Raw genomic sequence first — 452,231 nt, 5'->3', positions numbered from 1 at the left:
CGAGCGTGGTCGCACCGATGGTCTGCAGCTCACCACGGGCGAGCATCGGCTTGAGGATGCTCGCGGCGTCGATCGCGCCCTCGGCGGCACCCGCACCGACGAGCGTGTGCAGCTCGTCGATGAACAGGATGATGTCGCCACGGGTCTTGATCTCCTTGAGGACCTTCTTCAGCCGCTCCTCGAAGTCACCGCGGTAGCGGGAACCGGCGACCAGCGCGCCGAGGTCGAGGCTGTAGATCTGCTTGTCCTTCAGCGTCTCGGGGACGTCGCCGCGGACGATCGCCTGCGCGAGCCCCTCGACGCAGGCGGTCTTGCCGACGCCGGGCTCCCCGATCAGCACCGGGTTGTTCTTGGTGCGGCGGGACAGCACCTGCATGACCCGCTCGATCTCCTTCTCGCGCCCGATGACCGGGTCGAGCTTCGCCTCGCGGGCCGCCTGGGTGTAGTTGCGGCCGAACTGGTCGAGCACCAGCGAGCTCGAGGGCGTGCCCTCGGGCGCGGTGCCGGCGCTGGCCGTCTCCTTGCCCTGGAACCCGGACAGCAGCTGGATGACCTGCTGACGGACGCGGTTGAGGTCCGCGCCCAGCTTCACGAGGACCTGGGCGGCGACGCCCTCGCCCTCGCGGATCAGCCCGAGCAGGATGTGCTCGGTGCCGATGTAGTTGTGACCGAGCTGCAGCGCCTCACGCAGCGACAGCTCGAGGACCTTCTTGGCACGCGGCGTGAACGGGATGTGCCCCGACGGGGCCTGCTGCCCCTGGCCGATAATCTCCTCGACCTGGGCACGCACCGCCTCCAGGGAGATCCCGAGGCTCTCGAGCGCCTTCGCAGCCACTCCCTCGCCCTCGTGGATCAGGCCCAGCAGGATGTGCTCGGTGCCGATGTAGTTGTGGCTGAGCATGCGCGCTTCTTCCTGCGCCAGCACCACCACACGACGGGCTCGATCAGTGAACCGCTCGAACATGTCTTCGCTCTCCTCAGCCCTTCGGACTCCCCGCGCGGCCTGCACGGAGGACGTCGTCCTCAGACTCTAGTCCGCGGTACCTACCCCGCGAGCCCGGTTCCACCCTGGGCCCGGGACGACAAGGAGTACAACGGGGCGCTCCGAGCGGGTGTTCCCCCTGCCGGTTCGCTGCGAGCGAACACCGGCGCCACCGTCGTACGGCGGTGCGGGGCTGCGCCTCAGTGTGCGGCGTCGTACGCCTCACGCACCTCGGCGGAGACCCGGCCGCGGTCGGGGACCTCCCAGCCGTTCTCGCGGGCCCAGGCGCGGATGTCCGCGGCCGACGCGCCGGTCTTCGAAGCGGCGGAGGACGCGGAGCCGTTGGACCGGCTGCCGCCACCGCTGCGCCGCCGACCGCCCGAGCGCCGGGCGTGACCGACGTAGGGGGCGAGGACGTCGCGGAACTTGTCGGCGTTCTCGGCCGAGAGGTCGATCTCGTACTGCACCCCGTCGAGGCCGAAGGTGACCGTCTCGGCGGCCTCGCTCCCGTCGATGTCGTCGACGAGAACCACATTCACGCGCTGCGCCATTGAAGAATGCTCCGTAATAAGGGTCGCGGATTCCATCTGGGCCCCCGGAATCAAATCGAGAATAACCCCTGACCGTGACCATTCGCCAACCGGGACGCCTTCTCGCGGGCAAAGCTTTGTTTCGCCTTCACGCATTCCCACTATTGACCGGCACTGGCCATAATGGGTCCCGACGGGGGCCGTGTTTGGAGTAGATCCAGAATGGAGATCATCCGACCATGACTTCCTACGCCATTCCCGGACTGTCCGAGAAGGACTGCCAGACCCTCGCGTCGCTGCTCCAGGAGCGGCTCAGCGCCTACAACGACCTCCACCTCACGCTGAAGCACGTGCACTGGAACGTCGTGGGCCCCAACTTCATCGGCGTCCACGAGATGATCGACCCGCAGGTCGAGGTCGTGCGCGGCTATGCCGACGACGTCGCGGAGCGCATCGCCGCCCTCGGCGCCTCCCCCAAGGGCACACCGGGCGCGATCGTCGCCGACCGCACCTGGGACGACTACTCGCTCGGCCGCGACACCGTCCCGGCGCACCTCGCGGCGCTCGACCAGGTCTACAACGGTGTCATCGAGGACCTGCGCAAGGCGATCGAGCGCGCCGGCGAGATCGACCCGGTCACCGAGGACCTCTTGATCAGCCAGGCCGGAGAGCTCGAGAAGTTCCAGTGGTTCGTGCGCGCGCACCTCGAGAACTCGGGCGGCGAGCTGGCCAGCGCCGGTGCCACCAACGAGAAGGAGGCCGCGGACTCCGCCCGCGACCTCTGACCCCTCCCCCGCCTTGTCTTCGCCTCTACACCCCGCAACCCCGCCGAGTCGTCGCATCTTCACCGTGAAGATGCGACGACTCGGCGTTTCCCGCCCGGCAGAGGGGGCCGAGCCGGCGCGATCCGCTGCGGTACGACGCCGAGCCGGCGCGAACGTCCTCAGCGCCTCTCGAGCGCGGACTCCTTGTGGGCCGCCGTCTCCCCGCTCTTGTCGGACTTCACCAGGTAGTAGGGCTCGTCCTTCGAGGCGTTGAACTTCTGCCCCTTGAACTGGAACTCCGAGGTCTTCTTCTCCTCGACCAGGCCGTGGGTGGAACCCTGCGAGGTGTTCCAGCTGACCTTGTCACCCTTGCTGAACGTCATGGCGCCACCGTTCCCCGGGAACGACCCCTTACGCGCGGCAGGAAACGCCGGCTCGGCGCCGATCCCGCGTGAAGATGCGACGGCTCGGCGTCGATTTCGCGTGAAGTTGCGACGGCTCGGCGCGAATTCGGGGTGAAGACGCGACGGGTCGGCTACTCGGGGCGCAGGAGGGGGAACAGGATCGTCTCGCGGATCCCGGCGCCGGTCAGCAGCATCACCAGCCGGTCGACGCCGAGCCCCATCCCGCCGGCGGGCGGCATGCCGTGCTCCATCGCCCGCAGGAACGCCTCGTCGAGCTCCATCGCCTCGGGGTCGCCCTTGGCGGCGAGCAGCGACTGTTCGACGAGCCGGTCGCGCTGGATGACGGGGTCGTTGAGCTCGGTGTACGCCGGGGCGAGCTCGACGCCGTTGATGATCAGGTCGAACGCCTCGACGAGCCCCGCCTTCGAGCGGTGCGGCTTGGCCAGCGGCCGGACGGCCTCGGGGTAGTCCTCGACGAAGGTCGGCTGGACCAGGGTGTCCTCGACCAGCTGCTCGTAGAGCTCGAGCAGCACCTCGCCGGCGTTCCACTGCGGCTGGAGCTCGACCTCCCGCGCGTCGGCGAGCTTCACCAGCTCGTCGAGGGGGGTCTCCATCGACACCGGGGTGCCGACCGCCTCGGAGACCAGGTCGAGGAGGCTCGCGGAGCGCCACGGCTGCTCGAGGTCGATCTCCTCGCCGTTGCGGCCGGTGACCACGGTCCGCCCGACGGCGCGAGCGGCGTCGACGACGAGCGCGCGGACCAGCTCCTTCATCGTCTCGAGGTCGCCGAACGCCTCGTAGGCCTCCAGCATCGAGAACTCCGCGGCGTGGGTGGAGTCGAGCCCCTCGTTGCGGAAGGTGCGGCCGATCTCGTAGACCTTGTCGACCCCGCCGATCATCGCCTTCTTCAGGTCGAGCTCGAGGGCGATGCGCAGCAGCATCGGCTGGTCGAAGGCGTTGAGGTGGGTGCGGAACGGCCGCGCGGCGGCACCGCCGTTGGTGAGCTGGAGGATCGGCGTCTCCACCTCGACGTACCCGCGTTCGTCGAGGGTGCGGCGCAGCGACTTGAGCACCGCCGCCTTGGTGCGCACCATCCGGCGCGACTCGGGGTTGACGATCATGTCGAGGTACCGCTGGCGGACCCGGGCCTCCGGCGACAGCGGCTTGTGCTCGGTCGGCAGCGGGCGCAGCGCCTTCGCGGCCATCTCCCATGCGGTCGCCTGGACCGACAGCTCGCCGCGGCGGCTGGTGATCACCTCGCCGGTGACGCTGATGTAGTCACCGATGTCGACGAGGTGCTTGTACTCGTCGAGCGCCTCCTCACCGAGGTCGGCCAGCGACAGCATCGCCTGCAGCTCGGTGCCGTCGCCCTCGCGGAGCCGGACGAAGCAGAGCTTGCCGGTGTTGCGGGTGTGGATCACACGGCCGACGACGGAGACGACGTCGCCGGTGCGGGTGTCGGGCTCGAGCCCTTGCGGGTCGTACGTCGCCCGGACCTCGGCCAGCGTGTGGGTGCGCGGCACCGCGGCGGGGTACGCCGCCCGACCGGAACCGAGGAGCCGCTCCCGCTTCTCCCGGCGGACCCTCATCTGCTCCGGGAGGTCGTCCTCCGGGGCGGGGGTGGTGCGGGGTCCGTGCGGGTCGGTCATGGGCCCCAGCCTAGGTGCGGCCGGGGCGGCTCAGCCCAGCGGGACCGACCAGTCGACGACGGTGCCAGTGGGCAGGTTGTCGCGCCAGGTGAAGGTGCCGCCGAACCGCTCGGCGCGGCGGCGCATGTTGGCCAGCCCGCTGCTCCGGCTGCTCCCCTGCATGCCGCGGCCGTCGTCGGCGACCCGCAGCAGGACCTGCCCGTCGCTGACGGCGAGGGTGACCTGCACCGAGCTCGCCTGGGCGTGCTTGGCCACGTTGCTCAGCGACTCGTTGAGCACCGCGAGCAGCTCCTCGACCACCTCCGGCGGGGTGTCGTCGAGCGACCCGGTGGAGATGTAGCTCGGCTGGAAGCCGAGGATCCGCGCGGCGTTGACGAGGATCCGGTCGATCCGCTCCGGCGCGTGGCCCGGGTAGGTGAGCTCGCGCAGGCTGTGGATCGACCGGCGCAGCTCGCGGATCGCCTCGTCGACCCCTTCGGCCGCGGTCATCACCCGGCTCCACGCCTCCTCGGAGCCCGGCCCCTGGCGCCCCGCCGCGGCGAGGTCGAGCCCGGCCGCGAAGAGCCGCTGGATGACGAGGTCGTGGAGGTCGGCGGCGATCCGCTGCCGCTCCTCGAGCAGCGCGAGCTGGCGCACGCTGTCCTGCAGCGCCTGCTCGGTGCGCACCCGGTCGGTGATGTCGCTGGAGAGCACGAAGAACCCGGCCGGCAGCCCGTCGACGGTGTTCGGCACGTAGGAGGACTGCACGTAGCGCTCCTCGCCCGTGCTGTCGGTCATCCGCCGCTCGAAGGTCTGCGGCTCACCGGCGAGCGCGGCCTCGATGTAGCCGTGGTTGCGTGCGTAGAGCTCCGGTCCCAGCACCTCCGAGACGTGGCGGCCGACCAGCGTCTCCGCCTCCAGCCCGAAGAACCGCAGGAACGCCGCGTTGGCGTAGCGGTTGCGCGCCTCGTGGTCCCAGAAGGTCACCAGCCCCGGCAGGTTGTCGAGGATCTGCACCAGGTCGGAGAGCCCCGGAGGGAGCTCGTCCGCGGCGAACCGCCCCGCGTGGCTCCTCACCGGCTTCTCCTCCAGCTGCCCCATCTCGGTCCGTCCTTCCCCCGCACGCCGTGCACCCTGCGGCGCACCAGCGCTCCCGTGGCGCCGTCGGAGCGCCGGGGGACATCGTGACCCATGAAGCGGCGTCCCGTCGCCTTTCTTCCGTACGACGGGGGCAACCACGGGCAAGAACGTCCTGTTCCTCCCCAAATGCCCCTCAGGTGTTCCGGGCGAACACGATCTCGAGCCCGCGCAGCGTTAGCCACGGCTGGTGGTCGGTGACCGTCCGACACTCCTGGACGACGACCGGGGCGAGCCCGCCGGTGGCGATCACGTTGACCTCGCCGGGCCGGAGCCCGAGCGCCTCGGTCATCCGGGCGACCATCCCGTCGACCTGGCTGGCGCACCCGTGGAGGACCCCGCTCTGCACCGCCTCGACGGTGTTCTTGGCGATCACCGACCGCGGCCGCACGAGCTCGACCTTGCGGAGCTGGGCCCCGCGCCGCCCGAGCGCCTCGAGGGAGATCTCCACGCCGGGTGCGATCGCCCCGCCGACGTACTCCCCGCGGGGCGAGACCACGTCGAAGGTGGTGGCGGTCCCGAAGTCGACGACGATCGACGGCCCCTCGTAGAGCTGCGCCGCCGCCAGTGCGTTGACGATCCGGTCGGAGCCGACCTCGCGCGGGTTGTCCATCAGCACCGGGACTCCGGTGCGGACCCCGGGCTCGACGACGACGTGCGGCACGTCGGGGTGGTAGTCGGCCATCATCTGGCGCCACTCGTGGAGCACCGCCGGGACCGTGCTGCAGACCGCGACGCCGCGCGGGGCGCCCTCGAAGGACGACGAGGCGAGCAGCGCCCGCAGCAGCACCCCCCACTCGTCGGCGGTCCGGCGCTCGTCGGTGGCGACCCGCCAGTGGTGGTCGACCTCGCCGTGGTCCACCAGCCCGATCGTCGTGTGGCTGTTGCCGATGTCGGCGGCGAGCAGCGGTGCCGCCGCCCCGGTCCGCGCGGCCACGTCAGCCGCCCCGCAGGTCCATCGCCACGTCGAGCACCGGCGCGGAGTGGGTGAGCGCCCCGACGGCGAGGTAGTCGACGCCGGTCTCCGCCACCTCCCGCGCCCGCTCGACGGTGAGCCCGCCGGAGGCCTCGAGCCGGGCCCGACCGGCCGCCACCGAGACCGCCTCGGCCATCTGCTCGGTGGTCATGTTGTCCAGCAGGATCTCGTCGCAGCCGGCGTCGAGCAGCTCGCGCAGCTGGTCGAGCGTGGTCACCTCCACCTGGACGGGGAGGCCGGGGTAGGCCGCCCGCACCGCCTGGTACGCCGGCACGACCCCGCCCGCCGCGAGCACGTGGTTGTCCTTGACCAGGGCCTGGTCGGAGAGCGAGGTGCGGTGGTTGGTCCCGCCGCCGCACCTGACGGCGTACTTCGCGAGCAGCCGGTAGCCGGGAACCGTCTTGCGCGTGTCGCGGAGCCGGGCGCCGGTGCCCTCGACGGCGGCCACCCAGCGCGCCGTGGTGGTGGCGATCCCGGACAGGTGGCAGAGGTAGTTCAGCGCGGTCCGCTCGGCGGTCAGCAGCAGCCGGGTCGGCCCCTCGACGGTCAGCAGCACGTCGCCGCGGCGGACCCGGTCGCCGTCGGTCGCCTTGCGGTCGACCCGCACCGACCGCCCGACGACGTAGCGGAGCACCAGCTCGGCGACCGCGATCCCGGCGACGACCCCGTTGGCGCGGGCGGTGAGGTCGCCGGTCGCGGTCGCGTCCGCGGGAACCGTCGCCGCGCTCGTGACGTCCTCGCCGGGCACGTCCTCGGCGAGCGCGCGCACGACGTGGTCGTAGAGGTCGTGCGGGTCGAGGCCGCACCCCTCCAGCTCGGTGACGAGGCTGCCGGGCAGCTCGTCGTACGCCGTCCGCGCGATGCTCACGGTGCTGGTCAGGGGGCTGGTCAGGGGGCTGGTCAGGGGGCTGGTCAGGGGGCTGGTCACGGGGCCTCCTCGGTCGGGGTGGTCGGTGGGTAGGCGGGCCCGGAGGGGTGGAACTCGACCACCAGCCCGTCCTCCAGCCGTACGTCGACGTGGCCGGCCCACCGGGCGTCGTCGGTGTCCGGGTGGTCCTCGCGCCAGTGTGACCCGCGGGTCTCGGTCCTCAGCCGCGCCGCCTCGACGAGCGCCGAGCCCAGCGTGAGGAGGTTGGTGGCCTGCCACGCCTCGGTGCCCGGGTGGGGGCCGGGCTTGTCGAGCAGCGCCGCGAGCTGGTCGCCGGCGACGGCGAGCCCGGAGTCGGACCGGAGCACACCGGCGTTCTCGGTCATCGTCGCCTGCAGGTGCTGGAACACCCCCGGGTCGGCGAGCCCCTGCGGGCGCGTGTCCGGTGCGGGCTCCTGCTGCGGGGGCAACCCCTCGGACTCCAGGAACGACGCGATGCGGCGGGAGAAGACCAGCCCCTCGAGGAGCGAGTTGGAGGCGAGCCGGTTGGCACCGTGCACCCCCGAGCAGGCGACCTCGCCGGTGGCGAAGAGCCCGGGGACCGACGAGCGGCCGTGCAGGTCGACGGCGACGCCACCGGACGCGTAGTGGCAGGCCGGCGCCACCGGGACCAGGTCGGTGACCGGGTCGATGCCGTTCGCGCGGCAGCTGGCCAGCACCGTGGGGAACCGGCGGGCCCACTTCTCCTCGCCGAAGCCGCGGGCGTCGAGCCAGACGTGCGGGGCGCCGGTCGCGCGCATCCGTCGCATCGTCGCCTTCGCCACCACGTCGCGCGGGGCGAGGTCGGCCAGCGGGTGCACCTCGGTCATGAACCGCTCGCCGTGCTCGTCGACGAGGAAGGCCCCCTCCCCGCGGACCGCCTCGGAGATCAGCGGCTGCTGCCCCCGCGACTCCGGCCCGAGCCACATCACGGTCGGGTGGAACTGCACGAACTCGAGGTCGCGGAGGACCGCACCCGCGCGCAGCGCCAGCGCCATCCCGTCGCCGGTGGCGACCGCGGGGTTGGTGGTGGAGGAGAACAGCTGGCCGAGCCCGCCGCTGGCGAGCACCACCGCCCGGCAGAGCACCGCGCCGACGCCGTCGTGCTGCCCCTCGCCCATGACGTGCAGGGTCACGCCGGCGACCCCGCCGTCGACGCCGGGCACGAGGTCGACGGCGACCGCGTGCGGGACGACCTCGATCGCCGGTGCGGCCGCGACGGCGGCGACCAGCGCGCGCTGGATCTCCGCACCGGTCGCGTCGCCGCCGGCGTGCGCGATGCGGTCGCGGAGGTGGCCGCCCTCCCTGGTGAGCTGGAGCTCGCCCGCGGCGGTCTGGTCGAACTGGGTGCCGAGCGAGATCAGCTCGTGCACCGCGGCCGGCCCCTCGGTGACCAGGACCCGCACCGCCTCGGGGTCGCAGACGCCGGCCCCGGCCACGAGGGTGTCGTGGAGGTGCTGCTCGGGGGTGTCCCCCGGACCGAGGGCGGCGGCGATCCCGCCCTGCGCCCACTGGGTCGAGCCGGCCGAGAGGTGGTCCTTGGTGACGACCATGACGGTGCCCAGCCCGGCGGCGTGGATCCGCAGGGCGGCGGTGAGCCCGGCGATCCCGGAGCCCACGACCACCACGTCGGCGTACGCCGTCCAGCCGGGGGCCGGAGCGGCGAGCCGGGCGGGGATCGGGGTCACGCGCGGAGGCTATCGGGCTGCGAGGTCGCCGCGGGACAGCGAGGCGGCGTCCGGGACCTCGGCCGGGACTTCCGCCGGGTCGGCCCCGGTCGCGACGACCCGGTTGTCGGCGTCGACGAAGACGACGTGCGGCCGGTGCGCGATGGCCTCGTCGGTGGTCATCTGCGCGTAGCCGATGAGGATGACGAGGTCGCCCGGGTGCACCAGGTGCGCGGCGGCACCGTTGATGCCGATGACGCCCGAGCCCCGCGGGCCGGCGATGGTGTAGGTCTCGAGCCGAGCACCGTTGGTGACGTCGACGATGTGCACCAGCTCGCCGGGGAGCAGGTCGGCGGCCTCCAGGAGCTCCTCGTCGACGGTGACCGAGCCGACGTAGTGCAGGTCGGCCTGCGTGACGGTGGCGCGGTGGATCTTGCTCTTCATCATCGTGCGGAGCATCAGCTCTCCCCGGTTGCTGCGGCCGCCCCGAGCTCGACGGCCACGTTGTCGAGCAGCCTGGTCGAGCCCACCCGGGCGGCGACGAGCAGCCGTGCCTCGCCCTCCGCCGGGGGTGGGCCGAGGTCGGGGTCGGTGAGCACGAGGTAGTCGAGCTCGACCCCGGACGCCGCGTCGATGACCGCCCGCGCGGCCCTCAGGACCTCGTCGGCGCCGGAGGGTGCCGTAGCGGCCCCGGTCCGGAGCGCAGCCGAGAGCGCGAGCGCGTCCCGGCGTTCCTCGGCGGTGAGGTACCGGTTGCGGCTCGACAGCGCGAGCCCGTCCTGCTCGCGGACGGTCTGGCCGCCCACGACCTCGACGCCCATGCAGAGGTCGGCCACCATGCGGCGGACCAGCACGAGCTGCTGGTAGTCCTTCTGCCCGAGCACCGTCACGTCGGGGCGCACCAGCCCGAGCAGCTTCGCCACCACGGTGAGCACGCCGCGGAAGTGGGTGGGCCGCGCGGCTCCCTCGAGCACGGTGCCGAGCTCGCCCGGCTCGACGGTGACCTGCGGGTCCCCGCCGGGGTAGACCTCGTCGACCGACGGCGCGAACACCACGTCGACCCCTTCGGCGGCGCACACCTCCAGGTCCGCCTCCAGCGTCCGCGGGTAGCGGTCGAGGTCCTCGCCCGCACCGAACTGCAACGGGTTGACGAAGATCGACGCGACCACGGCGTCGCCCGTCCCGCTGCTGCGCCGGGCCTCGGCGAGCAGCGACGCGTGTCCGTCGTGGAGGGCACCCATCGTCGGGACGAGCGTGACCCGTCCCCCGCCGGTCCGGACCCCGGCCAGGGCCTCCTCCAGCTCGGAACGGGTGCGTGCGACGACCGGGCTCATCGCCGGCGCGGCCCGCTCACGCGGCGACCCGCTCCAGGGCGTCGTTCAGGATCCCGACGAGCTTGGCGGCGCGGATCGGCAGCAGCCGGCCGTCGAGGACGGCGGTGTTCGCGGTGGCCCGGGCGAGCGCGACGTACGACGGGAGGGTGTCCGGACGGGTCTGGAGGATCCCCTCGAGGTGCGCCCGTACCGTCTCGACGTCGCCGCGGACGATCGGCCCGGTGAGCGCGGCGTCGCCCATGGTGAGCGCGTTGTCGAGGGCCGCGGTGAGCAGCGGCCGGAGGGTTGCGGCGGGGTCGCTCGCGCCGGACTCGCGGACCAGCTCCATCGCCTGGCTGACCAGCGTGACCAGGTGGTTCGCGCCGTGGGCGAGCCCGGCGTGGTAGACGGTCCGCTTGTCCTCGGGGACCCACACGAGCCGGCCGCGGAGGTCGGCGACCAGGCGCTCGACGGTGGCCACGCTGACCGGGGACTCGGCGGTCACGCCGAACGCGCACCCCGCGAGCCGGGGCAGGTCGAGCGCCGTGCCGGTGAAGGTCATCGCCGGGTGCAGCGCCATCACGTGGGCGCCGCGGGCGGCCGCGGGAGCGAGGACCGCGAGGCCGTGCCGCCCGGAGGTGTGTGCGACGAGCTGGCCGGGGCGGATCGCGCCGGCCGCGGCGAGCTGGGTCACCACGTTGCTCAGCATGTCGTCGGGCACCGTGAGCAGCAGCAGCTCCGCGCGGCGGCTGACCGCCGTCGGCTTGAGCAGCGGCACGCCTGGGAGGAGCGTCGCGGCGCGGGTGCGGGAGGCGTCGGACTCACCGGCTGCGGCGACCACCTCGTGGCCTGCCGCGCGGAGCCCTGCCGAGAGGACGGCACCGACCCGGCCGGCGCCGACAACCCCGATGCGGGTCATGGCGATCTGCCTTTCGTTCCAGTCCCGCGAGCGGGTACCGGACGGTTGACTGACCTCTCCAGAGTAGGTCGGTGCCGGGAGCCACGTCAGCGGGATGTGCAGGTGGGCTCCGTCACAGGCCGTGGGGGTGTCGACCGCCGTACGGTGGGCCGGTGGCCTCCCCTCTCGGCATGCCAGCCGTGCCGCCCCGCACACCGGACCCGCCGTGGCGGACGGCGTGGGACTCGGCGCTCTACGGACCGGACGGCTTCTACCGCCACCACGCCCCGGCCGACCACTTCCGCACTTCCGTTCACGGCTCCGACCTGCTGGCCGAGGCGCTGCTCGGGCTCGCCCGGCACCACGGGCTGACCCGCGTCGTCGACGTGGGCGCGGGACGGGGCGAGCTCCTCCTCGGGCTGCACCGGCTCGACCCGACGCTCGACCTCCTGGCCGTCGAGGTCGCGCCCCTCCCGCCCGGGCTGCCGGACGCCGTCGGATGGTCCGCCGCCCTGCCCGAGCGGATCGACGGGCTGGTGGTCGCCCACGAGTGGCTCGACAACATCCCCTGCCACGTGGTCGAGGTCGACGGTGCCGGGCGGCCGCGGATGGTGCACGTCGACCCTGCGACCGGCCGGGAGTCCCTCGGGCTGGCCGTGGACGATCCCGGCGTCCCGGCCTCCGTCGGCGGCTGGCTGGACCGGTGGTGGTCGCTGGCCGGGCGTGAACCTGGCGCGCGTGCCGAGGTGGGGAGCAGCCGCGACCAGGGGTGGGCCGGGGTCGTCGCCAGGCTCGGCCGCGGGGTGGCGGTCGCGGTCGACTACGGCCACACCCGTGAGCAGCGGCCGCCGTACGGCGCGCTGCGCGGCTACGCCGACGGCCGCGAGGTCGACCCGGTGCCGGACGGCTCCCGCGACGTGACCGCGGCCGTGGCGGTGGACAGCGTCGCCGCGGCCGTCGGCGGCCGGGTGCTGCGCCAGCGTGAGGCCCTGGCTGCGCTGGGGCTCTCGGCCGAGCGGCCGCCGCTCTCCCTCGCCACCACCGACCCCGGGGAGTACGCCGCACGGCTGGCCCGGGCTTCCCGGGTGGCCGACCTCACCGCGGCCGGGGGGCTCGGCACCTTCTACTGGGTGGTCTCCGGGGTCGGCGGCGTCGACCCCTGGCCCGCCGGCTGACCGAGCGCGTCGGCCCCGGCGCGCCGTGCGACCCGACCGGCCACCAGCAGCGCCTCGGTGAACGCCCGCGCGTCGACGGGGTCGACGTGCCGCGCCCGCACGTGCACCGGCCCGGGCGGACTGTCGACGTGGACGTCGGCGAGGCGGAGCCACCGCTGCAGCGGTCCCTGTGTCACGCGCACCGACTGCACCCGGGCGTGGGGGACGACGTCGACCCGGCGCACCCAGAACCCGCGGCGGCTGACGACCAGCTGCTCGTCGGTGCCCGCCGCGAGCGTCCAGGCCGTGAACGGCGCGAGCCACCGGGCCCGTGCGGGCGGCGGCGCGAGCCTCACATGGCGGGCGTCGCGGCCCCGCAGCACGTGGGCGGCGAGCGCGAGCACCTCGTCCTTCGGTGCGACCGGCATCAAGGTCGACGACGCCTGCGCGGAGTCCCCCTCGCCGGTGCGGTAGCCGGCGACCGAGACGTCGAGCCGAGCCCAGCCGAACGGCCGCCACAGCACGGGCTCGAGCACCGCGACCCCCTGGACGCGGGCCGGCGCGATCGTCTGGCTGGACAGCGCGGTCAGGCCGCGGCGGACGTGGAGCCCCTCCACCGACTCCGAGAGCCGGAAGCCGTAGTAGCCGGTGAACTTGCGGCCCAGCGCGACCGCGAGCGCCAGCAGGGCCGGCACGATGCCGCCGACCGCGGCGAACGAGCCGAGGGCGACGAACGAGACCGCGAGCCCGATCGCTGCGCCGGCCACCCAGAGCATCTCGCTGGAGAGCGCCAGGCTGGCGACCAGCAGCCCGGGGTCGAGCCTGCCCAGCGGCCGCTCCCCGTGAGCCCGGTCGGCCCGGCCGGAGAGGGGCGGCGCGTCGGCCCGGGGCCAGGTCACGGACTGGGGTGCCGGGGCTCCCTTGAGCTCGTCACGCCGCTCGAGGAGCAGGGCCCGCAGCTCCAGCGCCTCACGGTGCGGCAGGAACGCCAGCGACCCTTCGCGGTCGCCGCCGGCCACGTCGAGCTTCAGCTCCGCGAGCCCGAAGAAGCGGGCCACCAGCGGCTGCACGATGTCGATGCCCTGAAGCCGGTCGATCCGGATCCGGCGGGACTGGCGCGAGACCACGCCGGTGTCGATGCGGAGCTCGTCGTCGCGGATCCAGTACTTGGTGCGCAGCCAGGAGGCGACCCCGTAGACCGCACCCGCGGCCAGCAGCCCCAGCAGCGCGAGCGCGACGAAGCCGAGCCGTCCCTCGGTGAGTATCTGCTGCCAGGAGCCACCGAGCACGGCGAGGAGGACGATCGGGGCCCGGACGACCGGGGTGAGCGGCGAGAGCCGGCGGTACTCAGGCGCCTCCGGACCGGGAGGAGCGCCGTGAGCCGTGCCCGGACCCGGGTCCTCGACAGGAGCGGGGTGCTGCTCCGGGAACGGGTCGGTCACAGCCCCGCCGCTTGCGACTCGCCGAGGGCGGTCAGCCGGTCGCGCAGCCGGGCCGCCTCGTCCGCCGGGAGGCCGGGGATGACCGCGGTCGTGCCGGGGCTCGCGGTGTGCAGGTGCACCTTCGCGATCCCCACGAGCTGGTCGAGCGGCCCGGCCGCCACGTCGACGTACTGCATGCGCCCGTAGGGCACCACGACCAGCCGGCGGAAGACCGCACCCCGCACGATGAGGAGCTCCTCGTGCTCCTCGGCGTAGCCCCACCGCGCGACGTTGCGCCCGATCCCCCACCACGCGGACGCGGTGGCGGCGGCCACCAGCAGCAACGCGAGCACGAGGACCCAGGCCGGCGGGAGGAGGCCGGCGACCGCCAGGACCACGACCGCGGCCACCACGGCGACCGCGACCCAGCCGAGCAGGAGCCAGCGGCGGAGGGCCGCGAGGCGGGGCGAGACGCGGTGCCACGCACCGGTCGGGGAGCGGAAGAGGTCGTCCATCACCGTCGAGCCTAGGAGGCCGTACCGACGACGCGCCCCCGGCACCAGCGGGGCTGTGGGGGATGATCGGCAGGTGACCCCGAGCACCCGCGCGCTGACCGTCGCCGTGGGCCCCGCGGCGGCGGCCCCGTCCGGCGAGGGTGCGCCCGACCTCGTCCTCGACCTCGGCCCGTCCCACCCCTCCACCCACGGCGGGCTGCGGCTCCGGCTCGCGCTCGACGGCGACCGGATCACCGCGTGCGAACCCGAGGTCGGGTTCCTGCACCGGGGTGCGGAGAAGCTGTTCGAGGCCCGCGACTACCGCCAGGTGGTCATGCTCGTGAACCGCCACGACTGGCTCAGCGCCTTCGCCAACGAGCTCGGGGTGGTGCTCGCCGTCGAGCGGATGCTGGGCATCGAGGTCCCGCCGCGGGCGGTGTGGCTGCGCACGGTCCTCGCCGAGCTCAACCGGGTCCTCCACCACCTGCTGTTCCTCGGCACCTACCCGCCGGAGATCGGCGAGGCGCCGCGGTGGGTGCTCCCCGAGCGCGAGGCGCTGCTCGGGCTCATGGAGGAGCTGACCGGGGGCCGGATGCACTTCATGTTCAACCGGGTCGGCGGGGTGAAGGAGGAGCTGCCGGCCGGGTGGCTCCACGGGGTCGGCACCGCGGTCGCCGGGCTCCGTGCGGCCCTCCCCCGGCTCCGGGAGCCGCTCGCCGAGCCGCTGTTCGAGCAGCGGACGAGGGGCGTCGGTGTCCTCACCCGCGAGGCCGCCCTCGACCACGGGGTCAGCGGCCCGGTCGCCCGCGCCTCGGGGCTCGACCTCGACCTGCGCCGCGACGAGCCCTACCTCGGCTACGCCGAGCTCGACGTCGCGGTGCCGATCCGCACCGGCGGCGACGCCTGGTCCCGCTTCGCGGTGCTCGTCGAGGAGGTCGCCGTCTCCCTCGACCTCGTCGAGCAGGGCGTCGACCGGCTCCGCTCGCTGCCCCCCGGCCCGCTCGGCGTCCGGCTGCCGAAGATCGTCAAGGCGCCGGAGGGGGCGACGTACGCCTGGACCGAGAGCCCCGGCGGGCTCAACGGCTACTACCTGGTCTCCCACGGCGAGAAGACGCCGTGGCGGCTCAAGCTCCGCTCCCCCGGGTTCAACAACGCCTCGGCACTCCCGGCGCTGCTCCGCGGCGCGACCGTCGCCGACCTCGTCCCGGTGCTCGGCTCGCTGTTCTTCGTCGTCGGCGACATCGACAAGTAGCGGCACGGAGCCGCCGCCAGGCCGGCAGCGTGGCGGCTTCGCCGACACGCTCGACCCGATGTGGCCCGGCCGGCAGCGTGGCGGCTTCGCCGACACGCTCGACCCGATGTGGCCCGGCCGGCAGCGTGGCGGCTTCGCCGACACGCTCGGCCCGATGTGCCTGTGCGACACTGCGCCGCATGTCCGGAGCACGTAGGAACGTCGCCGTCCTCCTCGCCGGCGGCGTGGGGACCCGAGTCGGGCTGGACCTCCCGAAGCAGCTGGTGAAGATCGCCGGCCGACCGATCATGGAGCACACGCTCGCGACGTTCGACGCGCACCCGGCGATCGACGACGTCGTGGTGCTGATGGCGCCGGGCCACCTCGACGCGGTGCGCGCGATGGTCCGCGACGGCGGCTACGCCAAGGTCCGCCAGGTCCTCGAGGGCGCGGCGACCCGCAGCGAGACCACGATGCGGGCGCTGGACGCGATGGACGCGCTCGGCGAGGGCGACCACAAGGTGCTCCTCCACGACGCGGTGCGGCCGCTGGTGTCCCCGCGGATCATCGACGACTGCGTCGCCGCGCTCGACCGGTACGACGCGGTCGACGTGGCGATCCCGTCCCCGGACACGATCATCGAGGTCACCGAGGAGGACACCATCGCCGCGGTCCCGCGGCGGGCGTCGCTGCGCCGCGGCCAGACGCCGCAGGCGTTCCGCCTCTCCACCATCCGGGAGGCGTACGCGCGGGCGCGGCAGGACCCTGCGTTCGAGGCCACCGACGACTGCACCGTCGTCCTCCGCTACCTCCCCGACGTGCCGATCACGGTGGTGCGCGGCGAGGAGCAGAACATGAAGGTCACCGAGCCGATCGACCTCTACCTCGCCGACAAGCTGTTCCAGCTCACCAGCCGGATCTCCCCCGAGGAGCACGACGAGGAGGGGTACCGCGAGGCGCTGGCCGGCAAGACTCTCGTCGTCTTCGGCGGCAGCTACGGCATCGGCGCCGACATCGCCTCGCTGGCGGCCCGGTTCGGCGCCAACGTCTGCGCGTTCAGCCGCTCGACCACCCGCACCCACGTCGAGCGGCGCGAGGACGTGCGCGCGGCCGCCGAGGCGGTGGTCGCCGAGCACGGCCGCATCGACTACGTCGTCAACACCGCCGGCACCCTGCCGCGGGGGTCGCTGGTCGACGCCTCCGAGGAGACGATCTTCCACGCCACCGAGGTCAATTACGTGGCTCCGGTGCTGATCGCCCAGGAGTTCTTCCCGCACCTCCGCGAGACCCGCGGCAGCCTGCTGCTGTTCACCTCGTCGTCCTACACGCGGGGGCGCAGCGGCTACAGCCTCTACTCCTCGGCGAAGGCCGCGGTGGTGAACCTGACCCAGGCGCTCGCCGACGAGTGGGCCGGCGACGGGGTGCGGGTCAACTGCATCAACCCCGAGCGCACCGGCACCCCGATGCGCACCCGGGCGTTCGGCGAGGAGCCGGCCGGGTCCCTGCTGGAGTCGACGGCGGTGGCCGAGGCGGCGCTGGACACGCTGCTGTCCCCCGGGACCGGCTACGTGGTCGACGTGCGCAAGGTGGACCCGCTGACCGTCGGCAGGGTCGCGCACGCAGCCGCGCCGGAGACCGTCGAGAGCTGGTAGCCGTCCGGCGAGGGCCGGCTCAGGCCTGCTTGCGCTGCTCGGGCACCCAGCGCCGGTTGCCTTGGTCCTCCCAGGCCAGCAGGTCCACGACGGTGTCGACCTGCGCCTGGTCGACCGCCTCGAGCTCGCCGCGGCGGAGCCGCTGCTCGGCGTGCACGGCACGCCGCTCGACGAGCCGGACCACGGCCTCGAGCTCGCGGACCTCGCGCTCGCGGCCGGCGAGGCGCCGCGCGAGCGCGGCCTGCTCGGCGCCGCGCGCCTCCAGCAGCGAGGTGTACGCACGGGCCTGGCGGGCGCGGTCGCGGGCGTGCTCCTGACGGGTGGTCACCAGCTCGGTGTGGATGATCCGGGCGGCGGCCCACACGAGCAGCAGCCCGACCACGACGGCGATCCGCAACGGCCCCGGCTCGGGGAGCGGGAGGGTGGCGACCAGCCCGCCGCTGGCCAGCACGAGCAGCGTGGCGGCCACGGTGACCCGGGCCGAGCGCTGACGGCGGCGAGCGGGGGTGCGCATGGGTTCGAGGCTAGTGGGCCTCGTCGTCGTCCCGGACCCGACACGCGCGCTCCAGCAGCAGCGCACCCACGGCGACGAGCGCGGCGCCGAGGGCGGCGACCAGGCTGAGCACGACGCGCTCCCGGGCGAGCTCGGCGCCCGCGCCGACCCACCCGAGGGCGTAGCCGACGTAGCCGCCCGCGACCGCGGCCCCGGTCAGCGCGCACGACTTGGCCAGCACCAGCCGGTTCACCGCCTGGTGCGGGAGGAGCCGCTCGCGCCGCTGGTGCACCGCGACGTGGGTGGCCCGGGCGACGGCGAAGAGGATGGTCGCGGCGAGGTAGAGCACCGCCCCCTGGACCCAGGTGACCCGCGGGGCGGTCAGCTCCCAGGTGGCCGCGAGCGGCCGCACGAGCCGGCCCACGACCACGCCGGCCAGGAAGAGCCCGACCAGCAGCCCGGGCCGGGTCGTGCGGAGCCGACCCTCGGGGCGCTGCGGTGCCTCGTCCTCCTCCGGAGGGCCGGGCAGCGGGGGGACCACGTCGGGGCGGGTGCCGTCAGGGCTGCTCGAAGACCAGGTCGTCGCGCCGCTCGATGCCGTCGCGGCCGACCTGCTCCAGCAGCTCCGCCACGGGTCCCACGCCGGGGATCTCCGCCTCCGGGTCGAGGTCGTGCCAGGGCGCCAGGACGAAGGCCCGCTCGTGGGCCCGCGGGTGCGGGAGCGTGAGGCTCTCGTCGTCGGCCCGGCGGTCGCCGACGACGATGAGGTCGACGTCGAGGGTGCGCGGGGCGTTGGGGACGGTGCCGCGCTGCCGGCCGAAGGCCGACTCGATCGCGAGGGCGCGCTCGAGCAGGACGTGCGCCGAGAGCGTCGTGTCGAGCAGCACCACGCAGTTGAGGAACGGCTCGGAGCCCTCGGGGGCGTCGACCGGCTCGGTCTCGTAGACGGGCGACACCTCGGTCACCCAGACGTCCGGGGTGTCCTTGAGGGAGCTGACCGCTCCCTGCAGCTTCGCCATCCGGTCGCCCTTGTTGGAGCCGAGGGACACCACACAGCGGCGGATCGGGCGCATTTCACCGGTCAGGGTGTCCGCATCGACCAGGTGGGGGTTGGGCGTCTCGGTCATTGGGGCTCCCCTCGTCGGTGTGGGCGGCAGGTCGGGCGGCGCGGGTGCGCGCCGCTCACCCGCGGCTCCGGTGGATCGTGAGCGCCACGTCGGTGAACGTCGCGTCGATCGGCGCCTGCGGCTTGTGCAGGGTCACCTCGGCCCAGCCGACCCGGTCGTCGGCGAGGCAGACGTCCGCGACCCGCTGGGCGACCGTCTCGACGAGGTCGACCGGGTCGCCCTCCACGGCCTCCTTGACGCGCGTGGTGAGCGCGCCGTAGTCGACGGTGTCCTCGAGGTCGTCGCTGGCGGCAGCCGCTCGCGTGTCGACCCCGAGCACGAGGTCGACGACGAACGGCTGGCCGTCACGGCGCTCGAAGTCGAACACACCGTGGTGGCCGAACGCCTCGATGCCGGTGATGCTCAGCCGGTCGAGCAGGCGCTGCGCCCCCACGGGCGTCGCCGCCGCGGTCGGGTCGGGCGTCGTCTCGGTCATATGGGTTCTGACCCTACCGGCGTGGACTGGTGCAACCACAACCGCCAACCCCCACTCGTACGCCGCAAGGCGGTGAGAGCCTGGCCACGTCCGCCCTGGAACGCCGTGCTCGCGCCGCCCTCACCGGTGAGGACGTTCTCCGTGCACGTGACGACGGCCACGTCGTCAGCCACGGTCACCTCGACGTCGGTGAGGAAGAACTGGACGTACTCCCGCGTCGCCATGACCACCGCCCAGCTGCGCAGGACCGCCGCGGTGCCGTGGATCGGCCGCGCCCCCGGGTGCACGCACACCGAGTCCGGCTCCTCGGTCCACAGCTCCTCGAGCCGGTCGAGGTCGCCGGCCTCCACGGCCGCGTAGAAGGCCTCGTGGGTCGCCAGCACCGCGGCCCGCTCGTCGGGCGTCCCCCGGTCAGCCATCCGCGTTCCCCGGGCGCCACCGGGCGGCGACCCGGACGGCGTCGGCGGAGCTGCGGACGTCGTGCACCCGGACGCACCAGGCCCCGGCGGCAGCCGCGAGCGCGCTGGTCGCCGACGTCGCCGCGTCGCGCTCCTTCGGCGCCCGCAACGTGCCGTCCTCGTCGGCGAGGAGGTGACCGAGGAACCGCTTGCGGCTCGTCGCGACCAGCACCGGCCGCCCCAGGGCGTGGAGCCGGTCGAGCCGCGCGAGGACCTCCCAGTTCTGGTCGGCGGTCTTCGAGAAGCCGATCCCAGGGTCGATCGCGATCCGCTCTGACGCGACGCCGGCGGCGACCGCGGCGTCGAGCTGGCGGGAGAGCTCGTCGGCGACGTCCTCGACGACGTCGTCGTAGTCGGTGTGCTGCTGCATGGTCACCGAGTGGGCCCGCCAGTGCATCAGCACGTAGGCCACGTCGAGCTCGGCGACGGTCGCCAGCATCGCCGGGTCGGCGAGCCCGCCGGAGACGTCGTTGACGATCCGGGCCCCTGCCTCGACGGCCGCACGGGCCACCGAGGCGCGCATGGTGTCGACGGAGACGACCAGCCCCTCCTCCACGAGGGCGGCGACGACCGGGAGCACCCGCCGGAGCTCTTCGACCTCCGACGGCCGCTCGGCGCCGGGGCGGGTCGACTCCCCGCCCACGTCGACGAGGTCGGCGCCGTGGCCGCGCAGCGCCAGCCCGTGGTGGACGGCGGCGTCGCGGTCGAGGTAGTCGCCGCCGTCGGAGAAGGAGTCGGGGGTGACGTTGAGGACCCCCATGACCAGGCAGCGGCCAGGACGGGGCAGCCCCTCGACGTACCGCTCCGGCTGTCCGTGCACGGGGCGACCCTAGTCGTCCGGAGAGTGGCGGCTCACCTGGTGCCGTGCATGATGAGGCTCATCGCCTCGCTGCGCGTCGCCGCGTTGTGCATGATGCCGCGGATCGCGGAGGTGATCGTCTTCGCGCCCATCTTCCGCACGCCGCGCATCGTCATGCAGAGGTGCTCGGCCTCGACCACCACGATGCAGCCGCGCGGGTCGAGGATCTCCATCAGCGAGTCGGCGATCTGGGTGGTCAGCCGCTCCTGCACCTGCGGCCGCCGGGCGTAGACGTCGACGAGCCGGGCGAGCTTGGAGAGCCCGGTGATCCGGCCGCTCTCGGCAGGGATGTAGCCGACGTGCGCCACCCCGGTGAACGGCACCAGGTGGTGCTCGCAGAGCGACCACAGCTCGATGTCGCGGACCAGCACCATCTCGTCGTGGCCGAGCTCGAAGGTGGTGGCCAGCACGTCTTCGGGACGCTGCCGGATCCCGGCGACCAGCTCCTCGAACGAGCGCGCGACCCGGGCCGGGGTGTCGAGCAGCCCGTCGCGGTCTGGGTCCTCCCCCATCGCGATGAGCAGCTCGCGCACGGCCGCCTGGGCACGGGCGTGGTCGAACTCCGGCACGTCGTCGTAGGACGGGACCGTCACCTTGTCGATCGTCATCAGGCCGTCGTCAGCCCCTCAGGCGGCCGGGCCGGCCGGGGGCGGGGTGCCGTGGATGTCCCCGCCGGACGACGGCGGGGTGATGATCGTGGTCCCCGTCGGCTCCTCGGCGCGGGTGCCGTTGGAGGCGGCCCGCGGTGGCACGTCGACCGGCGGGATCGGCGACGGCTCACGGGTGGGCGACCCGGTCCACGCCGGGCGCACCGGACGGCGGCGCAGCGGCGCGAAGACCGCGGCCACCTGCTCCTTGTCGAGGGTCTCCTTCTCCAGCAGCGCGAGCACGAGCGCGTCGAGCACGTCGCGGTTCTCCTGGAGGATGTCGAAGGCCTCCTGGTGGGCGTTGGCGAGGAGCTTCTTGGTCTCCTCGTCGACGATCGCGGCGACGTCCTCGGAGTAGTTGCGGGTGTGGCCGAGGTCGCGACCCAGGAACGGCTCGCCGTTGGAGTCGCCGAGCCGGATCGCGCCGAGCCGCTCGGTCATGCCGTACTGCGTGACCATCGCCCGGGCGAGCGACGTCGCCTTCTCGATGTCGTTGCCGGCGCCGGTGGTCGGGTCGTGGAAGACCATCTCCTCCGCAGCGCGCCCGCCGAGCATGTAGGCGAGCTTGTCGAGCATCTCCGAGCGGGTCTGGGAGTACTTGTCCTCGTCGGGCAGCACCATCGTGTAGCCCAACGCCCGGCCGCGCGGCAGGATCGTCACCTTGTGCACCGGGTCGGTGCCGGGGAGCGCCGCGGCGACGAGGGCGTGGCCGCCCTCGTGGTAGGCGGTGATGAGCTTCTCCTTCTCGCTCATCAGCCGGGTGCGCCGCTGCGGGCCGGCGATCACGCGGTCGATCGCCTCGTCGAGCGCGGCCGCGTCGATCATCTTCTGGCCGGCGCGGGCGGTGAGCAGCGCGGCCTCGTTGAGGACGTTCGCCAGGTCGGCACCGGTGAAGCCGGGGGTGCGGCGGGCCACCGACATCAGGTCGATGCCGGGCTCCATCGGCTTGCCCCGGGCGTGCACCTGGAGGATCTTGTGGCGCCCCTCGAGGTCGGGGGCGTCGACCTGGATCTGCCGGTCGAAGCGGCCCGGGCGGAGCAGCGCCGGGTCGAGGATGTCGGGGCGGTTGGTCGCCGCGATGAGGATGACGCCGCCGCGGACGTCGAAGCCGTCCATCTCGACGAGCAGCTGGTTCAGCGTCTGCTCGCGCTCGTCGTGGCCGCCGCCCATGCCGGCGCCGCGGTGACGGCCGACGGCGTCGATCTCGTCGATGAAGACGATCGCGGGGGCGTTCTCCTTCGCCTGCTCGAAGAGGTCGCGGACGCGCGAGGCGCCGACACCGACGAACATCTCGACGAAGTCCGAGCCGGAGATCGAGTAGAACGGCACGCCGGCCTCACCGGCGACCGCGCGGGCGAGGAGCGTCTTGCCCGTGCCGGGCGGGCCGTAGAGGAGCACGCCCTTGGGGATCTTGGCGCCGACGGCCTGGAACTTGGCCGGCTCCTGGAGGAACTCCTTGATCTCGCCGAGCTCCTCGATCGCCTCCTGGGCGCCGGCGACGTCGGCGAACGTCGTCTTCGGCATGTCCTTGCTGATCAGCTTCGCCTTCGACTTGGCGAACTGCATGACCCGGCCACCGCCGCCCTGCACCTGGTTCATCAGGAAGAGGAACAGGAGGATGATGATGACGAAGGGGATGATGCTCACCAGCAGCTGGCCGAGCAGGCTCGGCTGCGGGTTCTCGGAGTCGACGTGCTCGATGTTGCCGGCCTCGAACTGCTCCTGGGCGAGGGCGACGATCGGCTCCTGCTGGCCGGCGACCCACTGCGAGGTGACCTTGCGCTCGTCGTCGCCGTTCAGCGTCGCGCGGATCTCCTGGTCACCGTCGACGAAGGTGATCTCCTTGACGTCGCCGTCCTTGATGAACTTCGTGATCTCGGCGGTGTCGACCTCGTCGTAGCCACCGTTGGGGGCGAGGAATTGCAGCGCCACCAGCACGCCGACCACCGCGACGACGATCCAGAACCAGGGACCGCGGATGATGCGCTTCACGTCCATGTACCGGGGCCCGTGCCCCGCCCTCCTGCCAGATGAACCTCGATGGGTAACGACGTTACACGGGAGCGGCAACGGACACGCAGCGGATCCCGCCGCTTCGCGCGCACCTGACCGCGGCCGTTGTCAGGAGTAGACCGAGGGGGCCAGGGTGCCGATCGAACGGAGGTTGCGGTAGTTCTCGGCGTAGTCGAGGCCGTAGCCCACGACGAAGGCGTTGGGGATGTCGTAGCCGACGTACTTCACGTCGACCGTCATCTGGAGCGCGTCAGGCTTGCGCAGCAGGGTGCAGATCTCGACCGACGCGGGGCCGCGCGAGCGGAGGTTCGAGACCAGCCACGACAGCGTCAGCCCGGTGTCGATGATGTCCTCGACGATCAGCACGTGGCGGCCGTTGATGTCGGTGTCGAGGTCCTTGAGGATCCGCACGACGCCGGAGGACTTCGTCCCCGAGCCGTACGACGAGACCGCCATCCAGTCCATCTCGACGTGGCGTCCGAGCGCCCGGGCGAGGTCGGCCATCACCATCACCGCGCCCTTGAGGACCCCCACCAGGAGGACGTCCTGGCCGGCGTAGTCACGCTCGATCTCGGCGGCCAGTTCCGCCAGCCGTCGCTGGATGTCCTCCTCGGTGTAGAGGATGTCGACCAGCTCGCCCGGCACGTGCTCAGCGTCCACGGCGGTCAGCCTGCCACACCGTCCCCGGCGCCCGGACGGGTGCTCCGGAACCGGAGGGTGCCGTCGCCGTCGACGGCGGCCGACACGTGGCCGGGGAGCTGCACCTCGCGGCCCCTCCCCCGGGGCACCAGGGAGGCGAGCGCCTCGACGTGCACCCGGAACAGCTCGGACGACGGGCAGCCGGCCCCGACCGCGGCGGCGCGGAGCACCCGGGTGCGCAGCGCGACGGGCGCGGCGGCGAGGGAGGCCACGTCGAGGCCGCCGTCGGCCGTCCGGGCCGCGCGGTGGAGCTCGTCGGCGAGCTCGTCGAGGGCGGCGACGTCCTGCTGCAGCAGGTCCGCGGTCCTGGCCAGCGCGGCGGAGACACCGGGGCCGAGCTCCTCCTCGAGCACCGGCAGCACGCGGTGGCGCAGCCGGGAGCGGGTGAACCGCGGGTCGTGGTTGTGCGGGTCCTGCCAGGGCTCGATCCCCTCGGCCCGGCACGCCTGCTCGGTCTGCGCGCGGGTGACGTCGAGCAGCGGGCGGACGAACGCCACGCCACCCTCGACGTACCGGCGGCGCATCCCGGCGATCGACCGGCCCCCGGAGCCGCGGGTCAGCCCGAGCAGCACCGTCTCGGCCTGGTCGTCGGCGGTGTGGCCGAGCAGCACCAGCGGCGCCCCGAGGTGTGCGGCGGCCTGCCCGAGCGCGGCGTACCTCGCCTGGCGCGCGGCGGCCTCGGGGCCGATGCCCGGGGCGTCCACGCGCACCCGGGCCGTCATCGTCTCGTCGACGCCGAGCCGCGCCATCAGGCCGGCGACCGCGGTCGCATGCTCGGCCGAGCCCTCCTGCAGCCCGTGGTCGACGGTCACCCCGACGACACGGCGGCCGGTGCGACGGGTCTCGAAGACCGTGGCGGCGAGCAGAGCGAGGGAGTCCGCGCCGCCCGAGCACGCCACCAGAACGTCGCCCTCGTGCCCCTCCAGCTCCCGGCGTACGGCGAGGCGGACCGCGGCGACCGCAGGATCCGGTCCCACGCCGTCAGCCGTGGACCCGTCGGACCCAGGCGAGCGGCTCGGCGATCTCCTCCTTGCTGGGGAGGTGGTCCGGCTCGACCCACACCTTGTTGAACCCGTCCATGCCGACGTCGCGGACGACGGTGCGGACGAAGTGCGCGCCGTCGCGGTACTGCGCCATCTTGGCGTCCAGCCCGAGCAGCCGCCGCAGCAGCCGGTCGAGGGAGCCGGCGCCCTTGCGCCTGCGGTTGAACTTGGCCCGGATCTCCTTGACCGACGGGATGACGGTCGGGCCCACGCCGTCCATCACGACGTCGGCGTGGCCCTCGAGCAGCGACATCACGCCGGTGACCCGGTCGATGACCTCGCGCTGCGCGGGGGTCGCGAACAGGTCGATCAGGCTGGCCTCGCCGCGCCCCGTCACCAGGTCACCGGCGCGCTTCACCGCGTCGCCGAGCATCGCGGCCAGCTTCCCGGGGTCGACCTCGACGCCGTCGACGAGCAGGTCGATCTGGGACTGGAGGTGGTCGCGCATCCACGGCACGGCGGTGAACTGGACCCGGTGGGTCTCCTCGTGGAGGCAGACCCAGAGCCGGAAGTCGGTGGGGTCGGCGCCGATCTCGCGCTCGGCCTGGACGATGTTGGGGGCGACCAGCAGCAGCCTGCCGATGTCGGAGGAGCCGTCGCCGGGAGTGTGGAAGGGGTCGAACTGGCCGAGCACCTTGCCGGCCAGGAACCCGAGGAGCGCCCCGGCCTCGAGCCCGGTCACGCGTGAGCCGACCAGCTCGGTGAGCCCGCTCGGGGCGCCCTTGCGCTGCTGGAGCTTCTCGACGACCGGCCCCATGACCTGCGAGAACGCGTCGGCGTTCGCCTGGATCCACCCGCCACGGTCGACCACCAGCACGGGCGCGGTGCCCGCCTCGGCGGTGAGGCCGGTGTACTCCCGCACCAGCGGGGTCGAGCGGGCCGCGCCCTCACGCAGCTCGGCGACCACCTCGTCGGCCTCGGCGCGCGAGACGTCCGGCCCCTGGCCGGCCATCCGGGTGGCGGTGGCCACGGCCAGGTTCCAGTCGACCATCTGCCCGCTGCTGCTCATGGGGCGAGCGTACGCACGACCCCGTCAGCCGGCGGCGTGGCAGGCGCAGCCCGCGAGGGCCGCGGCCACCCGGTCGAGCTGGTCGCGGGCGAAGAGCGTCTGCGGCGGGCGGACGCGGTCCGCGACGGCCACCAGCAACATCACCGACCCGTCCCGGCCGACCACCACGCCGGCGTACCCGTGGACGCCGGTCAGCGTGCCGGTCTTGAGGCGGGCGCGGCCCAGGCCGGGCTCCGCCCGTCCGTCGAGGGTGGAGAAGCGGTAGGACAGCGAGCCGGTGAAGCCCGCGACGGGGAACCCTTCGACGACCCCGCCGAGGAGGGGGTGCTCGCGGTCGGCGGCGGTGGCGAGGGCCTCGACGAGGGTCTGCACCGGCACCCGGTTGTGCCGCGACAGGCCGCTGCCGTCGTGGATCCGCATGCCGCGGGTGTCGATCCCCAGCTCGTCGAGGACCGCGGTGACCTCGCGCGCGCCGTCGACGAAGCTGCCCGGGCTGCCCCGCCCGATCGCGACGTGGCGGGCGAGCACCTCGGTCACGTTGTTGTCGCTGGTCTCCAGCAGGTGCTGGACGACCTCGACGAGCTCGGCACTCTCCACCGTCGCGAGCTGCTCGCCGCCGGCCGGCGCGGCGCCCGGCCGCGGCCGCCCGCGGACCGTGATCCCCTGGGCGCGGAGCTCGGCGACGAAGGCGCGCGCGGCGTCCACCGCCGGGTCGCCGGCCCGGTCCTCGCCCGGCGCCGGCTCGCCCTCGTCGGCCCAGAGCGCGACGACCGGGCTGACCTCGCTCGGCACGTAGCCCGGCTCCCAGCGCGGGTTCACCGACGGCCCGCTGAACAGCGAGGTGTCGTAGCTGAGCCGCACCCGCGAGCGCCCCTCGGCGCGCAGCGCCGCCGCGGTCCGACGGGCGAGCGTGGCGAGGTCGGCCTCGGCGGGGTACTCGTCCGGGTCGGCCCGGCGCGCCAGCAGCGGGTCTCCGCCGCCGACGAGCGTGAGCCGGTCGCCGGAGAGCGTGGTCGACGTGGTGAACCGGTGCTCCGGCCCGAGCACCTCGACGGCGGCGACGGAGGTGAGGATCTTCAGCGTCGAGGCGGGGATGACCACGTCGGGCCCGAGGTCGACGACGGGGCGGCCGGTCCCGTCCGCGACCACGACGGCGAAGCGCCGCCCCATGCGGCGGTCCTTCGGCAGCCGGCCGAGGGCGTCGCGGACCGCGCGGGCGTCGACCGCCGAGCTCGGCAGCTGCTGGGCGACCGGCGCGGCCGGCTCGGGCTCCGGCAGCTCCAGCCCCGGGGGCGGCGGCACCGCGGCCGGGTCGCCCACCGGGTCGGGGCTGATCCCCCAGCGGGCGCCGAGGTCGAGCCAGTACGCCGCTCCGGCGGCCACCAGGACCAGGACCACGAGCACCGTGCCGGCGACCCGGAGGTTCGGGCGGAGGACCCGGCGCCACCCCTTCCGGGAGTGGGGTCGGTCACCTTCGGGCATGCCCGGTCCCCTTCCGGTTAGGAGGTGCGCGGATTCTGCGGGAGACTAGCCGACGCGGCCGGGGGCACCCTTGCGTGCGTACGGCGCCTGCGACACGACCTGCGCCGAGAACGGCCGACCCCGACCTGCTGGAGGATGACTGTGGAGTTCGACGTCCTGGTGGAGATCCCGAAGGGGCAGCGCAACAAGTACGAGGTCGACCACGAGACCGGGCGCATCCGCCTCGACCGGACGCTGTTCACCTCGACGCAGTACCCCGCCGACTACGGCTACATCGAGAACACCCTCGGTCTCGACAGCGACCCTCTCGACGCGATGGTGATCCTCCAGGAGCCGACCTTCCCCGGCTGCCTCATCAAGTGCCGCGCGATCGGCATGTTCCGGATGACCGACGAGGCCGGCGGCGACGACAAGGTGCTGTGCGTGCCGGCCACCGACCCGCGGCTGGAGCACCTCCGCGACATCGACCACGTGTCGAAGTTCGACCGGCTCGAGATCCAGCACTTCTTCGAGGTCTACAAGGACCTCGAGCCCGGCAAGTCGGTCGAGGGCGCGGAGTGGGTCGGCCGCACCGAGGCCGAGGCCGAGGTCCGCGCCTCCTTCGAGCGGTTCAAGGAGGAGGAGGCGAACAAGGGTCAGTCGGGCCACGCCCACTGACCCCCGTCCCTCCTATCGCGCGCGTCAGGGAGTGTTGAGCCGCCCCTCGTGGCGCGCCGATGCGGTCAGAACAGGTCCGTGCGGAGCATCTCGCGCGGCACCCCGAACGCGTCGACCAGGTCGACCGCGTGCGGCCGGAGCTTGCGGCACAGCTCGTTGACCATCGAGGTGATCGCCTTCGACCGCTGGGTCGAGAGCCGGCCGTGCTCGAGGAACCAGGCCCGGTCCTGCTCGATCGCGGACAGGGCGAACAGGTCGCAGACCATGTTGAGCACCTGGCGGTTCGTGCCGTCCGGCATGTTGTCGAGCTTGGTCAGGAACGCCTCGAGCACCAGCCGCTCGGCGTGCGCCCACGCCGACGCGATCACGTGGTCCTGCGCGCGGCTGAAGACCTCGACGGCGTCGCCGCCGCGGGTGACGCCGTTCTGGATCCGGCGCGCGACCGACTGGGTCATGTGGTCCTCGCGCCACCGGAACATCGACAGCTGCCACGCCGGGTCGAGCAGCCCGGCGTCCGGGTCGCCCTCGGCACGGTTGGGGACGGCGTCCCGCAGCCGCTCGAGCAGCTGGCGCATCGCGGTGCGCTCGACGACGGTCTCCAGGGCGATCCCGGCCACGTAGCGCGCGGTGCCGAGCTGGTCGAGCGCCCCGAAGTCGTCGCGGAGGTCGGTGAGCCGCCCCTTCGCGACGAGCTGGAGCAGGATCGTGTTGTCGCCCTCGAAGGTCGTGAAGACGTCGGTGTCGGCGCGCAGCGCGTCGAACCGGTTGATCGACAGGTAACCGGCGCCACCGCAGGCCTCGCGGCACTCCTGGATGGTCCGGCTGGCGTGCCAGGTCGCGAGCGCCTTGGTGGCCGCGGCGCGCGACTCGAGCGCCCTCCGGCGCCGCTCGGAGGAGTTCTCCGGGTCGGAGAAGACGCGGTGCAGGTCGGCGGCGACGCGCTCTTGCGCGAAGTGCAGGGCGTACGTGCGGGCCAGCGCGGGCAGGAGCCTCCGCTGGTGCTGGCCGTAGTCGAGGAGGAGCTCCTCCTGGTCCGTCCCCGGCGAGCCGAACTGACGGCGCCGGACGGCGTGGTGCACGGCGATGACCTGCGCGACCTTCGCGGCGTTGACGGCGGCGCCGCCGACGCAGACCCGCCCCTGCACCAGCGTGCCGAGCATCGTGAAGAACCGCCGGTCTGGGTTCTCGATCTCGGAGAAGTAGACGCCGTCCTCGGAGACCGTGGCGTAGTTGTCCAGCAGCGCCTCGCGCGGCACCCGGACCTGGTCGAACCAGATCCGGCCGTTGTCGACGCCGTTGAGCCCGATCTTGCGGCCGCAGTCCTCGATACGGATCCCCGGCCGGACGGTGCCGTCGTCGTCCCGCAGCCGGACGACGAGCGCGTGCACGCCGCGCCGCTCGCCGCCCACCACGAGCTGGGCGAAGACAGCCGCGTAGTGCGCGTGCATGCCTGCGTTGCCGATGTAGTCCTTGCGACAAGAATCGTCGGGTGTGTGGATCACGAACTCCTGCGTGGCAGGGTCGTAGGTCGCGGTCGTCCCGATCGCCTGGACGTTGGAGCCGTGGCCGGTCTCGGTCATGGCGAAGCAGCCCATGACCTCACCGGTGATGGTGCGCTCGAGCAGCTCGTCGTGGTGCCGCTTGGTGCCGAGCTGGAGGATCGCGCCGCCGAACAGCCCGAACTGGACCCCGAGCTTCACGACGACCGACAGGTCCCCGAAGGCCGAGGTCTCGAACGCCGCCACGGAGGCGCCGATATCGCCACCGCCGCCGTACTCCTTCGGGAAGCCGTAGCCGGTCTGGCCGGTCGCGGCGAGCTCGACCACCTGGTCCTTGACCAGCTCGCGGTACTCCTCGGTGCTCAGCGTCTCGGCGAGCCGGAGCACGTGGCTGCGCTCGGCGAGGTTCTTGCGGACGGACTCCCGGACGCCCCGGTAGCGGCCGTCGAGGAGCGAGGTCAGCGCGGCGACGTCGACCCGGACGTCCGCGGCCACATCGGTGTCAGCTGCCATGCCGACATGTTGTCGTCTTGGTCGCTCGTCCAAACCATCCGGCAGGTGGCTGGTCAGACACGTCCGAAGAAGTTCGGCGGCACCCAGTAGTACATCGAGTCGATGGACACCGGCCGCCCGGTCCGCGGCGCATGGATGATCATCCCGTCGCCGAGGTAGAGCGCCACGTGGTGGATCGACCCCGGGTCGCTGCTCGACCCCCAGAAGACGAGGTCGCCGGGGCGGAGGTCGGACGACGAGATCGGCGTGGTGGCGTCGTACTGCGCGACCGAGTAGTGCGGGAGCGAGACCCCGGCCTGCTGCCACGCCCGCATGGTGAGGCCGGAGCAGTCCCACGACGTCGGGCCGGCCGCACCCCAGACGTAGGGCTCGCCCAGCTGGGCGCGCGCGAAGGCGAGCACCTTCGATGCGCCCCCGGCGGGAGGCGGGGCGGACGGCGGCTCGGGCGCCGGGTCCGGCGCAGGGTCAGGTTCAGGTTCAGGGTCCGGCGCGGGGTCGGAGCCCTGCCGCTCGTCCTGCGCGGGGGCGGTCGGCTGCTCAGAACCGGCTTCGCGGCGGGCCTCACGCCGGGCCTGCCGGCGGGCCTCCTTCTCGGCCTCGAGCGCGGCGGCCTCGCGGGCCTGCTCCTCGAGCGCCTGCTGCCGCTTCCGCGCGAGCTTCACCGAGATGCCCTCGAGCTCGGCCAGCCGGGCGACGAGCCGGTCCTTCTCCGCTGCGACCGCGGTGGCGGTGGCCTGCGCGTCCGCCGCGGCCGCCTCTGCCGCCCGGCGCGACTCCTCGGCGGCCTCGGTCGCCGCGCGCTGCCGTTCGAGCGCCTCCCCGGCCCCGGCGCGGAAGGCGTCGGCGAGGGCGGAGACGGCGGTGAACCGCTGGTACTGCGCGTCGAGCGACGACGACGCGCCCTCGTGGCTGAGCAGCCTGCTCATCAGCCCCTCGGGCCCCTCGGAGCCGAGGACGGCGTCGACGGTGGTCAGCCCGCCGCCCCCTTCGTACGTCGAGGCCACGAGCACGGCGAGCCGCTGCCGCTGGCCGGCGACCCTGCGGTCGGCGGTCCGGGCCTCCTGGCGGGCCTGCCGGAGCGCCTTCTCCGCCTGCCCGAGCTCCCAGCGGGCGCCGTTGTAGGCCTCGTAGGCCTGGGCGGCCCGGATCGAGGCGGCCTCGAGCTCGGCGTCGGCGCGGGCCAGCAGCGCCTGGACGGAGGCGACGTCGGAGGCAGCCTCCGACGCCCGCTCCCGGGCCCGCTCGACGTCGCGGCGGGTCGGGACCGAGCTGTCCGAGCCGCCCGCGCCGTCGTCCGACCCGTCACCGGGGGCGGCGAGCGCGGTCGGGGTCACGAGGAGGGCGAGCGCGGTGGCCAGGCCGGTGGCCAGCCCGGTGAGCGTGGCCAGGGCCCGGCGCCAACCTCGAGGGGCGACCGCGGAACCGGCCGGGACCGGGCGGCGGACAGCTCGCCCGGCACGGGGCTCCGTGGATCGCATGACTCCCTCTCGGCGTGGTACCAGCCGCTTCCCCGGCGGCTGGTCGACGTCACGTTAGTGCTCAGGAGTCACAGACGGAACAACTTTCTCAAGATTTTCTCGAATCCACGGCGTGTCGGGTTGACGAACTACACCAGTGTAACTTCGGCGCGCGGACGTAGCGGTGGACGCGCCGGGCAGGCGCGCCGCGAGGCCGGCGGAGTGGTCACGCCAGAAAAATGGATGAGGTCCCGCCCGATTGGGAGGCTCGGACGGGACCTCTGGGTTCTGTCCCATTGGGAGGCTAGGACAGCACCCTGAGCAGTGCGTGGGACTGAACGACGAGGGGTGGGATACGGACCCCCGACTCACTTCCTCTCGAACCAGCTGCTCGAGCTGGTCCCGCTCTGCTCGGTGGAGACCCCCCCGGATCTCCGGATAGTCGGAGCATACCCCAATCGGCCCGTATGGAAAGGGAGCCGAGAGCGGATTCGAAGGGGAAAATGCCGGGTCCACCGGGCGCTCCCCGACGGTCAGTCAGCCCTCGGTCTCCTCGAGAGGTACGGCGGAGGAGCTGGTGGTCGGGTGTGATCGGAGCCCCCACCGCTCGAACCGTTGACCGGTGGCGATGCCGCCGAGCCACACCGAGAGCACCGCGATGACGATCCCGCCGAAGACGTCGGCGACGTAGTGCCAGCCGAAGTAGAGCGTCGAGATCATGGTCAGCACGCAGAAGGTCCAGGCCGACCAGCGGATGAGCGCGTTGCGGACGGTGTAGTGCGCGCAGAGGGCGATCGCCAGCGTGAGCGCGGTGTGCAGCGAGGCGAAGCCGGCGACGCTCTGGATCGAGTCGCTGAAGGGGTTCAGCGGGAACCGGACGTCCTGGCGCCCGTTCCACAGGGAGTTCTGGAGGTCGGTGACACCGGTCTCCTCGAGGTCCCGGTAGAGCCACGGGTACCAGAAGATCGGCCCCATCGTCGGGATCATGTAGTAGCTGATCGTCCCGAGCGCCCACGTGAGGCAGTTGGTGGTGGCGTACCAGTAGCCGTAGGTGATGTTCCGCGACCACACCAGCCAGGTGACGACCGTGAGCGGGGCCAGCGGCAGGTAGAGCAGGTAGATGAAGGCGAAGAAGTGCGCCGCCCAGGTCTGGCCCAGGATGTTGTGGAGCACCGTCGCCGGCTCGTTGCCGAAGAAGAGCCAGAGGTCGAGCTTGTGCAGGAGCGGGTCCTGCATCGAGTCGTAGAACCGCGGCAGGTAGTTCTTGAGGTTCCGGTAGCCGACGTAGGTGACGTAGAAGCTGGTCAGCCCGATCGCGACGCAGGCGATGCGCTCCTTGGTCCAGTGCTCACGGACCAGCGTGCGGGCCTCGTCGAGCACCGAGCGCATCCGGTGCCGCGCGCGCCACAGGGAGCGCGGGACGACGTCGATCAGGAAGGCGCCGAGGACCATCGCGGGCAGCCGGAACCAGGCAGGGCCCAGGAACCCCTCGGGGTCGCGGAGCCGCTCGTCGAGCGCCTGGGAGACCACGACGGCGACCAGGCCGGTGACCACGGCGACCCCGACGAGCATCCCGTAGGCGGGCCGCGGCTTGACGGCGGGCGGCGCCTCGGGGGCCACGCTCGACGTCGACCGGCTCATGACGGGACAGTCTAGGGAACCCGGACGCCGTCCCGGCGGGGCGCGGCCGCCCGCTCGCCGTACGGCCCTATGGCGGTGGTCACAGCGGAGCCCCGGATCGGTCGGCAGGAGGATCCGACGGACGGCCGACGGGTGCCGTCCGCGTCGGGTCCACCCGGAGCCGCACCCGCTGCCCCGCCCGTACGGCGACGTCGAGCCCGGCCACCGCGTCGAGCTCGTCGACGCTGGGCACGCCGTCGACCGCGACGACGAGCCGGGTGAGCTCGGCGGTGACCCGGGCGGAGGTCACCTGCCCGTGGACCGCACCCTCCGGGTCGAGCCGGAGGGCGGAGCGACGGAGGGCGAGCCGGCCGTCGCCGTCCGCTGCCCCCGCGAGGAGCACCTCCGCCGCGGACCGGTCGACGACCGCGGCGTAGCCGAGGAACCTCGCGGTGTCCGCGTCGGCCGGGTGGCGCCAGACCTCCTCCAGCGTGCCCTGCTGGACGAGCCGGCCGGCCCGCATCACGGCGAGCCGGTCCGCGACCGCGAAGGCCTCGTCGTGGTCGTGGGTCACCAGCACCGCGGTGGTCCGCTCGGCGCGCAGGATGTCGTGGAGGTCGGCCGCGAGCCGCTCGCGGAGCCCCCGGTCCAGAGCGGAGAGCGGCTCGTCGAGGAGGAGCAGCCGTGGGTGCACGGCGAGCGCACGGGCCAGCGCGACCCGCTGACGCTCTCCGCCCGACAGGGTGGTCGGCCGCCGCTCGCCCTGTCCGGCGAGGCCGACCAGCTCGAGCAGCTCGGCCACCCGCCGCCGGCGCTCGCCGCGCGGCACCCGGCGGAGCCGGAGCGGGTAGGCGACGTTGCCGGCGACGTCGAGGTTCGGGAACAGCTGGCCGTCCTGGAACATCAGCGCGAACCCGCGGCGGTGGGTCGGCACCCCGGTCACGTCCTCCCCGCCGAACCGGACGCGTCCCGCAGAGGGGCGCTCGAGCCCGGCGACCGCCCGGAGCAGCGTCGACTTCCCGCAGCCGGAGGGGCCGAGCACCGCGAGCACCTCGCCTTCCGGGAGCGCGAGGGTCACGTCGTCGACCGCCTTCGTGCGCTCGAAGGTGACGGTGAGGTCGGTGACCTCGAGGCCGGCGTCGGGCATCTCAGAACGCTCCCACACCGGGCACGCGGAGCCGTTCGACGGCGGCGGTGACCGCGACGGTGACCGCACCGAGCAGGACCGAGGCAGCCAGGGCGGCCCCGAACGCGTCGCCGCCCGGCCGCCCGATCAGGTCGTAGATCAGCACCGGGAGCGTCGGGGTCGTGGGGCGTGCGAGGAAGCTCGTTGCGCCGAACTCCCCCAACGAGACCGCGAAGGCGAACCCGGCTGCGGCGAGCACCGGCCGCCAGGCGACCGGGAGGTCGATGGTGGCCAGCACCCGGAACGGGCCCGCCCCCAGCGAGGCCGCCGCCTGCCGCTGCCGGTCGTCGACGCTCCGCAGCACCGGCACCAGCGCCCGCACCACCAGCGGCAGGGCGACCATCGCCTGCGCGACCGGAACCAGCCAGGGGCTCCCCCGAAGGTCGAGGGGCGGCTCGTCGAGGGCGACGAGGAACCCGAAGCCGATGGTCACCGCCGAGACGCCGAGCGGGAGCATGAACGCCGCGTCGAAGAGCGCGAGGGCCCGCCGTGCGGACGGCCGGGTGGCCCGCCGCGTGACCAGCACCGCGACGACCACCCCGAGCGCGAGCGCCAGCACCGTGGCGTCGACCGCGACCCGCAGCGAGTTGGCGAGCGCGGTCGTCACCGGGACGGCCGCGCCGGAGCCCGCGTCGGCGTCGCCGAGCGCGCGGTAGTGGGCGGTCGACCACTCGCCGTCGGCCTGGAACGACCGCGCCACGAGAGCTGCCACCGGCGCGAGCACCAGCAGGACGGTCAGGGTGGTCACCCCGAGGACGAGGAGGTCGGACCTGGTCGCCCGCCGGGCGCGCGTCGTGCGCAGGCGGTCGAGGGGCTGCTCGCGGTGGCGGCGCGCGCGGCCCGACACCGTCAGCAGCCCGACCACCACGACCAGCTGGAGCACCGACAGGGCGGCTGCGGCCGGCAGGTCGAGGAACTGGGTGGTGAGCAGGTAGATCTCGGTCTCGACGGTGGAGTACCGCACCCCGCCCAACGTCAGCACGACACCGAAGGCAGTGGCGCAGAAGAGGAACACCACGCTGGCCGCCGACAGCACCGGCGGCAGCATCGCCGGCAGCGTGACGGTCCGGAGCACCTGCAGCGGCGAGGCGCCGAGGGCGGCCGCAGCCTGCGCCCGGCGCGGGTCCAGGGAGTCCCACCACGGGCCGAGGGTGCGGACCACGATCGAGACGTTGAAGAAGACCAGCGCGGCGACGATGGCGGTGGGGGTGCCGTCCAGGCCGAGGAAGCCGAGGGGCCCCGACGGCGCGAGCAGCGTGCGGAAGGCGACACCGACCACCACCGTGGGCAGCACGAACGGCACGGTGACCACCGCGCGCAGGACCCGTCGACCCGGGACCGCCAGCCGGTGCAGGGCATAGGCGGTCGGTACGCCGAGCAGCAGCGTCAGCGCCGTCGCGACCGTCGCGGACCAGAGCGTGAACCACAGCGCACCGAGGACCCGGCTCCGGCCGAGCGTGGAGAGGGCCGGACCGAGGTCGAGCCGGCCGTCGACGACGAAGCCCCGCTCGAGCATGCCGGCGAGCGGGACGACGAAGAAGACGAGGAGGACGGCGAGCGGCACGGCGCCCGCGGCCACCCCGGCCGCGACGTACCGCTTCCCGCTCACCGTCGTCCCCGTGTCAGCTCGTGACGTCGCTCCACTCGCGGAGCCACTCCTCGCGGTGCTCGGAGATCGCCTCCGGGTCGACCTCGACCGGCGCCGGCGCCGGCTCGGCCCACTTCGCCCAGAGCGGCGGCAGCTCGACGGAGTCGTCGACCGGGAAGACGTACATCGAGTCCGGCAGGGCCGCCTGGACCTCCGGCGAGACGAGGAAGTCCACGACCTCCTGGGCCCCCTCGGGGTTGTCGGCACCCTCGAGCACCCCGGCGTACTCCACCTGGCGGAAGCAGGTGTCGAGCAGCGCGCTCGTCGTGGGCCGCTTGCCCCCCTCGGGGATCGTGAACGGCGGCGAGGAGTTGTACGAAAGCACGATCGGGCGGTCGCCCCCGCCACCACCGGCGGTGAAGTCGACCTCGTAGGCGTCGGTCCAGCCGGCCACGACACGGACGCCGTTGTCGACGAGCCGCTGCCAGTACTCCTGCCAGCCGTCCTCGCCGTACTCCCCGATGGTGGCGAGCAGGAAGGCGAACCCGGGCGACGAGCTGTTCGGCGCCGGGGTGACGAAGAGGTCGCGGTACGCCGGCTCCGTGAGGTCGTCGAGGGTCTTCGGCGCCGGCACGTCGTTCTCGCGGAACCAGGTGTCGTCGACGTTCACGCAGACGTCGCCCCAGTCGACCGGCGTCAACCGGTCGGCGCCGTCGCCGTCGAGGGCGTGGTCGGCGGCCGAGCCCGGCAGCTCGTCCGGGACGTGCTCCGCCAGCACACCGGCGTCGACCGCCCGGCTGGCGAAGGTGTTGTCGATGCCGAACACCGCGTCGCCGACCGGCTCGTCCTTGCTCAGCACGAGCTGGTTGGTGAGCGAGCCGGCGTCCCCGCTGCGCACCACCTCGAGCGTCAGGCCGCTGTGCTCCTCGAACTCCGCGAGCAGCTCGTCGGGGAGCGCGAAGGAGTCGTGGGTCAGCAGGGTGACGGTGGTGTCGTCGGTGGCGCTGTCGTCCTCGGACCCGCCGGTCACCGAGCACCCGGCGACCGCCAGCAGTGCCGTGGTGCCGAGCAGGGCCGTCGTCCTCAGCTTCATGGTTCGTCTCCCGGTTCCTCTGGGAGGGTCCCGCGCGTGCGCGGGAAGAGCTCGACTTCCTTCGCCGGTGCTAGCCGGAGCAGGTTCGAGGGTCTGCGGCCGTTCCCGCACTCTCAGCGCCCGGTGGCGCTCCCCTGTCGTTCGGAGCCGAACCTACACCGCGGGCCTTCTGGGTGCGCGGGGTGTCTCACCGGCGGCTGAGGTGGTGCTCCTCCTCGAGCCGCCGCAGCTTGTCGGGGTTGCGGACGACGAGCAGCTCGGCGATCCGCCCGTCGGCCATCACCCCGGTCGCCACCGTGTCGATGCGGCCGTCGATGCGGACGACCAGCGCCGGCGCCCCGTTGACCGCGAGGACGTCGACCTCGGCCTGCGCGCCCGTGGGCGTGACGGCCAGGAGGAACCGGGCGACCTTCTCCGCGCCGCGGATCGGGTTCAGCGCCGCCTTCACCTTGCCGCCGCCGTCGGAGAGCAGCACGACGTCAGGAGCGAGGAGGTCCATCAGCTGCTGGAGGTCGCCCGTCGCGGCCGCGGCGAAGAACGACGTGGTCACCTTCTCGAGCTCACCGGCCGGGATCGTGCCGGGACGGCGGGCCTGCACGTGCTCGCGGGCCCGGTGCGCCAGCTGGCGGACCGCCGCCGTGCTCCGGCCGGTCGCCTCCGCCACCTCGTCGTACCCGAAGCCGAAGACCTCGCGGAGCAGGAAGACCGCGCGCTCGAGCGGGCTCAACGTGTCGAGCACGACGAGCATCGCCAGCGACACCGAGTCGGCGAGCTCGACGTCGTCGGCCACGTCGGGCGCGGTGAGCAGCGGCTCGGGCAGCCAGGGGCCGACGTACCGCTCCCGCCGTCGCTCCAGCGTGCGCAGGTGGTTGAGCGCCTGCCGGGTGACGATGCGGACGAGGTACGCGCGGGGGTCGCGCACCCGGGCCTTGTCGACCTCCGACCACCGCACCCACGACTCCTGGACGACGTCCTCGGCGTCGGCGGCGCTGCCGAGCATCTCGTAGGCGACCGTGAACAGCAGCGAGCGGTGCTCGGCGAAGGCGTCGGTCCCCTGCTCCACGTGGTCCCCCGTCACCGACGCAGCTCGCAGCGGTCCTTGAACCCCTGGCTGGTGAGGCCGAGGGCGCTGTTGAACCGCGAGCGCTCGTTCTCCACGGCCACCATCATGGTCAGCTCCACGAACGCCTCGTCACCGAGGGCGTCGCGCAGCCGGCCGGCCAGCTCGTCGGTGACCTCGGGCGGGGTGGCGGTCATCGCCTCGGCGTACTCCATGACGTCGCGCTCGAGCGGCGTGAACACGTCGGACTCGCGCCACCGCGGAACCTCCTCGAGGCGGCTGACGTCGAGCCCCTCGCTGTGCGCGGCGTACCAGCCGAAGTCGACGCACCAGCTGCAGCCGATCGCCGCGGCCGACGCCATCTGGGCCAGGGTCTTCAGGTCGGCGTCGAGGGCCTTCCAGCCGGCGACCCGGCGCTCGAACCCCATCACCGCCTTGAGGACCTTGCGGTTGTGGAGCAGGGCGAGCCCGGTGTCGAGCACGTCGCCGTACGCGCGGCGGGAGTACCACGCCATCGCCCGGCCGAACAGCGTCGGCGGGACCTCGAGCGGGACCCGGGCGGCCTCGCGACGGGCGGCGTCGACGTCGGTGGGGTGCTGGGTGGTGGTCATGGTGTCCTCCTGTGGGTCGGTTCGCCATGGAGACACCGGCCGTCCCGGATCTGTGACATCAGCGGGCCCGGATGGTCGAGGCCGCCGCTGGATCAGTTCCGGACGCACCTCCACGCGCCCAACCCGGTGCCGTTCGACCTGGTCCAGCACCGGAACTTTGCGGTCCGGATGCTCAGGGCAGCGGGCGGTAGACCCGGGCCCCGTCGACCTCGTCCACGCTCAGCCGGCCCCGGCGGACCAGCAGGTCGAGGTGGACCAGCGTCTCCATCGTGGCCATCGCGCCGTTGAAGACGTCGAGCTCGTCGAAGTGCCGCTCGTGGCGGGTCCAGGTGAGCCGCTGGGCCACGTCGTACGCCGAGGAGCCGGCCGGGTCGACGGCGGCGATGCAGAGGTCCAGCCGGTGGTCGTGGTGCGCCAACAGCTCGTCCACGCGCTGGTGCGAGCTCTCGGCCACCGCGCCGTGGGCGGGCAGCAGCCGCAGGTCCGGCAGCTCGCGGACCCGGTGCAGCGAGCCGAGGAAGTCGCCGAGCGGGTCGTCGGCGAAGACCAGCTCGAAGCCGACCGAGGGGGTGATCGTGGGCAGGACGTGGTCGCCGGCGAACAGGACCCCCTCGGCCTCGTCGGCGAAGACGAAGTGGCCGGCGGTGTGGCCGGGGGTGGGCACGGCGCGGAGCACGCGGTCGCCGACCTCGATGTCGTGCTCGCCGTCGAGCCAGCGGTCCGGGGCGGCCCACTGCGCCAGCTCGAGGTCACGCCCCGCGAACATCGCGTGCCACCGGTCGGCGACGTCGTGGGCGCCGGCGACCCGGAGCCGGTCGACGGTCGGGTCGCTGTCGAGCTCGGGGCTGTGGAACATGTCGATGCTCGGCTTCTCCCCGATGCCGAGCTCCACCGTCGCCCGCCCGAACTCGGCGCGGACGGCCACCGCCTGCGTGTAGTGGTCGCGGTGGACGTGGGTGACCAGGAAGCGGGTGATGTCCTCGAGCCGGTGGCCGATCGCGTTGAGCGACGTCTCGAGCTGCGTGCGGGACTCCGCGACCGCCCAGCCGCCGTCGATGCAGGTCAACCCGGAGTCGGTCTCGATCACGTAGACGTTGACCGCGCGCAGCCCGTCCATCGGCAGCGGGAGCGGCACCCGGTGCACCCCCGGGACCACCTCCTCGGGCGTCGGGTCGGTCCAGTGCGGGTCGGACCCGAAGTTCGGGAGGTCGGTGCGGCTCACGTCCGCCATCCTGCCTGGCGCGGTGTCGTGGCGTGGGAAGGTGACGCCATGACGGACGTCACGACGCCGCTGCCGGTCGACGCCACCACCCGGATCCGGCGCGAGTCCGAGCGCCAGGTGACGGAGCGCGCTGCCCTGCACGCGGTGCTGGACGAGGCGCTCGTCGCCCACGTCGGCGTCGTTCGTGACGGCCTGCCGCTGGTGCTCCCGTTCGCCTGCGCGCGGGACGGCGACACCCTGCTGCTGCACGGCTCGACGGGGTCGGGGCTGATGCGGCTGGCGGCCGGGGAGCCGGTGTGCGTGACGGTGACCCACCTCGACGGGCTGGTGTACGCGCGGACGACGTTCGACTCCTCGATGCGGTACCGCTCCGCGGTGGTGCACGGGACCGCGGAGGTCGTGCCCCCGGAGGAGAAGGAGCGGGCGCTGACGGTCCTGTCGGACCACCTCTTCTGCGACCGTACGGCGGAGGTGCGGGCCAGCACCGTCAAGGAGCTCGCGGCGACGATGGTGCTGCGGGTGTCGCTGGAGCGGGCGAGCGTCAAGGTCGCCGCGGGGCCGCCCGAGGTGGATCCCGACGACGTCGAGCCCCGGTCGGTGTGGGCCGGGATCCTGCCGCTGTCGACCGTCGCCGGCGAGCCGCAGCCCTCTCCCGACGTGCGGGACGGTGTCGACGTGCCCCCGTCGGTGCGCCGGGCGGCCGACCGGCTCAACGCGGGCGGGGCACCAGCCCCCGCCCGGTGACGAGCGGCAGCTCCCGCGCGGTCACCAGCCCCGCTCGGCGTCGACGACGGCCTCGACGGCGTTCACCAGCCGCACGGCGGTGCCGATCATCCCGGACACGTTGTGGTCGCCGTGCTCGCCGTGGTGCGCGAGGTCGAGGGTCATCGACGGCTCGCCCTTCACCTCGACCCGGTAGCAACCGGCGCCGCCGGCGGGCTGCGGCCAGTCCGGGCGCTGGGAGGGGTGGGTACGGGTGACGTGCTCGAGCACCACCCGCGGCACGCCGTCGACGCAGCCGACCACCTCGAACCGCACGCCGCAGCGGGAGCCCTTCGGCAGCACGCCGTCGACGGTCTCCACGTCCGCCTCGGCGACGGCGAGCTCGACGGTCTCCCCCAGCGGCTCGTCGAGGGTCAGCTCCAGCCCGACCGCGATGACCCGGACCACCGACCCCCACGCCATCGTCAGGATCCCGCCGGCGAACAGCGGCGGCACCTCCTCCACCGGCTTGCCGAACCCGAACAGCTCCGCGTTGACGAACGGCTGGTGGTAGGTCGAGTAGTCGGCGATCTCGGAGCAGCGCACCTCGTCGATCCGCTGCGACAGCGAGGTGAGGGCCAGCGGCAGGACGTCGTTGGCGAAGCCGGGGTCGGTGCCGTTGCCGAACAACGACGCTCCTCCGCGGCGCCCGGCGTCGACGAGCCGGTCGACCAGCTCGTCGGGATGACACCGTCGGCGCGATCGCCTGGACGCCGTTGGAGCGGCCGTTGGCGACGGGGCCGGCGTGGCCGATCTGCGCGGCCACCGCGGCTCCCTCGGCTTCACGGCGTCGGTCAGCCGGCGCAGCCCCGGGAGCGCGGCCTCGCGGAGGTAGACCTGGTCGCGGTGGGTGCGCCCCTCGGGGGAGACCGCGACGTACGCCAACGTCGTCATCCCGACGCCGCCGCGGGCGAGCGCGACGTGGAAGTCGACGAGGTGCTGCGAGACGACGGCGCCCGGTGTGAGCCCCTCGGAACCTGCCCGGAGACGACGGACGCCCCACGAGCAACCGCTCGTGGGGCGTCCCGGGGACAGGGCCTGCCCGTCAGTGGCCGGCCATCAGGCTCGGGTCCACCGGCTTGTCGGTCTTGTGGCGCGGCAGGAGGAACGCCGGCACCAGCACGATCGCCACCAGGACCGTCGCGACCACGAAGACCGAGGCGAAGGAGTCGGCCAGCTGGGCCGGGACCTTCTCGGCGAGCACCGCGAGCTGCTGCTGGGCCTTCTCCAGCTGGCCGCCCGACAGGGTCTCGAGCTGCGACCGCAGCCCGACGAACGTGCCGAAGTCGGTGTCCTTGACGTTGTTGGTCAGCAGCACCGAGAACAGCGCGGTCCCGATCGACGCGGCGACCTGCTGGGTGATGTTCAGCAGCGTCGACCCACGGGCGGTGTTGTGGGCGGTCAGGGTCGCCAGCGCGGCGGCCATGATCGGCATCATCGTGGCGCCCATGCCGAGCCCCATGACGAACAGCGCCCCGAGCAGGTACGGGTACGACGTGGTGTCGCTGATCTGCGTGAACGCCGCCATCCCGACGGTGATCGTGGCGATGCCGGTCATCACGATCTTGCCGGGGCCGATCCGGTCGGCCAGCGCACCGGCGATCGGCATCGTCACCATCGCACCGACACCCTGGGGGGCGAGCAGGACGCCGGCACCGAGGGCGTCCTCGCCGCGGACCTGCTGGAAGTACAGCGGGAACAGCAGGCTGGCCCCGAAGAACGCGATCGCGAACAGCATCATCGAGATCACGGCCACGGTCATGTCGCGGTTCTTGAACAGCCGCAGCTCGACCAGCGGGTGCACGTTGCCGGCCCGCAGCGCCCAGGGCACGAACGAGACGATCAGCACCATTCCGAGGAGCATCGGCACGATCACCTCGGCGTCCCAGAGGGTGCCGGTCTCAGGGATCGTCGAGACGCCGTACAGGAAGGCGGCGAGCCCCGGCGACAGCAGCAGCATCCCGACGAAGTCGAAGGTCTCCGACGGCTCGACGTGGTCCTTCGGGAGCACGATCGCGGCGTAGACGAGCGCGGCGATACCGATCGGCAGGTTGATCAGGAAGATCCAGTGCCACGAGGCGACGTCGATCAGCCAGCCGCCGAGGATGGGGCCGAAGATCGGGCCGAGCAGCATCGGGATGCCGAGGACCGCCATCACGCGCCCGACCCGGTCCGGGCCTGCGGCGCGGGTAAGGATCGTCATGCCGAGCGGCATCAGCATGCCGCCGCCCAACCCCTGGATGACGCGGAAGGCGACCAGCATGCTCAACGTGTCGGCGACCGCACACAGCACCGAGCCGGCGGTGAACAACAGCACCGCGAGCAGGTAGAGCCGCTTGGTGCCGAACCGGTCGGCCGCCCAGCCGGTCAGCGGGATGACGCTGGCCAGCGCGAGGGTGTAGCCGGTCATGGTCCACGCGACCTGCGCCGAGGTCGCGTCGAACTCGCGCTGGAAGGTCTCCAGCGCGACGGAGACGACGGTGATGTCGAGGATCGACATGATCGCGCCGAGGACGACGACGCCCGCGATGACGAGCACTCCCCGGTCGAGCTTGTCGGAAGCCTCTTGCGCTTCTGGTTCAACGGTTGTAGACACCACCGAAGAGTAGGCGAGGGCACGCCGCTCCGGCGACGGATTTTTCGGGCACGGGGCCGTGGGCTGCATCACCGTGCCCGGCCCCGGGTTGCCGGGCGCGAGGGTTCCCGCCGCTGCGCCGGGGGTAGGAAGCGCCCGGGTGTCCGTCCGGGACCCCGGACAGGAGGCGCGGGGTGACCGTCGAGGACGTCAGGGTGCTGCACAGCAGGAGTGCGATGCGCCCGGCCGCACACCGTACGACGGGGATCGTCGCACCGGTCACGGAGATCACCGACTTCGGCGGGCTGGCGGTCGCCTTCGACGAGCGCGTGCTCCGCCCCCGGCCGTGGACCGTGCTCCAGTCGGACTGGGCGCGCGAGCTGCTCCCCTCCCTCCCCGCCGGCGACGTGCTCGAGCTGTGTGCCGGGGTCGGCCACATCGGGCTCCGGGCGGTCCTCGGCAGCGACCGGCGGCTGCTGATGGTCGACCGCAACGAGGTGGCCTGCCGCTACGCCGGGCTCAACGCCCAGCACGCCCAGCTCTCGCAGCAGGTCGACATCCGTTGCGCCCCGATGGAGCGGTGCCTCGACCCGCGGGAGCGTTTCGCCCTCGTGATCGCCGACCCGCCGTGGGTTCCCAGCGACGACTGCGGCAACCACCCCGACGACCCGCTGCACGCGATCGACGGCGGCACCGACGGGCTCGACCTGGTCCGCACGGCGCTCCGGGTCACCGGGGAGCACCTCCTCCCCTGGGGCGCCGCCCTGCTCCAGGTGGCCGGGGTCGACCAGGTGCGCGCGGTCGAGCGCGAGGTGGAGGACCCCGCGCTCGAGCTCGAGGTGCTCGGCCACCGCGTCGGCGAGTCCGGCGCCGTCGTGCACCTGCGCCGCCGCAGCCTCTGACCCGTCGCCGCGCCCGCCCGCGGCCGCTCGTCGACCCTGTCCGGGGAGCCGCTTGGCTGCCAGACTCCTGGGTAAGTCCCCCGTACGTCGGCGCACCCCGCGCCGCCCATCCCAGAGAGGAGCGTCATGACCACCACTCCCAACGAGCCGGTCAGCGACGAGGACATCGAGACCACGGGCGGCCCCGACGGGCCCTCGCAGATGGGGCTCGGCGACTCCGACGGCACCGACAGCGGCGACGCCGACGGCACGGACGGCGGCGACGCGGACGGCACCGACGGCGGCTCGGGCGACGGCGACTCCACCGACACGACCGACGGCGACTCCTCGGACGGCGGGGACGCCGACGGCACCGACGCCTGACGGGCCACCGCGTGGCCCTCGACCTGCTCAGCGGTGACGCCCAGACCTTCGCGCAGAAGGTCTGGGCGTCCCACGTCCACCTGCACCACACCGACCCCGAGCGGCTGGTCGGTCTGCTCTCCCTCGACGACGTCGACCGGCTGCTGACCTCGTCGGCGCTGCGCACCCCGGCGCTCCGGGTCGTCCAGGACGGCACGGTCCTGCCGTCGTCGCAGTTCACCCGGTCGGCCACGCTCGCCGGCGCCCCGCTCACCGGGCTCGTCGACGGCCGCAAGGTGCTCGCGCTGTTCGACGGCGGCGCCACCGTGGTCCTCCAGGGGCTGCACCGCTACTGGCCCCCGCTGACCGAGCTCGTCCGCGCCCTGGAGCTCGAGCTCGGCCACCCGTGCCAGGCCAACGCGTACCTCACCCCGCCGGGGTCGCAGGGGTTCGCCCGGCACAGCGACACCCACGACGTCTTCGTCTTCCAGACCCACGGGCACAAGCTGTGGGAGATCGTCGAGGGCGACCAGGAGCGCGAGGTGCTCCTCGAGCCGGGGCTGTCGATGTACCTCCCGACCGGCACCCCGCACTCCGCCCGCAGCCAGGAGGTCACCTCCCTCCACGTGACCCTCGGCATCAACCAGGTCACCTGGCGCCAGGCGCTCCGGTCGGTCATCGACGGGCTGCTCGCCGAGGAGGAGTACGACGCCCCGCTGCCGGCCGGCTTCCTCGACGACCCGGCGACGCTCTCCGCGGCCCTCGGCACCCGGCTCGACGGGCTGGCCCGGCAGCTGGCCGACGCCGACCCCGACCTGTTCGCGACCGCGCACGCGACCCGGTTCCTCACCGACCGGACCCCTGTCCTGGCCGGCGGGCTCGTCGACCTCGTCGGCCTCGCGGACCTCGACGACGCCACGCGCGTCGAGCGCCGGCCGACGTCGGCGTGCGTGCTCCGCGAGGAGGCGGAGCGGCTCGTCGTGCTCCTCGGCGACCGGCAGCTCCGGATGCCGGCCCGGCTCCGCGCGCCGCTGGAGTTCGTGCGCGACCACCCCTCGTTCACCGTCGGCGAGCTGGCGCCGTGGCTCGACGAGGGAAGCCGGCTCGTCGTGGTCCGCCGCCTCGTGCGCGAGGGGCTGCTCCGGATCGCCCGTGACCGCTGACCCCGCTCCGGCGTACCGGTGCTCGGGGGCGAGCCGGGCGCTCGGCGAGCCGCTGGAGGGCACCGCCTCGACCGTGCGCGCCTTCCTGCTGGTCGAGGCGCCGGGCCCCTGGGGGGTCGACGCCGTGCCGGACAGCCGGCTCCCGGACGAGGTGAAGGAGCGGCTGCTGTCGCTGGAACGACACAACCGGGTCCGGCCCCTGCTGGTCCGCCGGCCCGGCCGGTCCGCAGCAGGGCCGGTGCGGGTCTTCGCGGCGTACGTCCACACCGACCGGCCCTGGACGCAGAGCGCCCTGCTCGACGACGTCACCGGGGTGCTCGACCTCGAGCTCGAGGGGCTCGGCGACGGCCGCTCCCCCGGGCTGCCCGCGTGGGACCAGCCGCTCTTCGCGGTCTGCACGCACGGCCGTCACGACGCCTGCTGCGCCGAGCGCGGCCGGCCGCTGTGCGCGGCGCTGGCCGAGGCGGCGCCCGAGCACACCTGGGAGGTCTCGCACATGGGCGGGGACCGGTTCGCCGGCAACGTGCTGGTGCTCCCGGACGGGCTCTACTACGGGCGCCTCGAGCCGGAGGACGCCGCCGGGTTCGCCGCCCGGCACCTGTCGGGGCGGCTCGACCTCGACCACCTGCGGGGCCGGTGCGCCTACCCGTTCTTCGCCCAGGCCGCCGAGGTGTACCTCCGCCGCCACCTCGACATCGACACCACCGCCCCGTTCGCGCTCGTCGGACTGCACCGGCACGCGACCCGGTCCGACGCGGTCTTCGAGGTCGACGGTGAACGGTGGCGGGTGCGGGTGCACACCGACCTCGGGGAGCGGCGGCAGCTCACCTGCCGCGCGGCCGCCGGCTCCGTGGGCCAGTCCCACCGGCTGGTCGCGATCACCCGCGCCTGACCGGGCTCACCGGGGTCCGCCGACCCGGTCGAGGAACTCCAGCACGCGCTCGAGGAGGAGCCGGGCCGCCTCGTCGTCGTACTCACCGGAGCCCGGGTCGGCGAAGAGGTGCGCCGACCCGGGGTAGAGCCACAGCTCGGCGCCGCGCTCGGCGGCCAGCTCCTGGCAGACCGGGACGTCCTCGTCGCCCTCGCTGATGTGCATCTGCAGCGGGAGCCCGCCCGGCCACGTGCCCCCGAGCGCGGCGGGCGGGACGGCGGAGTGCACGAAGACCGCCCCGAGGATCCCGCGGCGGGTCTGGGCGACCTTCTGCGCCGGCATGACCCCGAGCGAGAAGCCGATCGGGACGAAGGCGTCCGACAGCGGCTCGGCCGCCGCCTCGCCGCGCCGCACGACCTCCTCGAACCCCAGCACCTCGGCGTGCGCGACGCCGGAGGCCAGGTCGGCGAAGGTCAGCCCGTCGTAGAGGTCGGGGACCCGCGCCGTGTGGCCCGCATCCTCGAGCGCCGCCGCGAAGGACCGCACGCCCTCGGTCAGCCCTAGCGCGTGGTGCAGGACGAGGAGCTCCGTCACCGGGTCAGTCTGGAACGCGTCCTGCACCCGTGCCAAGCACCTGTCGCAGCGCATCCGCCACCTGGTGCGGGTCCTGGAGCTGGAGGCCGTGGCCGACCCCTCTCAACCGGAGGACACGGGCCTGCGGGATGTTCCGGAGCAGGTACGCCTCGTCGTCGTCCTGCACCAGGCCGCCCGCCGCCGGGTCACCCCTGAGCAGGGCCACCTCGCACCGGACCCTCCGCAGCAGGGCCTCGTCGAGGCACCGGTAGGTGTCGTCGAACCGCTCGAGCACTGCGTCGAGGAAGTCTCCGTCGTGGCGCTCGAGGCAGGCGACCATCTCGTGCACGTACGGGTGGTCGGCACCGAAGAACCGATCCACCGACACGCTCCCGTCCGCCGTCTCCACCTCGAGAGCGAGGAACCCCCTCAGCACGTCCTCATGGCTGAGCTCCGGGTCGGTGAGCCGACGCCAGCCACGGTTCATCCGCGCGGTGGAGCTCTGGTGCTGACGCATCCGTGCTTTGCCCAGCGGGGCGTCGCCGATCACCAGACCCCTGACGATCTCCGGGTACAGGGCGGCGAGGACCAGCCCCACGTGGGCGCCGTGCGAGTGGCCGACGACCCACCACGGTCCGTCCCCGGCCACCTCGAGCACGCCGAGCAGCGCGTCCACCGAGTCGTCCAGCCGGTAGTGCCCCGGGGTGTGGTCGGACTCCCCATGGCCCGGCAGGTCCACACGGAGCATCCGGAACTCCTCGGCGAGCAGCTCGCTCAGGGCGTCGAACCACTGCCGTCTGCCCGACCCGCCGTGCAGGAGCAGGACAGGTTCGCCTCGTCCCACGACGTCGTAGGCGACCCCGCCCACCCGTGCCACCATCTCTCTCATCCCTCCACGGGAGTCACCAGCGACCCGGACGCCAGGAACGCCTCGACGTTGTCGAGCACGAGTCCGGCCATCGCCTCCCGGGCTTCACGGGTGGCGCTTCCGACGTGGGGCAGGAGCACCACGTCATCACGCTCCCACAGCTCCGACGGCACGCGGGGCTCGTCGGCGTAGACGTCCAGCCCGGCGCCGGCGATGGTCCCGGCCCGGAGCGCCTCCAGCAGCGCGCACTCGTCGACCAGCGAGCCCCGCGCGACGTTGACCAGCACCCCGTCGGGACCCAGCGCGGAGAGCACGTCGGCGTCGACGAGGTGGCGGGTCTCGGGGGTCGCGGGGGCGAGCACGACCAGCGCGTCCGAGGTCTCGGCGAGGGCGAGCGCGGAGTCGAAGAAGCGGTACGGGGACGCGTCGACCTCGCGCCGGTTGTGGTAGCCGATCTCGCAGCCGAACGGCTCCAGCCGGCGTGCGACCGCGGCCCCGATCCGACCCATCCCGACGATGCCGACACGTCGGCCGGCGAGCTGGCGGGCGAGCGGGAACGCGACACCGCTCTCCCAGCGGCCGGCACGCACGTAGCGGTCGCCCGCCGACATCCGACGCAGCACGTCGAGGAGAAGTCCGACGGTCAGCTCGGCGACGCTGTCGTTCAGCACGTCCGGCGTGTTGCCGACGACGATCCCTCGTTCGTGTGCGGCGGCCACGTCGATGTTGTCGTAGCCGACTCCGAAGTTGACGACGGCCTCGAGGTCGGGCAACGCCTCGAGGAAGGGCCGCCCGACGGGGTGGCCGTAGGACACGACGAGCACCCGGGCACCCGGCCCGTGAGTCGCCAGGGCCTCGCTCACGTCGTCGTCGGTCGGCAGCTCCACCGCGCCGTACGTCGTGTCGAGCCGCTCGGCCAGGGAGGACAGCATGCCGCCGATCCTCAGCACGCCGGCGTCGCGTCGCGTCCCACTGTTCATCGCGCTGTCACCCTCTCGTCGGTGGCGGGACCGGCCCAGGTGGGCAGCGCTCCCTTGGATCGTCGCCATGCGAACCGCACGAACACCCCTCATCCTCTCCGCGGCGGTCGCCGCGGCCCTGCTCGCCCCCACCTGGTCTCCCTCCGGACTGCCCTCCGCGTCGGCGGCGCCCGGTGGGCCGGGAGGCCACGGCGACCCTCCGACCCGACCCACCCTGGTCGCCCGCGCCACCCTGTCGGCCGACCACCTGGAGGAGGGTCCGCCCTCCGGGAGCCAGGCGACGCCGGCGAACGGGCGCAACGGCCCGTTCCCCGGCCAGGTCGTCCCCGGCTTCTCCGGCATGGTCGACAACGGCGACGGCACCTACTGGGCGATGCCCGACAACGGCTTCGGCGCCAAGGGCAACTCCGCCGACTTCCTGCTCCGGGTCTACCTGGTGGAGCCGCGGTGGGAGACGCGCACGGGGGGCAGGGGCGAGATCGAGGTGCTGCGCCACCTGTCGCTGCGCGACCCAGACCGCCGCATCGACTTCCCCATCGTCAACGGAGACAGCAAGCAAAGGCTCCTCACGGGTGGCGACTTCGACATCGAGTCGATCGTCCGCGCCGAGGACGGCAGCTTCTGGATCGGTGAGGAGTTCGGGCCCTTCCTGCTGCACGTGGACCGCACCGGCAAGCTGCTCCAGGCGCCGGTCCCCTTCCCGGTCGGCAAGTCCCCCGCCAATCCCTACCTGAAGCCCGGCGAGGAGCCACGCGTCGGCTCGAGCCGCGGGTTCGAGGCGATGGCAGCGAGCAAGAGCGGCCGCTACCTCTACCCGGTCGTCGAGGGCGCGCTCGCCGACGACCCGCAGAAGCGGCGCCGTTGGATCCACGAGTTCGACACCCGCCGAGGGAAGTACACCGCCAAGCGTTGGGCCTACGAGACAGACCAGGAGGCGAACGTCATCGGTGACGCGTTCATGACGGGCAACCGCCGCATGCTGCTCATCGAGCGCGACGACTTCGAGGGCCCGGCGTCGGTCACCAAGCGCGTCTACGAAGTGGACCTGGCGCGACGTGACCGCGAGGGCTACGTCGAGAAGGAACTCGTGCTCGACGCCCTCGGCATCGCGAACCCCTACGGCATCGGCGAGGGGACCGGCTACGGCACCGGGGCGTCGTGGTCGCTCCCGGTGCAGTCCTTCGAGACCGTCCTGCTGCTGGAGGGCGGCCGGCTGCTCATCGGCAACGACAACAACTACCCCGGCAACAGCGCACGCATCCCGGGCACGCCCGACGACACCGAGATGGCCGTCGTCGAGCTGCGGAAGCTCCGCCCGGCCAGTGCGGGCCCGACTGTCGTCGCCCACCGCGGCGCGAGCGGCCACCGGCCCGAACACACCCTGGCGGCCTACGAGCAGGCCATCCTGCAGTGCGCCGACTACATCGAGCCGGACCTGGTCTCGACCAAGGACGGCGTGCTGGTGGCGCGCCACGAGAACGAGATCGGCGGCACGACGGACGTCGCCGACCATCCCGAGTTCGCCGACCGCCGTACGACCAAGACCATCGACGGGGTGCAGGTGACGGGGTGGTTCACCGAGGACTTCACGCTCGCGGAGCTCCGCACGCTCCGTGCGAAGGAGCGCATCCCCGCTGTCCGTCCGGGCAACACCGCCTTCGACGGCCGCTACCAGGTGCCGACCTTCGACGAGGTGCTCGACCTGGCCCGGCACTCACGCACCTGCGACGGCAAGGAGGTCGGTGTCTACCCGGAGACGAAGCACCCGACCTACTTCGACGATGCCGGGCTGTCCTTGGAGGAGCCGTTGCTCGCGGAGCTGCGCCGCAACGGGATGGCAGGGAAGCGCGCTCCGGTGATCATCCAGAGCTTCGAGACGAGCAACCTGCGCGAGCTCGCGCGCAGGACCCCTATCACCATCGCGCAGCTCGTCAACTGCTCCGGCGCGCCATACGACCTGGTCGCCGCCGGCGACCCGCGCCGCTACGAGGACCTCGTGACGCGGGCAGGACTGAGGGGGATCGCCAGGTACGCCGACGCGCTGGGGGCCTGCAAGGACGTGATGATCCCCCGCGACCCGGACGGCACCCTGGGTGAGCCGACATCGGTCATCGCCGACGCGCACCGGGCCGGCTTGACGGTGCACGGGTGGACCTTCCGCGCCGAGAACCAGTTCCTCCCGGTCGACTTCCGCAGCGCCGGAGGGCCGGCGGAGCAGGGCGACCTGGCCGGCGAGATCCGGGTCTTCCTCGACGCCGGGATGGACGGGTTCTTCAGCGACCACCCCGGCTTGGGGGTTGCCGCCTCCGGCTGACCGTCAACGACCTCTCATCACCGGCACGGCGTCGGTCCCCCGCTGCTCCACGATCCGCGGGGACCGGCGCCGGCGCCGCTTCTCGCCGTACATCTCGCGGTCGGCGCGGTCGAGCAGCTCGGTGGGCGCCTCGCCGTCGCGCGCCTGCACCCAGCCGCACGACGCCCGGACGGCGAGCGGCCCGACGCGCGTCGTGATCGGGGTGGTGAACGCCTCCCGGACCCGCCGGCACACCGCCGCGCCACCCTCCTCGGCGGGGTCGTCGAGCAGGACCACGAACTCGTCGCCGCCCCACCGGGCCACCAGGTCCTCCGGCCGGACCGTCGAGCCGAGCCGGTCCGCCACCGCCATCAGCACCTCGTCGCCGACGACGTGGCCGTGCCGGTCGTTGATCTTCTTGAAGCCGTCGAGGTCGACCATCACCAGCTGGACGTCCCGCCGCGCGCGCCGCCCGAGCAGCCGGAGCAGCTCGGCGAGCAGCCGGTCGCGGCCGGCGAGCCCGGTGAGGTGGTCGTTGCCGGCGGGCGGGGCGACGTAGAGCAGGAAGTAGCAGGCACCGTCGGCGTGCTCGACCCGCTCGACCTTCGCGGCGATCCGCTCGTCGAGCGGCACGGTCACCGGCGCGTCCCCGCTCTCCGGCAGCCGCTCCTTGACCGCGCGGCAGATCAGCCCGGTGCCGCCGGGCCCCAGCAGGGCGTCGAGGTGGGGGTTGGTGGCCACCGGTTCACCCGCAGGGTCGAGCAGCGCGAGCCCCACGCTCGCCTGACGGAACGCCTCACGCCACACCGCCTCCGGAAAGGCGTCGGACCACCCCTGACCAACGGTGCACCTATTCCCATCCGGACGCACTTGACGCCCTCGGGCCCCCTCGGGATAGTGAGCGACGGCTGACGGACCGAATTGGACGGAGCAGCGCATGCTGGTGCAGGGGCGCGACGTCACGCCGCCGGTGGAGGTCCGCGACGCGGCGGCCGCCACGGTCATCTGGGAGGTCGACGCAGCCGCGCTGCAGGCGCTCCTCCCCACCGACACCGTCGAGGTGGTCCAGAGCACCTCCGGCCGCGCCCAGTTCGCGGTCGCGGCGGTGGACTACCGCGACAACGACCTCGGGGGCTACCTCGGGTCGGGCTCATCGCGTTCGTGCGACCGCGTGCGGGCGGCGAGGACGGCACCTTCATCCTGCGGCTACCGGTCGACGGCGAGTTCACCTGCGCCGCCGGGCGGGAGGTGTGGGGGTTCCCGAAGAGCGTCGAGGAGCTCTCCTTCGACTACACCGACACCAGCCTCACCGTTGCCCTGCACGTCGGGGGCGAGCTGGTCCTGCGGCTCCGGGTCCCCCGCCACGGCGTGGACCACATGGCGCCGCTGACCAACGCGTCGTACACGCTGAAGGACGGGCGGCTGCACTGCACCCGCTTCACCCAGGGCGGCAGCGGCGCCGGGCTGGCGCTCGGACCCGAAGGGGTCGAGCTCGAGCTCGGCGAGCACCCGTGGGCCAAGGAGCTGCGCGGCCTCGGGCTGCCGGCCCCGGCCGTGCTCTCGACGTGGAACGAGCACATGGTCGCCACCTTCGAGGAGGCGCTCCCCGTCTGAGGGCTAGGACCCGGAGGGCTCGGTGTGCTCGGTGGGCCGCCGCGCCCGCTCCCCGTACGCCGCGCGCGCAGCCGGGTCCGCCGAGGCGAGGATCGTGTCGGCGGCCGTCAGCTTCGCCATCCCCTGCTGCACGACCCGGGGAAGCACCTGCGTCACCTTGGTGAGCCCCTGCGTCCAGCGGGGCACCCAGAGCTCGGGGCGCGGCTTGCGGACCGCCTCCTCGATGACCTCGGCGACGTCCTCGGCCGTGACCGGCTTGACGCCACGGGCCGCCGGGACGCCGGCCGCGAGCTCGGTCTGCACGACGGTCGGGAGCACGACGGTGACGTCGACTCCGTGCGGGGCGAGCTCGGCTCGCGTCGCCTCGCTGAACCCGACGACGGCGAACTTCGAGGCGGAGTACGTCGCTCCGTCGGCGACTGCGACCCGGCCGACCGCCGAGGCCACGTTGACGACGTGGCCGCTGCCCCGCTCCACCATCCCGGGCGCCACCGCCTTCGTGCCGTTGATGACGCCGTGCACGTTGACGTCGATGATCGCCCGGGTGACGCCGTCGGGCTCCTTGAGCACCGACCCGAGCGGCATGATCCCGGCGTTGTTGACCAGCACGTCGAACGGCCCGAGCGCGGAGACCTCCTCGAGGAAGTCGCGCCACGACTGCGGGTCGGTGACGTCGAGGCGGGCGGCGGCAGCGCGGCCGCCGAACGGGGCGACGACCTCGCGGGCGAGCTCGACGTCGCGGTCGCCGACCGCGACCCGAGCGCCGAGGCGGGCGAACCTCTCGACGGTGGCCCGGCCGATCCCCCGGGCGCCTCCCGTCACGATCAGGGACAGGCCGGCGACGTCACGGGACATGGGGCTTCCTCCCACCTTCTGACAGGGCGTCCTGTCACTCTTGCGGCGGCGGTCGCGGCTGTCAAGGGTCAGGCGGGCGGGCGCCTCCACCGGCCGGACCCGCATCCTCGTCGTCAGGGGCGGCCACGCGGCGCTCGACAGGGCCCCGGTCAACGACCTGGCGCGCGGCGCCACCTGTGCCACGATGACGCGGTGGCGGGGCAGACGGGGACGGGGCAGGCCGGCCGGTCGGGCCGGTCGGGGCCGTCCGGCACCTACCGGGGGATGACCGCTGCCGAGCGCACCGCCGAGCGGCGGGCCCGGCTGCTCGAGGCCACTATTGACGTCTGGGCCGACCCGGCCACCCCGGTGACGATGACCCGGGTCTGCCAGCGGGCCGGGCTGACCGAGCGCTACTTCTACGAGAGCTTCCGCTCGCTCGACGAGGCGCTGGTCGCGGTGGTGGACGCCGTCGCCACCGAGGTCGAGCAGCGCACTACCGCGGCGGCCGACGCGGCAGGCGACGACCCGGCCGCCCGGGTGCGCGCGTCGGTCGAGGCCTTCGTCGGCCTCGTGGTCGAGGACCCGCGCAAGGGGCGGGTGGCGATCGTCGAGGCCGCGGCCGACCCGGCGCTGCGGCCCCGGCGCGCCGCGCTGCTCCGCCACTTCGCGCACCTGGCGGCCGAGGAGGCGCGCGAGCTGTACGGGCGGGACCGGGCCGTCGCCGACGGCGAGCTGGCGGGGCTGCTCTTCGTCGGGGGGATGGCCGAGCTCGTGACCGCCTGGCTCGACGGGGGGTTGGAGGCCACGCCCGCCCAGCTGGTCACGGCCGCCACCTCGGCGTACATCGCGATGCACCGCTGAGGGGGCTCAGACCCCTTCGCGCTCGTGGAACCCCGGGTGCACGAAGGGCTCGCCGCGCTTCAGCGTCTCCACCGCGCCCGGGTGCACCCGGCGCAGGTGCGCGATCGCCTTGCGGCGGAACCGGACGATCTGGACAGCGCCGAGGAGCCAGACGAAGTACTGCACCGCCATCGCCCACCGGAAGTCGCCGAGGTCGTGCGCGCCGTCCGGCGACTGCAGGTCCAGCACGACGCCGATCAGCAGCAGCGTGACGAGCGAGGCCGCGAAGCCGCCGACGTTGACGATGCCGTTGGCTCGCCCGGTCGCCTCCGTGGGGTGGAAGCTGCGGGTGAGGTCGAACCCGACCATCGACGCGGGGCCGCCTGCGCCCATCACACAGACCAGCAGGACGAGCATCCACAACGGCGCCTGCCCCGGCCACAGCAGCACGACGGTCCAGGTCACCACGATCGCGGCGACCACGCCGAGCACCGTCGTCGACCGCTGGAAGGGGTGGCGGGCGACGAACGACCCGAGCGCCACCCCGCTGACCAGCCCGGAGAGGACCATCACCACCAGGAGGTTCGACGCCGCGTCGGTGCTCAGCCCCTCGCCCTCGACGAGGAACGGGACGCCCCAGAGGAGCCCGAACACCGTCATCGAGAACTGACCGGTGAAGTGCGACCACATCCCGAGCCGGGTGCCCGGGTTGCCCCAGACCCAGCGCACCGAGCGGGCGAGGGCGGCCAGCCTGATCTCGGCCACCCCGTCGTCGGCGTACGGCGAGGAGCGGACCGTCAGGGCGGTGACCACCATCAGCACGACCCCGATCGAGGAGGTGACGGCGAAGGTCGTCGTCCACCCGAGCTCGCGCAGCGCGATGGCGAGCGGGGTGGCCGCGGCGACCGCGCCGAGCTGGCCCACGGGGCCGGTGACCTGGGTGACCACCGAGGCCTGGCGGGTGTGGAACCACAGCCCGATCAGCCGGACGACGCTGATGAAGACCATCGCGTCGCCGGCACCGACGACGGCCCGGGCCCCGACAGCGGCCGGGAACGAGGTGGTGAAGGCGAAGAGCAGCTGCCCGGCGCTCATCATCGCGAGGCCGCCGAGCAGCATCACCCGCGCGCCGAACCGGTCGAGCAGCACGCCGACCGGGATCTGCATGCCGGCGTAGAGGAAGAGCTGGAGCACCGAGAAGAGCGACAGCTGCGTGGCGGAGATGTCGAACCGCTCGGACGCGAGCAGCCCGGCGACGCCGAGCGAGCTGCGGTGGAACACCGCGAGCAGGTACACCGCCAGCGCGACGCCCCAGATCAGCCAGGCGCGCCGCGAACCGACCGCCACCTCCGGACGCGGCACGTGCTCTCCTCCCGCCCGCCGCACCGGGCGGGCCGGCTCCACGGTAGTCCGCTGGTCCACGGCGGGGGGCGGCCGTCCGGGTCCCGGTCGGCTCCCTTGACGTCAAACCTCTAGTCGCAGAGCATTCAGGGGCCGTCGCACCGCAGGAGGCCCCGCTCATGACCCTCGAGCAGGCGCGTCCCTCCGCCGCGGTCACGGTCCGCGAGACCTGGGGCGGCAGCGAGCTCGACCTGGGGCCGCGGTCCGTCAGCCCGCAGGAGGCGGAGCTGGTGAAGCTCGTCGGCCGGCGGCTCGGCGAGCAGGTCCCGGCGATGACCGAGGACGTCGTCAACGGGATCGTCGAGCTCTTCCCGCGCGTCGGACCGCCCACCGGTGACGTGGCCGCGCTCAGGAGCTCGGTCCACGACAACATGGTGACGATGTGGTCGATGGTCGCCCACGGCCTCGAGCCCTCCGACGTCAATCCGCCGCCCAACGCGTTGCTGTGGCCCCGGAAGCTGATCCGCGCCCGGGTGCCGCTCGGCACCCTGATGCGGGTCTACTACGTCGGCCACGCGAACATCTGGCACCGGTGGGTGCACCCCCGGCTGGTGGAGCTCGCCGCCGAGGGCTTCGACACGACCGTCGTCTCGGCGCGCCTCCACAGCCTCGCCTTCACCTACCTGGACCAGGCCGCGCTCCGCGTCGCGGAGCAGTACCACGCCGAGCGGATGGAGCTCTCCGGCTCCGAGGACCGCGCGCTGCAGGCGGCCGTCCGCGACCTGCTGGCCGGCGCCCGGCTGACGCCGGCGATCGAGCGGACGGTCCGGTTCCCCGTCGGGGAGCGGCACCGGGCGTGGGTCCTCTGGCTGCCGCCCACGGCCGCCGACCTCGGACCGGTGCTTCCCTCGCTCGCGGAGGGGGTGCACGCACTGCTCGGCGGCCGGTCGGCGCCCCGGCTGACCACCCGCCACGGCCCGACCGAGGTGTGGGGCTGGACCGGCGCCCCCGCCACCGGCCCGCTCGCGACGGACAAGCTCGCCCGGCTGCTGGGGCTGCCCGCGGACGCCGACCGCGCCGCCACGGTGACCAGGCGGCTCCCCCGGCTCGCGGTCGCCACCCCCGACACCGGCGTCGACGGGTTCCGCGACGGCCACGACGAGGCCCGCGCCCTGCGCGCCGCCATGGACCGCGCGGAGGGGCTGACCACCAACGTGATGACCAGCGAGGAGGCCGGCCTGGCGGCCCTGCTGGTGGCCGACCCGCCGAACGCGCGCCGCTTCGCCCGGCGCCACCTCGGGTCGCTCGCCGCGTCGGGCGAGCGCGACGCGACGCTGCTGACCACGCTGCGCACCTTCCTGGCCCACGCCGGCAGCTTCCAGCGCACCTCCGCCGCGCTCGGAGTGCACCGCAACACCGTGCTCCAACGGATCCGCCGCTGCGAGGCCGAGCTCGGCCGGCCGGTGACCTCGAGCGAGCCGGAGCTGGCGGCCGCGCTGCTGATCCTCGACTGGCTGCCGTCGGCGACCTCGCGCGGCTGAGCGCCACTGCCGGCCGAGGCCCCGCCCACGAGGAGCGGGACCCCGGCCGGTCAGTGCTGTCGGACCACCGTCAGATCTCCGGCAGCTCCCCGTCCTGCGCGAAGTACCGCAGCACGTTCGCGGTCATCCGCGAGACGTTGTTGTCGCAGCCTTCGTACTGCAGGCTGCCGCACCACGCCATCGAGGAGGCGCTCCACATCGCGCCGCCGTTGGAGGTGGAGAAGTAGACGATGTCCCCCTTCACCATCGGGTGCTCCGGCGCGAACATCCCGGGGAACGCGAAGTAGTTCTCCTCGGGCACCAGCACCCAGTTGTTGCTCTCGCTGTAGGAGCTGGCGACGAGGTAGGCGTTCGGCGGGGTGCCGGCGGACTGGTCGTAGCGGTCCACCTCGATACCGGCGGCACCCTGGTTGACCAGCCCGAAGTCACCGATCTCCTCGCCCGGCTCGATGCCCTCGAACATCCAGGCCAGCTTGGGGTCCTGGGCGTCCGGCATCGGCACGTAGCCGAAGCCGACGTCGAGGCAGTGCGAGGTGTAGACGACGCCCCACGTCTTGGCCGAGGCACGACCGCGCATCCGCCACAGCCCGCCCCGCTCGCCCGACGTCCCGTGGTAGTACTCCCCCGGACGGGCGCGCCACGCCTGGTCACCCTGCTCGCCCTTGCGGATCTCGACGAGCCACGGCTTCTGCGGGTGCGGCGAGGCGATCCAGTACATCCCGTTGCCGGCCAGGTACATCCCGCGGCCGCCGTCGGCGAGGTAGCTCTCCCAGGCATCGATCATCTGGCGCGAGTAGTACTCGGGGTGCGACCCGGTGAGCACCACGTTGTAGCGCTTGAACAGGTCGACCCCCTGCTCCTGAAGGTCGTGGTCGGTGGCGACGTCGAACTCGAAGCCCATGGTCGTCAGCCAGTCGACCAGCTGGAGGTCGGCGGGGTACTGCCACACCGTCCCGAACTCGTGGGTGTAGCGCGGACGCATGTTGAGGATCGGCCGCTTCCAGCTGGAGTACTGACACCCCCGGCCGTCGACGTGGTAGTCGTACGTCGAGAGCCCGTAGCCGCTGTTCTCGTTGAGCTCGAGGTCGATCTCCTCCAGCGTCGTGAAGTGGCCCATGATCGCCTGCGCGGTGGGCGCGTTCTGCATGACCTGGCTGTTGGCGTACGCCAGGTAGCTGTACGTCGGAGCCAGCAGCAGGATCTTCGCGGTGGCCGTCCCCGCCTTCGGCCGCACGAAGAACGGCACCCAGTCGACGGCCTCGCCCTGGGTCAGCCGCACGGCGTAGCAACCGCTGGGGAGGTCGTCGGGGAGCGGGACCTCGAAGTCGGGCTCCCACCGGCAGTCGTCGAGGGAATCCTCGTGGAACCAGATCGCACCGTACTCCTCGGGGCAGTACTTGAAGACCTCCTCGATGCCCTGCCAGTTCCAGCCGGTCATCGCCCGGTCGGGCTGGTTCACCGTGAAGCCGTCGAGCCCGGCGCCACCCACCTCGTGGATGACGTCGTCCTCCAGCCCCTGCTTGGTGAACCCTTCGGCGAAGTCCCAGCGGGCGATGACGTCCCGCCCCTCGGGCAGTGCCCCGGTGTCGAGGACCGCGGCGTCGTCGGAGGTGACCGCGCCGGCGAGGAGGGTCGGCGCCTCGATCTTCCCGTTGAAGCAGGCGACCACCCAGGTGCGGCCGTCCTCGCCGGGGGCGGACTCCGCCACACCGGCCACCAGGAACGGGACGGCGGCAGCCGCGGGTCGGACGGTGGCCGGCGCCGTGACGGCCGTGTCGGAGTCGATCGGGAACACCTTGCCGAAGCGCCCGTTGGTGCTGCCGACGACCGACTTCTGGACGAGCACGAGGGTCCCCGCGTCGGCGTCGTACGTGGCGGTGACGGAGTAGAACGTGTCCGCGAACAGCCGCCGCTCGCTGGTGACCGAGGCCGTCCCGCCCGAGCCGTCACCGACCACGAACCGGAGCGCCCCCTCCTCGCCGACCTCGAGGCTCCATCCGGTGGACGTCGCGTCGTCCCACCGGGACACCACCGCCTGGCGTCCGCGGGTCGGGACCATCGAGCTGAGGAAGACGTGCACCGAGAAGCTGCCCGACGGCGCCAGCACGCCGTCCGGGTCCGGCACCTCGACGTACCCGCCGGACTGGGTGCGCTGCCAGCGCGCGGGATAGCTGCCGTTGGCCGCGGTCTCGACGACCTCCTCCCGCGGCCCGGGGCCGTCGGGGTGCTGGTCGCCGTTGAGGAGCCGCACGACCTCGGCGGTGTAGCTGCCCGGGTCGTCGGCGGAGACGTGGACCTTGACCCGCTGGCCGGGCTCGTAGCTCGGGACGTCGGTGTAGCCACGCAGGCGCAGGCGGGACATCAGCGGGTCGCTCCTTCGGTGGTGTCCGCGCCGACCTTCCGGCGCAGCTCGTCGAGTCGGTACAGGAAGATGGCGTGCACGGCGGACTTCTCGTCCGGGTAGGTCTCGTCGCTGACCCAGTCGCACTCGGTGCCGCGGGCGGTGACGATCCCGAGCCGGTACTTGCGGTACGGCTCGACGGCGTACGCGAACGTCTTGCCGATCACCGGCAGCGCGCGGAGGTGGTTGAGCACCTCCTGGAGCCGCTTGCTGTGCATCCCCTCGAACTGCTCGGGGTTGCGCTCGTGCTCGGCGATCAGCTCGTCGTCGACGAGGGCGAGGATGTCCCTCCCGCGCCGCCGGTAGTAGTAGTCGAGCCAGTCCTCGTTGTGGTCCCTCAGCTGGGACGGGTCGGTGTAGGGCATGGTCCCTCCCCTCGGTCGGTGGGGCTGCGAGGCTGGCAGCGGCAGCCCCACCGGCGGTAGGGCGGCGGGGCGCGGCCGCCGCACTTTCCCGGCCGCACGGTGCGCGCCGCCCAGCCTCCGCCGCCGGGGGCGTGCGGCTCGCACACTTTCGTTGTCGACCCCCGGAGGCGCCGGTAGTTTCTGGCCTCCGTCGACGGGGAGCTTCCGGAAGGAGCGCCAGTGCACGTCCTCGAGCCGAGCCCCGCGCCGATGGCAGGTCACCTCGTCCAGGCCGAGCTCGTCCCCGAGCTGGTCGACCCGGCGGAGAAGGCGCTGTGCGGGGAGATCGCCGGCGTCCTCACGATCCGCAACGGCGACATCACCGACAGCCTGCTCGACTGGCTGCTGCAGGTCTTCCCGGAGCTGCCGGACGACCAGACCGAGCACACCGCGCTGCGGGCGTCGATCACCGACAACCTGCGCACGATGTGGCAGATGGTCGCCGGCGGGCTCGTGCCCAGCGTGGTCGAGCCCCCGCCGAGCGCCCTGGTGTGGCCGCGCAAGATGGTGCACCAGCGCGTGCCGGTCAGCGTGCTGACCCGGATCTACTACGTCGGCCACGCGATGATCTGGCACCGGTGGGTGCAGCCCGCCGTCGCCCTGCACGCCGGCGAGGGTGTCGACGTCGCGAAGGTGGGCGCCTGGCTGCACGCGGCGACGTTCAATTACCTCGACCGGGCCGCCCAGCGGGTCGCCGAGCACTACGAGGCCGAGGCGGCTGAGCTCTTCGGCTCGCGGGTCAGGTCCCGCACCGCCGCGGCCCTCGAGGTCGTGCACGGCAAGCCGGTCACCGCCGCCACCCGGCGAGCCCTCGACTTCGCCCTCCACGACCCGCACCGGGCCTGGGTGCTGTGGGCACCGGAGTCACCGCTCGACCTGCGGACCGAGCTCCTGCGGACCGCCGAGGACGTGCACGCGGTGCTCGGCCACGGCGACCGGCTGGCGCTGTCCCACGGCCCCAGCGAGGTGTGGGGTTGGACGTCCCGTCCGGTCGAGCTCTCCCCGGAGCTCCGCGGCCGGCTCCTGCGGGTGCTGCGCCAGCCGGCGCTCCCGCGGCTGCACCTCGCGGTGTCCGCGCCGGCGGTCCACGAGACCGGGTTCCGCGACGGGATCCTCGACGCCCGGCGCCTCCAGTCGGCCGTCGTCTCGGCCGGGCTCCCCGCCCCCACGGTGCACACCCAGGAGGAAGCCGGGCTCGCGGCGCTGCTGCTCGCCGATCCTGCAGGCGCCCGGCGGTTCATCGCCACCCGACTGCGCGGGTTGGCGGCCGACACCTCGGCGGCCCGCACCCTCCGCGAGACGCTCCGTGTCTTCCTCGCCGAGAGCGGCAGCCACAGCCGCGCGGCAGCGGCCCTGCGGGTGCACCGCAACACCGTCGCCTACCGGCTCCGCCGGGTCGAGGCGGAGCTGGGCCGCCCCCTGCAGCTCCCCGAGCACGAGCTCTCCTCGGCGCTGCTCATCGACGCCTGGCTCTGACGCACCTTTGTGCACGCGGCACAAGGAGCGCCGCGGTTCTGGTCACCGAGCACGGTGACGCGCCCTGCGGGGCCTTCCATCGTTGCCGCTACCTCATCCCCGAGCAGAGGAGCAGCCCTTGCCGTTGACCGACCCCACGACCTACCGCGACAAGTCGGAGGACTGGATGCAGGAGTTCCGCCGCCGGCGCGTGGAGGCCCTGCGTCCGCTCGTCACCTCCGAACTCGTCGCCGCCCACCGCGAGAACCCGCGCGGTCCGCACAGCCACGAGCTGAACCTCGTCCTCAACTTCGTCCGCGGGCCCGCGGCCCCGATGGAGCGCAAGCCCTTCGTCCACCTGCGCCAGCCGTACGACGAGTACGGCCTCGCGCTGATGACCCCGCGCGGCGAGGCTCCGGTCTTCCTCGAGGAGACGACCTACCCGACCGAGCGAGCGGCGATCCACGCCGCGTTCCTGCAGCGGCTCGCCGTCCACGGGCTCGACACCCACCTGACCGAGGAGGACAAGAATGTCTAGGGTCTACGTCCGCGGCTACTGCGACCAGCCCAACGTCCGCCCCGGCGAGTCGCTGAGCTTCTACCTCAGCACGGACGAGCCGGTCACCTGCACCACGCAGCTCGTCCGGCTCAGCCACGGCAACGACAACGCCGCGACCGAGGGCGGGCGGCCGCGCTTCACCGACGCCTACCACCAGGACTACCTGCTGATGGAGCCGGTCGAGGCGAACGTCAACGGCACCCACGAGTCGTTCCCCCAGCGCACCCAGGTCGGCGCCTTCGTCGAGGTGCCCGACGACCAGGGTGCGCTCGCCGGCACCGACGGTCTGACCGTCCAGGCGTTCGTGCTCGCCACCACGCCGATGAAGAGCCAGGCGGTGCTGAGCCGCTGGAACGAGGCCGAGGGCGCCGGCTGGGCGCTCACCATCGAGGACGGCTACCCGACCTTCGTCGTCGCCGATGGCAAGGGGGCCCGCGCCGAGGTCCGCAGCGACCGCCGTCTCTTCGCGTCGGTGTTCTACTCGGTCGTCGCCGGGTTCGACCCGGCCGCCGGCACGCTCTTCGTCGAGCAGCGGCTCCGCGTGAACCGGTACAACAGCCGGCTCGGCCTGGTCGCCCCGCTCGACTCGGACTCGTCGGCCTCGTCCCAGGCCCAGGCGTCCGTGGCCGTAGCGACGGCGCCGGTGGTGATCGCCGGGCTCACCGAGGAGGTCGCCGACGGCCGTGCATGGGTCACGCGCACCTTCAACGGCAAGATCGACTCCCCCAAGGTGCTGGCGGGCGCGGTCTCCGGGGGCGCCCGCGCGGCGCTCCACGACGGCGGCACGCCGTCGGGTGCGGCCCTGCTGGCGCACTGGGACTTCAGCGCCCAGATCACCAAGCGCGGCGTGGCCACCGACGTGGTCACCGACGCTGCCGGCAACGGGCTCGACGGACGCTGCGTCAACCAGCCCGACCGGGCGATGACCGGGTGGAACTGGGAGGGCCAGGAGGAGAACTACCTCCACTGCCCCGAGCAGTACGGCGCGATCTGGTTCCACGACGACTCGCTCGACGACTGCCGCTGGACGAACCCGCTGGTGCTGCAGGTTCCCGAGGGGCTGCGCAGCGGCGCTTACGCGCTGGTCGTGAAGGCCGGGGAGCACGAGGACCAGATCCCGTTCTTCGTGGTCCCGCCGCGGGGCACCGCCACCGCGAAGATCGCGATGCTGGCGCCCACGCTCAGCTACCTGGCCTATGCCAACAGCCAGGACATGCAGAGCGCGGCGACGGCGCAGGCCGTCATGGGCGTCTTCACCAGCATCGACGACAGCGACATCGAGCTCAACGAGAGCTCGGGGCCCTACGGGCTCTCGACGTACGACTACCACGTCGACGGCCGCGGCGTGCAGTACAGCTCGTGGCGCCGTCCGATCCTCAGCATGCGTCCCGGCTACCGCCACGAGTTCGGCTCCGCGTGGCAGTTCCCCGCCGACCTCCAGCTCCTCGGGTGGATGGACAACCTGGGGTTCGAGTACGACGTGATCACCGACCACGACCTCGACGCCGAGGGTGCCGAGCTGCTGGGCAGGTACAACGTCGTGGTCACCGGCACGCACCCGGAGTACTACAGCGCGAAGATGATGGACGCCTGGGAGGACTACCTCGCCGACGGCGGTCGCGGGATGTACCTCGCCGGCAACGGGTTCATCTGGGTCACCACCGTGCACCCGGACAAGCCGTGGATGATCGAGGTCCGCAAGGGCGAGCTCGGCACCCAGGCGTGGCGGGCGAACCCGGGCGAGTACTACCACGAGTTCTCCCCCGAGCGTGGTGGCATCTGGCGGCAGCGGGGCCGGGCCCCGCAGAAGCAGTGGGGCGTCGGGATGAGCTCGCACGGGCTCGACGTCTCCACCGGCTACGTCCAGCTCCCCGACGCGCGCGACGAGCGGCTGGCGTGGATCTTCGACGGCATCGGGGCCGACGAGATGATCGGCGACTTCGGGCTGGTCAACGGCGGGGCGGCCGGGTTGGAGATGGACATCTACGACCTCGCCCTCGGCACGCCGCCCCACGCGATGCTGCTGGCCAGCTCCCACGGCCACAGCGTGAACGCCGTCCTGGTGCCGGAGGAGCAGTACTTCCCGCACGCCGGGATGAACGGCATCGAGCACCCCAAGGTCCGCGCGGACCTGGTGTACTTCACCACCCCGAACGGCGGGGCGGTGTTCAGCGCCGGCTCGATGACCTGGTGCGGCAGCCTGCCCTACAACGACGGCGACAACAACGTCTCGAAGATGACGGCGAACCTGCTCCGCCGCTTCGCGGGGGACGGGCCGGTCGAGGAGCTGGTCTCCTGACCGGCTGACGGGCCGGGACGCACCAGGGCCCGGGACACCTGCGGGTGTCCCGGGCCCTCGGGCGTTCGGTGGCAGGTGCAGGATTCGAACCTGCGTAGCTTTCGCGACGGATTTACAGTCCGCTTCCATTGGCCGCTCGGACAACCTGCCGTCGTCGCCCCCGGACCCGCTGTTGAGCCCCGGGCAACGAGACGAAAGGATAGCGCAGCAGCCTCGCACGACCGAATCCCGGGAGGACCTCGCCGCCATGGCCGACTCGTCGTTCGACATCGTCAGCAAGATCGACCGCCAGGAGGTCGACAACGCCCTGAGCCAGGCGGCCCGGGAGGTCGCCCAGCGCTACGACTTCAAGGGCACCGGCGCGGAGATCAGGTGGTCCGGGGAGAAGGCGATCGAGATCTCCGCCAACGCCGAGGAGCGCGCCAAGGCGGTGCTCGACGTGTTCAAGGAGAAGCTGGTCAAGCGCGACCAGAGCCTGAAGATCCTCGACGCCGGGGAGCCGCGGCAGTCCGGCAAGGAGACGAAGATCAGCGTCGCGCTCAAGGAGGGGATCACCTCCGAGGACGCCAAGAAGGTCGGCAAGCTGATCCGCGACGAGGGGCCGAAGGGCGTCAAGGTCCAGGTCCAGGGCGACGAGCTCCGGGTCTCCTCGAAGAAGCGCGATGACCTTCAGGCGGTCATCGCGTTGGTCAAGGCGCAGGACTACGACTTCGCGGTGCAGTTCACCAACTACCGCTGACCGCCTCTCCCCTAGGAGCCCCATGGCACTGCCCGGCCTCAACGCGCTGACCGAGCTGCTGACCGAGACCAACCGGCTGCTCGCGGAGGTGCTGGCCGAGCTGCAGAAGACCAACAACGGCCGGCTCGACGTGATGGCCGCCCAGCTGAAGGACCTCAACCAGCGGCTGGGCGGCGACCCCGACCTCCGCTGACCGCTCGCGGGTGAGGGGCTGCCCCGTACTCTCGACGGGGTGACGGTGCAGGACGGTACGGCGGTCGGCTCGGTGGTCGGCCCGGCGGTCGGCCCGGTGGTCGACACGGCCGTGGAGGCGGCGGTCACGCTCCTCCGGGGCACGACCTTCGTGGCACTCACCGGGGCCGGGATGAGCACCGACTCCGGCATCCCCGACTACCGCGGCCCGGGGTCGGTCGACCGCACCCCGATGACCTACCAGGAGCTCGTCTCGGGCCCCGAGGCGCAGCAGCGGTACTGGGCCCGCGCCCACCTCGGCTGGGGGCGGATGCACCGCGCCGTGCCCAACGACGGCCACCGCGGGCTCGCCAGCCTCGAGGCCGCCGGGCTCTGCTCCGGGGTGATCACCCAGAACGTCGACGGGCTCCACGAGGAGGCCGGCTCCCGCAACCTCGTCGCGCTCCACGGCCGGATCGCCGAGGTGGTCTGCCTCGGCTGCCGTGAGGTCAGCTCGCGGGCGCGCGTGCAGGCCGAGATGGAGCGGCTCAACCCCGGGTGGCGCGAGCGGCACGCCGACGCCCCGGTGCGCCCCGACGGTGACGTCGAGGTGGACGAGACCTCCGGGTTCGTCGTACCCCGCTGTCCGTGCGGCGGGGTGCTCAAGCCCGACGTGGTCTTCTTCGGCGAGAACGTCCCGAAGCCGCGGGTGCAGCGGTGCTACGACATGGTCGACGCCGCCCCGGCACTGCTGGTCCTCGGCTCGTCGCTCACCGTGATGTCCGGGCTGCGGTTCGTCCGCCACGCGGCCAAGCAGGGCAAGCCGGTGGTGGTGGTGAACCGCGGCGCCACCCGCGGCGACCCCCTGGCGACGGTCAAGCTCCACCACGGCACCAGCGAGTTCGTGACCCACCCCGGCTGGACCCTGGTATGACGGGGGCGTGAGCCGCACCGTCCTCGTCCTCAACGGCCCGAACCTGAACCTCCTCGGCCGCCGCGACCCCGCCGTCTACGGCACCGCGACGCTGGCCGACGTGGAGCGGATGTGCCGGGAGGAGGGTGAGCGTCTCGACCTGACCGTCGACTGCCGGCAGTCGAACCACGAGGGCCAGCTCATCGACTGGGTCCACGAGGCGTTCGAGACCGGGGCGGCGGTGGTCGGGAACTTCGGCGGCTACACCCACACCTCGATCGCGATCATGGACGCGCTCGCGGTGGTGGAGGCCCCGGTCGTCGAGGTGCACATCTCCGACATCCACGCCCGCGAGGAGTTCCGGCACCGCTCGTACGTCTCGCTGGTCGCCGACGCCGCGGTGATCGGGAAGGGCGTCGCCGGCTACCCGGAGGCGCTGCGCAAGGTCGCCGAGCTCTGGGCACCCTGAACAGTCGGTCCCAGCCGCTAGCGTCCGCGGCATGCACTCGTTCGAGGGTCGGCTCCACGCGTGGCGCGAGGAGCAGCCGGACTCCTGGGTCTTCGTGACCCTCCCGCCGGAGGTGAGCGACGCGATCGACGAGGAGCTCTCGAGCCCGCCGCGCGCCTTCGGGTCGGTCCGGGTCTCGGTGCGCTGCGGCTCCTCGGAGTGGTCGACCAGCCTGTTCCCCTCCAAGGAGGCCGGGAGCTACGTGCTGCCGGTCAAGAAGGCGGTGCGCCGCAAGGAGGACGTCGAGCCGGGCGACACCGCCACCTTCACGCTGACGGTGCTCGACTGAGCGCCGGCTCGAAGGCCGCGGCGGTCGCGGCCGCGAAGGTGCGACGGGCAGACGCCGCGGCGACGCCGAACGGCACGACGAGCAACGCCACCACGAATGCCCATGTCGACGCCGTGGCCGGCGCGTAGAGCGCGGTCATCAGCAACCCCTCGGCGACCACGACCCCCGCGACGGCGGCCCCGAGGATCCCGACCCGGCGGGCGAGCCGGTGCCGGTCGCGCACCCAGCGGCTCCCGACCCCGGTGGCCATCAGGGTCAGCAACGTGCCGAGCACGGCGACCCCTCCGCCGGCCTCGACCCCGACGTCCAGCGCCCGGTAGAGCCACCCCTCCGGGGCAGGGCCGCCGGCGGCGAGGTCCAGCCCTCCGTCCCAGGCCAACGGCTGGATGAGGACGGCGAGCACCAGCCACACCGCCGTACGGCGGGAGGCGGCGACCGCGAGCGTCTCCTGGAAGCCGGGCGCGACCTCCTCGACGGTCCCGAAGTCCCGGACCGCCAGCGCCGCGGCCTCGTCCGGCGCGTAGCCGGCCTCGACGTAGGCGTCCGTGGCGTCCTCGAGGTGGTCGCCCGCCTCGCGGACCAGCTCGCGGCGCACCCGTCTCGGCCCGACGAGCGTCGCGTCGAGCCGGCGGAGGTACTCCTCGGTCACGGGCACCACGGTGCCCCACGGCACCGCCCTTGCACCATCGGGGATCACCCTGGTCTCAGCCTGGCCGCAGGACACCGTCGACCACCGTCGAGAACGCCTTCCACTCCTGCCGCTTCTCGGCGAGGACCTTCCGTCCCGCCCGCGACAGCCGGTACGTGCGGCGCTTCCGCCCGGCCGCCTCGGACCACGAGCTGTCGAGGTATCCGGCGGCCTCGAGCCGGCGGAGCGCCGGGTAGACCGTGCCGGTCGGGAGGTCGAGCTCGCCGCCGCTGCGCAGGGCGAGCGCCTCGATGATCGCGTAGCCGTGCAACGGCTCGCCCTCCAGCACCGCCAGGAGCATCGCGTCGAGGTGACCGCGCAGGGCATCGGCTTTCATGTAGACAGCCTACACGTAGGCACGTTACGTTGTGTCGCTATACGTAGCCTCTCTACTTGTGGAGCCGAGATGCACACCCTCACGTCGGAGCGACCCGACACCGCCATGACCCGGCTGGCCGCCTGGTCCCAGCGCCACCACTGGGTGGCGCTCACCCTGTGGCTGGTCACCCTGGCCGGCACCACCGCGGTCTCGACCGCGGTAGGCAGCGACTACCGCAACGACTTCGCACTCCCGGGCACCGAGACGCAGCAGGTCCTGGACTCCTTCGCCGAGCACGCCCCCGAGCAGCGCGGCGACACGGTGACCGTGGTGGTGCAGGCCGAGGGAGGCGTCGCCCAGGCGGGGCTCCGGCCGCTCGTCGACGACCTCGCCGCCCTCGACCACGTCGAGGCGGTGCAACCGCCTGCCGCGGACGCCGGCACGGTCTCCCCCGACGGCACCGTCGGGCTGGTCACGGTGGTGCTCGACGACCAGGCCGGGTTCGTCCCCACCGACGACAAGCGGGCCATCGTCGACACGGCGCTCGAGCACGACGGCGACGGCATGCGCGTCGAGCTCACCGGCGACGCCGTGCGGGAGGTGCAGGAGAGCGAGGCCGGCGGCGGCGCCGAAGGGGCCGGGATGCTGGCGGCGCTGGTCATCCTGATGTTCCTGTTCGGCTCGCTGCTCGCGGCCTCGCTCCCGCTCGTCACCGCCCTCTTCGCCGTCGGGACGACGATCGCGGTGGTCGGGCTCGCCTCCCACCTCACGACGATCCCGGACTACACCGCGCCGATGCTGGTGCTCGTCGGGCTCGGCGTGGGGATCGACTACGCCCTGCTGGTGTTCGCGAGGTACCGCTCCGAGCTGCTCGACGGCGCCGACCGGGACCGCGCCACCCGCACCGCCCTGGACACCGCCGGCCGGTCGGTGCTCTTCGCCGGGGCCACGGTCGTGATCGCACTGCTCGGCCTGTACACGTTGGGGATCAGCGCCCTCGAGGGCGTCGCGTTCGCCGTCACGCTCACCGTGCTGATGACGATGCTGGCGTCGCTGACGCTGCTCCCCTCGCTGCTGACGGTGCTCGGCCCCCGGCTCGAGCGCAGCATCCGGAAGCACGCAGCGAAGCGGCGTCGTCCCAGCGGCCACGCCTGGCGGCGCTGGGCCGGCGTCGTCCACCGCCGACCCTGGGCCGTGCTGCTGTCCGGCGGCGTCGCCGTGGTGGCGCTCTGCCTGCCCGCGCTCGGGCTCCAGCTCGGCTTCGCCGACGCCGGCAACGACCACCCGAGCACCACCACGCGCCAGGGGTACGACCTGATCAGCGACGCGTTCGGCCCCGGCGCCAACGGTCCGCTGGTGGTCGTGACCCGGGGCGAGGCCGCCGAGGCACGGGCGGCCTTCGACCAGCTCGGCGAGACCGAGGGGGTGGCCACGGCCACGCCGCCGCAGCCGTCCGGCGACGGCGCCCTCCACACCAGCCTCGCGTTCCCGACGACCTCGCCGCAGGACGAGGCGACCGCCGACCTCGTCGAGCGGCTGCGTGACGAGCTGCCGGAGGGCACGCTGGTCGGTGGTTCCACCGCCGCGACGATCGACTTCTCCGACGAGGTGGCCGAGCGGTTCCCGCTGTTCGTCGCGGTCGTCGTGGGGCTCTCGGCGCTGCTGCTGCTCCTCGTCCTCCGCTCCGTGGCGATCGCCGTCAAGGCAGCGGTCCTCAACCTGCTGTCGATCGGCGCCGCGCTCGGAGTGATGGTGCTGGTCTTCCAGGACGGCCGGTTCGGGGCGCAGCCCGGGCCGATCGAGGCCTACGTGCCGGTGATGATGTTCGCGGTCGTCTTCGGGCTGTCGATGGACTACGAGGTGTTCCTGGTCTCGCGCATGCACGAGGAGTGGCAGCGCTCCCGCGACGCCGTGGCCGCGGTCCGCGAGGGGCTGGCGACGACCGGCAGCGTGATCACGGCCGCCGCCGCGATCATGGTCGTGGTGTTCGGCGCCTTCGTGCTCGCCCCCGACCGGATGCTGCAGCAGTTCGGCCTCGGGCTGGCGGCGGCGGTGCTCCTGGACGCGGTGGTGATCCGCTGCCTCGTCGTACCCTCCGTGCTGCGGCTCCTCGGCGAGCGGGCCTGGTGGGCGCCGCGCTGGCTGCAGCGGACGCCGGCGATCCGGACCGAGTAGGGCTCAGCGCAGCGCGTGGCGGACGTCCTCGACGAGCCGCCACGCGCCGAGCCCGACGAACAGCGCCCCGGACACCGTCTCGATCCGCGCCTTCCACCGCTCGAGGAACGCACTGGCCCGCGGCGTCGACAGCCCGACCGCCACGGTGCAGAACCACAGGACCGCGACCGTGGTGATCGTCGCGAGGAGCACGAGGAAGAGCCCAGGACTCGGGTGGCGCGGGGCGATGGAGGTCAGCATCGAGGCGTAGAACACCGCGGCCTTCGGGTTGGCCAGGCAGGTGACGAGGCCGGTCCGGAACGACGCGCGCGTGCCGCGGGTGACCACCGTGGTGCCGAGCGGGTCCCGCGCGGCGCGGATCATCTGCACGCCGAGGTAGACCACGTACGCCGCGCCCGCGACCTTGAACACCAGGTACCACGTCGGGAACAGCTCGAAGACCGCCGTGGCGCCGAGCAGCGCGACGGTCGCCCAGACGACGTTCCCGGCCACGACCCCGAGGGCCGCCTGCACCCCGGACTGCCGCCCACCGGTGATCGTCCGGTTGGTCACCACCAGCACGTCGGGGCCGGGGACCATCATCGCCACCAGGCAGACGGCCGCGACCGTCGCGGCGGCATGCACCATCTCCACGTGCGGAGGGTACCTCCGGGACCAGGCCCACGACGTGGCAGATGCGCCCCGCGCAGGCCGGCCGGGCTCCCTCCGATCGTGGCTAAGGTCGAGCCATGCTGCTCGCAGAGGACCTGCTGCTCCTGCTGACCGACGACGACAGCGGCCGGCTCGCCGTCTCCGGCACGGAGATCGAGCCTGTCCTGGCCGGCGCGATGCTCATCGACCTGACCCTCCGGGGACGGATCGACGTCGCCGGCCCCGGCGCCGACGTGAAGGAGGGGCGGCTCGTCGTCACGGACGCCACCCCGACCGGGGATCCGCTGCTCGACGAGGCGCTGGAGAAGGTAGCCCGGCTCGGCGGCAAGAAGCCGGGCGCCGCGCTCGGCAAGCTGGGCGGGAAGCTCCGCGCCAGCCTCCTGAGGGAGCTCGTCGACAAGGGGATCCTCCGTGAGGAGAGGGGCAAGTTCCTGGGGTTGTTCCCCCACTCCCGCTGGCCAGCGGAGGACGCCGAGCACGAGCGTGAGACACGGTCGCGCATCGAGTCCGCGCTCCGCTCCGGGCTGGCCGGTGACGAGCGCACAGGTGCCCTCGTCGCACTCCTCCATGCCGTGCGAGCAGTGCCGAAGACCTTCTCGCCGGAGGCGGTCGGGCTGTCGAAGAAGGAGATGACCGCCAACGCGAAGCGGATCTCCGAGGGCGACTGGGCGTCGGCCGCGGTCCGCTCCGCGGTGGACTCGATGAACGCCGCGGTCATGGTGGCGATCACCGCGGCGACCACCACGGCCGCGACCTCCGGCAGCTGAGGGGAAGACGTCGCCGTCCTACCGCGTTGACACCGGCGTGACCGACACCCGCCGCGCCCGTGTCCGCGCCCCCGAGCTCCGTGGACGTGGCTGGCTGAACACCGACGGCCGCTCCTTCGAGGTCGGCGACTTCCGCGGACGGTACCTCCTGCTCGACTTCTGGACCTTCTGCTGCGTCAACTGCCTCCACGTGCTCGACGAGCTGCGCCCGCTCGAGGAGAAGTACGACGGCGAGCTGGTCGTCGTCGGCGTCCACTCCCCCAAGTTCGTCCACGAGGCCGACCCGGACGCACTCGCCGCGGCCGTCGAGCGTTACGAGGTGGCCCACCCGGTGCTCGACGACCCGGAGCTCGTCACGTGGCAGGCCTACACCGCCCGCGCCTGGCCGACGCTCGTGCTGGTCGACCCGGAGGGCTACGTCCTCGCGCAGTACGCCGGCGAGGGGCACGTGCACGCCATCGACGCGCTGGTCGCCGGGACACGGAAGAGGTACCGCGAGCGGGGCGTCCTGCAGCCCGGCACCTCGCCGTACGTCCCACCGCCGGTCGAGGCCGGCGACCTCCGGTTCCCGGCCAAGGCCGTGCGGCTGCCCGACGGAGGCTTCCTGGTCGCGGACTCCGGCCACCACTCGCTGGTCGAGCTCGCCGACGACGCGGAGACACTGGTCCGCCGGATCGGCTCGGGCGAGCGCGGGCTCGTCGACGGCGACGCGGGCACGGCCCGGTTCAGCGAACCCAACGGGCTCTGCCTGCTCCCGCCCGACCTCGCGGCCACGGTCGGCTACGACGTCGTCGTCGCGGACACCGTCAACCACGCGCTGCGGGGCGTCCGGCTGGACGACGGCCACGTGCGCACCCTCGCCGGCGACGGCCGCCAGCTCTTCCCCGGCCCGCAGCCCTCCGACTCGCTGTCGAGCCCCTGGGACGTCGCCTGGTGGAAGGAGCGGGTCTGGGTCGCGATGGCGGGGCTCCACCAGCTCTGGACGTTCGACCCGCTCTCGGGTTCGGTCGGCGTCGCCGCCGGCACCACCAACGAGGGGCTGCTCGACGGACCGCTCGCCGGGGCGTGGTTCGCGCAGACCTCAGGGCTGGCGGCCGACGGCGACCGGCTCTGGCTCGCCGACAGCGAGACCTCGAGCCTGCGGCGCGTCGAGGACGGGCAGGTGCTCACGACGGTCGGCACGGGGCTCTTCGACTTCGGGTTCCGCGACGGGCCGGCGGCCGACGCGCTGCTCCAGCACCCGCTCGGCGTCACCGTGCTCCCCGACGGCTCGGTCGCGGTCTGCGACACCTACAACGGCGCCGTACGACGCGTGGCCGGCGACGAGGTGACCACCCTGGCCACCGGGCTGGCCGAACCGAGCGGTGCGGTCGTGGACGGTGACACCCTCGTGGTCGTCGAGTCCGCGGCCCACCGGCTCACCCGGGTGCCGCTGGCCGGCGTCGCCACCGCCGACGGCTTCGAGCACCGCACCCACCGGCCGGTGACCGACGTCGCAGCCGAGGTGGAGCTCGTCGTGGAGTTCCAGCCGCCACCGGGCCAGAAGGTCGACGACCGGTTCGGCCCGCCGTCCCAGCTCGTGGTCAGCGCGACCCCGCCGGCGCTGCTCCGGGAGGGCGAGGGACGCACGACCGAGCTGCGCCGCCGGCTCGTGCTCGACCCGTCGGTGGGCGACGGGGTCCTGCACGTCGCGGCCCGCGCGGCCTCCTGCGACGAGGGTGGCGGCGAGGGTGCGGCGTGCCACCTGCACCAGCAGGACTGGGGCGTGCCGGTCCGGGTTACTCGTTCCGGCGAAGCGGTGCTCGCGCTCCCGCTCTCCGGCCGCTCGGACTAGCCTCGCGGCGTCCCGTCCAGTCCGAACGGCACCTCCGCCGGCCACGTCGGGTGCCGTTCGAACTGAGCGAGCACTGCGGGCACGGAATGTCCGGCCTCAGCCGCCGGTCACGAACGGGATCCGCACCGTGGTGAACTCACCGCGCCGGATCGGGGCCACACCGACCAGGCATACCAGCCGCCCCTCGGCCAGCTCCTCGGGCGAAGTGGTCGTCTCGTCGCACCGGACGAAGAACGCCTCCTCCTGCTTGGCCCCTGGGAAGGCCCCCTCGTGCCAGAGCCGGTGCAGGAACGCCTGGACGTCGGAGCAGACACGCGTCCGCAGCTCCTCGTCGTTGGGCTCGAAGACCGCCCACTGCAAACCTTGCTGCAGCGACTCCTCGAGGAAGAGGATCAGCCGCCGGACGCTGACGTACTTCCACTCCGGGTCCGACGCCGCGGTCCGTGCACCCCACACCACCGTCGAGCCGTCCGGCATCGGCCGCAACGCGTTGACCTGCCGGGCACCCAGCGCGACCATCTGCCGCTCCGTCAGCTGCTGCGCCACGCGGACCCCGCCGAGCAGCTGCGCGGTGGTCCCGGCCGGCCCCTTCCAGACGCCCCGGCTGGCATCGGTCCGCGCGTACACCCCGGCCACCGAGGGTGCCGCCGGGCGCTCCAGCCCGTCCTGACCGACGAGCCGGGGGTGGTAGACCGCGGCGTTCGCGCCGAGCCCGGGCGGCAGGACGCCACCCGGCAGCGCGTCGGCCACCAGGAACGCCCGGCGTCGCTCGCACAGGGTGTGCGCGTCGGCGTACCTGCCCTCCAGCACGGCCGGGTCGACCACCAGCAGCTGGAACGACGGCCCCTCCTCCAGGGCCGCCAGCGCCGCGGCGCCGTCCTCGGCCCGCACCGCCAGCACCACCTGGCCGCCGTTGAGCAGGAAGTCACCGACCGAGCGCCCCAGCGGCGACTCCTCGACCGCGCCGAACGCGTCGACGAGGTCGGCCAGCGAGTGCACGCGCACGGGCTGGTGCTCCGGCCCCGACGGCGCCGGCGCCACGACGGCGGCCACCGACGTGTCGGCCCAGAAGATCGGCTGCCGGGCAGCCTCGTCGATCGACACCTTCGCCCCCACGTTCCTCCCCACCCACGGCAGTCTGCTCCTGCCGGGTGGCTCGGGGCATGCCTAGATTGGGCGGCATGCCGAGGCCCGACGTACCCGACGACCTGGGACGAAAGGTTCCCGTCCCGCACGAGGCGGCGAAGGTCCTCTCGCTCGTCCCGTCGCTCACCGAGGCGCTCGCCGCCACCCGGCCGGAAGCCCTGGTCGGCGCCACCGACTGGTGCACCCACCCCGCCGACCTCGACGTGACCCGGGTCCGCGGCACGAAGAACCCCGACGTGCGCCGGATCGTCGACCTCGCGCCCGACCTCGTCGTCGCCAACCAGGAGGAGAACCGCGAGCTCGACGTCCGCCGGCTGACCGATGCGGGCGTCGCGGTCTGGGTCACCCGGATCGAGACGGTGCCCGAGGCGCTGACGTCGATGAGCCGGCTCTTCGAGGTGGCGCTCGGCTGGGGGGTGCCGCCCTGGCTCGCCGAGGCCCGCGCCGCCTGGGACCGGCCGGTGCCGCCGGTCCGCGCCCGCGTCGCGGTGCCGGTCTGGCGCGACCCCTGGATGGTGGTCGGGCGGTCCACCTTCACCGGTGACCTGTTGCGGCGGCTCGGCTACGACAACGTCTTCGGGGCGCACGAGGAGCGTTACCCCAAGGTGGCGCTCGAGGAGGTCGACCGCGACGACGTGGACCTGGTGCTCCTCCCCGACGAGCCCTACGTCTTCACCGAGGACGACGGCCCCGAGGCGTTCACCCGCCCCACACGGCTGGTCAGCGGCCGGCTGCTCACCTGGTACGGCCCCTCCCTGCTCGAGGCCGCGTCGTTCGACGCCGGCTGACAAGAGGTCCGGGTCCGAGCCCTCGCGAAGTTCGTGTGAACCGATCGGGGCCTTCCGTGCGACAGAGGGGGTGACAGTCCCTCCCACCCAGGAGCCCTCGTGCGTCGTACCGCCCTCCTCCGGCACCTCCCGCTCGTCGCGGGGGTGGCCGCCGTGGCGATGTTCGTCGCGTCCCCGGCGATCGCCGGCTCGGACCACGTCCGCAGCGCGGGGCCGCTGGTGCGCTGGTCCGAGGTCGTGCCGGCCCAGGCCGAGGCGGTCGTCACCGCGGAGTACGACGCCACCGGCCGCACCACCGTCGTGCTGCGCGTCGAGGGGCTCCGCCCCGGCACGGTGTACGGCGCGCACGTGCACGAGGGCTCCTGCGGGTCGTCCCCGGAGGACGCCGGACCGACGTACCAGAACGTGGTGCCGCCGGACCCCGACCTCGTCTCCACCCCGCGCTACGCCAACCGGCACAACGAGGTGTGGCTCGACGTCGAGACCGACGCGTCCGGCGCGGGGAGCTCGACGGCCCGGGTGACCTGGCAGTTCCCGCCCCACCGCCGCCCCGGGTCCGTCGTCCTCCACGAGGACTTCACCTCGACCGGGCTCCAGCCGGGGCCGCGCGCCGGTGTCGCGGGGGACGCGCTCGCCTGCCTGGACGTGGAGTTCTGACGTGCGCGACGGCACAGACGGCAGAGTGACCCCCGTGCAGAGCCAGCAGCCGGGCCAGCAGCCGGGCCAGCAGCCGGGCCAGCAGCCGGGCCAGCAGCCGGGCCAGCAGCCGGGCCAGGAGCCGGACGACCGCGAGCTGGTCGCGCGCGTCGCCGACGGCAGCACGGAGGCGCTGGAGACCCTCTACCGCCGCCATGCCGCGTGGCTGAGCGCCCGGCTCGCCCGCCGCTGCGCGGACCCGGGGGTCGTCGACGAGGTCCTCCAGGACACCTTCGTCGCGGTCTGGCGCAGCGCCGGGAAGTACGGCGGCAGCGGCGATCCGGCCGCCTGGCTCTGGGGGATCGCGGTCCGACGCCTCGTCGACGCCCTGCGCCGCCGCCCGCCGCTGGCCTACCGCATCGAGGAGCCCGACCTCGGCCCCGTCGAGTCCGCGGAGGAGCGCGTGCTGCTCGGCGTCGAGCACGGCGACCTCGCGGGCGCCCTCGCCCGCCTCTCGCCCGAGCTCCGCGCGGTCGTGCAGGCGACCGTGCTGGACGGGCTCACCACCCGGGAGGCCGCGCAGCTGCTCGGGCTGCGCCCCGGCACCGTCAAGACCCGCATGATGCGGGCGCGACAGGCTCTCCGGAAGGAGCTGGCATGAGCGCACCGACAGATTCATGGCACCTCGACGACGAGCTCGCCGGCCGTTACGAGCGGGGCGAGGTCGCGGGGGTGCTCGCCGCCTCGGTGGAGCAGCACCTCGTCGGCTGCCCGTCCTGCCGGGCCCTCCTCCACGCCGACCCGACGCGGCTGGACGCGGTCTGGGCACGGATCGTCGAGCAGGTGCAGGCGCCCCGCACGGGGCTGCTCGAGCGGGTGCTGCGCGCCCTCGGCACCAGCGGCCCGACGGCCCGGCTGGTGGCTGCGACTCCGACCCTGCGCGGCGCCTGGCTGCTCTCGGTGCTGGTCGTGCTCCTCCTCGCGCTGCTCGCCGGCCACGCCTCACCCCGCGGCGTCGTGGTCTTCGTGGCGCTCGCGCCGGTGCTCCCGCTGGCCGGGGTCGCCCTCGCGTTCGGCCAGCGGTTCGACCCGGCCCTCGAGATCGCGGCGGCGTCGCCGTACTCCCTGGTGCGGCTGCTCGCCGCCCGCACGGCGTTCGTGCTGGCGACCACGCTGCTGCCGGCCGCGGCCGTCGCGCCGCTCCTCCCCGGCGACGCCAGCACCAGCCTCGGCTGGCTGCTCCCCGGCCTCGCGATGAGCGCCGGGGTGCTCGCCGCCGCCCGCCGCTTCCCGCCGCTGACCACCGCGACCGTGCTCGCCGCCGCGTGGACGGCGCTCGTCGGGTGGCGCGCGGCGGCCGACCGGCCGCTGCTCCTCGAGCACGGCACCCTCGTCCAGCTCGTCAGCCTCGCGGCGCTCGCGGTCGCCGCGACGGTCCTCGTCCGTCACCGCCACGACCTCACGTTGAACCCCAGGAGAACGGCATGAACCCGACCATCGAGGCGTCCGGCCTCGTCCGCAGCTACGGCAGGCTCCGCGCCCTCGACGGGCTCGACCTGACCGTGCACCCCGGCGTCACCGGGCTGCTGGGCCCCAACGGGGCGGGCAAGACCACGCTGCTCCGGGTGCTCGCCACCACGACGCCGTACGACGCCGGCGAGCTGCGCGTGCTCGGCGAGGACCTCCGCCGGCCGGAGGGGCGGCTCCGGGTCCGCCGGTCGCTGGGGTACCTCCCGCAGGACGCCGGGTTCCACGGCGGGTTCACCGCCTTCGAGGCCGTCGACTACGTCGCGGTCCTCAAGGAGCACGTCGACGCCCGCCGCCGCCACGACGAGGTGCGCCGCGTCCTGGACCTCGTGGGGCTCGGCGACGTCGCCACCCGCAAGGTGCGCACCCTCTCGGGCGGCATGCGCCGCCGGCTCGGGCTCGCCCAGGCGCTGCTGGGCACCCCGGAGCTGCTGGTGCTCGACGAGCCGACCGTCGGGCTCGACCCCGAGCAGCGGATCCGCTTCCGCGACCTGGTCTCCGAGGCCGGTCACGGCCGGACGGTGGTGCTCTCGACCCACCAGACCGAGGACGTCGAGGCGGTCTGCTCGCACGTGGTCGTGGTCAACCGCGGACGCTCGCTCTTCGCCGGCACCGTCGAGGAGCTCACCGCGCTCGCCGACGGACGGGTCTGGCACGCCACCACCCGCGACCCGCGCGCCCGGGCGGTCTGGCGGCTCTCCGGGGGCACGTACCACCACGTCGGCGACCCGCCGCCCGGCGCCGCGCTCGTCGCGCCCCGCATCGAGGACGCCTACCTGCTCCTGCTCGGCCCCGACGCGCTCGGGGAGGCGGCATGACCGCGGTCGCGCTGTCCCCGGCCGTGCCGCGGCGGGGGGTCGTGCCGCAGCTCGCCCTCGGCGAGGCGCGACGGCTCGTCCTCCACCCGGTGATGCTGCTCGCCACCGCGTTCTTCGTCGCCGGCTCCACGTCGTCGTTCTTCCAGGGCATCACGGTCGTGCAGGCCTACGAGATGGTGACGGCGAGCATCAGCTTCTTCCCGGGGATCCCGGCGGTGCTGGCCGCGCACATGGTCGTCACCCGCGACCGGCGGGCCGGCAGCCTCGACCTGCTGTCGGCGGTCCCGGCCCGCCGGGAGGAGCAGGTGTGGGCGCTCGCGCTCGCGGCGCTCGTCCCCGCGGCTCTCTGCCTCGTGCTCAACACGGCGCTCTTCACGGTGCTTCTTGCGGGCGACTACTTCGCCGAGGTGCCGACGGTCTGGCACGTGGTGCAGGGGCCCCTGACGGTGCTCGGCGCCTGCCTGCTCGGCACCATGGTCGGGGTCTGGGCCCCTACGCTGCTCGCGCCGGTGGTCACGATGGTGGCCCTGGTCGTCGTGCACATGGCGATCGCCGAGCAGGGGGCGGCCGCGCTGTTCGGCACCGCGATGTTCTGGGTCGACTGGGGCCCCTTCGACGGCTCGGTCTGGGTGGGGCTGCACCCGGGGTCGGCCGCGTGGCACCAGCTCTACCTCGTCGGGCTCTGCGGCATGGCGCTCGCGGCCGCGGTGGTCCGGGTCGCGGAGCGGAAGGGCACCGCGGTCGCGCTCGGCCTGGTGTCCGTCGGGGTCGCGCTCGTCGGCGGGTTGGCCCAGCTGCCGTGAGCCCGCTGCTCGCCGCGTCGTGGCTGGCGGTCCGCCGCCCACCCGTCCTCGCCCCCCTCGGCGTCGCGCTGCTCCTCGTCGCCGCCACCGTGCCGTGGCAGGACACCCACGGAGCCCAGGTGGTGCACGGCGTCGCGGTCCTCGCCGCCTGCGCGCTGGCCGGCGCCACCGATGACCCGGGCGCCGAGGTGGCGGCCGCGTCGCCCTACCCGCGCTCCCTCCGTACGGCGGCCCGGCTCGGCGTGGCTGCCGCGCTCACCGTCCCCGTCGTGCTCGCCGCGGTGCTCGTGGCCGACCACCGGAACCCGTGGCTCCCGCTGTCCCTGCTGGGCGTCGAGCTCCTCGGGTTCACGCTGCTGGGCGCCACGCTCGGGGCGGTGCTCCGGGCACGCGGGCTCGCCATGCCGGCGTACCCCGCGGTGATCGGGGTGGTCGTCCTCGCCGTGCTCGTCCGCCAGGTGCCGCACGGGTGGGTGCTCGTCGACGCCCAGCCGTGGGGCCCGCCGTGGGAGGCCACGATGCTGCGCTGGGTCGCGGTGCTGGTGCTCGCCGCGGCCGTGCTCGCCCTGGCCCTGCGCGACCCGTGGGACGCGGTCAGAGTCCCAGGTCGCGACCGATGAGCTCCTTCATGATCTCGTTGGACCCGGCCCAGATCTTCGTGACGCGGGCGTCGCGCCAGGCGCGGGTGACGCGGTACTCGTTCATGTAGCCGTAGCCGCCGTGCAGCTGCACGCAGTGGTCGAGCACCTCGTTCTGCACCTGGGCGGAGATCCACTTGACCTTCGCCGCGTCGATCGGCGTCAGCTTCCCCTCGGTGTGCTGCATGACCGCGGCGTCGACGTACGACTGCACCATCTCCACCTTGGTGACCAGCTCGGCGGCGAGGAACTTGTTGTGCTGGAAGGAGCCGACCGGCTGTCCGAACGCCTTGCGCTCCTTGATGTAGGCGATCGTCTCGTCGAGGATCTGCGCCGCGTGGCTGATGTTGGTGATCGCCGACCCGAGCCGCTCCTGCGGCAGCCAGGTCATCATGTGGATGAACCCCTGGTCGAGCTCGCCGATGAGGTTGGCCGCCGGGACCCGGACGTTCTCGAAGAACAGCTCGGCGGTGTCGGACTCGTCCTGGCCGGCCTTGTCGAGCTTGCGGCCGCGGGAGAACCCCTCCATGGTCGCCTCGACGCCGAAGAGCGAGATGCCGCGCGCCTTCTTCTCCGGGGAGGTACGCGCGGCCACGACCACGAGGTCGGCGGAGTAGCCGTTGGTGATGAACGTCTTCGACCCGTTGAGGACGTAGTCGCCCCCATCTTGCGTCGCGGTCGTCTTCAGCGCCGCGAGGTCGGAGCCGCCGGAGGGCTCGGTCATCCCGATCGCGGTCAGCAGCTCGCCGGAGCAGAAGCCGGGGAGCCACCGCTCGCGCTGCTCCTCGGTGGTGAGGTGCACGAGGTAGGGCGCCACGATGTCGGAGTGGATCCCTACGCACGACGGGAGCGCCATGTTGACCTTCGCGAGCTCCTCGGTGAGGACCGCGTTGAACCGGTAGTCACCGGCCTCGGAGCCGCCGTACTGCTCGGGGATCTCGAGCCCGAGGAACCCCTGCTTGCCGGCCTCGATCCAGAACTCCCGCGGGATCTGCTTCTCCCGCTGGTGCTCCTCGAGGTGCGGGGTGACCTGGCGCTCCAGGAACTCGCGAACCGAGCTCCGGAAGGCCTCGTGGTCCTCGTCGTAGATCGAACGCCGCATGGGGACACCTCGCTGGTTACCGGTCGGTAAGAACGCGACCCAGTATCACCCTCACCGGCCTGCTGGAGAACCGGTTCCGGCGGTGACGCGAGCCACTCCCCACAGGAACCTGGTGCTTCCCATCGACTGCGACCTGTGGGGAGCACCGGTTTCCCAGGGCACCATGGGGTTTTGCGGCCCCAGCCTCAGCCCCGGCGCTTCTCCGCGATCGCGTAGAGCGCGATCCCGGCCGCGACTCCGGCGTTCAGCGACTCGAGGTCGTCGACCATCGGGATCGAGACCAGCTGGTCGCAGGTCTCGGCGACGAGCCGGGAGAGCCCGTCGCCCTCGGAGCCGACGACGAGGACGAGCGGGCCGTCGGCGAGGTCGAGGTCGGGCAGCGAGACGTCGCCGTCGGCGGCCAGTCCGACCACCATGCAGCCGGCGTCCTGGTAGGCCTTCAGCTGCCGGGTGAGGTTCACCGCCTGCGCGACCGGCACGCGCGCCGCGGCCCCGGCCGAGGTCTTCCACGCCGAGGCGGTCATCCCGGCGGCGCGCCGCTCGGGGATGAGCACGCCGTGCGCTCCGAAGCCGGAGGCGCTGCGGACCACCGCACCGAGGTTGCGCGGGTCGGTGACCGAGTCGAGCGCGACGATCAGCGGCGGGTCGCCGGCCGCGGACGCCTGCTCAAGGAGGTCGTCGGGGTGGGCGTACTCGTACGGCGGCACCTTGGCCGCGAGCCCCTGGTGCACCGCCCCCTGGGTCAGCCGGTCGAGCTCGGGGCGGGCGACCTCGAGCAGCGCGATGCCCCGGTCGGCGGCGACCCGGAAGACCTCGCGGAGCCGGCCGTCGCGCTCGGCGCCCTCGGCGACGTAGACCGCGGAGACCGGCATCCCCGCCCGCAGCGCCTCGACGACCGAGTTGCGGCCGGCCACCCACTCGACCTCGGAGCTCTTGCTCCGCCGAGGCTTGGGCGCGGCCTTCTCCGCACGCTTCTTCGCCTTGTAGGCCTTGTGCCCCTCGCGCTCCGCGGCCTTCGGCGTCGGCCCCTTGCCCTCGAGCCCGCGGCGGACCCGGCCGCCCGAGCCCGCGGTGGGGTTGCCCTTGGAGGTCTTGCGGATCGCGCCGCGCCTCGACGAGTTGCCCGCCATCAGCGCAGGCTCCAGACCGGACCGGACGGGGTGTCCTCGACCTCGATGCCGGCCGCCTTGATGCGGTCGCGGATCGCGTCGGCGGCGGCGAAGTCCTTGGACTTGCGGGCCTCCTGCCGCTGCTCGAGCAGCCCTGCGACCAGCGCGTCCACGGCGTCGTGGAGCCGCTGCTCGTCGGACGAGCCGCTGCCCGCGGACCAGTGCTCGTCGAGCGGGTCGACCCCGAGCACGCCGAGCATCGCGCGCACCTGGCCGGCGAGATCGCGCAGCTCGTCGGTGGGGGCACCGCCGAGCAGCTTGTTGCACTCGCGGACCGTCGAGTGGAGCACCGCGACCGCCGCCGGTGCGCCGAGGTCGTCGTCCATCGCCTCGGCGAACGCAGGAGGCACCTCGCCGGGCTCGACGGTGCCGAGCAACGCCACCGCCCGCTCGAGGAAGTGCTCGATGCGCTGGAACCCGGCCGCAGCCTCGTCGAGCGCCTCGAAGGAGAACTCCACCGTCGAGCGGTAGTGCGCCGAGACCATGTAGAACCGCAGGTCGATCGCCCGGTTGCGCTCGAGCACCGACGGGATCGTCAGGCTGTTGCCCAGCGACTTGCTCATCTTCTCGCCGGCGGTCGTGATCCAGGCGTTGTGCATCCAGGTCGAGGCGAAGTCGTAGCCGGCCGCGCGCGACTGCGCCATCTCGTTCTCGTGGTGCGGGAACCGCAGGTCGACGCCGCCACCGTGGACGTCGAACGCACCGCCTAGGTACTTCAGCGCCATCGCCGAGCACTCGATGTGCCACCCCGGCCGACCGGGGCCCCACGGCGAGGGCCACGAGGCCGACTCCGGCTCGCTCGCCTTGCGCCCCTTCCAGAGCGCGAAGTCGCGGGGGTCCCGCTTGCCGCGCGGGTCGGCGTCCTCCGCCGGGCTCATCTCGTCGATCTTCTGCCCGCTCAGCTCGCCGTACGCCGGCCACGACCGGACGTCGAAGTAGACGTCGCCCGACCCGTCGGCGGCCGCATAGGCGTGGCCCCGCTCGACCAGCGCCTCGATCAGCGCGATCATCTCCGGCACGTGGCCGGTGGCCAGCGGCTCGTAGGTGGGCGGCAGCACGTTGAGCGCCTCGTAGGCCCGGGTCAGCTCGCGCGCCATGTCGTAGGCGAGGTTGTACCAGGGCCGCCCCTGCTCGGCCGACTTCACCAGGATCTTGTCGTCGATGTCGGTGACGTTGCGGATCAGCGTCACCTCGAGCCCGCGGTGGGTGAGCCAGCGGCGCAGCAGGTCGAAGTTGACCGCCGACCGGACGTGGCCGACGTGCGGCTCGGACTGCACGGTCAGCCCGCACAGGTAGATGCCCACCTTCCCCTCGACCAACGGGGTCAGGGGTCGCACCTCCCGGGACACGGTGTCGTACAGCCGGATCGTCACGGGGTCGATCCTACGGGCGGCAGGACGCGCCGCTGACCGCCGTACCCGAGGGTCAAGGGTCGGTAACGGATGTGACGAAAGTGAACACAAGAGGCGGAACGGCACCTACCGTCGGACGGGTGCGCACCACACGACTGATGACCAGGACCCTGACCGCGCTCGTCGCCGCGGCCCTGCCGGCCGCGCTGCTGCCGCTCACCGCCGGCGCCTCGGAGGCCGCCTCCACCGCGCAGGCGGAGCCGCGCCGCGTCGACTACCGCGAGTTCACCACCGGCGCCCAGATGAAGGCCGGCACGCTGCGCGGCCTCTCGGCCCGCAAGGGGACGCTGCGGATCACCAAGCCGGTCGGGACCACCGGCGGCTACGAGTACGGTCAGTGGGTCTCGCCCTGGGTGAAGCAGGGGTTCTCGCTCACCGAGCTCGTCCCGTCGTGGACGGCGACCACGCCGGGCGACACCTACGTCCGCGTCGAGGTCCGCGGCAAGGGGCCCAAGCGGTCGACCTGGGACGCGATCACCAACTGGGCGCTCGACGACCGCACCGTGAAGCGCCGCTCGTACTCCGGCCAGAGCGACGACCTCGGCCGGGTCGCCTGGGACACCTGGGTCACCTCGGGGGTCAGCTCCTGGCAGCTCCGGGTCACGCTGATGCGCCGGGCCGGCACCGCCGCCACCCCCAAGGTCAAGGCGGTCGGCGCGATGGTCTCCCGCGTCCCGTCCTCGACCGGGGTCACCACCTCGAAGCCCGGCGTCGCCAGCCGGCGCGGGACCGTGCTTCCCGTCCCGTCGTACAGCCAGATGGCGCACCGCGGCTACTACCAGCAGTACGACGGGGGCGGCGCGGCCTGGTGCTCGCCGACCTCCACGACGATGGTCCTCGGCTACTACGGGGCCCTCCCGCCGGCGTCGCAGTACCGCTGGGTCCGCAAGGACTACCCCGACCGGGTCGTCGCGCACCTCGCGCGGAGCACCTACGACAACGGCTTCGGCGGCACCGGCAACTGGCCCTTCAACACCGCGTACGCCGCGAGCCGCACCGGGCACGCCTTCGTGACCCGGCTCCGCAGCCTGCGCGAGGCGGAGAAGTTCGTCGCCGCCGGCATCCCGGTGGTCACCTCCGTCGCGTTCTCCTCCGGCCAGCTCACCGGCGCCCCGATCAGCTCCACGAACGGCCACCTGATGGTGGTCGTCGGGTTCAAGGGCAACGGCGACGTGGTCGTCAACGACCCGGCGGCGCCGACCCGGAGCGGGGTCCGGCGGACGTACGACCGCGGGCAGTTCGAGGACGCCTGGCTCAAGCGCGGCAGCGCCGGCGGCTCGGGCGGCATCGCCTACATCGTCCACGACAAGGCGCACCCGCTCCCCGCACCGGGGGCCAAGGGCGCCTGGTGACGGGCGGGTCACCGGACGGGCTCACTCCGCGGTGAACTCGATGGTGTGCCAGCCGGTCGCCCCGTCCGGGACGACGTCGCGCTGCACGCCGGTCTGGGTGTAGCCGGAGCGGTCGGTGGCCCGCACCGCCAGGGTGTGCACCCCGGGCTCCACCTCGATGGTCCCGGACCACTGCACCCAGGTGTCCACCGACGGGACCCGGCCGAGCTCCACCGGGGTCCACGCCCCGCCGTCGAGCCGGACCTCGACCGCCTCGACACCGGTGTGCTGCGCCCACGCCACCCCGGCGACGACCACCGGCCCGGAGGTCACGCGGTGGTTCGCCACCGGTACGTCGATCCGCGACTGGGTCTTCACCGGCCCCTGCGGCGACCACCCGCGCTCGGTCCAGAACGCCTCGAAGTCGTCGAACCGGGTGACCTCGAGGTCGACCAGCCACTTGGTCGCCGAGACGTAGCCGTAGAGCCCCGGCACCACCATCCGCACGGGGAACCCGTGCTCGAGCGGGAGCGGCTCGCCGTTCATCGCCACCGCGAGCAGCGCGTTGCGGTCGTCGGTGAGCGCCTCGAGCGGGGTCCCGCAGGTCCAGCCGTCCTCGGAGGTCTGCAGGACCGCGTCCGCGCCGGGCAGCGGCCCGGCCTCGGCGAGCACGTCGGCGACCCGGACACCGCTCCACCAGGCGTTGCCGATCAGGTCCTGGCCGACCGGGTTGGAGACACAGGTGAGGGTCAGCCAGGCCTCGGTGAGCCGGCGGTCGAGCAGGTCGTCGAAGGTCAGGGTGAGCTCGCGCTCGACCATCCCGTGGACCCGCAGCCGCCACGTGTCGACCTCGACGGCCGGGACCACCAGCGCGGTGTCGATCCGGTAGAAGTCCTCGTTGGCCACCCGCCACGGCACCAGCCCGGCGACCTCGAGGTCGGCGCCCTCCGGGACCACCCCGTCGGTCACCGGCAGCTCCAGGTCCGCGCGGGCCTCCTCCACCACGCGGCGGCGGCGACCGAGGAACCGGCTCCCGATCCCGACGACGGCCGCGCCCGCGGCGACCACGCCGGCCTGGACGAGGAACCGGCGCCGCCCCTCGGCGTCGGACGATCGCAGCGGGAGGATGAGGAGCGGCAGCACCGCGAGCCAGGTGAGCGTGCCGAGGACGACCGGCAGCAGCGCCGCCGTGCCGGTGTTCGGCCGGGTGGCCACGGCGACGCCGGCGACCAGCCCCATCCCGACGAACACCGCGAACCCCTGCCACCGTCCCCGGGCGGTCAGCACGCCGCCGAGGGCCGACAGCGCCAGCAGACCGACGACGACGCCGGCGATCAGCAGCGGCTTGTCGTTGTCGCCGACGAGGTCGATCAAAGCCTTGGCGGCCCGTCCCGGGGTCACGTCGACGACCGCCTCGGCCACCGCGGTCGGCGGGTCGAGCCGCTCGTGCAGGGCCGCCGCGGTGGCGAGGCTCACCGCGAGCCCCGCGACGCCGGTCAGCACGCCGGCGGCCGCGAGCAGGAGCCGCGGACGGTCGGTGGTCACGGCCCTATCGTGCCTGGTCCGTGCCGTGCGCGATGATGCGGACCATGACCGCCACTCCGCGGGTCGGTGTCGGCACCGACGTCCACGCCTTCGCCGACGGCGCCCCGATGTGGCTGGCCGGGCTCCACTTCCCCGACGAGCCGCGCGGTCTGGCCGGCCACTCCGACGCCGACGTGGCGGCCCACGCGGCCTGCGACGCGCTCTTCTCCGCGGCCGGGATCGGCGACCTGGGCTCGCACTTCGGCACCGCCGAGCCGGGGTGGGCGGGCGCCGCCGGGGTGACGCTGCTCGCGGAAGCGGCCCGTCGGGTGCGCGAGGCGGGGTTCGAGATCGGCAACGTCGCCGTGCAGGTGGTCGGCAACCGGCCGAAGATCGGTCCCCGTCGCGCGGAGGCCCAGACCGCGCTCTCCGAGGCGGTCGGCGCCCCGGTGTCGGTGTCGGCCACGACCTCCGACGGGCTCGGGCTCACCGGCCGGGGCGAGGGGGTCGCGGCGATCGCGACGGCACTGGTGGTCCCGACCGGCTGATGGTCCCAACCGGCTGAACTCTCATGCCGTGCAGATGGGCTCCGATCCGGCCGTGGGAGGACCCGGCTGCACCGGATGAGGGAGGGCGACCGCTCAGTCCGTGCTGCCCAGCCGGGCGATCTCCTCGCCGAGCGCCTCGTCGATGGCCGCGTTGAGCTCCCGCCGGAACACCGAGACCACGGCCTGGCCCGCCGTCGGCAGCAGCGACTCGATCAGCCGCAGCATCTCCGGCCACTGCTCCTCGGGGAACCCGGCCTCGGTGAACGGCTGCCACACCTGGGCGCGCACCTCGTCGACGAACTTCTTGGCCACCTCGGCCATCCGGGTGGCGATGAACGGCAGCAGCCCGAGCACCGACTCCCGGCTCAGCCCGAGGGCCACCGCCTGCGCACCGGCCCGGACGATCGCCGGCTCGAGGAGCAGCAGCTCGCCGTCGTCGGCCACCTCGACCAGCCCGAGCTCGGCGAGCCGGTCGACGAAGTCGCTGTCCTGCTCCACCGCCGCCAGCCGGGCGAGCTCGGCGCGGGTCATCCGCTCCGGCTGCTGCGGCGACCGCGGGTCGTTGAGCACCTGGAGCAGGTCGAGGGCGTGGGACGGGCTGACGCCGGCGTTGCGCTGGAGGGCGTCCTCGATGGCGCCCAGCGTGTAGCCGCGCTCCTGCAGGTCGCGGATGAGCAGCAGCCGGTCGACGTGCTCCTGCGAGTAGTAGCCGGTGCGCCCGACCAGCCTCGGCGGAGGCAGGAGCCCGCGTCCGGCGTACGCCCGGACGTTGCGGACCGTCATGTTCGCGGCCGCCGCGAGCCGGTCGATGGTCAGCTCCTCCACACCGCCGAGTGTCCCAGCCGACACCAGCGCCTCCTCCCTTGACATGCGCCACCAGCCATGTGCCATTCTCGATGTTACATCGTTGATGTCACATCCTCCCGTCGCACCCGTCAGGAGCACCCGATGCCCCGCACCCTCCTCGCCACCGCCGCGACCACGCCGTCCGCCGGCGGAGCGCCGACCGACCAGCTGCTGGTGGTCTGCGGCTTCACCGGGCTCGCCTACCTGGTGCTGGCCTGGGTGATCCTCCACGAGCGCCGCGGGCGCGCCACGCTCGTCGGCCGGGCCGCCGACCTCGTGGCATCGGTCGAGGGCGGGCCGCGCTGGTTCGCGCTGCCGACGGTGATCTGCCTGCTCGGCGCCGTGTCCGGTGCGGTCGGGGTCTACTGGGACGTCAGCTACCACATCACCGAGGGGCGCGACGAGGGGCCGCTGGCGAACCCGTCGCACTACCTGATCTTCCTCGGGCTGCTCGCGATCTTCTTCGGCGGCGCCCTCGGGATGGCGCTGGCGAACGACGGCCTCCCCCGCCGCACGCTCCGGGTGACCCGCACCTGGCGGACGCCGCTGGGCCCCGCGGTGGTCACGGGGGTCTCGCTCTGCGCGCTCGCCGGTTTCCCGCTCGACGACGTGTGGCACCGGCTCTTCGGCCAGGACGTCACCGAGTGGGGGCCGACCCACGTGCTGATGATCGGCGGCACCGTGATGCTCCCCTACGGCCTGCTCCTCGCCGCGGCCGAGGCCCGTCAGGTCGGCCGCACCCTCGCCGCGCCGCTGGTCACCTTCGTCTCGCTGGCCTACCTGCTCATCGGGCCGGTCGCCTTCCTGCTCGAGTTCGCCTTCGGCGTCCCGCAGTTCCCGCTCGTCATGGACGCGGTCGTGCTCACCGTCGGCACCACCGCCGCCTTCGTGATGGCCGCCCACCGCGGCGCCCTGATGGTCGGCGCGGTGTGGCTGTTCTACGTGGGGTTCCAGACCGTGCTGCTCGTCGTCAACGAGCAGGTGTGGAACGCACTCTCGCCGCGCTTCCCGCTCGCCGCCGGCGGGCTGCTCGTCGGGCTGCTGCTCGCCCGCTCCGCCCGCCCCACCACGGCGTACGGCGTGGTGGCCGGCGCCCTCGTCGGCGGCGCCACGGTCGGCCTGGAGCCGTTGTGGACCAACGGGTTCCGTCCGGTCGAGTGGCCGGCGGAGCTGCTCCCGTGGGCGATCGCCCTCGGCGTGGTGGTCGGCGCCGGCACCGGCGTGGTGGCGACCTGGCTGCACGGGAAGCTGCTCGGAGTCGAGGCCGGGGTCGAGGGCGGGACCGTGCCCGCCCCGCGGCGAGCCGGGTCCCGTCCCACGAGCCGGCCGGTTCCCGGCGTCGTGGCGCTCGCCGGGCTGCTGGCGGTCGTCGCGGTGTTCGCCTGGAACGTCCCGCCGCGCGACGACGTCGAGGCGGAGGTGGACGTCACGGTCGGTCCGGTGGAAGGCGGCCGCGCGGTGCTCGACGTACGCGTGGACGAGGCGGTGGTCGAGGACGCCACCTGGTTCCAGGTCCTGTCCTGGCAGGGCGGCGGCACCGCCGACGGGATGGTCCGCAACGAGCTCGAACGCGTCGCTGCCGGGCACTACCGCACGGACGGTCCCGTGCCGGTGGACGGCTCGTGGAAGTCGCTGGTGCGGCTGCACACCGGGCTGCACACGATGGTCGCCGCGCCGGTGTACCTGCCCGAGGACCCGGCCATTCCCGCCCCGGCGTACGAACCCCGTAACGGACCCCGCGCCTTCGTCGCCGAGCACGAGATCCTGCAGCGCGAGCGCGTCGGCGACGTCCCCGCATGGCTCTGGGGTGCCGGCTACCTGAGCGTCGGCCTGGTCTTCGCCGCGCTCCTCGCCGTCGTGGCCGCCGGCTACACCGTCGCCGGCCGCCGCACCGCGACCGCTCCGGTGGAGGCGCGCGAGCGCGGGCTGGAGGAGGTCCGCTGATGCGCACCCACGACGGGCTCGAGCTGCACGTGCGCGTGGAAGGCCCGGACGACGCGCCGCTCACCGTGGTGCTCTCCCACTGCTGGACCGCCGACCACGACGCCTGGCGCTACCAGGTGCGCGACCTCCGGGCCGCCTTCGGCCACACGATCCGGATCGTCACCTACGACCACCGCGGCCACGGCTCCTCGGAGCGGACCTCGCGCGAGACGGCGACGATCGAGAACCTCAGCCGTGACCTCTCCGACCTGATCGACCGCCACGCGCCGCGCGGCGACCTCGTCCTCGCCGGCCACAGCATCGGCGGGATGACGCTGATGGAGCTCGCCGCGCGCCGCCCGGAGCTCTTCGCGGAGCGGGTCCGCGGTGTCTGCCTGGTGGCCACCTCCGGCGGCGACCTGCGCACCGTCACGCTCGGGCTCCCGGACCTCGGGGACCGGGGCAAGGACCTGATCCCCTACCTGCTGGCGTTCCGGGCCAAGCGGCTCAGCAGGCGCCGCCGACTGAAGGCGCCGGTGACCGAGTCGGTGGTGGTGCGCCGGTTCCTCTTCGGCGACGAGATGCGGCTGCGCGACCACATGCTCGCGGTCGAGGCGCTGGTGAACACGCCGGCGGAGTCGATGACCGGCTTCTTCGAGGACCTGATGCGCCACGACCGCCTCGAGCCGCTCGGCCCAGCGCTCACCGGGATCCCGACGATCGTCCTCGCCGGCGACCGGGACGCGCTGACGCCGCTGTCCCACGCGCGCCGGCTCGCCGCGGCGATCCCGGGCGCCCGGTTGCTGATCTCTCCCGGAGCAGGGCACATGCTGCCGCTCGAGCGCGACCGGCACGTCTCCGCGGCGCTCGAGCAGCTGGTCGCGGACGCACTCGCCGCCCAGGTACCCGCGTCGCCCGCTGAGCTCACAGCCTCGACGACGCACCCCTGACACGGCAGAAGCCCCCTCGACCGGGTGGTCGAGGGGGCTTCTGCTCCGTTCAGCGACGAGCGCTCAGGAGGCGAGCACCTCGTCGAGCAGCGTCTCCGCCTTGTCCTCGTTGGTGCGCTCGGCGAGCGCCAGCTCCGAGACGAGGATCTGGCGGGCCTTCGCCAGCATCCGCTTCTCGCCGGCCGACAGCCCGCGGTCACGCTCGCGGCGCCAGAGGTCGCGGACGACCTCAGCCACCTTCATGACGTCGCCCGAGTGCAGCTTCTCGAGGTTCGCCTTGTAACGACGCGACCAGTTGGTGGGCTCCTCGGTGTGCGGCGCGCGCAGCACGTCGAAGACGCGGTCGAGCCCCTCCTTGTCGACGACGTCGCGGACGCCGACGAGGTCGAGGTTGCAGGCCGGGACGCGGACGACCAGGTCCTGCTGGGCGACGATGCGGAGGACCAGGTAGAGCTTGTCCTCGCCCTTGATGGTGCGGGTCTCGATGTTCTCGATCACGGCAGCGCCGTGGTTCGGGTAGACAACCGTTTCGCCGACGGTGAAAGTCATATGTGAAGTACCCCTTCCTAGGTGACTAGTCTAACACGTCCCGAACCGGCCGGATCGGTCGTTTGCCCAGGTCAGAGGCCACATGGGGACTTGACAGCAGACGCTGCTGTGTGCAGTCGGCACCCTGGGAACCGCCCCTGAGGTCCGCCTGCTGACAGCTCCCGTGGCCGATACTGCACGGATGCAGCTGAGGAGGAACCCCGGCACCGCGGTCGCCCTGGTGCTCGCCGCGCACCCCGCGCTGACGCTGGCGATCGCGATCGGGGTGGCCGCCGCCGCGGCGCTCTCCGGCCGCAGCTCGCGCGAGGTGTTGCTGGTCCTCGTGACCGTCGTCGTCGGCCGCGCCACCGCCGGCTGGCTCAACGACGTGGCCGACCGCGAACGGGACATCGCCGTCGAGCGGCTCGACAAACCCCTCGTCCGCGACTGGCTCCACCCCGGCACGGTCACCTTCACCGTCGCCTGCGCCACCTGCCTCCTCGTCCCGCTCTCGATCTCCAACGGCACCGTCGCCGGCGTCGCCCACCTGCTGTCCGTCGGGGCGGCCTGGGTCTACAACACCCGGATCAAGACCACCCCGCTGTCGTGGCTGCCCTGGGCGGTCAGCTTCGGGCTCTACCCGACGTTCCTGTCGTACGGCGGCTGGGGCGGCGGCGTCCACGGCGGGCCGGCCGAGCCGCTGATGACCGCGCTGGCCGCGCTGCTCGGGATCGGCGTCCACTTCCTGGTCTCGCTCCCGGACCTCGTCGGCGACAACCGCAACAAGGTGCGCAGCCTCCCGCTCGTGGTCGCCCTCAGGACGGGGGCGCCGCGGCTGCTGCTGCTCACCTCGCTCTACCTCGCCGCGGTCACCGTCGGGCTCGTCGTCGCGGCGCTCACCGTCGGGCTGGAGCGGTAGCCGCACGCCCCTCGTGGCCCCCGTCGTCCCGACCTGCCCGTCCCCTAGACTCGGGCGCGTGAACGCCACCCGAACCCGGCGCCGGACCGTCGCGGCCGCCGTTGCCGCGCTCCTGGCCGTCCCCGCCCTGTCCGCCTGCGGCGTCAGCTTCGGCGCCGCGACCGACCAGCCCTACCAGCCGGGCGACGGTGTCATCGACCGCAGCGGTGCGATCGACGTCCTCAACGCGCTGGTGGTGAGCGCCACGCCGGGCAGCGGGCGGCTGGTCGTCGGGCTCGTGAACAACACCGACGAGGACGACGAGCTCACCGGTGTGGTCGCCGCTGGTGACGGCAGTCCGGTCACCTTCGAGCTGGGCGACGGCGAGACCACCATCCCGGCCGGCGAGCTGCTGAACCTCGCCGGCGACGACGCCGCGGTGGTCTCCGTGACCGGCGACGAGGAGTCGGTCCTCCCCGGCAAGTTCCTGCGGCTGACCCTCCAGTTCCAGACCGCCGACGACGTCACCGTCAACGTTCCTGTCCTCGCGCAGAACGAGGACTACGAGGACGTCGAGATCCCGGACGCCGAGGCCACCGCCTCCGCGACGGACACGCCCACCGAGTCGTCCACCGAGTCGCCCGAGGAGTGAGCCGCCCCATGGCTGCTGCGGCTGCGCCGTACACCCTGGTCCTGCTCCGCCACGGCGAGAGCGACTGGAACGCGAAGAACCTCTTCACCGGCTGGGTCGACGTGCCCCTGACCGACAAGGGGCGCACCGAGGCCGCGCGCGGCGGGACGCTGATGGCCGAGGCCGGCTACCTCCCCGACGTGCTGCACACGAGCCTCCTGCGGCGCGCCATCGTCACCGCCCAGCTCGCGCTCGACGCCGCCGACCGGCTGTGGATTCCCGTGAAACGTTCGTGGCGGCTCAACGAGCGCCACTACGGAGCCCTGCAGGGCAAGGACAAGAAGCAGACCAAGGAGCAGTACGGCGAGGAGCAGTTCATGCTCTGGCGCCGCTCGTACGACACCCCGCCGCCGCCGATCGAGGACGGCGACGAGTACTCCCAGGTGGGCGACGCGAAGTACGCCGACCTGCCGCCCGAGGTCATGCCCCGCACCGAGTGCCTCAAGGACGTCGTCGCGCGGATGCTCCCCTACTGGTACGACGCGATCGTCCCCGACCTCCGTCGCGGCCAGACCGTCTGCGTGGCCGCCCACGGCAACAGCCTCCGGGCGCTGGTGAAGCACCTCGACGACATGAGCGAGGACGCCGTCGTGGGACTGAACATCCCGACCGGGATCCCGCTCGTCTACCGGCTCGACGAGGAGCTGCGCCCGGTGCAGCGCGGCGGGGAGTACCTCGACCCCGAGGCTGCCGCCGAGGCCATCCAGGCCGTCGCCAACCAGGGCCGCTGATGGACTTGTCGCTGGTCAACGGCGACGCCGCCGGGCCGTTCGTGCGCCACATCGGGCTGGAGTTCACCGAGGTCTCCGGCGCGAAGGTCGTCGCCCGGTGGACCGCCGGCGAGCGGCACCACCAGCCCTACGGGATCGTGCACGGCGGGGTGCACGCCAGCGTCGTCGAGACCCTCGGCAGCATGGGCTCCGCCGCCTGGCTGGGCGACAAGGGGAAGTGCGTCGGTGTCAGCAACAGCACCGACTTCTATCGTGCGGTCAGCGAGGGCGAGCTGGTGTCGACCGGCACGCCGATCCACCAGGGCCGCTCGCAGCAGGTGTGGGTCGTCGAGACCCGCGACACCGAGGGCCGGCTCGTCTCTCGCGGCCAGCTGAGGGTCCAGAACCTCGCCTGACCCGCACGCTGCCGAGCCGTCGCATCTTCACCGCTGAAGGGGCGCGAGCCGTCGCATCTTCACGGCTGGACAGTGCCGAGCCGTCGCATCTTCACGCCGGACAGTGCCGAGCCGTCGCATCTTCGCGCCGTACGACGGTCGAGCCGGCGCATCCTTCCGCCGTATCCCGGCAGGACGCGCCGACTCGGCGGTCGATCAGAGGCAGGACGCGCCGGGTCGGCACTCATCTCGCGTGAAGATGCGCCGGGTCGGCACTCATCTCGCGTGAAGATGCGACGACTCGGCACTCATCTCGCGTGAAGATGCGACGACTCGGCACCTGGACCGCGTGAAGATGCGACGGCTCGCGGGACCGTGGAGCAGAGAAGGTCAGGCGGCGCTGGTGGCGGGAGTCTCCGCCGCGCTCCCCCGACGGTCGCGGCGGACCAGACCGATCACCGGGGCCACGTTCTTCTTCATGAAGTCGTTGGGGAGCGAGAGCCGGATGATCTTCCCCCAGGCCGAGGCGACCTGCACCGGGAGCGGGCCGGTCGTGTACTTCAGCCCGTAGCGGTCGAAGATCTCCTTCACCTTCGGGGCGATCTCCTGGTAGCGGTTCGACGGCAGGTCCGGGAACAGGTGGTGCTCGATCTGGTACGAGAGGTTCCCGGTCATGATGTGCATCGCCTTGCTGCCGGAGATGTTGGCCGAGCCGAGCATCTGGCGCAGGTACCACTCACCGCGGGTCTCCCCGACGATCGAGCGGCGCTCGAAGGTCTCCACCCCGCTGGGGAAGTGGCCGCACATGATCACCGAGTGGGTCCACAGGTTGCGGACCAGGTTCGCGGTGAAGGTCGCGGCGAGGGTGTGCAGCGCCGACGGTCCGGAGAGCAGCGGGTGCACGACGTAGTCCTTCGCGATCTGTCGACGGATCTTCACCCCGACCTGCTTGGCGCGCCGCTTGAACTCCGGGTTCTTCCAGCGCCCCTTCTTGAGGTTCTTGCCGAGCTCGAGGTCGTAGGCCGCGATGCCGTACTCGAAGAAGCAGGCGTTGACGAAGTTCCACAGCGGCTGCGCGAGGTAGAACGGCACCCAGCGCTGGTCCTCGTCGACGCGCATGATGCCGTAGCCGAGGTCGTTGTCCTTGCCGACGACGTTCGTGTACGTGTGGTGGAGCTCGTTGTGCGAGTGCTTCCACTGCTCCGACGGCGAGACGTTGTCCCACTCCCACGCGGTCGAGTGGATCTTCGGGTCACGCATCCAGTCCCACTGGCCGTGCATGACGTTGTGGCCGATCTCCATGTTCTCGAGGATCTTCGCCACGCTGAGCCCGATCGTCCCGGCGATCCAGGCCGGCGGGAACATCGAGACCAGCAGCACCGCACGGCTGCCGAGCTCGAGCTTGCGCTGCACGTCGATCACCTTGCGGATGTACGCCGCGTCGCGCTCGCCGCGCTCGCGCAGGACCTCGTCACGGATCGCGTCGAGCTCCTTGCCGATCGTCTCGATGTCCTCGTCGGTGAGGTGGGCGATCGGGCTGACGGGCTTCTTCTGCAGGACGGTCATCGTGCTCCTTCGGTGTTGCGGTTCGCTCGGCAAGGCCGGCGGGTCAGGGTCAGAGTTCGATGCGGCAGGGGCCTGCCGCCGCGTTGATGCAGGTCTGGATCTGGACGTTGTCGCCCTCGACGGCGGTGGTCAGCGCGCCGTCGCGGAGGTCGCGGACAGCCCCCTCCGTCAGCGGTACGACGCAGCCGAAGCAGACGCCCATCCGGCATCCGGAGGGCATCAGCACGCCGGCGTTCTCGCCGGCGTCGAGCAGCGGCGTGGAGCCGTCGGCGTCGACGGTGGTGCCGGCCTTCTCGAAGGTGACCTTGCCGCCCTCGCCGGCGACGATCGTGGTCACCCGGAACTGCTCGACCTGCAGCGGCAGCCCGCGGGCGGTGTGGTGGGCCTCGATCGCCTCGAGCAGCCCGGCGGGGCCGCAAGCGAAGGTGACCCGCTCGTCGAGGTCGGGGACGAGGTCGCCCAGCGAGGCGACGTCGAGCACGCCGTGCTCGTCGTCGTAGCGGGCGACCAGGTTGATCAGCCCGGCCCGGTCGAGCTCGCGGAGGTTGTCGAGGAAGATCGACTGCGGCTCGCTGGGCGCGACGTGCACGACGGTGATGTCGTAGCCGGCGCTGCGGGGCAGGTGCACCGCCCCGGAGTCGGTGACCGGGAACAGGTTGCGCAGCATCCCGATCACGGGGGTGATCCCCGAGCCGGCGGTGACGAAGAGGAACTTGCCGCCGCCCGTGGGGAGCACGAACTCGCCGGCGGCCTGCTCGAGATGGACCAGCGTGCCGGCCTTGGCGCGGTGGACGAGGTGGTTGCTCACCTTGCCGTCCGGGACCGCCTTGACGGTGACCGAGATCCGGCCGTCGGCGCGCGGGCCGTGGGTGAGCGAGTAGGCCCGCCACAGTCGGACGCCGTCGACGTCGATGCCGATCCGGACGAACTGGCCCGGCACGTGGCCGGCCCAGTCGGCGCCGGGGCGGATGACGATCGTCGCGGCGTCGGCGGTCTCGGGGTGGATCTCCTCGATCCTGCCGCGGAGCTCGGCGCCCGGGCGCAGCGGGTCGAAGAGGTCGAGGTAGTCGGCGGGGACCAGCGGGGTGGTCGCGAACTCGGCCACCCGCCAGGCCCAGGTGCGCAGCGACGTCGGGCGACGGCGCTGGCGGGGGGAGGTGGTGGCGCTCATGGACCCAATCTCCCCGCTTTCGCGGGTAATCACATGACGGCCTCACGTGAAAATCGGTGGCACTATTGTTCCCCGCGAACAAAGGAGCCGTCGTTGAGCAACCGCAGACGGTGGCGTCCGGACGAGCCTGCCGCCTCGTTGGACCTCCCTCCGGACGCCGTCGACGCGATGCGCGCCGAGCTGCCGACCGTCGCGGTCCAGGTAGTCGACGCGATCCGGGCCGAGGTGCCCAGCTACGCCGACCCGTTCAAGGGCGAGATGGGGCGCAACATCGAGAACGCAGTCCGGCTCGCGCTGGGTGGCTTCCTGGCGATCGCGTCCGGGGCCGCGGAGGGGGCGGGAGCGTCCTACGAGCAGGTCTACGACGCGGCGTACGGGCTGGGCCGGGGTGAGGCGCGCAGCGGCCGCTCGATGGATGCCCTGCTCAGCGCCTACCGGGTGGGCGCGCGGGTCGCCTGGCGCGACATGAGCGGCGCCGGGGTGCGCGCGGGGCTGCCGTCGCCGACCGTCGCGGAGTTCGCCGAGCTGGTCTTCGACTACATCGACGAGCTCTCCGCCGCGAGCGCCGCCGGCCACGCCGACGAGCTGGCCACCACGGGGAGGGTCCGCCAGCGGTACCTCGAGCGGCTCACCCAGAACCTCCTCCGCGGCTCCTCCCCCGACGCCCTCGAGGCCGCGGCGGAGCGGGCCGAGTGGACGCCGCCGCGGCTGCTGACCGCGGTCATCCTCCCCGAGTCACGCTCTCGCGGGGTGCTGCAGCAGGTCGACGCCCAGACCCTCCAGCCCACCGAGCAGGTGCCCGGCCTGGAGGACCGGCCCGACCTCACCGTGCTGCTGGTGCCGAGCTCGACCAACCGGTCGCGGGCCACGCTGATGCGCCGGCTCGTGGGTCGCGAGGCGGTCGTCGGGCCGGCGCGGCCGTGGCTCCAGGCGGCGTCGTCGTTCGACCGGGCGGCCCGGGTGGTGCGGCTCGGGCTGGAGCGGCAGGCGCCCGAGGCCGTCGACACCGAGCAGCACCTGCCGGAGCTGATCCTCGGCGCGGACCCGCACGCGATCGAGGACCTGCGGCTCCAGGTGCTGGCGCCGCTCGACGCCCTCCGGCCCGCGGTGGCCGAGAAGCTCAAGGACACGCTGCGCAGCTGGCTGCTCCACCAGGGGCGACGCGAGGAGGTCGCGGCGGAGCTGTTCGTGCACCCGCAGACGGTGCGCTACCGGATGCAGCAGCTGCGGGAGCTGTACGGCGACCGGCTGGAGGACCCGGCGTGGGTGCTCCGGCTGACGCTCGCGCTGGCCTGAGCCCCCGAGGTCACTTCTTGGCGAGCACCAGCTGGAGCCCGTTCGGCACCGGCCGCTGGGCCCCGTCGGACGGCGAGTTCATCACGCCGCGCCGGCCGTTCGGGCGCCGCGCGACGATCGTCGAGGAGCCGCCGCCGTCGAGGTTGATCGCGTCCTCGGCTCCGAGCGACAGCAACAGCTCCGCGAGCTCGCGCAGGGTCAACCCGACGCTGGTGCGCTGCCGGCCGTCGGCGACGACGAGCAGCAGCCGGCCGGTGTCCCGGTCGACGCCGACCGCAGTCCGCGGGTGCTTCACCGCGTCATCGAGGACCGTCACCCTGCCGTCCTGGAGCAGCAGCGTGCTGCCGCCGATGGCGATCCTCGGGTCACCGACCGCCCGGACCCGGAGCCGGACCCGGGTGCCGACGGGAAGCCCGTCCTGGAGCTGCCGCGCGCCACGTCCGACGCCGACCAGCAGCCGCCCCTCGATCCGATGCCCCTTCGCCGGCCGGGCGTTGGACACCACTCGCCCGCGTCGTACGACGACCTCGCGGACGCGCCGCTGCCCGGTCTCGTCGGTGACAGCCCGGCCGGGGGACGGCCCCCACGCCGGGGTGTAGACGCCGATCCCGTCCGGCGGCAGCACGGGCGAGTTGACGTTGGTGACGACCAGGTCGGGCCGGCCGACGACGCGCGCGACGAGCGGGGTCTCGCCGACGTGCACCCGGTTGCGGCCGACGACGGTGAGGGTGACGTTGCGGCCGCTGCGGGGCCCCTGGCGCACCGCCCCCTGGTCGACACCCACGCCGCGAGGCGCCCCGGTGTCGCCGATGTCGAAGAAGTCGCCGTTGACCGCGCCGACCGCGCGCGGCAGGAGGAACGAGGTCAGCGGGGCGCGGTCGGCGACCCGGGTGGTGCTGGCGTACCTCAGCCGCAGCCGGGGCGCCGCGAGCCGGGCGTCGAGGAGGTGGACCCGGACCGTGCGACCGCGGGCGTCGGGCTGGTCCCACCGCCGGAACCAGAGCCCCGGGGCGACCTTGCGGGTGCCCGTCGCCTTCGTGGTGACGCGCAGCCGGCCGTCCCGGGTGCGTGGGCCGGCGAGCGCCCCGGACGCCCCGTCGCTGCTGTGCAGCCACCGGTCGCGGTCACGGTCCGCCCCCGGGGGCGCCCCCGTCGCCGTGGGGACCACCGGCGCCACCAGCGCCACGGCGAGCACGCCGGCGGCGACCACCCCACGACCCGTCCTCACCCGTCCTCGCTGTCCTTCCGGTGCCGTCCGCTGCGCTTTCCCTGCTTGCCGTCGTTCGTGTCGTCCCGCTGCCGCGGCCGCTTGAGGGTCCACGTGTCCAGCCGCGAGTAGCCTCGCACGCTCGTGGTCCGGCTCCGCTTCACCCGCACCTCGTCGGCGTGGGGCCCGAGCCGCTCGTGCATCTCGCGGTCGACGAGGATCCGTCCGGGCCTGGCCAGGGAGGTCAGCCGGGAGGCGATGTTGACCACCGGGCCGAAGACGTCGCCGAGCCGGCTCACCACCTCGCCGTACGCCAGGCCGACACGGACCTCGGGAAAGGCGACCTCGTCGGCGGAGGCCTCGACCAGCGCCAGCGCGATGCGGGCGGCGTCGAGCACGTCGTCGGCGACGAACAGCACCTCGTCGCCGATGGTCTTGATCGTCCGGCCCCGGTGCTCGGTGACCACGCGGGCGGCGGTGGCCTCGAAGACCTCGATCAGCTCGCTGAGCTGGGAGTGGCTCATCCCGCGGCTGCGCCGGGTGAACCCGACGATGTCGGCGAACCCGACGGCCATCCGGGTGCCGCCCTCCGACCCGGGGTGCAGGAGGATCCGGCCGGCGGCGCTGGCGACGTGGCGGCGCCAGACGTAGTTCTGCACGTCCTCGACGACGGGGAGCAGCCGCGAGAGCATCTCCTCGAGCCGGCCGCTGTCGGTGAGCATCGAGCGGGACATCGCCGCGGACGCCAGCTCGGTGACCTCCCACTCCGCGAGCCGGGCGAAGCTGCGCCCCAGGCTCCGGGTCAAGGTGAGCTCGAACTCGCGCTCGAGGAACCCCGACTCCACCAACCAGGTCACCAGCCGCAATGCCTCGACGTCGCGCTCCACGAACAGCACCTCGTCGTCGCTGCTGGTGCCCGGGAAGCCGAGGGCACGCCAGAGCTCCACCGCCCGCTCGAGCGGGACGTCGGCCGCCTCGGCGACCTCCACCCGGTTGAGCCTCCGTGCGCTGCCGAGCACCGCACGCTCGATCTCCTCGTAGAGCGCCTCGGGGTCGAACCCCGGCCGCTCCTCGGAGGGCTCCTGCTCCGGGCTCACGCCGCCACGTCCCGAGCCGTGGGCGCCGGCTAGGACGGCTCCCGCATCGACCTCTCGGCCGCGGCGACCTCGAGGGCCTTGCGGAACTCGGGGATCTCGTCCGCGAGCTGCTCGACCTTCTCGCGGGTGAAGTGCAGGCACTCCAGCCGGCTCAGCGACACGACCGTCGCGGTGCGCAGCCGGTGGCCGACGATCCCCATCTCGCCGAAGACGTCACCGGGGCCGAGCCGGGCGATCTCCTTGCCGTGCTGGCGGACGGAGACCTCGCCGCTGATCAGCAGGTAGGCCTTGTCCGCGGAGGTCCCCTCCCCCATCAGCGCCCAGTCGGCCGGGACGGTGACGTAGGTGCCGACCCGGGCGATCTTCGCGACCTCGTCGTCACTGAGGTTCGAGAACCGGTCGATGTGGTCCAGGCTCACGGACTCGGGCACGGGGGTGCTCCTCTCCTGTGGTCACGCCGGGCACACGGCGCCGTCCGGACGATCCTTCCGGTCGCACTGTGCCCTGTCCAGGCAACGCCACACCGGCCCTCGGCGTTACGCGAAGCGCGCGTCACACCGCTCCGACGAGCAGCCCGTCAGGTCACCAGCGGCACCAGCACCGGGACCAGGAGCGGCACCCAGATCGACGTGGCGAGCGCCGTGAGCCCCATCGACAACCCGGCGAAGGCACCCGCCGTGCGGCTCTCGTGGAGCATCTGGGCGGTGCCGATCCCGTGCGAGGCCAGCCCTACCGCGAGCCCCCTCACCCGTGCGTCCTCGACCCGCAGCCGGCTCAGGAACCACGGCCCGGTGACCGCCCCGAGGATGCCCGCGACGATCGTGAGCACCGCCGAGAGCGCCGGCAGCCCGCCGTTGTCCTCCGCGAGGGCGATCGACACCGGCGTGGTCGCGGACTTCGGCGCCATGGTCAGCGCGAGCAGCTCACCGCCGCCGAGGAGCCCGGTCACCACGACGGCGCTCGCGACAGCGATCCCCGAGCCGACGACGACGGCGCCGAGGACGGGGACGGCGGCCCGGCGTACGAGCGGCAGCTCCTGGTGCAAGGGCCAGGCCAGCGCGACCGTGGCCGGCCCGAGGAGGAGGGCGACCAGCCGGCCGCCCTCGAGGTACTCCGCGTAGTCGACCCGCGTCGCCCACAGCACCACGCCGACGAGGAGCACCGCGACCAGCACCGGGTTCACCAACGGGTGCCGGCCGGTGCGGTGCCACGCGGTGCGGCCGGCCTGGTAGGCCGCCAGCGTGAGCAGGACGCCGAAGACCGGCGAACCGGTGGCGGCGTCCCAGGCAGCGCCGGGGTCGAGGGTCACGCGCCCTCCTTCGCCGGACGCCAACGCAGCAGCAGGAGCGCCACTCCGGCGGCGGTGAGCAGTGCGGCGCCCCATGAGAGGACGAGCCCCGCGACCAGAGGTACGGCGGACGCGCCGATGAGCGTGAGCGAGGAGAAGACCCCTGCACCCGCAGGGACGAAGAGCAGCTGCAGGTGGCGCAGGAGCCCCTCGGAGACGCGGACCACGCCTGAGGCAGGACCGGGACGTCGCCACGTCAGCAGCCCGAGCAGCAGCACCATCCCGAGCACCGGCCCGGGGACGTGGAGCCCGAGCAGGGCCGCCAGGAGCTCACCGACGAGCTGGCAGCCGAGCAGCACGAGCAGCCCGCGGATCACCGGCCCAGGATAGGACCGAGCCCCGGCCGAGCCGCGCGGATGGTCAGCGAAACTAGAACACGTTATATTCCGCGGCATGAGAGCTGCGGACTACGTCGTCGTCGGAGCGGGCAGCGCAGGGTGCGCGGTCGCCCGTCGGCTGGCCGAGAGCGGTGCGAGCGTGATCCTGCTCGAGGCCGGCGGGACGGACCGCAAGGGGCTGGCGAAGCTGCTCTTCGAGATCCCCGGCGCGGTGGCGATCATGCACTCGACGCCGCAGCTGAAGCCGTTGTTCGACTGGGGGTTCAGGACCGTCCCGCAGGAGAAGGCGTGGAACCGGGTCGTCCCCCAGACCCGCGGCAAGGTGCTCGGCGGGTCGAGCTCGGTCAACGGGATGCTGTTCGTCCGCGGCAACCGGAAGAACTTCGACGACTGGGCCGCCGAGGGTGCAAGGGGTGGGCGTTCGAGGACGTGCTCCCGGCGTTCCGGAAGCTCGAGGACTGGGAGGACGGCGCGAGCGAGCTCCGGGGGTCGAACGGGCCGCTGAACGTGACACGCCAGCGCAACCTCACCGAGGCGGCGCGCTCGTTCATGCAGGCCACGTCGGAGAAGCTCGGCGCGCCGGTCAACGACGACTACAACGGCGCGAGCCAGGAAGGCGTCTCGATCGTCCAGCAGACCGTCGGCCGGGGCACCCGTTACTCCACGTCGAAGGGGTACCTCCACGACGGCGGGCTCCCCCAACCTCACGGTCGTCACCCACGCGCTGGTCAGCCGCGTCGTCACCGAGGGCTCGCGGGCGACGGGCGTCGCGCTGCTCGGCGAGGACGGGCCCGAGCTCTTGCGCGCCGACCGCGAGGTGATCGTCTGCGGCGGCGTCTACGGCTCGCCGCAGCTGCTGATGCTCTCCGGCATCGGCCCGGCCGAGCACCTCCGCGAGATCGGAGTCGACGTCGTCGCGGACCTTCCGGTCGGCGACAACCTTCACGACCACCTGTTCGTGCCGGTCTCGTTCCGGATGGCCTCGGCGGTGCGCCGCCCCACGCCGTCCTACTTCCTCAGCAACCTCGCGCGCGAGCGCGCGCCGGGGCTCGACCTGGGCGGCGGGGTCGTCGTTCGAGTCGGTGGCGTTCGTGCGCACGTCGTACGCCGGGGAGATCCCGGACCTGCAGCTGCACCAGCTCTACTGGGTCTACCCGGTGCCCAACCAGGACGACACCACGAAGCGGGTGGACCCGCCGACCAAGGCCCCGGGGTGCAGCGTCTTCCCGACGCTGATCCATCCCGAGTCCCGCGGGACGGTCCGGAGATCGGGCCGGGCCGAGGTACTTCAGCGACGCGGCGATGCGGCGCGAGCTGCCGAACTACGTGCACTCGGTCTACCACCCCGTCGGCACCTGCCGGTTGGGGGTCGACGAGCGCGCGGTGGTCGATCCCGAGCTGAAGGTGCGGGGCGTCGACGGGCTCCGGGTCGCCGACGCCTCGATCATGCCGTCGGTGACCGGCGGCAACACCAACGCGCCGGCGATCATGATCGGCGAGCGGTGCGCGGAGCTGGTGCTCGAGGGGTCGGGCTCAGCCGGCCTTCGGCCGCACCTGGCTCACCAGCAGCTCGGCAGCGAGGTCGACGACCTGCCGGGCCTCCTCCTCGTCTCCCTTCGCCAGCCAGTTGAGCGCCAGCCCGTCCATGAGCGAGAACATCAGCCGGGTGAGCACCGAGGTCGGCACGGCGTACTCGACGTCGAAGAGCTCGGCAGCGGCGACCAGCAGCTTCTCGTTCTCCGTGAGGTAGTACTCGTACTGCCGCCGCGCGGCGTCCTGCAGCTCCGGGTCGCGCAGCGCCGACACCGACAGCTCGTAGGTGACCAGGTGCTCGTCGGGGTGCGCGACGACGTGGTCGAAGTAGGCGACCAAGCCCGCGAGGGCGATCGCGACCCACTCCTCGCCGGGCTCGCTGGAGAGCACCGCCTCGTCGATGTCCGCCTTCGACCGGCGAGAAATTGTCTGGGTGACCATTGCCATCAGCTCGGCCTTGTCGTGGAAGGCGTAGTGGAAGACGCCCAGCGGCATCTCCGCCTCGGCCGTGATCGCACGCGTGGTCGCGCGGGCGACGCCGTCGCGGGTCATCACACGGATGGCCGCGTCGACGAGCCTCGCCCGGCGCTCCTCCGACGACATCCTCGTCACGTCACGCCCCTTCCCGCCCCGAGCTGCTCAGAGGAACGTCCGACCCTCACCACGATAGGTCGGAACCGACCCGACGAGCTCCCCGCCGGAGACCAGGTGCACCGTCTCGAGGTGCTCGGCGAGCTCACCGGACTTCGCGTGCCGGAAGAGCACCCGGTCCCCGATCGCGAGCCGCCTGGCGCCCGGGCCGGTCAGCGGGGTCTGCACCTCGCCCGCGCCCTCGGCGGCGACCATCCTCAGCCTCTCCGGCCACCACGGGCTCGGGAGCCGGTCGCGCCCGGGCGGTCCGGAGGCGACCCAGCCGCCGCCGAGCACGGTGGCGTGGTCGGGCCCGGGCCGGCGCACCACGCTGAGCGCGAAGAACGCCGCCGGCTCGGCACGGAACGACGAGTAGTGGTCGAAGAGCGTGGGGCACAGCAGCCCCGAGCCGGCGGCGACGTCGGTGATCTCGGCCCCCTGGGCGGTGCTCTCCACGCTGCCGGTGCCCCCACCGTTGACGAACTCCAGGTCGGCCACCTCGCGCACCCGGCGGATCGCCTCCGCACGCCGCTCGCGGAGCTCCTCGGCCGAGCGCCGCTGCACCAGCCGCACCGCCGTACGACGGGGCAGCGAGCCCGCCTCGTCGGGGATCCCGGCGATCTGCCCCTCGTAGCACATGACCCCGACCAGCGCGAAGCGCGAGCGCGCCGCGACCGCCTCGGCCAGCGCCCGGAGCTCGTCGGGGGCGTGCAGCGGGGAGCGCCGCGGCCCCAGGTGGACCGTGCCGCGGAGCAGCCTCAGCGAGGCGTCGAGGTCGAGGCAGGCCCGGATCGGCGGGCCGTCCGTGCCGACCACGCCCTGGACGAAGTCGAGGTGCTCGACGGAGTCGACCATGATCGCGACCCGCTCGCGGGCCCGGTCGTCGGCGGCCAGCGCCCGCAGCGCACCGCGGTCCGCGGTCGGGTAGCCGACGCAGATGCCGTCGTGCTGCTCCGACAGCCACAGCGCCTCGGGCAGCGTGAACGCGAGCGCGCCGCAGAACCCCGGGCGGGCCAGCGCCCGGTCGACCAGGTCGCGGACCCGCAACGACTTGGTGGCCACCCGGAGCGGGGTGCCGCCCGCCCGTTGCTCGAGGGACCGGGCGTTGCGCTCGAACGCGTCGAGGTCGACCACACCGAACGGCGGATCGAGGTGTCGCGTCGCCTCGAGGAGCGGCTCGGCCCGGTGCATGACTTCACAATGCGGGACAGATCGGACTCGGTCAAGTGACCAACTCGGGCCATGTGCGAGGTGCCGCCCGGGTGCTAGACCGCTCAGCAGGCCGCCAGCAGACCGCTTGGCAGACCGCTCAGCAGACCTGGGCGATCTGCCGCTTGATGTACCGCGTGAGCCGGGTGTCGTTCTTCTCGACCTTCGTCAGCTCCTCACGCAGCCCCTGGCAGTCCGCCTGCTCGGCGAGCTGGTCCAGCCGGGTGCGGAGCTGGTCGCCGTACCTGCTCCAGTCGACCTTCGGCAGCTCGGCGTCCTCGAGCTGGCGACCGACCTCCTCGGACGCCTGGCCGGCGAGCTCCGAGGCCCGGTCGGCGGCGTCGTCCACCGCGCGGTCCGCCGCGTCCTCCGAGCAGCCGCCGAGCACCACCCCGAGGAGCAGCGCCGCCGAGGCCCCGGCTGCGCGCACCCGTCCCCTCCCTGCCACGGCTGCCCCTAGGCCTGCGGACCGTCGGGGCCGAGGCTGATGCCGCCCTCGCTGTCGTCGTCCTCGTCGGGCGGCTGCGCGAGCGGGTTGTCGTCGGTCGGCTGGAGGTCCTCGGGGAGCTGCTCGTCGGAGATCCCGACCCCGCCGTCCTCGAGGTGGCCGGTCGCCCCGCCGTCGGCGGTGCCGCTCGACGAGGAGCCGTCGGTGGGGGCGACTTCCGTGGGGGCGGTGTCGCCCTCCGCCGCGGGCGCGGAGCCCTGGCCGGCCGGGCTCGGGTTGTCCCGCTGCGGCTCGTCGTTCTGGGTCTGCTGGTCGGGCGTCGACTGGCTCATGGCTCGGTTGTACCCCCCGCCGTGCCGGCACGAACCAGCGTCCCGGCATGAGGCGGGCGGTCGACGGGAACCGGTCCCGTGGGGCGAGAGAGGTGGTCGGGGTGAGCAGCGACGCGCTGGGCGGCACGGCAGGCGGGACGACGGGCTCGGAGCAGGAGACGCCCAAGGAGCGCACCACCCGCAAGTGGAACGAGATGCTGCAGGAGCTGCGGGTCGCCCAGACCGGCATCCAGATCATCACCGGGTTCCTGCTGACGATCCCGTTCTCGGACGGGTTCGAGGAGCTCACGACGGCCGACGAGGTCGCCTACCTGGTGACGGTGTGCTCGTCGATCCTGTCGGCCGGGCTGATCATCGCGCCGGTCGCCTTCCACCGGGTGCTGTTCGGCAAGAGCGAGAAGGAGTGGCTGATCCACGCCGCCGACGCGACGGCTCGCGCCGGGCTCGCTCTCATGGCGGTGACGATGACCGGCGCGGTGTTCCTGGTCTTCGGCCGCGTGGTCGGCCACGTCGCGGCCACCATCGCCGCGGCCGTCGCCGCCGTCGTCCTCGTCACGCTCTGGCTGGTGGTCCCGCTGTTCGGCGGGGAACGGGAGGAGGACGAGGACGACGGCGGCGGCGACGATCTTCAGCGGCGGGCCTCGTAGACGAGGTTGTAGTCGGTCGCGACGGCCACCCGTGCGGAGTCGAACCCGGCGGCGGTGAGCACCTCCAGCGTGCGAGCCGGGCCGGCCTGGGCGCCGAGCGCGGCCTGACCGTGCTGCGCGAGGCTCCCGGGCACGCACGCGACGGCGCTGGCGGTGAACCACGCGAGCCCGCGGGCGTGCAGGTTGTCGTCGAGCGCGTCCTCGGCGTGCGGCTCGACCACCATCAGGAGTCCGCCGTCGACGAGCCGGGACCGCGCCGCCCGCAGGGCCCCGACCGGGTCGCCGAGGTCGTGGAGGACGTCGAAGAAGCAGACCACGTCGAACCGCTCGTCGGCCCCGTCCGCCGCGTCGCCGATCCGGAACGAGACCCGGTCGGCGACACCGGCCTCGGCGGCCGCCTCGCGTGCCCGGCGTACGGACGGCTCGTGGCTGTCGACCCCGACGAACCGTGAGGCGGGGAACGCCGCGGCGAGCATCCGCGTGGCCGTCCCGAGCCCGCAGCCGACGTCGAGCACCGCCGCGCCGGCCTCGAGCCGCTCCTGCAGCCCGTCGACCGCCGGCACCCAGACCGGGAGCAGCGCGCCCCGGTAGAGCGGCCGGAAGAACCGCTCGACGGACGTCGCGAGCCGGTCGTCCTGCTCGCCCCAGGCGATCCCCTCGCCGGTGGTGAAGGCGTCGGCGAGCCGGTCCACGCCGCTCCACGCGGCCGCGGTGAACTCCAGCCCGCCGGCCGACGCCGCGGGGCTGTCGTCGTCGGCGAGCACCAGCGCGTGCTCGAAGGGCAGCCGGAACCTGCCGCCGTCGTGCAGGAGGTAGCCGGCGGCGGCCTGGGCCGCGAGCCACTCGCGGAGGTACCGCTCCGCGAGCCCGGTCCGGGCGGCGAGCTCCGTGCTCGTCACCGGCTCCCCGGACGCGAGGGCGCGCCAGAGGCCGAGCCGGTCGCCGAGGTAGGTCAGCACGCTGTTGACCGCGACCGCGGTGTCGGCGTGGACCTTGTCGGCGAACTCCTTGACCCGGGCGAGGTCCGGCGCGGCGTCTTGCTGGTCGACGACCTGCTGGTCGACGTCCTGCTGGTCGACGTCCTGCTGGTCGGTGGAGGGCTGGTGGGCGGGGTGCTGGTCGGTGAGGGTCATCGGGCCTCCGTCGTCGAGCCCCCGATCGGGGCTGGGGGTGACGACGGTGGACGACCGGCCTTCCCGCGGGCTTCCCCGACGCTGCCCGGCCGCTGACCGGCTAGCGCCCCTTCCAGACCGGCGCGCGCTTCTCGGCGAAGGCGGCGACTCCCTCGGCGGCGTCCTCGGAGAGCACGGCCACCGCGGCCAGGTCGCTCTGCCGTGCGAACGCCTGGTCGACCGGCCAGTCCGGCGACTCCTCGACGATCCGCTTGCTCACCTCGACGGAGAGCGGCGCGTTGGCGGTGATCTCCTCGGCGAGCGCCAGTGCGGCGTCGAGCACCGCGCCCGGCTCGGCGAGCCGGTTGACCAGCCCGAGCTCGGCCATCCGGGTCGCCGGCATCGGGTTGCCGGTGAGCGCCAGCTCCATGGCGACGTTGCGCGGCAGCCGCTGGGAGCTCCGGAGCACCCCGCCGGCAGCGGCGACCAGGCCGCGCTTCGGCTCGGGCAGCCCGAACTGCGAGTCGGTGCTGGCGACGACGAGGTCCGCGACGAGGGCGAGCTCGAACCCGCCGGCCAGCGCGTGCCCCTCGACGGCGGCGATCAGCGGCTTCCGCATCGGCCGGGCGGTGATGCCGAGCGGCCCACCACGCTCCGTCATGGCGAACTGGCCCGCCGCGGCCGCCTTGAGGTCCATGCCGGCGCAGAACGAGCCGCCCGCGCCGGTGATCACCGCGACCCGCACGGACGGGTCGGCCTCGACGTGGTCGACGACCTGCTCGAGCAGCTCGGCGGTCCTCACGTCGACCGCGTTGCGTCGCTCCGGCCGATTTATCGTCACTACGGCAACTGCACCGCGCTTCTCCAGCAGGACCGGCATCGGCGGCGGGGGCGACAGCGTCTGGCGGTCCCGACCGGCGAAGGTCAGGTCGCCGCCGGCCACCTCGACCGGCCAGCCGAGCGGGTCCTCGTCGAGCGCCGCGGCCACGACCTCCGGCCGCCGGCTGCGCACCAGCACCCGGCCGCCCTCCGGCGTGAGGGCCGTGACGATCACCGCGGAGGGGGACCCGTCGCGCTCGTGCTGCACGGTGAACGTCTCGAGGACCGCGGGGCCGGTGTACGAGGTGACCACCGGGCGGCTGGGCACCGGCTCGAGCGCCGGGTGGAGCGAGCGGTACGCCCTCTCCGGGGGCTCGGCGGAGTAGATCCCGATGGCGTGCTTGGTGGCGTACCACCCCAGCGACGTCGCCAGCCCGTAGCTCGTCGGCTCCTCACGCAGCCGCTGGACCAGCGTGGCCACCGCGTGCGTGCCGTAGTTGTTGCCGGGCCCGCCGGCGAACGTGAGCCCGCCGGTCACCGTCAGCGGCCGCTTCGGGTCGTCGACCGGCAACCCGAGCTCGTGGGCCGCGATCTGCACGGCCGCGGGGAAGCAGGAGTACAGGTCGACGTGGGCGATCCTGTCGACGGTGAGCCCGGCGTGGTCGAGGGCGGCGGCCCCGATGGTGCGGATCGCCGGGGACGACGCCAGGTCGCCGCGCTCGGAGACGAACCACTCGTCGTACGCCGCGGCGCCGGCGTGCAGGAACACCCACCGGTCCTGCGGGACACCGGCCTCCTCGGCGGCGGCGACGCTGGTGACGATGACCGCGGCGGCCAGGTCGACCTGGAGGTTCGCGCAGAGCAGCTTCGTGTACGGCGTGGTGACCATCCGGTTGTCCGCGTCGGCCCGGGCCAGCCGCTCGGCGGACTGCGCCTCCGGCATCCACGCGTGCTCGTTCTCCGCGGCCACCTCGGAGAACCGCGACCACAGCTCGGTGATGGTCCGCAGGTGCTCCTCCTGGGTCTTCCCTGTGCGGTGCCGGAGCGCAGCCTCCATCAGCGCGTAGCTGTAGACCGGGACGCTCAGCCCGGCCCCGGTCTCCGCGGCGTTGTTCGGCTCCCGCTCGCTCCCGACCACCTCGTCGGGCCGGACGTCGGCGGGCTGCTCCGGCCAGCCGAGGTCGCGGCCGGCCTTCTGCGCGGCGGCCAGCGTGCTCCCCGCCTCCGCGCCGCAGACCAGCACCACGGAGGCCCGGCCGTCGGCGACCGCCTGGCCGGCCGCGTTGACGAGGAGCTGGCCGGCGTCACCGCCGTACCTCGCGGACATGACCGTGCGCGACGGCTCCGCACCGAGCTGCTCGGCGACCGCCCGTCCGAGGTCGCGGTAGGACCAGGACGCGCTGGCCACCGCGTGCACCTCGTCGAGCCGCGCGAGGAGCGCCGCCCCGCTGTCCGCCTCCGCGACGCGCGCGGCCTCGGCGGCGAGCGTCGCCGGGTCGGCAGGCTGGTCGAGGTCCGGGGTGCGGCGGACCACCTGGCCGACGCCGACGAGCACCGGCGTCCGGGGATCGAGGAGCTTGCCGGTCCGCTCGTGGCGGACGGGTGCGGCGGCGGCCTGCTCCTCGCGGCCCTCGCCCAGCACCCTCGCCAGCCGCTGCAGCGACTCCTGGAGCGCCTCCTCGAGGCTCTTCATCACGGTGGCGCCCATCGGTCCGACGACCGGGTCGCCGCCGACACCGGCGTCGATCCGCACGAGCGTCCCGCCACCGTCCTCCGACGTGGTGAACCACAGCCCGAGCGTGAGCTGCATCGGCCCGGTGCCGCTCAGCCCGACCCGGTGCTCGGACACCTCGACGACCTCCCAGGCGATGTCGGCCGGGATCCCCATCAGCGTGACCTGCTCGCCGAACTCGACGCCCACCGCGGCACCCGCCGGTGGCGTGCCCCGCCACCGGGCGTGCAGCGCGAGCCAGTCGGGGATCCGGGACAGGTCTCCGAGGACCCGCCGTGCGGTGGCGGCGGCGACCGGCACCGGGAGCTCGGCGGTGACCGCCCGCTCGTACGCCGTCAGCTGCGCGGGGGGCTGGAGGTCGGTCATCGGGCTCCTGACGTCGGCCGCGTGTTGAGCCGCCCTTCGTGGCGCGCCACGAAGGGCGGCTCGACACACCAGAAGGGGCGGTTCGACGAAAAACAGTACGGGCGTACTGTATCTGGTGTGGAGACGGCACGAGCCCTTCGGCTGACCCAGGAGGAGCGGCGCTCGCGGATGCGCCGCCGGCTGCTCGAGGCGGCCGTCGCGTGTCTGCAGGAGAAGGGGTACGCCGCGACGACGGTGACCGAGGTGCAGGAGCGGGCCGGCGTGGCCCGAGGCACGCTGCTCCACCACTTCCCCGCGAAGGCCGAGCTGATGGTGGCCGCGACCGAGCACCTCGCGCTGGAGCGGATCGAGCGGTTCCGCACCGAGGCGGCCGACATACCGGCCGGGGCGGACCGGCTGGCGGCGGTCGTCGACCTGGCGTGGGCTGACCTCGCCGGGCCCTCGTTCTTCACCGCGCTCGAGCTGTGGGTGGCGGCGCGGACCGACGCCGAGCTACGGGCGACGCTACTGCCGGTGCAGGAGCGGCTGTTCCGGGCGCTCCACGACGGGCTGTTCGAGGTGCTCGGCAGCGCCGGTGACGACCCCCGCGCCCACACCCTCGTCGAGCTGACGATCGACGCGCTCACCGGAATCGCGATGAGCACGATGCTCACCGACCGCGGCGGTCAGGTCGAGCTGCTCCTCTCCCGGTGGCGGCGGGCGCTCGAGGTCCTGCTCGGCACCCGGCCCTCGGACGGCTGGCTCTGACCGGGGAGCCCGTGACGCACCCGGTGCACCACGGACTCCCCGATCAGCCAGATCAGGAGGTGTACGGCGCCAGCAGCTCCGGCCTCGCCGCGACCTCGTCGGGCGTGGTCCGTGCGACCACCCGTCCGGCGTCGAGCACGACGAGCTCGTCGCTCACCGAGGTCAGCAGCTCGAGGTGGTGGTCGACGAGCAGCACCGACGTGCGGCCGGCGATCCGGCGCAGCAGCGTGCCGAACCTCGTGGCCTCCTCGACCGACAGCCCGGTGGTCGGCTCGTCGAGCACCAGGAGGCTGGGAAGGCCGACAAGGGCGCGGGCCAGCGCCACTCGGGCGCGCACGGCGTGCGGGAGGGAGGGCGGGAGCGCCTCGGCGTGCTCGGTGATCCGCAGGTCGCTCAGCACGGCGTCCACGCGGGCGGTGACCTCACGGTCGACCGTGGTCACCCGGGAGAGCAGCCCTCGCCCCTCGCGGGCGTGCCGGGACGCCCCGAGCTCGACGTTGGTGCGGACCGTGACGTCCTCGAGCAGCCCGAGCCCCTGGAGCGTCCGCCCGACCCCGAGCCGGTGCCGCTCGCGGGGGCCGAGCCCGGTGACGTCCCGCCCCTGCCAGCAGACCTCACCGGCGGCGGGGCGGACGTAGCCGCTGACCACGTCGCAGAGCGTGGACTTGCCGGCGCCGTTGGTGCCGACGACGCCCACGACCTGCCGGGGACCGACCTCGAGGTCGACGCCGTCGAGGGCCGCGAACCCGCCGTACCGCACCTCGACGCCGGTCAGCCGCAGCAGCTCCACCGGGACCTCCTCCCCAGAAGGCCCCGCGGAGCGCCCGCGTCAGGGCTCGACGGTGACCTTGATGGCCTCTCCCTTGGCCACGATGTCAAACGCCTCCATCGCGCGCTCCAGCGGCAGGTGCACGGTGATGAGGTCCTTGACCGGGACCTGGCCGGTGGAGATGTACTCCAGCGCCCGCTTGTTGTGCTCGGGCGCCGAGCCGTTCGCGCCGTGGATGTGCAGCTGGCGGTAGTGGACGACGTTGGAGTCGCAGGTGATCGTCGGATTGTTCTTCGGCAGCCCACCGAAGAACGAGATGCGGCCGTTGCGGGCGGCCATCGCGATCGCCTGCTCCTGCGTGACGTTCGCCGCGGTCGCGGTGATCACCACGTCCGCGCCGCGCCCGCCGGTGAGCTCGCGGACCCGCTCGACGACGTCGACGTGCGAGGCGTCGATCGTCTCGTCGGGCTGCACCGCGTCGGCCGACATCTTCAGCCGCTCGGCGTTGACGTCGACGAGGTAGACGGGTCCGGCCTTCCAGACGCCGCGGGCGACCCGGATGTGCATGCAGCCGATGGGGCCGGCCCCGAAGACGACGACGGTGTCGCCCTCCTCGATCCCGAGCAGCTCCTGGGCGTTGATCGCGCAGGCCAGCGGCTCGGCGGCGGAGGCCTCGTCGAACCCGACGTTCTCCGGGATCCGGTTGAGCCCGTCGACCTCGAGCACCTGGCGGGGCACCACCATGTACTCCGCGAACCCGCCGTCGTACTGGTAGCCCATGCTGGTCTGGTTCTCGCAGACCGCCATCCACCCCTTGCGGCACTCGTAGCACTCGCCGCAGGGGACCGCCGCGATCACCTGCGCGCGGTCGCCGACCGACCACCCGGGGACGTTCGCGCCGACCTCGACCACCTCGCCGGCGATCTCGTGGCCGATCACCCGCGGCGGGCTGAGGTTCTGGTGGCCGTTGTGCAGGATCTTGACGTCGGTGCCGCAGGTGGAGCAGTTGCGCACCCGCAGCTTCACCTCGTCGGGGCCGCACTCGGGCTCCGGCGCGTCCTCGATCCGCACGTCCTCGGGCGCGTAGAAGCGCACCACCTTCATCAGTCGTCGTCCTCCTCGTCGGTCGGGGCGAGGAGCTCGAGCACCTCGTCCACGCTGGTGGTCTCCCGCAGCCGGCGGGCGCTCTCCTTGTCGCTGAGCACCATCGCCAGCGACTGCAGGATCCCGATGTGCTCGTCGCTCCGCGACGCGATCGCGATGCAGACGTGGGCGGTCTTGCCGTTCCAGTCGACCCCGTCGGGGAACTGGAGGAACGCCAGCGCCCCCCGCTTGATGTGGTCGCGGCTCTCGTCGGTGCCGTGCGGGATGGCGACGCCCTCCCCCATGTAGGTCGACACCGACCTCTCGCGCTCGAGGATCGCCTCGGCGTACGCCGGGTCGGCCGCGCCGATCTCGACGAGCACCGCGCCGCACTGGCGGAGGGCGTCCTCCTTGTCGCGGGCGGTCAGCCCCAGCCGCACCGCGTCGGCGGACAGGATCTCGGTCGCCACCTCGGGGGCCTCAGGACTCAAGGGTCCCACCGTCCTTGATCGCCGACTCGACCTTCGCGAAGGCCGGGTCGCCCATGAACACCTGGAAGGGGACGATCACGGCCTCCGGGGCGATCCCCTTGGCGCGCTCGGCCAGGCCGGCGTGGCAGAGCACCACCTGGGTGTCGGGCGGGATGTTGTTCACCGGCGTGTGCTCGACGGTGACGTCGTACTTCTTCAGCTTCTTCTTCATGGTGCTCGCGACCATGACGCTGCTGCCCATCCCGGCGTCGCAGGCGATGACGACCTTCTTGACGTCGGATCCGTTCACTGTGGGCATCGGGCCCTCCTCGTGGGTTGGTTCTGGAGCGGTTGGTGTCGGTCAGTCGCCGACGACGACCTCGTCCTCGGGGCGGTGCAGCTCCTCTTCCTTGGTGCCGCGGCCGAACCCCATGAGGAGCGATGCGACGACGAACGACACCGCTGCAGCCACCACGATGGCCGCGAGCACGGGGAAGTAGCCACCCTTCGGGGTGACGGCGAGGTAGGCGAAGATGCTGCCGGGCGAGGCCGGCGAGACCAGACCGGCGTCGAGGATCGTGCCGGTCAGCAGCCCGGCGGCACCCCCGGCGACGGCGGCCAGGATGAGGACCGGCTTCATCAGGATGTACGGGAAGTAGATCTCGTGGATCCCGCCGAGGAAGTGGATGATGATCGCGCCCGGCGCGGTGGGGCGCATCGCCCGCGGCCCGAAGAACAGGAACGCCAGCAGGATGCCGAGTCCCGGGCCGGGGTTCGACTCGACCATGAAGAGGATCGACTTGCCGGCCTCCTCGGCCTCGACGGCGCCGAGCGGCGACAGCACGCCGTGGTTGATCGCGTTGTTGAGGAAGAGCACCTTCGCGGGCTCGACGAGGATCGACGCGAGCGGGAGCAGGTTGTTGTCGACCAGCGTCTCGACGCCGTCACCGAGCCAGTTCACGAGCCGCTCGACGACCGGCCCGACGGCGTACACACCGCCGATGGCGCCCAGGCCGCCGACGATGCCGGCGGAGAAGTTGTCGATCAACATCTCGAAGCCGGACGGCACCTTGTCCTCGATCGACCTGTCGACGAGCTTGATGACGTACGCCGCGAGCGGCCCCATGATCATCGCGCCGAGGAACATCGGGACGTCGGTGCCGACGATGACGCCCATCGTGGCGACCGCGCCGACGACCGCGCCGCGCTGCCCGTGGACCATCCGGCCGCCGGTGTAGCCGATCAGCAGCGGCAGCAGGAAGGTGATCGTCGGGCCGACGAGCGCGGCGAGCTTCTCGTTCGGCAGCCAGCCGTCCGGGATGAAGAGCGCCGTGAGCAGCCCCCAGGCGATGAACGCGGCGATGTTCGGCATGATCATGCCGGCGAGGTAGCCGCCGAACTTCTGCACCCGGGCCCGGGCCCCGGTGCCCTCGAGATTCTTGTTGACCGTCGCGTCTGGCATGACCATCGCGCACCCTCTCCTTCTCCCCGCACGGCGGGGCCGGCCGGTCGTTGTGACCGGTGTCACGCAACCTGTGATCTCGTTTGTATGCCCTGCGTTTATGTTGTGTCAAGGGTCACCGCCTGCCGAAAACCACGGATACGGGCTCCACGGATCGGGGATCCGGGCAGAACCGGGCATGATCGGGCGTCCCTCCCAGGCCGGCGGGGGTGGCTGGCTAGGTTCTGCGCATGACGACGCCCTCCTTCGAGCTCGGCCCCGACCACCTCGAGCTCCAGCAGTGGGTGCGCACCTTCGCCCGCGACGTGCTCCGCCCCGCCGCCCCCGAGTGGGACGAGCGCGAGGAGTTCCCGTGGCCGGTGCTGGAGGAGGCGGCGCGGATCGGGCTCTACTCGCTGGACTTCTTCGCCACCCAGAGCTTCGACCAGACCGGGCTCGGCATCCCGGTGACGATGGAGGAGCTGTTCTGGGGAGACGCAGGGCTCGGGCTCTCGATCGTCGGCACCACGCTCGCGGCCGCCAGCGTGCGGGCGAACGGCACCGACGAGCAGGTCGGTGAGTGGGTGCCGCAGATGTTCGGCACCCCCGGCGACCTCAGGCTCGCCGCGTTCTGCTCCTCGGAGCCCGACGCCGGCTCGGACGTGGGCGCGATGCGCACCCGGGCGGTGTACGACGAGGCCAACGACGAGTGGGTCCTGGACGGGACGAAGACGTGGGCCACCAACGGCGGGATCGCCGACGTGCACGTCGTCACGGCCGTCGTCGACCCCGAGCTGCGGGCGCGGGGACAGGCGAGCTTCGTCGTACCTCCGGGGACGAAGGGGCTCTCGCAGGGCCAGAAGTTCGGCAAGCACGGCATCCGCGCCTCGCACACCGCGGAGGTGGTCCTCGACGGCTGCCGCGTGCCGGGGCGCTGCCTTTTGGGGGGCAAGGAGAAGCTCGACGCGCGGCTGGCCAAGGCGCGCGCCCTTCGAGACGGCTCCTCCGCCGCCTCCTCAGGAACCGCGCAGGGGACGCGCAGCCAGCCCTCGATGGCGACCTTCGAGCGGACCCGCCCGGCCGTCGGCGCACAGGCGGTCGGGATCGCACGGGCGGCGTACGAGCACGCTCTCGACTACGCCAAGGAGCGCGTGCAGTTCGGCCGCCCGATCATCGAGAACCAGGCGATCGCGTTCACCCTCGCCGACATGCGGACCTCGATCGACGCCGCGCGGCTGCTGGTCTGGCGGGCGGCCTGGATGGCGAGCAACGGCAAGCGGTTCGACGCCGCCGAGGGGTCGATGTCGAAGCTCTACGCCGGCGAGACCGCGGTGAAGGTTACCGGCCAGGCGATGCAGATCCTCGGCGGCAACGGCTTCACGCGGGAGTACCCGGTCGAGCGGATGGCCCGCGACGCCCGGATCTACACGATCTTCGAGGGCACCTCCGAGATCCAGCGGCTGGTGATCGCGCGCACCATCTCCGGGATGCCCCTGCGATGACCTCCCGCTGACCTCCCGATGACCTCGCGTCCTGGCATGTGTCGACCCGCCCCTCGTGGCGTGTTGAACCGCCCCTTATGGTCTCTGCGGAGCCGTTGAACCGCCCCTCCTGGCGTGTCGGAACGTGAGCTTTCACGCGTTTCGCCCGGGGTACTGGGGTGGATGATCGTCCGGAAACGCTGACCGGCTCCCTGATCGCACCCGAGGAGGAGGCGTCCCCGCACGCCGTTGGAACCTGTGGCTGACTTGATGCGCGAACCCACGACACGGACCCCAGAGCCGGAGGAGCTCCACCCGGCGCTGGACCAGACCTTCGAACCGGTGGCACTCAGGGGCGAGGGGCGGCTCGACAAGGTCGTCTTCGGCGTCGCCGCGGCCGTGGCGCTCGCCTTCGTCGCCTGGGGCGTGATCAGCACCGACAGCCTGAGCACCGCCTCGACCGAGGCGCTCGGCTGGACCGTGCACAACACCGGGTGGCTCTTCGTCCTCGTGGCCTCGGCGTTCGTGGTGTTCGTGATCTGGCTGGCCGTCGGGAAGTACGGCCGCATCCCGCTCGGCCGCGACGACGAGGAGCCGGAGTTCCGCACCTCGTCGTGGATCGCGATGATGTTCAGCGCCGGCATGGGGATCGGGCTGGTCTTCTGGGGGGTCGCGGAGCCGCTGGCGCACCTCGTCACCCCGCCACCCGGCACCGGCGAGCCCGGCAACGACGCCGCCGTCCAGACCGCGATGGCGACGACGCTCTTCCACTGGACGCTCCACCCGTGGGCGATCTACGCGGTCGTCGGCCTGGCCGTCGCGTACGGCGTCTACCGCCGCGGCCGCTCGCAGCTGATCAGCTCGGCGTTCGCCCCCCTCATCGGCGAACGCCGCGCGAACGGCGGCGCTGGGCAGGTCATCGACGTGCTCGCGATCTTCGCCACCCTCTTCGGCTCCGCAGCCTCGCTCGGCCTCGGCGCCCTGCAGATCGCCAGCGGGCTGGAGATCGTCTCCGGCATCGGCGAGGTCGGCAACGGCCTGCTGGTCGGGATCATCGCGCTGCTCACCGTCGGGTTCGTGGTCTCCGCGGTCTCCGGCGTCGCGCGCGGCATCCAGTGGCTCTCGAACATCAACATGGTCCTCGCGGTCGCGCTCGCGCTGTTCGTCTTCGTGGCCGGCCCGACGGTCTTCGTGCTCGACCTCGTCCCGACCGCGATCGGCAGCTACTTCCAGGACCTCGCGATGATGTCGGCCCGCACCGAGGCCGCCGGCGGCGAGGGGATGGCCGCGTGGCTCTCCGGCTGGACGGTCTTCTACTGGGCCTGGTGGCTGTCGTGGACACCGTTCGTCGGCGTCTTCATCGCGCGGATCTCGCGCGGCCGCACGATCCGCCAGTTCGTCACCGGCGTGCTGCTCGTGCCGAGCCTGGTCAGCCTCGTGTGGTTCGCGATCTTCGGCGGCTCCGCGATCAGGATGCAGCAGGACGGCCGCGACATGGGCGACCCCGCCGCTCCCGAGAGCCAGCTGTTCGCGATGCTCGAGCACCTGCCGTGGACGGGCATCACCAGCGTCGTGGTCATGGTGCTGGTGGCGATCTTCTTCGTCTCCGGTGCGGACGCCGCCTCGGTCGTCATGGGCTCGCTCTCGCAGCGCGGCAACCTGCACCCCGGGCGTGGACCGGTGATCTTCTGGGGTGTCGCGACCGGTGCGGCGAGCGCCGTGATGCTGCTCGTCGGTGGCGACGACGCGCTGACGGGGTTGCAGAACATCACGATCGTGGCGGCCCTGCCCTTCGCCCTGGTGATGGTCGGCATCGCCTGGGGGCTCGTCCGCGACCTCCAGTCCGACCCGATCGTCGTGCGCCGGAAGTACGCCGTGCAGGCGGTCGAGAACGCCGTGGTGGCGGGTGTCACCCAGCACGGGGACGACTTCTCGCTCACCGTCGAGCCGACCGAGCCCGGCCAGGGAGTGGGGCCCGTCGACAGCAGCTCCGACTCGTCGGCGACGTCCACGGGGGCGGAGACGGACGGGACGAGCCCCGACGGCAGGAGCTCCGAGCGGGCCGTATCGGACCAGGCCTAGCCCTAGCGCCGCGGCTCACAGGAACGGGCCGAGCACCACGCTCAGCCCGCTGCCCGCGAACGGCAGCACGAGGACGACCGTGCCGGCGATCGCCAGCCCCTGCGCGAGCGAGGGGCGGCGACGCCGGAGCAGCCAGCCGGCCAGCGTGAGGGAGCCGCCCAGCAGCGCGATGCCGCCTGCCGCGAAGGCGAACAACATCGACAGCCCGATCAGTGGGTCGTCGCCGGTGTAGGCGTGGTAGCCGTGCACGGCGATCCCGGCGAGCACGACCAGGACGACGAAACCGAGGGCGCTGAGCCCGGCGAGCGCGTTCATGCCTCGGGCGGGTTCGGTGTCGGTCGCCATGGCCCGACCCTGGTCGGCGAAGGCGGGGCGCCACATGCGTCGATGTACTCAGTCGGGCGCCGTGGCCTACTCATCCGGGCCGCGGCCCCGGATCAGCGCAAGGTGTCGGCGAGCGCCTCGCGCGCGGTCCAGAGCGGCTTCCAACCGAGCTCCTCGCGGGCTCGTGAGGTGTCCATGATCGCGGGGTGGCTGACCGCCTCGACCCACTGCGCCACCGACGGCAGCAGCGGCACCTGCGCGATGAGCCGGGCGACCTCCCGGACGGGACGCTCGGGCAGCGGGATCGTGGAGACGCCGAGCTCCTCCACCACGTCGGCGAACGTGATGACGTCGTCGGCCGCGATGTTGTACGCCCCCGGCGGGCCCGCGCCGAGCACGCACAGGTGCAGCGCCTCGCCGACGTCGTCCTGGTGGACCAGCTGGAGCGTCACGGCGGGGACCGGCACGGGCAGCGGCAGCATCCCGATGCCGGAGCGGAGCGCCCGGAGCAGCGGCGCGAGGTGGCCGGGGAGCTCGACCTTGCCGCCCACGGCGTCGGGGCCGGCGACGATCGGCGGACGGAGGAGGTACAGCTCGAGCTGCGGGTGGTGCGTCGCCTCTTGCCGGAGCAGCTCCTCGAGCTCGGCCTTCTCCTGGGCGTAGAAGAGCCGGTCCGCGGGGCGCGTCTCCCACTCCTCGGTCATGCCGACCGGGTTGTCGCGGTGGAAGCCGTACGCCGCGACGGAGCTCGCGTAGACGAACCGGCGGGCCCCGGCCTCCGCCGCGGCCCGGAACGCGTTGAGCGTCCCCTCTATGTTGATCGCGCGGGTCGTCTCCTTGTTGCCGCCGACGATCAGGAACGCCAGGTGCACCACGACGTCGGCCGCCGCGAACGCCTGCCGCAACGCGTCGGGGTCGCGGACGTCGCCGCGGCGGTACTCCAGCTTGCTCCACCCGTGCTCGACCGGGTCGAACGGGCGCCGGGCGATCCCGACGACCTCCTTCACCCGGTCGTCCCGCTCGAGCAGCGGGATCAGCCCGAAGCCGAAGGTGCCGGTGGGGCCGGTGACGGCCACGGTCAGGTCGCGCTCGGGGGTCGCCTCGGTCATGCCGGCACTCCTACCCAGGAGCGCCGTCCGGACGCCTGGTCCGCGGTCGTGGGCTGCGCCACCGAGGTTCCTGCGGTCGGCCCGCCGCCGTGCCCTGGCCATCACCTCCCGCCCGGTGGATCGTTGGGGTCTGCAACCCGTCGTGCCCCGGGAGGGACCCGCCATGCTCCGTCGTACCGCCCTGTCGGCCTGCTCCGCGCTGCTCGCCGCCGTCCTCGTGCCCGCACTGCCGTCGCAGGCGGCCCCCCGCGACACCTCCACCGGCACCGTGGCTGCCACTGCCGGCTCGAAGGCTGCCGGGTCGGAGGCTGCCGGGTCGAAGGCTGCCGGGTCGAAGGCTGTCGGGCCGCTGCGTTACGTCGCGCTCGGTGACTCCTACAGCGCTGCCTCCGGAGTGCTGCCGCCCGACCCGACCGCGCCGCTGCAGTGCCTCCGGTCGACCCGCAACTATCCGCACGTGATCGCGGCGCGCACCGGCGCGAGGCTCACCGACGTGACCTGCGGAGCCGCGGAGACCGGCGACTTCTTCAGCGAGCAGTACCCGGGCGTCGCGCCCCAGCTCGACGCCCTCCGCAAGCGCACAAAGCTGGTCACGATGACTATTGGTGGCAATGACAACAACACCTTCATCGGCGCGATCCTGTCGTGCGGTGTGGCCGGGTTGTCGACGCTCGGGAAGGGCAGCCCGTGCAAGGACCAGTACGGCCAGTCCTTCGAGCGGGCGGTCCGGCAGGTCACCTACCCGGCACTGGTGAAGACGCTGCGCGCGGTCCACCGGCGGGCACCGCGGGCGACCGTCGCGATCCTCGGCTACCCGTGGATCCTGCCGCCGAAGGGCGGCTGCTTCGGCAAGATGCCAGTGGCCCGCGGCGACGTGCCGTACCTCCGCTCGCTCCAGGCGACGCTCAACAACGCCGTCCGTCGCGCCGCGAAGGCGACCAGGAGCATCTACGTGAACCTCAACCGGGTTTCCGAGGGGCACGACGCCTGCCAGCCCGTCGGGGTGCGCTGGGTCGAGCCGGTGCTGGGGACGACCAACCCGGTCGTGGTGCACCCCAACGCGCTCGGCGAGCGGAAGATGGCAGCGCGCACGATCAAGGTGCTCGACCTGGGGTGACCGTGGGCCCCCGGTGCTCGCCCCGTTGCTCAGAGCCCGGGGAGCGCGTGGACCAGCCGCTGGACCACGTCGTACGTCTCCCGGTCCGCGGCGGCGACCAACCCCAGCGGGGGCTCCTGCTGCGGGCGGTACGGCGCTCCGCCGAAGGTGCCGACGTAGCCGCCGGCCTCCTCGAGCAGCAGCGACCCCGGAGCGTGGTCCCAAGGCTTGCCGCGCCGGTAGAGCGCGTAGTCCGCGGCCCCCTCGACCAGCTTCGGGTAGTCCACCCCGCAGCAGACCCAGGTCAGGTCGAGGGCCCGTAGCGTCCCGATCGCGCGGCCAATCCACCCCCGCTTGGCGGTCACGCCGCGCAGCTCGTCACCGAGCGGGGGCCGCACGAGCCGTTCGCCGTTGCACCACGCACCGGCGCCGCGCTCGGCGACGTACGCCTTCTCGTGCTGCGGCTGCCAGATCCAGCACCTCACGACCGCCCCGCCGCGCAGCTCGGCGACCATGACCGCGTGGTCGCGTGAGCCCTTGACGAAGTTCTTGGTCCCGTCGACCGGGTCGACCGTGAACGCGTGCTCGACCTCCTGGAACCGGTCCAGCAACGACGCGTCGGCCGCCGTCGCCTCCTCGCCGAGCACGAGGGCGTCCGGGTACGCCGCCGTCAGCACCTCGGTGAGCCGCACCTCGGCCTCGCGGTCCGCCACCGTGACCAGGTCGCCCGGGTTCTTCTCGTGGATCTGCTCGGCGGCGAGCGTCCGGAACCGGGGATTGATGACCTCCTCGGCGACGTCCTTGAGAACGGCTAGCAGCTCGTCGGTCTCCACGCCCTGCAACGTACCGACCACCGGGGCACCCACGACCGCCGGGCGCGCTCCTCCCCGGCTCCTATAGGCGCCTGACGAGCCGGATCGTCCTCGTGCCGGCCTTCTCGAGGTCGTAGCGGCCGGAGTGCACCCGGGTGTGGTGCCGCGGGCAGAGCAGTCGACCGTTCGCCAGGTCGGTGGCGCCGCCCTGCGACCAGGGGACGTCGTGGTGGGCGTGGCACCAGGCGGCCGGGACCGTGCAGCCGTGCACGGTGCAGCCACGGTCACGGACGGCGAGGGCGAGCGACTGGGTGGAGCTGAAGTACCGCCTGCGTCCCAGGTCGAGGAGCTGGCCGTCGCCACCGAGCACAGCGGGGACGACGCCGGCCTGGCAGGCCAGCAGCCGCGCCTGGGACGCGGAGAGCTCCTGCCCGGTCGACAGCACGGCCGGTCGCAGCCCGCCGAGCAGCGTGTCGAGCTCCATGGTGACCACGACGGTCGCGTTCATCCGCCCGGCCTTCGGAAGCCGCTTGGTCGGGAACCGGCTCAGCAGCTGGCAGAACGCCTCCCCCATCACCTCGGGGGTGCCACGCTGCTCGACCACGACCTCCTCGCCGCCCTCGCCGCCCTCGCCGGCCGGCGCCTCGCGGCGGATCGGATCCGGACGCTTCGGGGAGGCGAGCGCCTGCAGGGCCGAGACCAGCATCGCGCCGTACACGGTGGGGATGCGGAACTGGCCGTGGCAGCTCCCCTGCCCGTCGTCACCGATCCGCAGCACCGTCCTGCGTGCCGCCTCTGCCTCCTCGCGCTCGAGCTCTCGGGCGAGCTCTTCGTCGGCGCCGTCGGGGTCGACGACCTGGTGGAGGTGCCTGCCGAGGAGCTTCAGCTCCTTGGCGTGGTGGTGCGCGGCGAGGGCGAGGAGGTGGCGCTCCGCCCTGGCCCGGTCGTTGGCGCCGACCCCCGCGGGCAGCCCGACGACGGCGTCCACGACCACCTGCGCCTGGGCCAGGTCGACCCGACCGGCGAGCGTCGCCGAGGCCGTGGTGTCGAAGGCGGCCGTGTCGAGCCGCCGCGCGAGCCGGACCAGCCGCTTGGCCTCGCCCAGGGAGAGCCGGCTCGTCTGCGCGAGCCAGGCGTGGGTGCTGGTCGCACCGGTCAGCTCGGCGACGTCGATCCGGTCCGCGTGCGCCAGCACCTGGAGCGCGAGGGCCTTGACCCGCTCTGCGGCGCCCAGCAGGTCTTCGACGGTCTCCGCGGACGCTTCCTGGCTCATCGTCGCCACCGCCACCCCACCGGCGGTCAGGTCGTCGAGGACCTCGTGCAGGCGACCCACGAACCAGTGCACCCGGTCTGCTCGCGCGGCCACCGGCGTGCGCCCCGACGGGTCGTCGGGCTCACCCACAGGTGACGGGTCGACCTCTGCTGCCATGGGACGACGCTAGGGACCGGCACCGACGGTTCGAACGGGTGTTCTAGACCTGGGGACAGCCGTGACGGGAGCCCGCTGACACCTCCTGGGCTAGCCTCGCAGGCAAACCGCAGGAAGGACGCCCGTGCACCACGACCACGTCTCCGAGGTCGACCTCACCACCCTCACCCGGCCGTACGACGCCGAGCTGATCGACGTGCGCGAGGCGGACGAGTACGCCGCCGGGCACGTGCCCGGCGCCCGGCTGGTGCCGATGAGCGAGATCACCCAACGGCTCGACGAGCTCCCCCGGGACCGTCCGCTGTACGTGATCTGCGCGGTCGGCCAGCGCAGCCTCGCGGTCGCCGACTTCCTGGTGCGCGCCGGGTTCGAGGCCCACTCCGTCGCGGGTGGGACCTACGGCTGGATGCAGGCGGGGCACCCGGTCGAGACCGGGCCGTGAGCGACGAACCCGTCGAGCTCGTCCGGCGCTGGGAGCGCTCGGGCGGCCACTGGCGGGTGCTCTCGGACGACGGCGCGCGGCTGACGCTCTCGCTGGTCACCTGCGACGGCGGCGAGGAGATGTCCCGGGTCACCTCCGATGACGAAGAGCTGCGCTCCTACGTCGGGGGGCGCTCCGCCTCCGACGACTGACCGTCGCCCGGAGCCAGCAGCCGCCGGTAGTGGTCGCCGAGCGCCGGGTAGTAGCCGTCCCAGTCGACCGCCGCGACGTCGTCCCCGCCGGCCGCCGCGACGAGCCGGTCGAGGTAGTAGTCCCACCCGGGCCCCACCGAGGCAGCGAGCTCGGGGTCGGCGAGCTGCTGGGAGAGGTCGAGCCTCGTGACGCCCGCCGCCTCGCTGAGCTCGAGCCGCAGGGTCCACCCCTGCTCCCCGAGCGTGACCTGCAGCAGGGTCGGTGGGTCACACGCGTCGATGCGGCAGGGTTCCGGCGCCGCCGCGTCGCCCTCGGCCGTCATGGTGAACGACACCTCCCCGCTGGCCGGGTCGCCCTCCCACGTGCCGATCCAGCGGCTGAGCGCCTCCGGCTCGGTGACCGCGGCCCACACCTCCACGACGGGGCTCCGGAACGTGCGCGTGAAGACTACCCGCGACGGGTCGTGCCGGTCCCTGCGGCCCGTGGCGACAGGCTTCATGCGGTCTCTCCTTCGCTGGTGGAACCGGAGGTACGGCGGCGCCCGCTCCGCCTCAGCTCGAGCTCGAGCGCGTCGAGCTGGTGCTCGGCGACCGGAGGCGTGAGTGTGGCTGCAGCGGCATCCAGGGCGGCGAGGTAGGCCCGCAACGGCTCCAGCCCCTCGCGCGCCAGCGCGTGGGGCCGTTCGCGACCCGATGCCGTGGCCGCGACGAGCCCCGCCTCCCGGAGCACGCGCAGGTGCCTGCTCACTGCCGGCCGGCTGATCGGGTGCTCCGACGCGAGGTCGGCGACGCGGGCCGGGCCCTCTCCGAGCCGGAGCAGGAGCTCCCTGCGGACCGGGTCGGCCAGCGCTTCGAAGACGTCCACGCGAAAAGGTAACCGTATGGTTACGCATTGCGTCAAGGGGTCCGGCGATGAGTGCGGCCCCCTCCGGTCGTCATCACTGCGTGGACCACACGCCCTCGCCGCCGCCGGTCGAGGTACTCGCGATGGCGGCGGACCTCGCGCGCGCCGCGGCCCGGGCCCGCGCGCTCCTCGAGGCGGGCACGCCGGTGACCTTCGTGGTCGGCTGCCGGCGGTGCGGGATGCGGGCGGTCGAGACGCTCGCCGGGCTCCGGCTGGCAGCCCGGCGGCTCGACGTCACGTTCGAGGTGCGCGTCGAGGACGAGGGGTTCCGGGCGCTGCTCGAGCTCGCCGGGCTGACCGACCTGCTCGACGACTGACGACCCGTCAGGACAGCCGTCAGGACAGCCGCCAGGACTGCCGTCAGGGCAGGCGCAGCGGCAGTCCGAGGTGCTCGAAGCTGCGACCGCCGAACTCCTGCAGGAAGTGGTGGACCTCGGCGATGCGCCCGTCGACGACCTCGAGCACCTGCACCGACCACGCCGTGTGGCCACCCTCGAGGTCGGCGCGGTACTGCGCGAACCCGGGCGAGCCGTTGACCTGGAGCGGCACCAGCCGGGAGCCTCGGCACCCCGCGCCGTGGCCGAGGTACCACCCCTTCATGTCCTCGTGGCCGCGCAACCACAGGGCCAGCGGCGGCATCGACATGACGGCGTCGTCGCGCATCAGCCGGACGAGCGCCTCGACGTCGTACGCCTCGAAGGCCTGCACGTAGCGCCCGAGCAGCTCACGCTCCTCCTCACCGAGCTGGTGGCCCTGCGGCCGCTCCGGGTCGAGCGTGGCCATGGTGGCCCGGGCGCGCTGGAGCGCGCTGTTGACCGAGGCGACGGTGGTGTCGAGCAGCTCGGCGACGTCGGCGGCCGACCAGCGCAGCACCTCACGCAGCAGCAGCACGGCCCGCTGGCGCGCCGGCAGGTGCTGCAGCGCGGCGACGAACGCGAGCCGGATGCTGTCGCGGAGCACCGCCTCCTCGGCCGGGTCGGCGGTGGGGGCGCCGAGCCCGACGCGCTCGTCGGTGATCGGGCCGACCCACGTCGTCTCCGGCAGCGGCGCACCGGGCTGCGTCTGCGCCGGCACCGGCGAGGACAGGTCCATCGGCATCGCGCGGCGGTTGCGGGCACGCAGCGCGTCGAGGCAGACGTTGGTGGCGATGCGGTAGAGCCACGAGCGGACCGACGAACGGCCCTCGAAGGAGTCCCACGCCTGCCACGCGCGGACCATCGTCTCCTGCACCGCGTCCTCGGCGTCCTGCGCCGACCCGAGCATCCGGTAGCAGTGACCGGTCAGCTCGGGGCGGTACTGCGTGAGTCCGGCCAGGTCGCGTTCGTCGAGCTGTGCGGTCACACCCGCTCCCTTCGATCCTTCGCCGCCACTGTAGGTCGCCCGCGCCGCGCTGGCGACAGGGAACCACAGGGAAGGACAGCCCTCGTCGACGTCACGGGGTGGAGACGTCCCGCCAGGAGAAGACTCATCGGTCGTCCGGCGATGAGTTCCACGACCGGCGTACGTCGGAAGGAGCGAGGCGGCCGCAGACCGGCCGCGGAGAGGAGCACCGATGTCGTCCCAACAGCTCCCGGTCACGTTCCGGGCGACCCTCGAGAAGAGCCCGAGCAAGGGCGGGTGGACCTTCGTGCGCTGGTCGGAGTCGGTCGACTTCTTCGGTACGCACGGCCGCGTGAAGGTGCGCGGGGAGGTGGACGGGGTGCCGTTCGCGACCTCGTTCATGGCGCTCGGCGACGGCACCCACATGCTCCCGGTCGCCGCCGCGGTGCGCGCGCGGATCGGCAAGGCGGCCGGTGAGGAGGTCGAGGTGCTCCTCACCGAGCGCACCGATCGGTCCGCATCGGCAGCGGCCGCCGGGACCGCACGGTGACCGGCGACGGGCGTCCCGACCTGGGCGGAGCCACCGAGGCCGTCGCCGCCCTGGTCCGCTGCACCAGCGACGACGACCTCGGCCGCCCCACGCCGTGCCCCGGCACCGACGTCGCCGGGCTCCTCGACCACCTCGGTGGGCTGGCACTGGCGTTCACGACGGCCGCGCGCCACGAGCCCGGTCCTGACGGCCCGCCCGTCGTCGACGGCTCACGGCTCGACCCGGAGTTCCGCGACACCGTCCCGGCCGCGCTGGCGGAGCTCGCCGTGGCCTGGCGCGACCCGCAGGCGTGGACGGGCATGAGCGAGGCCGGTGGCGTCGAGATGCCGGGCGAGGTGGCCGGGCTGGTGGCGCTCGACGAGGTGGTCGTCCACGGGTGGGACCTGGCGGTGGCAACCGGTCAGCCGTACGACCCGCCGGTCGATGCCGTGGAGGCCGCGATGGGGTTCGTGGCACCCACCGCTGCGGAGCGTCCGGAGGGCACGCCCGGCCTGTTCGGGCCGGTGGTCGCCGTACCGGAGGACGCGCCGGCGCTCGACCGGCTGCTCGGGCTGACCGGCCGCGACCCCGCTTGGCGGCCCCCGGCCTGAGCGGCGGTCAGCTCCGCTCGGGGCTCCAGTCGGGCGAGGCGACGACCTCGTCCGCGATGGTGCGCAGCTTGACGTTGCGGTCCTGCGACAGCCGGGTCAGCAGCGAGAACGCCCGCTGGTCGTTGAGCGCGTAGCGCTCCATGAGGATGCCGACCGCCTGCCCGATCGTGCCGCGGGTCTGGATCGCCTCCTTGAGCTGGGTGATCTCGTGGGCGTAGGAGATCGCGGTGGCGGCCTGGTGGGCGAAGAGCCGGCTCACGGTGGAGAAGTCCTCGAAGGCCCCCGCCTGCGTCGAGTACAGGTTCAGCGCACCCTGTGACCGAGGTGCGTCGAAGAGCCGCACGCCTACCTGGGAACGGATCCCGTGCTCGAGCGCGACGCGGGCGTAGCGGGGGAACCTGGCGTCGTCGGCGAGGTCCGGGGCGACCACGTGGCCGCTCTCGGCGGCCGCCTCGTAGCAGGGCCCTTCCTGGAGGCGGTACTGCGCGGCGTCGACGTCGAGCAGCAGCCCGTCGGTCGGTGCCACCGTCTCCAGCCGTCCCTCGGCGTGCTTGACCGAGATGCTGGCGTAGTCCACCTGGGGCAGCAGCTCGACGGCCGCGGCGGTGACCCGTTCCAGCGTCGCGTCGAGGTCTCCCGGGGTCAGCCGGCTCGACAGCCGCTCGAGCGCCTCCAGGATCCCGTGGTCGTCCATCGCGCCACCCTAACCCCGCCCCACCCTCAGCCTCCGTGCACGAGGACGCCGTCCACGAAGGTGTGCCGCACCTCCGTCGCGTGGAGCTCCGCGGGCGGGGCCGCGAGCACGTCCTGGTCGACCGCCACCAGGTCCGCGGCCATCCCCACCTCGAGGGCGCCGGTCGAGCCCTCGAGCCCGTTCACGTAGGCGCTGCCCTGCGTGTAGGCGCGCAGCGCCTCCACCACGGTGAGCCGCTCGTGCTCGAGCAGCGGTTCGGCTCCGTCCGCCCCGGGCTCGCGGCGGTTCACCGCGACGTGCATGCAGTCGAACGGGTCGGGGGTCGAGACCGGCCAGTCGCTGCCGAACGCGAGCCGCGCACCCGCCGAGAGCAGCGAGCGGAAGACGTACTGCTGCTGGCGCGCCGTCTCGCCGAGGAAGGGCAGCGTCAGCTCGACCATCTCGTCGTCGCGGCAGGCCCACAGCGGCTGGACGTTGGCCACCACGTCGAGCTCCGCGAAACGCGGCACGTCGTCGGGGTGGACGATCTGCAGGTGGGCCAGGTGGTGCCGGTTGCCGCGGCGGCCGTTCACCCCGACCGCGTGCTCGACCGCGTCGAGCGCCTCGCGCACCGCCCGGTCGCCGAGCGCGTGCACGTGCACCTGGAAGTCGAGGGCGTCGAGCCGGGCGACGTGCTCGCACAGCGCCTCGGGCTCGATGAACGACAGGCCGTGCCGGTGGGTGGGACGGCCGGCCCCGTCGAGGTACGGCTCGAGGACCGCCGCGGTCAGCGTCTCGCAGACCCCGTCCTGCATGATCTTGACGGTCGTCGCCCGGAACCCCGCCTCACGCGCCAGGCCGCGGCGCTCCACGAGCCCGTCGACCTGGTCCGCGCCGCGGTCGCGGTCCCACCACAGCGCGCCCACCACCTTCGCGGTGAGCAGCCCCTCGCGCACCGCCCGGAGGTACGCCGGGAGGGAGTCGCGCATCCCGAGCCCCTGGCCCACGAGCGCGTCCTGCCACCCGACGATCCCCAACGAGTGCAGGTGCGCCTGCGCGGTGAGGAGCCCGCGGAGCAGGTCGTCCTCGTCGGGAACCGGCAGGAGCGCGGCGACCAGCCCCATCGCGCCCTCGTGCAGCGCACCGACAGGCGCCCCGTCCGCGTCCCGCTCGATGCGCCCGTCGGCAGGGTCCGGGGTGGCCGACGTGATGCCGGCGAGCTCCATCGCCCGGGTGTTGACCCAGGCGGAGTGGTGGTCGCGGTTGGGCAGGTAGACGGGCCGGTCGGGACAGACCTCGTCGAGCAGCCGGGCCGACGGGACGCCCCGCGGGAACGACCCCATCGACCAGCCGCCGCCGGTGATCCACGGCCGCTCGGGGTGGCGCTCCGCGTGCTCGACGACGCGGGCGAGGTACCCCTCCACGGTCGACTCGCCGGTCAGGTCGCACTGCTCCATCTCCAGCCCCGCGGAGACCGGGTGGGCGTGCGCGTCGTGGAACGCCGGCAGCACCCACGTGCCGCTGAGGTCGACCTCGCGGGTGGCCGGCCCGACCAGGTGCGCGACGTCGTCGTGGGTGCCGCGGGCAGCGATGCGGCCGTCCCGGACGAGCAGGCAGTCGCCCGCCCACCGGCCGGTGTCGTAGACGGGCGCTCCGCGCAGGAGCAGGTCGTCACGGTCGTCGTTCAGCACGACGTGGTTCTACCGCAGGTCGCCCCCGGCGGGCGCGCACCCTCCCGGAATTGTCGGAGCCGTCCGCCACGCTCGCGGGCATGACGACGACGCTGCAGGTGACGCGACCCCGGACCACGATCGGCGCCACCGGGCGGTGGCGGGTCAGCACCGCCACGTCGACCTACGTGGTCGACCTCGACGCGGGCACCGCCACCCGCACCCCCAGGACGGTCCGGGTCCCGGCGATCCGCGGCGACCGGGAGCCGGTGCGGCTCCGGTCCGTGGCGCTCGCGGCGCTCGGGCAGCCGCTGGTGCTGGTGCTCGAACGCTCCTCCGGCTCGCTCACGCTGCGGCGCAGCACCCCGGTCCGCGAGATCGTCCGGATCGACGGTCCGGTCGCGGCGCCGGGGCGCTGAGCCGCTCGACCCCGTCCGGGTCAGGCCGAGGCGACCTCGTGGACGACCCGTCCGGCGTACCAGGTCTTCAGCGCCCGGGTGCGGTAGATCTCCTCGACGTCGACCTGGAAGAGGTCGCGGTCGAGCTTCACGAGGTCGGCGGAGCAGCCGACGGCGATGCGGCCGGCCGTGTCGCCGAGGCCGGCGGCCTGGGCCGGGTTGGTGGTGAACGCGGAGACCGCCTCCTCCACGGTGAGCGCCTGGCCCGGGTTGAGCGCGCCCGGGTAGCTGCCGTCGGGGCTGCGCCGGGTCACCAGGGTCTGCAGCCCGGTCCACGGGTCGGGCGACGGCGCCGCGCAGGGCCAGTCGGAGCCGGCCGCGACGAGCGCGCCGGCGTCGACGAGGTCGCGGACCGGCCAGCTGCGCTCCACCAGCTCGGCGGGGACCTGCGCCGCGATCGACTCCTGGATGACGCTGGGGTACCAGATGTACGGCGACAAGTCGGCGACCACGCCGAGGGTGGCGAACCGGGGGACGTCGTCGGGGTGGACGTACTCGGTGTGTGCGATCTGGAACCTCGCCGCGTCGCCGTGCCGCTCCCGGATCACCTCGACGGCGTCGAGCACCCGGCGCACGGAGGCGTCGCCGGTGGCGTGCAGCTTGGCGTGCAGCCCGCGGCGGACGCAGTCGTCGAGCTCGGCGACGAGGTCGTCGAGCTTCCAGTAGACCTCGCCGACCTCGTGCTCCTGGCCGGCGTGGTGGCAGATGTAGGGCTCGAGCAGCGCCGTGGTCCGGGTCATCGGCACGCCGTCGAGGACCACCTTGACGAAGTCCGGGCGCACGTCGTCGCGGCGCAGCGGCGCCACGATCTCCGCGAGCTCGGTCCCGACCGTGCCCTCCTCGATGAACGGACGGACCGGCGTCGACACGACGACGCGCGCGGTCAGCTCGCCGGCGTCGGAGAGGGAGGCGAGCGCCTCGGCGGCCGGGGCCATCGTGGCGGCGTCCTGCACCGAGGTGATGCCGTAGCCGTTCATGATCCGCAGCGCCTTGGCGACCGACGCGCGCACCCGCGCCGCCGGGTCGGTGACCGACCGCTGGAAGGCGCCCTCGGCCACGGCGGAGGCCAGCTCCTGCAGCACCCCGGTCAGCCGTCCGTCGGCGTCGCGCCCGTAGTGGCCGCCCTCCGGGTGCGGCGTGCCCTCCTCGACGCCCATCAGCTCCAGCGCCCGCGAGCTGACCCAACGGTTGTGCATCGAGTCGTCGCGGAGCAGGACCGCGCGGCCGCCGGCGGCCTCGTCGAGCCGGGCGATCGGTCCGGCGTCGAGGATCGTGTCCATCACGGTGCTGCCGACGATGCCGCCCACGACCCACTCGTCGGGGCCGAGCCGGTCGGCCCACTCACGGACCTTGGCGAGGATCTCGTCGATCCCGTCGGTCGGCAGCAGCGGGAGCTCGAACTTCGCCTGCGCGCCGGCGAGGTTGAGGTGCACGTGGCCGTCGACGAGCCCGGGCATGACGAACGCGCCGTCGAGCTCCTCGACGGTCGTCGCGTCACCGATCAGTGGGGCGACGTCGTCGGCGCTGCCCACGGCCACGATCCGGCCGTCGGCGACCGCGACGGCCTCCGCCCAGGGCTGGTCGTGGTCCTGGGTCCAGATCCGTCCGTGGGTGAGGACGAGGTCGGCGGGGCCGCGGCTCGCGGCATCGGAGGCGGACGTGGTCACGGTAGCTCCTCGAGGTCGGACGGCGGGGTGCGGCGGTGGCGGCTGGGCCCCCACAGCAGTGGGGGCCCAGTGCAGCAGAACGGGAACGCGGCGGCATCCGTAGAAGTACGGACCCGTTGTCTCCGTGCCACGACGGCGTTACCGTTCGGGCACGAACGGTCACCCCCGGCGGCGGCCGTGCAAGCTCCGAGGAGACGCGCATGGTCCAGGCGTCCGTCATGGGGTCCGACCTCGCCGCGAGCGTCGCCGCGGCCACGGAGCTCGGGCTGCTCGCCACAGCCCAGCCCGAGCCGGGCGAGCACGACGCCGCGCTCGAGCTGCTCGACCGGGTCGTGCGCAGCGACGCCTCGACGTTGCACACCGTGGTCGACGGCGACCTCGCCTGCACCGAGGTGGGGGTGCGCCACTACCCCGAGCCGGCGCGTCGGGCGCTGGCCGGACCGTTCCTGCGCGGCCCGCACATGGAGCAGGTCATCGGCGCACCGCTGCCGCCCTCGATCTCGACCGAGCCGGGGCAGCGGTTCCGCACGGGCGAGCTGTTCACCACCCAGCTCGCGCCGCACGGGTTCCGTGACGGCATGTCCGCCGAGCTCCGCCACCGTCGACGGCGCGTCGGCTTCGTGCACCTCAGCGCGACCGACGAGTGCTTCGACCGCACCGCGCAGCAGCTCCTCGCCTCCGTCCTGCCGGCGCTGGCCCGGTTGCTGGACCCGCAGGCGCGGCTCGCGGTGGAGCCGCGGCTCCCCGAAGGCTCGGCTGCGGCGGTGCTCACCGGCGACGCAGCCGTCGAGGTCGACGGCCACCCGTTGCCGGAGCTGCTGGGCGAGGAGGAGTTCCGCGACGTCGTCCGCGCGCTGCACCACGGCGGGGCCCGCCGCGACCGGGGACACGACCCGCACGACCGCCGGCTCGCCGGGCTCTGGCCGACCCGGGACGGCTGGTGCTCGTTCGTGGTGCAGCCGGTCGGGCCGCGCCACGAGGGCCGGGTGCTGCTGCACACCCTCGAGGTCGAGCCGCCGCACCACCTGACCGCCCGCGAGCTCGAGGTGCTGACCTGCGTCGCCGTGGGGCTCACCAACGCCCAGGTCGCGGGCACGCTCGGCATCTCGGCACGCACGGTGCACACCCACGTGGACAGCGTGCTCCGCAAGACAGGGTGCGCCAACCGGGCCGCGGCGGCGGCGCTCGCCCGCCGGGACGGGCTGGTGCGGCCGCTGCGCCAGCTGGACGGCTACGGCGTGGTGCAGCTCGCGGTCAGCGGCTGAGCCCCGACGGGTCAGCCCGACCGGTCAGCCCGACCGGGTCAGGATGCCGCCAGCGGGTCGAGGACCTCGTGGTCCGCGACCGTGCCCGCCAGCGCGGCCAGGTGGTGCTGGCCGTCGCCGAGGAGCTGCTCCAGGACGTGCAGGTGGGCGGTGTAGCTGCCGACGGAGTACTCCGCGGTCATCGCGATGCCGCCGTGCAGCTGGATCGCCTCCTGGCCGATGTGCCGGCCGGCGCGGCTCACCTGAAGCCCCGCCCGGGCCGCCGCGTCCGCCGACCGGTCACCGTCGCCGGTGGCCAGCACCATCGTCGCCCAGTGCACGACGCTCTGGGCGAGCTCGAGCGAGACGTACATGTCGGCCGCCCGGAAGTTCAGCGCCTGGAAGGTGTTCAGCGGGACCCCGAACTGCTTGCGGTTCTTGAGGTACTCCGTCGTCGTGGCGAGCGCGACCTCCATCGCCCCGAGCGCCTCGTGGCCCGCCACGACCCGCGCCGTGTCGAGCACCGCGGCGATGCTGTCGGTGACGTCGGCACCGGGCTCGCCCAGCGGCGTCGCCGGCGTACCGGAGAGGGAGAGGCGGGCCGCGCGGCCCCCGTCGTAGGTCGGGTACCCCTCGCGGGTCACTCCGTCGGCGTCCGGGGCGACGACGAACGCACCGGTGCCCCCGTCCGGCAGCGCGGCGGTCACCACCAGCACGTCAGCGCGGGCACCGTGCGCCACCGGCTCCTTGACGCCGGTCAGGGTCCAGGAGCCGCCCTCCTCGCGGGCGGTCACCGCCGAGGCGGCCGGAGCCCAGCGGCTGCCCGGCTCCTGGTGGGCGAGCGCGAGCAGCACCTCCCCCGCCGAGAGCGCGCCGAGGAGCTCGGCCCGCTGCTCCGGGGTGCCGGTCGCGGCGACGAGACCGCCGGCGAGGACCACCGAGGCGAGGTACGGCTCGGGGGCGAGCACCCGGCCGAGCTCGTGGGCCACGATCCCGACCTCGACCGGTCCGGCGCCGACGCCACCGTCATCCTCGGAGAACGGCAGCCCGAGCAGCCCCATCTCGGCGAGCTGCGCCCAGAGCTTCTCGCTGAACCCGGGGTCCTCCCGGGTCGTGCGCCGGCGCTCCTCGAAGTCGCCGTACGCCTTCCGCACCAGGCCGCGCACCGCGTCGCGGAGGGCGACCTGCTCGTCGTCGTAGGTGAAGTCCATCGGTGTCCCCTCAGAGTCCCAGGATCGTGCGGGCGATGATCTGGCGCTGGATCTCGTTGGAGCCGCCGTAGATCGAGGCCTTGCGCAAGTTCAGGTACGTCGGCGCGGAGCGGCGCGCCCACTCGGGCAGGTCGGAGCCGGTGGCGTCGGCGGCGCCGAGCGCGCGCGGGCCTGCGAGGTCGAGGACCAGCTCGCTCACCGCCTGCTGGAGCTCGGTGCCCTTGAGCTTCAGCACCGAGCTCGCGGGGTGCGGCGCCCCCTCGCTGGAGTGGGCGGCCACCCGGAGCGCGGTGAGCTCGAGGGCGAGCAGCTCGTTCTCGAGCCCGGCGACGCGCGCCCGGGTGAGCGGGTCGTCGAGCAGCGGCCCGGCGAGCTCCTTCGCGCGGCCGAGGGCCCGCTTGATCGCGCCCACCGGCGCGACGCCGACGCGCTCGTTGCCGAGGAGGAACTTGGCGATCGTCCAGCCACCGTTGAGCTCCCCGACCAACAGGTCGGCCGGCACGCGCACGTCCTCGAACCACACCTCGTTGACCTCGTGGCTGCCGTCGATCAGCTCGATCGGGCGGACCTCGAGCCCCGGCGAGGTCATGTCGATGAGCAGCATCGAGATGCCGGCCTGCTTCTTCACGTCGGGGTCGGTGCGGACCAGCGTGAAGATCCAGTCACCGTGCTGACCGAGCGTCGTCCACGTCTTCTGCCCGTTGACGACGAAGTGGTCGCCGTCGCGGACCGCGGTGGTGCGGAGGCTCGCGAGGTCGGACCCGGCGTCGGGCTCGCTGAACCCCTGCGACCACCAGATGTCGAGGTTGGCCGTCGCGGGGAGGAACCGCTCCTTCTGCGAACTTGTGCCGAAGTGGGCGATCACCGGACCGATCATGTTGGCGTTGAACGCCAGCGGCGCGGGGACGTAGGCCCGCTGCATCTCCTCGAGCCAGAGGTGGCGCCGCAGGTCGCTCCAACCGCGCCCGCCCCACTCCTCGGGCCAGTGCGGGACGGCGAGACCGGCGGCGTTGAGGATCCGCTGGTTCTCGACGAACTGCTCCTTGGTGAGCTCGCGCCCGTTGGCCACCGTGTCCCGGATCGACTGCGGCACCTGGGTGGTGAAGAACGTGCGCATCTCCTCGCGGAACGCCTGGTCCTCCGCGGACAGCTCCAGCTGCATGCCAACCCCTCTCAGCGGTGTTGGCACATCATGGCGGGCCGGTGGTGAAGGACCGTTGCGCGGGCCACCGTGTCGGCGTCACCCGTCCGGTGCGGGGTCGACGGCCTGGAGGGCGAACCAGAGCTCGAACCGGTCCCGGGCGCTCTCCGGTGAGATCCCGAGGAGCTCGAAGACCTGCCCGACGCGGCTCTTGACGGTGTGCCGGTGGACCCCGAGGGCCTGGGCCGCCCGGTCCCAGTGCCCGTGGGCGTCGAGCCACGTCCGCACGGTGCCGACCAGGAGCTCCGCTCGCGGGTCGGCCAGCAGCGGCTCGAGGTGGAGCCGTGCCGCCTCGGTCTGCTCCGCGGTCACGGTCGAGAGCGGCCCTCGGACGTCGCCGGGGCCGACGACCCGCGCGCCGGGCCCGGTCCTCGTCGCCACGCCCAGCGCCGCCCGCGCCTCGACGAACGCCCGCGGCAGCCGCCCGTCCGGTGCGGGGCCGCTGTGGCCGCAGCTCCACCCGGCCGCGACCAGCTCGTCGAGAACCGGCTGCAGCGACCCCTCGGCGGTGAGCACGGTCCAGGTGGTGGGACCGCCGTGGGCGATGACACCGCGGTGCCGGACCAGCCGGGTCGACAGCTCCGAGGGGGCGGGGTGGCGGCCGCGTGCCACGACGACCCGCCACGGCTCGCCCGGCCGGGGCGAGGCGCCGAGGGCCCTCGCCAGCTGGCCGCCGAGGTCGACGTCGCCGTCCTCGAAGGCCCGCAGCACGACCTCGCCGACCGCGTCCCGGTCGACCGGCCGCCGGTCGTCGGAGGTCGTCACGGCGAGAAGGTCCTCGGCGACCAGCAGCACGGCCCGCTCCATCGACGACAGCCGGGACGACCGTCCGACGACGAGCGTGGCGTCGGAGCCTCCCGGCAGCCGCCGCACGAGCACGCTCTCGCCCGCCACCTCGGTGGACCCGGTCGCGCCGGTGCCGCCGTCGGTCAGCGCCGCCACCCGGACACGGACCTCCTCCGGCACCCTGCCGGCGACGGTGTCGCCGTCGGGCCTGCGCACGACGACCCAGCAGCCGAGCTCGGCGGCGAGCCGGTCGACCAGCGCGGCGAGCGGTGAGGGGTGGAGCGCGGCCCGGGCCAGCCGTCGCTGGGCGGAGATCGCCTCCCCGAGCTCGCGGTTCTGCTGCTCCGACCACCACCGCCCCACCGTCCGGGAGACGGCGATGAACGGCGTGGACCCCGGCACCTCGAGCAGCGGGAGCCCCCAGCGGGCGCAGGCCCGGCGGAGCGCCGCCGGCGCCTCGCGGTGGTACGGGCGGACACCGAACCCGAGGGCCGCGACGCCGGCGTCCCGGAGGCGGCGGACGTAGGCGCTCGTGCCCTGGGGCGAGGCGAGGAGCCCGGCGCCCGTGGTCAGCAGCAGCTCGCCGCCCTCGAGCCACGGCCGCGGGTCGACGATGTCGCTGGTGTGCACCCACCGCACCACGACCTGCTCGCCGTCGGGCGGGGGCACCAGGAGGGTGAGGTCGAGCTCCGCGTCGTCCGCCAGGGCCTGCAGCTGCACCTCGACATAGTGGCAGCCACTCCCTGAGAACTCGACGAAACTGCGACTTCCCCCGCTGGAGGTCGGGACGCACGGTGGAGCCCATGAGCCAGCACCCCTCCCCCGTCGGGCCCCTGTCCGGCACCGAGGTCCCCCGCTACGCGGGCCCCTCGACGTTCGCCCGGCTCCCGCGCGTCGACCAGGTCGAGAAGGTCGACGTCGCGGTGATCGGCGCACCCTTCGACACCGGCGTGAGCTACCGCCCCGGCGCCCGCTTCGGACCGGCCCACATCCGTCAGTCCTCGCGGCTGCTCCGCCCGTACAACTCGGCCCAGGACGTGTCGCCGTTCGCCGCCCTCCAGGTGGCCGACGCCGGGGACATGGTGATCAACCCGTTCGACATCGAGGAGGCGATCGGCCAGGTCCGCGAGCAGGCCGCGCCGTACGTCGACAACGGCACGCGGCTCGTCACGCTCGGCGGCGACCACACGCTCGCGCTGCCGCTGCTGCGGACGGTGACCCTGGAGCACGGCCCGGTCGCGGTGCTCCACTTCGACGCCCACCTCGACACCTGGGACACCTACTTCGGCGCGCCGTACACCCACGGGACGCCGTTCCGCCGTGCCTCCGAGGAGGGGCTCGTCGACCACTCCGCGAGCATGCACGTCGGGATCCGCGGACCGCTCTACGACCGCGCTGACCTCGAGGACGACGCCGCTGCCGGGTTCCGGATCCTCAGCAGCCGGCAGTTCGCCCGTGACTCGCTCGACGGGCTGATCGAGCGGATGCTCGACCGGCTCGGCGACCGCCCGGTCTACGTCTCGATCGACATCGACGTCCTCGACCCGGCGCACGCGCCCGGGACCGGGACCCCCGAGGCCGGCGGGCTCACCAGCCGCGAGCTCCTGGAGATGATCCGCGCCCTGCCCCCGCGCAACGTGGTCGGCGCGGACGTCGTCGAGGTCTCCCCGGCGTACGACCACGCCGAGCTCACCGGCATCGCCGCCAGCCACGTCGTCTACGAGCTGATCTCGGCGATGGCGCTCACCCACGGGAAGGCCACCTCCTGATGGACCACGCAGTCGTCGCCGTCTACTTCGCCCTGATGGTCGGGGCCGGGATCTACGGCATGCGCAAGGCACGGACCGAGGACGACTTCCTCGTCGCCGGACGCCGCCTCGGCTACGGCTTCTACGCCGGGACGCTGGCCGCCGTGGTGCTCGGCGGCGCCTCGACGATCGGCGGGGTCCGCCTCGGCTACCTCTACGGCATCTCCGGGATGTGGCTCGTCGTCATGCTCGGGCTCGGCATCGTGACGCTCAGCGTCTTCTTCGCCAAGCGGCTGACCTCGCTCGAGGTCTACACCGTCTCGCAGGTGCTCGGGCAGCGGTTCGGCGTCCCGCCGAAGCTGATCGGCGGGCTCGTGATGGTCGCCTACGACCTGATGGTCGCGGTCACCGCGACGCTGGCGATCGGCACCGTCTTCGACGTCATGCTCGGCATCCCGCGGGTGCCGGCGATCCTCATCGGCGGCGGCCTCGTCGTGGCCTACTCGGCGCTCGGCGGCATGTGGTCGATCACCCTCACCGACGTGCTGCAGTTCGTGATCATGACCGTCGGCATCTTCTTCGTCCTGCTGCCGATGTCGGTCTCCGACGCCGGCGGCTGGGACGGGCTCCGCGCGTCCCTGCCCGACTCCTACTTCGACGTGGGCGCGATCGGCACGGACACGATCATCACGTACTTCCTCATCTACTTCTTCGGCATCATCATCGGCCAGGACGTCTGGCAGCGGGTCTTCACCGCGCGCGACCACAAGGTCGCGCAGCGCGCCGGGCTCGGGGCCGGCCTCTACTGCGTGGCGTACGCCGTCGCAGGGGCCGTGATCGGGATGGCCGCCAAGGCGCTCCTCCCGGACCTGTCGGTGCCGGACAACGCGTTCGCCACGGTGGCCAAGGAGGTGCTCCCCACCGGGGTCAGCGGCCTCGTCCTCGCGGCGGCGCTCGCCGCGGTGATGTCGACCGCCAGCGCGTGCACCCTCGCCGCCTCGACGATCCTGACCACCGACGTGATCGGCAAGGGCGAGGAGTCGCTGCGCACCCAGCGGCTGTCGATCCTGGCCGTCGGCACCGCGGTGATCGTCGTCGCCCTCCTGGTGCAGGACGTCGTCGCCGGACTGACGATCGCCTACAACCTGCTCGTCGGCGGGCTGTTGGTGCCGATCATCGGCGCGCTGGTCTGGCGGCGGGCCACCGCCCGTGCGGCCCTCGCGGCCATCGTGTCCGGCAGCCTCGTGGTCACCTTCTTCATGGTCCGCGACGGGATGCTCGCCAACACCCCGATCTACTGGGGGCTGACGACCAGCGCGGTGTTCTTCGTCGTGGTCACCTTCCTCGGCGGCCGTGACGCGGGATCGGAGAGGACGCTCGGGGACTCCGAGCCGGAGGCGTCACGCGCCTGACGGGGGTGTGCCAGGCGAACGCACCGTCCCGGGCAGTCAGCGTGGCTCGGCCATCGTGTCCACGACGTGCTGGGCCCACCAGCCGATCTGGTCGTCCAGCGCGCGGGCGTCGAACCCGTCGTCGGCCATCGCGCCGCTGAGGTAGCGGTGGCGGACGCCGACGGAGATGCAGCACAGCCGCCAGTGCGCGAACGCGACGTAGAACGGCAGGTCGGGCACCTCGACGCCGGCGAGCTCCTGGTAGCGCGCCGCGAGCTCGGCGCGGGTGGCGAACCCGCCGTCCGCGGTGGGGCCGGTGATCGACGGCAGCACGTTGTCGCCCGGCTCGGACCAGGTGGCCAGCAGCCAGCCGAGGTCGGCATGGACGTCGCCCACCGTCGCCAGCTCCCAGTCGAAGACCGCGCGGACCGTCCCCTCGTCGTCGACCGCGACGTTGCCCAGCCGGTAGTCGCCGTGGACGATGCCGGTCCGCTGCTCGGGAGCCCGGGCGGCGAGCAGCTCCGCCCCGCGCAGCAACGTGTCGAGCTCGGGCGGCTCGACGGCGGAGACCTGCGCGGACCACCGGCGGAGCTGGCGGGCGACGTACCCCCGGGCCCGCTCCTCGGTGCCGAGGCCGAGCCCGACGGCGTCGAGCCGGTGCAGCGCGGCGAGCACCTCCACGAGCTGCTCACCGACGCGACGGCGGGCCGCGCGGTCGAGGTGGTCCGCGGAGCCGGGCGCGTCGAGGATCCGGCCCTCGACGAACCCCATGACGTAGAAGTCGGCGTCGGCGACCGACCGGTCGTCGCACCAGGCGACCGGCTCCGCGACGGGTACGGCGGTGCCGGCCAGCGCCCGGAGGAACCGCCACTCGCGCGCCATGTCGTGCGCGGTCTGCAGCACCGAGCTCACCGGCGGTCGTCGGAGCGCGTAGCGGGCGCCGTCGGCCGCGTCGAGCCGGTAGGTCAGGTTCGAGCGCCCGCCGGTCAGCAGGCTCGTCGTCAGGGGCTGCGCCACCTGCGGTGCCTGCTCGGCCAGCCACCGTTCGAACGCTCCCGGCACGACACCGGCGATCTCGACGTCCATCCCGTGCTCCTTCGGGTCAGCCGACGTACGGGCGGGGGCGGCGGAGCTCCTCCCGGGCGATCGAGCGGCGGTGGACGGCGTCGGGGCCGTCGACGATCCGCAGCACGCGAGCCCAGGAGTAGAAGTACGCCAGCGGCGTGTCGTCGCTGACCCCCGCGGCCCCGAAGACCTCGATCGCCCGGTCGATCACCGCGCAGGCGACGGCAGGAGCCGCCACCTTGATCGCCGAGATCTCGGTCTTAGCGCCCTTGGCGCCGTGCTTGTCGATCAGCCAGGCGGTCTTCTGCACCAGCAGCCGGGCCTGGTCGATCTCGATCCGCGAGTTCGCGATCAGCTCGCGGACGACGCCCTGGTCGGCGAGCGGCCGGCCGAAGGCCACCCGGTCCTGCGACCGCTGGACCATCAGCGCCAGTGCGCGCTCGGCCATCCCGATCGCGCGCATGGCGTGGTGGATGCGGCCCGGGCCGAGCCGTGCCTGCGCGAGCGCGAAGCCGCCGCCCTCCTCGCCGAGGAGGTTCGAGGCCGGCACCCGCACGTCGGTGAACCGGAGCTCGGAGTGGCCGTGCTGGTCCTGGTAGCCGAAGACCGGCAGGTGCCGGACGATCTCGAGGCCCGGGGTGTCCCGCGGCACCAGCACCATCGACTGCTGGCGGTGGGTCGGCGCCGCGGTGTCGGACTTGCCCATGACGATGAAGATCGAGCAGCGCTCGTCGGCCACCCCGGTGATCCACCACTTGCGGCCGTTGATGACGTACTCGTCGCCGTCGCGGACGATCGAGGTCTCGACGTTGGTCGCGTCCGAGGAGGCCACCTGCGGCTCGGTCATCGCGAAGGCCGACCGGATCTCGCCCTCGAGCAGCGGCTCGAGCCACTGCTTCCTCTGCTCGTCGGTGCCGAACATGTGCAGCAGCTCCATGTTCCCGGTGTCCGGGGCCTGGCAGTTGATCGCCTCGGGGGCGATGACGGGCGACCAGCCGGACGCCTCCGCCACCGCGGCGTACTCGAGGTTGGTCATCCCGGACAGCGACGGCAGGAAGAGGTTCCAGAGCCCGCGCCGGCGCGCCTCGGCCTTGAGCTCCTCCATCACCGGCGGGTAGGTGTGCTCGCCGTGCACGCGGAGGTGCTCGGCCCACGCCGGCTCGGCCGGGAAGACGTGCTCGCGCATGAAGTCCCAGAACTTCTCCAGCGTCTCGGACGCGCGTGGGGTCGGCTCGAAGTCCATCTCATCGCTCCTGTCGTCGCAGGCAGGTCGCGGGCGACCGGCGCCAGCCATGATGTCGGGCCGCGCGAGCCGGGTGGTGACCACCCCCACACCGGAGCACGGCTGAGGGCCCCCGACCAGGTGGTCAGGGGCCCTCGCGCGGTGCAGGTCAGGCCGCGGCGGCGTCCCCGTCGACCTGCCGGGTGAACCCGCCGATCTGCAGGACACCGTCGGGGTCGTAGGTCCGCACGACCTCGGCGAGGTGCGCCAGCGTCTCCTCGTCGTACGCCCGACGCGCGGTGCGCTCGTCGTGCGCCGGGCCGAAGTTCGGCCAGATCATCCCGTTGTCCCACGCGGCCATCGCCGCGAAGATCTGCTCGGCGTGCTCCGCGGCGCCCATCTCCGGGAAGCCCACGGCGAGCAGGCTGTAGGCCGCGTCGCGGTGGCAGAAGGCGTCGGGGTGCGCGGCCGGCCGCGCGTAGGCGCCACCGAGGTGGCGGAGCTCCACGAGCAGCTGCGGGGAGCCGGAGTCCGGGCCGGCCACCGCGAGCAGCGTGTCGATCGCCTCCTCGGGGAACCCGTCGAGCAGGATCGCCGGGTCGACGACCGGCATCGGGTCGACCGGGTCGGCGTGGACGGCGTCGACCTCCGTGTAGGGCCGGAGCGTGGCGTCGTCGAGCACCACCGGCCCCGTCGCGCGGAGCTGGTCGAGCAGCCGGCGGCCCTCCTGCGCGTCACCGGTCCACGCGAAGCGGACCGCCAGCGTCATCCGCCCGGCCAGGGCCGGCGGGACGCCCGGCATGTCGGGCAGCTGGAAGAGCGCGAACGACGTCGTCCCCTGCTCCGGCAGCTCCTGCGACCAGGTGCGCCAGCGGGAGATGACGGTCGCGGCGTCGTGGGCGTCGAAGTACACCGCGCCGCCGTAGAACGTCGGCAGGTGCACCATGTCGAACTCCACGGCGGTGACGATCGCGGAGGCGCCCTTGCCGCCGCGCAGCGCACGGAACAGGTCGGGGTGCTCCTCGGGGGTGACCCGGCGCAGCTCCCCGTCGCCGGTGACGACGTCGAAGGCGCGCACGCGGTCGGCCGCGAGGCCGTGGGTGCGGGCCAGCGGGCCCACGCCCCCGCCGGTCGTGTAGCCCACGACGCCGACGTCGCTCGTCGAGCCGTTCAGCGGCGCGAGGCCGAAGGGCGCGGCCGCCTCGATGACGGGCTTCCACTTGACGCCGGCGCCGACGCGGGCCCAGCCCTGCGGGTGCACGGTGAGCTCGTCGAGGCCGGCGGTCACCACGAGGAGGTGGCCGGCGAGCGACGAGACGGCGCCGTGGCCGGTGGCCTGGACGCCGACGGTGCAGCCGTGCCGACGGGCGAACCGGACGGTCTCGGCGACGTCCTCGGCGGTGCGGACGGCCACGACGGCCGCGGGGCGCATCGGCTCGGTCAGCAGCCACGGCGACGAGAGGGTCGCGTAGGCCGGGTCGTCGGGGGTGTGCACGGTCCCGGTGAGGACGGCGCGCAGCTCGTCGTACGGCGCGGTGGTGCTCGTCGTGGTGGCGGTGGTCGGGGTGTTGGTGGACATGGTCTGCTCCTCGGTCCGGTCGTGGCTTCGTTGCCGGGACGACCGTGCCGCGGAGCACTTGGCGCGGGGTTGCGCCGACCTTGAGGAGCTGCGGCGTGCGTCGGTCAGGGTGTGGAGGGACCAACGGCCGGGGACCGCGGCGCCATGAAGAGCCCCTCCGGGTCGACGGAGCGGCGGATCGCGGAGAGCTGCGCGTGGACCTCGGGGGCGAACGCCTTCCGGGTGTCGGTGCTGTCCTCGACCATCGGCAGGTACGCACGGCCGGTCGCCCACGGCTCGACGGCGGCGAGGAACCGCGCGGCGTCCTCGCGCTGCTGCTCCATCCCCGTCCCGTCGGCGTCGAGCCCGACCCCGAGGGCGAGGAAGGAGCCGTCGAGCGACGACAGGATCCCGCCGTCCTGCGCCGGGCGTGCCAGCGCACCGCCGAGCTGGCGGAGCTCGGCGACCGCGAGCCCGCTGCCCGACCGCGGGCCGGCGGCTTCGACGACGGCCGCGACCGCCTGGTCGGGGAGGTCGGAGACCAGCGTGCTGCTCGCGTACGCCGGGGTGGGGCCCTCCGGGTCGAGGTGGAGCCGGACGAGCGCGGCCGCCGGCACCCGCTCGACCGTGTCGATCTCCGGGGCGAGTGCGCGCAGCGGTGCCAGCACTTCCCGGGCGAAGCCGTCGTCGCCGAGCACCGCGCCGTCGACGATCGCGAGCCGCCGGCCGCGGAGCTCCGCCGGCAGCGCGGGGTCGAGGGGCACGTCGAGCAGCCGGAAGGACGTCGTGGCCTCCTCGGGGGCGTCGGCGCACCAGGCCACCCAGCCCGGGAGCACCCGCTCGGCCTGGGTCCAGTCCCAGGCGAGGAAGCCGGCCACGACGGACTCCAGCGGCTGCAGCCGGAACTCCAGCGCGCAGACGACGCCCAGCGGCGTGCCCCCGCCGCGGATCGCCCAGAAGAGCTCGGGCTCCTCGGTCTCGGTGGCCCGGACGAACGTGCCGTCGGCGAGCACCAGCTCGGCGGCGGTGACCGCGTTGCACTGGAGCCCGAGGCGGCGGGCGTACCACCCGATGCCGCCGCCGATCGAGTAGCCGACCACCCCCACGTCGGGTGCGGACGGGTGCAGCGCGGCCAGCCCGTCGGCACCCGCGGCCTCCACGACGTCGCCCCACAGCGCACCGGCGCCGACGCGGGCGAGCCGCCGCTCGGGGTCGATCCGCACCTCGTCCATCGCGGAGGTGCGCAGCAGCACGGCGTCGTGGAGCCGGCCCGCGAGCGCCGGCGCCCCGTGACCGGTGCCCTGGGCGGCGACCCCGAGCCCCAGCGAGGCGGCGGCGCGCAGGACCTCGGCGACCTCGTCGGGGAAGGCCGGGTAGGCGACCGCTGCGGGCTCGTCGCAGACCAGGGTGTTCCAGGGCGTCCGGGCCAGGTCGTAGGCCGGGTCGCCGGGCAGGTGGACGGCGCCACCGCAGAGGTCGCGGAGGGCGTCGGCGCGGAGGCTCTCGAGGGTCACGGCGGCCTCCTGTCCTGGTCGGGACCAATGGTCCCTGCGGGGACTTGAGAAAGACTTGAGCCCGCGAGCTCCTCGAGCACCGTGCGCACCGTCTCCGGGGTGAGGAACAGCCGCTGGGCGACCTCGTGCACGCCCAGCCCCTCGTCGGCGAGCTCGAGGACCCGCCGTTCGGTGGAGGACAGCGGCCGCTCGACCTCGGCGGTCTCGGCGACGTGGCCGCGCGCCTCGAGGGCCTCGCAGGCCGCGTGCAGCACCCCGGTCGCCCCGCGCTGTGCGGCGCTCGTGCGGGCCGCGGCCAGCAGCGGCACCGCCTCCTCGTCGGGCACCTGGGGCCGGCTGCCCAGCGTGAGCCGGGCGCGGGCGAGGTCCACGGCGGCGGTGGTGGTGGAGAGCAGGGAGACCGCCTCGCGGAGCTCGGGGAGCCCGTCGGGCCCGCGCAGCTCACCGAGGAGGAGCAGCCCCCGGCCCAAGTACGACGGTGCTCCCCACCGGCGGAGGAGCTCGACGTCCGCCTCCGCGAGCGTGACGGCCTCCGCCGTACGGCCGGCGGTGGCGAGGGCCATCGCCTCGATCGTGCGGCGCGGGCTCCAGACCGGGTTCGCCGACGCGACCGCCTCGGGCGCGGCGTCGAGAGCGGCGACCGCCGCGTCCGGCTGCCCCTCGACCACGAGCAGCCGGGCGAGCGCCTCCTGGAAGATCCGGCCGCCCTCGCCGCGGACCGGGCCGGGCGAGCGGGCGTCGGCGACGGCGCGGGCCGCGGCGACGTCGCCCCGGTCCAGGTGGCAGCCGATCAGGAAGCCGCGGGCGAAGGGCTCGCCGAGCCGCGCCCCGCCCCACATCCGGTCCTGCTCCAGCGCGTCACGGAGCCGGGCGAGGGCCTCGTGGAGCTCGCCGCGGCGCCACCGCCAGAACCCTTCCCACAAGCTGGTCGAGAGGGCGGCGAACAACGAGCCGCGGGCGTGGGCGGTCACCCGGGCGCGGTCCCAGAACGTGCCGAGGTCGTCGTCGGCGAGGGTGCGCACCGCTGCGGCGTTGACCCAGAAGAGCCCGTCGTCGACGCCGAGCAGCAGGTCGTCGTCGAGGGCGAACCGCGCCATCCTGATCGCCTGCTCGCGGTCGACCCCGTCGAGGCAGGCCTCGAGCGCGATGGTCGCGGCGAGCATCCGCGCCCCGGGCCCGTGGCCGACCGGTGGCGGCGCGGGGGTGCGCCAGCCGTCCTCGAGGGCGTGCATGAACCCGCTCATCCGCTGCAGCGCGACGAGCGCCTGCCGCTGGTCGGCGAGCCCCTCGGGCACCGCGGCCTCCGCCTCGCGGGCGAAGGCGGTCGCGACCCCGGGCGGGCTGGCGAAGACCTGCGTCGCGGCCGCGGCGATCGCGATCTCGGCGCGGACCTGCGGGTCGGTGTGGAGGTGGTACGCCTCGACCAGGTGCTCGGCCCCGGTGGCGCCGTCGAGCCCCGCCTCGAGGAGCCCGAGCTGGAGCACGACCTCTGCCCGCCACGCGCCGTGGGGCGACTCCTCGAGGGCCCGGCGCAGGTAGGTCACCGCGCTGTCCGAGGCACCGCGCCGGGCGGCAGACCGGGCCGCCGTGCGCAACAGGGCCACGACCTCCTCCTCACCGCGTGGCGGGGCGAGCAGGAGGTGGGCGGCGACCTGCTCGTCGGTCCCGCCGGCGGCCCGCAGCGCCTCGGCGGCACGCTCGTGGCGCAGCCCTCGCTCGGCCGCGGGCAACGCCTGGTAGACCGCGTCGCGCACCAGCGGGTGCACGAAGGCCAGCGGCTCGGCGTCGCAGACGATCTCGGCGCGGGCCAGGACGGCCAGCCCGTCGGCGGTCGCCTCCTCGGGGAGCCCGGCCAGCGCGGCGACCACCGGCAGTGCCGCGCCGTCGCCGAGCACCGCGGCCGCGCGTGCCACCTCGGCCGCCTCCTCGGGCAGGCGGCGCATCCGCACCTGCACCATGCTCGACACCGCGCGCGACCCGACCGCCAGCACGCGGTCGGCGTGCGAGGCGTCGGGGCGCACCCCGTCGGCGGCGAGGCCGCGCAGCAGCTGGCTGAGCAGCAGCGGGTTGCCGGACGTCGTCCGGTGGCAGGCCTGGGTGAAGAGCTTTGCCGGGGCCGCCTCGAGCCGGCTCTCGACGAGCGCCCCGGTCGCCTCCTCCGACAGCGTCCGCGGTCGCAGCACCACGGTGTCGGGCTCGAGCGCGAGCTCGGCGAGGAGCTCGCCCTGCAGGTCGTCGCGGACCGCCGGGTCGCCGCCGGTGCGGATCGCGGCGACGACGAGGACCGGCACGTCGGTGAGCCGCCGCGTCAGGTAGCTGAGGTAGCGCAGCGACGCGCCGTCGCACCACTGCGCGTCGTCGATCGCCAGCACCAGCGGACCGGAGCGCGTGAGGTTGAGCGTCAGCCAGTACAGCCCGTGCAGGACCCCGAACCCGTCGGAGTGGCGCCCCTCGGCGTCGTCGAACACTCCCTTGGCCGGGGCGGCGGCCCCGCCGAGCAGCTCCTCGCGCACCTCCGGCACGGTCAGCTCCGGCTCGAACAGCTGGCGCACGACGCCGTAGGCGAACGCGCTCTCCAGCTGGCTGCCCCGGCTGGTCAGCAGCCGCACCGAGCGGTCGGCGGCCAGCCGGCGGAGCTCCGCGAGGAGCCGCGTCTTGCCGATGCCGGCCGGCCCCTCGACGAGGACCACCGAAGGCTCGCCGTGGTCGAGCCCGTCGAGGGCCCGGGCGATCGCCTCGAGCTCGCGGTCGCGCTCGACGAGGTCGTCGGGCGTGGTGCTCGGTGCGCCGGCGGCCCGCGGCCGCGGCGCTGCAGGCGCCAAGGAGGGCGACTGTGCGAGGACCTCCGCCTCGAGCTGCCGGAGGGCCGGGCCGGGGTCGACGCCGAGCTCGTCGGCGAGCGCCCGCCGGGCGCGGCGCAGGGCGGCGAGGGCATCCGCCTGGCGGTGGGCGCGGTACAACGCGAGCGCCAGCAGCCGCCACCGCTCCTCGCGCAGCGGCTCGTCGGAGACCATCAGCTCCAGCTCCGGCACCAGGAGGGAGGCCTCCTCGGTCTCCAGCCGGGCGGCCAGCCGGCGCTCGCGGGCGACGGTGCGGAGCTCGGTGAGCCGGGTGATCTCCGCCTGCGCCCACGGCTCGTCGGCGTAGTCCACCAGCGCGGGGCCGCGCCACAGCTCGAGTGCCTCACCGAGCAGCGCCACCACCTCCTCGGGGCGGCCCGCGTCGTCGGCCCGTCGGACCAGCTCCTCGAACCGCCACGCGTCGACCGTGTCGTCCGGCTGCCGGAAGGCGTAGCCCGGCCCCTCCCGGACGATCACCGCGGAGCGCTCCCGGGCAGGCGCGTCCGGCTGGAGCCCGCGACGGAGGTGGGAGACGTAGGCCTGCAACGCCCCCGACGCGTCCTTCGGCGCCGCGTCGCCCCAGACCGCGTCGACGATCCGCTCGGCGGGCACGGCCTCGCCGCGCGCGAGCAGCAGCCGGGCCAGGACGGCGCGTTGACGGCGGCCACCGAGGTCGAGCGGGTGACCGTCGTACGACGCGGTGAGCTCGCCGAGCACGTTGACGCGCAGGCGCGAGGACCTGTCCACAGCACCTCCCCCGTGAAACGGTAGGGCGGGAGGACGGTGGTGGACATGGCCTCAACGGGCCAGCGGCCTCGGGACCACCGACCCAAGGTGTTGAGCCGCCCCTCGTGGCGCGCGTAGGTCTGTTGAGCCGCCCGCGCCAGGAGGGGCGGTTCAGCGGGCGGGGACGGGGTGGCCGGCGGCGGACCGCCCACCGCGGAACCCGAAGACCAGGGCCGGACCAAGCGTTCCGCCTGCGCCGCCGTAGACCATCCCGGTGGGGGCCGCCATCGCGTTGCCGACGGCCCACAGCCCCGGGACCGGCGCTCCGTCGACGTCGAGGACCTCGGCGTCGACGGTGGTCAGCGGGCCGCCCTTCGTCCCCAACGAGCTGCTGTGCAGGCGCGCGCCGTAGTAGGGCCCGCTGTCGAGCGGCCCGAGCGTGGCAGCGGTGCCCGGGTACTTCCTACGGTCTCCGCACCAGCCGTCGAACGCGCTGTCACCCCGGAGGAAGTCGTCGTCGTGGCCACGGTCCACGAGCTCGTTCCAGCGGCGCACGGTCGCCGCCAGCTCGTCGGCCGGCAGCCCGAGGGCCTCCGCCAGCCCCTCGACCGTCTCCGCGCGGGTGATCCAGCCGGGCATGTCACCGCCGGCCGGGGTGCCGTAGCCGCCGTACTCGTCGACGAAACCCTGGTCGAAGAGGATCCAGCAGGGCTGGTTGACGTAGCCGAACCGGGTCGGGTCGAAGGCGTGGAAGGCGCCGCCCAGGGCGTTGTAGTTGGCGGCCTCGTTGGTGAACCGCCGCCCCGAGGCGTTGACCATGATCGTGCGCGGCAACGTGCGTTCGCGCTGCACCAGCTGCACGCCGTGGAGGGCCCACTGGTCCTGCTCCTCGCCGGGCTCGGCGACGACGGGGACCCACCAGGCCTCGCGCATCATCCCGAGCTGGGCGCCGACCCGCATCGCCATCCGCAGCCCGTCGCCGGTGTTCGTGGGGGCACCGGACGGGTGGCACATCGGCCCGCGGAGGAACGCGGTCACCAGCGACGGGTCGCGCTCGAACCCTCCGGTCGCGATGACCACGCCCCGGCGGGCCCCCACCATGTCGCCGTCGGCGAACCGGACGCCGCGCACCGCTCCGTCCTCGGTGACCAGGCGGGCGGCGGCCTTTCCGGTGACGGGCCGGACGCCCTTGTCCAGGAGCCCCTTGAGGAGCGCACCGAGGAGGGCGCGTCCCAAGCCTTCCACCCCTCGCGACGTGCGCTCCCGCTCGACCTCAGGGGTGAGGAAGCCGGTGCCGCCGCCGACCGGCGTCTCGGTGACGTACGTACGACGCGGGAAGCCGAGGAACCGCCCACCCCACTCGCCGAGCTCCTCGAAGGCGAACAGCTCGGGCTCGACCGACCGTCCTCCCCGCGGGCGTCCGCCGGGGACCTCGGGGTGGTAGTCGGGGTAGCCGGGGACCAGTCGGAGGTGCAGCGGCGTCCGCGTCTCCAGCCACTCGGTGAGCGGTTCGACCGAGTGCACGAAGGCGGCGGCCATCTCAGGGCGGATCATCCCGTGGGACAACGCCGCGAGGTACTCCAGCGCCGAGCCCGCCGGGTCGTCGATGCCCGCCGCCCGGGCGTAGCGGTTGCCGGGCAGCCAAGCCACGCCGCTCGACAGCGCGGTGGTGCCGCCCAGGGAGTCGGCCTTCTCGTAGACGGCGACCTCCGCCCCGGCGTCGGCGGCCGCGAGCGCCGCGGTGAGTCCGGCGGCCCCGCTGCCCAGGACCGCCACGTCGACGGTCGGCAGCGTGGCCATCAGCGACGGGCGCCTTCCTCGGCGGCCTCCAGCCAGTCCAGCCGCGTGCCGTGCAGGACCGACGGCCAGTCGGCCTCCCGCGGCTCGCCGTACGCCAGGTTCCGGTCGCTGTCGCGCAGCGCCTCGGCGTAGTCGGATGCGGGGACGTAGTACATGTAGGACATCACCCGGGTGACGATCCGCCATCCGTCCGGCGTCCTCCGGTAGGTGTCCCGGTAGCGCAGCGCCACCCACATCGTGACGTCGTGGCGGACCACCTCGGCGTGCGCGGTGAGCAGGCCGTCGGCCCGATCCGGGTCCTGCTCGTCGAACCGCACGACGAGGCCGTGGGAGTAGTGGAACGTGGGACCCAGGACGTCGAACCGGCCTCGGTACGCCGCGGTCACCGCCGACAGCCCCCGCGCGTCGAAGACGCCGTCCCGGGAGCCGAGGTAGGCGTCCTCGGTGAAGATCCTGGGCAACGCGTCGAGGTCGCGCTCGTCCATCGCGAGGAAGTACAGCAGCACCAGGTCGTCGATCTCCCGGCGGTCCTCGAGACGGCGCAGCCGCTCCTCCAGCGTGCGGCTCTCAGCCGGCACGGTCCCCTCCCTTCCCTCACGCCTCGACACGGGCGTCGAAGCAGTGGTGCAACAGGTTGGCCTCGGTCACGCTCCGCCCTTCGAGTTCGGCCACGATCCGGCCCTCCCGCATCACCAGCGCACGGGTGCACAGCAGCTCCAGCTCGGGGAACTCCGAGGAGACGACGACGAGCGCGAAGCCGCGGGCCGCGAGCTTGCGTAGCAGGTCGTAGATCTCGGCCTTCGCCTCGACGTCGATGCCCAGGGTCGGCTCGTCCAGCAGGAGCACGCGCGGCTCGGTGGCGAGCCAGCGCGCCATCAGGACCTTCTGCTGGTTGCCGCCCGACAGCGACAGCACCGGCTGGTCCACCGAGCTCGCCTTGACGCTCAGCTCGGCCACCTTGCTCCGGGCCTCGTCACGCTCGCGCCGCCGCGACGGAACCGGCAGCCAGGAGCTGACCCGGAACCTGTCCATGCTGGCGAAGGTGATGTTCCGGCCGATCGAGAACCCGGTGACCAGCCCGGCGTGGAGCCGATCCTCGGAGAGGAAGGCGAGCCCGGCACGGAGGGACGCCGCCGGGCGGTCGGGCACCGCCTCGCCGAAGACGGTGACCTCGCCGGAGCGCCGGTCGTCGGCGCCGTAGATCGCCCGGAGCAGCTCGGAGCGGCCGGAGCCCACCAGCCCGGCGAGCCCGAGGATCTCCCCGGCCCGCACCTCGAACGACGCCGGGTGCGGGCTCTTGTCGGAGGTGACCCCGTCGACGCGCAGGACCACTTCGCCGGAGCCGGCGTCACCTCGGAGCGGAGGCTCGGTGGGAACCGCTCCCCCGGTGATCATCTCGACGAGCCGGGGCTTGTCGAGCGCCTCGGTCCGCTCCTCCTCGACGACCGCGCCGTCCCGCATCACCACGACCCGGTCGGTGATGCCGATGACTTCGTCGAGCCGGTGGGAGACGTAGATGATCGCGGTGCCGCGCTCCTGCAGCCGCTTCACGATCCCGTGCAGGATCACGACCTCGTGCTCGGAGAGCGACGCCGTGGGCTCGTCGAGGATCAGCACCTTCGGGATGTGCCACAAGGCGGAGGCGATCATCACCTGGCGCCGCTGCACGGCGGTGAGCGCGCTCACCGGCGTCCGCGGGTGGACGTGGCCGATGTCGACCGCGTCCATGAGCTCCTGGGCGCGTGCGTGGAGCCCGCGCCAGTTGACCAGCCCCACGGGGCTGTGCGGGTAGCCGCCCCCGAGGGCGATGTTCTCGGCGATCGTCGCCTGCTCGATGAGGTTGAGCTCCTGGTGGACGCACCCGACCCCGCGGGAGCGCGAGTCACCGGGGCCTCGGAAGGAGACCTCCTCGCCGGACATCAGGAGCTGTCCGGAGTCCGGCTGCACGGCACCGGTGAGCACCTTGATCAGCGAGCTCTTGCCGGCGCCGTTCTTCCCGACCAGCCCGACGACCTCCCCGGCCGTGACCGAGAGGTCGACGGTGTCGACGGCCAGCAGGGGGCCGTAACGCTTCACCACTCCTCGGCACTCGAGCACGGGGACGCCGCCGGGGCTGATCGGGGTCACGGTCTTCCTCCTCAGCCTGCGTCGGGCCCGTAGGTGCCCTCGGCCCACCGCTCGGTGAAGTACGAGACGTAGTCGAACTCGACGTCGACGTACTGCTCAGGGTCACTGGGCACGTTGTCCTTGGTCACGAGCACGACCTCGGCCGGGTCGAACGGGTAGCCCTCCGGGAAGGACTCGGGGATCTCGGTGCCCTCGGCGAAGTGCTGAGCGAGCAGGTCCATCACGGTCCAGCTCTGCGCCATCACCGGCGCCTCGGCGATGATGTCGACGCAGCCGTCACGCACGGCGGCGAGGTTGGGCAGGTCACCGTAGAAGCCGAGGACCTTGACCTTGCCGCACAGCCCCTTGTCCTCGAGTACGGGGACGAGCGCAGGGATGTGGAGGCTCGAGTCGGCGAAGATGCCGTCGAGGTCCGGATTGGCGGCCAGGATGTCGGTGACCGCCTTCGTCGTGTCGGCCTGCGGGTTGGTGTAGTCGGTGTCGTGCGTCGCGACGACCTCGACACCGGCCTCGCCCGCGAGCTCCTCGAAGACCTTGTCGCGTGCGGCGCCGAAGGTGAACGCGGACGAGGTCAGCATGGCGACCTCGTCGCCCTCCTCCAGCAGCGCGAGGAACGCCTCCGAACCGACGCGGCCGAACTCGGTCTCGTCGGTGGCCAGGATGCCGGAGTAGAGATCGCTCGGCTGGACACCGCCCCAGATGTCGATGACCGGGATGTTCGCCTGCTGCGCGGAGAGCAGCGGCTGGCGGATCGCGGTGGCCTCCCAGGTCGCGGAGAGGACCGCGTCCTTGCGCTGCGTGACGAACCCTTCGAGTCCGGTGATGGCCTTCTGGGCGTCACCCGCCGGGTCCGACTCGGCGAGGTTCCAGTCGAGCTCCTCGGCCGCGGCCTTGAGGGCGGCCGCCGACCGGTTGCTGAACTCGGCCGCCTTCACGATGTACAGCAGCCCGATGTTCTTGCCGGCGACGCTGTCGCTGCCGCCGCCGGAGCCCGACCCGCCCGAGCCGCTGGCCTCCTCCGAGCCGCAGGCAGCCACGGAGGCTGCCAGGGCTCCTGTCATGAGCGCGGCCAGCAGCCGACGCCGAAGTTGCATGCGCATGCGTTCGCTCTTCTCTGACGAAGTGATCGTGGCCGGATTCCGTCCGGCCGACGGTGGAGCAGCCGGTCAGCCCGCGGCGTTACGTGGCCTGCGCGGCAGGGCGGGGAGGCGCAGCTTCCCCTGCGAGGTGGACAGGACGACCGCGATGGCGAGCACCGCGCCCTGGACGACCAGGACGACCCAGGGCTGGACGTTGATGACGGTCAGCCCCGTCTGGAGGGTCTGCAGGAAGACGACGCCGAAGCCGGTCGCGACGATCCCGAACCGGCCGCCGCCGAGGGCGGTGCCGAGGAACGCCGCCGCGTAGGCAGGGAGCAGGTAGCCGCCGCCCGCGTTCGGGTAGTAGGACGCGGTCTGGGCTGCGAGCAGCGCACCGACGACGGCCGCGCCGAGGGCCGCGGAGATCATGCCGACGTAGCGGAGCCAGCGGACCCGCACCCCGGCCAGCCGGGCGGCCTCACGGTTGCCGCCGACCGCGAACAGGTAGCGGCCGTTCTCCGTGTGGCTCACCAGCACGTAGAGGAGCACGCCGACGACCAGCGCCAGCCAGAACGCGAGGCTGAACCCGGCGATGCGCTCCGAGCCGAGGTTCACGAACCCGTCGGGCAGCCCCGAGGAGATCGTCTGCTGGTTGGACACCTTGGCGTCGAACCCCTGGACCAGGCTGCTCATCGCGAGCGTGGCGATGAAGCTGTTGACGCCCAGGTTGGCGACGAGCACGCCGTTGAGCACCCCGACGCCGATGGCGCACAGGAGCGCGAGCCCGACGGCCATCGGCCAGCCCCACTCCCAGTTGACCATCGTCGCGACGGTCACGGCCATCGCGAGGCCGATGGTCGCGCCGATCGAGAGGTCGAAGTCGCCGGCGATCAGGGTGACCGTGAGCGCCATGGCCACGATGGCCGGGAGGGCAGCAGCGTTGAGGATGCCCTGCCACGTCGCCATCTGGGAGAACACGTCCGGACGCTGCACCCAGAAGAAGACGACGACGACGCCGTACGTCAGGACGAGCCCGAACTGCGAGGCGGAGAACCGGCGCAACGCGCTCGGTCCCCGGCTGGGGGGCGCGGGGGCGGCGGGTGTCCCGGCCGCCCCCGCGCTCACACGCACCTCGTCGTTCTCCGGCGCCAGATCCGTGGTGTCCACGATCGTGTTCCTTCGCTCAGGCCGGGATGTCGACGACGAGGTTGCCGCGGTCGTCGAACGTCGCGGTCTCCCCGTGGTGGATCACCACGACGGTGTCGGGCAGCTCGACCAGCGCCGGCCCCTCGAGCTGGCCTCCGAACACACCGTGCTCGAGCCGGATCACCGGGGTGTCGCGGACCGCGCCGTCCTCGGCCCAGTAGACCGGCCGGGTCGTGCGGGTCACGCCCGCTTCCGCGTCGGCCTGGTCCACCTTCGGCAGCGTGGGCTTCGGGGTGGTCACCGTGGCCCGCGTCGTGACGTTGGTGATCACCACGCCGGCCTCGGCGTAGCCGGACCCGGCGCCGAAGAGCTCGGTGTAGACCTTGGCGAACTCGTCCTCGATCGACCGGCAGCGCTCGTCGTCGATGCGGCCGGGGGCGAGCGGGACGTCGACGTCGAAGACCTGCGCGGCGTACTTCATCCGGAGCGTGCGGGACAGGCTCGGCTCGACGTCGCCGAACCCCTCGGTCTTCAGCGTGTCGCGGGCCTCCTGCTCCTGGGCGTCCAGGATCTCGTTGAGCTGCTCGGCCGAGACGGGCAGGCGGATCTCCGTCGGCGTCTGGTAGACGTGCGTGACGTCGGAGACCGCGGCGCCCAGCGCCGACCACATCGCGGCGACGTGGGGCAGCGGCACGATGACCTTCCGCACGCCGGCCTCGCGGGCGACAGCGCTGGCGTGCACCGGACCGCCTCCACCGAAGGCCAGCATCACGAACTGGCGTGGGTCGAGGCCCCGCAGCACGCTCATCCGGCGGATCAGGTCCGCCATCTTGGCGTCGACGAGACGGTTCACCCCGGCGGCCGCCTCCATGGCGTCGAGCTCGAGCGGGGTGCCGGCCGCCTCGAGCGCCTTCTTGCTGGCCTCGCCGTCGATCTGCATCCGCCCGTTGAGGAACGTGTCGGGGTTGATGATGCCGAGCGCGACGTCCGCGTCGGTGACGGTGGCGACCTCGTTGCCGTTGCCGTAGCAGACCGGGCCGGGGTAGGCACCGGCGCTCTGCGGCCCGACGTTGAGCCGGCCCGACTCGTCGAGCCAGGCGAGGCTGCCGCCGCCCGCGCCCACGGACTCGACGTCGAGCATCGGCAGCGCGATCTCGTAGCGCTGGAACACCGAGGTGTGCCGGCGCAGCGGCTCGCCGTGCCTGATGACGCTGACGTCGAAGGTGGTGCCCCCCATGTCGGCCAGCAGGGCGTTCGGGTAGCCGAGCTGCTCGCACAGCAGCTGCGAGCTCACGATGCCCGCGACCGGGCCGGACTGCACCGTGCGGATCGGCGCGATCCGGGCCTCGTCGCCGGTGATGGCGCCACCGGCGCACTGGGCGAACAGCACGCGGCCGGTGAAGCCGCGCTCCCGGGCGCCGGTCTCGATGCGGTCGATGTAGTCGACCATCAGGGGCCCGATGTAGGCGTTCATGATCGCGGTCGTGGTGCGCTCGTACTCCCCGAGCTGCGCCACCAGGTCCGAGGCGCACGTGATGAACGTCCCCGGTGCCTCCTCCTCCACGATCTCGCGCACCCGGTGCTCGTGCACCTGGTTGCGGAACGACCAGACGAGGCTGATCGCGATCGCCTCGGCCCCGCGGTCGAGGAGCGTACGCACGGCCTTGCGGGTCGCGTCCTCGTCGAGCGCGACGATCACGTCACCGTCGACGTCGATGCGCTCCGGGACCTCCACGATCATCTCGCGCGGCACGAGCGGGTCGGGCTTGACGGTGTTGAAGACGTGCAGCGCCTCGTCCGACGCGAGGCCCGCGGTGCGGCCGCCGCCACGCATCAGGAACATGACGTCGCCGTGGCCGGCGGTGGTGATCAGCCCGACGTCGGCCCCGGTGCGCGAGACGATCGCGTTCGTGCCGGTGGTCGTCCCGTGCACGAGCCGGCTCGTCCTCGCGTAGAGCCCGGCCTCGTCGAGGCCGATCTTCTCGGCCGCGCGAGCAATCGAGCTGAAGAACCCCTCGGAGCGGTCGCTCGGGGTGGTCGGCGACTTCGCCCCGACGATGGAGCCGTCCGCGCCGAGCAGCACGCAGTCGGTGAAGGTGCCGCCGATGTCGACGCCGATGGCGAAAGTGGTGTCAGTACTCACGTGTGTCCCTTGATGGATCGTGGTCGGTCGGGGAGGGAGTCGCTCAGTGCCCGAGCATGGACAGGCCGGACTCGGAGAGGCTGATGTCGTGGAGCAGGTCGTCGTCCGCCCGGCAGCACTCGGCGTTCAGGCACACGCCGCACGAGGGGCACAGCGTCTGCCGGAGCACGAAGGGGACGTCGCAGAAGTCCGAGGGGTCGGGGTACGCGATCGGGTCGACCTCGAAGGGGTTGGTGTCGACGACCGCCGCGCCCTCCTTGTAGTTCTGGTCGACGGAGCCGAGCCGCTGACCGCACTCTCCGCACGCCCAGCTCGGGCCGTCGCTGGTGGACGCGATGCCGAGCACGTCGGACACGAGCCGAACCGAGCCCGGGTCGACCGTGCCCTCGGCGGGCTGGCGGGGCGCGGCGGCGCTGCTGAGCCGCACCGTCAGCAGCTCACGGCGCAGGGAGGCGGTGGCCTCCCCGTCGAGCTCCGTCCCGTCGATCACGACGCCGTGGTGCTGGCGCGCGTGGTCGACCGTGAGACTGCCGTTCTCGACGTCCTCGACGACCAGGGACGGGTCCCGGAACAACGGGTCGCCGAAGCCGCCGCCGCCGCTGTACTCGACGCAGAAGACGTCATCCGGGGTCAGGTTGGTCACCGACTTGGGCGACAGCCGGTCGAGCGACCCGAAGCTCTCCTCGAGCTCGGTTCGGTTGGCAGGCATGGTCCCTTGCGACAGGTGGTCCTTCACGCCGGTCGAGAGCCGGGCGAGGAAGTTGCCCGGGTGGCCCGGCAGCCCGCCGGCCAGGCCCGGCGAGGTGTTGATGGCGGGATCGGAGGAGACGATCTGGGTGACCAGGCCGTCGGTCTTGTGCGGCACGACCGCCAGCTCGAGGCCGTTTCCGCCGCGCCACTTGCCGGCACCCCCGCTGTCGATCTGCTCGCGGCGGAACAGGTAGAGGATCGGGAGCGACGACTCCCACTCCTCGAGGTTGCCGGCGTTGGAGTTCGGCCACCACCACGCGCCACCGGTGTCCACACCGTCGCGCGTGGGGAAGGCGCCGATGGAGCCCAGCAGACTGTCCGCGGTGAGCTCGGCGACGAAGTTGCCCTTGCGGTCCAGCCCTGAGGCGACCCACCAACCGGGCAGCGAGACGCCGCCGCTGGCGTTGGCCGCCTTGCGGATGTGCTCGGGTCCCGCGAGCGCCATCTTGCTGAGCACCTGGCTCGCCAGGTAGACGGTCACGATCGACGAGGTGAGCGTGGAGACCGCGGCGGGATAGCGGGCGCAGGTCATGGTGCCGGCCACCGGGCGGAACTCCATGTGGTCGGCGACGCCGGCCGGGCAGTTGTACTGGTCGTAGCCGAACAACGTCGCACCCGCGCTGAGCAGGCTGGAACGCCAGGCGGAGAAGGGCGCGTTCGCCGCGTAGAACTGCGGGTCGCTCCCCTCGTTGTCGAAGATCAGCCGGTCCCCGCGCTTCTCGACGGTCGTGACCAGACGGTGCACGTCGCGGTCGTCGGGGCCCGCACTTCCGACGTACAGGACCTCGGTCCACTTGCCGTCGGGGATCTGCAGCAGCCGCTTGCCGACCGTCTCCGAGCAGTCCTTGATCATGCGGCGCATGGCGCCCTTCACCACCGCGGCGCCGTGCTCCTCGAGCATCTGGTGCATCCGCTCGCGGGTCAGCCGAAGGCCGGCGAGCTGGCTGCGGATCTGCAGCGCGATCTGCGCGGGCATGCGGCTCTTGCGGGTGAACATCTCGACGACGTCGTCGCGGAGGACGCCGCGGCTCGCGATCTTGATCGGCGGTACCGGCGTGCTCTCGCTGTAGATGTCCTGGGCGCCGATGCAGAAGCTGCCGGGGTCGGTGCCGCCGATGTCACCCATGTGGGTGTTGCTGAGGATCCAGCAGAACAGCCCGCCCTCCCAGAAGACCGGCATGTACATCATGGTGTCCATCTGGTGCTCGGTGCCGATGTACGGGTCGTTCTGCAGGAAGACGTCGTTGTCCTCGATCCCCGGGTTGGCGCTGCGGTTCTCCAGCGTCCACTTGACTGCCATGTCGCCGTGCCCGGTGAAGTACTGCACCGACGGGCCGCAGACGATCGTGTCGCCGTTCTCGGTGAGCAGGGACGTGTTGAAGTCGTCCATGTAGACGATGTTGGCCGAGCCCGACACCCGCTTGATCGTGTCCGAGTGGTCGAGGTTGAGGTTCCAGAACCGCGACCGGAGGACCTGGTAGGTGATCGGGTCGACGTCGCGGTCGAACTCGGTGTTGAGCTGCAACGACGGGTCGACGTCCAGGTCGATCCGAGGCAGGTACGGCAGGTCGCGCCCGTCCCAGGCGCCCGGCTCGATGGCTGAGAAGTCCACCTGCGGGTTGCGGATGATGCCGTCCGGAGTGCTCGTTCCGGTCGCGGAGGTTGCTTGGAGGGTCATGCACTTCCTCACTCGGGCGTCGACGCCTGCCGGGAGGAGCCCACGGCGGCGGAGTCAGTCGCTGACAATGATGCGAACGATTAGAACAGATGTAGCGCGCGTCACGTCAATAGTCCGGAAGGACCGGGGGCATGGAGGTTCGGCTGACGGCCGATGAGACGCGCGGGGTTACCATCCGCATGAACCGCATGGGCGGCGTCCGTGGCCCTAGACTCGAACCGTGCCCGACCCGCGCCACGACGCACCAGTCGCCCACGACGATGAGGACCCACCACCGTGACGAACGACTCGCTTGCACCCCGCCTTGCTCGTCCGGCGCGGTCTCCGTCCCGGACCGCCAAGATCTCCGAGCACATCGCACGGCAGATCCTGCGCGACATCCAGGTGCAGGGGCTCGTCCCGGGCGACCGGCTCCCGTCGGAGGCAGCGATGCTGGACCGGTTCGACATCGGCCGGGGCTCGCTCCGCGAGGCGCTGCGGATCCTCGAGGTCAACGGGCTGGTGACCATCAAGACCGGCCCCGGCGGCGGCCCGGTCGTGGCCTCGTCGGACGCCGTCTCCTTCGGCCAGATGTGGACCCTGCACCTGCAGTCGATCGGGGCCACCTACCGCCAGCTCCTCGAGGCAAGGTGCGAGCTGGAGTCGATGCTCGCCCGGCGGGCCGCCGAGATCGAGGGCGAGGAACCGGCGGAGATGGTGCGCGCCGCCCTCGACGAGGGCGAGAAGCCGATGGAGGACGACTCCACGTACGCCGCGGTGACGAGCGGGTTCCACGCCACCGTGTGCCTCGCGGGTGACAACCTGGTCCTCGCCCTGGCCGCCAACTCGATCCAGAGCATCTGGTCCCAGCGCGTGACCAGCGTGCTCTTCGCCCCCGAGGAGCGACCCTCGGTTCATGCCGCGCACCAGGAGATCACCCGGGCGATCGAGAAGCACGACGGGCGCCGGGCGGAGGAGCTCATGCGCGAGCACCTGCAGCACTACCAGGACTACTGCGAGCGGCGGTACCCAGCACGCATGGACGACGTCGTCGACTGGAGCTGAGCCGGCACCGGGCTCAGTGGGCGAGGTAGCGCTCCGCGTCGATGGCCGCGGCACACCCTGAACCCGCCGCCGTCACGGCCTGGCGGTAGGTGCGGTCCACCAGGTCGCCGCACGCGAAGACCCCCGGGACGCTGGTCCGCGAGCTCTTGCCCTCGGTGAGCACGTAGCCGTCGGCGTCCACCTCCACGAGCCCCTTGACCAGCTCGTTGCGCGGCTCGTGGCCGACCGCGACGAACAGCCCGGCCACCGCGAGGTCCCGCACGGCTCCGGTCACGGTGTCGCGGAGCGTCACCCCCGACAGCACCTCGTCGCCGTGGAGCTCCGTCACCTCGCTGTTCCAGGCGAAGGTGATCCGCTCCTCGGCTCCTGCCCGGTCCGCCATGATCCGCGAGGCCCGAAGTTCATCGCGACGGTGGACCAACGTGACGGAGCTGGCGAACCGGGTGAGGAAGAGCGCCTCCTCGACCGCCGAGTCGCCTCCGCCGACGACCGCGACGTCCCGTCCTCGGAAGAAGAAGCCGTCGCAGGTGGCGCACCACGAGACGCCGCGACCGGAGAGCCGCTTCTCGTGCGGGAGACCCAGCTCGCGGTAGGCCGAGCCCATCGCCAGGACCAAGGCGCGGGCGGCGTGCTCCACCCCCGCCCCGTCGACGACGACCTTGACCTCGTCCTCCAGCCGCACCGCAGTGACGTCGTCGGTCACGATCGCCGCCCCGAACCGCTCGGCCTGGGTGCGCATCCGGGTCATCAGGTCGGGCCCCTGGATCCCTTCCTCGAAGCCGGGGAAGTTCTCCACCTCGGTGGTGTTCATGAGGGCGCCGCCGGCGGTCACCGAGCCCTCGAAGAGAAGCGGGTCGAGCCCCGCCCGGGCCGTGTAGGTGGCGGCGGTCAACCCCGCCGGTCCCGACCCGATGATGATCACGTCCCGCTGCCCTCTGTCCACACCTTCTCCTCCGGACGAATGAGCTCTACTATAAGCATAGTAAGAAGGGATAGGAACCGTCGGAAGGAGCGGTCTGCATGAGCCACCTGCTGGTCGTCCTGAGCAACGCGCTTCCGGGCCGCGAGGACGAGTTCAACGAGTGGTACGACGCCGTCCACGTCCACGAGATGGTCGACGTCCTCGACGGCGTGAGGTCGGCCCAACGGTTCGTCCGTGCCGGCCCGGACGACACGGCCCCGCCGTACAAGTACCTCGCCCTCTACGAGGTCGACGACGTGGAGCTCGCCCGTGAGCAGCTCCGGCTCCAGCAGGAGGACCGGGCCGAGGCCGCTGCGGCCGGACGTGCACCACTCATATCGCCGCCGCGTGCGATGGCGGCTGACGCGCTGGTCGGGTTCTTCTCCGCGATCGGCCCGCGGGTGGATCCAGCCCGCGACCCCTCTCGGACCGCCACCACCCACGAAAGGTGACCCATGGACCCGTTGCAGATGCTGCTCGACGAGCGTGAGATCCGGCAGGTGCTCTACCGCCGCGCCCGGGCCACGGACGCGCGCGATCTCGAGAGCGCGCTCTCCTGCTACCACGAGGACGCGACCGAGGACCACGAAGGGTTCGACGGGCCGATCCGCGAGTACCTCGCGACCGCCTCGCCGGTCTTCGTCGGCAACTCCCCGATCGAGGTCAACTACCACCTGATCGGCAACACCGACATCCGGCTCGACGGCGACGACGCCACCTGCGAGTCCTACTTCATCGCCGTGCTGACGGCCCACGAGAACGGCACGTCGCGGGACTACGTCAACGCCGGCCGCTACCTCGACCGGTTCACCCGGCGCAACGGCGAGTGGCGCATCCAGCACCGTCAGTGCGTCTACGACTGGTCGCACGGCGCGGACGTCACCGACCGCTGGTGGACCCGTGCCGCGCTCCAGGCCGCCGGCGGGGGCGCCCCGGGCCGACCCCGAGGCTGACCGCCTGACGGCGCTCCCCGGACGGCGGGGAGCGCTCGTCAGCTCGTGGCAGGGGTGCCCAGGAACGTCTCGATGACGTCGGGACGCGCCAGCATCTCCGCCGGGCTGCCGACCCCCACCTGCTTGCCGTAGCTCAGCACGAGGACGCGCGCGCAGTGGCGGGAGACGAAGTCGACGTCGTGGTCCACGAGCACGGTCGGGACCCCGCGGGCCGACACCATGTCGATGGCGCGCGAGACCTCCGTGCGCTCCTGTGTGATCGTCCCCGACGTGGGTTCGTCGAGGAGCAGCACCTTGGGACGGCCGAGCAGCGCGCGCGCGATGTCGACCCGCTTCTGCACGCCGTACGGCAGGTCTGAGAGCTTTGCCTGCGCCAGGTGGGCGAGGCCCAGCTCCTCGAGCAGCTCCATCGCGAGCGACCGCTCCTCACGCTCGAGCCGCTCCATGTAGGGCCAGGCGAACACCGAGGCGAACACCGAGGCGCGCGCCTCGTGCATCCGGCCGAGCATGACGTACTCCAGCACCTTGAACCGCCGGAAGTGCTCCATGTTCTGGAACGTGCGACCCAGCCCCTTCGCCGAGATCCGGTGCGGCGGGAGGCCGCTGATCCGCTCCCCGAAGAAATCCACGTTCCCCTCGGTGAGCCGGTAGACGCCGCTCACGCAGTTGAGCAGGGCGGTCTTGCCGGCGCCGTTGGGTCCGATGATCCCGAAGGTCTCCCCCGGCTCGACGTCGAAGTTCACGTCGTTGAGCGCGAGGATGCCGCCGAAGCGCAACAGCGCGCCGCGCACCGCAAGGGGCGTCTCCTGGTCGGTCGTGCTCACGAGGTCACCTCCGAGGTCATCGTCACGCGGTCGGCCATCTCGGCCGGAGTCCCCTCGGCGACCACCTCGCCGCCCTCCATCAGGTAGACGTGGTCGGCGAGCTCGAGCGCCGCGGCGGCGTTCTGCTCCACCAGCAGCACGGTCATGCCCTCGTCGCGCAGGCCGCGGATGACCCGGGCCACCTCCTGGATCATCACTGGGGCGAGCCCCAGGGTGAACTCGTCGACCATCAGCAGCCGGGGCTTCAGCATCGCCGCCGTCGCCAGTGCGAGCAGCTGGCGCTCACCACCGCTGAGCAGCCCGGCGGGCTGGTCGAGCCGCTCGCGCAAGCGGTGGAAGTGCGGCTTCTCCAGTACGGGGCGGTAGTCGCCCGACGTCGCGAGCCGGAGGTGCTCCTCCACCGTCAACGAGGGGAAGACCTTGTCGCGCTCGGGCACCAGCACCAGACCGGCCGCCGCGGTGCGACCCGGCGAGCTACCGAGGACGTCCTTGCCCTCCAGCCGGATGTGGCCGCGGAGGCGGACCTGCTCGGTGCCCAGGAACCCGCTGACCGCACGGAGCGTGCTCGTCTTCCCGGCACCGTTGCGCCCGAGCACGGCGACGATCGCGTTCGCCTCGACCCTCAGGTGGAGCCCGCTCACGGCGCGGGCCCCGGTCTCGTACATCACGTCGAGGTCCTCGACCTCGAGCACCGCCGGCTTGTCGTCGCCCTTGGCGACCGCGGGTCGGGCAGCCGACCGCGCAGGACGGTCGGACGACCGGGGCTGGTCGGCGCCGCGATGCGCAAGGCGCCGCGCCAGCCCGGTCACGGACGGGACGACCCCCTGCGGCATGTAGAGCAGCACCACGAGGACGAGCAGCCCGTAGAGGCCGTTGTTGACGTAGAAGATGTTGTTGCTCAGCCACTCCCCGATGCCGTCGGACGGCAGGGTGCCGGTGAGCCGGGTCAGGACGTAGGGCAGCGATACGACGATGACCGAGCCCACGATCGCCCCGGACATCGTGCCCATGCCACCCAGGATCAGGATGATGATGAAGACGACCGCGAACTCGATCGTGAACGTCTCCGCCGAGACGATCTGGTTGTAGTAGGCGAACAGCGAGCCGGAGACCGCGATGATCGCGGAGCTCACCACGAACGCCGCCAGCTTCCAGCGCGCGGCGTTGACGCCGATCGCGGTGGCCGCGAGCTCGCTCTCGCTGATGGCCGTCCACATGCGACCGGGAGCATGCCGCGACATTGCCCGCACGACGAGGATGGTCAGCCCGAGGAACGCCCCGAGCAGCAGCACGAAATCGCGTCCCGGGACGAAGTAGCGGTCCCCGATCGACAGCGGCGGCACCGGTACGCCGGACAGCAGCCCGGACTCCGCCTGGTAGCGGTCGCCGGCGAACACCACGAAGAACTGGAGAGCCAGCGTGGCGAGCGCCAGGTAGATCCCCCGCAGCCGCAACGCCGGCAACGCGATCAGCAGCCCGAGCAGGCCGCCGATCACGCCGCTGATGATGATCGGCAGAGGGAACGCCGACCAGCTCTCCTCCTTCGCGAGGATCGCGGTGGTGTAGGCGCCGACCGCCATCAGCGCCGCGTTGCCGATCGACACCAGGCCGGCCTGGCCCATCACCACGTTGAGCCCGATGGCGCTGATCGCGTAGATCAGGACCGTTCCGGAGATCAGCAGCACGTAGGGGCTCGCGGTGTTCGCGAACACCACCAGGGCCAGGGCTCCGGCCAGCCACGGGAGGAAGGGCGCCAGCAGGCGGTACCCCTTCGAGCTCCGCAAGCCGGATGGACGGCCGGCCGTGGAGGCGCCGGAGGCGGGTGCTTCCGGCGGCACCTCGACGTTCGTCGCCTGACCCTCCAACGTGTTCTCGCCTGTGGTCACAATCGCACCGCCTGTCGGGAGCCGAAGAAGCCGCGGGGCCGGACGACCAGCACGGCCAACATCAGGGCGTAGGCGACGACCTCGGACCACTCGCCGCCCAGGAGGAACGCCGCGCTGCTCTGGGCCAACGCGAGCAGGAAGCCGCCCACGAGGACACCGCGCACCGAGTCGATGCCGCCGAGGAGGATCGCCGGGAAGGCCAGCAGCCCCAGGGCGTGCATCCCGGCCGGGTCGGCCGAGAGCCGCATGGTGTAGGCAACGCCGGCCACCGCGGCGCAGAAGCTCGCGATCCCCCAGGCGATCGCCGACATCGCGTGCACGTTCACCCGCGACAGGGAGGCCAGGAGCGGGCCGTCGGCGACGGCCCGCATCTGGATCCCGATCCGGGTGCGCCGCAGCGCGAGGTCGAGCACCGCGACGACCACGAGGGCGGTGACGATCGAGAAGACCTCGACGCTGGAGAACCCGAGGTTGCCGATGGAGAAGAGCTCCGACCGCGACAGGGTCTCCGGCAGCGTCCGCGTCCCCGGTCCCCAGATGATCAGGGACACGGTGAGCACGCACACGCTGAGCCCCAGCGTGGCGATCACGAGCGTGAACTCCTCCGCCCCGACCAGCCGCCGGAAGATCCCCAGGTAGATCAGGGCTCCGATGACGAACATGATCAGCACGGCGCCGGCCATCGCCAACGGCCAGGCCAGCCCCGCAGACTCGTGGAGGCTGAAGAAGATGAAGCCTCCCATCAGCATGAGCGCGCCCTGGGCGAAGTTGATGACGCCGGTCGCCTTGTAGAGGATGACGAATCCGATCCCCACGACGGCGTACAGGCTGCCGAGCACCAGGGCACCCGAGAGCGCCTGGGCGAGTTCGTTGCTCATCTCACTCCTACGAACGTGGCCGACCCGCGGTCAGGAGCCGGCCGGGGTGCCCTCGAGCGAAGCCTTGACCGACTTCGACGCGGGGTCCCAGTAGTAGAAGTTCGCGAAGCCCATGCCCTCGTGGTCGTCGGGCGAGTACGCCATCGGACCGGCAGCGAAGCCTCCGGTGTCCACGTCCTGCTCGTCGAGGGCCTTCTGCATGTCCTCGCCGGTGCAGGGGTAACCGCACTGCTTGAGCCCCTCGCCGATGGAGAACGCCTGGGCGTATCCGTTGTTCACATAGGGCGTGGTCGGGTCGACACCGGCGGCCTCGAGGGCGGCGCGGTACTGCTCGAGCCCCTCGCCCTCACCCTTGCCGTCGAGCGAGAACGACGAGAACACGTGGAAGTTCGGGTCCTTGACCGCGAGCAGCCCGGAGGTGTAGCTGGCGCCGTCGTAGTCGATGAAGGGAATGTCGACCTTCTTCGCCTTCAGCGCCCGCATGAACTCGACGGCCAGCGGGTCGTAGAGAGCCCCCAACACGACGTCCGGCTCGGCGGCGATCACCTTGGCGGTCTGCGCGCTGGCGTCCGACGCGGTGAGCGGCACCTGCTCGCTCGCGACGAGCTCCCACCCCTTCTCCTCCACCAGCGCCTCGAGCTTCTCCTGGAGCGTCACGCTCGCCGCCGAGGCGTAGACGATGATGGCGACCTTGGGCTTGTCGCTGTCGACGAGCTTCTCCGCGAGCGTCACCATCGGCAGGGCCTCGTTGCTCTGCACCATCCGGGCCGTGTACACGTACGGCTGCACCGGGTCCATGAGGTCGTCGGTGACCGTCGCGCAGTTGATCGGGACCTTGTTGGCGTCGGCGATCGCGCCGGCCGCGCCGCAGACGTTGCTCAGGATGTAGCCGCCGATGGCAGAGACCCGGTCGACCGTCATCAGCTGCGTGGTGTTCGCCGTTCCGCGGGTCAGGTCGGAGGCGTCGTCGAGGTAGGTCACGTCGACCTTGTGGCCGTCGATCCCGCCCTGCGAGTTCACGTAGTCGAAGTAGGCCTTGAAGCCGTCCCGCTGGCCGACGCCGTTGAGGGCGTACTTGCCGGAGAGGTCCGAGGTGAACCCGACCTTGAACACTCCGTCGGAGCCGCCCGCGCCGGACGACTCCTCACCGCAGGCAGCCAGCCCTGCGGCCATCACCGCTGCCACCCCGATCGCTGCGAACTTGCTACGACGCATCTCGACCTCTTCCTTCGTTGGTCACGGCAGACGCCGGGACACTGCGATGCCCGTCACGCTAACGGTGATCACAGTCACGATCAATAGATTCCTGCGAACTATTCACCCACAAGCGGGTTCGGCAACCGCCCAGGGCCGCGCACTGGCCAGCGGAGTGCTCGTCCCGGGCTCGAGGCGGAGCTCGTCAGCGGTCCGGTGCACCCATGCGACGGCGCCCGCGACGTCCGGGACGGGCGCGTCGAGGACCACGAAGGTGGCGCCGGCGCGGCCGAACGCCTCGACGGTGGCGCGGGCGTCCTCGGGCGCGACGCCGGCCGCCCTTGTCCCCATGAGCAGCTCCCCCTCGGCCCCGGCCCTCCACATCCGTGCGCGGAGGGCCGTGACCACCTCCGCGAACCGCTGCGGGGTGATCCCGCTGCCGTACCAGCCGTCCCCCAGCCGGACCGTCCGTGCCAACGCGGCCGGCGACTCGCCACCGATCAGCACGGGCACCTGCCCCGCTGGTCGCGGCCACATCTCGACCCCTGCAGCCGTCCCGTCCCAACTTCCGCGCACCAGCTCGAGGGCAGCGTCGGTCCGGCGCCCGCGGTCGTCCCACGAGGCTCCGAGCAGCTCGAACTCGTCGCGCAGCCACCCGACCCCCACCCCCAGCAGCAGACGTCCTCCGCTCAGGACGTCGACGCTCGCCGCCTGCTTCGCCGTGAGGAGCGGAGGGCGCAGTGGCAGCACGTAGACGCCGGTCCCGAGCTGGACGCGGGTGGTTCGGGCCGCGACGTACGAGAGCGTCGTGAACGGGTCGAGGAACGGTGTGCGCGGCTCCAGCCCGTGGCTGGAGGCGTCGGCTCCGGGCGGCATGGCGACGTGGTCCGAGACCCACACCGAGCCGAACCCGCGCTCCTCGGCGGCGGCTGCCGTCGCGGCGACCGCCTCCGGGCCCGCGAGCGGCCCCCAGTTCGGGATCTTGACGCCGATGTGCACGGGTGCGTTCACGACGCCCACGACTGGCCGGTCGTGTGGCTGTTGAGGAGGACGACTCCCCCGTCGACCACGATGTTGCTGCCGGTGATGTAGCCGGCGTCCGGCCCGGCGAGGAACTCGAAGAACGCGGCGATCTCGTCGGGCGAGCTCAACCGTGCGATCGGGGTGGTGTCGGCGATGTGCTGGATCGCCTCGGGCGGCACCACGGTCCGCAGCATCTCGGTGTCGACGCCGGCTGGGGAGACCACGTTGGCGGTGATCCCGTGCGGCGCGCACTCGAGCGCGACCGACTTGATCAGGCCGACGAGCCCGTGCTTGGAGGCCACGTACGCCGCCAGCCCCACGCCCCCGAGGACGGACTCGACCGAGCCGCAGGCGAGGATCCGGCCGCCGGCACCACGGTCGAGCAGCGCCGGGAGGGCCGCCTTGACGGTGTTCCACACACCGACGAGGTTGACCCCGAGGATGGCGTCGCGGTCCTCGTCCGACATGTCGAGCACGGACCCGGTCCGCGAGATGCCGGCAACGGCGGCGACGACGTCGAGACCGCCGAACCGGGACACGGCCGTCCCCACGGCCGCCTCCAGCTCGGACCGGACGCCCACGTCGGCCACGGCAGTGGCCAGCCGGTCGCCGGAGTCGTCGAGGCGCGCGAGCCCGTCGGGGTTGCGGTCGACCGCCACCACGGAGGCACCTGCGCGCAGGTAGCGCCTGGCGACCGCCTGGCCGACCCCGGATGCGGCCCCGGTCACCAGAGCGACCCGGCTGTCGAGCGTCGTCACGAGTGCTCCCTCCCGAGCCGCACCGGCAGCCGCTCCGGCCCGCGCAGCATGCTGTTGGCGCCGTACACGACGTGCTCGGGCTCGACGAGGCCCATCTCCGGGAACCGCCGGGTGAGCGTCCGCAGCAGCGTGGCCATCTCGATGCGGGCCAGCGCCGCCCCGAGGCAGTGGTGCGGGCCGAAGCCGAAGGAGAGGTGGCTCTTCCCGTCGCGGGTCACGTCGAACCGCTCGCCGTCCGGGAAGGCCGTCTCGTCGCGGTTCGCCGCGGCGACGGCGACCACGACGGTGTCCCACGCCTTGACCTCGACGCCTCCTATCTCGCAGTCCTCCGAGACCAGCTTGTCGACGTACTGCGTCGTCCCCGAGTAGCGGAGCAGCTCCTCGACCGCACCGGGGACCAGCTCGGGCTGTTCGCGCAGCAGCTCCCACTGCTCGCGGTGGTCGCGCAGCAGCGTGACCATCGAGTTCCCCATCAGGTTGGTGGTCGTCTCGTGGCCGGCGAAGACGAACTGCGTGATCACCGCGACCAGCTCGTCCTCGGTGAAGTGGTCCTCCTCGTCCCCCTCGGCGTTGAGCAGGGCGGCCATCAGCTCCGTGGTCTCGCCGCCGCGCTTGCCAGCGAAGACACCGGTGAGGTACTCGCGCATCGCGAAGACGGACCTGTGCGTCTCGCGGAGCGTCTTCACGTCCGACCAGTCCGCCCCGACGAAGCGCCCCAGGTCGCTCGCCCAGTCCCGGAGCTGCCCCCGGTCCTCGGACGGGATGTCGAACATGTCGCAGATGACGATCAGCGGCAGGTGGTAGGCGAACTCCTCCACGAACTCGAACGTGCCGCGGTCCGCGACCGAGGCGAGCAGCTGGTCGGTGATCTCCTGGATCCGCTGCTCCATCTGGCTGACGACACGATGCGTGAACGCCCGCTGGGCCAGGCGGCGGAGCCGCTTGTGCTTGTCGCCGTCGACGCCGCTCACGCGCTTCTCGTAGAAGCCGAAGAGCTCCACGAGCTTCGTGACGTCGTCCTCGCCGAGCCCGTCGATGACCGCTCGGTAGCGCGACCCGCGCACCGACAGCCCCTGCCGCGTCGTCGGCGCCACGAGCAGCTCGCGAGCCGGCTCGAAGTGGCTGACCAGCACCCGGTCCTTGAAGCGGTACGCCGGGCCGGCCTCCCGCAGCTGTGCGTAGAGCGGGAAGGGGTCCGCCATCAGCTCGGCGTCGGGGCGGAAGAACCGGAGAAGGCCGTCCTCGAGCGTGGTCACGGCTCCGTCCTCGGGTCGTCGATCTGCACGGCGAACTGGGGGTTCCCGGTGGCCTCGCGCATGACGCCGGCGACCACGGTCGTCAGGTGGGCCGCCGGCAGCACGCAGTCGGCGCACTCCGCGCTCTCCAGGTCGAGCCGGAAGTGGACGCGGTCCGCCGCCTCCTCGAGCACGACGAGCCGGCTGCCGTCCGCAGCGAGGAGCGCCTGGGCCTGCTCGATGCCCGCCGCGACGCTCACGCCCACTCCTTCGGGTCGAGCGAGCGGGTCACCGGGAGCATGTTCGACATGCCGGGCAGCATCGTGCCGTGCAGCGAACCCTTGCCGCCGGCGACCAGGACCGAGACGTCGGCAGGCGAGTCCATCAGGTAGACCCGGCCGTCGTCGCGGACGTCGGCAGCCTCGTGGAGCGGGCCGTGCAGCGACTCGGGGAACTCGCTGATGTGGACGGCTGCGGTGTCGTAGAGGACCTCCTGGACGTCCTCGATCCGCGGGAACTCCTTGGCGACGATCTTCGCCCAGACCGGGTTCAGCATCACGACCTGGTGGGCGAACTGCGCCGAGTGGTCCATGTTGTTGTTGCCCATGAAGCAGAGGGACTTCCCGACGACCTGGAGGATCTCCGAGCCGCTGCTGCCGTAGCTGTTGAGGATGTTGGCCGAGCCGAGCACGCCGTACACCGTGACCGAGTCGCCCTCGATGCCGCGCCGCTCGCCGATGGACGGCCAGGGCGACTCCTCGACCCACTCCGAGGCGACGATGCCGGTGACGCGGCCGGGCTGGCCGAAGACCGACTCGGAGGTGACGCCCACGACCTGGCCGGCGACGTTGCGCATGAGCAGCCGCAGCGCTCGACCGATCGCCGGCGCGGGCCCGGCCGCCCCGCCCAGCACACCGTGCTTGTAGGGCAGCCCGAGCTCGTCGCGCACCGGGCCGCTGACCACCAGCGCGGGGACGACCGACGCGGTGGTGGCGTTGAGCCCCGCGAGGTCGAACGCCGGGTCGGCCAGCGCGTTGACCGAGGCGGCGAGCAGCTTCATCGAGGCCGCCGGCGCCCCGGCCATCACGGCGTTGACGGCGAGGTGCTCCACCGTGCAGGCCACGCCGGAAGGGTAGAGGGTGCCGAGCACGAAGTCGGGCGCCAGGCCGCTGGCGGCCACGTGCTCGGCGACCCGCTCCTCGGTCGGCGGCACGACAGGTAACCCGTCGGACCAGCCGCGGGCGAGCGCGTCCACGGAGAAGTCGGAGATGTCCTCGGGCACGTCCACCCGCTCACTGGTCAGCACCGCGGTCATCGGCTTGCTCCCATCACGGTCAGAAGGTTCTCGTAGTTGTCTCGGGCGATCTGGCGGACCTCGTCCTCGGGGCGCCCCTCGAGCGGGTAGGGCATGAGCTTGACGCGGAGGCTGTCGTGCCCGCGCTGGGCGGCGAGGGTCCGGCCGAGCGACTCGAAGTGCTCGGTGGTCACCGCGACCGTCGGCAGCCCGGAGTCGAGGGCCCCGACGGCGTCGTGGATGGCCCACAGGGTGCAGGAGCCGCAGTTGCCCAGCCCGCTGATGGCGACATCGATCGACGAGAGGAACTTCGCGTACTCCTCGCCACCCTCCGCCATCGCTTGATCGCCCTTGCCGACGGGTGCGCGCCAGATCAGCGTCTCGGCGCCGTCGGCCTCGAGCAGCCGGGCCCACTCGTCGGTGATCCAGTCCCAGGACAGCCAGAACTTGTCGCGGCGCAGACCGATGGTCTTGCCTTTGAGCGCGCCGACGGGAGGGCACTGGGGCCGCCCGGCAGCGCCGTGGTGCGGTTGCGGTGAGAGAACGAGCATGAGGGCTCCTACTGAAAGGGTGGTTACTACGACCGTAGTACTAACTGTGCGAATAGACCAGAGGGTTCGTCCCCGCGATGTCGGGAGGAGCGACTAGGGCGTGGCGGCAACCGCTCCGCGCGCCGCACACGCCTCGAGGACGCGAAGCCGCAGGTCCGGACCCGCCTTGGGCAGGTTCCAGGACACGCAAGCGGTGACCGCGTCGTCGGCGTCGCGCAGGACAGCCGCGAAGCGGTCCGAGGCGAGATCACCTGCGACGAGCTCGGCCCGCTCGGCGCGGGACGGGTCGCCGAAGACCTGGACTCGGACGCCGAGCTGCTCGGACCAGAAGTACGGGACGGCGTCGTGGACCACGTCGCCGCCGAGCAGGTTGGTCGCGGCGGCCGTCGCCTGCTCGGACGCGTTGAAGCGGTGTTCCACGCGCATCCGCCGACCGAAGAGAGGGTGCGGCCAGCTGGCCAGGTCGCCTGCCGCCACCACCCCGGGCGCCACCCGGAGCCGGTCGTCGCAGAGCACGCCGTCCCCCAGGGGCAGCCCGCTCCCCTCGAGCCACCCGAGGTCGGGCTCGGCGCCGATCGCGACGACGAAGAGGTCCCCCTCGACCGCGCTCCCGTCGGCGAGCCGCACCGCTTCGGCGCGCACACCGCCCTCGAGCGCCTCCACACCGACGCCGAGCCGCAGGCGGACACCGTGCGCCTCGTGCCGGGCACCCAGGTGAGCCCCGAGGGCGGGCCCGAGCTGGCGCAGCATCGGGGTCACGAGGCCGTCGACGAGGGTCACCGGGAGGCCGAGCCCCCGGGCCGAGGCCGCGACCTCGCAGCCCAGCACCCCGGCGCCGACCACGACCACCGAGCGCGCCCCGGGCAGTGCGTCACGGAGCGCCATCGCGTCATCGACGGTGCGCAGCGTGAGCACGTTGGAGTACGCGCGGCCCGGCAGCGTCCGTGGCCGCACGCCGGTCGCGATCACGAGCCCGTCCCACGGGAGCGTCCGCCCCCGGTCGGTGCAGAGCTCGCGGCGCTCGACGTCGAGCCGGGTCGCCACCTCACCGAGGGCCCAGGTGGCTCCGGCCGTCTCGAGCTCCGGCGGGACGCGGAGCCGGATCCGGTCCTCGCCCCACCCGGCGGCGAGCACCTGCTTGGAGAGCGGTGGCCGGTCGTAGGGCGCATGGCGCTCCGCTCCCACCACGGTGAGTCCGCCGACGTACCCACGGCGACGCAGGGCCCCCGCTGCGGTCAACCCGGCCACGCCGGCGCCGACGATCACGACCTCGCCGAGCTCCCGAAAGTCAGCCACCCTCGACGACCTCGATCGCCTGCGCCGGACAGGCGTACGCGACGTCGTGGAGAGCGTCCTCGTCGTGGCCGGCGCCACTGTCGTCGAGGAGCTGGACGAGCCCTTCGGCTTCGTCCTGGTCGAAGACGTCAGGCATCACCACCACGCAGTTGCTCGACCCGATGCAGCGGTCGCGGTCGACCCGGAGTCTCATGCGCCCTCCTCGATCCCTGAACACCATTCGCCTCAAAGTACCGTCGAGATCGCGCTCTGTCCACTACAGATATAGTGTTCTCATGGCGTCAGTCCGCGAGCAGGTTTCCGAAGCAGCGATCACGCTCCTCGGCACGGAGGGGCTGCGTGCCCTGACACACGCGCGGGTCGACGCCAAGGCCGAGGTTCCCAAGGGGTCGGCGTCGAACTACTTCCGGACCCGGGCCGCGCTCCTCGAGGGTGCGGTCGACTGGATGCTGCAGCGCGAAGTGCCGCTGGTAGCGGGGGCCTACTCCCCCGAGACGCCGGACGAGCTGGCCCGCACCCTCTTCGACCTCTTCGAGGAGATGACGGGGCCGGGACGGGTGCTCACCAGCGCCCGGCTCGTGCTGGTCATGGAGGCCAGCCACAACCCCGAGGTCCGCAACGCGCTCGCCCGGGCCCGGAGCACCACCGAGAAGATCGTCATCCCGGCGGTCGAGCGGATGGGCGCCTCCGACCCGGAGCTGGCGATGCTCACCATCTCCGCGGCCTTCGAGGGGCTCTTCCTCCAGCGCCTCGCTCGCGGCGCCGAGTTCGACGCGCGGCCGGTCCTCGACCGGCTGGTGCACGCGGTCGTCGGCTGAGACGCCACCGGCGGGTTCAGCGACCCAGCGCGGCGCGCACCTCCGGCAGCACGTGCTCGCCGAGCGCCTCCAGCTGCGCGGACACCTGGTCGGGTGCGTCTGCGTAGCACTCCAGCCGCAGGTTGAGCGCCGTGCACCCCGAGCTCCTCACCGCCTCGGCCAGGAGCTCCGCGACCCGGCCCGGCTCCCCGGTGGCGACCGCCGCGTCACTGAGGTCGAGCCAGTCAGCGCTGCCGGCGCGGGAACGCCACCGCGCGCGGTTCACCTCGCTGCCCGGGCTGCCGGTGCCGACGTGGAGGCGGCGGATCAGCACCACCGGCGCCTGCCCGCCCTCGTCCGCGTACCGCTCCGCGAGCTGCCGCACCTCCTGCGGCGGCCGGAGGGACGGCAGCAGCACGCCGACCCCGAGCCGCGCGGCCCGACGGACCGCGACCGGCCCCGCAGCGCCGGTCAGCAGGGGCACCCCGTCGCCGGGAAGCCCGACCACGGCGGGATCACCCGCCAGCGCACCGCGCCGGTGCTCCGGCCCGACCAGCCCCACCAGCTGCTCGAGCCGCTCCCAGTGGCGGGCGCGCCGGGCCGTGAACTCCTCGCCGAGGAGCGCGAAGTCGTCCTCCTGGTAACCCGGGACGAACGCCGCGGCCACCCGGCCCGGGTGGGCCGCCGCGGCCCATGCGAGCTGCTCGGCCGCCAGGACGGGGTGGCGCAGCGGGAGGATCGCCGGCGCCGCGCAGGCCCAGCCGGTCGGCAGCCGCTCGAGCAGGAGCGACGCGGCGGAGAGCGGGTCGGGCACGTAGCCGGGGAACCCGCGGTGGTGCTCGCTGAGGGTGACGCCGTCGAAGCCGGTCTCGACGGCCGTGCGGGCGTCGACCACCAGCCGCCGGACCACGTCGGCGCCGACCTCGCCCACCGCCGACAGGCCGAGCGAGACCGAGCCGTGGCCGAGCGGCGCGACCCCCGGACCGGTCCGCGGGCTCATCGGCTCCCGGCCGCTCCCACGTCGCCCTGCGGCTCGGGCTCGTGGACCACGCCCGCGCCCAGCAGCTCCTCGACGCGCTCCGCCGCGACACCCCAGTCGGCGAGCGCCGTACGCGTGTCGGAGCCGGGACGGCGAGGCGGCGCACCGACCTCGGCAGGGGTCCGAGAGAACCGGGGCGACGGCGCGGGCTGCGGCACACCGTCGACCACCTGCAGCGCCTCGCGGGCGACGAGCTGCGGGTCGGTGTGCGCCTCGCCCAGCGTCAGGACGGGGGAGACGCAGGCGTCCACCCCGTCGAAGAGCTCGACCCACGCGTCGCGCGAGCGGGTGGCGAAGGCGTCGGCGAGCTGCTTGCGCATCTCCGGCCAGCGCGACCGGTCCATCTGGCCGGCAGGGTCGATGTCGACGCCGAGCGTAGTGACCAGCGCCCGGAAGAACTGGGGCTCCACGGCACCCACCGCGACGTGGTTGCCGTCCGCGCACTCGTACGCGCGGTAGTAGGGCGCACCCCCGTCGACGAAGTTGCTCTCGCGCTCGTCGACCAGGACGCCGGCGCCCTGGTAGCCGTGCGCGGTGGCGAGCAGGGTGTTGACCCCCTCGACCATCGCCACGTCGACGACCTGGCCGGGCAGCCCGTGCTCGACGCCGTACAGCGCGGCCAGGATGCCGACCAGGGCGGACATGCCGCCGCCCCCGAAGTCGCCGACGAGGTTGAGCGGTGGCACAGGGGCGCGCCCCTTCTCCCCGATGGCCGCCAGTGCACCGGTCACGGCGATGTAGTTGATGTCGTGGCCGCCCTGGAGGGCCCGGGGGCCGTCCTGCCCCCACCCGGTGACCCGGGCGTAGACGAGCCGCGGGTTCGCGCGCAGCGCCGGCTCCGGGCCGATCCCGAGCCGTTCGCAGACACCTGGACGGAACCCCTCGAGGAAGACGTCCGCCTCCTCCAACAGCCCCAGGACCAGCTCGGCGGCTCCTTCGGCCTTCATGTCGATGGCGACCGAGCGGCGCCCTCGTGCCACCACGTCGAAGCGCGGCGGCGCGAGCTTGACCGTGCGTCCGGTCGGGCGCTCGAGGCGGAGCACCTCGGCCCCGAGGTCCGCGAGCTGCATCCCGGCGAAGGGCACCGGGCCCTGCCCGGCCATCTCGACGACCTTGAGCCCTTGCAGCGGTCCGGTCATGCGCCCTCCTCCGGTGTCGGTACGACGACTCCGGACTCGACCCACTTGAGGTAGTCGTCCTGGCCGAAACCGAGGAGGTCGACGAGCAGGGAGCGCGAGTCGGCACCGACCGGGCCGGGAACGCGGGGCGCCACGGCCGATCCCAGAGGGTTCGCGACCAGCTCCGCGCCCGGCAGCCCCTCGACGGGCACGAGCCCGGTGCGGCTGAGCTCGCGGTGGCGCTCCACCGCCCCGGGCAGGTCGCGGACCCGCGCGGTGGGGATCCCCGCCGCGTGGAGCCGCTCGTACCAGACTTCCGCGGACGCGGTCGCCAGCACCTCCTCGATCGCGTCGTCGAGCTCGTGCCGGTGCTGCAGCCGGGTGGCTTGGGTGGCGAACCGGCTGTCGCCGGCCAGGTCCACCCCCAGGGCCTCCCCCAGCCGGCGGAAGAGAGCGTCGCTCGCGGCGCCGATCGCGAGATCCCCGTCACCCGTCCGGTAGGACTGCAGCGGCGTGGTCACCGAGATCGCCGAACCCATCCGCTGGGGCGCCTCGCCGCTGAGCAGGTAGGCGGCCACACGGTCGCCGAGCAGGCTCTGCGCCACGTCGCTCATCGACACCGTGAGCCGGTGCCGGTCGCGCGGGCCGTGCAGCGCGGCCGCGATGCCGAAGGCCGCGAACAGCCCGGTGGTGTGGTCGAGCAGGCTCCCCGGCAGCCGCGACGGCGGACCGTCCGCGTCACCGGTGAGGTGCATCATCCCGGTCTCCGCCTGAACCAGCAGGTCGTAGCCGGGGCGGGTGCCCTCGGAGGGGTAGAACGCCTCGACGCTGACGTGCACCAGCCGCGGATTGATGTCGTGGCACTGGTCGGCGCCGATGCCGAGCTGCTCGGCCTTGCCCGGACGCAGGTTCTGCACCGCGACGTCCGCCCAACGCACCAACGCCTCCCGGACCGGCGCGGCGTCGGGGTGGCGCAGGTCGAGCCCGAGGTAACGCTTGTTCCGGTTCATCGTCATCGCCATCGCGCTGACCCCGTCGAGCTTGGGCTCGAGGGCGCGGCTGGTGTCACCCTGCGGCGACTCCACCTTGACGACGTCGGCACCGAGGTCGGCGAGGAGCGTCGTCGCCTGGGGGCCGGCGATGTTCATGCCCAGGTCGAGGACCCGGACTCCGGTCAGGGGCTGCGCGTCGGACGCCACCGTCCCATGCTCGCTCATGCGTCGCGCCACACCTTCCCGGCGACCAGCAGGTGACCGGCGTCGACCGGCATGGCCACGCCGTTGACCGCGATCGCGGCGGTCGAGGAGAGCCACACCGCGGCCTCGGCGATGTGCTCCGGCTCCAGGTAGGTCAGGCCGTTGAACGGGTGGAACCCGCGGCCGGCGTCGTCGAGGACGTCGAGGGTCGCGCCCGGGTGGCCGGCGTACTTGTCGAGCTGGTCCTGGAACGTCGTCATCCCCGACTTCACGAAGCCCGGGCAGATCGCGTTGCAACGGATGCCGTAGGGCGCGCCCTCGAGCGCGATGCTGCCCATCAGCCCGATGACGCCGTGCTTGGCGGCGCCGTAGTGCGCGTAGCCGTTCGCCGGCTCGAGGCCGTTGACCGAGGAGATCAGCACCATCGACCCGCTCCGCTGGCGGACCAGGTGCGGCATCACCGCCTTGGCCGACCGCCAGACGCCGGCGAGGTTGGTACCGACCACCGCCTCCCAGTCGGCCTCGGTGATCTCCCAGAACGGCTTCAGCTGGTTGATCGCCGCGTTCGCGACCAGCACATCGACGCGGCCGAGCTCCTCGACCCCCGCGGCGACGACCGCGTCGAGCTCGGCCTGCGAGCGGACGTCGGCCTTCCGGCTGACGACCCGGCGCCCCTCGGCGCGGACCAGCCCGGCGGTCTCCTCGAGCTCCTCCAGCGTGCCGAGGCTGTAGCGCAGCCCGTCGACGTCCTCACCGATGTCGCAGATGATCACGTCCGCACCGTTGCGCGCCATGGCGACCGCGTGCGCGCGTCCTTGCGCACGTGCGGCGCCGGTCACGAACGCGACCTTGCCGTCCAACATCCCCATGGTTCTCCGCGCTCCTCGTTCCGTACGAATCATGCGACTAGTTAGCCGATCTTGCCCGAGCCACTCGCGAAGCTCAAGAGGCGCCCTGTGCTGACAGCACCCCTCGTAATCTCTTATTATCATGGTTATGAATCTCACGACGCACTTCGCCGGCCGCACGGCGATCATCACCGGAGCCACGCGCGGCATCGGCCGGGCGACCGCCGAGTCCCTCGTGGAGCGCGGATCCCATGTCCTCGTCGTGGCCCGCAAGCCGGACGAGATCGAGGAGACCGTCGCCGCCCTCGGCGAGGGCAACGCGGTGGGGTGCATCGCCAACATGCGCGACCCGCAGGCGCCGGAGACGATCGTCCGGGCGGCGCAGGAGGCGTTCGGGAGGATCGACTTCGTCGTCAACAACGCCGGCGCGAACGCGTCGTACGGCGGGCTGATGGAGATCACCCGCGAGGCGTTCCTGACCACCGTGACGACCAACGCGTGGGCCCCGCTGGCGCTCGTCCAGACCGCCGTCGCCGGCGGGCTCGGCGAGCACCCGGGCTCGGCCGTGGTCAACATCAGCACGATCGGCGCCCGGCAGGTCCAGCCCATGGTCGCCGGCTACACGGCCAGCAAGGCCGCGCTCGACGTGCTCACCAAGGGGCTCGCGCGGGAGCTCGGCCCGCACGGCATCCGGGTGAACAGCGTCTCCCCCGGCCTCGTCCGCACCACGATGGCCGGCGTGCTCTGGGAGGGGGACCGCGGCACGGAGGAAGCCGCGATCCTGCCGCTGCAGCGGCTCGGCGAGCCGCGCGACATCGCCGGAGCGGTCACCTTCCTGCTCTCCGACGAGGCCCGGTGGATGACCGGCGCGATGCTCGACGTCGACGGCGGTCGTCTCCTCATCGGCGGCGAGCCCCGCAACCTCATGGGCGAGTTCGACCTCTCCCTCGACACCACCCCGCGGTGACCGGCGTGGCGAAGCCGGGCGAGCAGGAGCTCGAGAGGCTGGCCGGCGCACGGCTGTCCGTGGCCGAGCGCGACGCGCTCCTCGAGCGGCAGACCGAGTGCACGGTGGTGTTCTCGCGCGAGGGGGGCTGGCCCGCGGCGGTGATCATGAGCTTCATGCGGGTGGACGGGATCTTCTGGCTCACCGCCACCTCGGACCGCCAGCAAGTGACCGCGCTCGCGCGTGACCCGCGGATGAGCATCGTGGTCTCCAACGCCGGCACGGGTACGCCGGGCCGGCAGATGGTCTCGTACCGCGGCGTCGGGACGGTCCACCGGGACCGGGAGACCCTCGACTGGTTCCTGCCCCTCTGGGCCGAGCGGCTGGCTGCGCCCGGCGCCGAGGAAGCCTTCATCCGGCTGCTCGACACGCCGAATCGCGTCGTCATCGCGTTCCGGCCGGTCGCCCTCGCCGCCAGCCACGACTCGCGGCTGCTCGCCGGCGACGGCCGGGGCGGACCGGGCCCGGATCACCAGGACTCGGGACGCTCCTTGTAGTTCAGGTAGGTGTACTCGGCGACCTGCACCTGCTCGTCGCGCTGGTTGGTCACCCGCATCTCCCAGGTGGCCAGCCCGAACTTCTCGTTCTTGTCCTTCTTGGAGAGCAGGACGCACTCGACCTTGATGGTGTCGCCGATGAAGACGGGCTTGGTGAACCGGAGCTTGTCGAGCCCGTAGAAGGCGGCCACCGCACGGCCGGTGGTGAAGAGCCCCTGGCTCATCGCGAGCACCAGCGAGCCCTGCACCAGCCGCTGCCCGAACGGCGTGTCCTTCGCGAACTCGACGTTGGAGTGGATCTCCACCCAGTTGCCGGTCAGCATCATGAAGTGGACGACGTCGGTCTCCGTGACGGTCCGTCCCCGCGAGACGCCGGTGCTCTCGCCGACCTCGATCTCGTTCCAGTACTTGTCGACCTGCAGCTGCACCGTTCAGCGTCCCTTCCAGACGGGATCGCGCTTCTCCACCCAGGCGCGCGGCCCCTCGACCGCGTCCTCGCTGGAATAGACCCGATCGAAGTACTCGTCGGCCACGTCCCAGGCCGCGCTCATCCCCATCTCGGCCGCGGCCCGGATGGACTTCTTGGTGGCGTGCACCGTCAGCGGCGCCGACCGGGCGATCCGGCCGGCCACCTCGAGGGCCGTGTCGAGCAGCTCCTCGGGCTCGACGACCTGGTTGACCAGCCCCACCTGGAGGGCTCGCTCGGCGTCGACCGTCCTGCCGGTCACCGCCATCTCGAACCACACCTTGCTCGGCAGCTGCTGCGCCAGCGCGACCGACCACGGAGCGCCGCGGCTGATCATCGCCTCCGGCATCTTGAACTTCGCCGTGGTGGAGGCGATCGCCATGTCGGCGAGCATCGTGTAGAGGACACCGCCGCCGACCGCGTGGCCGCTGACCGCCGCGATCCAGGGCTTCTCCACGACCTCGTTGCGCCCCGGCATCACGACGAAGTCGCGCCCCAGGTTCTGCGACCGGTTGGCCATCATCTCCTTGAGGTCGCCGCCGGCGCAGAACGCCTTGCCACCGGCACCGGTGAGCACGGCCACCCGCACCTCGTCGTCGGCCTCGAACCGCTGGAACGAGGAGCGCAGCCCGTCGCGCACCTCGGCCGACAGTGCGTTGTGGCTCTCCGGGCGGTTGATCGTGATCGTGGCGACCTGGTCCTTCGCCTCGTAGAGGACGGCGTCAGACGCCAACGTGCTCCCCTCCCACTCGTCTCGGCGCCCGGACCGCGCCCGACTCGATCAGCCGCTTCACCTCGTCCGCCTCGAGCCCGAGCTCGTCGAGGATCTCGACGGCGTGCTCGCTGAGCAGCGGCGGCGGCAGCGCGACCCCGCCCGAGGTCCGCACCATGCGGATCGCGGAGCTGGAGTCGGGGACCTTGACCACCCGATCGTCCGAACAGGTCACCTCGGTGACCGCCGGCCGCTTCTCCATCTGCGGGTGCTCCAGCATCTGCGGCACGGTCAGCACCGGCCCGAACAGCGCACCGGCGCGGGCGAACTCCTGCTCCCACTCCTCGGCGGTGCGCTGCTCCATGATCTCGGTGACCACCCGCCGCAGCTCCGGCCGGTTGGCCAGCCGGTCGGGGTTGGTGGCGAACCGCGGGTCGGTCGCCATCGCGGGGACGCCCAGCGCCTTGCAGAACCGCGGCCAGGTGTCCTCGGTCCAGGAGCCGGCGATCACCGGCCGGTCCTTGGTCGGGAAGACCTCGTACGGCGCGACGGTGCTGTGCGCGGTGCCCTGGCCCTCCGGCGCCTTGCCGGTGGCGAAGTACTCCGCCAGCCGGGTGGTGTGGGTGAACGCGAGGGCGTGCATCAACGAGACGTCGATCCACTGTCCCTCGCCGGACCGTTCCCGCTCCAGCAGCGCCATGAGGATGCCCTGGAGGCCGGTCATCGCGCCCATGATGTCGCCCATCGGCACCCCCACCCGGACGGGGTCGCCCGGGTGACCGGTCACCGAGATCAGCCCGCTCATCGCCTGCACGACCGGGTCGGTGGCGGGGCGCTCGGCCCACGGGCCTTCCTGGCCGAAGGCGGAGATCGAGCAGTAGACGATCCGCGGATTGATCGCGCGGAGCTCCTCGTAGCCGATGCCGATCTGGTGCGCGACGCCTGGACGGTAGTTCTCCACGACGACGTCCGCGTCGGCGACCATCCGGTGCACCAGCGCGAGCCCCTCCTCGGTGCGCATGTCCACCGCGATCGAGCGCTTGCCGTGGTTGTAGGCGATGAACGCCTGCCCGTCACGGTCCTTCGGCTCGTCGGCCATCCGGATCGTCCGTGCCGGGTCGCCCGTCGGCACCGACTCGATCTTGATCACGTCGGCACCGAAGTCGCCCATGATCGTGGTGGCGTACGGACCAGCGAGGTGTCGGGTGAAGTCCAGCACCCGGATCCCGCCGAGGGGCCCGGGCGGGCCGCCCGCCGCTGGAGGTCGGGTGTCGGTCACGTCGACCTCAGCCCTTGAGCTCTTGGCGCATGGTCTTGGCGATGATCGATCGCTGGATCTGCGAGGTGCCGCCACCGACCAGCGACTGCATGCCCTCACGGAAGTAGCGCTCCATGTCCGCCTCGGGGAGCATGCCGTGGCCGCCCATGATCTGGACTCCGCGCTTGGCGACGCTGGCGAGCGTCTCGGAGGCGAACAGCTTGGCCATCGAGACCTCGCGCAGCGCCGGCTCGCCGGCGGCCACCTTCGCCGCGGCCCGGTACGTCAGTAGCCGCGCCGCGTCGACCTCGGTCTGCATGTCGGCGAGCATGTGCTTGAGCACCTGGAACTCGTAGATCGGCTGGCCGAACTGCTCGCGCTGGGTCGAGTAGAGCAGCGCGTCGTCCACGGCCTGCTGGGCGTTGCCGGTGTAGCCCGCGGCGCAGGCGATGCGCTCGAGCTCGAGGTTGCCGCCGATGACCTCCCATCCCTGGCCCTCCTCGCCGAGGAGGTTCACCGCCGGGACGCGGACCTGGTCGAGGAACACCTGGTAGGTGCCCATGCCGCGGCGCGCGAGGGTCTTGAGCTTGCGCAGGGTCACGCCCTCGGCCTCGGCCGGGACGATGATCGTCGACAGCCCCTTGTGCTTCGGGGCGTCGGGGTCGGTGCGCACCAGCATCAGGATGTGGGCGTTCGGCAGGCCGGAGCCGGAGATCCACTGCTTGGCGCCGGAGATGACGTACTCGTCGCCGTCGCGGACGGCGCGGGTCTTGGTCGACGCGGCGTCGGAGCCGGCCTCGGGCTCGGAGATGCCGATCGAGAACCGCAGCTCGCCGGCGACGAACGGCTTGATGAACGTGTCGAGGTGGTACTGGTTGCCGTACTTGATCAGGTTCTGCGCGGTGAACGACGGCGTCCCGACGACCGCGGCGACGAAGTCGTAGCCGTACCGGCCACCCGCCTCGCACATGGCGGCGTACTCCATCGGGCCGGCGGCCGAGCCACCGAGCTCCTCGGGCATGAGCAGCGAGTGCCAGCCCTCCTTGACGATCTTGTCGTACCCCTCGAAGTAGTACTCGCGCTCCATGTCGTGCTCGCGGATGTACTCCCGCGTGATCTCGCGCTCCATGAAGCGGAAGCAGTTGTCCCGCCATGCCTGCTGGTCTTCGGTGAGGAAGTTGAAGAACCCCATGATGCCCTCTCTGGTGGCCCGCGGCGGCGAGCGACGGATGCCTGGTCGGCACTGCGGCCGGAAGACGGCCGACGCCGGATCTATAGATACTATAAGCCTAAATAGCGACAGCAGGAAGGAAGCCGGGCTCGCGGAACGCGAAGATCCGACCCCCCGGGTAAGGCTCGTGCACCACCACCTCGACGGTGGCACCCGCGGCCGGCTCCCCCACCAGCAGCCCGATGACGCAGAGCCCCTGCGGGAACTCGGCGACCCCCACGCCGTACGGCGCCTGGACCTTGCTCCCCGGCGGCTGGGCGAGGACCGCGCTGCTGACGCGGAGCCGCGCCGGACCCTCGAGGTCGACCGGCTCCGACTCCGCGCCGCAGGCCGGGCACTCCGCCCGCCGCGGGAACTCGGCCCGCCCGCACGCCCGGCAGACCGACCCCTTCAGGTACGTCGGATCGCCCGGCTCGCCGGGTCCGAACAGCTCGTCGCTCATCGGTGCACCACCACCACGCAGGAGTTGTGGCCCGCGCCCATGACGTGGCCGAGCCCGACGCGGGCGTCCGTGACCTGTCGGCTCCCGCACCGGCCGCGGACCTGCTGGACGAGCTCGTGCACCTGGCCGAGCCCGGAGGCCCCGAGCGGCTCGCCCTTGGAGAGCAGCCCACCCGAGGGGTTGACCGGGATACGGCCGCCGAGCGCGGTGGCCCCGCTGCGGAGCAGCGCCGCTTCGTCACCTGGCTTGCAGAGCCCGAGGTCGGAGTAGGCGATCAGCTCCGAGGCCGCGTCGGTGTCCTGGCACTCGACCACGTCGACATCCTCGACGGTGACCCCCGCGTCCTCGAGCGCCGCCGTCGCGGCGCGTGCGCTCAGGCTCGTCCGTTCCGCCTGGTAGGCCGGCGCCGGCACGAACCAGTCGTCGGGGCCACGCGAGACCAGGCCGAGGCCGGCGAGGGTGACCGGGGCCGCGACGCCACGTCGCTCCGCCTCCTTGCGGCTCATCAGCACGACGGCCGCGGCGCCCTCGTTGGGGGCGCAGAGCATCAGCAGGGTGAGCGGGGGGCAGATCGGCTTGCTCGCGAGGACCTCCTCCCGGGTGACCTCGCGGCGGTACATCGCGTGGGGGTTGTCGACCGCGTGCCGGTGGTTCTTCACCGAGACGTCGGCGAGGTCCTCGACGGTCGCGTCGGTGGCGGCGACCAGCTCCTGGGCTTGGATCGCGAAGTACATCGGGTTGACGCCGAGCCCGTTCTCGATCTGCCACTGGTCGAAGCCGCTGGAGGCGATGAACCCCCTCGGGGCCTTCTCCACGCCGAGGCAGAGGACGACGTCGGCGGCGCCGGACTCGACCATCTTCGCGGCCATGAAGAGCCCCGAGCCGCTCGAGGCGCAGGCGGCCTCGACGTTGATGACGGGCACGCCGGTGCGGCCGATCCGGTCGACCACGTTGTGGCCCTTGGCCATCTCCGCCCCGACGTTGGCGACGAAGACCATGTCGACGTCCTGGATGCCGACGGAGGCGTCCGCCAGGGCACCACGAGCTGCGAGCTCGCCCATCTCCCGATAGCCGTGCTCGAACCGGCCGAAGGGGTGGATCCCCACTCCAGCGATCACCACGTCCTTCATGAGAGCACCACCTGACGGTCGGGGATGACACGGCCTTCTGTCGCGAGACGGCCGAGCAGCACGTCGGCTTCCTCCCAGCCGCCGAGCAGCCCGTCGAGGAGGTGGGCCCGGCGCACGGATCGGTGGAGCCCGAACTCCTCGGTGAACCCCATCCCACCGCAGACCTGCTGGGCGGCTGCGACGGCCGTCTGGGCCGCGGCTCCCGCCCACGACTTGAGCACCAGCAGGTGCACGTCGGGGTCGGCGTCGGCTCCGATGGCGGCCAGCAGTTCGCGGGCCGCGGTCAGCTGGACATGCGCCTCGGCGAGCCGGTGACGGACCGCCTGGAAGGAGCCGAGAGGTACGCCGAACTGGTGCCGCGAGCGGACGTGCTCGACCGCGAGGTCCAGCGCGGCACCGCCGGCTCCGAGGAGCTCGTGCGCGAGGAACCGTGCCGCACGGGACAGCACCGTCGCGGCGTCGACGTCGAGCTGCTCGTCGGGCTCGGCGACCCGCCCGCGCACCCGGCGGAGCTCCGCCGCCGGGTCGAGCCCGGTCACCGGGACGACGTCCAACGTGCCGGTGGCGACGAGCCCGACCTTCCCGTCGAGCAGGACGGCGAGCGTGCCTGCGACGGTCCCCCGGACGAGGCCGTCGAGCTCGAGACCGCCGGTGGAGCGGCGCGCCGCGGTGGCGGGGTCGTGCCCGGTCACCGGCACGAGCAGCGAGACGTCGGGCCGGCGGAGCACGGCCACGTCGAGCAGCCGCCCGCCGGCGGCCGCCCGCCCGTAGGGCTCGGCGACGGCGGCGACCACCGCGGGGTCGTCCCACTCCTCGGCGAGGTCGGGGTCGGCGAGCTGGGCGACGAGGTCGTCGACCTGCCCCGCCACCAGCAGCTCGGTGGTCAGCTCGGCGAACGCGGCGACCTGGTCGTTCATCGTGCACCTCGCGGCAGTCGGAGGACGCGGTCGGAGAGGATGTCGCGCTGGATGTCGGCAGCACCGCCGAAGATCGTCGACGCGCGGCTGTAGAACCACTCCTCGCGGAGCGTGGACGACAGGTCGCCGTCGTCGACCGCCATGGCCTCCCAGCAGAGCTGGCGCCAGGCGTCGAAGACCGCTTGCTCCGCCTGGCCGAGGAGCACCTTGTCCACCGAGATCTCGGGGCCCGGGTTCTCGCCCGCGGACAGCCGCAGCACCGTGGTCCGGGACCGTGCGCGCAGCCCGGCGCAGACCCGCTGCGCCCGCCCCAGTGCCGCGAGCGACGAGGGCGACGCCCCGGCCGGGGCCATGGCGGCGACCTCCCGCAGCCGGCGGTGCAGGATCGCCTGCCGCAGCCAGGCGTACATGCCGCGTTCGTACTGGAGGAGGTACATCGCCGCGGCCCAGCCGCCGCCGACCTCACCGATGACCCGGGAGCCGTCCACGCGGGCGTCCTCGAAGAACATCTCGGCGAACTCGTCGCGTCCGCTGGACGCCGGGATCGGCCGCACGGAGGCGCCCGGCTGCCCCAGGTCGACCCACAGCATGGTGAGCCCACGGTGCGCACTGTCGGGCGCACCGGTGCGGGCCAGGACCGCTGCGTGTGAGGCGAACTGCCCCAGCGTCGTCCAGATCTTCTGCCCGTTGACCACGAAGCCGTTGCCGGCAGCCTCCGCGCGGGTCCGGAGCCCGGCCAGGTCGCTGCCGGCCTCGGGCTCGGAGAACCCCTGGCCCCACAGCTCTTCGCCCCGGAGGAACCGCGGCAGGTGGGTGGCGGCCAGGTCGGGCGCGAAGGCGGTGAGCAGCGGGCCGAGGGTCTCCAGGATCACGTAGGCCTCGGGCACCTCGACGTCAGCGGCCGCGAGCTCGTCGTACAGCACGGCGCGGAGGGCGACCGGGCCGCCGAGGCCGCCGGCCTGCTCGGGCCAGCCGTACCGCGACCAGCCCGCCTCGTGCAGCAGGGCGAGCAGTCCCCGGTCGTGCTCGACCGCGGCCGCCAGCGAGCCCGGCGGGCGACGGCGCCAGGGCGCCAGCCGCTCGGCGTTGTCGCGCAGCCAGCCCGCCAGCTCCCGGGCGTGGCCTGCGAGGTCGGCGGTCACGATCCGGCTCCCGACGCCTTGACCGCCGCGTCGAGCTCGAGCATCGCCTCGATGGCGACGGGGAACCCGGCGTAGACGGTGAGCATCTTCATCACCTCGCGCAGCTCCTCGGGCGTCCGCCCGGACTGCAGCGCGCCGTGCAGGTAGTTGCGCAGCTGGTTGCGCCGCCCCAGGGTCGCCAGCGCCGTGATCGCGACCAGCATCCGGTCGTCGAAGCCGAGCGCGTCCTCGGCCCAGACGTCGCCGAAGATGTGGTCGTCCGCCCAGCGCGCGAGCGTCGGGTCCAGCTCGCCGAGCGCCGCTTGGAGCCGGTCGGCCTTGCGCCCCTGTGCCCGGCCGCGGCGCTCGGGCCCGCGGTCGTCAGCGCCCATGGCGGGCCAACGTGTCGCCGTAGAGCTCGCGCGCCTGCTCGACCAGCGCGGGGATGTGCTGGGAGGGCCAGATCCCCTCCGCGGGCTTGACGTCGCGCAGGATGTCGCGGGCGATCGTGAGCTGGTGGATCTCGCTCGGGCCGTCGGCGAGGCCGACGTGGATGCCGTTGACGATCATCGAGACGAACGGCATCTCGTGGGTGATCCCGAGCGCCCCGTGGATCTGCAGCGCCTTGGTCGCGACGTCCACCAGGGCCCGCGAGGTCACGATCTTGGCGGCGGCGATGTCCTTGCGCACCGCGCGGTAGTTCTGCAGCCGGTCGATCTTCCAGGCGGTCTGCAGCACCAGCAACCGCGCCTGCTCGATGGTCATCCAGGCGTCGGCGATCATCTGCTGGACCAGCTGCTTGTCACCGAGCTTCTCGCCCTGGGTGAACCGGGACTGCGCACGCTCGGTCATCATCTCGAAGGCGGCCTTCATGTGGCCGATGCTCCGCATCGCGTGGTGCACCCGGCCACCGGAGAGCCGCGTCTGCGCGACCTTGAACCCGTCGCCGACCTCCCCGAGCAGGTGGTCCTTGGGAATCCGCACGTCCTTGTAGCGGATGTAGGAATGGTCTCCCCCGCCCTCGCCCTCGACCCAGCCCTGGACGCCGACGTGGCGGACGATCTCGACACCAGGGGTGTCCTTGGGCACGAGGAACATCGACATCCGCTCGAGGATGGGCGCGTCGGGGTCGGTCACCGCGAGCAGCACGAGCACCTCGGCCCAGCGGCCGTTGGAGGAGAACCACTTCTCGCCGTTGATGACCCACTCGTCGCCGTCGAGCACGGCCTGGGTTGTGAACGTCTTGGGGTCCGAGCCACCCTGCGGCTCGGTCATCGAGAAGGCGCTGAACATCGTGCCGTCGAGCAGCGGCTGGAGGTAGCGCTTCTTCTGCTCCCCGGTGCCGTAGTGGGCGATGATCTCGGCGTTGCCCGTGTCGGGCGCGGCGGTGCCGAAGACGATCGGCCCGACCGTGGGGCCGGGGCCGGAGCGACCGAGGATCTCGTTGAGCAGCCCGAGCTTCACCTGCCCGTAGCCGGGGCCACCGAGCTCGGGGCCGAGATGGGTGGCCCACAGCCCTTGGCGCTTGACCTCCTCCTGCAGCGGGGGGATCAGCTCCTGGCGGACCGGGTCCTGCAGGTCCAGGGGGTGGTTGATGACGTACTGAAGGGGCTCCACGCGGCTCCGCATGAACTGGTCGGCCCAGTCCAGCTTCTCCTGGTACTCAGGGTCGGTCTCGAAGTCCCACACGGTGCCGCTCTCCTTCGTTCGCCTTGATGTTATGTATTATTCGCATAATAATGCGGCACACGCAAATCTCCGACCGCGACGCGAGGAACCTGGCATGAGCGCAGCCGACGACGCCATCACCCCCGAGCTCCGCGACCGGGTCTCCCGACTCGCCGGCGACGAGGTCACCGAGCTGCGGCCGATGCCGGGGGGCCACTCCGGCATCACGCTCACCGCCTCCACCGCGTCCGGCGGCCGGCTGGTCGTCAAGGTCGCCGCGGCCGGTCGTCCGGCGGTGGGCCGCCACGACGTGCTGCGCCAGGCACGGGCGATGGCGCTGGTGGCGGCGCACGTGCCGGTCCCCCAGGTCATCGCGACCGAGGAGGCCGAGCCCCCGCTCGCGCTGGTCTCCTTCGCCGCCGGCGAGGCCGTCGAGCCGGTCATCGACGAGACCGGGGCCGACCTGCCCGCCGACCTGGTCCGGCGCCGGTTCGACGTCGCGACCGAGCTGCTGGCGACCCTGCACCGTGTGCCCGTCGACGGGCTGGGCGACGAGCCGGTCCGCACGCCGTCGGACGAGCTCGCGCAGTTCCGCCGGATCGCCGCCGCCGGTGAGGAGGAGTTCCGCCCGCTCGGCGAGGAGGCCGGGAAGCGGCTCGCCGAGGCGGTCCCTGGTGCCGGTGCCGTCGCCCTTGTGCACGGCGACTTCCGGCTCGGGAACCTCCTGATGGAGGGCACCGTGCCACGCGCGCTGGTCGACTGGGAGATCTGGACGCTCGGCGACCCGCGCGTCGACCTCGGCTGGCTGGCCACCTTCGCCGACGCGAGCCACTTCCCCGGCATCGCCCGCGACGACGTGACCGTGCCCGGCGTGGACCACGTGGTCGCGGCGTACGGCGAGGCGGCCGGCGGGCCCGTCGAGGACGCGGAGTGGTTCCTCAGGCTGGGCGCCTTCCGGATGGGGGCGATCATGGCGCACAACCTCCACCGGCACCGCACCGGCCGCCATGTCGACCCGTATCAGGAGAAGCTGCCACCGACCATCGAGCGGCTGCTGCAGGTGGCCGCCGGCAAGGGCTAGCGCCCGCCGGTCCCGTCCGGGTCCCGGGCGATCCTTGCGAGGATCCCGGCCAGCCCTTCGGGGTCGGCGACCATCGCCATGTGACCCGTCTCCAGGGTGACCCGCCGCCCGTCCCACCGCGCGCGGCACCGCTCCTGCAGCTCCGGCGGCACCCGCCGGTCGCGGGTCAGGTGCACGTACCACCGCGGCACGGGGCTCCGCACGCCGGCGAGGTCCATCGGCTCGGTGAGGAGCCGGACCGAGTCGTCGGTCCGGCTCTCGACGACGAACCGGGTCTGCTCCTCGTCGAGGTCGTGGCAGAGCATCTCGAGCCCGGCACCGGAGCCGGGGCTGTAGGTGCCCGCTTCGACCGCGGTCAGCACGGCCTCCCGGGTGGCCGGGTCCATCGTGGTCATCACGCTCTCACCGTGGCCGGGCAGGATCGCCGACACCAGTACCGCCGCCCGCACGCGCTCGGGCGCCAGGGCGAGCACCCGCGGCACGGTCACGCCGGCAAGCGAGTGGCCGACGAGGACGGCGTCGTCGACCCCCGCCTCGACCAGGTCCTCGACGACGGCGGCCGCGCAGTCGTCGGCACTCACGCCGGCAACGTCGACGTCACCCCGCCGACCGCGACCCGGAAGGTCCACCGTGAGTGCGGGCCCCGGGAGGTGGGGCAGCAGCGGGTCCCAGGTGCGGGAGCCGAAGCCGCCGCCGTGGACGAGGACGAACGTCACGAGCCACCTCCGGTGTGCGGGAGCCGTCAGACGACGGTGTGCGGGGCCTGTCGCCAGGGAGCGAGGCGGACGCCGTCCTCGGCGTACTCCTCGGGGAGGTCGTCGGTCATCGCCAGCGCCGACCCCATCCGGCCGTAGCCCACGAACGTCGCGACCTGGAAGCACAGGTCCATCAGCTGCTCGTCGTCGAAGTGCCGCCGCAGCTCCGCGAACGTCGCGTCGGAGATCGCGAGGTGGTCGGTGGCCATCAGGTCGGCGAACGCGAGCGCCGCCTTTTCCGCCGCCGTGAGGTCAGGGGCCTCCTCGGGCTTCTCCAGGGAGCAGACCAGCTCCTCGGTCAGGCCGTCCTCGAGGCTGTCGGCGTACCGCACCGCCATGCAGCTGCGGCACTGGTTGTGGAAGGTGACGCGGAGCCGGACCAGCTCGACGAGGCGGCGCGGCAGGACCGTGCGTTCACGCAGCGCGCGCATGAACTCGAGGTAGGGGCCGGCGATCCGCGGCGCCTGCGCGTAGACCTGGTTGCGCAGCGGCGCGTCATGACCGACGACGGGGGCGTACGTCGCCTCGGGTGCGGGTGGGATGCGGGACACGGGGGCCTCCTACTCGGTCCGCCACTGCACGTGCTGGGGCTCGAGGTACTCGTGGATCCCCCAGTGACCGAGCTCGCGACCGATGCCGCTGATCCCGAACCCGCCCATGGGAGCGTCGGGTCGGAAGCCGCCGCCGCCGTTGATCGTCACCGATCCGACCCGCAGCCGCGGGGCCAGCGCCCGTGCGGTGTCGAGGTCGCCGAAGAGGTAGGCGTGCAGCCCGAAGCGCGAGTCGTTCGCGAGGGCGACCGCGTCGTCGACGGTGTCGTAGGGCATCGCGACCGCGACCGGCCCGAAGAGCTCCTCCTGGGCGATCGGCCAGCTGTTGTCGACGTCGACCAGCAGCACCGGGTTCAGGTACGCCCCGCCGACGTGCTCGGGGCGCCCGCCGCCGGCCGCGACCCGCGCGCCCTGGGCGAGGGCCGCCTCGACGGCGGCCTCGATCCGGGCGCGGTGGCCCTCGTCGATCATCGGGCCGACGACGGTGGCGGGGTCCCGCGGGTCGCCGACCGGGATCTCGGCGTAGGCCTCCCGGCTGGCTTCGAGGAACTGGTCCCAGCTCTCGCGCGGCACCAGCATCCGGGTGGGCGCGGCACAGGCCTGGCCGCCGTTGCGCAGGTGCCGGAGGTGCGTCGTCCGCGTGACCTCGCGGATGTCGGAGCCCGGCAGGAAGATCGCCGCCGACTTGCCGCCGAGCTCGAGCACGACTCCGCGCAGGTGCGTGGCCGCCTGGCGCATCACCTCGGTACCCACGTGCGGCGACCCGGTGAAGGCCACCTTGTCCACGCCGGGGTGCTCGGTGAGCCGCCGTGCGACGTCCGCGCCGCCGACGACGACGTTCACGGCACCGGCCGGCAGGCCGGCCTCGGCGACCGCCTTCGCGAGCAGCAGGGTGGCGAGCGGGGTCCGCGGCGAGGGGACGAGCACCACCGTGCATCCCACCGCCAGCGCCGGCCCGATCTTGTGCATGGCCAGCGCGAGAGGGTAGTTGTACGCCGAGATCGCCGCGACGACCCCGACGGGCTGGTAGGCGACGATGCTGTGGCTGGGCGCCGGTTCGTGGTGCGGGCCGAGGTCCTCCGTGCGGTCCACGACGGCCTGGTCGGCGTACCAGCGCAGGTGCTTGAGGGGCCAGTCGACCTGGAGCGCGCGGGCGATCGCGACCGGCGTGCCGACCTCCGCGACCAGCGCGTCGGCGAGCTGGTCGGCGTACCCGTCCAGCACGTCCGCGAGCCGGTGCAGCGCCGCGCGGCGCTCCTCACCGGTCAACCGCGACCACGGGCCGGAGTCGAAGGCGGTGCGGGCCGCGTCGACCGCGCGGTCGAGCTGGTCGAGCGACGCCATGGCGACCGAGGCGACCGGTTCACCGGTGGCGGGGTCGGTGACGTCGAGTGGAGCACCCTCTCCCTGCACCGCGGCACCGTCGATCAGCAGCGGCAACCGGCTCCAGGCCGCCGGCGGCTGCCACGCGCGGGCCGCAGGGTCACCGAGAAGGGCGGAGGTGGTCATGCGAACCAGCCAGCCGGAATCGGTTCGTTGACTATCATGCGCATAAAATGTAGGGTACCAGTTCATCACATGTTGGCCCAGCGCCCCGGGGGAGCCCGCGGCACGACGCCCGGCCGGAAACGGGCGTCGCACTACGGACGGTGAGGCACCAATGGAGAAGCTACCGGCACTGCACGGCGTCAAGATCGTGGAGTTCGCCCACGTCATCGCCGGTCCGCTGGCGGGGACGCTGATGGCGGACCTCGGCGCGGACGTCGTGCACGTCGAGGATCCCAAGCACGGCGACCCCGGACGCCACCAGGGCCCCACCAAGGACGGCGTCCACCTCTGGTGGAAGGTCTCGGCGCGCAACAAGCGCTCGGTCACCCTCGACCTGCGGAGCCCCAAGGGCCAGGAGGTCGCCCGCGAGCTGGTCGAGTGGGCCGACGTGGTCATCACCAACTTCCGCGTCGACACCCTCCGCAAGTGGGGGCTCGACTGGGACGCGGTGCACGCCCTCAACCCGCGCGCGGTGATGCTCCAGATCACCGGCAACGGCGTCACGTCCAGCGACTACAACGCCCCCGGCTTCGGCAAGGTCGGCGAGGCCCGCAGCGGCGTCGTCCACGTGACCGGCTTCCCGGACGGACCTCCTGTCCACACCGGGTTCTCGCACGCCGACACCACGACCGCGCTGATGGGCGCGTTCGCGGTCTCCGCCGCGCTGGTCCGCCGCGACGACCCGGACTTCGAGGGCGAATGGGTCGACCTCGCGCTGTTCGAGACGCTGTTCCGGCTCATCGAGTGGCAGGTCATCTTCTACGACCAGTTCGGCGTCGCGCCGGGCCGCGCGGGCAACAGCCTCGAGGTGGCGCCGGGAGCGGTGGTCAACACCTTCCTCAGCGCCGACGACACCTGGATCACGGTCACCTCCGCGACGCCCCGCTCGGTGCGCAACATCGCCGAGCTCCTCGGCGAGCCCCTGGACGACTACCAGACCGCCGCCCAGCAGAACGAGCGCAAGGACCGGCTCGACTCGCTGCTCCGGGAGTGGATCGCAGCCCGGCCAGCCGACGAGTGCCTCCGGCTGATGACCGACCGGGAGGTCGTCGCCTCTCGCATCTACAGCGCGGCGGACATCATGGAGGACAAGACGTACGCCGAGCGCGAGGACATCGTCAGCGTCCCCGACCCGGACCTCGGCTCGGTGCGGATGCAGGCCGTGGTGCCGAAGCTCCACCAGCGCCCCAGCGACGTCTGGCGCGTCGGCCCCCGGCTCGGCGAGGACAACGAGCTCGTGTACGGCGAGTGGCTAGGGTTCTCGGCCGACCGGATCTTCGAGCTCCGCTCCGAACAGGTCATCTGACCGGCGTACTCCCAGGAAGGCTCCCCATGGACTACGAGGCCCGCGTCAGGGAGCTGGTCGACAAGGCCGAGATCACCGACCGCAAGCACGCCTACCTACGCGCCGCGGACGCGCTCGACCCAGACCGGATGGTCGCCGACTTCGTCACCGAGGGGTTCACCGCCTCCTACAGCCCCGGCGGCGAGCCGATCCAGGGGCGCGAGGCCATCCGACACTGGTACGCCGAGCGGCTCGGCACCGTGGTCGCCAGCAGCCACCACGTCTCCAACGTCGAGATCACCTTCGACGACCCGGACACCGCGACGCTGCGCTGCTACCTCTACTCGTGGCAGCGGTTCGCCGACCACCCGGAGACCGCGGACCGGCACCGGTTCGCGCGCTACCTGGACACCTGGGTGCGGGTGGACGGCCGCTGGATGCAGAAGTCCCTGACCTGCCTGGTGGCCGGCGAGTACTGCTCCGACGCGGTGCCGCGCATCGGCGAGTACTTCGACTGGGACCGCTGAGCGCCTGCCTGCGGATCAGCCCCCCTGCCGCTCCCACGTCCCGTGGAGCACGGCCCGAGCCGTCGCCTCCAGGCTGAGGCGGGCGCCGACGACGCCGGGCGGTGGTGCCGCACCGAGGAAGCCGGTCAGCCCGGCGTCGTTGGGCAGCTCGTGGGCCGCGCCCGGGGAGGTCACCGCCGGCGGCGCCGCGGGGCCAACGAGGTGACGTGCGCGGGCAGGTCGAGCCGCACCCAGTGCCAGATCCCCGACGGCGACGGGGCGTCGGCGTCGAAGCACGTGACCGTGCGGCGGGTCAGGTCGACCATGGGGGTCCTCCTCCACGTGCGGCGGTCCTGTCGGTGTCACTCGGTGTCACATGGGTCGGGCCCTCGGACCCAGCGCGGACGGGCGGGTCCCCCAGACCGCCGCGAGCACGACCAGGCCCGCGCCGGCGAAGGCGACCTCGGTGCCGGCGTGGTCGGCCGCGAGCCCGACGAGCAGGGCGGCGAGAGGACGGGCGCCGACGAACGCGATCAGCCAGAGACCGGTGACGCGGCCGCGGAACTCCGGGGCGGCGTGCGCCTGCACGAGGGTGCTGAACCCGGCGATCGCCAGCGCGAAGCCGACACCCGCGACCACGAAGCAGCCGACGGCCCAGGCTCCGGCGTGCACCACCCCCACCGTCCCCATCCCGGAGGCGAGCAGCACCAGCCCGGTGGTGGCGCGGGCCCGCACGCTGACCCGGCGCGGCGCGGCCATCGCCGCCGCCGACCCTGCCAGCGCGCCGAGCCCGAAGCCCGACGAGAGCCAGCCGACCAGGTCGTCGTTCCCCGCGAGCTCCTCGGACAGCGCCGGCGCGAGGGTGATCGAGGGCTCGGACGCGAAGGCCAGTGTGAGGGTCGCCAGCATCATCAGCCGCAGCCCCCGGTGGCCCGCCACGTAGCGCATGCCGGCGCGCAGCGAGGACCCGGCCACGGCGCCGGCCGCGACGGCGGCCTGCGGGAACGACGGCACCAGCATGGCGACGACGGTGACGCCGTACATCGCGGCGCAGACCCCGAACGACGCGGGGTGCGGCAGCACCGCGATGGCGAGCGCACCCGCGGCCGGGCCGGCGAGCCTGCCGAAGGTGTTGGGGAAGGTGCTCAGCGGCATCGCGACGCTGAGCTCGCCCGGCCGGATCACGGAGGGCACGATCGCGGCGAAAGGCGGCCCCGCGATCGCGAGCCCCATGCCGCAGAGGAGCGTCAGCGCGGACACGGCGACGACCGTGGGGCCCGCACCGGGGTCGGCGAGCAGCACGAGGCCCAGCCCGCCCGCACCGACCACGCACATCACGTGGCCCAGGAGGATGAGCCGGTCCATCCGCCCGCGGTCGCACCACGCGCCGGCCAGGGGCGCGAGCACGATCTGCGGCGCGAACTGCGCCGCGCTCACGAGGCTGACCACCGTCGCCGAGCCCGAGACGTCGTAGACCACGACGACCGCGACGAGCGCATGCATCCACGTGGCGACCGCGGAGCTCATCTTGCCCCAGAAGACCGCGGCGAACGGCCCCTCGAGCACGAGCCCGACCGGCCCCCGGGGAGCGGGCCGGGCACCCCCCTCGCCGACCGGCGCCGCACCGGGGCCGGCGACCGCGGCCCCGCCGGGCGCGGTCGGGCCGTCCCCCTCGCGCCGGAGCCTCACGCGGGCAGCGCTTCCGGCAGCGACCAGCTGTTGAGTCCCCGCGCCGGGTCGCCGAAGCTCATGCACCCCAGCGCGACGCGGGACACCTCGAGGCCGGTCCTCCGGAGCCGCACGTACTCCAACTCAGCCCCACACGCCGTCGTACTCCTCGCCCGGCACTTCCTCGAGCGTGTCGGTCGAGCCCAGCGAGACCGAGGTGTAGGTGACGAAGCAGTCCGGGGCGGCGCCGTGCCAGTGCTCCTCGCCGGGTGCGGCGTGGACGACGTCCCCCACCCGGACCACCGCCACCTCCCCGGACCGGGTCGCGACGACGCCGACCCCGGACCTGACCAGGATCAGCTGACCGCCGCTGTGCCGGTGCCAGTGCGTCCGCGCGCACGCCGCGTAGTAGGCGTCGTTGACGAAGAGTCCGTCGGCGGCGAGCACGGAGTCGAGGTGCACGTCCCCGGTGTGCGGGGCGTAGTGCGTGCCCGGCACGGCCGACTCGTCCGTGCGCCCTCGGGTGACCTGCACGTCACATCACCAGCTGGCCACCGTCGCAGGCGATCGTCGAGCCGGTGATGGCGCGGGAGTCGTCGGAGGCGAGCCACACCATGGTGTTGGCGACGTCCTCGGGCTCGATCAGGTCGTAGCCGAGCGCGTTGGCGCACCAGCCGGCCGGAGCCCGGTCCATGATCTCCTTGAAGTAGTCGCCGCTGAGCATCGGCGTGCGCACCCCCATGGGGTGGACGGTGTTCACCCGGATGCCGTGCGGGCCGAGGGCCTTGGCGAAGTTGCGCATCAGCCCGACCACGCCGGTCTTGGCAGCGGCGTACCCCATCTCGCCGGGGTTGAGCATCTCGACGTCGAACGCGATGGCGAACAGCCCCGACGTCGAGCTGGTGATGATCATCGAGCCACCGTTGCCGGCCTCGATCATCGGCGTCATCGTCGCCTTGAGCGTGTGGAAGACGCCGGTCAGGAGGATGTCCACGGCCTCGTGCCAGGCCTTCATCTTGAGCGAGGGCTCGCCGGTGGCCGGGAGGATGCCCGCGTTCGCGATCACCACGTCGATCCGGCCGAGTTCCTCGAGCGTCTGCGCGACGGCGGCCTGCATCGCGTCCCAGTCCCGGACGTCGGCGACGATCGGGACGGCACGCCGCCCCTCGGCCTCGATCAGCCGGACCGTCTCGTCGAGGTCGTGCTTGGTCGGCATCTCGTACTGCACCGACTCGACCGGCGCGCAGATGTCGAGCACCGCCACGTCGGCGCCCTCCCGGGCGAACGCGACGGCGTGGGCCCTCCCCTGCCCGCGCGCGGCGCCGGTGACGAAGGCGACTTTCCCGTCCATCTTGCCCATGAGCACTCCTCAGTCCCGAAGCCGGCCGCTCTCGACACGAGCGCCAAGCGCAATCTTTACATACGATTACTATAAATCATGTCACACCGTCAAGAGCCCGGCTCCGGGCGGACACCGGAGGAGCACCCATGCCCCTGAACCACGTCGGCCTCACGGTGCTCGACCTCGACCACGCGGTCCGCTTCTACGCCGAGGTGTGTGGGATGGAGCTGGTCGGCGGCCCGGACACCGTGGACGCCTCGGACCCGGTGGCGACCGGCCGCCGCCGCACCATCTTCGGTGAGGTCTGGGGCGGCATGCGCCTCGCCCACCTCCTGGACTCGACCGGGGTCGGGCTCGAGCTGTTCGAGTTCCCCAGCCCGGAGCCGGTCCCGCTCCCGCCGCACCTCGAGTTCTGGCGCGTCGGGGTCTCGCACCTCGCGGTCACCGTCGACGACATCGACCACGCCCGCGAGCGGCTCGAGGCGCTCGGCGGCAGGACCCGCACGCCGGTCTTCCCGCTGCCGGGCGGGCGGCGGATCAGCTACTGCGAGGACCCGTGGGGCAACGCCGTGGAGCTGAGCACCCACGACTACCCCGCGCTGGTCGCCGTCGCCTCCCCCACGGCCGTACGCCGCTCACCGGCGACCGCCGCCGGTCAGGCCGGGACGTACACCGCCAGGTGACGCTCCGACCCGGGCGCCATGACGGGCTGGAGCAGCAGCGGCATCCCCAGCTCGAGCCGCTCCGGGTCGGCCAGCAGGGTGCCGACCAGGCGCACGTCGCCGTCCTCGCACTCGGCGGGCGTCACCTGCCCCACCACGTACGGCGGCCGCATCCCCTGCACCACCGGGCGGACCTCGACCGTCCAGGAGTAGAGCCGCACCTCGCGGCCGATGTCCACCCACTCCAGCGGGATGTTCTCGCAGACCCGGCACTCCTCGGCGGCCGGGTGGTTGAGGGCCCGGCAGACGGTGCAGCGGCGCAGCGTGAGCACGCCTCGCGCCAGCCCGTCCCAGTGCGGGGCGGAGGCGTCGTCCACGTGCGGCAGCGGCGAGCGGTCGTCCTGCGGAAGGGTCGTCATCGGGTGGCTCCCAGGATCGCGACGGCACCGGTCGACGGGAACGCGGTGGTGACGGCGACGAGCCGGGGGTCGGCCACCTGGCGGACCCCGGCGTCGCCGCGTAGCTGACGGACGGCCTCGATCAGGTGCCCGGCGCCGTGCATGCGTCCTTCGGAGAGCTGCCCCCCGTGGGTGTTGAGCGGCGCCGGCCCGTCGTACCGCAGGTTGGTCCGGTCGCCGATGAACTCACCCACCGCCTCCGGCGCCACGACGCCGAGCCGTTCGAGCCACTGGGCGGCGAGGTAGGAGAAGCCGTCGTAGAGCATGAGGGCCGACAGGTCGCCGGCGTCGATGCCGAGCTTCCCGTAGAGCCGCGCGACGCGCGGGTGGATCCCCAGGTAGTCGTCCTGGCGGATGTGCGGCATGTCGTCGGGCTGGCCCTCCGTGTGGGCGAGCAGGCGGACCGCGCGGCCGGGCTGCACGAGCGTCGGGTCGGAGGTCACGACGTAGGCGTACGCGCCGTTGACCGGCATGTCGCAGTCGAAGAGCCGCATCGGGTCGCAGATGGTGCGGCTCGCGAGGTACTCCTCCACCGTCAACGGCTTGGAGAACACTGCGTTGTCGTTGAGCAGCGCGTGGTCGCGCTGCACCGAGCACAGGGTGCCCAGCTGCTCGGCGGTCACCCCGCGGCTCGCCATCCAGCGACGCTGGACGAGCGCGGCCCGCTGCACGGTGTAGCCGAGCCCGTAGGGCAGCTCGTACTGGAAGCGACCGGAGACCAGGCGCGTCGCGGGGTCGACGTCGGGCTGGTTGACCGCGGTCGCGGTGTTCATCACCTTGCAGACCACGATCACGTCCGCCCGCCCGTCGACGGCGGCGCGCGCGGCGGCCGCGAGCCCCGGGACCCCGATGCCACCGGGCGGCGCCCACCGGACGGAGGGCGCCGCGAGCTCGCGGACGATCCGGCCCACGTCCGGGCCCGGCTCGTGGTGGCTCTGGACGTTGAGCCCGGTCAGCCGGGCCACGTCGACGCCGGCGTCGGCGAGCGCGGCGCGCGTCGCCGCGACCACCAGCTCCTCGTCGGAGCCGAGCGGCTGACGGTCGAGCGGCGTGGTGCCGATGCCGATGATGTGCACCGGTTGCTCCTGGTCCCCCACGTCAGATCCTCCGGAACAGCGCGGCCAGGGCTTGTCCGCCACCGATGCACATGGTGACGATGCCGAGCTCGAGGTCGCGGCGGTGCATGTCCTTCGCGATGCGGAGGGTCAAGTTGGCGCCGGTGGCGCCGACCGGGTGGCCGAGGGCGATCGCGCCGCCGTAGGGGTTGACCTGCTCGGGGTCGAGTCCGGCGTCGCGGATCACCGCGACCGCCTGGGAGGCGAACGCCTCGTTGAGCTCGATGACGCCGATGTCGGACGGCGAGGTGCCTGTCTGCGCGAAGAGCGACCGAAGGGCCAGCGTCGGGGCGTACCCCATCAGCTCTGGCTCCATCGCGGCGGTGGCAACCGCCTCCAGCGAGACCAGGCCGGTGAGACCGCGCTCGGCGGCGGCGCTCTCCCGCGCGAGTACCAGCGCCGCGGCGCCGTCGTTGATCCCCGAGGCGTTGCCTGCGGTCACCGTGCCGTCCGCCTGGAAGGCCGGCCGCAGCTGGGCGAGCGTCTCGACCGTGGTGCCCGGCTTGGGGTGCTCGTCCTCGGTGACGGTGTGCGGCCTGCGGCCACCGACCTCGACCGGCACGACCTCCTCCGCGAACGCCGCCTTCGCCTCGGGGGTGGCCGCGCGGCGCTGGGACTCGGCGGCGAACTCGTCCTGCTCGGCGCGCGAGACGCCGTACTTGCTCGCGACGTTCTCCGCGGTGATGCCCATGTGGACGCCGTGGAAGGGGTCGGTGAGCATCAGCACGGTGCCGTCGGCGAGCTCGCGGTTGCCGAGGCGGTAGCCGTTGCGCGCGCCGAAGTCGTAGAACGGCATGCGAGTCATCGACTCGTCGCCGCCGGCGAGGGCGAAGTCCAGGTCGTTCCAGCGCATCTCCATCGCCGCCGACCAGACCGCCTGCAGCCCGGACCCGCACAGCCGGTTCACGGTGTACGCCGGCACGTCGGTCGGCAGCCCCGCGGTGACTGCCACCCGGCGGGCGTTGTAGGCGTCGGGCCCCACCTGGCCGATGCACCCCATCACGACCTCACGGATGAGGCGGCCCTCGACGCCCGCGCGGTCGAGTGCCGCACGGGCGGCAGTGGCACCGAGCACGTGGCCGGGGACGTCCTTGAAGACCCCGCCGAAGCTGCCGATCGGGGTGCGGGCGCCGTCGAGGACGACGATCCTGTCGTTGTTCATGGAGGGTGGTCCCTCTCGTCGTGCGGGCAGGTGGGAGTGCCGGTGGTCCGCCGGCTGCAGGGCTCAGACGGCGAGCTGCACCGGCTGCACCTGGCCGTCCGGCGCGAGGTAGAGGCCGTCGTCGAAGACGATCACGCCGTTGCAGAGCCGGCACCACCCCTGCTCGGAGTGGTCGGCGACCAGGCGCGCGCGGCAGCAGTGGCTGTCCTCCGGAGGAGGGCAAGGAGGCGTGTGAGTGCACATGGCATCCCCTTCCAGTCAGTGATAATCATGCGCACTGATTCGGAGGGGTGTCAAGGAGCGCTCCCCGACCCGGGGATCGGTCAGGCGGTGACGACGGAAGGCCTCGGCCGCAACACCAGCCGGACCAGGACCGCGGCGAGCAGGAGCGCGCCGGAGATGGTCGCGGCCATCGGCACCGCGGAGCCCGCCTCGCCGAGCCCGGTGAGCGGGGCGATCGCCGCCCCGACCGCGAACTGCGCGGCGCCGAGCAGGGCCGCGGCCGCGCCGGCACGCTGCCCGTGCGGGGCGAGGGCGAGCGCGGTGGCGTTGGGGCCGCAGAGCGCCACGGTGGCCAGCACCAGCCAGATCGGCACCACGATGCCGAGCAGCCCGCCGGTGCCGGTGACGGCGTCGAAGAGCAGCACCGCGCCGCCGAGCGCGGCCACCGTCAGCGCCGCGGTCAGGATCGTCTCGGGGCGGAACCGCCGCAGCAGCGCCACGTTGAGCTGCGAGGAGACGATCAGGCCGACAGCGCCGACGCCGAACAGCAGCGCGAAGGTCCGCGAGTCGACGCCGAAGCCGTCCTGGAGGACGAAGGAGGCGCCCGACACATAGGCGAAGACCGCGGCCATCGTCAGGCTCGCGATCGCCATGTAGCCGACGAGCGACGGGTCGCGCAGGAGCACGCCGTACCCCTGGAGCGTCGAGCGGACGCCGGGCGCGGCCCGGCGCTCGGCGGGCAGGGTCTCCTTGAGCCCGACCGCGGCGACCACGGCGAGGACCACACCGAGCCCGGCGAGGACGAGGAACATCGTCCGCCAGGAGCCGACCTCGAGGACCGCGCTGCCCAACGAGGGAGCGAGCACTGGTGCCAGCCCCATCACCATCACGAGCCGGGAGATGACCGCCGCGGCGGCGCGGCCGGTGAAGAGGTCACGCACGACGGCCATCGCGACCACGGCCGCGGCGGCTGCCCCGATGCCCTGCAGGACCCGGAGCACGTCGAGCACGAGGATCGACGGCGCCACCGCGCAGAGCAGCGAGGCGACGACGCTGAGCGTGATCCCGATGAGCAGCGGGCGGCGCCGGCCGTAGACGTCGGTGAGCGGGCCGATGAGGAGCTGGCCCACGCCGAGGCCGACGAGGATGCCGGTGAGCGTGAGCTGCACGGCGGACGGGCTCGCGTCGAGGTCGTCGGTGAGCTCGGGAAGGGCCGGCAGGTAGAGGTCGATGCTCAGCGGTCCGAGCGCGATCAGGCTCCCCAGCAACAGCACCACCCGCCAGGGGCGCGTCGGAGCCACCGGCTCGGTGAGCTCCGGTGCGGGCGGTGCGACGGTCACGGTGCGTCCTCTCCTGGCGCCGCGGTCGGACGCACGAAGGTTGAGAACACAAGGATCGGCGGATCTGTTCCCTGGACGGCACGGCTCGCGTACTGCCGGCGCGTCCCCGGGTGCTCAGCCGCGCCGGAGCAAGCCCGCGAGACGGTTCACGTCGGGGCTCTCCGTCTCGACGACCTCGGCGACCAGACGGTCGACCACCTCGGGCGCCAGTCCGCCGACGCTGAAGTTGCTGCGCGCCTTCGCCACGACCGCCTCGGGAGCGACCGGCCGACCCGCTCCGCCGAGCACGTCGTCGACCGAGGCCTCGACCGTGCGACCGTCATGCGTGGTGACCGACAGCCGTGCGGGGAACACCGCTGGGAAGCCGGAGTCGTCCCAGAGCTCGTGGGTGACCCGCAGCGCCAGGTCCAGCCGGTCACCACCGATGGGCTCGTCGAAGAGAGCGAGGCCGACCTCGCCGTCGACCACGCGCGCGGCGAGGACGTACGGCAGGCTCCACCGCACGTCGTGCGGGGTGGCGGGACGCTGCCGTGCCGGCCACGGGTCGGCGATGATCGGCGCGGCGCCGCGGGGGACGTGGCAGTGGACGGACGCGACCTCGTCGGGCGCGATCCCGGTGTCGAGGGCGTTGCCCAGCGCCTCGACGAACGGGTGGATGAAGTGGCAGCAGGGGATCAGCTTGAAAGCGGCGTCGGTGAGGTGCCACCGCTCCCCCAGGTCCGACAGCTCCACGCGGAGCCGGTCGGGAGCACCGGCATCACCGGCGTACAGCTGGAAGAAGCCGTACTTCCCTTCCAGCACGCCTTCGGGGCCGGTCATGCCGCCGCGGGCCAGCTCAGCCGCCCAGAGTCCCGAGTGCGCTGCCCAACCGGGCTGCCCTGCCTTGACGGTGTCGCCGGCCTCGAGGAAGGCGAACGTGCCGCCGGGCTGGCTGCCGGCGATCCCCAGCGCCTCGACGAGGGTGTCCTGCGGGTCCTCGTGGAGCAGCCCCGAGACGAGCGCAGCGGCGAAGGGACCTGCGGCCGACGTCGTCTGGAAGCCGCGGGCCTGCAGCGTGCCGGGGCTGGCCAGCCCCATGCGGACCAGGAGCTCCCACCCCAGGGTGAAGGCCGAGAGCAGGTCGGCGCCGTCGGCGTCGACCTCCTGCGCGACCGCCAGCGCAGCGGCGGCCACGGTGCTGCTGCCGTGCATCACCGACGCGACGTGGGTGTCGTCGTACTCGAGCGAGTGGATCAGCGAGCCGTTGACGAGGGCCGCGACGGGCGCGGTCGTGGTGGTGCCAATGCCCAGGACCGTCGAGCGACCGCCCGGGTGACCGGCCGCAATCCGGGGCAGCTCGCGTAGCGGCCCACGGGCGGCGCCGGCCACCCCCACACCGAGCGCGTCGAGCAGGTGGAGCCGGGCGGCGGCCAGCACCTCGTCGGGCAGCTTCCGGTGCACCCCGGTTGCCCGCTCGACGAGCTCACGGCTGAGGGAGCGGCCGGTCATCGCAGCGCCTCGGTCAGCAGCTCGCCCCAGCCGGAGGTGGGTACGGCCGGCTCCAGCACCAGCGAGCGTGCGACCTGCTCGAATCCCGGCGCCGCGGTGCTCGTCAACGCCGCGACCTTGTCGAGCACCTGCGACTCGTCGAGAGGCCGGTCGGGGCCCCCGACTGCGCTGAGGCAGGTGGCCTCGTGCGTGGTGCCGTCGGCGAGTCGGAGCGTCACCCGCGCGGGGCGGTCGTGCGGTGCTGCGGGCAGTGGCTCGAACGGCTCCAGCCGGACCCGCTCGCGCACCCGGGCGAGGGCGGGCTCGTCGAGCAGCGGAGCGTCGAACACGGAGGGATCGGTGCGACCGGTGGAGAGGACGGCGGCGACCACGTGCGGGAGCGAGAACTTGCCGGCGAGCGCTGTGTCCGGGGCGCGGTTGTCGAGCGGGTACGCCAGCGGGTGCGTCGCGACGACGACCTCGTCCACCTCGTCGGTCGACCGGCCGGCCAGCGCCCTCGTGCTCAGCTCGAGGGACGCCTCGAGCGCCGAGTGCGTGTACTGACAGGCGGCGTAGACCTTGTGGTAGCCGTCCAGGATCGCCCACGAGTCGAAGGCGCGGTCCAGCTCGCCATCCGAGATCTGGTGGCCGTAGCCGGTCGCGAAGGTGTCCCAGGCGCTGGAAGGCTCGCCGCCGAGCCCGGCGACGGCGAAGTCGGCTGCCATGAACCCGAGGACGGCTCCTGCAGCCGGCCACCCGTTGCGGACCTGGGCACCGGTGACGGCGTGGCCGAAGGGTCCCGCCATCGACATCGTCGCGGCGACGTCCGCCGCGCGGAGCACGGCCTCGGCGTCGCGCGTGCGGAGCCAGGTCAGCCCCGCTGCGGCCCCGATCGGAGAGAGGGTCGCGTGCGGGTGCAGGACGAGCGGGCGTGGCGGTGGGAGGACGCGCGCGAAGGCGGTCACGACCTCGTAGCCTACGACGGTCGCGCTGAGCACCTCCGCGACGGAACGGCCGGTCGCCTCCGCCTCGGCAGTGACCGCCGGCACCGTGTAGAGACCGCCGTGACACGTCGCAGGGCGGTATCCCTCGTCGAGCTCGTCCCACGCCGCCGCGGCGGCGTTGATCGCCGCGGCCTGCTCGCGCGCCACCCGGACGCCCGACAGCAGGCTGGCCTCCGCGGCACCCCCGCGCGCCACCGCGCCGTCCACGAGCGTGCGGATCTCGGGGTGGGCGTGACCGGCGACCATCGCGGCCAGGTCGTCCACCACCACGAGCGCCGCCTTGCGCCGGACCGGCCCGTCAGCCAGCAGCGCCGTCGGGTCGACGTCGGAGATCCGCGTGGTGAGCCTCGCCCGCCACTGCTGCCACCGCTCGACCGGCAGGTCGGCCCGCTGGGTCATGACGCGGCCGCCGCTGCTCCCGCCAAGCGGCCGAGTCCCACGGCCGTGAGCAACCCGTTGCCGGAGGAGTAGCCCCGACCACCGTGGTGCCCGCTGACGCCGGCAGCGACCCCGCCGACGGCGAAGAGCCCCGGCACCGTCGCCCCGCCCTCGGTGAGCACCCGGCCGTCGAGGTCGACGTCGAGCCCGCCCTGGGTGTGGAACAGCCCGGGGGTGACGCGCGAGGCGACGTACGGCGGCTCCAGGGGGGCGATGCCGAAGTCGGTGCGCCCGAACGCGTCGGGACGGTCACCCCGCGCCGCCGCGGCGTACGCGTCGAGGGTGGCGCGCAGGGCGTCCACCGGAGCGCCGGTCACCGAGGCGAGCTCCTCGACCGTGGCGCACTCGCGTGCTCCGCCCATCTCGACCAGGTCGGCGAACTCGTCCTCGCGCAGCGTGATGTCACGGATCCGGGCGTCGTAGACGGCCCAGATCGGCGCAGTGCCCTTGAGCACCTCGGTGGCGAAGCCGGAGTAGCCCACGATCTCGTCACCGAGCCGTGACCCGGTCGCGTCGACGATCACGCCACCCTTCTCCTGCGTGGTCCACGACAGGATCGAGCCGTGGGGGTAGGCGACGGCGGCGTAGCCCTGGTACGCCGCCTGGTTGCACAGCCGGCCACCGAGGGCGACCCCCCACTCGATGGCCTCACCGGTCGAGCCGTGCGCGCCGAAGTACTCGAGCCCGACGAGCTCGGGAGCCCACTGCGCCAGCAGCTCCCGGTTCGCGGCGTAGCCGTTGGCAGCGAGGACGACCGCCTTCGAACGGATCTCGTAGCGCCCGCTTCGGGGCCCGTCGACGACGACGCCGACGACGGCCCCGTCCTCCACGACCAGCTCGACCACGGGGTTGCCGGTCACCACGTCGACTCCCGCGCGTTTGCAGGCGGCGACCAGGTCGTTGCTCAGGTCGATGCCGCGCCGCGAGCGCGGAGCGTGCAGCCGGGTCACCGAGTGGCCGACGTGCTTGTAGTCGGTGATCAGCGACAGGGCGACCCCGTGGTCGTCCACCAGCCACTCGACCAGCGAGGCCGACGTCTCGGCAAGCCGACGGGTGAGGTGCTCCGCCTCGTGGGGGCCGCTCTGCCGGAGCAGATCGGCGGTCATCCGCTCGGGGTCGTCCTCGACCCCGGCCTCCCGCTGGAAGCGTGAGCCCGCCGCGGGGATCGACCCCGTGGAGAGGGCGGTGTTGCCGCCGGGGTTCTCCAGCTTCTCGAGCACGACCACGGAGGCCCCGGCGTCGGAGGCGGCGAGGGCGGCGGTGAGGCCGCCGCCCCCGGCACCGACCACGACCACGTCGACGTCGACGCCGCTCATGCCGTGGGAACCTTCGCCAACAGCCCGCCGTCGACCAGGACCGAGGTGCCGGTCACGAACGACGCGTCGTCGGACGCCAGGTAGGCGATCGCAGCCGCCACGTCCGCGGGGGACCCCATCCGGCCGATCGGTGCGGCAGCTGCGGCGCCGGCCGCCGCCGCGTCGGGATCGTCCTGCGCGTCGAAGTAGCCTTGGAGGTTCGGCGTCAGGATGAACCCGGGGCACACCGCGTTGACCCGGATGCCGTGCGGGGCACCGTCGAGCGCCATCGCCTTGGTCATCGCCAGGACGGCGCCCTTCGACGCGACGTACGCCGCGTCCTGCGGGAAACCGGCGAAGGACGCAGTGGAGGCCAGGGTCACGATCGCCCCGCCGCGGGCGGTCATCGCCGGCCAGGTCAGCCGGTTCAGCAGGTAGATGCTCGTCAGGTTGACGTCCATCTGGCGGTGCCACTCCTCGGGGGTCAGGGCGTCGAGCGCCCCGACGACGGTGATGCCGGCCGCGTGCACGACGACGTCCGGGGCGCCGTGCTCCTCGAGCAGTCCCGGGACGTTGGCGTCGACCTCAGGCTGCGACGCGACGTCGAACGCGGCCGTCACGGCGCCGTTCCCGGCCGCGGCCGCGGCCTCGGCCAGCCGCTCCTTGTCGCGGCCGAGCAGGACCACCTTGGCGCCCTCCGCGGCGAGCCGCTCGGCGGCGCCGCGGCCGATGCCCGAGCTCGCACCCGAGACCCAGGCGACCTTGCCGTCGAACCGCCGGCTCATGCGTCACCGCCCATCGGCAGGGCCGGCTCGCCGGCGGTCCAGCCGCCGTCGACGGCCATGACGACGCCGGTGACGGCGGACGCCCACGGTGAGGCCAGGAACGCGATGGTGCGGCCGATCTCCTCGGGCTCGAACATCCGGCCGAGCGGGACCCGCCGCGACACCGCCGCGTCGAGCTCCGGGGTCATCTGCTGCTTCGCCATCGGGGTCAGTGTGAACCCCGGGCAGACCGCGTTGACGCGCACGTTGTCCGCCGCCCAGTCGATCGCGAGCGAGCGCGTCAGCGCGGCGACGGCGCCCTTCGACGCCGAGTAGGCCGACTGGTCCGGCAGGCTCACCAGGGCGGCCTGCGAGGCGACGTTGACGATCGCGCCCGCGCCGGTCGCCTTCAGCGTCGGGAACAGCGCCTTGGCGCAATTGAAGGAGCCCACCACGTTGACGTCGTACGTCTTCCGGAAGTCCCCTGGGTCCACCTCGTGGGCGGGCAGGTTGGGGGTGATCACGCCCGCGCAATTGACCAGGATGTCGACCTTCCCGTGCTCGGCGACAGCCGCGTCGGCCGCCTTCTGGACCGAGGAGAGGTCACGGATGTCGGCGCCGACGACGCCGGGAGCGTCATGGAGGTCCCACGCCACCACCGTCGCGCCCGCGTCCCGCAGCACCTCGACCGTCGAGGCGCCGATGCCGGAAGCGCCTCCGGTCACGACGGCCACCTTGCCCTTCAGATCCACCATTGCCGCACTTCCTTTCAGCAGGACGAGCTGATGCTCGGGTAGTCGATGTAGCCGCGGTCGGCACCGGTGTAGAACGTGTCCTCGTCCCACTCGGCGCGCTCGATCCCGCGACGCCAGCGCTCGACGAGGTCAGGGTTGGAGATGAACAACCGGCCGACGCTGACGAGGTCCGACGCCCCCGACTCCACGATCGGCGCGACCTCGTCCAGCTCGCTGGAACCGAGGTAGCCGGTGTTGATGACGTAGCTGGTCGGCCACCGCCGCCGGAGCTCCTCGTGGAGCGTCGACGTCCGGCCCCGGAGCGTGTGCAGGTACGAGAGCCGGTCGCCCGCGAGCTCGTCGACCAGCGCGAGGTACGTGTCCTCGTTGCCGCGGTCCTTCATGTCGTTGAACTGCCCCCCGGGCGAGATGCGGAGCCCGACGCGGTCGGCCCCGATCCGCTCGGCGCAGGCCCGGGCGACCTCGACGACGAAGCGCGCCCGGTTCTCCGGACTGCCGCCGTACCGGTCGGTGCGATGGTTGGTGCCCGGCGACAGGAACTGGTGGAGCAGGTAGCCGTTGGCGCCGTGCAGCTCGATCCCGTCCGCACCCGCCGCGATCGCGCGTGCAGCGGCTTGCGCGTGGTCCTCGATGGTCTGCGCGATCTCGTCGAGCGTCATCGCTCGCGGCTCGGGCACGGGCTCCACCACGGACCGGTCGATCGTCTCGACCTCGAGGTCCGGGCGCACCGCGCTCGGCGCCAGCTGAGGGGTCGCGACCGGCCTGACGCTGGGGTGCCCGACCCGTCCGGTGTGCATCAGCTGGATGTAGATCCGACCGCCGGCCTCGTGCACGGCGTCCGTGACCCGCGCCCACTGGGCCTGCTGTGCGTCGGTGTGGATCCCGGGGGTGCCCGGGTACCCCTGGCCCTGCACGCTCGGCTGGGTGGCCTCGCTCACGATCAGCCCGGCCCCCGCGCGCTGGCGGTAGTAGTCGATCGCGTAGTCGGGCAGGACGCCCTCGACGTCCGCGCGGTTGCGCGTCATCGGAGCCATCACGACCCGGTTCGCCAGCTCGATCGAGCCGAGCTTCCACGGCGTGAAGATCGTCTGAGTCATCGTGAACCCTCTTCCGAGTCGTGACCCTCGGCCACCTGGAGCAGCTGCATCGTGTTGTGGAGCGAGGCCGTGAGGTGCCGCCGCATGGCGGACCGGGCACCTTCCGCATCACGGGCCGTGAGGTGCGCGATGAGCTCACGGTGCTCGTCCACGGCCTCCCTGGCCCGGGCGCCCGTGGCACCGGAGCGCGACCGCGGGAGCCGCAGCTCGACGTTGACCTGCGCCACCGCTTGCTGGAGCCGCCCGTTGCCGGACTCGCGGACGATCAGCGTGTGCAGGTCGAGATGGTCGAACGGCGTCGGCGTCGGCCCTTGCGACATCTCCGACATGGAGGCCTCCTGGAGCCGCACCAGCTCCTCGAGCCCCGCATCGCTGATCCGCTCGGCGGCCAGCTCGGCTGCGTGGCACTCCAGCGCGATGCGGACCTCGAACAGCTCGCGGACCTCGCCCAGGTCCAGCCTCCGCACGAACGCCCCGCGGTGCGACTCCAGCGTGACCAGCCCGGCGTGGGCGAGGCGCTGCAACGCCTCGCGGACCGGGCCGCGGCTGACACCGAGGTCCGCTGCGATCTCGACCTCGTTCAGCCGCGACCCCGTGGGCCGCTCCCCTTGCACGATCTGCTCGCGCAACCGGGCCTCGACCCGGTCGGCCAGCGTCAGGTTGCTCCTGTCGATGGGCGAGACTCCGTCGAGACGGAACGTCTCAGCCATCGATCCTCACGCAGACGGTCTTGACGTCGGTGTAGTCGTGCATGACGTCATGGCCCATCTCGCGTCCCCAGCCGGACTCCTTCATGCCACCGAAGGGCATCGACGGGTCGAAGACGCCGTAGGAGTTGACCCACACGGTGCCTGCCTGGAGACGGGCGGCCGTCCGGTGCGCCGTCGCGATGTCCTTGGTCCACACCCCCGACGCGAGGCCGTACCGGGTGTCGTTGGCCTGGGCGACGACCTCCTCGATGTCCTTGAAGCGGTTGGCGACGACGACCGGGCCGAAGATCTCCTCCTTGACGATGCGCGCGTCCGGCGCAGCGCCCGCGAAGATGGTGGGCTCGATGAAGTAGCCCTTCTCGCCGATCCGGGCGCCGCCGGTGACGACCTCGCCCTCGTTCTTGCCCACGTCGAGGTAGCCGCTGACCCGCTCGAAGTGCTCGAGGCTGGCGACCGGGCCGATCTCGGTCTGCGGGTCGAACCCGTCGCCCACCTTGATCTGCCGGGCCTTCTCCGCCATGCCGGCCACGACCTCGTCGTACACGTCGTCGTGGACGTAGAGCCGGGAGGCAGCAGCGCAGGCCTGTCCGGCGTTGAAGAAGATGCCGGCCGACGAGCCCGCGATGGCGGCCTCGATGTCGGCGTCGGGGAAGATGATGTTGGCGCTCTTGCCGCCGAGCTCGAGCGTGACCCGCTTGAGGTTCCCCTTGGCAGCGTCGAGGATCCGGCGGCCCGTCGCGGTCGACCCGGTGAACGACACCTTGTCGACGAGCGGGTGCTCGGCCAGCCGCTGCCCGACGGTCGGGCCGTAGCCGTTGACGACGTTGACCACGCCCGGCGGGATGCCCGCCTCGAGGCAGAGCTGTCCCAGCCGCAGCGCCGACAGCGGCGTCGCCTCGGCCGGCTTGAGCACCACCGTGTTGCCCGCGGCGAGAGCGGGCGCCATCTTCCAGGAGGTGATCACCAGCGGGAAGTTCCACGGCACGATGAGCCCCACCACGCCGAGCGCCTCGCGGCGCGTGTAGGTGTGGTACTCACCGGGGGCCGAGATCGGGATGACGGAGCCCTCGAGCTTGGTCGCGAACCCCGACATGTAGTGGAACAGGCCGGCCGCGGACGGGACGTCACCGGCGGTGGCGAGCGAGTACGGCTTGCCCTGGTCCAGGGTCTCGATGCGTCCCATCTCCGCGGCGTCCGCGAGCAGCAGGTCACCCAGGCGCCACAGGGCGGCCGCGCGCTCGCTCGGCTTCATGCGCGGCCACGGTCCGTGGTCGAACGCCTGCCGCGCGGCGGCGACCGCGCGGTCGACGTCCGCCGCGGAGCCCAGGGCCACCTGGGTGATGACCTCGCCGTTGGACGGGTTGATGGTGTCGAACGTGCTGCCGTCGAGGGAGTCGACGAACTCACCGTCGATCAGCAGCTTGGTGTGCTCGATCGGTGCGGTGACGTCGACGGTGGGCTCGGTGATGGTCATGCGAAGGATCTCCTGGTCTGTGGTGCGACGATCGGTGCTCGTGCGGCTCAGTGCTCGTGGACGACGACGCCGCGGATGTTGCGCCCCGCGTGCATGTCCGCCACGGCCTCGTTGATCTCGTCGAGCTTGTAGCGGCGCGTCACCAGCTCGTCGAGCTTGAGCGAACCGTCCTTGTACATCTGCAAGAGCTTGGGGATGTCGGCGGTGGGGTTGCAGTTGCCGTACATGACGCCCTGGAAGTGCTTGGCGAAGTTGGTGAAGTCCTGCGGGCTGATCGCGATCCCCCGCTCCGCCTGGCCGACGGACACGAGGACGCAGGTGCCGGCCTTGCCGACCGCGGCGAACGCGTCACCGATGATGTCGCCGTCGACCCGGCCCACGGTGATCAGGGCGACGTCGACGCCCTGGCCGTTGGTGAGGTGGTCGATGCGCTGCTGCGCCTCCGGGATCGAGGTGTAGGCCTCGGTCGCGCCGAAGTCGAGCGCCCACTTGTGCTTCTCCTCCACGGGCTCGATCACGATGACGTGGTCGGCGCCCGCGTGACGCGCACCCTGCACCGCGTTGGCCCCGACGCCCCCGAACCCGAGGACCAGGACGACGTCACCCGGCTTCACGCCACCGTTGACCGCAGCGCCGTACCCGGTCGCGACACCGCAGGAGACCAGGCAGGCCAGCTCGAACGGGATGTCGTCCGGCAGCTTGACGGTCTGCATCTCGTGGCACACCAGGTAGTTGGAGAAGGTGCCCAGACGCGTGACGCCACCGACCTTGTTGCCGTCGGCGTCGTGGAAGTGGGGGTTGCCGTCCATCCCCATGCCGGTCTCCATGCCGGCACCGTTGTTGCAGATGTACTGCATGCCGCGGGCGCAGTAGACGCACTGGCCGCAGGCGGGGATGAACAGGGTGCTCACGTGGTCGCCGACCTTGACGCGGGTCACCTTCGAGCCCACGGCCTCGACGATCCCGGCGCCCTCGTGGCCGCCGACCATCGGCAGGTCGACCGCCAGGTCCCCGGTGACGAAGTGGTCGTCGGAGTGGCAGAGCCCGCTGGCCATGACCTTGATGCGGACCTCGTTCTCGCCCGGCTCGTTGAGGTCGAGCTCCTGGACCTTCCACTCCTCGCCGATCGCGTGGATGACTGCTGCACGAGTCTTCATGGTGTTGCCTTTCGGTGTGTGAGGAGCAGGGGTCAGGCCGTGACAGCCGGACGGACCTCGGCCCGCCGACGGCGCTCGCCGCGGCTCTTGACGAGCTTGGACATGACGACGGCGATCACGAGCGCTCCGCCGTAGAAGAGCTGCTGGACGTACTGCTGGGCGCCCATGAGCTGCAGGCCGGTGATCCCGGTGACGAGGAAGTAGACCGCGATCAGGGTGCCCCACGGGTTGAAGCGGCCGATCTTGAGCACCGTCGAGCCGAGGAAGCAGGCGGCGAAGGCCGGCAACAGGAACGCGGCGCCGGAGACCGGGTCCGCGCTCGCGGTGGTGCCGGTGTAGACGACGCCCGCCAGCCCCGCGATGCCACCCGAGATGATCATCGCCGTCCAGCGCAGCCCCGCGACGTTGACACCGTTGAGCCTGGCCACGTCACGGCTCTGCCCGGCGAACAGCAGCCGCTGGCCGAACGCGGTGTGGTCGAAGACGTACCAGACGACCACGCACAGGGCCAGTGCGTAGTAGAAGTCCAGCGGGATCGAGAGGAAGGGCTGGGTCAGCATCACGTCGGACAGCGAGCGGTCGACGCCGGTGATCGTCACCGAGTTGGAGATCTGGTAGATGAGCCCCTGGACCACGGTGCCGATGCCCAGCGTCACGATGAACGGGTCGATGTCGAAGCGGGTGATGATGAACCCGTTGACGACGCCGACGAGCATGCCGGCGATGATCGCCGCGAGGACTGCGGCCCAGATGTTCCAGCCCTTGTTGACGTTCAGCACCGCGACGACGACCGCGGCGAGGTTCAGGGTGGAGGCCACCGACAGGTCGTAGTCGCCGGCCCGCAGCGGCACGATGAGCCCCAGCGCCAGCACCAGGAGTGTCGCCTGCGAGCCGAGCATGTTCGACACGTTCGCCGTGGTCGGGAAGGTGTCCGGGACGATCAGGCTGAAGACCAGGAACAGCAGGACCCACACGCCGAGGAGCGCGAAGCGCTCCGGTTCGGCGGGCCGCTTGGCGACGTCGCGCCGCGCGTCGTTGCTGCCCTGCGGGGTCGAGGTCGTGGGTGTGGTGGTCACGAGGCTTCCTCTGCGTAAACGGCGGACGCGAGCGCGTCCTTGGTGATGGCGTCCCCGTGGAGCTCGGACTGGATCCGCCCCTCGTCGAGCACGATGACCCGGTCGGCCATCTCGACGAGCTGCTCGTAGTCGGACGTGGCGCACAGGACCGACATGCCGTCGGCCACCGCGGCGCGGATGAGCTTGAAGATCTCGCGGCGGGCACCGATGTCGACGCCCTGCGTGGGCTCGCTCAGCAGCATGACCTTCGGCTGGGTGTCCATCCACTTGCCGAGGAGCGCCTTCTGCTGGTTGCCCCCGCTCAGGTGGCCGAACTGTGCGGCCGGCCGTGGCGGCACGACATTGAGCCGGTCGCAGGCGTCCTGCGCCTGCTGCTCGATGCCCTTCCAGTCGATCCGGAACCCCTTGGCGCGCCGGGTCAGGAACGGGAGCGACATGTTCTCCATGACGCTGAGGTCGAGCACACCGCCCTGCCCCTTGCGGTCGGCCGGGATCAGGATGACGCCGCGGCGCATCGACTCGGCCGGCGAGAGCCGCGAGACGACGGTCCCGTCCTGGACGACCTCGCCGGCACGCGCGGGACGCGCGCCGTACAGGAGCTCGGGGAGCTCCTCGAAACCGGAGCCCGCCAGCCCGGTCACGCCGACCACCTCGCCGGCGTGGAGGTCCAGGTCGAGCCCCGCCACCCGGTTGCCCGTCAGGCCGCGCGCCGACAGCAGCGGCGGACGGTCGTCGCGGACGACGGCCGCCCCCTTGGCGACGTGCTCGTCGCGGGCGCCGAGGATCAGCTGCACGAGGTCGTCACGGGTGGAGCCGGCGGTCTTCCGGGTGCCGGCGGTGACGCCGTTGCGGAAGACCGTGACACGGTCGGTGACCTGCAGGATCTCGTCGAGGTCGTGGCTGACCAGGAGCACCGCGTCGCCGTTGGCGCGCAGCCGGTCCAGCAGGGCGAACAGCAGGCCGACCTCGTGACGCGGCAGGAAGACGGTGGGCTCGTCCAGGACGAGGATCTGCCCGTGACGCGAGGAGTCGCTGGTGCGCTCCTGTCCACCGACAGCGCGGACCACGGCGACCATCGCCCGCTGCACCGGGGTGAGCATGTCGATGGTGGCGTCGACGTCGACCCGCACGTCGAACCGGTCGAGGAGGTCGCGCACGCGTCGGCGCTCGCTCCTCCAGTCGACCCGTCGGAGCCCACGCGCGTCACCCGCCGAGTCGAGGGCCATGTGCTCGAGCACCGTGCCGGCAGGAGCGAGGCCGAGGTCCTGGTGGACGAACCCCATGCCCTCGTCCCGCAGGCCGCGCGGCCCGAAGGGGCTGCGCCGCTCGCGGCCGTGGATGCTCACCGAGCCGGCGTCGGCGTCGTGGAAGCCGGCCAGCACCTTGATCAAGGTGGACTTGCCGCTGCCGTTGGCGCCGAGCAAGCCGTGGACCTCACCCGCCCGCACGTCGAGATCGACGCCGCGGAGGGCCGGCACCCCGTTGAACGCCTTGTGGAGGCCGGTGACCCGGAGCAGGGAGGCGGGGGTGACCGCCCCCCTGCTCGTCGCCGTCTGCATGTCGGACATGACTTACGCCAGGCCCCACAGCTCGAGGTAGGCGTCCGGGTACTCGTCGCCGAACCCCTTGCCGCTCTCCGGCGGGTTGCCGGTCTCGTCGACGTTCGAGGCGTCGATGAGCCGCAGCGGGCCGGTCTCACCCGGGATCGGGTCCACGCCGAGCATCGCCCGGAAGGCGACGTCCATGTTGACGTAGGCGACCCAGTCCGGGTTCTCGGCGACGTTCACCGCGACGCTGCCGTCCTTGATCATCTTGAGGATCGCCGGCGTGCCGTTGAACGTGTAGATCTTGACGTCGCGTCCGCCGGCGGCCTGGGCGATCCCGGGAGCGGCGTACAGCGCGATGCTGTCGTAGATCGGGAGGACCGCGTTGATCTTCGGGTCCTTCAGAAGTGCTGACTGGACGAGCCCCTGGACCTGGGTGGACCACTGCGCGACGGGTGCGTTGATGACCGTCGTCGTGGAGCCCTCCGGACCCTCCTCCTCGAGCGTCTCCTGGATCGTCTGGACCATGCCCTCGGACGGGCCGGTCTCGGAGACCTCGATGACGAGCGCGTGCACCGGCTCGCCCTCCAGGTCCGCGATCGCGTACTGCGTGAAGAGCCGGGCGGCCTGGTTGAAGGGCGCGAACGCCTCGTACTCGAGGCCCGGCGTGCCCTCGCCCTCGCTGTCGCTCAGGTGCAGCGGGATGACCGGGATGCCGGCCTTCTTGGCGGCGTCGATCTGGGGCCCGAGCGTCTCCGCCAGCGGACCGTTCAGCAGGATCGCCCCGGCGTCCGCGTTGATCGCCTGCTGGATGCCCTGCTGGAACGAGGTCTGCGTCCCGTCGGACGGGAACGTCTTGTACTCGACACCGGCCTTCTCGGCGACGGCCTTCATGGCGTTCTCGCCGACCGAGTAGAACTCGGCCTTGCTGTCGATCGGGATCGAGTAGATGGTCTCGCCCTCGAGCTTCGACACGTCGATCGGCTCACCGAGGTCGTCGGTGCCGGGGACCGCCTTCGCGGCGTCCACCGCCTCCTTGGCGGCCTCGGCCTTGGCGGTGTCGGCCTCGCCGCCACCGGCCTCGGACGAGCCGCCGCAGGCACTGAGGAACAGCAGCGCGGACGTGGCCGCGGCAGCGATACGGAGCTTCTTCATCGGCTTCCTTTGAACGTGGAGGGAGTCGCGTTGGCCCGGAGTGGCTAGCGGTTCGCGAGCTCTGGGTTGTCGATCAGGTCGTCGTAGATCCGGGTGATGGACCGACGCTGGAACATCTCGACGAGCGAGTCGGGGTAGCCGACGTAGTCGTCCGTGTCGACGTGGATGTTGTCCTCGAAGCGGATCTCGTCGCACGCCTGGTCGCGGGAGTGGCCGGCCGCGATCGCAGCTGCCACCTCCGCGACGACCTCTCGACCGAGCTGGCGGTAGTGGTCGACCACCGCCCGGTCAGCGACCTCGCCGTGACCTGGCACGAGGTACTCGAAGTCGTACTCCGCGACGGCGTCGATGGCGTCGAACCAGTCGACGAGCCGCGAGTCCTGGAAGGAGGGGAGCCCGGCCTCGCACACGATGTCGCCGGTGAAGATCACGGCGTCACCGGGGAACCAGGCGAGGAGGCTGTTGGCCGTGTGGCCCGGGCGGAAGGTGAGCTCGAGGCTCGCACCGCCGACGTGGAGGTCGAGCCGCTCGCTGAAGACGACGTTCGGCACGCGGACCCGGTAGGTGTCGAGCATCGCCACCGCGTCCGGGTCGATCCGAGCGAACAGGTCGGCGAGGTACTCGTGGGTCGGCGGCTCCTCGAGCAGCCGCCGACGGGTGCCCTGGTGCGCGACGACCTCGCCGCCCTGCCAGAAGTTGCCGATCGTGTGGTCCGGGTGGTGGTCGGTGTTCACCACGAACCGGGTCTCCCCGAACGCCGAGACCGTCTCGTTCCAGCGGATGGCGTCGGTCGGGCGGTGCGGGCTGTCGACCAGGATCAGGCCGTCGTCGCCCACGACGATCGAGTTGTTGCTCCCCAAGTGCGCGGTCTCGACGTGGACGCGGCTGGTGATCTGCTTGAGGGTCACTGCTGGTCTCCCTGCTTCGGCATCGATGGGCCGCCGAGGAACCCGGGGAGGAGGTCGACCCGCATCGGGCTGAAGACCTCGACGAACTCCGCCTCGCCCTCGATGCTGCGGCCGCCGTGGACCGCCCCGCGGGGCACGAACGCGATGTCGCCCTCGCTCAGCTCCAGGTCGGCGCCGTCGATCGTGAACGCGATCCGGCCGGCCAGCATGACGATCGCCTGCTCCGCGTCGTCGTGGACGTGGGGCGGCAGCTCGGTCGGGTGCACCCAGCGGATCCGGTTGACGCTCATCTCCCGTCCGGCCGCGGCGCGCCGGAAGTTGTTCGGCAGCCCCTCGGTCTCGGGGAGGTCGGACCACGGACAGGCGTACATCGGACCCACCTCTCTGAACCTTCGGCTTCTCCCCCGGCTGTCCCGCAGACGCTAAGGTCGTCGACTACAGACTGTCAACAGTTATCTTTCGGCAGTTGACTGTCGAAAAGCAGCCCTCCAGGCCTGAACGCCGGGCAGAGGTCGTCCGACGCCTGAGAACGCACGAGAGCGGGCGTTCGCGTGCGCGCGGCAGCGACCGCCCCGGCCGGCGGGTGGGGGGTGCAGGGAGGACGGAGCTCAGGCGGTGGGCGGCGTCCCGGTCGCGTGGTAGACGTGCGAGGTGGCCGCCGCGTGCCGGAGACCGACGACGGCCTGGTAGTCCTCGGAGTGGTAGAACTCCGTGACCCGGGCGAGGCTGTCGAACTCGACGACCACGAGGCGCTCGAAGGTGCGGCCGCCCTCCTTGACCAGCACCTCACCCGGTTCGGTGAATGCGTTCACCAGCAGCCGTGCACCGTACTTCGCGAGGACGGGTGCGCTGCGTTCCAGGTACTCGTCGTACGTCTCGCCGTCGTGGACCGTCACCTCGGCGACGATGTAGCCGGGCGCTCCCGTGGTGGTCATGGGGCCGGGACGCCCTCGAGCGCGTCGACGAGCTCGGAGGTCGTCAGCACGTCGGCGTACTTCTGCCCCATGTCGAAGAGGTTGACCTCGTGGACCAGCGGACTGCGGTCGTACACCGCGTCGTTCGGCACGGCCACCTTGTAGTTGTAGGAGAAGGCGTCGACCGCGCTCCCCCGGACGCAGCCCGAGGTCGAGCAGCCGGTGACGACGAGGGAGTCGACGCCGGCCTGGACCAGGTAGCTCAGCAGCGGTGTGCCGAAGAACGCGCTCGGGTGGCGCTTGGGCAGCAGGATCTCGCCCTCGAGAGGCGCGATCGCGGGGTGGAACTCGTAGCCCTTGTCCGGGATGTCCATGATCCCGGGAACCTTGGCGCCCAACGCACCGGCGTCGAACGCCTTCTTCGGGGCGACGTACGGATAGAGGACCGGCCAGCCCTTCCCCCGGAAGAGCTTGAGCAGCCGCTCGATGTTGCCGACCGCGTCCCAGGCCACGTCGCCACAGCTGGTCGTGAACTCCTGGATCGCCTCGTCGAACGGCCGCGGCTCGGTGCCGGTCGTGCGGTACTGCACGTCGATGATGAGCAGGCCGGGTCGCTTGCCGAGCCCGACCGGCCGCCCGAAGCCGGCGGCGTCGTACCGCTCTCGGGTCAGGTCGTCGATGATCTCGGTCATGCTGCTCCTTCGTTCCGGACCGCGGCGAGTGCAGTGGCGCCGCTGTGCTCACGCCGCAGATAGCGGCCTGTCGTGGTGTCGGCAAGGACCCCGTCCCGCATCGCGAACCGGCCCCTGACGATCGTGTGGATGACGCGGAGCGGCACCTCGGTGCCCTCCCACGGGGTGTACTCCGCCCCGGAGTACTGCGTCGCGGCGTTGATCGTGTAGCTGCCGTCGAGGTCGACCACCGCGAGGTCCGCGTCGGACCCGACGCGGATGGTGCCCTTCTGCGGGTACATGCCGAACAGCTGGGCCGAGCGCGTCGACGTCGCGTCGACGAGCCGGTCCAGCGGCACCCCGCGACGCAGCCCCTCGCTCAGGGTCAGCGGCAGCACTCCCCCGGTCCCCGGGAAGCCGGCGGAGGCGGACCAGACGTCCTTCTCCTTGGCGGAGCGGTGCCGTGCGTTGTGGTCCGAGCCGACCGTGTCGACCTTGCCCTCCGCGAGGGCGGTCCACAGCGTCTCGAGGTCGTCCCGCTCGCGGATCGGCGGGTTGACCTTGCCGTAGGTGCCGCATCCGGCGTCGGTCGTCAGCGTGAGGTACTGCGTGCAGGTCTCGACGAAGAGGTTCTCGTACGAGCGGCGCTGCCGCTCCATCGCCTCCAGGGCAAGGCGGCTGCTGGTGTGCACGGCGTAGACCGACGCACCGGTGATCTCGGCCATGTAGGCCACGCGCTGGACCGCCTCCGCCTCCACGAACGACGGCCGGGACTGGTTCCAGGCGCTCAACGGGCCGCGCGACTCGTCGATCGGGCGGTTCTTGAGCTTCCACACCAGCTCGATGTTCTCGGGGTGCGGGTTGATCATCGCGCCGCTGTCGGCAGCCGTCCCGAGCACGTCGTACATGTAGCCGTCGTCGTTGCCGGGAAGCCCTAGGTACGCGCCCTCCTCGCCCTTGAAATTCATGAAGAACTTGAAGCTGGAGATCCCGAACTCGCGCATGTAGGCCGGGATGTCGTGCACGTGGTCGTCGGTGCCGACGCAGATGTGGAAGCCGAAGTCGGTGTAGGAGTCCTGCTCCATGACCGCCTGGGCACCGGGGACGACCGTCTCGTAGGGGTCGCCGCTCATCAGGTAGACGAGCATCGTGGTGATCCCGCCGTTGACCGCGGAGGCCGTCTCCAGCCGGGCGTCGTCGGGGTCGCGCGGCACGCGGATGTCCTTGCCGAGGTGCACGTGCGGGTCGATCGCGCCGGGCAGCACGAGCTTGCCGCCGAGGGACACGACCTCGCGCGCCTGCGCGTCGGAGTCGCGAGAGACGATGCCCGCGATCCTGCCGTCGGTGATCAGGAGGTCGACGTCCGAGACGCCGCTGCCGTGCAGGTAGACCCGGCCGCCGCTGAGCCGCGTGTCGTGGATGGTGGTGGTCACGCCGACGCCTCCTGCCCCACGAGGTCGGCGGCGTAGCGCCGGTCGAGCTCGTCGAACTCCGGCTTGCGCACGAGCTCCTGACGGTCGGCCCAGGTGATCATGAGGTCGGCCGCCTCCTTGGTGTCCCCGTGGGTGAGCAGGTGCTCCATGACCCGGCGGGCACCGGCCACGGCACCGCGCATCGCCGCGTTGGCGTAGAGGGCGATGGAGAACCCGAGCTCGCCGAGCTCCTGGCGGGTCGTGAGGGGGGTCAACCCCCCTTCGACCATGTTGGCCATGTGGATGCCGGGCACGGTGCGCACGACGTACGCCATCTGCTCCAGGGTCCGGGGAGCCTCGACGAAGAGGATGTCGGCGCCCGCCTCGGAGTACGCCGCCGCACGCTCGCAGGCCGCCTCCAGCCCTTCGGTCGCCAGCGCGTCGGTGCGGGCGATGACCAGCATCTCGGGGTCGAGCCTGGCGTCGACCGCAGCCTTGATCTTGCCGACCATCTCCTCGCGGGAGACGACGTCCTTGCCCGCGAAGTGACCGCACTTCTTCGGGCTGACCTGGTCCTCGATCTGGATGGCCGCGGCGCCCGCGCGCTCCAGCTGGCGGACGGTGCGCTGGACGTTGAGCGCGTTGCCGAACCCGGTGTCGGCGTCGACGACGAGCGGGATGGAGACCGCCTCGGCCATCGCGGCGACGTGGCTGACGAGCTCGGTGACCGACAGGAGCCCGAGGTCGGGCACGCCGAGGTAGCTGTTGGTGACGCCGGCGCCCGAGACGTAGAGCGCCTCGAACCCGGACTGCTCGACGACGCGCGCGGTCAGCGCGTTCGGTGCCCCCGGGAGGATGAGGGGCCCGGAGGAACGTTCGATCAGGGCCCGGAGCCCGAGAGTGCTGGCCATGCTGGTCATGTGTCCTTTCAGCGTTCGCCGGTGAATCCCAGCGCGTTCATCGCGCTCCGGCGTGCGAGGTCGAGGTGCTCACGGACGGCGCGCGCAGCGTCGTCGGCAGAGCGGGACTGGAGTGCGGCCACGATGTCCGCGTGCTCGTCCAGCGCCTCCTTGGCGCGGACGGGCCGGCTGGCCGAGATCGACCGGGCGAGGGAGATCTGGGCCTGGGTCTCGGCGGCGGCCCGCTCCAGCGCGGCGCTGTCCGCGAGCGACAGCAGGCGGCGGTGGAAGTCGCGCCCCGAGGGGTAGCGCCCGCCGGACATCTCGTCGCCGGTCGCGGCCACGAACTCGCCGAGCTGCTCGAGATCCTCGTCGCTCGCACGCTCGCACACCAGCCGGGCGGCGTACATCTCGTAGGCCGTGCGCAGGTCGTAGAGCTCGGCGATCTCCCGCTCCTCGAAGGTGCGGACGAAGGCCCCCCGGTGGCTGATGATCGTCAACAGCCCCTCGCCGGCGAGCCGCTGGATCGCCTCGCGCAGCGGGCCGCGGCTGATCCCGAGGGCCGACGCGAGCGCCACCTCGTTGAGCCGTTCGCCCGGCGGGATCGTCCCGTCCAGGATCAGCTCGCGCAGCACTCCTTCGGTGCGCTGCGAGAACGTCCCGTCGCGCGACAGTGCTGAGCTCGGCCCATCCCCCATGGGGCACCTCCTGTTGACGTGGCTGCGGTCCTCGGTCGGGACCGTTCCCGCCCTCGCGCGCGAAGCTGCATGGCGGTGCGAGGAGGCTTCATTCTTGATCGCGCCCGTGTCAACTGTCAACAGTTTATTGCGCAGCGATGCGGCTCGCCGCCAGCCAGGCCAGCGCCATAACCGGGGCCGCGGTGTTACCCGAGACCTGCCTCGGTAGCACGGAGGCGTCGACCACGCGGAGCCGGTCGACGCCCCGGACCCGGAGGTCGGCGTCCGCGACGGAGCCCATCGCGCAGGAGCCGACGGCGTGGTAGATCCCGCCGCCGTGGGCGCGGGCGTGCGCGACGACCTCGTCGTCGGTCGAGACCGATGCCGTGGGGAAGACCTCACGCTCGACGAGGTCGGCGAGGTCGAAGGTCCCCACCACCTCCCGCGCGTGGCGCACCGCGGCCACGGTTGCGCGCTGCTCCGCGGGGTGCTCGAGGAAGCGCGGCTCGATGAGCGGCGGGGCTTCCGGGGCGGCGGCGGACACGTGGACCGAGCCCGCCGAGGTCGGCCGCAGGGCGTAGCCAGTGAACAGCAGCCCGGAGTACGGCGCCGGGGCGAGGTGCGGGGACGTCTCGTCGACCGCGATCGGGACCCACACGGCCTGGAGGTCGGGGCGGTCGAGGTCGGGCGTCGAGCGGAGCTGGGCCACGACGTCGTAACCGCTGGTGGCGAGGGGCCCCTGCCTCGTGCGCAAGTAACGCGCCGCCTCGCGGATCCGGCGGGCCCGGGTGTCGAGCCGCCCGTCGAGCCCCGCCCCGTCACGGAACCGCACCTGCATGCTGATCCCGCGGTGCTCGACGAGTCCCTCCCCCACGCGTTCGCTCGCCACCCGCACGTCGATGCCTGCCGCGCGCAGCACGTCCGGGTGCCCGATGCCCGAGCGCTCGAGCAGCAACGGGCTCTCGAGGGCGCCGGCGGCCACGACGACCTCGCGGCGGGCCCGGACGGCCTCGACGCGGGCGCCTCGGCGCAGCACGACGCCGACGGCCCTCGTGCCTTGCAGCAGCAACCGATCGGCGCGGACTCCGGTGGCGACGGTGAGGTTGGGGCGGCGCAGCGCCGGACGCAGGAACGCGGTCGCGGCGCTGACCCGGCGGCCGCGTGCGATGGTCGCCGGGGTGAACCCGATGCGGTCGTCGTCGCTCGCGTTCACGTCGTCGACGACGCGGAGCCCGCGCGCCTCCGCCGAAGCGACCACGGCAGCACTGACCGGGTCGCCGGAGGCGGGCACGGACACCGCCAGGGGCCCGCCGGCGCCGCGGGTGTCCGAGGCGCCGAGCGCGTGGTCCTCGATCTGGCGGTAGGCCGCCAGCACCTCGTCCCAGCCCCAGCCCTCGTTCCCGTCGTCGACGAGCGCGTCGAAGTCCGGCACGGCGCCCCGCACGTACATCAGCCCGTTGACCGCGGTGGAGCCGCCCAAGCCGCGACCGCGGGTCCACCACTCGGCCGGCACGCCGTCGGTCGCACGGGTCCGGTAGCGGTGGACGTGCCGGTCGGAGCGGAGCGCGTAGGCGAAGGCGCGCGGGACGGTGAGCAGCGGGCTGCGGCCGCGGCCGCCGTCCTCGACGAGGAGCACCGACACCGCAGGGTCCGCGGACAGCCGTTCGGCGAGCACGCAGCCGGCCGCGCCGGCGCCGACGACCACGTAGTCGTGGCTCACGACGGCCTCGCCGTCCGCGGCGGACGGGTCGGCAGGAGGCACCGGAGCGACCTCTCGCGCACCGCTCCCGACCAGACCCCGGCGCCGTAGGCGAGGTCGTCGAGCCGGCGGCCCACGGCGAACCGGACCGGGTCGAGCGCCGGGCGGGTCTTCCGGTGGGCCATGACGGCGTCGGCCACCGCGGCCACGGCCACCAGCCGCCCGATCCGCGCCGAGCGGGTGGAGAGCACGACCGCCAGCGGCCACCAGTGGCGCAGGAGCAGGGCGGCCACCTGGCTCGCCGTGGTTCGGACCCCGAAGGCGACCAGCTCGACGCGCTGCCGTGGCGTGGTGTCGGGGAGGGCCCGGCCCACGTCGACGTACGACCGGACGAGGAGCGCGACCACGGCCGGCAGGCTCCACCGGCGCTGTGCCGCAGCCGCGACGGCGAGCGCCGCCGACGGGACGGAGAGCACTGCCGGCGCGACCGTGGCTCCGTGGCGCCGGGCGAGCGGTGCCGCGCTCCGGCCGTAGGTGACCTTGCGGCCCAGCCAGCCGCGCACCGTCGTGCGGTGGTCGTGCCAGGCGTGGACGTCGGCGCGGTAACGGACCCGCCGCCCGTCCGCGAGGAGCCGCCAGACGAGGTCGACATCCTCGCCCGCCATCAACCGCTCGTCGAAGCCGTCAGCGAGCGCGTCGGCGCGGGCGACCAGGCATGCCGACGGGAGGTAGGTCACCGGCGACATCGTGCGGACCGTCGCCGACGCCGGCCCCAGGTCGAGCGAGCCGCGAGCGTCCTCGTACCGCTCGAACCAGCGCCGCCCGTGCCGCGTCCGCACCCGGGGTGCGCCCGCAGCCACGCCCGGGTCGGCGAGCTCCCCGAGCAGCTCCTGCAGGGTCTCCGGGGTGACGACCACGTCGGCGTCGACGAACGCGACGTACGGCGTGGTGACGGACCGCAGCCCGGTGTTCCTGGCTGCGGCGGGTCCGCGGTTCACCTCCAGACGGAGCAGCTCGGCACCGTGACGGCGTACCACGTCGTCGAGGGCTGCCCCGTCGGGCGACGCGTCGTCCACGACCACGACTCGCACCCCGGCCAGGGCCGCCAGCAGCCGGTCGACGCGCCGCGCGTCGTCGTGCACGGGTACGACGACGGTCAGCAGGTCGAGCGGCAGCGTGGCACGACCTCCCACGACCCGGGCGAGGTCGAGGTCGAGCAGCCGCTCCACCAAGGCGGCTCGAGCCGGGTCGGTGGCCTCCACCTCGCGACCGTCGAGCAGCGAGCGCGCGGCGGGCGAGAGCCGGAGCACGCGGCCCGCCCGGACGACCACCGGTGCGACCCGGACGTCGTCGTGGAGCCGCACCGCGAGCGCCATGGTCAGCCGGTGTGGACGTGGTACACGAGCCTGCCCCGCTCGTCGGCGCGGCCGTCGCGCACCGCGGCGACGGTGTCGGCGACCATCGTCTCGAGGAGCTCAGCACCGCGCTGGGCGGTGGCGCCGGCGGGATCGCCGAGCACGCCGTTGGCGGACACCGCCGCGATGCCGCCTTCGACCAGCGCGGGCAGGATCTCGGCGAGCGGACGCGTGTCGCCGGCCTCCGCGCGGTCGAGCCGCACCGAGCCCGGCCGCAGGTGGAGCATGAGCGAGGTCTCGGTGACGCCGGCGTGCAGGTCCACCTCCTCGGTCGCGCACGGCACCCACGCGACGTCGTGCTGCTCGTGCACGAGCTGGGCGACCGCACCCACGATCGCCGTGAGGTTCCCGCCGTGGGCGTTGACGAGGACGACCCGCCCGACCCAGGTGCGCATCGACCGCACCAGCTCGACCACGAGGTCGCGCAGGACCGGCGTGCCGATCGAGGAGGTGCCGGCGAACGACTGGTGCTCGCCGCTGCTGCCGTAGACGACCGGCGGCGCGACGAGTGCGCCCAGCCGGGCGGCGGCTCCCTCGGCCACGGCCACGGCGATCGTGGCGTCGGTGTCCAGCGGCAGGTGCGGCCCGTGCTGCTCCAGCGAGCCGACCGGGACCAGCACCAGCGGGGCGCCGGTCACCTCCGGCCAGGTCGCGTCGGCGAGCCTCATGAGCGGCGCGGGACCCCGAGCTCGCGGGCGAACCCCGGCGCGATGACGAGGTGTTCCGGCGTGAGCTCGTGGACCGAGGAGAGCCCGAGCCCGAGCAGCGCCGAGTCGATGCCGCCGCGCAGGATGTCGAGGACGTTCTCGACGCCGGCCTGGCCGTTCGCGCCCAGCCCCCAGAGGTAGGCGCGGCCGATCATGACTGCCCGCGCCCCCAGCGCGAGGGCCTTGACGACGTCGCTGCCCCGCCGGATGCCTCCGTCGAGCAGGACCTCGACCTGGTCGCCGACGGCGTCGACGACCGAGGGAAGCACCCGGATCGGGGCCGGCGTGCCGTCGAGGTTGTTGCCGCCGTGGTTGGAGACCGAGATCGCGTCGACCCCGCAGTCGACGGCCTGCAGGGCGTCGTCGACGCGGCAGACGCCCTTGAGCATGAACGGCCTGCCGGAGAGCTGCGCCCACTGCTCCCGCATCCACCGCACGTCGTCCCAGGTGGGCGGCGGCGTGGTCATCCACTCGTAGTAGGCGCCGAAGAAGGTCGGCCCCTTGCCCTCGCCGGGCGCCGCCAGGTTGGGCGCGGTGAGGTCGGGCAGGTCACGGGCGAAGGAGGCGAGCCACCGCGGCTTGCGGAGCACCTTCGGCGCCATCCGTACGGCGGTCTTGAGATCGACCTTCTCGGGGATCTCGGGGCTGCCCCAGTCACGCCCCATCGAGAACGACCAGTCGAGGGTGGCGATCAACGCCTGGGCGCCGGCCGCGTGTGCACGTTCCATCCGCTGCACCATGACGTCGCGGTCACCGGTCCAGTACATCTGGAAGAAGGTCTGCGGGTTCGCCGCCACGACCTCCTCGACCGAGCGGCTGGCGAAGTTGCTCAGCCCGATCACGGTGCCCCGTGCGGCGGCGGCGCGCGCGACCGCGACCTCGCCCTCGGGGTGCACGGCCTGCACCCCGGTCGGCGACATGATCACCGGCAGCGAGATCTGCTGGCCGAGCACGGTGGTCGCCTGGTCGCGCTTGGCCTGCTGGCCCGCGACGTGCGGCGCGAAGCCGAGCTCGCGGAAAGCCGCCTCGTTGTCGCTCATCGACTGGCCGCGCTCGGAGCCGGCGACGAGAGCGGCGTACACCGGCTCGGGGAGCCGCTTCCGCGCACGCTGCTGCGCGACCGCCACCGACTCGAACCAGGGGTTCTGCTTCCAGGGGTTGGTGAGCCACTCGGGCTTGGGCATCGTCGTCCTCGTCTCAGGGGGTGAAGCCGGCCAGCGGGCTCTCGGCGCAGGCCGAGACCGGCGCGGCGGTCAGGTCCGGGCGCCGGGACAGCTGGAGCATCACGGGCTGGTTGCGGCCCGGGGCGACGCGCGAGTGGTCCTGGCTGGGGGCCGGGAGGATCCGGTCCCCTGCCAGCGCCTGCTCGCCGTACCCCTGGACGCACTCGGGGTCCGGGCCGTCGAGCGGGAGGCCGGTGAAGAACTTCGCCGCCATGCACCCACCGCGGCAGGAGTCGAAGAACGAGCACGACGCGCACGCGCCACCGGTCTGCGGCGAGCGGAGGTCACGGAACAGCTCGGACTGCTGCCAGACCTGCTGGAAGCCACCGTCGGACAGCACGTTGCCGGCCAAGAAATTGTCATGGATGGCGAAAGGACAGGCGTAGACGTCGCCGATGGGATCGATCAGGCACACCACGCGCCCCGCGCCGCAGAGGTTCAGCCCCGGCAGCGCTCCACTTCCGTCTGCCGGGCCGTAGGCCGAGAGGTGGAAGAACGAGTCACCCGTCAGCACGTCCTCGCCGTTGGCGACCAGCCAGTCGTAGAGCCCCTTCTGCTGCTCGGGCAGCGGGTGCAGCTCGTCCCAGACGTCCGCGCCGCGACCGCTGGGGCGCAGCCGGGTGAGCCGCAACGTCGCGCCGTAGCGGTCAGCGAGCGCCTTGAACTCGTCGAGCTGGGTGACGTTCTGCCGGGTCACGACCACGGAGATCTTGGCGTCCTTGAACCCGGCGGCAGCGAGGTTCTCCAGCGCCTTGATCGCGGTGTCGTAGGAGCCCGGGCCGCGGACGTAGTCGTTGACCTCCGGCGTCGCGCCGTCGAGCGAGATCTGCACGTCCACGTAGTCGGTGGAGGCGAGGAACGCCGCACGCTCGGGCGTGATCCGCACGCCGTTGGTCGAGAACTTGACGCCGACCTGGTGGTCGACGGCGTACTGCAGCAGGTGCCAGAAGTCGGGACGGATCGTCGGCTCGCCGCCGCCGATGTTGACGTAGAAGACCTTCATCCGCTGAAGCTCGTCGATGACGGCTTCGCACTGCTCGGTCGTGAGCTCGCGGGGGTCGCGGCGCCCCGAGGACGAGAGGCAGTGCGCGCACTCGAGGTTGCACGCGTAGGTGAGCTCCCAGGTCAGGCAGATGGGCGCGTCGAGCCCGAGCTCGAACTGCTGGACCAGGGAGAGGTCGAGAGGACGGTCGACGGTGCCGTTGACGGTGCTGTTGGCGGCGTGGTGGTCGAGGGTGGCGGTCATGCCGCGGCCTCCTGGGTGCGGGGACGGATCATGTCGGCGGCCGCGAGGCCGCGGAGCGCGGTGACGTAGGCGTCGTGCTGGTGGGCCGGGACGCCGGCCTGCTCGAGCGCCGAGCGGACGTCGGGCTGGTCGGCGAGCCCCTGGACCACGACGACGAGCTCGGGACGCTTGAGGAAGGTCAGCTTCCGGTTCCCGAAGTGGTAGGCGAGGGCGCCGAAGGGCTCGGGCCGCAGCTCGACCGACGGCGACATGGTCCAGGGCTCGTCGAGCATCAGTAGACGCCGCACATGCCGTCGATCGAGACCTCTTCGATGAGGTCGGTGGCCGACAGCTCGGCCTCGACCTGGGGCTCCTGGGGCTCGCTCATGGATCCTCCTCGTGTTTCGACACTCGGTGCCAATAGTGGGTGGCGACACCCTAACGGCACTCGTGGTCACAAGGGAAGACCCTTCCTGTCGCTAGTGTTCGGGCCGTCATGAGCAGCCGCGGCAGACCGGTGGTCACGAGCCACGCGGACATCGAGCGCGCTGCGTTCCGGCTGTTCGCGGAGCGCGGCTTCGAGGGGACCACTCTCGACGCGATCGCGGAGGCCGTGGGGGTCGGCCGACGCACGCTGTTCCGCTACTTCGACTCCAAGAACGACATCCCGTGGGGACAGTTCGACCGGACGCTGGACGGGTTCCGCTCGATCCTCGCCGGGATGCCGGACGACCTGCCGGTGTGGGAGGCGGTCCACCGCGGCGTCGTCGAGTTCAACCGGTTCGACCCCGAGGCCGACCCGCCGCACCGTGAGCGGATGGAGCTGCTCCTCCGCACGCCGGCGCTGCAGGCGCACTCCGTCCTGCGGTACGCGGACTGGCGCCAGGTCATCGCGGAGTACGTCGCGCAGCGGCTGGAGCTGCGCCCCGACGGCCTGCTCCCGGAGACCGTCAGCCAGGTGTCCCTGGCGCTGGCACTCTCCGGCTACCAGCTGTGGCTGGCGGACGAGGAGGCGTCGCTCACCGACCTGCTGGAAGAAGCGATGAGCTCGTTGCGGGAGTACCTGGAGCTGGGGTGAGGGAGACCAGAGTGCCGACCGACCACGCGCCGGCGACCGAACGGGCCGCCGGACCGGCGGTCCGCGGCAACCCGACCCTGATCGTCGTGATGCTGTCCCTGTGCGGGACGGTGGTCTCGCTCCAGCAGACCCTGCTCCTGCCGCTGCTCGCCGAGCTGCCCGAGCTGCTGGACACCTCGGTGGACAACGCGTCCTGGCTCGTGACGGCCACCCTGCTGAGCGGCGCTGTCGCCACCCCCACCGTCTCCCGGCTCGCGGACATGCACGGCAAGCGCCGGATGATGATGGTCGCCCTGGCGGTCTCGGTGGCCGGGTCGTTGCTCGGGGCCCTCAGCGAGGCGCTGCCGCTGCTGATCACGGCGAGAGCCCTGCAGGGCGTGGGGATGGCGCTGGTCCCCGTCGGCATCGCGATCATGCGCGACGAGCTGCCTCGCGACCGGGTGCCGCTCGGCGTGGCGATGATGAGCGCCACGCTCGCGATCGGCGCCGGCGCCGCGCTCCCGCTGTCCGGGGTGATCAGCGAGCACCTCGACTGGCACGCCTGCTTCTGGCTGACCGGTGTCGTCGGCGTCGTGCTCATGGCAGGGGCCAGGGCACTGATCCCGGAGTCCCCGGTGCGGACCGGCGGTGCGTTCGACCTGCGGGGCGCGCTCCTGCTCTCGCTGAGCCTGAGCGCGATCCTGGTCGCGCTCACCAAGGGTGGCCAGTGGGGCTGGACCTCGCCCCTCACCCTCGGCGTCGCGGCCGCCGGGCTGGTGATGCTCGCGGCGTGGGTGCCGCTCGAGCTGCGGACGCCGAACCCGTTGATCGACGTGCGGGTCGCGTCCCGCCGTGCGGTCCTCATCGTCAACGTCGCCTCGGTCTTCGCCGGGTTCGCGATGTACGCCAACATGCTCGTCTCGATGCAGCTCCTCCAGCTGCCCGAGGAGACCGGGTACGGCCTGGGGCTCGACGTGCTGCACGCGGGGCTGTGGATGGTGCCCAACGCGGCGGCGTTCGGGCTCATGGCACCGGTGTCGGCGTCGTTGACGCGCAGGCTCGGCCCGCAGACCACGCTGATCACCGGCGCGGCGATCATGGCGACGACGTACGTCGGCCGGGTCTACTACAGCGGGAGCCTGGGCGAGGTGGTCGTCGGCTCGGTGCTGGTCGGCATCGGCACAGCCCTGGTGTACAGCGCGCTCCCGACGCTGATCATGCGCGCGGTGCCCATCACCGAGACCGCGTCGGCCAACGGGCTCAACGTGCTGCTCCGTTCGCTGGGCACCTCGACGGCCAGCGCCGCGACCGCCGCGATCACCTCGGCGGCCGTCACCACCGTCGGTGGGCAGGTGTGGCCCACGCTGCAGGGGCTCACCACGATCTTCTGGCTGGCGGCCGGCTCGTCAGCGGTCACCGTGGCGCTCGGCGTCCCGATGCTGCGCATGCGGGAGTACGCCGTGGGGGCCGACCGTTCCGGGGCGGAGGTCACCGGCGCGACGTCCCAGGTGGTGAAGGGCCAGGTCGTCGACCCGAAGGGGCGGGCGATCCGTGGGGCGGTCGTCACCGTGCTCACCCCGGACGGCGGGGCCATCGACTGGGGGCAGGCGGACACCGAGGGGCGCTTCTCCGTGGCCATCCCCGACGCCGGCGACTACCTGGTCGTGACCACCGCGGACGGCTGGCGCCCCCGGTCGCGGATCATGCACCTCGACAACAGCGAGCCGCTCCCCCTGATCGGGCTGCGCGACCGGCTCACGCTCGAGGGGACCGTCACCGATGCGGACGGCGTCCCGATCGTCGACGCTCTCGTCGTGCTGACCCGCCACACGGGCGAGGTCGTCGGGTCGCTGCGCACCGACCACGACGGCCACTACGCGATGCCCCGCCCCTCCAACGGCCGCTACGTCGTCACCGTCGCCGCCCGGGAGGGGCTGATGGGCGCCCGGGCGATCACCGTCCTCGACACCGCACGCGATGTCGACCTGGTGCTGGGGACACCGCTGGCCGGCGACCCTTCGGTCAGGGAGCAGCCGACCCGGTGAGTTGCCCGCCGGGCCGTGCGGCAGGGTGAGCCCATGCACCCCCGACCCGACGACGCGAGCACCCGTCCGGTCGTCGTCGTCCTCTGCGACGGCGAGCGTCCGCCGGCCGAGCGGCTCGCGCCTCTCGAGAGCCGCGTCGACCTGCGGTACGTCGGCCCGGCCGAGCTCCCCGTCGCGCTGCCCGATGCACGGGCCCTGCTCCACTGGAGCGCACCGGCCGGGACCCTCGAAGCGGCCTGGTCACGCGCGACCCGGCTCCAGTGGGTCCACTACACCTACGCCGGAGTCGACGGGCTGCTGTTCGACGCGCTCCGCGACTCGGACGTCGTGCTCACCAACGCCCGCGGTGCCTTCGACCGGCCGATGGCGGAGTACGTCCTCGCCGCGATCCTGGCGCATGCCAAGCAGCTGCACCTGACCTACGACCTGCAGCGGGCCCGGACCTGGGAGCGGCGCGACACCACGACCGTGGTCGGCAGCACCGTGCTGGTGGTCGGCACGGGATCGATCGGCCGGGAGACGGCGCGGCTGCTGCGGGCGGTCGGGATGGCGGTGCGTGGCGCCGGTCGCACCGCGCGGGACGCGGACCCCGACTTCGACCGCGTCGTGGCGAGCTCGGAGCTCGCCGACCACGTCGGCTGGGCCGACCACGTCGTGCTCCTCGCGCCGCTGACCGAGGCGACGCGCGACCTCGTGGACGAGGAGGTCATCGCCCGGATGAAGCCGACGGCCCACCTCGTCAGCGCGGGGCGAGGGCTCAGCGTGGACGAGGACGCACTCGTAGCGGCCCTGGAGGGCGGCCGGCTCGCCGGGGCCACGCTCGACGTCTTCCGCACCGAGCCGCTCCCCTCCGAGCACCCGCTGTGGACCACCCCCGGGGTCGTCGTCTCGCCGCACATGTCGGGCGACGTGGTGGGCGACGAGCACACGTTGGCGCGCCAGTTCGCGGACAACGCCCAGCGGTGGTTGGCCGGCGAGCCGTTCCGCAACGTCGTGGACAAGCAGCTCGGCTTCGCCGCTCCCGAAGGCCCGTAGCTCCTACTGGAGGAAGATCCCGGTGCGCGGCTTCGGCCGCACGTACGTCGTCTTCGCGCTCATCACCTCGCCGCGCTCCGCGACGGACACCAGGGTCTCGACGCCGGGCGCCCGGAGCGTGAACAGCACCCCGCCGTCCTCGTCGCAGGCCCGCACCGTCGGGGACAGCTCCCGCAACGCCGGGACGTGCTCGAGCCGGGGGTCGTCACGTCGGATCCCGAGGACCGGGCCGAGGACCTGCTCGTCGAGGAGCGTGACGTCGAGCCCCGCGACCCCGGCGGCGCGGGGTCGCTCCCGCGGCGTGAGCAGGTGCCACTCCCCTGCGGCGTAGAGGCCGAGCGAGCCCGGCTCGGGTGACGCCCCACCCCCACGGCGTACGTCGAACGCGGCAGCGAGCCCGTCCAGCAGCCGTCCCCCGTCGACCGGACCCCTCACCCGGCGGTGGAACGAGTGCAGCGCGAGCTGGTCCTGAGGGTAGATCGCGGAGAGCAGCGACCGCCCCGCCGGCCGGCCGTCGCGGTCCCACCGGCGGCGCGCCGCGGCGATCCGGTGGTGACCGTCGGCGACGTAGAGCCGGTGCTCCTCGAGCCGCCGGGCCAGCTCCTCCGACTCGTCAGGACCGACCTGCCACACCGCCTGCTGGACCCCGCCGACGTCGGTGAACTCGAGCAGCGGCGCCGCCCGGCTGACCCGGGCGACCAGGGCGGCGAGCTCCGCGTCGGAGTCGTGGAACAGCGCAACCAGCTCGGAGCGCAACGGCACCCGCTCGTAGTGGCGCACCAGCGCCTCCACCCTCGCCGGCTGCACACCCTCGTGGCCGAGCACGGTGCCGTCGGCGAACCCCGCCAGGTCGACGCCGCCCACGACGCCGGTGTGCTGTGATCCCCCTTCGCGCATTTCGTAGACGAAGAACGCCGGCTCGTCGAGGTGCCGGTAGGCGCCGAGCCGGAGCAGCCTCTCCAACGCGTCGGCCTGGGCGGCCTCGGCCGCCGCGTGGTCGAGGGTCGCGGGCAGCACGGCCGGGTCGCTCGTCACGTGCAGGTAGCTGTCGGGGTGGTCGCGCAGCAACGCGCGCCGTTCGTCGTCCCCCAGGGCGTCGTGCAGCGGGCTGACCACGCGTGCGGCCCACGGCTCGGTCACGACCCGCCCGCAGACCGGGGCCACCAACGCCGTACGCCGTGGGAGCTCCCCGGGGCTGCTGCTCATCAGCGCATCATCCCGTGGCGCAGTGGCGGGTCACGACGCGGCTCCGCTCCGCACCGGCGGCGGGTTGACCACGTTGAGCAGCTGGCCCGCGGCGAAGGCGTTGACCACCTCGACGACCCCGGCCACCACGGCCTCCTGCGCCTGCTCGGTCGAGGCACCGATGTGGTGGGTGCCGACGACGGCCGGATGGGTGGCCAACGGTGATCGCCACTCCGCGGTGCCCGAGCCGGGCTCGTCGGGGAAGACGTCCAGCCCCGCTCTCAGCGTGCCGGCATCCAGCCGGGCGAGCAGGGCTTCGGTGTCGACGACCTCGGCGCGGGAGGTGTTCACCAGGACGCCCGGTTGCAGCGCGTCGAGCACCTCCGCGCCCACCATCCCCCGCGTCTCGTCGTTCAGGGGGACGTGCAGGGTCAGGACGTCGACCCCCGAGGCGAGCGTCACCAGGTCGGGCACGAGCGAGATGCCGAGCCGCTCGATGCGGCGCAGTGCCTCCGGGGAGCGGGAGCCCTTCGCCTGCGCGAGCAGCGGCATCCCGAACGCCGCGGCGCGTTCGGCGACGGCGAGGCCGATGTTCCCGAGCCCGACGATTCCGAGCCGCCGACCCTGGAGCCCCTGGCCCACCTTGCTGAACCGGCTCTTGTCCCAGTGGCCCGCCCGAAGCTCGCCGACGTTGTCGGGGATCGCCCGGTCCACTGCCAGGAGCAGCCCCATCGTCAGCTCCGCCACCGCGACCGCGTTGCGGCCGGGCACGTTGGCGACGAGCACGCCGCGGCGGGTGGCCTCGTCGCAGTCGATGGTGTTGGTGCCCGACCCGGCGCGGACGACCAGCCGCAGGGACTCCGCCCTCGCCAGCGTCTCGGCGGTGACCTTGGTGCTGCGGACCACGAGCACCTCGGCGTCGTCGACCGCGTCCGGCAGCGACTCGCCGGTCAGCTCGGGCCGGCACACGCACTGGTGGCCCGCGCTGTGCATCGTCGTGACGAAGTGCTCGGGGAGCCGGTCCGCTACCAGGATGCGCATGGTGACCCTCCAGGTTCGGGTGACCCTCCGGAGCACGCCCTGCACCGGGGTTCGGACGACGATAACCACGGAGGGCGGCGTTGCGCCATACACACTTGAATGCGCTGTACGCAACGCCGGTCGTTGACATCCGACCCGACCGGTCGCAGGGTGACCAAGGACTGCGTTGTCGATGCACCCGGAGGCAGCCATGACGGACACCGCGAGAAGGACGAGCACCGGGGCCGACCCAGGGCCGCGACCCGGAGACTCTGGGCGCCGGTCCCTCGACAAGGTGGTGTTCGGGGTGGCGGCGGCCGCCGTCCTGGCCTTCGTGCTCTGGGGCGCGTTGACGCCTGAGGGGATGGGCGAGGTCACGACCGACACCCTGACCTGGCTCGAGAAGAGCTTCGGGTGGTTCTTCGTGCTCACCACTGCCGCGTTCGTCGTCTTCTCGGCGTACCTCGCGCTCAGCCGCTACGGCAACATCCGGTTGGGGCCCGACGACTCCGAGCCCGAGTTCAGCACCTTCTCCTGGGTATCGATGATGTTCGCGACCGGCATGGGCATCGGGCTGATCTTCTGGGGCGTCGCCGAGCCGCTCACCCACCTCAACACTCCCCCGATGGGGATGGCGGAACCCGGCACGCCCGAGGCTGCGCGGCTCGCGATGGAGTACACCTTCTTCCACTGGGGGCTGCACCCCTGGGCGATCTACGCGGTGATCGGGCTGTCGATCGCGTACTTCGCCTACCGCAAGGGCTACGGCAACCTCATCTCCGCGACGTTCCGACCGTTGATCGGCGACGCCGCCGGACGCGCGCCCGGCAAGGCGATCGACGTCGTCGCGATCTTCGCGACGCTGTTCGGCTCCGCGACGTCGCTCGGGCTCGGCGCCCTGCAGATCACCGGCGGGTTGGACAACGTGTTCGACGGCTCCAGCAAGAGCGTGGCCCTCGCGGTGCTGGTGATCTGGGTGCTCACGGCGTGCTTCGTCGTCTCGGCCGTGACCGGCATCGAGAGGGGCGTGCAGTTCCTGTCGAACGCCAACGCCGTCGCCGCGGTCGTCCTCGTGCTGTTCCTCTTCGTGGTCGGGCCGACGGTGTTCATCCTCAGCACCTTCACCGAGGGGATCGGCGCCTACCTCACGCAGCTGCCGACGATGAGCGGCCGCACCGGCGCCTTCGACGAGGACCAGGCCGCATGGCTCAACGGCTGGACGATCTTCTACTGGGCCTGGTGGGTCTCGTGGACGCCGTTCGTCGGCATGTTCATCGCCCGGATCTCGAAGGGCCGCACGATCCGCCAGTTCGTCGGCTACGTGATCGTCGTCCCGAGCCTCGTCTCCCTGGTGTGGTTCTCGATCATGGGCGGGTCCGCGTTCGACCTCCAGCTCAACAAGGGTCAGGACCTCGGCACGACGCTCGCCGACGAGGGCACCGAGAGCATCCTCTTCACGGTCCTCCGGGAGTACCCGTTGGCCTCCGCCACCGTGGTCCTGGCGATCTTCCTCATCGCGATCTTCTTCATCACCGGCGCCGACTCCGCCTCGATCGTCATGGGGATGCTGAGCCAGCAGGGCGAGGAAGAGCCGAACCGCTCGCTGATCATCTTCTGGGGTGTGGCGCAGGGCGCCATCGCCTCGGTGCTCCTGTGGTCCGGCGGCGACGACCTGAGGGCGGGGCTCACCGCGTTGCAGAACCTCGTGATCATCGTCGGCGGCGTCTTCCTGCTCGTCATCGTCGCGATGTGCGTCTCGCTGATGAAGGCGCTGCGCGCCGAGCCGTACGAGTCGACCCTGCCGTCACGGGTCCGGCGCGCGGTGCAGTACGTGCAGCGCCAGAACCAGGAGGAGCAGCACGCCATCGCGCTCACCGCGCTCGGGGCCGAGCACCACGAGATCGTCCCGGACGCCGAGGAGCCGGAGCGCAAGACGGGTTCGCGGGACGCGGACTGAGGACCTGAGCCGCCTGTCGGAATCGAACCGACGTTCTGTTCGCCACGAGCAGGCCAAGCGCCGTGCACCACGATGCTTGCCTCATGCAGGGAGCGTGACCTCGAAGCAGGTCGCTCCCGGTGCCGAAGCCACGGAGATGGTGCCGCCGTGCGCCTCGACGATGGCCTGCACCAACGACAGTCCGAGCCCCACGCCTCCGGAAGTGCGGGTCCGCGAGCTGTCGCCGCGGGCGAACCGCTCGAACACGCGGCCCGCGAGCTCCGGATCGATCCCTGGCCCGTCGTCGGTGACGGTCAGCACGACGCCGCCACCACGTGCCGGTCGCACGCCGGCGGTGACGTGGGTGCCTGCCGGAGTGTGGCGCCGCGCGTTGCTCAGCAGGTTGGAGATGACCTGGTGCAGCCGCTGCTCGTCGCCGGTGACCTCCACCGGTTCGCCGGGAAGGTCCAGGGACCAGCGGTGCTCAGGTGCGACCACACGGGAGTCGGCCACCGCCTCGAGCACGAGCCGGGTGAGGTCCACGCTGCCGCGCTCGAGAGGGCGGCCGGCGTCCAGGCGGGCGAGGAGGAGCAGGTCCTCCACGAGCGAGCCCATGCGGGCCGCCTCTACCTGGACCTTGGCCATGCTCTCGACGAGACGCTCGGGATCGTGAGGGTAGGTGCGCCGGCTCAGCTCGGCGTACCCGCTGATCACCGCGAGCGGCGTGCGCAGCTCGTGGGAGGCGTCTGCCACGAAACGGCGGACCTGCTGCTCGCTGCGGTGCCGGTCGTCGAGCGCGCTCTCGACGTGCCCGAGCAAGGTGTTCAGGGCTGCCCCGACCTGCCCCACCTCGGTGCGCTCGTCGGTCAACCGTTCCGGCACCCTGGCGGTGACCCCGATCTCGCCCGAGGACAGCGGCAGCCCGGCGACCGCGTGCGCGGTGCTCGCCACGTCCCGGAGCGGGCGCATCTGACGCCTCACCAGTACCCACGCCGCCGCCCCGGCGAGCCCGATGCCGGCCAGCGACAGCACCAGCTCGTAGGCGATCAGGTTGCCGACCGTGTCCTCGACGTCGTCGAGCGGCAGTCCCGAGACGAGGAGCGCGTCACCGACGTCCTCGGCGCGCACCCGGTAGTCGCCGAAGCCGTCCAAGGTCAGGGTCCGGGGGTCGCCGTCGGACCTGAGGGTCTCGAGCTCCGCAAGGGCATCGTCGGAGAGCTCCGCCCAGTCGGCCCTTCCCTCGTCGAGGGCGATCACGTTGCCCCAGCTCCCGCCGTCGCCGAGGTAAGCCGTGAGGGTGCCGACTCGCTGGCCGAAGCCGATGTCGTCGTCCGGCCGGCCGGCAGGGTCCCCGCGCCCCCCGGGCTCCTCGCCTGGTGGCGCCGGCGGCTCGTCGAGCGGGACACCGCGCGCGACCAGGTCGCTCGCCCGCTCCGCCGACCGGGCGAGGTCGGCATCGAGCTGGTCGGTGAGGTACGAGCGGATGGCGGCCGTGGCGGCGCCGCCGATCAGCAGGCTGACCAGCGCGACCAACGCCACGGCGGTGACGACGAGCCGTGCGGTCAGGGTAGCGGGCAGCAGGCGCACGTCACCCGACCGGCTTGAGCACGTATCCGGCTCCCCGCATGGTGTGGATCATCGGCTCGCGACCGGCGTCGATCTTCTTGCGCAGGTAGGAGATGTAGAGCTCGACGACGTTGGCCTGGCCGCCGAAGTCGTAGTTCCACACGCGGTCGAGGATCTGAGCCTTCGACAGCACCCGGCGCGGGTTCCGCATGAGGAACCGGAGGAGCTCGAACTCCGTGGCCGTCAAGGCGATCTCCTCGTCGCCACGGCGGACCTCGCGGCTGTCCTCGTCCATGGTGAGGTCGCCGACGGTCAGCATCGAGCTACGTCCCCGGTCCGTCGCGCCACTGCGCCGCATCAGTGCTCGCAACCGCGCCACCACCTCCTCGAGGCTGAACGGCTTGGTCACGTAGTCGTCGCCGCCGGCCGTCAACCCCGCGACGCGGTCCTCCACCGCGTCCTTGGCGGTCAGGAAGAGCACCGGCACGTCGGGCGCCTGGGCGCGCAGGCGACGCAGTACCTCCATGCCGTCGAAGTCCGGAAGCATGATGTCGAGGACGACCGCGTCCGGGCGGCTCTCCTTGGCCCTCGCGACCGCCTGACGCCCCGTGTGTGCCAGCGTCGCCGTCCACCCCTCGTAGCGCATGGCCATGCCGAGCAGCTCGGCGATGTTGACCTCGTCGTCGACGACGAGGACCTCGAGCGGGGACCCGTCGGCGCGGGTCAGGGTCGACTTGCCGGCAGCGCTGTTCACCCGACCAGCATGCCCGCTCCGCCGGGACGAGTGCTGTGGACATCCTGTGCGCAGCCTGTGAGTTCACAGCCGAGGCGGTCCACAGCGGCCGCACAGGCGCACCACACGCCGGACCCATCTTCGTCCGGCTGACTGGGACCACTCACCCGGCAACTCAGGAGAACCATGTCCCAGTACTCGATGCTCGCGGCGGACCTCGCAGCAGTCCTCGCACTCGTCGGCCTGTTCCTCGTCCGCCATGGTCGGCGGGAGATGGTCGTGGCCTACCTCGGCGTCAACATCGGCGTGCTGGCGGTGACCACTGCCCTGGCCAACAGCGCGGTCGGAGCAGGGCTCGGCCTCGGGCTCTTCGGTGTGCTGTCGATCATCCGCCTGCGCTCGGAGGAGCTGGCGCAGCACGAAGTCGCCTACTACTTCGCCGCGCTGGCGCTAGGGCTGCTCGGCGGTCTCACCAACTCTCCCATCCCGCTGCAGCTCGCCCTCATGGCTGCTGTCGTCCTCGCCGTCTACCTCGGTGACCACCCGCGGCTCGCTCCCCCGTCCACCGTCCAGGAGCTCGTGCTCGACCACGCGATGACCGACCTTGCCGCGCTGACCACACACCTGGAGGAGCTGCTCGGAGCCGACGTGCTCGCGATCACGGTCCGCCGCACGGACCTGGTCAACGACACGACGCTGGTACAGGTCCGCTACGTGCCCGGACGTGGCGACGCCACGACCACTCCCGTCGCGACCCTCGCCGACCGGAACCGCGACGCCGCATGAGCACCGCCGTCCGCGAGACCGTTCCCGGCTCGGCCGCCCTGCCCACTGCCCTGTCCCGTCTGCCGCCGATCTCGCTGCCCGAGCTCGTGCAGGAGGCGCGACTCCTACGGCGTGTGGACCGCAAGTACGTCGTGCCCCTCACGTGGCTGCCGGTCCTGATAGGGGCCGTCCCGACCTCGACGCACGTGCTCGACATCGACAGGCAGCGGGCGTTCGCCTATCGCTCGGCCTACCTCGACACCCCCGACCGCCGCGGCTACCACCTCGCGGGCCGCGGCCGACGGCGCCGCTTCAAGGTGCGCACCCGCGCCTACCTCGACACGGGCGGCTGCTGGCTCGAGGTCAAGACGCGAAGCGCGCGCGGCCTGACGGTGAAACAGCGCATCCCCCACCCGGACGCCGAGCTCGCCGCTCTCAACGGTGACGGCCTGGCATTCATAGACGACGTCCTGCGTGGTGCCGGGCTCGACGACGTCCACGCGGAACAGCTCGGACCGGTGCTCGCCACGGCCTACCGTCGTACCACGCTGTACCTGCCGGACTCTGGGAGCAGGGCCACCATCGACGTGGAGCTGGGCTGGACCTCCCTGTCCGGGAAACAATGCCGTGACCTCGACCGCCCCTCCCTCGCCATCGTGGAGACCAAGACCGGTTCCACCCCCTCCGCGGTGGACCGGCTGCTGTGGACCCACGGGCACCGGCCGGCCCGGATCTCGAAGTACGGCGTGGGCATGGCCGCCCTGCACAGCGACCTGCCCCGGCTCAAGTGGCACCGGGTCATGCAGCGGCACCTCGCGATCCCGGCAGCACCGACGCACAGCCGGCGCACGACCTGACGCCATCTCGTCGACAGGCTCACCCGCCACCGTGGGTCTCACCAGCCGCCCAGCGGCACCCCCGAGCACGACACCGATCCCGAAAGGTCCCCTCATGCGTCTCCCCCGGTCCCGACAGGTCCTGGCCGCCGCCCTGGCCACCGCCGTCCTCGCCGGTTGCTCCGCAGCCACCGGGTCCAGCACCGGCACGAGCGGCACCTCGACCGCCGCCAGCGACGCCACCTCGGTTGCCGAGGCCCTCGCCGACAACGTCGCGATCGAGACCGGCGACACGTCGTACGACGAGGCCGACGCCGTCGAGGTCAGCCTCACCGGCTCCACGGCCACGGCTGACAGCGACGCCGTCACCAGCGACGGCGGCACCGTCAGGATCGCGGCCGCCGGGACCTACCGGCTCCACGGCGATCTCACCGGACAGGTGGTCGTCGACAGCACCGCCGACGGCGTCGTACGGCTGGTCCTCGACGGCGCCACCATCACCTCCGAGACCACCTCGGCCCTCAACGTCGTCGACGCTCAGTCGGTCATCGTCGTGCTGGCAGACGACAGCAGTAACAAGCTCGCCGACGCATCCACGTACGACGACACCTCCGAGGACGCGCCCACCGGCGCGCTCTACTCCACCGCCGACCTCACCATCGGCGGGACCGGCTCCTTGACGGTCGAGGGCAACGCCAACAACGGCATCGTCGGCAAGGACGGGCTCGTGGTCAGCAGCGGATCGATCGAGGTGACCTCGGTCGACGACGGCATCATCGGCAAGGACTACCTCGTCGTGTCAGGCGGTGACGTCACCGTCGACGCGGTCGACGACGGCCTCAAGTCCGACAACACCACCGACGACGGCTCCGGCTTCGTACTGATCGAAGGCGGCTCGGTCCAGGTGAGCTCGGAGGACGACGCGATCAAGGGCGTCCAGGTGCTCGTCTCCGGCGGCACGGTCGACGTCGCAGGCTCCACCGAGGCCATCGAGGGGTCGCTGATCATCATCGACGACGGCACCCTCGAGCTGCACTCGGCCGACGACGGGATCAACGTGGCGACGTCGGACGACAGCGCCGCCAAAGACGGCAGTGCCCGTCACCAACAAGGGATGGGCGGCGGCATGGAGGCCGACAGCTCGCTCCGCCTCGTGATCAACGGCGGCACCATCGAGGTGTGGGCGAGCGGCGACGGGCTCGACTCCAACGGCGACGCCACCATCACCGGTGGAGACATCACCGTGTACGGCCCCACCACCGACGGCAACGGCGCCCTGGACGTCAACGGCACCTTCGATATCGCCGGCGGCACCCTCATCGCGACCGGAAGCGCGGGAATGATGGTCGCTCCCTCGACCGACTCCGAGCAGGGCTGGATCGCGACCGCGCTCGCGGCCAACGCCGCCGCCGGTTCCGAGGTGGTCATCAGCGCCGCCGACGGATCACGGATCGCGGCGTACGCGGTCGAGAAGGAATTCGCCTCCGTCGTCTACTCCTCCTCCGACCTCGAGCAGGGCGCCACCTACACGGTCACCGTCGACGGCGCCGAGACCAGTGTCACTGCGGGCGAGGGGCTCTCCGGCGCCCGCGGCCCCATGGGCGGCTGAGCCAACAGTCCTGCCGCCTCGAACGACTCACCACCAACCACCTATCCACGAGGAACCATCATGAACACGCAGCACGACACCCCGTCCACACCGGACCCGACCGTCCCTCCGGACGGACCCGGCACAGCCGAGCAGCCCGCGGCACCGGCCACCACAAACCGTCCCTGGCGACAGAGGCTGACGAGCAGGCGCGCGGCGGTGGCAGCCGGCGCCGCCGCGATCGGTCTGGCGATCGGCGGCCTGGGCTTCGCTGCCGGTTACGCCCTCGCCGATCCTGACCCGGACCAGCCTGGGATCACCCAGCTGCGCCCGGGCACCCCTCCCGGTGGCGACGGGTTCCGAGGTCCTGACGGCGGGATGGGAGGCCCGATGGACGACCAGCAGGACGGAGAGGCCTCAGGCCAGTACCCAGACTTCGATGGCGACGGACTGCCCGATGACGGATCGGCCGGATCGGGACAGGACTCCGGCCAGGACACGGCTCAGCAGAGCTGACCCAAGGACGACTCACCCCGGCCGCCAGCCCCCGTACCGCGGCCGGGGTGGGTCCTTGCCGCCAGAGGAACAGGCATGAGCCGCTCAACCTCAGCACCTCGACGGCCATCACGGATGTCGTCGACGGCGAGCCGGCAGCCGAGATGGGGCTCGACGTGGGCGATACCATCACCGCGATCGGCGGGCGCAGGACCCGTCGCCCGAAGCCGGATGTGCGCGCAGCCCAGCAGCTTCGACGCCGCGTGGCTCGCGACCTCCTGGGTCATCTCATGGGAGGCGACCAGGGCGGGGTGGCAACGGTCCACCTCTCACGCGACTGCAGAGTTGCCCTCGCACCGATGAGCCAGTCGGCGGCAGACGGCACAGACGATCACCTGACCGACCACGTGTCGGTGAGCGAGGATGCGCGGCTCCAAGGTGTATGGTTGCGCCCGCTTCTCGTCGCGTGAGCTGCTCATGTGACCAATGCTCGCCGACGAGCTTTTCCCGGGTCTTGCTCCGATGTGTCAAGGACGTAACGACGGCCTCAGGCATCGACCGAAGGTGGACTGCGGCACGGACGGGTGATAACTGGTCTGTGGGCCGTGAGGCGTCGCGGGGGGGGCAGTGCACCGTGACGAAGCCGTTCCCCAAGGAGTTCCGCGACGACGTCGTGAACGTTGCTCACAACCGTGAGCCGGGTCAGACGATCTGGTGATCCGCGATCGACTGCGGCAGCATCACCGAGTCGTGCCTGCGCAACCGGCTGCGCCAGGTCGCATGGACCGGACGATGTGGCGGGGCCGCTCGGCCAACGGCTGGTGGAGCGACGTTCGAAAGAAGCGCGGCAAGAGCGCCAAGAAGCCTGGACCGCCGGTCCACGCGGACCTGGTCAAGCGGGACTTCACCGCTGATGCGCGCCGAACCAGCTGTGGCTGGCCGACATCACCGAGCACGGCACCGATGAGGGCAGGCTCTACCTCTGCGCGATCAAGGACGTGTGCTCCAACCGAAGCGCCCGGCTACCCCAGCGGCCGGATGAAGTCCCGGCTGGCCGTCGACGCATTGAACAGTGCCGTCGTGCGACGTCCGTCCTCTGCGCCGCTACGACATGGCTGGGTCGATGGGCATGCTCGGCGCCGCCAGCGACATCGCCGCGATGGAGTCGATCTCAGCGTTGTTGCAGAAGAACGCGCGCGGCCGATTGGCCCCGATCGAACCCGAGACCATCATGACCACACCCGCCGCTCAGGTGGCCTGGCCCAACCTGTCACCGTTCGTGCAGCAGTCCTACGACTTTTCACTCGTTGCCGGTGCACAGAGGTGTCACAAGGAGAGCACAGGGTCGGTGGCGACCCTCGTCTCATGACCACACCACGTTCCCTGACCAGCACTCCTGCTCGTCGCCGCCTCGCGGGCGTCGCTTCCTGGGCCCTCGTGGCCGCTCTCGCATTGAGCGGCTGCGGCAGCAGCGACGGCACCAGTGACGCGTCCTCCACCTCGTCCGGCACGACGAGCTCGTCTACCAGCACGTCGACGAGCACCGTTGCCGATGCCGCCTCGACCGCCGCGACCTCCGCGAGCACGGACGCCACGACCACGCAGCAGACCGTCACCGACACCGCGGCAGCCGCGGAGGCATTCCTGGCGACCTTGTCCGACGAGCAGCGCGAGCAGCTCCTCTACGACTACGACGACGAGACGAAGACGACGTCATGGTCCAACTTTCCGGTCACCTTCGTCGAGCGGGCCGGCCTGAACCTCGCTGACCTGACCGAGGAGCAGCAGGCAGCGGCTCTGGAGGTGCTCGCGGCGCTGCTCAGTGACGAGGGGTACGCGACCGTGTCCGGCGTCATCGGCGGCGACCAGTACCTCGCCGACAACAGCAGCTCGACCGAGGACTCGTTGGGTCAGTACTACATCGCCTTCTTCGGCGACCCCTCGGAGACGGAGGCCTGGGAGGTCCAGTTCGGGGGCCACCACCTCGGCATCAACGCCACGCTCGACGGCACCGCCGGCACCCTCACCTTCGCTCCGACCCACCTCGGCGTCCAGCCCGCCGTCTACACGAACGAGGACGGTGAGGAGGTCGAGCCGTTCGACGGCATCTACACCGATGCCTTCGCGTTCTACGACAGCCTCACCGACGCGCAGCTGGCGGCCCTCACCTCCGGCGAGGTCAGCATGTGCGCGCCCGGGGACACCTGCGACTTCGCCACCGGCTCCGGCCTCCAGGGGTCGGACCTGACCGACGCGCAGCGACAGCTCCTGCTCGACCTCATCGCCAATTGGGCCGGCCTCGCCGACCAGGAGACCACCGCCGCCGCGCTGGCCGAGATCGAGGCGACCCTCGACGACACCTACGTCAGCTGGTCCGGCGCGACCGAGTACGACATGAGCACCGGCGACGGCATCAACTTCTCGATCTCCGGACCGGACGTCTACATCGCCTTCCAGGCCCAGCAGGGCTCCGCCGGCGCCGACGTCGACGGGGTCACCACCTCGGGCTGGGGGCACGTCCACACGATCTACCGTGACCCGTCGAACGACTACGCCGGCAGCGTCACCCAGCAGGCGGCCACCGGTATGGGCGCCGCCGGCGGCGGTCCTGGTGAGGGAGGCGCGCCGCCGGACGCGGACGGCACTCCGCCGTCTGCGGGCTGAGTCGCGAGTGGCAAGGTGGCGGGCCGTCGCCATCGCCGTGGTTGGTGGTGACGGTCCAGTGCGAGGCCACCGCCCAGCATCCGGATGCACGGACATCATGTGCCGTGCATCCGGACAGACTCGAGGCGTGAACCAGCTGACGGCCGAGGACATCAGCGCCCTCGACGACCCGGTTGGCCAGTCGCTCCGCTCGCACCACGCCGCCCTGGCGCTCACTGTCGGCCGAGCCTCGGCTTACGTCCCCGAGGTGGCTACCTTCTCGGCCGTGCCCAGCGCACCGGATCGCCAGGACTGGTCCGACCTGGCGACACTCCTTGGCCCGGGCGCCTTCGCCGACCTCTTCAGCGCACCGACTTCACCACCAGCCGACTGGCGTCCTGTCTTCTCCATGGCAGGGGTCCAGATGATCGCCGCTCCGGACAAGTTCGTGGATCGAGAAGAGGACGCGGACGTCATCGAGCTCGGAGAAGCCGACGTGCCGGACATGCTGCGGCTCACTAAGCAGACACGTCCCGGGCCGTTCTGGGGGCGTTCGCACGAGCTCGGCCGGTACGTCGGGGTCCGTGTGGCTGGTCAGCTCGTCGCCATGGCCGGTGAACGACTGCATCCCCCGGGTTGGACAGAGATCAGCGCTGTGTGCACCGCGCCGCAACAACGCGGTCGCGGCCTGTCCCGGCGGCTGGTTCACGACGTCGCATCGACCATCGTGGCGCGCGGTGAGCGACCGTTCCTCCACGTCGCTGTCGACAACACCACGGCGATTGCGCTGTACCGGCAGCTGGGCTTCGAGGTTCGTAGGGAGGTGAGGTTCCACGGCTACCACACACCGGCGAGGTGACGTGAAGGACGAGGATCGGGACGCTCCATGAGCACGTGTCTCACACGACCCCGGGATGCGCTCGAGTGAACGGTGCACGCGAGGGCGCTGGAAGGATGCGCGGACCCTGTCGAGTGCGTAGGTGAGGCCGCCCAGCCATGCATAGGGTGAGCCCCACATGAGTGAGTACGAGTAGACAGAGACCCCACGAACCAGGCCCTGGTTCGGCCAACGTCGGGAGCAACGCTGCATAAGACACGGCGATGCTGGGGTTCAGCAAAGTTGGTGGCAAGCCCAGTCATGAAGGGCCTGGTCCCTGATGCTGCCGCGGGGAAGGCGGCTCCAGGACTCTCGGTTCCGCGCATCAACTGAACTCCGAGGAAGATCAGGTAGTCCACACCGAATGTCCCGTGACTGACGACACCCGCTCAAGGACCCCGAAGGCTCCCAACCGCATCCTGCGGGTCAGGGGCCTCGACGAGAGCCGCCTGTCGGAATCGAACCGACGACCTATTCATTACGAGTGAATCGCTCTACCGACTGAGCTAAGGCGGCCTCGTGGCCGCTGCGGAGGATCGCCCCGCGGCGGCCACGCCGACCAACTATAGAGGCCGGTCCGGGGCAGCGCGAAAACGCCCTCAGCAGTCGACGGTGTCCGGAGGCACGGTGCCGGAGACCAGGTACGCCTCGACCGCCTCGTCGACGCAGTCGTTGCCCGCGTTGTAGCCGGTGTGGCCGTCACCGTCCCTCCGCACGAGTACGGCGGAGTCCAGCTGGTCGGCCAGCGCCTCCGCCCACCGGAGCGGGGTCGCGGGGTCACGGGAGGTCCCGACGACCATGATCGGCTCCGACCCGGGGGCGTCGAGCGGCTCCTGCTCCGTCGGCCCGTCGACCGGCCACGCGGAGCACGCCGCGAGCCCGTAGGCGAACCCGCGTCCGAACGTCGGCGAGACCTCCTCGAACCGCTCGATCTCCTTCTCGGCGTCGGCGAGGGAGATGTCCTCGCCGGGGTCGGAGCAGTTGACGGCGTACAGCGCCTCGGTGGAGTTGTTGACGTACCCCTCCGGCCCGCGGCTGACGTAGGCGTCGGCGAGCAGCATCAGGAACCGGCCGTCACCGGCGAACCCGGTCTTGAGCGCCTCGTCGAGCGAGGGCCAGCTCGACTCGTTGTAGAGCGGCGCCCAGATGCCGAGGACGGCCAGCCCCTCGGTGAGCTGCCGGTCACCGGAACCCGGGATCGGAGAGGCGTCGAGCTCCTCGAGGAACTGCTGGATCCGCTCCGCGCCCTCGTCGACGGTGTCCCCGAGGAAGCAGTCGCCGCCGTCGACGCACGCCCCGATGTAGGCGCGCAGCGCGGTCTCGAACCCCTCGGCCTGGATCAGGCTCGCCTCGACCTCGCCGGCCTGCGGGTCGATGGCGCCGTCGAGCACCATCCGCCCGACGCGGTCGGGGAAGAGGTCGGCGTACCAGGCGCCGAGGTAGGTGCCGTAGGAGGCGCCGAAGTAGGCGAGCTGCTCCTGGCCGAGCACCGCCCGCAGCACGTCCATGTCGCGCGCGGCCTCCTCGGTCGACATGTGCCGGGCGAGGTTGCCGCTCATGTCGAGGCACCCCTGGCCCATCCGGCGGAGCCCGTCCAGCACCTCCTCGGCCTCCTGGGTGGACTCGGGGTCCGGGTCGGAGGCGACGTACTCGTCGAGCGCCTGGTCGGACACGCAGTCCACCGGCGTGCTCTCCCCCACCCCGCGCGGGTCGAAGCCGACGATGTCGAAGGCCGCCCGCACCCGGTCGCCGAAGAACACCTCGGCGCTGGCGGCGTAGTCGACGCCGGAGCCGCCGGGCCCGCCCGGGTTCACCAGCAGCGACCCGACGCGCGCGTCCTGGTCGGTGGCCGGGACCCGCAGCACCGACAGCGTGATGGACTCACCGAACGGGTCCTCGTAGTCGATCGGCACCTCGACCTCGGTGCACTCCATGTCCGAGCGGCACTCCCGCCACTCCGGCTGCTGCTGGTAGTAGGCGGCGAGGCCGTCCTCGGCCGGGAGCTCCTCAGTGGTCGCCGACGCCAGCGGCTCGCTCGGCGGGCTCTCGTCACCGTCGCCGAAGAGCCCGCACGAGGCGAGGGTCAGCACCAGCACAGCGGCGGAGGTCGCCGCGCCGGCACGCCTCAGCGCCCCGGCCCTTGGGGAGTTCTGCACTCCGCTCCTCTCAGCCCCGGAGGGCCACCATCATCGACTCGAGCGCCAGCAGCGGCGGGACGTTGAACTCCAGGATCTGCTCGCGCGCGGCGCCGATCGCGTCGATGCGGTGTAGGGTGCCCTCCGGGGTGGTGCGGCGGGCCAGCTCGCTCAGCTCCGGCCGCTGCTCCTCGTTGACCAGGTGGCTGCCGGCACCGGTCTGCACGACGAGCACGTCGCGGTAGACCGACAGCAGCTCGGTCAGCTGCCGGTCGACGGCGTCGAGCACCTTCCGCTTCAGCCGCAGCTTGTGCTGCTCGGCGAGCTCCCGCTCGGCCGCCTTGGCCGACCGCAGGGAACGGGCCTTGCGGTCCGCGCCGTAGAGCACCTCGAGGTCCCGCAGCTCCTTGGCGTGCTGGGCGTCGGTCTGCGCCTCCGCCTCGGCCTTCGCGATGTCCACGATGTTCGCGGCCGCCTGCAAGCACGCACCGAGCGTCGTCAGCCGCGGCGGCAGGGAGACCACCTCGCGACGGCGGTTGCGCGTCTCCTCCTCCATCGCGAGCGCCCGTGCCCGGCCGATGTGCCCCTGGCTGGCCCGGGCAGCGTGCGCCGCGCGCTCCTCGGACACCCCGTGGCGCTCGACGAGGAAGCCGGCGACGTCCTCCGCGGTCGGGGTGGCCAGGCTGACGTGCCGGGTCCGGGAGCGGATCGTGGCCAGCACGTCCTCGGGCTGCGGCGCGCACAGCATCCACACCGTGCGCGGCGTCGGCTCCTCGATCGCCTTGAGCAGCGCGTTGTTCGCCCGCTCGTGGAGCCGGTCGGCGTCCTCGACGATGATGATCTGCCACCGGTGGCGCACCGGCATGAGACCGGCGTCGCGGACCCACCGACGGGCCTCGTCGACGGTGATGATCACCTTCTCGGTGCGTCGCAGGGTGACGTCGGGGTGGGCACCGGCGAGCACCTCGGTGCAGTCGTCGCAGCCGCCGCACCCCTGCTCGCCGCACTGCAGCGCCGCCGCGAACGCGAGCGCGGCGTTGGAGCGGCCCGACCCGGGCGGGCCGGTGAAGAGCCAGGCGTGCGTCATCCCCTGGCCACGCGCCGCGTCCTGCAGCGCGGTGACCGCGTGGCGCTGGCCGACCAGCGAGTCCCAGACGGTCACGGTCGGCCCTCCTCGAGGACCGGTGCGCTGCGCGCGGCCTTGGTGAGCAGCGGCTCGACCCGCTCGCGGACCAGCCGCTCGATCTCCTCCACCGGCAGCCGGGCGTCGACCACGAGGTAGCGCTCGGGGTGGGCGGCAGCGAGCGCCAGGAACATCGACCGCACCCGCTCGTGGAACTCGGCGGTCTCCTGCTCGATCCGGTCGCGCCCCTCGAACCGGGTCAGCCCGGCCTGCGGGTCGAGGTCGAGCACCACCGTGAGGTGCGGCCGCAGGTCGCCGGTGGCCCACCGGGCGATCTGCTCCACCTCGTCGTCGACGAGCGCGCGCCCCGCCCCCTGGTAGGCCAGCGTCGAGTCGACGTAGCGGTCCGTGACCACCACGGCGCCACGTGCCAGGGCCGGCGCGACCACCCGCTCGACGTGCTCGGCCTTGTCCGCGGCGTAGAGCAGCGTCTCCGTCCGGTCGCTGATCGCCCCGGTCTCCGGGTCGAGGACGATGCTGCGCAGCTGACGGCCGACCTCGGTGTCACCCGGCTCGTGGGTCAGGAGCACGTCGTACCCCTCCTCGGTGAGCCACCGCTGGAGCCGCCGCGCCTGGGTCGACTTGCCCGAGCCCTCACCGCCCTCGAGCGCGATGAAGCAGCCGGTGTCGGAGTAGAGCCCGGAGGTGCCCGTGATCCTCAGGGTGCGGCGCAGGTCGGTCAACAGTGAAGGCCCTTCGTGGTCGTCCATCTGACGATAGGAGAGCACACCGACAACGACCATCAGGACCGCTGCCCCGAGGATGGTCACGGCCGCGCCGCGGTAGTGGAACAGCGGGTCGCCGGCGTGGTTCTCCGGGCCGAACGACACCTGCCCGATGGCGCCGGCGACCAGCGGGGCGACGGCCAGCACGAGCGCGAGGGCGAGCCTCGTCATCGAGCCGACGAAGGCGAAGGTACGGCCGCGGACCTCGTTCGGCACCTCCAGCCCGAGCAGCGTCATGCCGGTCACCCAGGCGGCGCCGGCGAGGTAGCCGACGACGACGGTCAGCCCGACCACGATCTCGAGGTGCGGCACTGCGCCGAGGACGAGCAGCACCACCCCCGAGCCGATCAGCGCCGCCCCGAAGACACGGCGGCGGCTCAGCCGGCGCAGCATCCGCGGGCCGCGCCAGAGCCCGAGCGCCATGCCGACGAAGACGGCGCCGAAGAGCACGCCGTAGCCGGCGTCGCCGCCGCCGAGGTCGGAGACGAAGGTACGCGCGAGCCCGACCACGACACCGCCTGCGGCGAACGCGCCCACCATGCCGACCACCAGGCCGCGGACCACCCGGGTGCGGGCGACGTAGGTCCACCCCTTCCAGATCACCGCGACGAGGGTGGTCTCGCCGTGCGCGTCGGCGGGGCCGCGCGGGATGGCGTGCAGGGTCGCGATCACGACGCCGGAGACGATGAACGAGAGCCCGTTGAGGTAGAGCGCCAGGTCGATCGCGCCGCGGTCGAGAAACCCCAGGGCGCTCGGCGCGACGCGATCGACGACGGTCAGCAGGGAGAAGACCAGGGCCGCCGGCACCGCGGAGCCGTACGTCGTCGCCAGCCCGATCTGGTTGGCCTCCTCGAGCTGTCGCGGATCGACGATGTTCGGCACCGAGGCGTCCTTCGCCGGCCCCCAGACGAGGCTGACCGCCTCCACCAGCACGGTCACGACGAAGACCCACCACAGTGTGCCGACCAGCGGGATCGTCAGGAACAGCGCGCCGCGGAGGTAGTCGCCCCAGACCAGCACGGTCTTGCGGTCGAGCCGGTCGGCGACGTAGCCGGCCAGTGGCCCGATCACCACCGCGGGCAGGACCCGGAGGAAGAGCACCCCGGCGATCGCGTAGTTCTTCGCGGCGTACCCGTCGGCCAGCTGGTTGGCCATCGCGGTGAGCGCGAGCAGCCCTAGCCAGTCACCGAGGCTCGACAGTCCCAGCCCGAGCCACAACCGCCGGAACGCGGGGACGCGGAGCACGCTGCCCGTGCTCGCCGGCGTCCCTGCCGTCCCTGCCTCGCTCACCGCACCAATCTACGCAGTGGTCAGGACTTCTTCGCGGCGGCGGTCTTCTTCGCGGTCGTCTTCTTGGCCGCGCTCTTCTTGGCCGTCGTCTTCTTCGCGGCGGTCTTCTTCGTGGTCTTCTTCGCGCTCTTCTTCGCCGGACCCTTGGCACGCCGCTCGGCGAGCAGCTCGGCGGCCCGCGCCAGCGTGATCGCCTCGGGATCGTCTGCCTTCGGGATCGTGGCGTTGTACTCGCCGTCGGTGACGTAGGGGCCGAAGCGCCCGGCCTTCACGGTGATCTTCGCGCCGGTAGCCGGGTCATCCCCCAGCTCCTTGCCCGGGGCGGCGGCCGCGCCACGGCCCCGCTGCTTCGGCTGGGCGTAGACCGCCAGCGCCTCCTCCAGCGTGATCGTGAGGAGCTTCTCCTCGGAGTCGATCGAGCGTGAGTCGGTGCCCTTCTTGAGGTAGGGCCCGTAGCGGCCGTTCTGCGCGGTGATCTCGTCGCCGGACTCCGGGTCGGTGCCGACGACGCGCGGCAGCGTGAGGAGTCGTACGGCGTCGTCGAGCGTGATCGTGTCGAGGTTCATCGACTTGAACAGCGACGACGTGCGCGGCTTCTCCTTCTTCGGAGCATCGTCAGGCAGCTGCTCGGTGACGTAGGGGCCGTAGCGGCCGTTCTTCGCCACCACCGTCAGCCCGGTCTCGGGGTGCTGGCCGAGCACCCGCTCCTCGCCGGCCGGGTTCGCCAGCAGCTCGCGGGCCTTCTCGACGGTCAGCTCGTCGGGCGGCAGGTCCTCGGGGACGTTGGCGCGCTTGCCCTCGGCGTCCTCGACGTACGGGCCGTAACGGCCGACCCGCAGGTCGATGCCCTCGCCGATCGGGAAGGTCGCGAGCTCGCGGGCGTCGATGTCGCCGAGCTCGTTGACCAGCTTCGCGAGCCCCTCGACGTCCTGGGAGCCGTAGTAGAACTCCGCGAGCTCCGAGACCCGGTCACGTCGACCACCGGCGATCTCGTCGAGGATGTCCTCCATGCGGGCGGTGAACTCGTAGGACACCAGCCGCGAGAAGTGCTCCTCGAGCAGCCGGATCACCGAGAAGGCCAGCCACGCAGGGACGAGCGCGGTGCCTTTCTTGTAGACGTAACCACGATTCAGGATGGTCCCGATGATCGAGGCGTACGTCGACGGGCGGCCGATCTCGCGCTCCTCGAGCTCGCGGACCAGCGTCGCTTCGGTGTACCTCGCCGGCGGCTTGGTCTGGTGGCCGGCCGCCTGCAGCGCCGCCGCGGTGACCGCGTCGCCCTCGGAGACGTCCGGGAGCCGGGTCGAGGCGTCGTCCTTCTCGGTGTCCGGGTCGTCGGAGCCCTCGACGTACGCCTTGAGGAAGCCGTAGAAGGTGATCACGCGGCCGGTCGCGGCGAACACCACGTCCTCGCCGGACGTTGCCGTCCCGCCGAGGCGGATGCTGACCGAGCGGCCCTGCGCGTCCTTCATCTGCGACGCGACGGTGCGCATCCAGATCAGCTCGTAGAGCCGGAACTCGTCGCCGGAGAGCCCGGTCTGCGCCGGTGTGCGGAACGAGGAGCCCGCCGGGCGGATCGCCTCGTGGGCCTCCTGGGCGTTCTTCACCTTGGAGGCGTAGGTGCGGGGGGCGTCGGGAAGGTACTCCGCGCCGTACAGCTCACGGACCTGGTCGCGGGCCGCGGTCACCGCCGACTCCGACAGCGTCGTGGAGTCGGTGCGCATGTAGGTGATGAAGCCGTTCTCGTAGAGCCGCTGCGCCACCGACATCGTCCGCGAGGCGCCGAAACCGAGCTTGCGGGAGGCCTCCTGCTGCAGCGTCGTGGTGCGGAACGGCGCGTAGGGCTTGCGGGTGTAGGGCTTCGACTCGACCGAACGGATCTCGAACGTCGAGTCGTGGAGCGCCTGGACCAGGGCCTCGGCGCGGGCGCGCTCGAGGTGCACGACCTTGGTGGTCGAGCTCGTCGAGACCAGCTGGCCGTCGCTGCCGAAGTCGGAGCCGCGGGCCACCCGCGCGCCGTCGAGGGAGTGCAGCTTGGCGGGGAACATCCGCTCGGCGTGCTTCTCGCCGGCGTCGAAGGTCCCCTCGATGTCCCAGTACGACGCCACCTTGAACCGCATCCGCTCGCGCTCGCGGTCGACCACCAGCCGGGTGGCGACCGACTGGACGCGGCCCGCGGACAGGCCGGACATGACCTTCTTCCACAGCACCGGGGAGACCTCGTAGCCGTAGAGCCGGTCGAGGATCCGGCGCGCCTCCTGGGCCTCGACGAGGTCGAGGTCGAGGGTGCGCGGGTTCTCCACCGCGGCGCGGATCGCCTGCGGGGTGATCTCGTGGAAGACCATGCGGTGCACCGGCACCTTGGGCTTGAGCTCCTCCTGGAGGTGCCAGGCGATCGCCTCGCCCTCGCGGTCCTCGTCCGTCGCGAGGTAGAGCTCGGAGGCCTCCTTGAGCAGCCCCTTCAGCTTGGTCATGTGCGGCTTCTTGTCCCGCGAGACCACGTAGTAAGGGGTGAAGTCGTTCTCGACGTCGACGCCGAGCCGGGCCCACTTCTCGCCCTTGATCGACGCGGGGATGTCCGAGGCGTCGCGCGGGAGGTCACGGATGTGGCCGATCGACGACTCGACGACGTAGCCCGCGCCGAGGTAGCCCGCGATCGTCTTCGCCTTGGCGGGCGACTCGACGATGACGAGCTTGTGACCGGCCCCGTTGGCCGTGGATCCCTTGGTTGCCACTGGTTGACCTTCCCTGCGTCCCCGGCACCGGCCATGAGCGCCGGCCCTATCGGACCGAAGACGTGGCAAACGCTAACGGCCGCTGTCAAGCGACGACGCGCCGGTCCCTCCCGCTCCTGTCGGCGCCGGCGAGGATGATGGAGCGGTGAGCGAACCGACAGCCACCCGCCCCACCACCATGACCGCCACCGTGACCGCCACCGTGACCGCCGCCGACGTCGACGCCGCGGCCGCGGTCCTGGAGGGCGTGGTCCCCCGCACCCCTCTCGAGCGCAACGCCCGGCTGTCCGCGCTCACCGGCGCCGAGGTCCTGCTCAAGCGGGAGGACCTCCAGCCGACCCGCTCCTACAAGGGGCGCGGCGCCTACACCTTCGTCTCCCGGCTCACCCCCGAAGAGCGGGCCGCCGGGGTGGTCTGCGCCAGTGCGGGCAACCACGCCCAGGGGGTCGCCTTCGCGTGCGCCCGGTCCGGGGTACGGGCGCGGATCTACCTGCCCCGGACCACGCCACGGCAGAAGCGCGACCGGGTGGCGGCGCTGGGCGGCACGTGCGTCGAGGTGCTGGTGCAGGGGGACACGTACGACGAGGCGGCTGCCCTCGCCTCCGCCCACGCCGCGACCAGCGGAGCCGTGCTGGTGCCGGCCTTCGACCACCCCTACACCGTGGCCGGCCAGGGCACCGTCGTCGCCGAGGCGGTCGCGCAGCTCGGCCGGGCCCCCGACGTGGTGGTGCTCCCGGTCGGTGGAGGCGGGCTGATCGCCGGCAACGTGGCCTGGCTCGCCGAGCACGCCCCGTCGGTGCGGGTCGTCGGCGTCGAGCCCGCGGGCGCGGCGTCGATGGCGGCTGCCGTGGCCGCCGGCCACCCGGTCGAGCTGGCGACCCTGGAGGGGTTCGTCGACGGCGCGGCGGTCCGCCGGGCCGGCGAGCTGACCCACCGGCTGGTCGCGGAGCACTCCCCCGAGCTGGTGGCCGTGCCCGAGGGGCAGGTCTGCGTGGAGATGCTGGAGCTCTACCAGGTCGACGGGATCATCGCGGAGCCCGCCGGCGCCCTGGCCTCCGCCGCGCTGTCCGACCTCGCGCTCGAGCCGGGCTCGACCGTGGTCAGCGTCCTCTCCGGCGGCAACAACGACGTCAGCCGTTATGCGGAGGTGGTCGAGCGGGCGCTCGTCCACACCGGGCGGAAGCACTACTTCCTGGTGGAGTTCCCGCAGGAGCCCGGAGCGCTGCGCCGCTTCCTCGACGACGTGCTGGGGCCGGACGACGACATCACGCTGTTCGAGTACGTCAAGCGCAACAACCGCGAGACCGGCCCGGCGCTCGTCGGCATCGAGCTGGGGTCGCCCGCCGACCTCGAGCCGCTGCTCGGACGGATGGAGGCCGCCCCGCCCCGGATCGAGCGGATCCCGCCGGACTCCCCGCTCTTCCGCTTCGTCCTCTGAGCTTCTGTTGAGCCGCCCCTCGTGGCGCGCTGGCTTCTGTTGAGCCGCCCCTCGTGGCGCGGCTATTCGCGTTGAACCGCCCTTCGTGGCGCGGCCGTGCGCGCCACGAGGGCCGCTCAACGCAGGAAGCCGTCCCGGACCAGCTCGCGGACCGCGGTGACGACCTGCGCGGCCAGCGGCTCCGCCGGCTGCTCGGTCAGCTGCGCCAGCGCGGCGACGATCTGCGCCGCGGTGAGCTCGCCGTCGCTCGCCCCGACGAACGCCGCCTCGACGGTGTCGACCTGCCGGGCCCGCCGCATCCCGCGCTGCTGGCGCAGCACGATGACCTCCGGGTCCTCGGCGCCCGGCGCCCCCACGGTCTCCTGACGTACGTCGGACCGGGTGCTCCACCGGCGTTCGAGCAGCTCCTGGTCGGTCAGCGACGTGAGCGTGTCGACCCGGCCGGTCCACTCGCCGACCTCGGGGCCGAGGGGCTGCTCGACGTCGTACGGCCACTCCTCGAGCCGCAGGGACGGTTCGCCGTCGGTCCGGCGCAGGTTGATCCACCCGAACCCGACGCCGGTGACGCCCTGCTCCTCGAACCACCCGAGCCACGCGTCGTACCGCTGGAGGTAGTCGGGCGACCGGTCGTGGCCGGCGTCACGGAGCCAGAGCTCGACTGCGCCGGGTCGGCCACCTCGCGCTGCACCACCCACGCGTCGCAGCCGGTGCCCTCGAGCCACCCGGACAGCCGCTCCTCCCAGGGCAGGCCGTCGACGTGCACCCAGTTCGCGAGCACCTGGGCCAGTCCGCCGGGCGCGAGGTGGGCCGGGGCGCCGGTGACGACACGGCGCACCATCTCGTCGCCGGGGAGCCCGGAGTCGCGGTAGACCAGCAGCTCGCCGGTGCCGGGCGAGACCACGAACGGCGGGTTCGTGACCAGCAGGTCGAACGCCTCGCCGCGCACCGGGTCGTAGAGGCTGCCCTCGCGGACGTCGATGTCCACCTCGTTGAGCGCCGCGTTGAGCCGGCTCATCGCGAGCGCGCGGCGGTTGACGTCCGTGGCGACGACGTGGCCGGCGTGGTCGGTCAGGTGGAGCGACTGCACGCCGCAGCCGGTGCCGAGGTCCAGCGCGCGGGCGACCGGCGTACGGACCGTCAGCTGGGCCAGCGAGCTCGACGCCGAGCTGATCCCGAGCACGTGGTCGGCGCCCACCCGGGTCGCGGTCCCGTCGAGCCCCGGCGTGAGGTCGCTGACCACCCACCAGTCCCGCTCGTCCGAGGCGTACGGGCGGACGTCGACCCGGGCCCGGACCGACCCCACGGACCTCTCCAGCAACCCGGCCGCGCAGAGCGGGTCGACCAGCCCGGGTAGCGCCTCCTCGGCGTGGTGCACGTCGACGGCCGACTGGAGGGGCCAGAGCCGGACGAGGGTCTCGAGCGGGGTGCCGCCGGCCGTGCGCCTCAGCCCGGGAGTGGTCTCGTTGCGGCCGAGGGCGGCGTGTGCGGTCGGGCCGAGGGCGGCGGCCACCCCGTCGTAGGTGAAGCCGGCGGAGGTGAGGGCCTCCCGCAGCGGCGGGACGAGGTCGGCGCGCAAGAGCTCCACGCCCGCAGCCTAGGTGGCGCGGCAGGACGCGCCGGCTCGACCGCCGGCAGAAGGCAGGACGCGCCCGCTCGGCGGTCTTCCGGAGTGAAGTTGCGACGGCTCGGCGGGGATCCGGCGGGAAGATGCGACGGGTCGGCGGTCATCTGGCGTGAAGATGCGACGGGTCGGCGGAAAGGGGGAAGGGCCCGCCGAGTGGCTCGGCGGGCCCTTCCTGAGGTGCTGCAGTCGGTCGTCAGACCGAGGTCGGCTCCGTGGCGGTCTTGTCGTCCTCGATCGCGACCGGGCGCCGCTTGGAGACGAAGACGGCACCGGCGATCACCGCCGTGGCCACGAGGGCGATGGCGATGCGGAGCGCGGTGTTCTCGTCCTCGCCGACGCTCAGCTGGACGACGGCGGCGGCGATCAGCAGCGACACGAGGTTCATCACCTTGAGAAGCGGGTTGATCGCGGGACCGGCGGTGTCCTTGAACGGGTCGCCGACGGTGTCGCCGATGACCGTGGCCGCGTGGGCCTCGGACCCCTTGCCGCCGTGGTAGCCGTCCTCCACGAGCTTCTTGGAGTTGTCCCACGCACCACCGGCGTTCGCGAGGAACACCGCCATCAGGGTGCCGGCGCCGATGGCACCGGCCAGGAACCCGGCGAGCGGCCCCACGCCGAGGCCGAAGCCGACCGCGATGGGGGCGAAGATCGCCAGGATGCCCGGCGTCGCGAGCTCGCGCAGCGAGTCGCGGGTGCAGATGTCCACGACCTTGCCGTACTCCGGACGGCCGGTGCCCTCCATGATCCCGGGGATCGAGCGGAACTGTCGGCGGACCTCGAAGACGACCGCCCCTGCCGCCCGGCCGACCGCGTTGATCGCCAGCCCGGAGAAGAGGAAGACCACCGCGGCACCGATGAGCAGCCCGACGAGGACGTTCGGCGCGAACACCTCGGTGTTGAACGCCTGCGAGAGCTCGTCGACCCCGCCCTCGACGTCGAGCAGCGCACCGCTGATCGCGTCGGTGTAGGAGCCGAACAGCGCGGTCGCCGCCAGCACGGCGGTCGCGATCGCGATGCCCTTGGTGATCGCCTTCGTGGTGTTGCCCACCGCGTCGAGCTCGGTGAGGATCGCCGCGCCCTCGCCGTCGACGTCGCCGGACATCTCGGCGATGCCCTGGGCGTTGTCGGAGACCGGGCCGAAGGTGTCCATCGCGACGATGACGCCCACCGTTGTCAGCAGGCCGCAGCCGGCGAGCGCGACCGCGAAGAGCGACACCATGACGGTGGCGCCGCCGAGGAGGAATGCGCCGAAGACCGCGGCGGCGATCGTCAGGGCGGTGAACACCGCGGACTCGAAGCCGACCGAGAGGCCGGAGAGGATCACGGTGGCGGGGCCGGTCAGCGAGGTCTTGCCGACGTCCTGGACCGGGCGGTGCTCGGTGCCGGTGTAGTAGCCGGTGAGGGCCAGGATGATCGCTGCCAGCACGATGCCGATCAGCACGGCGATGGTCGCGATGACCCGCGGGTCGCCGTCGCCCATGTCGGCGACGCCGAGCTCGCCGAAGCTGCCCGGCAGGTAGACCCAGGCGGCGATCGTGCTCAGCACGGCGGAGACGCCGGCGGAGATGTAGAAGGACCGGTTGATCGTGGTCAGGCCACCCTCGCCCGGACGCGGACGGGTGATGAAGACGCCGAGGATCGCGGTCAGCGCGCCGATCGCCGGCACGATGAGCGGGAACACCAGCCCCTTCTCGCCGAAGGCGACCGAGCCGAGGATCAACGCGGCGACCAGCGTCACCGCGTAGGACTCGAACAGGTCGGCCGCCATGCCGGCGCAGTCGCCGACGTTGTCGCCCACGTTGTCCGCGATCGTCGCGGCGTTGCGCGGGTCGTCCTCGGGGATGCCGGCCTCGACCTTGCCGACGAGGTCGGCGCCGACGTCGGCGGCCTTGGTGAAGATGCCGCCGCCGACCCGCATGAACATCGCGAGCAGCGCGGCGCCGAAGCCGAACCCTTCGAGCACGGTCGGGGCGTCGTCCTGGTAGACCATCACGACGACCGCGGCGCCGAGGAGGCCGAGCCCCACGGTCGCCATGCCGACGAAGCCGCCGGTGCGGAAGGCGATCCTCATCGCGGGGTCGCGTCCCTCGCTCCGGGCGGCGGCGGCCACCCGGAGGTTCGCGCGGACCGCCAGGGACATGCCCAGGTAGCCGATCGCCGCTGAGAACCCTGCCCCGACGAGGAAGAAGATCGAACGGCTGATCCTGATCCAGGTGTCGTCGGCCGGCAGCACCAGCAGCAGCACGAACGCGCCGGCGGCGAATGCCCCCAGCGTCTTGAACTGCCGGGTGAGGAACGCGGACGCGCCCTCCTGCACGGCTTGGGCGATGTTCTGCATGTTGAGCGTGCCCTCGCCGGCGGCAAGCACCTGTGACCTGAAGACGACCGCCATGGCCAGCGCGACGAGCGCGATGACGGCGATGACGATCACCAGGGTGAGGTTGCCGCCGGAGAGGTCCACGGCCTCGGCGTCGACGGCCAAGGGAACCCGGGACATCCGTTTCCTCCGATATTTCGGGGCGCGAGCCCTGTGTTGTGCCCATGGCTGAGCACGGAGCGGTGTGGGTCAGGTGTGACCTGACCCACGCGGTTCGGGAGTCTACTGAGAGACGCCGGTCACGCAACGACGCCACGGCGAGGAGGACACGCCGAAAGCGGATCGGGAGGAAACGGCGTCAGGCAGCCGGAAGGAGCTCCCGAGGGAGGCAGGAGTGGAGCAGGAGGTCATACGGGCCAGGACATCCGCAACGTGGTGCGACCGTCGGCGTCCTCGACGGTGACGTTGTCGGAGAGCCCGCGGAGCAGCGCCCACGGGTCGAGTCCCATCTCGCCCATGTTCGCGTCGGTCCCGTCGGCGCGACCACTGACGGTGACCGTGAGGTGGTCGTCGGTGGTGATCCGGACGTCGACGTGGCCGTCGGAGGCCGAGTCGTTCTCGCCGGTGCCGATCATCACGGCGCAGGCCTCACCGACGGAGAACCGGATCTCCTCGATCAGCGCCTCGTCGGCGTCGACCCTCCGGGCGACCGCAGCCGCGACGAGGCGGACGGTGCGGACCAGGGCCGGGTCACGCGAGATCGAGATCGTGACGGCGGCATCGGTGCGGGTCGACACAGGCGAGGACATCGCGGACTACTGGGCGGTGGCTTCGGCCTGCGACCCGTGGATCGCGAAGACCTTGCCCAGCCCAGTGATCCGGAAGATCTTGAGGAGCCGCTCCTGGGTGCAGACCAGCTCGAGGGATCCTTCGTGGGTGCGGACCCGCTTGAGGCCGCCCACCAGGACGCCGAGGCCGGTGGAGTCCATGAACTCGACCTTCTCCAGGTCGATGATCAGGTCCTTGTGGCCCTCGTCGACGAGGCCCGTGATGCACTCGCGGAGCTTGGGCGCGGTGTACACGTCGATCTCGCCGCCGACCTCGATGATGGTGCGGTCATTCTGCTGACGCGTCTCGAGGGACAGGTCCACGGGCTCTCCTCCGTGATTGCAACGAACATGGGCGGACCGGTCTGCCTGATCCGCAACTCGATGCATTCAACCACGTCACGCACACTTGCCGGGTGTCCAGCCCCTCGCCCGCAGCCCCGGCAGCCGTCGGTGGCGAGCTCCTGTCGCGGCTGCTCGCGGGCGATCCGGCCCGCTCGGAACGGCTGACGCACGTCGAGCACCTGCCCCGCCGCGATGGACGTACGGCGCCGTGGCCGGCGTGGGCTCCCCCGACGCTCGTCGAGGCGTGGCAGGCGCGGGGCGTCGACCGTCCCTGGACCCACCAGGTGGAGGCCGCCGAGCTCGCCCGTGGTGGTTCGCACGTCGTGCTCGCGACCGGGACGGCGTCGGGCAAGTCGCTGGCCTTCCAGCTGCCAGCGCTCTCCGCGGTGCTCGCCGAGCGGCGTCCGAACGGCAGGCGCGGAGCCACCGTCCTCTACCTCTCCCCCACGAAGGCGCTCGCCCAGGACCAGCTGAACGCGCTGGCCGGCCTCGGCGTGCCCGGGCTGGCGGCCTGCACCCACGACGGCGACAGCCCTCGGGAGCAGCGGGACTGGGCACGCGACCACGCGGAGTACGTCCTCACCAACCCCGACATGCTCCACCACTCGCTGTTGCCGGGCCACGCGCGATGGGCGGGGTTCTTCTCCCGGCTCCGCTACGTGGTCGTCGACGAGTGCCACCACTACCGCGGGGTGTTCGGCGCACATGTCTCCCTCGTCCTGCGCCGCCTGCGGCGGGTCTGCGCCCACTACGGCGCTGAGCCCACCTTCGTGCTCGCGTCGGCGACCGTCGCCGAGCCGGAAGCCTCGGCCGCCCGGCTCACCGGGCTCGAGGTGAGGCCGGTCGTGGACGACGGCTCGGCGCGCGGCGCGGTCGCCCTGGGGCTCTGGGAGCCGCCGTTCACCGGGCTCGAGGGCGAGAACGGCGCCCCCGTACGGCGGTCCACGACCGCTGAGGTGGCCGACCTGCTCGCCGACCTGGTCGCCGACGACGTCCGCACGCTGGCGTTCGTCCGGTCCCGCAAGGGCGCCGAGGCCGTCGCGGTCACCGCGGCGCGCCACCTCGATGAGGCCGTACCGGGACTCGGTCGCTCGGTCGCGGCGTACCGCGGGGGCTACCTCCCCGAGGACCGGCGGGCCCTCGAGGCGGCCCTTCGCGACGGCCGGCTGCGTGGGGTGGCCGCCACGAACGCGTTGGAGCTGGGGATCGACGTCTCGGGGCTCGACGCCGTGCTGATGGCCGGCTTCCCGGGCACCCGGGCCGGGATGTGGCAGCAGGTGGGCCGGGCGGGGCGCCGGGGGACCGACGCGCTCGCGGTGCTCGTCGCGCGCGACGACCCGCTGGACACCTACCTGGTCACCCACCCGGAGGCGCTCGTCGGCACGCCCGTCGAAGCCACGGTGTTCGACCCGGGAAACCCCTACGTCGTCGGCCCCCACCTGTGCGCGGCTGCCGCGGAGCTGCCGCTGACCACCGCCGATCTCCCCCTCTTCGGCCCCGCAGCGCACGAGGGGGTCGATGCCCTGACAGCGGCCGGGCTCCTGCGCCGCCGGCCCGCGGGGTGGTTCTGGACCGACCGCAGCCGCGCCTCGGACCTCGCCGACCTGCGCTCCACCGGCGGGCGGCCGGTCGACCTCGTCGAGGCGGAGACCGGCCGGGTGGTCGGCACCGTCGACGCCTCCTCGGCCCACTCGACCGTCCACGAGGGCGCGGTCTACCTGCACCAGGGGGAGACGTACCTGGTCCGGTCGCTCGACCTCGACGACCACGTGGCGGTCCTCGAGCGGGCCGACCCGCCGTACACCACGACCGCCCGCGAGGTCACCGACATCGCGATCGTCGAGGAGCTGGCCGCCGAGGCGTGGGGGCGGGCGCGGCTCTCGTTCGGGTCGGTCCAGGTCGCCCACCAGGTGGTGTCGTTCCTCAAGCGGCGGATCCCTTCGCAGGAGATCGTCGCCGAGGAGCCCCTGCAGCTGCCGGAGCGCACGCTGGAGACCCGTGCGGTCTGGTGGACGGTGCCGCCGGGGCTGCTCGCCGCCAGCGGGTTGGACGCAGCCGACCTCCCGGGTGCGGCGCACGCCGCCGAGCACGCCTCCATCGGGCTGCTGCCGTTGTTCGCCACCTGCGACCGGTGGGACATCGGCGGCGTCTCGACCGCGCTCCACCCCGACACCGGGCAGCTCACGGTCTTCGTCTACGACGGCCACCCCGGGGGCGCCGGCTTCGCCGAGCACGGCTTCGGCAAGGCCCGGGCGTGGCTGGGCGCCACCCGGGAGGCGATCGCGTCCTGCCAGTGCGAGTCCGGCTGCCCGTCGTGCGTGCAGTCGCCCAAGTGCGGCAACGGCAACAACCCGCTCGACAAGGCAGGCGCGGTGCGGCTGCTCGACCTGCTGCTCGCGGGCTGACCCGGTCACCGGACCGGGCCTGCGTGGGCCTCGCCGAGCACCTCGAGCGTGCGGCCGAGCACCGACGCCGATTCGCGCACGGCGCGGACCCGCACCCGGTCGCCGTCCACGACACAGGCCGTGAGCCGGCTCCCGTTCTGCTCCGCGGCCCTCGCCGCCGCCGGGCACGGCTCCTCGCCGAACTGGGTCGCCGCCGCGGCCGCCAACGCGGCGAGGTCGGCGGCGGCCGCCGCCCGCCGCTGGTCGGCGACCAGCCGCCCGAGGAGCGCCACCACGAGCGCGAGCGTCGCCAGGAGCGCGATCCCGGCGACCACCACCGGCACGGCGAGCCCCGCCTGGTCGCGCTGCCGCCGGGTCATTCCGGCTCCCGGGCGGCGACGGCCTGGGCGTCGAGCTCGACTCCCGGCAGGAACGCGAAGAGCCCGCCCGGTCCCGCGAACTCGGCCCGGGCGTCCACCCGCACGTCCTCGGCCCCGCGGCTGACGGTGATCCTGGCCTCCGGCGCCACCCGCCGGCCGTGGGCGACCGCCACACCGTCGCTCTCGCCACGGGCGGCGGCCCTCGCGGTCTCGCGGGCGGCGTCGACCACCCGCACCTGGGCACCGGCGAGGGCGACGAGCCAGGTCAGCCCGAGGAGCACCGCGACGAGGAGGGGCAGCACCGCCGCCGCCTCCGCCGTGACCGCACCTCGTTCGGTACGCGCGGCGGGGGTCGCCGTGGGGAGCCACCTCCCCGGACGTCTCCCCACGACGGCCCCGGTGCGCACGGTCAGCCCACCCCGATCATCGTCAGGAAGAACTCGAGGATCCGCTCGAGCAGGGCCTGGCCGAAGTCGCTGGTGAGCACCTTGATTAGCACGCCGGCGAGGCCGACACCGGCCGCGGTGACGGCGGCGTACTCGGCGCTGGCCGCGCCGACCTGGTTGCGCACCCGGGCGTTGGGAGAGCGGGTCATGAGTTCCTCCTGGGGGTCGTGGCCGGGGACTCCGGCCTGGTTGATGCGGGAACTCTCGTCCGGCTCGGACCGCGGCGCCGGGGTCGAGCGGAGGGGCTGCGGAGGGACCCCGCAGTTGGCGGCCTGGGGACGTTCCACGGCCTGCCGGACCGCGCCGAGGCAGCCCTTTCAGCCGAGCAGCTGGGCGGCCGCGCCGGCCACCAACGGCACGACCCCGGTGAGCACGAACCCGGGCAGCAGGCAGACGCCGAGCGGCACCGCAGCCTTGACCTCCACCTGGCGCACCCGGGTCTCGACCTCGACCCGAGCCCGGTCGGCCAGCTCGTCGGAGAGGCGCAGCAGTGCCTCGGCGACCGGGGCGCCGCTCCGTGCCGAGCGCGCCAGCGTCGTGCCCAACCGGCCGAGCCGGGGGTCCTGAGCCATCCCCGCCCAGACCGACACCGGGTCCGCCCCCAGCCGCAGCCGCGCCAGCCAGCCGTCGAGCTCCTCCGCCATCGGCCCACCGGTCAACGCGGCGGCCCTCTCCAGCGCCTCGGCGGGTGCGGCGCCTACGTGCAGGGCGGCGACCAGCAGGTCCACCACGTGCGGGAGCTCGGCCTCGACTGCCTCCCGGCGCCGGCGCCCGGTGGCGCTCTCCCAGTGCCTGCTGCGGTGCCACACCAGGGCTCCCGTGAGGACCGCACCGATGAGCCCGGCCCACCCGGGGACCAGCAGCCCGACCGCCCCCGCCGCACCGGCTGCAACGACCAGCCGCAGGGCGGCCGGCGCGAGCCGAGGACCCGGTGCCGGTGACGGCGGGGATCCGGGGGGCGGCTCGGCCCGGCCCACGGCGCGCCGTGCCGGCAGGGCAAGGGCAGCCGCCACGGCGGCCAGCAGCGCTGCGAGGACGGCAGCTGCGAGCGCGTCGGCCCCCATCAGCCGGTCCCCCGCGCGGCGGCGCCTATCGCGTCGATCCACCGCAACCCGGCGGCGCTGAGCAGCACGCCCAGGAGCAGGCAACCGACCCCCGGGACGGTGTCCAGCAAGAAGCGCCAGGGCTCGGCGCCCACGCCCTGCGCAGCCACCAGCACGACGGCGGGCAACACCGTGACCAGGCGGGCGGTGGCCCGCGCGGAGGCGAGCTCCGCGCCGACGCGGGCGGCGACGAGCTGCTCCCCGCGTACCGTGCGGATCACCTGGCGCAGGGCGAACGCCAACCCGGCGCCGGTCGCGGCCGACAGCTCCCACGCCGCGGCCAGCCGGTTGAGCGCGGCCGCGCCCGGGGCACAGGCGGCCTCCCGCAGCGCAGCCGGCACGTCGGCACCGAGCCGGGCCGCCGCGGCCACCGGTGCGCTCTCCGGCCACGTGGTGGCGCACCGCTCCACCGCGGCCTGCACCGGCTGTCCCGCCTCGAGCTCCCCGAGGAGCGCCTCGCAGTAGTCGACGACCGCCCGCCGCCGCGCCTCCGCCCTCCGCTCGGAACGGGCCCGGTCGACCCCCTGGGCGAGGAGGAACAGCGCGAGCGCCGCGACCGCCGCGACCCCGAGATGGGTGCCGCGGACCCCGGCCACCGCGACGCCCAGCACGACGGTCGCACCTGCCCAGGCCACCGTGGGACGTCCACGCGGCGAGCGTCCGGAACGAGCGACCGGCGCCCTGGGCCGTGCCAAGAGCAGCAGCGCGGCGCCCACCGCGGCGGCGAGGGCGGGCAGGAGCAGGATCACCGCCCGCGCAGTGCTGTCCACGCCTCAGTGGCTTTCGAGCAGCCGCGCGAGATCCGCGGCCCCACGGTGCTCCTCGGTGCGCCCGTCGGCGTCGACGGTCAACGCCGGCACCGCGTGCACCCGGCCGTCCGGACCCCGCTCCAGGACCGACACCGCACTCACCCGGCGCCGTCCGCGCCGGTCGCGGTCGCAGTGGACGAGCACGTCCAGCGCTGCCGCCACCTGGGCGTGCACCGCCGCCTGGGGAAGTCCGGCCGCGAGCGCGAGCCCCTCGACCCGGGCCACGACGTCGGCGGTCGAGTTGGCGTGGATGGTGCAGGCTCCGCCGTCGTGACCGGTGTTGAGCGCCGCGAGGAAGTCGACCACCTCGTCCCCCCGCACCTCGCCGACGACGACCCGGTCCGGCCGCATCCGCAGGGCCTGCCGCACCAGCGTCCGCAGGTCGACCCGGCCGGAGCCCTCGATGTTGGCCGGCCTCGCCTCGAGCGACACGACGTGCGGGTGGTCGGGACGGAGCTCGGCGGTGTCCTCCACGACGAGCACCCGCTCGTCGGGGTGGACGAGCGAGAGCAGGGCGTTGAGCAGCGTGGTCTTCCCGGAGCCGGTGCCGCCGCTGACCAGGAGGGCGAGCCGTCGTTCGACGACCGCCTCGAGGACGTCGGCCACGTCAGGTGTCATCGAGCCGGCGGCCCGGAGCTCGGCGAGGGCGAAGGCCCGGCGTCGCGGGACCCGGAGGGAGATGGTGGTCCCCGGCCGGGACAGCGGCGCGAGCACCGCGTGGAACCGGGTGCCGTCGGCCAGCCGGAGGTCGACGTACGGCGACGCGTCGTCCAACCGACGCCCCGCGGAGCCGGCGAGCCGCTGGGCCAGCCGGCGCACCGCGACGTCGTCGGGGAACCGGACGTCGCTCCGCTCGAGCCCCCGGCCACGGTCGACGTACACCGCCTCCGGCCCGTTGACCAGCACGTCCGTCACCCCGTCCAGGGTCAGCAGCTCCTCCAGCGGGCCGGCGCCCACCACGTCGCGGCGGAGCACGTCGAGCACGGCGAGCACCGTCGCGTCGCCGACCGGACGGCCGCGGGCCCGCAGCGCCGCGGCGACCACCGCCGGGGTCAGCGGGACCCCCTCGCGGGCGAGGTGCTCGCGGACCGGTTCGACCAGCTCGGCCACGGAGTCGGGCACCGGCGCACGGGCCGCGCCGGGCGAGGCGCTCACCGCATCTCCCGGCAGCGCTCGAGCAGCACCTCCGCGGTCCGGGACAGGACGCCGCGGCGGGCGTGCACCGGACCGGCACCGAGGTCGAGGTGCTCGTCGAGCCGGCGCTGGTCCGGGAGCCGGGCGAGCAGAGGCAGCGCCACGGCCTCCGCCAGCTCCTCGGGCTCCAGACCACCCCGGCGGGTGCGGACCACGAGCCCCGGGTCCGCGCCGTGGTCCCGCAGCCGGCCGGCCACCCGGGCGGTCGCGGCCACGGAGCCGAGCGTCGCCGCGCCGACCAGCAGGACCGCGTCGCAGTGCGGCAACACCTCTGCGACGAGCCCGCCGTCACGGTGCGGCAGGTCGACGACGACCCACGAGTGGCCGCGCCGGGCAGCCGACAGCACCTCCCGCACGGTGGCCGCCGACGGAGGGCCACCCGGCGCGTCGTCCCACCCCAGCACCCCGACACCGTCCGGCGTCGCGAGCGCCTCGCGGAGGCTGCGGGCCCCGAAGCGGCCGGGGGACAGCGCCAGCTCCCGCCACGTCACCGCCGGTCGTACGTCGATCCCGGCGACGCGGGCCAGCCCCGGCCCCCAGGGGTCGAGGTCCACCAGCACGGTGGCCTCACCCTCCCGGGCCGCCACCAGCCCCAGCGAGACGGCGAGGACCGTCGCACCGACCCCGCCGGCCCCACCGACCACCGCCACCGTCGTCGCACCGGTGACCGCGGCCTCGTCCACGAGGTCGGTCAGGGCGCTGACCAGCCACTGCTCGGCGTCGGGCAGCTCGACGACCGACGCTGCACCGACGTCGAGCGCGTCGCGGAACAGGAAGTCGGGAGCGGCGCCCTGGGCCACCACGTGGACGTCGGCCCGTCGAGGCGGCCGGTGGGCGGCCACGACCGCGAGAAGGTCGGTGCCCACGAGCACCGCCGCCGCCGTACCCCACCCGCCGAGCGCCGCCGCGGGATCGGCCACGACCTCGAGCGGCGCCCCGGCTGCGGCGGCGAGCCGCATGACGTCGGAGGTGAGCCGCTCGTCGGCGCTGACCAGCAGCGCGGCGCCGGCGGTCGAGCGGGCGGGAGGGACGGCGGCCGGAGGGCTCGTGGTCATGGTCCGACGGTCCCGGAGGAGCGCCCCGGTCCCGGCACGCGGAGGGCCAGGTTGTGGAGAGAGCGCGCAGTGACGCGCCTGTGGACGAGGAACGGCCGCCACGAAGGGCGGCTCAACACCAGTCCGCGCGCCACGAAGGGCGGCTCAACACCAGTCCGCGCGCCACGAAGGGCGGCTCGACAACCCCACGGCGCAAACGCGGCCACAACGGGCGGTTCGGCGCAGAAGGGGCGGAAGGGGAACGACCCTGGAGACGGGGCGGGCCCCTGGCCAGGGGGGACAGCCAGGGGCCCCATGGTCCAGGCATTGGGGGGATAAGCCGGGACCGCTACCAGCGAGGGGGGATCGCTGGAACCTTGAGTCGGACGTTACCTTGTGGCAACAGGCATGTCAGAGATTTGTGCTCCCAATCTACTGCGGCGCACATCGGAGACAAAGAGTTCTGGACCACCAGTGTAGTCCAGCCACGGCCCCGTCGCCGGAGGCTCGCGGGGCGGCACGACCGGTCTGGGCACGCGAGCGGATGTGGAGAGATGCCCGCGCACGATCGGCCCATCGGCAACACTGGGACGGTGTCCAGCGACGCCGCGAGCGAGACGGTCGCCGGGTCCGGGGAGCAGCCCCGTCCGACCCTGCGACGTTCCGGCGGGCGCCCGGCGGCGTTCTTCGACCTCGACAAGACGATCATCGCCAAGTCGAGCGCGCTGGCGTTCAGCAAGTCGTTCTACGCCGGCGGGCTGATCAACCGGCGCTCGGTGCTCCGCAGCGCCTACGCGCAGTTCGTCTTCGCGGTCGGCGGCGCGGACCACGACCAGATGGAGAAGATGCGCGCCTACCTCTCCGAGATGGTCACCGGCTGGAACGTCGACACCGTCCGCGAGATCGTCTCCGACACCCTCCACAACATCGTCGACCCGATGGTCTACGACGAAGCGGTCTCGCTCATCGAGGACCACCAGCTCGCCGGGCGCGACGTGATCATCGTGTCGGCCTCCGGAGCGGAGATGGTCGAGCCGATCGGCGAGCTGCTCGGGGTCGACGCGGTCATCGCGACCCGGTTGGCGATCGAGGACGGCCGCTACACCGGGAAGATCGACTACTACGCCTACGGGGAGAACAAGGCGTCCGCGATCGAGGAGCTCGCCGAGCTCCGGGGCTACGACCTGTCACGGAGCTTCGCCTACTCCGACTCGATCACCGACGTGCACATGCTGGAGGTCGTCGGCCACCCGCACGCGGTCAACCCCGACAAGGAGCTCCGCCGGATCGCGAAGGAGCGCGGCTGGCCGGTGCTGCTCTTCGACCGGCCCGTGGCGCTGCGCGCCCGGGTGCGGCTCCCCGAGAACCGGGGCGCCCTCGCCGCGCTCGCCGCCGGCACCGCGGTGGTCGTCGGCAGCGCGATCTACCTCGGCGCCCGTCGCCGGCTCGAGCGTGCGTGACCGCCGGCTCGAGGTCGCCTGACCGCCGGTTCGAACGGGCGGAGCCCAGCAGGAGCAGGGGATCCGGCTCCGGTCCAGGGTGGTCGGACCCCGAACCGGGTGGCTCGGGACCCTTGCCCTGATCCGGTCTGAGGCGTACAAAAGAACCAGCACCAGAACAACTCAAGACCTACACACGAGCTTGGTACCCACGCGGTGATCCACCCTTCCGAGAGGGCGTTGAGCTCGGGTTCACCCGGGCCAACAGCCAGTGTGCACGCCTGGTAGCCATGCTTCGTGTGTCAGCGGCGGCACTCCCTACGCGGAGTGCCGCTCGCATGTCCGGGGTGGTTTCGACATGCTCAACCACCCTGATCTCCGCTCAGCCCCGCAGCGGGCTGGCCTGCGCTCCTGCGGTGTACCCCTCGGCCGCGTAGAGCAGCCAGCCGTGGACCCCGGCGAGCCCGCCCTCGGCGTACCCCCTGAGGTTCGACTCGTACGCGCCTCGTAGCGCGAGGTGGCCGGCCTCCGGCACGGTCAGCGAGGTGGGGTCGACCCCGCGCGCGACGAGCAGCAGCCGCTCCGCGGCCCGGGCGACGAGCCCGTTGTGGGACACGAACGGCGCGACCGTCCGCAGCTCGGCGTGCACCACCGCCGCGACGACCAGCGCGGGCGCCGCCGTCGGCTCGAGCAGCAACCGGCCGAGCGCCGAGAGCCGCTCGGCGCCGACTCCCCCGCGCGGCCGGCCGAGCTGGTCGTCGGCGACCTCGCCCTTGGCGGCCAGCGTGTGGAGCCGGGCGAACACCTGTCGCGGGGAGTGCGCGAGCACCGGCACCAGCGAGAGCAGGTCGGTGGAGATGCGGACGGCGGCGGCCGCGGTGGCGTCGCCGGTGCCGTCGCGAAGCTCCTCGAGCGAGGAGGTGGAGCCCTCGAGCACGGCGCTCGCGTGCGCCCCGCGCAGCAACGACTCCGCGGTCAGCTCGGGAGCGGTGCGCCGCAGCCCGCGGTCCCGCAGCAGCGCGTCGACGCCGTCGCGCGTCGCGGCCATCGCGGACCCGACGCCCTCCAGGGCGGCGAGGTCGCCCAGCGGGTCGGCCGGCGGGGCGGGAACGGGGTCGGGCACGGGGTGGAACGGTACCCGCCCGCGCAGTGGCGCCTGGCCGCCGGACGGCTAGATTGGGCGCGCCATGAACCCCTCCCCACCCGACCCCGCGCGCGCCTTCGGCTCCGTCGCCGAGGCCTACGACCGCGGCCGTCCCACGTACCCCCTCGAGGCGGCGGAGTGGATGGTGGGCCGCCAGCCCTCGACGGTCGTCGAGCTCGGCGCCGGCACCGGCAAGTTCACCGACCTCCTCGTCCGGCTCGGCCACGACGTGCTCGCCACCGACCCCGACGACGAGATGCTCTCGCACCTGCGGTTGCGCCACCCGGACGTCCGCACCGCCACCGCCCCTGCCGAGGCGGTCCCGGTCGCCACCCGGAGCGTCGACACGGTGGTCGCCGCGCAGGCGTTCCACTGGTTTGACAGCGACGCCGCCCTCCGGGAGGCCGCGCGGATGCTCAAGCCCGAGGGGCGGATCGCGCTGGTGTGGAACGAGCCGGACACCCGCATCCCGTGGGTTCGCAAGCTCGCCGCGCTGATCGGCCGGCAGGAGGTGGATGCCGACCCGACCGACATCCTGGTCGCCTCGAAGCGGTTCGGCTTCGTCGAGGAGACCACCTTCCGCCACTGGCAGCCGCTGCGCCGCCAGCAGCTGCTCGACCTCGTCCGCTCGCGGAGCAACGTCGCGACGATGGACCCGATGGCGCAGGAGCGGCTGCTGCGCAAGGTCGACGAGCTGTTCGACGCCTACGACCGCGGCCCCGACGGGCTGCTGCTGCCCTACGTCACCCGGTGCTACCGCGCGGTGGTCCGGCCGCGCGGCACCATCGAGGAACCCGAGCACAGCGCCGACCTGACGGCGGCCGCCGAGGCGGTGCGTGCGGGCTCGCGGCAGGAAGGGGACGGCGACCGTGGTGACCAGCCGCAGGCGGCGCCCGAGGACCCCGGCACCACGCTGATCGACTTCCGCTGACCCATGGCCGGCCGACTCCGACTGCTGCGCTCTCGCTGGGGTCGGTCCGGGCACCTCGGCACCGAGGCCGACCGGGCGACCTTCCGCACCCTGCACACCGCCTCGCTGGCGGCGCCCGCGCTGCGCAGCGGGCTCACCGAGCAGTCGGCGGAGAAGTCGGTGCGCCACCTCCGGACCCTGCTCGGGACGCCGTCGGTGGCGCTCACCGACGTGCAGGAGGTGCTGGCCTGGGACGGCGACTACGAGCACCACCGCGACCACGCGAGCGGCTTCGCCCGGGCGACGCCCGAGGTCACGATGATCCACGACCGGCACCACTTCCCCTGCTCCGAGCCGGGGTGCCCGGTCGACTCCGCGGTGGTCTGCCCGCTCGCCGTCGACGGCACCCTGGTCGGCACCCTCCAGGTCTTCGCACCAAGGGTCTCCGCGGGGTTGGTCCGGGCGGCGGAGGAGGTCGCGGCGTGGGTGACCAGCCAGCTCGAGCTCGCCGAGCTCGACGCCAGCCGCACCCTGCTGATGGAGGCCGAGGTCCGGGCGCTGCGGGCCCAGATCTCCCCGCACTTCATCTACAACTCGCTCAACGCGATCGCGTCGTTCGTGCGGACCGACCCCGAGCACGCCCGCGAGCTGCTGCTCGAGTTCGCCGACTTCACCCGCTACTCGTTCCGCCGGCACGGTGAGTTCACCACGCTCGCCGAGGAGCTGCGCTCGATCGAGCGCTACCTCGTGCTGGAGAAGGCGCGCTTCGGCGAGCGGCTCAACGTCACCCTCCGGGTCGCGCCGGAGGTGCTGCCGGTGACCGTGCCGTTCCTGTGCCTGCAGCCACTGGTGGAGAACGCCGTGCGCCACGGGCTGGAGGCGAAGGCCGGCCCGGGGAGCGTCGAGATCGTCGCCGAGGACCACGACCGGGAGGCCGTCATCTGGGTCGAGGACGACGGGGTCGGCGAGGATCCCGACAAGGTACGCCGGGTGCTGGCCGGCGAGCTCCACTCCGACTCGGTCGGGCTCGCCAACGTCGACGCCCGGCTGCGCACGACGTACGGCGACGAGTACGGCCTGGTCGTCGAGACCGCGGCGGGCGCCGGCACCCGGGTGACCCTCCGGGTCCCGAAGTTCGCGGCCGGGGTGCACCTGTGACGGGCCACGGGCTCCGGGTCCTCGTCGTCGACGACGAGCGGCCGGCGCTCGACGAGCTCAGCTACCTGCTCGACCGCGACGACCGGGTCGGCGCGGTGCTGACCGCCGACTCGGCCGCCGAGGCCCTCCGGGTGCTCCAGGAGGAGCCGGTCGACGCGGTCTTCAGCGACATCCGGATGCCTGGGCTGACCGGCCTCGAGCTCGCTCAGGTCCTGCGCCGGTTCCGGGAGCCTCCGCGGATCGTCTTCGTGACCGCGTTCGACGAGCACGCGGTGGAGGCCTTCGAGCTCGACGTCGTCGACTACCTGCTCAAGCCGGTCCGCGAGCAGCGGCTGGCCGAGGCCGTCCGCCGGGTGCTCGAGTCGTCGGCGCCGCCCCAGGATGCCGGCGACGACGCCGTACCCGTGGAGCTCGGGGGCGTGACCCGCTTCGTGAAGCGGTCGGAGGTGCGCTACGTCGAGGCGCAGGGCGACTACACCCGGCTGCACACCCCCACCGGCGCGCCGTTGATCCGGGTCCCGCTGGCGACGCTCGAGGAGGAGTGGCGCGACGCCGGGTTCGTGCGGATCCACCGCTCGCACCTGGTCGCGCTCGCCCACATCAGCGAGGTGCGCAGTGACGGCGGACGGGTGACCGTCGTCGTCGACGGCGAGGAGCTCGCGGTCTCGCGCCGGCACACCCGCGAGCTGCGCGACCTGCTGGTCCGGCGGGCCAAGCCCGGGGCCGGGGGCCGACCGTGACCGCCCCTCCACGCCGGGTCCGGGTCACCAGCCCGCGCACCTCCGCGGCCCGCACCCGGCGCGTAGCGCCGACCTCGGAGATCGACAGCCGCACCCGGCTGGGCGAGGTCTACGTCTCCTCGCTGGTCCGCGCCCAGCTCCGGCTCGCCGTCGGCGTGCTGGTGCTGGTGGCCGGGCTGGTCACCGGGCTGCCGCTGGCCTTCTGGCTGTTTCCCGCGCTGCGGGAGGTGATGGTCCTCGGGATGCCGTTGCCGTGGGTGCTGCTGGCGTTCGCGGTGTACCCGTTCCTGATCCTCTGCGGCTGGGGCTACGTCCGCCGGGCGGAGTACAACGAGCGGGTCTTCGTCGCGATGGTCGCGCCGGGGACGGCGCCGCCGGAGGGTGAGGAGCCCGACCGGTGAGCACGCCGTACGCCGGGGTGGGGATCGTCCTGGTCGCGCTGGTGACCTTGGGGCTCGGCGCCTACGGCTGGCGGTTCTCCCGCACGACCAGCGACTTCTTCGTCGCCTCCCGGTCGGTCCGACCGGCCCTGAACGCCTGCGCGATCGGCGGGGAGTACCTCTCCGCCGCGTCGTTCCTCGGCGCCGCCGGGCTGATCCTCGCCTACGGCGCCGACATGCTCTGGTACCCGGTCGGCTGGACCGCCGGCTACGTCGTCCTCCTGGTCCTGGTCGCCGCGCCCCTGCGCCGGTCGGGCGCCTACACGCTCCCGGACTTCGCGGAGAGCCGGCTGGAGTCGCTGGTCGCGCGGCGCACCTCGTCGCTCTTCGTGGTGGCGATCGGCTGGATCTACCTGCTCCCGCAGTTCCAGGGCGCCGGGCTGGCCCTCGGCGTCGTCGTCGACGCCGACGACCGGCTCGGCGGGCTCGTGGTCAGCACCGTGGTGCTCGTCAACGTCCTCCTCGGCGGGATGCGGAGCATCACGCTGGTCCAGGCGTTCCAGTACTGGCTCAAGCTGACCGCGCTGCTGGTGCCGGTGATGTTCCTGCTCGCGGCCTGGGCCGGCGACGGCGCGACCAGCCCGGCGACGGTGACCAGCGGCGGGATGACCGGCTCGGAGTGGTCGATGCCAACCGGCGAGGGGACGCAGGGGCTCTACACGACGTACTCCCTGATCGCCGCGACCTTCCTCGGCACCATGGGGCTCCCCCACGTCGTGGTCCGCTTCTACACCAACCCCGACGGGCGGGCCGCCCGGCGGACGACGGTGGCGGTGCTCGCCCTCCTCGGGCTGTTCTACGTCCTGCCGCCCGTGTACGCCGCGCTCGGCCGGCTGTACGCCCCCGACCTGGTGGCCTCCGGCGACAGCGACTCGGTGGTGCTCGAGCTCCCGGGCCGGATGGTCGACGGGGTGGCGGGCGAGCTGCTCTCGGCGCTCACCGCGGCCGGGGCGTTCGCGGCGTTCCTGTCGACGTCCAGCGGGCTGACGATCGCCGTCGCCGGCGTGCTGAGCCAGGACCTGCTGAGCCGGGGCACGATGGGCCGGCGGCTCGGCGGCGTGCGCTCGTTCCAGCTCGGCGCGGTGGTGGCGGTGGCCGTGCCGCTCGTCGCCTCGGTCGGCACCGACGGGGTGGCGGTGGCCCAGGCCGTGGGGCTGGCGTTCGCCTTCGCCGCCTCGACCTTCTGCCCGCTGATCGTGCTCGGCATCTGGTGGCGCCGGCTGACCGACGCGGGCGCGGTGGCCGGGATGCTGGTCGGCGGGCTGCTCGCCGGCGCGGCGATCGTCGACAGCCTCCTCGACGTGGAGCACCACGGCTGGACCGCGACGCTGCTCGCCCAGCCGGCGGCGTGGACGGTCCCCGCGGCCTTCGTGACGATGGTCGTGGTCTCGGTGCTCACGCCGCGCCGCGTCCCGGCGCACGTCGCGACGACCATGGTGCGGCTGCACACCCCCGAGAGCCTGCGGCTGGACAGGGGGAGGGCGGTCCGCCGACTCGTCGGCTGACCGCCCTCCCCCGTGTTGCTGCGCCTCAGGCGGCCGGCGTCCCCTCCAGCTCGTCGGCCCGCTCGATGGTCTGGCGCAGCGGCACCTCCTTGATCAGCAGCACCGCGAGGAACGCCAGGAAGGCCACCGGTGCGGCGATCAGGAAGATGTGGCCGGTCGCGTCGCCGAACGCGTGCTCGACGACATCGCGCACCGGCGCCGGCAGCGACGCCATGTCGGGGATCGAGATGTTGCCGCCGTCGCTGCTGGTCTCGATGCCGAGCTTCGCCATCCCCGCCGCGGAGACGTCGGAGGCCCGGTGGCCGAGGGCGGCGCCGAGCGCCGAGACGCCGATCGAGCCGCCCATGGTCCGGAAGAAGGCGACCAGCGAGCTGGCGGCGCCCATGTCGCGCTGCGCGGTGTTGTTCTGCACGGCCAGGACGAGGTTCTGCATCGCCGCGCCCATGCCGAGGCCGAGCACCGCCATGAAGACCCCGACCACCCAGAGCGACGTGGCGTCGTCGATCGTGCTGAGCAGCGCCATGCCGGTGACGACCAGGATCATCCCGCCGACCAGCCAGCGCTTCCACACCCCGGTGGTGCTGATCCGTCGGCCGGTGGCGACGCTGGACAGCATCAGCGCGCCGACCATCGGGATCGACATCAGCCCGGCGTGCGTGGGGCTCATCCCCTTGGCGACCTGGAAGTACTGCGACAGGAAGACGGTCGAGCCGAACATCGCCACACCGATCATCGCGGAGGCGAAGGTGGCCAGGCTGGTGGTGCGGTCCCGGAAGAGCTGCATCGGGATGATCGGCTCGGCGACCTTGAGCTCGACGGCGACGGCCGCCGCCAGCGTCAGAGCGCCCGCGCCGACCATGACCGCGGTGGTCCAGGAGACCCAGTCGAACTCCGTGCCGGCGAGCGAGACCCAGACGAGGAGCACCGAGGTGCCACCGGTGATGAGCGCCGCCCCCCAGTAGTCGATCGACACCTCACGGCGTACGACGGGCAGCTGCAGGGTCTTCTGCAGGACCAGGAAGGCGAGCGCCGCGACCGGGATGCCGAGGAAGAAGCACCAGTCCCAGCCCAGCCAGGGGGTGTCGACGATGAGCCCGCCGACCAGCGGGCCGCTCACCGTGGCGACCGCGAAGGTGGCGCCGATGTAGCCGGAGTAGCGACCCCGCTCGCGCGGCGACACCATCGTGGCGATCACGACCTGGACGAGCGCGGTGAGGCCGCCGACGCCGATGCCCTGGACGGCGCGGGCGCCGATCAGGAACGACATGCTGTGCGAGAGCCCCGCGAGCAGGGAGCCGACGGCGAAGATCACGAGGGCCGCCTGGACCAGCACCTTCTTGCTGAACAGGTCGGCGAGCTTGCCCCAGATCGGGGTGGAGGCCGTGGTGGTGAGCAGGGTGGCGACGACCACCCAGGTGTAACCGGACTGGTTGCCCTCGAGGTCCGCGACGATGCGCGGGAGGGCGTTCGACACGACCGTCGAGGAGATCATCGCGACGAAGAGGGCGAGGAGCAGCCCGGACAGCGCCTCGAGCACCTCGCGGTGCGTCATCGGGGCGGCCGCGGCCTCAGGGGCGACGGCGGGCGCGGAGGGGGTGGTCATGGTGTCCTTCGGTGAGGGGTGGGCAGCCGGTGGTACCCAGCGGTGGAGGTGCGGACGCGGGGCTAGGTCGAGAGGTCGGTGATCAGCCGCACGAGCTGGTCGGCGAACGCGCGCAGCTCGTCGGGGTCCCAGTCGGAGAGCCTCGACTCGACGACGGCGAGCATCGCCTGGCGGGTCGCGGCGAGGAGAGTGGCGCCCTCCGCGCTCAGGCTGAGCAGCTGGGCGCGGCCGTCGTGCGGGTCGGCGGCGCGCTCGACGAGCCCGCCGTCCACGAGCTGCGCGACCTGCCGGCTGATCACCGACGGGTCGACGCGGGAGATCTCGGCGAGCTCCCGGGCGCGGAGCGGGCCGCAGCGGTCGAGCAGGACGAGGAGCCCGAGCACGGGGCCGGAGTGGTGGGGGGCCACCTGGCGGGTGGTCTCGCGGAACCACCCCTGGACGCTCATCAGCGAGCGCAGCACCTGCTGGGGGGCGGTCTCGTCGGCGACCTCGGCGACGAGCAGGGCACTTTGATGCATGCGACAACTATGCGTCGATTACATGCATAGGGCAACCAACTGTGACGAAGACCGCTCGTCGTGGCTGACCGACCGTCCACCGACGCCGCCGTTCCGCCTGCCGCGGCAGAGCCCCGCACCCCTCCCCCGCCGTACGCCGGCGTCCCTACGGTGACGGCGATCACACGACCGGCCGCGCGCACCCCCGGGCTCCGCCGTGCGGCCTCGACCTGAGGGGTACGACGTGTCCGAGACGACCGACCAGGCGGCCAAGCACGAGGTGTACCAACGCCTCCACGCCACTGCCGAGTTCCACGACCTACGCCGCCGCTACCGCGGGTTCGCGATCCCGTGGACCATCGCGTTCCTGAGCTGGTACCTGCTCTACGTCGTCATGTCGAACTGGGCCGGCGACTTCATGGGCACCAAGCTGTTCGGCAACATCAACGTGGCGCTCGTCTTCGGACTGCTGCAGTTCGCCTCGACCTTCCTCATCGCCCGGCTCTACGCCACCCACGCGAACAAGTCGCTCGACCCGCTCGCCGACAAGCTCCGGGCCGACTACGACAGCTCGGCCGTCGGCGGCTCGAGCTCCCACGGAGCGCGCCGATGAGCAGCCAGACCCTCACCACCGTCCTCTTCCTCGTCGTCGTCGCCCTCACCGTCGGCATCACGATCTGGGCCAGCCGGCAGACCGCGGGCACCGCCAACTACTACGCCGGCGGCCGCTCGTTCAGCGGCTTCCAGAACGGCCTCGCGATCAGCGGCGACTACATGTCCGCCGCGTCGTTCCTCGGCATCTCGGGTGCGATCGCGCTCTACGGCTACGACGGGTTCCTCTACTCGATCGGCTTCCTCGTCGCGTGGCTCGTCGCGCTGCTGCTCGTCGCCGAGCTGCTGAGGAACTCCGGCCGCTACACGATGGCCGACCAGCTCGCCTACCGGATGCGGCAGCGCCCGGTCCGCACCGCGGCGGCCACCTCCACCGTGGTCGTCTCGATCTTCTACCTGCTCGCGCAGATGGTCGGCGCGGGCTCCCTCGTCGCGCTGCTGCTCGGCGTCGACGACGGCTGGCTGAAGAACATGGTGATCGTCGGCGTCGGGCTGCTGATGGTCTTCTACGTCACCGTCGGCGGGATGAAGGGCACGACCTGGGTGCAGATCGTCAAGGCGGTGCTGCTCATGGTCGGCACGCTGTTGATCACGGTCCTGGTGCTGGCCGAGTTCGGCTTCAACCTCTCCGAGCTGCTGGGGGCGGCGGCCGAGAACACCGGCAAGGGCGAGGCGTTCCTCGAGCCCGGCCTGCGGTACGGCGCCACGCTGACCGCGCAGATCGACTTCATCAGCCTCGGGCTGGCGCTGGTCCTCGGCACCGCGGGGCTGCCGCACATCCTGATCCGCTTCTACACCGTGCCGACCGCGAAGGACGCCCGGAAGTCGGTGTTCTGGGCGATCAGCCTGATCGGCGCGTTCTACCTGATGACGCTGGCGCTCGGCTTCGGTGCGGCCGCGATGCTCGACACCACCAGCGAGGGCAACGAGGTCGCAGGATCCGGCGGCAACCTGGCCTCCCCGCTCCTGGCCGAGGCGGTCGGCGGCGGCGAGGGGTCGACCGGCGGCGCCGTCCTGCTGGCGCTGATCTCGGCGGTCGCGTTCGCGACCATCCTCGCCGTCGTCGCCGGGCTCACGCTGACCAGTGCCTCCAGCGTGGCCCACGACCTCTACGCGAGCGTCTTCAAGCGCGGCACCGCGACGGAGAAGGAGGAGGTCCGGGTCGCCAAGATCGCGGCGTTCGTCATCGGTGGCATCGCGATCGCCCTGGCGATCCCGGCGCAGAAGCTCAACATCGCGTTCCTGGTGGCGCTGGCCTTCGCCGTGGCCGCGTCCGCGAACCTGCCGTCGCTGATCTACAACCTCTTCTGGCGGCGGTACAACACCCGCGGCGCCACCTGGTCGATCTACGGCGGCCTGCTCTCCAGCGTCGTCCTGGTCTTCTTCTCGCCGGTGGTCTCCGGCAAGGTCGACCCGGCGACCGGGGCGAGCCTGTCGCTCTTCGGCGAGGGCATCGACTTCAGCTGGTTCCCGCTGGAGAACCCCGGGCTGGTCTCCATCCCGCTCGGCTTCTTCTTCGGCTGGCTGGGCACGGTGACCTCGCGGGAGCCGGAGTCGGAGGAGCTGTACGACGAGCTGGAGGTCCGCTCGCTCACCGGGGCGGGGGCCGAGGGCGCGGTCTCGCACTGACGGACCACCGCGCGGCCACCGGACCTGCCAGCCCGGTGGCCGCGCGGCCCTGTGCGACCGAGCCGGGTCCCATCCCTGTGTCCCACCTCACCCCCACATCCCTAGGCTGACCCTCAGGGGGCGAGACCCAGATCACTGAGAAGACGGAGGCGTACGTGTCGGAGTCGACGAACCAGGAGTCGCTGGCCAACCTGCTCCACGAGGAGCGCCGCTTCGAGCCACCCGCCGAGCTCGCGGCGTCGGCGAACGTGAAGGCGGAGGTCTACGAGGAGGCGGCCGCGGACCGGCTCGCGTTCTGGGCGAAGCAGGCGGAGCGGCTCCACTGGGAGCAGCCGTTCGACGAGGTCCTCGACTGGTCGGACCCGCCGTTCGCCAAGTGGTACGTCGGGGGCCGGCTCAACGCGGCGTACAACTGCGTCGACCGGCACGTCGAGGCCGGCAACGGCGACCGCGTGGCGCTGCACTGGGTGGGCGAGCCCGACGACGACACCCGCGACCTGACCTACGCCCAGCTGCAGACCGAGGTGTGCAAGGCCGCCAACGCGCTCACCGAGCTCGGGGTCAAGACCGGCGACCGCGTCGCGATCTACATGCCGATGGTCCCCGAGGTCGTCATCGCGATGCTCGCGTGCGCGCGGCTCGGCGCCCCGCACACCGTGGTCTTCGGCGGGTTCTCCGCGGACGCGCTGGCCAGCCGGGTCACCGACTGCGGCGCCAAGGTCGTCATCACCGCCGACGGCGGCTACCGCCGGGGCGCGGCCTCCTCGCTCAAGCCCGCGGTCGACGAGGCGTGCGAGAAGGTCGGGGCCAGTGGTGAGCTCAGCGTCGAGAAGGTGCTCGTCGTCCGGCGCACGGGCGAGGAGGTCGGGTGGACCGAGGGGCGCGACGTCTGGTGGCACGACGTCGTCGACGGCGCCTCGTCCGAGCACGCCCCCGAGGCGTTCGATTCCGAGCACCCGCTCTACGTCATGTACACCTCCGGCACGACCGGCAAGCCGAAGGGGATCCTGCACACCACCGGCGGCTACCTCGTCGGCACGTCGTACACCCACTGGGCGGTCTTCGACCTCAAGCCGGAGACCGACGTCTACTGGTGCACCGCCGACGTCGGCTGGGTGACCGGCCACTCCTACATGGTCTACGGCCCGCTCGCGAACGGCGCGACGCAGGTGATCTACGAGGGCACCCCGGACACCCCGCACAAGGGGCGCTGGTGGGAGATCTGCGAGAAGTACGGCGTCACGATCTTCTACACCGCGCCCACCGCGATCCGGACCTTCATGAAGCAGGGCGCGGAGATCCCCCAGAAGTTCGATCTGTCGAAGCTGCGGATCCTCGGCTCGGTGGGCGAGCCGATCAACCCGGAGGCCTACGTCTGGTACCGCGAGACCATCGGCGGCGGCCGCTGCCCGGTGGTCGACACCTGGTGGCAGACCGAGACCGGCCAGATCATGATCAGCCCGCTGCCCGGCGTGACTGCGGGCAAGCCCGGCTCGGCGATGACCCCGCTGCCCGGCATCTCGGCCGAGGTCGTCAACGACGAGGGCCAGCCGGTCGGCAACGGCGGTGGCGGCTACCTGGTGCTCACCGAGCCCTGGCCGGCGATGCTGCGCACGCTGTGGGGCGACGACCAGCGGTTCAAGGACACCTACTGGTCGCGGTTCAAGGACGTGTACTTCGCCGGTGACGGCGCGAAGCTCGACGACGACGGCGACATCTGGCTGCTCGGCCGCGTCGACGACGTCATGAACGTCTCCGGCCACCGGTTGTCCACGACCGAGATCGAGTCGGCGCTCGTCTCGCACCCGAAGGTCGCCGAGGCGGCGGTCGTGGGGGCCAAGGACGAGACGACCGGCCAGGCCGTCTGCGCCTTCGTGATCCTGCGCGAGTCGGCGCTGGAGTCGGGCGAGGAGGCCCCGGACTCGCTGATCCAGGAGCTGCGCAAGCACGTGCAGAAGGAGATCGGCGCGATCGCGAAGCCGCGGCAGATCATGGTCGTACCGGAGCTGCCGAAGACCCGCTCCGGCAAGATCATGCGCCGCCTGCTCCGCGACGTGGCCGAGCACCGCGAGGTCGGCGACGTCACGACGCTGGCCGACTCGACGGTGATGGACCTGATCTCGAAGGGGATCGACTCCGGCTCCTCCTCCGGCGACGAGGGCTGAGCCCCGTCGAGCCGCCCTTCGTGGCGCGGCTGCTGCTGTTGAGCCGCCCTTCGTGGCGCGCCACGAAGGGCGGCTCGACCACACACGCACGTCCCAGGGGGCAGCACCGGGTGGATAGGGTGGCCGACGGTGTGCCGGGAAGTCTGGTCGGCGTGAGCTGACCCCTACCGCCACCGGAAGGCGCCTGTGAGCGACAAGCGGCTGTTCCTGCCCACCTCCACCTCCGACGAGGAGAGCTTCCTCGGGAGGCTGCTCCGCCAGGAGACCGTCGGAGGTGCCGTCGTCCTCGTGGCCGCCGTCGTCGCGGTGGTCTGGGCCAACTCGCCCTGGGGTGACGCCTACGAGTCGCTGCGCCACCTCGAGATCGGCCCCCTCGACGTCGAGCACTGGGCGGCTGACGGAGCGCTCACGCTCTTCTTCTACGTCGCCGGGCTCGAGCTCAAGCGCGAGTTCGTCGTCGGCTCGCTGAGCCGGCCGGCCGACGCGCTCGTCCCGATCGTCGCCGCGTGCGCCGGCGTCGCGGTGCCGGCGATCATCTTCGTCACCGTCAACTCGGTCGCCGAGGACGGCAAGCTGCACGGCTGGGCGATCCCGGCGGCGACCGACATCGCCTTCGCGCTCGCCGTGCTCGCCGTCGTCGGCAGCCGGCTGCCCAGCTCCCTCCGCGCGTTCCTGCTCACCCTCGCCGTCGTCGACGACCTCGTCGTGATCGTGATCATCGCGGCCTTCTACACCTCCGAGCTCCACCTCGACGCGCTGCTGGTCGCGCTGGGGCTGCTGGTGGTCTTCGCGCTGCTGCAGAAGTACCGCGGCGAGTCGTGGCTCTGGTACGTCCCGCTGTCGATCGCGATCTGGTGGTTCACCCACGACAGCGGCATCCACGCGACGATCGCCGGCGTCGCCATGGGGCTGCTCACCCGCGTCAAGCCCGACCCGGGCGAGGGGAAGAGCCCGGCCGAGCGGCTCGAGCACACGCTCACCCCGCTGTCCGCCGGCGTCGCGGTCCCGTTCTTCGCCCTGATGTCGGCGGGCGTCGCCGTCGAGCTGGGCTCCGACCTGTTCACCGACCCGGTCGTGATCGGCGTGGCCGCCGGGCTCGTGCTGGGCAAGCCGATCGGCGTCATGCTCGGCGCCTGGGGCGTCACCAAGCTGACCCGCGCCGAGCTCAACCCCGACCTCTACTGGCGCGACGTCGTCGGGGTCGCGGTGCTGGCCGGTGTCGGGTTCACCGTCGCGCTGCTCGTCGCCGACCTGTCGTACGACGGGGTGGAGGCCGAGCACGCCAAGACCGCGGTCCTCGGGGCGTCGGTGGTCGCCGCCCTGCTCGCCTCCGCGGTGCTGCACCGGCGTACCCATGCCCGCGGGCTCGCCGAGCACAGGTTGTTCCGCCGCGGCTGACGTCCCCTAGGCTCACCCCATGAGCGACCGGACCAGCACCGCCTCATCCGTGACGCGCACCGGGGCCACGGCCGCGGCGCGGCCGCAGGGACCGGAGGAGGAGCCCTCGATCGGCCAGCTCGTCGCCTCGGCGAGCCGCGACGTCTCGACGCTGATCCGCCACGAGATCGCGCTGGCCAAGTCCGAGGTCAAGGTCAGCGTCAAGGCCGGCGGGCTCGGCATCGGGCTCTTCGCCGCCGCCGGATTCGTGCTGGTGCTCGGCGTGATCATGCTGTCGGTCGCGATCGCCTACTTCCTGCACATGACCGGGATGCACCTCGCCTGGTGCTTCCTGATCGTGTTCGCGCTCTACGCGCTGCTCGCCGGGGTGCTGGGGTTCGTCGGCTACCGCTCGGTGCGCAAGGTCCGCGCACCCGAGCGGGCGATCCACCAGGCGCAGGAGACCAAGCGGGCGCTCACCAACCGGTGAGCCTCAGGTGCAGGTGAGCGTGTCGACCGCCGAGTCGTTCTCGCGCCCCTGGGCCGCCGCCCCGGCGACCTGCTCCGCGGTCAGGACGTAGCCGGTCGACCGGTCCTTCACCGACGCGGCGAACACCACGCCGAGCACCCGCCCCTCCGGCGACACCAGCGGCCCGCCGGAGTTCCCCGGCCGGATCGTCGAGCGGACGGAGAACACCTCGCGGACGACCGTCCCGTTGCCGTAGATGTCGGGGCTGCGGAGCCGCTGCTCGGCGCGGATCCGGGCGCCCTGCACGTCGTACGGGCCGTCCTCGGGGTAGCCGAGCACCGCGCCCGGGTCGGGCGCCTCCCCGCCGAGGTCGAAGGAGAGGTGGGGCAGCCCCAGGTCCTCGACGGCGAGCACCGCCACGTCGATGTCGGGGTTGTAGTAGACGACGGTCGCCTCGGCCTCGCCGTCCTCGGTGAGCACCCGCGGCCGGTCGACCCCGGCGACGACGTGGGCGTTCGTCATGATCCGGTCGGGCTGGTAGAGGAAGCCGGTGCCCTCGACCCCCTGGTCGCAATTGTTCTCGCCGTGGATCTTGAGCACGCTCGCGGCCGCGGCGCGCACCTGAGGGTCGGTCGCGATGCCGCGGGGCGGCGGCCCGACCTGGACGATCCGCTCGGGCGCGAACGGCTCGAGGTAGCGCGGGAAGAACGACGACCCGACGACCCGGTTGAACGAGTCGAGCGCCTGCACCGCACGGGCCGGCATCACGTCGTTGACCTGGCGCAGCACCTGCGAGTCGCGCACCTGGTCGGAGACCCAGGGCAGCCGGGCACCGCTCACCGCGACGCCGAGCGCCCAGGCCACCACCAGCACCGCGACGACGCTGAGCGCGGCGCCCCCGACGGCGTCGACCGCTCGGACCGGCTGCCAGGTGATGCGGTCGCGGATCCGGGCGCCGACCAGCTGCAGCAGCGCCTGGCCGAGCGACGCCCCGACGAGCACGATGAAGAGCGCGCCGAGCGAGACCCAGACCGAGGGCTCGACGTCCCCGAGCAGCTGCGGCGAGAGCCAGATGCCGAGGAGCCCGCCGATCAGCAGCCCGCCGGTCGCGAAGGCGCCGGTGATGAACCCCTGCCAGTAGCCGGAGACGGCGTACGCCAGGAGCAGCACCAGGAGGATGACGTCGAGCCCGTTCATGGCTTGTGCTCGCGGTCGACGTCGACCGTCCCGGAGGGCGGCTCGTCGGCGTCGTAGGGGTCGGGGATCAGCCCGGCGGCGACCGGGTCGAACTGCTCGCCGGCCGGCACCTCGATGCCGAGCTGCCTGGCGACCCGGTTCCAGTCGATGTGCTGCTCGGGGAGCGGGCGCTCGACCGAGCGGTCCCACGGGCGGGTCCACCCGACGTAGTCGAAGAGCGCGTTGATGACGCCCGCGGTGAACCCCCACAGGAGGACGTCGCGGTCGGGGCCGATCATCCAGCCCGGGCCGTTCCACCCGAGGGGATGGCGGACGGTGAACCGGTTCGCCGGGTCGAGCAGCTCCTCGATCGGGACGCGGAAGACCGCGTGCACCTCCCGCGGGTTGGTGACCGCGATCGGGCTCGGGTGGTGCCAGTAGCCGAGCACCGGCGCGACGGCGAAGTTGCGGGGCGGCAGCCAGAGCCGCGGCAGCACCGCGAAGACGTCGACGCCGTCGGGGTCGAGCCCGGTCTCCTCGTGCGCCTCGCGCAGCGCGCCCTCGACCGCGGTCTCGCCGGGGTCGAGGGAGCCGCCCGGGAAGGAGACCTGGCCGGGCTGGGAGCGCATCGTGTGGGCGCGCTCGGTCAGCAGCACGTCGGGACCCTCGGGTCCGTCGCCGAAGAGCACCAGCACGGCGCCCTCGCGCGGCCGCGGCTCGGTGGGCGGGACGAACGCGGTCAGGTCCTCCGCGGCGATGGTGCGCGCACCTTCGCGCAGCGGCTCGAGCCAGGCCGGGAGTGCCGGGTCCGCGTCCTGGTGGGGCGGGTCGGAGGCGGCGGGCACGCAGGGCAGCCTATCCGGCACGCACCATGACCCCGGTGTGCTGCGCCACCAGGTCGGCGAGGTCGTCGTAGCCGTCGAGCTGCCCCCGCTTCGTCGTGACCACGCCGTCGCCGGAGACGAAGTAGACCAACGGCAGCCCGCGGGCCCCGTCGTCGAGCTCGGCGTCCACGTCGGCCACCGACGGGAAGGTCACGCCGAGCGCAGCGGCGAGCTCCAGCGCCCCCTTCGGCTGCAGGTCCTGCCAGTCGAGCCCGAGGACGGTCAGCCGGTCGCCGGCGCCCTCGTGGAGCCGCTGGTACCACGGCAGCTCCTTGCGGCACGGCATGCACCACTGGGCCCAGACCGCGACGACCGCGGGCCCCTCGAGCCGCTGCAGCTGCACGTCGGGGCCCCCGCCGAGGCAGGGCAGCGTGACGTCGGGCAGCGCGGGGGTGCCGGGGCCGTCGCCGAGCCGCGGGCACTCCTCGATGCCGGCCTTCTCGCGGATCGACCGGAGCTCGGGGGTGTCGACGGCGACGTCGGTCGACGGGTCGGGGGCGGTGATCGACGGGCCGCCGCTGCATCCGGTCAGCAGCACGACCGCGGCGCACAGCAGGGCGGCCAGCCTCATGCGCGGCCCTCGGTGCGGACCAGCTTCGCCGCCTTCTCCGGGTCGGTCGGGCCCTCGCCGTACGACGGGCACCAGCGCGCGACCGTGCAGGCACCGCAGGCGGGGTTGCGGGCGTGGCAGACCCGCCGGCCGTGCCAGATCAGGTGGTGGCTGAGCCGCGTCCAGTCCTTGCGCGGGAACAAGGCGCCGACCTCGTGCTCGACCTTGACCGGGTCCTTGTCGGTCGTCCAGCCGAACCGTCGCGCGAGCCGGCCGAAGTGGGTGTCGACGGTGATGCCGGGGATCCCGAAGGCGTCGCCGAGCACGACGTTGGCGGTCTTGCGGCCGACACCGGGGAGGGTGACGAGCTCCTCGAGCTTGCCGGGGACCTCGCCGTCGTACCTCTCGACGAGGGCCTGGCTGAGCTTGAGGATCGACTCTGTCTTGGCGCGGAAGAACCCGGTCGGCTGGACGATCCGCTCGACGTCCTCCCGGTCGGCCGACGCGAGCGCCTGGGCGTCGGGGTAGCGCCGGAACAGCTCGGGGGTGACGGTATTGACCCGCTTGTCGGTGGTCTGGGCGCTCAGGACGGTGGCGACGAGCAGCTCGAACGGCGTGCGGAAGTCGAGCTCGGTGCGCGCGTCGGGGTAGGTCTCCGCCAGCACCCGGTCGATCTTGCGGGCCCGGCGGACCAGGCTGCGGCGGTCGGGCAGCGCGGCCGGCTCGGGCGGCTCGGGCGGCTCGGAAGCGGTGGTGGCGGGCACGCAGCCAGGGTACGAGGGGCCGCCGACAGCCCGGCGCGGCTGACCGGCCCAGGCGCGCGTGCGACCTTGCGGCGGCCTCGCGGGACGCTCAAAACGACGGGCGATTGTCTCGGGCTCACCTGCATGGGGCAATATGTCACTCGACACACCTCCGTCGGGGAGATCGGAGGGGTACCCAGCAGCCCACCGGGCCGACCGGGCTGCACGACGAGGAGGTTTCGTGGACACCGACGTGCTGCGCCAAGCACCGCTCTTCAGCGCGCTCGACGACGAGGCCGCTGCTGCGCTCCGCTCGTCGATGAGCACCGTCAAGCTGCGTCGCGGCGAGGTGCTGTTCCACGAGGGCGACTCGGGCGACAAGCTGTACATCGTCGCCGACGGCAAGGTGAAGCTCGGCCGCACCTCCGCCGACGGCCGCGAGAACCTGCTCGCGATCCTCGGGCCGGGCCAGATGTTCGGCGAGCTCTCCCTGTTCGACCCCGGCCCGCGCTCGGCGACGGTCACCGCGGTCACCGACACCTCCTTCTTCTCCCTCTCCCACGACGACCTGCTCAAGTGGCTCGAGGGCCGCCCGGGCGTCGCCAACGGGCTGCTGTCCCAGCTCGCCTCGCGGCTCCGCCGCGCCAACGACGTCGTCGCCGACCTGGTCTTCTCCGACGTCCCGGGCCGTGTCGCCAAGGCGCTGCTCGACCTCGCCGACCGGTTCGGCCGCACCGCCGACGACGGCGTGCACGTCCACCACGACCTCACCCAGGAGGAGCTCGCCCAGCTCGTCGGGGCGTCACGCGAGACGGTGAACAAGGCGCTCGCCGACTTCGCCTCCCGCGGGTGGCTCCGGCTCGAGCCGCGGTCGGTCGTGCTCATGGACATCGAGAGGCTGGCCCGCCGGGCCCGCTGACGCCCGGGGGTCGCTTTCCCAGGGTGCCCTGGGTTGCTGGTGCTCCCCATCGACCGTGGCCCATGGGAAGGAACGGTTTCCCAGGGCACCATGGGAATTCGTCAGCCCCGGAGGTGCTCCAGCTGGGCGCGGACCGACAGCTCCGCCGCTCCCCAGAGAACCGGGTCCACGTCGACGTACACGTGCTCGACGACCTGCCGCGGTGACGCCTCCTCACCCAGGACGCGCAGCGCCTCGCGGACCTGCTCGAGCCGCTCCTGCCGGTGGGCGAGGTAGAAGTCGAGCACCGCGAGCGCGTCGTCGATGACCGGCCCGTGGCCCGGCCAGACGGCCTGGGCCTCCTGCGCCTCGGCCAGCGCGTGGAGCCGCTGGAGGGAATCGAGGTAGGCGCCGAGCTTGCCGTCGGGGTGCGCCACGACCGTCGTGCCGCGGCCGAGCACCGTGTCACCGGTCAGCACCGCGGCCTCGGCGGGGAGCAGGAACGACAGCGAGTCGGCGGTGTGGCCGGGGGTGCCGACGACGTGCACCTCGAGCCCGTCGACGGCGACCACGTCACCGTCGTGGAGCCCCTCGCCGCCGTAGCGGTGGGTCGGGTCGAGCGCCCGGACGCCGCAGCCGACCCGTTCGGCGAAATTGCGCGCTCCCTCGGAGTGGTCGGCGTGGCCGTGGGTCAGCAGCACCACCCCGACTTCGCCCGCGACCGACGCCACCGCGGCGAGGTGCGCCTCGTCCAGGGGCCCGGGGTCGACGACGACCGACCGGCGCGCGCCCGGCTCGCGGAGCACCCAGGTGTTGGTGCCGTCGAGCGTCATGATCCCGGGGTTCGGCGCCAGGACGCACTGCGCCCGCTGCCCGAAGGAGCCGCCGGCCCAGCTCACCGGCCGGCGGCCTTCATCGCCGCGACCCGCTCGCCGAGGGCGACCAGCCGCTCGGGCAGCTCGAGGTAGCCGCCGGCCTCGTCGACCTGCATCTCGGGCCGGATCGGGCTGCGGTCGCGACCGTCGGCCGAGGCCAGCGCGTCCGTGGTCGAGGTGAACTCGAAGAGCTCCAGGCAGGTGGCGTACGTCGGCGGCAGCATCGCCAGCCGCCCGGCGTCGACGGCCTCCAGGATCTCGCGGACCGGCATCCAGACCACGTGGTCGGACTCGGTGGAGACGTCACGGGTCACCTGGCCCGCGGGGAGCTGCGCCACGAAGAAGCGGGTGTCGTAGCGCCTCGGCTCGAACACCGGCGTGACCCATGAGCCCCACCAGGCGAGCAGGTCGGTGCGCAGGCTCAGCCCACGCCGGTCGAGGAAGTCGGTCAGCGACAGGTCGCGGGCCTCCATCCGCCGCCGGTCGGTCTCCCAGTCCTCACCGGTGGTGTCGTCGACGACGGTGTCCGCGGTCGGCCCCGCGAGCAGCACGCCGGATTCCTCGAAGGTCTCCCGGACCGCGGCGCAGACCAGCGCACGCGCGTGCGACTCGGAGGTGTCGAGCAGCGCGGCCCACTCCGCGGGCGATGGGCCGACCCACGCGACGTCGTGGTCGAAGTCGCGGGGGTCCACGCCGCCACCGGGGAAGACGCAGAACCCGCCGGCGAAGGCCATCCCGGTCGTGCGGCGGAGGAGGTAGAGCTCGAGCCCTCCCGGGAGCCCGTCACCGTCGCGGACGAGCACGACCGTGCTGGCGTCCTTCGGCTCGACCGGCTGCCGCGTGCCGTCGGCGAACGCCCGGGCCTGCTCCACGAGGTGGTCGGGGAGCTGGCGGACCGTCGGATCCACTCAGCCGACCTCCACGATCATCTCCACCTCGACCGGGGCGTCGAGCGGCAGCACCGGCACGCCGACGGCGGCCCGTGCGTGGCGCCCGGCGTCGCCGAACACTTCACCGAGCAGCTCCGAGGCGCCGTTGGCGACGGCGGGCTGGCCGGTGAAGTCCGGGACCGACGCGACGTACGCGGTGACCTTCACGACCTGGCGCACCTGCTCGAGCGGCACCTGGGTGCGGATCGCGGCGAGGGCGTTGAGCACGCACTGCTGCGCGCAGCCGAACGCCTCCTCCGCGGTGACCGCACCGCCGACCTTGCCGGCGGCCATGAGCTCGCCGGCGCGGAACGGCAGCTGCCCGGAGGTGTACACGTAGCTGCCCGAGCGCACCGCCGGCACGTAGGCGGCGACCGGCGCCGCGACCTCCGGCACCTCGAGCCCCAGCGCGGCGAGCCGCTCCTCCGGGGTGCTCATGACTGCTTCGGCCGCTTCATGTAGGCGACCAGGTTCTCCGGATTCATGCCCGGGACGACCTGCACCAGCTCCCAGCCGTCCTCCCCCCAGTTGTCGAGGATCTGCTTGGTCGCGTGGACCAGCACCGGCACGGTCACGTACTCCCACTTCGTCATGGCGCGACTCTAGGCCAACCGGCCGACAGGGCCCGAGGGGAGACTGGCCCCGTGACCCCGCCCCTGGAACGGACCGACCCGCTGCCCGACGCCGTCGTCCGCTACGCCGACCACCCCGACGGCCTGATCGACCTCCACCTGCCCTCCGGGGAGCCGGTGGGCACGGTCCTGCTGGTGCACGGCGGGTTCTGGCGGAGCGAGTACGACCGCACCCACACCCGCCCCGCGGCCGACGCGCTGCGCCGGGAGGGGTTCCTCGTCGCCACCCCGGAGTACCGCCGCACCGGCGCCACCGGCGACCGCGCGGGCGGCTGGCCGACCACCGGTGACGACGTCCGCCGCGCGGCCCGCATGCTCCCCGAGCTCCTGACCGGCCTGGGGCTGCCGGTCCCGGGAACGACGTACGCCGTGGGCCACTCGGCCGGCGGCCACCTGGCGCTGTGGCTGGCCGCCGAGGGGGTGCCGCTGGACCGGGTCGTCGCCCTCGCCCCGGTCGGCGACCTGCGCGACGCCTTCGAGCGCGACCTCGACGACGGCGCGGTCCGGGACCTGCTGGGCGGGAGCCCGGACGAGGTGCCGGACGCGTACGCCGCCGCCGACCCCGCGACCCGGCTGGGGACCGACCCCGGCACGGAGGTCGTGGTCCTGCACGGCACCGCCGACGTGCAGGTGCCGATCGGCAACAGCCGCTGGACCGAGGCGCTCCCGCACGTCGGGCTGCGGGTCCTCGAGGACGTCGACCACTTCGCGCTGATGACCCCCGGGACGCGGGCGTGGACGGAGGTCGTCGCGGCGGTCCGGGGCCCGGCTACGTTGTAGGTCGTGAGCGAGGACAGGAAGCCCGACTGGCCGGGCGTGGCGCTGCACGTGGTCACCGGCAAGGGCGGCACCGGCAAGACCACGGTCGCCGCCGCGCTGGCCCTGGCGCTGGCCTCGAAGGGCAAGAAGGTCCTGCTCTGCGAGGTCGAGGGCCGGCAGGGGATCGCCCAGCTCTTCGACGTGCCCCCGCTCCCCTACGAGGAGCGGAGGATCGCCCAGGGGCCGGCCCAGGGCGACGAGGACGGCGGCGACGTCTACGCGCTCGCGATCGACGCCGAGTCCGCGATGGTGGAGTACCTCCAGCTCTACTACCGGCTCGGCGGCCGCACCAGCCGCGCCCTCGACCGGTTCGGCGTCATCGACTTCGCCACCACGATCGCGCCAGGGCTGCGCGACGTGCTGCTGACCGGCAAGGTCTACGAGGCCGTCGAGCGGAACTCGCGGAACAAGAAGGCCCGCCGGTACGACGCCGTGGTGCTCGACGCCCCGCCGACCGGCCGGATCGCCCAGTTCCTCAACGTCAACGGGGAGTTCGGGGACCTGGCACGGGTGGGGACCGTGCGGGGGCAGACCGAGCGCGTGATGGGGCTGCTCAAGTCCCGGCGCACCGCGGTCCACCTGGTGACGGTCCTCGAGGACATGCCCGTCCAGGAGACCGCGGACGGCATCGCCGAGCTGCGGGCCAGCGGGCTGCGGGTGGGCGGCGTGGTCGTCAACCTGACCCGCCCCAAGGCGCTCGACGACGAGGCGCGCGACGCCGCCATCGCCGGGCTGCTGCCCCGTGCGCAGATCGAGGAGGACCTCGCCAAGGTCGGCGTCGACGTCACCCCCGAGCTCCTCGAGGGGCTGCTCGAGGAGGCCCGGTCGCACGCCGAGCGCCGGAGGCTGGAGGACGAGCAGCGCGAGCGGATCGCGGCCCTCGAGGTGCCGACGTACGAGCTGACCCGGCTGCCCGACGGCATCGACCTCGGCGGGCTCTACGAGCTCGCCGCCGACCTCCGCGACCTAGGGATGGCGTGACGCCGATGAGCACCCGGACGAAACCCCGCGTCGGACCGCTGGCCTCCCGGCTCGGCACCTCCCCCCACCTCGACGTCGACGCCCTCCTCGACGACCCGAGCACCCACGTGGTCGTCTGCTGCGGCTCCGGCGGCGTCGGCAAGACGACCACCTCGGCCGCCCTCGCGTTGCGGGCCGCCGAGCGCGGGCGGAAGGTCGTGGTGCTGACCATCGACCCGGCCCGCCGGCTCGCGCAATCGATGGGGATCGAGAGGCTCGACAACGTGCCCCGGCCGGTGCCCGGGGTCGTCGGCTCCGCCGGCGGCTCGCTCGACGCGATGATGCTCGACATGAAGCGCACCTTCGACGAGGTGGTCGAGGCGCAGGCGAGCCCCGAGAAGGCGCAGGCGATCCTGAGCAACCCGTTCTACGTGACCCTGTCGAGCTCGTTCGCGGGCACGCAGGAGTACATGGCGATGGAGAAGCTCGGCCAGCTCCGCCAGGACGCCCGGAAGAGCGGCCGGTGGGACCTGATCGTCGTCGACACCCCGCCCGCCCGGTCGGCGCTGGACTTCCTCGACGCCCCCGAGCGGCTGTCGGGGTTCCTCGACGGCCGGTTCATCCGGCTGGTGCTCGCGCCGGCGAAGGGGCCCGCGCGGCTGATGACCGCGGGGGTCGGCGTCGTCACGAACACGATGGCCAAGGTCGTCGGCGCCCAGGTGCTCAAGGACCTGCAGATGTTCGTGGCCGCGTTCGACACCCTCTTCGGCGGGTTCCGCAACCGTGCGCAGCAGACCTACGAGCTGCTGCAGACCAAGGAGACGGCGTTCCTGGTCGTCGCGGCCCCCGAGGCGGACGCGCTCCGCGAGGCGGCGTACTTCGTGGAGCGGCTCGACGCCGACCGCATGCCGCTCGCCGGGCTCGTCGTCAACCGGGCCACCCCCGCGCTGGACGGCCTCTCGGCCGAGCAGGCCGTCGCGGCGGCCGAGCGGCTGGAGCCGGCGTCCGGCGACGGCGACCAGGACGGCAGCCGTACGACGGCGGGGTTGCTGCGGCTCCATGCCGACCGGGCCCGCCGGGTCGACCGCGAGCAGCGGATGCAGCAGCGGTTCCAGGCGGCCCACCCACGGGTGCCGACCGTGGTGGTGCCGGCGTTGTCGACCGACGTCCACGACCTCGACGGGCTCCGCGAGGTGGGGCGGCTGCTGGCCGGCTGAGCTCTCCCGAAGCCCGGTCGACCGGCAACCGCCCCGAAGCGGAGGTCGTTTCCTCATCAGGCGGCTTCCCCACCGCCTGGTGGGGGGTCAGGCGGAGTGCGCCGCCTGCGGCCGGCCGAGCGCCTCGGCCTGGGCCGCCTCGAGCAGCCGACGCCACGAGGTGACGTTCGGACGCTTCCGCAGGACCGCGCGCCGCTCACGCTCGGTCATGCCGCCCCACACGCCCCACTCGATCCGGTTGTCGAGCGCCTCGGCGAGGCACTCGGTCTTCACGGGGCATCCGGCGCACATCGACTTGGCCCGGTTCTGCGCCGCGCCGCGCACGAACAGGTCGTCGGGGCGTGACTGCTTGCACTGGGCAAGGGTCGCCCAGTCTTCGTTCCACGTCATCTCGTGGTTTCCCATCTCAGCTTCCTGCTCTCCCAAACAGGCTGAGGAGTCGCTCTCCCAGGGCTCCAACAGTAAAGAGGTCAACCGTTTGCGCACAGGTACGGAGGGAGGAAATGCATTTAGTCATTCCGGACTACCCCGAATATCCATACGGGGACCAAACGGGACGAATCGGACACGGAACGGCCCAGAAACGACACTGGTGTGACTTGTGAGGTGCCTGGGACGGGCGATTCGGGACCGTCCCTGGTCACATGGGGCTAGCCCTTCCTCGAGCCCCGCCCGCATTTCGTCGAATGCCAATAATGTAATTCCGGCCGCTTCCGGATCCCCGAGGAGCCGGGCGCGGTCCCGTACGCTGTAGGTCATGCCCCGCACGTCCCCTGCGACCGTCCTGTCCCACCTCGGCGTCATGGTCGCCGTGGCCGCCGTGATGGGCCTCCTGGTCGCCGGCCTCGCGATCCCGTTCGCCGCCGTCGCCGGCCTCGGCGCGCGCGACGTCGCCAAGGGGATGGACGCCCTGCCGAGCGAGCTCACCGCGGAGCCGCTGGCACAGCGCACCCGGGTCCTCGCCTCCGACGGCAGCGTGCTGGCCACGTGGTACGACCAGAACCGCCAGAACGTCTCGCTCGACAAGGTCTCGCTGATCATGCGCAAGGCGATCGTGGCGATCGAGGACTACCGCTTCTACCAGCACGGCGCGCTCGACCTGAAGGGCACGCTGCGGGCCTTCGTGACCAACCAGGCGAACGACGACGTCGTGCAGGGCGGCTCGTCGATCACCCAGCAGATGGTGAAGCAGACGCTGGTCAACCAGGCGAAGACCAAGGAGGAGCTCGCCGAGGCGACGGCGGACACCTACGCGCGCAAGTTCCGCGAGCTCCGCTACGCGATCGCGTTCGAGGAGGAGTACAGCAAGGACTGGATCCTCGAGCGCTACCTCAACATCAGCTACTTCGGCGACGGCGCCTACGGCATCGAGACGGCGGCCCGCCACTACTTCTCCAAGCCGGCCCGCAAGCTGAAGCTCCACGAGGCGGCCCTGCTCGCCGGCATCGTGAAGAACCCGAGCGCGTTCGACCCGACCAACAACGCCGGCGAGGCGAAGGCGCGGCGCAACACCGTCCTCGCCCGGATGGCCCAGCTCAACGTGATCTCGGTCAGCGAGGCGCGCAAGGCGTCCCGCCGCGGCCTCGGGCTCAAGGTCGACCCGCAGCCCAACGGCTGCGTCGGCGTCAACGGCGAGTTCTTCTGCGACTACGTCCGCGAGTACCTCAAGCTCGACCCCGCCCTCGGCGACAGCCGCGCCGAGCGCGAGCGACTCCTCGAGACCGGCGGGCTGACCATCGAGACCACGCTCGACCCCCGGATGCAGCGGGCAGCCGACGACGCCCTCGCCGAGTACACCGACCCGACCGACAACGCGATCGGCGGCCTCGCGATGGTCGAGCCCGGGACGGGGGCCGTCAAGGCGCTCGCCCAGTCCCGCCCGATGGGCGCCGACCGCTCCAAGGGCCGCACGTTCCTCAACTACGTCGTGCCTCCGGAGTACGGCGACGCCAACGGGTTCCAGGCCGGCTCGACGTTCAAGGCGTTCGTGCTCGCCGCGGCCCTCAAGCAGGGAATCCCGCTGACCGAGTCGATCAACTCGCCGCAGACCGTCGACATCTCCCCCAGCGAGCTGCAGACCTGTGACGGCACCCTGGCCAGCAACGACACCTGGTCGCCCGGGAACTCGACCGGCAGCGGCACCTACAACCTGATCACCGGCACCCGCGAGTCGGTGAACACCTTCTTCGCCCAGCTCGAGGCCCGCACCGGGCTCTGCGACCCGGTGACGATCGCCCGGCAGATGGGCATCGACGTCCCCGAGAACGACGTCGTCGGGCCGTTCACCCTCGGGGTGACCAGCACCAACCCGCTCGACATGGCGGCCGCCTACGCCACCTTCGGCGCCCGCGGCGAGTACTGCGCCCCGCGGCCGGTCAGCCGGATCCTCAGCTCCTCCGGCAAGGTGCTCGCGGAGTATCCCGACGAGTGTCGCCGACTGATGTCGACCGCGGTCGCCGATGCCGTCAACGAGGTGCTCCGGGGAGTGCAGGAGCCCGGCGGGTTCGGCTACGGCGCGGGGCTGGGGCTGAGCCAGGACTCGGCCGCCAAGACCGGCACCATCCAGGACAACATGTCGGTCTGGTACGTCGGCTACACCCCGAACCTCTCCACCGCGTCCATGCTCGCCGGCGCCAACTCGCTCGGCCACTGGGTCACGCTCAACGGGCAGACCGTCGGCGGCCGCTACATCGGGAGGGCCTTCGGCTCCACCCAGGCCGGCCCGATCTGGGGCGAGGCGATGCAGGCCATCGACGACTTCCTCCCCGACGTCGACTTCGTCGAGCCCGACACCAGCGCCCTCTCCGCGGGTCAGCCGGTGACCGTCCCCGAGGTCGGCGGACTCTCCCCCGAGGAGGCCGCGGAGCGGATCCGGTCGGTGGGGCTCGTGCCCGAGGTCGGCTCGTTCGCCAGGTCGACGTACGACGAGGGGACGGTGGCCGACACCGCCCCGACCGGCGGCGCGGTCCTCGGCACCGGCACGCCGGTGGAGATCCTCGTCTCGAACGGCAAGCCGCCCCGCGAGTCCGAGGGCTGACCCGCCGCCGACTCAGCCGAGCTGGCGGCGCACCTCCGCGGCGACCGCGCCACCGTCGGCGCGCCCCTTCAGCCGGGGCTGCAGGACGCCCATGACCTTGCCCATCCCGCGCATGCCGAGCTCGGCAGCGCCGGTCTCCTCGACGGCCGCGGTGACCAGGTCGCGGATCTCGTCCCCGGTCAGCTGGGCGGGGAGGTACTCCGCGATCACCTCGGCCTCCGCCCGCTCCTTGGCGGCGCTGTCGGTCCGGCCGGCGTCCTCGAACGCCTGAGCCGCCTCACGGCGCTTCTTCGCCTCGGAGGTGAGCACGCCGAGGACGTCGTCGTCGCTGAGCTCGCGGGCCTGCTTGCCCGAGACCTCGAGGTTCGTCACGGCGGTGAGGACCATCCGGAGCGTCGAGGAGCGCAGCTCGTCCCGGGCCTTCATCGCGGAGGTGAGGTCGCTGCGCAGTCGGTCCTTGAGGTCACCCATGCACAGCATTGTGGCAGCCTGGAGCAATGGGAACACGCCGCGGGAGCACCGCTCGAGGGCTGCTCCGCGCCGGCGCCGTCATGGGGGCGACGGGGGTGGCCGGGCTCGGCTACGGCTGGGCCGAGGCTCGCTGGTTCACCCTCCGTCACGTCACGGTGCCGGTCCTCCCTGAGGGCGCGCCGGAGCTTCGGGTCCTGCACCTGAGCGACCTCCACCTGGTCCCGCGCCAGGGCCGCAAGCGCCGGTGGCTCGCCTCCCTCGCCGGGCTCGAGCCCGACCTGGTGATCGACACCGGCGACAACCTCGCCGCGCAGGACGCGGTCGAGCCGCTGCTGGACTCCCTCGGCGGGCTGCTCGACGTCCCGGGCGCCTTCGTGCTCGGGTCGAACGACTACTTCGCCCCGGTGCTGAAGAACCCGGTGCGCTACCTGCTCCCCGACGACGGCCGGCGGGCCACCGACCAGGCCAAGCTGCCGTACGACGACCTCGTCGCCGGGCTCACCGGGCGCGGCTGGCTCGACCTGACCAACACCCGCGCCGCCGCGACCGTCAAGGGCGTGCGGATCGCCTTCGCCGGCGTCGACGACCCGCACCTGAGGTACGACGACCTCGGCTCGGTCTCCGGCCCGGCCGACCCCGACGCCGACCTCCGCCTGGCGGTCACCCACGCGCCGTACCTCCGGGTGCTGGACCGGTTCGCCGCCGACGGCTACGACGCGGTGATCGCCGGCCACACCCACGGCGGCCAGCTCCGACTGCCGGGCAAGGGCGCCCTCGTCACCAACTGCGACCTCGAGCCGGCCCGGGCCCGCGGGCTGCACCGGCACCCGGCGGCCTCGGCCCCCGGTGACCCGGGCTCTTCGTGGCTCCACGTGTCGGCCGGCGCGGGCACCTCGCCGTACACCGCGGTCCGGTTCTGCTGCCGCCCCGAGGCGACGCTGCTCCGGCTGACCCGGCGCTCCCCGGCGTGAGCCGCCCCGATTTCGGTCGGCCGCGCTCCCTCGGCTAGACTCGCCCAGGCTCCACGGGCTGTGGCGCAGTTTGGTAGCGCGCTTCGTTCGGGACGAAGAGGCCGCAGGTTCAAATCCTGTCAGCCCGACCGATCGGCACCCCCGCACCGTCTGGTTCGGGGGTGCCGTCATGTCCGACCCGTTTCGCCGGCTCACCAGCGGGCACGGGTCGCGCATGGCTGACCAGACCCCCGCCCGCACCTTCGCCGACGCGCTCCTCGCCTTCGAGTCCGGAGGCGACGTGGACGAGCTCGCCGCCCTCTTCGCCGACGGTGCCGAGCTGGTGCGCCCCGAGGCCTCCGGGCTCGCCGACCCCGAGGACGCGGCCGGCTTCTGGACGAGCTACCGCGACCAGTTCGACGAGGTCACCACCGAGTTCGGCCACGTCACGGAGGGCGAGGACCACGCGACGCTCGAGTGGTCGTCGTCGGGCTCGCTCACCACCGAACGCTCGATCACCTACCGCGGGGTCTCCCTGCTCCACCTCGACGGGGACGGCAGGATCGACCGGTTCGCGACGTACTACGACACCGCTGCGTTCCTCGAGCCCTCCGCCCGCTGAGCCGCGCCGCGCGGTACGGACCGGGATGGTCCGGCTCTGGCAGACTGCTGGGCATGGCTGACGACGACGAGCCCGGGACCGAGGGCCCCACGCTCGAGCTGCCGTCGCTCTTCCGGCGCCGCCGGAAGACGGCCGAGCCGGAGGCCGCAGGGCCCGAGGCTCCCACGGACTGGGCCGAGCCGGCAGGACGCGCCGACTCGGCGGCCGAGGAGCGGCAGGATGCGCCGGCTCGGCGGTCACGGTTCGCGGAGGTGCGGAAGTCGCCGCTCGAAGACCGGCCGGCCCCTGGGCCGGAGGCGACCCCGGTCGGCTCCACCGAGCCGCCCGCCCGGGCGAGCCGGCCCCGGCCCGCAGAGCCGTCGGCGCCGCTCGGCGAGCGGGTCACCACCGCCGTGCCCCCGATGGCCGCGAGCACCGCGGCCGTCGTCGTGGGCGCGCTCGTCGGGCTCCTCGGCTGCGTCGCCACCTGGATCGGGCTGCAGGGGTGCGAGGCGGTCACCGGCGCGCAGACCTGCGGCGGCCCCGGTCTCCTGGTGCTGGTCGCGATCGTGGTCGGGCAAATCGCCCTCGGCGCAGCCCTGCTCCAGCTCCTGGGCGTGCCCGAACCGGGCAACCTCAGCCTCCTCGGTGTGGGGCTGATGGTGGTGGTCGCCCTGCTGGTGCTGGTCGACCACCTCTACGACGGCTGGATGTTCGTCGCGATCCCGGTGGTCACCGCGGTGACGTTCGGCGCGGCCCGGTGGATCACCACGAGGTACGCCGACGACAGCGACGACTACCCGTCGGAGCAGCACGACATCCGCTGACCCCGACGGCCGCTCCCGGGTCAGCCGCGGGCGGCCGCCACCAGCTCGGCGATCTGCACGGTGTTGAGCGCCGCGCCCTTGCGGAGGTTGTCGTTGCTGAGGAAGAGCGCCAGCCCGCGCTCCCCCTCGACGCTCTGGTCCTGCCGCACCCGCCCGACGTACGACGGGTCGCGCCCCGCGGCCTGCAGCGGGGTCGGGACGTCCGCCAGCTCGACACCCGGCGCGTCCGCGAGCAGCTCGAGGGCGCGCTTCGCCGGCAGGGCGGAGGCGAACTCGGCGTTGATCGACAGGGAGTGGCCGGTGAAGACGGGGACCCGGACGCAGGTGCCAGAGACCCGCAGGTCGGGGATGCCGAGGATCTTGCGGGACTCGTTGCGGAGCTTCTGCTCCTCGTCGGTCTCGAACGAGCCGTCGTCCACGACCGACCCGGCCATCGGGAGCACGTTGAACGCGATCGGCGCGACGTACTTGTTCGGGGCCGGGAAGTCGACCGCCGCCCCGTCGAACGCGAGCCGGCCGGGCTGCTCCACCGCGGCCAGCTGGCCGGCGAGCTCGGAGACGCCGGCGACGCCGCTGCCGGAGACGGCCTGGTAGGTGCTGGCCACCAGCCGCACCAGCCCGGCCTCGTCGTGGAGCGGCTTGAGGACCGGCATCGCAGCCATCGTCGTGCAGTTCGGGTTGGCGATGATCCCCTTGCGGGCCTCGCGGATCGCCTCGGGGTTCACCTCGCTGACCACCAGCGGCACATCGGGGTCGAGCCGCCAGGCGGAGGAGTTGTCGACCACGGTGACGCCGGCCTCGGCGAACCGCGGCGCCTGCGCGCGTGACGTCGTCGCGCCGGCGGAGAACAGCGCGATGTCGAGCCCCGTGGGGTCGGCGGTCGCCGCGTCCTCGACCTCGACCGCGCGGTCGCCCCACTGCAGGACGGTGCCGGCGGAGCGGGCCGAGGCGAAGAACCGCACCTGGTCGACCGGGAAGTCCCGCTCGAGGAGGATGTCGCGCATGACGGCGCCGACCTGACCGGTCGCGCCGACGATCCCGATGTTGACGCCCACGCCGCTCACCGCCCCGTCCCGCCGTAGACCACGGCCTCGACCTGGTCGGCGTCGAGCTCGAAGGCGGCGTGCGCCGCCGCGACCGCGTCGTTGACCTGCGACTCGTCGACGATCACCGAGATCCGGATCTCGGAGGTGGAGATCATCTCGATGTTCACGCCGGCCGAGGCGAGCGCGGTGAAGAACTTCGCGGTGATGCCCGGGTGGGAGCGCATGCCCGCGCCGATCAGCGAGACCTTGCCGATCTGGTCGTCGTAGAGCAGCGAGTCGAACCCGACGACGGTCTTCAGCTTCGCCAGCGTCGCCATCGCGGTCTGCCCGTCGGCACGCGGGAGCGTGAACGAGATGTCGGTGAGGTTCGTCGCCGCCGCGGAGACGTTCTGCACGATCATGTCGAGGTTGATCCCGGTCTCCGCGAGCGCCTCGAAGATGCGGGCGGCCTCGCCCACCTTGTCCGGCACCCCGACCACGGTGATCTTGGCCTCGCTGCGGTCATGGGCGACGCCGGCGATGATGGCCTGTTCCATGTCTTCGCTCTCTTGCTCGGGTTCGGCGATCCAGGTGCCTGTCAGCTTGCTGAACGAGGAGCGCACGTGGATCGGGATCTGGTAGCGCCGGGCGTACTCGACGCAACGGAGGTGGAGGATCTTCGCGCCGCACGCGGCCATCTCGAGCATCTCCTCGTAGGAGATCCGGTCGCGACGGCGGGCGGTCGGGACGATCCGCGGGTCGGCGGTGAAGACGCCGTCGACGTCGCTGTAGATCTCGCAGACGTCAGCCTCGAGCGCCGCGGCGAGCGCGACGGCCGTGGTGTCCGAGCCGCCGCGGCCGAGCGTGGTGATGTCCTTGGTGTCCTGGCTGACGCCCTGGAAGCCGGCGACGATCGCGATCGCGCCCTCGTCGAGCGCACGCTGGATCCGCCCCGGCGTCACGTCGATGATCTTCGCCTTGCCGTGCACGCTGTCGGTGATCACGCCGGCCTGGCTCCCGGTGAACGAGCGGGCCTCGTGGCCGAGGTTGCCGACCGCCATCGCGAGCAGCGCCATCGAGATCCGCTCACCAGCGGTGAGCAGCATGTCGAGCTCGCGCGGCGGCGGCAGCGGGGTCACCTGCTCGGCGAGGTCGATCAGCTCGTCGGTGGTGTCGCCCATCGCCGAGACCACCACGACGACGTCGTTGCCGGCGCGCTTCGCGTCGACGATGCGCTGGGCCACCCGCTTGACACCCTCGGCGTCCGCGACGGAGGAGCCTCCGTACTTCTGCACGACAACGCCCACGGTTCTCCTCAGGGCTCGGGGGTCGGGGGGACGGGCCGATCCTACCCGTGCAGGACCAGCCGGTCCGACCGGTTATCCGCCCGTGGACACCGCAGAGGAGAGGAAGATCTCCTTCTCGAAGCCGCGCGCGCGGCGCTCGTCAGGAAGATTTCCGGTCAGACGGGGGTGCCGCCGAGCATCTGCTCCGCCGCCTCGACGTCCTCCTGCTCGCTCTCGAACTCCGAGTCGAGCCGGTCGTGGGCGATCACCGACTGCAGCGCGCGCAAGGTGGCGCTCGCCTCGCCGCCCCACGAGGCGACGTAGGAGAACTGCCACCACCAAAGCGCCTCGGCGACGCGCCCGGCCTTGAAGTGGCGCAGCCCGTGGGCCAGCGAGGCCGCGATCGAGGTCAGGTCGTCGGAGACCAGGCTGGAGACCAGCTCCGGCGGGTCGACGTAGGGGTCGAACACCTCGGTGTAGGCGTCGACACCGCCGAGCAGGACCGCCAGCCGGTGGCGCATCTCGTCGAGGTCGGGGTCCGGGCCGGGGTCGGGTTCGTACTCCTCCTGCGGCTGGAAGTCCTCCTGGACACCGAGCCGTCCACCGGCGAGCAGCACCTGGCTCACCACCAGGAGCAGCAGCGAGATGGCCTCCCCGCCGGTCGCCTCGCCGCGCGCGATCGCCCGCAGCGCGAGGAGGAACGACTCGACCTGGTCGGCGATCTGCTGGGCGAACTCCTCGTCCACCTCCGCCGGCCCGCTGATGTCCCGTGCCTGCTCCGTCGTGTCAGCCACTGACCGACCGCCTTCCTTCGAACGCCCGTCCGAGCGTCACCTCATCTGCATACTCAAGGTCCCCACCCACGGGAAGTCCACTCGCCAGCCGGCTGACCCGCACGCCGAGCGGGGCCAGGAACCGCGTGAGGTACGTCGCAGTGGCCTCCCCCTCCAGGTTCGGGTCGGTCGCGAGGATCACCTCGGTGACCGTGCCGTCGGCGAGCCGCTGCATCAGCTCCTTGATGCGCAGCTGGTCGGGGCCGACCCCTTCGATCGGCGAGATCGCCCCGCCGAGCACGTGGTAGCGCCCCTTGAACTCACGGGTGCGCTCGATGGCCACGACGTCCTTGGGCTCCTCGACCACACACAGCTGCGCCGGGTCGCGCCGGGGGTCGCGGCAGATCCGGCAGGTCTCCTCCTCGGCGACGTTGCCGCACACCGAGCAGAACTTGACCTTCTCCTTGACCTCGACGAGCACCGCGGCGAGGCGGCGTACGTCGGTCGGGTCGGCCTGGAGGAGGTGGAACGCGATCCGCTGGGCGCTCTTCGGGCCGACACCGGGCAACCGCCCCAGCTCGTCGATGAGGTCCTGGACGATGCCTTCGTACATCAGAACCCGAGCGCGCCACCGGGCGCGCCCCCACCCGGGGTCGGGCCGCCACCCGTGCCGCCACCCGCACCGCCACCCGCACCGCCACCCGCACCGCCGCCCAGGTCACCGCCGAGGGCGCCGAGCCCGCCGGCGAGCGGGCCGAACGCCTCGGCGGCCATCTCGTCGGAGCGCGCGCGGGCGTCGCGGTAGGCCGCCACGATGAGGTCCTCGAGGTCCTCGGTGTCGGCGGGGTCGAAGGAGTTCGCACGGATCTTGACCCGGACCAGCTCGCCGGTGCCGTTGACGGTCACGGTCACCAGGCCGTCGTTGACGGTGCCGTCGACCTCGGACTCGGCGAGCTCCTGCTGCGCCGCGACGACCTGCTGCTGCATGGCCTGGGCCTGCTGCAGGAGCGCCTGCATGTCGAAGCCGCCGCTGCCGAAGGGGTTGTTCTCGGTCATCTGGTCTTCCTGTCGGTCGGGGCGGGCGTCGCACGGTGTCGACGGGTCGGGGTGGTGCTCACTGGTGGGGGATCTCCTCGATCACCTGGGCGCCGAGCCGCTCGCTGAGCAACCCGGCGGTGTCGAGGGCGTCGTCGGCGTCCGGGTCGTCGCGGTGGGCGTCCTCGGTCGGTGACGGCGGCGGGGACGGTGGGGGCTCCGCGCCGCCGGAACCGGACGCGGGCTGCTGCACGGCCGGCCTCGTCACGGTGACGGGCGGCTCCACACCCGGCTGCGCGGAGGGGTCGACGATCGCGTCGATCTTCCAGTCCTGACCGATCAGGTCGATCAGCACCTGCTGGAGCAGCGCGTCGCTGCGCCCGTTGACGAAGGACTCGCGCGCGCCGGCGTTGTTGAACCCGAGGGTGATGGTGCGCCCCTCGAGCGCGACCACCTGGGCGTGCTGGCTGAGGTGGATCCAGGTGAGCCGGCGCCGGGTCTTCACCGCCTCGACGACCTCCGGCCAGAGCCGCCGGACGTCGGCGAGCCCGAGCTGGCCCGGCGACGATGGGGCCGCCGGGGCCGCTGGGGCCGGGGTGGAGGCGGCAGGCGTCGCCGACTGGGTCGGAGCAGCGGCTTGGGGCTCGGCTTGGGGCTGGGCTTGGGGCTGGGCTTGGGGCTGGGGCGGGGCCTGTGCCGCGGGCGCCCGCTCCTCCGTGGCCGGGGACGCGGTCCGCTCCCGTGCGGTCGGCTGCGACGCCGGCGGCGCGGCCGGCGCGGTGGCCGGCGGCTGCCCGCCCCACGTGTCGTCCGGCGCGGCGGTGCCGCCGTAGCGGCCGGTCTGTGGCTGGGCCTTCGGCGCGTGCTGCGGACGCGGGTCGCCGGCCGGGGGCGCGGGCGGTGCGGCGGGCGGTGCCGCTGCGGGGGCGGACGGGCCGGACGCGGCCCCCGCCGCCGGCCCGGCCAGCGACATGACCTTCTCGAGCCGGTCCACGCGCGTGCCCAGCGCGGTCAGCCCCTCCTCGGCGGCGGGCAGCAGGATCCGGGCGCAGAGCAGCTCCAGGAGGAGCCGCGGCGCAGTCGTCCCCTTGAGCTCGGTGAGCCCCTCGGCGACGAGGTCGGCGGCGCGGGAGAGCTCGTAGCGGCCGAAGCGGGCGGCCTGGGCGACCAGCCGCTCGGCCTGGTCCTCCGGGACGTCGACCAGCCCGGACGCCGAGGCGTCGGGGACCGCCGAGACGATCACCAGGTCGCGGAGCCGCTGGAGGAGGTCCTCGGTGAACCGCCGCGGGTTCTGCCCGGTCTCGATGACCTTGTCGACGACCGCGAACACCCCGGCCGCGTCCGCCGCGGCGAAGGCGTCGACGACCTCGTCGAGGAGCGCGTCGGGGGTGAACCCGAGCAACCCGGCGGCCAGCGTGTGGGTGACGCCGTCCTCACCGGCGCCGCCGATGAGCTGGTCGAGGATCGAGAGGGTGTCCCGCGCGGACCCGCCGCCGGCGCGGACGACCAGCGGGAGGGCGGCCGGGTCGACCTTGACCCCTTCCTTGGCGCACAGCTCGGCGAGGTAGGACGAGAGCACCTTCGGCGGGATCAGCCGGAACGGGTAGTGGTGGGTCCGCGAGCGGACCGTGCCGATGACCTTCTCCGGCTCGGTGGTCGCGAAGATGAACCGGACGTGCTCCGGGGGCTCCTCGACGATCTTCAGCAGGGCGTTGAACCCCTGCGAGGAGACCATGTGGGCCTCGTCGATGATGTAGACCTTGTAGCGGTCGCGCATCGGCTGGAACGTCGCCTGCTCGCGCAGGTCACGGGCGTCGTCGACGCCGCCGTGGGAGGCCGCGTCGATCTCGATGACGTCGACCGAGCCGGGGCCACCGGTCGCGAGCTCGACGCAGGACTCGCACACGCCGCACGGCTCGTCGGTGGGGCCCTTGGCGCAGTTGAGCGCCCGCGCGAGGATCCGCGCGCTCGTCGTCTTGCCGCAGCCACGGGGACCGGAGAAGAGGTAGGCGTGGTTGACGCGGTTGTTGCGCAGCGCAGCCCTCAGCGGCTCGGTCACGTGGTCCTGGCCGATCACCTGGGAGAAGGTGTCGGGGCGGTACCTCCGGTAGAGGGCGAGGGGGGCTTCCACGTCCCCGACCCTAACCGTGGGGGCCGACAGGTCGACAGCCGTCCCGACCACTCTGCACACCCATCTCCACAGCCGCGCCCGCCCCGCCGTCGCGGGCTGCCGACCCGGGCACGAAAAGGCCCCCCGCGCACCCGACAGAGCTCACCTGCCCTTGCTGCCTTCCGGCCCTGGGGGAGTTCAGCGAGATGCCGCCGCACGGGGGGTTGGCCCCAGTCTAGGTGAGGGGGCGAGGTCACTCCAAAGCGGACCGATTTCCTGCCGTCGAGGCCGACCGGTACCCTCTGCGACGGAGGATTCGCCTAGTGGCCTATGGCGCTCGCTTGGAAAGCGGGTTGGGTTAACAGCCCTCGCGGGTTCGAATCCCGCATCCTCCGCCAGCTGGCTCGCGCCGCGAACCATCGGCAGGGCCCCGACGACCGCCACACGGTCGTCGGGGCCTTCGGCTCTCCACAACCCGAGCGGCCCCGGCCGGGCCTCGGCATGCCGACCTGCAGGACCAACGGCAGTGTCGTGCGCGGTCGGCGGTCCCTATCTTCGTCGGACCGGGGCGGGCGCCTCGGTCCAGGAACACGGGGGCCCCATGGGACTGTCACTACCGACCGGACGTCGTCGCGCCGTCACCCTCTCGCTCGTCGTCGGGGCCTTGGTCGGCAGCGCGGGCGTGGCGACGGCGATCACCGCCGTCTCCGCACCGACCACGGACCTCATCCACGGCTGCGTCCACAGCACCAACGGCAACATGCGCGTGGTCGACGACCCGTCCCAGTGCCGGGCGGCGGAGCGCCCGCTGAGCTGGAACGCCGAGGGCCCGGCGGGGGAGCCGGGCCCTGCCGGACCACAGGGCGAGCAGGGCCCCCGCGGCGAGACCGGTCCCGCGGGACCGCAGGGCGAGCCCGGGCCTCAGGGCGAGCCGGGTCCGGCGGGACCGCAGGGCGAGCCCGGGCCGCAGGGCGAACCCGGTCCGGCGGGCCCCGCCGGGCAGGACGGAGCCGGGATGACCTCGGTCGAGGACCTGCGCCACCTGCCGTGCGCCACCGACACGGACAACCCCGGCTTCACCAAGCTTCACCTCCAGAACGGGAACATCACCATGTTCTGCGAGCGGGACTCGACCGAGCTGCTGCTCAGCGTGGAGGGTCCGCAGCGGAGCGAGGTGCTGCTCACCAACGAGTCGGCGCAGAAGGCGCGGGTCGGTCACTGCGTGCCGGCCGGGTCGCCCGTCGGGTTGGGTGAGATGCGCTCGCCCTGCTTCTACTCCTTCCTCGACCACGAGGTCCACACGCTCCAGGCCAGGTCGCCGTCGACAGCACGCTTCGTCCGCTGGACGGGTGTGTGTGCGGCCGAGACGACCACGCTCTGCACCTTGCCGACCGGCGCGAGGTACGCCGAGGTGACCGCCGTCTTCGAGGCTGTCCCGTGATCGGCGCCGGCGCGCGAACCCGGTCCGGCACGACTCGTCAGGAACCCAGCGCCGCCAACCAGTGGTCCACCGTCCGGTAGAACTCCTCCGGGTTCTCACGGCGCGGGCAGTGGCCCGTCCCGGGGACCCGCACCAGCGTGACCCGCTCGTTGCCGATCTCCGCGAGCCCGGCCTCGATCTCCTGACCGACCACGACCTCGTCGGCCCGGTCCCCCGAGACCACCAGCGTGGGGACGGTCACCGACGCGAACATCTCGGTCCACGGCGACTCCGGCTTGTAGCTCCCGCGGCCCAGGAACTCGAGGTCCATCTGCTGCTCGGCGATGCCGGTGACCAGCAGCTCGGAGTCGGGCCAGTCCGGGTGGGCCTCCTTGCGCAGCCGGTACAACGCCTCCTCGTCGGGCGCGGCCAGGCTCTGCCGGACCCCCTCGAGGAACTCCGCGCCGCGGCCGGTCGCCAGCGGCTCCCCCGGCCCGCGCGGGGCGGGGTCCTCGAGGACCAGCGCACGCACGAGCTCAGGACGTCGTACGCCGGCCGCCAGCGCGACCGCTCCGCCCATCGAGTGGCCGACGACGACCGGGCGGTCGAGCTGCTCGAGCACCCGGACCGCGTCCCGCACGAACACCTCGCCCGGCCCCTGCTCGAGCTCGGCGGGGGTGAACCGCGGCGAACCGCCGTGGCCCCGCTGGTCGACGGCGACGATCGCGTGGCTCGCACCCCAGTGACGCACCGCCTCCGGCCACCCCGAGCCGGAGTCGGTGAGGCCGTGGAGGAAGAACAGCGTGGGCACCCCGGGGCCCGGGGGCAGCCCGTGCCGGTGGACGACGAGGTCGGTGTCGAGATCGGTCACCGCGCCATCGTCCCCGGCAGTCCCGCCGGCACACCCACCGGCACACCCATCGGCACACCCGCTGGCACACCCGCCGGGGTCAGACCCCGGCGAACCAGCCGCTCGGGCCGACCTCGGTGCCCATCCGCGGGACGTACTGGTCGAAGTAGATCCGGGCGATCAGCTCGCGACGGCTCCGCACCCCTGCCTTCTCGAACACGGACTTCAGGTGGTCCTGCACCGTGTAGGTCGAGAGGTGCAGCGACGCGGCGATCTCCTTGGTGTCGACGCCCTGCAGCACCAGCTGGGTGACGTCGCGCTCGCGCTGGGTGAGGTCGAAGGCGGCGACCACGAGCGGCACGATCTCCGGCGGACGCGCCTCGTCGATCGTCACCACCACGTCGCCGTGGGTGTCCCCGCGCGGGCTGAGCGGCGTCGCGTGCAGCACCAGCCACATCCCGCTGCGCGACCGGACGCGGCACCGCGGCGGGAGGTCGACCTCGCCGCGGGCGTAGCGCCGGGCGGCTCCCACCAGCGAGGTGATGATCCCGGCCGCCTCGAGCGCGGTCGCACTGCCCACCAGCTGCTCGAGCCGCTGCTCCGCGCCGGCACTGACCTGCTGGACGGTGCCGTCCGCCCCCACGATGACGACCGCCGGACCGGTCGGCGCCGGCGTTGGGTCGGCCGCCAGGCTGGCGAGGATGCCGGCGCGCATGCCCACCGACATCACCGACGAGAGCGACGCGGCGAACTCGACGTCGTCGTCGTCGAAGTGCTCGCGGTCGCTGCCGTCGCGGAACAGCGCCGCGCCGCCCCACACCTGGCCGCGGTCGCGGAACACGACGCGCAGCTCGTCGGTGAACCCGAAGTTGGGGCGCATGAACTCCTCCATGCGCGCCGAGCGCTGCCCGGTGCGTGACGCCAGCAGGTGCATGGCGGCAGCCGGGTGCTCGCTGGTGCCGAGGTTGCGGAAGGCGGTCGGCTCCGAGGAGCCGTACTCCACGAGCCCCCACTCGTGGTCGTGGCTGTCGATGCCTCGGAGCCGACCGAACTTGACGGTGCCGGTCAGCAGCAGCGTGCTGGGGTCGACGGTGGCCAGGCAGGACGCGACGTGCGGCACCGCGCGGTTGACCGACTCGATCGCCTCGGCGAGGAAGCTCTCGAGCTCGAGCCCTGCCCGGGCGACCACGTCGACGTCGCGCAGCACGCGCTGCTCCATGAGGCCCCGACCCATGGCGGACAGTGTCGTGGCTGGAGGCCCGGCTCCGCCATCCCACATTTGTGGGGGTCCCGGGACCCCCACGACCGTCGACCCGCGATTCCCGGGCCCTGTGGGATGGTTCGCGACCCGTGGTGGGCCCGAGGGTGGTGGCCATGACGACGACCGCGCCGCTCGAGGTGAACCCGTCCGACTGGTCCCAGGGGCTCGGGTTCGACCAGGGCCGGCTCCTCACCGCGCCGACCCGGGTCCTCACGATCGCCGCCCAGGGACCGCTCGACGGGAGCGGGCGGCTGGTCCACGAGGACGACCCGGCCGCGCAGCTCGCGCTGACGCTGGCGAACGTGGCCGGCGTGCTCGAGGCCGCCGGCCTGGGGTGGTGCGACGTCGTCCAGCTCCGCGTCTACACCACGGACCTCCCCGGGCTGCTCGACGTCTACGACACCCTCGTCGAGCACCTCGGCGGGGAAGGGGCCCGTCCACCGGCGACCCTCCTCGAGGTCTCCCGCCTCCTCGTCCCCGGCATGACCGTCAGCATCGACGGCCTCGCCATGCGCTGACCGCACCCAACAACGAATTCACGTCAACCCGACACGAAAGCAGGACCACCATGTCCGTCACCACATCCGCCCCGACCGACTCCGCGGCCCACCGGCTCAAAGAGCTCTGCGGCGACATCGTGCACCTCCCCGGCGACCCGTCGTACGACGCCGTACGGATGCCCTGGAACGTCGCCGTCGACCAGCGTCCCGCCGCGGTCGCGGTGCCCGCCAGCGCCGACCAGGTGGCCGCCGTCGTGCGGCACTGCGCGGTGCTCGGCCTCCGCGTCGCGCCCCAGAGCACCGGCCACGCGGCCGCGGCACTCGTCCAGCACGACCTCGACGACGTCGTTGTCCTGCGCACCGGCGAGCTGCGAGGCGTGACCGTCGACGCCGAGCGCCGGGTTGCCCGCGTCGGGGGCGGGACGCTCTGGCAGGAGGTCGTCGAGGCGGCGGCGCCGCACGGGCTCGCGGCGCTGCACGGATCGTCGCCGGACGTCGCCGTCGCCGGCTACGCGCTGGGCGGCGGCATCGGGTGGTACGCCCGCAAGCTCGGGCTCGCCACGAACAGCATCACCGCGGTCGAGCTGGTCACCGCCGACGGCGAGCAGCTCCGCGCCACCACCGAGGAGAACGCGGAGCTGTTCTGGGCGGTCCGCGGGGGCGGCGGCAGCTTCGGTGTCGTCACCGCGCTCGAGCTCCGGCTCTTCCCGATCGCCGACGCGTACGCCGGGATGATGCTCTGGGACCTCCAGCACGCCGAGAAGGTGGTGCGCCACTGGGCGGCCTGGTCGGCGACCGCTCCCGAGGAGGTCACCACCGCGCTCCGCGTGATGCGGTTCCCCCCGATGCCCGAGCTGCCGGAGTTCCTCCGTGGCCGTCAGCTCGTCGTGGTCGACGGCGCGGTCCTCGGGGACGACGAGCGCGGTGCGGAGCTGGTCGCCGGGCTGCGGGCCCTCGAGCCGGAGATGGACACGTTCGCCCGCACGCCCGCCGCGGCGCTGTCGCGGCTGCACATGGACCCCGAGGGGCCGACGCCGTCGGTCGGCGGCAGCGCCTGCTTCGACGCCCTGACCGACGGTGCCGTCGACGCGTTCCTCGCCGCTGTGGGCCCCGGCGTGCAGACCTCGTTGATGATCGCGGAGCTCCGCCAGCTCGGCGGTGCCCTGGGCCGCCCGGCCCCGGACGGCGGCGCGCTGTCGATGGTGCCCGCGGCGTACCTCGGCTTCTTCGTCGCCATCGCCGCCACCCCCGAGATGGCGCAGCAGGGGATGGTCGACGTCGCCCGGACGACCACCGCGCTCGAGCCGTGGTCCAACGGCAAGAGCTTCCTCAACTTCGCCGAGGGGCCGGCCGACGTGGCCGCGGCGTACGAGGAAGGAGCGTGGGCGCGGCTGCGCGCGGTGCGCAGCGCGGTGGACCCGCGCGAGGTGTTCCTCGCCAACCACGTCGTCCCCGGCGAGTGACCGGCGAGTGACCGGCGTGTGACCCGCGTCTGACCTCTGTCGAGCCGCCTCCCGTGACCGCCACGAGGGGCGGCCCGGCACGTCAGGTGCGAGGCGACGCGGCCTTGCGGGCCAGGAGGTACGACGGCTCCCGCAGCAGGCGTACGACGGGGTACTGCTCGGTCCCGGGGAGCATGTGCGTGACGGGGTCGAACCGGGTCGGCTCGTCGTCACGCCACCGGTCGACCTCGACCCGGCCGACGGTCTCCCACTCCCTTGACCCGCAGGCGACCGAGAGCGTGTAGCGCCGCGGCGGTTCCCCGTCGCCTGCCGGGGTGACCGCGAACAGGAGCGGCCCGGCCGCGGAGGCGACCGGCAGCAGCGTCGTCTGCGTGCCGTGGGAGCCTGACCCTCTCGGCGTCAGCAGGTACCTCCCGACGGACCCGGTCCCGGTCGAGGCGAACAGCAGGTCGGCTCGGGGCTCCTCCAGCCGGAGCGCCAGCCCTTCCACGTCGGGCAGCGGGCTCGGCAGCCCGGCGGCGCGGGACCAGCGCGCGAAGCAGCGGTGCGTCCCCTCGGCTGCGAGCAGCGGGACGCCGAGCCGGGGCCTGGGGTCGGTGACCACCAGCGTCGCGTCGCCCACCCGGCCCACCGGGTGCAGGGGCTTGGTCCGGCGCACCTTGGCGACGGCGCCGAAGGTGGCGCCCAGCACCGCGCCGGGGACGGCTCCCAGAGCACCGACGAGGCCGGTGCGGGGGGCGGGGGTCGCGGAACGCTCCTGGGGCATGGTCAGCCCCTACCCCGGCACGCAGCCGGGCAACCGGTGCGTCCGGGATCACACCGCCTGTCGCACGGCCGTAACGCAGCGTGCACACGGCCGTCGATTCACGGTGCTTCGCTTCCAGCAACCCCCTTCCACCACGAGAGGAGCTCCGATGGCACGCACGTCCTTCACCGAGGTCCAGCCCACCGGTTCCCTGGCCCTCACCCCGGCCGGCGTCACCACCACGACCACCAGCACCGGGCCCACCCGGGTCGACGGCACCGCCGAGCGCCGCCTGGCGACCCGCAACCGGCGCCGCGCCCGCAGCAGCCACGAGCTGACCGAGCTCTTCGCCGAGCGCGCCGACCTGCAGGGGGTCAGCCCGGTGGCGGACTTCTTCGTCGAGTCCGTCCGCTGGAGCGCCTGACCCCGCGAGGGGGCGGTCCGCTCAGCCGTGGTAGGCCGTGCCGACCTCGAAGCTCCACCCCGGCACGGCGGACATCGTCCAGGACGCCTCGAAGGTGCGGCGGTAGCCCACATGGGTGAACCGCCATCCCTCCGGGGTCCGGGCCATCCGGTCGGAGTAGAAGGCCGCCCCCTCGATCGCCACGTCGTACGCCGGCACGAACACCAGCTCCACGATCGTCTCGGCCGTCTCGCGCAGGTAGTCGACGATCCCGTCCCTCGACGAGAAGGTCAGCTCGGCGTAGGAGCCGGTCGCGTGGGGAGTGAACAGCGCGCCGAACTCGTCCCACTGCTTGAGGTCGAGGTGGCGCAGGTAGGCGTGCTTGAGCGCCTGCAGCTGCTCGACGTCGCTCCCGGCGTCCCGGCTCACCGGCGGCCCACCCGGAAGACACCCCGGGCGATCTCGCGCGCCGCGGTGCGCATGAAGAGCTTGGCGGCGTCGGACTTCAGCACCTGCTCGACCGCGCTCTCCTTCTCGCGCTCCGTGGCACCGGAGCGCTTGCGGGGGTAGCTCGCCCGCCCGCCGGTAGGCGCCTCGGCCCGGCCCGCCTGCCCGGCCTCGGCCTCGGCCTCCGCCTTGGCGGCCCCGGCCTCCAGCCGTTGCGCCAGCACCTCGCGGGCGGACTCGCGGTCCACCGGGTCGGCGTACTTGCTGCGCAGCGCCGAGCTGGCGACCACTCCCTGCAGCGCGTCGGCGGTGATCGGGCCCATCAGCGACTCGGGCGCCCGCAGCAGGGTCCTCGCCACCGGCGTGGGAGCGCCGCGCTCGTCCATGACGGTCACGACGGCCTCGCCCACGGTGAGGGAGGTGATCACCTCGCCGAGGTCGTCGTACGCACTGTGCGGGAAGGTCTGCACCGTCGCCTTCAGCGCCTTGGCGTCCTTGGGGGTGTGGGCGCGGAGCTGGTGCTGGATGCGCGAGCCGAGCTGGCCGAGCACCTCGTCGGGGACGTCGGTCGGCGTCTGGGTGACGAAGAAGATGCCGACGCCCTTGGACCGGATCAGCCGCACCGTCCGGGTGATCGCCTCGAGGAAGTCCGGGGACGCGTCCTCGAACAACAGGTGTGCCTCGTCGAAGAAGAAGACCAGCTCGGGCTTCTCGGTGTCGCCGACCTCCGGAAGCTCGTTGAAGAGGTCGGCCAACAGCCACATTAGGAAGGTCGAGAAGATCCGCGGCCGGTCCTGGAGGGCGGGAAGCTCCACGAGCGACACGACGCCGCGCCCGTCCGGGTCGTGCCGCAGCAGGTCGGCGGTGTCGAGCTCCGGCTCGCCGAAGAACGCGTCCCCTCCCTCCGCAGCGAGGGCGACGAGCTCACGGAGGATCACCCCCGCGGTCGAGGCGGCGAGGCCGCCGAGCGCCTTGAGCTCCGGCTTGCCCTCGTCGGAGAGCAGGTGCTGGACGACCGCGCGCAGGTCGGCGAGGTCGAGCAGCGGGAGCCCCGCCTGGTCGGCGTAGTGGAACACCAGCGCGAGCGAGGACTCCTGGGTCTTGTTGAGCCCCAGCACCTTCGAGAGCAGCAGCGGCCCGAAGGACGAGATCGTCGCCCGCAGCGGGAGCCCCTCGCCCTGGCCGCCGATGGCGAAGAACTGTGCCGGGAACCCGGTCGGTTGCCAGTCCTGGCCCACGGCACGCGCCCTCGCCTGCACCTTGTCGCCCTGCTCGCCCGGCCCGGCGATCCCCGAGAGGTCGCCCTTCATGTCGGCGGCGAACACCGGCACCCCCGCGGCCGACAGCTGCTCGGCGAGCAGCTGCAGCGTCTTGGTCTTGCCGGTGCCGGTGGCGCCCGTGACCAGCCCGTGCCGGTTGAGCATGGCGAGCGGGATGCGTACGTCGACGTCGGTGACCCGGTCGGGGCCGTCCGCCAGCCGCCCCAGCTCGAGGGCGGCCCCCTCGAAGGCGTAGCCGGCGCGGACGGTCGCCGCGAGCTCGTCGTCGTGGTTCTCCGGGCCCGGGTGCGGTGCGGGGTCGGTCATGACGGGAACGTAGCCGAGTGGGCCGGAGCGCGACACCCGTCGGCGCCCCGCGGCCGGGCCCTATCCTGGGGCGGTGATCTTCAAGCGCGTCGGTGAGGGGCGCCCCTACCCCGACCACGGGCTGCGTGGGCGCGACTGGGCTGCCTTGCCGCCGCAGCAGCTGCGGCTCGACGAGCTCGTGACCACCAAGGACACCCTGCACCTCGCGGCGCTGCTCGACGAGGACTCGACCTTCTTCGGCGACCTCTTCGCGCACGTGGTGCTGTGGCGCGGGGAGCTCTACCTCGAGGACGGGCTCCACCGGGCGCTCCGGGCCGCCCTCCAGCAACGGACCGTGCTCCACGCGCGGGTCCACGAGATCGCGGAGTGACGACCAGGTGACGATGAGCCGCGGCCGCCTGTCGGCGATCACCCTGGTGGTGCTGGTCTGCATCCTGCTGGCCGCCGCGTTCGTCGGGTGGCGCTCGTTGACCGCGCCGTTCCCGGGTGACGACGAGCCGGCGGCTGCCGCGACCTGCGCCGAGCAGCTGCGCAGGGGCGACGTGGTCCGCAGCACCGACGTCACCGTCAGCGTCTACAACGCCGGCAACCGGTCGGGGCTGGCCAGCCAGACCCAGCAGCAGCTCACCCAGCGCGGCTTCCTCGCCGGCGAGGTGGGCAACGCCCCCGGCGCCCTCTCCGACGTGCGTGGCGCCGTCGTCCTCGCGCCGTCGGCCGACGACCCGGCCGCCCGCCTGGTCGCCCGCCAGCTCGGACGCAAGGTCGAGATCCGGGTGGGCGCCGACGACCTCGGGCCCGGCGTCGACGTGGTCGTCGGCGACGCGTTCCGCAAGCTCGTGAAGGCGCCGCAGAAGATGAAGGCCCGGGCCGCCGGTTCGGGGTGCTGACCGCCTGACGGAGGCGTCAGCCGTCGCTGTCGACCCAGTGGGCCAGCCGCCCGCGCCGTGACACCGCCCGCAGCCGCTGCTCGGTCTGCTCCTTGATCTTGCGGGGGGTGACCACGAGCAGGTCGTCCCCGGTGCGCAGCACGGTCCGGTCGGTCGGCACGGTGGTCGTGCCGTCGCGGACCACCAGCGCTACCGACGCCCCGGGCGGGAGCCGCAGCTCGCCGACCTCGACGCCGTGCATCTTCGACCGCCGGGTGATCCGGATCTCGAGGAGGTCCGCGGCCAGCCGCTCCAGGGGCGCCGACTCGACCTCGAGGTCGCGCACCTCTCCCGCGACCGTGATCCCCAGCCGCTTCGCGAGCCACGGCAGCGTCGGACTGGTGACCAGCGTGTCGGCGACCACCAGCACGAAGACGATGTCGAAGAGCTGGGCCGACCCCTCGACCCCCGCGGCCAGCGGGATCGTGGCGAGCACGATCGGGACCGCGCCCCTGAGCCCCGCCCAGGAGAGGAACGTGAGGTCGGCAAGGGTCAACCGCTGCCAGACGGCGCTGGCGAGCACCGACAGCGGCCGGGCGACCACGGTGAGGATGAAGCCGGCCACGATCGCGTGCCACAGGGTGTCGCCGTCGAACAGCCGCTGCGGCGAGGCCAGCATGCCGAGCATCACGAACAGCCCGATCTGGGAGAGCCAGCCGAGCCCCTCGACGAACGACCGGCTGGCGGCACGGTGCGGGAGCTCCGCATTGCCGAGCACCAGCGCCGCGGCGTACACGGCGGCGAAGCCGGAGGCGTGCAGGCTAGCGGCGCCGGCGTACGCCAGCACGCAGAGGCTCAGCACCGCGAGGGGGTAGAGCCCGGACGACGGGAGTGCGACACGGCGCATCATCCAGGCGCCGGTGAACCCCACGCCGAGACCGAACAGGACGCCCACCCCGAGCTCGAAGACGACGATCCCGCCGAAGCCGAGGATGCCGTGCTCGAACACGTCGCCCTCGGCGGCCAGCGTCACCAGGAGCACGGTCGGGGCGTCGTTGAGGCCGGACTCCGACTCGAGCGCCCCCGTGACCCGTCGCGGCAGCGGCACCTTCCGCAGCACCGAGAAGACCGCGGCCGCGTCCGTCGGCGCCGTCACCGCGGCCAGCAGCACCGCGAGCTGCCAGTGGAAGCCGAGCACGTAGTGGGCGAGGACGGTCATCACCCCGACGCTCACCGCCACGCCGACCGTGGCCAGCAGCGCTCCCGTGCGGACCACGGGACGCATCTCCTTCCAGCTGGTCGTCAGCCCGCCCTCGGCGAGGATGATGACGAGCGCGCCGAAGCCGAGCGCGTGCGCGAGGCTCGCGTCCTCGAAGCCGATGCCGATGCCGTCCTCGCCGAGCAGGACGCCGAGCAGAAGGTAGAACAGCAGGCTGGGGAGCCCGGCGACGAGCGACAGCCGGACCGCGACGATCGCCACGAGCAGCACTGCGGACCCGAGGAGGAGAGCCTGGTCCAGCTGCTCGACGTCGAAGGTCACACGATCCTCTCGGTGGGTAGGGGCTCATTCTAGGGTTGGCGGCATGGCACGAGAGACGCCCGCGGCACCGACCTCGGGGGCCCGCTTCGCCGTCGCCTCGCGCGCGGACGTCCCGCCCTTCCACGTCATGGACCTGCTGGCCCTGGCCCACGAGCGGCAGCGCACCCACGGCGACCTGCTCAACCTCGTCGCCGGGCAGCCGTCCACCCCCGCTCCCCGGGCGGTCCGCGAGGCGGCGGTGCACGCCCTGGACAACGACGTGCTCGGCTACACCGAGGCGATCGGCATCCCCGAGCTCCGCGAGGCCGTCTGCGGCCACCATGCCCGGGTCCACGGCCTCGACGTGGCGCCGGAAGACGTGGTGGTGACGACCGGCTCCTCCGGCGGGTTCCTGCTCGCCTTCCTCGCCGCCTTCGAGGTCGGCGACCGGGTGGCGATCGCGCGGCCCGGATACCCCTGCTACCGCAACGTGCTCACCGCGCTCGGGTGCGAGGTCGTCGAGCTGCCCACCGGCCCGGAGTCGCGGTTCCAGCCGACCGTGGCGATGCTCGAGGAGCTCGACCGGCCCGTCGCCGGGCTGGTCGTGGCGAGCCCCGCCAACCCGACCGGGACGATGCTCGCGCCCGACGAGCTCGCGGCACTCGCCCGGTGGTGCGAGGAGCACGGGGTGCAGCTGATCAGCGACGAGATCTACCACGGCATCACCTACGCGGGTTCCGGCACGGTGGCGCAGTCCTCGGCCTGGGAGACGTCGCGCGAGGCGGTCGTCTTCAACTCGTTCTCGAAGTACTTCTCGATGACCGGGTGGCGGCTGGGCTGGATGCTGGTGCCGCCCCGGCTGCGAAGGGCCGTGGACGTGCTCACCGGCAACTTCTCGATCTGCCCGCCGGTCCTGGCCCAGCGGGCAGCCGTCGCCGCCTTCGGGCAGGACGCCTACGACGAGTGCGACGGCCACGTCGCCCGCTACGCGCGCAACCGCGAGGTGCTCCTCGACGGGTTGCGCCGGCTCGGCATCGACCGGCTGGCGCCGGCCGACGGCGCCTTCTACGTGTACGCCGACGTCGGTCACCTCACCGACGACACGATGTCCTGGTCGCGCACGCTGCTCGCGCAGACCGGCGTGGCGCTCGCCCCCGGGATCGACTTCGACACCGCGGACGGCGACCGGTTCGTGCGGCTGTCGTTCGCCGGCCACGAAGCCGAGGTGGTCGCCGCCCTCGAGCGGCTGGATCGGTGGCTCCCCGGGTAAAAACCGACGGAAACCGACGCCTGTTCGGGGGCTGCTCCACGACACTGGTTCCACGCCCGCACTCCCGGTGGGCGAGGGCAACCGGTCGCTCTTCCGTGCCCGACCCGTTCTCCCAGTGCGCCCCGGCGCGCTTCGGGTCCCCAGAGCCGGCGCGCACCGCGGACCCGTCCCCGGTCGCCGCGCCACGGCGGGCGCCCCGGACACGTCGGGGCGCCCACCGGCTTGCCCTCACGGGCCTGGCGCGCGCCAGAGCGGCGCCGTGACTCAGAGTGGCGTCCGCGACTCAGAGCGGCGGGAGGCCGAGCACCTCGCGGAGCGCCCCCTCGAGCCGGTCGCCCCGGTCGTGGTCGCCGACGTGCCCGGTGAGGAACGCGATCGCGTAACCGCCCACCTCGCTCCACCAGCCGAAGCTGCCGCCCAGCCCGCCCATGCCGAACCCGTCCGGGTCGAGCGCCACACCGAGCCCCCACGTCGTCGGCCCGCCGATGACGAGGTCCTCGTCCTCGACGCCCGTGACGAGCTCGCGTCGTACCGCATCGGACAGCAGGGTGCCGCGGCCGAGGGCGACGTGGAACCCGGCGACCGCCCGGGCGGTCCCGTGGCCGTTGACCGCCGGGATCTCGGCCCGCCGCCACCGCTCGGAGTTCACGACGGCGGGGTCGAGCAGCCCGGGCGGGTTGCCCACCGCCCGCGCGTACAACGGCGGTCGTCCCTCCCCCACGCTGCGGAGCTCGTCGCCGAACCCGGTCAGCTCGGCAACCCGGGCCAGCTCGGCGTCGGCGAGCCCCACGTGGAAGTCGAGGTCGAGCGGCCCGCACACCTCCTCGGCGAGGAACCGGCCGAGCGGGCGCCCGTCCACCCGGCGCACCACCTCGCCGAGCAGGTGGCCGTAGAACAGCGCCGACTCCCCCGCCGCGGTCCCCGGCTCCCACGCCGGCTCCTGGGCCGCGAGGCTCGCGCAGAGCCGGTCCCAGTCGTAGAGCGCCTCCTCGGGCAGCGGCTCGTCGAGCAGCACCAGCCCCGACCGGTGGGCGAGCAGCTCGCGGACGGTCGTCGCCGCGCGCAGCTCCGGCCAGTACGTCGCCACCGGCTCGTCGAGCGCGACCAGCCCCCGGTCCACGAGCAGCAGGACGCAGACGGCGGCGAACGGCTTGGTGACGGAGTACGGCATCACGAGGGTGTCCCGCTGCCACGGCCGGGTCCGGGCGGCGTCGGCCCACCCGCCCCAGAGGTCGACGACCCACTCCCCGTCGTGCCGGACCGCGAGCGAGGCGCCGGTGCCGGGGTGACCCTCCACCACCTCCCGGAACGCCGCCTCGACCGGGGCGAAGCGGGGCGCGACGGTGCCGCCGCCGGGCGTCCCGCTCACGCGCGCCCCAGCCCGGCGAACCTCCTGCGGGACACCACGTGGTCGTCGACGACGAGCACCTCGACAGGGTCGGTCACGATCCCCTCCTCCACCGTCGCCCACCCCGACGGGTGCGGTGAGTCTAGGCGAGGCAGGGCTGTCGTCGAACCGCCCCTCGTGGCGCGCTGCACCGGCCGGCCGGAGCCGGACCCGCACCCGGGTCCGGCTCCTCGTCGTTTCACCACCGTCCGGCTCGGGTATTCCTGCCGCGACTCTGACGGAGGCGGACGATGACCGACGTGGCCGAGCAGCGCACCGTCCCGCACGACGGGGACCTGAAGCGCTCCATCACCGGACGGTTGCTCTTCTTCTACGTCCTCGGCGACGTCCTGGGCTCCGGAATCTACGTGCTGATCGGGTTGGTGGCGGGTGCCGTCGGCGGCGCGTTCTGGGTCGCCTTCGCCGTCGGGGTGACGGTCGCGACCGTCACCGGCCTCGCGTACGCCGAGCTCGCGACCAAGTACCCCCGGGCCGCCGGCGCCGCGCTCTACGTCAACCGGGCCTTCGGCAACACCACGCTCACGTTCATGGTGACGGTGTTCATGCTGGCCGCGGTGTTCGCCGCCGCAGGTTCCCTGGCCACCGGCTTCGCGGCGTACTTCAACGAGGTCTGGGAGCTGCCGCCCCTCCTGCTGGTGTCGCTGGTCTTCCTGGTGCTCCTGGCGCTGGTGAACTACCTCGGCATCACCGAGTCGGTCGTCGCGAACATGCTGATGACCTTCGTCGAGGTGGCCGGGTTGCTGATCGTGATGGTCATCGGCGTCTGGCACGTGGTCGAGGGCGGCGCAGACTTCGGGACGCTCACCAACTTCGAGGCCTCCGACACCAACCCGGTGCTCGCGATCATCGCCGGCGTCGCGCTGGCGTTCTTCGCGATGACGGGGTTCGAGAACGCCGTCAACGTCGCGGAGGAGACCGTCGACCCCGCGCGCAGCTTCCCCCGCGCACTCGTGGGCGGGATGATCGCTGCTGGCGTCATCTACGTTCTTGTCGCAATGACAGCAGCGCTGACCGTGCCGATCGACACGCTGGCGGAGTCCGACGCCGCGCTGCTCGAGGTCGTCGAGGCCGGGATCCTGCCGATCTCGGTCACCTTCATGGCCACGTTGTTCGCCTGCATCGCGATGGTGGCGATCACCAACACCACCCTGGTCTCGGTGGTGACGCAGTCGCGGATCCTCTACGGGATGGCGAAGGAGGACGTCGTGCCCGGCGTCTTCGCCAAGGTGCACGCCAGCCGGCGCAGCCCCTGGGTCGCGCTGATCTTCTCGGCCGTGGTGGTCTGCTCGCTGCTCGTGATCGGCAAGCTCCTCAACGAGGCCGGGGTGGGCGTCGACGTGGTCGGGCGGCTCGCGACGGTCACGGTGGTCTTCGTCCTCTTCATCTACGCGCTGGTCATCTTCGCGGCGATCAAGCTGCGTGGCCAGGACGAGGACGGCGAGACGTTCACCGCGCCGACCTGGTTGCTGCTGGTCGGGCTGGTGGCCAACCTCGTGCTGCTCGGCTACGTGGTGTACGACGACCCGCACTCGCTCTACTGGTGCGGCGGGCTCGTCGCGGTGGGCGTGGTGCTGTTCCTCATCGAGTACGGCTTCGGCAAGCGGGACCGGGGCAACACCGTGACGGAGGCGTGAGATGCACGTGATCGTGGCGACCGACGGGTCGAAGCAGTCGCTGGCGGCGGCGAAGTACCTCAAGAAGCTGGGCGACCCTTCGTTGATCACCGACGTCTCGGTCATCGCCGTCGTACGACCGCTGGCCCCGGTGGGGTTCGCGGACGACCTCACCGAGCCCCGACCACGAGCCGGTGAGCCGAAGTTCGCCTCGTTCCGCGAGGCCGCCGAGCACGCCGTGCAGGTCGTCGCCGACGCGCTCAGCGGCTGGGGTCCCAAGGTGCACAAGCGGATCCGCAGCGGCTCGCCGGCCAACGAGCTGATCAAGGCGGCCACGCAGCTCGATGCCGGGCTGATCGTGGTGGCCAGCGGCAGCCGCGGCATCAGCGAGACGGTGCTGATGGGGAGCACTGCCCAGCGGGTGCAGCAGTACGCACCCTGCCCGGTGCTCGTCGTCCGGCCTGCCCCCAGGAAACGGGCCGCCCGGAGGCGGTGACCCGACCGGAGGGTCGGCTAGGCGACCACCCACAGCCCCGCCGCGAGCGCGAAGGCGGTCAGCCCCAGGGTCGTCTCCATGACGGTCCACGTCGCGAGCGTCGTCTTCAGGTCGAGGTCGAAGAACCGGTTGACGAGCCAGAACCCCGAGTCGTTGACGTGGGAGAGCACCGTCGCTCCTGCGGCGATCGCGATGACCAGCAGGGCGACCTTGAAGTCGCTGAGCTCCGCCGCGGTGACGGCCGGGGCGATGAGCCCGCCGGCCGTGGTCAGCGCCACGGTCGCCGACCCCTGCGCCACCCGGAGCAACGTGGCGATCACGAACGCCTGCACCACCAGCGACATCCCGAGCCCGGACAGGCTGTCGCTGAGGGCTGCCCCGATGCCGCTGAGCTCCAGGACGCCACCGAACATCCCGCCGGCACCGGTGATCAGGATGATCGCGCAGATCGGCCCCAGCGCGTTGTCCAGGATGCCGCTGACGGTCGCCATCGACGCGTTCGGCCGGCCGAGCACGAAGACTGCGACCAGCACCGTGATCAGCAGCGCCACCGGCGTGAACCCGAGCAGCCCGAGCGCCTCGGCCCACCCCTCGCCCTCGTCGATGGTTCCTGCGGACTCCAGCGTGCTGATCACGGTGTCGAACGAGATCAGCACGAAGGGGATGAGCAGCAGCCCCAGGACGGTGGGGAAGGACGGCGGTCTGTCGCCGAGGTTGTCGCCCTCCTCCTTGCCGCCGTTGACCTCACCGAGGACGAAGTCGGGGAGCGCCACGTCGAACCGTCGGCCGAGGACGCGGGAGACCAGGTAGACGCCTACGTACCACGCGAGGACCGCCACCGGGACGCCGACGAGCAGCGTCATGCCCACGCTGCCCTCCAGGATCGTCGCCGCGGCCACCGGACCCGGATGCGGCGGGACGATCGCGTGCATCGCGGCGAACGCCCCGGCAGCCGGCAGCGCGTAGAACAGCAGGGAGCCTCCGAACCGTCGCGCCACCGTCAGGATGATCGGCAGGAAGACGACCAGCCCCGCGTCGAAGAAGATCGGGAAGCCGAACAGCAACGCGGCCACGCCGAGGGCCAAGGGCGCCCGCTTCTCGCCGAACCTGCCGATCAACGTGTCCGCCAGGACCTGGGCACCCCCGGTGACCTCGAGGAGCCGCCCCAGCATCACGCCGAAGGCGACCAGCAGCGCCACCGATCCCAACGTGTCGGCGAAGCCGAACATCAAGGCGTCGGGCACGTCGGCGAGCGGGAACCCGACGACGACCGCGGTGACCACGCTGACCAGCACCAGCGCGACGAACGCGTGGAGCTTCACCAGCATGATCAGGACCAGGAGCAGCGCCACCGCACCGGCCGCGATGAGGAGCAGGACAGCGGTGCCGTACTTCGGATCGATCGCTTCCACGAGCAGCGTCCTCACGGTCGGGTTCCCGGAGCCCCCCGGGCGTCACCGCCACCATGCCCGCCGGTGACGGACCGGGCAACCTTCCCGGCCGCGCCACCCGCAGAGCCGGAAAGAGCAACGATGCCCCGGGACACCTGTCAACGGTGTCCCGGGACATCGCAATGGCGGTGGCGGAGGGATTTGAACCCTCGGTGGGCTTTCACCCACAAACGCTTTCGAGGCGTTCTCCTTAGGCCGCTCGGACACGCCACCGCCGACGAGGGTACTAGAGGGGCGGGGCGCCGGAGAAATCAGCCCCGGTGGCCGTCGAAGAACTCCAGCAGCAGCGCCGTGGACTCCTCGGCGAGCACCCCACCCAGCACTTCCGGCCGGTGGTTGAGCCGCCGGTCGCGGAGGACGTCCCACAGGCTGCCCACGGCGCCGGCCTTCTCGTCGTACGCCCCGAACACCAGGCGCGCGACGCGTGACAGTCCGACGGCGCCGGCGCACATCGTGCAGGGCTCGAGGGTGACCAGCAGCGTGCACCCCTCGAGCCGCCAGCTGCCGAGCGTGACCGCGGCCTCGCGGAGCGCGACGACCTCGGCGTGGGCGGTCGGGTCGGCGTCGGCCTCGCGCCGGTTGCGGCCCCGCCCGACGACGGTGTCGGCCGGGTCGAGCACGACGGCGCCGACCGGGACGTCACCGGTCGCGAGCGCGGCGCGCGCCTCGTCGAGCGCGATGCGCATCGGCACCGCCCAGCGGTCGGGGATCACCGCCGGGTCAGGTGATCGGCACGCCGACGGTCTCCTCGTACAACGCGCCGAAGCCCAGCTTGTGCGCGATGTCGCCGAGGATCTCGTCCGGGTACAGGTCGTAGTCGTCGAGCAGCGCGCCCATGTCCATCGCCGGCAGCCCGAGGTCGGCCACGATCCCGAGGTCGCCCGCCGGGAGCTGCTCGTCCTCGTCGTCCGGCATCGGCAGCTCGAGGGTCTCGACGACCGACCGGGCGATCGGCCACTCGGTCGCGGCGGTGACGTCCGAGAGCAGCACCCTGGTCTGGTCCCCCGCGACCCGCACCAGCACGAAGAAGTCCTCGTCGATCGAGACCAGCCCCAGCGAACCGAAGTCGCCGGGCCAGCGCCGTAGCTCGGCGGTGAGCGCCTCGAGGTCGTGCAACCGGTCCTCGCCGATCTCCTCGATCCGCCAGACACCCTCTTCGCGGTAGGCGACCAGGGCGAAGTCGACCGCCTCGCTCCCCTGGGAGACCTCGGTCATCAGTCCTCCTGACAGCGCAGCCCGGCGCGGCACCGTGTCGCGTGTCGATCATGGCACCGACCGGGGAGGCGATCCAGGGGGTTCTCGCGAGCGCAGGCCGGATAGCGTGAGCCCATGCGCGTTCACGTGGTCGACCACCCCCTCGTCTCGCACAAGCTGACCACGCTCCGGGACGAGCGGACCGACTCCCCGACCTTCCGCCGGCTCGCCGACGAGCTGGTGACGCTGCTGGCCTACGAGGCCACCCGCGACGTGCGGGTCGAGCCGGTCACGGTCACCACCCCGGTCTCGCCCGCCTCCGGGGTGCGGCTGGCCGTCCCGAAGCCGCTCGTGGTCCCGATCCTCCGCGCCGGGCTCGGGATGCTCGAGGGGATGATGCGGCTGCTGCCCACCGCGGAGGTCGGGTTCCTCGGGATGGTCCGCAACGAGGAGACCCTCGAGGCCGCGACGTACGCCGAGCGGCTGCCGGAGGACCTCTCCGGGCGCCAGTGCTACGTCCTCGACCCGATGCTCGCCACCGGCGGCACGCTCGCCGCGGCGATCCGGTTCCTCACCGACCGCGGCGCCGACCACATCACCGCGATCTGCCTGCTCTCCGCTCCCGAAGGGTGCAAGCGGCTCGAGGACGACCTGCAGGGGCTCGACGTCCCCGTGACGGTCGTGACCGCCGCGCTCGACGACCACCTGAACGAGAAGGGGTACATCGTGCCCGGGCTCGGTGACGCCGGGGACCGGTTGTACGGCCTCGCCCACTGACGGGTCCTTCTCCCGAGCGGCGCGAGCCGGATCAGAGGGTCTCGACGGCCTTGAGCAGCTTGCCGAGCGAGTCCTTGGCGTCCCCGAAGAGCAGGGTGGTCTTCGGGTCGAAGAGGAGCTCGTTCTCGATCCCAGCGAACCCGGGCCGCATGGAGCGCTTCATGAAGACGATCTGCTCGGCCTCGTCGGCGTTGAGGATCGGCATCCCGTAGATCGGGGCGCCGGGGGTGGTCTTCGCGGCCGGATTGACGACGTCGTTCGCGCCGACGACCAGCACGACGTCGGTGTGCTTGAACTCGCCGTTGATGTCGTCCATCTCGACGAGCTGCTCGTAGGGCACCTGCGCCTCGGCGAGGAGGACGTTCATGTGCCCGGGCATCCGGCCGGCGACGGGGTGGATGGCGTAGTCGACCTTCGCGCCGCGGGCGATCAGCAGGTCCACGAGCTCGCGGAGGGTGTGCTGCGCCTGCGCGACCGCGAGGCCGTAGCCCGGGACGATGATCACCCGGGACGCGTAGGCGAGCAGGATCGCGATGTCCTCCGGCCCGGCGGACTTCACCGGCCGGTCGGACGCCTCGCCGGCCCCGAGGGTCGACCCGCCCTTGAGGGCGCCGAAGAGGATGTTCGCCACCGACCGGCCCATCGCCCGCGCCATCAGCAGCGTGAGGAACGTGCCGGAGGCGCCGACGAGCGTGCCGCCGACGAGCAGCACGGTGTTGGCGAGGATGTAGCCGCCCGCGGCCACGGTCAGACCGGTGAAGGCGTTGAGCAGCGAGATCACGATCGGCACGTCCGCGCCGCCGACCGGCAGCACGAGCAGCACACCGAACGCGAGGCCGACCAGGCAGAGCACCACACCGAGCGGCACCGAGGCGTCGGTGACGACCAGCACCGAGAGGGCGAGCGCGCCGAGCACCAGCGCCCCGAAGACGACGGGCAGGCCGGGGAAGACCACCGGCCGCGAGGTCATCAGCTCCTGGAGCTTGGCGAAGGTGATCAGCGAGCCCGAGAAGGAGATCGAGCCGACCACGATCGTGAAGGCGGTCGCGGCGAGGTCGAACCCGGGGGTGACCCCGTCGACCATGTGCTCGAGCTCGAGCAGCGCGACGAGCGCCGCCGCCCCACCGCCGACGCCGTTGAACAGCGCCACCATCTGCGGCATCTGCGTCATCTGGACCTTGCGGGCCCCGAAGACGCCGCCGACCGTGCCGACCACGATCGCGAGCAGGATGAGCGGGATGTGGTCGAGCCCCTCGACGTAGAAGAAGGGCAGCGCGCAGGCGACGACCGCGGCAGCGGCGCCGATGAGGTTGCCCGCCCGGGCGGTGCGCGGACCGGAGAGCCCCTTGAGCGCGAGGATGAACCCGACGGCGCAGAGCAGGTAGACCAGCTGGACCCAGGTGGGCATCAGACGTCCGCTCCCTTCCGCGGCGCCGGCTTCTTGCGCGTGAACATCTGGAGCATCCGGTCTGTCACCACGAACCCGCCGACCATGTTCACCGTCGCCAGCACGATCGCCACCAGCCCCACGACCAGCGCGAGGGTGGAGTCGGTCGTCCCGGTGACCAGCACGGCCCCGAGCAGGATCACGCCGTGGATCGCGTTGGCCCCGGACATCAGCGGGGTGTGCAGCGTCGAGGAGACCTTGGAGATCACCTCGATGCCGACGAACACGCTGAGCACGAAGATCGTCAGCCAGACGATGCCTTCGTCCATCAGTTCCCTCCCTCGTCCGGTTCGATCGGTGCGGGACCGGGCGGGTCCGGCTCGAGCAGCTGCCGCGTCGGCTCGTGCAGGATCGCGCCGTCGCGGGTCACGCAGCAGCCGACGACGATCTCGTCCTCGAAGTCGGGGTCGAACGTGCCCTCGCGGGTCATCAACGTGACCAGGTTGACGATGTTCTGCGCGTAGAGCCGCGACGCGGGCTGCGGCATCTGGGACGGCACGTTGCTGCCACCCCACACCTGCGCGTGGCCGATGCGGACCACCTCGCCCGCCACGGAGCCCTCGACGTTGCCGCCGGACTCCGCGGCGAGGTCGACCACGACCGACCCCGGCCGCATCTGCTCGACCATGTCGGCGGTCACCAGCAGCGGCGCGGTGCGTCCCGGCACGGCGGCGGTGGTGATCAGGGCGTCGGCCGCCGCGATGTACGGCGCCAGGAGCTCGCGCTGGCGCTGGGCGCGGTCCTCGGTCATCTCGCGGGCGTAGCCGCCGGCCCCCTCGAGCGTCTCGAGCTCCAGGTCGATCGACTGGCCGCCCACGGAGCGGATCTCCTCGGCGGCCGCGGCGCGCACGTCGTAGGCCTTCACGACCGCACCGAGCCGGCGGGCGGTGGCGATGGCCTGGAGCCCGGCGACCCCCGCCCCGAGCACCACGACCTCGGCGGGCGGGACGGTGCCGGCGGCGGTCATGTTCAGCGGGAAGAACCGGCGGAGCATCCCGGCGGCGACCACGGCGCACCGGTAGCCGGACACCAGCGACTGCGAGGACAGCGCGTCCATCGACTGCGCCCGGCTGATCCGGGGCACGAGCTCCATCGCGAACGACGTGACCCCGGTGTCGCGCAGGTCGGCGACGAGCTCGGGCACCTGCGTCGTCGGCAGGAACGAGACCACCGACGTCCCCGCGGGCAGCCGGCGGACCGTGCCGCTGTCGAGCGGGTTCACGGACACGATGAGGCCGGCCCCGTCGAGCGCGGTGTCGCTGACCTCGGCCCCGGCGGCGGCGTACTCGTCGTCGTAGTGCTGCGCGTGCTCGCCGGCCCCCGTCTCGACCGCGACCTCGTAGCCGAGCCCGGTGAGCTTGCCGACCAGCTCGGGCACGATCGCGACGCGGGCCTCGCCCGGCCGTGACTCCCTGGCAACCGCAATCTTCACGTGCCGAAACCTAGGGCACGCGACCGACGGAGTTCGGGAGGTGAGACGTCTGTCTCAGGAAACCGGTCCGCGACGGTCGGTCCGGCGGGCGTGCACGCTGACCGCGTAGCCGCCCCCGTCGTACGGCGTGGCGTCCCAGCCGGCGTGCCGCGTGACGAGCTCCAGGCCGGCCGAGCCGCAGGCCTCGTCGTACGCCGCGAGGGTCACGACCGGCCCTCCGGTCGGGAGGTGCTCCTCGTCGAGGCCGAACCCGCAGACCACCCGTCCTCCGGGCCGGAGGTGGTCGGCCAGCCGGGCGACGGCGACCGGGAGCGCGGACGGGTCGATGAACGGGACCACGTTGCCGGCCAGCACGACGAGGTCGAACCGGCGGCCGAGGTCGAGGGCGCCGAGGTCCGCGACCACCCAGGTCAGCTCGGGGCGCTCGGCCCGGGCGACCTGGACCATCGCGGCGTCGACGTCGACGCCCACGACGTCGAAGCCGAGGTCGGCCAGCCGGGCCGCGACGCGGCCGGTGCCGCACCCCGCGTCGAGGACGGAGGAGCCCGGCGCGAGCAGTCCGGCGACGTACGCCGCCTCGCCGTGCACGTCCTCCCCGGCGGCGGCGATCCGGGCGAAGTGGCCGGCGTAGCCGCGCGCGTAGTCCTCGCCCTGGGTCGCCCGGGCGACGCGTCGCCAGACCTCACCGGGCTCGGGCACGCGGGCTCAGCCGGCCTGGGAGATCGTGACCGCCAGCGCGGCGAGGTGGCCGAGCCGGGCCACCTCGGAGTCGAGGATCGCCGGGCCACCGCGGCGCCCGATCACCACGATGCCGCCGTCGTGGACGGGCGCCCCGGCCACCTCGTTGTCGTGGAGCTGCACCCAGGAGGGGTCGACCTCCAGCCGGGCGGCGCGCTCGAGCGGGAACCAGACCGCCTGCTCGTCACCGAGGTCGGGCGCAGCGGAGGTGGCGTGCACCTGCTTGAGCCCCGAGCCGGTCGGGGCCAGCCGCACGCCCCAGTCGGCGCGGAAGGTGATCGGCAGGTGGTCGACCAGCTCGTCGAGGGCGAGCGTCGGGTTGAGGGTCAGCTGCTCGACGACCTCGAGGTCGAGGAAGACGTTCCCGCCCGCCGCGTAGCGCGAGACCCACAGGACGTGGACGCCGTCGAGCATGTTGCAGGCCGAGACCACGGAGTCGGGCATGACGCCAGGGGCCATCTCGAGGAGCACGTCGTCGACGGCGGTGCCGTCGTGGCGGTGCTCGACGATCTCGATCGCCTCGATGTCACCGCCGGCCTCACCGATGGCGGTCGCGACGCGACCCAGCGAACCGGGGACGTCGGGCAGTTCCACCCTCAACAGGAACGGCACGTCGGCTCCACCCTCCGCGTCGCGATCAGGTCCGTCCCCGGACCGACGGGGACCCCACGACTCTAACCCCCGGACGTGAACCTCGCGTTTCAGCCGGACGGCTCCCGGGGCTCCTCCGCGCCCCCGCCGAGGGCGAACTCTGCGACGGTCTCGTAGCGCGGCCGACCGCCCGGCCCCTCCCCCAGGAACGACTGCACCAGCACCATCTCCTCCACCTGGAAGGGACGGCTCAGGTACGCCGACAGCACCCGGATCCAGCGGGTCGCCTCGATCGGCCGGCTCATCCGGGCAAGCGTCACGTGCGGCCGGAACGCCGAGCCGTCGACCGGAGCCCCGGCCTTCCCCGCGGCCGCCCGGGCCCCGGCGGCCAGCCGGCGCAGCTCCTCCAGCGCGTCGGGCTCGCCGGCCACGCCGGCGTACAGCACCTTGGCCCGGCCGACGTTCGGGAACGCACCGCCGCCGCCGAGGCTGACCGTGAACGGCGTGCGCTTGCGGCCGGCGCGGGTCAGCCGCTCCACGAGGTCGTCGTACGCACGGTCGGGGACCGAGGCCATGAAGGCGAGCGTGAGGTGCCAGCTCTCCGGCCGCGTCCACCGCAGGGCCTCGGCCTCGCGCCGCGGGGCGAGGAACTCCTCGAGCTCCTCGAGCACGTCCTCGGGTGGGACCACCGCCACGAACATCCGCACCCGGCCACCCTAGGTGGGCTCAGACCGGCTCCGGGAGCCGCTCGGGCTCCCGGACGACCGGCGGCTCCTCGCGGAAGCCGTACCGCTCCCACCAGCGGCGCAGCGGCCCCGGGGCCCACCAGTTGGCCCGGCCGAGCAGCTTCATCGTCGCCGGCACCAGAAGTGCCCGCACCACGGTGGCGTCGACGAGGAGCGCGACGAGCATGCCGATGCCGATGAGCTTCATGAACACGATCCCGGAAGTGCCGAAGGCGCCGATGACGACCGCGAGCAGCAGGGCGGCGCTGGTGATGATCCGCCCGGTCTTCTGCAGCCCCACGGCGACCGACCGGGTGTTGTCGTGGCTGCGGTCCCACTCCTCGCGGACACGGGAGAGCAGGAACACCTCGTAGTCCATCGACAGCCCGAAGAGGATCGCGAGCATGAGGATCGGCTGGGTGGCGTCCAGGAACCCCTGGGACTCGAAGCCGAGGACGCTCTCGAGGTGGCCGTCGGAGAAGATCCAGGTCACCACGCCGAACGAGGCGGTGATCGACAGGACGTTCACCAGCACCGCCTTGAGCGGGAGCACCACCGAGCCGAACGCCAGGAAGAGCAGCACCAGCATCACCGCGACGACGATCAGCCCCATCCACGGCAGGTGCGCGCCCACGGAGTCGAGGAGGTCGACGGTGCTCGCGGCGAGCCCACCGACGAGCATCGAGCCCTCGGCCGGCTCGACGTCGCGGATCCGCTCGACGACGGCCTGCGACGCCTCGGTCTGGCTGTTGCCGGTCCAGGACGCCTGGAGCAGCGCGGCGCCGTCGTCCTGCGCGACCACCGCCACCGCCTCGACGCCCTCGACCGCCTCGACCTGCGCGGCGACGTCCCGGACGGTCGCCTGGTCGGCGCCGCGGAGCAGCACGTTGGCCGTGGACTGCTCGGCGCCGAACTCCTGCGCGAGCCGTTCGGCGGCGACCCGCGAGGGCGCGTCCTCGGGGAGGACCCGGTAGTCGACGCTGCCCCACTTGACGCCGAGGAACGGTGAGGCGACCAGGAGCAGCGCGCCGGTGACGACGACCAGGTAGGTGCCGGGGCGGCGCATCACGCTCCGCGCCAGCCGGGCCCAGGCGCCGTGCTCCTCCGCGATGTGCTCCGCGACGTGCTCCCCGGCGGCGTGCTTGTTGGTCGACCGGCGGCCGGGCAGCCGGACCCGGCCGGCGTCGATCCGTCGGCCGAGCAGCCGCAGGGTCGCGGGGAGGACGGTCAGCGCGGTCACCATCGCGACGAGGACGGCCGCCATCCCGCCGTACCCCATGGAGCGGAGGAAGCTCTGCGGGAACACGAGCAGCGAGGCCAGCGCGGCGGCGACCGTCAGCCCGGAGAAGAGCACGGTCCGGCCGGCCGTGACCATCGTCGTGCGGACGGCGTCGGCCACCGCGTCCGGGTCGTCGGGGTCGCGGCGGCCGAGCTCCTCACGGAACCGGCTGATCACGAACAGCGCGTAGTCGACCGCCAGCCCCAGCCCGATCAGCGTGATCACGTTGATCGAGAAGACCGACACCTCGGTCACCTCGGCGATCAGCCGCACGACCGCGAGCCCGCCGAGCACCGAGAACACCCCGACCAGGACCGGCATGCCGGCGGCGACCAGACTGCCGAAGATCAGCAGCGACAGCAGCAGCACGATCGGCAGCGACAGGGTTTCCGCCCGCCGGAGGTCGTGCTCGCTGATCTCGTTGACGTCTCCGTACACCGCGAACGAGCCGGCCAGGTCGGTGCGGAGATCCTCGGCCTCCAGCGCCGGCTCGACCCGCTCCCAGCTGCTGAGCACCTCGTCCTGGCTGTCGCCGGCGAGCGAGATGACGACGCGGGTGGTGTCGCCGTCGCGGCTGACGAGGTCCCGCGCCCCGGTGTCGTAGTAGGTGGTGACCGACGACGTCGTCCCGTCGGGGATCCGGCCGACCGCGTCGAGGACGGCGCTGCGGAACGCCGGGTCGGTGACGCGGAGCTCGTCGCTGGAGTACACCGCGACCACGTCGGCGGAGCGGTTGCCGAACAGCTCCTGCTCGGCGTCGCGCTCGATGCTCGACTCGCTCGCCGGGTCGTCGAAGCCGCCCTGGGACAGCGAGTCGAACACCCCCGCGCCGTAGGCACCGGCGGCCAGGAGGGCCACCACCCCGAGAACGACCACGCTCAGCGCGCGACGTGCGACGAACGATCCCCAACGCTCCAACATCCCGACCTCCGCACCGTGCGTTAATGCCCATCACTCGTGTTAACGGCGTAAACAGTGAACACTGTAAACTCGAACGACGTCAACACCCTTTCTCGAAGGAGGACCGTGACGGCGACACCGGTGAGCCGGCGTGAACGGCAACGGCTGGCGACCCTCGACGAGATCGTGCGCGCCTCCCGGTCGCTGCTCCGCGAGCCCGGCGGGCTCACCCTGCGGGCGGTGGCGCAGAAGGTCGGGATGACCGCGCCGGCGCTGTACCGGTACGTCGACGACTACCGGGCGCTGGTCCGGCTGATCACGCGCGACATCGACCGCGAGACCGCGGCCCTGATCCGGGCGGCCCGGGACAGCCAGCCGGAGGACGACCCGGCGGCCAGGATCATCTGCGCCGGCATCGCGTTCCGGCGCTGGGCGCTCGCGAACCGCGCCGAGTTCGCGCTCGTCTTCGCGAACCCGTCGTCGACGGCCGAGGACCACGCCGAGATGATGGCCGACGAGGAGACCGCCGTCGTCTTCCACGAGATGGTGTGGCAGCTGTGGCAGAAGCACCGCTTCCCGCTGCCCGACCCCGCGTCGCTCGACCCGCTGGTCCTCGAGATCGTCGAGGACCCGATGATCCCCGGCAAGCTCGACGGGATCCCCGAGGAGGCCCGGACGCTGACCTGGCTGCTGATCCAGTCGTGGGCCCGGCTGTACGGCACCGTGACGCTCGAGGTGTTCGGCCACTGCGACCCGCGGGTCATCGAGAGCGCGTCGTTGTTCCGGTCGATGCTGGCGGGGCAGGCGGAGCTGTTCGGCATCACCGACGAGCTGCCGCGGCTCGCGCCGCTCGTCGAGGAGTGGCTCGCGGAGCGCTAGAGGATCGAGCCCGGGGAGTACGCCGCGTCGTCGGGGTACCGCTCGACCACCTGCTCGACCCGGCGTACGACGGAGCGGACCTGGTCGACGGCCGCGCCGGTGAAGGTGATCGGCTCCGCGACCAGCGACGCGATCTGCTCCTCGGTGAGCCCCAGCGACTCGTCACGCGCGAGCCGGGCGAACACGTCGTTGTCACCACCCTGGCGCATGTCGAGGGCCGCACCGACCGCCGCGGTCTTGATCGCCTCGTGGGCGGTCTCGCGGCCGACACCGTTGCGCACCGCGGCCATCAGCACCTTGGTCGTGGCGAGGAACGGCAGGTACCGGTCGAGCTCGCGCTGCACCACGGCCGGGAAGATCCCGAACTCGTCGAGCACGGTGAGGAAGGTCTGGAAGAGCCCGTCCGCGGCGAAGAACGCGTCCGGCAGCGCCACGCGTCGTACGACGGAGTCCGAGACGTCGCCCTCGTTCCACTGGTCCCCGGCGAGCTCGCCGACCATGGAGAGGTGGCCGCGCAGGACCACGGCGAGCCCGTTGACCCGCTCGCACGAGCGGCTGTTCATCTTGTGCGGCATCGCGCTGGAGCCGACCTGACCCTCCTTGAACCCCTCGGTGACCAGCTCGATGCCGGCCATCAGCCGGATCGTGGTGGCGAGGTTCGAGGGGCCGGCGACCAGCTGCACCAGGGCGGAGACCACCTCGAAGTCCAGCGACCGCGGGTAGACCTGGCCGACGCTGGTCAGCACGTTGTCGAAGCCGAGGTGGGCGGCGACCCGCTCCTCGAGCTGCTGCAGGCGGTCCGCGTCGCCGTCGAGGAGGTCGAGCATGTCCTGCGCGGTGCCGACCGGCCCCTTGATCCCCCGCAGCGGGTAGCGCGCGACCAGCTCCTCGATCCGGGCGAACGCGACCAGCATCTCGTCGGCGACCGTCGCGAACCGCTTGCCCAGCGTCGTCGCCTGCGCGGCCACGTTGTGCGACCGGCCGGCCATCACCAGCGCCTCGTGCTCGGAGGCGAGCCGGGCCAGCCGGGCGAGCGCGGCAACGGCGCGGCCACGGATGATCCTGAGGGAGGAGAGCACCTGCAGCTGCTCGACGTTCTCCGTCAGGTCGCGGGAGGTCATCCCCTTGTGCACGTGCTCGTGGCCGGCGAGCGCGCAGAACTCCTCGATGCGCGCCTTCACGTCGTGACGGGTCACCCGCTCGCGCGCCGCGATGCTCTCGAGGTCGACCTGGTCGACGACCTTCTCGTAGGCCTCGACGACGCCGTCCGGCACGTCGATCCCCAGGTCCCGCTGAGCCTTGAGGACCGCGATCCAGAGACGGCGCTCGAGAATGATTTTGTGTACAGGTGACCAGATCTCGGCGAGGTCGGCGCCGGCGTACCGGGTGGCGAGGACGTTGGGGTGGGTCACCGGGTCGCCTCCAGCGCGATGTCGGTGCGGTGGTGGGCGCCGTCGAAGTGGATCCGGGCCACGCCGGCGTAAGCACGGTCCCGGGCGTCGGTGAGGTCGTCGCCCACGGCGGTGACCGCGAGCACCCGGCCGCCGGCGGTGACCAGCCCCGCGTCGGTGAGCGCCGTGCCGGCGTGGATCACGTCGACGCCGTCGAGCGCCTCCGCGTCCCCGATGCCGGTGATCACGTCGCCCTTGCGGGGGCTCTCCGGGTAGCCCTGCGCGGACATCACCACGGTCACCGCGGCGCCGCCGTTCCAGCGCGGCGGCGCCACCTCTGCGAGACGGCCGTCGGCCGCGGCCTTGAGCAGCACGCCGAGCGGCGAGGCCAGCCGCTGCAGCAGTGCCTGCGTCTCCGGGTCGCCGAACCGGGCGTTGAACTCGACGACGCGGACGCCCTTCGACGTGAGGGCGAGGCCGGCGTACAGCAACCCCTGGAACGGCGCCCCGCGACGAGCCATCTCGCGGACGGTCGGCTCGAGGACGCGTTCGGTCACCTCGGCGACCAGCCCGTCGGGCGCCCAGGGCAGCGGCGTGTAGGCGCCCATCCCCCCGGTGTTCGGCCCGGCGTCGCCGTCCAGCGCGCGCTTGAAGTCCTGCGCCGGCTCCAACGGCCGCACGGTGGCGCCGTCGGTGATCGCGAAGAGCGAGACCTCGGGGCCGTCGAGGTACTCCTCGAGCACGACCCGCCCGCACGACTTGGCATGCTGCAGGGCGACCTCGCGGTCCTCGGTCACCACGACGCCCTTGCCGGCGGCGAGCCCGTCGTCCTTCACGACGTACGGCGCCCCGAAGGAGTCGAGCCCCGCGGCGACCTCCTCGTCGGTGTCGCAGACCCGGCAGAGCGCCGTGGGGACACCGGCAGCCGCCATGACCTCCTTGGCGAACGCCTTCGACCCCTCCAGCCGGGCGGCCTCCGCGCTCGGCCCGAAGCACGAGATCCCGGCCGCGCGTACGGCATCGGCGACGCCGGCGACCAGCGGCGCCTCCGGCCCGACGACGACCAGGTCGACGCCCAGCCTCGTGGCCAGCCCCGCGACCGCCGCGCCGTCCACCGGGTCGACGCGGTGGAGCGTCGCGACCCGGGCGATCCCCGGGTTCCCGGGGGCGGCGTGGACCTCGGTGACGTTCGGGTCCCGGGAGAGCGCCAGGGCCAGCGCGTGCTCCCGTCCGCCGGTGCCGATGACGAGCGTCTTCACAGGGCGCCACCCTAGTCGCCCGCCGGGCACGGACCCGGCGCCCGCCGTCCCTCGGACAGCGCCCCACCCCCGCCGACCCGTCGCATCTTCACCCCGATTTGGCGCCGACCCGTCGCATTTTCACCTGGATTTCCCGCCGACTCGTCGCATCTTCACGGCCAATCGGCGCCGAGCCGGTGCGTCGGGCCAGCACCCCCCGATGAGTCCGGTCCGCACGCGTCGTCGGAAGGGTGTCGAGAGGAGTCGCCGTGACCGGAGACGAGCAGGAGATCCGCGCGCTGGTGGAGACGTGGGTACGGGCGGTGCACGCCGGTGACTTGGCCACCGTCCTCGCCGACCACGCGGAGGACATCGTGATGTTCGACGTGCCCCCGCCGTACGACGGGGTCCGCGGGATCGCCGCCTACCGGGAGACGTGGCCGCCGTTCTTCGAGTGGCAGCGGTCAGGTGGGAGCTTCGAGCTGACCGAGCTCGAGGTCACCGCCGGGGACGAGGTCGCCTACGCGCACGCGCTGCTCCGCTGCGCGACGGAGGACGAGCTGAGGAGGAATCCCGACCTGCGGCTCAGGCTCACCCTGGGGCTGCGGAAGGAGGCGGGCAGCTGGGTGGTCGCGCACGAGCACCACTCGTTCCCGCTCGGGCAGGACGCGCCGGCTGAGGCTGATCCGGCGTGAAGATGCGACGGCTCGGCACCAAATCGGTTGAAGATGCGACGGCTCGGCACCAAATCGGTTGAAGATGCGACGGCTCGGCGCCGAGGGGGTCAGCGGAGCTGGATGGACTGCTCCCGGCCCGGGCCGACACCGACGCCCCAGAACGGCGCGCCGGAAAGCTCCTCGAGCCGCCGCACGTACGCCTGCGCGTTCGCCGGCAGCTCCTCGAAGGTGCGGCACCCGGAGATGTCCGACTTCCACCCCGGGAGGAACTCGTAGACCGGCTTGGCGTGGTGGAACTCGGTCTGCGTCATCGGCATCTCGTCGTGGCGGACGCCGTCGATCTCGTAGGCGACGCACACCGGGATCTGGTCCCACTCGCCGAGGCAGTCGAGCTTGGTGAGGAAGAACTCCGTGAGCCCGTTGACCCGGGCGGCGTACCGGGCGATGACGGCGTCGTACCACCCGCAGCGGCGCGGCCGCCCGGTCGTCGTGCCGAACTCGGCACCGACCTGGCGCAGCAGCTCGCCGTCCTCGTCGAGCAGCTCGGTGGGGAACGGCCCGGAGCCGACGCGGGTGGTGTACGCCTTGATGACGCCGATGATCCGGTCGATCCGGGTCGGCCCGATCCCGGCGCCCGCACCGACGCCGCCGGCGATCGGGTTGCTGGAGGTAACGAACGGATAGGTGCCGTGGTCGACGTCGAGCATCGTCGCCTGCGCGCCCTCGAACAGCACGGTCCGGCCGTCGTCGAGCGCCTTGTTCAGCACCAAGGATGTGTCGGCGACCATCGGCTTGAGCCGGTCGGCGTACTCCGCGATCTCGTCCAGGATCTCCTGCACGCTGATCGCCCGCCGGTTGTAGACCTTCACCAGCATGTGGTTCTTCGACTCCAGCGCCGCCTCGACCTTCGCGGCGAGGATCTTCTCGTCGAAGACGTCGGCGACGCGGACGCCGATGCGGTTGATCTTGTCGGCGTACGCCGGTCCGATGCCGCGTCCGGTCGTCCCGATCCGGTTCTTGCCGAGGAACCGCTCGGTGACCTTGTCGATCGCCGTGTGGTACGACGTGATCAGGTGCGCGCCCGCCGACACCAGCGTCCGGGAGGCGTTCACGCCGCGGGCCTCGAGCCCGTCGATCTCGGTGAAGAGCACGCGCGCGTCCATGACCACGCCGTTGGCGATCACCGGCGTGCAGCCGGGGGTCAGGACCCCGCTCGGCAGCAGGTGGGTGGCGAACTTCTCGCCGTCGACGACGATCGTGTGGCCGGCGTTGTTGCCACCCTGGTAGCGCACGCAGTAGTCGATCGCTCCGGGCCGGTCGGCACCGAGCAGGTCGGTCGCCTTGCCCTTGCCCTCGTCACCCCACTGGGCGCCGAGCACCACGATGGCGGGCATCCGCACTCCTCCTCACGGTGCAGCCAGGTCAACACGCGAAAGCCCCGAGGCTGCAACAGCAGGTCGGGGCTCTTGCGGCCACACGCTACCACCGGACGGGCCGGAGGTCCCGGTCCGGACTAGGGTCGCGGGGTGGACGACATCGTGCTCGTGGCCAACGCCAACGCCGGCACCCACGAGCAGGAGGCGCTCGCCGCCGCGCTCGAGGTGCTCCGGAAGGGCGCCTCCGTGGAGGTCGTCGAGACCAGCAGCCCCGACGAGCTCGACGAGGTCTGCGCCCGGCTCGACGGGCGGGTCCTGGTCGTCGCCGGCGGCGACGGCAGCCTCCACGCCGTCGTCAACGCGCTGCACCGTAGCGGGACGCTCCGCGGCACCCGGCTGGGGCTGGTCCCGCTCGGCACCGGCAACGACTTCGCCCGCGGGGTCGGGATCCCGCTCGAGCCGGAGCAGGCCGCGGAGGTGATCACGAGCGACAGGCTGGTGCCCGTGGACCTCGCCGTGGACGACGCCGGCACGGTCGTGGTCAACAACGCCCACCTCGGGGTCGGGGCGGAGGCGAGCCGGGCGGCGGACAAGTGGAAGCCGCGGCTCGGCCGGATCGGTTACGCGCTCGGCGCGCTCTCGGCCGGCTACGACCCGAAGTTCCTCAAGGTCACCGTGACCGTCGACGGCCGGGCGGTGGTCCGCCGGCGGCGGGTCGCCCAGGTCGCGATCGGCAACGGCTCGAGCGTCGGCGGCGGGACCGAGCTCATCCCCGGCGCCGACCCCGCCGACGGCGAGCTCGTGATCATCGTGTCGCGGGCGCGGGGCAGGCTGCGCCGGTTCGCGTACGTCGCCCGCCTCCGAACCGGCAAGCACCACCTGATGAGGGAGGTCGACCGGACCAGCGGCTGCGAGGTCGTCGTGGAGGGCGAGCCGTTCTACGTCATCTCCGACGGCGAGATCTCCGAGCAGCCCTTCCGCCGGCGCAGCTGGAAGCTCGAGGCCGGGGCGGTGCAGATGTACCTCCCCGAGCGCGAGCCACGGCCCGCCCCGGGGTCCACCCCGGCCGACTGAACCGAGGGCTCAGCCCAGCAGCGCGTCGTACGCCGTGGGGCTGGAGTCGCGCAGGAACGTGGCGCACCGCTCCGCCTCGGCGGTCTCGCCGATCGAGGCGGCCGCCTGCGAGAGCGCGGCGAGCGCCCTGAGGAACCCGCGGTTCGGCTCGTGCTCCCACGGGACCGGGCCGTGCCCCTTCCACCCGTTGCGGCGCAGCAGGTCGAGCGAGCGGTGGTAGCCCACGCGGGCATAGGCGTAGACCGTCAGCTCGTCGGCCCCGGAACCACGGGCCTCCTCGGCGAGGGTCGCCCAGGCGAACGGCGACTCCGGGTGGGCCCGCACGACGTCGCCGGTGGGCCGTCCCTCGGCGAGCTCGGCCGCCGCGGGGTCCTCCGGCAGGTGCGTCGGCGGGGGCCCCGCCATCAGGTCGGGTCCCGGCATCAGAGCTTGTGACCGGTCGAGCGGAGGTTCTCGCAGGCCTCGACGACCCGCGCGGCCATGCCGGCCTCGGCGGCCTTGCCCCACGCGCGGGGGTCATAGGCCTTCTTGCTGCCGACCTCGCCGTCGACCTTCAGCACGCCGTCGTAGTTGGTGAACATGTGCGCGGCCACCGGGCGGGTGAAGGCGTACTGCGTGTCGGTGTCGACGTTCATCTTCACCACGCCGTAGTCCACCGCGGCGGCGATCTCCTCGGCGGTGGAGCCCGAGCCGCCGTGGAAGACGAGGTCGAGCGGACGGGTGCCCGGGCCGAAGCCGGCGTCGGAGCCGTACTTCTCGACGATCGCCTCCTGCGCCTTCTCGAGGATCTCGGGGCGCAGCTTGACGTTGCCGGGCTTGTAGACGCCGTGCACGTTGCCGAAGGTCAGCGCGGTCATGTAGCGCCCCTTCTCACCGAGCCCGAGCGCCTCGACGGTCGCCAGCGCGTCCTCGGGGGTGGTGTAGAGCTTCTCGTCGATCGCGCCGACGATGCCGTCCTCCTCGCCGCCGACGACGCCCACCTCGATCTCGAGGATGATCTTCGCCTGCGCGCACTGCTCGAGCAGCTCGGCGGCGATCTGCAGGTTCTCCTCCAGGGGTACGGCGGAGCCGTCCCACATGTGCGACTGGAACAGCGGGTCCTGGCCGTTCTTCACCCGCTCGACCGACGCGGCGAGCAGCGGCCGGACGAAGCCGTCGAGCTTGTTCTTCGGGCAGTGGTCGGTGTGCAGCGCGATGTTGACCGGGTACTTCTTCGCGACCTCGGCGGCGTAGGCCGCGAACGCCAGCGAGCCGGTGACCATGTCCTTGACCGTGGGGCCGGAGAGGTACTCCGCGCCGCCGGTCGAGATCTGGATGATCCCGTCGCTCTCCGCCTCCGCGAAGCCGGCGAGGGCCGCGTTGAGGGTCTGCGAGGAGGAGACGTTGATGGCGGGGAACGCGAACGAGTCGCGCTTGGCCCGGTCCAGCATCTCCGCGTAGCTCTCCGGGGTCGCGATGGGCATGGTGGCGTCTCCTAGGGGGTCGGCGAACCGGCGCCGCCCACTCTAGTGGCCCCCACGGACACCCGCCCCGGGCCCCGGGCGCCGGGTAAAGGTTCGGCCAACCACTCAACCCGGGTCGCCGGCTGCCGATCACAGAGGTCGCGGACCAGCCACCGAGGAGGACCTGTTGGACGGCGCCCTGGCGACCACGCACCCCATCGACACGGGGGCCCCTGAGCAGGACGACAGCAACGTCGTCCCGGTCGAGCACACCCAGTCGGCGGTCATCGACCTGCGCGAGCTCCTCGACTCGGCCGAGCACCTCGGCGGGCTGCCGACGACGGTGACCCGGCTGGCCAGCGTGGTCAGCGACCCCGAGCACGAGATCCGCGACATCGTCGAGGTCGTCTCCTTCGACCAGTCCCTGACCGCGTCGGTGCTGCGCCGCGCGAACTCGGCGGCCCTCGGCTCCCGCGTCCAGGTGAAGACCGTCCGCGACGCCGCCATGTGGCTGGGCAGCGGCGCGGTCCTCTCCATGGCGCTGGCGACGAGCGTGTCACCGCGGCTGAGCGCGCCGATCCCGGCGTACGGCCTGGCGGAGGGGCAGCTGTGGAAGCAGTCGGTCGCCGCCTCGCTCGCCGCCGAGGCGATACGCAAGTTCGTCAAGGCCGACGTGCCGCCGGAGGCGCCGACCGCTGCGCTGCTCCACGACTTCGGCAAGGTCGTGCTCGCCCAGCACTACGGCCCCCGGGTGCTGAACCTGCTCGGCGCCGCCGCGGCCGCCGACCACCTCGGGCTGCTCGACGCCGAGAAGCGGGTCTTCGGCGTCAACCACGCCGACATCGGCGGGCTCGTCGCCCAGCAGTGGAAGCTGCCGCACTCGATCGTCGAGGCGATCATCCACCACCACCACACCGGCGCCCACACGAGCGTCGTCAGTGCGGTGGTCAGCCTGGCGCACGCCATGGTCCCCGACGTCCTGCAGCAGGCCGAGCTCATCGACCCGACGCAGCTCCCGATCCCGTGCGACCCCTCGCTCGACGACCCGGCCCGCACGCACGTCGAGGTGCTGACCGGGCTCGGGATCATGCCGGAGGAGTACCCGGCGCTGCTCGAGGCGGCGACCACGCGGTACGTCGAGCTCGCGGAGCGGTACCGGGCGGGCTGACCCGCGCCACGAGGGGCGGCTCGACACCACGGCCGCGCGCCACGAGGGGCGGCTCGACACCACGACCGCGTGCCCAGGACGTCAGCCGCGCCAGACGGAGTCGTCCGGCGCGGTCGGCAGGACATGCTGCACCACCCAGGTGTGCATGGCGATCGCCGCGGCCGCCGAGGCGTTGATCGACCGGGTCGACCCGAACTGCGCGATCGAGAACGTCCCGGTGCACGCCTCCCGCGCCGCGTCGGAGAGCCCCGGTCCCTCCTGGCCGAAGAGCAGGCAGACCCGCCGCGGCAGTGCCAGCGTCTCCAGCGGCACCGACCCCGGCAGGTTGTCGATCCCGTAGACCGGCACCCCCTCCTCGGCCATCGCCGCGGCCAACGACGCCACGTCCGGGTGGTGGCGCACGTGCTGGTAGCGGTCGGTGACCATCGCGCCGCGCCGGTTCCACCGACGCCGCCCGACGATGTGCACCTCGCGGGCGAGGAAGGCGTTGGCGGTCCGCACGATCGTCCCGATGTTGAAGTCGTGCTGCCAGTTCTCGATCGCGACGTGGAAGTCGTGGCGCCGGGCGTCGAGGTCGGCGACGATCGCCTCGAGCCGCCAGTAGCGGTAGCGGTCGACGACGTTGCGCCGGTCGCCCTCCGCGAGCAGCGCCGGGTCCCAGTGGTCACCGGAGGGCCAGGGCCCCTCCCACGGGCCGACGCCGACCTCCGCGGGGCCGTGCGGCATCGGGTCGTACGGCGCCCGCCGCTCGTCCGCGTCCACGGCTAGCGGGAGCGGCGGGTGGCCATGACCGAGCGCACCCTGTTGACCACGAACCAGCAGACGAACAGCACGACGAGCACGATCACGACGTTCTGGAACGTCCCGACGTACCCCTCGACCTTGTGCCACTGCTCGCCGAGCTGGTAACCGGCGACCACGAACGTGGTGTTCCAGATCAGGCTGCCCGCGGTCGTGAACAGGGTGAACTGGGCGAGCGGCATCCGCTCGATGCCGGCGGGGACCGAGATCAGGCTGCGGAAGATCGGGATCATCCGGCCGAAGAACACCGCCTTGCGGCCGTGCCGGCCGAACCACGCCTCGGTGCGCTCGAGGTCCTCGGTCTTCACGAGGGGCACCCGCTCCCACACGGCGTACATCCGGCGCCGGCCGAACGCGGCGCCGATGCCGTACATCAGCAGCGCCCCGACCACCGATCCGAGCGTCGTCCAGAAGATCGCCGAGGCCAGGGTGAAGTCGCCGCGGCTGGCGGTGAAGCCGGCCAGCGGCAGGATGATCTCGCTGGGCAGCGGTGGGAAGAGGTTCTCCAGCGCCACCGCGGCGCCGGCTCCGGGGCCGCCGGCCCGCTCCATGAGGTCGACCGCCCACCCGGCGATGCCGTCGAGCTCCTCACCACCGGAGGCCGCGAGGGGCGCGGTCAGTCGGGCGGCGTCCATGGGGCCCGACCCTACTGGCCGCCCCCGCCGTAGTAGCGGCCGAGGGCGGCCTCCTGGAGCCGCGTGATCCGCCGCCCCTCGGCCGCGGTGACCCGGAGCGCCTCGGGCAGCGGAGCCCGGCACCCCGCCGCCGCGCACCGCACGGCCCGGCGCCAGGCTCGGTCGAGCAGCCGCCGGAGCTCCGGCGGCGGGTCGGCGATGCTCTCGAGCTCCAGCGGGTCCTCGAGCAGGTCGTAGAGCTCGTGCTCGCCGGTGGCGTAGCGGACGTACTTCCAACGGCCGGCGCGGAACCCGGCGGTGCCGAGCCCGCCGAAGGCGGCCCGCCGGTCCGAGGCGCGGAGGTACGTCGGCTCGAGCATCCGGCCCTCGAGCACCACCGGGCGGTGCCACCCCTGGTCGCCCTGCTCGACGGTCGGCCGCAGGTCGAGCCCGTCGGCGCGGGGCAGCTCCACCCCGGCCCACCCCGCGAGCGTGACGCTGAGGTCCACGGTGCTGATCGGGTCGTAGCGGTCGCCGTGCGGGATCCCGGGGCCGGCCATCAGCATCGGCACCCGGATCGACGGCTCGTGGAGCGTGATCTTGCCCTGCCGCTTGCCGTGCTCGCCGAGGTAGTAGCCGTTGTCGGAGGTGAACACGACGACCGTCCGGTCCTGTTGACCGGTCGTCCGCAGCCGGTCCAAGGTGCGGGCGACCTCGAGGTCGAGGGCGTGGAGCGACTCCGCCCGCTGCCGGGTCACCTCGGCCAGCGCCGCCAGGTCGGACTCGGTCAGCGGTGGCGAGGACCGCAGGTAGCGCGGCTTGTCGGCGAGGTCGCGCTCCGGCTCGCCGTCCTCGGGCACGCCGAGGCCGCGGGCGACCTCCTCGTCGAACATCCCCTTCACGGCGTCGGGGCGGGCCGGGGTCTGCCACAGCACGGCCGAGCCGTCCTTGCGGTAGCGCACCGGCGGCGGGTCGTCGGCCTCGACGGGAGTGCCGTGGTGCGGGGTCACGGGGGTCCACCAGACGAACCAGGGCGCCCGCGGCCGCTGCCCGAGCTCGGTGACCAGCTGCCGGGTGTGCTCGCCGAGGACGGTGGTGGAGTACTCCCCCGGCCAGTGGCGCAGCTCCCCGTCCACGTTGGCCGCGAGGTGGAAGTAGTCGTAGGTGCTGCCCTGGTAGCCGCCGTCCTCGCCCAGCCAGAGGTCGAGCGCACCCACCCACCGGGTCCACCCGGGCGGCACGTAGTCGCGGTCCTTGCTCCGCGGCCCCTCGGGCGGCATCCCGTAGCCGTTGAGGTACTTGCCGACCAGCGCGGTGCGGTACCCCGCCTCCTCGAGGACGGTCGCCAGCGTCACCTCGTCGCGGAACGACGCGAACCCGTAGGGCGGCTCGTGGCTGAGGACGCCGTGGTTGTGGGAGTACTGTCCGGTCAGGAAGCTTGCCCGCGACGGGCAGCAGAGCGGGTCCGGGGCGAAGGAGTTGTGCCAGGTCAGGCCGCGCCCGCCGAGCAGCCGCCGGGTCCGGGGCATCCAGCGCAGGTCGTCGGCGCGCATGTCGTCGGTCTCGATGACCAGGAGGTTCGGCGGGCGCGGGTCGAGCTGCTGCGGCGGTTCCTCGCGCTGCACCGGCCGCGGGGTGGGCGCCGGGTCGACCCGCTGCTCGGCCACCGGGGCCGAGCAGGCGGCGACGAGCAGCAGCGCGCCGAGCGCCAGCCACGCCGCACGTGCGCGGGAGCGGGACGGTTCGACCACGGCTCGGCTCCCCCCTCCGCCGGCGTGCGACGGTCGATCATGTGCAGGAGCCAACCATCCGGACCAGCCCTGTGCAGGGATAGACGCACGTGCGAGCCGAACGGTTGCCTCCACCGCTCGACTAGCGTCGGGACCATGCGTGCACGGCTGGCCCGGCGGCTGCAGGACGTCCCGCCCACGATCTTCACGACGATGTCCGCGCTGGCGCTCCGCACCGGCTCGGTGAACCTGGGGCAGGGGTTCCCCGACCGGGACGGGCCGCCCGGGCTGCTCGCGGCGGCGGAGGAGGCACTGCGCTCGGGGCGCAACCAGTACGCCCCCGGCCCCGGCGTCCCGGAGCTGCGCGAGGCGGTCGCCCGCCACCAGGCCCGCCGCTACGGCATCGAGCTCGACCCCGACCGGCAGGTGCTGGTCACCGCGGGCGCCACCGAGGCGATCGCGGCCGCGGTGCTCGCGCTCGTCGACCCGGGGGACGAGGTGGTGGTCACCGAGCCCTACTACGACTCCTACGTCGCGACGATCGCGATGGCCGGCGGCGTACGACGCCCCGTCCCGCTCCGGCGTACCGACACGGGGTTCCGGCTCGACGTCGAGGCGCTGCGGGCCGCGGTCACCGACCGCACCGCGGTCGTGCTGCTCAACACCCCGCACAACCCGACCGGGGCCGTCCTGACCGAGGAGGAGCTGCGTGCGGTCGCGGAGGTGGCGGTGCGCCACGACGTGGTGGTCGTCGTCGACGAGGTCTACGAGCACCTGCTGTACGACGGTCGCGAGCACGTCCCGCTCGCGACGCTGCCCGGGATGGCGGACCGGACGGTGTCGATCTCCAGCGCGGGCAAGACGTTCTCGGTCACCGGCTGGAAGGTCGGGTGGGTGACCGGATCACCGGAGCTGGTCGAGGTGGTGATGGCGGCGAAGCAGTGGCTGACGTTCACCAACGCCGCGCCGCTGCAGCCGGCGGTCGCCCACGCGCTCGACCACGAGATGGCGCACGTCGAGGAGCTGGCCCGGCGGCTGCAGGAGCGGCGCGACCTGCTCTGCGCGGGGCTCCGCGAGCTCGGGCTCGACCCGGTGGTGCCGGAGGGCACGTACTTCACGCTCAGCGACGTCGGCCACCTCGGGTGGAAGGACTCGGTCGCGTTCTGCGAGGCGCTGCCCGAGCGGGCCGGGGTGGTCGCGATCCCGGCGCAGGTCTTCTACGACGACCCCGACGAGTCGGGTGGCACGCACCTGGTCCGGTGGGCGTTCTGCAAGGAGCGGTCGACGGTCGAGGAGGCGCTCGAGCGGCTCGGGAAGGCCGACCTCACCGCCTGACGCGGGTCACCAGGGGCCGGGCCGGTCGGCGGGCGGTCCCCACTGCGGCTGCTGCCAGGGCTGCTCCTTGCGGTACCACTGGTTCGCGCCGCCGGTGTAGAGCAGCACCACGGTGGCGATCCCCATCACCAGCGTGATGCCGGGGACCAGGCTGACGATCGACAGCAGGCTGAGCAGCGCCGTCATCGCCGCGGAGATCGTGAGCAGCACCCGGCCGACGTTGGAGCGGCGGAACGCGAGCACCGCGAGCAGGATCGCGATCAACGACCACACCAGGAGGATCGCGACCGACACCCAAGCGGTGGCGAGGACCTCCTGGCGGGTGAGCGAGAGGTCCGCGCCGCTGTCCGCGGAGATCCGGTCGAACTCGTCGACCACCGCGTCGGGTGCCACCGCGACCACGATCCCGGTCAGTGCGGCGAGCCCGGCGGTGACCCCCGCGCCGGCCCAGGTGAGCACCGCGGCGGCGGTCACCGTCGCGGGGCGCTTGCCCGGCGGGCGGGCGGGGGCGGGCGGGTACGACGGGGATGGCCACGGCTGGCCCTGGGCGTCGGGGTGCTGAACGGGTGCGGTGCCCGGCTGCCACTCCGGCGTGGGGGGCGGCTGCTGCGCCGGGCTCTCGTCCGGCAGGTGGACAGGCCGCTCCTCGGGCCGGCCGCCGGACCCTCCGTAGGGGAACGGCGAGGGCGGCGGCCCCTGCTCGGAGAGCGCCGGGCTCGGCGCGGCGGCCGCGGCCGGCCGCCCGGCGAACCAGTCGCGCGCCGGCCGGGTCCACGCCAACCCGGCCGCCGCGGCGACGAACAGCGGCATCAGCCCGGAGACCGGCATGGTGAGCAGCAGCAGCCCGGCCGCCACCGTCAACCCGATCCGGGCCCCGTGGTGGCGCTGCGCGACGAAGACGCCGAGCACCAGGGTGGTCGCGGCGAGGACGGCGCTGGCGTAGCCGAGGACCCGCATGAGCTCGACGACCTGCGCGGTGTCGATCCCGAGCCCGCTGCCCGGCGGCTGCGCGAGGAAGTCGTCGATGGTGCGGCGGGTCTCCGCGCTGCGCAGCCGGCCGAGCGTGTCCACCAGGCTCACCACCAGGACGACGCTGCCGACGACGGACATCACCGCCGCCATCGTCACCTGGCGGGGTCGGGGCAGCCGCTCCTTCTCGCTCACCCGCCCCATTGCACCACGCGCCACCCGGTCACCCCTCCGCGGAGGTGTCGACCGGGGTGAGGGTGAGCGAGTCGCCCTCCGGCTCGACGTCCACGCGGACCGTGCTCCCGTCGAGCACCTCGCCGGAGAGCAGCAGCCGGGCGAGCGGGTCGCCGATCGAGGTCTGCACGAGCCGGCGCAGCGGCCGGGCGCCGTACGCCGGGTCGTAGCCGGTCATCGACAGCCACTCGCGGGCCGCCGCGCTCACCTCGAGGGCGATCCGCCGGACCTCGAGCCGCTTGGCCAGCGCCGCCACCTGCAGGTCGACGATGTGCGTGAGGTCCTCCATCGACAGGGCGTCGAAGACCACCACCTCGTCGAGCCGGTTGAGGAACTCCGGCTTGAAGTGCGACCGGACGACCCCCATGACGGCGTCGCGCTGCTTGTCCTCCTCGAGCGTCGGGTCGACGAGGTAGTGCGACCCGAGGTTCGAGGTCATGATCAGGACGACGTTGCGGAAGTCGACCGTGCGCCCCTGCCCGTCGGTCAGCCGGCCGTCGTCGAGCACCTGCAGCAGGATGTCGAAGACCTCGGGATGGGCCTTCTCGACCTCGTCGAGGAGCACGACGGAGTACGGGCGGCGGCGGACCGCCTCGGTGAGCTGGCCGCCCTCCTCGTAGCCGACGTAGCCGGGAGGCGCGCCGACCAGCCGGGCGACGCTGTGCTTCTCGGAGTACTCGCTCATGTCGACGCGGACGATCGCGCGCTCGTCGTCGAAGAGGAAGTCCGCCAGCGACTTCGCCAGCTCGGTCTTGCCGACACCGGTCGGACCGAGGAACAGGAAGGAGCCGGTCGGCCGGTTCGGGTCGGAGATCCCTGCCCGCGAACGGCGTACGGCGTCGGAGACCGCGGCGACCGCCTTGCGCTGGCCGATCAGCCGGGCGCCGATGAACTCCTCCATCTGCAGCAGCTTCTGGGTCTCGCCCTCGAGCAGCCGGCCGGTGGGGATGCCCGTCCAGGCCTCGACGACCTCGGCGACCTCCTCGGGACCGACCTCCTCGCGGACCATCGGGTCCTCGACGGCCTCGGCACGCGCGGCCTGCTCGATCTGCTTCTCCAGCGCCGGGATCCGGCCGTAGAGGATCTCGCTCGCCTTGGTCAGGTCGCCCTCGCGCTGGAACCGGTCGGCCTCGACGCGCAGCTGCTCGAGCTGGCGGCGCAACTCGCCGGCGCCCTCGAGCCCGGCCTTCTCGCGCTCCCACCGCGCCTCGAGCACCCGCAGCTCCTCCTGCCGGTCGGCGAGGTCGCGGCGGAGCCGCTCGAGCCGGTCGCGGGAGGCGTCGTCGGTCTCCCGCTCGAGCGCGAGCTCCTCCATCTTCATCCGGTCGACGGCCCGGCGGAGCTGGTCGACCTCGACGGGCGAGGACTCGATCTCCATCCGCAGCCGGGACGCCGCCTCGTCGACGAGGTCGATCGCCTTGTCGGGGAGGTTGCGGCCGGTGATGTAGCGGTCGGAGAGCATCGCGGCGGACACCAGAGCGGCGTCGGTGATCTTCACGCCGTGGTGGGCCTCGTACTTCTCCTGGAGCCCGCGGAGGATCGCGATCGTGTCCTCGACGCTCGGCTCACCGACGTACACCTGCTGGAAGCGGCGCTCGAGCGCCGGGTCCTTCTCGATCCGCTCGCGGTACTCGTCGAGCGTCGTCGCGCCGATCATCCGCAGCTCGCCGCGGGCCAGCATCGGCTTGAGCATGTTGCCGGCGTCCATCGCCGAGTCGCCGCCGGCGCCCGCGCCGACGACGGTGTGCAGCTCGTCGATGAACGTGATGACCTGGCCCTCGGCCGCCTTGATCTCGTTGAGGACGGCCTTGAGCCGCTCCTCGAACTCGCCGCGGTACTTCGCGCCGGCGAGCATCGCGCCCAGGTCGAGCGCGAGCAGCTTCCGCCCCTTGAGGGAGTCCGGGACGTCGCCGTCGACGATGCGCTGGGCGAGCCCCTCGACGACGGCGGTCTTGCCGACGCCGGGCTCGCCGATGAGGACCGGGTTGTTCTTGGTGCGCCGCGACAGCACCTGCACGACGCGGCGGATCTCGTCGTCACGGCCGATGACCGGGTCGATCTTGCCCTCGTTGGCGCGGGCGGTCAGGTCGACGGCGTACTTCTCGAGCGCCTCGAACGTCGACTCCGGGTCCTGGCTGGTGATCCGCTGGGTCCGCACCTGCGGCATCGCGCCGCGCAGCGCCTCGGCGCTCGCGCCGTGCTCGGTGAGCACCCGCTTGGCCGGGGAGTCGACGGTGGCGAGCGCGATCAGCAGGTGCTCGCCGGAGGTGAAGTCGTCCTTCATCTCCGCGGCGACGTCCTGCGAGGTGCTGAGGGCCTGGACCGCGGCCCGGGAGTACGACGGGGCGGCGACCGTCGAGCCGCTCGCGGAGGGCAGCCGGCGGAGCTCGGCCTGCGCGTCGGCGACGACCGCGTCGACCTTCACCCCGGCCGCCTCGAGGAGGGAGCGCACCAGGGTGTCGCGCTGGTCGAGCAGGGCGGCGAGCAGGTGGGCCGCCTCGAGCTGGCTGTGGCCGGCGCCGGTGGCGGACTGGATCGCCGCGGCGATGGCCTCCTGGGTGCGGGTGGTGAACTTCGAGATCTCCATCGGGTGCTGACCTTCCTCCTGCGGGCCGTGGCGGGGTGGTTCCACCGGGTCCAACGTTCCCGGAGTTGAGTCTGTTCCGCTCAACTCTGAGAACTTATCGGAGATCGCCGCGGTACTCCTCCCCCGGCGGTAGCGTGAGCCGACCGGCCGCCCAGGAAGCCACGATGAACCCCCTCTCGCAGTCGCCAGCGCGCACCTCCCTCACGCGACGCCAGCGACGCCTCGTCGCGGTGGTCGTGCTCGTGGCCGTCCAGGTCCCGCTCGGCGCGCTGTCGGTGCAGGCGTCCGCGCCGGAGAGGCAGATCTCGGCGTACTGGCCGAACGCCGGGCTCTCCGTCATCGCGCTCGCCCTGCTCCCACGCGGGCAGCGGCCCCGGCTGCTGCCGGCCCTGTACGTCGTGGCGGTGCTCGCCAACCTCGTCGGTGGCCGGCCGCTCGACCTCGCCCTCGCGCTCGGCGTGGTCAACCTGGTGGCGCCGCTCGTCGCGGTCGAGGTGCTCACCCGGGGCAACCAGGACCCGCCGCCGCTGGTGGCGCTCGTCGACCTGCTGCGGCTCGCCGCGACGGCGGTCGTCGGCGCGGTCGTGGGCGGGCTGATCGCCGGCGGCGCGGTGAGCCTGGTGGCCGGCGGCGACTTCGGGGCCACCGTGCGGGCGGTCATGGCGTCGCACGGCGCGGCGCTGCTCCTGCTGGTCCCGTTCGCGATGCGCCCCCAGCGGTTTCACCGCCGCTCTGCCGGCCCCGAGGTCGTCGTGCAGTGGTGCTCGATGCTGGCCGCCTCGCTCGTGGTCTTCGGCCCGGGACATGGCCTCCCGCTCGCGTTCGTGCCGTTCCCGTTCCTCGCCTGGGGCGCGCTGCGGCTGACGACCCGCGAGGTCACCGTGCAGCTGCTGGCCTACGGGACGCTGATCAGCTGGCTGACGACGGTCGGCTCCGGGCCGCTCTACGAGATCGTGGAGGGCACCGGCCACTCGCCGGAGACGGTCGGCACCCTGCTCCAGCTCAACATCGCGGCGGCCGCCCTGATCGCGCTGCCGCTGTCGCTGGTCCGGACCCAGCAGTGGCTGACGGTGGAGCGGCTCACCGCCCAGCACGACATGGTCAGCAACATCCTCGACGCCACCACCGGCAACGCCATCCTCGGCACCACGCTCGACGCCCGCGTCGAGTTCTTCAACATCGGCGCCGAGCGGATCAGCGGCCGCCGCGCCGAGGACGTCGTCGGCCGGGCCAGCCTCGCGGCCGTCCCCAGTCCCGACGGCGTGCTCCGGGTCGCGGTCGTCCCCGGTGACCCGCCCGACCGGTCGCTGGCCGAGCGGGTCGAGGAGATGCTCGCCCGCCAGTCGCCGGCCTCCGCCGACTGGGAGCTGGTCCGCCCCGACGGCGAGGTACGCACCGTCTCGGTGGTGGTCAACCACCGGTTCGGCGACGACGGGACCCCGATCGGTTACCTCGGGGTCGCCGACGACGTCACCGACCGGCGCCGCCGGGAGGCGTCCATCGCCGCGGCGCTCGAGACCGAGAAGCAGCTCGTCGACCGGCTCGCCCAGGTCGACCAGACGAAGAACGACTTCCTCGCGACGGTCAGCCACGAGCTGCGCACCCCGATCACCAGCATCCTCGGCTACAGCGAGCTGCTCCTCGCCGACGACACCGGCACGCTCCCGCCGATGCACCAGCAGATCGTCGGCCGCATCGAGCGCAACGGCCGGCGGCTGCTCGGGCTGATCGAGGACATGCTGACGATGTCGCAGGTCGAGGTGGGCAACGTCCGGTTCGACCGGACCCCGCTCGACCTCCGCGAGCCGGTCGCCCGCGCCCTCGAGACCGTGGAGCCGACCTTCGCCCAGCACGGGGTCGCGCTGGTCCACGAGCTCGGGGAGTCCGTCAAGGTGCTCGGCGACGCCGAGAAGCTCGAGCGGGTCTTCGCCAACTTGCTCAGCAACGCCGCGAAGTTCAGCCACGAGGGCGACACCGTCGTCGTCCGGCTCGGGGTCGACGGCGACGAGGCGGTCTTCCGGGTCACCGACACCGGCATCGGCATCTCGCTGGAGGACCAGGCGCACCTCTTCGACCGGTTCTTCCGGGCCGCCGAGGCGCACGCCCGGGCGATCCAGGGCGTCGGGCTGGGGCTCCCGATCGCCGCCTCGATCGTCGCCGGCCACCAGGGGGCGATCGAGGTCGAGTCCGCCCTGGGCCGGGGCAGCACGTTCGTCGTACGGCTGCCGCTCCTCACCGAGGACGACCCGGCCTGACGGTGCCGAGGCCGTGTTGTTGAGCCGCCCCTCGTGGCGAACCGGCCTGCGTTGAGCCGCCCCTCGTGGCGGGCGAGAGCGCGCCAGAAAGGGCGGTTCAACACCTCAGGCGCGCGCCAGAAGGGGCGGCTCAACACCAACCCCGGGCGTACGGCAGGCAGGCGTCAGTCGTTGGCGGGGGCCGTGCGGGCGAGCAGCGCCTCGACGTGCTCGCGCAGCTCGATCGGGCCGAAGGGCTTGATGATGTAGGTGTCCGCGCCCGCCTCGATGCCGGCCGCCACGTCGCTGGCCTGCGCCCGCGCGGTCATGATGATCACCGGCAGGTCGTGGAGCCTCTCGTCGGCGCGGATCGCCCGGCAGACCTCGAGCCCGTTCATCCCCGGCATGGTGATGTCGAGGAGGAGCAGCCGGGGACCGATCTCCCGGCACGCCTCCAGCGCGTCGGACCCGGTGCCCACGGCGCGGACCTCGAGGTCGAGCCCCTCGAGGACGATCTGGACGAGGTCGCGGATGTCGACATCGTCCTCAGCCAGCACAACCGTCACTGAGCGCTCCCGACTCTCTTCCCGCGCTCTTCGCGCGCAACCGGCCCACCCCTAGGCCGGGTCCCGATGCTAGCGCCGGGCGGGACGAAAGTCACTCGATCTCACCCGCGCCGGCGCCACACGACGACGGACTGCGCAGCCCGGCCGGGCGCGACGGCGGGCAGGTTACGGGCGCTGCCGCGGTCGGCGAGCGCGTTGGCCAGGGCGTACTGCGTCGCGGCCAGTTGCTCCTCGGCCTCCTGGAGCCGCTGCTGGAGGGCCGCGACGTGGTTCTCCAGCTGGAGGATCCGTCGCACGCCCTCCAGGCCGATCCCGGCCGCGGTGAGCTCGGCGACCTCGCGGAGCAGCTCGATGTCACGCCAGGAGTAGCGCCGGCCGCCGCCGCCCGTACGACCCGGGGAGACCAGCCCGAGGCGGTCGTAGGTGCGCAGCGTCTGGGGGTGGAGCCCGGTCAGCTCCGCGGCCACGGAGATGACGTAGACCGGGACGTCCGGCCCAGGCGGTCCCGGTGGTCCCGCGTCGGCTCCGGCGCCCCGGCGGGGCGTCTGGCTCGCAGGGCTTGGCCCGGTCGGCATGGTCGGCATGGTCAGCTCCCGAAGAGTCCGCTTCTCACGTCAGGGCCGGCGACGGCGGCCTTGTAGGCCTCCACCGCCTTCCTCGCCTCGTCGTTCAGGGTGGGCGGCACGTGCACCTCGACGGTGACGAGCAGGTCGCCCTTCGTGCCGTCCTTGCGCGGGGCGCCTCGGCCGCGGACCCGGAACGTACGGCCGCTCGGGGTGCCCGCGGGGATCTTCACGGTCACCGGCGCGCCCAGCAGCGTCGGGACCTTCACGTCCGCGCCGAGCGCCGCCTCGTCGAAGGTGATCGGCACGGTCAGCGTCAGGTTGTCGCCGGAGCGCCCGAACACCGGGTGCGGCTGGACCTTGACGACCACGAAGAGGTCGCCGGCCTGGCCGCCGTGCTCGCCGGGGGCGCCCTTGCCGCGCAGCCGGATCCGCTGGCCGTCCTTCACGCCGGCCGGGATGCGGGCCTGGATGGTCCGGTCGGAGACGCCGCGCCCCGAGCCGTTGCAGACCGGGCACGGGTCGTCGACGACCATCCCGCGGCCGCGGCAGGTCGGGCACGTCTCGTTGAGCTGGAACGCCCCGCCCACGGACGCCGCACGCATCCCGACGCCCTCGCAGTCAGGACAGACGCGCGGCATCGTGCCCGCCTTCGCGCCGGTGCCCCGGCACGCCTGGCAGGCGGACTCCGCCGCGAGCCGAAGCGAGACGGTGACCCCCTCGACGGACTCGGTGAACCCGATCGTCGCGGTGGTCTCGATGTCCGCGCCGCGCCGCGCACGGCTCCGGGCACGGCGTCCACCGGTGCCGAACAGGTCGCCGAGCACGTCGGCGAACCCGCCGCCACCCGCTCCGGCGCCTCCGAAGAGGTCGCTGGAGTCGAACGGCGTGCCACCTCCGGGGCGCCCGCCGGCGAACGGGCCGAACCCGCCGCCGGCGAACAGCGTCCGCATCTCGTCGTACTGCTTGCGCTTCGTCTCGTCGCCGAGGACGTCGTAGGCCTCGGCGATCGCCTTGAACCGCTCCTCGGCGGCCTTGTCCCCGGGCTTGGAGTCGGGGTGGTTGGCGCGCGCGAGCTTGCGGTAGGCCTTCTTGATCTCGGCCTGCGACGCGTCCTTGGCGACACCGAGGACCTTGTAGAAGTCCTTGTTCGCCCAGTCGGTGTTCGTCACCCGCGCACCTCCTCCCCTGTCATGTCTCCATTCTCACCCGTGGTCGGGCCGTCAGCCGTTCGTGTCGCCCGCGTCGGCGCCACTGTCGCCGGTCGGTCCCGCGCTGCCACCATCACCGTCACCGCCCGCGTCCGCCCCGGTGTCGGGGGCGGCCTGCTCGGCCGCGCCCGACGGGTCGGGGTCGAGCACGGTGACCATCGCCGGACGGACGACCCGGTCGCCGATCCGGTAGCCGGCCTGCACGATCTTGTCGCAGGTCGTCGTGGTCACCTCGGGCGAGAGGCCGTGCATCAGCGCCTCGTGGATCCGCGGGTCGAACGGGTCGCCGGTCTTGCCGAACTTCACCAGCCCCTCGCCCGACACGATCCGCTCGAGCGACTCGGCGATGACCTTGAAGCCACCGGTCAGCTCCTCGTGCTCGCGGGCCCGGTCGACGTCGTCGAGGACCGGGAGGAGCGCGGAGAGGATGGTGAACTTCGCGTTCTGCAGCACCAGGTCGCGGTCACGGTCGACGCGCCGCTTGTAGTTGACGTACTCCGCCTGGAGCCGCTGGAGGTCGGCGGTCAGCTCCTTGACCCGCGCCGCCATCTCCTCGGGCGTCTCGTACGGCGCGCCCGCGACCGGCTCGGCAGGGGCGGCCCCCTCCTCGGCGGCCGCCGTGCCGTCAGCCTGCTCCTCCGGGGCGACCTCGTCCGTGGGGACGGTGTCGGTCTCGTGGGAGTCGGTCACTTGGCCTCACCCTCGTCGTCGACGATCTCGGCGTCCACCACGTCGCCGTCGGCGTCCGCGGCGGCGTCGCCGGCGTCACCGGTCGGAGCACCCTCGCCGCCCGCGGCGTACATCGCGGCGCCCATCTTCTGGCTGGACTCCGCGAGCTTCGCCGCAGCCGCCTCGATCGCCTCGCGGCCACCGTCGCTGGTGTCCTCGAGGGCCTTCTTCAGCGACTCGACGTCGGCGCGGACCTCGTCCTTGACGTCGGCCGGGATCTTGTCGTCGTTCTCGGTGAGGAACTTCTCGGTCGAGTAGACGAGCCCCTCCGCCTGGTTGCGGACCTCGACGGCCTCCTTGCGGAGCCGGTCCTCCTCGGCGTACTGCTCGGCCTCGCGGACCATCCGGTCGATCTCGTCCTTCGACAGCGCCGAGCCGCCGGTGATCGTCATCGACTGCTCCTTGCCCGTGCCGCGGTCCTTCGCGGAGACGTGCACGATGCCGTTGGCGTCGATGTCGAAGGTGACCTCGATCTGCGGCACCCCGCGCGGAGCCGGGGGGAGACCGGTCAGCTCGAAGTTGCCCAGCGGCTGGTTCTGCGCCGCCATCGGCCGCTCGCCCTGGAAGACCTGGATCATCACCGAGGGCTGGTTGTCGTCGGCGGTCGTGAAGACCTCGGACTTCTTGGTCGGGATGGTGGTGTTGCGCTCGATGAGCTTGGTCATCACGCCGCCCTTGGTCTCGATGCCCAGCGACAGCGGGGTCACGTCGAGCAGCAGGACGTCCTTGACCTCACCCTTGAGCACGCCGGCCTGGAGCGCGGCGCCGACCGCCACGACCTCGTCGGGGTTGACGCCCTTGTTGGGCTCCTTGCCGCCGGTCAGCTCGCGGACCACGTCCGCGACGGCGGGCATCCGGGTCGAGCCACCCACGAGGACCACGTGGTGGATGTCGCTCACGGAGATGCCGGCGTCCTTGATGACCTGGCGGAACGGCTGCTTGGTCCGCTCGAGCAGGTCGGCGGTGAGCCGCTGGAACTCCGCACGGCTGATCCGCTCCTCGAAGTGCAGCGGGCCGTTCTCGCCGTGGGTGATGTACGGCAGGTGGATCGTGGTCTCGGTGGACGAGCTGAGCTCGATCTTCGCCTTCTCCGCGGCCTCCTGGAGCCGCTGCTTGGCGATCTTGTCGGCACCGAGGTCGACGCCGTTGCCGTCCTTGAACTTCTTGACCATCCAGTCGACGAGGCGGGCGTCCCAGTCGTCACCACCGAGGTGGTTGTCGCCGGAGGTCGCCTTCACCTCGACCACGCCGTCACCGATCTCGAGCAGGGACACGTCGAAGGTGCCGCCACCGAGGTCGAAGACGAGGATCGTCTGGTCGCTCTCCTTGTCGAGGCCGTACGCGAGCGCCGCCGCGGTCGGCTCGTTGACGATGCGGGAGACGTTGAGCCCCGCGATCTCGCCGGCCTCCTTGGTGGCCTGGCGCTGTGCGTCGGAGAAGTAAGCCGGGACGGTGATGACCGCGTCGGTCACGGTCTCGCCGAGGTAGGCCTCCGCGTCGCGCTTCAGCTTCTGCAGCACGAACGCCGAGATCTGCTGCGGCGTGAAGTTCTTGTCGTCGATGCGCTGGGTCCAGTCGGTGCCCATGTGGCGCTTGACCGACCGGATCGTGCGGTCGACGTTGGTGACCGCCTGCCGCTTGGCGACCTCACCCACGAGGACCTCGCCGTTCTTCGCGAAGGCGACGACGGACGGCGTGGTCCGCGCACCCTCCGCGTTGGCGATGACCGTGGGCTCGCCCCCCTCGAGCACCGAGACCACTGAGTTCGTCGTACCGAGGTCGATGCCGACCGCTCGAGCCATTCCTGTTACCTCCGCTGTCCGGGATGTCGTCTGCGTGCGTGGTTGTTCAGTCCGTGGTGGGCCGGTCCGGCCTCACCGTTGAAGTCTGTCAAACAAGTTGAGCCGCTTCAACTCAACCTCGTCGCACTGGTTCCAACGACGTCCCGGGTGGGTCCATTCCCGTCCGGAGCATGCTTTTCCTCGCTGTCCTTGCCCTGTCGAGCCGCCCGTCGTGGCGCGCCACGAGGGGCGGCTCAACCACGATCCGCGCGCCACGAGGGGCGGCTCGACGCGGGAACGGTCAGCCGATGGTGACGGTGACGGCGTTGGAGGCCCGGTCGGCCTCCTCGTCGTACACCCGGAACTGGCTGACGCCGGTCTGGGAGGTCTGGATCCAGGTCCGGAAGGCGCCGCCGGTGACGGTGGCCTCGACCGGGAAGTCGGTCCAGGCGCCGTCCTGCTTGCGCTGCACCTGGAGCGTGCGGCCGTCGCCGTCGACGTAGACGCCGTTGAAGGTGATCTGCTCGCCCGGGCCGACGCTCTGCGGGGAGACCGAGAGGGTGATGACCTCGGTGTTCGCGGTCGGCTCGTCGGGCGGGAGGGTCACGTCGGGGCCCGAGGACTCGTTGGCGCCGGGGAGCCCGGGCTCCTCCTCGGCGGACTCGGTGGGCGAGTACTCCGGCATCACGAGGGTGTCCGAGGCCGCCGGACCGCCTCCGGAGCCGCCTCCGCCGCCGAGCACGTTGACCGCACCCATGACCACCCCGCCGATGGCCAGCCCGACGAGGAGCGCGACGCCGGCCATCGCGAGGAGCGCGACGAGCAGCGCGCGCCCCGGTGACTCGTCGTGGAGCTCGGCCATGGCTCCAGTCTGGCCGACCTCCGCAAGAGGCGGCCAGCCGGGTGAACGACGTTCAGGTCAGGGCCCCTTCCGGTCCGCATCGCACCCTAGCCGAGAACTGAAACACGTTCTACCTTCGCGGCCATGCGGTTCACATACGCCCAGGCGATGACCGACGCGACCTCCTTCGTGCCGCTTGCGCAGGCCGCCGACCTCGGGCTGACCGCGGACCAGGTGCGCGCGGCCTTCTGAGCCGGTCACGGGCGCGCGGGTCCGCAGCCCCCGCGCCGAGCCCGCCACCGCCTGCCACGGGGGAACGACAGGGCGGTGCGGTCGACGCGAGGGCCTGGACCCGCCGAGCAGAGCCCGGCAGCTCGTGGTCCCGCGTGCACGCGGGAGTGGCTCGCCAACCCTCCCCCACCGACCAGTAAACAGCCTCTGCCCGAAAAGTCACACCCCTGAGCGGCGGCTCAGCCGAGCAGGCCGCGCCTCCGGGCGAGCGCCACGGCCTCGGTGCGGCTGCCCGCGCCGAGCTTGGCGAGCAGGTTCGACACGTGGACCGAGACGGTCTTGGTGCTGATGAAGAGCCGCTGCGCCACCTCGCCGTTGGTGCACCCCTCCGCGACCAGCTCGAGGACCTCCTGCTCGCGGGGGGTCAGCAGCGCGGCACCCTTGTCCGCGGCCTTCTGGGTCGCGGGCTCAGGAGCGGCGTCCAGCAGCGGACGGGCGCCCAGCGAGCGCGCGGTCCGGCGCGCCTCCTCCGCGAGCCGGCCCGCCTCGGCCTGCTCGCGACGCGCCGTGAGCAGCTCGGCGAGCCGCAGCCGTGACCGGGCCGCCTCGTAGGGGTGGCCGAAGGCGTCGAAGGCAGCCACGGCGTCGCGCCACTGGCTCACCAGCTCGTCGAGGTGGCCACGCCCGCCGGAGCGGTGGCAGAGCCATCCGTGCTCGGCCCGCGCCCGCAGCACCCAGGCCCGCCCCTCGGCCCCGAACCCCCGGGGCCGCGCCTCGGCGCGCCGGGCGATGTCGTCGACGGTGGCCGCGACGTCGGCCGCCCGGGCCACCGAGTCGGGGGTGAGCGGCGTGCCGGCGGCCACGGCGTCGGCGAGCCGGCCGAACAGGACGGCGGCGAGCCGGATCCGCCCCTGGAACCGCGGCGACCAGAGCGAGGCGAGCGAGGCCGTGACCTCGTCGTGGACCCGCCAGAGCCCCTCGACGTCGTGGTCGGCGCCGAGCAGGTCGAGCGCCGCAGCCCCGGTGTTGAGCGCGACCAGCCCCTCGCGACCCCAGGCGCCCCGCCAGGTGTCGTAGTGACGGAGCACGCCGCGATCGCCGCGGCCGGCGCCGACCAGCATCTGCACGCTGCACAGCAGCGCCTCCGGGTCGCCGGGCGGGGTCTCGCCCGAGAAGTCGGCAACCCGGGTGGCCTCGTCCCAGCGGCCGAGGAGGTAGAGGGTCATCGCCTCGTGGTAGCGCGCGCTGTAGCCGTACGGCGCCCAGGGCCGGCCGGCCTCCGCGGCGGCCGCCGCCGAGTCGTGGAACGCGGCCGCGGCCTCCTCGAGCCTGCCGCGCTCCAGGTGGATCAACGCCAGGTGGTAGCGGCCCCGGGTCTCCCCCTCGATGTCCCCTGCGGCGCGCGCCTCGGTCGCGACGCGCTCGAGCGCCTGCAACGCCGACTCGTGGTCGCCGGACTGCACGTCGAGGTCGGCCAGCGTGGTGGTGGCGTCGGCGGCCACCTCGCTCATCCCGAGCACCTGGGCGAGCGCGGCGGCCTCGCCGGCGACCGGGGCCGCCTCGTCGAAGCGGCCCGCGTTGGTGAGCGCGCGGGCGTGCACGGAGAGCGCCTGCGCGCGGAGCCGGGACGCCTCGGGACCGGCGAGCTCGACGGCCTCGGAGGTGACGTCGATCGGCTCGTCGCTGCTCTCGTTGAGCAGGGCGGCGGCCGCGAGCGCGACGAGCAGCCTGGCCCGGGTCGGGGCGTCGAGCTCGGCGCCGTGGGCGTCGAGGTGGTCACGGACCAGGGCGACCGCACGCCCGGGCTGGCCGGAGGCGGTCAGCGCCTCGCTGGCCCGGCGGACCAGCAGCGGCACGTCGACGCCGTCGGGGACGGTCGACCCCGGGCGGCTGACCAGCTCGAGCGCCGCCTGGAAGTGGGTGGCGGCGTCGTCCGGGCCGCCGACCGCCAGGGCGTCCTCGCCGGCGCGGATCGAGGCCGCCACCGCGGTGGCGTGGTCGTGGGCGGCGCGGGCGTGGGTGGCGAGCTCCGCGGCGGTGCCCGCGACGGTGCCGCCGGCGAGCGCGGCGACGTAGCGGCCGTGCAGCCGCACCCGCTCGCCGGGCAGCAGGTCGTCGTGGACCGCCTCGGCGAGCAGCGCGTGGCGGAACGCGTAGCCGTCGGCGCCGACCCGGGCCAGCACGTTGGCCTCGACCGCGGTCCGCAGCGCCTGCTCGAGCCCGGCGTCGGGCAGGTCGACGACCGCGGCCAGCGCGTCGTGGGTGACCCGCCGCCCCGAGCACGCGGCCGCCCGGACCACCTGGCGGGTGGCGTCGTCGAGCGCGTCGAGCCGGACCAGCAGCACGTCGGCGAGGGTCTCCGGCAGGGCCGGCGCCCCCGCCGAGCGGCTCTGCAGCGCCGCGGCCACCAGCTCGCCGGCGAAGAACGGGTTGCCCTCGGCACGCGCCACGACCTCGGCCACCTGGCGCTCGAGGAGCCCGGGGTGCAGGGCGCGCACCAGCCCCCGCACCGCGGGGTCGGGGAGGGGCGCGAGCTGGTGGCGCAGGACGCCCGGGAGCCGGGCCCACGCGCCCAGGGCGGCGCGCAGCGGGTGGCGGCGGTTGAGGTCGTCGGAGCGGTAGGAGCCGATGAGGCAGACCGGCCCGCGGAACGACCGGGTCAGCAGGAGGGTCAGCAGGTCGCGGGTCGACTGGTCGGCCCAGTGGAGGTCCTCCAGGATCACGAGCAGCGGCCGGTCGGTGGCGAGCTCCTCGAAGGCGGCGTGGACGTGCTCGAAGAGCTCGGCCCGGTCGAGGTGGTCGTCGGCGGCGCGGGGCCGCTCCGCACCGACGAGGAGCCGCCGGCCAGGCGCGAGGGCGGCGACGGCGGGGTGGAGGCCGACCACGTCGCGAGCGCGCTCGGGCTCCTCGTCGGCGAACCGGCCGACCAGCTCGGAGAAGGGGAGGTAGGGCAGGAGGAGGTCGGCCATGTCGAGGCAGTGGCCGACGAGCACCCGCCAGCCGGCGGAGCGGGCGCGGTCGGCGAGCTCGACCAGGAGCCGGGTCTTGCCGAGTCCGGCGTCGCCGCCGAGCAGCACGGCCCGGCCGCCGTCGGGCCCCGCGTCCACGCGCGCCGGGCCGCCCGCGGGCGCGGAGACGCCCGCGTGGGCGAGCAACGACTCGAGCTCGTCGTCACGGCCCAGCAGCGCGGAGGTGGAGACGGTCAGCGGCGGAGGCACCTCGCCAGTCTCCCAAGGGCCACCGACAAGCCGCGCACCCAGCAGCTCGGCCGGTGCGGCCGCGGCCGGTCCGGTGAGCGCGGTCAGCGGCTCAGCCGGTCCGGCGCGCCGGTGGCTGGGCGGCGCGGCGCGCGACCAGGCGGCGGCGCGGCTTCCGGTAGCGGGAGCCTCGGAGCTCCTCGCGGCGGTAGTCGAGCTCGGCGGGCAGCAGGTACAGGTCGACGGGTCCCACGGCGTCCTCCTCGGATGGCTTCTCTTCTCGCGACACCACGAGACTGCGCGTCTGAGGTAGCCCCGCACATCGGAAGAACTCCCTATTCGTCTGCGGGACCACCCCCGGACCCCCCTAGGGAACCCACCTCTCGAGCACCCGGTCGAGCGCCCGGGCGGCCTCCGGCCCCTCACCGGCGCGGTGCCGGACCCGCCCTCCGACGACGACCTGCACGACCTCGGCACCCGGTGCTCCGACCAGCGCCGACTCGGTTGACGGTGCGTCCCCGAGATCGAAGGTGACCAGGTCGGCGCGGTGGCCCACCGCGATCCGGCCCGCGTCGGTGAAGCCGAGCGCGGCGTGGCCGTCGGCGGTGGCGGCCCGGACGCGGTCGGCAACCGGCCCGTCCAGGTGGCCGAGCTGCTCCCGCACCCCCAGGACACCGCCCGCCGTGCCCAGCACCGGCCGGGCCCCGCAACCCCGCAGCTCCTCCGCCGAGGCGGCGGCCGCGCCACGCTCCCGCTCGCTGCCCGGGCACAGGCAGACCGTGCAGGACGCCGCGCCGAGCCGGACGAGGTCGCTCCCGACGAGGTACGACGCGTGGACGGCGGTGGTCCGGTCGGTGAGGACACCGGCCTCCGAGAGGAGCTCGGTCGGCGTCCGCCCGTACACCTCGGAGCAGGCGTCGTTCTCCGACCGGCTCGCCGACAGCCGCACGTGCAGCGGCGTCTCGAAGCGGTCGGCCCACTCGGCCACCAGCCGCATGTCGTCGAGCGGGACGTGCTCCACCGACTCGACCGCGGCGCCCACCACCACGTCGCCACCGGCGTCGGCGGTGAGCTCGTCGGCACGCTGCTGCCACTCCTCCGCCGTGCCGTCGGAGAACCGCCGGGCCACGCCGGACACCGGACGGCCGAACCCGTCGGCGAGGAAGCAGGTGTCGAGCAGGGCGATCCGCACCCCGGCGTCACGGGCGGCCTCGACGAGCGCGAGCCCCGTCGCGTTCGGCTCGTCGTAGGGCACGCCCCCGGCCTGGTGGTGGAGCAGGTGCATCTCGCCGACGCTCGTCGTGCCACCCGCGACCAGCACGCGGAAGACGGCGGTGGCCAGCTCGCGGTAGCCGTCCGGGTCGAGCCGATCGACCAGCGTGGCCCAGCGCTCCCCCCGGCCTGCTCCGGTCCAGGGGCCGAGGGCCCGGTCGAGCACGCGGCTGTGCACGTCGGCGAACCCGGGCAGCGTCACCCCGGGCAGCCGCTCGGCGCCGGGCACGGGCGGGCCGCCGACGGTGACGAACCGGCCGTCCTCGACCACGACGGTCACGTCGGAGCACAGCCGGTCGTCGACCCAGCCGTGCTCGAGGAGGTACGACGTGCGGCTCGACGTGCGGCTCGACGTGCGGCTCGACGTGCGGCTCAACCTGCGCCTCCCCTCGCTCATCCGTCGCACGCCGGACACCATGCTTGGGCCATGGAGCTCACCGACGTGGTCCGGCGACGCCGGATGGTCCGAAACTACTCACCCCGGCCGGTCGACCCGGAGGCGCTCGACCGGATCCTCGGCCACGCGCTCCGCGCCCCCAGCGCCGGCTTCAGCCAGGGGTGGGCGTTCCTCGTGCTCGACACCCCCGTGGACGTCGCCCGCTACTGGCGCTCGACCGCCGGCGACCGCGTCGACGCTCCGGACCGCTGGCTGCGCGGGATGATGACCGCGCCGGTCGTGGTCGTGCCGTTCAGCCACAAGCAGGCCTACCTCGACCGGTACGCCGAGCCCGACAAGGGGTGGACCGACCGGTCCGAGGAGCGGTGGCCGGTGCCGTACTGGGACGTCGACACCGGGATGGCGGCGCTGCTGATGATGCTCGCCGCCGTCGACGAGGGGCTCGGCAGCTGCTTCTTCGGCGTCCCCGGGGACGCGGTGGACGCGCTGCGGGCCGAGTTCGGGGTGCCCCCGGCGTACCGCCCGGTCGGCGCGCTGACCATCGGCCACCCCGCCGCGGACCCCGGTTCCCGGGGGTCCGCCCGGCGCGGGCGGCGGCCGGCTGCGGAGGTCGTGCACCGCGGCGGCTGGGGAAACAGGTAATTCTGCCCGTGTCGGGGCGGTGCGCCCACGGCAAGACTCGATGACGTCGCGACGCACGACCGTCCGGTTCCCCGACTCGCCGGAGTGCGTCGCCACCGACGGGGACCCCGTCGGGGTCCGGCGGCACGCCGTCGGACCGGAGCACCCCTCCGCGGCGGGCAGCCGTTGACCCCTCGGCTGCCCGCCCCCCGGGTGCTGCTCCGAGCCGCGCTCCGCCCTGTCCCCCGAACCCGAGTCGGCATAGGGTTCGAGGCATCGTGACCACCACGGCCCTCGGGAGCACGCCGTTCACCGGTCGCCGTCGAGAGCTGGGGGAGATCCAGCGGGCGCTGACGACGGCCCGATGCGTCACGCTCATCGGGTTCGGGGGCGCCGGGAAGACGCGGCTCGCGCGCCAGGTCCTCCGAGAGCTCGGGGCGACCACGACGACCTGGTGGGTCGGGCTGGGCGACCTGCGCGACCCGGCGACGGTTCACCTCACGGTCGCCGAGGCACTGGGGCTCCACCCGCACCCGGGCACCAGCCAGGTCCGGCTCCTCGCCGAGAGCATCGGGGACCAGCCGGCGGTGCTCTGCCTCGACAACTGCGAGCACCTCCTCGACTCCTGCACGGTGCTGGTCGCCGAGCTCCTCGCGAGCTGCCCGGGGCTGCGGGTGCTCACCACCTCCCGCCAGCCCCTCGGCCTGGCCGGTGAGCTCGTCTACCGGGTCCCGCCGCTCGCGCTGCCGGGGCCGGAGGACGACCTGGACGCACTGCGGAGCTCCGAGGCCGTCGCGCTGTTCGCGGCCCGCGCCGCGGAAGCCCTGCCCGGGTTCGAGGTCGACCACGCCAACGCCGCCGCCGTCGCCCGGCTGTGCACCGAGCTCGAAGGGGTGCCGCTCGCGCTGGAGCTGGCGGCCGCCCGCATCCGTGCGCTGAGCCCCCAGGAGATGCTCGCCGCGAGGGTGGCCCGCTGGTCGTACTCGGCACCGTGCTCACCCGGCTCCGCGACCGCTACCGGCTGCTCAGCCGCGGCTACGTGGACACCCCCGACCGGCAGCGGTCCATGGAGGCCTCGGTCGCCTGGAGCTACGACCTCTGCACCCGCCCGGAGCAGCTGCTGTGGCAGCGGCTGTCGGTTTTCGCTGCCGGGTTCGACCTCCGTGACGCCGAGCACGCCTGCACCGACGCACTCGTCCCCCGCGCGGAGGTGATGGACCTCGTCGCCTCCCTGGTCGACAAGTCGGTGCTCTTCCGCGACCCCGACGAGGAGGTCGCGCACTACCGGATGCTCGACACGATCCGGGAGTACGGCGCCGCGCGGCTGCTCGAGGAGGGCGGGACGGCGCGGTGGGAGGAGCGGCAGACCCTCGTCGGCATGGAGCGGGTCCGCGAGATCGCCGAGCGGTGGATGGGCCCCGACCAGGACGAGCTCGTCCGGCTCGCCCGCCGCAACCACGACAACCTGCGCGGGGTCCTGCAGCGCACCTGCGCCACGCCCGACCAGGCCGCGACCGGGCTGACGATGGTGGTGCGGCTCGAGCACTACTGGGTGATGACCGGCCGGATCAGCGAGGGCGTGCACTGGCTGACCACGGGGTTGCGCCACGAGGGGGCCGACCCCGCGCTCCGGGCCCGCGCGCACGCCGTCGCGTCGTACCTCTCGTCCTTGCAGGCCGACCTCGGCACGGCCGCCCGGCACCTCGACGAGGCCCGGGCGCTGGGCGCCGGCCTCGACGACGTCGGCGTCGAGGGGTACCTCGCGTTCGCCGACGCCGGCCTGGCGCTCTTCGACGGCCGCCCTGAGCGCGCCGTCGAGACGAGCGCCGGCTGGCTGCGCCGCGCACACGCCGGCTGCCACCTGCAGATCGAGTCGATGCTCCTGCTCGCCCAGGGGCTGGCGCTCAGCGCGCTCGGCCGCCTCGACGAGGCGGTCGAGGTCAACCAGCGGCTCGCGCAGCGCACCGGCGCCGTCGGCGAGCGGTTCCTCCACTCCATGGCGCTGTGGTCGCTCAGCCTCGACCTCCGCGAGCGCGGTGACCTCGACGCCGCCGACGCGCACGCCACCCGTGCCCTCGAGCTCAAGCGGCCGATCGGCGACGAGGTCGGGGTGGCGCTCTGCCTCGAGTCGCTGGCGGCGACGGCCTCGGTCCGGCGCGACCCCGCCCGCTCGGCGACGCTGCTCGGGGCCGCGGAACGGCTCTGGCGGCGGATCGGCGTGACCGCGCTCTCCGCGCCGTACATCGCCGCGCAGCGCGAGCTCGGCGAGCGGCTCGCACGGGGCTCGCTGCGGGACCAGCTCTTCGAGGACGCCTACCGCTGCGGGCAAGCCATGTCGACCGCCGAGGCCGTGCGGTGGGCGCTCACCGCCGACCGGGCGGTGGCCGACGACCCGCTCGACGGCACCCGGCTCACCCGCCGCGAGCGCGAGATCGCGCTGCTCATCGGCGAGGGGCTCACCAACCAGCAGATCGCCGACCGGCTGGTGATCTCGGTGCGCACCGCGCAGGGCCACGTCGAGAAGATCCTGCGCAAGCTGGAGCTGGCCTCCCGCACCCAGGTCGCGACCTGGGTGGTCAGCCGCAGGGCTTGAGCCCGTCGTGACCCCGCCGCTCCCCCGTCGTTGCAGAGGCGGGACGGCTTCCGCCCCGTCCTGGGACGAAAGGCGCGAGAACCGTGGAGCAGGAACCCACCCCGCAGCCCGGCCTGGACCTGGGCCCGTCGAGCCAGCGACGCCGGCTCGTCGCCTCGCTCGCCGTCGCGGCCGGGCTGGTCGTGGCCGGCGTCGTCGCCCCGTCGTACGGCGACGACGGCGGGTCGGGCACGGGGCAGGCGAAGGCGCTCCTGCGCAGCTACGACGAGGCCGCCCAGGCTCGCCAGGACGAGGCCACCGGGAGCACCGCCGAGCCGGACGGCTTCCACACCCACGACCAGCAGACCGCGGGCGGCCACCGCCACGACGACCCGGCGACCAAGAACGACGTCTCGCGCAGCGAGGAGGCCGCGGACACCGAGGACCCGACCACCCCGGAGGAGGCCCAGGAGTCGGTCGAGGCCGTGGAGGCGCAGCGGGCCGAGCCCGACCCCGTGCTCACCCGGATGGCGGCCGAGCCACCCCGTCGTACCGTCCCGCAGGACCGCTACGCGATGGCCGGCGGCTGCTACGCGCTCCAGGCGCCCGACGGCCGCTGGGTGGTCCGTGAGGGCCGTCGCGGCTGGACGGTGACGGGCACCTCCGCCGCGACCGCGGAGCCCTTCTTCTTCAAGGCCGCGACGCTCGGCGAGTACCTCCTGATGGACACCACCGACCGCGTCCTCTCGGCGCGCGCGTCGCTGCTCGAGCCGCCGGTGGTCGCCTCGAAGCCGCGCAAGCAGGCGGTGTGGACGCTCCGCCAGGAGCAGGGCGGCTTCACCTTCACCCGCGGCTCGACCGGGCTGCGTGCCGGGACGCCGCTGGCCACGGGGGCCGCGTCGGTGTTCCGGCTGCGACTGACCACCGGGTGCGCTGAGTTCCCCGAGATCGGCACCGGGATCACCGGTCGGCCGTTCGCCGGGGTCACGCCGTTCCAGGAGGTCCGCGGCACCACCGACGCGCACACCCACCAGATGGCCTTCGAGTTCCTCGGCGGCGCCGCGCACTGCGGCAAGCCGTGGTCCCCGCTCGGCGTCACCGCCGCGCTCGTCGACTGCCCCGACCACTCCGTGAGCGGCGGCTACGGCGCGCTGCTGGAGAACCTCACCCGCGGAGGCTCCCCGGTCGCGGCCCACGACACCACCGGCTGGCCGACCTTCCGCGACTGGCCGGCGCCGGACTCGCTGACCCACGAGGGCACCTACCACGCGTGGATGGAGCGGGCCTGGCGCGGCGGGCTCCGGCTCTTCGTGAACCTGCTCGTCGAGAACAACCAGCTCTGCGCGATCTACCCCCTGAAGGGGCCGAGCTGGCCGCAGACCCGTTGCGACGACATGCGGTCGATCCGGCTGCAGGCGCAGCGGATGCGCGAGTTCGAGGCGTACGTCGACGCCCAGCACGGCGGCCCCGGCAAGGGGTGGTACCGCATCGTCACCGACCCGTTCGAGGCCCGCCGGGTGATCAACTCCGGCCGGCTGGCGGTCGTGATGGGGATCGAGACCAGCGTGCCGTTCGGCTGCTCGCTGGCGCTCGACAACATCCCCGAGTGCAACCGGGCGACGATCGACCGGCAGCTGCAGGAGGTGCACGAGCTCGGGGTGCGCCAGATGGAGCTGGTCAACAAGTTCGACAACGCGCTCTCCGGCGTCGCCGGCGACGAGGGGCCGGTCGGCGTGCTCGTCAATGCCGCCAACTTCCTCGAGACGCAGTCCTTCTGGGACATGAACCGGTGCCCCGGCAGCCACGGCGAGGGCGTCGAGGACAAGGAGCAGTACGCCGTGCCCGAGGACGGTGGGGTGTTCTCCGCCCGCGACGGTCTCTTCGGGGCGATCGCCGAGGTGGCCGGCATCCGGCTGCCGGCCGTCCCGGTCTACGCCCCGGCGCCGCACTGCAACACCCGCGGGCTCAGCGCGCTCGGCGAGCACACGATCCGCGGGATGGTCGACCGCGGGATGATCTTCGACCCCGACCACATGAGCGTGGCGGCCCGGCGGGCCAGCCTCGACCTGCTCGAGGAGCTCGACTACTCCGGCGTCATCTCCAGCCACTCGTGGTCGACCCCCGACGCCTACCCGCGGATCTACGAGCTCGGCGGCGTGGTGATGCCGTACGCCGGCGACGCCGAGGGGTTCGTCGAGAAGTGGCGCCAGCACCTCACCTGGGCCGACCCGCGCTACTACTTCGGCTTCGGGTACGGCGCGGACATCAACGGGCTCGGCGCCCAGGGCGACCCCCGGGGCTCCGACGCCTCGGACAAGGTCACCTACCCGTTCTACTCGAAGCTGGGTCGGGTGACCGTCGGGCAGCAGGTCAGCGGCGAGCGCGTCTACGACCTCAACGAGGACGGCGTCGCGCACTACGGGCTCTACCCCGACTGGTTCCAGGACCTCGAGAACCTCGCCGGCGAGGAGATCACCGCGGACTTGGACCGGGGCGCCGAGGCGTACCTCCAGATGTGGGAGCGCGCCCTCGGGATCAGCAACGACGGCTGCCGCGAGCCGTCCGAGGCGTCTCCGGTCCGGGCGTTCCGCGGGCTGGCGAAGGGGGCGTCGGTCGAGCAGGTGCTGCGGAGCGTCGGCCAGCCGCACCAGCGGCTCGGCACGGAGCTCTCCTACTGCGCCCGGACCGCCGCGGGCGGGAGCACCGACGTGCGGCTCACCTTCACCCCGGCCGGGAGGCTCACCCGGGTCCGCCTGTGACCGTCGTGGCGCGCGGGACTGGTGTCTCGCGTCGAACCGTCCTCCGCGGCGCAAGTTACCCGTTGGTAGGACAATGGTCACAGGCCCCGCGCCTCCCGGCGGGCAGCTCGCGGGACCTAGGCTTCGATGACCTACGTCTCGTCCTCGGCGAGGAGCCCCATGTCGCAGACTTTGCAAGTCGTCGCCATCGTGGTGTCGCTGGCCTTCACGGCCGTCGGCATCGCGTTGTTCGTCCGGGCCATCCGGAAGATCCTGGCGGTGGTCCGGATCGGCCAGCCGATCGACCGTACGAACGAGCCGGCCCAGCGCACCAAGACGCTGGTCAAGGAGACGCTCGGCCACACCCGGATGCTGCAGTGGACGCGGGTGGGCGCCGCCCACTGGTTCATCATGGTCGGCTTCGGGTTGCTGTTCTTCACGCTGGTCAACGCGTTCGGGCAGCTCTTCGACCCGCACTTCATCCTGCCGCTGATCGGCCACTTCCCGCCGTTCGAGTGGGTGACCGAGGTCTTCGCCTGGATGATGATCGTGGCGATCGTGCCGTTCATCGTCTACCGCGCGACCCGCCCGAAGGAGCGTGCCCGCGGCGAGGCCGGGCGGTTCTTCGGCTCGCGGATGTGGTGGGGCTACTTCGTGGAGACGGTGATCCTCACCGTCGGCATCTGCATCCTGCTGCTGCGGTTCCTCGAGTACGCGCTCGCGAAGAACGGCGACTCCGACGACGCCTCGCTGCTCCACTTCCCGTTCACGGCCTGGGCCGGCGAGCTCTTCGCCGACCTGTCGGTCGGCACCCTGGAGAACCTGGTCCTGCTCGTCGCGATGATCAAGATCGTCATCTCGTTCACCTGGATGATCGTGATCTCGCTCAACGCCAACATGGGCGTGGCGTGGCACCGGTTCCTCGCGTTCTTCAACATCTGGTTCAAGCGCGAGGCCGACGGCAGCAACGCCCTCGGTGCCCTGAAGCCGATCGTCATCGACGGCAAGCCGTTCGACCTCGAGATGGTCGACGAGATGGACGAGGACACCGCGATGGGTGTCGGGAAGATCGAGGACTTCGCCTGGAAGGGGATCCTCGACTTCAACACCTGCACCGAGTGCGGCCGCTGCCAGAGCCAGTGCCCGGCGTGGAACACCGACAAGCCGCTGTCGCCCAAGATGGTGATCCTCAACCTCCGCGACCACGCGCACGCCAAGGCGCCGTACCTCCTGGCCTCGGAGGAGCAGCGCACCTCGCTGCCCGACCTCGTCAAGGCCGAGGCCGAGCGGCCGCTGGTCGGCTCGACCGAGGGCCCGGCGTGGGCTCCGGACGCCGGCGCGGTGATCGACGAGGACGTCCTCTGGTCCTGCACCAGCTGTGGCGCCTGCGTCCAGCAGTGCCCCGTCGACATCGAGCACGTCGACCACATCGTCGACATGCGGCGCTACCAGGTGCTCATCGAGTCGAGCTTCCCGTCCGAGCTCAACGGCCTCTTCAAGGGGCTGGAGAACAAGGGCAACCCCTGGAACATGTCGCCGAACAGCCGGCTCGAGTGGGCGCAGGACCTGCCCTTCGACGTCAAGGTCGTCGGCGAGGACATCGAGTCGCTCGACGAGGTCGACTGGCTGTTCTGGGTCGGCTGCGCCGGCGCCTACGAGGACCGGGCGAAGAAGACCACCCGTGCGGTGGCGGAGCTGCTCGACCTGGCCGACGTCTCGTTCGGCGTGCTGGGCAACGGGGAGACCTGCTCCGGCGACCCCGCCCGGCGTGCCGGCAACGAGTTCATCTTCCAGCAGCTCGCGATGCAGAACGCCGAGATGTTCAAGGAGACGAAGGTCAAGAAGGTCGTCTCCACCTGTGCGCACTGCTTCAACACGCTCAAGAACGAGTACTCCCAGTTCGGTGTCGAGCTCGAGGTCGTGCACCACACCCAGCTGCTCAACCGGCTCGTCCGCGAGGGCAAGCTGACGCCGGTCGCCGCGAACGGTGGGCCGAAGCGGTCGGTGACCTACCACGACCCCTGCTACATCGGGCGTCACAACAAGGTCTACGAGCCGCCGCGCGAGCTGCTCGAGGTCATCCCCTCGACCGAGTTCAAGGAGATGGAGCGCAGCGGCGACCGCTCGTTCTGCTGCGGCGCCGGTGGCGCCCGCATGTGGATGGAGGAGCGCATCGGCGAGCGGATCAACGTGAACCGCACGACCGAGGCCGTCGGCACCGGGGCGGACCAGATCGCCGTCGCGTGCCCGTTCTGCCGCGTGATGCTCTCCGACGGGCTCACCGCGCTGCAGGCGAAGGGCGAGGCGCGCGAGGAGGTCGAGGTCCTCGACGTCGCGCAGATGCTGCTCGCGTCGGTGAAGCGGGCCCCCGAGGCGCCGGAGGACAGCACCGAGACCGGTGACGAGGAGGCCGACGACGCCGGCATCCCGCTGACCGTCCGCCACGACGGCACCGAGGACCCGGAGCAGGCGCCCGACCGGCTCGGCGAGGAGCAGACCGAGCCGGCGAACGAGCGCGAGGAGGCGGCGCCGGGGGTCGACGACCCGTCGACGCAGCCGGCCGCGTCGTCGGAGCCGTCGGCTCCCTCAGCTCACTCGGCCCCGTCAGGGGCGCACGCGGCTGCCGCGGTGGGCGCGACCGTCGCGGCGGGCACGGCAGCCCTGCGCATCGAGCTCCCCGCAGGACAGGCGACCGTCGCGGAGACGTGGTCGGGGCTGGACGTTGAATCGATTCTGGAAGGTGACGAGGTGGACATCAGCGAGTTCAAGACCAAGCTCAAGGCGGAGCTGAAGGCGGAGGTGCTGGCCGAGATCAAGCAGGAGCTCGCCGGTGCGCTCAACTCCGACTCCGGGGTCTCCGAGCCGGTGACGGCGGAGACCGTCTCGACGTCGGCGCCCGCGGCGGCTGCGGCGGCGCCGGTGGCCGGGTCGAAGCCGGAGCCGGAGCCCGAGGCGGCGCCGGAGCCGGTGGCGAAGAGCGAGCCCGAGCCGGAGCCGGCTCCGGAGCCGGCCGCGGAGAAGCCGGCGGAGGAGCCGAAGCAGGAGCCCGCGCCGGAGGCCAAGAAGGAGGACGGCGACGACGGTCCGCTGCTGATCGGCTCCCTCTGAGCCGACCCTCGCCCGACGGCGGGGCGCCCCTCAGGGGTGCCCCGCCGTCGTGTTTCGGGCCACACCCTCCGGGGATTTACGGCGCAGCAGCTCCGCCCACTCGGGGCCGGCCACGGGAGAGGCCGGCGGGACACGGGATCTGCCGAGGCGCTTGCGCCGCCAACTGGGAGGACAAGGCGAGCACCGGCTCCGAGGAGGACTCATGTGGCGTTCCGGCATCACCCGACGTCGCCAGCGCACCGCACTCCTGGACATGGTCCGCGCGGCCGTGGACACCGGGATGGTCGAGGCCCCGTGGCGGGCCGACCCCGACGTGCTGCACTTCTACGCCGACGAGGGGGCGGTCCTCCGCGAGCTCCAGGCGGAGTGGCGCCACGCCCTGGCCGGCGCGGTCTACGTGGCGATCGAGGTCGGTGACGGCGACCTGGCCCATGACGTGCGTTCGGCGTACGAGAAGGTCGCGAAGCGGCTGACCGGCGTACGCCAGATCCTCGAGGCGAACCGCGACCACCCCGCGATCGCCGCCGCCATGCGCAAGGAGCAGGCGCTGCTCTCGTCCTTCGTGGCGACGTCGGACTTCACCCCGACCGGGTCTCCCCAGGCCGCCTGACCGCCTCTTCCACGTCGAACCGCCCCTCGTGGCGCGCGTCCTGGGCGTTGAACCGCCCTTCGTGGCGTGCCGGGGGTCACGCACGTGAACGAGCCTTGACGCCATCTACGGCCGGACGCGCGAAAGCTCGTCCACCTGCGCGGGTCTGACCGTTCGAGCCGCGCCACGAAGGGCGGCTCGACATCCGCCGACACCACCTTGCCGCCGTTTGACCTTGTGGTGACACCACAGTGGTGTCATAGTGGTGCACATGGACATCACGCCGTACGCCGAGAGTCTCCGCCGCGACCTCCTCGCCGCAGCCGAGATCGGGGGGCCCGAGATGCGTGCTGGCGCCGAGCGGATGCTCGTGGCGCTCGAACCGTCGGTCCGGCTGCTCGTGCTCGAGGTGCTCTCCCAGGCCGCTGCCGAGGTGACCGCCGAGCTCCCGAGCGGCACGGTCGAGGTACGCCTCCAGGGCCGCGACCCGGAGATGGTGGTCGACCTGCCCGAGCCGCCCCCGCCCACGTCGGCGGAGCCGGCGGATCCCGAGGACGGTCCGGTCGCCCGGATCACGCTCCGGCTCCCCGAGTCGGTGAAGTCCCGCGCCGAGGAGCTCGCCAGCGCGACCGGCCACTCGCTCAACAACTGGATCGTGCAGGCCGTGCGCGCCGCGACGCAGCGCGGCACGACGGCGTTCGACATGGACGTCTCGAGCATCCCGTTCTCCGCCGACCGCCCCAGCCGCCGCATGTCGGGCTGGATCTGACCCACCCACCAGAGGAGTCCCCGATGCAGCACGAGTTCCCGGCCGACGGGCCGCGCCAGCTCCACGTCGACCTCCAGAGCGCACGGCTCGCCGTGACCACGGACGACACCGACCAGGTCGTCGTCCGGGTGGAGGGCGTCGAGGCCGCCGCGGTCACGGTGGAGACCGAGGGTGACCGCGTGGTCGTCAAGGGTCCGCGAAGGGCCGGGTTCCACCGGCCGCCGGCACCGGTCGACGTCGACGTACGCCTCCCCCGCCGCAGCTCGCTGACCGGCAAGCTGGGCGCCGGCGACCTCACCACCACCGGCGCCCTCGAGCACGTCCGCTTCGCCGTGGGGGCGGGCGACGTCGTGCTCGACCAGGTGCTCGGCTCCGCGGTCGTGAAGTCCGGTGCCGGCGCGATCCGCGTGCGCGAGCTCAGCGGCGGCGGCCAGCTGAAGACCGGAGCCGGCACGGTCGCCGTCGAGCACGTCCACGGCGACGCCAGGCTCACCACCGGCACCGGCGACGTCACGCTCGGTGAGGTCGACGGGAAGGTGGCGGTCCGAAGCGGCACGGGCGACCTGGGCATCGGCCGGTTCACCAACGGCGAGGCGACGTTCAAGAACGGGTTCGGCGACATCCGCGTCGGCGTGCCGGAGTCGACCCCGGTGTGGACCGACATCACCACCGGCACCGGTCGGATCGTCTCGGACCTGGCGCCCCTCGGGAAGCCGGCCCCCGGCCAGCCGCACGTGGCGGTCACGGCCCGGACCGCGACGGGCGACGTCTACCTGCGCCAGCTCACCGCCGCGCCCTGACGGGCTCCGGCGCGCGCCACGAAGGGCGGCTCGACACCAGACCGCGCGCCACGAGGGGCGGCTCGACACCCAGGATGCGCGCCACGAAGGGCGGTTCGACACCAGACCGCGCGCCACGAAGGGCGGCTCGACACACCAGCGACGAAGACCGGTCAGGTGATGGGGGTCCGGTGGAAGGACTGGGACGACCGGGACGGCGTCGGGCCCCGCTGGCCCTGGTAGCGCGAGCCGTACTTCGCCGACCCGTACGGGTGCTCCGCCGGCGACGACAGCCGGAAGAAGCACAGCTGGCCGATCTTCATCCCGGGCCACAGCTTGATCGGCAGGTTCGCGACGTTGGCCAGCTCGAGGGTGACGTGGCCGGAGAACCCGGGGTCGATGAAGCCGGCGGTCGAGTGGGTCAGCAGCCCCAGGCGGCCCAGCGACGACTTCCCCTCGAGCCGGGCGGCGACGTCGTCGGGCAGCGTGACCACCTCGTACGTCGACCCGAGCACGAACTCCCCCGGGTGCAGGATGAACGGCTCCTCCCCCTCCGGCTCGACCTGACGGGTGAGCTCGGGCTGGTCCTCGGCGGGGTCGATGTGCGGGTACCGGTGGTTCTCGAACACCCGGAAGAACCGGTCGAGCCGCACGTCGATGCTGGACGGCTGGATCATCGCCGGGTCGAACGGCTCCAGGGCAACCCGGCCCTTGTCGAGCTCGGCGGTGATGTCGCGGTCGGAGAGCAGCACGTGGGGCACCCTACCGGCGGGCTCACCAGCCCCCGAGGACAATGGGTCGGTGCCGACCTACCGTGCCTACGTCGCCGTCGGGGACTCCTTCACCGAGGGCGTCGGCGACCCCGACCCGTCCCGCCCGAACGGCGTCCGCGGCTGGGCCGACCGCGTCGCCGAGGTCCTCGGCCAGGCCGACCCGGAGCTCCGCTACGCCAACCTCGCGATCCGCGGCCGCAAGATGCGCGGCTTCCTCGACGAGCAGGTCGACGCGGCGGTCGCGCTCGGCCCCGACCTGGTGAGCGCGTACGTCGGCGGCAACGACATCCTGCGCCCCGCGGTCGACGTCGACGCGATCGTGACGGCGTACGCCGAGGGGCTGGCGAAGGTCCGGGCCGCCGGGGCCCACCTGGTGCTCTTCACCGGGTTCGACCTCGGCTGGGCCCCGGTCTTCGGGCGGCTCCGGGGGCGGGTCGCGATCTACAACGAGCTGGTCCGGGAGGTCGCCGAGGAGCTCGACGCGACGCTCGTCGACTTCTGGCGGCTGCGGGAGTACCGCGACCCGCGGATGTGGGACGTCGACCGGATCCACATGTCGACACTGGGCCACCGGCACATGGCTGCGACGGTCCTCGACCGGCTCGGCGTCGCCCACGACCTGCGGCTCGACCCGCTGCCCGAGCTGCCGCCGCTCACCGCGGCGCAGCGGCGGCAGGCCGACGTCGCCTGGGCGCGGGCGCACGCGGCCCCGTGGGTGCAGCGCCGGCTGACCGGCCGTTCGTCGGGCGACCTGCTGGCCGCGAAGTACCCCACCCTCCAGAGGCCGCCCCTGCCGACCGCGGAGGCGACGGGCACGCCGCGGTGATCCGGGCCCGAGGAGGTCAGGTACTATCTGACCGGCCTCAGGCCATGCGGATGTAGTTCAATGGCAGAACATGAGCTTCCCAAGCTCAGAATGCGGGTTCGATTCCCGTCATCCGCTCCGATCCGGCGAGCTCACCGCACCACCATCACCGGGCACGTCGCGTGCTGGAGCACGGTCGCGCTGACCGAGCCGAGCAGGAGCCCGACGAAGCCGCCGCGTCCGCGGGTGCCGACGACGACCAGCGACGCGGTGCTCGAGGCGTCGGCGAGCGCCCGGACCGCGGGCACCGGAACGGCGAGCAGCTCGACCTCGACGTCGGGGTGCTGCTCACGGTGGCCGGCGACGGCCTCGGCGAGGAGCCGGCGGCCCGCGTCGATCTCCTCGGCGACGTGCGGGGCGACGGTGACGTCCCACGGACCGTGCACCGCCGAGACGTCCATGCCGTGCACGGCGACGAGCGTCGAGCCGGTGCGGTCGGCCTCCTCGAACGCGAGCTCCAGGGCCCGCCGTGCCCCCTGGGACCCGTCGACGCCGACCACGACGCGACGCCGCAGCGGGGTGTGACCGCGCACCACGACGACCGGGCACGCGGCGTGCCGGGTGACGTGCTGGCTCACCGACCCCAGGAGCATGCCGCCGATCAGGCTGTGGCCGCGGGCGCCGAGGACGACCATCGACGCGTCCCTGCTCCGTTCGAGGAGCTCGGGCACGACCTTCTCGGCGGTCGCGGTGGTCGTCCAGTCCGTCGCCCCGGCCGTCTCCAGCCGTGCGGCCGCTCGGTCGAGCCAGGAGCGGACGAGCGGCTCGGCGTCGCTCGACGCCCTCTCGGGGAGGTAGGTCAGGTCGCCCCACGCGGCGAGCACCTCGAGCGACAGGTGCCGCGCCCGCGCGTGCTCGACGGCCCAGTCCAGACCGAGGTCGGCGTCCGGCGAGCCGTCGTACGCGACGACGACCTTGCGGGAAGAGCTGGTGCTGGTCATGGCTTCTCCCTTCCACCTCCGATCCTTCTCCTCCCCGTGCCGCGACCTCAACCGAAGGTGGCACACGAGACACGACCGGGGCTCACCTAGGGTCGGCGCCATGGCGTTCGCCGGCTTTCCCGTTGCTGCACTCGACTTCTACGACGACCTCGAGCTCGACAACACCCGCTCGTTCTGGAGCGCGCACAAGCACGTGTACGACGAGGCGGTGCGCGGCCCGATGGTCGCATTGACCGACGCGCTGGCCGACGAGTTCGGCCCGGCGAAGGTGTTCCGCCCCTACCGGGACGTGCGGTTCTCCAAGGACAAGACGCCGTACAAGGACCACCAGGGCGCCTTCGTCGCCGCCGGGCCGGCGACGGGGTGGTACGTCGAGGTGGGGGCACCGGGCGTCCGGGTCGGCGCGGGGTTCTACCACGCCGAGGCGGACCGGCTGGCGGCGTTCCGGGCGGCCGTCGCCCACGACCTCACCGGGCCGGAGCTCGAGCGGATCCTCCGCGGCCTCGAACGGCGGGGCTGGACCCGTGGCGGCGAGCAGCTGAAGACCTCGCCCCGCGGCTGGCCCGCCGACCACCCCCGCATCGAGCTGCTGCGCCACAAGTCGCTCGCGATGAGCCGCTCGTACGGCTTCGACGAGATCGTCCACAAGCCCGAGCTCCTCGACGAGGTGCGCCGCGACTGGCGGGCCGCCCGGCCGCTGGTCGAGTGGGTCGTCCGGGTGACGGGCTGAGGAGGCCTCCGTGATCGACGTCGAGCTCCCCGACTCCGCCGCGCCGGCCGCCGTACGCTCCTTCACCGCGTGCCTGGCGTCGGCCCTCGAGACCCCGGTCGACCAGGTGCCGCTCCCCGACGCGGACCTGCGCGGGGCGGTGGCGCACTGGCGCAGCTGGCTCGCCGGCCGCGGCACCGGGCTGGTGCCGATCGCCGCGCCCGCGACGTTCAACTGGCCCGGCTACTGGGTGGCGGTCCTCGACGGCGAGGCCGACCCGACGGTCGTGCTGATGTTCGGCACGCCCTCCGGCGTCGTGCTGAGCCCTCAGGACCCCGGGCTGCTCGGTGCGGCGTCCGCCGCGCTGCCCGTCCGCCAGGGGTACGTCGTCGCCGGCCTCGACCCGGCCCTCCTCCCGTCGACCTCCTCGCCGCTCCCCCACCTGCGCGGCACCGTCGAGCTGCTCGCCCTCGCAGGGGAGGCCACCGCACCGATGCGCGTGGTCGAGGCCGCGACGGCGCTGGCCGGACGCGGGCTGGAGGGCGACCGGTACGCCGCCCGCGCCGGCACCTTCACCCCGGCCGACCCGACCGTCCGTGGCTACGACCTGACCCTCGTCGAGGCCGAGGTCCTCGACGACCTGGGGCTCCCCGGCGGCGGCACCCTCGGGTACGCCGAGGCGCGGCGCAACGTCGTCACCCGCGGCATCGACCTCAACGCCTTGGTCGGCAGGCGGTTCCGGATCGGCGACGTCGAGTGCGTCGGCCAGCGGCTCTGCGAGCCCTGCACCCACCTCGAGCGGCTCACCGCCCCCGGCACGCTGCGCGCCCTGATCCACCGCGGCGGGCTCCGCGCCGACGTCCTCACCGACGGGCGGGTCGAGGTGGGCTCGGTGGTCGAGACCGTCGACGACGAGGGGGCGCGGCCGACGGCACCTTGAGCCGTCGTTCAAGAGGCGCGCAACCCCGGTTCAAGGGGTCCCGCCGACGCTGGCTGCCTCACCAGACAGCCGGGCGCGGCCCGGCACGAACCGAGGAGCAGCCATGTTCGCCCGTATCGCCCTGACCACCGCGTCCGCCGCCGCCGTCATCGCCGCCTTCCCGGCCGCCGCCGGCGCCGCGCCCCGCACCGAGGTCGTCGACCGCAGCCTGTTCGACGCCACGCCGGAGCTCACGACCTCGAGCCTCCGCGTCGACGGCCCGACCTCCGGCCCGCTCGGCGGCGCGATGGACGTCACGCTGCGCGCGGCCGACGGCACGCTGCCGACCACCTTCGGGGCCTGCGAGCCGGCCCGGGTCGAGGCCGTCGTCACCGTGCAGCCGGGCAAGGTCATCACCGCGAAGGCGCGCGGCGAGGTCTGTGCGCACGTCGTCGACGGGAGCCTGTCGATGTTCGCCGGGTTCAAGCAGAAGGACGTCCGCTACCAGGGGTACGGGCGGTGCAAGCCCAGGCTCCAGGGCGAGGGGTTCATCTCCGTGGGGCAGTCGATGCTCGGCGGCCAGGCCTCGTTCTTCGGGAGCTTCCGCCGCTGAGCGGCCCCTCTCTTCCGGTGCAGTCGGGTGCTGACCGCGCTCGGCGAGGAACCGGCTGCACCGGATGACGGCTGGTCAGGTGGCTCAGCGCACCACGATCGTGCGCGACTTCGCGCCGCCGCCGATCTTCTCGACCTTGACCTTGAATGTGTCCTTGCCCTTGGTGTTCGAGCGGCGCTTGTCGATGTCGACGTCACCCTCGCGGTCGGCCCGGTGGACCTTCTTGTGGAAACGCTTGCCGTCGTGCCACAGAACGACCCGCCACTTGCTGCCCGGCCGCGCGTCATCGATGTCCACGTCGACCTCGAAGCGGCCATCGTCCTTCTCGACGGAGAAGTCGACCTGGGCGCCTCCGATGCGGAACTCGCGGTCCTTGCCGTCCGCCGCAGCGGGGCCGGCGGTCATGCCCAGCGTCGTGGCGACGAGGGCGGCGGCGCCGAGGGCGGCGGTGGTGGTGCGGGTCTTCGACATGGTGCGCTCCGTTCGGTGGGGATCGGACCTCCTTGACTGTCCCCACTCTGGGTCCCCGCCATGAGTCGTCCGTGAGAGCCGGATGAGGGGTTCCTCATCTGCGCCGTCAGAGCGCCTCGAGGACCGGGACGACCTCGCCCAGCCGGCGGACCAGCTGCAAGGGGCGCTCGGCCGCCACGACGTGCACCTCCTGGACACCGACGTCGGCCAGCTCCGCCATCGAGGTCGTGAACCCGGCCAGGTCGTCGACGGGATCGGTCCACAGGACGGTACGGCTGATCGCGTCGTACGACGTGCCCTCGCGCTCGCAGTGCGCCCGCAGCGCCGCGAGCTTCCCGGCGACGAACTCCGCGCCGGAGCCGCCCCCGGCGAAGATGCTGCAGGCGTCGGCGTGGCGGGCGACGAGTCGCAGCGCCTTCCGCTCGTCGACGCCGGACACCATGACCGGTACCCGCCGCAACGGCCGCGGCGTGCACACCGTCTCCGGGAGAGGGTAGTGGGTGCCCTCCCAGGGGCCGTCGTCGTCGGACCAGATCCGGCGGATCAGCAGCAGCGCCTCGTCGAGCAGCTCGAGCCGGTCACGCAGCGGCGGGAACGGCGCGCCGAGGGCCCGGTGCTCGCGCTCGTACCAGCCTGCTCCCGTCCCGAGCCGCGCACGCCCCCCGGAGAGCACGTCGAGGGTGGCGACCGTGCGTGCGAGCAGCGCCGGGTGGCGGTAGCCGATGCTGCCGTCGAGGAGCTGGAGCTCGACGCGCTCGCTGTGCGCGGCGAGGAAGGCGAGGGTGGAGTACCCCTCCAGGACCGGCTCGCCGACCGGCGCGACGTACGGCACCTGCAGGACGTGGTCGGGCACCGACAGCACGGCGACGCCGGCCTCGTCGGCGGCCCGGGCGAGCGCCGCGAGGGCGGTCGGGACGCCGGCGGGGCCGCCCTCGACGAGGTAACGGCTCAGGTGGACGCCGAGCTGCACGAGACCCGCCGACCCGCCGTCAGTGCGGCTGCCAGGCGTCCTCGTCCTTGGTGCGGGCGGCGACCGGCCGCGGCAGCCGGCCGTCGGCGAGCGACTGCAGTGAGACCTGCTCACAGACCTCGCGCAGGCTGCTGCGCGCCGCGATCCAGACGAGCTGCAGCGCCTGCGCCGCCTCGTTGTACGACGCCGCCTCGGGCCGGACCCCGTGGACGCTCACGAGCGGGCCGTCCACCGCCCGGATGACGTCGGCGACGGTCACGTCGCGCGGGTCCCGGGCCATCTTCCAGCCGCCTGCCTGCCCTCGCTGGCTGAGCACGATCCCGGCTCGACGGAGGTCGGCGAGGATCGCCTGGAGGAACCCGTGGGGGATCTCCTGGAGGCGCCCCAGCTCCTCGGCGCTCACCGGTGATCCGTCCGACCGGGCGGAGAGCTCGATCAGGGCACGGAGGGCGTAGTCGGACTTGGCTGAGACGCGCACGCCGCCCAGTGTCTCAGAGCGGCGGCCCGATCAGGCGGCGACCAGCTCCGCGTCCTCCTCCGCGGCGCGGGCACGCGCGATCCGCTCGTGCTTGACGGCGGTCGCGACGAGCGAGACCCAGACGACGAACAGCAGGGCCGCGACGGCGCCGACGGTGCGTCCGCTGCCGCCGAGGGACTCGACGATCGTCTTGGTGTTGGTGAGCACGATCAGCCCGCCGGCGGCCACGCCGAGCACGCGGCCGGGGAGGACCTTGACCAGCCAGGCAGCGATCGGGGCGGCGATGACACCGCCGACCAGCAGCGCGGCGGCGTACCCGAAGTTGATGCCCGCGTGGCCCAGCCCGACGATGAAGCCGAGCGAGCCGCCGATGGCGACGAGGAACTCGGAGGTGTCGATCGAGCCGACGACCTTGCGCGGCTCGAGCCGGCCCGAGGAGAGCAGCGAGGTGGTGCCCACCGGGCCCCAGCCACCGCCACCGATGGCGTCCATCGCGCCGGCGAACAGGCCGAGCGGCGCCAGGAACCGCTTCGTGAGCTGCCCCTTGAACTGCGGGCGGCGGCCGCCCAGCACGAGGAACCGCCAGATCACGTACACACCGAGCGCGAGCAGGATCCCGGCGACCCACGGTTTGGCGGTGTCGCCGTCGAGGCCGGAGAGGAAGGTGGCGCCGAAGAAGGCGCCGATGCCGCCGGGCACCGCGATGATGCTGACCGTCCGCCAGTCGACGTTGCCGAGGCGGTGGTGGGCGATGCCCGACACCAGGGTCGTCCCGATCTCGGAGAAGTGGACCGCGGCGCTCGCGGCGGCCGGGGCGATCCCCGTGGCGATGAGCAGCGTCGAGGACGTGACCCCGTAGGCCATGCCGAGCGAGCCGTCGATGAGCTGGGCGACGAGGCCGACGAAGCCCAGGACGATGAGGTTGCGCACGGGTTCCCCCCAGGGGTGCAGGACGGGTGATCAAGTTTGTCTACCTAGATGATAGGCATAACCGAGGTAATACGCATAGTCCTGTTCGGCCGCGTCGTACGTCATGTGTTCACGGGCCGCAGGTCCGGGTACTCCTCCCTCGTCAGCACCCGAGGAGCGGAGGAGAAGCCATGGGCGACACCGAGAAGACCAACAACAAGATCGACAACGTCGTCGGGCAGGCGAAGGAGAAGGTCGGCGGCGCGGTCGGCAACGAGTCGCTCGAGGCCGAGGGCAAGAAGGACCAGAGCAAGAGCGACCTCAAGCAGGCCGGCGAGAAGCTCAAGGACGCCTTCAAGAACTAGCACCCACCCCGCGTTCGAGAGCCCCCCACGCCACCGGCGTGGGGGGCTCGTCGCGTTTCCCGGGTCCTGGGACACCAAACCCGCTCGGGCTGTCGCCGTCCTCACCCGACCCCGGTGCTTGTGTGCGCGACGGGGACTTCGCATAATGAAGTTACTGGCCGGTAGCAGCACGCCGGCCCCTGTCCCACCCACGTACGACGAAGGTGCAGCCGTGAGCCACTACAAGAGCAACATGCGGGACATCGAGTTCAACCTCTTCGAGGTGCTCGGTCGCCAGGACGTCCTGGGCTCCGGCCCGTTCGAGGACGTGGACGTGGACACCGCCCGCTCGATCCTCGCCGAGGTCGACCGGCTGGCGCGCGAGGAGCTCGCGGCGTCGTACGAGGACAGCGACCGCAACCCGCCCGTCTTCGACCCGGCCACCGGCACCGCCCCGGTGCCCGAGACGTTCAAGAAGTCCTACCGCGCCTGGATGGACGCGGAGTACTGGCGGCTCTCGCTCCCGCCGGAGCTGGGCGGCCAGCCGGCCCCCTCCAGCCTCAACTGGGCGCTCGCCGAGCTGGTGCTCGGCGCGAACGCCCCGGTCTGGATGTACGCCTGCGGTCCGAGCTTCGCCTCGATCGTCCAGCGCAACGGCAACGAGCGCGACCAGCGGATCGCCGAGATCATGGTCGAGCGCGAGTGGGGCGCCACGATGGTGCTCACCGAGCCCGACGCCGGCTCCGACGTCGGCGCAGGCCGCACCAAGGCGACCCTCCAGGACGACGGCACCTGGCACATCGAGGGCGTGAAGCGGTTCATCACCTCCGCCGAGCACGACCTCAGCGAGAACATCATCCACCTCGTCCTCGCCCGCCCGGTGGGCATCGAGGGCGTCGGCGGTCCCGGCACCAAGGGGCTCTCGCTCTTCATCGTGCCGAAGTTCCACTTCGACCTCGAGACCGGCGAGCTGACCGGGGAGCGCAACGGCGCCCACGTCACCAACGTCGAGAAGAAGATGGGGATCAAGGTCTCGAACACCTGCGAGGTGACCTTCGGGGAGAAGGAGCCGGCCGTCGGCTACCTCCTCGGCGAGGTCCACGACGGCATCGCGCAGATGTTCCAGGTCATCGAGAACGCCCGCATGATGGTCGGCACGAAGGCGATCGCGACGCTCTCGGCCGGCTACCTCAACGCGCTCGAGTACGCCAAGAGCCGCGTCCAGGGCGCCGACCTGACCCGCGCGTCGGACAAGACCGCGCCGCGCGTCACGATCACCCACCACCCCGACGTACGCCGCTCGCTGCTCACGCAGAAGTCGTACGCCGAGGCGCTCCGCGCGCTGGTGCTCTACACGGCCACCTGGCAGGACCGGGTCATGCTCGCCGAGCACCGGGGCGAGAAGGACGAGCTCGCCGAGCGGGTCAACGACCTGCTGCTCCCGATCGTGAAGGGCTACGGCTCCGAGCGCTCGTGGGTGCTGCTGGGCACCGAGTCGCTGCAGACCTTCGGCGGCTCCGGCTTCCTGCAGGAGTACCCGGTCGAGCAGTACGTCCGCGACGCCAAGATCGACACCCTCTACGAGGGCACGACCGCGATCCAGGGCCAGGACTTCTTCTTCCGCAAGATCGTCAAGGACCAGGCGAAGGCCCTCGGCCACCTCGCCTCGGAGATCGAGCAGTTCGTCAAGAGCGAGGCCGGCAACGGGCGGCTCAAGGTCGAGCGCGAGCTCCTCGCGACCGCCCTCAAGGACGGCAACGCGATCGTGGCCACGATGATCGGCCACCTGATGTCCGCCGACGCCGGCCAGGAGAACGGCGACGTGCGCAACATCTACAAGGTCGGGCTCAACACCACCCGGCTGCTGATGGCGATCGGCGACATCGTCTGCGCGTGGCTGCTGCTCCGCCAGGCCGAGGTCGCGCTCGAGAAGCTCGGCGGCGACGTCTCCGACGCCGACCGGGAGTTCTACGAGGGCAAGCTCGCCGCGGCGCAGTTCTTCGCCCGCACGGTGCTGCCGAAGGTCACCGCGGAGCGGCAGATCGCCGAGGCCGTCGACCTCTCGGTCATGGAGCTCCCCGAGGGCGCCTTCTGACGCCGAGCCGTCGCGTCTTCACCGCCTGACGCCGCCGAGCCGTCGCAACTTCCTCGTGAAGATGCGACGGCTCGGCCCGTTTTCGGCGCCAAGATGCGACGGCTCGGCGGGGTGGCTACGGTCGGTGCATGAAGGACGAGCTGGAACACCTGGAGCACGAGGGGTGGCACGCGCTGTGCACCGGCACGGGCAGCGAGTTCTACGGCCGGGTGATGACCCCGGACGGCCTGATGGTGCTGGCGAACGGCCAGGTGATGGGCCGCGACGAGGTCGTCGCCTCCCTCCGGGACGCGCCGCCGTGGGCGTCGTACGAGATCAGCGGGTTGCGGCAGGTGCCGGTCGGGCGTGACGCGACCGCCCTGGTGTACGTCGGCACCGCGCACCGTGACGAGGGGCCGAGCATCGTCGCCGCGATGACCAGCACCTACGTCCGGATCGACGGCCAGTGGCGGCTCGCCCTCTACACCCAGACCCCGGCCCACCCGCCGGCCCACCCCGCCGACTGAGCCACCGCGCCGACCTGGTTCCGCCCGGCCCGGGAGCGGGTATCTGAGCCGTCAGCCGGTCCGCCGGAGCGACGGACCCGGACACCGAGGCGGTGGCTGATGGTCGAGCAAGAAGCACAGCAGCTCCAGAAGGGGCTGAAGCAGCGGCACCTCACGATGATCGCGATCGGCGGGGTCATCGGCGCGGGGCTCTTCGTCGGGTCCGGCGTGGTGATCAACCAGACCGGGCCGGCTGCGTTCCTGAGCTACCTCGTCACAGGGTCGCTGATCGTCCTCGTGATGCGCATGCTCGGCGAGATGGCCGCGGCGAACCCGTCGACAGGCTCGTTCTCCGACTACGCCCGGATGGCGCTCGGCGGCTGGGCGGGGTTCTCCGCCGCCTGGCTCTACTGGTACTTCTGGGTGATCGTCGTCGGTTTCGAGGCGGTCGCCGGCGCCAAGATCCTGACCTTCTGGTTCGACGCCCCGCTCTGGCTGCTCTCGCTAGGGCTGATGGTGCTCATGACCGCGACGAACCTCGTCTCCGTCGGGTCGTACGGCGAGTTCGAGTACTGGTTCGCCGGGCTGAAGGTCTTCGCGATCATGGCCTTCCTCGCCCTCGGCACGCTGTACGTGCTCGGGCTCTGGCCCGGAGAGGGGCTCAACTTCTCCAACCTGACCGACCACGGCGGGTTCATGCCCAACGGTGCCGGCGCGATCTTCTCCAGCATCGTGGTCGTCGTCTTCTCGATGGTCGGCGCCGAGATCGCCACCGTCGCGGCCGCGGAGTCGAAGGACCCGGCCCGCGCCATCGCACGCGCGACCCAGTCGGTGATCGTCCGCGTGCTGACCTTCTTCGTCGGGTCGGTGTTCCTGCTGGTCTGCATCCTGCCGTGGGACGACGGCGAGCTCGGCGCGTCGCCGTACGTCGCGGCCTTCGACGAGATGGGGATCCCCTACGCCGACCACATCATGAACGCGGTGGTGCTCACCGCCGTGCTCTCCTGCCTCAACTCCGGGCTCTACACCGCCTCCCGGATGCTCTTCGTGCTCTCCGCGCGGCGGGAGGCGCCGATGAAGCTGGTGCACGTGAACCGCCGGGGCGTGCCGGTGTGGGCGATCCTCGCCTCCACGGTCGTGGGGTTCCTGAGCGTCATCGCGGCGTACGTCTCGCCGGACACCGTCTTCCTGTTCCTGTTGAACTCCTCCGGTGCGGTGATCCTCTTCGTCTACCTGCTGATCGCCCTGTCCCAGCTGGTGCTCCGCCGCCGCACCCCGAAGGACCAGCTGGTCGTGAAGATGTGGCTCTACCCGGTGCTCACGGTCGTCGCGGCCGCGGGGATCCTGGCGGTGCTGGTGCAGATGGCGGTCAAGGACGACACCCGCTCCCAGCTGCTGCTGAGCCTGCTGTCGTGGGCCGTCGTCCTGGGGTTGTACGCCGTCACCCGCTGGCGCGGCGGCTCGGTCTCGGCGGACGAGCTGCTCGAGAAGAACCGCCCCCGCCGGGTGCTCGTCGTCGCCAACCGGACGCTGGTCGCGGACACGCTGCACGACGCGCTGCACGGGCTCGACGGCAGCGACCGGGCCGAGCACCTGGTCGTCGTCCCCGCCCGCCCGTCCGTCCCCACGCAGGGGCGCCGAGGCAGCGCGCCGCCGGAGGACGGGGCGGCGGAGCTGTCGGTCGAGGCGGCCCGCGAGCGGCTCGACGAGACCGTCGCGCAGCTCCGGGAGCAGGGGCTCGACGTGCGCGGCGAGCTCGGCGACGCGACGCCGCTGGTGGCGATGGAGGCGGCGATCCAGGAGTTCCGGCCGGACCTCGTGGTGATCTCCACCCAGCGCGAGGGCAGCTCGCGGTGGCTGCGGCACGGCGTCGTGGAGGAGGCGCGCGACCGGTTCTACGTCCCGGTCGAGCACGTGGTGGTGGAGGAGCCGGTCGCGGCACCCTAGCCCTCACGGCCCGGCGACCCTGCCCTGTCAGCCCCGCGCGGCCAGTGCGGCCACGCCGGGGCCCTCGAGGTCGTCGAGCGCGACCCGGCGACCGCTCACGACGAGGAGCAGCGACAGGGCAGGACCACGGACCTCGGGGCCGTCACCCAGCGTCGTGCCGTGGTCCGCGGCCACCAGCCGCAGACCGGCCACCCGCTCCTTGCCACCGCCGAACGAGACCGGCGTGCGCGCCTCCAGCCGGAGCGCCCGCGAGACGGCCTCGTCGGCGTAGGCGTGGCGCAGCCCGAGGGGGCGGCGGACGTCCTCGCCGTGCACGACCTCCTCGACGAGCCGCGACGGCTGCTCCCACTGCTCGTCGTCGAGCTCGGCCAGCTCGTCCAGCAGTGCCGCCCGCTCGGTGTGCACCAGCGGCCAGACGTCACGCGTCGTCCCCATGTGGCAGTGGACGAACGGCCGGGGTCCGACTCATCGGTCGACGGCCGACGGGGTCGCCCGGTGGAAGAGCCAGGCTGCCGCGCCGAACAGGGCGCCGTACATCGCGTTGAGCCCGAGGATCTCCAGCGCCGAGGCGCCCGGCTCGTCGGCGTACCCGAGGAGCAGCGCGACGACCGCGACGACACCGCACGCGGCCGCGGCGCCGAGCGTGGTCAGCGCCATGCCGGTGGCCCGCAGCCGGGAGGCGAGCGCACCGAGGAGCACCACGCCGAGGACGCCGAGGTAGAGCCGGTCGGGACGTCCGCCGTCGCCGATGATCCCGAGCGCGCCGATCCCGTAGACCAGGAACAGCGCGGTGAACAGGGTGAGCCCGAGGGCCAGCAGGTAGGGGCGCTTCATGGTGACGACGCTAGGAGCGCCGCTGGTCGGGACGGGTGCGCGCGGTGTGGAGGTCCTGTGCAGATCAGGGTTCTCCGGCCGGCGGAAATCCCGTGGAGCGGCGCGGGGACGCTCGGTACCGTGGACGCATGCACACCGCATCGATGAGGCTCCGCACCGCCGCCTGACGGCAGCGCACGACCTCGTCCTCTCCGCTGCCGTCCACGGCGTCCACGCCGGGCGGCCTCTCGCCGTACCCGGCTCCCCTCGCTCCAGCGGAGACCTCTCGTGCACCGACCCTCTGCGGCCCGTCCGGCCGCCTCGCAGCCCGCCCCCTTCCTCCTCGACACCGCGACCCCTGCCGGTGGTCGGGCGCAGCTCACTGCCGGCGGCGTCACCGTCACCCGCGGCGGCCGACGCGTGCTCGACCACGTCGACCTGACCGTCGCGCCCGGCAGCCGTCTCGCGGTCGTCGGCGAGAACGGCCGCGGCAAGACGACCCTGCTCCACGTGCTCGCCGGACGGCTCACCCCGGACGCCGGCACCGTGCGCCGGGTCGGCAGCCTCGGCATCGCCGACCAGGAGCTCGAGGTCGCGGAGGGCGCCACCGTCGGCACCCTGCTCGACGGCGCGCTCCTCGGCGCCCGCACCGCGCTCGCCGGGCTCGACGTCGCGGCCGCGGCCCTCGCCTCGGGTCCGCCGGGCGCCGACGACGCGTACGCCGCCGCGCTCGAGCGGTGCGAGGCCCTCGACGCCTGGGACGCCGAGCGTCAGGTCGACGTGGCGCTCGAGGCGCTCGACGCCTGCGCCGACCGCGAACGGCCCCTGATCACCCTCTCGGTCGGCGAGCGGTACCGGGTCCGGCTCGCTGCCCTGCTCGGCACCACGCTCGACCTGCTCCTCCTCGACGAGCCCACCAACCACCTCGACGCCGGCGGGCTCGCGTTCCTCACCGAACGGGTGCGCGGCCACGCGGGCGGGGTCGTGCTCGTCAGCCACGACCGCGCGCTGCTGCGCGACACCGCCGAGGAGGTGCTCGACCTCGACCCCACCAGGGACGGCCGGCCGCGGCTCTTCGGCGGCGGGTACGACGGGTGGCGCGCCGGGCGCGAGCGCGAACGGGCGGCCTGGGAGCAGGAGCACGCCGCGCAGCTGCTCGAACGGCAACGGCTGGTCACGTCGCTGGAGCAGGCGCGGTCCCGCCTCGTCGACGGCTGGCGGCCCGAGAAGGGGACGCCGAAGCACCAGCGTCAGACCCGCGCGCCCGGCGTCGTACGGGCGGTGAACCGGCAGCAGGCCCGGCTCGACGCCCACCAGGTGACGGTGCTGCCACCACCGTTGAGGTTCGCGATGCCGGCGCTCGGCGGGCGCCGGGGCCGGGACGTCGTGGTCGCGGTCGACGCGACGGTCGAGGGGCGGTTGGCCCCCACCTCGGTCGAGGTGCGCGCCGGGGACCGGCTGCTGGTCACCGGCCCGAACGGCGGGCGGGAAGTCCACGCTGCTCGGGCTGCTGGCCGGCCGCCTCGCCCCCACCTCCGGTGAGGTGCGACGGTCCGCCGGGGCGCGGGTGGGGTACGTCGCGCAGGAGTCGTCGGCCCACGGGAGATCGACGGTGGCGGAGGCGTACACCCGGCACGTCGACCGGCTCGTGGCGGAGGGGCGGCTCGACCCTGCCGAGGCCGTGGGGCTCGGGGGGCTCGGGCTGCTCGACGCGGAGGCCCGTCGTACGCCGGTCGACCGGCTGTCCCAGGGCCAGCAGCGCCGGCTCGAGCTGGCCCTGTGCCTGGCCGGGCGCCCCGACGTGCTGGTGCTCGACGAGCCGACCAACCACCTCTCGCTCACGCTGGTGGACGAGCTGGTGGCCGCGCTCGAGCAGGCCGACGCGGCCGTCGTCCTGGCCACCCACGACCGGCAGCTGCTGCGCGACCTGGCGGGGTGGCCCCGGCTCGAGGTGGCGGCCGGTCAGCCGGCGTACCGCTCCTCGGCCGGCATCACGATCCAGAGGACCGGGTAGAGGATCAGCTGGCTGCCGGGGATGAGGAGCAGCGCGAGGAAGAGCAGCCGCGCGGCCCACGGGTCGATGCCGAACCGGTGCGCCAGCCCGGCGCACACGCCGGCGACGATCCGGCCGTGGCGGGGGCGGACGAGGCCGCGGCGCTGCATGCTGTCGTGGACGGTGCCCATGGTTTCCTCCTGTGTGGTCTCCTTCCAGCGTGCGTCGCCGGTCGCCGGAACCCCATCCGGAGAGACCCTGGTCGGCCCCTGATCAGGAGAAGCGGGCCAGGAAGTCGTCGACGAGTGCGTACGCCGCGGCGCGGGACTGCTCCTCCCGGTCGGTCGCGAGGGCCACGAGCGCCTCCGGCGGCTCCTCCACGCCCTCCAGCATGAACGGGGCCCGGCGGAACCAGTCCTCGAGCACCTCGGGCCGGACCTCGGGGTGGAACTGCACCGCGAGGGCGCCGGGCACGGTGAAGGCCTGGACCCCGCAGCCGTTGCTGGCCAGGAGCTCCGCCGACGGAGGCAGGTCGATCACGTCGCTGTGGAACTCCCACCACGGGCCGGCCGGGACGAGCGAGGAGTCGGTGGTCTCGACCTGCACCAGCCCGACCTCCGGCGTGGTCGCCGTACGGACCCGTCCGCCGAAGGCGTGGGCGAGCACCTGGGCGCCGTAGCAGAGGCCGAGCACCGGCACCCCCGCCGCGGTCGCCGAGCGGACGAGCGCACACTCCGCCTCGAGCGCCTCCGGGGCGACCGGGTCGGCGACCGACCACGCCGAGCCGAGCAGCAGGACGGCCGCGGCCTCCGGCGGCACCGCGGACGGCACCGCCTTGTCGCGCCACACCGGCTCCAGCACGAAGCCGCGCTCGACGAACCGGTCGCCGACGTAACCGGCGTCGGGGTCGCTGACGTTGGCGACGACGAGGACGGGGGGACGCTCGTCGCGGTGCTGCGCGGTGGTCGGTTCCATGGCCCGAACCTAACCGGGGGCGGCCACCGCGTTCATGTCGGTGCGCAGGTGATCCGGCCTCAGGAGGTGCGCACGGACATGAACGGTGGGGCTGGCTCGGTCAGCCGCGGCGGGCGCGGGCCGTCGAGGGGCGCGCCGGGCGGCCGCCACGACGGCCGGGGCGCTCGTCGCGACGGCGCCCCTTCCCGGCGTACCCGCCCCGCGGGCCCTGGGGACCGCCGGCCTTCTTGCGGGCCGGGGCCTTGAGGGTGCCGGAGGAGGCGAGCGCCTCCGCGGTCATGGGCGAGGGCGCCGTACGCACGTCGTGGTGGCGCGCCTCGACGCCGGCCGTCCGCTGCAGCTGCGCGACGCTCGTGAGCTGGCGCAGGGTGGCGATCGTGACCACCGCACCGGACTCGCCGGCGCGGGCGGTGCGCCCGGAGCGGTGGAGGTACGCCTTCGGATCGGTCGGCGGGTCGAAGTGGACGACCAGCCCGACACCGTCGACGTGGATGCCGCGGGCGGCGACGTCGGTGGCGACCACGGCCTGGGCGCGGCCGGTGGAGAACCGTTCGAGGTTCCGCTCCCGGACCCGCTGCGACAGGTTGCCGTGCAGGTCGACGGCGTTGACGCCCTGCTCGGCGAGGGCGTCGCGGAGCTCGGTGGCGCCCTCGCGGGTGCGGGTGAAGACGATCGAGCGCGGGTTCGCCTCGACGAGCGCGACGGCCGCGGCCACCTTGTCGCGGAACCCGCCGACGGTCAGGACGTGGTGGTCCATCGTCGTGACGCTCGCCGAGGAGCTGTCGAGCTCGTGGAGCCGCGGGTCGCGCAGGTGCTTCTTCACGAGCACGTCGACGTCGCCGTCGAGGGTCGCGCTGAGCAGCAGCCGCTGCGCGCCCTCGGGGGTCAGCGACAGCAGCTCGTCGACCTCCGGGAAGAACCCGAGGTCGCAGAGGTGGTCGGCCTCGTCGAGCACGGTCACCTGCACGTCGTCGGTCTGCAGGATCCCCTTGTCGATCAGGTCGCGGAGCCGGCCCGGCGTGGCCACGACGATGTCGGTGCCCTGGCGGAGCTGCTGCACCTGGCGGTCGTACCGCGTGCCGCCGTACACCGTCGCGAGCTTCAGCTTCACCGCCCGCGCCACCAGCTCCATCGACCGCTCGACCTGGCCGGCGAGCTCGCGGGTCGGGACGATGATGATCGCCCGCGGACGGTTGATCCGGCTCTTCTCCCCCGCGAGCCGGGCGACGACCGGGATGCCGAAGGCGAGGGTCTTCCCGGAGCCGGTCTGCGCGCGGCCGAGCACGTCGTGGCCGGCGAGCGCGTCGGGGATGACGGCGGACTGGACGGGGGTGGGGGTCTCGATGTCCTCGAGCACGAGGGCGGCGAGCACCTTGCGGGGCAGCCCGAAGGACTCGAAGGTGGGGACGGCAGGGACAGGCAGCGGTACGACGGACACGGAGCTCTTCTCGGGTCGAGCCCGATCACTGGTCCGCGCCGCAGAGGGCGCCCCACACCGGGCGACATGAAAGAAGGCCGCGCGAAACGCTGCGGCCTCTGGGGCCAGCCTACCAGGCCGCGCGGGACCTCCGGCCCACTGTGACGGGTGCAACCAGCGCTCAAGGTGGTTGCAAGAGCCCGGTCCCACGGTGGTCACGTCCACCGACCACCAGGAGAGAGAAACGATGTCCACCACCAGCCACGGCCAGACCGGCGCCCTCGTCGACACCAGCGTCATGCCGACCCTGCACACCTTCCACCGCCGCGAGTTCCGCCTCGCCGGTGGGGTGGTCCGCGGTGTCACCGCCGGCGACCTGCGGCGGGCCGCCGTGGTCGCCGACCACGTGGAGTTCCTGACCCGGCACCTGCACCACCACCACACCATCGAGGACGAGCTGATGTGGCCGAAGCTGCTCGAGCGCGTCCCCGACGAGCTCGCGCCGATCGTGCACCTCATGGAGTCCCAGCACGAGCGGGTCGACGGGCTGATCCAGCGGATCGGCGGGCTGCTGCCGACGTTCCGCTCGTCCGCCGGGGCCGAGGTCCGCGACCAGGTGGCCGACCTCCTCGACGAGCTCCACGTCCACCTCATCGAGCACCTCGACGCCGAGGAGCAGCGGCTGCTGCCGATCGCCGCGCGCACCATGAAGCAGGCGGAGTGGGACGCGATGGGCGATGCCGGACGGGCGAGCACGCCGCGCAAGGAGCTGGCGCTGACGTTCGGGATGTACCAGTACGAAGGCGACCCCGCCGTCATCGCCGAGATGCTGGCGCCGGCTCCCCTGCCGGTCCGGGTGCTGGTACCGAGGCTCGCGCGGCGGGCGTTCCGGAAGTACGCCGAGCGGATCCACGGGACGCCGACCCCCTGACCTGGCCCTCGTGGCACGCCTGGATGGTGTTGAGCGCGCGAGGAGGAGACCTTCAGCCGACGACGGTGCCGGCCAGTCGGGTCAACGCCTCCTCGGTCCGCCCGACCCAGTGGGCCAGCCCGAGCTCCCGGTGCACCTGCAGGGCCATCTCGAGGTGCCGGGCCGCGGCGGTCGGGTCCCCGGCGACCCGGGCGAGCTCGCCGAGGGCGAGGTGCATGCTGCCGCGGAAGGCGACGGGGACGGAGTACGCCAGCCGGTCCCCGTACGGCAGCAGCTCGTCGTACATCCGCGCCGCGGCGGCCGCGTCCCCGAGCCCGGACCAGACCTCGGCGCGGACCGCCATGTACGGCAGCCACATGTAGTCGAACGAGAACGCCGGCTGCTCGTCGTACGACCCCAGCAGCAGCCGCAGCTCGTCGACGCGACCGGCGCGGAGCAGCGAGAGGGCGTGCAGCTCGCGGAAGGCCGGGTGGTACGGCGCGGCCCGGCGCAGGTGGGGCTCCATCTCCCCCAGCCGTCCCTCGACGTCCCGGAGGTTGGCCCGCTGGCTGACCTCGATCCCCACACCGGACATCGCGAGCGTCGCCTGGAACCGTTCGATCTCGGCGATGTCCTGCTCGGCGCCCGCGAGGTCGCCGTCGACCTGCTTGCGCAGGGACAGGCACCAGCCGGAGACGACGATGTTCTGCGGCAGGTGGTGGCGTACGGCGAGCTCGTGGGCGCGCACCACGTCGGACTGCATCTCCTGCAGCCGGCCGAGCTCCCCGAGGTCCTGCGCGCGGGCGGTCAGCGCGGCGGCGACGTCGATCGGGTCGCCGACCTCGAGGGCCAGCGAGACGATCTCGTCGCGCAGCGCAGCGCGGTGGTGCAGCAGGTCGGGCCTGAGCAGCGCCATCTGGGCCAGCCGCAGCACCTGCAGCTCGGCGTGGCCGCGCCGCCCCGTCGAGCGCACCATCGCGACCGCCTGGTCCGCCAGCACCGTCGCCCGGTGGGCGGAGCCGGGGCGGTACAGCATCTCCACCGCGATCGCCGCGTTGATCCGTGCCCGGGTGAGCACGTCCTCGCGGGGCTGCTGCTCGAGCACGGTCTGCCAGAGCTCGATCGCCTCGTCGTCCCAGGTCGGGTGCGTGCGCCACCCCCAGACGACCCGTTCGGTGACGGTCAGCAGCGCCTCGGCGGCCGCCGCCCCGTCGCGGCGCGCGAGCGCCGACCGTGCCGCCTCGGCGGCGGGCTCCCACGCCTCGAGGGGGCGGGCGACGCGGGTCAGGGCCCGGGCCCGGCCGCGGAGCACGGTCTCCCGCTCGGCCGGCTCGACCGTCGGGTCGCCCCCCTGCAGCACGGCCGCCTCGGTGAGCAGCCGGAGCGCCTCGTCGTGCTCGGCCCCGGCCGCGGCGGCCTCCCCGGCACGGAGCGCGAAGTGCCAGGCACTGCGGGCGTACGCCGGACCCGCGAGCCGGTAGTGCTCGGCCAGCTCGGCGGCGTGCTCGCGGACCCGGCCTCCGTGCACCTCCTCGAGCGCCGCGGCGACCTTCGCGTGCGCGCGGCCGGACGGCGTCGCGGACGAGCGCATGGCTGAACCGGTAGCGGTCGGGCCCCTCCTCCCCAACCAGGTCGAGCACCAGCGCGCTCTCGACCGCCTCCTCGACGGCCACGTCGTCGTCGACCACCCGCGCGACGACGGCGAGGTCGAACGACCGGCCGGCGACCGCGGCGGTGGTGAGCACCTCGACGCTCGACGCGGGCAGGGACGCGAGCCGCTGCCGGACGACGTCGCGGACGCCGCGCGGCACCGCCCGCCAGGCCGGGGCGCGCAGGTCGCCGAGGGCGCCCTCGGCGACGAGCAGCCGGACGAGCTCGGTGACGTAGAAGGGGTTGCCGTCGGTGCGGGCGACCAGCTCCGCGGCGACCTCGGGACCGACGGTGAGCCCGGCGTGCTCGGCCACCCACCGCTGCACCGCGTCGGCGGGGAGCCCGGCGAGCTCGACGCGGAGCGGGTCCAGCCGGGCGAGGGCGGCGAGCACGTCGGCCACCGGTCCGCCGATCTCGGCCGGTGCGTTGCGGAGGGCGACGACGAGGACGACCGGCACCGCGGCCAGCTCGGCCGCGAGCCGCCGGAGCAGCCGCAGGCTGGCGGCGTCGGCCCAGTGCACGTCGTCGAGGACGAGGAGCGAGGGCCGCCCGTCCGCGAGCCCGGCGAGGACGGCGTCGGCCTGGCGGAACACGGCCGAGGCGACGTCACCGGCGTCCTCGGACGCCGCGGCGAGGAGGTGCGGGCTGCCCAGCGCCTGGGTGAGCGCCCGGCTCCATCCCCACAGCGCAGGGCAGGCCTCCGGCTCCCAGGTCCCGCGGCCGGTGCGGAAGCCGCGCGCCGTGGCCAGCTCGCCGACCGCCTCGGTGAACCGGGTCTTGCCGATGCCCGGCTCCCCGCTCACCACCACGGTGCGGCCACGGCCGGCGGCCGCCTCGTCGAGCACCCGCTCGACCTCGGCCAGCCACTCGAGGCGCCCGTGGAGCAAGGGCGCCGAGGCGGGCGCAGCCGCGACGGGCTCGGCGGCCGGAACCAAGGCTGGCGCCGACACAGTCGCGGCCGCCGGCAGGTCCAGTGCGGGGTCCTGGCGCAGCACCGCCTCCTCCAGCGCCCGCAGCTCCGGCCCCGGGTCCACCCCGAGCTCCTCGGCCAGGGCCGACCGGACCCGGCGGAGGGCGGCCAGCGCGTCGGCCTGCCGGGAGTCCCGGTACAACGCCAGCGCGAGCAGCGCCCAGAGCTGCTCGCGGAGCGGGTGGAGCCGGGTCAGCTGCTCGAGCTCGGCGACGGCCTCGGCGTGCTCCCCGCGGGCCAGCCGGAGCTCCCAGAGTCGGGTCACTGCGGCGGTCCTGAGCTCGACGAGCCGGGTCGCCTCGGCCTCGAGGGAGGGGCCGGTCAGCCCGGCGTACGGCTCACCGCGCCAGAGGTCCAGCGCCTCCTCGATCAGCCCCACCGCCACGTCGGGCGCCGCGTCGCGGGCCTCACGGACCAGCGCGGCGAAGCGGCGGGCGTCGACGGCCTCGGCCGGCACGTCGAGCGAGTAGCCACCCGCATGGGTCCGGAGCAGCTCGCCCGGCCGCCCCGAGCCGCGGTCGGGCTCGAGGGCCCGCCGGAGCCGGGCGACGTACGACTGGAGCGACGCCTCCACCCGCGCCGGCGGCTCCTCGCCCCACACCTGGTCGATGAGCTGCTCCACCGGGACCGGCCGGCCGGCGGCGGCCACCAGCTGGCCCAGGAGGGTGCGCGGCTTGGGGCCGCCGAGGTCCACGACCCGGCCGGCGACCACGACCTCCAGGTCGCCCAGCACGCGGACCAGCATGGGGGGAGGCTAGCCGCCCCGCCCCCTCCCGTCCCGGGGCTCAGGTCACGGGCTGCGGTGACCGCTCCGGGACCCCCGGCGAGGCCGCCCCCGAGGACCCGGGCGCGCCGAGGACACCGGTCGCGAGCGTCCACGAGGCCAGCGCGATCGCCGCGACCGGGAAGAGCCGGCTCGCCTCGAGGTCGGGCAGGAGCAGCATCAGCGGGATCGACGCCGCGTGCACGACGCCGGCGAGCAGCCCGAGCCCGGCGACCGCACGCCGGGGCAGGCTCGCCCCGCGCGCCGTCGCGAGCGCCAGCATCGCGACGGCCCAGCCGCTCAACGGGTACAGGACCGCGCTCAGCCCGACGTGCGTCCAGGCCACCGGCGCGGCCCCGCCCGCGGCGAGCGCGTCGGAGTCGACGACCGCCGCCAGGTGGGCGACCGTCTCGACCACGTAGAGCCCGACCGCGACCCCGGCGATGCCGAACGCGCGGCGCACCGACGACGACCAGCGGAGGTCCCGACGGGCGGTCCACAGACCGAGTGCGAGCAGCGCCGTGCTCACGACGATGAACGCGTGGCCGAGGACCCACTGGTCGTCGGCGGTCATCTGGGCCAGCCGCTCGCGGAGCGGGTCGGAGGCGTCCGAGTCGGGGTGCATCCCGCCGCCCACCACGGCGGTGAGGGCGGAGCCGACGAGGAGGAGCCGCCAGGTCCGAGAGACGGTCCGGGAGACCGAACGGGGAGAGGTGTCGTGGGTCATGGGGAGACCGTCGACCCGGCCCCTTGCAGCCACCTTGACGTGCGCTGGACACGGCGGCGCAGCGCAGGGGCACGGCTAGGCTCCCGGTCGTGACCAGCACCCACGACCCCCTCCGCCACCTCGTCGACGTGTGGCACCGGGCGGCGCAGGACGCCGTCGCCCTGCTCCGCGCGCTCGAGCCCCACGAGTGGGAGCTGCCCACCGACCTCCCCGGCTGGGACGTCCGCGCCGTCGCCAGCCACCTGGCCCACCTCGAGTCCGAGCTGGCCGGCAACCCGCAGGAGCAGGTCGAGGTACCGGAGGCGCCGCACGTGAAGGGGCTGATGGGGCAGTTCACCGAGGCCGGCTGCGTCGTACGCCGGGGGTGGCCGGCCGCGAAGATCGTCGAGGAGCTCGAGTCGAGCGTCGCCGCGCGGTACGCCGCCCTCCAGGCCGACCCGCCGACGGACCCCTCGGCACCCGGCCCCGGGTTCGCCGGGCTGATCGGGTGGAGCTGGCAGACGTTGCTCAGCAACCGGCCGCTCGACCTGTGGATGCACGAGCAGGACATCCGGCGGGCCACCGGGCGTCCGGGCGGGATGACCTCCCCCGCCGCCGAGCACGTCGCCGACGTGTTCGCGCGCAGCCTCCCCTACGTCCTCGGCAAGAAGGTCGGCGCGCCGGTCGGCACCACCGTGGTGCTCGAGGTGACCGGCCCGGTGACCCGCACCCTGGCCGCCACCGTCGGCGACGACGGACGAGGAGCGGCGCTCGCCGAGCCGCCCGGCACCCCTGACGCCCGGGTGCTCCTCGGCTTCGAGGACTACGCCGTGCTGGCCGGCGGCCGCCGTCCCGCCGACGCCGTCGACGCGAAGCTCGAGGGCGACGAGGCGCTGGCGCGCCGGGTGCTCGCGTCGCTGGCCGTCACCCCGTGACCCGCTGGACCCTGGCGGACGTGCCGGACCTGACCGGCCGCCGCGCCCTCGTGACCGGCGTGACCAGCGGGCTCGGCGAGGTGACCGCCCGCGAGCTGGCCCGCGCCGGAGCCGAGGTGGTGCTGGCCGCACGCGACCCCGAGAAGCTCGACGCCGCCGCGCACGCCGTCCGCGCGGAAGTGCCCGGCGCCCGGCTGGTGCCGCTCCGGCTCGACCTCGCCGACCTGTCGTCGGTCCGCCGGGCCGCGGAGGAGGCGTCCGCCGCCGGGCCCCTCGACGTGCTGGTGAACAACGCGGGGGTCATGGCGACGCCGTACGAACGGACCGCGGACGGCTTCGAGCTCCAGCTCGGGACCAACCACCTCGGCCACTTCGCGCTGACCGGGCTGCTCCTCGACGCGCTCGTCGCGTCCGGGGACGGCCGGGTCGTCACGGTCTCCTCCCACATGGCGCGCAGCGTCCGCGGGGTCTCGCTCCGCGACCCGCGGGACCCGGGGGCCCGGTACCGCCGGTGGGGCGCCTACGGACAGTCGAAGCTGGCGAACCTGCTGTTCACCTTCGAGCTCGACCGGCGGGTACGCGCGGCCCGGCTGCCGGTGACCGCGGTCGCCGCGCACCCCGGCTACACGGTGACGAACCTGGTCCACAACGGCATCGGCCGGAGCAGCCCCGCCCCCGTCGGCGCCGTGGCGGTGGCCGTCACGCGGCTCGTCGGGCAGGGCGTGGAGCAGGGCGCGCTCCCGCAGCTCCGGGCGGCCGTCGAGCCGGGGCTGGAGGGCGGCAGCTACGTCGGCCCGGGCCACCCGTTCGAGCTCAACGGCCCGCCGGTGCTGGTCTCCCCGCCGCGCTCCGCGCTCGACGAGCAGCAGGCCGCCGGTCTCTGGAGGGTCTCCGAGGAGGCGACGGGGGTGCGCTACCCCTAGCGGGTCAGGCGACCGCCTGGTCGCGCGCCGGGTCGTAGGACTCGTCGGGCACGGCCTCGTCGACGGCCTCGTCGAGCCGGCTCGGCTGGGCGTCGGCCCTCGGGATGCGCCACGTGACCAGCGTCCCGCCGCCCTCGTTCGCGGACCACGTCGCGGTGCCGCCGAACTGGCGCGCCCGGTCGGTGAGGTTGGTGATGCCGCTGCTCCGCGGGAGCGGGTCGGGGAGACCGACGCCGTCGTCGGCGATGCGGACCTCGTAGTGGTCGTCGCCGCCGTGGAAGGACACCGTCACCGACGACGCCCGGGCGTGGCGGGCCACGTTGGAGAGCCCCTCCTGGATCACCGAGGCGAACTGCGCCACCAGCTCGGCAGGGACGCCGGCCACCTGGCCGGTCACCTGCACCGCGGGCATGGAGCCGAGGATCCGGGAGGCGCGGGCCGCGATGTCGCGGACCACCTGCTCGATGTTGTCGTGGTCGCCGACGCTGGTCAGCTCGAAGATCGAGTTGCGCAGCTCGCGGATCGCGAGGTCGAGCTCGAGGGCCACGGTGTCGAGGTTCTCGGGGAGCTTGGAGTCGGTCCGGCCCGAGGCCGCGGCCTCCTTGCGGGCGGTCCGGCTGAGCCCGGCCATCTGCAGCCCGGCGGCGAAGATCCGCTGGATGACGCGGTCGTGGAGGTCGCGGGCGATCCGGTCGCGCTCCTCGAACAGCGCCAGCTTGGTGCGCTGCAGGTTGAGCTGGTGGGACCGCGCCCGGACCGAGTCCTCGAGGACGCTGTTGACGCGGTGCAGCTCCTCGAGGAGGGTGTCGCGCTCGCGGTCGATGCGGTAGGCGGCCTTGCCGACGCGGTACCCCACCGCCAGCACCACGACCCCGACGAAGGTCACCAGGACCGCCATCCCGGCCGCCGCGTCCCAGGTGCCGTTGCGCTGCAGCTTGGTGGTCACCCACCCGGCGAACGGGATCAGCAGGACCGCGACGGGCACCAGCGAGCGCTGCAACCGGGCACCGGGGTCACGGCCGAAGGCGAGCCACTGCAGGACGCCGGAGGGGACCTTCAGCCAGAGCGCGAGCGCGCAGGCCACGATCAGCAGCGCGTTGACCGCCGACATCTGGGAGTAGGTGCCGATGCTGGTGAGCGTGTCGAGCCCGTAGGTGTAGCTGACGAGCGCGGAGATCCCGAGGACGAGAGGTACGGCGAGCGCCCACTGGGCCGACCGGCGGCGATCGGCCACCACGAGCAGCCCGCCGAGGGCGAGCCCGATGAACGACAGCGCGGCGCTCTCCGAGGAGCGGCCGGGGTGGCGCACGTCGCTGGCCCAGTCGTCGACGAGGAGCTCGTCGATCCCGAGGTCGACCGAGAACGCGTACTGCGACAGCGTCACGACGCCGATCACCAGCGCGCCCGCGAGCAGGAGCTGCTTGGCGACGCGGCGCGGCGCGAGGACGGCGACCGCGACGAACCCGAGCGCCAGGGCGCCGTTGATCTTCGTCGTCGCGGCCCCGGGGCCCGCCCCGATGATCCAGTGGAGCTCCAGGAGCCAGCCGAGCGCGTTGACCACCGCGACCACCAGGACGGCGGCAGCGAGGCAACGCGCCGTGGTCCGGGCGCGGGTGTGCCAGACCGCACGCTCGTCGGCGTGACGGCTGGTCATCGGCGCAGTGCTGGACACGTGACTCCTCTCCGCGTCCGATTCTGGGCCCTTGGTCCCGTCCGCGTGGGTAGTTCGGGAAAATCGGCGCAATGTCACGCGCGGGCGGGGACGACCCCGCGGCACGGCTGGATCAGGCGCGGCGGGGGAACCGCTCGAACTCGGGGCGCCGCTTCCCCTTGAACGCCTCGCGCCCCTCCTGGGCCTCCTCCGAGCCGTAGAAGAGCAGGTTCGCGTCGTGGGCGAGCTGCTGGATCCCGGCGTACCCGTCCTCGTGGGCGTGGAAGCTGGCCTTGAGCAGCCGCAGCGCGAACGGCGACAGCTGGAGCATCTCGCGGCACCACTGGACCGTCTCGCGCTCGAGGTCGGCGAGCGGGACGACGGTGTTGACCAGCCCCATGTCGAGCGCCTGCTGGGCGTCGTACTGCCGGCAGAGGAACCAGATCTCCTTGGCCTTCTTCGGGCCGACCAGGTCGCTGAGGATGCTCGCGCCGAAGCCGCCGTCGAAGGAGCCGACCTTGGGACCGACCTGGCCGAAGCGGGCGTTGTCGGCCGCGATCGTCAGGTCGCAGACCAGGTGGAGCACGTGGCCGCCGCCGATCGCCCAGCCGGCCACCATCGCCACGATCGGCTTCGGGCAGCGCCGCATCTGGACGTGGAGGTCGGTCACGTGGAACCGGCCCGTCGCGCCCTCGTGGGTCTTGTAGCCGCTGTCGCCGCGGACCCGCTGGTCGCCGCCCGAGCAGAACGCCTTGTCGCCCTCACCGGTGAGGATGATCGCGCCGACCGCCTCGTCCTCCCGCGCCAGGTCGAGGGCGTGGGAGACCTCGATCAGGGTCTGCGGCCGGAAGGCGTTGTGCACCTCGGGGCGGCAGATCGTGATCTTGGCGATCCCGTCCTCGGTGGTCTCGTAGCGGATGTCGTCGTACTCACCCACCTGGCGCCAGGTGACGGGGGCGGTGAGGTCGACAGGTGCGGGGCGGTCAGTCATGCGCGCCATTCTTCACGAGACGAGCTGGGGCTCGTCGGTGCGGTAGTGGCCCTCGAGGTGCGGCCGGTCGAGCTTCTCGCCCTCGACGTCGACCTCGGGGAGGAGCCGGTCGAGCCAGCGCGGCAGCCACCACGCCTTCTCGTGCATCAGGTAGAGCAGCGCCGGGATCAGCACCATCCGGACCACGAAGGCGTCGAAGAGCACCGCGACGGCGAGGGCGAACCCCATCGACTTGATGATCGGCTCGTCGATGAGCATGAACGCGGCGAACACCGAGGTCATGATCAGAGCCGCGGCGGTGACCACCCGGGCGCTGTTGCGGAACCCGTCGACGACCGCCTCGCGGAACGAGGCCCCGTGGATGTGCGCCTCGCGGATCCGCGTCACCAGGAAGACCTGGTAGTCCATCGCCAGCCCGAAGACCACGCCGATGAGGAAGATCGGCATGAAGCTGACGATGGGCTGCCCCTCGAACCAGCCGAACGCGCCCTTCTGGAACACCGCGACCGTGGCGCCGAGGGTGGCCAGCACCGACAGCAGGAACCCGAGCGTGGCGGTGAGCGGGATCAGCACCGAGCGGAAGACCAGCATCAGCAGGATGAAGGCCAGCCCGATGACCACCGCGAGGTAGACCGGGAGCGCGTCGGCGAGCCGGTCCGAGACGTCGGTCGTGATGGCGGTGAGGCCGGTGACGCCGACGTCCGTGCCGGTGTCGGCCTCGATCTGCTCCTCGCCGTCCCGGAGCGACTCGAGCAGCTCCTGGGTGGCGGTGTCCTCCGGGCCGCTCTGCGGGGTGACCAGCACCTGGGCGCCGCTGCCCTCCTCGTTGACCGCGACGACCTGCGCGTTGAGCACGTCGTCCTGCTCGGCGACCCACTGGGTCACCGCACCGAACGCCTGGCCCTGCTCCTCGGGGCTCCCGGCCTCGCGGGCGTCGACGACGACCAGCATCGGGCTCTCCCGCCCCGGGCCGAACGCGTCGGTGATCAGGTCGGACGCCTTGCGCTGCGTGGTCTCCGGGGAAGCGGTGGAGTCGGTCGGGAACGCGAGGTGGAGGTCCTTGAGCGGGATGGCGATCGCGCCGAGCGCGATGACGACCGCGACGACGGCGAGGACCGGGGCCTTGCCGACGGTACGGGCCCACCGGACGCCGTTGTTGAGCACGTGGCCCCGGGCGTCGCGCTCCGGCGTGTAGCGGCGCACCCGGCCTCCGAACGCCTTCGACTTCAACATCCCGAGGATCGCGGGGAGCAGGGTCAGCGCCACGAGCACGGCGACGGCCACGGTCGCGCCGGCGGCGACACCCATGCTGGTGAGGAACGGGATCCGGACGACCCACAGGGCGACGAGAGCGATGATCACCGTCAGCCCGGCGAAGACGACGGCCGAGCCCGCCGTACCGACGGAGATGCCGACCGCCTCCTCGCGGTCGTCGGTGTGCTCGAGCTCGCTGCGGTAGCGGGCCAGGATGAACAACGCGTAGTCGATGCCGACGGCGAGGCCGATCATCGTGGCGAGCGTCGGCGTGGTGGAGCCGATGTCGCCGAAGGCGGTGGCCGCGGTGATGCCGGTGATGCCGATGCCGACCCCGACCATCGCGGTGAGGATCGGGAGCCCGGCGGCGACCAGCGAGCCGAAGGTGAGCAGCAGGACCACGAGCGCGAACGCGATGCCGACGAGCTCCGAGGCGCCACCGGGGAGCTCGGTGTCGGAGGTGCCGGCGCCGTTGGCCTCGGCGACCAGCCCGCCGTCACGGGCGTCCTCGAGGACCTCCTCGAGCGCCTCGCGCGTCTCGGGCTCGACGTCGAGGACGGTGTCGACGTCGTACTCGAAGGTGATCAGCCCGACGCGGCCGTCCTCGGAGAGCGGGGTGAGCGCGGCGGCGTTCTCCTTCGCGACCTCGGGGTCGGTGCCGTTCTTCTCGGCGGCGTCGAGGAGCGCCTGCTCCTGGCCGGCCGCGGCGGTGACCGGGTCGACGATCGACTCGGGGGCCGGGGCCTGCGGGAGCCCGCGGAGCTCCTCGACCAGTGCCTCGACCTTCTTCGCCACACCCGGGTCGCTCAGGGTCTTGCCCTCGGGCGCCGCGACGACGACGTTGACGGTCGCCTGGTCGAAGGCGTCCTTGCTGCTCGGGAACAGCTCGGCCTGGAGGTCGGCGGCCTCCTCCGAGGGGATCCCCGGGATCGTGAAGCTGTCCGTCATGGGCTTGGAGAAGGCGCCGGCGAAGGCGCCGATGCCGACCAGCACGACGATCCAGCCGGCGACGAAGACCGGCCAGCGCCGGTAGGCGGTCTTGCCGAGCCGGTAGAGCAAGGTGGCCACGAGGTTCTCCTACAGGTGAAGGGTCAGGCGAAGAGCTCGCGGGCGAACCGGATGCTCTGGTCGAAGTGGTGGGCCAGGTCGCGGCGGCCGCCGTCCTGGACGAAGGCGGTCAGCGAGACGTCGAAGAGGCAGGCGAGCAGCCCGATCGCGACGCGGGCGCGGTGGTCGCCGTACGACGCACCCTCGCGGTGCGCGACCTCGGCGACGAGCCGCTCGCTCAGCGCGTGGAACCGCTGGTGGGTCGCGGCGAGCAGCTTCGGGTTGTCGTTGAGCAGCCGGCGGGCCCGCGCGAGCTCTTCGCGCTCGAGCTCGTGGGAGTCGAGGATCGCGTCGGCGAGCGCCGTCAGGTCGGCGACCAGGTCGCCGTGCGGACCACCGGCGCGGAACTCCTCGAGCGCGCTGGCCGGGAGCTCGAGCGGAGGGCCGAGGACGGCGTCGAGCTTGCCGGCGACGTGGTTGAAGAGGGTACGGCGAGACACCCCCGCGGCCTCGGCGAGCTCGTCCATGGTGAACCCGTCGTAGCCGCGCTCGTCGGCCAGCCGCTGCGCCGCGAGCGTGATCGTGCGCGCCGTCGAGGCACCACGCGACGCCCGCTCCGTTGCACTTTCGGCCATAGAGTGCATGGTTGCACGGTGCACCAAACCGGCCCAAGGCGAGCCGGTGTGATCCGCACGACGCGCCCTCTGCGGCCGAGTCGTCGCATCTTCACGGCCGGAGAGCGTCGAGGGGGGGGGGGGGGGGGGGGCGGGGGGGGGTGGGGGGGCGGGGGGGGGGGGGGGCCCCCCCCCCCCCCCCCCCCTCGGCGGGTGGGTCAGGAGGAGGCGGGGACGAACCGCTCCCAGACCCGGTGGCTCTTCATCAGCGTCATCACCTCGGTCAGCGTGGCGGCCGGCCCGCTGCCCTTGGCGATGCCCGGCGCCGAGGTCGCGATGCCGGCGGCCTCGAGGGCGGTCGCCCCGTCACCCCAGCAGCCGATCGCCTTGCCGTGGCGGAACGCCTCCTGGAGCAGCACGGCCACCCGGCCGTCGAGCGCCGTCGGGATCGGGTTCGCGTCCGGACCACCACCGGTCGAGGCCGGAGGCTGCGGCGCACCGGCGACGAGGACGGCGTCGAGCTCGATCGACCGGACGGTGGCGAAGGTCCGCTGGGCCATCAGGCCGTGGGGCAGCTCGCCGCCGTGCTTCGCGACGACGTACGGGACGCCGCCGGCGCCGAGGATCGTCGCCCGGACCTTGTCGAGCCCCTTCAGCGTCGACGGGTCGTCGACGTCGACCACGATGCCGATGATCCGCCCGTCCGGCTTGGCCTCGGTGGTGACCATCGAGAGCGCCTCGCTCGGCTCGACGTCCGGCAGCTCCGGCGACGGCGGGCACGGGAGCCCCAGCCCGGCGGCGACGCCCGCGCAGAGCTCGGGGTCGACCTGCGCCAGCACCAGCAGCTCGCGCTCCTTGATCGCCTGCTCGTAGCACTTGCCGAGCTCGAAGGTGAACGCCTCGATGATGTGCGTCTTCTCGATCGGCGTCATGCTCTTCCAGAACAGCCGCGGCTGGCTGAAGTGGTCGTCGAAGCTCACGTGCTTGTCGCGCACCTTCGGCCCCTCGGCGACCTTCACGGGGATGTCGACGAACGAGCGCTCCTCGGTCGGGAAGGGGTTCCCGCCGTCCAGCGAGTTCGGCTGGTACGGCGCCACGCCACCGTGCACGGCGTGCTGGTGGAAGCCGTCGCGGAACATGTCGTTGACCCCGGCGTGCGGCCGGTTGATCGGGATCTGGTTGAAGTTCGGCCCCGCCAGCCGGGTGAGCTGCGTGTCGAGGTAGGAGAAGTTCCGGGCCTGCAGCAGCGGGTCGTTGGTGGCGTCGATGCCGGGCACCAGGTGGCCGGTGTGGAAGGCGATCTGCTCCACCTCGGCGAAGAAGTTCGTGGGGTTCCGGTTGAGGGTCAGCAGCCCGACCGGCTGCACCTCCGCGAGCTCCTCGGGGACGATCTTCGTCGAGTCGAGCAGGTCGATCCCGGCGAACATCTCGTCCTCGGTGTCGGGCATGACCTGGATGCCGAGCTCCCACTGCGGGTAGGCGCCGGCCTCGATCGAGTCGTACAGGTCACGGCGGTGGAAGTCCGGGTCGACACCGGCGGCGAGCTGCGCCTCCTCCCACACCAGCGCGTGGGTGCCCAGCTTCGGCTTCCAGTGGAACTTCACGAGGACCGTCTCGTCCTTGTCGTTGACCATCCGGAAGGTGTGGACGCCGAACCCCTCCATCATCCGGTAGGAGCGCGGGATCCCCCGGTCGGAGTTGTTCCACATGACGTGGTGGGTCGCCTCGGTGTGCAGCGACACGAAGTCGTAGAAGGTGTCGTGCGCGCTCTGCGCCTGCGGGATCTCCCGGTCGGGGTGCGGCTTCCCGGCGTGGATGATGTCGGGGAACTTGATGCCGTCCTGGATGAAGAAGACCGGGATGTTGTTGGCGACCAGGTCCCAGTTGCCCTCACGGGTGTAGAACTTCGTCGCGAACCCGCGGGTGTCGCGGACGGTGTCGGCGGAGCCCCGCGACCCGAGCACGGTGGAGAACCGCACGAAGACAGGGGTCTTCTCGCCCTTCTTGAACACTGCGGCCTTGCAGACGTTCTCCGCGGAGCCGTAGGCCTCGAAGACGCCGTGCGCGCCGGCGCCGCGGGCGTGGACCACGCGCTCGGGGATCCGCTCGTGGTCGAAGTGCATGATCTTCTCGCGCAGGTGGTGGTCCTGCAGCAGCGTCGGGCCACGCCGGCCCGCCTTGAGCGAGTGGTCGGTGTTGCGGACCCGGACGCCGGTCGCGGTGGTGAGGTGCTCACCCTGCTGGGCGGCGGCCGTCGGCGGCGCGCCGACGTCCGCGCCCGTCGGGCTGGACGGCTTCGGCTGCCCCTGGTCGGGCTTCGGCGGGAGCGGGCCACGCGGCTGCGTCGGCTCCTCCAGGGAGGGCGGCTCGGGTGCGGGTACGCCGGGGATGAGGCCGTCGCCGGGCTTGCTCATGGTTCTCCCAAGGAATCGATGATCTGGAAACGTTCAAGCCCTACCCGTGGCGTTGCTCGTCAACCGCCCGGACGGGCTCACTCCTCGACGGCGCCGGGGTCGTCCTGACCCTCGGCCGGGTCCTGTGGGTGGACCTGCGGCTGGTCCTCGCGCGACTGGCCGGTGCGGTCGTCGTCGGTGTCGGCGCCCTCGGCGGGGTCCTGCGGGTGGGTGCGCGGCTGCTCCGGAGTGCTCATGGTGGTGACGTAGCCGTCACGCCGAGCGCGCAAACCCCGTCGCGTCGTTTCGCACCCACGGGGGCGGGTAGTCCGACAGCAGCGAGACGACGACGAGAGGGAGCCATGCGCGCACTGACCTGGCAGGGGATCGAGGACGTCCGGATCGAGGAGGTCCCCGACCCCCGGATCGAGGAGCCCACCGACGCGGTCGTGCGCGTGACGTCGACCGCGATCTGCGGCTCCGACCTGCACCTCTACAAGGTGCTCGCGCCCTACCTGACCCCCGGCGACGTGCTCGGCCACGAGTTCATGGGCATCGTCGAGGAGGTCGGCAGCGGCGTCACGAACCTGCAGCCCGGCGACCGGGTCGTGGTGCCGTTCAACATCTCCTGCGGCCACTGCTGGATGTGTTCGAAAGGCTACTTCGCGCAGTGCGAGACCACGCAGAACACCGACCAGGGCAAGGGCGCCAGCCTCTTCGGCTACACCAGCCTGTACGGCGCGGTACCGGGCGGCCAGGCCGAGAAGGTCCGCGTCCCGCACGCGGACTTCGGCCCGGTGAAGCTGCCCACCGACCACCCGGACGAGCGGTGGCTCTACCTCTCCGACATCCTGCCGACGGCGTGGCAGGGGGTTAAGTTCGCCGACGTGGGCGAGGGGGACTCGCTCGTCGTGGTCGGGCTCGGACCCGTCGGCCAGCTCGCCGTACGGTCGGCGAAGCACCTGGGCATCGACAAGGTGATCGGCATCGACCTGGTGCCCGAGCGGCTCGCCAAGGCCCGGGAGGCAGGCGCCGAGGTCGTCGACGCCCGCGAGGTCAAGGAGGTCGGCGACGCGGTCCGCGACCTGACCGGCGGCCGTGGCGCCGACGGCGTCCTCGAGGCGGTCGGCATGGAGGCGCACGGCAACCCGATCGCGGAGAAGCTCATCGGGCTCGCCAGCCACCTGCCGAAGGCGCTGGCCCGGCCGGCGATCGAGAACGTCGGCATCGACCGGCTCGCCGCGCTGTACTCGTCGTTCGACTGTGCGCGCCGCGGCGGCACGGTCTCGATCAGCGGGGTGTACGGCGGGATGGCGGACCCGATGCCGATGATGTCGCTGTTCGACAAGGGGCTGACGCTGCGGATGGGCCAGTGCCACGTCAAGCGGTGGACCGACGAGCTGTTCGAGATCGCCAACCGTCCTGACGACGTGCTCGGCCTCGAGAGCCTGGCCACCCACCGGGTCGGGCTCGACCAGGCGCCGGAGATGTACTCGGTCTTCCAGAAGAAGCAGGACGAGTGCCTCAAGGTCGTCCTCACGCCGTGACGGACCTCCTGGCGCGGCTGCTGCGGCACGGCTACCACGCGGTCGCGGCGGACCGCGCCGCCCGCGGGGTGGCCGAGTCGACGGGCGACAGCTACGTCTCGCGGCTCACCGGCCGGCGCGCGGTGATCCTGCGCGGCCACGACGGCGTGCGGCTGTTCTACGACGAGACGACGATCCGCCGGAAGGGCGCGATCCCGTTCCCGCTCCGCGGACTCCTCTTCGGCCGGGGAGCGGTGCACGGGCTCGACGACACCGACCACAAGGTCCGCAAGGCGGTCTTCCTCGACCTGCTCGCGTCCGGACGGTTCGAGCCACTGGTCCGATCGGCCGGGGAGCGGCTCGCGCGCCGCGCCGGAGCCTGGGGCGACCGCCCCGTCAGGCTGTACGACGAGCTGGTGGAGGTCTACGGCCGCACCGTCCTGGAGTGGGGCGGCGCCGCGGTGGCACCTTCCGAGGCGAGGCGGATCAGCCGGGAGCTGGCCCTGATCGTCGACGGGTTCGGGGGTGCACCCCGCGCGTACTCCCGGGGGTGGGTGGCTCGGGCCCGCTGCGACCGCTGGGCGCGGCGGCTCGTCGAGGAGACCCGCGACGGCACCCGCACCCCGCCGTCGGGCTCGGCGCTCGCGGTGTGGGCGGCGACCGACCTGCCCGCCACCGTCGCCGCCGTGGAGCTGCTCAACGTGCTCCGGCCGACCGTCGCCGTGGCCTGGCTCGGCGCCTTCGCGGGGCTGTACCTCGACGAGGCGCCGGAGTGGCGCGACCGGCTCCGCACGGACGCGACGACACGCGACCACGTGGCCTTCGCGCACGAGGTCCGGCGGTGCGCGCCCTTCGTGCCGGTGCTCGCGGGGAAGGTCCGGCGGCCGACCCGGCACCAGGGCGTCGAGCTCCGCAAGGGCGACCGGGTCGTGCTCGACGTGTGGGGCACCGACCAGTGGGCGCCGTACTGGCAGGACCCGGCTGCCTTCCGTCCCTCGCGCTTCCTCGACGGCGACCCCGGACCGTACGACTTCGTCCCGCAGGGCGGCGGGCTCCCGACCGGCCACCGTTGCCCGGGCGAGCCGCTGACCGTCTCGCTGCTCGCCGAGACCGTGCGCGTGCTGGCCCACGTGGACAGGACCGTGCCTCCGGCCGCTCACGACGTGACCCTGGCGAGGATGCCCACGCTGCCCCAGGATGGACTCGTGCTGGGACCCCGTTGACCCCTGATCTCCCGACCGGAAGGCGACACCGTGGCCCGTGCGACGAAGACCCGGAGCACCGTGAGCGGCAAGCCGCTCGACCGCGCTACCCTCAAGCGGATCGACCGCTGGTGGCGGGCGGCCAACTATTTGTCAGTTGGACAGATTTACCTGATGGACAACCCGCTGCTGCGGCGGCCGTTGCGCCCTGAGGACGTGAAGCCGCGGCTGCTCGGGCACTGGGGCACCACGCCGGGGCTGAACTTCGTCTACGCCCACCTCAACCGGGCGATCAGCCAGCGCGACCTCGACATGATGTACATCATCGGGCCGGGTCACGGCGGGCCCGGGCTGGTGGCGTCGGCGTACCTCGAGGGGACGTATTCAGAGGTCTACCCCGAGATCGGGCAGGACGAGGAGGGGCTGAAGCGGCTCTTCACGCAGTTCTCGTTCCCCGGCGGCATCCCCTCGCACGTCGCCCCGGAGACGCCCGGGTCGATCCACGAGGGCGGCGAGCTCGGTTACGCGCTGTCGCACGCCTACGGTGCGGCCTTCGACAACCCCGAGCTCGTCGTCGCCGCGGTGGTCGGGGACGGTGAGGCCGAGACGGGGCCGTTGGCGACGAGCTGGCACTCCAACAAGTTCGTCGACCCGCGCCGCGACGGGGCCGTGCTGCCGATCCTGCACCTCAACGGCTACAAGATCGCCAACCCCACGGTGCTCGCCCGGATCCCCGACGACGAGCTCATCGCGCTGATGAGGGGCTACGGCCACACACCGTACGTCGTGGAGGGCTCCGACCCCCAGACGATGCACCAGGCGTTCGCCGCCACCCTCGACCGGTGCCTCGACGAGATCCGGGACATCCAGCGGGAGGCGCGGTCGACGGGTGGTCGAGCAGGGTCGAGACCCGTCGAGCGGCGCCCCTGGCCGATGATCGTCCTCCGCTCCCCGAAGGGGTGGACCGGGCCGGAGTCGGTCGACGGCAAGCCCGTCGAGGGCAACTGGCGCTCCCACCAGGTGCCGTTCGCTGACGCCCGTGGCGACGAGGGTCACCGGAAGGTGCTCGAGGAGTGGATGCGCAGCTACGGCCCTGACGAGCTGTTCGACGAGTCCGGCGCGCCCGCCGAGGACATCCGCTCGCTGCACCCGGCCGGCGACCGGCGGATGAGCGCCTCGCCGCACGCGAACGGCGGGCTGCTGCTGAAGGACCTCCGGCTCCCCGACTTCCGCTCGTACGGCGTCGAGGTCCGTGAACCTGGGACCGGCGCGGTCGAGGCCACCCGCGTGCTCGGCACCTTCCTGCGCGACGTGATGGCGCGCAACATGGAGACCTTCCGGCTCTTCGCCCCGGACGAGAACAGCTCGAACCGGCTCCAGGACGTGATGCAGGTGACGGACCGGACCTGGAACGCCCGCATCGTCGGCGACGACGACCACCTCTCCCCGGACGGCCGGATCATGGAGATCCTGTCGGAGCACATGTGCGAGGGGTGGCTCGAGGGGTACCTCCTCACCGGTCGGCACGGCCTGTTCTCCTGCTACGAGGCGTTCATCCACGTGGTCGACTCGATGTTCAACCAGCACGCGAAGTGGCTGAAGACCACCGACGACATCCCGTGGCGGCGGCCGATCGCGTCGCTGAACTACCTGCTGACCTCGCACGTCTGGCGCCAGGACCACAACGGGTTCTCCCACCAGGACCCGGGGTTCATCGACCACGTGATGAACAAGAAGGCCGAGGTCGTCCGGGTCTACCTGCCGCCGGACGCGAACACGCTGCTCTCCACGGTCGACCACTGCCTGCGCAGCAAGCAGTACGTCAACGTGGTGGTCGCCGGGAAGCAGCCGGCGCTGCAGTACCTCACGATGGACGAGGCGGTCGTCCACTGCACCAAGGGCATCGGCATCTGGGACTGGGCCAGCAACGACGAGGACGGCGAGCCCGACCTGGTGATGGCGTGCGCCGGCGACGTGCCCACGATGGAGGCGCTGGCCGCGACCGAGATCCTGCGGGGCTTCTTCCCGTCGCTGCGGATCCGGTTCGTCAACGTGGTCGACCTGATGCGGCTGCAGCACCACGAGGAGCACCCGCACGGACTCCGCGACGCCGACTTCGACTCGCTGTTCACCACCGACAAGCCGGTGATCTTCGCCTACCACGGATACCCCTGGCTGATCCACCGGCTGACCTACCGGCGCACCAACCACGAGAACGTCCACGTCCGCGGCTACAAGGAGGAGGGCACGACGACCACGCCCTTCGACATGACCGTGGTGAACCAGGTCGACCGGTACGACCTCGCGATGGACGCCATCGACCGCGTGCCCTCGCTCGGCCCGGTCGCCGGCCACGCGCGGGAGGCGCTGAAGAACAAGCTCATCGAGCACCGGCAGTACGTCCGCACCCACGGCGAGGACCTCCCCGAGGTCCGCAGCTGGCAGTGGGGCGCCGGTGGTGGGCCCGCCTTCAGCACGCGGGACCCGGAGAAGGAGGCCCCCGAGTCCTGAGGTGTCGAACCGCCCCTCGTGGCGCGGGTGGGTGGTGTTGAGCCGCCCCTCGTGGCGCGCGGAGTTGGGTTGAACCGCCCTTCGTGGCGTGCGGATCTGCGTCGAGCCGCCCTTCGTGGCGTGCGGATCTGCGTCGAGCCGCCCTTCGTGGCGCGGTCAGCGGGCCCAGGGGACCTCGACGGGGTCGCCGCCGCCGATCATGGCCTGGCTGCCGGGGCGTGCCGCGGTGAGCGTCACGGCCGGCCCGTCACCCTCCGCCGCGAGCTGTCGGGTGGCGCCGGCCACGAGGACGACGGCTCCGCCCTTGGGTACGACGGTCGTCTCACCGTCCATCTCGACGTGCAGCGCTCCGTCGAGCACCACGACGACGTGGTCGCGGTCCACGACGTGCACCGGGCCCGGCGTACCCACGGGCAGCTCGCTGCGCCACACGGCGACGTCGGCGGACGGCCGGGTCGTCGAGCCGGCGTACGTCCGCATCGTGGCCGCCGGCGTGGCAACGATGTCGAGCTCGTCCAACGACCGGATAGATGACATGACGCCTCCTGATAGACAACGAGGTTGCCTATCTCAGCATCGGACAACTCGGTTGTCCATCAAGTTCACCACCCTGGTCTGGTCACCCCGTCGACCGACGAGGCTGCGACGACCTCCTCGAGCACCTTCCGTGAGGTGCCCATGCGCCGAGGGCCGACGAGGGCGGCCCACTGCTCCTCCAGCTGCGCCTGCACCTCGGCGGAAAGTCGCACGACCTCCCGCCCACGTGGGGTCACCGCCAGCGGCCGACGGCGGGCATCGCCGGTCGACCGGTCGAGGTGAGCAACGTACCTCTCGTCGAGCAGCCACTGGAGCAGCTTGGCCGCGCCCTGCTTCGTGATGCCGAGGCGGGGCGCGACGGCCGACGCCGTGTCATGACCGTCGAGGATCGCGAGCAGGGCGTACCCGTGCGCGGGCCGGAACCCCGGGTGCCCCCTGCTGGTCAGCTCGTCGTGGAGCTTGGTGAGCCCCTCGGTGACCGCGAGGGACAGCAGACGAACCAGCGGCAGGTCGGACATCCGGGCACGCTAGCCGCCCGCGCAGGCAACCGACAACCGCGTTGACCGTCTGAGCGCCGATCCGCCCCGCCCGCCCGCCACGAAGGGCGGCTCAACACCACGCCCGCCCGCCACGAAGGGCGGCTCAACACCACACCCGCGCGCCACGAGGGGCGGCTCAACACCTCACGCGGTCGGGGAGAACGTCCGGGTGTCGAGGAGCGAGTTGGGCTGGAACGTCGGGCGCCGGTCGTCGTCCTCCTTGCCGGGGCGGACGAACTCGAAGCCGGCGGTCGTGGCGAGCACCCACTCGTCCACGGGGGTCGGCTGGCCGAGCACCGGCAGGTCGACGACGGCGTACACCGAGAGCAGCCGCTCGGCGCACTCGACGTGCGACGGCGGGAAGTGGAAGGCGTTGCGGTCCACCTCGGTGCGGCTGCCGAGGAACGCGATCGGCCGGCCGAGCCCGGCCCCGCACACGCCGCAGACACGGCTGAGCGCGCACTGGGTCACCCGGCGCTTGTCGAGCTCCCGCGCGGACGGCGGGGTTCCCGGCTCACCGGTGCCGCACCCGAACGGCACCGGCAGGCCGAGCTCCGCGTCGGCCGGGAGCTTCTCGAAGGGCTTCGGCGAAGGATCCATGCTCAGTCGTGCATCCTCTGCTTGCCGCCGCGGGACCAGCCACCCAGCTCGGTGCGGCGGGGCGGGCGCTCCGCGTCGGAACGGCGCTTGTGCTCCTGCTCGTAGCGGTTCGCGGTGTCACGCCGCTGCGGCTGCGTCGGATTCTTGTCCTTGGTCCAAGAATTCGGCAGTGACAGCTTCATGATCGTCCGCAGCGCCTGACCGTACTGCTTGTGCAGCGGGCCCGTGGTGTAGGGGATGTCGTACTTCCGGCACAGCTCCTGCACCCGCTCGGAGATCTGCGCGTACCGGTTGCTCGGCAGGTCCGGGTAGAGGTGGTGCTCGATCTGGAAGCTCAGGTTGCCGGCCATGATGTGCATCAGCGGCGAGCCGGTGAAGTTGGCGGCGCCGAGGATCTGCCGGAGGTACCACTCCGAGCGGGTCTCGTCCTCGAGCTCCTCCTCGGTGAAGTGCATCGCACCGTCGGGGAAGTGGCCGCAGAAGATGATCACGTAGGCCCACAGGTTGCGGATGATGTTGGAGGTCAGGTCCGCGGTGAGCGTCGTCTTCCAGTTCGGGCCGCTGAGCGCCGGGTAGACGAGGTAGTCCTTCGTCGCCTGCCGCCCGGCCTTGCGAGCGAGCTGCTTGAGCTGGCGCTTGAGCTCCTTGGGGTCCTTCTTGCCCTTCCGGATCCGTTCGATGTCCAGGTCGTGCAGCCCGACCCCCCACTCGAACAGCGTCGCGAGCATCGCGTTGTAGACCGGCTGCCCGAAGTAGTAGGGGTTCCACTTCTGCTCGCGGGCCATCCGGAGGATGCCGTAGCCGATGTCGTTGTCGTAGCCGAGGACGTTGGTGAACTGGTGGTGGATGTAGTTGTGCGAGTGCTTCCACTGCTCGGCCGGCTGGATCGTGTCCCACTCCCAGTTGCTGGAGTGGATCTCCGGGTCGTTCATCCAGTCCCACTGGCCGTGCATCACGTTGTGGCCGATCTCGATGTTCTCCAGGATCTTCGCGATCCCGAGCATCGCCGTTCCGGCCGCCCACGCGGGCTTCTTGTTGCTGAAGAGCAGCGTCACCCGGCCGGCGAACGCCAGCCCGCGCTGGATCCTGATGACCCGGTTGATGTACGCCGCGTCGGCAGCGCCCCGGGACTCCTCGATCTCGGTCCGGAGCGCGTCGAGCTCCCGACCGATCTGCTCCACCTCGTCCTCGGTGAGGTGGCAGTACTCCTTGACGTCCGCGATGGCCATGCGGTCTCCCCTGTCGTGCGGTCGTGTGCGGTCGGTCGGTCAGATGTCGAGCGTGCAGTCGCCCAACGCGGCGGTGACGCAGGTCTGCACCTGCTCGTTGGGCTGGTTGAACTCGTCGCCGTTGCGGAGGTCCTTCACCGCGCCGCTGACGAGCGTGAGCGTGCAGGTGTGGCAGATCCCCATCCGGCAGCCGTAGGGCATCCCGACGCCGGCCTGCTCCCCGGCCTCGAGGACCGTGGTCGCGCCGTCGACGTCGATCGTCTTGCCGGAGTTGCGGAAGGTGATCGTCCCGCCCTCGCCGCCGTTGCTGCCGAGCTGGAGCGAGAACCGTTCGAGGTGCAGCTGCTCCTCGAGACCGGCCTCCTTCCAGTGCTCGTCGATCGCGTCCAGCATCGGGCCGGGGCCGCAGGCCCAGACCTCCCGCTCCCGCCAGTCCGGGCAGAGCTGGTCGAGGTCGGCGAGGTCGAGCATCCCCTCGCTGTCGGTGTGCAGCTTGTGGAGGGTCAGCCCGTCGTGCTTCCCGGCGAGCTGGTCGAGCTCGTCGCGGAAGATCATCCGCTCGGCGGTCGGCGACGAGTAGTGCATGACGACATCGGGCATCGTGCCGCGCCGGTCGAGCGTGCGGAGCATCGCCATGATCGGCGTGATCCCGCTCCCCGCGACGAGGAAGAGCACCTTCTCCGGCGGCGGGTCGGGCATCACGAAATCGCCCTCGGGGAGCGCCAGCCGCACGATCGTCCCGGGCGTCAGCCCGTTGACGAGGTGCGACGAGAGCAGCCCTTCGGGCATCGCGCGCACGGTGATCGCGATGTGCCGCCCGTTGCGCTTGGGCGGGGAGCTGATGGAGTACGAGCGCCACTGGAACTTGCCGTCGACCTGCACGCCGATGCCGACGTACTGCCCCGGGTGGTGCTTGTAGCGCCAGCCCCACCCCGGGCGGATCACCAGCGTCGCGGCGTCCTCGGTCTCCTTGACCACCTTCTCCACGCGGCCGCGGAGCTCCCGCGAGCTCCAGAGCGGGTTGACGAGCGAGAGGTAGTCGTCGGGGTGGAGCGGCGTGGTGAGCTGCGAGCCGAGCGCCCGCACGCGCTCCCACGGAGTCCGCTGGTCCTTCTGTTCCTTCTCGGCCGTGCCCTGAGCCATTCGTACCCCTGACGTGTCTGCTCCCCGTTGCCGCCCTCCCGCGGCTTGACTTTCAGTGAACGCGTGTTTACTGAAATCCGTCAACACCCTTCCCCCGGATCAGCGGGGGTGAAACGGGTTGCACGCGAAAAGGAACCAGTGGGGCGGCCGGTGCGTCGCACCTGCGTGACCACACGGGTGCCGAGGACGGCCTGGCTGCTCGCCGCCCTGCTCGGGGCGGCGCTGGCACCGTTCCCCCAGCCGTCCGCGAGCGCCTCCTGCTCGGCGCCTGACCTCGAGACCGACGGGCTCGTGCTCCGGCCCGGAGCGGAGGTCGTCGTCGAGGGCCGGGGGTTCCTCGACGGGTGCCAGGACAGCATGGGGTGCACGGAGTCGTTAGGCTGCTCCTCCTGCGAGTACGACGAGCCGCCACCCGAGCCGACGGCCGACGTCGCCCTGGTGCTCCGCCAGGGCGGTCGCACGTGGCAGCTCGGGACCGTCGACGCCGACGCGGACGGCAGGGTCGCCTGGCGGTTCACCGTGCCGCGAGGCCTCCGCCACGGGACGGCCCGGCTGGTCCCGGCCGAGGGTGTCCCCGCGCGGGTGCCGGTGACCTGACCCAGGTCACCCGACCCCGCGTCAGCTCCGGACGACGAGCTCGTGCTCCAGCCCCAGGAACGCGCCGTACCGGGCGGCCGCCGCCTGGAGGGCGTCCTGCTCCACGGCGGAGAGCGAGCCGCGGTACGGCACCACGTCGAACCGCACCCTCCGGCCGACGGTCCGCTTCATCGACCCCACCATCTGCCCGTCGACGAGTGCCATCCCGATCGCTGACTCCCGCCCCGTCGGCACGAGCCCGTCGGCGTCGAGCACCATCCGGCTCTCCTGGTACCCCCGGTAGAGCTCGTCGAGGATCTGCAGCAGGTGGCCGGCGGGCTGCTGCTCCCCGGCGGGCGGCTGAGCGCCCTGGGCGTGCCAGTAGGTCCGGTCGTCGAGCTCGAACGAGTCGAGCCGGTGCTGCACCTGCGCGAGCCCGCGCCGGACGTCCCCGAGAGTGAGCGTCGCCCAGTAGGCCAGGTCGCGCTCGGTGGCCGGGCCGTGGCTGGTGAAGTACCGCAGCGCCAGCCTGGCCAGCGCCTCGTCGCGGTCGACCGGCGGCGCGGCCGGGACCCGGTCCTCGAAGCGGGCGTAGGTGTGGACGCCTTCCCGCGGGCTGCCGCTGCACACCAGCCGGTCGAGCTCGAGGACGCCGAGCAGGTGCATCAGCGGCTGGCCGGCGAGCTCCATGCCGGCCTCCGCGAGGTGCTGCGCCAGCTCCTCACGGGTCCGGTCCGGCTCGCCGCCCAGGACGTCGAGCACGAGCTGCGTCGCCCGGTCGACGTCGTCGGCACCGAGCCCGTGCACCTCGCCGAGCTGCCGGAAGACCACGGGGCGCACCCGGGGCGCGGTGACCTCGATCAGCCACGCCACGTCGTCGGTGGCGACGAAGTGCCAGGTGGGGCGGAGGACGTGGGTCCGGATGACGGTGCCGCGGTCGAGCAGCCCCGCGAGGTTCGCGGCGTCCGGCCGGCGGCTGCGGCAGGCCACGGCCCACGCCGCCTGGCCGGCGTTCTCCGCCTGCACCGCCAGCAGGTGGCGGACGACCCCGCCCGACGAGTCCGCGTGCGGGGTGACCAGCTGCTGGCCGCGCAGGCGCCAGCGGGCGAGGTCACGCGCTGACCGGGGCGGGCTGCTCGTCGGGGTGCTCGTCGGCGTCCGGGCGCTCATCCGGGTCAGCACACCACGGAGCCGGATCCGTCCGCCAGAGCACGACGACGGGCTCTTGGGGCTCCGGCTCACCCATCGCCTCGAGGAGCGCCCGTCGCATCGCAGGGGTGCACATGGTCAGGAGACCGCGGCCTTCACGAGCCGGGTCACCTTCTCCTCCACCGCCGGGGTCCACCTGACCACCGCGTAGGAGACCGCCCACATGTCGCCGTCGTCGAGGTTCGCGTTGTCCTGGAAGCCGATCGTGGCGTAGCGCGCCCCGAACTTCCCTGCGTCCTGGAAGTACACGACGGGCTTGCCGGCGGCGTCGGCGTAGGCCGGCATCCCGTACCAGGTCTTCGGCGTGAGCTCCGGCGCCGTGCGCGTCACCACGACGTGCACCCGCTCCGCCAGCTCGCGGTCTGCCGGGTCCATCGAGGCGATGCGGTCGAGAACCGCCTTCAGCAGGTCGGCCTTCTTCGCGCCCTTCTTGCCCTCCGCGCGCAGCTCGGCCGCGCGCTCCTTCATCGCCGCCCGCTCCTCGGCGGTGAACCCGTCGGGGACTCGTGTGCTGGCCATGGCTTGCTCCTCTCCTGGGTCGGCGGGGTGCCGCCCGGTCGGGATCGACGCTAGGCGCCGGCGCGAGGGTGACGCTTCTCGATTCGTGACCGGTCCGGGACGCTCAGCCGCCGGCCTCGTCGAGCACCGGCCGGACCGCGTGGTACGCCGCGTTCGCCGCCGGGACGCCGGAGTGCACGGCCACCTCGCGGAGCAGCTCCACCACCTCCTCCGCGGTCACCCCGTGACGGAGGGCCTCGCGGACCCCCGCCACCAGCTCGTCCCGCTGGCCGCCGGTGGCGAGGGCGGCAAGCGACACCAGCGATCGGCTGCGCGGGTCCAGCCCCGGTCGCGCCGAGGTGGCGCCGCGGGCGTGGTCGGCGAGGAACGCGTCCAGCCCCGGAAGGGCGTTGCCCTCCACGGGTCGGCCGGCGGTCGGCTCCCCGAGGAGGTGCTCCCGGAGCAGCCCGGCCACCTCCGCCGGGGTCTCGGCAGGAGGCAGGTGCCCAGTGCCGTCGAGGACCACGAGCCGGCCGCGTCGTACGCCGTCCGCCAGGGCGCGCAGGAGCTCGGGCGGCGTCACGGGGTCGTCGGCGCCGGCCACGGCCAGCACGGGCGCGCCGATCTCGCCCAACCGGTCGCGGACGTCGAACGACGCGAGCGCCTGGCAGACCTGCGCGTAGCCGCGGTCGTCCGCCGCCTGCAGCGCCTGGAGCAGCGCGGTGCAGGTTTCCGGGTCCCGCTCGAGGAACCCCGGGGCGAACCAGCGCTGCGCCGATGACTCCACCAGCCCGGCCGTGCCCGTGCGCGCGACCAGCTCCATCCGCTCGCGCCACGACTCGGCGGTGCCGAGCCGTGCGCCGGTGCAGAGGAGCACGGCCGCCTCGACGCGACCCGGCACGTCGAGCAGCAGCTGCAGCCCCACGGCGCCGCCGACGGAGTCGCCGGCGTAGTGGAAGGTCCCGCCACCGTCCCCGCGCTGCGCCTGGACGTCGTCGACCACGCTGAGGACCGCTCCCGCGAGCTCGGCCATCGTGTATCCCTCGTCAGGTACCGCCCGGTTGTAGCCGTGGCCCGGGAGGTCCCACGCGAGCACGTCGAACGCGCCGGCCAGGAGCCCTGCGCAGCGGCCCCACAAGGTGGTGGCGGAGGTGCCCGACGAGGGCCCGAGGACGAGGAGGGGGCGGTCGGCGCGTTCCTGCGCCCCGCTCATGCGTACGGCGGTCACAGCCGGTCTCGCCACTACCAACGTATAGCGGCAGCGGGGTCTTGCGGCAAGCCCCGGGTCAGGCCGGAGAATTCGCCGTCCTGACAAGAATCCTTCGACGGACGGACGGTCCATGTTCGACGTGATCATCGTCGGCGCCGGCCCCACCGGGCTGGTGCTGGCTGCCGAGCTCCGGCTCCACGGGGTCCACGTGCTGGTGCTCGAGCGGGACGAGACGCCGACCCGGCTGGTGCGGGCGCTGGGGCTGCACGTGCGCAGCATCGAGCTGCTGGACCAGCGCGGGCTGCTCGACCGATTCCTGGAGCGCGGGCAGAAGCACCCGCTCGCCGGCTACTTCGCCGGCATCGCGAAGCCCCTGCCCGAGGGGCTCGACACCGCGCACGGCTACATCCTGGGACTGCCCCAGCCGGTCATCGACCGGCTCCTCCTCGAGCGGGCGACCGAGCTCGGCACCGAGCTGCGACGCGGCACCACGGTGGTCGGGCTACGTCGCCACGACGACCGGGTCGAGGTCGGGCTCGCGGACGGCTCGCGGCTGGAGGCGGCGTACGTCGTGGGGTGCGACGGAGGCCGGAGCACAGTACGGCGGCTGCTGGGGATCGACTTCCCGGGCGAGCCGGCGACGACCGAGTGGCTCCTCGCCGAGGCGGAGCTGGGCGCCTCCCCGGAGGACGTGGACGCCGTGCGTGCCGGGACACCGTCGGAGCTCCTGCAATTCGGCCCGCACCCCTACGAGCCGGGCGTCCACCGCTTCGTCGTACGCACGGCGTCGGTGGCCGAGGACCGCCGTGCCGCACCGACGTTCGAGGAGTTCACGGACCGGCTGCGCGAGGTCGCCGGGACCGACCTCGGCGTGCACTCGCCGCGGTCGGTGTCGCGCTTCGGCGACGCCACCCGGCTGGCCGAGCACTACCGGGACGGCCGGGCTTTCCTTGCTGGCGACGCCGCGCACGTCCACGCGCCGCTGGGCGGCCAGGGGCTCAACCTCGGGATGCAGGACGCTTTCAACCTCGGCTGGAAGCTGGCCGCAGCGGTCGGGGGCACCGCGCCGCCCGACCTCCTCGACACCTACGAGGCCGAGCGGCGACCGGTCGCCGCGGAGGTCCTGGACCTGACCCGCGTGCAGTCAGCGCTCCGCTCGTCGGATCCCGGCCCGTCGGCGGTCCGCCGGCTGCTCGCCGAGCTGATGGACGTCGACGACGTGAACCGCCGCATCGTGGAGAGGGTGACCGCGATCGGGGTCCGCTACGACCTGGGTGAGGGGCCGCCGCTCCTCGGCCGCCGGCTCCGCGACGTCCGGTTGCAGCGCGGCCGGCTCTACGAGCTGACGCACGAGGGGCGCGGGCTGCTGCTCGACCAGACCGGAGGGCTCACCGTGGGCGGCTGGGCGGACCGGGTGGACCACGTGGTCGACGCCCCGGTCGACCACAGCGACGAGCTCGACGTGCCGGCGGTGCTGCTGCGGCCGGACGGCTACGTGGCCTGGCTCGGCGACGACCAGGTGGGGCTGGAGGCCGCGCTCACACGGTGGTTCGGTGCACCGGCGCGGGTGGGGTGACGTCCGGCGTCCGGTCGACCAGCACCTGGCGAGCCTCCGGGTCCCGGCGGCGGCCGAGGAGCAGGACCGCGCCGGCGCCCACGACGAGCCCGGGCAGCGCCCAGCGCCAGCCGGCGAGGCTGAACCACGCCGTCTCGCGGACCGGCACGTCGCGCTCGACGACGACGGGCTCCGGCGCGGCGACGTCCCCGGACCCGTCCCCGGATCCGGCGTCGGGCCCGGCGTCGGACCCGGCGTCGGACCCGGCGTCGAGGACCCGGGCGAGCACCGCCTGCAGGTCGTCCGCAGCCGCGACCCGGCTCCAGCTGACCTGCCCCGCGTCACCGGTGACCTCGGTGCCGTGGGTCGCGACGACCGGTCCTCCCTCGGCGTCCACGTACACCTGCTGGACCTTCCAGGGGTGCGCGTCGTGCGCCATCCAGGTCACGTTGACGGAGGTCTCGGACAGCGTGGCGGGCCGGCTCCCCAGCCGATCGCCCTGCGAGAGCAGGGCATCGAGCCGGGTGTAGTCGGGATCCGAGTAGTGCAAAGCCGAGGCGCGCCCCGTGCCGGGATCGGTGACCAGGACGCTCGTGGGTCCGCCGGCGCTCGCCGGCGTGCACACGAGCACGCCACCCAGGACGACGAGGACGAGGCTGAGGAGTCTGCGCATGTCCCCTCTACACCGCCGGGGCGTCAGGGGTTCCGTCACTCCAGGGACGCGGCGATCCGCACCGCCCGGGCGCGCGTGACGTCGCCCTCGATCCGCACGGTCAGCCCGGCGGTCTGCACGACGAGCGTGCGGGCGGCGAGCCGGGGCGGGTGGGTCTGCGGATCGCCGCCCTCCGGGGTCACCACCACCTCGTGCGGCGTCGGGAACCAGAGCGCGTCGTCGCCCCGCACCTGCACGTGCACCGCGTCCGGAGCGGTCTTCCAGAACACCGGGTCCAGCGTGGCGTCGAACTGGTCGATGCGGATCGTCCCCTTCTCGGAGCCCCAGCTCATCGAGACCACCCCGCCGTCGGCGCCGACGCTCGTGCCGTCGGGCTCGCCCAGGAGCGACGGGACCAGCGGCCGTAAGGTGGCGCTCGTCGGCGTCGCGGCGGGTGGCTCGCTCGGCACGGTCGGGGTGCCGTGGGTGCCGGGCTCGTCGTCCCGCACCATCACGCCGCCGAAGTCGAGCCACTCGGCAACCTTGGCGCCGACGGGCGAGAGCGCGAGGCCGGCCAGCAGCAGGCCGACGACCGCAGCGAGGGCCCAGCGGAGCCGGGCGGCCGGGTGTCCGCTCCGGCCCTCCTCGATGCGGTCGAGCACGGCATCCGTGAGCCCGGGCGGGGCCGCCGGGGTGCGCACGTCGCGGGCCAGCTCGCGCAGCGCGCTCTCGAGGTGGTCAGACACGGTCGGCCTCCCACTCGGTCGTCGGCAGCTGCTCCCGGAGCCGGCTCAGCCCACGGTTGAGCCGCGACTTGACCGTCCCCCTCGGCACGCCGAGGGCCGTCGCGGTCTCGGCCTCGTCCAGCTCGAGCAGGTAGCGGCAGACCACCACCGCGCGCAGCCGCTCCGGCAGCCGTCCGACCGCGGCGAGCAGCTGCTCCTTGCGCTGCCGGTCGGCCACCTGCTCGCCCGGGTCGAGGAGCTCCGGCGGCAGGGGGACGCCCTGCTCCCGCGCCCCGCGTCGTACGGCGGAGCGGTGGTGGTTCCTCGCCTCGTTGGCCACGATCCGCAGCAGCCACGGGCGGAACGGCGCGCCGTCCCGGTAGCGGCCCAGCGACCGGTACGCCTTCACCAGCGCCTCCTGCACCACGTCCTCCGCATCGGCGCCCGCTCCGAGCAGGACGGCCGTCCGCAGCGCCACGGGGGCATGCCGGTCCACCAGCTCGGCGTACGCGTCGAGGTCGCCCGACCGCACGCGAGCCACCAGGGTGGCGTCGTCCGCGATGGCCGCTGCTCCGTCCTCTCGGTGTGCCCGTTCTACACCGCCGGACGCCCGCGGGTTCCGTCCCGCAGCCCGCGGTCGAGGAAGTCCACGATCCACGTGAAGCTCTCGTCGACGTCGGCCTCCATCTGGAAGCCGCCGGCCGCCTCGAGCACCGCGAATCCGTGCATCAGGCTGCGCAGCATCCGCATTGCGTGGATCGCGTCGCGCTCCTCGACGTCGTAGCCCGCGAGCACCGCCCCGAGCGAGTCGAGCACGCGTGCTCCTGCGGCGGCGAGCGGGTCGTCCGGCTCCTCGGTGTCGAGCCGGACGGTCGCGGCGTACCGCCCCGGGTGCCCGACGACGTAGCCGCGCATCGTCCACGCGGCGGCGGCGAGCGCGTCCTTGCCGGCACGCCCCTGCAGGCCGTCGCGGAGCGCGTCGCCCAGCTCGGTCAGGGCGAGCACCGCGATCCTCCGGTGGAGGTCGGCCTGGCTCTCGACGTGCTTGTAGAGCGAGGGCGCGCGGACCCCTAGCCGGCCGGCGAGGAGCCCCATCGTGACGTTCGACAGCCCCACCTCGTCGGCGAGGTCGGCGGCCGCCGCGACCACGGCCGCGGGGGCGAGCCCGGCCCTAGCCACGGGCGTGCGCCTCGAGGAACGGCAGCAGCAGCGCCACCGTCTCGTCGGGGAGCTGGGTGTGCGGGTAGTGCCCGGCCCCCTCGAGCACCGCGAGCCGACCGGTGCCTGGCGACATCGCGGCCACCACCGCCTCGCCCTCCGCGCGCGGGTCCGGCCAGTCGGGGTCCAGCGAGCCCATGACGACGAGCGCCGGGCAGCGCACGTGCTCCAGCTGGTCCCCGGCGTCGGTCGGCGCCGAGCTCCCCATGCGCTGCAGGGCCTTCATCCGTCCGGGCTCCTCCAGCATCGCGGCGTTGCGGCGCAGCTGCTCCTCCCAGTCGGCCGGCTTGGTGCCGGGGTAGGCGACGTCGAGGTACTGGTGCCACCAGGACACGCTGCCGAGCAGCGCGGTCATCAGCAGCCGCGTCATCCCCTTGCGGTAGCGCTTCGCACGCAGCCCGCGCAGCGTCACGGTCTGCTTGCGGGTGAAGGGGGCGAGCTCGACCATCCCGCGGACCAGGTCCGGCGCCTGGGCCGCCGCGATCGTCACCGCGCCTCCCGAGAACGAGTGACCGACGAGGACTGCCGGCCCGCCGAGGTGGCGGACGAGGGCGAGCAGGTCGCCGGCGGTGTCGGTGCGGGTGTACGAAGCCCAGCCGGTGCTCGACTCCCCGGCGCCGCGGAGGTCGACGGTGGCGACCCGGTACCCGGCGGCGACGAGCTGCGGCGCGACGAAACGGTAGGCGTCGCGGCTGTCGCCCATCCCGGGCGCGAGGACCACCAGGGGCCCGGTGCCGTCCACGTCGTAGGCGAGCGTGCCGCCCTCGACGGCGAGGTGCTCGGTCATGAATTCCTCCTTGGCTAACGTTGTTAGCCATAACCTAACGTCATTAGCCTTGCTGTGCAAGGGTGCGGTTGTCGGTGGTCTGCGCCAGGGTCGAGCCATGGACTCCGAGCAAGCTCCACCCCAGTTCGTCGACACCGACCTCCGTGGCGCGCGGTTCGTCCGCGCCGACCTCTCCGGCGCGGTGATGCGCGCCGTCGAGGTGGCGGGGCTGGACATCGACTCGCCGTGGCTCCACGAGGGACCGCCGCTGCTCGTCAACGGCGTCGACGTCGGTCCGTTCGTCGAGGCCGAGCTCGACCGGCGGTTCCCCGGGCGGTCCGAGCGACGCGCCGGGACACCGGACGGGCTGCGGTCCGCCTGGGCTGCGGTCGAGCGCACCTGGGCGGCCACCCTGGAGCGCGTTGCCGGGATGCCGCCCGACACGGTGGACGTGTCGGTCGACGGGGAGTGGTCGTTCGCCCAGACGTTGCGCCACCTGGTGATGGCGACGGACGTCTGGCTCGGCAAGGCGATCCTCGGACGCGAGCAACCGTTCCATCCGCTCGGGCAGCCGAACGCCGAGTACGAGACCGACGGCTACGACACCTCGGTCTTCACGACCCGAACCCCGGCGTACGGCGAAGTGCTGGAGGCGCGCGCCGGCCGGGTCGCGATGGTGCGGGACTTCCTGGCCGGCGTCACCCCCCAGGAGCTCGCGACCCGCCGCTGGAACCCGTGGGCGCCGGAGCACCCCGAGACGACGCTCTCGTGCCTCCACGTGATCCTCCGCGAGGAGTGGGAGCACCACCGCTTCGCCGTCCGCGACCTCGACGCGATCGAGACCGGACGGAGCTGATCCTGCTCAGACGTGGCCGCTGAGCTGGGCGAGCCGCGTCGCCAGGGCGTCGACCATCGCCTGCGCCCGCTTGGCGGAGAGCGCGGACTTCCGGTCGCCGCCCTCGCTCGACACCGGCAGCACGTCGATCGAGAGCTTCGCGCCGCCCGCCAGCGCACGCAGCGCGTCGACCTTGTCGCCGAAGGGGGTGCCGCTGCCGGGCGAGTAGTAGGCGACCGCCTCGTCCACCTCGTCGGGGTAGAGGTCGGCCTTCGTCACCGCGATCACCAGCCAGATCGGCTTGTCCCGGCGGACGGCCATCGAGGCGATCCGGTGCGAGGTGATGGTCCAGTCCTCGAGCTCTGCGGCCAGCTGATCCTCGCGGGTGGCGACCGCCGTGCCCGTGGTGCCCGCCGGGCGCCTCGGCGTCGCGTAGCCGTTCGCGACCACGTGGACGACCCCGTCGACGGGCTCGTCGTGGAAGACCTCGTCAAGCGCCCCGAGCCGCGTCGCCGCGTTGTCGCCGGGGACCACCCGGAAGCGGAACCCCTGCAGCCGCGCGGAGCGCCGGGTGCGGCGCTCCATCACCGCCGACCCCACCTCGGCGACGCCGCCGGACGAGCTGCGCCGGGTGAGCCGATCGACGAGCTGGCTCTTGCCGACGCCGGTCATGCCGGTGACCGCGACCATCGGGAACCGGCGGCGGAACAGCCGGCCGACGCGCTCGGGAGCGGAGGCCAGCCCGGTCAGCACACCGCCGACCACCGTCGCGCCCACCGCCGTGCGGCTCGAGGCGGGCAGGGCGGTCCGGAGTCGAGATGCCGCGCGGGACACGGAGCCTCCTCGTTGCGTCAGGAGCGGCTGGCAGGCCGAGCCTACGTGTCCCGCGCCGCCCGCTCAGCCGATCCGCTCGGTGAGGGCGACGACGACCCCCTCCGGCCCGCGAACGTAGGCCATCTTCCAGATCCCCTCGTACTCGCCGATGCCGCCGACGAGGCCGTATCCCCTGGCCGCGGCGTGGTCGACCGCCTGCTGGAGGTCGTCGACCTCGAAGCAGACGTTGCGGATGCCGACCTCGTTGGCCATCGCGTCCGGCGGGCCGGGCACGTTGTCCGGGGTCACGAAGCTCCCGAGCTCGAGCTTGGTCCCGCCTTCGGGCATCCGGAGCATGACGACCTCGCTTCGCGAGCCGGGGATGCCGCAGACCGTGTCGATGAATGGTCCCTCGATCGTCGTGCGGCCTTCCACCTCGAGGCCCAGGTCGACGAAGAACTCCGTCGCCGCGTCGAGGTCGGCGACGGTGATGCCGACGTGGTCGAAGTTCCTGATGCGCGTCATGGCTGCACCTCTCGTGGTCGCGTCGTCTCCTGCACCGGGGACGAGGCTGTCACGCGGTTCTCGACATCAGGCCCTGATCTGCGGCCGACCGGTCCTCAGCCGACCGACACCAGTGCGACGCCGGCGAGGGCGGCGGCCACCCCGGCGTACTGCACCCGGAGCATCCGCTCCTGCAGCACCGCACGGGCCAGGAGGACGGTGACCACGGGGTAGAGCGACGCGAGCACCGAGGTGATGCTCACGTAGCCGAGCTGGCTGGCGAGCCCGAAGAGGACGTTGGCGCCGACCGCGCCGGTGCCCACCACCACCAGCGGTCCGGTGTCGGCGAGCCGCAGCCCACCGGTGCTGCGCAGCGCCACCGCGACCGACAGGAAGAGGAACGCGCCCGTCAGCCGCATCCCCCACACCGTCATCACCGCGTCGGTCTCGGCACCGCGGGCGATGAACAGCATCCCGAAGCCGAACGCGAACCCGGCCACCACCGCGAGCAGCAACGGCCTCGCGCCGGTCCCGCCCCTCAGCTCGGGGCCGCTCGCGAGCACGGCCCCCAGCAGCCCGACGACGATCCCGGCGCCGGCCAGCGCGGACGGCTCCTCCCCGGCGAGCAGGCCACCGAGGACCGGGACGATCGCCCCCAGCGCCGCGATCGGCGAGACGACCCCCATCGTCCCGCTCGCCATCGCCGCGTAGAACGCCACGAGGGCGATCGAGCCACCGGCCGCGGCCAGCACCGACGGCACGACCCAGCCCAACGGGGAGTGGAACCCGCCGCTCACCAGGGCGACCACCGTGGCCGCCAGCAACCCGGCGACCTGGGAGGCACCGACTACGGCGTACGCCGACCTCCGCCGGGAGAGCAGCCCGCCGAGGAAGTCGGCGCTCCCCCACAACCCGCCCGAGACGAGGGCGAGCAGCACCGCCATCCGCCCCTCCTCTCACCCGCGAGTCGTCGCATCTTCCCCCACGTTCTGCCGCCCACCCGTCGCATCTCACGCGGGTTCGGCGCCGACCCGTCGCATCTTCACGCCCGATCCCCGCCGAGCCGTCGCATCTTCACCGGCGATCGGCGCCGAGCCGTCGCATCTTCACCGCGATCTGGTCCCGGGCCGGCGGGTCCTGCCGACGCACTTCCCGTCTTCTCCACAGCCGTTCGATGCTGTTCGAATACTGTCGGAGGCGGGCCGTAGCGTGCAGCCATGGAGAGCAAGCTGCCGGTCCACCAACGCCCCAACCGGGTGCACTGGGCCACCGGCCGGATCCACGAGGTCCTCGACACCGCGCTGGCCGGCGGGATCGGTCTCCTCGAGCTCGGCACCACCGACACCGCCGATGCGCTGACCGAGATCGCCTCGGCGCAGGCCCGGCTGGACGGGCTCAAGCTGGCCCTGCTCGCGCACGCCGAGATCGTCGACGTCGCGCAGGAGACCGCCGCGACCAGCACCGCGGCGTGGTTGACCCAGGCGACCCGGGTGCCGGGCGGGGAGGCGCGGAAGCTGGTCAAGACCGCTCAGCGGCTCCCGTCGTTCGAGGCCACCGCCACCGCAGCGATCGCCGGCCGGGTCGACGGGGCGCAGGCGCGGGTGATCATCGAGGCCGTCGACGGGCTGCCGGCTGAGGTGGGTGCGGTCGACCCGGCTCGTGCCGAGGCCCACCTGATCGGGCTGGCCGGGGAGTTCGACGCGGTGGCGCTCAAGCGGCTGGCCCGGCACCTGCACCACGTGATCGACCCCGACGGCGCCGACGCCGCGCTGGCCCAGCAGCTCGAACGCGAAGAAGCCCGGGCGGCGGCGAAGACAGTGCTGGTGATGTACGACGACCGCCACGGCTCCACCCACGGCCGGTTCACCATCCCCTCGGCGCACGGGGCGATGCTCAAGGTCACCCTCGACGCCCTGATGTCACTCAAGCGGCCCGACCCGATCGTCCGCGAGGTCGACGACGAAACGGGTCTCCCCCAAGCGCGGCCGCTCGACGAGCTCCGCGGCGATGCCCTCTGCGAGCTGCTCGAACGGTTCCCGACCAGGAAGCTCCCCGAGTCCGGCGGCCTGTGCACCGTGCTGGTCACCATCCCCCTCCACGTCCTCGAACGCGGCCTCGGAGTCGCGACCCTGTCCACCGGCGGCACCATCAGCGTGGGCGCAGCCCGCCGGTTGGCGTGCCGGGCCGGGATCATTCCCCAGGTCCTCGACTCCAGGTCGGTGGTGCTCGACCAGGGCCGCCGGACCCGGCTGCACACCCACCCCCAACGCATCGCGATGGCCTCCCGCGACAAGCACTGCGTCGTTCTGCCACGCCCACCACAAGCAACCCTGGTCCCGCGGCGGCCGAACCACCGTCGAAGACGGCACGATGCTCTGCCCACGGCACCACCGGATGGTCCACGACCCCCGCTACACCACCGAGTACGCCAGCGACGGCAAGGCCTGCATCACCCGCAACCGCAGGATCAACAGACGCCAATAGGAGCCGCTGATCCGATCGGTCCCCGAAAGTCGGGTGCGCTCCCGCACGCAGCAGCCAAGATCGATCCCGAAGGAGGCCACGTGATCGCAGCACTCAACCGGCTGGTCGAGCTCGTCGAGCAGGACCACGCGGAGGAGATCGACGTGCACCGGCTCGCGAGCGAGCACGGCACGACCGAGTACCACCTGCGCCGCATGTTCTCCTCGCTCGCCGGCATGCCGTTGTCGGAGTACCACCGACGCCGCCGCATGACCGTCGCCGCGGCCGACGTGATCGCCGGCCACGACCTGCTGGACGTGGCGGTCCGTCACGGTTACGGCTCGACCGAGGCGTTCGGGAGAGCCTTCCGGGCGGTGCACGGCGTCAGCCCGGGAGACGTACGGCGTGACGGCGGGCCGCTTCGCAGCCAACCCCAGCTCAAATTCCACCTGACCGTCGAAGGAAGCACCCCCATGGACACCCGCATCGTCGACCGCCCCGCGTTCAAGTTCGTCGGCCACGCCGCCCGCGTGCCGTTGATCTACGAGGGCGAGAACCCGCACATCAAGTCGCACGTCGAGTCGATCCCCGCCGACGAGCACCTGCGGCTCAAGGAGCTCGGCAACACCGAGCCGGCCGGCATCCTCGCGGTCAGCGACGACCTCGACGCCGACCGGGCCGAGGGCAGCATGCTGACCTACCTGCACGGTGTCGCCGTCACCGCGGAGACGCCGACACCGGACGACCTCGACGCCGTCGACGCACCGGCAGGGAGCTGGGCGGTCTTCTGCTCCTCCGGCCCCTACCCGTCGACCTTGCAGACGATGTGGGCCGCGACCGCCACAGAGTGGTTCCCCTCGAACCCCTGGCGGCTGAGGCCGGGCCCGTCGGTGGTCGCCGTCCTCGATCGCGCCGAGGACTTCAGCACCGCGACCTGCGAGCTGTGGCTCCCCATCGAGAGGGCCGAGTCATGAGGGCCCGTCCGGGTGGGCGAGGTCGTAGGCGGCCGCGAGCTTCTTCGGCACCACCATCCGCCAGGCGTCGACGACGAACTCGCGGGCCTCCGTGGCGTCGAGGGCCTCGAGGTCGGCGACCACCCAGTTGAACCGCAGCTCGGACGTGGGCGGCATGGAGAAGATCTCCGGCGCGCTCGCGACCAGCGCGGCGCGTTCCTCCTTCGGGAAGCCGAACCCCATCTCCCGCTCGTCGCGCGAGAACGCCACGTAGACGATCTGCCCGACGCGGAACTTCAGCCGGCCGCGCACGTAGACCTCGTAGGACCGCTCGAGCTCGCTGCCCAACGGCCGGACGTCGTCGACCACCGCCATCTCGGACCTCCTCGCACCCGTCACTGACGAGGGTGACCCCCCCCGGCGCCCCGAAGTCATCGGTTCGGAGCCCGGGGCGCCGGTGAGGAACCCCTCAGCCGGAGAGGACTCCCTCCGCCGGAGAGGATCCCGTCAGGCGGGACGGAACGAGTCGTGCGCCTCCCGTACGGCGTGCTTGACCATGACGTGCTGGGTGGAGGTGTACTCCAGCACCGCCTCGTGGCTCATGTCCTTGCCGAAGCCGCTGCCCTTCACGCCGCCGTGCGGGGCCTCGGAGGCGATCGGCAGGTGATCGTTGACCCAGGTGACCCCGGCCTCGATCCGGTGGGCGACCCGGAGCGCGCGGCCGACGTCGGCGGTCCACACCGAGGAGGCGAGCCCGTAGGCGCTGTCGTTCGCCAGCCCGACCCCCTCGTCCTCCCCGGAGAACGAGCTGAGCACCAGCACGGGGCCGAACACCTCCTGCTGGACGATCTCGGCCGACTGCGGGACGCCGGTCACCAGCGTCGGCGGGTAGTACGACCCCGCACCAGGAGGCACCGAACCGCCGGTCAGCACCTGGCCCCCTGCATCGACCGCACGCTCCACGAACCCGTGCACCCGGGCGCGGTGGTCGGCGGAGACCAGCGGACCGATGTCGGTGGCCGGGTCCCGGGGGTCGCCCCACCGCACGGACTCCATCCGCGAGGCGATCAGCGACGCGAGCTCGGAGGCGACGCCGTCCTCCGCGTAGACGCGGGTGGCCGCGGTGCAGTCCTGCCCGGAGTTGTACGTCGCGGCCAGGGTGAGCGCACCTGCCGCGGCCTCGAGGTCGGCGTCGGCGAACACCACGGCCGGCGCCTTCCCGCCGAGCTCGAGGTGGACGCGCTTCGTGGTCGCCGCTGCCGCCGCCATCACCGCGCGCCCGGCGCCCGGCGAGCCGGTGATCGACACCATCGCCACCCGCGGGTCGGTGACCAGCGCCTGGCCGACGTCGGCGCCGCCGGTGACCACGTTGAGGACGCCCGCCGGCAGTCCGGCCTCCGCTGCCAGCTCGGCGAGCCGCAAGGAGGTGCGCGGGGTCTGCGGCGCCGGCTTCAGCACCACGGTGTTGCCGGCGGCGAGCGCCGGGCCAACCTTCCAGATCGCCATGATCAGCGGGAAGTTCCACGGCGCGATGCCCGCCACGACGCCGAGCGGGCGCCGGACCAGCATCGAGGTGAACCCCTCGCTCAGGACGCCGGCGCCGGTGCCCTCCAACGACCGTGCGGAACCGGCGAAGAACCGCAGGTTGTCGGCGGCGAACGGGAGCTCGCCGTCTCGGAACACCGGCACCGGCTTCCCGGTCTCGGAGACCTCGAGCTCGGTCAGCAGCTCGCTGTCCTGTTCGAGGAGGTCGGCAAGCCGGAGCAGGACCCGCGCCCGCTCACCCGCCGTACGCGCGGACCAGCCGGGGAAGGCCTCCGCGGCGCGGGTGACGGCGGCGTCGACATCGGCGGTCGTGGACTGCGGGACCGCCGCGACCTCGAGGCCGGTCGCGGGGTCGACCAGCGACACCGGGGCCCCCGACCCTCGGGCGGGCGAGCCGCCGAGGAACATCCCCTCGAACGTGCGGGTGAGCATCTGCCGTCCTCTCAGCTGTTGAAACCGACGCCGAAGCGGTCCATGGTCCGCAGCAACCGGCCGCGGCGGCCGGTCCTGTCCTCGCGCGCGAGCGCCGCCCGGGTGACCTGCACCGCCGGCCACCGGAGCGGCTCGGGCGGGAACGGCACGGGGCGCCGACGGACCAGCGGAACCGCGGTCCGCTCGGTCTCGCGTCCCGCCAGCAGGTCGAGCCCGACGCGGGCGCCGAACCGGGAGGCGGCGACGCCGAGCCCGGTGTAGCCGACGGCGTACGCCACCCGGCCGCCCATCGCGGTCCCGAAGACCGGCGTGAACCGCGAGGTGGTGTCGATCATCCCCGCCCAGCGGTGGGTGATCCGCACGTCCGACAGCTGCGGGAAGGTCTCCCGCAGGTGACGTGCGAGCAGCCGGTGGGACGCGTCGCGCTGCTCCTTGGCGGCGTCGCTGCCGTTGCCGAAGTAGTAGATCGCGTCGTAGCCGCCGAACAGGATCCGGTCGTCCGGGGTCCGCCGGTAGTAGTGGAACTGGTTGCCCGCGTCGGTGAGCCCCTGGTTCTCCCGCCACCCGATGCGCGCGAGCTGCTCGGCCGACAGCGGCTCGGTCGCGAGCACGTGGTCCCACACCGGCAGCACGTAGCTGCGCAGCCGGCGGAGCAGCGGCTTGAACGCGTTGGTCGCCAGGAGCACCTGGTCGGCACGGACGGCGCCGCTCGGCGTGACGCAGAGGACCGTGCCGTCGCGCTCCATGCGCATCACCGGCGAGGCCTCGTGCACGACCGCACCGCGCCGGACCGCCGCGTCGCGGAGCCCCAGGGTCAGCGCGACCGGGTCGACGAGGCCGCCGACGGTGGTCCGCAGGCCGGCGAGGTACGTCGGCGAGTCCACGTCGGCCCGCACCTGCTCGGCCGTGAGGTACGTCGACTCCTCCCCGTGCTCCCGCTGGAGGCCGGCCAGCCGCCGCAGCGCCTCGACCTCGTGCGGGCGGGTGGCGACCGTGGTCTTGCCGCAGAGCCGGAAGTCGGCGTCGATCTTCTCGTCGGCGACGAAGTCGTCGATCTCCCTGAGGTTCTGCCGCCCCAGCCGGACCAGCTCGCCGAGCTCGGACGGCCAGGTGGCCACACCGTGCGAGAGCCCGTGGGTCAGCGAGTCGGAGACGAAGCCGCCGTTGCGGCCGGAGGCTCCGGCCCCGACGTGGCCGCTCTCCAGCACCACGACCCTGCGCCCCGGGGCCTCGTCGAGCGCGACGATCGCGGCCCACAGCCCGGTGAGCCCGCCGCCGACGACCACGAGGTCGGCGGTCGTGGCGCCGACGAGGGGCTCGGGCGCGGTGCGCTCGCGCCCCTCCCACCAGACCGGCCGCGGCGCGGCCTCGGCGAGCGGGTCACCTGCCCCTGACGTCACCGGCCGGACCCCGAGACGACGACCGCGGTGTCCCACGCGAGGGACACGGCGTCGCCGCGCGCCAGCGGCGGCACGCCCGGCACCGCGACACGGAAGGGCGCGTCGAGCCCGGGGACGGTCACGGCCACGTGGGTCCCGCCGCCCTGGAAGGTTACGTCGGCGACGACGCCGTCGAGCACCCCGGTGCCGGGGTCACCGATCCGGACGTCCTCCGGCCGCACCACGAGGCACGCCGCATCGTCGGCGCTCTGGCGCCGCGCCTCGCTCACCGGCAGCATCCCGACCGCCGTGCGGAACGACGTGCCGTCCCACCGGCCGGCCACGAGGTTGCTGGTGCCGATGAACCCCGCGACGAAGAGGTTCGCGGGGTGGCGGTAGAGCTCGACCGGGCCGGCCACCTGCTGCACCCGCCCGCCGTCGAGCACGGCGATCCGGTCGGCCATCGACATCGCCTCCTCCTGGTCGTGGGTGACCACGACGAAGGTGATGCCGACCTCGTGCTGGAGCCGCTTGAGCTCGAGCTGCATCTCGGCGCGGACCTTGCGGTCGAGCGCGGACAGCGGCTCGTCGAGGAGGAGGAGCCGGGGCCGCTTCACGATGGCCCGGGCCAGGGCGACCCGCTGCCGCTGCCCTCCCGAGAGCTGCGCAGGACGCCGCTTCGCCAGCGCCGCCAGCCCGACGGTCTCGAGGACCTCGTCGACCCGCTGGCGCACCTCGGCCTTGGGCAGCCGCTCCCGCTCCAGCCCGTAGGCGACGTTCTTCTCCACCGACATGTGCGGGAAGAGCGCGTAGGACTGGAACATCAGGTTGACCGGACGCCGGTTCGGCGGGAGCCCGAGCAGGTCGTCGCCGCCGAGCCGGATGGAGCCGGAGTCGGGGCTCTCGAACCCGGCGATCGACCGCAGCAGCGTGGTCTTCCCACAACCGGAGGGGCCGAGCAGCGCGAAGAACTCGTTCTCCGCAATTGTCAGCGAGACACCATCCAGCGCGACCACTTCACCGAAGGCACGGCTCACGCCGTCGATCTCCAGCAGGGGCGTGCGTGGCGCCGTCGCCGCCGTGGGCTGCGCGGTGGCGGGAGGGCTCTCGATCATGGTCGCTCCTTGACGCGGATCGCCCGGGCGGCGACCACGACGACCAGGACGCTGACCGCGACGAGCACCGTCGCGAGCGCGTTGATCTCCGGGGTGACACCGGTCCGGACCATCGAGTAGACGGCGATCGGAAGGGTCTGGGTGGTCGGTCCTGCGGTGAAGAAGGCGATCACGAACTCGTCGAGCGACAACGTGAAGACCAGCAGCGCACCGGCCACGACGGCCGGGGCGATGGAGGGCAGCGTGATCCGAACGAACGTCGTGAACCCACCGGCCCCGAGGTCGCGGGACGCCTCCTCCTGGCTCGAGTCCATGCCGGCGAGCCGCGCCCTGACGACCGCGACGACGAAGGCGGTGCCGAAGGCGGCGTGGGCGAGGAGCACGGTGAACGTGCTCTTCGGGACCGAGGCGACGTAGAAGAACGAGAGCAGCCCGATGGCCAGCAGCAGGTCCGGGAGGATCGCCGGCGCCATCGCGGACGCCTCCAGCAGCCGCGACCGCGTGTGCCGGGCGAGCCCGACGGCGAGCAGCGTGCCGAGGACGGTGGCGACGACGGTCGCGCCACCGGCCACCAGCAACGAGGTCACGGCCGCGCTCTTGAGCCGCCCGTCGCCGGCCAGCTCGGCGTACCAGCGGAAGCTGAAGCCGTCCCAGGTGAACGCCGAGCCGCCGCCGTTGAACGACATCGCGACCAGGACCGCGATCGGGACGTAGAGGAAGCCGAAGCAGATCACCAGCGGGACCCAGAGCCCGCCGAGCCCGCCGGACCTGCGGGGCGGCGAGGAGGCCACCGTGCGCGCGAGCGTGTCAGCCATGGCGTGCCGGCCCTTCGATCCGCCGTGTCACCACGGCCTGGACGAGGAACAGGCCGAGCAGCGCGACGACGACGACCATCGCGAGGACCGAGCCGAAGGGCCAGTCCTGGGCGCGCAGGAACTGGTCGCGGATCAGGTTGCCGACCATCACGGTCTTCCCTCCGCCGAGGAGCTCGGGGACCACGAAGTTCCCCAGACTCGGGACGAACACGAGGATGCAGCCGGTCATCACGCCGGGCAGGGTGAGCGGCAGCTGCACGCTCCAGAAGGTGCGCAGCCGGCTCGCGCCGAGGTTCGCCGACGCCTCGAGGAGCTCGCGGTCGAGCCGCTCGATGGCGGCGTAGATCGGCAGGATCATCAGCGGCAGGTAGACGTAGACCAGCCCGACCACCACGGCGCCGTCGGTGTAGAGCAGCCCGACGCGCTCGTCGATGATCCCCAGCCCGTGCAGGGCGTCGTTGACCAGCCCCTGGCTGTTGAGCAGGACGATCCAGGCGTACATCCGGATCAGGAAGTTGGTCCAGAACGGCACCACGACGAGCACCAGGGCGACGGTGCGCCACCGCCCGGGGAGCCGCGAGATCGCATAGGCCGTCGGGTAGCCGATCAGCAGCGCGACGAAGGTCGCGAGGAGCGCGATCCCGACCGAGCTGCGGAGCACCTCGAGGTAGAGCGGCTCTAGGGCCCGCGAGTAGTTCGAGAGGTCGAGTCCCCACTCGACCCCGCCGAACCGGCCGCGGGTGGCGACCGAGTACGCCAGCACCAGCCCGACCGGGCAGGCGACCAGGAACGCGTAGAACAGGAGCCCCGGGGTGAGGAGGACGAACGCCTCCCGCCGCGACGCCAGGCGGGCCAGCAGCAGCCGGCGCCGGTCGGTGGTGGCTCCGGCCGGGACGCGACGGGGGACGCGCCCGGCCGGAGCCGGCTGGTTGGTCATCAGGAGGCCGTGACCTCGGTGATGATCTGGTTGTAGAGCGAGGCCGCGTCACCGATGTCGGTCATGTTCTCGCCCTCGAGCATCTCCTCCCGGCGCTCGCCGAGGGTGGTGAACTGCTGGGTGAGCTTCTTCGGCAGCGAGTCCATCGCGGCCTTGTTCGGCACGCCGTAGAGGATGTTCTCCGCCGCCCAGGCGTGGTTCTCCGCATCGAGGATCGTGTCGATGAAGGCGTACGCCGCCTCCTTGCTCTTCGACGACTTCAGGATCGCCATCCCGTCGACGAAGAGGTCCGACCCCTCCTCGGGGACGACGAACTTGATGTCCGGGTTCTCGGCGATGCCGTAGTTGCACCAGCCGTCCCAGGCCTCGACCATCACGGCCTCGCCGCTGATCAGCCGCTCGTAGAAGGTGGTGTCGTCGTAGGCGAGGAGGTTGGGCTTGGCCTTCAGCATCAGCTGCTTGACCTCCTCCATCTCGTCGGGGTCGGTCGTGTTCAGCGAGTAGCCGAGGGCCTTCTGCGCCGGCAGCACCGCCCAGCGCTCGGTGCCCATCATCGTGACCTTGCCCTTGTACTTGTCCTCGGGCTCGAGGAGGTCCATCCAGCTGGTCGGCGCCTCGTCGACGAGGTCCTCGCGGTAGCAGATGCCGGTGGTGCCCCAGGTGTACGGCGCCCAGTAGGTCTGGCCGTCGACCTCGGAGATCTCCTGCGCCTTCGGGTCGAGGTTCTCCCAGTTCTCGAGGTACTGCGGGTCGATCGGCTCGAGCAGCCCCTCCTTGGCGAACGCCTCGAGGAACGGCTGCGAACCGAAGATCACGTCGAGCCCCTCGCCGCCGGAGCCGGTCACCTTGGCGACCATCTCCTCGTTCGTCGCGTGCTCGGTGACCTTGACGGTCGCGCCGGTCTCCTCCTTCACGAGCTCGGCGATGTTCTCGGGCATGTACTCGGCCCAGTTGGTGACGACGATCTCCTGGCCGCTGAGGTCGGCCTCGGTGTCGATCGCCGTGGGCTCCTCGGCACTGCCGCCCTCGTCGTCACCGCCGCAGGCGGACAGGGCCAGCGCCAGCGAGCTGGCGACGGCGACCGGGAAGGCGGCGCGCCTGCGCCACACCGTGCTCTTCATCTGGATCTCCGCTTCTCCCCCGACGGCCCGACGCCCCCACGACGCCGGTTCCGCAGAAGATTGCAGCATCGTTCAGATTTCGCAAGACCCGAAACATGCTGTTCACACACGCATCCGGACCATTTTCTGAATGAACCTTCAAATTCCGCTCGGGTCGTGACACAGTGACGCCCACCCCGAGGGAGGAGGGACGCGTCCCCATGGCCAACGGCCGTCAGCAGCGCCGCGAACGGCTGCTCGCAGCAGCCCAGCGCGCCGTCGTCATGCACGGCGCCGACGTGCGGCTGAAGGACATCGCCGACATGGCGGGGCTGACGTCGGGCGCGATCCTCTACCACTTCCCCGACGTCCAGACGCTGCTGGTCGAGGCGAACCGCGCGGTGATGGAGCGGTTCCTCGACAACCGCGTCCGCGCGGTCCAGGGGCTGTCGTCGCCGGCGGAGAAGCTCGTCGTCACGGTTGCCTCCGGGCTCCCGCGCGACTCCGACGACGACGACGTGAAGCTGCTCTGCGCGCTCGGCGGCGCAGCGTCGCGCTACCCGGTGTACGCCGCGATGCTCACCGCCCTCTACGACCGCCAGGTCGCGATGTACCAGATCATCCTCGAGTCCGGCGCGGCCAGCGGCACGTTCACGCTGCAGCACGACTCGCAGACGATCGGCCGCAACATCGTCGCCCTCGAGGACGCCTACGGCTACCGGATGGCCGCCCGCCACGCGACGATCGACCACGCGGTCGCCACCGAGCTGATCCTCGACTACGCGCGGCTCGCCACGTCGCACCCCCTCGACGTCCCTGCCACCGTGCCCGCCTGACCGACCCACCTGAGACACAGGAGAACCGCCATGCCGGACCAGCCCGCAGCCCGCAGCCTCACCGTGCTCTTCCTGCCCGAGTCGGCCTACGGGCCGACCAACCAGTGCATCGGCCTGGGCGACCTCCTCGTCAAGCGCGGCCACCGCGTCGTGTTCGCCTCGGAGTCCTCGTGGGCCGGCAAGCTCGAGCCGCTCGGCTTCGAGGAGCGGCTCGTCGACCTCGCCGCCCCCGACCCGGACGCGGGCGAGGAGGACGCCGGCCAGTTCTGGACCGACTTCATCGCCGAGACCGCCCCGGAGTTCCGCAAGACCACGACCGAGCAGCTCTCGACGTTCGTCAAGCCGACGTACCAGGCCCTGATCGACGGCGCGGTGTACGCCGAGCCGGCGCTGAAGAAGATCATCGACGAGGTCCGCCCCGACGTCCTCGTCGAGGACAACGTCGTGCTGTTCCCGGCGCTCGCCACCAGCGGCGCGCCCTTCGTGCGCATCGTCTCCTGCAACCCGCTCGAGGTGCCGGGCGACAGCATCGCGCCCCCGCTGTCAGGGCTCGCGCAGGACGACCCGGCCTCGTGGGCGCCGTTCCGCGAGGAGTTCGAGCGCACCCACAAGGAGATGTGGGAGACGTTCAACGCCTGGGTGGTCGAGCAGGGTGCGGCACCGCTCCCCTACCTGGAGTTCATGCCGCGCGACAACGCCGCGAACATCTACGTCTTCCCGGAGGAGGCCGACTACGTCGACCGCCGCCCGCTCGACGGCTCCTGGCACCGGATCGACTCCAGCGTGCGCCGCACCGACGACGAGTACGTCCTGCCCGAGGCCGTCGCGGACCGCCCCGAGGGCTCGGCGCTCGTCTACGTCTCGCTCGGCTCGCTCGGCGGCGCCGACGTCGAGCTGATGCAGCGGCTCGTCGACGCCCTCGCCGACAGCCCTCACCGGTTCATCGTGAGCAAGGGCCCCCAGGCCGACAGGATCAAGCTGGCCGACAACATGGTCGGCGAGCAGACGCTCCCGCAGACCAAGGTGATCCCGCAGGTCGACCTGGTGGTGACCCACGGCGGGAACAACACCACGACCGAGTCGCTGCACTTCGGCAAGCCGATGGTGCTGCTCCCGCTGTTCTGGGACCAGTACGACAACGCCCAGCGCATGCACGAGCTCGGCTTCGGCGTCCGGCTCGCCACCTACGAGTTCACGCCGGAGGAGCTCAACGGCGCCATCGAGCGCCTGCTCGGCGACACGGAGCTGCGCGCGCGGATGGACGCGATGGGGGCCCGGATCCGGGAGCGCGACGGGCTGACCCGCGGCGCCGACATCATCGAGCAGGTCGGGCTGTCGCACGCCCCCGCGAGGTGACGGACGCGGCTTCCCGGCCGCGCGGCGTCGTCGACCTGCCCCGCGCGGTGGCCCGCGCAGGATGGTCCGCACTGCTGCCCGCCCACCGGTCCGACGGGGACGAGCAGCCCGCGGGCCCGCCGGCGCTGGCCGACGCGCTCCCGCTCGGCCCGCACACGTGGCTCGCCGTGGTGCTCGACGACCGGGGGCGCAGCTACCCCGTGCCGCTGGTCGCCGACGGCTCCGGGGTGCGCCGGGCACGCCAGGGTGACGGGGCGTCCGAGGCCCTGCTCGCCCTCCTCGCGGGCGGCTCCCGCCGCGACGGCGCCTTCGTCGTCACCGCGTGGCACGCCGACCCGGTGGCCGGCGAGCGGGCCGTGACCGTCGACCAGACCAACGAGTCCGTGGTCGTCGGGGAGCAAGCGGTCGTCAAGTGGACCTTCCTCGCCGAGCCCGGGCCGCACCCCGCGCCGACCGTGCTCGCCGAGCTGGTGCGCCGCCGGTTCAGCGGGACGCCGCGCCCGTGGGGGTTCGTCGAGTGGCGCCCCGGCGGCGGGGTCGCGCCGAGGCTCGTCGCCTCCGTCGTCTCCTTCCTGCCCGGCGTCACCGACGGCTGGACCTGGGCCGTCGACGACCTGCGTCAAGCGGTCCAGGAGGGGTCGGAGCAGCGGGTCGCCGACAGCGGCGGCTGCGCCGGCGAGCTCGTCGCCCAGCTGCACGTCGCGCTGGCCGATCACGCTCGGCCGGCCGCAGCCGAGGAGGTCGCCGACTGGCGCACCGCGGCCGAGCACGACGTGGAGCGCGCCCTCGCGGTGACCCGTGGGCCCGCGCACGACCTCCTCGCCAGCGCCGCGCCCCGGCTGCGCGCCGCGCTCGCCGAGGGGTGGGCCGCGGCGACCGCGCGCGAGGCGCTCGTGACCCGCGTCCACGGAGACCTGCACGTCGGCCAGCTGCTGCGCCGGGCGGTGCCGGGCACTGCGGGGACGGGGAGGGGCGATGGGACGGGGCGGCTCGAGTACGTCGTGACCGACTTCGACGGGAACCCCGTCGTGGCTCCCGAGGAGCGGCTGGCGCTGCGACCGGCCGCCCTCGACGTCGCCGGCATGGTCCAGTCGCTGCACCACGCCGCCCTCGTCCTGCGCCGCCACGAGCCGCACCACGACGCGGAGGTCGTCGCCCGGCTCGCCCGCGCGCAGCAGCAGGCGTTCCTCGCCGGCTACCGCGCGACCACCGCGGGCGCTGGACGCAGGGAGCTCCTCGAGCCCGCGCTGGTCCGGCCGTTCCGGCTCCAGCAGGTGTGCCGGGAGTTCGTCTACGCCGCCACCCACCTACCCCGGTGGGAGTACGTCCCCGTGGCCGCGCTGCCGGCCCTTCTCGAGGAGGTGGACCGATGAGCCCCGAAGGGTTCCTCGCCGACCTGCACCGCAAGCCCGAGGTGCTGGCGGCGCTCGCCGACCGGCTGCGCGCCGAGGACCCGTGGGCCCCGACCGGACCGGCGCCGGAACGGGTCGTCCTGCTGGGCATGGGCTCCTCCGCCTACGCGGCCTCTGTCGCCGCGGCCCGGCTCCGCGCCCGCGGCGTCGTCGCGGTGGCCGAGCTGGCGAGCAGCGACCTCGTCCCGTCGTGGGGCCCGGGGACGCTGGTGGTCGCGATCTCGGCCACGGGATCCTCGCGCGAGACCCTCGACGCCCTCGACCGGCTCCCCGCCGGCTGCCGGACGGTCGCCCTGACCAACACCCCGGGGTCGCCGCTGACCGAGCGGTGCGACGCCACGGTGCTCATGGAGGCCGGGCCCGAGGTCGGCGGTGTCGCGTGCCGGAGCTTCCAGCACACGCTGGTCCAGCTCCTCGCCCTCGAGGCCCGGCTGACCGGCGGCGACCGCGGGGCGCTGGCCACCACGGTCGCGAAGGCGGCGGAGGCCTCGGCCGCCCTGCTGGACGGCACGAGCAGCTGGCTGCCCGCGGTGACCGGGTTGCTCGACGGGCCGCACGGGGTACACCTCGCCGCACCCGCACGCCGACTCTCCTCGGCGCAGCAGTCCGCGCTGATGCTCCGCGAGGGGCCGCGCCGCGCCGCCGTCGGCTGCGAGGCCGGCGACTGGGCGCACGTCGACGTCTACCTGACCAAGAACACCGACTACCGGCTGCTCGTCTTCGCCGGGTCGCGGTGGGACGACGGGATCCTCGAGTGGACCCGCCCGCGCGGCACCAAGGTGGTCGCGGTCGGAGGGGCGTTCCCCGCCGCGTCGTACGTGCTCCGCTACCCGCACGACGACGAGGACGACGTACGGCTGCTCGCGGAGGTGCTCCCGGTCGAGCTGGTCGCCGCCCACCTGTGGCTGGGTGCGTGACGAGCGCCGCCTCCGGGTAAGTGTCGCGCTGAAACGAACGGAGGGCCGCGATGCCGAGCAAGTCAGCGAACGTCAAGAACGAGAAGCAGTACGAGGCGCTCAAGGACAAGGGGATGTCCAAGGAGCGCGCCGCCAAGATCGCCAACACGCCCGACGCCTCGAAGAAGGGCGGCAAGAAGAGCGGCTCGGGCGGCGACAGCTCCCAGGGCGGGACGACGGCCCAGAAGAAGAAGGCCGGCAGCAAGGGCGGCAAGGCGACCGCCAAGAAGAACAGCTAGCGGAAGCCCGACTGCGCAGCCGGTCGTTCAGCCACGCCCCGCGGCCCGTCGTACGGCGCGCACGCGGAGCGGGCCGACCAGGCGCGGGCCGGAGAGCCGGGTCTCCAGCTTGCGGGCCTCGCGCTTGAGCGGCTGTGCGATGTACTGGCCGAGGATCACCCCGGCCGCCAGGGCGATCGCCGTCGCGCCGGCCGTGGCCAGGTGGAGCATCCCGTTGCCCCCGTCGGCCAGCCCGGCGAGGCCGCGGAAGATCGCGAGCCCGGGGAGCAGCGGCACGATCGCCGGCACGACGACGACCAGCGGCGGCACCCGCACGCGACCGGCCACCGAGTAGCTCACGACGCCGATGAACACCGCGGCCACCGCCGACGCCCATGGGCGGCCCACCTCGACGCTGCCCACGGCGGCGTACGCACCGGTGCCCAACGCGCCGACCGCCGCGACCGGGAGCAGCGCCCGGAGCGGTGCGTAGGAGGAGAACGCGAAGGCGGCGGCCGTCACGCCTGCGCCGAACGCCATCATGGAGGCCTCCGCGAGACCGATGGCGCCGGGCTGCACGCGGCCGAGCTCGAAGCCGAGCAGCTCGCCGACGGTCAGGCCGAGGCTCACCCCGGCCAGGATCCCGGCCGTCAGCAGCACGACCTCCATCATCCGGGCCGACGCGGTGAGCGGGAACCCGGTGAGCGCGTCCTGGGTCGCACCCATGAAGCCGATCCCGGCGAGCAGCATGACGATCCCGGCCGTGACGACGTGGGACGGGTTCACCCCGACGCCGGTGGCCGCGGCGCCGACCGCGAGCAGCGTCGCGACCGCGCCGCCCGCGACCTGCTGGTAGAAGATCGGGAACCGACGCACGGTCAGGTACCGCTGGATCCGGTCGATCAGGCAGGCGGCGACGAAGGCGAGCGCGATCACCAGCAGCTCGCCACCGAGCAGCACGGCGACACCGGCGCCCATCACGCCCCACCCCAACGTCACCGCCCAGCGGGGCCGGCGGTGGCCGGACGAGGTCAGCCGGTTCATCTGCGTGCGCGCCTCGTCACGGTCGATCACCCCGGTGACGAGGTCGCGGACGAGGTGGTCGACGAGCGTGAGGTCCTCGTAGTCGATCTCGCGGTGGGTCACGTGCCGCACCTGCACGACGGCCGGCCCCTCCCCGACCGGGTGGTGGACCAGCGACACCTCGGTGAACGTCACGTCGGCGGAGACCCCGCGGAGCCCCAGCGCGTGGGTGACCGAGAGCATCGTCGCGGTCACGTCGGCCGCCCCGGCACCGGACGAGAGCAGCATCTCGCCGATCCGCAGCGCGAGGTCGAGGGTCTTGTAGGTGTCGTCGGGCATCGCCCCTCGATTGTCGGGTGCTTGCCCGCAAGGCTCCAAAGGGAGGGGTGAGTCGTACCTCACGGAGACAGCGGGGCGACGCCATGGTCCACTGGATCGTTGCACGATACACACGATTCGAAGGACCCCGCTTGAGCTCCGCGCACACCCCCAGCTCGCCCGCCACCTCCACCGCCACCGACCGCGCCCTGGTCACCGTCGTCGTCCTCTGCTTCGGCGGCATGGCCGCCTCGTTGATGCAGACGCTCGTCATCCCGATCCAGGGACAGCTCCCCGAGCTGCTGGACACCTCGCCGGCCAACGCCTCCTGGGTGGTCACCGCGACGCTCCTCGGCTCGGCGGTGGCGATGCCGATCGCCGGCAGCCTGGGCGACCTCTTCGGCAAGCAGCGGGCCCTGGTCGGCAGCGCAGCGGTGCTGCTCCTGGGCTCGGCGGTCTGCGCGATGTCCGACGCCCTGCTCCCGATGCTCGTGGGCCGCGCCCTGCAGGGGCTGGCCATGGGGTTCGTCCCGGTCGGCATCAGCCTGATGCGCGAGGTGACGCCGCCGCGCCTGACGGGCACCGCGATCGCGTCGATGAGCGCCACCCTCGGCGTCGGCGGGGCGATCGGGCTCCCGCTCTCCGCCTGGATCGCCGACGGGTGGGGGTGGCACGCGCTGTTCTGGGTCTCCGTGGGGCTCGCCGCCCTGATGGTGCTGAGCACGGTGTTCCTCGTCCCGCACGTCCACGACGCCAACGGGGGCCACTTCGACGTGGTCGGCGCGCTCGGCCTCACGGCCGGGCTCGTGGCCTTCCTGGTCGGCATCTCCAAGGCGAACGAGTGGGGCTGGGACAGCGGGCGCACCTGGGGCGCGATGGCGGGCGGCGTCCTGCTGCTCGCGGTCTGGGCGCGCTTCGAGCTCACCCGCGACGAGCCGCTCTGCGACCTGCGCGTGACCGCACGCAAGCCTGTCCTGCTCACCAACCTCGCGGCGGTCGCGGTCGGCTTCGGGATGATGGCCCAGGCGATCGTCGTCCCCCAGCTCCTCGAGCTGCCCGAGGCGACCGGCTACGGGCTCGGCCAGACGGTCCTCCAGGCGGGGCTCTGGATGGCGCCGGGCGGGCTGATGATGCTGGTGTTCGCACCGGTGTCGGCGCGGCTGATGCGGGACGCCGGCGCGAAGGTGACGCTGATGATCGGGGCCGCCGTGCTCGGCTCCGGGTACCTGCTGGCGGCGTTCATGATGGACGCCCCGTGGCAGCTGCTCGTCGCCTCGTGCGTGGCCTCCGCCGGTGTCGGGATCGGCTACGCCGCGATGCCGACGCTGATCATGGACGCCGTCCCGCTGCACGAAGCCGGCTCGGCCGTCGGGATCAACGGGCTGATGCGCTCGATCGGCACCACGACCGCCTCCGCGGTGATGGTCGCGCTCCTGACCAGCTCGACCACGTCGATGGGCGCCTTCGAGCTCCCGTCCCGCTCCGCCTTCCAGCTCTGTTTCCTCGTCGGCGCCGCCGCGGCCTTCCTGGGCATCGCGATCGCCGCGCTGGTCCCGCGGTCGGCCGACGCCGCCGAGGTGGAGCCCGTCGCCGTCCGCGCCACCGACTGATCCTCAGGCGGTGCGGGCTACGTTGGCCGGCATGAGTCGAGTAGCCGTCGTCGGGGGCCACGGACAGGTGGCCCGCCAGCTCCACCCGCTGCTGGTCGAGGCCGGCCACACGCCGGTCGCGCTGGTCCGCAAGGAGGAGCAGCGCCCCGAGCTGGAGGCCGCCGGCGCCGAGGTGCGGCTCCTGGACATCGAGAACCAGCACGCCGACGGCTTCGCCGAGGTGTTCGCCGGGTGCGACGCGGTGGTCTTCGCCGCCGGCGGCGGCCCGGACGGCAACATCGACCGCAAGCGCACCGTCGACCTCGAGGGGTCGCTGAAGTCGATCGCCGCCGCGCAGACCACCGGCATCCGCCGGTTCGTGCAGGTCTCCGCCATCGGCGTCGACAACGAGCTGCCCGACGACACCCAGGAGGTCTGGAGGGCGTACGTCGAAGCCAAGCGCGGTGCCGACCGAGCCCTCCGCGAGAGCGACCTCGACTGGACGATCCTGCGGCCGGGCGGCCTCACCGACGACCCTGCCACCGGCTCCGTGCTGCTCGCCGAGGAGGTCGAGCGCGGCACCATCCCCCGCGCCGACGTGGCGGCCGTGATCGTCGCGGTGCTCGACGACGAGCGCGCCGTGCGCAAGCAGTGGGAGCTCGTCGGCGGCGACGTCCCGGTGGCGGACGCGGTGACCCGCGCCGTCGAGGGCGCCGGGCGCGGCTGACCCTCCCCGCCAGCAGGAGTCGACGGTCAGGTGTGGGCGACCCGGTCGACCTTGTCGTGGTAGCGGTGGCCGACCTTCCCGCCCAGCATCGCAGCGAGCAGCGTCAGCACCACCACGGCGACCGCGGTGATCGCGCCGCCCCAGCTGAGCTGGTCGGTGGAGATCGGGATCCGCGGCAGGTCGACGCGGTCGAGGATGTTGTACTCCGAGCCGAACAGCGCACCGAGCCCGATCGCGAGGATCGTGACGACGAGGCCGATCAGCCAGACGCCGAGCCCCTGCCGGCCTCCGTCGAACCGGGACATCCGGCCGGCCACGTAGCCGCCGGTGTAGTAGGCGAGCGCCAGCACGACGAGCAGCACCACCGCGGCGGTGATCCCGATGGTGCCGGCCTGCCGCTCGGCGTCGGTCTGGGTCACGTCCTGGCCGGAGCCGACCGCCGCGACGACCGCCCCGACGATGCTGGTCAGCAGGATCGTCAACGCGATCGCGACGAGCCAGCCGAAGAACGAGGCGCCCCAGTTCGTCCCGCCGAACCGGTCCTTCGCCTCGACGTGGCCGCGGTGCGGGGCGGGGGCCCCGAGGGCGGCCGCACCCGAGCGGTCCTTGGCGTGGTCGGGGCCGACCGGGTGGGTCCCCCGGGTCTCGGCCGTGCCGCCCGCCGTACCGGTCGTGCCGGCGTCGTGGGTGTGGTGCGTGTCGTGGGTGTCGGCAGCGGTGGCGCCGCCGTTCTTGCGCAGCTTCATGACTGACCCCTCCAGGTGCGGCACAGGGAAGGCCTGTGGCAGGTGTGACCGCTGACACTCCAGAGGTACCCTCCGGCGGTACGGGGCAACCCTGGTCAGTCCGGGGCCACCGCCACCCGGGTCGCTCGCCGTGCGACGCCGGCGCTCGCGAGGACGATGCAGGCGACCGCGGCGTACTGGCCGAGGCCGAGCTCCTCACCGAGCAGCAGGAGCCCGGCCATCGCGCCCGCCGCCGGCTCGAGGCTCATCAGCGTCCCGAAGACGTGCGTCGGGATGGTTCGCAGCGCGATCAGCTCCAGGCTGTACGGCACGACCGAGGAGAGCAGCCCGGCGACCGCACCGGTCACCAGCACCGAGGTGTCGAGGAGGTCGCCGCCGGCGGCCGGGACGGCGTAGAACCCGAGCCCCACGGCGCCGACCAGGCTGGCGACCGCCAGGCCGGAGAGCCCCGGCCAGACCCGTCCGGTCGCCGCGCTCAGCAGGATGTACGCCGCCCAGCAGCCGGCCGCGAGCAGGGCGAAGAGGACCCCGGCGAGGGTGACCCCCGACCGTTCGAACCCGAGCAGCGCCACCCCCGCGCCCGCGAGCAGGACCCACAAGGCGTCGGAGCGTCGTCGGCCGGTCGCCAGCGCCACGCTCAGCGGCCCCAGCAGCTCGATCGCCACCGCGAGGCCGAGCGGGATGCGCGCGAAGGCCTGGTAGAACGCCCAGTTCATCAAGGCCAGCACCGCGCCGAACGCCAGCGCGACGAGCAGGTCGTGGCGGGTGCGCCCCGCGAACCGCGGACGCACGAAGGCGAGCAGCACCAGCGCCGCGGTGGCCAGCCGGACCCACACCATCGTGGTGGGAGTCGCCTCGTCGAACGCCCCCTTGGAGAGCGCGGCACCGACCTGCACCGACACGATGCCGGCCAGGACGAGCCCCACCGGGCCGGGTGAACGCACGGTCGGTGAAGGTAGCACCGTGACTCCGCGCCCCACCCGTCGCCGCCTCGTCGCGCTGCTCGCCGCCGTCGCCGCGCTGGCGACGCTCGCAGTGCTGGTGGTGCTGCCCGCGCTGCCCCGCGGCGGGGACACCCCGGCGCCCCCGACGCCGGGACCGACCCCGAGCGCCGGGCCGACGGACCCGACCGGGACGCCCACCCCGACAGCCGAGCCCACCCCCGACCCGCCAGGCGCGATCACGGCAGTCACCGCGAACATCGCCTTCTCCATGGGCGAGCGCGGGGCCCGCCGCCAGCTCGAGCGGGTCGCCGCCAGCGGCGCGGACGTGCTGCTGCTCCAGGAGGTCCGCAGCCGCCCGCTCGAGGAGTGGCTCCCGGGCTGGGAGGTGCACCGGCCGGCGCCGTACTCCTCGGCGATCGCCTGGCGCCGCGACACCGTACGGCTGGTCGACGCCGGTGCCGCGGACGGGTTCGCCGGGCCGCGGTACGGCCGGGCGCTGCCGTGGGTCGTCCTCGAGGAGTCCGGAGGCCACCGGTACGCCGTCGTGGCCGTCCACCTCCCGCACGGAGCCCTGCGCCACCTGGTGCTGCGCAGCTTGTACCGGACGATGACCGGCAACCTCGGCACGCTCGTGGAGCAGCTCCGCGACGAGGGGGCGGTGCTGCTCGGCGGCGACTGGAACGACCGGCTCGACCGCCGCCGCCACGGGTGGGGCGCGGCGAGGTCGCTGGGCCGCGCCGGGCTGCGGACCAATTGGCAGGCGGGCTCCCCGTGCCGGGACACCAACGTGCGCGGCGGCCGGATCGACGGGTTCGGCTACGACCCGAAGGCCGTGGAGCTGGTCGAGCAGCGGTGCCTGACGCGAGGCCGCTCGGACCACCGGCCGGTGCTGATCACGGTGCGGCCCCGCTGAGCCCTCAGCCCGGTCGGCTCACCCTGGTCGGCTCAACCGATCCGGAACGAGTGGCCCTGGGTCACGTCGGGCGCAGCGGCCTCCTGACCGTCGGGCATCGGCAGGGTGACCCGGAAGGTGCTGCCGCTGCCGAGCGACGACTCGACCTCGACGGTGCCGCCGTGCCGCTCGACGATGCGGCGCACGATCGCCAGCCCCAACCCGGTGCCGGGCTGCGCGTGGGCCGCCGGGTTGGAGCCGCGGTCGAACTCGTCGAACAGCGTGCTGAGGTCGTGCTCGGCGATGCCGATGCCGGTGTCCTGGCAGGTGAACTCCGCGCGGCCGTCGACGGCGCGCGCCGCGACCCGGACGACGCCGCCCTGCGGGGTGTACTTGATGCCGTTGCCGATGACGTTCGTGAGCAGGCGCAGCACGTCGTCGCGCTCGCCGAGGATCCGGATCGCCTGGCCGACGCCGCTCGTGTCCAGGGTGACCTGGCGGCGCGACGCCTGGATCGCGAGCAGGTCGCCGACCTCCTCGACGAGGGCGCCGAGGTCCAGCGGTGACGGGGCGAACGGTCGCTGCGGGTCCTGGACGCTGTTGAGCAGCAGCAGGTCGCCGACCAGCCGCTGCAGCCGCCGCACGTTGCGACCGATCGCGCCGACGCTGGTCGGTGCGACCCCCTCGTCCTCGAGGAGCTCGACGTGGCCGGAGATCGAGGTCAGCGGGTTCTTCAGCTCGTGGGTGATCGTCCCGATCATCTCGACCTTGTAGTGGTCGAGCTCCTGCAGCTCGGTCACCAGCTGGCGCTCGCGCTGGTAGAGCCGGGTCCGGTGCACCACGCGGCCGAGCTCGCGGCCGACCTCCAGGGCCGCCTCGTTCTCCGCCTCGCTCCACCCCGACGACGCGTCGGCGCGGAAGAGCGCGACGGTGCCGAGCACCTCGGGCCCCGCGCCGAGCGGCACGAGCAGCATGCTGCTCGCCCCGAGCCCGTGCACCATCTCGAGCACCGCGCCCCGCTCGGCCTCGTCGAGCAGCCCGGAGGTGGTGTCGCCCAGCTCGCCCACCACCACGGAGCGGCGCGCCGGCCAGCAGGCCCAGGCCACGCGCTCGCCGAGGTCGAGCATCCGCGCGCCGCGGGCCCGGCTGGTCTCGCCACGCTCGCCGGCGAGCAGGGCGGGCAGGTGGCCGAGGATCCCCGGCGGGTACGTCGCGCCCTCGGTCGCGAGCCGCTCGCCGTGCGGCCCCTCGACGTCGACGTCGAACACCCGGATCACGACGCGGTCGGCGTGGAAACCGTCCACGAGGGGCTCGAAGCAGGCCTCCAGCACCCGGTCGAGGTCGAGCTCCTGGGACGCGGTCTCGACGATGCGCCGGGTGGCTGCGGCCAGCCGGACCCGCTCCTGGAGCCGCTCGCGCTCCTGGGCGTGGTAGATCGCGAGCCCGGCCTGGACGGCGAACATCTCCAGGACCTGGCGGGTCAGGTGGTTAGGCCGGCGACCGTCGACGGGGAGGTCGACGCTGAGCATGCCGAGCATCTCGCCGGTCGGCCCCTGCAGCAGCGCGATGAGGGCGTCGAGCGGGTGCCACGCCTCGGGGTCCTCGAGCGGCTCGTAGTCGGGGGCCCAGCTGTACTCCGCGCCCTCGGGCAGCCGGTCGTGGGGAACGAACTTCAGCAGCCCCCAGTCCTCGGCCACCGCGAACTCGTCCTGGAGCTCGTCGAGGGAGACGCGGCGCCCCTTCAGCGCCCGGCAGGCGTCCTCGTCGCCCGCGACCGCGAGCGCCTCGACGTAGCCGTAGGGGTCGACGAAGTCGATGACCGCGACCTGGAAGCCGAGCGCGTCGACGACGCCCTGGGCAGCGCGCTGGAGCACTTCCGCGAGGTCCTGCCCGGAGTGGATCGCGGTGAAGACCTGGTGGAGGCTGCGCAGAGCATCGAGCTCGCGCGACGCACCCCTGCTCATCTCGGCCCCTTCCCCGCTGGGAGCTGACGTCCTTTCTACCGTAGGACCTTGTTCCCGTTCGCGGGTGGTTACGCACATTTCGACGCGCGCCAGTGGTAGGACCGCCGGATCTCCGCGGGGAGGCGGTCACGGCATGAGGATCGCCCACAGGTGCATCAGCGCGTAGGAGCGCCACGGCCGCCACGCCTCGGTGGCGGCGAGGACGGTCGCGAGGTCGTGGCCGAGGAGGGTGGCCGCCCGGCGGACCCCGACGTCGGTGGGGAGGAAGACGTCCGGGGCGCCCAGGGCGCGCATCGCCACGTAGTCGGCGGTCCACGGCCCGACCCCGGGGAGCGCCAGCAGGGTCCGGCGTACGTCGGCGGGGTCGGGGTCCCCACCGAGGGCGACCGCGCCCTCGGCGAGCGCGGCGCAGAGCCCGGTCAGCGCCCGGCCCCGGGCGCGGGGCATCGGCAGCGACGCCGGGTCGACCCGGGCGAGCACCGCGGGCGCCGGGAAGAGGTGGGTCAGACCGGGGACGCCGGTGGCCACCGGGGTGCCGTGCTCGGCGACCAGCCGCCCGGTGACCGTGCGGGCGCCGACGACGCTGACCTGCTGCCCGACCACGGTCCGCACCGCCACCTCTGCGGCGTCGACCTGGCCCGGCACCCGCAGCCCCGGCCGCTGGGCGACGAGTGGGCCGAGGACGGCGTCGCCGCCGAGGTGCGCGTCGACGGGTGCCGGGTCGTGGTCGGCGTCGACGACCCGGCGGGCGGCGGCGACGGCCTCCTCGACGTCGCGCCGGTCGGCCAGGGCGAGGGAGACCGTCACGTGGTCAGCGGGTCCGGCCGGCGGATCGGCGAGCTCGAGCCGGAGGGTACCGGGGCCGTGCGGCAGGTCGAGGGTGCGGGCGTACCACCCCGGGCCCGCGACCTCCACGCCCGGCACCACGTGGTGGGCGAGGAACGAGAGCAGCGCGCCCGCGGCGAACGGAGGACGCACCGGCAGCCGGAGCTCCACGCGCTCGGGGAGGGGCGAGGTCACCGCCCCATGGTGGTCCCCGACGACAACGAGGACGAGCGGCGCTGACAGGTCTCGGTCACCTGGTGGCGGGAAGCTGCCAGTGACGGGGTCAGCCGAGCACCGTGCGGAGCCAGGCCAGCTGCCGAGTGCGCTGGAACGCCTCACCGCCCTCGTGGTCGTTGTACTCGTAGACCTCGATCTCCTTGGGCCCGGCGTAGTGGTTGTACGCCGCGAACACCGTCGTCGGCGGACAGATGACGTCCATCAGCGCCACGGAGAACAGCGCCGGGGCCGACGCGAGCCGGGCCAGCACGGCCCCGTCGAAGTAGGCCAGCGTGGCGAATGTCGCCTCGACCCGGTCCCGGTGCGCGGCGAGGTAGCGGACCAGCTCGAGGTAGGGCTCGGTCTGGGCCAGCGACGCGGCCCGGCGCAGGTCGCAGAGGAACGGCACGTCACAGAGCAACGCGGCCACCCGGGACGGCGCCAGTGCGGCGGCGGCCAGGGCCAGTGCCCCGCCCTGGCTGGCGCCGGCCACCACGACCCGCTCGGCGTCGACAGGAGGCAGCCCACCGAGCACCTCGACCGCGCGGACGGCGTCGGTGTAGGCCCGGCGGTAGAAGTAGCTGCGCGGGTCCTCGACGCCGCGGGTCAGGAAGCCCGGCTGCGACGGTCCGCTCCCGGCGGGGTCCGCGGTCGCGCCGGTCGTCCAGCCGCTCCCCTGTCCGCGGGTGTCGACGACGAGGTGGGCGTAGCCCGCGGTCGCCCAGAACACGTGCTCGTGGGGCAGCCCCCGGCCGCCGTTGTACCCCTGGAGCTGCACCACCCCCGGCAACGGTCCGGCCCGCAACAGTCCGGTCCGCAGCGGCTCCGCCGGCAGGTGGAGCCAGGCCTTGACCGGCGTGCCACCGTGGCCGGCGAAGGTGACGTCGTGGGTCTCGACCGCGACGAGCCCGTTGTCGACCGGCACGAGCGCCGGCGGCTCGGCCTCGTCGGCCAGCGTCCCGGCCCAGAACTCCTCCAGGTCGTCGGGGACCGCGAGGGCGGGGAGGTAGCTCCTGGCCTGCTCCAGCGGCCAGTCGTGGTGCATCAGAGGTGCTCGACGACCACGACCGGCTCCATCGCCCGCTCCGTGCCGACCTGGCGCGACGGGCCGACGAGGTCGAGCGGGAGCACCGCCCGCAGGTCCGCGCTGGAGGCGCCGACCCGCAGCTCGACGGCGCCCGGCTCCACGATCCGGACCAGCTCCCGTCCGGTGAACGACGTGAGGTCGGCGGGGAGGGTGAACCGCACGCGGGCCCGGGCGCCGGGGTCGAGGTCGACGCGCGCCGCGCCGACCAGCTGCTGCTCCGGGCGTACGACGGACGCAGCCACGTCGTGCAGGTACACCTGCACCACCTCGGACACGGACCGCTCCTCGTCGTTGGCGAGCTCGACCACCAGCTCGCACGCCCCGTCGGTCGGCCACCGGGACCCGGTCACCACGTCGACCGACCCCCAGGTGGCGGCGCCGTACGACAAGCCGTGGCCGAAGGGGAACAGCGGCGTGGGGTCGACCGTGCTGACCTCGTTGCGGAGCCCGAGCGGCGGGGCGAGGTAGGTGGACGGCTGCGTGGAGCCGGCGCCCGGGAAGCTGACCGGCAGCCGACCGGACGGCGCGACCCGTCCGGCGAGG

General features: G+C 72.9%; 436 protein-coding genes, 6 tRNA genes, 1 other RNA gene, 7 pseudogenes and 1 riboswitch (2 of these 451 running past the window's edge). Of the genes and pseudogenes, 158 read left to right on the top strand and 292 right to left on the bottom strand.

Annotated features, from left to right (window positions below; translation table 11 throughout):
• Positions 1-964, bottom strand: the 5' portion of a protein-coding gene (locus FIP57_RS13600) for an ATP-dependent Clp protease ATP-binding subunit (protein ID WP_148573978.1). Its footprint begins 1,577 nt before the window's first position; only the first 964 of its 2,541 coding nucleotides appear in the window; it begins with the start codon at positions 962-964; its stop codon lies off the left edge, out of view.
• A 218-nt stretch (positions 965-1,182) separates the two neighbouring features.
• On the bottom strand, positions 1,183-1,533 hold the full coding sequence (locus tag FIP57_RS13595; RefSeq protein WP_148573977.1) for a histone-like nucleoid-structuring protein Lsr2: 351 nt from the start codon (positions 1,531-1,533) through the stop codon (positions 1,183-1,185).
• Positions 1,534-1,751: 218 nt separating this feature from the next.
• On the opposite strand from FIP57_RS13595, the gene FIP57_RS13590 reads away from it, so the two are divergent.
• A complete protein-coding gene (locus FIP57_RS13590; protein ID WP_148573976.1) occupies positions 1,752-2,297 on the top strand; it encodes a Dps family protein in 546 nt (181 codons plus the stop codon).
• A 158-nt stretch (positions 2,298-2,455) separates the two neighbouring features.
• Here the strand turns inward: FIP57_RS13590 and FIP57_RS13585 are convergent, their stop codons facing one another.
• From FIP57_RS13585 to FIP57_RS13545, 9 genes are all read right to left on the bottom strand, one after another.
• Positions 2,456-2,659, bottom strand: coding sequence for a hypervirulence associated TUDOR domain-containing protein (locus FIP57_RS13585; RefSeq protein WP_148573975.1), 204 nt, complete (start codon positions 2,657-2,659; stop codon positions 2,456-2,458).
• A gap of 152 nt (positions 2,660-2,811) precedes the next feature.
• Positions 2,812-4,329: a lysine--tRNA ligase gene (gene lysS, locus FIP57_RS13580; RefSeq protein ID WP_148573974.1), complete on the bottom strand. Its 1,518-nt coding sequence runs from the start codon at positions 4,327-4,329 to the stop codon at positions 2,812-2,814.
• Between the two features lie 30 nt (positions 4,330-4,359).
• Positions 4,360-5,409, bottom strand: a complete 1,050-nt coding sequence (locus FIP57_RS13575) for a sensor histidine kinase (protein ID WP_148573973.1) — start codon at positions 5,407-5,409, stop codon at positions 4,360-4,362.
• Positions 5,410-5,581: 172 nt separating this feature from the next.
• On the bottom strand, positions 5,582-6,382 hold the full coding sequence (locus FIP57_RS13570) for a type III pantothenate kinase (protein WP_238993445.1): 801 nt from the start codon (positions 6,380-6,382) through the stop codon (positions 5,582-5,584).
• Position 6,383: 1 nt separating this feature from the next.
• Positions 6,384-7,259 carry a carboxylating nicotinate-nucleotide diphosphorylase gene (gene nadC / locus FIP57_RS13565; protein ID WP_420846694.1) on the bottom strand — a complete coding sequence of 292 codons (876 nt, stop codon included), beginning with the start codon at positions 7,257-7,259 and terminating at the stop codon, positions 6,384-6,386.
• A gap of 86 nt (positions 7,260-7,345) precedes the next feature.
• Positions 7,346-9,016 (bottom strand): L-aspartate oxidase, encoded by a 1,671-nt coding sequence (locus FIP57_RS13560; RefSeq protein ID WP_148573972.1) that lies wholly within the window; start codon positions 9,014-9,016, stop codon positions 7,346-7,348.
• A 9-nt stretch (positions 9,017-9,025) separates the two neighbouring features.
• Positions 9,026-9,454, bottom strand: coding sequence for an aspartate 1-decarboxylase (gene panD, locus FIP57_RS13555; RefSeq protein ID WP_148573971.1), 429 nt, complete (start codon positions 9,452-9,454; stop codon positions 9,026-9,028).
• Positions 9,454-10,329: a pantoate--beta-alanine ligase gene (gene panC, locus FIP57_RS13550; RefSeq protein WP_148573970.1), complete on the bottom strand. Its 876-nt coding sequence runs from the start codon at positions 10,327-10,329 to the stop codon at positions 9,454-9,456. The genes panD and panC overlap by 1 nt, the downstream gene beginning before the upstream one ends.
• 16 nt (positions 10,330-10,345) lie before the next feature.
• Positions 10,346-11,227 (bottom strand): Rossmann-like and DUF2520 domain-containing protein, encoded by an 882-nt coding sequence (locus tag FIP57_RS13545; protein WP_148573969.1) that lies wholly within the window; start codon positions 11,225-11,227, stop codon positions 10,346-10,348.
• Positions 11,228-11,379: 152 nt separating this feature from the next.
• On the opposite strand from FIP57_RS13545, the gene FIP57_RS13540 reads away from it, so the two are divergent.
• Positions 11,380-12,381, top strand: a complete 1,002-nt coding sequence (locus FIP57_RS13540) for an SAM-dependent methyltransferase (protein ID WP_238993444.1) — start codon at positions 11,380-11,382, stop codon at positions 12,379-12,381.
• On the opposite strand, the gene FIP57_RS13535 is transcribed toward FIP57_RS13540, so the two are convergent.
• Positions 12,330-13,802 carry a PH domain-containing protein gene (locus FIP57_RS13535; protein ID WP_148573968.1) on the bottom strand — a complete coding sequence of 491 codons (1,473 nt, stop codon included), beginning with the start codon at positions 13,800-13,802 and terminating at the stop codon, positions 12,330-12,332. The genes FIP57_RS13540 and FIP57_RS13535 overlap by 52 nt on opposite strands.
• Entirely contained in the window at positions 13,799-14,296 is a 498-nt protein-coding gene (locus FIP57_RS13530) for a PH domain-containing protein (RefSeq protein ID WP_148573967.1), read from the bottom strand. The genes FIP57_RS13535 and FIP57_RS13530 overlap by 4 nt, the downstream gene beginning before the upstream one ends.
• A gap of 73 nt (positions 14,297-14,369) precedes the next feature.
• On the opposite strand from FIP57_RS13530, the gene FIP57_RS13525 reads away from it, so the two are divergent.
• The gene (locus tag FIP57_RS13525; RefSeq protein ID WP_238993443.1) at positions 14,370-15,527 is read left to right on the top strand and encodes an NADH-quinone oxidoreductase subunit D; all 1,158 of its coding nucleotides are present in this window, start codon (positions 14,370-14,372) and stop codon (positions 15,525-15,527) included.
• A gap of 179 nt (positions 15,528-15,706) precedes the next feature.
• Positions 15,707-17,158: a bifunctional cytidylyltransferase/SDR family oxidoreductase gene (locus FIP57_RS13520; protein ID WP_148573966.1), complete on the top strand. Its 1,452-nt coding sequence runs from the start codon at positions 15,707-15,709 to the stop codon at positions 17,156-17,158.
• A gap of 19 nt (positions 17,159-17,177) precedes the next feature.
• On the opposite strand, the gene FIP57_RS13515 is transcribed toward FIP57_RS13520, so the two are convergent.
• The 12 genes from FIP57_RS13515 to dacB all read right to left on the bottom strand — a co-directional run bounded on the left by FIP57_RS13515 (position 17,178) and on the right by dacB (position 27,463).
• Positions 17,178-17,672, bottom strand: coding sequence for a hypothetical protein (locus FIP57_RS13515; RefSeq protein WP_148573965.1), 495 nt, complete (start codon positions 17,670-17,672; stop codon positions 17,178-17,180).
• 10 nt (positions 17,673-17,682) lie between these two features.
• Entirely contained in the window at positions 17,683-18,192 is a 510-nt protein-coding gene (locus tag FIP57_RS13510) for a DUF3180 domain-containing protein (RefSeq protein WP_238993442.1), read from the bottom strand.
• A 16-nt stretch (positions 18,193-18,208) separates the two neighbouring features.
• On the bottom strand, positions 18,209-18,778 hold the full coding sequence (gene folK, locus FIP57_RS13505; RefSeq protein WP_148573964.1) for a 2-amino-4-hydroxy-6-hydroxymethyldihydropteridine diphosphokinase: 570 nt from the start codon (positions 18,776-18,778) through the stop codon (positions 18,209-18,211).
• Positions 18,779-18,833: 55 nt separating this feature from the next.
• Positions 18,834-19,253, bottom strand: coding sequence for a dihydroneopterin aldolase (gene folB, locus FIP57_RS13500; protein ID WP_203231212.1), 420 nt, complete (start codon positions 19,251-19,253; stop codon positions 18,834-18,836).
• Positions 19,250-19,672: a nuclear transport factor 2 family protein gene (locus tag FIP57_RS13495; protein WP_148573963.1), complete on the bottom strand. Its 423-nt coding sequence runs from the start codon at positions 19,670-19,672 to the stop codon at positions 19,250-19,252. The genes folB and FIP57_RS13495 overlap by 4 nt, the downstream gene beginning before the upstream one ends.
• Positions 19,665-20,471 (bottom strand): dihydropteroate synthase, encoded by an 807-nt coding sequence (folP, locus tag FIP57_RS13490; protein WP_148574206.1) that lies wholly within the window; start codon positions 20,469-20,471, stop codon positions 19,665-19,667. The genes FIP57_RS13495 and folP overlap by 8 nt, the downstream gene beginning before the upstream one ends.
• 92 nt (positions 20,472-20,563) lie before the next feature.
• Positions 20,564-21,178, bottom strand: a complete 615-nt coding sequence (gene folE, locus FIP57_RS13485; protein ID WP_148573962.1) for a GTP cyclohydrolase I FolE — start codon at positions 21,176-21,178, stop codon at positions 20,564-20,566.
• An 18-nt stretch (positions 21,179-21,196) separates the two neighbouring features.
• Positions 21,197-23,215: an ATP-dependent zinc metalloprotease FtsH gene (ftsH, locus tag FIP57_RS13480; RefSeq protein WP_148573961.1), complete on the bottom strand. Its 2,019-nt coding sequence runs from the start codon at positions 23,213-23,215 to the stop codon at positions 21,197-21,199.
• Between the two features lie 123 nt (positions 23,216-23,338).
• Positions 23,339-23,890 (bottom strand): hypoxanthine phosphoribosyltransferase, encoded by a 552-nt coding sequence (hpt, locus tag FIP57_RS13475; protein WP_148573960.1) that lies wholly within the window; start codon positions 23,888-23,890, stop codon positions 23,339-23,341.
• A 5-nt stretch (positions 23,891-23,895) separates the two neighbouring features.
• Positions 23,896-24,906 carry a tRNA lysidine(34) synthetase TilS gene (gene tilS / locus FIP57_RS13470; RefSeq protein WP_148573959.1) on the bottom strand — a complete coding sequence of 337 codons (1,011 nt, stop codon included), beginning with the start codon at positions 24,904-24,906 and terminating at the stop codon, positions 23,896-23,898.
• 4 nt (positions 24,907-24,910) lie between these two features.
• The gene (locus FIP57_RS13465) at positions 24,911-25,981 is read right to left on the bottom strand and encodes a zinc-dependent metalloprotease (protein WP_148573958.1); all 1,071 of its coding nucleotides are present in this window, start codon (positions 25,979-25,981) and stop codon (positions 24,911-24,913) included.
• 24 nt (positions 25,982-26,005) lie between these two features.
• Positions 26,006-27,463 (bottom strand): D-alanyl-D-alanine carboxypeptidase/D-alanyl-D-alanine endopeptidase, encoded by a 1,458-nt coding sequence (gene dacB, locus FIP57_RS13460; protein ID WP_148573957.1) that lies wholly within the window; start codon positions 27,461-27,463, stop codon positions 26,006-26,008.
• Positions 27,464-27,598: 135 nt separating this feature from the next.
• Between dacB and FIP57_RS13455 the strand changes: the two genes are divergently transcribed.
• Positions 27,599-28,120, top strand: a complete 522-nt coding sequence (locus FIP57_RS13455; protein WP_275266165.1) for an inorganic diphosphatase — start codon at positions 27,599-27,601, stop codon at positions 28,118-28,120.
• Between the two features lie 65 nt (positions 28,121-28,185).
• Here the strand turns inward: FIP57_RS13455 and FIP57_RS13450 are convergent, their stop codons facing one another.
• From FIP57_RS13450 to FIP57_RS13410, 9 genes are all read right to left on the bottom strand, one after another.
• Positions 28,186-30,132, bottom strand: coding sequence for an acyl-CoA dehydrogenase family protein (locus FIP57_RS13450; protein ID WP_148573955.1), 1,947 nt, complete (start codon positions 30,130-30,132; stop codon positions 28,186-28,188).
• A gap of 53 nt (positions 30,133-30,185) precedes the next feature.
• A complete protein-coding gene (locus tag FIP57_RS13445; RefSeq protein ID WP_148573954.1) occupies positions 30,186-31,610 on the bottom strand; it encodes a C40 family peptidase in 1,425 nt (474 codons plus the stop codon).
• 516 nt (positions 31,611-32,126) lie between these two features.
• Positions 32,127-33,230, bottom strand: a complete 1,104-nt coding sequence (locus FIP57_RS13440; RefSeq protein WP_148573953.1) for a phosphatase PAP2 family protein — start codon at positions 33,228-33,230, stop codon at positions 32,127-32,129.
• Positions 33,231-33,309: 79 nt separating this feature from the next.
• Positions 33,310-34,356, bottom strand: a complete 1,047-nt coding sequence (locus tag FIP57_RS13435) for an ABC transporter ATP-binding protein (protein ID WP_148573952.1) — start codon at positions 34,354-34,356, stop codon at positions 33,310-33,312.
• Position 34,357: 1 nt separating this feature from the next.
• The gene (locus FIP57_RS13430; protein WP_238993441.1) at positions 34,358-36,004 is read right to left on the bottom strand and encodes an ABC transporter permease; all 1,647 of its coding nucleotides are present in this window, start codon (positions 36,002-36,004) and stop codon (positions 34,358-34,360) included.
• Positions 36,005-36,017: 13 nt separating this feature from the next.
• Positions 36,018-37,076, bottom strand: a complete 1,059-nt coding sequence (locus FIP57_RS13425) for a thiamine ABC transporter substrate-binding protein (protein WP_148573951.1) — start codon at positions 37,074-37,076, stop codon at positions 36,018-36,020.
• Positions 37,077-37,115: 39 nt separating this feature from the next.
• Positions 37,116-37,222, bottom strand: a riboswitch (TPP riboswitch).
• A 41-nt stretch (positions 37,223-37,263) separates the two neighbouring features.
• On the bottom strand, positions 37,264-38,154 hold the full coding sequence (locus FIP57_RS13420; RefSeq protein WP_238993440.1) for an RNA polymerase sigma-70 factor: 891 nt from the start codon (positions 38,152-38,154) through the stop codon (positions 37,264-37,266).
• The gene (locus tag FIP57_RS13415) at positions 38,151-38,747 is read right to left on the bottom strand and encodes a carboxymuconolactone decarboxylase family protein (RefSeq protein WP_148573950.1); all 597 of its coding nucleotides are present in this window, start codon (positions 38,745-38,747) and stop codon (positions 38,151-38,153) included. Before FIP57_RS13415 ends, FIP57_RS13420 begins: the two co-directional genes overlap by 4 nt.
• A gap of 172 nt (positions 38,748-38,919) precedes the next feature.
• The gene (locus FIP57_RS13410; RefSeq protein ID WP_420846689.1) at positions 38,920-39,969 is read right to left on the bottom strand and encodes an MBL fold metallo-hydrolase; all 1,050 of its coding nucleotides are present in this window, start codon (positions 39,967-39,969) and stop codon (positions 38,920-38,922) included.
• Positions 39,970-40,017: 48 nt separating this feature from the next.
• Here FIP57_RS13410 and FIP57_RS13405 point away from each other — a divergent pair, with 48 nt between their 5' ends.
• Positions 40,018-40,713, top strand: coding sequence for a pyridoxamine 5'-phosphate oxidase family protein (locus FIP57_RS13405; protein ID WP_148573948.1), 696 nt, complete (start codon positions 40,018-40,020; stop codon positions 40,711-40,713).
• A gap of 21 nt (positions 40,714-40,734) precedes the next feature.
• Here the strand turns inward: FIP57_RS13405 and FIP57_RS13400 are convergent, their stop codons facing one another.
• Positions 40,735-41,625 carry a hypothetical protein gene (locus FIP57_RS13400; RefSeq protein WP_203231211.1) on the bottom strand — a complete coding sequence of 297 codons (891 nt, stop codon included), beginning with the start codon at positions 41,623-41,625 and terminating at the stop codon, positions 40,735-40,737.
• 151 nt (positions 41,626-41,776) lie between these two features.
• On the bottom strand, positions 41,777-43,327 hold the full coding sequence (locus FIP57_RS13395; protein ID WP_238993439.1) for a DHA2 family efflux MFS transporter permease subunit: 1,551 nt from the start codon (positions 43,325-43,327) through the stop codon (positions 41,777-41,779).
• 173 nt (positions 43,328-43,500) lie between these two features.
• Here FIP57_RS13395 and FIP57_RS13390 point away from each other — a divergent pair, with 173 nt between their 5' ends.
• The 4 genes from FIP57_RS13390 to FIP57_RS13375 all read left to right on the top strand — a co-directional run bounded on the left by FIP57_RS13390 (position 43,501) and on the right by FIP57_RS13375 (position 46,605).
• Complete coding sequence (locus FIP57_RS13390) at positions 43,501-44,208, top strand: class I SAM-dependent methyltransferase (protein WP_238993438.1); 708 nt, start codon at positions 43,501-43,503, stop codon at positions 44,206-44,208.
• Between the two features lie 126 nt (positions 44,209-44,334).
• Positions 44,335-44,571, top strand: a complete 237-nt coding sequence (locus tag FIP57_RS23675; RefSeq protein WP_203231210.1) for a hypothetical protein — start codon at positions 44,335-44,337, stop codon at positions 44,569-44,571.
• Between the two features lie 11 nt (positions 44,572-44,582).
• Positions 44,583-45,713 carry a cupin domain-containing protein gene (locus FIP57_RS13380; RefSeq protein ID WP_148573946.1) on the top strand — a complete coding sequence of 377 codons (1,131 nt, stop codon included), beginning with the start codon at positions 44,583-44,585 and terminating at the stop codon, positions 45,711-45,713.
• The gene (locus FIP57_RS13375) at positions 45,703-46,605 is read left to right on the top strand and encodes a sucrase ferredoxin (protein WP_148573945.1); all 903 of its coding nucleotides are present in this window, start codon (positions 45,703-45,705) and stop codon (positions 46,603-46,605) included. Before FIP57_RS13380 ends, FIP57_RS13375 begins: the two co-directional genes overlap by 11 nt.
• Positions 46,606-46,611: 6 nt before the next feature.
• Here FIP57_RS13375 and FIP57_RS13370 read toward each other — a convergent pair whose 3' ends face one another.
• The 3 genes from FIP57_RS13370 to FIP57_RS13360 are packed head-to-tail and all read right to left on the bottom strand — an operon-like array spanning position 46,612 to position 48,957.
• Positions 46,612-47,178, bottom strand: a complete 567-nt coding sequence (locus tag FIP57_RS13370; protein ID WP_148573944.1) for a dienelactone hydrolase family protein — start codon at positions 47,176-47,178, stop codon at positions 46,612-46,614.
• Between the two features lie 4 nt (positions 47,179-47,182).
• On the bottom strand, positions 47,183-48,046 hold the full coding sequence (locus FIP57_RS13365; protein WP_148573943.1) for an alpha/beta fold hydrolase: 864 nt from the start codon (positions 48,044-48,046) through the stop codon (positions 47,183-47,185).
• Positions 48,043-48,957 carry a 2-hydroxyacid dehydrogenase gene (locus FIP57_RS13360; RefSeq protein WP_238993437.1) on the bottom strand — a complete coding sequence of 305 codons (915 nt, stop codon included), beginning with the start codon at positions 48,955-48,957 and terminating at the stop codon, positions 48,043-48,045. The genes FIP57_RS13365 and FIP57_RS13360 overlap by 4 nt, the downstream gene beginning before the upstream one ends.
• Positions 48,958-49,072: 115 nt before the next feature.
• Between FIP57_RS13360 and FIP57_RS13355 the strand changes: the two genes are divergently transcribed.
• Positions 49,073-51,319, top strand: a complete 2,247-nt coding sequence (locus FIP57_RS13355; RefSeq protein WP_148573941.1) for an esterase-like activity of phytase family protein — start codon at positions 49,073-49,075, stop codon at positions 51,317-51,319.
• A 3-nt stretch (positions 51,320-51,322) separates the two neighbouring features.
• On the opposite strand, the gene FIP57_RS13350 is transcribed toward FIP57_RS13355, so the two are convergent.
• Complete coding sequence (locus FIP57_RS13350) at positions 51,323-52,039, bottom strand: GGDEF domain-containing protein (protein WP_162529806.1); 717 nt, start codon at positions 52,037-52,039, stop codon at positions 51,323-51,325.
• 420 nt (positions 52,040-52,459) lie between these two features.
• Between FIP57_RS13350 and FIP57_RS13345 the strand changes: the two genes are divergently transcribed.
• Complete coding sequence (locus tag FIP57_RS13345; protein ID WP_162529805.1) at positions 52,460-52,912, top strand: acetoacetate decarboxylase family protein; 453 nt, start codon at positions 52,460-52,462, stop codon at positions 52,910-52,912.
• Between the two features lie 3 nt (positions 52,913-52,915).
• Here the strand turns inward: FIP57_RS13345 and FIP57_RS13340 are convergent, their stop codons facing one another.
• A complete protein-coding gene (locus tag FIP57_RS13340; protein WP_148573938.1) occupies positions 52,916-53,767 on the bottom strand; it encodes an SDR family oxidoreductase in 852 nt (283 codons plus the stop codon).
• A gap of 192 nt (positions 53,768-53,959) precedes the next feature.
• Here FIP57_RS13340 and FIP57_RS13335 point away from each other — a divergent pair, with 192 nt between their 5' ends.
• Positions 53,960-54,610 (top strand): TetR/AcrR family transcriptional regulator, encoded by a 651-nt coding sequence (locus FIP57_RS13335; RefSeq protein ID WP_238993436.1) that lies wholly within the window; start codon positions 53,960-53,962, stop codon positions 54,608-54,610.
• Between the two features lie 6 nt (positions 54,611-54,616).
• Here FIP57_RS13335 and FIP57_RS13330 read toward each other — a convergent pair whose 3' ends face one another.
• On the bottom strand, positions 54,617-55,951 hold the full coding sequence (locus FIP57_RS13330; RefSeq protein ID WP_238993435.1) for an MFS transporter: 1,335 nt from the start codon (positions 55,949-55,951) through the stop codon (positions 54,617-54,619).
• A 158-nt stretch (positions 55,952-56,109) separates the two neighbouring features.
• Here FIP57_RS13330 and FIP57_RS13325 point away from each other — a divergent pair, with 158 nt between their 5' ends.
• Positions 56,110-57,471 carry a PucR family transcriptional regulator gene (locus tag FIP57_RS13325; RefSeq protein WP_148573937.1) on the top strand — a complete coding sequence of 454 codons (1,362 nt, stop codon included), beginning with the start codon at positions 56,110-56,112 and terminating at the stop codon, positions 57,469-57,471.
• Positions 57,472-57,541: 70 nt separating this feature from the next.
• Here FIP57_RS13325 and FIP57_RS13320 read toward each other — a convergent pair whose 3' ends face one another.
• Together FIP57_RS13320 and FIP57_RS13315 are read right to left on the bottom strand one after the other, a co-directional pair.
• The gene (locus FIP57_RS13320) at positions 57,542-59,833 is read right to left on the bottom strand and encodes a N,N-dimethylformamidase beta subunit family domain-containing protein (RefSeq protein WP_148573936.1); all 2,292 of its coding nucleotides are present in this window, start codon (positions 59,831-59,833) and stop codon (positions 57,542-57,544) included.
• Complete coding sequence (locus FIP57_RS13315) at positions 59,833-60,237, bottom strand: N,N-dimethylformamidase alpha subunit family protein (RefSeq protein WP_148573935.1); 405 nt, start codon at positions 60,235-60,237, stop codon at positions 59,833-59,835. Before FIP57_RS13315 ends, FIP57_RS13320 begins: the two co-directional genes overlap by 1 nt.
• Positions 60,238-60,456: 219 nt before the next feature.
• Here FIP57_RS13315 and FIP57_RS13310 point away from each other — a divergent pair, with 219 nt between their 5' ends.
• The 3 genes from FIP57_RS13310 to FIP57_RS13300 all read left to right on the top strand — a co-directional run bounded on the left by FIP57_RS13310 (position 60,457) and on the right by FIP57_RS13300 (position 64,589).
• Positions 60,457-61,752, top strand: a complete 1,296-nt coding sequence (locus tag FIP57_RS13310) for a PucR family transcriptional regulator (protein ID WP_148573934.1) — start codon at positions 60,457-60,459, stop codon at positions 61,750-61,752.
• A gap of 124 nt (positions 61,753-61,876) precedes the next feature.
• Positions 61,877-62,269 carry a N,N-dimethylformamidase alpha subunit family protein gene (locus FIP57_RS13305; RefSeq protein WP_203231209.1) on the top strand — a complete coding sequence of 131 codons (393 nt, stop codon included), beginning with the start codon at positions 61,877-61,879 and terminating at the stop codon, positions 62,267-62,269.
• Positions 62,262-64,589, top strand: coding sequence for a N,N-dimethylformamidase beta subunit family domain-containing protein (locus tag FIP57_RS13300; RefSeq protein WP_148573932.1), 2,328 nt, complete (start codon positions 62,262-62,264; stop codon positions 64,587-64,589). The genes FIP57_RS13305 and FIP57_RS13300 overlap by 8 nt, the downstream gene beginning before the upstream one ends.
• A gap of 69 nt (positions 64,590-64,658) precedes the next feature.
• Here the strand turns inward: FIP57_RS13300 and FIP57_RS13295 are convergent.
• Positions 64,659-64,739 (bottom strand) — tRNA-Tyr (locus tag FIP57_RS13295).
• 97 nt (positions 64,740-64,836) lie between these two features.
• On the opposite strand from FIP57_RS13295, the gene FIP57_RS13290 reads away from it, so the two are divergent.
• Genes FIP57_RS13290 through FIP57_RS13275 form a run of 5 tightly spaced genes read left to right on the top strand, consistent with a single transcriptional unit; the run spans position 64,837 to position 67,209 of the window.
• Entirely contained in the window at positions 64,837-65,328 is a 492-nt protein-coding gene (locus FIP57_RS13290; RefSeq protein WP_148573931.1) for a YajQ family cyclic di-GMP-binding protein, read from the top strand.
• A gap of 22 nt (positions 65,329-65,350) precedes the next feature.
• Entirely contained in the window at positions 65,351-65,521 is a 171-nt protein-coding gene (locus FIP57_RS23250) for a hypothetical protein (protein WP_162529804.1), read from the top strand.
• 39 nt (positions 65,522-65,560) lie between these two features.
• Positions 65,561-66,433 carry a Sir2 family NAD-dependent protein deacetylase gene (locus FIP57_RS13285; protein ID WP_238993434.1) on the top strand — a complete coding sequence of 291 codons (873 nt, stop codon included), beginning with the start codon at positions 65,561-65,563 and terminating at the stop codon, positions 66,431-66,433.
• Between the two features lie 7 nt (positions 66,434-66,440).
• Positions 66,441-66,881, top strand: coding sequence for a type II 3-dehydroquinate dehydratase (gene aroQ, locus FIP57_RS13280; protein WP_148573930.1), 441 nt, complete (start codon positions 66,441-66,443; stop codon positions 66,879-66,881).
• A gap of 31 nt (positions 66,882-66,912) precedes the next feature.
• On the top strand, positions 66,913-67,209 hold the full coding sequence (locus tag FIP57_RS13275; protein WP_148573929.1) for a DUF1905 domain-containing protein: 297 nt from the start codon (positions 66,913-66,915) through the stop codon (positions 67,207-67,209).
• Here the strand turns inward: FIP57_RS13275 and FIP57_RS13270 are convergent.
• Both FIP57_RS13270 and FIP57_RS13265 read right to left on the bottom strand, forming a co-directional pair.
• The gene (locus FIP57_RS13270; RefSeq protein WP_148573928.1) at positions 67,187-67,858 is read right to left on the bottom strand and encodes a permease prefix domain 1-containing protein; all 672 of its coding nucleotides are present in this window, start codon (positions 67,856-67,858) and stop codon (positions 67,187-67,189) included. The two genes, FIP57_RS13275 and FIP57_RS13270, sit on opposite strands and share 23 nt — an antisense overlap.
• A 55-nt stretch (positions 67,859-67,913) precedes the next feature.
• Positions 67,914-68,234, bottom strand: a complete 321-nt coding sequence (locus FIP57_RS13265) for a PadR family transcriptional regulator (protein WP_148573927.1) — start codon at positions 68,232-68,234, stop codon at positions 67,914-67,916.
• Between the two features lie 69 nt (positions 68,235-68,303).
• Here FIP57_RS13265 and FIP57_RS13260 point away from each other — a divergent pair, with 69 nt between their 5' ends.
• Positions 68,304-70,391, top strand: a complete 2,088-nt coding sequence (locus tag FIP57_RS13260; protein WP_148573926.1) for an MMPL family transporter — start codon at positions 68,304-68,306, stop codon at positions 70,389-70,391.
• A 3-nt stretch (positions 70,392-70,394) separates the two neighbouring features.
• On the opposite strand, the gene FIP57_RS13255 is transcribed toward FIP57_RS13260, so the two are convergent.
• Complete coding sequence (locus FIP57_RS13255) at positions 70,395-71,018, bottom strand: LysE family translocator (protein WP_238993482.1); 624 nt, start codon at positions 71,016-71,018, stop codon at positions 70,395-70,397.
• 101 nt (positions 71,019-71,119) lie between these two features.
• Between FIP57_RS13255 and FIP57_RS13250 the strand changes: the two genes are divergently transcribed.
• Both FIP57_RS13250 and FIP57_RS13245 read left to right on the top strand, forming a co-directional pair.
• A complete protein-coding gene (locus FIP57_RS13250) occupies positions 71,120-71,809 on the top strand; it encodes a GOLPH3/VPS74 family protein (RefSeq protein WP_148573924.1) in 690 nt (229 codons plus the stop codon).
• A 37-nt stretch (positions 71,810-71,846) separates the two neighbouring features.
• Positions 71,847-73,643 carry an NHL domain-containing thioredoxin family protein gene (locus FIP57_RS13245; RefSeq protein ID WP_148573923.1) on the top strand — a complete coding sequence of 599 codons (1,797 nt, stop codon included), beginning with the start codon at positions 71,847-71,849 and terminating at the stop codon, positions 73,641-73,643.
• Positions 73,644-73,739: 96 nt separating this feature from the next.
• On the opposite strand, the gene FIP57_RS13240 is transcribed toward FIP57_RS13245, so the two are convergent.
• Complete coding sequence (locus tag FIP57_RS13240; RefSeq protein WP_162529803.1) at positions 73,740-74,771, bottom strand: phage tail sheath family protein; 1,032 nt, start codon at positions 74,769-74,771, stop codon at positions 73,740-73,742.
• Positions 74,772-74,824: 53 nt separating this feature from the next.
• Between FIP57_RS13240 and FIP57_RS13235 the strand changes: the two genes are divergently transcribed.
• From FIP57_RS13235 to FIP57_RS13205, 7 genes are all read left to right on the top strand, one after another.
• On the top strand, positions 74,825-75,577 hold the full coding sequence (locus tag FIP57_RS13235; RefSeq protein WP_148573921.1) for a helical backbone metal receptor: 753 nt from the start codon (positions 74,825-74,827) through the stop codon (positions 75,575-75,577).
• A gap of 99 nt (positions 75,578-75,676) precedes the next feature.
• Positions 75,677-76,234, top strand: coding sequence for a superoxide dismutase family protein (locus FIP57_RS13230; protein WP_148573920.1), 558 nt, complete (start codon positions 75,677-75,679; stop codon positions 76,232-76,234).
• A gap of 34 nt (positions 76,235-76,268) precedes the next feature.
• A complete protein-coding gene (locus tag FIP57_RS13225; protein ID WP_203231208.1) occupies positions 76,269-76,874 on the top strand; it encodes an RNA polymerase sigma factor in 606 nt (201 codons plus the stop codon).
• Positions 76,871-77,701: a zf-HC2 domain-containing protein gene (locus FIP57_RS13220; RefSeq protein WP_148573919.1), complete on the top strand. Its 831-nt coding sequence runs from the start codon at positions 76,871-76,873 to the stop codon at positions 77,699-77,701. Before FIP57_RS13225 ends, FIP57_RS13220 begins: the two co-directional genes overlap by 4 nt.
• Positions 77,698-78,558 (top strand): ATP-binding cassette domain-containing protein, encoded by an 861-nt coding sequence (locus FIP57_RS13215; protein WP_148573918.1) that lies wholly within the window; start codon positions 77,698-77,700, stop codon positions 78,556-78,558. Before FIP57_RS13220 ends, FIP57_RS13215 begins: the two co-directional genes overlap by 4 nt.
• Complete coding sequence (locus tag FIP57_RS13210; protein ID WP_148573917.1) at positions 78,555-79,361, top strand: hypothetical protein; 807 nt, start codon at positions 78,555-78,557, stop codon at positions 79,359-79,361. The genes FIP57_RS13215 and FIP57_RS13210 overlap by 4 nt, the downstream gene beginning before the upstream one ends.
• The gene (locus FIP57_RS13205) at positions 79,358-79,981 is read left to right on the top strand and encodes a hypothetical protein (RefSeq protein WP_148573916.1); all 624 of its coding nucleotides are present in this window, start codon (positions 79,358-79,360) and stop codon (positions 79,979-79,981) included. Before FIP57_RS13210 ends, FIP57_RS13205 begins: the two co-directional genes overlap by 4 nt.
• Here the strand turns inward: FIP57_RS13205 and FIP57_RS13200 are convergent.
• From FIP57_RS13200 to cysS, 3 genes are all read right to left on the bottom strand, one after another.
• Positions 79,956-81,101, bottom strand: a complete 1,146-nt coding sequence (locus tag FIP57_RS13200) for an acyl-CoA dehydrogenase family protein (protein ID WP_148573915.1) — start codon at positions 81,099-81,101, stop codon at positions 79,956-79,958. The genes FIP57_RS13205 and FIP57_RS13200 overlap by 26 nt on opposite strands.
• Positions 81,102-81,286: 185 nt before the next feature.
• Positions 81,287-82,231, bottom strand: coding sequence for a 23S rRNA (guanosine(2251)-2'-O)-methyltransferase RlmB (rlmB, locus tag FIP57_RS13195; protein ID WP_148573914.1), 945 nt, complete (start codon positions 82,229-82,231; stop codon positions 81,287-81,289).
• Positions 82,231-83,643, bottom strand: coding sequence for a cysteine--tRNA ligase (gene cysS, locus FIP57_RS13190; RefSeq protein WP_148573913.1), 1,413 nt, complete (start codon positions 83,641-83,643; stop codon positions 82,231-82,233). The genes rlmB and cysS overlap by 1 nt, the downstream gene beginning before the upstream one ends.
• A gap of 119 nt (positions 83,644-83,762) precedes the next feature.
• On the opposite strand from cysS, the gene FIP57_RS13185 reads away from it, so the two are divergent.
• Positions 83,763-85,034 carry a peptidase C39 family protein gene (locus FIP57_RS13185; RefSeq protein ID WP_203231207.1) on the top strand — a complete coding sequence of 424 codons (1,272 nt, stop codon included), beginning with the start codon at positions 83,763-83,765 and terminating at the stop codon, positions 85,032-85,034.
• 21 nt (positions 85,035-85,055) lie between these two features.
• Here FIP57_RS13185 and FIP57_RS13180 read toward each other — a convergent pair whose 3' ends face one another.
• Entirely contained in the window at positions 85,056-86,558 is a 1,503-nt protein-coding gene (locus FIP57_RS13180) for a molybdopterin-dependent oxidoreductase (protein ID WP_238993433.1), read from the bottom strand.
• Positions 86,559-86,602: 44 nt separating this feature from the next.
• Between FIP57_RS13180 and ispF the strand changes: the two genes are divergently transcribed.
• Positions 86,603-87,085, top strand: a complete 483-nt coding sequence (ispF, locus tag FIP57_RS13175; RefSeq protein WP_148573912.1) for a 2-C-methyl-D-erythritol 2,4-cyclodiphosphate synthase — start codon at positions 86,603-86,605, stop codon at positions 87,083-87,085.
• Positions 87,086-87,178: 93 nt separating this feature from the next.
• On the opposite strand, the gene FIP57_RS13170 is transcribed toward ispF, so the two are convergent.
• The gene (locus FIP57_RS13170; protein ID WP_162529802.1) at positions 87,179-87,934 is read right to left on the bottom strand and encodes a MerR family transcriptional regulator; all 756 of its coding nucleotides are present in this window, start codon (positions 87,932-87,934) and stop codon (positions 87,179-87,181) included.
• A 99-nt stretch (positions 87,935-88,033) separates the two neighbouring features.
• Between FIP57_RS13170 and FIP57_RS23245 the strand changes: the two genes are divergently transcribed.
• Together FIP57_RS23245 and FIP57_RS13165 are read left to right on the top strand one after the other, a co-directional pair.
• Entirely contained in the window at positions 88,034-89,875 is a 1,842-nt protein-coding gene (locus FIP57_RS23245) for a hypothetical protein (RefSeq protein WP_162529801.1), read from the top strand.
• Positions 89,875-90,804 carry an alpha/beta fold hydrolase gene (locus tag FIP57_RS13165; RefSeq protein ID WP_162529800.1) on the top strand — a complete coding sequence of 310 codons (930 nt, stop codon included), beginning with the start codon at positions 89,875-89,877 and terminating at the stop codon, positions 90,802-90,804. Before FIP57_RS23245 ends, FIP57_RS13165 begins: the two co-directional genes overlap by 1 nt.
• 63 nt (positions 90,805-90,867) lie before the next feature.
• On the opposite strand, the gene FIP57_RS13160 is transcribed toward FIP57_RS13165, so the two are convergent.
• The gene (locus FIP57_RS13160) at positions 90,868-91,353 is read right to left on the bottom strand and encodes a CarD family transcriptional regulator (RefSeq protein ID WP_148573909.1); all 486 of its coding nucleotides are present in this window, start codon (positions 91,351-91,353) and stop codon (positions 90,868-90,870) included.
• Positions 91,354-91,534: 181 nt separating this feature from the next.
• Between FIP57_RS13160 and FIP57_RS13155 the strand changes: the two genes are divergently transcribed.
• Genes FIP57_RS13155 through FIP57_RS13140 form a run of 4 tightly spaced genes read left to right on the top strand, consistent with a single transcriptional unit; the run spans position 91,535 to position 94,047 of the window.
• Positions 91,535-92,251, top strand: a complete 717-nt coding sequence (locus FIP57_RS13155; RefSeq protein ID WP_148573908.1) for a UbiA family prenyltransferase — start codon at positions 91,535-91,537, stop codon at positions 92,249-92,251.
• Between the two features lie 58 nt (positions 92,252-92,309).
• Complete coding sequence (locus FIP57_RS13150) at positions 92,310-92,882, top strand: copper chaperone PCu(A)C (protein ID WP_148573907.1); 573 nt, start codon at positions 92,310-92,312, stop codon at positions 92,880-92,882.
• An 8-nt stretch (positions 92,883-92,890) separates the two neighbouring features.
• On the top strand, positions 92,891-93,652 hold the full coding sequence (locus FIP57_RS13145) for a phosphoglyceromutase (RefSeq protein ID WP_148573906.1): 762 nt from the start codon (positions 92,891-92,893) through the stop codon (positions 93,650-93,652).
• Positions 93,652-94,047 carry a PaaI family thioesterase gene (locus tag FIP57_RS13140; RefSeq protein ID WP_148573905.1) on the top strand — a complete coding sequence of 132 codons (396 nt, stop codon included), beginning with the start codon at positions 93,652-93,654 and terminating at the stop codon, positions 94,045-94,047. The genes FIP57_RS13145 and FIP57_RS13140 overlap by 1 nt, the downstream gene beginning before the upstream one ends.
• 369 nt (positions 94,048-94,416) lie before the next feature.
• Here the strand turns inward: FIP57_RS13140 and FIP57_RS13135 are convergent, their stop codons facing one another.
• Positions 94,417-95,592: a fatty acid desaturase family protein gene (locus FIP57_RS13135; RefSeq protein WP_148573904.1), complete on the bottom strand. Its 1,176-nt coding sequence runs from the start codon at positions 95,590-95,592 to the stop codon at positions 94,417-94,419.
• Between the two features lie 49 nt (positions 95,593-95,641).
• A complete protein-coding gene (locus tag FIP57_RS13130) occupies positions 95,642-96,763 on the bottom strand; it encodes a ferredoxin reductase (protein WP_148573903.1) in 1,122 nt (373 codons plus the stop codon).
• Between the two features lie 93 nt (positions 96,764-96,856).
• Between FIP57_RS13130 and FIP57_RS13125 the strand changes: the two genes are divergently transcribed.
• Positions 96,857-98,059: a PucR family transcriptional regulator gene (locus FIP57_RS13125; protein ID WP_238993432.1), complete on the top strand. Its 1,203-nt coding sequence runs from the start codon at positions 96,857-96,859 to the stop codon at positions 98,057-98,059.
• 10 nt (positions 98,060-98,069) lie between these two features.
• Here the strand turns inward: FIP57_RS13125 and FIP57_RS13120 are convergent, their stop codons facing one another.
• The 5 genes from FIP57_RS13120 to FIP57_RS13100 form a co-directional block, all read right to left on the bottom strand.
• A complete protein-coding gene (locus FIP57_RS13120) occupies positions 98,070-99,287 on the bottom strand; it encodes a phosphodiester glycosidase family protein (RefSeq protein ID WP_148573901.1) in 1,218 nt (405 codons plus the stop codon).
• Complete coding sequence (locus FIP57_RS13115) at positions 99,284-100,363, bottom strand: adenylate/guanylate cyclase domain-containing protein (protein ID WP_148573900.1); 1,080 nt, start codon at positions 100,361-100,363, stop codon at positions 99,284-99,286. Before FIP57_RS13115 ends, FIP57_RS13120 begins: the two co-directional genes overlap by 4 nt.
• Before the next feature lie 29 nt (positions 100,364-100,392).
• Positions 100,393-100,794 carry a Crp/Fnr family transcriptional regulator gene (locus tag FIP57_RS13110; RefSeq protein ID WP_238993431.1) on the bottom strand — a complete coding sequence of 134 codons (402 nt, stop codon included), beginning with the start codon at positions 100,792-100,794 and terminating at the stop codon, positions 100,393-100,395.
• 146 nt (positions 100,795-100,940) lie between these two features.
• Positions 100,941-101,672 carry an LrgB family protein gene (locus FIP57_RS13105; RefSeq protein WP_238993430.1) on the bottom strand — a complete coding sequence of 244 codons (732 nt, stop codon included), beginning with the start codon at positions 101,670-101,672 and terminating at the stop codon, positions 100,941-100,943.
• Positions 101,669-102,028, bottom strand: a complete 360-nt coding sequence (locus FIP57_RS13100; RefSeq protein ID WP_148573898.1) for a CidA/LrgA family protein — start codon at positions 102,026-102,028, stop codon at positions 101,669-101,671. The genes FIP57_RS13105 and FIP57_RS13100 overlap by 4 nt, the downstream gene beginning before the upstream one ends.
• A 76-nt stretch (positions 102,029-102,104) precedes the next feature.
• Here FIP57_RS13100 and FIP57_RS23670 point away from each other — a divergent pair.
• The 3 pseudogenes from FIP57_RS23670 to FIP57_RS24045 form a co-directional block, all read left to right on the top strand.
• Positions 102,105-102,676, top strand: a pseudogene (locus FIP57_RS23670) (GMC family oxidoreductase); the annotation flags it as partial.
• Positions 102,677-102,773: 97 nt separating this feature from the next.
• A pseudogene (locus tag FIP57_RS24320) lies at positions 102,774-102,944 on the top strand (GMC family oxidoreductase N-terminal domain-containing protein); the annotation flags it as partial.
• 407 nt (positions 102,945-103,351) lie between these two features.
• Positions 103,352-103,486, top strand: a pseudogene (locus FIP57_RS24045) (GMC oxidoreductase); the annotation flags it as partial.
• Positions 103,487-103,582: 96 nt separating this feature from the next.
• Here FIP57_RS24045 and FIP57_RS13075 read toward each other — a convergent pair.
• The 4 genes from FIP57_RS13075 to FIP57_RS13060 form a co-directional block, all read right to left on the bottom strand.
• Complete coding sequence (locus FIP57_RS13075) at positions 103,583-104,185, bottom strand: TetR/AcrR family transcriptional regulator (RefSeq protein ID WP_238993481.1); 603 nt, start codon at positions 104,183-104,185, stop codon at positions 103,583-103,585.
• Between the two features lie 36 nt (positions 104,186-104,221).
• A complete protein-coding gene (locus tag FIP57_RS13070) occupies positions 104,222-105,403 on the bottom strand; it encodes an amino acid deaminase/aldolase (protein ID WP_148573895.1) in 1,182 nt (393 codons plus the stop codon).
• 118 nt (positions 105,404-105,521) lie between these two features.
• Positions 105,522-105,851 (bottom strand): hypothetical protein, encoded by a 330-nt coding sequence (locus FIP57_RS13065; RefSeq protein ID WP_148573894.1) that lies wholly within the window; start codon positions 105,849-105,851, stop codon positions 105,522-105,524.
• A gap of 26 nt (positions 105,852-105,877) precedes the next feature.
• A complete protein-coding gene (locus FIP57_RS13060) occupies positions 105,878-106,201 on the bottom strand; it encodes a hypothetical protein (RefSeq protein ID WP_148573893.1) in 324 nt (107 codons plus the stop codon).
• 101 nt (positions 106,202-106,302) lie between these two features.
• Between FIP57_RS13060 and FIP57_RS13055 the strand changes: the two genes are divergently transcribed.
• A complete protein-coding gene (locus FIP57_RS13055; RefSeq protein ID WP_148573892.1) occupies positions 106,303-106,848 on the top strand; it encodes a DUF6328 family protein in 546 nt (181 codons plus the stop codon).
• On the opposite strand, the gene FIP57_RS13050 is transcribed toward FIP57_RS13055, so the two are convergent.
• Positions 106,830-107,981 carry a class I SAM-dependent methyltransferase gene (locus tag FIP57_RS13050; RefSeq protein ID WP_148573891.1) on the bottom strand — a complete coding sequence of 384 codons (1,152 nt, stop codon included), beginning with the start codon at positions 107,979-107,981 and terminating at the stop codon, positions 106,830-106,832. The two genes, FIP57_RS13055 and FIP57_RS13050, sit on opposite strands and share 19 nt — an antisense overlap.
• A 100-nt stretch (positions 107,982-108,081) precedes the next feature.
• Positions 108,082-110,877 (bottom strand): crotonase/enoyl-CoA hydratase family protein, encoded by a 2,796-nt coding sequence (locus FIP57_RS13045; protein ID WP_148573890.1) that lies wholly within the window; start codon positions 110,875-110,877, stop codon positions 108,082-108,084.
• Positions 110,878-110,994: 117 nt separating this feature from the next.
• On the opposite strand from FIP57_RS13045, the gene FIP57_RS13040 reads away from it, so the two are divergent.
• Positions 110,995-111,624, top strand: a complete 630-nt coding sequence (locus FIP57_RS13040) for a TetR/AcrR family transcriptional regulator (RefSeq protein ID WP_203231205.1) — start codon at positions 110,995-110,997, stop codon at positions 111,622-111,624.
• 52 nt (positions 111,625-111,676) lie between these two features.
• Here the strand turns inward: FIP57_RS13040 and FIP57_RS13035 are convergent, their stop codons facing one another.
• From FIP57_RS13035 to mtlA, 5 genes are read right to left on the bottom strand one after another with little or no spacing between them, the layout of a single operon-like run.
• Positions 111,677-112,414 carry an ABC transporter ATP-binding protein gene (locus FIP57_RS13035; protein WP_148573889.1) on the bottom strand — a complete coding sequence of 246 codons (738 nt, stop codon included), beginning with the start codon at positions 112,412-112,414 and terminating at the stop codon, positions 111,677-111,679.
• A gap of 39 nt (positions 112,415-112,453) precedes the next feature.
• Entirely contained in the window at positions 112,454-113,497 is a 1,044-nt protein-coding gene (locus tag FIP57_RS13030; RefSeq protein WP_148573888.1) for a zinc-dependent dehydrogenase, read from the bottom strand.
• Entirely contained in the window at positions 113,497-113,967 is a 471-nt protein-coding gene (locus FIP57_RS13025; protein WP_238993429.1) for a PTS mannitol transporter subunit IIA, read from the bottom strand. The genes FIP57_RS13030 and FIP57_RS13025 overlap by 1 nt, the downstream gene beginning before the upstream one ends.
• On the bottom strand, positions 113,957-114,265 hold the full coding sequence (locus tag FIP57_RS24040) for a PTS lactose transporter subunit IIB (RefSeq protein WP_148573887.1): 309 nt from the start codon (positions 114,263-114,265) through the stop codon (positions 113,957-113,959). The genes FIP57_RS13025 and FIP57_RS24040 overlap by 11 nt, the downstream gene beginning before the upstream one ends.
• Before the next feature lie 42 nt (positions 114,266-114,307).
• Positions 114,308-115,414 carry a mannitol-specific PTS transporter subunit IIC gene (gene mtlA, locus FIP57_RS13015; protein ID WP_238993428.1) on the bottom strand — a complete coding sequence of 369 codons (1,107 nt, stop codon included), beginning with the start codon at positions 115,412-115,414 and terminating at the stop codon, positions 114,308-114,310.
• A gap of 224 nt (positions 115,415-115,638) precedes the next feature.
• Here mtlA and FIP57_RS13010 point away from each other — a divergent pair, with 224 nt between their 5' ends.
• Positions 115,639-116,889 carry an acyl-CoA dehydrogenase family protein gene (locus tag FIP57_RS13010; RefSeq protein ID WP_148573886.1) on the top strand — a complete coding sequence of 417 codons (1,251 nt, stop codon included), beginning with the start codon at positions 115,639-115,641 and terminating at the stop codon, positions 116,887-116,889.
• 321 nt (positions 116,890-117,210) lie between these two features.
• Positions 117,211-118,950 (top strand): BCCT family transporter, encoded by a 1,740-nt coding sequence (locus FIP57_RS13005; RefSeq protein WP_338039917.1) that lies wholly within the window; start codon positions 117,211-117,213, stop codon positions 118,948-118,950.
• A 15-nt stretch (positions 118,951-118,965) separates the two neighbouring features.
• Here FIP57_RS13005 and FIP57_RS13000 read toward each other — a convergent pair whose 3' ends face one another.
• On the bottom strand, positions 118,966-119,295 hold the full coding sequence (locus FIP57_RS13000; RefSeq protein WP_148573884.1) for a hypothetical protein: 330 nt from the start codon (positions 119,293-119,295) through the stop codon (positions 118,966-118,968).
• Between the two features lie 92 nt (positions 119,296-119,387).
• Positions 119,388-120,383: an NAD-dependent epimerase/dehydratase family protein gene (locus FIP57_RS12995; RefSeq protein ID WP_148573883.1), complete on the bottom strand. Its 996-nt coding sequence runs from the start codon at positions 120,381-120,383 to the stop codon at positions 119,388-119,390.
• A gap of 163 nt (positions 120,384-120,546) precedes the next feature.
• Between FIP57_RS12995 and FIP57_RS12990 the strand changes: the two genes are divergently transcribed.
• Positions 120,547-121,500 carry an SGNH/GDSL hydrolase family protein gene (locus FIP57_RS12990; RefSeq protein ID WP_148573882.1) on the top strand — a complete coding sequence of 318 codons (954 nt, stop codon included), beginning with the start codon at positions 120,547-120,549 and terminating at the stop codon, positions 121,498-121,500.
• Positions 121,501-121,529: 29 nt separating this feature from the next.
• Here the strand turns inward: FIP57_RS12990 and FIP57_RS12985 are convergent, their stop codons facing one another.
• Together FIP57_RS12985 and FIP57_RS12980 are read right to left on the bottom strand one after the other, a co-directional pair.
• Complete coding sequence (locus FIP57_RS12985; RefSeq protein ID WP_148573881.1) at positions 121,530-122,312, bottom strand: inositol monophosphatase family protein; 783 nt, start codon at positions 122,310-122,312, stop codon at positions 121,530-121,532.
• A 61-nt stretch (positions 122,313-122,373) separates the two neighbouring features.
• Complete coding sequence (locus tag FIP57_RS12980) at positions 122,374-123,720, bottom strand: HNH endonuclease signature motif containing protein (RefSeq protein ID WP_148573880.1); 1,347 nt, start codon at positions 123,718-123,720, stop codon at positions 122,374-122,376.
• Between the two features lie 124 nt (positions 123,721-123,844).
• Between FIP57_RS12980 and FIP57_RS12975 the strand changes: the two genes are divergently transcribed.
• Both FIP57_RS12975 and FIP57_RS12970 read left to right on the top strand, forming a co-directional pair.
• Positions 123,845-124,162: a rhodanese-like domain-containing protein gene (locus FIP57_RS12975; protein ID WP_148573879.1), complete on the top strand. Its 318-nt coding sequence runs from the start codon at positions 123,845-123,847 to the stop codon at positions 124,160-124,162.
• Positions 124,159-124,353, top strand: coding sequence for a hypothetical protein (locus FIP57_RS12970; protein WP_148573878.1), 195 nt, complete (start codon positions 124,159-124,161; stop codon positions 124,351-124,353). Before FIP57_RS12975 ends, FIP57_RS12970 begins: the two co-directional genes overlap by 4 nt.
• Here the strand turns inward: FIP57_RS12970 and FIP57_RS12965 are convergent.
• Together FIP57_RS12965 and FIP57_RS12960 are read right to left on the bottom strand one after the other, a co-directional pair.
• On the bottom strand, positions 124,320-124,853 hold the full coding sequence (locus FIP57_RS12965) for an SRPBCC domain-containing protein (protein ID WP_148573877.1): 534 nt from the start codon (positions 124,851-124,853) through the stop codon (positions 124,320-124,322). The two genes, FIP57_RS12970 and FIP57_RS12965, sit on opposite strands and share 34 nt — an antisense overlap.
• The gene (locus FIP57_RS12960) at positions 124,850-125,218 is read right to left on the bottom strand and encodes an ArsR/SmtB family transcription factor (RefSeq protein ID WP_148573876.1); all 369 of its coding nucleotides are present in this window, start codon (positions 125,216-125,218) and stop codon (positions 124,850-124,852) included. The genes FIP57_RS12965 and FIP57_RS12960 overlap by 4 nt, the downstream gene beginning before the upstream one ends.
• Before the next feature lie 80 nt (positions 125,219-125,298).
• Between FIP57_RS12960 and FIP57_RS12955 the strand changes: the two genes are divergently transcribed.
• Positions 125,299-125,574: a hypothetical protein gene (locus FIP57_RS12955; protein WP_148573875.1), complete on the top strand. Its 276-nt coding sequence runs from the start codon at positions 125,299-125,301 to the stop codon at positions 125,572-125,574.
• Positions 125,575-125,617: 43 nt separating this feature from the next.
• Here FIP57_RS12955 and FIP57_RS12950 read toward each other — a convergent pair whose 3' ends face one another.
• On the bottom strand, positions 125,618-126,598 hold the full coding sequence (locus FIP57_RS12950) for a sigma-70 family RNA polymerase sigma factor (protein WP_203231204.1): 981 nt from the start codon (positions 126,596-126,598) through the stop codon (positions 125,618-125,620).
• 211 nt (positions 126,599-126,809) lie between these two features.
• Here FIP57_RS12950 and FIP57_RS12945 point away from each other — a divergent pair, with 211 nt between their 5' ends.
• Together FIP57_RS12945 and FIP57_RS12940 are read left to right on the top strand one after the other, a co-directional pair.
• Positions 126,810-127,127, top strand: coding sequence for a DUF1905 domain-containing protein (locus FIP57_RS12945; RefSeq protein ID WP_148573874.1), 318 nt, complete (start codon positions 126,810-126,812; stop codon positions 127,125-127,127).
• Positions 127,124-127,717 (top strand): TIGR03086 family metal-binding protein, encoded by a 594-nt coding sequence (locus FIP57_RS12940; protein WP_203231203.1) that lies wholly within the window; start codon positions 127,124-127,126, stop codon positions 127,715-127,717. Before FIP57_RS12945 ends, FIP57_RS12940 begins: the two co-directional genes overlap by 4 nt.
• 7 nt (positions 127,718-127,724) lie before the next feature.
• On the opposite strand, the gene FIP57_RS12935 is transcribed toward FIP57_RS12940, so the two are convergent.
• Both FIP57_RS12935 and FIP57_RS12930 read right to left on the bottom strand, forming a co-directional pair.
• Complete coding sequence (locus FIP57_RS12935; protein WP_148573873.1) at positions 127,725-128,411, bottom strand: GAF and ANTAR domain-containing protein; 687 nt, start codon at positions 128,409-128,411, stop codon at positions 127,725-127,727.
• 26 nt (positions 128,412-128,437) lie between these two features.
• Positions 128,438-130,081 carry an amidohydrolase gene (locus FIP57_RS12930; protein WP_203231202.1) on the bottom strand — a complete coding sequence of 548 codons (1,644 nt, stop codon included), beginning with the start codon at positions 130,079-130,081 and terminating at the stop codon, positions 128,438-128,440.
• A gap of 80 nt (positions 130,082-130,161) precedes the next feature.
• On the opposite strand from FIP57_RS12930, the gene FIP57_RS12925 reads away from it, so the two are divergent.
• Positions 130,162-130,479: a hypothetical protein gene (locus tag FIP57_RS12925; RefSeq protein ID WP_148573872.1), complete on the top strand. Its 318-nt coding sequence runs from the start codon at positions 130,162-130,164 to the stop codon at positions 130,477-130,479.
• Between the two features lie 20 nt (positions 130,480-130,499).
• On the opposite strand, the gene FIP57_RS12920 is transcribed toward FIP57_RS12925, so the two are convergent.
• Positions 130,500-132,185 (bottom strand): amidohydrolase, encoded by a 1,686-nt coding sequence (locus tag FIP57_RS12920; RefSeq protein WP_148573871.1) that lies wholly within the window; start codon positions 132,183-132,185, stop codon positions 130,500-130,502.
• A 200-nt stretch (positions 132,186-132,385) separates the two neighbouring features.
• Here FIP57_RS12920 and FIP57_RS12915 point away from each other — a divergent pair, with 200 nt between their 5' ends.
• Complete coding sequence (locus FIP57_RS12915) at positions 132,386-133,450, top strand: helix-turn-helix transcriptional regulator (protein ID WP_148573870.1); 1,065 nt, start codon at positions 132,386-132,388, stop codon at positions 133,448-133,450.
• 38 nt (positions 133,451-133,488) lie between these two features.
• Here FIP57_RS12915 and FIP57_RS12910 read toward each other — a convergent pair whose 3' ends face one another.
• From FIP57_RS12910 to FIP57_RS12900, 3 genes are all read right to left on the bottom strand, one after another.
• A complete protein-coding gene (locus tag FIP57_RS12910) occupies positions 133,489-134,640 on the bottom strand; it encodes an acyl-CoA dehydrogenase family protein (RefSeq protein WP_148573869.1) in 1,152 nt (383 codons plus the stop codon).
• 10 nt (positions 134,641-134,650) lie between these two features.
• Positions 134,651-135,802 (bottom strand): acyl-CoA dehydrogenase family protein, encoded by a 1,152-nt coding sequence (locus FIP57_RS12905; protein WP_148573868.1) that lies wholly within the window; start codon positions 135,800-135,802, stop codon positions 134,651-134,653.
• Positions 135,803-135,880: 78 nt separating this feature from the next.
• Positions 135,881-137,347, bottom strand: a complete 1,467-nt coding sequence (locus tag FIP57_RS12900; RefSeq protein WP_148573867.1) for a PucR family transcriptional regulator — start codon at positions 137,345-137,347, stop codon at positions 135,881-135,883.
• A gap of 83 nt (positions 137,348-137,430) precedes the next feature.
• Here FIP57_RS12900 and speB point away from each other — a divergent pair, with 83 nt between their 5' ends.
• On the top strand, positions 137,431-138,396 hold the full coding sequence (gene speB, locus FIP57_RS12895; RefSeq protein WP_148573866.1) for an agmatinase: 966 nt from the start codon (positions 137,431-137,433) through the stop codon (positions 138,394-138,396).
• Positions 138,396-139,787 (top strand): sodium:solute symporter family protein, encoded by a 1,392-nt coding sequence (locus FIP57_RS12890; RefSeq protein ID WP_148573865.1) that lies wholly within the window; start codon positions 138,396-138,398, stop codon positions 139,785-139,787. The genes speB and FIP57_RS12890 overlap by 1 nt, the downstream gene beginning before the upstream one ends.
• A gap of 36 nt (positions 139,788-139,823) precedes the next feature.
• Here FIP57_RS12890 and FIP57_RS12885 read toward each other — a convergent pair whose 3' ends face one another.
• From FIP57_RS12885 to FIP57_RS12830, 12 genes are all read right to left on the bottom strand, one after another.
• On the bottom strand, positions 139,824-140,852 hold the full coding sequence (locus FIP57_RS12885; RefSeq protein ID WP_148573864.1) for a phosphotransferase family protein: 1,029 nt from the start codon (positions 140,850-140,852) through the stop codon (positions 139,824-139,826).
• 16 nt (positions 140,853-140,868) lie between these two features.
• Positions 140,869-142,074: an acyl-CoA dehydrogenase family protein gene (locus tag FIP57_RS12880; RefSeq protein ID WP_148573863.1), complete on the bottom strand. Its 1,206-nt coding sequence runs from the start codon at positions 142,072-142,074 to the stop codon at positions 140,869-140,871.
• A gap of 148 nt (positions 142,075-142,222) precedes the next feature.
• Entirely contained in the window at positions 142,223-143,632 is a 1,410-nt protein-coding gene (locus tag FIP57_RS12875) for an FAD-binding oxidoreductase (RefSeq protein ID WP_148573862.1), read from the bottom strand.
• Positions 143,633-143,736: 104 nt separating this feature from the next.
• A complete protein-coding gene (locus FIP57_RS12870) occupies positions 143,737-145,125 on the bottom strand; it encodes an FAD-binding oxidoreductase (RefSeq protein WP_148573861.1) in 1,389 nt (462 codons plus the stop codon).
• Positions 145,122-148,712, bottom strand: a complete 3,591-nt coding sequence (locus FIP57_RS12865; RefSeq protein ID WP_148573860.1) for an ATP-binding protein — start codon at positions 148,710-148,712, stop codon at positions 145,122-145,124. The genes FIP57_RS12870 and FIP57_RS12865 overlap by 4 nt, the downstream gene beginning before the upstream one ends.
• 150 nt (positions 148,713-148,862) lie before the next feature.
• Positions 148,863-150,491, bottom strand: a complete 1,629-nt coding sequence (locus FIP57_RS12860) for an FAD-dependent oxidoreductase (protein ID WP_148573859.1) — start codon at positions 150,489-150,491, stop codon at positions 148,863-148,865.
• Positions 150,491-151,069 carry a nuclear transport factor 2 family protein gene (locus FIP57_RS12855; RefSeq protein ID WP_148573858.1) on the bottom strand — a complete coding sequence of 193 codons (579 nt, stop codon included), beginning with the start codon at positions 151,067-151,069 and terminating at the stop codon, positions 150,491-150,493. Before FIP57_RS12855 ends, FIP57_RS12860 begins: the two co-directional genes overlap by 1 nt.
• 16 nt (positions 151,070-151,085) lie before the next feature.
• Positions 151,086-152,618, bottom strand: a complete 1,533-nt coding sequence (locus FIP57_RS12850; protein WP_162529799.1) for a sugar ABC transporter ATP-binding protein — start codon at positions 152,616-152,618, stop codon at positions 151,086-151,088.
• Positions 152,619-152,629: 11 nt separating this feature from the next.
• Positions 152,630-153,718 carry a sugar ABC transporter substrate-binding protein gene (locus FIP57_RS12845; protein ID WP_148573856.1) on the bottom strand — a complete coding sequence of 363 codons (1,089 nt, stop codon included), beginning with the start codon at positions 153,716-153,718 and terminating at the stop codon, positions 152,630-152,632.
• A 66-nt stretch (positions 153,719-153,784) separates the two neighbouring features.
• Positions 153,785-154,864, bottom strand: a complete 1,080-nt coding sequence (locus FIP57_RS12840; protein WP_148573855.1) for an ABC transporter permease — start codon at positions 154,862-154,864, stop codon at positions 153,785-153,787.
• A gap of 16 nt (positions 154,865-154,880) precedes the next feature.
• Entirely contained in the window at positions 154,881-156,986 is a 2,106-nt protein-coding gene (locus tag FIP57_RS12835; protein ID WP_148573854.1) for a hydantoinase/oxoprolinase family protein, read from the bottom strand.
• Between the two features lie 43 nt (positions 156,987-157,029).
• Positions 157,030-159,414 carry a hydantoinase B/oxoprolinase family protein gene (locus FIP57_RS12830; protein ID WP_148573853.1) on the bottom strand — a complete coding sequence of 795 codons (2,385 nt, stop codon included), beginning with the start codon at positions 159,412-159,414 and terminating at the stop codon, positions 157,030-157,032.
• A 276-nt stretch (positions 159,415-159,690) separates the two neighbouring features.
• Between FIP57_RS12830 and FIP57_RS12825 the strand changes: the two genes are divergently transcribed.
• The gene (locus FIP57_RS12825; RefSeq protein WP_148573852.1) at positions 159,691-160,458 is read left to right on the top strand and encodes a FadR/GntR family transcriptional regulator; all 768 of its coding nucleotides are present in this window, start codon (positions 159,691-159,693) and stop codon (positions 160,456-160,458) included.
• A gap of 13 nt (positions 160,459-160,471) precedes the next feature.
• Here FIP57_RS12825 and trxB read toward each other — a convergent pair whose 3' ends face one another.
• Positions 160,472-161,401, bottom strand: coding sequence for a thioredoxin-disulfide reductase (gene trxB, locus FIP57_RS12820; protein WP_148573851.1), 930 nt, complete (start codon positions 161,399-161,401; stop codon positions 160,472-160,474).
• A gap of 77 nt (positions 161,402-161,478) precedes the next feature.
• On the opposite strand from trxB, the gene FIP57_RS12815 reads away from it, so the two are divergent.
• A complete protein-coding gene (locus FIP57_RS12815) occupies positions 161,479-161,871 on the top strand; it encodes a hypothetical protein (protein WP_148573850.1) in 393 nt (130 codons plus the stop codon).
• A gap of 3 nt (positions 161,872-161,874) precedes the next feature.
• Positions 161,875-162,372 (top strand): nuclear transport factor 2 family protein, encoded by a 498-nt coding sequence (locus FIP57_RS12810; protein ID WP_148573849.1) that lies wholly within the window; start codon positions 161,875-161,877, stop codon positions 162,370-162,372.
• 38 nt (positions 162,373-162,410) lie between these two features.
• On the opposite strand, the gene FIP57_RS12805 is transcribed toward FIP57_RS12810, so the two are convergent.
• From FIP57_RS12805 to FIP57_RS12750, 12 genes are all read right to left on the bottom strand, one after another.
• Positions 162,411-163,196 (bottom strand): ABC transporter ATP-binding protein, encoded by a 786-nt coding sequence (locus tag FIP57_RS12805; RefSeq protein ID WP_148573848.1) that lies wholly within the window; start codon positions 163,194-163,196, stop codon positions 162,411-162,413.
• The gene (locus FIP57_RS12800) at positions 163,193-165,082 is read right to left on the bottom strand and encodes an ABC transporter permease subunit (protein WP_162529798.1); all 1,890 of its coding nucleotides are present in this window, start codon (positions 165,080-165,082) and stop codon (positions 163,193-163,195) included. The genes FIP57_RS12805 and FIP57_RS12800 overlap by 4 nt, the downstream gene beginning before the upstream one ends.
• Positions 165,079-165,960, bottom strand: a complete 882-nt coding sequence (locus tag FIP57_RS12795) for a branched-chain amino acid ABC transporter permease (protein ID WP_148573846.1) — start codon at positions 165,958-165,960, stop codon at positions 165,079-165,081. The genes FIP57_RS12800 and FIP57_RS12795 overlap by 4 nt, the downstream gene beginning before the upstream one ends.
• 30 nt (positions 165,961-165,990) lie before the next feature.
• Positions 165,991-167,175: an ABC transporter substrate-binding protein gene (locus FIP57_RS12790; protein ID WP_148573845.1), complete on the bottom strand. Its 1,185-nt coding sequence runs from the start codon at positions 167,173-167,175 to the stop codon at positions 165,991-165,993.
• 102 nt (positions 167,176-167,277) lie between these two features.
• Positions 167,278-168,165, bottom strand: a complete 888-nt coding sequence (locus FIP57_RS12785) for a TIGR03619 family F420-dependent LLM class oxidoreductase (protein ID WP_162529797.1) — start codon at positions 168,163-168,165, stop codon at positions 167,278-167,280.
• Complete coding sequence (locus FIP57_RS12780; protein WP_162529796.1) at positions 168,162-168,935, bottom strand: SDR family NAD(P)-dependent oxidoreductase; 774 nt, start codon at positions 168,933-168,935, stop codon at positions 168,162-168,164. Before FIP57_RS12780 ends, FIP57_RS12785 begins: the two co-directional genes overlap by 4 nt.
• A complete protein-coding gene (locus FIP57_RS12775; protein ID WP_148573842.1) occupies positions 168,932-170,191 on the bottom strand; it encodes a cytochrome P450 in 1,260 nt (419 codons plus the stop codon). Before FIP57_RS12775 ends, FIP57_RS12780 begins: the two co-directional genes overlap by 4 nt.
• On the bottom strand, positions 170,188-170,430 hold the full coding sequence (locus tag FIP57_RS12770; protein ID WP_148573841.1) for a hypothetical protein: 243 nt from the start codon (positions 170,428-170,430) through the stop codon (positions 170,188-170,190). Before FIP57_RS12770 ends, FIP57_RS12775 begins: the two co-directional genes overlap by 4 nt.
• Positions 170,427-171,485 (bottom strand): hypothetical protein, encoded by a 1,059-nt coding sequence (locus FIP57_RS12765; RefSeq protein WP_203231201.1) that lies wholly within the window; start codon positions 171,483-171,485, stop codon positions 170,427-170,429. Before FIP57_RS12765 ends, FIP57_RS12770 begins: the two co-directional genes overlap by 4 nt.
• Complete coding sequence (locus FIP57_RS12760; protein ID WP_148573840.1) at positions 171,482-172,015, bottom strand: UGSC family (seleno)protein; 534 nt, start codon at positions 172,013-172,015, stop codon at positions 171,482-171,484. The genes FIP57_RS12765 and FIP57_RS12760 overlap by 4 nt, the downstream gene beginning before the upstream one ends.
• A gap of 93 nt (positions 172,016-172,108) precedes the next feature.
• A complete protein-coding gene (locus FIP57_RS12755; RefSeq protein WP_148573839.1) occupies positions 172,109-173,311 on the bottom strand; it encodes an NAD(P)/FAD-dependent oxidoreductase in 1,203 nt (400 codons plus the stop codon).
• Positions 173,304-173,504, bottom strand: a complete 201-nt coding sequence (locus tag FIP57_RS12750) for a ferredoxin (RefSeq protein WP_148573838.1) — start codon at positions 173,502-173,504, stop codon at positions 173,304-173,306. The genes FIP57_RS12755 and FIP57_RS12750 overlap by 8 nt, the downstream gene beginning before the upstream one ends.
• 82 nt (positions 173,505-173,586) lie before the next feature.
• Between FIP57_RS12750 and FIP57_RS12745 the strand changes: the two genes are divergently transcribed.
• The gene (locus FIP57_RS12745; protein ID WP_148573837.1) at positions 173,587-174,129 is read left to right on the top strand and encodes a TetR/AcrR family transcriptional regulator; all 543 of its coding nucleotides are present in this window, start codon (positions 173,587-173,589) and stop codon (positions 174,127-174,129) included.
• 16 nt (positions 174,130-174,145) lie between these two features.
• Here FIP57_RS12745 and FIP57_RS12740 read toward each other — a convergent pair whose 3' ends face one another.
• The 4 genes from FIP57_RS12740 to FIP57_RS12725 are packed head-to-tail and all read right to left on the bottom strand — an operon-like array spanning position 174,146 to position 178,330.
• The gene (locus FIP57_RS12740) at positions 174,146-175,108 is read right to left on the bottom strand and encodes an LLM class flavin-dependent oxidoreductase (protein WP_148573836.1); all 963 of its coding nucleotides are present in this window, start codon (positions 175,106-175,108) and stop codon (positions 174,146-174,148) included.
• Positions 175,105-176,286, bottom strand: coding sequence for a CaiB/BaiF CoA transferase family protein (locus tag FIP57_RS12735; RefSeq protein WP_148573835.1), 1,182 nt, complete (start codon positions 176,284-176,286; stop codon positions 175,105-175,107). Before FIP57_RS12735 ends, FIP57_RS12740 begins: the two co-directional genes overlap by 4 nt.
• Complete coding sequence (locus tag FIP57_RS12730) at positions 176,283-177,482, bottom strand: CaiB/BaiF CoA transferase family protein (protein ID WP_148573834.1); 1,200 nt, start codon at positions 177,480-177,482, stop codon at positions 176,283-176,285. Before FIP57_RS12730 ends, FIP57_RS12735 begins: the two co-directional genes overlap by 4 nt.
• Positions 177,479-178,330, bottom strand: a complete 852-nt coding sequence (locus FIP57_RS12725) for a mycofactocin-coupled SDR family oxidoreductase (RefSeq protein ID WP_148573833.1) — start codon at positions 178,328-178,330, stop codon at positions 177,479-177,481. The genes FIP57_RS12730 and FIP57_RS12725 overlap by 4 nt, the downstream gene beginning before the upstream one ends.
• Before the next feature lie 127 nt (positions 178,331-178,457).
• On the opposite strand from FIP57_RS12725, the gene FIP57_RS12720 reads away from it, so the two are divergent.
• Positions 178,458-179,276 carry an SDR family oxidoreductase gene (locus FIP57_RS12720; RefSeq protein ID WP_148573832.1) on the top strand — a complete coding sequence of 273 codons (819 nt, stop codon included), beginning with the start codon at positions 178,458-178,460 and terminating at the stop codon, positions 179,274-179,276.
• Complete coding sequence (locus FIP57_RS12715; RefSeq protein ID WP_203231200.1) at positions 179,273-179,812, top strand: pyridoxamine 5'-phosphate oxidase family protein; 540 nt, start codon at positions 179,273-179,275, stop codon at positions 179,810-179,812. Before FIP57_RS12720 ends, FIP57_RS12715 begins: the two co-directional genes overlap by 4 nt.
• On the opposite strand, the gene FIP57_RS12710 is transcribed toward FIP57_RS12715, so the two are convergent.
• The 10 genes from FIP57_RS12710 to FIP57_RS12665 form a co-directional block, all read right to left on the bottom strand.
• A complete protein-coding gene (locus FIP57_RS12710) occupies positions 179,785-180,240 on the bottom strand; it encodes a MaoC/PaaZ C-terminal domain-containing protein (protein WP_203231199.1) in 456 nt (151 codons plus the stop codon). The genes FIP57_RS12715 and FIP57_RS12710 overlap by 28 nt on opposite strands.
• A gap of 3 nt (positions 180,241-180,243) precedes the next feature.
• Positions 180,244-181,011 carry an enoyl-CoA hydratase/isomerase family protein gene (locus FIP57_RS12705; RefSeq protein ID WP_148573831.1) on the bottom strand — a complete coding sequence of 256 codons (768 nt, stop codon included), beginning with the start codon at positions 181,009-181,011 and terminating at the stop codon, positions 180,244-180,246.
• Entirely contained in the window at positions 181,001-182,269 is a 1,269-nt protein-coding gene (locus tag FIP57_RS12700; protein WP_162529795.1) for a CaiB/BaiF CoA transferase family protein, read from the bottom strand. The genes FIP57_RS12705 and FIP57_RS12700 overlap by 11 nt, the downstream gene beginning before the upstream one ends.
• Positions 182,270-182,276: 7 nt before the next feature.
• Positions 182,277-183,440: an acyl-CoA dehydrogenase family protein gene (locus FIP57_RS12695; protein WP_148573829.1), complete on the bottom strand. Its 1,164-nt coding sequence runs from the start codon at positions 183,438-183,440 to the stop codon at positions 182,277-182,279.
• Between the two features lie 97 nt (positions 183,441-183,537).
• Positions 183,538-183,921: a Zn-ribbon domain-containing OB-fold protein gene (locus FIP57_RS12690; protein ID WP_148573828.1), complete on the bottom strand. Its 384-nt coding sequence runs from the start codon at positions 183,919-183,921 to the stop codon at positions 183,538-183,540.
• A complete protein-coding gene (locus tag FIP57_RS12685) occupies positions 183,918-185,051 on the bottom strand; it encodes a thiolase family protein (protein ID WP_148573827.1) in 1,134 nt (377 codons plus the stop codon). The genes FIP57_RS12690 and FIP57_RS12685 overlap by 4 nt, the downstream gene beginning before the upstream one ends.
• The gene (locus FIP57_RS12680; protein WP_148573826.1) at positions 185,048-185,968 is read right to left on the bottom strand and encodes an acyl-CoA dehydrogenase family protein; all 921 of its coding nucleotides are present in this window, start codon (positions 185,966-185,968) and stop codon (positions 185,048-185,050) included. Before FIP57_RS12680 ends, FIP57_RS12685 begins: the two co-directional genes overlap by 4 nt.
• Positions 185,965-187,110: an acyl-CoA dehydrogenase family protein gene (locus FIP57_RS12675; RefSeq protein ID WP_203231198.1), complete on the bottom strand. Its 1,146-nt coding sequence runs from the start codon at positions 187,108-187,110 to the stop codon at positions 185,965-185,967. The genes FIP57_RS12680 and FIP57_RS12675 overlap by 4 nt, the downstream gene beginning before the upstream one ends.
• Complete coding sequence (locus tag FIP57_RS12670; RefSeq protein WP_148573824.1) at positions 187,107-187,481, bottom strand: carboxymuconolactone decarboxylase family protein; 375 nt, start codon at positions 187,479-187,481, stop codon at positions 187,107-187,109. Before FIP57_RS12670 ends, FIP57_RS12675 begins: the two co-directional genes overlap by 4 nt.
• Positions 187,471-188,778, bottom strand: a complete 1,308-nt coding sequence (locus FIP57_RS12665; protein WP_203231197.1) for an acyl-CoA dehydrogenase family protein — start codon at positions 188,776-188,778, stop codon at positions 187,471-187,473. Before FIP57_RS12665 ends, FIP57_RS12670 begins: the two co-directional genes overlap by 11 nt.
• A gap of 94 nt (positions 188,779-188,872) precedes the next feature.
• Between FIP57_RS12665 and FIP57_RS12660 the strand changes: the two genes are divergently transcribed.
• Positions 188,873-189,838, top strand: coding sequence for a phosphotransferase family protein (locus FIP57_RS12660; RefSeq protein WP_162529794.1), 966 nt, complete (start codon positions 188,873-188,875; stop codon positions 189,836-189,838).
• On the opposite strand, the gene FIP57_RS12655 is transcribed toward FIP57_RS12660, so the two are convergent.
• The 3 genes from FIP57_RS12655 to FIP57_RS12645 are packed head-to-tail and all read right to left on the bottom strand — an operon-like array spanning position 189,835 to position 192,653.
• Positions 189,835-190,554 (bottom strand): alpha/beta fold hydrolase, encoded by a 720-nt coding sequence (locus tag FIP57_RS12655; RefSeq protein WP_148573822.1) that lies wholly within the window; start codon positions 190,552-190,554, stop codon positions 189,835-189,837. The two genes, FIP57_RS12660 and FIP57_RS12655, sit on opposite strands and share 4 nt — an antisense overlap.
• Positions 190,555-190,580: 26 nt before the next feature.
• Positions 190,581-191,144: a carboxymuconolactone decarboxylase family protein gene (locus FIP57_RS12650; RefSeq protein WP_203231196.1), complete on the bottom strand. Its 564-nt coding sequence runs from the start codon at positions 191,142-191,144 to the stop codon at positions 190,581-190,583.
• Positions 191,145-191,153: 9 nt separating this feature from the next.
• Positions 191,154-192,653 (bottom strand): aldehyde dehydrogenase family protein, encoded by a 1,500-nt coding sequence (locus FIP57_RS12645; RefSeq protein WP_162529793.1) that lies wholly within the window; start codon positions 192,651-192,653, stop codon positions 191,154-191,156.
• A 151-nt stretch (positions 192,654-192,804) separates the two neighbouring features.
• Between FIP57_RS12645 and FIP57_RS12640 the strand changes: the two genes are divergently transcribed.
• Positions 192,805-193,998, top strand: coding sequence for a CaiB/BaiF CoA transferase family protein (locus FIP57_RS12640; protein WP_148573820.1), 1,194 nt, complete (start codon positions 192,805-192,807; stop codon positions 193,996-193,998).
• A 26-nt stretch (positions 193,999-194,024) separates the two neighbouring features.
• Positions 194,025-194,504 carry a nuclear transport factor 2 family protein gene (locus FIP57_RS12635; protein ID WP_148573819.1) on the top strand — a complete coding sequence of 160 codons (480 nt, stop codon included), beginning with the start codon at positions 194,025-194,027 and terminating at the stop codon, positions 194,502-194,504.
• Positions 194,505-194,519: 15 nt separating this feature from the next.
• On the opposite strand, the gene FIP57_RS23235 is transcribed toward FIP57_RS12635, so the two are convergent.
• The 5 genes from FIP57_RS23235 to FIP57_RS12610 form a co-directional block, all read right to left on the bottom strand.
• On the bottom strand, positions 194,520-194,678 hold the full coding sequence (locus FIP57_RS23235) for a hypothetical protein (protein WP_162529792.1): 159 nt from the start codon (positions 194,676-194,678) through the stop codon (positions 194,520-194,522).
• Positions 194,675-194,809, bottom strand: a complete 135-nt coding sequence (locus FIP57_RS12630) for a hypothetical protein (protein ID WP_238993427.1) — start codon at positions 194,807-194,809, stop codon at positions 194,675-194,677. The genes FIP57_RS23235 and FIP57_RS12630 overlap by 4 nt, the downstream gene beginning before the upstream one ends.
• A gap of 46 nt (positions 194,810-194,855) precedes the next feature.
• Entirely contained in the window at positions 194,856-196,172 is a 1,317-nt protein-coding gene (locus tag FIP57_RS12625; protein ID WP_148573818.1) for an MFS transporter, read from the bottom strand.
• Between the two features lie 123 nt (positions 196,173-196,295).
• Positions 196,296-196,685, bottom strand: a complete 390-nt coding sequence (locus FIP57_RS12615) for a cupin domain-containing protein (RefSeq protein ID WP_148573817.1) — start codon at positions 196,683-196,685, stop codon at positions 196,296-196,298.
• A gap of 1 nt (position 196,686) precedes the next feature.
• On the bottom strand, positions 196,687-197,511 hold the full coding sequence (locus FIP57_RS12610; RefSeq protein ID WP_148573816.1) for a mycofactocin-coupled SDR family oxidoreductase: 825 nt from the start codon (positions 197,509-197,511) through the stop codon (positions 196,687-196,689).
• Positions 197,512-197,639: 128 nt separating this feature from the next.
• On the opposite strand from FIP57_RS12610, the gene FIP57_RS12605 reads away from it, so the two are divergent.
• Positions 197,640-198,176: a VOC family protein gene (locus FIP57_RS12605; protein WP_148573815.1), complete on the top strand. Its 537-nt coding sequence runs from the start codon at positions 197,640-197,642 to the stop codon at positions 198,174-198,176.
• On the opposite strand, the gene FIP57_RS12600 is transcribed toward FIP57_RS12605, so the two are convergent.
• From FIP57_RS12600 to mftA, 31 genes are all read right to left on the bottom strand, one after another.
• Positions 198,149-198,574, bottom strand: a complete 426-nt coding sequence (locus FIP57_RS12600; protein ID WP_148573814.1) for a Zn-ribbon domain-containing OB-fold protein — start codon at positions 198,572-198,574, stop codon at positions 198,149-198,151. The two genes, FIP57_RS12605 and FIP57_RS12600, sit on opposite strands and share 28 nt — an antisense overlap.
• On the bottom strand, positions 198,571-199,710 hold the full coding sequence (locus FIP57_RS12595; protein ID WP_148573813.1) for a thiolase family protein: 1,140 nt from the start codon (positions 199,708-199,710) through the stop codon (positions 198,571-198,573). Before FIP57_RS12595 ends, FIP57_RS12600 begins: the two co-directional genes overlap by 4 nt.
• Position 199,711: 1 nt before the next feature.
• The gene (locus FIP57_RS12590; protein WP_148573812.1) at positions 199,712-200,890 is read right to left on the bottom strand and encodes a thiolase family protein; all 1,179 of its coding nucleotides are present in this window, start codon (positions 200,888-200,890) and stop codon (positions 199,712-199,714) included.
• A gap of 63 nt (positions 200,891-200,953) precedes the next feature.
• Complete coding sequence (locus FIP57_RS12585; RefSeq protein ID WP_148573811.1) at positions 200,954-201,133, bottom strand: DUF5999 family protein; 180 nt, start codon at positions 201,131-201,133, stop codon at positions 200,954-200,956.
• Between the two features lie 80 nt (positions 201,134-201,213).
• Entirely contained in the window at positions 201,214-202,452 is a 1,239-nt protein-coding gene (locus tag FIP57_RS12580) for a multidrug effflux MFS transporter (protein WP_203231195.1), read from the bottom strand.
• Positions 202,453-202,566: 114 nt separating this feature from the next.
• A complete protein-coding gene (locus FIP57_RS12575; protein WP_148573810.1) occupies positions 202,567-203,940 on the bottom strand; it encodes an MmgE/PrpD family protein in 1,374 nt (457 codons plus the stop codon).
• A complete protein-coding gene (locus FIP57_RS12570; protein WP_148573809.1) occupies positions 203,937-205,322 on the bottom strand; it encodes an MmgE/PrpD family protein in 1,386 nt (461 codons plus the stop codon). Before FIP57_RS12570 ends, FIP57_RS12575 begins: the two co-directional genes overlap by 4 nt.
• A complete protein-coding gene (locus FIP57_RS12565; RefSeq protein WP_148573808.1) occupies positions 205,319-206,677 on the bottom strand; it encodes an FAD-dependent oxidoreductase in 1,359 nt (452 codons plus the stop codon). The genes FIP57_RS12570 and FIP57_RS12565 overlap by 4 nt, the downstream gene beginning before the upstream one ends.
• A complete protein-coding gene (locus FIP57_RS12560) occupies positions 206,674-207,441 on the bottom strand; it encodes an SDR family NAD(P)-dependent oxidoreductase (protein ID WP_148573807.1) in 768 nt (255 codons plus the stop codon). Before FIP57_RS12560 ends, FIP57_RS12565 begins: the two co-directional genes overlap by 4 nt.
• Positions 207,438-208,175, bottom strand: a complete 738-nt coding sequence (locus FIP57_RS12555; protein ID WP_148573806.1) for an SDR family NAD(P)-dependent oxidoreductase — start codon at positions 208,173-208,175, stop codon at positions 207,438-207,440. The genes FIP57_RS12560 and FIP57_RS12555 overlap by 4 nt, the downstream gene beginning before the upstream one ends.
• 14 nt (positions 208,176-208,189) lie before the next feature.
• Positions 208,190-209,272, bottom strand: a complete 1,083-nt coding sequence (locus FIP57_RS12550; RefSeq protein ID WP_148573805.1) for an alkene reductase — start codon at positions 209,270-209,272, stop codon at positions 208,190-208,192.
• The gene (locus tag FIP57_RS12545) at positions 209,269-209,982 is read right to left on the bottom strand and encodes a GntR family transcriptional regulator (RefSeq protein ID WP_148573804.1); all 714 of its coding nucleotides are present in this window, start codon (positions 209,980-209,982) and stop codon (positions 209,269-209,271) included. The genes FIP57_RS12550 and FIP57_RS12545 overlap by 4 nt, the downstream gene beginning before the upstream one ends.
• Positions 209,975-211,456, bottom strand: a complete 1,482-nt coding sequence (locus tag FIP57_RS12540; protein ID WP_148573803.1) for an aldehyde dehydrogenase family protein — start codon at positions 211,454-211,456, stop codon at positions 209,975-209,977. The genes FIP57_RS12545 and FIP57_RS12540 overlap by 8 nt, the downstream gene beginning before the upstream one ends.
• A gap of 47 nt (positions 211,457-211,503) precedes the next feature.
• Entirely contained in the window at positions 211,504-212,613 is a 1,110-nt protein-coding gene (locus tag FIP57_RS12535) for a Zn-dependent alcohol dehydrogenase (protein ID WP_148573802.1), read from the bottom strand.
• Between the two features lie 32 nt (positions 212,614-212,645).
• Positions 212,646-213,689, bottom strand: coding sequence for an ABC transporter permease (locus FIP57_RS12530; protein WP_148573801.1), 1,044 nt, complete (start codon positions 213,687-213,689; stop codon positions 212,646-212,648).
• Positions 213,686-215,257 carry a sugar ABC transporter ATP-binding protein gene (locus FIP57_RS12525; protein WP_148573800.1) on the bottom strand — a complete coding sequence of 524 codons (1,572 nt, stop codon included), beginning with the start codon at positions 215,255-215,257 and terminating at the stop codon, positions 213,686-213,688. Before FIP57_RS12525 ends, FIP57_RS12530 begins: the two co-directional genes overlap by 4 nt.
• Positions 215,258-215,260: 3 nt before the next feature.
• Complete coding sequence (locus FIP57_RS12520) at positions 215,261-216,388, bottom strand: sugar ABC transporter substrate-binding protein (protein WP_148573799.1); 1,128 nt, start codon at positions 216,386-216,388, stop codon at positions 215,261-215,263.
• Between the two features lie 44 nt (positions 216,389-216,432).
• Positions 216,433-217,296 carry an MBL fold metallo-hydrolase gene (locus FIP57_RS12515; protein WP_162529791.1) on the bottom strand — a complete coding sequence of 288 codons (864 nt, stop codon included), beginning with the start codon at positions 217,294-217,296 and terminating at the stop codon, positions 216,433-216,435.
• Positions 217,293-217,667, bottom strand: a complete 375-nt coding sequence (locus FIP57_RS23230) for a cupin domain-containing protein (RefSeq protein ID WP_162529790.1) — start codon at positions 217,665-217,667, stop codon at positions 217,293-217,295. The genes FIP57_RS12515 and FIP57_RS23230 overlap by 4 nt, the downstream gene beginning before the upstream one ends.
• Before the next feature lie 237 nt (positions 217,668-217,904).
• Entirely contained in the window at positions 217,905-218,231 is a 327-nt protein-coding gene (locus FIP57_RS12510; protein WP_148573797.1) for a DUF1330 domain-containing protein, read from the bottom strand.
• A complete protein-coding gene (locus tag FIP57_RS12505; RefSeq protein WP_148573796.1) occupies positions 218,228-218,902 on the bottom strand; it encodes an isochorismatase family protein in 675 nt (224 codons plus the stop codon). Before FIP57_RS12505 ends, FIP57_RS12510 begins: the two co-directional genes overlap by 4 nt.
• Positions 218,899-220,314 carry a dihydroorotase gene (locus tag FIP57_RS12500; RefSeq protein ID WP_162529789.1) on the bottom strand — a complete coding sequence of 472 codons (1,416 nt, stop codon included), beginning with the start codon at positions 220,312-220,314 and terminating at the stop codon, positions 218,899-218,901. The genes FIP57_RS12505 and FIP57_RS12500 overlap by 4 nt, the downstream gene beginning before the upstream one ends.
• Positions 220,311-221,213, bottom strand: coding sequence for an isocitrate lyase/PEP mutase family protein (locus tag FIP57_RS12495; protein WP_148573794.1), 903 nt, complete (start codon positions 221,211-221,213; stop codon positions 220,311-220,313). Before FIP57_RS12495 ends, FIP57_RS12500 begins: the two co-directional genes overlap by 4 nt.
• 8 nt (positions 221,214-221,221) lie before the next feature.
• Complete coding sequence (locus FIP57_RS12490; RefSeq protein ID WP_148573793.1) at positions 221,222-221,890, bottom strand: GntR family transcriptional regulator; 669 nt, start codon at positions 221,888-221,890, stop codon at positions 221,222-221,224.
• 124 nt (positions 221,891-222,014) lie between these two features.
• A complete protein-coding gene (locus FIP57_RS12485; protein WP_148573792.1) occupies positions 222,015-223,631 on the bottom strand; it encodes a GMC family oxidoreductase in 1,617 nt (538 codons plus the stop codon).
• Complete coding sequence (mftF, locus tag FIP57_RS12480) at positions 223,586-224,944, bottom strand: mycofactocin biosynthesis glycosyltransferase MftF (RefSeq protein ID WP_148573791.1); 1,359 nt, start codon at positions 224,942-224,944, stop codon at positions 223,586-223,588. Before mftF ends, FIP57_RS12485 begins: the two co-directional genes overlap by 46 nt.
• A gap of 2 nt (positions 224,945-224,946) precedes the next feature.
• Positions 224,947-225,651 (bottom strand): mycofactocin biosynthesis peptidyl-dipeptidase MftE, encoded by a 705-nt coding sequence (gene mftE, locus FIP57_RS12475; RefSeq protein ID WP_148573790.1) that lies wholly within the window; start codon positions 225,649-225,651, stop codon positions 224,947-224,949.
• Positions 225,648-226,874 (bottom strand): pre-mycofactocin synthase MftD, encoded by a 1,227-nt coding sequence (mftD, locus tag FIP57_RS12470; protein WP_148573789.1) that lies wholly within the window; start codon positions 226,872-226,874, stop codon positions 225,648-225,650. Before mftD ends, mftE begins: the two co-directional genes overlap by 4 nt.
• Before the next feature lie 13 nt (positions 226,875-226,887).
• Complete coding sequence (mftC, locus tag FIP57_RS12465; RefSeq protein ID WP_148573788.1) at positions 226,888-228,159, bottom strand: mycofactocin radical SAM maturase; 1,272 nt, start codon at positions 228,157-228,159, stop codon at positions 226,888-226,890.
• Positions 228,156-228,431, bottom strand: coding sequence for a mycofactocin biosynthesis chaperone MftB (mftB, locus tag FIP57_RS12460; protein WP_148573787.1), 276 nt, complete (start codon positions 228,429-228,431; stop codon positions 228,156-228,158). Before mftB ends, mftC begins: the two co-directional genes overlap by 4 nt.
• The gene (gene mftA / locus FIP57_RS12455) at positions 228,431-228,526 is read right to left on the bottom strand and encodes a mycofactocin precursor MftA (protein ID WP_148573786.1); all 96 of its coding nucleotides are present in this window, start codon (positions 228,524-228,526) and stop codon (positions 228,431-228,433) included. Before mftA ends, mftB begins: the two co-directional genes overlap by 1 nt.
• Before the next feature lie 108 nt (positions 228,527-228,634).
• On the opposite strand from mftA, the gene mftR reads away from it, so the two are divergent.
• Genes mftR through FIP57_RS12440 form a run of 3 tightly spaced genes read left to right on the top strand, consistent with a single transcriptional unit; the run spans position 228,635 to position 232,275 of the window.
• Entirely contained in the window at positions 228,635-229,216 is a 582-nt protein-coding gene (gene mftR / locus FIP57_RS12450) for a mycofactocin system transcriptional regulator (protein ID WP_148573785.1), read from the top strand.
• An 11-nt stretch (positions 229,217-229,227) separates the two neighbouring features.
• A complete protein-coding gene (locus FIP57_RS12445) occupies positions 229,228-231,240 on the top strand; it encodes an MFS transporter (protein WP_148573784.1) in 2,013 nt (670 codons plus the stop codon).
• A 33-nt stretch (positions 231,241-231,273) separates the two neighbouring features.
• Entirely contained in the window at positions 231,274-232,275 is a 1,002-nt protein-coding gene (locus FIP57_RS12440; protein WP_148573783.1) for a D-2-hydroxyacid dehydrogenase, read from the top strand.
• Positions 232,276-232,278: 3 nt separating this feature from the next.
• On the opposite strand, the gene FIP57_RS12435 is transcribed toward FIP57_RS12440, so the two are convergent.
• Both FIP57_RS12435 and FIP57_RS12430 read right to left on the bottom strand, forming a co-directional pair.
• Positions 232,279-233,481, bottom strand: coding sequence for a DUF1015 family protein (locus FIP57_RS12435; RefSeq protein WP_148573782.1), 1,203 nt, complete (start codon positions 233,479-233,481; stop codon positions 232,279-232,281).
• Positions 233,482-233,511: 30 nt separating this feature from the next.
• Positions 233,512-234,501: an NAD(P)-dependent oxidoreductase gene (locus FIP57_RS12430; protein WP_148573781.1), complete on the bottom strand. Its 990-nt coding sequence runs from the start codon at positions 234,499-234,501 to the stop codon at positions 233,512-233,514.
• Between the two features lie 274 nt (positions 234,502-234,775).
• On the opposite strand from FIP57_RS12430, the gene FIP57_RS12425 reads away from it, so the two are divergent.
• Complete coding sequence (locus tag FIP57_RS12425) at positions 234,776-236,437, top strand: BCCT family transporter (protein ID WP_203231194.1); 1,662 nt, start codon at positions 234,776-234,778, stop codon at positions 236,435-236,437.
• An 81-nt stretch (positions 236,438-236,518) separates the two neighbouring features.
• On the opposite strand, the gene FIP57_RS12420 is transcribed toward FIP57_RS12425, so the two are convergent.
• Both FIP57_RS12420 and FIP57_RS12415 read right to left on the bottom strand, forming a co-directional pair.
• Positions 236,519-238,003, bottom strand: a complete 1,485-nt coding sequence (locus FIP57_RS12420) for a sensor histidine kinase (protein WP_238993426.1) — start codon at positions 238,001-238,003, stop codon at positions 236,519-236,521.
• Position 238,004: 1 nt separating this feature from the next.
• The gene (locus FIP57_RS12415) at positions 238,005-238,736 is read right to left on the bottom strand and encodes a response regulator transcription factor (protein ID WP_148573779.1); all 732 of its coding nucleotides are present in this window, start codon (positions 238,734-238,736) and stop codon (positions 238,005-238,007) included.
• Positions 238,737-238,901: 165 nt separating this feature from the next.
• Between FIP57_RS12415 and FIP57_RS12410 the strand changes: the two genes are divergently transcribed.
• The 8 genes and pseudogenes from FIP57_RS12410 (at position 238,902) to FIP57_RS12375 (ending at position 245,901) form a co-directional block, all read left to right on the top strand.
• Positions 238,902-239,501, top strand: a complete 600-nt coding sequence (locus FIP57_RS12410; RefSeq protein ID WP_148573778.1) for a DUF4956 domain-containing protein — start codon at positions 238,902-238,904, stop codon at positions 239,499-239,501.
• Positions 239,498-240,337 carry a polyphosphate polymerase domain-containing protein gene (locus FIP57_RS12405; RefSeq protein ID WP_148573777.1) on the top strand — a complete coding sequence of 280 codons (840 nt, stop codon included), beginning with the start codon at positions 239,498-239,500 and terminating at the stop codon, positions 240,335-240,337. Before FIP57_RS12410 ends, FIP57_RS12405 begins: the two co-directional genes overlap by 4 nt.
• Positions 240,338-240,431: 94 nt before the next feature.
• The gene (locus FIP57_RS12400) at positions 240,432-241,925 is read left to right on the top strand and encodes a carbohydrate-binding domain-containing protein (protein WP_148573776.1); all 1,494 of its coding nucleotides are present in this window, start codon (positions 240,432-240,434) and stop codon (positions 241,923-241,925) included.
• Between the two features lie 60 nt (positions 241,926-241,985).
• A complete protein-coding gene (locus tag FIP57_RS12395; protein ID WP_148573775.1) occupies positions 241,986-242,420 on the top strand; it encodes a hypothetical protein in 435 nt (144 codons plus the stop codon).
• Positions 242,421-242,467: 47 nt separating this feature from the next.
• Positions 242,468-242,869 carry a PDZ domain-containing protein gene (locus tag FIP57_RS12390; RefSeq protein WP_148573774.1) on the top strand — a complete coding sequence of 134 codons (402 nt, stop codon included), beginning with the start codon at positions 242,468-242,470 and terminating at the stop codon, positions 242,867-242,869.
• Positions 242,870-243,212: 343 nt separating this feature from the next.
• Positions 243,213-243,603, top strand: a pseudogene (locus tag FIP57_RS24035) (DDE-type integrase/transposase/recombinase); the annotation flags it as partial.
• 161 nt (positions 243,604-243,764) lie between these two features.
• Positions 243,765-245,063, top strand: a complete 1,299-nt coding sequence (locus FIP57_RS12380) for a DUF3500 domain-containing protein (RefSeq protein ID WP_148573772.1) — start codon at positions 243,765-243,767, stop codon at positions 245,061-245,063.
• Positions 245,064-245,190: 127 nt separating this feature from the next.
• Positions 245,191-245,901, top strand: coding sequence for a GNAT family N-acetyltransferase (locus tag FIP57_RS12375; RefSeq protein WP_203231193.1), 711 nt, complete (start codon positions 245,191-245,193; stop codon positions 245,899-245,901).
• A gap of 461 nt (positions 245,902-246,362) precedes the next feature.
• Here FIP57_RS12375 and FIP57_RS12370 read toward each other — a convergent pair.
• The 5 genes from FIP57_RS12370 to topA all read right to left on the bottom strand — a co-directional run bounded on the left by FIP57_RS12370 (position 246,363) and on the right by topA (position 253,987).
• Positions 246,363-246,435 (bottom strand) — tRNA-Thr (locus tag FIP57_RS12370).
• An 83-nt stretch (positions 246,436-246,518) separates the two neighbouring features.
• Entirely contained in the window at positions 246,519-248,075 is a 1,557-nt protein-coding gene (locus tag FIP57_RS12365; RefSeq protein WP_148573771.1) for an alpha/beta hydrolase, read from the bottom strand.
• A 10-nt stretch (positions 248,076-248,085) separates the two neighbouring features.
• The gene (locus FIP57_RS12360; RefSeq protein WP_148573770.1) at positions 248,086-249,216 is read right to left on the bottom strand and encodes a DNA polymerase III subunit delta'; all 1,131 of its coding nucleotides are present in this window, start codon (positions 249,214-249,216) and stop codon (positions 248,086-248,088) included.
• Positions 249,213-251,252 (bottom strand): dTMP kinase, encoded by a 2,040-nt coding sequence (tmk, locus tag FIP57_RS24440; protein WP_148573769.1) that lies wholly within the window; start codon positions 251,250-251,252, stop codon positions 249,213-249,215. Before tmk ends, FIP57_RS12360 begins: the two co-directional genes overlap by 4 nt.
• A 20-nt stretch (positions 251,253-251,272) precedes the next feature.
• Positions 251,273-253,987, bottom strand: a complete 2,715-nt coding sequence (topA, locus tag FIP57_RS12350) for a type I DNA topoisomerase (protein WP_148573768.1) — start codon at positions 253,985-253,987, stop codon at positions 251,273-251,275.
• A 178-nt stretch (positions 253,988-254,165) separates the two neighbouring features.
• On the opposite strand from topA, the gene ilvA reads away from it, so the two are divergent.
• Positions 254,166-255,425, top strand: coding sequence for a threonine ammonia-lyase IlvA (gene ilvA / locus FIP57_RS12345; RefSeq protein ID WP_203231252.1), 1,260 nt, complete (start codon positions 254,166-254,168; stop codon positions 255,423-255,425).
• A gap of 116 nt (positions 255,426-255,541) precedes the next feature.
• Here the strand turns inward: ilvA and FIP57_RS24435 are convergent, their stop codons facing one another.
• The 5 genes from FIP57_RS24435 to FIP57_RS12325 all read right to left on the bottom strand — a co-directional run bounded on the left by FIP57_RS24435 (position 255,542) and on the right by FIP57_RS12325 (position 260,517).
• On the bottom strand, positions 255,542-255,829 hold the full coding sequence (locus tag FIP57_RS24435) for a DUF7782 domain-containing protein (protein ID WP_476739177.1): 288 nt from the start codon (positions 255,827-255,829) through the stop codon (positions 255,542-255,544).
• Between the two features lie 11 nt (positions 255,830-255,840).
• On the bottom strand, positions 255,841-257,010 hold the full coding sequence (locus FIP57_RS12340) for a DUF7059 domain-containing protein (protein WP_338039914.1): 1,170 nt from the start codon (positions 257,008-257,010) through the stop codon (positions 255,841-255,843).
• A gap of 232 nt (positions 257,011-257,242) precedes the next feature.
• Positions 257,243-259,546 (bottom strand): sodium-translocating pyrophosphatase, encoded by a 2,304-nt coding sequence (locus FIP57_RS12335; protein ID WP_148573767.1) that lies wholly within the window; start codon positions 259,544-259,546, stop codon positions 257,243-257,245.
• A 227-nt stretch (positions 259,547-259,773) separates the two neighbouring features.
• Positions 259,774-260,175, bottom strand: coding sequence for an ATP-binding protein (locus FIP57_RS12330; protein ID WP_148573766.1), 402 nt, complete (start codon positions 260,173-260,175; stop codon positions 259,774-259,776).
• Between the two features lie 6 nt (positions 260,176-260,181).
• Positions 260,182-260,517, bottom strand: coding sequence for an STAS domain-containing protein (locus FIP57_RS12325; RefSeq protein WP_148573765.1), 336 nt, complete (start codon positions 260,515-260,517; stop codon positions 260,182-260,184).
• A gap of 92 nt (positions 260,518-260,609) precedes the next feature.
• On the opposite strand from FIP57_RS12325, the gene FIP57_RS12320 reads away from it, so the two are divergent.
• A complete protein-coding gene (locus FIP57_RS12320; protein ID WP_203231192.1) occupies positions 260,610-262,943 on the top strand; it encodes a DEAD/DEAH box helicase in 2,334 nt (777 codons plus the stop codon).
• A 5-nt stretch (positions 262,944-262,948) separates the two neighbouring features.
• On the opposite strand, the gene FIP57_RS12315 is transcribed toward FIP57_RS12320, so the two are convergent.
• From FIP57_RS12315 to ssd, 7 genes are all read right to left on the bottom strand, one after another.
• A complete protein-coding gene (locus FIP57_RS12315; protein WP_148573763.1) occupies positions 262,949-263,302 on the bottom strand; it encodes an Rv3654c family TadE-like protein in 354 nt (117 codons plus the stop codon).
• Positions 263,299-263,691 carry a TadE family type IV pilus minor pilin gene (locus FIP57_RS12310; RefSeq protein WP_148574179.1) on the bottom strand — a complete coding sequence of 131 codons (393 nt, stop codon included), beginning with the start codon at positions 263,689-263,691 and terminating at the stop codon, positions 263,299-263,301. The genes FIP57_RS12315 and FIP57_RS12310 overlap by 4 nt, the downstream gene beginning before the upstream one ends.
• Positions 263,692-263,711: 20 nt before the next feature.
• Complete coding sequence (locus FIP57_RS12305) at positions 263,712-263,897, bottom strand: DUF4244 domain-containing protein (protein ID WP_148573762.1); 186 nt, start codon at positions 263,895-263,897, stop codon at positions 263,712-263,714.
• Positions 263,898-264,065: 168 nt separating this feature from the next.
• The gene (locus tag FIP57_RS12300) at positions 264,066-264,812 is read right to left on the bottom strand and encodes a type II secretion system F family protein (RefSeq protein ID WP_148573761.1); all 747 of its coding nucleotides are present in this window, start codon (positions 264,810-264,812) and stop codon (positions 264,066-264,068) included.
• The gene (locus FIP57_RS12295) at positions 264,812-265,621 is read right to left on the bottom strand and encodes a type II secretion system F family protein (protein ID WP_148573760.1); all 810 of its coding nucleotides are present in this window, start codon (positions 265,619-265,621) and stop codon (positions 264,812-264,814) included. The genes FIP57_RS12300 and FIP57_RS12295 overlap by 1 nt, the downstream gene beginning before the upstream one ends.
• A 3-nt stretch (positions 265,622-265,624) precedes the next feature.
• Positions 265,625-266,815 carry a TadA family conjugal transfer-associated ATPase gene (locus tag FIP57_RS12290; protein ID WP_238993424.1) on the bottom strand — a complete coding sequence of 397 codons (1,191 nt, stop codon included), beginning with the start codon at positions 266,813-266,815 and terminating at the stop codon, positions 265,625-265,627.
• Positions 266,812-267,909, bottom strand: coding sequence for a septum site-determining protein Ssd (ssd, locus tag FIP57_RS12285; RefSeq protein ID WP_148573758.1), 1,098 nt, complete (start codon positions 267,907-267,909; stop codon positions 266,812-266,814). The genes FIP57_RS12290 and ssd overlap by 4 nt, the downstream gene beginning before the upstream one ends.
• A gap of 572 nt (positions 267,910-268,481) precedes the next feature.
• Between ssd and FIP57_RS12280 the strand changes: the two genes are divergently transcribed.
• Positions 268,482-269,348 (top strand): HAD family hydrolase, encoded by an 867-nt coding sequence (locus FIP57_RS12280; RefSeq protein ID WP_476739174.1) that lies wholly within the window; start codon positions 268,482-268,484, stop codon positions 269,346-269,348.
• 361 nt (positions 269,349-269,709) lie between these two features.
• Here the strand turns inward: FIP57_RS12280 and FIP57_RS12275 are convergent, their stop codons facing one another.
• The gene (locus tag FIP57_RS12275; protein WP_238993423.1) at positions 269,710-270,450 is read right to left on the bottom strand and encodes a Fic family protein; all 741 of its coding nucleotides are present in this window, start codon (positions 270,448-270,450) and stop codon (positions 269,710-269,712) included.
• A gap of 64 nt (positions 270,451-270,514) precedes the next feature.
• Between FIP57_RS12275 and FIP57_RS12270 the strand changes: the two genes are divergently transcribed.
• Genes FIP57_RS12270 through FIP57_RS12250 form a run of 5 tightly spaced genes read left to right on the top strand, consistent with a single transcriptional unit; the run spans position 270,515 to position 275,224 of the window.
• On the top strand, positions 270,515-271,402 hold the full coding sequence (locus tag FIP57_RS12270) for a class I SAM-dependent methyltransferase (protein WP_148573756.1): 888 nt from the start codon (positions 270,515-270,517) through the stop codon (positions 271,400-271,402).
• A gap of 3 nt (positions 271,403-271,405) precedes the next feature.
• The gene (locus FIP57_RS12265; protein WP_148573755.1) at positions 271,406-272,539 is read left to right on the top strand and encodes a sensor histidine kinase; all 1,134 of its coding nucleotides are present in this window, start codon (positions 271,406-271,408) and stop codon (positions 272,537-272,539) included.
• Positions 272,536-273,279: a LytR/AlgR family response regulator transcription factor gene (locus FIP57_RS12260; RefSeq protein ID WP_148573754.1), complete on the top strand. Its 744-nt coding sequence runs from the start codon at positions 272,536-272,538 to the stop codon at positions 273,277-273,279. The genes FIP57_RS12265 and FIP57_RS12260 overlap by 4 nt, the downstream gene beginning before the upstream one ends.
• Positions 273,276-273,680, top strand: coding sequence for a hypothetical protein (locus FIP57_RS12255; RefSeq protein ID WP_148573753.1), 405 nt, complete (start codon positions 273,276-273,278; stop codon positions 273,678-273,680). The genes FIP57_RS12260 and FIP57_RS12255 overlap by 4 nt, the downstream gene beginning before the upstream one ends.
• Entirely contained in the window at positions 273,677-275,224 is a 1,548-nt protein-coding gene (locus tag FIP57_RS12250) for a sodium/solute symporter (protein ID WP_148573752.1), read from the top strand. The genes FIP57_RS12255 and FIP57_RS12250 overlap by 4 nt, the downstream gene beginning before the upstream one ends.
• A gap of 25 nt (positions 275,225-275,249) precedes the next feature.
• Here FIP57_RS12250 and FIP57_RS12245 read toward each other — a convergent pair whose 3' ends face one another.
• Positions 275,250-276,827: an MDR family MFS transporter gene (locus tag FIP57_RS12245; protein ID WP_238993422.1), complete on the bottom strand. Its 1,578-nt coding sequence runs from the start codon at positions 276,825-276,827 to the stop codon at positions 275,250-275,252.
• Between the two features lie 62 nt (positions 276,828-276,889).
• Positions 276,890-277,345, bottom strand: coding sequence for a MarR family winged helix-turn-helix transcriptional regulator (locus tag FIP57_RS12240; RefSeq protein WP_148573751.1), 456 nt, complete (start codon positions 277,343-277,345; stop codon positions 276,890-276,892).
• Positions 277,346-277,568: 223 nt separating this feature from the next.
• Here FIP57_RS12240 and FIP57_RS12235 point away from each other — a divergent pair, with 223 nt between their 5' ends.
• From FIP57_RS12235 to FIP57_RS12215, 5 genes are all read left to right on the top strand, one after another.
• Positions 277,569-277,937, top strand: coding sequence for a DUF485 domain-containing protein (locus tag FIP57_RS12235; protein WP_238993421.1), 369 nt, complete (start codon positions 277,569-277,571; stop codon positions 277,935-277,937).
• Entirely contained in the window at positions 277,934-279,565 is a 1,632-nt protein-coding gene (locus tag FIP57_RS12230) for a solute symporter family protein (RefSeq protein ID WP_148573749.1), read from the top strand. The genes FIP57_RS12235 and FIP57_RS12230 overlap by 4 nt, the downstream gene beginning before the upstream one ends.
• Positions 279,566-279,720: 155 nt before the next feature.
• On the top strand, positions 279,721-281,730 hold the full coding sequence (gene acs, locus FIP57_RS12225) for an acetate--CoA ligase (RefSeq protein WP_148573748.1): 2,010 nt from the start codon (positions 279,721-279,723) through the stop codon (positions 281,728-281,730).
• A 186-nt stretch (positions 281,731-281,916) separates the two neighbouring features.
• The gene (gene nhaA, locus FIP57_RS12220) at positions 281,917-283,128 is read left to right on the top strand and encodes a Na+/H+ antiporter NhaA (protein WP_148573747.1); all 1,212 of its coding nucleotides are present in this window, start codon (positions 281,917-281,919) and stop codon (positions 283,126-283,128) included.
• 19 nt (positions 283,129-283,147) lie between these two features.
• Positions 283,148-283,597, top strand: coding sequence for a phage holin family protein (locus FIP57_RS12215; protein ID WP_148573746.1), 450 nt, complete (start codon positions 283,148-283,150; stop codon positions 283,595-283,597).
• 3 nt (positions 283,598-283,600) lie between these two features.
• Here FIP57_RS12215 and FIP57_RS12210 read toward each other — a convergent pair whose 3' ends face one another.
• The 4 genes from FIP57_RS12210 to nth are packed head-to-tail and all read right to left on the bottom strand — an operon-like array spanning position 283,601 to position 286,899.
• A complete protein-coding gene (locus FIP57_RS12210; RefSeq protein WP_148573745.1) occupies positions 283,601-284,773 on the bottom strand; it encodes a MarP family serine protease in 1,173 nt (390 codons plus the stop codon).
• Positions 284,770-285,597, bottom strand: a complete 828-nt coding sequence (locus FIP57_RS12205; RefSeq protein WP_203231191.1) for an NUDIX hydrolase — start codon at positions 285,595-285,597, stop codon at positions 284,770-284,772. The genes FIP57_RS12210 and FIP57_RS12205 overlap by 4 nt, the downstream gene beginning before the upstream one ends.
• A 10-nt stretch (positions 285,598-285,607) precedes the next feature.
• Positions 285,608-286,207 (bottom strand): TlpA disulfide reductase family protein, encoded by a 600-nt coding sequence (locus FIP57_RS12200; protein ID WP_148573744.1) that lies wholly within the window; start codon positions 286,205-286,207, stop codon positions 285,608-285,610.
• On the bottom strand, positions 286,204-286,899 hold the full coding sequence (gene nth / locus FIP57_RS12195) for an endonuclease III (RefSeq protein WP_338039921.1): 696 nt from the start codon (positions 286,897-286,899) through the stop codon (positions 286,204-286,206). The genes FIP57_RS12200 and nth overlap by 4 nt, the downstream gene beginning before the upstream one ends.
• 271 nt (positions 286,900-287,170) lie before the next feature.
• Here nth and FIP57_RS12190 point away from each other — a divergent pair, with 271 nt between their 5' ends.
• Complete coding sequence (locus tag FIP57_RS12190) at positions 287,171-287,848, top strand: Crp/Fnr family transcriptional regulator (protein ID WP_148573742.1); 678 nt, start codon at positions 287,171-287,173, stop codon at positions 287,846-287,848.
• Positions 287,849-287,949: 101 nt separating this feature from the next.
• Here the strand turns inward: FIP57_RS12190 and FIP57_RS12185 are convergent, their stop codons facing one another.
• Genes FIP57_RS12185 through FIP57_RS12170 form a run of 4 tightly spaced genes read right to left on the bottom strand, consistent with a single transcriptional unit; the run spans position 287,950 to position 290,224 of the window.
• Positions 287,950-288,726, bottom strand: a complete 777-nt coding sequence (locus tag FIP57_RS12185) for an MBL fold metallo-hydrolase (RefSeq protein ID WP_238993420.1) — start codon at positions 288,724-288,726, stop codon at positions 287,950-287,952.
• The gene (locus tag FIP57_RS12180; RefSeq protein ID WP_162529788.1) at positions 288,723-289,610 is read right to left on the bottom strand and encodes an NUDIX hydrolase; all 888 of its coding nucleotides are present in this window, start codon (positions 289,608-289,610) and stop codon (positions 288,723-288,725) included. The genes FIP57_RS12185 and FIP57_RS12180 overlap by 4 nt, the downstream gene beginning before the upstream one ends.
• Positions 289,611-290,069, bottom strand: coding sequence for a RidA family protein (locus tag FIP57_RS12175; protein ID WP_148573741.1), 459 nt, complete (start codon positions 290,067-290,069; stop codon positions 289,611-289,613).
• On the bottom strand, positions 290,066-290,224 hold the full coding sequence (locus FIP57_RS12170; RefSeq protein WP_148573740.1) for a Sp36 family protein: 159 nt from the start codon (positions 290,222-290,224) through the stop codon (positions 290,066-290,068). The genes FIP57_RS12175 and FIP57_RS12170 overlap by 4 nt, the downstream gene beginning before the upstream one ends.
• A 51-nt stretch (positions 290,225-290,275) precedes the next feature.
• On the opposite strand from FIP57_RS12170, the gene FIP57_RS12165 reads away from it, so the two are divergent.
• From FIP57_RS12165 to bagB, 3 genes are read left to right on the top strand one after another with little or no spacing between them, the layout of a single operon-like run.
• Positions 290,276-291,043: an alpha/beta hydrolase gene (locus FIP57_RS12165; RefSeq protein WP_148573739.1), complete on the top strand. Its 768-nt coding sequence runs from the start codon at positions 290,276-290,278 to the stop codon at positions 291,041-291,043.
• 3 nt (positions 291,044-291,046) lie between these two features.
• Positions 291,047-292,063: an ATPase BagA gene (bagA, locus tag FIP57_RS12160; RefSeq protein ID WP_238993419.1), complete on the top strand. Its 1,017-nt coding sequence runs from the start codon at positions 291,047-291,049 to the stop codon at positions 292,061-292,063.
• Positions 292,064-292,068: 5 nt separating this feature from the next.
• Positions 292,069-293,259 carry an ArsA family ATPase gene (gene bagB, locus FIP57_RS12155; protein WP_148573738.1) on the top strand — a complete coding sequence of 397 codons (1,191 nt, stop codon included), beginning with the start codon at positions 292,069-292,071 and terminating at the stop codon, positions 293,257-293,259.
• A gap of 87 nt (positions 293,260-293,346) precedes the next feature.
• Here bagB and FIP57_RS12150 read toward each other — a convergent pair whose 3' ends face one another.
• Positions 293,347-293,649 (bottom strand): WhiB family transcriptional regulator, encoded by a 303-nt coding sequence (locus tag FIP57_RS12150; RefSeq protein ID WP_148573737.1) that lies wholly within the window; start codon positions 293,647-293,649, stop codon positions 293,347-293,349.
• Positions 293,650-294,016: 367 nt separating this feature from the next.
• Here FIP57_RS12150 and FIP57_RS12145 point away from each other — a divergent pair, with 367 nt between their 5' ends.
• Entirely contained in the window at positions 294,017-296,296 is a 2,280-nt protein-coding gene (locus FIP57_RS12145; RefSeq protein WP_148573736.1) for a transglycosylase domain-containing protein, read from the top strand.
• A gap of 12 nt (positions 296,297-296,308) precedes the next feature.
• Here the strand turns inward: FIP57_RS12145 and FIP57_RS12140 are convergent, their stop codons facing one another.
• Entirely contained in the window at positions 296,309-296,767 is a 459-nt protein-coding gene (locus tag FIP57_RS12140; protein ID WP_148573735.1) for a GatB/YqeY domain-containing protein, read from the bottom strand.
• A 26-nt stretch (positions 296,768-296,793) separates the two neighbouring features.
• On the opposite strand from FIP57_RS12140, the gene FIP57_RS12135 reads away from it, so the two are divergent.
• The 4 genes from FIP57_RS12135 (at position 296,794) to FIP57_RS12120 (ending at position 299,145) form a co-directional block, all read left to right on the top strand.
• Positions 296,794-297,738: a metallophosphoesterase gene (locus FIP57_RS12135; protein ID WP_148573734.1), complete on the top strand. Its 945-nt coding sequence runs from the start codon at positions 296,794-296,796 to the stop codon at positions 297,736-297,738.
• A gap of 54 nt (positions 297,739-297,792) precedes the next feature.
• Positions 297,793-297,866: transfer RNA gene (locus tag FIP57_RS12130), tRNA-Pro, on the top strand.
• Positions 297,867-297,952: 86 nt separating this feature from the next.
• Complete coding sequence (locus FIP57_RS12125; RefSeq protein WP_162529787.1) at positions 297,953-298,339, top strand: nuclear transport factor 2 family protein; 387 nt, start codon at positions 297,953-297,955, stop codon at positions 298,337-298,339.
• A gap of 53 nt (positions 298,340-298,392) precedes the next feature.
• Positions 298,393-299,145, top strand: a complete 753-nt coding sequence (locus FIP57_RS12120; RefSeq protein ID WP_148573732.1) for a hypothetical protein — start codon at positions 298,393-298,395, stop codon at positions 299,143-299,145.
• Between the two features lie 20 nt (positions 299,146-299,165).
• Here FIP57_RS12120 and FIP57_RS12115 read toward each other — a convergent pair whose 3' ends face one another.
• From FIP57_RS12115 to ffs, 7 genes are all read right to left on the bottom strand, one after another.
• Positions 299,166-300,200, bottom strand: coding sequence for an aspartate-semialdehyde dehydrogenase (locus FIP57_RS12115; protein ID WP_148574174.1), 1,035 nt, complete (start codon positions 300,198-300,200; stop codon positions 299,166-299,168).
• Positions 300,201-300,205: 5 nt separating this feature from the next.
• The gene (locus FIP57_RS12110) at positions 300,206-301,477 is read right to left on the bottom strand and encodes an aspartate kinase (RefSeq protein WP_148573731.1); all 1,272 of its coding nucleotides are present in this window, start codon (positions 301,475-301,477) and stop codon (positions 300,206-300,208) included.
• Positions 301,478-301,632: 155 nt separating this feature from the next.
• Positions 301,633-302,250: a DUF5063 domain-containing protein gene (locus tag FIP57_RS12105; RefSeq protein ID WP_148573730.1), complete on the bottom strand. Its 618-nt coding sequence runs from the start codon at positions 302,248-302,250 to the stop codon at positions 301,633-301,635.
• The gene (recR, locus tag FIP57_RS12100; RefSeq protein WP_148573729.1) at positions 302,243-302,842 is read right to left on the bottom strand and encodes a recombination mediator RecR; all 600 of its coding nucleotides are present in this window, start codon (positions 302,840-302,842) and stop codon (positions 302,243-302,245) included. The genes FIP57_RS12105 and recR overlap by 8 nt, the downstream gene beginning before the upstream one ends.
• On the bottom strand, positions 302,842-303,285 hold the full coding sequence (locus FIP57_RS12095; protein ID WP_148573728.1) for a YbaB/EbfC family nucleoid-associated protein: 444 nt from the start codon (positions 303,283-303,285) through the stop codon (positions 302,842-302,844). The genes recR and FIP57_RS12095 overlap by 1 nt, the downstream gene beginning before the upstream one ends.
• 58 nt (positions 303,286-303,343) lie before the next feature.
• A complete protein-coding gene (locus FIP57_RS12090; protein WP_148573727.1) occupies positions 303,344-305,395 on the bottom strand; it encodes a DNA polymerase III subunit gamma and tau in 2,052 nt (683 codons plus the stop codon).
• 114 nt (positions 305,396-305,509) lie between these two features.
• An RNA gene (gene ffs, locus FIP57_RS12085) (signal recognition particle sRNA small type) lies at positions 305,510-305,600 on the bottom strand.
• Between the two features lie 83 nt (positions 305,601-305,683).
• Here ffs and FIP57_RS12080 point away from each other — a divergent pair.
• Together FIP57_RS12080 and FIP57_RS12075 are read left to right on the top strand one after the other, a co-directional pair.
• A tRNA-Ser gene (locus FIP57_RS12080) sits at positions 305,684-305,772 on the top strand.
• 203 nt (positions 305,773-305,975) lie between these two features.
• Positions 305,976-306,815: a polyadenylate binding domain-containing protein gene (locus tag FIP57_RS12075; protein WP_203231189.1), complete on the top strand. Its 840-nt coding sequence runs from the start codon at positions 305,976-305,978 to the stop codon at positions 306,813-306,815.
• 37 nt (positions 306,816-306,852) lie between these two features.
• Here FIP57_RS12075 and FIP57_RS12070 read toward each other — a convergent pair whose 3' ends face one another.
• Together FIP57_RS12070 and FIP57_RS12065 are read right to left on the bottom strand one after the other, a co-directional pair.
• Complete coding sequence (locus FIP57_RS12070; RefSeq protein WP_148573726.1) at positions 306,853-307,665, bottom strand: alpha/beta fold hydrolase; 813 nt, start codon at positions 307,663-307,665, stop codon at positions 306,853-306,855.
• 79 nt (positions 307,666-307,744) lie between these two features.
• The gene (locus FIP57_RS12065; RefSeq protein WP_148573725.1) at positions 307,745-308,878 is read right to left on the bottom strand and encodes a helix-turn-helix transcriptional regulator; all 1,134 of its coding nucleotides are present in this window, start codon (positions 308,876-308,878) and stop codon (positions 307,745-307,747) included.
• A 140-nt stretch (positions 308,879-309,018) separates the two neighbouring features.
• On the opposite strand from FIP57_RS12065, the gene FIP57_RS12060 reads away from it, so the two are divergent.
• Both FIP57_RS12060 and FIP57_RS12055 read left to right on the top strand, forming a co-directional pair.
• Positions 309,019-309,423 carry a RidA family protein gene (locus tag FIP57_RS12060; RefSeq protein ID WP_148573724.1) on the top strand — a complete coding sequence of 135 codons (405 nt, stop codon included), beginning with the start codon at positions 309,019-309,021 and terminating at the stop codon, positions 309,421-309,423.
• 50 nt (positions 309,424-309,473) lie between these two features.
• Positions 309,474-310,868, top strand: a complete 1,395-nt coding sequence (locus FIP57_RS12055) for an FAD-binding oxidoreductase (protein WP_148573723.1) — start codon at positions 309,474-309,476, stop codon at positions 310,866-310,868.
• Positions 310,869-310,950: 82 nt separating this feature from the next.
• Here FIP57_RS12055 and FIP57_RS12050 read toward each other — a convergent pair whose 3' ends face one another.
• Positions 310,951-311,634 (bottom strand): phosphodiesterase, encoded by a 684-nt coding sequence (locus tag FIP57_RS12050; RefSeq protein ID WP_148573722.1) that lies wholly within the window; start codon positions 311,632-311,634, stop codon positions 310,951-310,953.
• 148 nt (positions 311,635-311,782) lie between these two features.
• Here FIP57_RS12050 and FIP57_RS12045 point away from each other — a divergent pair, with 148 nt between their 5' ends.
• Positions 311,783-312,037 carry a hypothetical protein gene (locus tag FIP57_RS12045; protein WP_148573721.1) on the top strand — a complete coding sequence of 85 codons (255 nt, stop codon included), beginning with the start codon at positions 311,783-311,785 and terminating at the stop codon, positions 312,035-312,037.
• Positions 312,038-312,058: 21 nt separating this feature from the next.
• On the opposite strand, the gene FIP57_RS12040 is transcribed toward FIP57_RS12045, so the two are convergent.
• Entirely contained in the window at positions 312,059-312,445 is a 387-nt protein-coding gene (locus FIP57_RS12040) for a nuclear transport factor 2 family protein (protein ID WP_148573720.1), read from the bottom strand.
• Positions 312,442-314,049, bottom strand: coding sequence for a helicase HerA-like domain-containing protein (locus tag FIP57_RS12035; protein ID WP_148573719.1), 1,608 nt, complete (start codon positions 314,047-314,049; stop codon positions 312,442-312,444). Before FIP57_RS12035 ends, FIP57_RS12040 begins: the two co-directional genes overlap by 4 nt.
• A gap of 73 nt (positions 314,050-314,122) precedes the next feature.
• Between FIP57_RS12035 and FIP57_RS12030 the strand changes: the two genes are divergently transcribed.
• Positions 314,123-314,419 carry a type II toxin-antitoxin system VapB family antitoxin gene (locus FIP57_RS12030; protein ID WP_148573718.1) on the top strand — a complete coding sequence of 99 codons (297 nt, stop codon included), beginning with the start codon at positions 314,123-314,125 and terminating at the stop codon, positions 314,417-314,419.
• A 13-nt stretch (positions 314,420-314,432) separates the two neighbouring features.
• Positions 314,433-314,936: a LytR C-terminal domain-containing protein gene (locus FIP57_RS12025; protein WP_148573717.1), complete on the top strand. Its 504-nt coding sequence runs from the start codon at positions 314,433-314,435 to the stop codon at positions 314,934-314,936.
• A 16-nt stretch (positions 314,937-314,952) separates the two neighbouring features.
• Here the strand turns inward: FIP57_RS12025 and FIP57_RS12020 are convergent, their stop codons facing one another.
• Positions 314,953-316,455, bottom strand: coding sequence for a potassium/proton antiporter (locus FIP57_RS12020; RefSeq protein ID WP_148573716.1), 1,503 nt, complete (start codon positions 316,453-316,455; stop codon positions 314,953-314,955).
• 43 nt (positions 316,456-316,498) lie between these two features.
• Between FIP57_RS12020 and FIP57_RS12015 the strand changes: the two genes are divergently transcribed.
• Positions 316,499-317,704 carry a pyridoxal phosphate-dependent aminotransferase gene (locus tag FIP57_RS12015; protein ID WP_148573715.1) on the top strand — a complete coding sequence of 402 codons (1,206 nt, stop codon included), beginning with the start codon at positions 316,499-316,501 and terminating at the stop codon, positions 317,702-317,704.
• A 283-nt stretch (positions 317,705-317,987) separates the two neighbouring features.
• Here FIP57_RS12015 and FIP57_RS12010 read toward each other — a convergent pair whose 3' ends face one another.
• Entirely contained in the window at positions 317,988-319,073 is a 1,086-nt protein-coding gene (locus FIP57_RS12010; RefSeq protein ID WP_148573714.1) for a serine hydrolase domain-containing protein, read from the bottom strand.
• Between the two features lie 269 nt (positions 319,074-319,342).
• Between FIP57_RS12010 and FIP57_RS12005 the strand changes: the two genes are divergently transcribed.
• Together FIP57_RS12005 and FIP57_RS12000 are read left to right on the top strand one after the other, a co-directional pair.
• Positions 319,343-320,746: an APC family permease gene (locus FIP57_RS12005; RefSeq protein ID WP_148573713.1), complete on the top strand. Its 1,404-nt coding sequence runs from the start codon at positions 319,343-319,345 to the stop codon at positions 320,744-320,746.
• A gap of 1 nt (position 320,747) precedes the next feature.
• Entirely contained in the window at positions 320,748-321,221 is a 474-nt protein-coding gene (locus FIP57_RS12000) for a universal stress protein (RefSeq protein ID WP_148573712.1), read from the top strand.
• 17 nt (positions 321,222-321,238) lie between these two features.
• On the opposite strand, the gene FIP57_RS11995 is transcribed toward FIP57_RS12000, so the two are convergent.
• The 4 genes from FIP57_RS11995 to FIP57_RS11980 form a co-directional block, all read right to left on the bottom strand.
• Positions 321,239-322,633 (bottom strand): GntP family permease, encoded by a 1,395-nt coding sequence (locus FIP57_RS11995; RefSeq protein WP_148573711.1) that lies wholly within the window; start codon positions 322,631-322,633, stop codon positions 321,239-321,241.
• A 162-nt stretch (positions 322,634-322,795) separates the two neighbouring features.
• Positions 322,796-322,885, bottom strand: a tRNA-Ser gene (locus tag FIP57_RS11990).
• A gap of 38 nt (positions 322,886-322,923) precedes the next feature.
• Entirely contained in the window at positions 322,924-323,358 is a 435-nt protein-coding gene (gene tadA / locus FIP57_RS11985; protein WP_148574172.1) for a tRNA adenosine(34) deaminase TadA, read from the bottom strand.
• Positions 323,359-323,392: 34 nt separating this feature from the next.
• Positions 323,393-323,887, bottom strand: coding sequence for a tRNA adenosine deaminase-associated protein (locus tag FIP57_RS11980; RefSeq protein WP_148573710.1), 495 nt, complete (start codon positions 323,885-323,887; stop codon positions 323,393-323,395).
• 114 nt (positions 323,888-324,001) lie between these two features.
• Between FIP57_RS11980 and upp the strand changes: the two genes are divergently transcribed.
• Positions 324,002-324,643 carry a uracil phosphoribosyltransferase gene (gene upp, locus FIP57_RS11975; protein ID WP_148573709.1) on the top strand — a complete coding sequence of 214 codons (642 nt, stop codon included), beginning with the start codon at positions 324,002-324,004 and terminating at the stop codon, positions 324,641-324,643.
• A 31-nt stretch (positions 324,644-324,674) separates the two neighbouring features.
• Here upp and FIP57_RS11970 read toward each other — a convergent pair whose 3' ends face one another.
• The 7 genes from FIP57_RS11970 to FIP57_RS11940 all read right to left on the bottom strand — a co-directional run bounded on the left by FIP57_RS11970 (position 324,675) and on the right by FIP57_RS11940 (position 331,776).
• Positions 324,675-326,051 (bottom strand): NAD(P)(+) transhydrogenase (Re/Si-specific) subunit beta, encoded by a 1,377-nt coding sequence (locus FIP57_RS11970; protein ID WP_148573708.1) that lies wholly within the window; start codon positions 326,049-326,051, stop codon positions 324,675-324,677.
• The gene (locus tag FIP57_RS11965; RefSeq protein ID WP_148573707.1) at positions 326,051-326,359 is read right to left on the bottom strand and encodes an NAD(P) transhydrogenase subunit alpha part 2; all 309 of its coding nucleotides are present in this window, start codon (positions 326,357-326,359) and stop codon (positions 326,051-326,053) included. Before FIP57_RS11965 ends, FIP57_RS11970 begins: the two co-directional genes overlap by 1 nt.
• The gene (locus FIP57_RS11960; RefSeq protein WP_148573706.1) at positions 326,359-327,522 is read right to left on the bottom strand and encodes a Re/Si-specific NAD(P)(+) transhydrogenase subunit alpha; all 1,164 of its coding nucleotides are present in this window, start codon (positions 327,520-327,522) and stop codon (positions 326,359-326,361) included. Before FIP57_RS11960 ends, FIP57_RS11965 begins: the two co-directional genes overlap by 1 nt.
• 54 nt (positions 327,523-327,576) lie before the next feature.
• On the bottom strand, positions 327,577-328,221 hold the full coding sequence (locus FIP57_RS11955; RefSeq protein ID WP_148573705.1) for a class I SAM-dependent methyltransferase: 645 nt from the start codon (positions 328,219-328,221) through the stop codon (positions 327,577-327,579).
• Between the two features lie 6 nt (positions 328,222-328,227).
• Complete coding sequence (locus FIP57_RS11950; RefSeq protein ID WP_420846693.1) at positions 328,228-328,863, bottom strand: ACT domain-containing protein; 636 nt, start codon at positions 328,861-328,863, stop codon at positions 328,228-328,230.
• 98 nt (positions 328,864-328,961) lie between these two features.
• Positions 328,962-329,552 (bottom strand): RNA 2',3'-cyclic phosphodiesterase, encoded by a 591-nt coding sequence (gene thpR / locus FIP57_RS11945; protein WP_148574171.1) that lies wholly within the window; start codon positions 329,550-329,552, stop codon positions 328,962-328,964.
• Positions 329,553-329,577: 25 nt separating this feature from the next.
• Positions 329,578-331,776 (bottom strand): MMPL family transporter, encoded by a 2,199-nt coding sequence (locus tag FIP57_RS11940; RefSeq protein WP_148573703.1) that lies wholly within the window; start codon positions 331,774-331,776, stop codon positions 329,578-329,580.
• Between the two features lie 105 nt (positions 331,777-331,881).
• Here FIP57_RS11940 and FIP57_RS11935 point away from each other — a divergent pair, with 105 nt between their 5' ends.
• Positions 331,882-332,634 carry a TetR/AcrR family transcriptional regulator gene (locus FIP57_RS11935; protein ID WP_148573702.1) on the top strand — a complete coding sequence of 251 codons (753 nt, stop codon included), beginning with the start codon at positions 331,882-331,884 and terminating at the stop codon, positions 332,632-332,634.
• On the opposite strand, the gene purB is transcribed toward FIP57_RS11935, so the two are convergent.
• Together purB and purD are read right to left on the bottom strand one after the other, a co-directional pair.
• Entirely contained in the window at positions 332,631-334,046 is a 1,416-nt protein-coding gene (gene purB, locus FIP57_RS11930) for an adenylosuccinate lyase (protein WP_148573701.1), read from the bottom strand. The genes FIP57_RS11935 and purB overlap by 4 nt on opposite strands.
• Positions 334,043-335,284, bottom strand: coding sequence for a phosphoribosylamine--glycine ligase (purD, locus tag FIP57_RS11925; RefSeq protein WP_148573700.1), 1,242 nt, complete (start codon positions 335,282-335,284; stop codon positions 334,043-334,045). Before purD ends, purB begins: the two co-directional genes overlap by 4 nt.
• 248 nt (positions 335,285-335,532) lie before the next feature.
• Between purD and FIP57_RS11920 the strand changes: the two genes are divergently transcribed.
• Complete coding sequence (locus tag FIP57_RS11920; protein ID WP_148573699.1) at positions 335,533-335,958, top strand: YybH family protein; 426 nt, start codon at positions 335,533-335,535, stop codon at positions 335,956-335,958.
• 89 nt (positions 335,959-336,047) lie between these two features.
• Here the strand turns inward: FIP57_RS11920 and FIP57_RS11915 are convergent, their stop codons facing one another.
• Entirely contained in the window at positions 336,048-337,334 is a 1,287-nt protein-coding gene (locus FIP57_RS11915; protein WP_148573698.1) for an adenylosuccinate synthase, read from the bottom strand.
• A 132-nt stretch (positions 337,335-337,466) separates the two neighbouring features.
• Between FIP57_RS11915 and FIP57_RS11910 the strand changes: the two genes are divergently transcribed.
• On the top strand, positions 337,467-338,390 hold the full coding sequence (locus tag FIP57_RS11910) for a diacylglycerol/lipid kinase family protein (protein WP_238993418.1): 924 nt from the start codon (positions 337,467-337,469) through the stop codon (positions 338,388-338,390).
• 9 nt (positions 338,391-338,399) lie between these two features.
• On the opposite strand, the gene FIP57_RS11905 is transcribed toward FIP57_RS11910, so the two are convergent.
• Positions 338,400-338,813, bottom strand: coding sequence for a DUF3151 domain-containing protein (locus FIP57_RS11905; protein ID WP_148573697.1), 414 nt, complete (start codon positions 338,811-338,813; stop codon positions 338,400-338,402).
• Complete coding sequence (gene fbaA / locus FIP57_RS11900) at positions 338,813-339,853, bottom strand: class II fructose-bisphosphate aldolase (protein WP_148573696.1); 1,041 nt, start codon at positions 339,851-339,853, stop codon at positions 338,813-338,815. Before fbaA ends, FIP57_RS11905 begins: the two co-directional genes overlap by 1 nt.
• 166 nt (positions 339,854-340,019) lie before the next feature.
• On the opposite strand from fbaA, the gene FIP57_RS11895 reads away from it, so the two are divergent.
• Positions 340,020-341,000 (top strand): HDOD domain-containing protein, encoded by a 981-nt coding sequence (locus FIP57_RS11895; RefSeq protein ID WP_162529786.1) that lies wholly within the window; start codon positions 340,020-340,022, stop codon positions 340,998-341,000.
• Positions 341,001-341,081: 81 nt separating this feature from the next.
• Here the strand turns inward: FIP57_RS11895 and FIP57_RS11890 are convergent, their stop codons facing one another.
• Genes FIP57_RS11890 through FIP57_RS11880 form a run of 3 tightly spaced genes read right to left on the bottom strand, consistent with a single transcriptional unit; the run spans position 341,082 to position 344,166 of the window.
• Complete coding sequence (locus FIP57_RS11890) at positions 341,082-341,726, bottom strand: TrmH family RNA methyltransferase (protein WP_148574169.1); 645 nt, start codon at positions 341,724-341,726, stop codon at positions 341,082-341,084.
• A gap of 38 nt (positions 341,727-341,764) precedes the next feature.
• The gene (locus tag FIP57_RS11885) at positions 341,765-342,436 is read right to left on the bottom strand and encodes a DedA family protein (RefSeq protein WP_148573694.1); all 672 of its coding nucleotides are present in this window, start codon (positions 342,434-342,436) and stop codon (positions 341,765-341,767) included.
• A gap of 11 nt (positions 342,437-342,447) precedes the next feature.
• Positions 342,448-344,166, bottom strand: a complete 1,719-nt coding sequence (locus tag FIP57_RS11880) for a sulfatase family protein (RefSeq protein ID WP_148573693.1) — start codon at positions 344,164-344,166, stop codon at positions 342,448-342,450.
• A gap of 135 nt (positions 344,167-344,301) precedes the next feature.
• On the opposite strand from FIP57_RS11880, the gene FIP57_RS11875 reads away from it, so the two are divergent.
• Positions 344,302-345,480 carry a pyridoxal phosphate-dependent aminotransferase gene (locus tag FIP57_RS11875; protein ID WP_148573692.1) on the top strand — a complete coding sequence of 393 codons (1,179 nt, stop codon included), beginning with the start codon at positions 344,302-344,304 and terminating at the stop codon, positions 345,478-345,480.
• A gap of 6 nt (positions 345,481-345,486) precedes the next feature.
• Here the strand turns inward: FIP57_RS11875 and FIP57_RS11870 are convergent, their stop codons facing one another.
• Positions 345,487-346,644, bottom strand: coding sequence for a hypothetical protein (locus FIP57_RS11870; protein ID WP_148573691.1), 1,158 nt, complete (start codon positions 346,642-346,644; stop codon positions 345,487-345,489).
• A gap of 28 nt (positions 346,645-346,672) precedes the next feature.
• Entirely contained in the window at positions 346,673-349,270 is a 2,598-nt protein-coding gene (gene clpB, locus FIP57_RS11865) for an ATP-dependent chaperone ClpB (protein WP_148573690.1), read from the bottom strand.
• A 164-nt stretch (positions 349,271-349,434) separates the two neighbouring features.
• Between clpB and FIP57_RS11860 the strand changes: the two genes are divergently transcribed.
• On the top strand, positions 349,435-351,525 hold the full coding sequence (locus FIP57_RS11860; protein WP_148573689.1) for an ATP-binding protein: 2,091 nt from the start codon (positions 349,435-349,437) through the stop codon (positions 351,523-351,525).
• Positions 351,526-351,689: 164 nt separating this feature from the next.
• On the opposite strand, the gene FIP57_RS11855 is transcribed toward FIP57_RS11860, so the two are convergent.
• From FIP57_RS11855 to FIP57_RS11820, 9 genes are all read right to left on the bottom strand, one after another.
• The gene (locus FIP57_RS11855; RefSeq protein WP_148573688.1) at positions 351,690-352,070 is read right to left on the bottom strand and encodes a response regulator transcription factor; all 381 of its coding nucleotides are present in this window, start codon (positions 352,068-352,070) and stop codon (positions 351,690-351,692) included.
• Between the two features lie 101 nt (positions 352,071-352,171).
• Positions 352,172-352,537 (bottom strand): heat shock protein transcriptional repressor HspR, encoded by a 366-nt coding sequence (locus tag FIP57_RS11850; protein WP_420846686.1) that lies wholly within the window; start codon positions 352,535-352,537, stop codon positions 352,172-352,174.
• Between the two features lie 119 nt (positions 352,538-352,656).
• On the bottom strand, positions 352,657-353,805 hold the full coding sequence (gene dnaJ, locus FIP57_RS11845) for a molecular chaperone DnaJ (protein ID WP_148573686.1): 1,149 nt from the start codon (positions 353,803-353,805) through the stop codon (positions 352,657-352,659).
• 51 nt (positions 353,806-353,856) lie between these two features.
• Positions 353,857-354,534: a nucleotide exchange factor GrpE gene (grpE, locus tag FIP57_RS11840; RefSeq protein WP_148573685.1), complete on the bottom strand. Its 678-nt coding sequence runs from the start codon at positions 354,532-354,534 to the stop codon at positions 353,857-353,859.
• Complete coding sequence (gene dnaK, locus FIP57_RS11835; protein ID WP_148573684.1) at positions 354,531-356,375, bottom strand: molecular chaperone DnaK; 1,845 nt, start codon at positions 356,373-356,375, stop codon at positions 354,531-354,533. The genes grpE and dnaK overlap by 4 nt, the downstream gene beginning before the upstream one ends.
• 280 nt (positions 356,376-356,655) lie before the next feature.
• The gene (locus FIP57_RS11830; protein ID WP_148573683.1) at positions 356,656-357,216 is read right to left on the bottom strand and encodes a hypothetical protein; all 561 of its coding nucleotides are present in this window, start codon (positions 357,214-357,216) and stop codon (positions 356,656-356,658) included.
• Positions 357,217-357,665: 449 nt separating this feature from the next.
• A complete protein-coding gene (locus FIP57_RS11825; RefSeq protein ID WP_162529785.1) occupies positions 357,666-360,644 on the bottom strand; it encodes an ATP-binding protein in 2,979 nt (992 codons plus the stop codon).
• Between the two features lie 91 nt (positions 360,645-360,735).
• Complete coding sequence (locus tag FIP57_RS23225) at positions 360,736-360,876, bottom strand: hypothetical protein (RefSeq protein WP_162529784.1); 141 nt, start codon at positions 360,874-360,876, stop codon at positions 360,736-360,738.
• A 114-nt stretch (positions 360,877-360,990) separates the two neighbouring features.
• Positions 360,991-362,271, bottom strand: coding sequence for an amidohydrolase family protein (locus FIP57_RS11820; RefSeq protein WP_148573681.1), 1,281 nt, complete (start codon positions 362,269-362,271; stop codon positions 360,991-360,993).
• A 51-nt stretch (positions 362,272-362,322) separates the two neighbouring features.
• Here FIP57_RS11820 and FIP57_RS11815 point away from each other — a divergent pair, with 51 nt between their 5' ends.
• The 8 genes from FIP57_RS11815 to FIP57_RS11780 all read left to right on the top strand — a co-directional run bounded on the left by FIP57_RS11815 (position 362,323) and on the right by FIP57_RS11780 (position 373,489).
• Positions 362,323-362,934 carry a nitroreductase family protein gene (locus FIP57_RS11815; RefSeq protein WP_148573680.1) on the top strand — a complete coding sequence of 204 codons (612 nt, stop codon included), beginning with the start codon at positions 362,323-362,325 and terminating at the stop codon, positions 362,932-362,934.
• Between the two features lie 257 nt (positions 362,935-363,191).
• The gene (locus FIP57_RS24020; protein ID WP_148573679.1) at positions 363,192-364,127 is read left to right on the top strand and encodes an ATP-binding protein; all 936 of its coding nucleotides are present in this window, start codon (positions 363,192-363,194) and stop codon (positions 364,125-364,127) included.
• On the top strand, positions 364,127-365,506 hold the full coding sequence (locus tag FIP57_RS24430; RefSeq protein WP_148573678.1) for a LuxR C-terminal-related transcriptional regulator: 1,380 nt from the start codon (positions 364,127-364,129) through the stop codon (positions 365,504-365,506). Before FIP57_RS24020 ends, FIP57_RS24430 begins: the two co-directional genes overlap by 1 nt.
• Before the next feature lie 83 nt (positions 365,507-365,589).
• Complete coding sequence (locus tag FIP57_RS11800) at positions 365,590-368,244, top strand: hypothetical protein (protein WP_148573677.1); 2,655 nt, start codon at positions 365,590-365,592, stop codon at positions 368,242-368,244.
• 159 nt (positions 368,245-368,403) lie between these two features.
• A complete protein-coding gene (locus FIP57_RS11795) occupies positions 368,404-371,331 on the top strand; it encodes a (Fe-S)-binding protein (protein WP_238993417.1) in 2,928 nt (975 codons plus the stop codon).
• A gap of 202 nt (positions 371,332-371,533) precedes the next feature.
• Positions 371,534-371,941 carry a hypothetical protein gene (locus FIP57_RS11790; protein ID WP_148573676.1) on the top strand — a complete coding sequence of 136 codons (408 nt, stop codon included), beginning with the start codon at positions 371,534-371,536 and terminating at the stop codon, positions 371,939-371,941.
• 250 nt (positions 371,942-372,191) lie between these two features.
• A complete protein-coding gene (locus FIP57_RS11785; RefSeq protein ID WP_148573675.1) occupies positions 372,192-372,689 on the top strand; it encodes a toxin-antitoxin system HicB family antitoxin in 498 nt (165 codons plus the stop codon).
• A gap of 23 nt (positions 372,690-372,712) precedes the next feature.
• Positions 372,713-373,489, top strand: a complete 777-nt coding sequence (locus FIP57_RS11780; protein ID WP_148573674.1) for a DUF4097 family beta strand repeat-containing protein — start codon at positions 372,713-372,715, stop codon at positions 373,487-373,489.
• 152 nt (positions 373,490-373,641) lie between these two features.
• Here the strand turns inward: FIP57_RS11780 and dcd are convergent, their stop codons facing one another.
• Entirely contained in the window at positions 373,642-374,220 is a 579-nt protein-coding gene (dcd, locus tag FIP57_RS11775) for a dCTP deaminase (protein ID WP_148573673.1), read from the bottom strand.
• Positions 374,221-374,269: 49 nt separating this feature from the next.
• Between dcd and FIP57_RS11770 the strand changes: the two genes are divergently transcribed.
• Positions 374,270-375,067: an SGNH/GDSL hydrolase family protein gene (locus FIP57_RS11770; protein WP_238993416.1), complete on the top strand. Its 798-nt coding sequence runs from the start codon at positions 374,270-374,272 to the stop codon at positions 375,065-375,067.
• A gap of 46 nt (positions 375,068-375,113) precedes the next feature.
• Positions 375,114-375,184: transfer RNA gene (locus FIP57_RS11765), tRNA-Gly, on the top strand.
• A gap of 14 nt (positions 375,185-375,198) precedes the next feature.
• On the opposite strand, the gene FIP57_RS11760 is transcribed toward FIP57_RS11765, so the two are convergent.
• Positions 375,199-376,047 carry a universal stress protein gene (locus FIP57_RS11760; protein ID WP_162529782.1) on the bottom strand — a complete coding sequence of 283 codons (849 nt, stop codon included), beginning with the start codon at positions 376,045-376,047 and terminating at the stop codon, positions 375,199-375,201.
• Positions 376,048-376,147: 100 nt separating this feature from the next.
• On the opposite strand from FIP57_RS11760, the gene FIP57_RS11755 reads away from it, so the two are divergent.
• The 3 genes from FIP57_RS11755 to FIP57_RS11745 all read left to right on the top strand — a co-directional run bounded on the left by FIP57_RS11755 (position 376,148) and on the right by FIP57_RS11745 (position 378,288).
• Positions 376,148-376,777, top strand: coding sequence for a DUF2461 domain-containing protein (locus FIP57_RS11755; RefSeq protein ID WP_148573670.1), 630 nt, complete (start codon positions 376,148-376,150; stop codon positions 376,775-376,777).
• Positions 376,778-376,787: 10 nt separating this feature from the next.
• A complete protein-coding gene (locus FIP57_RS23655; RefSeq protein ID WP_203231187.1) occupies positions 376,788-377,696 on the top strand; it encodes an MOSC domain-containing protein in 909 nt (302 codons plus the stop codon).
• 103 nt (positions 377,697-377,799) lie between these two features.
• Positions 377,800-378,288, top strand: coding sequence for a hypothetical protein (locus FIP57_RS11745; RefSeq protein ID WP_148573669.1), 489 nt, complete (start codon positions 377,800-377,802; stop codon positions 378,286-378,288).
• A gap of 84 nt (positions 378,289-378,372) precedes the next feature.
• On the opposite strand, the gene FIP57_RS11740 is transcribed toward FIP57_RS11745, so the two are convergent.
• The 4 genes from FIP57_RS11740 to FIP57_RS11725 form a co-directional block, all read right to left on the bottom strand.
• Positions 378,373-378,759, bottom strand: a complete 387-nt coding sequence (locus FIP57_RS11740) for a hypothetical protein (protein WP_148573668.1) — start codon at positions 378,757-378,759, stop codon at positions 378,373-378,375.
• A 106-nt stretch (positions 378,760-378,865) separates the two neighbouring features.
• Positions 378,866-379,729 (bottom strand): LLM class flavin-dependent oxidoreductase, encoded by an 864-nt coding sequence (locus FIP57_RS11735; RefSeq protein ID WP_162529781.1) that lies wholly within the window; start codon positions 379,727-379,729, stop codon positions 378,866-378,868.
• A 19-nt stretch (positions 379,730-379,748) separates the two neighbouring features.
• Positions 379,749-380,207 (bottom strand): RrF2 family transcriptional regulator, encoded by a 459-nt coding sequence (locus FIP57_RS11730; protein ID WP_148573666.1) that lies wholly within the window; start codon positions 380,205-380,207, stop codon positions 379,749-379,751.
• 30 nt (positions 380,208-380,237) lie between these two features.
• Positions 380,238-381,137 (bottom strand): sulfite exporter TauE/SafE family protein, encoded by a 900-nt coding sequence (locus tag FIP57_RS11725; RefSeq protein ID WP_148573665.1) that lies wholly within the window; start codon positions 381,135-381,137, stop codon positions 380,238-380,240.
• A 170-nt stretch (positions 381,138-381,307) separates the two neighbouring features.
• Between FIP57_RS11725 and FIP57_RS11720 the strand changes: the two genes are divergently transcribed.
• From FIP57_RS11720 to FIP57_RS11705, 4 genes are all read left to right on the top strand, one after another.
• Positions 381,308-381,481 carry a CsbD family protein gene (locus tag FIP57_RS11720; RefSeq protein ID WP_148573664.1) on the top strand — a complete coding sequence of 58 codons (174 nt, stop codon included), beginning with the start codon at positions 381,308-381,310 and terminating at the stop codon, positions 381,479-381,481.
• 211 nt (positions 381,482-381,692) lie between these two features.
• Positions 381,693-383,555, top strand: a complete 1,863-nt coding sequence (locus tag FIP57_RS11715) for an acyl-CoA dehydrogenase (protein ID WP_148573663.1) — start codon at positions 381,693-381,695, stop codon at positions 383,553-383,555.
• A 128-nt stretch (positions 383,556-383,683) separates the two neighbouring features.
• Positions 383,684-384,061: a nuclear transport factor 2 family protein gene (locus tag FIP57_RS11710; protein WP_148573662.1), complete on the top strand. Its 378-nt coding sequence runs from the start codon at positions 383,684-383,686 to the stop codon at positions 384,059-384,061.
• A 99-nt stretch (positions 384,062-384,160) separates the two neighbouring features.
• Complete coding sequence (locus FIP57_RS11705; RefSeq protein ID WP_148573661.1) at positions 384,161-385,987, top strand: amino acid permease; 1,827 nt, start codon at positions 384,161-384,163, stop codon at positions 385,985-385,987.
• Between the two features lie 27 nt (positions 385,988-386,014).
• On the opposite strand, the gene FIP57_RS11700 is transcribed toward FIP57_RS11705, so the two are convergent.
• Together FIP57_RS11700 and FIP57_RS11695 are read right to left on the bottom strand one after the other, a co-directional pair.
• Entirely contained in the window at positions 386,015-386,422 is a 408-nt protein-coding gene (locus tag FIP57_RS11700; RefSeq protein ID WP_148573660.1) for a maleylpyruvate isomerase mycothiol-dependent enzyme family protein, read from the bottom strand.
• A gap of 30 nt (positions 386,423-386,452) precedes the next feature.
• Positions 386,453-386,821 carry a hypothetical protein gene (locus tag FIP57_RS11695; protein WP_148573659.1) on the bottom strand — a complete coding sequence of 123 codons (369 nt, stop codon included), beginning with the start codon at positions 386,819-386,821 and terminating at the stop codon, positions 386,453-386,455.
• A 267-nt stretch (positions 386,822-387,088) separates the two neighbouring features.
• On the opposite strand from FIP57_RS11695, the gene FIP57_RS11690 reads away from it, so the two are divergent.
• Positions 387,089-388,342 (top strand): ATP-binding cassette domain-containing protein, encoded by a 1,254-nt coding sequence (locus FIP57_RS11690; RefSeq protein ID WP_238993415.1) that lies wholly within the window; start codon positions 387,089-387,091, stop codon positions 388,340-388,342.
• A gap of 1 nt (position 388,343) precedes the next feature.
• Complete coding sequence (locus FIP57_RS24010; protein WP_238993414.1) at positions 388,344-388,814, top strand: ATP-binding cassette domain-containing protein; 471 nt, start codon at positions 388,344-388,346, stop codon at positions 388,812-388,814.
• Here the strand turns inward: FIP57_RS24010 and FIP57_RS11680 are convergent.
• The 3 genes from FIP57_RS11680 to FIP57_RS23650 all read right to left on the bottom strand — a co-directional run bounded on the left by FIP57_RS11680 (position 388,763) and on the right by FIP57_RS23650 (position 391,206).
• Complete coding sequence (locus FIP57_RS11680) at positions 388,763-388,984, bottom strand: PspC domain-containing protein (RefSeq protein ID WP_148573657.1); 222 nt, start codon at positions 388,982-388,984, stop codon at positions 388,763-388,765. The genes FIP57_RS24010 and FIP57_RS11680 overlap by 52 nt on opposite strands.
• Before the next feature lie 82 nt (positions 388,985-389,066).
• Positions 389,067-389,768 carry a type 1 glutamine amidotransferase gene (locus FIP57_RS11675; RefSeq protein WP_148573656.1) on the bottom strand — a complete coding sequence of 234 codons (702 nt, stop codon included), beginning with the start codon at positions 389,766-389,768 and terminating at the stop codon, positions 389,067-389,069.
• Positions 389,769-389,868: 100 nt separating this feature from the next.
• Entirely contained in the window at positions 389,869-391,206 is a 1,338-nt protein-coding gene (locus FIP57_RS23650) for a DEAD/DEAH box helicase (protein WP_238993413.1), read from the bottom strand.
• Positions 391,207-391,432: 226 nt separating this feature from the next.
• Here FIP57_RS23650 and FIP57_RS11660 point away from each other — a divergent pair, with 226 nt between their 5' ends.
• Positions 391,433-392,116: a hemerythrin domain-containing protein gene (locus tag FIP57_RS11660; protein ID WP_148573655.1), complete on the top strand. Its 684-nt coding sequence runs from the start codon at positions 391,433-391,435 to the stop codon at positions 392,114-392,116.
• 52 nt (positions 392,117-392,168) lie between these two features.
• On the opposite strand, the gene FIP57_RS11655 is transcribed toward FIP57_RS11660, so the two are convergent.
• From FIP57_RS11655 to FIP57_RS11640, 3 genes and pseudogenes are all read right to left on the bottom strand, one after another.
• Positions 392,169-393,686 (bottom strand): ATP-binding protein, encoded by a 1,518-nt coding sequence (locus FIP57_RS11655; RefSeq protein ID WP_148573654.1) that lies wholly within the window; start codon positions 393,684-393,686, stop codon positions 392,169-392,171.
• A gap of 511 nt (positions 393,687-394,197) precedes the next feature.
• Positions 394,198-395,460: pseudogene (locus FIP57_RS24520) on the bottom strand (BTAD domain-containing putative transcriptional regulator); the annotation flags it as partial.
• Between the two features lie 40 nt (positions 395,461-395,500).
• The gene (locus tag FIP57_RS11640) at positions 395,501-396,205 is read right to left on the bottom strand and encodes a hypothetical protein (RefSeq protein ID WP_148573653.1); all 705 of its coding nucleotides are present in this window, start codon (positions 396,203-396,205) and stop codon (positions 395,501-395,503) included.
• Between the two features lie 89 nt (positions 396,206-396,294).
• Between FIP57_RS11640 and FIP57_RS11635 the strand changes: the two genes are divergently transcribed.
• Both FIP57_RS11635 and FIP57_RS11630 read left to right on the top strand, forming a co-directional pair.
• Positions 396,295-397,119, top strand: coding sequence for a maleylpyruvate isomerase family mycothiol-dependent enzyme (locus FIP57_RS11635; RefSeq protein ID WP_148573652.1), 825 nt, complete (start codon positions 396,295-396,297; stop codon positions 397,117-397,119).
• Positions 397,116-398,042 (top strand): oxidoreductase, encoded by a 927-nt coding sequence (locus FIP57_RS11630; RefSeq protein ID WP_148573651.1) that lies wholly within the window; start codon positions 397,116-397,118, stop codon positions 398,040-398,042. The genes FIP57_RS11635 and FIP57_RS11630 overlap by 4 nt, the downstream gene beginning before the upstream one ends.
• 4 nt (positions 398,043-398,046) lie before the next feature.
• On the opposite strand, the gene FIP57_RS11625 is transcribed toward FIP57_RS11630, so the two are convergent.
• The 6 genes from FIP57_RS11625 to FIP57_RS23220 all read right to left on the bottom strand — a co-directional run bounded on the left by FIP57_RS11625 (position 398,047) and on the right by FIP57_RS23220 (position 406,249).
• Complete coding sequence (locus tag FIP57_RS11625) at positions 398,047-399,714, bottom strand: sensor histidine kinase (RefSeq protein WP_148573650.1); 1,668 nt, start codon at positions 399,712-399,714, stop codon at positions 398,047-398,049.
• A gap of 112 nt (positions 399,715-399,826) precedes the next feature.
• Complete coding sequence (gene menB / locus FIP57_RS11620) at positions 399,827-400,684, bottom strand: 1,4-dihydroxy-2-naphthoyl-CoA synthase (protein ID WP_148573649.1); 858 nt, start codon at positions 400,682-400,684, stop codon at positions 399,827-399,829.
• Between the two features lie 12 nt (positions 400,685-400,696).
• Positions 400,697-403,006, bottom strand: a complete 2,310-nt coding sequence (locus tag FIP57_RS11615; protein WP_148573648.1) for an MMPL family transporter — start codon at positions 403,004-403,006, stop codon at positions 400,697-400,699.
• Positions 403,007-403,029: 23 nt separating this feature from the next.
• Complete coding sequence (locus FIP57_RS11610; RefSeq protein ID WP_162529780.1) at positions 403,030-403,620, bottom strand: TetR/AcrR family transcriptional regulator; 591 nt, start codon at positions 403,618-403,620, stop codon at positions 403,030-403,032.
• 197 nt (positions 403,621-403,817) lie between these two features.
• Positions 403,818-406,013 (bottom strand): catalase, encoded by a 2,196-nt coding sequence (locus FIP57_RS11605; RefSeq protein WP_148573646.1) that lies wholly within the window; start codon positions 406,011-406,013, stop codon positions 403,818-403,820.
• Positions 406,014-406,090: 77 nt separating this feature from the next.
• Positions 406,091-406,249 carry a hypothetical protein gene (locus FIP57_RS23220; RefSeq protein WP_162529779.1) on the bottom strand — a complete coding sequence of 53 codons (159 nt, stop codon included), beginning with the start codon at positions 406,247-406,249 and terminating at the stop codon, positions 406,091-406,093.
• Positions 406,250-406,354: 105 nt separating this feature from the next.
• Here FIP57_RS23220 and FIP57_RS11600 point away from each other — a divergent pair, with 105 nt between their 5' ends.
• From FIP57_RS11600 to FIP57_RS11590, 3 genes are read left to right on the top strand one after another with little or no spacing between them, the layout of a single operon-like run.
• Positions 406,355-407,539: a zinc-dependent alcohol dehydrogenase gene (locus FIP57_RS11600; RefSeq protein ID WP_148573645.1), complete on the top strand. Its 1,185-nt coding sequence runs from the start codon at positions 406,355-406,357 to the stop codon at positions 407,537-407,539.
• Entirely contained in the window at positions 407,536-408,741 is a 1,206-nt protein-coding gene (locus tag FIP57_RS11595; RefSeq protein ID WP_148573644.1) for a cytochrome P450, read from the top strand. Before FIP57_RS11600 ends, FIP57_RS11595 begins: the two co-directional genes overlap by 4 nt.
• A 30-nt stretch (positions 408,742-408,771) precedes the next feature.
• Positions 408,772-411,231 (top strand): phosphoketolase family protein, encoded by a 2,460-nt coding sequence (locus FIP57_RS11590; RefSeq protein ID WP_148573643.1) that lies wholly within the window; start codon positions 408,772-408,774, stop codon positions 411,229-411,231.
• A 156-nt stretch (positions 411,232-411,387) separates the two neighbouring features.
• Here FIP57_RS11590 and FIP57_RS11585 read toward each other — a convergent pair whose 3' ends face one another.
• From FIP57_RS11585 to FIP57_RS11565, 5 genes are all read right to left on the bottom strand, one after another.
• Complete coding sequence (locus FIP57_RS11585; protein WP_148573642.1) at positions 411,388-411,768, bottom strand: cupin domain-containing protein; 381 nt, start codon at positions 411,766-411,768, stop codon at positions 411,388-411,390.
• A 65-nt stretch (positions 411,769-411,833) separates the two neighbouring features.
• Positions 411,834-412,286, bottom strand: coding sequence for a MarR family winged helix-turn-helix transcriptional regulator (locus tag FIP57_RS11580; protein WP_148573641.1), 453 nt, complete (start codon positions 412,284-412,286; stop codon positions 411,834-411,836).
• A 165-nt stretch (positions 412,287-412,451) separates the two neighbouring features.
• Entirely contained in the window at positions 412,452-412,907 is a 456-nt protein-coding gene (locus FIP57_RS11575; protein ID WP_148573640.1) for a hypothetical protein, read from the bottom strand.
• A gap of 2 nt (positions 412,908-412,909) precedes the next feature.
• Positions 412,910-414,136 carry a fatty acid desaturase family protein gene (locus FIP57_RS11570; RefSeq protein ID WP_148573639.1) on the bottom strand — a complete coding sequence of 409 codons (1,227 nt, stop codon included), beginning with the start codon at positions 414,134-414,136 and terminating at the stop codon, positions 412,910-412,912.
• A gap of 39 nt (positions 414,137-414,175) precedes the next feature.
• Positions 414,176-415,279, bottom strand: coding sequence for a ferredoxin reductase (locus FIP57_RS11565; RefSeq protein ID WP_148573638.1), 1,104 nt, complete (start codon positions 415,277-415,279; stop codon positions 414,176-414,178).
• A 165-nt stretch (positions 415,280-415,444) separates the two neighbouring features.
• On the opposite strand from FIP57_RS11565, the gene FIP57_RS11560 reads away from it, so the two are divergent.
• Positions 415,445-415,876 (top strand): hypothetical protein, encoded by a 432-nt coding sequence (locus FIP57_RS11560; protein ID WP_148573637.1) that lies wholly within the window; start codon positions 415,445-415,447, stop codon positions 415,874-415,876.
• Positions 415,877-415,897: 21 nt separating this feature from the next.
• Here the strand turns inward: FIP57_RS11560 and FIP57_RS11555 are convergent, their stop codons facing one another.
• The 3 genes from FIP57_RS11555 to FIP57_RS11545 all read right to left on the bottom strand — a co-directional run bounded on the left by FIP57_RS11555 (position 415,898) and on the right by FIP57_RS11545 (position 418,775).
• Positions 415,898-417,025: a winged helix DNA-binding domain-containing protein gene (locus tag FIP57_RS11555; RefSeq protein ID WP_148573636.1), complete on the bottom strand. Its 1,128-nt coding sequence runs from the start codon at positions 417,023-417,025 to the stop codon at positions 415,898-415,900.
• A 117-nt stretch (positions 417,026-417,142) separates the two neighbouring features.
• Positions 417,143-417,583 (bottom strand): iron chaperone, encoded by a 441-nt coding sequence (locus tag FIP57_RS11550; protein WP_148573635.1) that lies wholly within the window; start codon positions 417,581-417,583, stop codon positions 417,143-417,145.
• Between the two features lie 103 nt (positions 417,584-417,686).
• On the bottom strand, positions 417,687-418,775 hold the full coding sequence (locus FIP57_RS11545) for an alpha/beta fold hydrolase (protein WP_238993412.1): 1,089 nt from the start codon (positions 418,773-418,775) through the stop codon (positions 417,687-417,689).
• A gap of 127 nt (positions 418,776-418,902) precedes the next feature.
• Between FIP57_RS11545 and FIP57_RS11540 the strand changes: the two genes are divergently transcribed.
• On the top strand, positions 418,903-420,348 hold the full coding sequence (locus FIP57_RS11540) for an FAD-dependent monooxygenase (protein ID WP_148573633.1): 1,446 nt from the start codon (positions 418,903-418,905) through the stop codon (positions 420,346-420,348).
• Here the strand turns inward: FIP57_RS11540 and FIP57_RS23215 are convergent.
• The 5 genes from FIP57_RS23215 to FIP57_RS11515 all read right to left on the bottom strand — a co-directional run bounded on the left by FIP57_RS23215 (position 420,311) and on the right by FIP57_RS11515 (position 423,709).
• Positions 420,311-421,000 carry a hypothetical protein gene (locus tag FIP57_RS23215; RefSeq protein WP_162529778.1) on the bottom strand — a complete coding sequence of 230 codons (690 nt, stop codon included), beginning with the start codon at positions 420,998-421,000 and terminating at the stop codon, positions 420,311-420,313. The genes FIP57_RS11540 and FIP57_RS23215 overlap by 38 nt on opposite strands.
• Positions 421,001-421,035: 35 nt before the next feature.
• A complete protein-coding gene (locus FIP57_RS11530) occupies positions 421,036-421,725 on the bottom strand; it encodes a hypothetical protein (RefSeq protein ID WP_148573632.1) in 690 nt (229 codons plus the stop codon).
• The gene (locus FIP57_RS11525; protein WP_238993411.1) at positions 421,718-422,236 is read right to left on the bottom strand and encodes an RNA polymerase sigma factor; all 519 of its coding nucleotides are present in this window, start codon (positions 422,234-422,236) and stop codon (positions 421,718-421,720) included. Before FIP57_RS11525 ends, FIP57_RS11530 begins: the two co-directional genes overlap by 8 nt.
• Before the next feature lie 62 nt (positions 422,237-422,298).
• Positions 422,299-422,883 (bottom strand): TetR/AcrR family transcriptional regulator, encoded by a 585-nt coding sequence (locus FIP57_RS11520; RefSeq protein ID WP_203231185.1) that lies wholly within the window; start codon positions 422,881-422,883, stop codon positions 422,299-422,301.
• Positions 422,876-423,709, bottom strand: coding sequence for an alpha/beta fold hydrolase (locus FIP57_RS11515; protein WP_148573631.1), 834 nt, complete (start codon positions 423,707-423,709; stop codon positions 422,876-422,878). Before FIP57_RS11515 ends, FIP57_RS11520 begins: the two co-directional genes overlap by 8 nt.
• A gap of 97 nt (positions 423,710-423,806) precedes the next feature.
• Here FIP57_RS11515 and FIP57_RS11510 point away from each other — a divergent pair, with 97 nt between their 5' ends.
• On the top strand, positions 423,807-424,544 hold the full coding sequence (locus FIP57_RS11510; RefSeq protein ID WP_148573630.1) for a DinB family protein: 738 nt from the start codon (positions 423,807-423,809) through the stop codon (positions 424,542-424,544).
• A gap of 6 nt (positions 424,545-424,550) precedes the next feature.
• Here the strand turns inward: FIP57_RS11510 and FIP57_RS11505 are convergent, their stop codons facing one another.
• The 3 genes from FIP57_RS11505 to FIP57_RS11495 all read right to left on the bottom strand — a co-directional run bounded on the left by FIP57_RS11505 (position 424,551) and on the right by FIP57_RS11495 (position 426,784).
• Positions 424,551-425,357, bottom strand: coding sequence for a GTPase domain-containing protein (locus FIP57_RS11505; RefSeq protein WP_148573629.1), 807 nt, complete (start codon positions 425,355-425,357; stop codon positions 424,551-424,553).
• Between the two features lie 63 nt (positions 425,358-425,420).
• The gene (locus tag FIP57_RS11500; protein WP_148573628.1) at positions 425,421-425,861 is read right to left on the bottom strand and encodes a VOC family protein; all 441 of its coding nucleotides are present in this window, start codon (positions 425,859-425,861) and stop codon (positions 425,421-425,423) included.
• A 95-nt stretch (positions 425,862-425,956) separates the two neighbouring features.
• Positions 425,957-426,784 (bottom strand): DMT family transporter, encoded by an 828-nt coding sequence (locus tag FIP57_RS11495; RefSeq protein ID WP_148573627.1) that lies wholly within the window; start codon positions 426,782-426,784, stop codon positions 425,957-425,959.
• A gap of 273 nt (positions 426,785-427,057) precedes the next feature.
• On the opposite strand from FIP57_RS11495, the pseudogene FIP57_RS24515 reads away from it, so the two are divergent.
• From FIP57_RS24515 to FIP57_RS24505, 3 genes and pseudogenes are all read left to right on the top strand, one after another.
• Positions 427,058-428,119: pseudogene (locus FIP57_RS24515) on the top strand (DUF222 domain-containing protein); the annotation flags it as partial.
• A gap of 73 nt (positions 428,120-428,192) precedes the next feature.
• Positions 428,193-428,324, top strand: a pseudogene (locus FIP57_RS24510) (hypothetical protein); the annotation flags it as partial.
• An 80-nt stretch (positions 428,325-428,404) separates the two neighbouring features.
• Positions 428,405-429,277, top strand: a complete 873-nt coding sequence (locus FIP57_RS24505; protein ID WP_148574164.1) for an AraC family transcriptional regulator — start codon at positions 428,405-428,407, stop codon at positions 429,275-429,277.
• Here the strand turns inward: FIP57_RS24505 and FIP57_RS11475 are convergent.
• From FIP57_RS11475 to FIP57_RS11445, 7 genes are all read right to left on the bottom strand, one after another.
• Positions 429,272-429,631, bottom strand: a complete 360-nt coding sequence (locus FIP57_RS11475; RefSeq protein WP_148573626.1) for an MmcQ/YjbR family DNA-binding protein — start codon at positions 429,629-429,631, stop codon at positions 429,272-429,274. The genes FIP57_RS24505 and FIP57_RS11475 overlap by 6 nt on opposite strands.
• A 132-nt stretch (positions 429,632-429,763) precedes the next feature.
• Positions 429,764-431,233, bottom strand: a complete 1,470-nt coding sequence (locus tag FIP57_RS11470) for an aminobutyraldehyde dehydrogenase (protein ID WP_203231183.1) — start codon at positions 431,231-431,233, stop codon at positions 429,764-429,766.
• 11 nt (positions 431,234-431,244) lie between these two features.
• The gene (locus FIP57_RS11465; protein WP_148573625.1) at positions 431,245-432,633 is read right to left on the bottom strand and encodes an NAD(P)/FAD-dependent oxidoreductase; all 1,389 of its coding nucleotides are present in this window, start codon (positions 432,631-432,633) and stop codon (positions 431,245-431,247) included.
• Entirely contained in the window at positions 432,630-433,727 is a 1,098-nt protein-coding gene (locus tag FIP57_RS11460; RefSeq protein WP_148573624.1) for an ABC transporter ATP-binding protein, read from the bottom strand. Before FIP57_RS11460 ends, FIP57_RS11465 begins: the two co-directional genes overlap by 4 nt.
• A complete protein-coding gene (locus FIP57_RS11455; protein WP_148573623.1) occupies positions 433,724-434,542 on the bottom strand; it encodes an ABC transporter permease in 819 nt (272 codons plus the stop codon). Before FIP57_RS11455 ends, FIP57_RS11460 begins: the two co-directional genes overlap by 4 nt.
• Positions 434,535-435,479: an ABC transporter permease gene (locus FIP57_RS11450; RefSeq protein ID WP_148573622.1), complete on the bottom strand. Its 945-nt coding sequence runs from the start codon at positions 435,477-435,479 to the stop codon at positions 434,535-434,537. Before FIP57_RS11450 ends, FIP57_RS11455 begins: the two co-directional genes overlap by 8 nt.
• Positions 435,479-436,600 carry a polyamine ABC transporter substrate-binding protein gene (locus tag FIP57_RS11445; protein ID WP_148573621.1) on the bottom strand — a complete coding sequence of 374 codons (1,122 nt, stop codon included), beginning with the start codon at positions 436,598-436,600 and terminating at the stop codon, positions 435,479-435,481. Before FIP57_RS11445 ends, FIP57_RS11450 begins: the two co-directional genes overlap by 1 nt.
• A gap of 200 nt (positions 436,601-436,800) precedes the next feature.
• Between FIP57_RS11445 and FIP57_RS11440 the strand changes: the two genes are divergently transcribed.
• The 5 genes from FIP57_RS11440 to FIP57_RS11415 are packed head-to-tail and all read left to right on the top strand — an operon-like array spanning position 436,801 to position 441,378.
• The gene (locus FIP57_RS11440) at positions 436,801-437,415 is read left to right on the top strand and encodes a TetR/AcrR family transcriptional regulator (protein ID WP_148573620.1); all 615 of its coding nucleotides are present in this window, start codon (positions 436,801-436,803) and stop codon (positions 437,413-437,415) included.
• A 30-nt stretch (positions 437,416-437,445) separates the two neighbouring features.
• The gene (locus FIP57_RS11435; RefSeq protein WP_148573619.1) at positions 437,446-438,771 is read left to right on the top strand and encodes a glycosyltransferase; all 1,326 of its coding nucleotides are present in this window, start codon (positions 437,446-437,448) and stop codon (positions 438,769-438,771) included.
• On the top strand, positions 438,768-440,144 hold the full coding sequence (locus FIP57_RS11425) for an aminoglycoside phosphotransferase (RefSeq protein WP_162529777.1): 1,377 nt from the start codon (positions 438,768-438,770) through the stop codon (positions 440,142-440,144). The genes FIP57_RS11435 and FIP57_RS11425 overlap by 4 nt, the downstream gene beginning before the upstream one ends.
• The gene (locus FIP57_RS11420; RefSeq protein ID WP_148573616.1) at positions 440,141-441,100 is read left to right on the top strand and encodes an SIS domain-containing protein; all 960 of its coding nucleotides are present in this window, start codon (positions 440,141-440,143) and stop codon (positions 441,098-441,100) included. Before FIP57_RS11425 ends, FIP57_RS11420 begins: the two co-directional genes overlap by 4 nt.
• A 50-nt stretch (positions 441,101-441,150) precedes the next feature.
• A complete protein-coding gene (locus FIP57_RS11415; RefSeq protein WP_148573615.1) occupies positions 441,151-441,378 on the top strand; it encodes a DUF7218 family protein in 228 nt (75 codons plus the stop codon).
• 27 nt (positions 441,379-441,405) lie between these two features.
• On the opposite strand, the gene FIP57_RS11410 is transcribed toward FIP57_RS11415, so the two are convergent.
• Complete coding sequence (locus tag FIP57_RS11410) at positions 441,406-442,719, bottom strand: threonine/serine exporter family protein (RefSeq protein WP_148573614.1); 1,314 nt, start codon at positions 442,717-442,719, stop codon at positions 441,406-441,408.
• Positions 442,720-442,850: 131 nt separating this feature from the next.
• Between FIP57_RS11410 and FIP57_RS11405 the strand changes: the two genes are divergently transcribed.
• Both FIP57_RS11405 and FIP57_RS11400 read left to right on the top strand, forming a co-directional pair.
• Positions 442,851-444,308, top strand: a complete 1,458-nt coding sequence (locus FIP57_RS11405) for an MFS transporter (RefSeq protein WP_238993410.1) — start codon at positions 442,851-442,853, stop codon at positions 444,306-444,308.
• A gap of 31 nt (positions 444,309-444,339) precedes the next feature.
• Positions 444,340-445,014, top strand: coding sequence for an SDR family oxidoreductase (locus FIP57_RS11400; protein WP_148573612.1), 675 nt, complete (start codon positions 444,340-444,342; stop codon positions 445,012-445,014).
• Between the two features lie 26 nt (positions 445,015-445,040).
• On the opposite strand, the gene FIP57_RS11395 is transcribed toward FIP57_RS11400, so the two are convergent.
• Positions 445,041-445,760 (bottom strand): hypothetical protein, encoded by a 720-nt coding sequence (locus FIP57_RS11395; protein ID WP_148573611.1) that lies wholly within the window; start codon positions 445,758-445,760, stop codon positions 445,041-445,043.
• Positions 445,761-445,855: 95 nt separating this feature from the next.
• A complete protein-coding gene (locus FIP57_RS11390; RefSeq protein ID WP_238993409.1) occupies positions 445,856-446,704 on the bottom strand; it encodes an EamA family transporter in 849 nt (282 codons plus the stop codon).
• A 19-nt stretch (positions 446,705-446,723) separates the two neighbouring features.
• Between FIP57_RS11390 and FIP57_RS11385 the strand changes: the two genes are divergently transcribed.
• Positions 446,724-447,617, top strand: coding sequence for an endonuclease/exonuclease/phosphatase family protein (locus FIP57_RS11385; RefSeq protein WP_203231182.1), 894 nt, complete (start codon positions 446,724-446,726; stop codon positions 447,615-447,617).
• 32 nt (positions 447,618-447,649) lie between these two features.
• Here FIP57_RS11385 and FIP57_RS11380 read toward each other — a convergent pair whose 3' ends face one another.
• From FIP57_RS11380 to FIP57_RS11365, 4 genes are all read right to left on the bottom strand, one after another.
• A complete protein-coding gene (locus FIP57_RS11380; RefSeq protein WP_148573608.1) occupies positions 447,650-449,560 on the bottom strand; it encodes an ATP-binding protein in 1,911 nt (636 codons plus the stop codon).
• A gap of 126 nt (positions 449,561-449,686) precedes the next feature.
• Entirely contained in the window at positions 449,687-450,580 is an 894-nt protein-coding gene (locus tag FIP57_RS11375; RefSeq protein WP_238993408.1) for a DNA-3-methyladenine glycosylase family protein, read from the bottom strand.
• An 88-nt stretch (positions 450,581-450,668) separates the two neighbouring features.
• Positions 450,669-451,646 carry an acetylxylan esterase gene (locus tag FIP57_RS11370; RefSeq protein ID WP_203231181.1) on the bottom strand — a complete coding sequence of 326 codons (978 nt, stop codon included), beginning with the start codon at positions 451,644-451,646 and terminating at the stop codon, positions 450,669-450,671.
• Positions 451,646-452,231: the final stretch of a beta-glucosidase family protein gene (locus tag FIP57_RS11365; RefSeq protein WP_148573606.1), read on the bottom strand. 1,703 nt of this gene lie beyond the right edge of the window; 586 of the gene's 2,289 nt are visible here — the last part of the coding sequence; the start codon falls outside the window, past its right edge; it ends in the stop codon at positions 451,646-451,648. The genes FIP57_RS11370 and FIP57_RS11365 overlap by 1 nt, the downstream gene beginning before the upstream one ends.

It is taken from the genome of Nocardioides caldifontis (assembly GCF_008087345.1).
Classification (GTDB): domain Bacteria; phylum Actinomycetota; class Actinomycetes; order Propionibacteriales; family Nocardioidaceae; genus Marmoricola_A; species Marmoricola_A caldifontis.
The sequence above is the reverse complement of the archived record's forward strand: the minus strand, read 5'-3'. Positions and strand labels throughout refer to the sequence as shown.

Excerpts from the sequence above, each read along its gene's own strand:
- FIP57_RS13030 (WP_148573888.1), bottom strand. The coding sequence starts at position 113,497 with ATGAAGGTGGTGCGCTTCTACGCGCCCGAGGACGTGCGGATCGAGGAC.
- FIP57_RS12140 (WP_148573735.1), bottom strand. The coding sequence starts at position 296,767 with ATGGGTGACCTCAAGGACCGACTGCGCAGCGACCTCACCTCCGCGATG.
- FIP57_RS12600 (WP_148573814.1), bottom strand. The coding sequence starts at position 198,574 with ATGACGACCCTTCCGCAGGACGACCGCTCGCCGCTGCCGCACGTGGAC.
- FIP57_RS11830 (WP_148573683.1), bottom strand. The coding sequence starts at position 357,216 with ATGGCCGAGCTCCACGACGAGTCACCGGGGCGCGCGCTGCTCGTCGCG.
- FIP57_RS12005 (WP_148573713.1), top strand. The coding sequence starts at position 319,343 with ATGACCGACGTGGCCGAGCAGCGCACCGTCCCGCACGACGGGGACCTG.
- FIP57_RS12200 (WP_148573744.1), bottom strand. The coding sequence starts at position 286,207 with ATGAGGCTGGCCGCCCTGCTGTGCGCCGCGGTCGTGCTGCTGACCGGA.
- FIP57_RS12745 (WP_148573837.1), top strand. The coding sequence starts at position 173,587 with ATGGCGTCAGTCCGCGAGCAGGTTTCCGAAGCAGCGATCACGCTCCTC.
- FIP57_RS11410 (WP_148573614.1), bottom strand. The coding sequence starts at position 442,719 with ATGCCCGACGACACCTACAAGACCCTCGACCTCGCGCTGCGGATCGGC.
- FIP57_RS11450 (WP_148573622.1), bottom strand. The coding sequence starts at position 435,479 with ATGACCAACCAGCCGGCTCCGGCCGGGCGCGTCCCCCGTCGCGTCCCG.
- FIP57_RS13260 (WP_148573926.1), top strand. The coding sequence starts at position 68,304 with ATGCACACCCTCACGTCGGAGCGACCCGACACCGCCATGACCCGGCTG.
- FIP57_RS12175 (WP_148573741.1), bottom strand. The coding sequence starts at position 290,069 with ATGAGCACCCCGGAGGAGCGGCTCGCCGCGCTGGGGCTCGAGGTGCCG.
- FIP57_RS12495 (WP_148573794.1), bottom strand. The coding sequence starts at position 221,213 with ATGACCAGCATGGCCAGCACTCTCGGGCTCCGGGCCCTGATCGAACGT.
- FIP57_RS12380 (WP_148573772.1), top strand. The coding sequence starts at position 243,765 with ATGACCACACCACGTTCCCTGACCAGCACTCCTGCTCGTCGCCGCCTC.
- FIP57_RS11510 (WP_148573630.1), top strand. The coding sequence starts at position 423,807 with ATGGACTCCGAGCAAGCTCCACCCCAGTTCGTCGACACCGACCTCCGT.
- FIP57_RS12215 (WP_148573746.1), top strand. The coding sequence starts at position 283,148 with ATGAGCGACCGGACCAGCACCGCCTCATCCGTGACGCGCACCGGGGCC.
- FIP57_RS13575 (WP_148573973.1), bottom strand. The coding sequence starts at position 5,409 with ATGGGGCAGCTGGAGGAGAAGCCGGTGAGGAGCCACGCGGGGCGGTTC.
- FIP57_RS13145 (WP_148573906.1), top strand. The coding sequence starts at position 92,891 with ATGGCTGCTGCGGCTGCGCCGTACACCCTGGTCCTGCTCCGCCACGGC.
- FIP57_RS12535 (WP_148573802.1), bottom strand. The coding sequence starts at position 212,613 with ATGAAGACTCGTGCAGCAGTCATCCACGCGATCGGCGAGGAGTGGAAG.
- FIP57_RS12000 (WP_148573712.1), top strand. The coding sequence starts at position 320,748 with ATGCACGTGATCGTGGCGACCGACGGGTCGAAGCAGTCGCTGGCGGCG.
- FIP57_RS13050 (WP_148573891.1), bottom strand. The coding sequence starts at position 107,981 with ATGACCCTCACCGACCAGCACCCCGCCCACCAGCCCTCCACCGACCAG.
- FIP57_RS12315 (WP_148573763.1), bottom strand. The coding sequence starts at position 263,302 with ATGACCCGGCGGCAGCGCGACCAGGCGGGGCTCGCCGTGCCGGTGGTG.
- FIP57_RS23215 (WP_162529778.1), bottom strand. The coding sequence starts at position 421,000 with ATGCGCAGACTCCTCAGCCTCGTCCTCGTCGTCCTGGGTGGCGTGCTC.
- FIP57_RS12735 (WP_148573835.1), bottom strand. The coding sequence starts at position 176,286 with ATGACCGGACCGCTGCAAGGGCTCAAGGTCGTCGAGATGGCCGGGCAG.
- FIP57_RS13290 (WP_148573931.1), top strand. The coding sequence starts at position 64,837 with ATGGCCGACTCGTCGTTCGACATCGTCAGCAAGATCGACCGCCAGGAG.
- FIP57_RS12440 (WP_148573783.1), top strand. The coding sequence starts at position 231,274 with ATGCACCCCCGACCCGACGACGCGAGCACCCGTCCGGTCGTCGTCGTC.
- FIP57_RS24430 (WP_148573678.1), top strand. The coding sequence starts at position 364,127 with ATGGACCTCGTCGCCTCCCTGGTCGACAAGTCGGTGCTCTTCCGCGAC.
- FIP57_RS12760 (WP_148573840.1), bottom strand. The coding sequence starts at position 172,015 with ATGCTCGTTCTCTCACCGCAACCGCACCACGGCGCTGCCGGGCGGCCC.
- FIP57_RS13405 (WP_148573948.1), top strand. The coding sequence starts at position 40,018 with ATGACGGACGTCACGACGCCGCTGCCGGTCGACGCCACCACCCGGATC.
- dacB (WP_148573957.1), bottom strand. The coding sequence starts at position 27,463 with ATGCCCGAAGGTGACCGACCCCACTCCCGGAAGGGGTGGCGCCGGGTC.
- FIP57_RS13595 (WP_148573977.1), bottom strand. The coding sequence starts at position 1,533 with ATGGCGCAGCGCGTGAATGTGGTTCTCGTCGACGACATCGACGGGAGC.
- FIP57_RS11440 (WP_148573620.1), top strand. The coding sequence starts at position 436,801 with ATGGCCAACGGCCGTCAGCAGCGCCGCGAACGGCTGCTCGCAGCAGCC.
- FIP57_RS11495 (WP_148573627.1), bottom strand. The coding sequence starts at position 426,784 with ATGGCGGTGCTGCTCGCCCTCGTCTCGGGCGGGTTGTGGGGGAGCGCC.
- dnaK (WP_148573684.1), bottom strand. The coding sequence starts at position 356,375 with ATGGCTCGAGCGGTCGGCATCGACCTCGGTACGACGAACTCAGTGGTC.
- FIP57_RS11380 (WP_148573608.1), bottom strand. The coding sequence starts at position 449,560 with ATGAGCAGGGGTGCGTCGCGCGAGCTCGATGCTCTGCGCAGCCTCCAC.
- FIP57_RS11500 (WP_148573628.1), bottom strand. The coding sequence starts at position 425,861 with ATGACGCGCATCAGGAACTTCGACCACGTCGGCATCACCGTCGCCGAC.
- mtlA (WP_238993428.1), bottom strand. The coding sequence starts at position 115,414 with ATGGTCATGCCAGACGCGACGGTCAACAAGAATCTCGAGGGCACCGGG.
- FIP57_RS12660 (WP_162529794.1), top strand. The coding sequence starts at position 188,873 with ATGAGCGCAGCCGACGACGCCATCACCCCCGAGCTCCGCGACCGGGTC.
- FIP57_RS13010 (WP_148573886.1), top strand. The coding sequence starts at position 115,639 with ATGACGACGCCCTCCTTCGAGCTCGGCCCCGACCACCTCGAGCTCCAG.
- FIP57_RS12795 (WP_148573846.1), bottom strand. The coding sequence starts at position 165,960 with ATGAGCAACGAACTCGCCCAGGCGCTCTCGGGTGCCCTGGTGCTCGGC.
- FIP57_RS11695 (WP_148573659.1), bottom strand. The coding sequence starts at position 386,821 with ATGAAGCGCCCCTACCTGCTGGCCCTCGGGCTCACCCTGTTCACCGCG.
- FIP57_RS11470 (WP_203231183.1), bottom strand. The coding sequence starts at position 431,233 with ATGCTCACCCGCACGTTCGAGGGGATGTTCCTCGGCGGCTCGCCCGCC.
- folB (WP_203231212.1), bottom strand. The coding sequence starts at position 19,253 with ATGACCGAGACGACGCCCGACCCGACCGCGGCGGCGACGCCCGTGGGG.
- FIP57_RS13415 (WP_148573950.1), bottom strand. The coding sequence starts at position 38,747 with ATGACCACCACCCAGCACCCCACCGACGTCGACGCCGCCCGTCGCGAG.
- mftF (WP_148573791.1), bottom strand. The coding sequence starts at position 224,944 with ATGGCGCTCGCGGTGCGGCTCCACGACGACGTCCGGGTCGCACCGGTG.
- FIP57_RS11710 (WP_148573662.1), top strand. The coding sequence starts at position 383,684 with ATGAAGGACGAGCTGGAACACCTGGAGCACGAGGGGTGGCACGCGCTG.
- FIP57_RS12055 (WP_148573723.1), top strand. The coding sequence starts at position 309,474 with ATGTCCGTCACCACATCCGCCCCGACCGACTCCGCGGCCCACCGGCTC.
- FIP57_RS12815 (WP_148573850.1), top strand. The coding sequence starts at position 161,479 with ATGAGCCACCTGCTGGTCGTCCTGAGCAACGCGCTTCCGGGCCGCGAG.
- speB (WP_148573866.1), top strand. The coding sequence starts at position 137,431 with ATGAGCCAGCACCCCTCCCCCGTCGGGCCCCTGTCCGGCACCGAGGTC.
- FIP57_RS11720 (WP_148573664.1), top strand. The coding sequence starts at position 381,308 with ATGGGCGACACCGAGAAGACCAACAACAAGATCGACAACGTCGTCGGG.
- FIP57_RS11575 (WP_148573640.1), bottom strand. The coding sequence starts at position 412,907 with ATGGATCCTTCGCCGAAGCCCTTCGAGAAGCTCCCGGCCGACGCGGAG.
- FIP57_RS12145 (WP_148573736.1), top strand. The coding sequence starts at position 294,017 with ATGCCCCGCACGTCCCCTGCGACCGTCCTGTCCCACCTCGGCGTCATG.
- FIP57_RS11415 (WP_148573615.1), top strand. The coding sequence starts at position 441,151 with ATGCCGAGCAAGTCAGCGAACGTCAAGAACGAGAAGCAGTACGAGGCG.
- FIP57_RS12395 (WP_148573775.1), top strand. The coding sequence starts at position 241,986 with ATGAACACGCAGCACGACACCCCGTCCACACCGGACCCGACCGTCCCT.
- FIP57_RS12740 (WP_148573836.1), bottom strand. The coding sequence starts at position 175,108 with ATGAGCCCGCGGACCGGTCCGGGGGTCGCGCCGCTCGGCCACGGCTCG.
- FIP57_RS13235 (WP_148573921.1), top strand. The coding sequence starts at position 74,825 with ATGCCGAGGCCCGACGTACCCGACGACCTGGGACGAAAGGTTCCCGTC.
- FIP57_RS11400 (WP_148573612.1), top strand. The coding sequence starts at position 444,340 with ATGAGTCGAGTAGCCGTCGTCGGGGGCCACGGACAGGTGGCCCGCCAG.
- FIP57_RS11860 (WP_148573689.1), top strand. The coding sequence starts at position 349,435 with ATGAACCCCCTCTCGCAGTCGCCAGCGCGCACCTCCCTCACGCGACGC.
- FIP57_RS13300 (WP_148573932.1), top strand. The coding sequence starts at position 62,262 with ATGTCTAGGGTCTACGTCCGCGGCTACTGCGACCAGCCCAACGTCCGC.
- panC (WP_148573970.1), bottom strand. The coding sequence starts at position 10,329 with ATGAGCCCGGTCGTCGCACGCACCCGTTCCGAGCTGGAGGAGGCCCTG.
- FIP57_RS13265 (WP_148573927.1), bottom strand. The coding sequence starts at position 68,234 with ATGAAAGCCGATGCCCTGCGCGGTCACCTCGACGCGATGCTCCTGGCG.
- FIP57_RS12890 (WP_148573865.1), top strand. The coding sequence starts at position 138,396 with ATGGACCACGCAGTCGTCGCCGTCTACTTCGCCCTGATGGTCGGGGCC.
- FIP57_RS13440 (WP_148573953.1), bottom strand. The coding sequence starts at position 33,230 with ATGAGCCGGTCGACGTCGAGCGTGGCCCCCGAGGCGCCGCCCGCCGTC.
- menB (WP_148573649.1), bottom strand. The coding sequence starts at position 400,684 with ATGACTGACCGCCCCGCACCTGTCGACCTCACCGCCCCCGTCACCTGG.
- FIP57_RS13000 (WP_148573884.1), bottom strand. The coding sequence starts at position 119,295 with ATGGCGACCGACACCGAACCCGCCCGAGGCATGAACGCGCTCGCCGGG.
- ilvA (WP_203231252.1), top strand. The coding sequence starts at position 254,166 with ATGACCGCCACCGTGACCGCCACCGTGACCGCCGCCGACGTCGACGCC.
- FIP57_RS12245 (WP_238993422.1), bottom strand. The coding sequence starts at position 276,827 with ATGACCACCCCCTCCGCGCCCGCCGTCGCCCCTGAGGCCGCGGCCGCC.
- FIP57_RS13215 (WP_148573918.1), top strand. The coding sequence starts at position 77,698 with ATGAACCCGACCATCGAGGCGTCCGGCCTCGTCCGCAGCTACGGCAGG.
- FIP57_RS12750 (WP_148573838.1), bottom strand. The coding sequence starts at position 173,504 with ATGAGACTCCGGGTCGACCGCGACCGCTGCATCGGGTCGAGCAACTGC.
- upp (WP_148573709.1), top strand. The coding sequence starts at position 324,002 with ATGCGCGTTCACGTGGTCGACCACCCCCTCGTCTCGCACAAGCTGACC.
- folE (WP_148573962.1), bottom strand. The coding sequence starts at position 21,178 with ATGACGATCGACAAGGTGACGGTCCCGTCCTACGACGACGTGCCGGAG.
- FIP57_RS11965 (WP_148573707.1), bottom strand. The coding sequence starts at position 326,359 with ATGGACGAAGGCATCGTCTGGCTGACGATCTTCGTGCTCAGCGTGTTC.
- FIP57_RS13155 (WP_148573908.1), top strand. The coding sequence starts at position 91,535 with ATGCAGCTGAGGAGGAACCCCGGCACCGCGGTCGCCCTGGTGCTCGCC.
- FIP57_RS23230 (WP_162529790.1), bottom strand. The coding sequence starts at position 217,667 with ATGTACGCCTGTCCGTGGTCCGACCTCCCCGAGACCGAGGGGCTGCCG.
- FIP57_RS13200 (WP_148573915.1), bottom strand. The coding sequence starts at position 81,101 with ATGCGGCGTTCGATCTACGACGAGGACCACGAGGCCTTCCGGAGCTCG.
- thpR (WP_148574171.1), bottom strand. The coding sequence starts at position 329,552 with ATGTTCGTGGCGGTGGTCCCACCCGAGGACGTGCTCGAGGAGCTCGAG.
- FIP57_RS12525 (WP_148573800.1), bottom strand. The coding sequence starts at position 215,257 with ATGTCCGACATGCAGACGGCGACGAGCAGGGGGGCGGTCACCCCCGCC.
- FIP57_RS13400 (WP_203231211.1), bottom strand. The coding sequence starts at position 41,625 with ATGACGACGTTGGCGTACGTCGCGGTCTCCCCCGAGGGGCGCACCCAC.
- FIP57_RS12065 (WP_148573725.1), bottom strand. The coding sequence starts at position 308,878 with ATGGGTCGGGGCCTCATGGAGCAGCGCGTGCTGCGCGACGTCGACGTG.
- mftC (WP_148573788.1), bottom strand. The coding sequence starts at position 228,159 with ATGACCGCCACCCTCGACCACCACGCCGCCAACAGCACCGTCAACGGC.
- FIP57_RS12725 (WP_148573833.1), bottom strand. The coding sequence starts at position 178,330 with ATGGGGATGTTGGACGGCAAGGTCGCGTTCGTGACCGGCGCCGCACGT.
- FIP57_RS11515 (WP_148573631.1), bottom strand. The coding sequence starts at position 423,709 with ATGACCGAGCACCTCGCCGTCGAGGGCGGCACGCTCGCCTACGACGTG.
- FIP57_RS13165 (WP_162529800.1), top strand. The coding sequence starts at position 89,875 with ATGCGCACCCACGACGGGCTCGAGCTGCACGTGCGCGTGGAAGGCCCG.
- lysS (WP_148573974.1), bottom strand. The coding sequence starts at position 4,329 with ATGACCGACCCGCACGGACCCCGCACCACCCCCGCCCCGGAGGACGAC.
- FIP57_RS12435 (WP_148573782.1), bottom strand. The coding sequence starts at position 233,481 with ATGAGCAGCAGCCCCGGGGAGCTCCCACGGCGTACGGCGTTGGTGGCC.
- FIP57_RS12135 (WP_148573734.1), top strand. The coding sequence starts at position 296,794 with ATGGGAACACGCCGCGGGAGCACCGCTCGAGGGCTGCTCCGCGCCGGC.
- FIP57_RS11540 (WP_148573633.1), top strand. The coding sequence starts at position 418,903 with ATGTTCGACGTGATCATCGTCGGCGCCGGCCCCACCGGGCTGGTGCTG.
- FIP57_RS12590 (WP_148573812.1), bottom strand. The coding sequence starts at position 200,890 with ATGAACAACGACAGGATCGTCGTCCTCGACGGCGCCCGCACCCCGATC.
- FIP57_RS12305 (WP_148573762.1), bottom strand. The coding sequence starts at position 263,897 with ATGACCCGCTCTCCCAACGCCCGGGTGCGCAACCAGGTCGGCGCGGCC.
- FIP57_RS13445 (WP_148573954.1), bottom strand. The coding sequence starts at position 31,610 with ATGCGATCCACGGAGCCCCGTGCCGGGCGAGCTGTCCGCCGCCCGGTC.
- FIP57_RS12045 (WP_148573721.1), top strand. The coding sequence starts at position 311,783 with ATGGCACGCACGTCCTTCACCGAGGTCCAGCCCACCGGTTCCCTGGCC.
- FIP57_RS11565 (WP_148573638.1), bottom strand. The coding sequence starts at position 415,279 with ATGGCTCAGGGCACGGCCGAGAAGGAACAGAAGGACCAGCGGACTCCG.
- FIP57_RS12015 (WP_148573715.1), top strand. The coding sequence starts at position 316,499 with ATGGCACGAGAGACGCCCGCGGCACCGACCTCGGGGGCCCGCTTCGCC.
- FIP57_RS11980 (WP_148573710.1), bottom strand. The coding sequence starts at position 323,887 with ATGACCGAGGTCTCCCAGGGGAGCGAGGCGGTCGACTTCGCCCTGGTC.
- FIP57_RS13045 (WP_148573890.1), bottom strand. The coding sequence starts at position 110,877 with ATGACCGACCTCCAGCCCCCCGCGCAGCTGACGGCGTACGAGCGGGCG.
- FIP57_RS11545 (WP_238993412.1), bottom strand. The coding sequence starts at position 418,775 with ATGAGCGGGGCGCAGGAACGCGCCGACCGCCCCCTCCTCGTCCTCGGG.
- FIP57_RS12505 (WP_148573796.1), bottom strand. The coding sequence starts at position 218,902 with ATGACCGAGATCATCGACGACCTGACCCGAGAGCGGTACGACGCCGCC.
- FIP57_RS12980 (WP_148573880.1), bottom strand. The coding sequence starts at position 123,720 with ATGGCAGCAGAGGTCGACCCGTCACCTGTGGGTGAGCCCGACGACCCG.
- FIP57_RS13455 (WP_275266165.1), top strand. The coding sequence starts at position 27,599 with ATGACTGTGGAGTTCGACGTCCTGGTGGAGATCCCGAAGGGGCAGCGC.
- FIP57_RS12230 (WP_148573749.1), top strand. The coding sequence starts at position 277,934 with ATGAGCAGCCAGACCCTCACCACCGTCCTCTTCCTCGTCGTCGTCGCC.
- FIP57_RS11915 (WP_148573698.1), bottom strand. The coding sequence starts at position 337,334 with ATGCCCGCCATCGTGGTGCTCGGCGCCCAGTGGGGTGACGAGGGCAAG.
- FIP57_RS13545 (WP_148573969.1), bottom strand. The coding sequence starts at position 11,227 with ATGACCCGCATCGGGGTTGTCGGCGCCGGCCGGGTCGGTGCCGTCCTC.
- FIP57_RS12695 (WP_148573829.1), bottom strand. The coding sequence starts at position 183,440 with ATGGGGTTCTTCAACTTCCTCACCGAAGACCAGCAGGCATGGCGGGAC.
- tadA (WP_148574172.1), bottom strand. The coding sequence starts at position 323,358 with ATGCGCATCGCGCTCGACGAGGCGCGCGCCGCGCTCGCGACCGGTGAC.
- FIP57_RS11395 (WP_148573611.1), bottom strand. The coding sequence starts at position 445,760 with ATGAAGCTGCGCAAGAACGGCGGCGCCACCGCTGCCGACACCCACGAC.
- FIP57_RS13495 (WP_148573963.1), bottom strand. The coding sequence starts at position 19,672 with ATGGCTGACCGGGGGACGCCCGACGAGCGGGCCGCGGTGCTGGCGACC.
- FIP57_RS12995 (WP_148573883.1), bottom strand. The coding sequence starts at position 120,383 with ATGACCGAGGCGACCCCCGAGCGCGACCTGACCGTGGCCGTCACCGGC.
- bagB (WP_148573738.1), top strand. The coding sequence starts at position 292,069 with ATGAGCACCCGGACGAAACCCCGCGTCGGACCGCTGGCCTCCCGGCTC.
- FIP57_RS11890 (WP_148574169.1), bottom strand. The coding sequence starts at position 341,726 with ATGCCGCACGGCCCCGCGGAGGTCGGCGTCGGCCCGTGGGAGGGGCCC.
- FIP57_RS11610 (WP_162529780.1), bottom strand. The coding sequence starts at position 403,620 with ATGGCCGAAAGTGCAACGGAGCGGGCGTCGCGTGGTGCCTCGACGGCG.
- FIP57_RS13220 (WP_148573919.1), top strand. The coding sequence starts at position 76,871 with ATGAGCGCACCGACAGATTCATGGCACCTCGACGACGAGCTCGCCGGC.
- FIP57_RS12860 (WP_148573859.1), bottom strand. The coding sequence starts at position 150,491 with ATGGCCACGCTGCCGACCGTCGACGTGGCGGTCCTGGGCAGCGGGGCC.
- FIP57_RS11455 (WP_148573623.1), bottom strand. The coding sequence starts at position 434,542 with ATGGCTGACACGCTCGCGCGCACGGTGGCCTCCTCGCCGCCCCGCAGG.
- FIP57_RS12720 (WP_148573832.1), top strand. The coding sequence starts at position 178,458 with ATGAATCTCACGACGCACTTCGCCGGCCGCACGGCGATCATCACCGGA.
- FIP57_RS23245 (WP_162529801.1), top strand. The coding sequence starts at position 88,034 with ATGCCCCGCACCCTCCTCGCCACCGCCGCGACCACGCCGTCCGCCGGC.
- FIP57_RS12645 (WP_162529793.1), bottom strand. The coding sequence starts at position 192,653 with ATGACCACCTCCGCCCTTCTCGGTGACCCTGCGGCCCGCGCGTGGCAG.
- FIP57_RS11370 (WP_203231181.1), bottom strand. The coding sequence starts at position 451,646 with ATGCACCACGACTGGCCGCTGGAGCAGGCCAGGAGCTACCTCCCCGCC.
- FIP57_RS12790 (WP_148573845.1), bottom strand. The coding sequence starts at position 167,175 with ATGCGTCGTAGCAAGTTCGCAGCGATCGGGGTGGCAGCGGTGATGGCC.
- FIP57_RS11420 (WP_148573616.1), top strand. The coding sequence starts at position 440,141 with ATGAGCCCCGAAGGGTTCCTCGCCGACCTGCACCGCAAGCCCGAGGTG.
- FIP57_RS12635 (WP_148573819.1), top strand. The coding sequence starts at position 194,025 with ATGGACTACGAGGCCCGCGTCAGGGAGCTGGTCGACAAGGCCGAGATC.
- FIP57_RS12270 (WP_148573756.1), top strand. The coding sequence starts at position 270,515 with ATGAACCCCTCCCCACCCGACCCCGCGCGCGCCTTCGGCTCCGTCGCC.
- fbaA (WP_148573696.1), bottom strand. The coding sequence starts at position 339,853 with ATGCCCATCGCGACCCCGGAGAGCTACGCGGAGATGCTGGACCGGGCC.
- ftsH (WP_148573961.1), bottom strand. The coding sequence starts at position 23,215 with ATGGACGTGAAGCGCATCATCCGCGGTCCCTGGTTCTGGATCGTCGTC.
- FIP57_RS12640 (WP_148573820.1), top strand. The coding sequence starts at position 192,805 with ATGGAGAAGCTACCGGCACTGCACGGCGTCAAGATCGTGGAGTTCGCC.
- folK (WP_148573964.1), bottom strand. The coding sequence starts at position 18,778 with ATGACCGAGACGCCCAACCCCCACCTGGTCGATGCGGACACCCTGACC.
- FIP57_RS13425 (WP_148573951.1), bottom strand. The coding sequence starts at position 37,076 with ATGAAGCTGAGGACGACGGCCCTGCTCGGCACCACGGCACTGCTGGCG.
- FIP57_RS12945 (WP_148573874.1), top strand. The coding sequence starts at position 126,810 with ATGTCGTCCCAACAGCTCCCGGTCACGTTCCGGGCGACCCTCGAGAAG.
- FIP57_RS11755 (WP_148573670.1), top strand. The coding sequence starts at position 376,148 with ATGGCGTTCGCCGGCTTTCCCGTTGCTGCACTCGACTTCTACGACGAC.
- FIP57_RS13250 (WP_148573924.1), top strand. The coding sequence starts at position 71,120 with ATGCTGCTCGCAGAGGACCTGCTGCTCCTGCTGACCGACGACGACAGC.
- FIP57_RS12410 (WP_148573778.1), top strand. The coding sequence starts at position 238,902 with ATGTCCCAGTACTCGATGCTCGCGGCGGACCTCGCAGCAGTCCTCGCA.
- FIP57_RS11555 (WP_148573636.1), bottom strand. The coding sequence starts at position 417,025 with ATGAGCGCCCGGACGCCGACGAGCACCCCGACGAGCAGCCCGCCCCGG.
- FIP57_RS12765 (WP_203231201.1), bottom strand. The coding sequence starts at position 171,485 with ATGACCGCGGTGCTGACCAGTGAGCGGGTGGACGTGCCCGAGGACATC.
- FIP57_RS12430 (WP_148573781.1), bottom strand. The coding sequence starts at position 234,501 with ATGCGCATCCTGGTAGCGGACCGGCTCCCCGAGCACTTCGTCACGACG.
- FIP57_RS13520 (WP_148573966.1), top strand. The coding sequence starts at position 15,707 with ATGTCCGGAGCACGTAGGAACGTCGCCGTCCTCCTCGCCGGCGGCGTG.
- FIP57_RS11570 (WP_148573639.1), bottom strand. The coding sequence starts at position 414,136 with ATGGCCATCGCGGACGTCAAGGAGTACTGCCACCTCACCGAGGACGAG.
- FIP57_RS12885 (WP_148573864.1), bottom strand. The coding sequence starts at position 140,852 with ATGGACGTCGAGATCGCCGGTGTCGTGCCGGGAGCGTTCGAACGGTGG.
- FIP57_RS12630 (WP_238993427.1), bottom strand. The coding sequence starts at position 194,809 with ATGGTCGACCTGACCCGCCGCACGGTCACGTGCTTCGACGCCGACGCC.
- FIP57_RS12610 (WP_148573816.1), bottom strand. The coding sequence starts at position 197,511 with ATGGGCAAGATGGACGGGAAAGTCGCCTTCGTCACCGGCGCCGCGCGC.
- FIP57_RS23675 (WP_203231210.1), top strand. The coding sequence starts at position 44,335 with ATGACCACCACTCCCAACGAGCCGGTCAGCGACGAGGACATCGAGACC.
- FIP57_RS13210 (WP_148573917.1), top strand. The coding sequence starts at position 78,555 with ATGACCGCGGTCGCGCTGTCCCCGGCCGTGCCGCGGCGGGGGGTCGTG.
- FIP57_RS12125 (WP_162529787.1), top strand. The coding sequence starts at position 297,953 with ATGGCTGACCAGACCCCCGCCCGCACCTTCGCCGACGCGCTCCTCGCC.
- FIP57_RS12400 (WP_148573776.1), top strand. The coding sequence starts at position 240,432 with ATGCGTCTCCCCCGGTCCCGACAGGTCCTGGCCGCCGCCCTGGCCACC.
- FIP57_RS12120 (WP_148573732.1), top strand. The coding sequence starts at position 298,393 with ATGGCTGACGACGACGAGCCCGGGACCGAGGGCCCCACGCTCGAGCTG.
- FIP57_RS12330 (WP_148573766.1), bottom strand. The coding sequence starts at position 260,175 with ATGTCCTCGCCTGTGTCGACCCGCACCGATGCCGCCGTCACGATCTCG.
- FIP57_RS13070 (WP_148573895.1), bottom strand. The coding sequence starts at position 105,403 with ATGCACCGGGCCGAGCCGCTCCTCGAGGCGACGCGACACCTCGATCCG.
- FIP57_RS11795 (WP_238993417.1), top strand. The coding sequence starts at position 368,404 with ATGTCGCAGACTTTGCAAGTCGTCGCCATCGTGGTGTCGCTGGCCTTC.
- FIP57_RS12170 (WP_148573740.1), bottom strand. The coding sequence starts at position 290,224 with ATGACGAAGTGGGAGTACGTGACCGTGCCGGTGCTGGTCCACGCGACC.
- FIP57_RS11905 (WP_148573697.1), bottom strand. The coding sequence starts at position 338,813 with ATGCCGGGACCCGACCTGATGGCGGGGCCCCCGCCGACGCACCTGCCG.
- FIP57_RS13275 (WP_148573929.1), top strand. The coding sequence starts at position 66,913 with ATGCACTCGTTCGAGGGTCGGCTCCACGCGTGGCGCGAGGAGCAGCCG.
- FIP57_RS13320 (WP_148573936.1), bottom strand. The coding sequence starts at position 59,833 with ATGTCCCGCCTGCGCCTGCGTGGCTACACCGACGTCCCGAGCTACGAG.
- folP (WP_148574206.1), bottom strand. The coding sequence starts at position 20,471 with ATGGGGGTCCTCAACGTCACCCCCGACTCCTTCTCCGACGGCGGCGAC.
- FIP57_RS13075 (WP_238993481.1), bottom strand. The coding sequence starts at position 104,185 with ATGTCGTCGGAGGAGCGCCGGGCGAGGCTCGTCGACGCGGCCATCCGT.
- FIP57_RS11605 (WP_148573646.1), bottom strand. The coding sequence starts at position 406,013 with ATGAGCAAGCCCGGCGACGGCCTCATCCCCGGCGTACCCGCACCCGAG.
- FIP57_RS13515 (WP_148573965.1), bottom strand. The coding sequence starts at position 17,672 with ATGCGCACCCCCGCTCGCCGCCGTCAGCGCTCGGCCCGGGTCACCGTG.
- FIP57_RS12545 (WP_148573804.1), bottom strand. The coding sequence starts at position 209,982 with ATGGCTGAGACGTTCCGTCTCGACGGAGTCTCGCCCATCGACAGGAGC.
- FIP57_RS12670 (WP_148573824.1), bottom strand. The coding sequence starts at position 187,481 with ATGGGCGCTGACGACCGCGGGCCCGAGCGCCGCGGCCGGGCACAGGGG.
- FIP57_RS12405 (WP_148573777.1), top strand. The coding sequence starts at position 239,498 with ATGAGCACCGCCGTCCGCGAGACCGTTCCCGGCTCGGCCGCCCTGCCC.
- FIP57_RS12925 (WP_148573872.1), top strand. The coding sequence starts at position 130,162 with ATGACGACGACGCTGCAGGTGACGCGACCCCGGACCACGATCGGCGCC.
- FIP57_RS12510 (WP_148573797.1), bottom strand. The coding sequence starts at position 218,231 with ATGACCACCACGGGAGCGCCCGGCTACATCGTCGCCGAGGTGACGGTC.
- FIP57_RS13435 (WP_148573952.1), bottom strand. The coding sequence starts at position 34,356 with ATGCCCGACGCCGGCCTCGAGGTCACCGACCTCACCGTCACCTTCGAG.
- FIP57_RS11790 (WP_148573676.1), top strand. The coding sequence starts at position 371,534 with ATGTGGCGTTCCGGCATCACCCGACGTCGCCAGCGCACCGCACTCCTG.
- FIP57_RS13060 (WP_148573893.1), bottom strand. The coding sequence starts at position 106,201 with ATGAGCCAGTCGACGCCCGACCAGCAGACCCAGAACGACGAGCCGCAG.
- FIP57_RS11460 (WP_148573624.1), bottom strand. The coding sequence starts at position 433,727 with ATGATCGAGAGCCCTCCCGCCACCGCGCAGCCCACGGCGGCGACGGCG.
- FIP57_RS13360 (WP_238993437.1), bottom strand. The coding sequence starts at position 48,957 with ATGCTGTCCTCCCTGGCCGAGCGGCTCGACACGACGTACGGCGCGGTG.
- FIP57_RS13130 (WP_148573903.1), bottom strand. The coding sequence starts at position 96,763 with ATGAGCGCCACCACCTCCCCCCGCCAGCGCCGTCGCCCGACGTCGCTG.
- mftD (WP_148573789.1), bottom strand. The coding sequence starts at position 226,874 with ATGCCCAAGCCCGAGTGGCTCACCAACCCCTGGAAGCAGAACCCCTGG.
- FIP57_RS13585 (WP_148573975.1), bottom strand. The coding sequence starts at position 2,659 with ATGACGTTCAGCAAGGGTGACAAGGTCAGCTGGAACACCTCGCAGGGT.
- FIP57_RS12555 (WP_148573806.1), bottom strand. The coding sequence starts at position 208,175 with ATGGTGGATCTGAAGGGCAAGGTGGCCGTCGTGACCGGAGGCGCTTCC.
- FIP57_RS11815 (WP_148573680.1), top strand. The coding sequence starts at position 362,323 with ATGGAGCTCACCGACGTGGTCCGGCGACGCCGGATGGTCCGAAACTAC.
- FIP57_RS11600 (WP_148573645.1), top strand. The coding sequence starts at position 406,355 with ATGCGCGCACTGACCTGGCAGGGGATCGAGGACGTCCGGATCGAGGAG.
- FIP57_RS23220 (WP_162529779.1), bottom strand. The coding sequence starts at position 406,249 with ATGAGCACTCCGGAGCAGCCGCGCACCCACCCGCAGGACCCCGCCGAG.
- FIP57_RS12265 (WP_148573755.1), top strand. The coding sequence starts at position 271,406 with ATGGCCGGCCGACTCCGACTGCTGCGCTCTCGCTGGGGTCGGTCCGGG.
- FIP57_RS12570 (WP_148573809.1), bottom strand. The coding sequence starts at position 205,322 with ATGACCCAGCGGGCCGACCTGCCGGTCGAGCGGTGGCAGCAGTGGCGG.
- FIP57_RS13450 (WP_148573955.1), bottom strand. The coding sequence starts at position 30,132 with ATGGCAGCTGACACCGATGTGGCCGCGGACGTCCGGGTCGACGTCGCC.
- FIP57_RS12990 (WP_148573882.1), top strand. The coding sequence starts at position 120,547 with ATGCTCCGTCGTACCGCCCTGTCGGCCTGCTCCGCGCTGCTCGCCGCC.
- FIP57_RS12150 (WP_148573737.1), bottom strand. The coding sequence starts at position 293,649 with ATGACGTGGAACGAAGACTGGGCGACCCTTGCCCAGTGCAAGCAGTCA.
- FIP57_RS12565 (WP_148573808.1), bottom strand. The coding sequence starts at position 206,677 with ATGAGCGGCGTCGACGTCGACGTGGTCGTGGTCGGTGCCGGGGGCGGC.
- FIP57_RS12845 (WP_148573856.1), bottom strand. The coding sequence starts at position 153,718 with ATGCGCATGCAACTTCGGCGTCGGCTGCTGGCCGCGCTCATGACAGGA.
- rlmB (WP_148573914.1), bottom strand. The coding sequence starts at position 82,231 with ATGGCGGGCAACTCGTCGAGGCGCGGCGCGATCCGCAAGACCTCCAAG.
- FIP57_RS12520 (WP_148573799.1), bottom strand. The coding sequence starts at position 216,388 with ATGAAGAAGCTCCGTATCGCTGCCGCGGCCACGTCCGCGCTGCTGTTC.
- FIP57_RS12075 (WP_203231189.1), top strand. The coding sequence starts at position 305,976 with ATGGGACTGTCACTACCGACCGGACGTCGTCGCGCCGTCACCCTCTCG.
- FIP57_RS13315 (WP_148573935.1), bottom strand. The coding sequence starts at position 60,237 with ATGCCCTACACCGACCCGTCCCAGCTGAGGGACCACAACGAGGACTGG.
- FIP57_RS12025 (WP_148573717.1), top strand. The coding sequence starts at position 314,433 with ATGAGCCGCGGCCGCCTGTCGGCGATCACCCTGGTGGTGCTGGTCTGC.
- FIP57_RS12680 (WP_148573826.1), bottom strand. The coding sequence starts at position 185,968 with ATGAACGACCAGGTCGCCGCGTTCGCCGAGCTGACCACCGAGCTGCTG.
- FIP57_RS11445 (WP_148573621.1), bottom strand. The coding sequence starts at position 436,600 with ATGAAGAGCACGGTGTGGCGCAGGCGCGCCGCCTTCCCGGTCGCCGTC.
- FIP57_RS12240 (WP_148573751.1), bottom strand. The coding sequence starts at position 277,345 with ATGCATCAAAGTGCCCTGCTCGTCGCCGAGGTCGCCGACGAGACCGCC.
- FIP57_RS12880 (WP_148573863.1), bottom strand. The coding sequence starts at position 142,074 with ATGGACTTCGAGCCGACCCCACGCGCGTCCGAGACGCTGGAGAAGTTC.
- clpB (WP_148573690.1), bottom strand. The coding sequence starts at position 349,270 with ATGGAGATCTCGAAGTTCACCACCCGCACCCAGGAGGCCATCGCCGCG.
- FIP57_RS23250 (WP_162529804.1), top strand. The coding sequence starts at position 65,351 with ATGGCACTGCCCGGCCTCAACGCGCTGACCGAGCTGCTGACCGAGACC.
- FIP57_RS11780 (WP_148573674.1), top strand. The coding sequence starts at position 372,713 with ATGCAGCACGAGTTCCCGGCCGACGGGCCGCGCCAGCTCCACGTCGAC.
- mftA (WP_148573786.1), bottom strand. The coding sequence starts at position 228,526 with ATGAGCGAGCCCCAGGAGCCCCAGGTCGAGGCCGAGCTGTCGGCCACC.
- FIP57_RS11585 (WP_148573642.1), bottom strand. The coding sequence starts at position 411,768 with ATGTCATCTATCCGGTCGTTGGACGAGCTCGACATCGTTGCCACGCCG.
- mftE (WP_148573790.1), bottom strand. The coding sequence starts at position 225,651 with ATGAGGCTCGCCGACGCGACCTGGCCGGAGGTGACCGGCGCCCCGCTG.
- FIP57_RS11970 (WP_148573708.1), bottom strand. The coding sequence starts at position 326,051 with ATGCCCACCTGGGTCCAGCTGGTCTACCTGCTCTGCGCCGTCGGGTTC.
- FIP57_RS13590 (WP_148573976.1), top strand. The coding sequence starts at position 1,752 with ATGACTTCCTACGCCATTCCCGGACTGTCCGAGAAGGACTGCCAGACC.
- FIP57_RS11700 (WP_148573660.1), bottom strand. The coding sequence starts at position 386,422 with ATGGGGACGACGCGTGACGTCTGGCCGCTGGTGCACACCGAGCGGGCG.
- FIP57_RS12540 (WP_148573803.1), bottom strand. The coding sequence starts at position 211,456 with ATGACCATCACCGAGCCCACCGTCGACGTCACCGCACCGATCGAGCAC.
- FIP57_RS12810 (WP_148573849.1), top strand. The coding sequence starts at position 161,875 with ATGGACCCGTTGCAGATGCTGCTCGACGAGCGTGAGATCCGGCAGGTG.
- FIP57_RS11675 (WP_148573656.1), bottom strand. The coding sequence starts at position 389,768 with ATGGAACCGACCACCGCGCAGCACCGCGACGAGCGTCCCCCCGTCCTC.
- FIP57_RS13355 (WP_148573941.1), top strand. The coding sequence starts at position 49,073 with ATGCGAACCGCACGAACACCCCTCATCCTCTCCGCGGCGGTCGCCGCG.
- FIP57_RS12605 (WP_148573815.1), top strand. The coding sequence starts at position 197,640 with ATGCCCCTGAACCACGTCGGCCTCACGGTGCTCGACCTCGACCACGCG.
- FIP57_RS11740 (WP_148573668.1), bottom strand. The coding sequence starts at position 378,759 with ATGTCGAAGACCCGCACCACCACCGCCGCCCTCGGCGCCGCCGCCCTC.
- FIP57_RS12035 (WP_148573719.1), bottom strand. The coding sequence starts at position 314,049 with ATGACCGACCCCGCACCGCACCCGGGCCCGGAGAACCACGACGACGAG.
- FIP57_RS13140 (WP_148573905.1), top strand. The coding sequence starts at position 93,652 with ATGGACTTGTCGCTGGTCAACGGCGACGCCGCCGGGCCGTTCGTGCGC.
- FIP57_RS13160 (WP_148573909.1), bottom strand. The coding sequence starts at position 91,353 with ATGACTTTCACCGTCGGCGAAACGGTTGTCTACCCGAACCACGGCGCT.
- FIP57_RS12905 (WP_148573868.1), bottom strand. The coding sequence starts at position 135,802 with ATGCAGCTGGAGCTGTCCGCGGAGGACCAGGCGTTCCGCGAGGAGATG.
- FIP57_RS12875 (WP_148573862.1), bottom strand. The coding sequence starts at position 143,632 with ATGTCCACCAACACCCCGACCACCGCCACCACGACGAGCACCACCGCG.
- recR (WP_148573729.1), bottom strand. The coding sequence starts at position 302,842 with ATGTACGAAGGCATCGTCCAGGACCTCATCGACGAGCTGGGGCGGTTG.
- FIP57_RS24040 (WP_148573887.1), bottom strand. The coding sequence starts at position 114,265 with ATGCCCACAGTGAACGGATCCGACGTCAAGAAGGTCGTCATCGCCTGC.
- FIP57_RS12560 (WP_148573807.1), bottom strand. The coding sequence starts at position 207,441 with ATGAGCCGGCGGTTCGACGGCAAGGTCGCCTGGGTCTCGGGTGCGAGC.
- ispF (WP_148573912.1), top strand. The coding sequence starts at position 86,603 with ATGACCGCCACTCCGCGGGTCGGTGTCGGCACCGACGTCCACGCCTTC.
- FIP57_RS11435 (WP_148573619.1), top strand. The coding sequence starts at position 437,446 with ATGCCGGACCAGCCCGCAGCCCGCAGCCTCACCGTGCTCTTCCTGCCC.
- FIP57_RS11875 (WP_148573692.1), top strand. The coding sequence starts at position 344,302 with ATGCGTGCACGGCTGGCCCGGCGGCTGCAGGACGTCCCGCCCACGATC.
- FIP57_RS12965 (WP_148573877.1), bottom strand. The coding sequence starts at position 124,853 with ATGAAGCCTGTCGCCACGGGCCGCAGGGACCGGCACGACCCGTCGCGG.
- FIP57_RS12095 (WP_148573728.1), bottom strand. The coding sequence starts at position 303,285 with ATGACCGAGAACAACCCCTTCGGCAGCGGCGGCTTCGACATGCAGGCG.
- FIP57_RS12585 (WP_148573811.1), bottom strand. The coding sequence starts at position 201,133 with ATGTGCACTCACACGCCTCCTTGCCCTCCTCCGGAGGACAGCCACTGC.
- FIP57_RS12300 (WP_148573761.1), bottom strand. The coding sequence starts at position 264,812 with ATGGGGGCCGACGCGCTCGCAGCTGCCGTCCTCGCAGCGCTGCTGGCC.
- FIP57_RS11660 (WP_148573655.1), top strand. The coding sequence starts at position 391,433 with ATGTCCACCACCAGCCACGGCCAGACCGGCGCCCTCGTCGACACCAGC.
- FIP57_RS12210 (WP_148573745.1), bottom strand. The coding sequence starts at position 284,773 with ATGAACGGGCTCGACGTCATCCTCCTGGTGCTGCTCCTGGCGTACGCC.
- FIP57_RS12730 (WP_148573834.1), bottom strand. The coding sequence starts at position 177,482 with ATGAGCGAGCATGGGACGGTGGCGTCCGACGCGCAGCCCCTGACCGGA.
- FIP57_RS12830 (WP_148573853.1), bottom strand. The coding sequence starts at position 159,414 with ATGACCCTCCAAGCAACCTCCGCGACCGGAACGAGCACTCCGGACGGC.
- FIP57_RS13365 (WP_148573943.1), bottom strand. The coding sequence starts at position 48,046 with ATGAGAGAGATGGTGGCACGGGTGGGCGGGGTCGCCTACGACGTCGTG.
- FIP57_RS11640 (WP_148573653.1), bottom strand. The coding sequence starts at position 396,205 with ATGACCCACGACACCTCTCCCCGTTCGGTCTCCCGGACCGTCTCTCGG.
- FIP57_RS11940 (WP_148573703.1), bottom strand. The coding sequence starts at position 331,776 with ATGTTGGAGCGTTGGGGATCGTTCGTCGCACGTCGCGCGCTGAGCGTG.
- FIP57_RS12910 (WP_148573869.1), bottom strand. The coding sequence starts at position 134,640 with ATGGACTTCACCTACGACGACGAGCAGGTCGCCCTCCGCGACGCGGTG.
- ssd (WP_148573758.1), bottom strand. The coding sequence starts at position 267,909 with ATGACCACGAGCCCTCCGGCCGCCGTCCCTCCCGCCCGCTCGACCGCC.
- FIP57_RS11705 (WP_148573661.1), top strand. The coding sequence starts at position 384,161 with ATGGTCGAGCAAGAAGCACAGCAGCTCCAGAAGGGGCTGAAGCAGCGG.
- FIP57_RS12050 (WP_148573722.1), bottom strand. The coding sequence starts at position 311,634 with ATGCCCCAGGAGCGTTCCGCGACCCCCGCCCCCCGCACCGGCCTCGTC.
- FIP57_RS11745 (WP_148573669.1), top strand. The coding sequence starts at position 377,800 with ATGTTCGCCCGTATCGCCCTGACCACCGCGTCCGCCGCCGCCGTCATC.
- FIP57_RS13340 (WP_148573938.1), bottom strand. The coding sequence starts at position 53,767 with ATGTCCCGTGACGTCGCCGGCCTGTCCCTGATCGTGACGGGAGGCGCC.
- FIP57_RS12490 (WP_148573793.1), bottom strand. The coding sequence starts at position 221,890 with ATGGGGGATGGGCCGAGCTCAGCACTGTCGCGCGACGGGACGTTCTCG.
- panD (WP_148573971.1), bottom strand. The coding sequence starts at position 9,454 with ATGCTCCGCACGATGATGAAGAGCAAGATCCACCGCGCCACCGTCACG.
- FIP57_RS11885 (WP_148573694.1), bottom strand. The coding sequence starts at position 342,436 with ATGGACGCCGCCCGACTGACCGCGCCCCTCGCGGCCTCCGGTGGTGAG.
- FIP57_RS12575 (WP_148573810.1), bottom strand. The coding sequence starts at position 203,940 with ATGACCGGCCGCTCCCTCAGCCGTGAGCTCGTCGAGCGGGCAACCGGG.
- FIP57_RS13530 (WP_148573967.1), bottom strand. The coding sequence starts at position 14,296 with ATGGACGACCTCTTCCGCTCCCCGACCGGTGCGTGGCACCGCGTCTCG.
- FIP57_RS12060 (WP_148573724.1), top strand. The coding sequence starts at position 309,019 with ATGACGACGACCGCGCCGCTCGAGGTGAACCCGTCCGACTGGTCCCAG.
- FIP57_RS13135 (WP_148573904.1), bottom strand. The coding sequence starts at position 95,592 with ATGACCGTCCTGCAGAAGAAGCCCGTCAGCCCGATCGCCCACCTCACC.
- mftB (WP_148573787.1), bottom strand. The coding sequence starts at position 228,431 with ATGCTCGACGAGCCCTGGACCATGTCGCCGTCGGTCGAGCTGCGGCCC.
- FIP57_RS13325 (WP_148573937.1), top strand. The coding sequence starts at position 56,110 with ATGACCCTCGAGCAGGCGCGTCCCTCCGCCGCGGTCACGGTCCGCGAG.
- FIP57_RS11760 (WP_162529782.1), bottom strand. The coding sequence starts at position 376,047 with ATGACCAGCACCAGCTCTTCCCGCAAGGTCGTCGTCGCGTACGACGGC.
- FIP57_RS12335 (WP_148573767.1), bottom strand. The coding sequence starts at position 259,546 with ATGTCCCGGGTTCCCTTGGCCGTCGACGCCGAGGCCGTGGACCTCTCC.
- FIP57_RS11785 (WP_148573675.1), top strand. The coding sequence starts at position 372,192 with ATGGACATCACGCCGTACGCCGAGAGTCTCCGCCGCGACCTCCTCGCC.
- FIP57_RS13465 (WP_148573958.1), bottom strand. The coding sequence starts at position 25,981 with ATGAGCAGCAGCGGGCAGATGGTCGACTGGAACCTGGCCGTGGCCACC.
- mftR (WP_148573785.1), top strand. The coding sequence starts at position 228,635 with ATGAGCAGCCGCGGCAGACCGGTGGTCACGAGCCACGCGGACATCGAG.
- FIP57_RS12550 (WP_148573805.1), bottom strand. The coding sequence starts at position 209,272 with ATGACTCAGACGATCTTCACGCCGTGGAAGCTCGGCTCGATCGAGCTG.
- FIP57_RS12690 (WP_148573828.1), bottom strand. The coding sequence starts at position 183,921 with ATGAGCGACGAGCTGTTCGGACCCGGCGAGCCGGGCGATCCGACGTAC.
- FIP57_RS11475 (WP_148573626.1), bottom strand. The coding sequence starts at position 429,631 with ATGGCGGTGGTCGACGACGTCCGGCCGTTGGGCAGCGAGCTCGAGCGG.
- FIP57_RS11580 (WP_148573641.1), bottom strand. The coding sequence starts at position 412,286 with ATGTCCGACCTGCCGCTGGTTCGTCTGCTGTCCCTCGCGGTCACCGAG.
- FIP57_RS11550 (WP_148573635.1), bottom strand. The coding sequence starts at position 417,583 with ATGGCCAGCACACGAGTCCCCGACGGGTTCACCGCCGAGGAGCGGGCG.
- FIP57_RS11680 (WP_148573657.1), bottom strand. The coding sequence starts at position 388,984 with ATGGGCACCGTCCACGACAGCATGCAGCGCCGCGGCCTCGTCCGCCCC.
- FIP57_RS13255 (WP_238993482.1), bottom strand. The coding sequence starts at position 71,018 with ATGGTGCATGCCGCCGCGACGGTCGCGGCCGTCTGCCTGGTGGCGATG.
- FIP57_RS12935 (WP_148573873.1), bottom strand. The coding sequence starts at position 128,411 with ATGGACGACCACGGGATCCTGGAGGCGCTCGAGCGGCTGTCGAGCCGG.
- FIP57_RS11655 (WP_148573654.1), bottom strand. The coding sequence starts at position 393,686 with ATGCGCTCGTCCGCGACGCCGTCCGGCCGCGCGCACGCGAAGGTCGCC.
- FIP57_RS12685 (WP_148573827.1), bottom strand. The coding sequence starts at position 185,051 with ATGAAGGACGTGGTGATCGCTGGAGTGGGGATCCACCCCTTCGGCCGG.
- FIP57_RS12915 (WP_148573870.1), top strand. The coding sequence starts at position 132,386 with ATGGTCCAGGCGTCCGTCATGGGGTCCGACCTCGCCGCGAGCGTCGCC.